Raw genomic sequence first — 329,854 nt, forward strand, 5'->3', positions numbered from 1 at the left:
GCCGTGTCGGTGGCACGCCGTAGAGTCGCGGGCATGATGCGGTTGCCGGCCACCGAGATCACGGTCGCCCACGAGGACTGGTACGCCCGAGACCTCTCGGGCGAGGACCACATGGCCACGCTGTTCACGGACGTGGACCTGACGGAGGCCTCGGGCACCGGCGCCACGTTCGACTCCTGCGTGTTCCGCGGGGTGCGGTTCAACAGCGCCCACCTGACGGAGCTCGCGTTCACGTCGTGCGTCTTCGACGCGTGCGTGTTCTTCGACGCGACGCTGGAGCGGTGCAAGCTCGTGGGCTCGCAGTTCGCCCACTGCCGGTTCGACCTGCTCACGGTGGACGGCGGCAACTGGTCGTTCGCCAACCTGCACCGGGCCGCCCTGGCCGGCACCCGGTTCGACGGCGTCCGCCTGCGCGAGGCCGACCTGTCCGAGATCCAGGCCTCAGGTGCCCGCCTGACGGGCTGCGACCTGTCGGCTGCCGACCTGGACCGGGCGGACCTCACCAACGCCGACCTGCGCGGGAGCGATCTGTCGGCGCTCGACCCGCTGACCGCGACGCTCACCGGCGCGGTGGTGGGCGAGGCCCAGGCGATCCTGCTGGCCGAGGCGCTGGGCGTGGTCGTCCACCGGGACTGAGCCCGCGCAGGGCCGCGCGCCCGGGCCGCCCGAATCGATCCGTGGACCGGTTCGAGCCGGGCTGCGGCGCGGCCCTATGCTCGGTGCGCTCGCACACGGACCAGGCACCTGTTCTAGAGGGACGAGGATCGATGATGATCAGCCGCGAACTGACCGACTGGACCCTGACGGCCACCGACGGCCCCGTCCCCGAGAGCCTCGCGGGGGTCCGGGTCCCCGCCCGGGTCCCCGGGACCAACCACACCGCGCTCCTGGACCGCGGCCTGATCCCGGACCCGTACACGGGTACCCACGAGACCGACGTCGCCTGGATGAAGCGCACCGCCTGGCGGTACGCGGCGGTCCTCGACGAGCCCGCCGCCGCGCCCGACGAGCGCGTCGACCTGCTCTTCGAGGGCATCGACACGGTCGCGGGCGTCACGCTGGACGGCACCCGGCTCGGCCGCACCGCGAACATGCACCGCTCCTACCGGTTCGACGTCCGGTCGCTGGTGGGTGCACCGGCGGAGCTGGTCGTGGACCTCGACTCCGCGCTCGCCGCCGCCGAGGCCGAGGCCGAGCGCCTCGGCACCCGGCCCATGGCATACGGCCAGCCCTTCAACATGGTCCGCAAGATGGCCTGCTCCTTCGGCTGGGACTGGGGACCGGACCTGCAGACGGCGGGGCTGTGGAAGCCCGTGCGCGTGCAGCGCTGGCGCGTGGCCCGGCTGGCCCGGGTGACGCCGCTGGTCACCGTGGTGCCGGGCCACGTCGACCTGGCCGACGACGATCCGGTCACCCCCGGCACGGAGGTCGCCGACGCGCAGGGCCGCCGCACCGGCGTCGTGGACGTGCGCGTGGAGGTCGAGCGGTCCGGCCTGTCCGACGCCGGGCCGCTGGTCCTGGACGTGTCCGTCGGTGACCGGGGTGTCACCACCCGCGTCCCGGCCGGCTGGCCCGGGGGCGTCCTCGACGTGCGCGTGCAGGTGCCCGACGTGGACCTGTGGTGGCCGGCCGGGTACGGCGAGCAGCCCCTGTACCCGGTCGAGGTGACGCTCCACGAGGGTGACGGCCAGGACCGGTCCGACCCGCTGGACGCCTGGTCGGGCCGGGTCGGCTTCCGCAACGTCGTCGTGGACCGCACGCCCGACGAGCACGGCACCGGCTTCGCCTTCGTGGTCAACGGCCGGCCCGTCTTCGCCCGCGGCGCCAACTGGATCCCGGACGACCACCTGCTGACCCGCATCACCCGCGAGCGCCTGGAGCAGCGCGTCGACCAGGCGCTCGGCGCGCACCTCAACCTGCTGCGGGTGTGGGGTGGTGGCATCTACGAGTCCGACGACTTCTACGACGTCTGCGACGAGAAGGGCGTCCTGGTGTGGCAGGACATCCTGCTGGCCTGCGCCGCCTATCCCGAGGAGGAGCCGCACCGCTCCGAGTTCGAGGCCGAGCTGCGTGAGAACGCCGCCCGGCTGGCACCGCACCCGTCGCTCGTGCTGTGGAACGGGGGCAACGAGAACATCTGGGGTCACGAGGACTGGGGCTGGAAGGAGCGGCTCGGCGACCTGACCTGGGGCGCCGGCTACTACTACGACGTGTTCCCGCGGGTGCTGGCGGAGGTCGACCCGACCCGCCCCTACGCGGACGGCTCGCCCTACTCCCCCGGCGCCGGACCCGACCGGGTGCACCCGAACGACCCGGACCACGGCACGCACCACCAGTGGGACGTCTGGAACCGGATCGACTACACGCACTACCGCGACGACGTGCCGCGGTTCTGCTCGGAGTTCGGCTTCCAGGGCCCGGCCACGTGGGCGACCCTGCGCCGGGCCGTCCTTCCTGACAGCGCTGACGTGCCCGAGGGGTTCAAGGAGTCCGAGGTCTTCGGTCTGCACCAGAAGGCGATCGACGGCAACGGCAAGCTCGACCGCGGCCTCGTGCGGCACCTGCGCGTACCGGACGACTTCACGGACTGGCACTGGGCCACGCAGCTCAACCAGGCCCGCGCGGTCCGGTACGCCGTGGAGCACTACCGGTCGTGGTGGCCGCGCACAGCCGGCGCGATCGTCTGGCAGCTCAACGACTGCTGGCCGGTGACGTCCTGGGCCGCCGTCGACGGCGACGGCCGGCGCAAGCCGCTCTGGTACGCCATGCGGCACGCGTTCGCCGACCGGCTCGTCACCGTCCAGCCGCGCGGCGCCGAGCTGGTCGCGGCGCTCGTCAACGACACGGACGAGCCGTGGACCGGGCGGGCCGACGCCGTCCGGACCGATCTCGGCGGCACCGTGCTGGCGTCGTCGGGCAGCACGGTCACCGTGGCACCGCGCTCGGTGACCCTGGTGCCGCTGTCCGGTGAGGTGACCGCCGTCGGCGACCCCTCGGGCGAGGTGCTGGTGGTGACGTTCGACGGCGCACGCGGGCTGCACCGCTGGGCCGAGAGCCGGGACCTCGCGCTCGACCCGGACCCGCTGCGGACCGCCGTGACCGCCCAGGACGACGGCTACCGGGTCGAGGTGACGGCGACGTCGCTCGCACTGGGCGTGACGCTGCTGGTGGACCGGCTCGACCCGGACGCGCAGGTCGACGCCCAGGTGGTCGACCTCCCGGCGGGCGCGACGGCGGTGTTCCACGTGACCGGCGCGGGCCTCGACCCGGAGGCGCTGGTCGCCCGGCCGGTGCTGCGCACGGAGAACGACCTGGTCCGCGCGGCGGGCCAGTGACCGACCGGACCGATGTCAGAGGCCACGCGTACGGTGTGGTCCAGGGGGCGAGAGGACGACACATGAACAGCCATACCGAGGGCTCCAGCTGGTCCGTGCTGCGACGCGACGGTGTCGCCGTCGTACTGGCACATCCGGACGAGGGTCTGCCGCTGGTGCTCCACTGGGGTGCCGACCTGGGCGACCTGTCACCCGCCGACCTGCTGGCGCTCGACGCCGCGACCAGCCGCCAGACCGCGCCTGGCACGCTCGACGCCGCCTGGCGGCCCTCCCTGCTTCCCCAGGAGGCCGACGGCTGGGCGGGCCGCCCGGGCCTGCTCGCCGTGTCCGACGGCGTGCCCCTCTTTCCTCGCTGGACGGTCTCGGAGGCGGAGCGGGACACGGCGCGGCTGTCGGTCACCGCCCGCGACACCACTCTCGGGCTCACGCTGCGGTCGGTCCTGGAGATCGGCACGGGCGGCCTCGTGCTGCTGCACCACGAGCTCACCAACGACGGCTCCGCACCGGTGGACGTGCACTGGCTCGAGGCCACCCTGCCCGTGCCCCGGAGCGCGGACCACCTCACGCAGTTCAGCGGCCGGTGGTCCCGCGAGAAGGTGCCGGTCACCACGGCGATGCCCGGCGGCAGCACCGCGCGCCAGACCCGGCGCGGCCGGTCGGGCCACGACGCGCCCTGGGTGACCGTCGCCTCGGCAGGCACGCCCCGCAACAGGACGGGCGAGGCCTGGGCCACCCACCTGGGCTGGAGCGCCGACGTGACCCACCGCGTCGACCACCTCACCGAGCACACCACCCTCCTGGGCGCGGGCGAGCTGGTGCGGCCGGGCGAGATCCGGCTCGCGCCCGGCGAGGTCTACCGCGCGCCCGTGGCGTACTTCGCGTGGTCGCCGGCGGGCCTGGACGGGGTCTCCGACCGCTTCCACACCTGGCTGCGAGCCCGCCCGCAGCACGTGACCAGCCCACGCCCGCTCGTGCTGAACACCTGGGAGGCGGTCTACTTCGACCACTCGCCGAGCAAGCTCGAGCGCCTCGCGCGACGCGCCGCAGCGGTCGGGGTGGAACGCTTCGTGCTCGACGACGGCTGGTTCCACTCCCGGCGGGACGACACGGCAGGGCTGGGCGACTGGGTGGTGGACCACGACGTGTGGCCCGACGGCCTGGACCCCCTCGCCGACCTGGTGCACGAGCTCGGCATGCAGTTCGGGCTCTGGTTCGAGCCCGAGATGGTCAACCTCGACTCCGACCTGGCCCGAGCGCACCCGGACTGGATCCTGTCCAACCCGGCCGCGGTGCCCTCGCCGGACGGGCTGTCGTTCCGTACGCAGTACGTGCTCGACCTGGCGAACCCCGACGCCTGGGAGCACCTGCGCTCGCAGATCTCGGCGCTCGTGACGCAGCTCGGCATCGACTTCATCAAGTGGGACCACAACCGTGACCTCACGGAGCCGGTGCACCGCGGTCCCGACGGCACGCCGCGCCCCGGCACCCACGTGCAGACCCGGGCCGCGTACGCCCTCATCGCGCGGCTCAAGGCGGACCACCCCGGCCTGGAGATCGAGTCGTGCTCGTCGGGCGGCGCCCGGACCGACCTCGGGATCCTGGAGTTCACCGACCGCGTGTGGGCGTCGGACTCCAACGATCCCCTGGAGCGGCAGGACATCCAGCGATGGACGTCGCTCGTGTTGCCGCCCGAGCTGATCGGGGCGCACGTGGGGCCGTCGCCGACCCACTCGTCGGGGCGCACCACCGACCTCTCGTACCGGGTGGCCACCGCGCTGCAGGGGCACGCCGGCTTCGAATGGGACCTGCTGACCTGCACCGACGACGAGCTGGTGGCCGTGGCGGCCTACGCGGCGCTCTACAAGGAGCTGCGCTCGCTCGTGCACACGGGAACCGTCGTGCACGCCGACACGGTGGACCCGGCGCTGCGCGTCACGGGCTTCGTGGCGCCGGACCGGACGGCCGGCGTCTGGACCGTCGCGACCGTCGCGTCACCCCAGGACGCGCTCACCGAACGCCTGCGCCTGGACGGGCTCGACCCCGCCCGGCGGTACAGCGTGCGGGTCCGTGACGAGGTGGGCTCCGCGAGGTGGCTGGGTGGGATCACCCCGGGCTGGCTCGGCAAGGAGGCCGTGGACGTGCCCGGTTCGGTGCTCACCGGCGTCGGGCTGCAGCTACCGACGCTCTGGCCCATGCAGGCGCTGGTCATCCACGCGACGGCCCTGCCGTAGCAGCGCGCCCGGGCGGCTCCCGGGGACAGGATCCCCGGGAACGCGAGAGCGGGCGCCCGGGCCGGCACCACCGTGCGAGGTGGTCCGTCCCGGGCGCCCGCTCGTCACGTGCGGTCGCGCGGCTGGGATCAGCTCCCGAGCACGCCCTTGCGGCGCAGCACGATGAGCGTCACACCGCCGCCCACGAGGGCGAGCGCGATCAGGGTGACACCGATGGCGGTGCTGGCACCCGTGGCCGCGAGCTCCTCCGGCGCGTCACCGGCGGGAGCGGTCGAGGCGTCGTCCGAGGCGTCGCCGCCCGGCAGGACGGTGGCGTCGGTGGGCTCGTCGCCGGGCACGGTGGGCTCGTCCGTCGGCACGGTCGGCTCCGGCGTCGGCGTCTCGCCCGGCGTGCTGGGCGTCGGCGTCGGCGTCTCGCTCGTGGCATCGGTGTAGACCAGCGCGTAGTGGCTGATCGCCCGGCCCCCACCCCACGGGTAGGTGATGGTCACGGACGTCGCAGGCTCGTCGAGCTCGACGAAGTAGGCGCCACCCACGCCCTCGCCCTGCTTCACCGAGCCGGCCTTGACGCAGTACCCGGAGATCAGCTCGCCCTCAGGCGCCTCGACGGTGACCTCCATGGGGTCGCCGGTCGTGTCGATCTTTCCCGAGTCATAGGCCTCGCAGACCTTGACGTCGTCCAGGTACTGCTCGGTGTCGGCAGCCAGGGGCGCGGCGAACGCGGCAGCCGGGGCGCCGACGAGGCCGGCGACGAGGAGTGCGGACGCTCCCAAGACGGTGATCTTGCGCACTGGGCGCTCCTTACGAAACGGGGGTTCGGGCGCGCACCCGACGTCGGGTGCGACCCCCGGATCGTAGCGACAATGGCGCAGATCGCCAATATCCGCTTATCTCCGCAAAATGCCTTACAACGCCTTTCCTCGGACCTTACCGTCCTTTGCCCTTTTTCTTTCCCTTGGGCGTCGAGCGCACGCCCTTTCCCCGTTGCGCACCGCCGCGTCCCCCGGCGCCGGCCCCGCCTCGGCCTGGAACAGACCGACCCTGACGCCCGGAGGCGGCTCCCTTCGCGGATTTCTTCACCCCGGACCGCGCATTCTTCGCCGTGGTCCCACCCGCTTCGGCATCCTGCGCCGCCCGCGACGCCGGACCGCCGCGCCCCCGGGAGCTGTTCACCGTGCGGCCCCGGACGATGCCGATGAGCTCCTCCACCAGGTCGGTGGTCCGCTCCGCGGGCCAGACCAGCCCGACCGGCGCGGCGGGGCCGTCGGACAGCACGCGATAGGTCACGTCCTTGCGGCGGTGCAGCCGCGCGAGCGACATGGGCAGCACCGCGACGCCGACGTTCGCCGCGACGGTGGCCACGACCTCGGCGGTGGTCGGCACCCGGTCCAGCGGGTTGCCCTCCGGGTCCGCGGGGACGACCCCGGGCACCGGGTGCGCGGCGAACAGGACGTCGTCGCCGGGCACCCAGACCGGGTCCTCGGCGATGTCCGCGCTGGAGACCACCTCGTCGTCGGCGAGCGCCGCGAGAAGGTGATCACGCGAGAAGCACACCACCGGCGTCTCTTCGTAGAGCGGGATCGCCGAGAACACCTCCTTGTCCACGGGCAGTCGCCCGAGCGCGGCGTCGGCCTCCCCGGACTCCAGTGCGGCGGGGACCCCAGCCGCCTCGACCTGCACGAGCTCCAGCTCGACGTCGGGCAGGCGCTCGCGCCACACGCTCGCCCACTTCCCCGGCGTCGCGCCCGGCACGTAGGCGAGCCGGAAGCGGGGCCCGCCGGACGCGGCGACGCCGTCAGGCCCGTCACCGCCGGGCTCTGCCACGCCCGGCTCCGCCACACCCGGCTCCGCCACACCCGGCTCGAGACCGTCCTGTCCCACGCCGTCCGGCTCGCCGGCCTCCGGTCCCCCGGTGCCCGCCGCCACCGCGTCCGGGCCGACGGCGGGGGCGGGCGGTTCGGCGTCGTGCTGCGGCTCGTTCACGGACCCAGGCTACGGGCCCGGCGATCTTCCCGGCGGCCTGGCGGCCCCGGCAGCTGCCGCCCCGCGCGCGGCGGTGCCCGACACCACGACCCGCGGCCCGACCCACGCCGCGCCCGCGCCCGCACCCACCCCCGCAGAACGCCCTCCGCAGCCCGCGCCCCGTACTCCCCACCTCAGGGAGCGGCAAGGATCACGCCCGCCATGGAGGGCGCGGACGGCGCACGCCGATACCCTGGGAACATGAGCTCCTCCTTCGCCTCGCAGCGGTTCAAGCCGTCCAACGCCGCCAAGCGTCTCGGCGTGTATCTGCCCGCCACGCCGCAGGAGTTCCAGGACACCCCGCTCACCCGTGCGGAGCTCGAGGAGCTGGAGACGAACCCGCCCGAGTGGCTGTCCGACCTGCGACGCAACGGACCGCACCCGCGACCCGTCGTGGCGGGCCGGCTCGGCATCTCGATCGCGGGCCTGGCCCGCGGCGGTGTCACGGAGCCGCTCACCACCGAGCAGATCAACGAGCTGCGCGAGGACCCGCCGGAGTGGCTCGTCCGCGAGCGCGAGGTCGCCGCGCAGGTGCGCGCCGAGGAGGAGCGCCTGGAGGAGGCCCGCAAGGCGGCGGAGAAGAAGGCCCGTCCCGCGCGGTGAGCCCCGAGGCCGAGGCCGTCCTCGCGCAGCTGCGCCCGTACCCCGAGGACGGCACCCGTGCCGACGGCCCGGTGGCCGTCGACGCGACGGACCGGCTCCTGCTCGACGAGGCCGCCGGTCCGATCAGCGCCGGGACGGACCGTGTGGTGGTGATCGGGGACCGGTTCGGCGCCCTGAGCCTGGGTTGCCTGGCGCTGGGTGCCCGGCAGGTCGACGTGCAGACGGACGCGATCACCGCCGAGGCCGCGCTCGACGCCAACAGCCGGAGGGCGAACCGCACCCTCTGGGACGGGCACGTCGCGAACACGGCCGACCCGCACGACCCGGCCCCGCTGGGGATGACGGTGCACGACGCGCTGGCACCGGGGCTGCTCCGGGGCGCACGGCTCGTGCTGCTCCAGCTTCCCCCGTCGTTGGCCGAGCTGACCGAGGTCGCCGAGTACGTGGCCCGGTACGCCGACCCGTCGGTGACGCTGCTCGCGGGTGGACGGGTCAAGCACATGACGCACGCGATGAACGACGTGCTCGGCGCGTCGTTCGAGCAGGTCGGCGCGTCACTCGCCCGGCAGAAGTCGCGGCTGCTGATCGCCCGCGGACCACGGACCGCCCGCGGCCCGCTCACCTACCCCGTCACGGCCCAGATCGACGACCGCGAGGTGCTGCACGCCGCCACGCCACGCAGCACCGCCGGCGGCCGGACCGGCCCGGCGGCACTCACCGTCGTCGCGCACGGTGCCGCCTTCGCGGGCGCGGGTCTGGACCTGGGCACCCGGTTCCTCCTGGCGCAGGCCGACCGCTGGCCGGACCTGCCGAGCACCGGGACCGACCCCGCACCTGCCCGGCGCCACCCGCCCGGTCTTCTCCGGCAACCGGCGTCCTACCAGGTGCCGGACGACCGGCCCGTCGCCGTCGACCTGGGATGCGGCACCGGCATCCTCGCCACGGTGCTGGCGCTGCGCTTCCGGGGCAGCCATGTGATCGCCACCGACCGCAGCGCCGCGGCCTGCGCCTCCGCGCGCGCGACGCTCGCCGCGAACGGCGTCCAGGCCGCAGTGCTGCGGGACGACGCCGGCTCCGAGCTCCCCGACGCCTGCGCGGACCTGGTGCTGCTCAACCCGCCGTTCCACGACCGGGCCGCGCTGAGCACCGACGCCGCGCACCGCATGTTCGCCACGGCGGGCCGCATCCTGCGGGACGGGGGCGAGCTGTGGACCGTCTTCAACACGCCGCTGCGGTACCGGGGTGCCCTGGAGCGCGCCGTCGGGCCGACGGAGCACATCGCCCAGAATCGCAAGTTCACCGTGACCCGGAGTGTGCGGAAACTACTTACTGATCTGTCAGTAATCGACGGTTAGCCTGGCGGGGCGCCCGCCTGGGCGCATCCGCACGGCAGCATGCCCGGCCTGCGCCGGCCTGCCCCGAGCCGAAGGACCTGTCGATGAGGACACTCCGCACCACCCTGCGCGGCGCCGCCGTCGCGGCGGTCGCCGTATCGCTCGCGGCGGGAGCCGCAGTGACGGCGCTCCCAGCCACCGCGACGCCCGCCGCCGACGGGCAGGGCAAGGCCCTGGCCTCGGCCTCCGCGACAAAGGACACCGCGACGGCCCGCACGGCGCCGGAGGCCCAGGGCGCGCAGCACGGCCGGCACAAGCCGAAGCACAAGCCGAAGAAGGCGGCCGCCGATCCGGACTTCGGCCCCAACGTCACGTTCATCGACCCGAGCTGGTCCACCGACCGCATCAACGAGTTCCTCGACTCGGTGAACGACGAGGCGGAGTTCAGCCTCGACCGGCACCAGGTGTTCTTCGAGCCCGGCACGTACGGCAGCGCCGCCGGGCAGGACGACCCGGCCACGGCCACCGGCATCGTGAACGCCCAGGTGGGCTACTACGAGTCGATCGCAGGACTGGGCGCGCAGCCCGACGACGTCCACATCAACGGCGCGCTGCACGTGGAACCCGTGGTCGGCTGCCCCAACGAGCCCTGGGCGTGCGCCGACCCCGGATCGCTGACCCGCTTCTGGCGGTCGATCTCCAACATGGGCATCAACCCGATCCAGCGCCCGGTCGGCGAGACGCGGCCCTGCCGTTCCCCGCGGGCGTGACCGAGCCGCACCAGATGCGGTTCGCCGTCTCCCAGGCAGCGCCCATGCGCCGCATGGACATCCAGGGCGACCTGACGATCTTCGGCCGGTACGGCGAGTTCGCCTCGGGCGGCTACCTCGCCAACTCGCGGGTCTCCGGCACCATCGTCTCCGGCTCGCAGCAGCAGTGGTTCACCCGCAACTCCGAGGTCGGCGCCTGGGACGGCGGCGTGTGGAACATGGTCTTCGCCGGGGTGCAGGGCGCGCCGGCCACGAACTTCGGCCAGCCGGTGGGCGACAACGTCGGCGTGACGACGACCGTCGGCTCCACACCGGTCAGCCGCGAGGCCCCGTTCCTGTACAGGGGCGACGACGGCGAGCTGTCGGTGTTCGTGCCGAACGCGAAGACCAACAGCAGCGGGACCGACTGGTCCACGGGGCCGGACGCCGGCCGGTCGATCGGGATCTCCGACTTCTACGTCGCCAAGGCGGGCACCGACGACGCCGCGTCGATCAACGCGGCGCTGGCCGGTGGCAAGAACCTCGTCCTGACGCCGGGCGTGTACGAGCTCGACGCGCCACTGGCCATCGACCGCGCCGACACCGTCGTGCTCGGCCTGGGCTACGCCTCGCTCACCCCGACCGCCGGCAACGCCGTCGTCGAGATCGGCGACGTGGCGGGCGTCAAGATCGCCGGCATCACGGCCGACGCCAACGTGCCCGAGTCCCAGAAGCTCATCCAGGTGGGCCCGCAGGGTGCCACCGTCTCCGACGCCGCCGACCCGACCACGCTGACCGACGTCTTCGTCCGCGTGGGCGGCCCCTGGGCGGGCAAGGCCGTCACCTCCATCGAGGTGAACAGCCCCGACACGCTCCTGGACCACATCTGGGCCTGGCGCGGCGACCACGGCAACGGCATCGGGTGGGACGTCAACACCGGCGCCCACGGCGTCGTCGTCAACGGTGACCGGGTCACCGCGACGGGCCTGTTCGTCGAGCACTACCAGGAGGAGCAGACGATCTGGAACGGCGAGGACGGGCAGACGATCTTCTACCAGAACGAGATCCCGTACGACGTGCCGAACCAGGGGGCGTGGATGGACGGCGACCGCCTCGGCTACGCCGCCTACCGGGTCGCCGACGACGTGCAGAACCACACCGCGACCGGCACCGGCACGTACTCGTTCTTCAACCAGGGCCAGGACATCCGCCTGGAGTCCGGCATCCAGGCGCCGAGCGCGCCGGGCGTCTCGTTCCGGTCGATGACCGCCATCTTCCTCAACGGCTCGGGCGGTATCAACCACGTCATCAACGACACGGGCGCCCCGGTCCAGCAGGGCACGCAGCGCTCCCAGGTGGTCACCTACCCGTAGAAACGGTTGAGTGCGGGATCTTCGCCCGTCTGGCACACGGAAAAGGGCGAAGATCCCGCACTCAACGAGGGGTCACTTGACCGCGACGACGTCCACCACGAAGACCAGGGTGTCCGTGCCGCCGATGCCCGCCTGCGGGACGCCGCGGGAGCCGTAGCCGTGCTCCGGCGGGATCGAGAGCAGCAGGCGCGAACCGACGTTCTGGCCGACCATGCCCTTGTCCCAGCCGCCGATGACGGCGCCGACTCCGATCGGGAAGTCGATGGTGGTGCCGCGGTCGTACGAGTTGTCGAAGACGTGGCCGCCCCAGGTCTGGCCCAGGTAGTTCACCACGATGGTGCGCCCGGACTCGACGACCGGACCGTTGCCCTCGGAGAGCACCTTGACCTGCAGGCCGGCGGGTGCGTCACCCTCGGGGAAGGTCAGCTCCGGCTTGTCGCCGAAGCTGCCGGAGGCGGTAGGAAGCGTGGTCACGAGGATTGCCTCTCGCTCGGGGGACGCCGGGGTGCTCCCCGGCGCCGGTACCCGCCCACCCTATGCGGCCACCACGGCTGCCCGCGAAGCGACGGCGGCCTGCCGCAACGCCTCCAGCGCGGCGACGGCCGGCGGTGTGTGCGCGACGGCGTCCTGCACCACCGCGTAGATCGAGCGCACCGGCGTGGGCCGCACCACCGGCACCGCGACCGTGCCGGCCGGCAGCTGGGCGGCACCCAGCTCGGGGAGCACCGTCAGGCCGATCCCTGCCTCGACGAACGCCACCGCCGTCGGGTAGTCGTGGGCCTCGACGTGGAAGGTGGGGCTGAAGCCCGCGGCGGTGCAGGCCTCCAGGAGGTTGCGGCGGCACCACCCGCGCGCGAAGTCGTTGTCGACCCACGACTCGTCCGCGAGCTCGGCCAGCTCGATCTCGTCCCGGCCGGCCAGCGGGTGGTTCCGTGAGAGCACGGCCACGTACGAGTCGTCGAGCAGGTGGTGCGCGGTGAAGCCGCTCCCGGCCTCGAACCCGGTCTGCGCGACCGCGACCTGGAGGTCGGCCCGGTCCTCGGTCTTGTCCGGGATGTGCTCGGCCAGCTCCAGGTCCAGGCGCACCCCGGGGAACCGCGTGGTGAGCACGCGGACGACGTCGGGCAGCCACGCCGAGCCCACCGACGCGAAGTAGGCGACCGACAGCGAGCCGGTGCGGCCGGCGCGCAGGTCGGCGATCATCGACTCGGCCTCGCCGAGCCGTTCGAGCACGCCGTCCGCCTGCGCGGCCAGGGCGTGCCCCGCGGCGGTCGGGCGGATGCCGCGACCGTGCCGGGCCAGGAGCTTGAGCCCCGTCTCCCGCTGGAGCGCGGACACGTGCTGACTGACGGCGGACGGCGTGTAGCCGAGGTTGGCCGCCGCCGCGCCGATCGAGCCCGAGGCGACGACGGAGCGGAAGACACGAAGACGGTGGACGTCGAGCATGGCCCCACACTACAGCGAGACTGAATCCAGATGAAGGAAGAATCGCTGGTGCTTCACAGTATTTCGGGGCGACCATCGCAGCATGACGAATACCACGGCCGACCGCCGCCGGACGCAGCCCGTCGACCCGGGCACCCTGGCCGACATGACCAGTACCGCCGTGGCCGCCCGCCCGGCCGCCCGGGCGCTCCTCGTGCCGGCGGCCGCCGCCGTGACGGTGGTGCTCTGGGGCTCGGCCTTCATCGGCATCCGCGCCGCCGGGTTCGACTACTCACCGGGCGCCCTGGCCCTCGGCCGGATCCTCGTGGGCACCCTCGCCCTGACCGTCATGGCGGGCCTGGCGGGCAAGCTCCGGCTGCCGCGCGGCCGGACGCTGGCCGGCGTCCTGGTCTGGGGCGTGCTCTGGTTCGGGCTCTACAACCTCGCCCTCAACGCCGCCGAGCGCACGCTCGACGCCGGCACGGCCTCTCTCCTGGTCGGGCTCGCACCGATCCTCATCGCGGTGTTCGCCGGGTTCACCCTCGGCGAGGGCTTCCCCGCACGGCTCCTGGCGGGCATCGGCATCGCGTTCGTGGGTGTGGCGGGCATCGCGCTGGCCACGTCCGGCGGGGCCTCGGACGGCGTGAGCGTCGCGCTCGGCCTGGCCGCCGCCCTCGTCTACGCCGGGAGCACCATCCTGCAGAAGCGCCTGCTGCCCCGCGTCGACTCGCTGACCATGACGTGGCTGGGCTGCCTCGCGGGAACGGTCGCGTGCCTCCCCTTCGCGCCGGCGCTGCTGGACGAGCTCGCAGCGGCCCCGGCGTCGGCCACCCTGAGCGTGGTGTACCTGGGCGTCTTCCCCACCGCGGTCGCCTTCGCGACCTGGGGCTACGCCCTCACGCGGACGACGGCGGGCCGGCTCGGTGCCGCGACGTACGCGGCCGCGCCGCTGGCCGTGCTCATGTCCTGGGCCCTGCTGGGCGAGGTGCCCGCCCCGGTCGCCCTGGTGGGCGGCGCGCTGTGCCTGACGGGTGTGCTGGTGGCGACCCTGCGGCTGCGGTGAGGGCCGGTGGTGCACCGATAAACCACGTAGGATTGCGCTCGAGATGAGCGCCCCATGACCACACCCAGAACGCCGCAGAAGCCCCGGGGCAGCGGCCGTCCGACCATCAGCGACGTCGCCGCGCTCGCCGGGGTCTCCCCGGGCGCGGTCTCGAAGGTGTTCAACGGCACGGGGCGCATCTCGGAGGCCACCGCGGAGCGCATCCGGGAGGCCGCACGCAAGCTCAACTGGCGCCCCAACGCGGCGGCCATCGCCCTGCGGACGGCCCGCGCGCAGGCGATCGGCCTGGTACTGAGCAGCGACTCGAAGGTACCCGGTGTCGGCGCGGGGAACATGGACTTCATCTCGGGCATCGAGTCGGTGCTCACCCCGCGCGAGTACGGCCTGCTGCTGAACGTCTTCATCGCCGGCCAGCACGACGAGGGCCACTTCTACCGGACGCTCGCCGAGCGGCAGCGGATGGACGGGATCATCCTGACCAACTCCATGGTCGGCGACACCCGCCCCGAGCTGATGGCCCGGCTCGGCCTGCCGGCCGTGCTGGTCGGCGCTCCCTGGAAGCCCGGCGCCATCGAGTACGTGGACGCCGACCCGCCGAGCGCGGGCATCGCCGAGACCGTCGACCACCTGGTGGGGCTGGGCCACGAGCGCATCGCGTACATCAGCGGGCCCAAGGACTTCGTGCTGCCGGTGCTGCGCCGCGAGGCGTTCGTGCAGCGGCTGGCCGAGCACGGGCGGCAGCCGCACGCCGTCGTCGCCCTCGAGTACTCCCCCGCCCGCGCCGCCGAGGAGACCACGGCGCTGCTGGCGGGCGCCGTCCGGCCGACAGCCATCCTGTACGGCACCGACACCATGGCGATCGCCGGGATGCGCACCATCCAGGCCGCCGGCCTGCGCGTGCCCGACGACATCTCGGTGGTCGGCTTCGAGGGCCTGACGCTGGGCGAGTGGGTGGACCCACCGCTGACGACGGTCCAGCGGTTCGCCTTCCAGCGCGGGCGGGCCGCGGCGGCGAAGGTGCTCACCCTGCTGGGCGAGACGGTCGAGGAGCCGGTGCCGCTGGAGCGCCCGGCGCTGGTGGTCCGCGGCTCGACAGCTCCCCCGCCCGGGACATGACCATGCGTCTGCTGCCAGGAGGGTGCGGTTCCTGGCAGCAGACGCATGGTCGTCCGGTGGGTCGCGCCTACCAGGTCAGGCGCAGCGCGGCCAGCTCGTGGACCGGGGGCAGGCGGACCTCGAGGCGCGACCCGGAACGGCTCGCGTCGGCCTCCCGCCACTGCTCGCCCTCCAGCGTCCGGACGGAGACCTTCCCCGCCGGCCCTGTCGGCCCCGCCGGCCCTGTCGGCCCCGCCGGCCCCGCCGGCCCCGCCAGCCCCGCCGGCCCCGCCGGCCCCGCCGGCAGCGACCCGTCCGCGAGCGCCGCGACCCGGTCGAGGTCGACGGCCAGCCGGACGCCGTCGAGCGGGGAGACCCGCCGGCGCTGGCCGCGCATCATCATCGGGTCGGTCAGGTTGGCGGCGAGCACGGTGAACGACCGGTCGCCGGCCCACGTGGCGACGTCGAGCACGCCCGGGCCGCGCACCTCGACCGCCGCACCGCCGCCCAGGCCGCGGCGCACCGCATTGCCGAGCAGGGTCAGGTGGTCGGCCTGGAGCGCCTGCCAGTACAGCTCGGTGGCGTTGAACCCGATCACGTCGACCCGGCCCGCGCCGAGGCGGGCACCGAACACGGCCGGCTCCGTGGGCTCCGAGCGCGGGTAGACCTCCTCCATGGGCAGGTCGGGGTGGTCCGGCACGAACCGCCAGGACACGTCGGACGTCCTGTCGAGCACGCCGAACCGCACCAGCCGCGTGCCGCCCACGATCCGCTGCGCGTCCCCGAACCCTTCCTGGAGCGTGCCGCCCGGCTCCCGCCGCACGTAGTTGTTGCGCACGATGCCCTCGCGCCGCTCGGCGACCTCGACGCCCAGCAGCTCGGTCACGAGGGCCTGCCGCCCGACGACGTCGGGCCCGCCGCCCGTGAGCAGCAGCGACCCGCCGGCCTCGACGAACACCCGCAGGGCGTCCGCCGCCTCGGGCTCGATCGACGGCACCTCGGGCACCACGACGAGCCGGACCCCGGGCCGGGTCAGCGCGGTCAGCGACCCCGGGCCGACGTACTCGAACGGCACGCCCAGCTCGACCAGCGCCTGGTAGACCCCGGACGCCGCGTCGCGCACCCGCCGTGTCGCGGTGTGCTCGTCGGCGTCCCACACGAGCGTCTCGGCGGCGGGCCGCTCGTCCTCGCGCACGTCGGCCACCGCCCGGTGCAGCCCGAACGCCCGCTCGACGGCGGGGATCCAGCGCGGGTCGTGGATCCGGGCGGCGAACTTGGTGAACCACGGGAACGCCCCGTGCACGAACCCGTCGACGATCCACCCCGTGGTCTCGACCGCGGCGTTGACCGAGTCCTTCCAGCGGAAGTCGTGCAGCTCCGGGCCCACCGACGTGATGAGCCCGACCGGTTTGCCGGGGTGCAGTGCGCGCACGCGCTTCGCGTCCCGGCCCGCGGCCCACAGGGCCTCGCCGTCGCCCCGCGCCTGGTGGTCCACCAGCAGGAACGGCACGGAGCGCGCGACGCGCGGCTCCAGGTCGGCGGCGGTGAACGACCCGAGGTTGGGCACGAAGCGCACCTCCGGTGCCACCTCCTGCACGGCCTTGTCCCAGTGCGCCACGAGGTCGCTGAGCCGGGAGCGCCGCCACGCGCGGTACGTCGCCCACGCCTCGCCGCCGGCCGGATCGGCCGCCCGCGGCAGGTCGCGGCCGGTCGCGGCCCGGTACTCCCGCGCCGTGGACTCGGTGTACCCGGGCCCGTGCCCCTGCCACCGGTTCGCGAACAGGGCGTCGACGTCGTAGTCCCGCGCGATCTCCCGCAGCACCTCGGTCGTCAGCTCCCAGCTGTAGCCGCCGAACGCGTCGGTGAGGTAGATGCCGGGCATCGCCCAGTGCTCCAGGAGCTCGCCGTCCTCGGTCCGGGCGATCCACTCGGGCCGCTGGTCGACGACGTCCTGGTGCACCGCGTGCGGGTCGACCCGGGCCATGACGGCCATCCCGCGCGAGCGGGCCAGGTCCACCACCTCGCCGAGCAGGTCCCGGTCGCCGAGGTGCACGCTGCGGTGGTGCAGGCCGACCTTGGTCGGGTAGTAGGCGACGTAGCCGCCGGCGCTGATGCACACCGCCGTCGACGCCGTGCGGTCCATGACGTCGGCCCATGCGTCGAGGTCGAAGTCGAGCGGGTCGTTCTCCACGAAGGTGAGCTGGGTCCAGCGGAGCTCGCCGTCCAGTCGTGTGCGCACTGCCGTCATTTGATTCCCGTCGTCGCGATGCCCTTGATGATGTAGCGCTGAGCGAAGATGAAGAACAGGACGATCGGCACCAGCGAGACGAGCGACATCGCGAACATCGTGCCGATGCCGCTCTGCGTCTCGGTGTCGACCAGCGACTTCAGCGCCACCGGGACCGTGTACAGCTCGGTCCGGGTCAGGTACAGCAGCGGGCCGAAGTAGTCGTTCCACGTCCAGATGAAGGTGAAGATCGTCGTGGTGATCAGCGCGGGCTGCATCAGCGGCAGGATCACCGACCAGAAGATGCGGAAGGGCCCGGCGCCGTCGATCATCGCCGCCTGGTCCAGCTCGCGGGGCAGGGCCCGGATGAACTGCACCATGAGGAAGATGAACACCGCGTCGGTGGCCAGGAACTTGGGCAGCAGCAACGGGATGTAGGTGTTGATCCAGCCCAGCTCGGCGAACAGGATGTACTGCGGGATCACGAGCACGTGGAACGGCAGCATGATCGTCATCAGCGTGAGCGCCAGGTAGACCTTGTTCATGCGGAAGTTCAGCCGGGCCAGCGCGTAGGCCGTGAGCGAGCAGGAGAACAGGTTGCCGAGCACGGACCCGATGCCGATGAGCAGCGAGTTGCCCAGGAACAGCGAGAACGGGGAGCCGAGCGCGTTCCACCCGGCGCCGTAGTTGTCGAGCGTGATCTCGGTGGGGATCAGCCCGGTCTGCGACAGGATGAGGTTGCTCGGCTTGAACGAGCTCACGACCATCCACAGCAGCGGGTAGATCATGAGCAGCACGAACACCACGAGTACGGCGTGCCGCACCAGGCGGCTCGCGGTCGAGGTTCGGACGGTGGCAGCCATCATTCGTCTCCGTAGTAGACCCAGCGCCGCGACACGATGAAGTTCGCGGCGGTGGCGGCGGCGATGACCAGGAGCAGCACCCACGCCATCGCGGACGCGTACCCCATGTCGAAGTTCACGAAGCCGCGCTGGTAGATGTAGAGCGTGTAGAAGAGCGTCGAGTCGAGCGGGCCGCCGCTGCCGCCGCTGACCACGTGCGCCTGCGTGAAGGCCTGGAACGCGCCGATCATCTGCAGGATGAGGTTCAGGAAGATGATCGGGGTGAGCAGCGGGATGGTGATCGACCAGAACCGCCGCACGCGGCCGGCGCCGTCGATCATCGAGGCCTCGTAGAGCTCCTCGGGGATCTGCCGCAGGCCCGCCAGGAAGATGACCATCGGGGAGCCGAAGGTCCACACGTTGAGCACCACCAGGGTGGACAACGCCAGCGACGGGTCCTGCAACCAGGAGCCGAGCTCGATGCCGAACCAGCCCAGGACCTGGTTGACCAGGCCGTTCTCCCCGAAGATCTGCCGCCACAGGATCGCGATCGCCACGCTGCCGCCGAGCAGGGACGGCAGGTAGAACGCGCTGCGGTAGAGCGACAGACCGCGCAGCCCCTTGTCGAGCACGACCGCCAGGAACAGCGCGAACCCGAGCTGCAGGGGCACCGACACGAGCACGTACACGAGCGTCACGCGGACGGCGGCCCAGAACCGCTCGTCGCCCGCCATGCGCACGAAGTTGTCCAGGCCGATGAACTGCGGCGCGGTCAGCAGGTCGTAGTCCGTGAACGCCAGCACGGCGGAGGCGATGAGCGGGCCCGCGGTGACCCCGATCATGCCGATCATCCAGGGCAGCAGGAAGATGTGCGCCACCAGTCCCTGGCCGCGCCGGACGCCCGTGGGCTTGGCCCCGGCGCGCCGCGTCCCGGCGGCGCCGGGCGCTCCTCGCGCCCGGCGCCCGGTGTCCTTCGTCGTCGTGACGGTCATCATGCGCCCGCGATCTCGCCCTCGACGGCCTCGACGAAGGCCGCCGCGGCATCGGGGACCGTCGTCTGGCCCAGCGTCACCTTCTCGAGCTCGCGGATCATCAGGTCGCGCCAGCTTCCCGACCCGGCGGGGGCCTCGAAGCGCGGGCGCTGCTCCGTCCCGGCGATCTCGCGGGTGATGGCGATGACCTTCTGCTCGTCGGGCGTCGCGTCGGGCTCGTACTGGTCGAGCAGGTCCGCGTTCGGCGGGGCCCCGGACGACAGGCCGACCAGGCTGAGCAGCTCGGGCGAGTTGAGGTTGAAGCTCATCAGCGCCGCGGCCGCCTCGACCCGGTCGTCCGGCACGCCGGAGTACATCGCGAACCGGCTGTAGTAGGTGAAGTGGTAGCCGGCCGCGGCGTCCTCGGCCGCCGGCACGTCGCGCTGGTCGAAGGTGTAGTCGGGGAAGGCCTGGGCCTCGTCCACGATGTGGTTCGAGTTGGCGAAGGTGAGCAGCACCTTCTCGCCCACCTGGGACCACGACGGCTCGATGCCGTCCTGCTCGCTCACGCTCGTGGTCGCACCGGCGAGCCGCAGCTTCTCCCACCAGTCGATCCAGGCGGCCACGCCGTCCACGCTGGCCCCGAGCCTGCCGTCCTCGGTCCACAGGTCCTCGCCGCGCTGCCGCAGGAACGACTCGAACGGCATGTCGTGGTACGGGCCGTAGGTGGTGCCCTTGCGGCCGCCCGCGTTGTCCTTCGCGTAGTCCACGAGGAACTCGGCGAGGTTGTCCCAGGTGAGCTGGTCGGGCAGCGTCACGCCGTCCTCGTCGAGGAACGTGGTGTTGTAGCGCACCACCGGGCTGAAGATCGACTTGGGCAGCGTGTTCAGCTCGCCGCCCAGCCGGAACGTCTCCACCTGGTCGGCGCCGAACGCGCTCAGGTCCAGGCCGTCGATGCCGTCGAGGTTCCGGTACAGCCCCGCGTCACGGTAGGTCAGCACGGCGGGCGACGGGATCCAGAAGACGTCGGGCACGTCGCGCGCCGCCATCTGGGTGGTCATGCGCTCCTGGTAGGCGTCGTAGTCGCCGAACTCCGGGGCGACCTTGATGTCCGGGTGCTCGGCGGTGAACGCGTCCAGGGCCTTCAGGTAGGCCTGCTGGCGGTCGGCGCCGCCCCACCAGGCGAAGCGGACGGAGCCGTTCCCGCCGGAACCGGAGGGGCCGCAGCCCACGAGCGACATGGCGGCGAGCGAGAGCGCCCCCACTCCGGTCCAGGTCAAGAACGACCGTCGGGTGAGATCTGACATGGTGTCCTTCTTTCGGGTACGTCGTTGTACGGATTACTGCGGCGTCGCAGGGGGCGCGATGCCAGGTGTCAGGGCAGGCGCCCGACGTCGACGACGTTGCGCAGCGGGCGCCGCGCGAGCCATCGGTCCAGGTTGTCGAGGAAGATCGCCGTGCCGCGGTCCGCGGTGGAGGGCGTCGTCGCCCCGTTGTGCGGGGTGATGATCGTGCGGGGCAGGTCCCACAGCGGGGAGTCGGGGGGCAGGGGCTCCGTGGCGTGCGCGTCCAGGCCCGCCCCGGCGATGACGCCGTCGCGCAGGGCCGTGACCAGGTCGGGCTCACGCACGATCCCGCCGCGCGAGACGACCACGAGGTGCCCCTCGGACCCCAGCGCGCGCAGGGTCCCCAGGCCGATCGCCCCGGACGTCTCCGCGGTGAGGGGCGCGGCCACGACGAGGAAGTCGCTCACGGCCGCCAGCTCGTCCACGGCGTCCGGGGGCAGCATGCGGTCCACGGGGTCGTCGGGTCCGGCGGGCCGACGGCGCAGCCCCACCACGTCCATGCCGAAGGCCCGGGCCCGCACCGCGAGCTCGCGCCCGACGTTGCCGTACCCGTAGACGCCGACCGTGCGGCCGTGCAGCTCGTCGTGCGTGAACCGGTCCCAGCGGTGCTCCCGCTGCGCCTCCGCCCAGCGCGGGGCCTGACGGCCCAGCATCATCATGAGCATCAGCGCCTGCTCGGCCAGCGGGACGGCACCGTTGCCGGCCGAGGACGTGACGGTCACGGCCTCGTCCGGCGCCGTCGCGCGGCCGCGCAGCGCGGGCCCGACGTCGCCCTCCACGCCGGCCGCCCACGAGTGCACCCACGCCAGGTGCGGCATGCGGGCGACCTCCGCGTCGGTGAGCCGCCCGGTCGCGACGGTCGCGGCGGACAGCGCGTCGGCGTCGTCCGGCGCGGCCACGACGACGCCGGGGTGCGCCGCGCGCACCGCCGCCACGACCCGGTCGCGCTGGCCGCCCCGGACGACGATCACGTCAGCCACGTGCGCCACCCCCGTCCTCGACCACGACCACCTCGAGCTCGGCCACCGTAGCGAGGCGCACGACCAGGTCGTCGCCGTCGTCCACGACCGTGGCCGTGCCCGCGAGCGCCCGCGCGGGCCGCCCGGCCAGGCCCGTCAGCCGCAGCACGGCGCCGTGCACCGGGACGGCCGGACCGTAGCCGTTGTCGCGCCGGCCCGAGTGGTTGAGCAGGTGCACGACCAGCCCGGCGGCCGACCGGCCGACGACCACCTCGATCTGCTCGGGCCCCTCCAGCACGACCGGCCGGTCCCCGAGCTGCTCGGTGACGAGGTCGACCACGAGGTCGCGCAGCACGGTGAGCCCGGTGTCCCGGTAGGCCGTGCCGGCCACCCAGGGGAGCTGGACCACCGTGCCGGCCCCGTGGCCGCGGACCCCGCCGACGCCTTCGTGGCCCGGCACGTGGCCGTACGCCTTCTCCGGCGGGCCGTACGGGGCGCTCTCCACGAGGCGGTGCCGCGGTGCGGCGTCCGCCCGCCAGGCCAGCCGGTGGTGGCGGCCGTGCCGGGGTGCGACGCGCGTGCCCTCGACGGCGGCGGCCGCCGCGTCCGGTTCGAGCTGGACGTAGCTGGACTTCAGGACGTCCCGGTCGGCGTCCACCCCGGTCACCCGCAGGCCCGGGAACCAGTCGAGCACCGAGCCGTCGGGGGCGATGCCGCTGCGCCCGGTGGCCACCACGCAGCCGCCCGCCCGGACGTACCCGTCCAGCGCCTCGGCGGCGCCGGCCGGCAGGGACGGCAGGTCGGGGAGCACGAGCACCCGGAACCGGTCGAGCGACAGGCTCTCCAGGGCGGCCACGGGCACGACGTCGAACGGCACGTGCCGCTCGACCAGCGCCGTCAGCACGCCCCGGTGCTCGGCGACGCCGGTGCCGAACCGGCCGTCGTCGTCCAGCGGGTCGGGGCGGACCAGACCCACCTCGGCGGCGGGCGCCAGCCCCGTGTACACGTCCCGGTGGTCGCGGTGGAACCGGGTGACCGTGGCCGCGGCCTCCAGCCCGTCGTAGGCGATCTGGCCGGTCGGGCCCATGATGTAGGTCGACGGGTTGGCGCCGCGCGCGACGGCCTGGGCGAGGTACTGGCCCAGCATCTCGGGCTGCTCGCCGGCGAGCCGGTAGGGCATGTCCCAGAACGCGACGGCGTTGACCATGACCGGCTTGCCGGGCTGCGCCGAGCGCAGGGCGCTGACTGCCTCTCCCGTCGCGTACGGCCACAGCGTGCGCCCGATCGCGTTGTTCGCCTCGTGGAACAGCACGTCGGCGGCGGTGCCGAGGATCAGCGCGGCGTCGGGCCGGCGGGCGGCGATGTGCGCCCGGACCCGGGCGGTGAGCGCGTCGATGGTCGCGGCGGCGTAGCCGCGCCACTCGCGGTAGTGCTCGTCGCCCGCGCGGTCGGGCAGGCGGTCCAGCCCGGTGTGCGCGCGGAACCCGGCCACGCAGGCGGCGCAGTGGCAGACGCCGTGCACGCGGCCCGCGTAGTCGACCTCGTTGAACCCGAACCAGTTGAAGAAGAACCCGTCCACCTCGTAGCGGTCGAGCACCTCGTCGAGCACGTCGAAGATCTGCCGCTGGTAGTACCCGGCGCTGGGGCACACGCTGACCAGCCCCTCGAACTCCTGGCGCTCGCCCGTGGGCGAGACGTAGAGCCACTCGGGGTGGGCGTCGGCGATCGCGGGCGCGACCTTGGAGAAGTCCATCCGGGCGAGCAGCCGCACGCCCCGCCGCCGCGCGGCGGCCAGGGCGTCACCGACCAGGTCGCCGCCGGGCCGCTGCGCCAGGTGCGGGTTGCGCGTCTGCACGTCGAGCCCGGTCGGGTAGTGCGAGAGGATGCCGCCCACGTTGAGCAGCCAGACGTTCGCGCCGTGCCCCTGGACCGCGTCGAGGGTGCGCTCCACGTCGAGCCCGGCGTCGATCTCGCGCAGGTTCGTCTGGAACACCTGGAAGGGCTCGTGCCACCAGCCGGCCCGGACCTGCTCCTGCATGCCCGTGGTCTGTGTGGTCAGGCTCATCGCGTCACCGTCCCCGGTGTCGTGCTCGGCGTCGTCCCGTTGAGCTCGCGGGCGAGCGCCACGAGAGCGGAGTGGTCGAGCCCGCCGTCCCCCCGCTGCACCAGGGACTGGACGAGCCGGCCGACCAGGCCCGTGACGGGCAGGACGGCGCCGCGCGCCCGGGCGGCACCCTCCACGATGCCGAGGTCCTTGTGGTGCAGGTCGAGGCGGAACCCCGGTGCGAAGTCGCCGGCGAGCACGCCGTCGGCCTTGCGGTCGATGACGGTGCTGCCCCCGAGGCCGCGTGCGATGACCGAGAGCCCGGTGGCGACGTCGGCGTCATGGGCCTCCAGGAAGACGACCGCCTCGGCGAGCGCCTGCAGGTGGGTGGCCACCACGAGCTGGTTGGCGGCCTTGACCACCTGGCCGGCGCCGGCGTCGCCGACGCGCACGACGGTGGTGCCCATGGCGCCGAGCAGGTCGCGCCAGCGCTCGACCGTGTCCGCCGGCCCGCCGACCATGATGGACAGGGCACCCTCGCGGGCACCGGCCTCGCCGCCGGACACGGGCGCGTCGAGCACGTCGTGCCCCGCGGCCGTGAACCGCTCGGCGATCTCCCGGGCGCCCGCGGGCTCGATCGTGCTCATGTCGATGTAGGCGCCCTGGGGCGCGAGGTGGTCGAGCACGCCGTCGGGGCCGAGGGCCACGGCCTGCACGTCCGGGGTGTCGGGCAGCATGGTGATGACCACGTCCGCCCCCCGGACCGCCTCGGCGACCCCGCCGACGACGGGTACCCCCAGCTCCGCGGCCCGCTCCCGGCCTGCGGCACCGCGGCTGAACGCCCGCACCTCATGGCCGGCACGCACCAGGTTCGCCGCCATCGGACGCCCCATCACACCGAGCCCGACAAAGCCCACGACTGCCATACGACCGAACTCCTTCGTTCGATGATCCATCGATTGATCATGTCTGCGCGTCCAGTGAATCAGGACTGGCCTGACGAAGGGTATTTCGATATACCTGTCTCGGTCAATGCCGACGATCGGAGTTCGAGATGCCCAGGTTCGCCGCCAACGTGTCCTTGCTGTTCAGCGAGGTGCCGCTGCCCGAACGGTTCCGCCATGCCCGCGACGCGGGGTTCGAGGCGGTGGAGTGCTGGTGGCCGTTCGCCACCCCCGACCCGGACGCCGCGCAGGTGGGGGCGTTCGTCGACGCCCTGGCCGCGGCGGACGTCCGGCTCACCGGCCTCAACCTCTGGGCGGGTGACATGCCCGGCGGTGAGCGCGGCGTCATCTCCCACCCGGACCGGGCCGACGAGCTGCGGCGCAACCTCGCGGTGCTGCGGTCGATCGTCGGGGCGACCGGCTGCGACCGGGTCAACGCGCTGTACGGGCAGCGCCTGCCGGACGTCCCGGCGGCCGTCCAGGACGAGACGGCGACCCGGCACCTCCGGCTCGCCGCCGACACCCTGGCCGACGCCGGCGTCACGGTGCTGGTCGAGCCGCTGACCCGCGGCGAGAACGGCGACTACCCCATCCTGACCCTCGACGACGCGCGGGCGGTCGCCGACCGCGCGGGCGACGGCGTCGGCGTGCTCTTCGACGCCTACCACCTGCACAACAACGGCGCCGACGTGGTGGCGGACATCGCACGGCACGGCGCCACGGTCGACCACGTGCAGATCGCCGACTCCCCGGGCCGCGGCGAACCGGGCACGGGCACCATCGACTACCCGGCCTTCTTCGACGCGCTGGACGCGAGCGGCTACCCGGGCTGGACGGGCTGCGAGTACCGCCCGACCACCACCGACCACCTCACCTGGCTGACCCGTTGAGTCAGGGCAGGGCGGCGGCCTTGGCCGTCAGGACCGCACGTTCCGGCGCGTTGGCGCACAGGGCCGCCGCGCGAAGATATTCCGCCCGGGCCTCTGCCGGGCGGCCCAGGCGGGCCAGCAGCTCGCCGCGGACGCCCGGCAGCAGATGGGAACCCTGCAGCACACGGCGGTCGACCAGGTCGTCCACGACCCGCAGCCCCAGCTCCGGCCCGCGGGCCATCGCCACGGCGACCGCACGGTTCAGGTCCACCACGGGCGACGGCGCGATACGGCCGAGCGCCTCGTAGAGCACCACGACCCGCTCCCAGTCCGTGCCGGGCACGGAGGGGGCCACCGCGTGGCACTCGGCGATCGCCGCCTGCAGCGCGTAGGCCCCCATCCCGGCCGGGCCGACGGCGCGGCGCAGCGCCGCCCGGCCCCGGGTGATCGCCGAGCGGTCCCAGCGGCGCCGGTCCTGGTCCTCCAGCAGGACCGGCTCCCCCGCCGGCCCCGTCCGGGCGGGGAACCGGGCGGCGGTCAGCTCCAGGAGCGCGAGCAGGCCGAAGGTCTCGGGCTCGGGGGCGAGCCGGGCGAGCACGCGGGCCAGGCGCACGGCCTCGCGGGCCAGGTCGTGCCGGATCCAGTCGTCGCCCGACGTCGCCGAGGAACCCTCGGTGAAGATCACGTACAGCACCCCGCGCACCGACGAGAGCCGCTGCGCCCGGTCCGCGCCGTCGGGCACCTCGAACGGGACCTGGGCCGCCGCGATCGTCTTCTTGGCGCGGGTGATGCGGGCCTGGACCGTCGCGACGGGCACCAGGAACGCCCGGGCGATCTCGTCGCTCGTCAGGCCGCCCACGACGCGCAGGGTCAGCGCGATCCGCGCCTCCCGGGACAGCACCGGGTGACAGGACACGAACATGAGCGCGAGCACGTCGTCGTCGATGCGCCCGGGGTCGATCAGATCGGGTGCAGAACCCGGGTCACCTGCGAGAGCACCCGCGCCGGGCGTCGGCCCGCCTGTCACTACCTCCCCCTCGGCGAGGCCGTGCGCCAGCGCGGCGTAGCGCTCGTCGCGCCCGGCCCGGCGCCGGTAGGCGTCGATCGCCCGGCGCCGGGCCGTGGTGACGAGCCACGCCGCGGGGTCGCACGGCGTGCCGTCACGGGGCCAGGAGACGAGCGCCTCGACGAGCGCCTCCTGGGCCACGTCCTCGGCGAGCTCGAAGTCCCGCGTGTAGCGGGTGAGCGCGCCGACGATGCGCGCCGACTCGATGCGCCAGACCGCCTCGACCGCCCGTCGTGCGGCGTCGTCGTCCATCGCGCTCCCTTTCCGCCCTCGGCCCTCGGGCTCAGAGCTGGCCCGTGGACTCGCGCCAGTCCCGCTCCTTCTGGATGTACTCGTTGTCCTGCGGGAACTGGTCCATCTCGGTCACCTTGCGGATCTCCGCCTTGCTGCCCGGGCCGGCCAGCGGGGCCCGCCTGGCCCACTCGACCGCCTCCTCCTTGGAGGCCACGTCCAGGATCCAGAAGCCGTTGAACAGCTCCTTGGTCTCGCCGTAGGGCCCGTCGGTCACGACGGGCGTCTCGGACGAGTAGTCCACGACCACGGAGTCCGCGGCGTCCTCCAGGCCCTCACCGGCCACCAGCACGCCCGCCTGGATCATCTCCTGGTTGAACCGGCCCATGTCGGCCACGATCTTCTGGAAGTCCATCTGCTCGTAGGCGGCCACGGTCTCGTCGGTCCCGCGCATGATGAGCATGTACTTCGGCATGGTCTCTTCTCCCTGTTCGTCACGGCCCCCTCGACGGGACCTTCTCACTCACAGGTCGAACGGGAAACCGCTCGATCGACACGGCCCCGGAACGCGTCGCGAGAAGGGCGCGGAAGGGGTGCCGCGCACCACACGCGCACGGTTTGCCACACCCGCGGACCGTGCGGAACCCTTGAGTCTCATGACGCTCGAATCGATTGAGTCGCCGGGGGCCGACGCCGATGCCCCCGCGGCAGCCGGCACCCCCTCGCGGCGCCGGGAGGCACCGACGCCCACCAGCCCGGGCCCGGTCAGAGGACACACGAGCGACGGCGCCTCCCCCCGGGCCTGGGACGGCCGCAGCAAGTTCCCGCACATCGGCGAGTACGGCTTCCTCTCCGACTGCGAGACCAACGCGCTGATCGCGCCGTCCGGCAGCGTCGAGTGGATGTGCGTGCCCCGGCCCGACTCGCCGAGCATCTTCGCCAAGATCCTGGACCGGGGAGCCGGCCACTTCCGGGTGGGGCCGCACGGCGTGAACGTGCCGGTGGCGCGCCGCTACCTGCCGGGCACGCTCATCCTGGAGACCACGTGGCAGACCCCCACGGGCTGGCTCGTGGTGCGGGACGCGATGCTCATGGGCCCGTGGCACGACCTCGAGTCGCGTTCGGGCACGCACCGGCGCACCCCCACGGACGACGACGCCGAGCACGTGCTGATGCGCACCATCAAGTGCGTGTCGGGCACGGTGGACCTCGAGGTCGTCTGCGAGCCGCGCCCGGACTACGCGCGCCGCGACGTCGAGTGGGAGTACGAGAACAGCGGCTACTCCGCGGTCGTGGCCCACATCGGCGGCTCCAACCCGGACCTCCACCTGCGCTCCAGCCTGCGGTTCGGGCTGGACGGCGGCAAGCGGGTCACCGCGCGCACCCGGATGACGGAGGGTGCCACGCACTTCGTCGCGATGTCGTGGGGCTCGCAGAGCGCCCCGACCACCTACGCCGGCGCGCTCGACGCGATGTGGCGCACCGAGCGGTTCTGGCGCGACTGGATCACGCAAGGCCAGTTCCCCGACCACCCGTGGCGCAGCTACCTGCAGCGCTCGGCGCTGACCCTGAAGGGCCTGACCTACTCCCCCACTGGTGCCCTCATCGCCGCGGCGACCACGTCGCTGCCCGAGACGCCGGGCGGCGAGCGCAACTGGGACTACCGGTACGCGTGGATCCGCGACTCGACGTTCGCCCTGTGGGGCCTGTACACGCTGGGCCTGGAGCGTGAGGCGAACGACTTCTTCGCGTTCATCCAGGACGTGACCAGCGACGACCAGCCGCTGCAGATCATGTACGGCGTGGGCGGCGAGAACACCCTGGAGGAGTTCGAGCTGCCGCACCTGTCGGGCTACGAGGGCGCGCAGCCGGTGCGGATCGGCAACGCGGCCTACGACCAGCGCCAGCACGACATGTGGGGCGCGGTGCTCGACTCGGTGTGGCTGCACGCCAAGTCGCGCGAGCAGCTCCCCGAGTCGCTGTGGCCCATCCTCAAGCGGCAGGTCGAGGAGGCCGCCAAGCACTGGGACAAGCCCGACCGGGGCATCTGGGAGGTGCGCGGCGAGCCGCAGCACTTCACCAGCTCCAAGCTCATGTGCTGGGTGGCGATGGACCGCGGTGCCAAGCTGGCCCGGCTCTACGACGAGCTCGACTACGCCAAGGAATGGCAGAAGATCGCCGACGAGATCGCCGACGACATCTGCGCCCGGGGTGTGGACGAGCGCGGCGTCTTCACGCAGCGCTACGGCGACCCGGCGCTGGACGCGTCGCTCCTGCTCGTGCCCCTGCTGCGGTTCCTGCCGCCCGACGACGAGCGCGTGCGCGCCACCGTGCTGGCCATCGCGGACGAGCTCACCGAGGACGGCCTCGTGCTGCGGTACCGCACGGACGAGACCGACGACGGGCTGCAGGGCGAGGAGGGCACGTTCACCATCTGCTCCTTCTGGCTGGTGTCGGCCCTGGTCGAGATCGGGGAGGTGGAGCGGGCCCGGTCGCTGTGCGAGCGGCTGCTCGGCTACGCGTCGTCGCTGAACCTCTACGCCGAGGAGATCGAGCCGGGCACCGGCCGGCACCTGGGCAACTTCCCGCAGGCGTTCACGCACCTGGCCCTGATCAACGCCGTCATGCACGTGATCAAGGCCGAGTCGGGCGAGGCGGAGAAGGGCTACTTCGGCCCGTCCTGACCCGTCACACCCCGTTGAGTGCGGGATCTTCGCCCTTCTGACACGCAGAAAGGGGCGAAGGTCCCGCACTCGACGTTTGGGGGGTTGTGCGGTCTGGCTAATGAGCGTAGCTTTATGGCTATGAGGACAAACTTCCTGCAGCGCCCCGAGGGACGCATCGCCTACACCGACTCGGGCTCGGGACCGCTCGTGGTCGCCGCCCCCGGCATGGGCGACCTCCGCTCCACGTACGACGACGTCGCTCCGGCCCTCGTCAACGCCGGCTACCGCGTCGTCGTCGCGGACCTGCGCGGCCACGGCGACTCGGACACCACGTTCCGGACGCACGGCGACGACGCCACCGGCACCGACCTCCTGGCCCTCGTCGAGCACCTCGGCGCCGGCCCCGCCGTCCTGCTGGGCAACTCCATGGGCGCCTCGGCCGCCGCGTGGGCCGCGGCCGAACGGCCCGACCTGGTCCGCGGCCTCGTCCTGCTCAGCCCGCTGCTGCGCGAGCCGGGGTCGCCGGCCATGCAGCGCGTGCTGCGCGTGGCCTACCGCGCGCTGCTCGCCCGGCCGTGGGGCGCCGCGTTCTGGGCGTCGTACTACTCGTCGATCAGCAAGGGCCGGCGGTCGGCGCGGCACGCCGAGCACGTCGCGGCCGTCCGGCGGGCGCTGAGCGAGCCGGCGCACCTGCGGTCCTTCCGCGACCTCGCGCTCGCGCTCGACCACGCGGTCGTCGAGGCGCGGCTGCCCGACGTCACGGCGCCGGCGCTGGTCGTGGTCGGCGCGCTCGACCCCGACTACCCGGACCCGGCGGCGGAGCTGGCCTGGATGACCGACACGCTCGGCGCCCGCGGCGTCCTGGTCCCCGAGGTCGGCCACTACCCGCAGCACCAGGCACCCGACGTGACGGTCCCCGCGATCCTGGAGTTCCTCGACGGGCTCCCGGGCGCGGCCGGCGCCGGGGCGGCCGAGGACGGCGGCCGGCGTGCCTAGGGCCGGGCTGTCGCCCGACGCCGTGGTGCGGCTCGCCGTCGAGGTCGTGGACGAGGGCGGCGCGAGCGGGTTCGCGGACCTCACGCTCGCGAAGGTCGCCGCGAAAGCAGGCGTCGCGGCACCGAGCCTCTACAAGCACGTGGGCTCGCTCGCCGACCTGCGGCGCGACGTCGCCGTGCTCGCCGTCCGCGAGCTGACCGCCACGGGTGCCTCGGCGACCGTGGGCCGTGCCGGGGCGGATGCGCTCCGCGCCCTGGCGAGCGCCTGGCGTCAGTACGCCCACGACCACCCCGGACGCTACGCCGCCACGCAGGTGGGCCCCGATCCGGACGACCCGGCCGACGCCGTCGCCCGCGACGTCGCCGCAGAGGGCGTGCAGGTCGTGGTGGCGACGCTGCGCGGCTTCGAGCTGCCGGACGACCGTGTGATCGACGCCGTCCGCGCCGTCCGGTCGGGCATCCACGGGTTCGTGCTGCTGGAGCTCGGCGGCGGGTTCCGGATGCGGGAGGACGTGGACCAGAGCTTCGCGGTGCTGGTCGACATGCTCGTCGCGGGCGTCGCGGCGCTGGGTGCGCCGGTCGCCGCCACCCGCTGACGCCCCGCCGGAAATCCCGTGTCCCGGGGTGCCCTGCGGTCATTAGGCTGAGCGGATGGTTTCCGTCAGGCAGGTCCAGATCACCTTCGACTGCGCGGACCCGTGGCGCGTCGCTCGGTTCTGGTGCGAGGTGCTCGGGTACGTCCTCCCTCCCGCCCCCGAGGGCTTCACCACCTGGGAGGAGTACGAGAGCTCCCTCCCGCCCGAGAAGCGGGGCGCCGACGGCGCCGCCGCCTCGGACCCCACGGGTGCCGGGCCCCGGCTCTACTTCCAGAAGGTGCCGGAGGGCAAGGTCGTCAAGAACCGCGTGCACGTCGACGTGCGGGCGGGCACGGGCCTGGTCGGCCAGGAGCGGGTCGACGTCCTCGAGGCCGAGTGCGCGCGGCTGGTCGCGCTGGGCGGCACCCGGCTCTACCTGCAGGAGGCGGACGAGGAGAACGAGTCGTGCCTCACGATGCAGGACGTCGAGGGCAACGAGTTCTGCCTCGACTGAGTCGAGGCGGCCCGCCGGGACGGGCGGCCGAGGCAGGCTAGGCGAAGGACAGGAAGAGCTTCTCCAGCTTCTCGGCGTCGGCCGCGCCGTTCTCCTCGTCCGACAGGCACTGCTTCAGCCCCTTCGCGATGACGGCGAAGCCGGCCCGGTCGATCGCCTTCGACACCGCCGAGAGCTGTGTGACGACGTCGGCGCAGTCCGCCCCCTCGTCCACCATGCGCACGACGGCGGCGAGCTGTCCCTGCGCGCGTCGCAGCCGGTTGGACACCTTCTTCATCTCCTGCGGGTCGAGCTCCATGACCACGCCTCCCCTCTCAGCGGCCGAACAGGCGGGACAGGAACGAGCCCTTCGCGGGCGGCTCGCCGGCCGGCGCTGCGGTCGGCTCCTCGGCATGACCGGGGCACCGGTCGGCACGCGGCACGTTCGCCATCACCTGGTCCACGTGCTGCCCGCAGCCCGCCCACGTCGTCCTGCCGCACGTCCGGCACGTCACAGCCCTGCACATGGTCGATCTCCTTCGCGGTCGTTTGGAGCGAGAATACCCCCCGGGGTATTGTCGCGGTCAAACGAGGAAGGAACGCACATGAGGATCGTCATCGTGGGCGGCGTCGCCGCGGGCATGTCGGCCGCGACCCGGCTCCGTCGTCTCGCGGAGGACGCCGAGATCGTCGTCGTCGAGGCGGGTGACCACGTGTCGTACGCGAACTGCGGGCTGCCGTACTACGCGGGCGGCGTGATCGAGGACCGCGACGCACTGCTGCTGCAGACGCCCGAGTCGCTCGCGGCGCGGTTCCGCCTCGACGTCCGGGTGCGGCAGCGGGTCACCGGCATCGACGCCGCGGCACACACGCTGACGGTGCGCGACCTGACGACCGGCGACGAGTACGTCCAGGCGTACGACCGCCTCGTCCTGAGCCCCGGCGCCCGCCCGGTGGTCCCGCAGGTTCCCGGCGCGGAGCGCGCGCTCGTGCTGCGCGACGTCGCCGACGCCGACCGGCTGCTGGCCGAGGCCGGCCGCCCGGACGCCCGGACCGCGGTCGTCGTCGGGGCCGGCTTCGTGGGCCTGGAGGTCGCCGAGAACCTGGTCCGGCGCGGTCTCGCGGTCACCGTCGTGGAGCTGGCCGACCAGGTGCTGACGCCGCTGGACCCCGAGCTGGCCGTCCGCGTCCGCGACGAGCTGGCGTCGCACGGGGTCGACGTCCGCACCTCGACCCAGGTCACCGCACTGACGCCGGGCACCGCGGTCCTGGCCGACGCCGCGGGCGCCGACGCCGGCGAGATCCCGGCCGACGTGGTGGTCGCGGCCGTCGGCGTCCGGCCCGACACGGAGCTCGCCGAGCTGGCGGGTGCCGAGCTCGGCCCGCGCGGCGGCGTCCTGGTGGACGAGGACCTGCGCACGTCGGTGCCGGACGTGTTCGCCGTCGGTGACGCCGCGCTCAAGCGTGACGCGCAGTCTGCGGCCGGGCAGGAGTCGTTCACCCTGATCCCGCTCGCGAACCTCGCCAACCGGCACGGGCGGCACGTCGCGGACGTGATCCTCGGGCGGACGGGCATGCGGCCGTCGACGGGCACCGCCGTCGTCGGCGTCTTCGACCTGACCGCGGCGGTCGTGGGGCGCAACGAGAAGCAGCTCCGGGCCGAGGGCCGGCCCCACCGCATCGTGCACACCCACCCGAGCCAGCACGCCGGGTACTACCCGGGGGCCAGCGCGATGGCGCTCAAGCTGCTCGTGGATCCGGGCACCGACCGCATCCTGGGCGCCCAGGCCGTGGGCCGCGACGGCGTCGACAAGCGCATCGACGTGCTCGCCACCGCGATCGCCGGCGGAGTCACTGCCTCCGGGCTCGCAGACCTCGAGCTGGCCTACGCGCCCGCCTACGGCTCCGCCAAGGACCCGGTCAACATGCTGGGGTACGTGGCCGACAACCTGCGCACCGGCACCACACGCAGCATCCAGTGGCACGAGCTCGACGAGGCGGTGCGGGACGGGGCCACGCTGGTGGACGTGCGCACGCCCGCCGAGCACGCCCGCGGGACGGTCGAGACGGCCCGGGACGGCGTGCGGTCGCCGGCGCTGAACGTCCCCCTGGACGAGCTGCGCGCCCGCGCGCACGCGGAGATCCCGGCCGGGCGCCCCGTGGTGGTGCACTGCCAGGTGGGCCAGCGCGGCCACACCGCCGCGCGGCTCCTCACCCAGCTCGGCTACGACGTGCGCAACCTCGACGGCGGCTACCGCACGTGGCAGGACGCCGTCCGCGCGACCGCCGGCCCCTGACGCACGGCCCCTCGCGCACGACCCCGGACACAGCAGATCGGGCCAGCCGTGACGACGGCTGGCCCGATCCGGGACGTGCGGTGCGGAACTAGTCGCGCGCGAAGCTGGACACGATCGCCAGCAGGCGGAGCAGCTCCAGGTACAGCCAGATCAGCGTGACCATGAGGCCGAAGGCCGCGGCCCACGCCATCCTGGCCGGGACACCGGCCTCGACACCGCGCTTGATCGAGTCGAAGTCCACGATCAGCGAGGCGGCCGCGAGGCCGACGGCGATCAGGCCCACGACGATGCCGACCAGGCCGCCGCCCCAGGAACGCATACCGAACTCACCGAGCACCCCGGTCCACATCAGGACCAGGTTGACCAGCGAGAACAGCGCGTAGCCCAGCATGGCGAACATCAGCCAGCGCGTGAACTTGGCGGTCACGCGGACGCGACCGCTCTTGAACAGGAACAGGCTCACCGCGAACACGGAGATGGTGCCGAGCACCGCCTGCAGCACCACGCCGTCGTACAGCGTGTTGAACTGCAGCGAGATCGCGCCGAGGAAGGCGCCCTCGAACACCGTGTACGCCACGATGAGCGCGGGGCTGGGGTTCCGCTTGAAGGCGTTGACCAGGCCGAGCACGAGCCCACCGATCAGGCCCACGATCATGACCAGGCCCATCATCGCCGGCGGGACCAGCGTCCACGTCGCCGCCGCCACGACGACGAGCAGCGCGAGCAGCCCGCCGGTCTTGACGATCACGTCGTCGTAGGTCATCCGCTTCGTGTCCGCGGTGGTGGCGGACGGTGAGCGGTACATCGCGTCGAGCTCCGACGCGTCCATCGCCTGCTGCCCCGCGGCGCCGTACTGACCGTACTGGCCGGCCTGCGGCGGGGTGCCGTACGCGGGAGTCTGGTTGGGGTAGGTGGCGGTGCCGCCACGGCGCGCACCGGCGGCACCGGTACGACGCGGCTCACCGAAGACGTCGCTTCTCGAAAAGACGGGGTTGCTCATCTGCTCCTCCTGGTCTGTCTGACCATCCTAGGGAACGCTGGACATGCCTGGAGAGTTCCCAGGTCATACCTTCGGATGAAGTAGGTCCGTCCCAGGGATGATCGGGGCCGGTAATGCGTGCGGTGGGTGCCTCCGGCTCCCTAGTCTCGTAGTGACCAGTCCTGGCGCGACCGACCGACGGTCGCATCGACTGTCCCCGCATGCCAGATGGAAGGGCAAGTGATGATCAAGGCCACAGGCCTGACGAAGAGGTACGGCGCCAAGACCGCCGTCGACGGTGTCACGTTCACCGTGCAACCCGGCCAGGTGACCGGCTTCCTGGGCCCGAACGGCGCCGGCAAGTCGACCACGATGCGCATGATCGTGGGCCTCGACCGGCCCACAGCCGGCAGCGTGACCGTCAACGGCAAGCCGTACGCCGCGCACCGCCGTCCGCTCGCGGAGGTGGGTGCCCTGCTCGACGCGAAGGCCGTGCACACCGGCCGGACCGCGCGCAACCACCTGCTCGCCATGGCCGCGACGCACGGTATCCCGACCCGGCGCGTCGACGAGGTGATCGAGCTCACCGGTCTGCGCCCCGTGGCCACCAAGCGCGTGGGTGGCTTCTCGCTCGGCATGGGCCAGCGCCTCGGCATCGCGGCGGCCCTGCTCGGTGACCCGCGCACGCTGATCCTCGACGAGCCCGTCAACGGGCTCGACCCCGAGGGCGTGCTGTGGGTCCGCAACATCGCCAAGTACCTCGCCTCCGAGGGCCGCACGGTCTTCCTGTCCAGCCACCTGATGAGCGAGGTCGCCCTGACGGCCGACCACGTGATCGTCATCGGCCGCGGCCGCATCCTCGCGGACGCCCCGGTCCAGGAGATCGTCGACGGCGCCGAGCGCAAGCTCGTCCGGGTCCGTTCGCCCCAGGCGACCGAGCTCGCCGAGCTGCTCAAGGCCAACAACGCCCAGGTCGACGACGTCGAGCCGGGCCTGCTGGAGGTGCGCGGCAGCAACGCGGCCTCCGTCGGCGAGCTGGCTGCGGCGTCGCGGATCGTGCTGCACGAGCTCACGCCCGTCGCGTCCACGCTCGAGGAGGCCTACATGTCGCTGACCGCCGACGCGGTCGAGTACCAGTCCGAGGACATCGCCACCGCCGGTGCGACGTCCGACCTCGAGGGGAGCAAGGCATGAGCGCGACGGTCACCGCTCCGGCGAGCGGAGCCGCGTCCGGCCCGACGACGGGGAAGACCTCCGTCCGCCCCGTCACCTTCTGGCGGGTGCTGCGCTCGGAGTGGATCAAGCTGTGGTCGCTGCGCTCCACGTGGTGGACGCTCGCGTCGACCGTCGTGGTCATGATCGGGTTCGCCCTCCTGCTGGCCCTCGTGGTCCAGCTCGCCGGCGACGCGATGGAGGGCGCCCCGCCGGAGGACCAAGCAGCCATGGGCGGCATGCTGGGCGGGACCAGGGTCGTGGCGGCCGGGTTCGAGATGGCGGCCCTCGTGGTCGCCGTGCTCGGGGCGCTGATGATCACCGGCGAGTACTCCACAGGCATGATCCGCTCGACGTTCGCGGCGGTGCCCAGCCGCCTGCCGGCGTTCTTCGGCAAGGCGCTCGTGCTCGTGCTCGTGACGGCGGTGCTCACGGCGGTGTCGCTGGCCCTGAGCTGGCTCGTCACCTACCCGATCCTGAACGGCAACGGTGCGACGGTCGACTTCGGCGACGGCGACCAGGTGCGGTCGCTGCTGGGCACGGTGCTCTACGTGACGCTGGTGGCGCTGTTCGCCCTCGGCCTCGGCACCCTGCTGCGCCACACCGCGGGTGCGATCTTCACGGTGGTCGCGATCTTCCTCGTGATCCCGACGATCTTCCAGGTGGCCACCTTCGCGGCGGCCCAGCTCGAGTGGGTCGGCACGGTGAACAAGCTGCTGCCCAGCGTGGCGGGTGCGCAGATCACACCCAACGCGGGCGCGTTCCCGGACGTGCTGGACCCGTGGGTGGGCATCGGCGTGCTGGGCGGGTACACGGCGCTGGTGCTGATCGGTGCAGCGGCCCGCCTCAAGCTGCAGGACGCGTAGCGGGACGTGACCGGGCGGGCCGGGCTGTCCGGCCCGGCGCCTCTCCGAGAGAGATGTGCTCCCGGGGATGGGTTGCGGAGAGTAGGCATTGTCTACTCTCCGCAACCCATCCCCGGGAGCACAGTTGTCTGTGGGGTGAGGCCTCAGTCGAGCGGGTCCAGCGGATGAGGCCAGACCGGCGCCGCCTGCTGCGGGTGCCGGGTCGGTGGTTCCTCCTGCGGATACCGGACCGGTGGTTCCTCCTGCTGATACCGGACCGGTGGCTCCTCGTGCGGCGGCCGGACTGACCGTTCCTGCTGCGGCTGTCGGCGGACCGGCAGCTGTTGCTGCGCCTGTTGCGGCGGCTGGTGCGCCGACGGCGGGCTGGGCCACTGCTGCGCCGAGTGCCCCGGCACGGGCTGCTGTGGCGGCCGCGCCTGCAGCCGCGGATCCGGTCCTGGAGCGTGCTGCCGCGGATCTGCAGCCGGGGCAGGCCGACGCGGATCCGGTGCCGGGGCGGGCTGCCGCGGGTCCGATGCGGGGACGGGCTGCTGGTAGCGCTGCTGGGAACGTTCCGCGTGCTGCCCGCCGTGCGGTGCATACCCGTTCTGCTGGGGGTATGTCTCGAACAACGGATATGCCGCCGGCTGCTGCCGGTCGGGAGCCGGGGTCGCACCCTGTCCGACCCCGTGCTGTGGCTCGACCCTGGCGGACGCCCGGGCCGACGGAACCCGAGCTGGCGGGCTCTGCGCGGGCGGCGACTGAGTAGACGGCGATTGAGTAGACGGAGCCTGCGCAGGCGGCGACTGGGTGAACGGAGCCCGCGCGGGCGGGGCCTGCGCGGGAGTGGGCCGGCTGTGCCGCCCCGGACGCCCCTGGTCGGGTTCGGCCCAGGCGCTGGACCGGGCCGGCGAGGCCCAGGAACCGGTCTGGACGGCAGCGGGTTCCGGGGTCGGCGGCCAGGCCGGCGCTGCGGGTGCCTGTCGCTGCGCCGCCGCCTGGCGGCCGACCGTCTGGAAGGCCCCGGTCGCCACGCTGGGGAACGCTCCGGTCAGCGGCCTGCGCGTGGTCCGCCCAGCGGCCTTGTCCGCCGCACGACGGCGTTCGGCCCGGCCCTCGAAGATCGTGTAGATCACGGGCACCACGTACAGGGTCAGCGCGGTCGAGGAGACGAGTCCGCCGATCACCACGAGCGCCAGCGGCTGCGAGATGAACGCCCCGCCGCCGGTGACCCCCACCGCCATCGGCGTCAGTGCGAAGACCGTGGCCAGAGCCGTCATGACGATGGGGCGCAGTCGCTTGCGCGCACCTTCGCGCACCGCCTCGTCGAGGGCCATGCCGTCCTGGCGGTACTGGTTGATGAGGTCGATGAGCACGATCGCGTTGGACACCACGATCCCCACCAGCAGCAGGGTGCCGATGAGCGCGGGCACCCCCAGCGGGGTGTCCGTGGCGACCAGCGCCACCAGGGCGCCCACCGCCGCGAACGGGATCGACACCAGCAGGATGAACGGCTGGGCCAGGCTGCGGAACGCGGCCACCATGACGATGAACACGAGGGCGATCGCGGCCAGCAGCGCCATCCCCAGGTCGTTGAACGCCTCCGCCTGGTCGGCCGCCGCGCCGCCCACGGTCACCGTGGCCCCCGCGGGCAGGTCGAGCGCCGCGATCTCGGCGTCGACCGCCTCGGTCACCGCCCCCAGGTCGTCGCCGGCAGGCGTCACCGACACCGTCGCGGACCGGTCGCCGTCGATCCGGCTGATCGACGTCGGCGTCTTGGCGACGTGCACCGTCGCGACGTCGCTGAGCTGCACCGTCCCGGCCGCCGTCGGTACCGGGATCTCGCCGATGCCGGACATGGTCGTCGGCGTCCGGCCCGCCGCGAGCGTGACGCCCACGGGGCCCTCGGCGGTCCGCAGCTCGCCCATGTCCTGCGCACCCGCCATCGCCGCGGACGCGATCCCGGTGACCTGGGTCTCGGTGAGCCCGTACTCGGCCGCGACCTTGCGGTTCACGGTCACCTCGACGATCTCCTGTGCCGCGGAGAGGTCGTTGCTGACCTCGGCGACACCGTCGAGACCGCCCATCGCCTCCTGGAGTGCGGTCGTGGCCTGGCTCAGCGCCGCGTCGTCGTGCGCCCGGACGACCAGGTCGATCGACGACGTCCCCACGGAGTCCCCGGCGGAGACGGAGATCTCGGTCGCCGGCTTCTCGGCGAGCCCGCCGACGGCGGCGCGGATGTCGGCCGCGGCGGCCGCGCCGTCGGCGTCGTCCGTGAGCGTCACCGCGAACGATGCCTTGAGACCTGCGCTCGCCCCGCCGAACGCGGCCATGGACATGTCGCCGCCGCTGCCCACGGTGGACTGCACGCTGTCGACGGCCGGGACGGCCGAGAGCGCCTCCTCCACCTCTCTGGCCGCCTCGTCCTGACCCTTGAGCGAGGTGCCGGGCGCGTAGTGCTGCGTGACCGTCACGGTGTCCTGCCCGCTGTCCCCGAGGAAGCTGGTCTCCATCCGCGGGACCAGGGCCACCGTGCCGCCCAGGATCGCGACGGCGAGGCCGAGGGTGACGGCGGGCCGTGCCAGCGCGCCGTCGAGCGACGGCACGTAGAGCCGCTGCCAGACGCCGCGCTCCTCCTTCTCCTCGGCCGCCGCGCGCGCCGCCGAGCCACGACTGCTGCTCTTCGGCGGCCGGATGAACCAGTACGCCAGCACGGGGACGATGGTGAGTGCCACGACGAGCGAGGCCAGCATCGCGATCGACACCGTGAGGGCGAACGGCCGGAACAGCTCTCCCACCATACCGCCCACGAAGGCGATGGGCAGGAAGACCGCCACGGTGCAGATCGTGGAGGCGGCGATCGCCCCGCCCACCTCGCGCACCGCCGTCAGGACGGCCTCGGTCCGCTCGACGCCGTACGACATGTGCCGCTTGATGTTCTCGATGACGACGATGGCGTCGTCCACCACACGGCCGATCGAGATGGTGAGCGCGCCGAGCGTGAGGATGTTCAGGGTGTATCCGCCCGCGTTCATCGCGATGAACGTCACCGCGAGCGACAGCGGGATGGAGATCGCCGACACCAGCGTGGACCGCATCGACATCAGGAACACGAGGATCACGAGCACGGCGAACAGCAGACCGAGACCACCCTCGGTGGCCAGCCCGTGGATCGAGTCCTCGACGAACGGCGCCTGGTCGAACACGACGGCGGTCGTGACGCCGCGCTCCGCCAGCGGGTCGGCCACCTCGGCCTCCGCGAGCGCGTTCTCGACGGCGTGCGACACCTCGACGGTGTTGGCCTCGGGCGTCTTCGTGATGGCCAGGCCGAGCGACGGCGCACCGTCGAGCCGGGAGTACGACGTCGCCTCCACCGGCTCGAGCCGGACCGTCGCGACCTCACCGACGAGCGCCGGCTCGGCCGGAGCCGCCGGCGCCGCCGGGTCGACCGGCAGGGCGCCGGCAGCCGCGCCGGCGTCTTCGCCGCCCGCTCCCGCCGTGCCGCCCGCTCCCGCCGTGCCGCCCGCTCCCGCCGTGCCGCCCGGCACGACGGGGAGCTGCTTGAGCTGGTCGACCATGTCCACGGGCTTGCCGAGCTGCACCGACCAGGCACGACCGCCGTCCGTGATCTCGCCCGCCGGCACGACGACGCCGTTGTCCTGCAGCACCGTGGTCAGGTCCTGCGGTGTGAGGCCGGCCGCCGCGAGCCGCGCCTGATCGGGCTGGACGCGGACCTCCGTCTCCTGCTGCCCGGTCACCGCGACCGAGCGGACGCCCTCGACGTCCTCCAGGGCCGGGACGATCACGGTCTCGACGGTGTCCGCGAGCGCATGGGGGCTCTTGTCACCTGCCACGGCCATCTGGACCACGGGCACGTCGTCGACGGAGCCGGTCGTGACCTGCGGGCTGACATCCTGGGGCAGGGCGGGCTGGGCGCCCGCGACGGCGGTCTGCAGCCGCTGGGTCGCGGCCTCCATGTCGGTGCCGTACGTGAACTCGACGGTGGTCAGGGAGACGCCGGTGGACGCCGTCGAGCGCACGGAGGCGACGTCGTCGACCGAGGCGATGGCTTCCTCGATCACGTCGGTGACCTGCTCCTCGACCACCTGCGGCGACGAACCCGGGTACTGCGCGCTCACGATCCCGGTCGGCAGCTGGAGGGACGGGATCAGCTCCTGCTTGAGCGCGGTCATGCTCACCACGCCGAACACCGCTATCGCGATCGTCACCAGCGCCACGACGGCTCGGTTCGCGAGGGACAGCCGGGCGAGACGGAACACGGGGACTCCACGGTGCGGACGAGGATCGGGCAGACGGAACGCTGCCGCCGTCGTGCCCGGGGCGGACCAACGGGGTGAAAACGACCGAAGTCCCCAGAGTAGGGCAGTGTGCCGCACCAGCGGCAAGCCGAACGGTGACCCGCCGCCCGCCCTCGCCCGGCGTCACAGCTCGGACATGGCCTCCTCCGGGGTGTGCTCGGCCTGCCGCGCGCGCCGGTCCCAGCGCTGCCAGAGCACTCGCTCGCCGAGCGGCCGCGCCATGACGTGCGCGGTGACGAGGAACACGATCACTCCGACGACCAGCACGCCCGAGGCGACCCAGAACGGCGAGGCGGCGCCCACGCTCTCGGCGAGCAGACCAGCGACCACCGGCGCCGGGGCCGCGAACCCCCACCGCACCAGGTTGAACGCACCCGTGGTGACCCGGCGGTCCGGGTCGCCGAGGGCCAGCGACAGGTCGGTGAGGTTGGCGTTCGCGATGCCCATGAACACACCGGCCACGATGGTCACGACGACGGATCCCGCGGTGCCCACGCCGATGGCCAGCAGGGCCACGCAGGCGAGCACGCCGAGCACTGCCACGCCGAGCGTCTGCACGAACCCGATGGCGTGCGCGAGCCGGTGACCGACCGCGAGGATGCCGACAGCCACGCCGATGCCCCATGCCGTGAACACCAGGCCGAGCGGCACGACGTCCAGGCCCAGGAACACGGGGACGTAGCCGAGCACCACGAAGAAGACGAAGTTGTAGGCGGCCGTGACGACGGCGAGCGACAGGAACCCGGGCTTGCGGAACAGGCCGAAGACCTGGCCGAGCCGCAGCGGCGCGGGCTTCTCCGCCGGGTCCTTCAGCCGGGTCACCGACACGAGCAGGGCGACCAGCATGAGCAGGCCGCAGACGAAGAACGGCACCCGCCAGCTGATGTGCCCGAGCAGACCGCCGATCAGGGGCCCGACCGCGAAGCCGAGCCCGACGCAGGTCTCGAACAGGCCGACCACCCACTCGCGGTCCCGGGCCAGAGCGACCAGCAGCACCATGGCCGTCGCGAAGAACATCGCGTTGCCCAGGCCCCACACCCCCCGCAGGACCGCGAGCTGGGCGATGTTGCCGCTCAGCGCCGCCAGCCCGGCCGCGACGGCGACGAGCGTGACCCCGGTCGCCAGGATCTTCTTGTAGCCGAACCGCCCCGTCGCCATGACGGCGGGGATCATGCCGATCGCCATGACCGCGATGTACGCGGTGAACAGCAGCTCGATCTCCCAGGTGGTGGCCCCGATCTCCGCGCCGATGACGGGAAGGATCGGGTCCACGACGGCGATGCCCGCGATCGCGAAGAACGCGGTGAGCGCCGTGGCGTAGATCGCTGTCTTGTTCGGTTCGTTGCGCGCGGTAGCCACGCGGCCTCCTCGGATCGATTTACCTGTACCCCACAGATATCTACCTGTAGGCTACACCTATGTCGAAGAGGACGAAAGAGGCCGCCGACGCCGAGCACGCCGGCGAGGGCACACTCTCCCGCGTCGAGCTCCAGCTCGCGCTCCTGCTCCGCCGGGCCGAACGGACGGGCGCGATCCGCGCGGGGCACGCCCCGTCGCTGGAACGGTCCGGCTACCTGCTCCTGCTGGTGCTCAGCACCGAGGGGCCGCTCGGCATCAACGCGCTCGCCGAGCGGCAGGGGCTCGACGCGTCCACCGTGACCCGTCAGGTCGTGAGCCTGGAGAAGGCGGGCTTCGCCCGGCGCAGCCGCGACCCGCTCGACGGACGGGCGGTACGGGTCGAGGCGACGCCGGCCGGCCGGCAGCAGCTCGACCACGAGCGCGCCCGGCGCAGCGCGATGTACGACGAGATCCTGGCCGACTGGTCCCCCACCGAACGGGCCTTGCTCGCCGGCCTGCTCGAACGGCTCAACCACGACCTGGACGCCTTCCGGCGTGATCCGGAGGACTGACGAGGTCTCCAAAGATCTCGTTGCAAAGAATCTATTGCAAAGAACTGTTGGCATGCGTAGGGTGGTCACGTCGGTCGCACCCGTCCGGCGACCCGTCCCCCAGCGAGGAGCACCGCGATGACCGCCTACGCACCCGTCGCCCGCGCCACCGTCCCCCCGTCCGTGCGCCTCGCCCGCGGGACGGCGTCCGCCACACGACCCGCCGCACCGCGCCCGGAGGACCGGGAGGAGCAGCGCCGGGAGATCGAGCGGGCCGAGCGCCGCCGAGCCCATGCGGAGCGCGTGCGGGACAACCTGGCGGCCCGCCATCCACTGGCCCTGCGCTGACCGACCGGTCCCGGCGGCGGGGTGTGGGTAACGTCCTGCCTATGGCGACAGCACGCAAGGACTCCCCCGGCCCGACCGAACGGCCGTCGGCCCCGGTGCCGGTTGGGCCGCCCGAGCTGCGGGTCGCTCCGGACGCACCCGCGGACAACGGTCGCCCGCCCGAGCTGGGCCCCGCGGCCCTGCGGGCGCTCGCCCATCCGCTCCGCATCCGCATCCTCGACCTGCTGCCCAGCCACGGACCGCTCACGGCCAGCAAGCTCGGCGAGATCGTCGGCGAGTCCAGCGGCTCGACCAGCTACCACCTGCGCCAGCTCGCCAAGCACGGCTTCGTCCGTGAGGTGGAGGGCAAGGGCACGGCACGCGAGCGCTGGTGGGAGCGCACGCCAGGGGGCTTCAGCATCTCCAGCTCGGGCAAGGACTCCCCGGCGGGCCGCCAGACCGCCGAGGCCGTGAACACGGAGTTCCTGCGGCTGCGGCACGAGCGGGTGATGGCCTTCCTCCGGGCCACACAGGACGCGGACGAGGAGATGCTCACCTCCTGGATGGGGGCGACCACCTTCTTCTCGGCCAACAAGTGGGCCACGCCGGAGCAGATGGCCGCGATGGTGACGGCCTGGGAACGCTTCATCACGGAGCACATCGACCCGTTGAGCGGCCAGGAGGGCGAACCGGGCACCGTGCCGGTCGAGGTCCACTTCGACGTGTTCCCCACGATCGATCCGCAGGGCAACCCCTTGTGACGAGCGGGCGGTCTGCCGTCAGCAGATCTGCGGCCGGCAGAGTCCGCTGTCCCCCTGCGCGGGGCGGGACGATCGTGGAGGCATGACCGACACGACCCACCTCCAGCCCTTCGAGGACCACCTCGCCGCACGGCTGCTGCACCAGCGCATCGTGCTCATCGGCAGCGAGATCGACGACGCCGTCGCCAACCGCGTGACCGCACAGCTCCTGCTCCTGTCGGCCGAGGACCAGGCCGCGGACATCAGCGTCTACATCAACTCACCCGGCGGCTCCATCGGCGCGGGCCTGGCGGTGTACGACACGATGAAGCTCCTCCCGAACGCCGTCTCGACCGTGGCGGTCGGCTTCGCCGGGAGCATGGGTCAGTTCCTGCTCGCCTCGGGCACGCACGGCAAGCGGTACGCGCTGCCGCACGCGCGGATCATGATGCACCAGCCGGCCGGCGGGGTCGGCGGCACCACCAGCGACGTCGTCGTCCAGGCCGAGAACATCCGGCACGTCAAGGACGTGGTGACGCGGCTGCAGGCCGAGCACACGGGGCAGACCGTCGAGACGATCGCCGCCGACTCGGAACGCGACCGCTGGTTCACCGCCGAGCAGGCGCTCGCCTACGGGATGATCGACAGGATCGTGGACCAGGTGCACGACGTCCGCCCGGGCGGGAAGCGACGCGCCGGCCTCTGAGGACCGGCACCGGTCCCCGATGCCGGCTCCGCGGTCGTCGGGGACCGTCAGGCCGCGAGCAGGACGGCCTCCCCGGACCGGCCGCGGGCCGGCGCGGCGCCCGAGCCGGTGGACCCCGCCTGGAGCGGGTGCCGGGACGACGAGAAGCCCGCCGCACGCCGGGCCGTGGACGACAGGACGCGGACCCGGCGGCTCTCCTCCTGGGCGGCCAGCGCGAGCGCGAGCTCCGCCCACGCCCGCTCCACCAGGTCGACGAGCCGCATCCCGAGCGCCTCGCACACGGCGGCGAGCACCTCGGACGAGGCCTCCTTGCGGCCGCGCTCGACCTCGGACAGGTAGGCCGTGGAGACCCGCGCGTCCGCGGCGACGTCGGCCAGCGTGCGACGTTGCTCGCGTCTGGTCCGGCGCAGGATGCCGCCCACGAGGTCACGCAGCAGTGGCTCGCGAGCGTGCTCGAACGTGCCAGGTCTGGCTCCCGGCACGCGCTCGTCCGTGCCGAGCCCCGGGGCACCCGCAGTACCCGTTGAGATCAGTGTCATCTGCCCACTCCCGCCGTCGGTACCCGTCACGCTACCCAACCCCACTGACACACCGGGTCGTTCCGGCGTCTGCTGCTGGCGTAACGGCGCATCCCGTTGCCGGGGTGCGTGTCAGTGCCTCCTGGCACCATGGGACCACCGACCAGGAAAGGACAGTGGTGTTCGGATCTATCGAGGTGCGCGGAGCCCGCGAGAACAACCTGCAGGGCGTTTCGGTGGACATCCCGAAGCGGAAGCTCACGGTCTTCACCGGGGTCTCCGGCTCCGGCAAGAGTTCACTCGTGTTCGGCACCGTCGCCGCGGAGTCACGTCGGCTGATCGACGAGACCTACCCGGCGTTCGTCCAGGGCTTCATGCCCTCGCGCCCCCGGCCCGACGTCGACACGCTGTCGAACCTGTCGGCGGCGATCGTGGTGGACCAGGAGCCCATGGGCGCGAACGCCCGCTCCACGGTGGGCACCGCGACCGACGCGTACACGATGCTGCGGGTCATCTGGTCCCGGCTCGGCACACCGCACATCGGCGGCTCCAACCTCTTCTCGTTCAACGACCCGCAGGGCATGTGCCCCGAGTGCGAGGGCCTCGGCCGGGTCTCCACGATCGACACCGACGCGCTCGTGGACCGGGACAGGTCGCTCAACGAGGGTGCCATCACGTTCCCCAACTTCGGCGTCGGCACCTGGTACTGGAAGGTCTACGCCGACTCGGGGCTGTTCGACGCGGACAAGCCGCTCAAGGACTACACCGACACCGAGTGGCACGACCTGATGCACGGGCCCGAGCGCAAGATCGTCTCGGGCGGCATCAACGTCACCTACGAGTCGCTGGTCCCCAAGATCACCCGGCTGTACCTGGTCAAGGACGTGGAGTCGATGAAGGGGGCGATGCGGGCCGCCGTCGAGCGGCTCGCGACGTTCGCGCCGTGCCCCGCGTGCGGCGGTACCCGGCTCAACGACCGGGCCCGGTCGTCGCTGGTCCGGGGCAAGCACATCGGCGAGGCCGCGGCCATGCAGCTCACCGACCTGGCCGACCTGGTCCGCGGCCTCACCGACCCGCACGTCCAGCCGATCCTCGACGGCCTGGGTGACCTGCTCGCCACCTTCGAGCAGATCGGGCTGGGGTACCTGTCGCTGGACCGCGAGTCGTCGTCCCTGTCCGGCGGCGAGGCCCAGCGCACCAAGATGGTGCGGCACATGGGCTCAGCCCTGACGGACATGACCTACGTGTTCGACGAGCCGACCATCGGCCTGCACCCGCACGACGTGCGCCAGATGAACGCCCTGCTCCAGCGCCTGAGGGACAAGGGCAACACGGTGCTGGTGGTCGAGCACAAGCCCGAGGTCATGGCCGCCGCCGACCATCTCGTCGACATGGGGCCGGGTGCCGGTGCGCACGGCGGCACGGTGGTCTACCAGGGCGACCTCGCCGGGCTGCGCACCTCCGGGACGGCCACGGGCAAGCACCTCGACCAGGCCGTCACGCTCAAGGACACGCCTCGCACGCCGACCGGGCGGCTCCGGATCGAGCACGCCACCCTGCACAACCTGCGGGACGTCTCGGTCGACGTGCCGCTCGGGGTCCTCGTCGCCGTGACAGGGGTCGCGGGCTCCGGCAAGAGCTCCCTGATCCACGGCTGCCTGCCGCGCGACGGGGTCACGTTCGTGGACCAGTCCGCGATCCGCGGGTCGCGCCGGTCCAACCCTGCGACCTACACCGGCATCCTCGAACCCGTCCGCAAGCAGTTCGCCCGGGCGAACGGCGTCAAGCCCGCCCTGTTCAGCGCGAACTCGGCCGGCGCCTGCCCGGAGTGCAAGGGCGTGGGCCTGATCTACACCGACCTTGCCTTCATGGCGGGTGTCGCGAGCGTGTGCGAGGCGTGCGACGGCAAGCGGTTCACCGACGAGGTGCTGGGCTACACCCTCCGCGGCAAGAACATCGCGGACGTGCTCGCCATGTCCGTCGAGGAGGCGCTCGGCTTCTTCACGGAGAAGGCGGTGCTGCCGATGCTGTCGCGCCTGTCGGACGTCGGCCTGGGCTACATCTCCCTCGGCCAGCACCTCAACACGCTGTCCGGCGGCGAGCGGCAGCGGCTCAAGCTCGCGATCGAGATGGGTGGCGACACCCCGGTGTTCGTCCTCGACGAGCCCACCGCAGGCCTGCACATGCAGGACGTCGACAACCTGGCCGCCCTGCTGGACCGGCTCGTCGACTCCGGCCGGTCGGTGATCGTGGTCGAGCACAACCTCTCGGTCGTGGCACGGGCCGACTGGGTGATCGACATGGGCCCCGGCGGCGGGCACGACGGCGGTCGTGTCGTCTTCGAGGGCACCCCCGCCGGCCTGGCACGCGAGGAGGCCTCCCTGACCGGCCGCCATCTCGCGGAGCTGGTCGCCTGAGCCCCGGGCGTCGCCTGAAACCGGGCCTGCCAAGGGTCGGGCTGTCTCCTGAGACCAGGCCGTCAAGCCCGGAGCGTCGGGTCAACCAGGCCGCACCCAGAGCTGGCGTGCCCCCACCCGGGTTCGAACCGGGACTGTGCCGGGTTTAAGCCGGCTGCCTCTGCCAGTTGGGCTATGGGGGCGCACCCCAGAGACTACCGAGGACACGACGTCGGAGGAGAGCAATCGCGCGGCTGCATCGGTCCCTCGCAGAGGCCCCGAGAATGACTTCGGTCGGTTGCCTCGAGATCGGTCGATCCACCGACCGATCTCGAGGCAACCGACCGAAGTCAGCAATCAGCCCGCAGCACCGGACCGAAACAACAGGCGCGGGCCTGGCGCCAGACGGTCGTCAGGACTTGGCGCCCGACTCCGCGCGGGACGCGGACGACTCGGCCTTCTGCTCGACCTTCTCGCCCGGGGCCTTCGGCGGCACGGAGGCGTTACGGAACTCCTGGCGCGGGTCGTGCAGCGAACCCAGGGACACCAGCTCGCGACCCATGAGGAACTGACCGATCCAGCCGATCAGGATGCGCACCTTGCGGTTGCCGGTCGGCATCGCCATGACGTGGTAACCACGGTGGGCCACCCAGGCGAGGAAGCCGCGCAGCTTGATGAAGCCGAAGAGCTCGGCGACACCCTTGTACAGACCCAGCGAGGCGACGACACCCACGTTCTTGTGGTTGTAGTCCACGGCAGGCCGGTCCTTGTACAGCGCGACGATGTTGTCGGCCAGGCGCACGGCCTCGCGGATCGCGTGCTGCGCGTTCGGCGGGCAGAACTTGCCGGGGTTGAGCACGTCCGGCACCGCGGCGCAGTCACCGGCGGCCCAGGCGCCCTCGATGACCTCGCCGTTCTCCGTCGCGACCTGCAGCGTCGGGAGCACGATGACGCGGCCCAGCTTGTCGTACGGGAGGTCGGACGACTCCTTGATGACCGGGTTCGCCTTGACGCCCGCGGTCCACACGATGGTCTCGGTGTCGAACTCGACACCCGTCGAGGTCACGACGTGCCCGTCCACGCAGGACGAGAGGAACGTGTTGAGGTGGAACTCGATGCCGCGCTTCTTCAGCTCGGCGAGGGCGTACTCGCCCATCGGCTCCGTGACCTCGGGCAGGATGCGCCCGGCACCCTCGATCATGACGAACCGCAGGTCCGACGGCTCGATGGTGTTGTACTGGCGCGTGGCGTAGCGCGCCATGTCCTCGATCTCGGCGAGGGCCTCGATACCGGCGAACCCGCCACCCACGAACGTGAACGTGAGCATGCGCTTGCGCAGGTCGGCGTCCCAGGTGGACGACGCGACGTCCAGCCGGTTGATGACGTGGTTGCGGACCGCGATGGCCTCTTCGACGTTCTTGAAGCCGATGGCGTTCTCCGCCAGGCCCGGGATGGGCAGCGTGCGCGACACCGAGCCGAGGCCGACGACCAGCTGGTCGTACGTGACCTCGTACTCCTCGCCCTCCTCGGGCTGGATCTTCACGGCCTTGCGGCCGTGCTCGATCGTGGTGACCTTGCCCTGCAGCACGTCGATGCCCTTGAGGGCCTTCCGGTGCGGCGCGACGACGTCACGGGCGTCGATCGAACCCGCACCCGCCTCCGGCAGGAAGGGCGCGTACGTCATGTACGGACGCGGGTCGACGACGACGATGGCCGCCTCCCGCTTCTTCAGCTTCTTTCGCAGGCGGCGCGCCACGTAGAGGCCGACGGACCCGCCGCCGAGCACCACGATGCGCGGCACCTTCCGCGGGCGCGGCGTGCTCGCCGCGTCGGAGGCATGGCTGACCGAGGTCAGGTCGTTCTGAGGCATGATTCCCAGGGTACCGCGCGCAACGCATGCGTATTGACACGACAAAGAACGGCGTGTGCGTGATGCACAGCACGCCGTCGTCGCTGACGGAAGCCTTCGCGCTCCTCCGACCTCCCCAACGGGCCGTCCCGGCCGGGAGTTCCCGGGCGTCCGCTACGCCATGGACAGCGCGATCCCGTCCAGGATGTCGTGCTCGCTCGTCACCACGCCGGCCAGCGATCCGCCCACCGCCGCGACGTCGGCCGCGACGCGCCGGACCACCTCGGACCAGACGAGCGCCCCGGCTGCGATCACGTCGACCCGGCCGGGGTGCAGGAAGCCCATCGCGGTCCGTTCGGCCCGCGGCGCCGCGAGCAGCGCGGCGCACGAGGCCAGCACGGTCTCGACGGGCAGCACCGCCTGGTCCACCCGGTCGCGCCGGTACTCCGTCAGGCCCAGGGCGTGCGCGGTCACCGTGGTGATGGACCCGGCCAGGCCCACCAGGGTCGCGGTCTTCGCGAGCGGCACCACACGGGCGGCGTCGTCCAGGTGTGCGCGGACGTCCGCGCGCGCCGCCTCGACCTCGGCCGGCGACGGCGGGTCGCTGTGCAGGTGCCGTTCCGTCATCCGCACCGACCCGACGTCCATCGAGACGCTCGCGTCCACGGAGTCGGTGCCGAGGACCAGCTCGGTCGACCCGCCGCCCAGGTCGACCACGAGGAACGGTCCCGCGTGGGCTCCTGCGACCGCGCCGGTCGCGCCGCGGAAGGACAGCTCCGCCTCCTCGCGCCCGCTGATCACCTCGACGTCGACGCCGAGCGCGTCCCGCACGCCGTCGAAGAAGGCGTCCCGGTTCCGGGCGTCCCGCGTGGCCGACGTCGCCACGAACCGCACCCGCTCTACGCCGGCGGCCTCGATCGCCGCCGCGTACCGGCGGGTCGCGGCGAGCGTGCGCTCCAGAGCCTCGGGCGCAAGCTCTCCGGTGCGGTCGACGCCCTGGCCGAGCCGCACCACCTCCATGCGACGGTCGAGCTCGGTGAGGTTTCCGGCGGCGTCGACGTCCGCGAGGAGCAGGCGGATCGAGTTGGTGCCGCAGTCGATCGCGGCAACGCGAGAGGAAGTCACGCGGCGATTCTCCCAGCCGCCGCCGTCACCGGGCGCCGGACATCCCGATTCGCGAGAAACGTCACGCGAACCCACGACGCGGCGCGCCGGCGTGCCCTGCGGCCCGAGGGGTCAGCAGGTGCAGCGGTCCGGGCGCCATGTGTCGCGGGCCAGGGCGAGCGCCTCGTCACCCAGCGGGTTCACGCCCGGTCCGGCAGCAAGGGCGTGTGCGAAGAGCACGTGCAGGCACTTCACCCGCGTCGGCATGCCACCGGCGGAGATGCCGTCGATCTCGTCGACGTGGCCGATCGCCTCGCGCTCCGCCAGGTAGTGCTCGTGCGCCGCGCGGTAGGCGGTGGCAAGCTCCTCGTCGGACTCGAGCCGCGCCGTCATCTCCTTCATCACGCCGTTCGCCTCGAGCGTCGAGGCGGCAGCCACCGCACCGGGGTGCGTCAGGTAGAAGACCGTCGGGAACGGCGTGCCGTCGGGCAGGCGCGGCGCGGTGCGCACCACCGTCGGCCGGCCGCACACGCAGCGCGCCGCGATCCCCACGACCCCTCGCGGTTCACGGCCGAGCTGCTCGGCCAGGACTCGCAGGTCGTCGTCGGACACGCTGTCGATCACGGAGCTCACCACCCTATTGTCCCTCAGGACAGGGGCGGTCACTCACCGCCCGCGATACGCACCGAGTCCCAGACGCTCGTGTACCAGGGCGCGTCGGCGTCCTCGGACGTGCCCGGCGACGGCTCGACGACGCCCGGCGCGGGCTCCTCCTCCTGCACGGAGTCGGTGTCCAGCGGCCGCCACACCTTGTCGCCCGGCATGACGAACCGCAGGCGCGACCGGGCCTGCTCGATGACGTAGTTGCGGTCCTCCCAGCGGGCCAGCTCGGTCTCGAGGTCGGCCTTCTGCTCCTGCTGCTCGCTCAGCTCGGAGCGGAGCTCACGCAGCTCGGCCTGCTGCGTCACGACCGCGCGGACCGTGGGCAGCAGCAGCACCACCGCGAGCAGCATCACCACCGACAGCACCATCGCGCGGACTGTCAGCACCTCGGGCAGCACGAGCCCGAAGCTGCCGCGCTTGCGGTCCGCGCGCGGCGGCCGGGCGGACGGCGCGACGCTCGCGGTCGCCGTCGAGCGGCGCCGCGGCTGGGCGGGTCGCTTCGCCCCGGACGAGGCCGGACGCCCGCCGCGCGCGGCCGACGCCGCGGGCCGGGCCGACGGACGAGCCGCGGCGCCCCGGGACGACGCGGCACGGGACGACGCGGCACGAGACGACGCCGGACCGGACGCCGTGGACCGGGCCGGGCCGGTGCGGCGGGCCGAGGACGGCGTGGCGGGCTTCCGTGCGCCTGACGTCCCGGCGCTCCCCGCTGCCTCCGACGTCGGCGTACCACCCGACGCGCCACGCTTCGACGCTGCTGCCTTCGACGAATCCTTTGTCGAGGCGCCCTTCGTCGAGGCGCCCTTAGGTGCGGCGCCCTTCGTCGAAGCGCCCTTCGGTGCAGCGCTCTTCGTCGAGGCGGCGCTCTTCGGTGCGGCCTTCGACGTCGACGCGGCCCCGCGGCCCGCGCCGTCCCGGCCGGCCCTTGTGCCCTTCGACGCACCCCGGCCGGCGCGCTTCGGGTCGTCCTTGCCCCGCGCCGAGCCCGAGGCCTGGGCCGACGACGGGCGCGCATCCGAGCCGCGCGCCGAACCCGAGGGCCGCGCCGGGCGGCGTGAGGAAGCCATGGGTCGATTGTGCCGATTCGCCGGGCCTTTGTACCGGCATTACCTCCGGCGCGCCGTGTGTCGAATCCGTGAAACGACGAAGTGCGCTTCTACCCTGCGATTTTGCCCAAACCTCGCTGGGCTCTTGGGCCAAATCGCTGGGTAGAAGCGCACTCTCAGGCGGTGCCACCGCACCGGCGCCGGTCGAGCGTCTGAGGCCCGCTCGACCGCCGCCGTCAGGCCAGAGTCAGCCCTGGAAGCGCGGGAACGCCGACCGGCCGGCGTACGTGCCGGCCTCGTCGAGCGCCTCCTCGATGCGCAGGAGCTGGTTGTACTTCGCGATGCGCTCGCCACGGGCGGGGGCACCGGTCTTGATCTGGCCGGCGTTCGTGGCCACGGACAGGTCCGCGATGGTGGTGTCCTCGGTCTCGCCGGAGCGGTGCGAGGTCATCGTGGTGAACCCGTTGCGCTGCGCCAGCGTCACGGCGTCGAGCGTCTCGGTGAGCGTGCCGATCTGGTTGAGCTTGACCAGCAGCGAGTTGGCCGACTTGAGCTCGATGCCCTTGGCGAGGCGCTCGGGGTTGGTCACGAACAGGTCGTCACCGACGATCTGCACCCGGTCGCCGACCTTGCCCATGAGCGCGGCCCAGGAGTCCCACTCGTCCTCGGACAGCGGGTCCTCGATGGAGACCAGCGGGTAGTCGGCCACGAGCTGCTCGTAGTACGCGATCATCTCGTCCGGCGTCTTCTTGCCACCCTCGAAGGCGTACACGCCGTCCGAGAAGAACTCGGTCGAGGCGACGTCCAGCGCGAGCGCGACGTCCGTGCCGGCCTTGAGGCCCGCGCGCTCGATGGCGACGAGGATCAGGTCGAGCGCCTCACGGTTGCTGCCCAGGTTCGGGGCGAAGCCGCCCTCGTCGCCCAGGCCGGTGGCCAGGCCCTTCTCCTTCAGCACGGACTTGAGGGAGTGGTAAACCTCGGTGCCGGTGCGCAGCGCCTCACGGAACGTGGGGGCGCCGATCGGGGCGACCATGAACTCCTGGATGTCGACGTTCGAGTCCGCGTGGGACCCGCCGTTGAGGATGTTCATCATCGGCACGGGCAGAACGTGGGCGTTCGGGCCACCCACGTAGCGGAACAGGTCCAGGCCGGAGCTCTTGGCGGCGGCCTTCGCGACGGCGAGGGACACGCCCAGGATCGCGTTGGCGCCCAGCTTGCCCTTGTTCGGGGTGCCGTCCAGGTCCAGCAGCGCCTGGTCGACGATGCGCTGCTCCTCGGCGTCGTACCCGACGAGCTCGGGGGCGATCTCGTCGTTGACGGCCGCGACCGCCTTCTCGACGCCCTTGCCCAGGTAACGGCCCTTGTCGCCGTCACGCAGCTCGACGGCCTCGAACGCGCCGGTCGAGGCGCCGGACGGGACGGCCGCACGGGCGAAGGTGTCGTCGTCCAGGACGATCTCTACCTCCACGGTGGGGTTGCCGCGCGAGTCGAGGATCTCGCGCGCTCCAACGGCTTCGATGCTAGCCACGGGGACTCCTTCTCAGGATGTTGCTCGGAGGTTACGGCCCCCAGCCTAGGACGTCCGGCGAGGGGGCGGGCAACCGTCCACAGCCGGGCACCCGCGCGCCTGGCGGTCCTGGTGCCGGCCCCGGCACGAGGCCCGGTAGCCCGCCCGGCAGCGCGCCCGGCAGCGCGCCCGGCAGCGCGCCCGGCAGCGCGCCCGGCAGCGCGCCCGGTTCACAGCACCACCACAGGTCGACGACAGGGGCACCACAGCCGTGGTGCCTAGCGTCCGGACGGTCCGGCGCGGACCGCCCCGCGGAGCGACCTCACGCCCCCTGTCCTCCCTGGTCGTGACGACACCGCCCGCGAGGTGGTCCGCGCGGACACCACCGTTCCGCACGCCCCACTCCAGACCCCAGGCAGGAGCCCATGTTCTTCACCTATCTGCGCAGAGAGCTGCGCAACCGGCGCAAGCAGACCGTCGTCGTCGCGATCGGTCTCGCGGTCGCGATCGCGCTGGTCATCGTCGTCAACGCCGTCTCGACCGGCGTCAAGAACGCCCAGTCCGAGGTGCTCGACTCCGTCTACGGCGTCGGCACCGACATCACCGTCGACCAGGCCGCCGACGGGCCGGGCGGGGGCGGCGGCCCCGGCCGGTTCGACTTCGGCGAGGGTGAGGGCGAGGCGAACGAGGACGGCACGCGCGACCTCTCGCAGGACCGCCTCAGCACGGCCATGGGGTCGACGTCGTTCGACGCGTCCGCCCTGGAGACCATCTCCGGGCTGGACCACGTGTCCGGCGTCGCCGCGACGCTCGACCTGCAGAACATGTCCTTCTCCGGCGAGATGCCGGACTTCGAGGCGATGCGGGAGGGCGACGGGCCGGTCACGATGCAGATGGGCCCCGACGGCTCGGGCGAGGCGACGGCCGGCGGGTCGTCGTTCGAGATCGACCAGTTCACCGTCACGGGCGTGGACCCGGACGCCGCCGCCGTCGGCCCGCTGACCACCGCCGAGCTGGCCGACGGCCGGACGCTCGAGGCTGATGACGAGAACGTCGCCGTGCTGGATGCCACCTACGCCGAGCAGCAGGAGCTCGCCGTGGGCGACACCCTCACGGTGGGCGGGAAGAAGCTGGAGATCGTCGGCACCGTCGCCTCCACGACGGGCGACGGCGTCGCGACGGCGTCCGACGCCTATCTACCCCTGGCCACCGCCCAGACGCTCGCGGACCTCGCCGACCAGGTCACCGACGTGTACGTGCAGGTCGACTCCGCCGAGAACGTCGACGCCGTCGCCGCCGCCATCGAGGACGAGCTGCCCGACGCGTCGGTCAGCACGCAGTCCGACCTGGCCGAGAACGTGACCGGATCGCTGTCCACCGCGTCGAACCTGATCGGCACGCTCGGCACGTGGCTGAGCGCCATCGTGCTGGCCGCCGCCTTCGGCCTCGCGATCCTCTTCACGGTCTCGGGCGTGAACCGCCGTACCCGCGAGCTGGGCACGCTCAAGGCGATCGGATGGAGCAAGGGCCGCGTGGTCGGCCAGGTGGCCGGCGAGTCCGTGGTGCAGGGCCTCATCGGCGGCGTCGCGGGCCTCGCGATCGGCGCCCTGGCGGTGTGGGCCGTCAACCTCGCCGGCATCACCCTGAGCGGCGGCGCGGGTGGCGGTGGCTTCATGATGGGCGGCCCCGGCGGGGGCGGGCAGGCGCCTGCCGGCGCCCTGCAGCAGGGCGGCGACGCCGGCGGCGAGAGCTTCGGCGCGACCCGCCCGGCGGGCCTGGCCGACGCCGCGAGCAACGCCGTCGACGTCGCGCTCCAGGCACCGATCAGCCTGTGGATCGTGCTGGCCGCCATCGGGCTCGCGGTGCTCGGCGGGCTCCTCGCGGGCGTGGTCGGCGGGCAGCGGGCCGCACGCCTGCGCCCCGTCGAGGCCCTCCGTTCCCTCGCCTGAGCGACGACAGCCCCACCGACCCGAGAAGAGGCAGACATGTACCAGATCGACGACCTGACCAAGACGTACCAGCAGGGCAAGCGCGTCGTGCGCGCGCTGCGGGGCGTGTCCCTGACCATCGGCGACGGCGAGCTCGTGGCCGTCCAGGGTCCGACCGGCGGCGGCAAGTCCACCCTGCTGCAGATACTCGGCGGCCTGGACCGTCCGACGTCGGGCACCGTGGCGCTCGACGGGACGGACCTGGCCGGGATGAGCGACGCCCAGCTCACCGCGGCCCGGGCCGAGACCATCGGCTTCGTGTTCCAGAACTTCAACCTCATCCCCACGCTCACCGCCCTGGAGAACGTGGAGACGGCGCTCGTGCCGTCGAAGGTCGCGCGGCAGACCCGGACCGCACGGGCGCAGGCGGCCCTGGAGTCGGTAGGCCTGGGCGACCGGGGCGACCACCTGCCCGGTGAGCTCTCGGGCGGGCAGCAGCAGCGCGTCGCCATCGCCCGCGCGCTGGTCAAGAACCCGAAGGTGCTGCTGGCAGACGAGCCGACCGGCAACCTCGACGAGGAGACCCGCGACGAGATCGTGGACCTGATCGAGGGCCTGTGGAAGGAGCAGGGACTGACCATCGTGCTGGTCACGCACGACTCCGTGGTGGCCCGGCGCACCCCGCGCCGGCTCCGGATCGCCAAGGGCACGCTGAAGGAGCTCCCGGCGGCCTGACCGGCGGCCGAGGAGGTGGGTGGTCTCCTGGGTGGGGCGGCTGTCTCGGCGGGGGCGGCGGTCTCAGCTGGGTCGGCTGTCTCCTCGGCGAGGGCAGCAGTCCCGGCGGGGTGAACTGTCCCAGCGGGGTCAGGAGTTCCAGCTGGGTCAGCAGTCCCAGCTGGGTCAACAGTCCCAGCGAGGGCGGAGTCTCCTCAAGGAGGTAGGCATCCTCAGCGAGGTCGGCAGTTTCCTCACCCAAGTCGGCAGTCCCCTCAAGGAGGTCGGCACTTTGCGTCGAGATCGGTCCAGGCCTGTGCCGACCTCGACGCAAAGTGCCGACCTCGCAGGAAGCTGCCGACCGCGCCAGGAACGTGCCGACCTCGCCAGGAACGCGCCCCTCACACCAGGAACGTGCCGACCGCGCCAGGAACGCGCCCCTCACACCAGAAACGTGCCGATCACACCAGGAACGCGCTGGCCTGCACACACGCCGACCCTGCTGGTCTCGACGGTGCCCGGCAACTCTCGCTACGCTGCCCCTACGTTCGCCGCGGCACCGTCGCCCCGGCGTCCACCCCACCGGAGACACGCGCAAGGGAGCGCAGGATGCCTCGTCGAAATCGTTTCATCAGCGGAGACCGCTCGCTCAGAAATCGTTTAGCACCCGGACTCGCAACCGGCCTCGCGGCAGTCGTCACGGCCGGTGCGCTGGCCGCCGGGCCCATCACACCCGCCGCGGCGTCAATGTCGGCCGCAACGTCGGTGCCCATCACAGCGTCCCCCGCCACGGCGTCACCGACCACGACAACCACCACCACAGAAACCACCACACAAGCCGAAACCGCCATCGTCACCGCCGTCGACTTCGAGGACGGCACCACCGGCACCTGGACCCCCAGCGGCTCCGCGACCCTCGATGTGATCACCGACCCCGACGGCGCGGGCCACGTCCTGTCCGTCACCCGCGCCGCCGACTACGAGGGCATCCAGTCCCCCACCGGCATCTTCCGCCCCGGCCTCACCTACACCTTCAGCATGCGCGCCCGCCTCGCCGATCCGGCCGTGGCCGGAGGCCCGGAGACCACCGGCGTGCGGTTCGTCCTGAAGCCGGCCTACGCCTGGGTGGGCAACACCACCGTCGGCACCGAGTGGACCACGGTGAGCGGCACCTGGACCGCCGGTCCCGACGCCGACCCGGCCCAGCTCCAGGCCTACCTCGGCACCACCGACCAGGACGCCCCCTACACGATCCTCGTGGACGACATCATGGTGACCACCTCCGACCAGGTTCCCCCGGACGACGTCGTGCCCGGCGGCGCCGTCGACCCCGTACCCACACCCGTGTACGCCGCCGAGGGCAGCGGCGACGTGTCTGCCCTGACCTTCGACGACGGCCCGAACCCCGGCACCACGCCCGCGCTGCTCGACTTCCTCGCGGAGCACGACCTCCGGGCCGTCTTCTGCGTCATCGGCCAGAACATCGAGGCCGACGGCGGAGCCGCGCTCCTGCGCCGGATCGTCGACGAGGGCCACGTGCTGTGCAACCACTCCACGTCGTACGCCGACATGGGCTCCTGGACGCAGGAGCAGGTGCGGGCCGACATGATCGAGAACCTGGCGATCATCCGTGACGCGCTGGGCGACCCGGACCAGGCGGTGCCGTTCTGGCGCGCCCCGAACGGCTCGTGGGGCGTGACGCCCGGCGTCGCCGTCGAGCTCGGCATGCAGCCCCTGGCCGTGCGCAACACCATCGCCGACTGGGAGACGCAGGACGTCCCGACCCTGACGGAGAACCTGCGCACCGCGATGGTCCCGGGCGAGCTCGTCCTGGCGCACGACGGCGGGGGCGACCGGTCCGGGACGCTCGCGGCCGTGCGCACCGTGGTCACCGAGCGGCTGGCCGACGGCTGGACGTTCACGTTCCCGCAGGGCACACCCGCGGCGTCGGCGGGCCCGGTGATCGCCACCGACTTCGAGGACGGCACGCTCGGCGGCTGGGCGGCGCGCCACGGCACCGACGCCTCCGACTTCTCGCTCGCCGTCGCGGACACCGACGCGCACGAGAGCACCCGGTCCGCCGCGCTCACGGGCCGGGACGTGACCGGTGACGGCATCGGCCGCGACGTCACCGGCGTGCTGCGGGCCGGCATCACCTACGACGTGTCGGCCTGGGTCCGCTTCGCCGCGGGGCAGACACCGGGCGACGTCTGGCTGAGCCTGGCGAGCACGGTCGAGGGCGCCCAGAACTTCTCGACCCTGGCCCAGTTCACGGGCCTGACCAGCAGCGGCTGGACCGAGGTGACCGCCACGTTCACCATGCCGGCCCACGACAGCGCGCTCCTCTACTTCGAGACGGCGTACGACGGCGGCAACACCAGCGACTGGCTGATCGACGACATCGTGGTGTCCGTACCCGAGCCGCCGCTGATCGAGGACCTGACCGGCCTGCAGGAGACCGTGGACTTCCCGCTCGGCGTCGCGATCGACAGCCGCGAGACGTCGGGCACGGCCGCCGCCCTCCTGGACCGGCACTTCGGCCAGGTCACGCCCGAGAACCACATGAAGCCCGAGGCCTGGTACGACGCCGACCGGACCCTGCGGCGGCACCCGGAGGCCACCGCGCTCATGGACTTCGCCCAGGCGAACGACCTGCGGGTCTACGGTCACGTGCTGGTGTGGCACAGCCAGACGCCCGACTGGTTCTTCCAGGACGACGCGGGCACGCCGCTGGGCGCCGACGACGCGGGCCGGGCGGTGCTCCGCGAGCGCCTGCGCGACCACGTCTTCGGCATCGCGCAGGACCTGAGCGACGACTACGGGCCGTTCGGCTCGGAGACCAACCCGCTGGCCGCGTTCGACGTGGTCAACGAGGTCGTGTCGGACGGCGCCGAGAACGCCGACGGCCTGCGCCGCAGCGAGTGGTTCCGGATCCTGGGCGAGGAGTACATCGACCTCGCGTTCCAGTACGCGGACGAGGCGTTCAACGAGACGTACGCGGCGGACGGCAGCGAGCGCCCGGTGACCCTGTTCATCAACGACTACAACACGGAGCAGAGCGGCAAGCAGGACCGGTACCGCGCGCTCGTGGACCGGCTGCTGGCGCGCGGGGTGCCGGTGGACGGTGTGGGGCACCAGTTCCACGTGTCGCTCGCCATGCCGGTCAGCGCGCTGGACGGCGCGCTGGACCGGTTCGCGGACCTGCCGGTCACGCAGGCGGTCACGGAGCTGGACGTCACGACGGGCACGCCCGTGACCCGGGCCCGGCTGGTCGACCAGGGCTACTACTACCGGGACGCGTTCGACGTGTTCCGCGCGCACACCGCGGACCTGTTCAGCGTGACCGCGTGGGGCCTGACCGACGGCCGGTCGTGGCGCGTGGACAGCGGCGCGCCGCTGCTCTTCGACGACCGGTTCCAGGCCAAGCCGGCCTACCACGGTGCCGCGGGCGCCGAGCTGCCGGCGCGCCTGCGCACGGCGCAGGTGTTCGCGGGCGACGTGCCCCTGGACCGCTCGGCGACCACCTCACCGGTGTGGGACCGGTTGCCCCGGCACACGTTCGCGGCGCCGGACGGCGGCACGGCCGCCTTCCAGCTCCGCTGGGCGCCGGACCACCTGACGGCGTTCGTCTCGGTGGACGACGCCGCGGCGGACGCCGGGGACGCCGTCACGCTGGTGCTCGACGACGGGGCCGCCGGCGACGGCGCCGAGTACGTGGTGGGCCGGGACGGCACGGTGTCGGGCCCCGGGACCGATGTCGCCGCGGTGGTGTCCGAGCGGGAGGGCGGCTACGACGTCGTCGTGCGCCTGCCCGCGACCCTCGCCGAGGGTGGGACGCCGGGCTTCGACGTGCGGGTGGCCGCGGGTGGCGCGAGCACCGCGTGGAACTCGCCGGGCGTGCTCGGCACCCTGACGCTGGTCGAGGAGCTGTCGTACCTGGAGGTCGCCGAGGCGGACCGGGCGCCGGTGGTCGACGGCGCCGTCGACGAGGTGTGGGGGTCTGCGGGCCCGGCGGTGACCACGGCCAAGGAGGTCGAGGGGTCCGACGGGGCGGTCGCCACGGTCCGCACGCTCTGGCGCGGCAGCACCCTGTACGTGCTGGCGGACGTCGCCGACCCGGTGGTGGACGTCTCGGGCTCGGACCCGTGGGTCCAGGACTCGGTGGAGCTCTACGTGGACGGCGGGAACGCGAAGAACGGCGGGTACCGGGCCGACGACACGCAGGTCCGGGTCTCGGCGGCGGGCGCGGTCTCGTTCGGCACGGGTGACGAGGCGGCGCAGCGGGCCCGGGTGGAGAGTGCCGCCACGGCGACCGACGGCGGGTACCGGGTCGAGGTGTCCGTGGACCTGCTGTCGTACGGCGGTGCGGGGACGTTCCACGGCCTGGACTTCCAGGTCAACGACGCGGCCGCCGGCACGCGGACCGCGGTGCGCAACTGGGCGGACCCGACGGGTGCCGGCTACCAGTCGACCGCGCGCTGGGGCGTGGGTCTGCTCGCGGGGCCGACGGTCGCGGCCTGGTCCCCGGGCACGGTCTACACGGCGGGTGACCAGGTGCGCCACGACGGGGTGGTGTTCACGGCCCTGTGGTGGACGCGCGACCAGGTTCCCGGGGCCAGCCCGTGGGGCCCGTGGGCGGCGGTCGGAACCCAGGTGACCTGCGAAGACGCCTCCTACCGGACCTGGACCTCCTCGGGGGAGTACCGGGGTGGCGAGACGGTGGTGCACGACGGCCGCCGCTGGACGGCGCAGTGGTACAGCCGGAACCAGGAACCGGGTGCCACGCCGTGGGGTCCGTGGCGCGAACTCGGGGTCTGCTGAGCCGCACGACCCTCGTCAGGTTCCCTTCCGCGCCGCCCCCGCGGCAAGGAAGGGGACCTGACGAATCGTTACAGACGGTTAACACGAGTTTCCAGGCGTGCCCCGTCCCGTGGCGATATGGTCCAAACCTCCCCGCCCTCAGCCCGGGGAGACGAACTGGGGAGGCAATCAGTGAGGCAAGCACGCATCACCACCCTCGCCGCGGGGGCGGCCGTGGTGGCCCTGACCGCGGCCGGGTGCAGCCCGAGCGACACCGACGACGACGCCGGTCCGGTCACCCTGGAGACCTGGATCAGCCAGGACATGGAGACGCTGTTCCCGGGCGACGCCGGGGCCTACGACAACATCAGCGTCCTCGACGTGGTGTACGACGGTCTGGTCCGGTACGACCCGGAGACCACCGAGCCGTACAACTACGTGGCCGAGTCCATCGAGCCGAACGACGACAACACGGTCTGGACCATCACGATCAAGCCGGACCTCACCTTCCAGAACGGCGAGCCCGTCGACGCCGAGGCGTTCGCCCGCTCCTGGAACTACACCGCCGACGGCGACAACGGCCTGTACTCCAACTACTTCTTCGGCATCATCGAGGGCTACGACGAGATGCAGCCCGAGACCGACGACGACGGCAACATCACCGCGGAGGGTGCCGCGGACGAGCTGTCCGGGGTGAAGGTCACCGACGACCTGACCCTCGAGGTCACCCTCGCCTCGCCGTTCGCCGGCTTCGCCACGATGCTCGGCTACACCGGCTTCTTCCCGATCGCCCAGGAGTGCCTGGACGACGTCGAGAAGTGCGCCAAGGAGCCCATCGGCAACGGCCCGTTCCAGGTGACGGACTGGCAGCAGAGCCAGGAGCTCACCGCCGAGAAGTGGGCCGACTACCCGCTGGAGGAGACGCCGGACTACGACGCCATCCACTGGACCGAGTACGCGACGGGCGAGACCTCGGGGTGGGCGGACTTCAAGGCCGGCGACCTCGACCTGTCCTTCCCGCCGACCGCGGAGGTCGAGTCCGCGAAGAACGACCCCGAGCTCTCGGAGCGCTACGTCGAGGCCCCGGGTGCCGCGCTGACCTACCTCGGCTTCTCCGGCTACACGGAGGGTCCGTGGAACGACATCGAGTTCCGCAAGGCGATCTCGATGGCGATCGACCGCGAGGGCATCATCTCCTCGCTCGGCAGCGGCCAGGCCACGCCCGCCGACTCCTGGGTGGTCCCGGGCGGCGTGCCCGGCGGCGAGGCGGGCACGTGCGAGTGGTGCACCTACGACCCGGAGGCGGCCAAGGCGGCCCTCGAGGCGGCCGGCGGCTGGCCCGAGGGCGAGAAGCTGCAGATCAGCCTGGGTGACGACGACGCCGAGGTGGAGTACTTCACCGCCATCGGCAACTCGATCGAGGAGGTGCTGGGCATCCCCTACGAGCTCAACATCGACCCCGACTACTTCACCACGCGCGCCGAGCAGGGCTACGACGGCATGTTCCGGAACAACTGGTTCCCGGACTACCCGCTGAACGAGAACTACCTCAGCTTCTACGCCTCCGGCTCGGCGCAGGACAGCCAGTTCGGCTGGTACAGCAAGGCGTTCGAGGACAAGCTCGACGAGGCCGCGGCGGCGGCGTCGCTGGACGAGTCCGTGGCCCTCTACCAGGAGGCCGAGGGCATCCTCGCCGAGGAGTTCCCGACGATCCCGTTCCGGTGGAGCTTCAGCGCCACGTACTACAGCGACCGCCTGGACAACGTCGTCCTGAACCCGTTCTCGGGTGCGCCGATCCTCCGCCAGATCGAGGTCACGGCGTAACGAACCACCTCGCGGTGTCAGGCGTACAGGTCGGGAACGTGACCTGTACGCCTGACACCTGCGGGCCCCACCCCCCGGAAGGACCCCATGGGGCGCTACATCCTCCGCCGTGCCCTCCAGGCGGTCGGCACGCTGCTGCTGGTGATGTTCCTGCTGCACCTGCTCACGACCGTGGCGATCCAGCTCAACGGGAACCCTGCGCAGGCATTCTTCGGGGACAAGATCCCGTCCCCGGCGCAGCTCGCCGTCGTCGAGGAGCGGTTCAACCTCGACGACCCGTGCTTCGACCAGGTGGGCAACCCCTGCCTCGGACCGTTCGTCGAACGGCTCGGGCAGTACGCCCAGGGCGACTTCGGCACCAACCTGCGCGGCCGCGAGGTCTCGGAGATCGTCGCCGCCGCGGCGCCCAACACGCTCCGCCTGTTCTGCGTCGTGCTCGTGACCTGGCTGGCGCTCGGCATGGTGCTCGGTTCCGTGGCCGCACGCTGGCGGGGTTCGGCCGGCGACCACGGGATCCGGCTCACGTCGGTGCTCATCGACGCGTTCCCGGTGTTCGTCCTGCTGATCGTCTACCGGTACGTGGTCGCGGTGCCCCTGAGCACGTGGGCCGAGGACACGTTCGGCGAGGACAGCTGGCCCCCGTACTGGTTCAAGCCGTCGTTCGACCCGGAGCACCCGTGGGCCACGGTCGCGGTGCCGGGCATCCTGCTCGGCCTGGCCGGGTCCGCGGCGTTCATCCGCCTGGTCCGCGCCGGGCAGCTCGAGTCCTACCAGGGCGACCACGTGCGCACCGCACGGTCGAAGGGCCTGGGTGAGCGGCACGTCGTCGTGCACCACGTGGTCCGCAACTCCTCGGTGCCCGTGGTGACCGCCGTCGGCCTGACGTTCGCCGAGGCCCTCGGCGGGGCCGTGATCACGGAAGGCCTGATGAACATCTACGGCATGGGCGGCGTCCTGTGGGAGGCCGTGCGGAACGACGACGTCGGGCTCGTGCTCGGCATCGTGACCCTGCTGGCCGCGGTGACCGTCGTGGTGATGATCCTCGTCGACATCGCCTACGCCCTGCTCGACCCGAGGATCCGCTATGAGTGACGCCGCCGCTCCCCCGCCGCCCGCCGCGGCCACCACCAGGTCGTCGAGCCCGCTCGCCGACGCCTGGCGCACGCTCCGCCGCCGGCCGGACACGATCGCCGCCGCCGTGGTGCTCCTCTTCTTCGCGACGATGGCGGCGTTCCCCCGGCTGTTCACCACCACCAGCCCTCGGAGCTGCCCCATCCGGGAGGCGCGCACGACGCCGCAGGGGTGGGGCGGTGAGCACCCGCTCGGCACCGACGCGCTCGGGTGCGACGTGCTGGCCACGCTGGTGCACGGCGTGCGGCCGTCGCTGCTGCTCGCCGTCGTGGTGGTCGGCGTCTCGCTGCTGATCGGCGTCACGCTGGGCCTGCTCGCCGGGTACTACCTCGGCTGGGTGGACTACCTGGTGTCCCGGACCGTCGAGGTGTTCCTCGTGATCCCGCTGCTGCTGGCCGCGCTCCTGGTGCTGTCCCTGTTCCAGGGCGTGGACCTGGGTGCCGGCACGTTCAACGTGATCCTGCTGCCCGCGGTGGTGCTCATCCTGTTCGGCTGGATGCCCTATGCCCGCTACGTGCGGGCCAGCACGCTGGAGGCCAAGAACCTGGACTACGTCACCGCCGCGCGCTCGCTCGGCGCGTCCGACCTGCGGATCATGGTGCGGCACGTGCTGCCCAACGCCATCGGGACGGTCACGGCGCTGCTGCCCACGTCCGTGGCCGGGGTGATCAGCGCCGAGGCGGTGCTGTCGTTCCTCGGGATCGGGGTGCGTCCGCCCGCCACGAGCTGGGGCATCCAGATCGAGCAGGGCTCGCAGTGGGTGCTCGGCGGCGCGCCGCACATCCTGCTCGCTCCGCTGATCTGCCTGGTGGCGACCGTCCTGGCCCTGGTGGTGCTCGGTGATGCGCTGCGCGACGCCCTCGACCCGAGGCTGGCGGCATGAGCGCCGCACAGGCCGCGGTGGCCTCACCCGGCGGCACCGGCCCCCTCCTGGAGGTCACGGACCTCGCCGTCGAGTTCCGCACGCCGGCCGGCACGGTGCGTGCCGTCGACGGGCTGTCCTACCGGGTCGAGGCCGGGCGCACGCTGGCGATCGTGGGCGAGTCCGGCTCGGGCAAGTCGGTGTCGTCGCTGGCCGTGATGGGTCTGCTGCCCGACACGGCCCGGATCACCCGCGGCACGGCCCGCCTGGCCGGGACCGACCTGCTCACCCTGAGCCGGAAGGAGCACCGCGCGTACTGCGGCGACCGGGTGGCGATGGTGTTCCAGGACGCGCTGGCCGCGCTCAACCCGGTGCACACCGTGGGCTACCAGCTCACGGAGGCGCTGCGGGCGCGGCAGGGACTGTCCCGCGCGGACGCCCGGACCCGCGCCGTCGAGCTGCTGGACCTGGTCAAGGTGCCGAACGCGAAGGCCCGGGTGAAGGAGTACCCGCACCAGTTCTCGGGCGGCATGCGGCAGCGCGTGATGATCGCGTCGGCGCTGGCCATGGACCCCGACGTGCTGATCGCCGACGAGCCCACCACGGCCCTGGACGTCACCGTGCAGGCGCAGGTGCTGCGCCTGCTCGCGGAGATCCAGGCGGAACGGCGGATGGGCCTCGTGCTCATCACGCACGACCTGGGCGTGGTGGCAGGTGTGGCCGACGACGTCACGGTCATGTACGCCGGCCGCGCCGTCGAGCAGGCTCCCGTGGAGCCCCTCTACCGGGCGCCGGCCCACCCGTACACGCGGGCGCTGCTGCGCTCGATCCCGTCCGCCTCCGGCACGGGGCGCCTGCCCGTCATCCCGGGCCGCCCGCCCAGCCCCGCCGCCATGCCCGCGGGCTGCCCGTTCCACCCCCGGTGCGACGCCGCGCAGGACGTGTGCCGCACGGACGCACCGCCGCTCGCCCACCCTGCGGAGGGCCGCACGTCGGCATGCCACTTCGCGGCGGACATCCTGACCGGCGCGGACACCGGAGGACACGATGAGTGACGCAGGACCCGTGCTCGAGGTGCGCGAGCTGGTCAAGCACTACCCCGTGCGGCGCGGCCTGCTGCGCCGGGCCACGACGGCGGTCAAGGCCGTCGACGGCGTCTCGCTCACGCTCGACCGGGGACGCACCCTGGGGCTGGTGGGCGAGTCCGGGTCGGGCAAGTCGACGCTGGCGCGCGTGCTGGTCGGCATCGAGCCGCCGACCAGCGGGCAGGTGCTCGTGGACGGCGAGGACGTGAGCCGGCTGTCCCGCGCGGGCCGCAAGCGCCTGCGGCGCGACGTGCAGATGGTGTTCCAGGACCCGTACACGTCGTTGAACCCGCGCATGTCGGTGGGCGAGATCGTGGGCGAGCCGTTCGCCGTCCACGGCATCGACCCGGCGGGCGGACGGCGGGCCGCGGTGGGCGAGCTGCTGGAGCTCGTCGGCCTCGACCCGGACCACGCGAGCCGGTACCCGCACCAGTTCTCGGGCGGCCAGCGGCAGCGCGTCGGGATCGCACGGGCGCTCGCCCTGCGCCCCAAGATCCTGGTGTGCGACGAGCCCGTCTCCGCGCTGGACGTGTCGGTGCAGGGCCAGGTCATCAACCTGCTGGAGGACCTCCAGGAGGAGCTGGGGCTGTCCTACCTGTTCGTGGCGCACGACCTCGGCGTCGTGCGGCACATCGCCCACGACGTGGCCGTGATGTACCTGGGCCGGCTCGTCGAGCAGGGGCCCGAGACCGCGGTGTACGAGGGCGCGCAGCACCCGTACACGCAGGCGCTGCTGTCGGCGGTCCCGGTGCCGGACCCGGCGGTGCGGCTGGTGACGGGCGGGGCGAGCCCCGGGCCCGGTCTCGGCGCGATCGTGCTGGAGGGCGACCCGCCCTCGCCCGTGGACCCACCGGCGGGCTGCCCGTTCCACACCCGCTGCTGGCTGGCGCCGACGCTGCCGGAGGCGCGACAGCGCCCGGGCCGGCGCTCCGTGCCGGACGCGTGCGCCACGGACGTGCCCGCGCTCGTGCCGCGCCCGGCCACCAGGGGCGACGCCCCCACGCCGCCCGGCCCCGCCGCCCACGTCGCGGCCTGCCACTTCGCCCGCGCGCTGGTCGCCCCTAGGGTCGAGGCATGACGCGTGTCCTGGTGGTCCTGAACTCCCCCACGAGCTCGATGGGCCGGTTCGAGCGCCTGCTCCCGGAGGCGGGGCTCGACCCGGTGCTGACGCCCGGCGCGGACCTCCCGGAACACCTCGACGGCTTCGCGGGCGTGGTGCTGCTGGGCGGCGGCTTCATGCCGGACGCCGACGCCGACCACCCCTTCCTGGCACGGGAGCGCGCCCTGACCCGGCAGGCGCTCGACGACGGCGTGCCGCTGCTCGGCCTGTGCCTCGGCGGCCAGCTCCTGGCCCACGTGACGGGCGGCACGGTCACCGCGAGGTCGGGCGAGACCGAGCGGGGCATGTGTGCCCTGACGGTGCTGCCGGCCGCTGCCGGCGACCCGGTCTTCGGCGACCTGCCCGGTGTGCCCGACGGCCCCCTGTGGATGATCGAGAACCACGAGGACTCGGTGACCACACCACCGCCGTCGGCCACGCTGCTGGTCTCCAGCGGCCGGTGCCCGGTCCAGGCGTTCCGGGTGGGCGACGCGGCGTGGGGCCTGCAGTTCCACCCGGAGGCACGCCCCGACCGCGTGGCCACGTGGGACGAGGCGGCGCTGGCGGACCAGGGCATCGACCGGGCGGCGCTGGCCGCGGCGGCCCTGGCGCGCGCCGCCGAGAACGAGGCGCAGTCCCGGGCACTGGTGCGGGGCTGGGCCGACGTGGTCCACCGCTCCGTGAAGTGACGATCATCCCCAGCGAGCAGGAGGCCAGGACCATGGTGTCGACAGGGACGCACAGCGACGGGGTGCCCGTGGTGGCCTACCGGATCGCCCGGGCGTCGGGCGAGGTGCTCGCCGCGCGCCAGGACGACCTGGACTTCTACGCGGCCTCCACGGTGAAGCTCGCGGTACTGGTCGCGGCCGCCCGGGGGCTGGATGCCGGCACGGTACGCCTGGCCGACACCTGCGTGGCCACCCGGACCTTCACCTCCCAGGTCCCGGGTGCCGGTGAGTACACGATCGAGCCCGACGACGTCGACACGGGCCTGCCGCCGGACGGCACGCCGATGCCGTTCGGCGACGTCGTCGAGCGCATGGTGGTGGTCTCCTCGAACGAGGCCACCAACATGGTGGCCGAGCGCGTCGGCCTGCCCGCCGTGAACCAGGCCCTGGCCGACGCCGGGGCCACGCGCTCGGTGTTCGGCCGCAAGTACTCCGACCTGGCGGCCGAGCGCGCGGGCGCCTCGCACCGCACCACGGCCGCCGACCTGTGCCTGCTGATGTCCGCGCTGGTCACGGGCCGGCTGGCGAGCCCGGAGCGGACGGCCTGGATGTGCGAGCTGCTGGGCCGCCAGACCGACCGGCAGCTCACCGCCGCCGTGCCCGGCGGCGTGCCGTTCGGCTCGAAGTCCGGCTGGGTCGACGGCATCCGGCACGACGTCGCCTTCGTGGGCGAGCCGGGCCCGGACGCCCTGGTGGTGGCGGTGTGCACGCGCGGCTACGACGAGCCCGCCGCGGAGGAGACCCTCAAGTCCCTGGGCGCCCTGGCCGTCGCGCTGTCCTGACCCTTCTCGCCCTTCTCGGCACGGGGCTTGCCTCCCGCACCCGTTTCCTATTGAATGCGGGTGCAATAGCGGCGAGCCACAGGGGGCGACGTTGACCACTGGTACCGCAGAGACCGCGCGCGGGAGCCTCGCGCAGGTCGACCGCCGGGAGAACCTGCTCAACCAGGGCTACCACCTGGTCCGGTCCGGCGTCCTGGCCCCGGGCCTGCGCGTGCACCGGGACGTCGGCGCCGTCTGGCAGCTCCTGACCTGGGGCCCCTCCATCGCGGGCGGTTACCGCGCCAGCACGGTGCGCACGCCGCACCAGACGGCGTTCGTCGACGAGCGGCGCGCCTCGACGTTCCGCGAGCTCGACGACGACACCGACCGGCTGGCCAACGCCCTGCGGGAGCTCGGCGTCGGCCCGCGCACGCCCGTGGCCGTCCTGTGCCGCAACCACGGCGGCCTCATCGAGGCCATGGTGGCGCTGGCCAAGCTCGGTGCGACCACCCTGCTGCTCAACTCGGGCCTGTCGCCCGCGCAGGTGTCGGCCGTGGTCGCCGAACAGCACCCCGTGCTGCTCCTGGCCGACCAGGAGTTCCTCGACCAGGACCCCGACCTGCCCGCCGGCCTCCCGGTCCGCACCACCTGGTCCGACGACGGCGCCTCCGGCCTCGCCGAGCTCGTCGCCGCGGGCGACCCCGCGCGGGTGCCCGTCCCGGAGAAGCCCGGCCGTACGGTCGTGATGACGTCGGGCACCACCAGCACCCCCAAGGGTGCCCGCCGCCCGCAGCCGCACGGCCTGAGCGAGGCGGCCTCGCTGCTGTCGGTGATCCCCCTGCGCGCCGGCGACCGGATGATGATCACCACGCCGATCTTCCACACCTGGGGCCTCGCGGCCCTGCAGCTCGGCATGGCGCTGCACGCGGAGCTGGTGCTGCCCCGCCGGTTCGACGCCGAGGACACGCTGCGCAGGATCGCCGAGCACCGGGTGACGGCCCTCGTCGCGGTGCCGGTCATGCTCCAGCGCATCCTCGACCTGCCCGCCGAGGTCAAGGCCCGGTACGACACGTCGTCGCTGCGCGTCGTCGCCTACTCCGGCTCCGCCATGCCCGCGGACCGGGTCACGCAGTTCCTCGACGAGTTCGGCCCGGTCCTGTACGGCCTGTACGGCTCCACGGAGGCCTCCTGGGCCTCGATCGCCACGCCGGAGGACCTCGCCGCCGAGCCCACGACGGCCGGACGTCCGCCGCTGGGCACCCGCATCGGCATCCTGGACGACGACGGCCGGCCTGTGCCGCGCGGCACCGTCGGCCAGATCTGCGTGGGCAACGGCATGCTGTTCGAGGGGTACACCAACGGCACGGGCAAGCCGATGTTCGGCGACCTGATGACCACGGGCGACCGCGGCCGGCTCGACGCCGAGGGGCGCCTCTACGTGGTGGGCCGCGCCGACGACATGATCGTCTCGGGCGGCGAGAACGTCTTCCCCCGTCCGGTCGAGGAGGCCGTGGCGGCGCTGCCGGAGGTCGCGGACGTCGCGGTGCTCGGCGTGCCCGACGAGCGGTTCGGGCACCGGTTCGCCGCGTACGTCGTGCTGCACGAGGGAACCGCGCTCACGGCGGACGCCCTGATCGACCGGCTCCGGGACACGCTCCCGCGCTTCTCCCTCCCCCGGGACGTCCACTTCCTCGACGCCCTCCCCCGCAACCCGACGGGCAAGATCGACCGCCGCCGCCTCCCCGGCCCTCGTTGAGTGCGGGATGTTCGTCCTTCCTGCACCCGGGAAAGGGCGAACATCCCGCACTCAACGGGTCAACGGGTCAACGGAGGAGGGTGCGGATGGTCCAGAGGCCCTCCGCCAGCTCTCCGAAGCTCGTGGACAGCGGCGAGAGGCCCACCCGGAGGCCCTGCGGCGGGCGGAAGTCCGGGATGACACCCTGCTTCCAGGCCTCCGCCACGACCCGGCGGAAGTCCGGGTGGTCGAGCATGACGTGCCCCCCGCGACGCTCGGGGTCACGCGGGGACGCCACGCGGACGCCGGGCAGGAGCTCGTCGGCGACCTCGATCGCGAAGCCGGTCAGGGCCAGCGACTTGGCGCGCACGGCCGGCATGCCCGCCTGGTCGATCAGGGCGAGCATGTCGCGCATCGGCAGCATCCCGACGATCGGGGGCGTACCGCTGACGAGCTGCCGGATCCCGGCCGCGGGCTCGTACTCCGGCCCCATCGCGAACGGGTCGGCGGCGCCCATCCAGCCCTGGACCGGCTGCCGCACCTCGTCCTGCAGGCGGGCGGCGAGGTAGGCGAACGCCGGTGAGCCGGGGCCGCCGTTGAGGTACTTGTAGGTGCAGCCGACGGCGATGTCCACGCCGTCGGCGTCCAGGTCCAGCGGGACCGAGCCGGCCGAGTGGCACAGGTCCCACAGGACGAGCGCCCCGGCCTCGTGCACGACCCGCGTGATCGCGGGCAGGTCGGCGACGTACCCGGACTTGTAGGCGATGTGGCTGAGCAGCACGAGCGCGGTGTCCGGCCCGACGGCGTCCGCCACCTCCTGGGCGGTGACCCCGGCGTCCGGGTCGGGCGTGATCCAGCGGACCTCCAGGCCACGTTCGGCGGCGATCCCCTGGAGCACGAACCGGTCCGTGGGGAAGTTCTCGGTGTCGGCGACGATCACGCGGCGCCCGGGCCGCGCGTCGACGGCGGCGCGGGCGAGCTTGTAGAGCAGCACCGTGGTCGAGTCCGCGACCACGGTCTGTCCCGGCGCCGCACCGAGCACCACGCGGGCGAGCGTGTCGCCGAGCTCGGTCGGCGCGTCCATCCAGCCCTCGTCCCAGGAGCGGATCAGGCGCCCGGCCCAGGGCCCGTCCACGAAGGATGCGAGCCGCTCGCGGGTGACGGTCAGCGGCCTGCCCAGCGAGTTGCCGTCGAGGTAGGCGACCATGCCGTCGCTGGGGGCGAAGAGGTCGCGGTAGTGCGCGAGCGGGTCGGCCGCGTCGAGGGCCGCCGCCCGGTCGCGCAGCGCGGCGGGCAGATCGGTGGCGGGCGGTGCGGTGTCGGTCACGAGGGCTCCTGGTCGTTCGGTTCCGGCCCGAGCGTACGTCCCTGCGCCGCCCGGCCCCACCACGCCCCGCGCCGCCCCCGGCCATGCCCGCACCGCACCCTTGACGCTCCCGCGAGCACGTCAGTAATGTCCGTGTCATCCTCGCGCAAGAACTCGACAAGAGACTGCGCGTTTAGTAACAGAAACACGGCAAGTACCCACACGAGCACCTTGGTGACGACACCCGTCGAGGACGACGGGAGATCGGGGACGACGATGTTCCGCTCCGCTGCACCACTCCACCCGCACGGGCGCAGACCAGGGCGCGCGCCCGCGCTCCTGTCCGCGCTCACTGCCGCCGCCCTGACCGCCGTGGCCCTCGCGCCCGTGCCGGCCGCAGCCGCCCCGGTGGTCCTGTCGGCCGGCGCGTCCGCCGCGGCCAGCAGCAGCAACGCGCCCTACCTGGCCGACAACCTCACGGACGGCAACGCCGCCACCTACTGGGAGTCGACCAACAACAACCTGCCGCAGTGGGCCCAGGTCGACCTCGGCTCGGGCGCCACCGTCGAGGAGGTCGTGCTCAAGCTGCCTGCCTCGTGGGAGGCCCGCACGCAGACCCTGTCGGTGCAGGCCGGCGCCGACGGCTCCGCGTTCACCACCCTGGCCGCGAGCGCCCAGCGCCGGTTCGACCCGGCGTCCGGCAACACCGTGACCATCGACGTGCCGGACACCGAGGCGCGCTACGTGCGGGTCGCGATCACGGCCAACACGGGCTGGCCCGCCGGACAGCTCTCCGAGCTGGAGGTGCGCGGCACGCGTGACGCCCCGGACCCGGAGGGACCGGTCGAGGGCACCGACCTGGCGGCGGGCCGCACGATCTCGGCGTCGTCGACCGAGTGGACGTACGTCGCGGCCAACGCGAACGACGGCGACACCGCCACCTACTGGGAGGGCGCCGGCGGGCAGTACCCGAGCACGCTGGCGGTGACCCTGGAGTCGGCGGCGGTGCTGAGCGACGTCGTCGTGAAGGTGCCACCGGCCGCGGCCTGGGGGCCGCGGACCCAGACGTTCGAGGTCCAGGGCCGCACCGGGCCGGGTGACGCGTGGAGCACGCTGGCGCCGTCGGCCGGGCACGCCTTCTCCCCCGCGACCGGCAACTCGGTGACCGTCCCGGTCACGGGCACGGCCCGGGAGGTGCGCCTGCGGTTCACGGGCAACACGGGCGCGGGCAACGGCCAGGTGGCCGAGCTGCAGGTGTTCGGCGCGGCCGCACCGAACCCGAACCTCACGGTCACCGGGGTGACGGCGGACCCGGCGTCGCCGACGGAGGAGGACGACGTCACGCTGTCGGCCGTCGTGAAGAACATCGGTACGCAGGCGTCGGCGGCGACGGACGTGTCGTTCACGCTGGACGGTGACGAGGTGGCCACCGGTCAGGTCGGCGCGCTCGCCGCGGGAGCCCAGGCCACCGTGACCGCGGACGTCGGCTCGCAGCCGGCGGGGTCGTACGAGATCGGGGCCGTGGCCGACCCGTCGGAGGCCGTGGCCGAGCAGTCCGAGGCGGACAACGCCTACACCCACCCCGACCCGCTGGTGGTGACCGAGGTCGCCAGCTCCGACCTGGTCCCGACCGTGTCGTGGAGCCCGACCACCCCGGCCGCGGGCGAGACCGTGACGTTCTCCGCGACGATCGCGAACCGGGGTTCGGTCGCGGCCTCGTCCGGTGCGCACGGGCTCACGGTCGTGGTGCGCGACGACGGCGGTTCGGTGGTGCGGACACTGACGGGCTCGGTCTCCGGCGCCATCGCCCCCGGGGCCACCAGCCAGAGCGTGGACCTGGGCACCTGGCCGGCGGCGGACGGCTCGTACGACGTGACGGTCACGGCGGCCCCCGACCCGACGGAGGTCGCGGCCAAGCGCGCGAACAACGAGGTGACGCGGACCCTGTTCATCGGCCGCGGTGCGAGCATGCCCTTCGACACGTACGAGGCGGAGGACGGCGCGGCGGGCGGCGGCGCGACCGCCGTCGGCCCGAACCGCGTGGTCGGTGACCTGGCGGGCGAGGCGTCCGGACGCAAGGCCGTCACGCTCGGCCAGACCGGCTCCTACGTCGAGTGGACCACCCGGGCGCCCGCCAACTCCCTGGTGGTGCGCTTCTCGATGCCGGACGCCGCGGGCGGCGGCGGCACGAACGGCTCGCTCGGGGTCTACGTGGACGGGCAGTTCGTCAAGAACATCGACCTGACCTCGCGCTTCGCGTGGTTGTACGGCAACGAGGCCAGCCCGGGCAACCAGCCCGGCCAGGGCGCCCCGCGGCACATCTACGACGAGGCCAACACCCTGCTCGGGCGGACGGTCCCGGCGGGCTCGACCATCCGGCTGCAGAAGACGGCGAGCAACCCCGGGCCGTACACGGTCGACTTCGTGGACCTGGAGCAGGCGGCGGCACAGGCCAACCCGGACCCGGCGCGGTACATCCAGCCCGCGGGCTTCACGCACCAGGACGTGCAGAACGCGCTCGACCGGTTCCGGATGGACACGACCGGGAACCTCGCCGGCGTCTACCTGCCGGCGGGCGACTACCAGACGGCGAGCAAGTTCCAGGTGTACGGCAAGGCGGTCGACATCGTGGGCGCCGGGCCGTGGTTCACGCGGTTCCACGCGCCGGCCGGCCAGGAGAACACGGACATCGGGTTCCGGGCGGAGTCCAGCGCCAACGGCTCGACGTTCCGCGACTTCGCCTACTTCGGCAACTACACCTCGCGGATCGACGGGCCGGGCAAGGTCTTCGACTTCGCGAACGTGCGGGACATGACGATCGACGACATCTGGGTCGAGCACATGATCTGCATGTTCTGGGCGGCCAACATGGACGACTCGGAGATCAAGGACTCCCGGATCCGGAACACGTTCGCCGACGCGCTGAACATGACCAACGGCAGCGCGAACAACCACGTGCACAACAACCAGGCGCGCGGCACGGGCGACGACTCGTTCGCGCTGTTCGCGGCGACCGACGCCGGGGGCAGCGGCCAGCGGGGCAACGTGTTCGAGAACCTGACCTCCACGAACACCTGGCGGGCCGCGGGCCTGGCCGTCTACGGCGGGCAGGACAACACGTTCCGCAACATCTACATCGCCGACACGCTCGTGTACTCGGGCGTGACCATCAGCTCGCTGGACTTCGGGTACCCGATGGAGGGGTTCGGTCCCGCGCCGACCCGGTTCGAGGGCATCTCCGTGGTGCGCTCCGGCGGGCACTTCTGGGGCCCGCAGGTCTTCCCCGCGGTCTGGTTGTTCTCGGCGTCCAAGACGTTCACCGCCATCCGGGTGAGCGACCTCGACATCGTGGACCCGACGTACTCGGGAATCATGTTCCAGACCCAGTACCTCGGCGGGCAGCCGGTGAACCCGGTCCAGGACACGGTGTTCACCGACGTCTCGATCACCGGCGCGCAGCGCAGCGGTGACGAGTACGACGCGCGGTCCGGGTACGGCATCTGGGCCAACCCGATGCCGGAGGCGGGACAGGGACCGGCGGTCGGCTCGGCCACGTTCAACGGGCTGACGCTGTCGAACAACTACCGGGACATCGTGAACGACACGACGACGTTCACGATCACCCGCAACTGACCCACCCTGGCCGAGGGAGAACCAGGGCGGGACCGAACGGTGGCGAAGGAGGGCACGGGCGGGCGTCCTCCTTCGCCACCGTTCTACCTCGGAGGGGTTTCGCCTCGGTCCGATTCGGAGGGCGGGAGGGGAAGGCGGGTGGCCGCACGGAGCCAGGCGATCAGCTCGGACGCCGTCTCCGGCAGGGGCAGCGGGGCGGTCAGCGCCGGGGCCTCCGGCGGGCCGAGCACCGCCCGGCGCAGCGCCTCCCCCGTGAGCACCGACCCGAGCAGCTCGACCTCGCGCTCGTTGACCCCGACCGGCGTCGGCCCGTTGCCCATGTCGGTGCCGTACACGAGACGGCCGCCCGCCGCGACGAACCGCCGCGCGTTGGACAGCGCCCGGTCCAGGGCGCCGCCCGGCCCGTCGTGGATCGCCAGGGTGGAGATCCACGTCATCCGCGTCGCGCGGGCGATCACGGCCGCCGGCAACGCCTCCGTCCAGGGCACGTGCACCAGGGTGTCCGCGCCCGCGTCGATCGCGCGGGCGGCCTGACCGGCACCCTCGGCATGCACCAGCACCGGCAGCCCCGCCGCGTGTGCCGCTCCGACCAGCGCCCGGAGCACGTCGTCGGGCAGCAGGTCCATGCCCGCGTGCAGGGCGACCTTGACCGCGAAGCCGCCCGCCGCGACCACGTCGGCCACGGCCTCGCCCGCCTCCGGGACCGAGGCCACGTGCCGGACGGCGGCCTCCGGCGCCCAGGAGCGCCCGGTCGGGTAGCCGCCCGGTGCCGTGTGGAACGGCCCGGCGAACCGCACCCGCACGCCCGGCGGCGGCGCGGCCGCCCAGGCGCGCACCTCCCGGGGGTCCCAGCCCAGGTCGTGCACCTCGATGACCGCGCTGCCCGCAAGGAGCCCCCGGTCCACCAGCCCCAGGTGCACGTGCTGGTCGACGACGCCGGGGAGCGTCACCTGCGGCACCGCGCTCACGCCCCGAGCGGGCCGTCGATCTCGGTACGGACCGAGATGAGCTCCGGGAAGAACGTCAGGTCCAGGGCCCGCTTGAGGAAGCCGACGCCGCTGGAGCCACCGGTGCCGGTCTTGAAGCCGATGGTGCGCTGCACGGTGCGCAGATGGCGGAACCGCCAGAGCTGGAAGGCGTCCTCGATGTCGACCAGGTCCTCGCAGGCCTCGTACAGCTCCCAGTGGTCGTGCGGGTCCTCGTAGATCGTCTTGAAGACGGCGGTCAGCTCCGGGTGCTCCGTCCAGGCCTGCGTGACGTCACGCTCCAGGATCTCGGCGGGGACGGCGTGCCCGCGCCGCGCCAGCAGCCGCAGGAACGCGTCGTACACCGTTGGTTCCTCCAGGAGCCGGGCGAGCTGGGCGTACACCTCGGGCTTGGCCCGGAAGACCTGGAGCATCCCGGCGTTCTTGTTGCCCAGCAGGAACTCCACGGCGCGGTACTGGTGCGACTGGAACCCGGAGGACTGTCCCAGCGAACCCCGGAACTCGGCGTACTCGCTCGGGGTCAGGGTGGCCAGCACCGACCACTGCTCCGTGATGGTGCGCTGGATGTGCTTGACCCGGGCCAGGCCCTTGAGCGCACGGGACAGGTCGTCGGTGTCGAGGAACTGCCGCACGGCGAGCAGCTCGTGCACCACGAGCTTGAGCCACAGCTCGGTGGTCTGGTGCTGGATGATGAACAGCAGCTCGTCGTGGTGCGGCGGGTCGCTCACGGGGTGCTGCGCCGACAGGAGCTCGTCCAGGCCCAGGTAGGAGCCGTAGTCCATCTCGTCACGGAAGTCCGTGCGGATGGTGGCCTCGATGGGCCGGGTGTTGCCGCTCGTTGTGCGAGTCATGGCGCGAGCGTAACCCCGCTCAGGCCGCCGCCTCGTCCCGGTTCGGGTTCTCGAAGGCCTCGGCCATCAAGGCGATCTCCTCGGACGGCAGCGACATGTCCCGCGCGATGCGCGTCCAGCCGGACGTCGCCTCCGCCACCTCCGCGAGCACCCGGCGGGCGTCGTCCTGACGCAGCCCGTAGGAGTCCGCACCGGCCAGGAGCTCCCGCACGTCCCGGTCGATCCGGCTGCCGCCGGGCACCAGGGGCGTCGACTCGGCGACGGCGAACGGGTTGGGGTTCACGTCGAACAGCGGGGACAGCGACCAGCCGTCCGGGCGGCGCAGGAAGCCGTGGTTCTTCATGTGGTCGTCCACGTTCCGCACGAGCAGCGTGAACGCGACGCGGCGGAACAGGTCGTGCCCGTCGGTGGCCGGCCGGCCGGAGTGGTCGGCCAGCGTCTCGGCGAGCGTCCGGTAGTCGATGACCTCGAAGAACGCCTTCTGCGTGAGGCTGTCCGCGGACAGGAAGCCGATGCGCCCGCCGCCCTGCGCACCCCCGCCGGGATCGCGCGAGACCGCCCGCCGGTCGAACCGCCGGGTCAGCAGGATGGACCGGCCCGGACCGATCCGGTGCAGCCGCGCCACCGGCACCTCGATGCCGGCGTCCGACGCCAGCCGCAACGTCAGGTACTCCCAGGCCTGAACGTCCCAGCGGTCGCCCGTCTCGGGCAGCTTGGCCATCCACAGGTCACCGGCGCCGTCCTTCACCGTCGCCTTGGGCCGCGCGCCGCCCATGGAGGTACCTGCCGCGACGAGCAGCCGCACGTCGTGGTCGGTCTCCCGGTGCTGCGCCACGGCGTCCGCGGCCTCGGTCAGGGACGGCAGGTCCACCAGGTCGGGGATCTCCGCGCGCGGCGGGCCCAGGAACGTCCGGCCGCCGTCGAGGGAGAAGCGCAGGGCACCCAGCCGGGTCTCGTCCTGCACGCCGAGCAGGAAGTCCAGCTCGGTGAGGGTCAGGAACCGCCGACCCTCGGCCCGTGCGGCGCGGCGCTCGGCGTTGAACAGCAGCGTGCGGCCCCACTGGTCGGGCTGGCAGTCCGCGATGACGCCGAACAGGGGCCGGTCGCTGCCCGACGGGATGTTCCCCGGGGTGAGCGGAAGCTCCGGGCACAGCGCGTACGCACGCGGCTGGCGCAGGTAGGCAGGGTCGTAGCGGAACGTGCAGCCGACCAGCGCCCCGCCCCGGTTGAGATGCATGTCGAGGTCACCGGCGTGGACCTGGCCCCCGCCGGGGAGCTCGACCTCGACATGTATCGACAAGGGCGTTCACTTCCTCATCTGGTTCACCTGGTGACGCGGACGCGCTGCGGCAGAGCGCGTTCCGCGTGAAACCTGCCCATCTCGGTGGTGAGCGGGTCGCTCGCACCGACCACGGCGTCGGCCACGCCGAGCACCCGCAGCACGGCGAGCGTGTTCTCGAGGCTCACGGTCCCGGTGCCCGTCTCGATGGCACGCAGCGTGGTGCGCGTGATGCCCGCGCGGTCTGCGACGAGCTGGGCGGTGAGACCGTGGATCTTGCGCCAGGCACGGACGTGGTCACCGAACGAGGTGAGGTCGCGCTGGGTCCGGAGGGATGTTCTGGCCATGACTGCTCCTTTCGGTTATCAGGGTAACCGACGAGGGCTGTAATGGGCACTGTGCTGACCGTTATCGAATCGATCCGGCTCGGTTCGGCACAGTCCGGCGCGGCGGCGCGCACCGTGCCCCGGGCCGGAACGGCGAACGGGCCGCCCCACCGTGCGGTGGGACGGCCCGTTCGGCCTGGACTCGGCTGCGGGTCACTGACCGTTGACGGTCGCCTTCTCCAGGGCACCGACCGAGAGGTCGTGCTTCTCCAGGATCTCGGCGTAGGTGCCGTCGTCGATGATGCTCTGGAGGGCCGCCTGGTAGGCGCGCACCATCTCGACGTCGCCCGTCGGGAACACCCAGCCGAGCGGGGACGGGTTGATCACCTCGGTGTTCGCCACCTCGAAGATGTCGCCCGAACCGACCTGCTTCGCGTTGTAGGCACCGGTGGACCACTGGGTGAGCTCGGCGTCCGCCTTGCCCGCCTGGACCTGCGCGAGCGCGTCGGCATCCGTGTCGAACCGGGTCACCGTGACCGGCTTGGCCTTGCACTCCCCGGTGTTCAGGGCCGCGAGCGCCTCGTCCTGGGTCGACTCGGTGAGCACGGCCACCGTGCGGCCGCAGAGGTCCTTCAGGGTCTTGATGCCCGCGGGGTTGCCCGCCGGGACCATGATCGCGTCGCTGTCGTTGTAGTAGTCGACGAAGTCGGAGTCGACACGGCGCTCGGCGGTGTCGGACATCGCCGCGGCCACGGCGTCGACGTTGCTCGCGTACAGCTCGTCGAGCAGGGAGTCGAACGGCATGTCGTGGAACGTGTACTTCAGGCCCAGCCGGTCCGACGCCGCGTCGAACAGGTCGATCTCGAAGCCGACGATACGCCCGGCCTCGTTGGTGTACTCGAAGGGCGGGTAGCCGGACTCCGTGCCGACCGTGATCCGCGCGGACTCCGCCCGCAGCTCACCGGGGAGCAGCGCGCGCAGGTTCTCGTCCACCTCCACGGCCTGATCGGAGTCCTCCGCCGCCTGCGTCGAGTCGGTCGAGCAGCCGGTCAGCAGGGCGCCGAGCGCGGTGACCGCTGCGAGGGAGCCGACGATCGCACGCGTGCGATGTCCGAGTGCCATGCGGGATCCTCCACAAAAGACATGATGAGCGAGTGACGCGGGTGGAGCCTATACGGTCCTGACCGGTTGCTGTGAATCCGAGTTTCACCTATGCCCACCAGCGGGACGCCCTGGTCAGGCGCTGGTGCCGACCTTAGCCGCAGCCCCCACGTCGGCCAGAATCACCGCGTCGATCAGGGCCCGCGCCCACTGCAGCACCTCGGTGCCCCGCAGCGGCCGGCCGCCGATCCGCGCCGTCGTCGGGAACGGCACGAGGAACGCGCGGATGGCCGGCTTGAGGATGGTGCCCGGGTAGAGCCGCTTGAGCCGCAGCTGCGCCGACTCCGGCAGGTTCACCGGCGCGAACCGGACGTACTTGCCCTGTGCCGTGACGTCCGTGAGCCCGGCCCTGCGGGCGTGGTTGCGGAAGTCGGCGACGTCGAACAGCGCACCCGCCACCTCGGGCAGGGCGCCGTACCGGTCGGTGAGCTCGGCACGCACCTCGTCGAGCGCCGCGGTGTCCTGCGCCCCGGCGATCTTCTTGTAGGCCTCCAGCCGCAGCCGCTCGGTGGCGATGTAGGACTCGGGCAGGTGGGCGTCCACGGGCAGCTCGATGGTGACCTCGGGGGCCTCCTCCTCGGCGTCCCCGCGGAACGCGGACACCGCCTCGCCCACCATGCGCACGTACAGGTCGAAGCCGACGCCGGCGATGTGCCCGGACTGCTCGCCGCCGAGCAGGTTGCCCGCGCCACGGATCTCGAGGTCCTTCATGGCGATCTGCATGCCCGCGCCGAGGTCGGTGTGGGCGGCCATGGTCGCCAGCCGGTCGTGCGCCGTCTCCGTGAGCGGCTTCTCCGGCGGGTAGAGGAAGTAGGCGTAGGCGCGCTCGCGACCGCGGCCCACACGCCCGCGGAGCTGGTGCAGCTGGGACAGGCCCAGCATGTCGGACCGCTCCAGGATCAGGGTGTTGGCGTTCGAGATGTCCAGGCCGGTCTCGATGATCGTGGTGCAGACCAGCACGTCGAGCTCCTTCTCCCAGAAGGCGCGGATGACCTGGTCGAGCTGGTGCTCGCTCATCTTGCCGTGGGCCACGCCGATGCGGGCCTCGGGCACCAGCTCGTTGAGCCGGGACGCGGCCCGCTGGATGGTCTCCACCTTGTTGTGCACGTAGAAGACCTGGCCCTCGCGCAGCAGCTCGCGGCGCAGGGCGGCGGCGATCTGCTTCTCCTCGTACGCGCCCACGTAGGTGAGCACCGGGTGCCGCTCCTCCGGGGGCGTGGCCAGTGTGGACATCTCGCGGATGCCCGTGACCGCCATCTCCAGCGTGCGCGGGATCGGGGTGGCGGACATGGCCAGCACGTCCACGTTGGTGCGGAGCTGCTTGAGCGTCTCCTTGTGCTCGACGCCGAAGCGCTGCTCCTCGTCGATCACCACGAGGCCCAGGTCCTTGAACGCGACCGACCCGGTGATGAGGCGGTGGGTGCCGATGACGATGTCGACGCTGCCGTCCTTGAGACCCTGGAGCGTCTCCTCGGACTCCTTGGCGGTCTGGAACCGGCTCAGCGCCCGCACGGTCACCGGGAACCCGGTGTACCGCTCGGAGAAGGTCTCGTAGTGCTGCTGCACCAGGAGCGTGGTGGGCACCAGGACGGCGACCTGCTTGCCGTCCTGCACCGCCTTGAACGCGGCGCGGATGGCGATCTCCGTCTTGCCGTAGCCGACGTCGCCGCACACCAGGCGGTCCATCGGCACGGACTTCTCCATGTCGGCCTTGACCTCGTCGATCGTGGCGAGCTGGTCGGGCGTCTCGACGTACGCGAACGCGTCCTCCAGCTCCCGCTGCCACGGGGTGTCGGGCCCGTAGGCGTGCCCCTGCGTGGCCATGCGCGCGCTGTAGAGCCGGATCAGCTCGCTCGCGATCTCCTTGACGTGCTTGCGCGCCTTGGCCTTCGTGTTCTTCCAGTCGGCGCCGCCCATCTTGGACAGCGACGGCGACTCACCGCCCGTGTACTTGGTGACCTGGTCGAGCTGGTCGGTGGGCACGAACAGGCGGTCGCCCGGCTGCCCGCGCTTGCTGCTCGCGTACTCGATCACGAGGTACTCGCGCGTGGCGCGGTTGCCCCCGGTGCCCATCGTGCGCTGCGCCATCTCGACGAACCGGCCCACGCCGTGCTGCTCGTGCACCACGAAGTCACCCGCCTTGAGCTGGAGCGGGTCCACCACGTTGCGCCGCCTGCTCGGCATGCGCCGCATGTCGCGCGTGCCCGCGCCGGCTCGCCCGGTCAGGTCCTGCTCGGAGAACACGGCGAGCTGCAGCTCGGGGGCCACGAACCCCTTGCCGACGCCCCCGGCCAGCACGTGCACGACGCCGGGCTCCGGCTCGCCCTCCAGCGACACCGTCAGCCGTGCCGCGGTACCGGCGGCCGAGAGCTGCTCGGTCATACGCTTGGCCGGGCCGTGGCCCTCGGTGGTCAGCACGAGCCGCCAGCCCGCGACCTGCAGCCCGTGCACGTCGTCCAGCGCACGAGCGAGGTCACCGCGGTAGGACTCGACGTCCCGCGCACCGACCACGAACGTGTCCGGCGCCGTGTCCGACGCGTCGGCGTCGGCCTCGGTGAGCTCGGTGTCCTGGGTGAACGCGGACAGGGTCCACCAGCCGAGGGCGCGCCGGGCCGCGATCTCGCGCACCTCGGCGAACGTCGCGAAGGACGCCGCGGACAGGTCGATGGGCGCGGCCCCGCCCGCGACGGCGCCGGTCCAGGCGGCGGCGAGGAACTCCTCGGTGGTGGCCACGAGGTCGTGCGCGCGGCGGCGCACGCGCTCCGGCTCGTCGACCACGAGCAGCGCGTCCTCCGGCACCAGCTCCAGCACGGGGACCATGCGGTCCACCAGCACCGGGGCGAGCGACTCCATGCCCTCGACGGCGACCCCCGCCGCGAGCTTGTCGAGCATCTCGACGGCGCCGGGCAGGGTCTCGACGAGATCGGCGGCCCGACGCCGCACGGCGTCGTCCAGCAGGATCTCCCGGCACGGCGGCGCCCAGACGCCGTGCTCCGCGATCTCCAGGCTGCGCTGGTCGGCCACGGCGAACCAGCGGATCTCCGTGACCTCGTCGCCCCAGAACTCGCAGCGCAGCGGGTGGTCCTCGGTGGGCGGGAAGACGTCGAGGATGCCGCCGCGCACCGCGAACTCCCCGCGCCGCTCCACCATGTCCACGCGCGTGTAGGCGGCGGCCGTGAGCCGCTCGGCCACGTCGGTCAGGTCCGCGGTGGTGCCCGTGGCGAGCTGGACCGGCTCCAGCTCGCCCAGGCCGTCGACCACGGGCTGCAGCAGGGCACGGACCGGCATCACCAGGATCCGGACGGCGCCGTCCTGCCCGTGGCCCGGCGCGGGATGGGCCAGGCGGCGGAACACGGCCAGCCGCTTGGCGACCGTGTCCGCGCGCGGGCTGAGCCGCTCGTGCGGCAGGGTCTCCCAGGCGGGCAGGACCGCGACGTCGTCGGCGTGCTCCTCCGGGAGGTAGCCGCGCAGGCTCGCCGCCAGGTCGTCCGCCTCGCGCCCCGTGGCCGTGACCACCACGAGCGGCCGCTTCTCGGCCGCGGCCACCAGCAGCGGCGGGCGGGCACCCACTGGTCCCACGACGTCCACGAAGCCACGGGCGCGCACGCGCTCGACCGCGGCGGAAGCCCCGGGATCACGCAGGAGGGTGGGCAGCAGGCCGGTGAGGTTCATGGGATCTGTCCTTCGATGGCGCACGACGACGGGCCCACCACGGGCACGACCCGGGTACGGGTCACGTGTGAGGGGCTCGTCCCAGGCTACTCCGGGCCACCGACACTGCCGGATCGTCACCGTGACGTCTCCCGGATGTCGTACCCGGCACGTACGATGACCGGCGATGTTGACCCCCTCCGGATCCCCGCGGCACACCGGCGCGCCGGGCCCGGGGCGCGACGCCGCCGTCGAGCGGCGCGCCCCTGCCCGCCTCGCCTGGCCCGACGTCGCGCGCGGCCTCGCCATCGGCCTCGTCGTGCTCTACCACGCCACGAACTGGACATGGCAGACGGGGTACGAGGTAGGCGTGCTCCGCGAGGTCAACGAGACGCTCCGCAGCCTGCGCATGCCCCTGTTCTTCACGGTGGCCGGCATGTTCGCCGCCAAGTGGACCACGGTGCCGTGGTCCCGCCTGGCCCGCGGCAAGCTGCTCTTCTTCGCCTGGGTGTTCGTGCTGTGGGAGCCGGTCTCCCTGCTGATGCGCCTGCTCACCGGCTACTACCAGGTGGCCGACGCCGACTGGGGCACCCTCGGCCACGACCTCGCCTGGTCGCTCCTGGTGCCGCGCTCCGAGCTCTGGTTCATCTGGACGCTCGCGGTCTTCTTCGTGATCGCCCGTGCGCTGCGCCGCGTCCCCGCGCCCGTGCAGCTCGTGCTCGCGGCAGCCGTCGGCGCCTGGGCCCTGGCCGGCTGGGAGCCGGCAAGCCTCGCCTGGCGGGGTACCGCGCAGTTCGCGCTGTTCTTCCTGGCCGGGCTGCACCTGCGCCCGCTGCTCGAACGCTTCGCGGAGCGGGTCACCTGGCTGTGGGCCGTCGGCGCGGTCGCCGTCTGGCTCGGGGTCCAGGTCGCGGTGCGCGAGCTGGGCCTCGCCGACGTGCCGGGGTGCTACCTGCTGACCAACATCGCGGGTGTGCCGGCCGGCGTCACCGTGAGCGTGCTGCTCTCGCGGGTGCCGGGCGCACTCGGGCTGCGGTGGCTCGGCGCACGCACGTTGCCGGTCTTCGTCACGCACACGTCCGTGGTGCTCGCTCTGCTGTCGGTGCTGTGGCGCAACGGGATCTGGATCCCGGCGCCCCCGTCGCAGTGGTTGCCGGTCGCCCTGTGGGCCGCGGCGATCGCCGTCGGCCTGGCCCTGGGCGAGCTCGCACCGCGGATCGGCGCGCGGTGGCTGTTCGCGCCGCCGCGGTGGTTGTCGAGCTCCGGTCGCTGAGGGATCACCGCGCCTCGTGCCTGGCCGGTGTCTCGACCGGGCGCTCTCGGTCGGATCTGACCGTGGCGAGACGGGTTCAACACGGAGGCACGTGCCCGCGAGGTCGGCAGTTTCCATCGAGATCGGCACAGGCCTGTGCCGATCTCGATGGAAACTGCCGACCTCGCGGGCAAAGCTGCCGACCTCGCGGCAAGCTGCCGACCTGCGCCGGCCGGTCAGGCCCGGGCGGTGTGGTACTTGCCCTGGGCGGTCAGCAGGCCCTCGGTGACCAGCAGCTCGACGGCGTCGGCGGCGTCGTCGACCAGGATCGGCAGGTCCTTGCGCTCGGTGCCGGAGAAGTCGCGCAGCACGTAGTCAGCCGTGTCCATGCGGCCCGGCGGGCGCCCGACGCCGACGCGCACCCGGTGGTAGTCCTTGGTGCCGAGCGCCTTGGTGGTGTCACGCAGCCCGTTGTGCCCGCCCTCGCCGCCACCGATCTTCAGCTTGATCGTGTCGAACGGGATGTCCACCTCGTCGTGCACCATCACCACCTGCTCGGCGGGCACGTCGTAGTACTTGGCCAGCGCGCTGACCGGGCCGCCCGAGGTGTTCATGTAGGTGGTCGGCTTGGCGAGGACCACGCGCGGTCCCGGTGCACCGCCCGGCAGCACGCCGAGGCGCGCCTCGGCAACGACCGCCTGGGCCCGCGGGTGCTTCGAGAACCGGGCGCCGGTGCGCTCGGCGAGCAGGTCCAGCACCATCTGGCCCACGTTGTGCCGGTTGCCGGCGTACTTCGGTCCGGGGTTCCCGAGGCCGACGACGAGCCAGGGCCGGTCACTCATGCGGATCTTCCTCTCACGACGACGGACGTTCTCGGCAGCCGGGGCATCCCGGCGGCGACGCGCGCGCCGCGGCGGGAACGAGCCGGGCCGAGGCAGAACCCGCGCCGCGCACGATTATCTCGCGCGCGGGCCCGGAGGTTCTACCTCGGCCCGGTACGTCCCGGCACGCGGCCGGGGCTGGTGCTGCCTGGCGGGAGGGGCTCAGCCCTCGGCGGGCGCCTCGGCGGCGGACTCGGCGGAGTCGGCCGACTCCTCCTCGTCCGCGCTGGCCTCGCCGCGCGGCTCGGTGATCAGCACGACGGCGTGCTCCGGGTCGGTGAGCAGCGTGACGCCGGACGGCAGGGTGACCTCGCCCGCGTGCACCTGGGCACCGGCCTCGAGGCCCTCGATGGAGACGTCGACGGACTCCGGCAGGTGCGTGGCCTCGGCCTCGACCGACAGGGTCTGCGCCTCGACCAGGTGGATGGTGCCCGGGGCCGACTCGCCCACGATGTTGACGGTCACGTCGACGGTGATCTTCTCGCCCGCGCGCACGACCTGGAGGTCGATGTGCTCGATGACGTTGCGGACCGGGTCGCGCTGGATGTCCTTGGCGACGGCCAGCTGGCCCTTGGCGCCGTCGAGCTCGATGGAGAGCAGCACGTTGGTCTGGCGCAGCGCGAGCATCGACTCGTGGCCGGGCAGCGTCACGTGCACGGGGTCGGTGCCGTGCCCGTACAGGACGGCGGGGATCTTGTTGTCGCGGCGGATGCGGCGGGCCGCACCCTTGCCGAACTCGGTACGGGCCTCGGCGGCGAGCTTGATCTCGGCCATGGGAACTCACTCCTGAAAGGTCTGGTGTGCAACTCGAAGATGGCGGCTGCGTCGGCGCGGGACACGTGACGGGCGCGGAGCTGGCACGCGGGGCGAGGTACTGGAGGGGTACTCCGCCCGGGCCGCCGACGGCCGCCCAGTCGATCACGGACGCCGGCCGAGTGCTTGCGGGATCAGGTCCCGTCGCGGCCGTCAGGCGTCCCTCGCCGAGGCAACCTGACTACTGTACCCGCTCGTCGGCCCGCTCCGCACCGACGGGCGGTGTGACGCCGATCGTCGGCTGCGTACGGCGGGGCTTGTAGACCACCTGGACGTGGAACACGAACCGGAGCAGGAACGCCACCACGATCGTCAGGGCCTGGACGAGCACCGGCCACAGGCCCGTGACCTCGACGAGCCACCAGAGCACTGGCAGGCGGATGGCCGCCTCCGTGCCGTTGAACGCGAACGAGTGGGCGAACCGCGACCAGGCGCCGCGCCCCTCGTTGCGCAGGTCGCGGAACACGAAGCGCTCCTGCAGCAGGAAGTTGGTCACGATGGTGACGACCGCGGAGATGACCGCCGCCTCCACGTAGTGCGCGCCCAGGGCGGTGAGGCCCCACAGGATGAGCACGTTGAGCACGGCGCCGAAGCCGCCGATGATGGCGAACCGTGACATCCGCCCGAACCGCAGCGCCGCGAGCTGCTCCAGGTAGCGCAGCCCGTTCTTGAACGTGGCCTTGGAGTGCCCGGCGTACCGCTCGCCGAACACGAACGGCTCCTCGCCCACGGCGAGCCGGTTGCGGGCGAGGATCTCCAGCAGGATCTTGAAGCCGCGCGGGCGCAGCGCGTCCAGGTCCAGCCGGTCCACCCGGGCGGCGAAGAACCCCGTCAGGGGGTCGGTCACGTTGCGCAGCCGCGTCGGGAACATGGACCGCGCCAGCAGGGCGGAGGCGATCGAGACGCCGTGCCGCCACCAGCCGTCCAGGCCGCCGGCGTCGCCGTCGCCGGTGTACCGGGAGGCCACGACGATGTCGAGGCCGGCCTCCTGCCCGCGCATGACCAGCGCGGGCACGAGCTCCGGCGGGTGCTGCAGGTCGCCGTCCATCACGACGGCCCACTCCGTGGTCACGGTGCGCAGGCCGGCCACGACGGCGCCGCTCAGCCCGCCCTGCGCCTCCTCCCGGTGCAGCAGCCGCACCGGGACGGGCGCCGTCGCGGCGACCTCGCGGATCCGGTCGGGGGTGTCGTCCGTGGAGTCGTCGACGAAGAGGATCTCCGCCAGGTCGGGAGCCCCCACGGGAGCCGGGCCGCCCTCGGGTCCGTGCACGCCGCCGTGGTCGCGGCCGTCGTCGGGCAGCACGCCGAACGCGGCGCAGAGCCGCTCGGTGAGCGCGCGGACGTTGGGCCCCTCGTTGAACGTCGGGACCACGACGGTGACGGTCACTGACCCTCCCCCATAGATGTCAAGACACGGTCCTGCATCGACCGCGTCTCAGTCAAGTGCCCGTCCGGCGTCGCAGGTCAGGAGTTGCCGTCGAACAGCGAGGTCACGGACCCGTCGGAGTGCACCTCGTTGATCGCGGACGCCAGGAGCGGCGCGATGGAGAGCACCTTGAGCGTCTCGAACCGGCGGTCGTCCTCGATCGGCAGGGTGTCGGTGACGACGACCTCGCGGGCCCCGCACTCGGTCAGCCGCTGCGCGGCGGGACCGGACAGCACGCCGTGCGTGGCCGCGACCGTCACGGACTTGGCGCCCGCGGCCATGATCACCTTGACGGCCTCGGCGATGGTGCCGCCGGTGTCGATGAGGTCGTCCACGAGCACGCAGTCCTTGCCCTGGACGTCACCGACGACGCGGTTGGCCACGGACTGGTTGGGGCGCGTGACGTCGCGGGTCTTGTGCACGAAGGCCAGCGGGCCGCCGCCCAGCTTGGACGCCCAGATCTCGGCGACGCGGATGCGGCCGGCGTCCGGCGAGACCACGGTGACGTTGTCGACGTCGACGCGCGTGCGGACGTAGTCGACGAGGATCGGCATGGCCCACAGGTGGTCCACGGGGCCGTCGAAGAAGCCCTGGATCTGCGCGGTGTGCAGGTCGACGCTCATGAGCCGGTCGGCGCCCGCGGTCTTGAACAGGTCGGCGACGAGGCGCGCCGAGATCGGCTCGCGGCCGCGGCTCTTCTTGTCCTGGCGGGCGTACCCGAAGAAGGGCGCCACGACGGTCACGGAGTGCGCCGAGGCCCGCTTGGCGGCGTCGACCATGAGCAGCTGCTCCATGATCCACTGGTTGACGGGCATCGTGTGCGACTGCAGCAGGAACAGGTCCATACCGCGCACGGACTCGCTGAACCGCACGTAGGTCTCGCTGTTGGCGAAGTCGTACGCCGACACGCCGAGCAGGTCGATGCCCAGCTCCTTCGCGACGTTCTTGGCCAGCTCGGGGTGTGCCCGCCCGGCGGCGAGGACGAGCGGGTGACGGTTCGGGCCGGGTGCGGCAGTGCTGGACATCAGTGGGTCTTTCCTTCCTTGTCGGCCCCTCCTGCAGGGACCTGGTCGGCCTCGGCCTGAACGGCCGCTGCCTGCGGGGCCACGGGAGCCCCGGCTGCATTGTGCTCGGCGAGCTGACGCTGCGCCTGGTCACCGAGGCCGGGCGTGGTCCCGGACGCCGCCGCGGCGGCGTCCGCCGCGGGGGTCCCGGGCCGGCGGCGAGCCACCCAGCCCTCGATGTTCCGCTGCTGCCCGGCGGTGACGCCGAGAGCGCCCGCGGGCACGTCGCGGCGGATCACGGACCCGGCGGCGGTGTACGCGCCGTCGCCCACGGACACCGGCGCGACGAACATGTTGTCCGCGCCCGTGCGGGCGTGCGAGCCGATCACCGTGCGGTGCTTGTGGACGCCGTCGTAGTTGACCGTCACGGACGCGGCACCGATGTTGCTGTGCTCGCCGATCGTCGCGTCGCCCACGTAGGAGAGGTGCGGCACCTTGCTGCCTTCACCGATCTCGGCGTTCTTGGTCTCGACGAACGTTCCGATCTTGCCCTTGCGGCCCAGGGTCGTGCCCGGCCGCAGGTAGGCGAAGGGCCCGACGGACGCGCCCTCGCCGATCACGGCGAGCGAGCCGTGCGTGCGGACCACCGTCGCGCCGACCCCGACCTCGACGTCGGTCAGCGTGGTGTCCGGACCGATCGTGGCACCGGTCGCCACCACGGTGGCGCCCTTGAGCTGCGTGTTCGGCAGGAGCGTGACGTCGGGGGCGAGCTCGACGTCGACGTCGATCCACGTGGTGGCCGGGTCCTGGACCGTGACGCCCGCGCGCTGCCACTCCTCGACGACGCGGCGGTTCATCTCGCGTGCCAGCACCGACAGGGCGACGCGGTCGTTGACACCCTCGACCAGCATCGGGTCGTCGGCGAGCAGCGCCCGCACGTGCAGGCCCTCGGCGCGGGCGAACGCGACGACGTCGGTCAGGTAGACCTCGCCCTGCGCGTTCTTGCTGTCCAGCCCGCCGAGGCCGCGGCGCAGCGTGGCGGCGTCGAACACGTAGACCGAGGAGTTGATCTCGCGGATCTCGAGCTGGTCCGCCGTGGCGTCCTTGTGCTCCACGATCTCCAGCACGTCGCCGGTGTCCTTCTCGCGGACGATCCGGCCGTAGCCCGTCGCGTCGTCGACCTCGGTGGTGAGGATCGTGACGGCGTTGCCGTCGGCGTGGTGGGCGGCCAGGAGCTGGCCGAGCGTGGCGCCGTCGAGCAGCGGCACGTCGCCCGCGACGACCACCACGGAGCCGTCGACGCCGTCGCCCACGACCTCGCCGTCGGCGAGCCCCGCCGCCGCGGCCGCTGCCTGGGCCTTGGCGTCGAGCGCCGCCAGGGCGCACTGCACCGCGCGGCCCGTACCGGGCACGTCGTCCTGGTCCACCAGGATCGCGGCGGGGTCGAGCTGCCCCACGGCCTCGGCGACCAGCTCGCGCTCGTGCCGGATCACCACGGCGACCTGACCCGGGTCCAGCTCACGAGCCGCGGCCAGAGCGTGCCCCACCATCGGCTTGCCGCCGAGGGGGTGCAGGATCTTCGGCAACGCGGACTTCATGCGGGTGCCCTGACCGGCGGCGAGGACGATCACTGCTGCCGGCTGAGGTGTCTCGGTCACGGGTGCTCCGATCGGTGGGTTCGTCAGATCCGGACGGCTCCGCCCCCAGGATTCGAACCTGGACTAAAGGCACCAAAAACCTCTGTGCTGCCGATTACACCAAGGCGGACCGGGCGCGCGCGAGGCTCCGTCGTGCCCCGAAGCGGGCGGGTGCCACCGTCGCACGTCCGTGAACAGTCTGCCAGGTCCACGGGTGTGCCCCATGCCGTACCACCGGATCACCACCGGATCCGCCGACGTGCCGTCAGGCACAATGAACCCCATGGCCGCCGAGAACCGACGTACCCACCGACCTCGCATGACGGCCAGTCAGCGCCGCGAGCAGCTCCTTGCCGTCAGTCGCGGGCTGTTCGCCGAGAAGGGCTTCGAGGGCGCGAGCGTGGAGGAGATCGCGGTGCGCGCCGAGGTGTCCAAGCCGGTCGTGTACGAGCACTTCGGCGGCAAGGAGGGCATCTACGCCGTGGTGGTCGACCGCGAGGTGCAGGCGCTCACGACGGCCCTGACGGTTGCCCTCGGCTCGGGCGGCCACCCCAAGGTGCTGCTGGAGCGCACGGCGCTCGCCCTGCTGGACTACATCGAGTCGTCCGAGGACGGCTTCCGCATCCTGGTCCGCGACTCCCCTGTGGCGCAGGCGACCGGCACCTTCTCCAGCCTGATCGGCGACGTCGCCACGCAGGTCGAGGCGATCCTCGAACCCCAGTTCCGCGCGAACGGTCTGGAGACCAAGGCGGCGCCGCTCTACGCGCAGATGCTGGTGGGGATGATCGCGCTCACGGGCCAGTACTGGCTCGACGCCCGCAGCCCCAAGAAGTCCGAGGTGGCGGCCCATCTGGTGAACCTGGCGTGGAACGGGCTGCACAACATGGAGAAGAAGCCGGCGCTGACCAAGCTGTCGCGCTGATCCGGCACCTCGAACGGCATGTTTCCCGATGAAGCGCTGTCCGGCCGTGCCTGGCGTGCCGCACTGAAGATGCGTCAATAAAAGCGGCAAAATGTCGGCAGGATACCGGTTCGGCCGAACGGTGCGCGCATTCTTGCGCCGACGCAGCAAAGTGTGCGTGCACGCAATAGAACGAACGCCTCCCACGGAATTGCGTGGGAGGCGTTCGTTCAGCTGGGGATGGTGCTTGCGCCGCCGCTGAGCGCGACGAGCCGCATACTACCTGCTCAGAGGCCCAGCAGGTCGCGGATCTGCGCCACCGTGATGCCGAGGGAGTCGAGCAGGGTCGCGATGATGTCAACGACGGTCATGGTGCTATTCCTTCCAGAAAACGGGAATCACAGGATGATCACCTGCGAGCGGAACAGTGTTCGCGTTCCATACGCTAAGCACGCGAGACGGACTCTGCAACGGGAATTGGATATTCACCTTTAATGCGCACCAAGTTTCACCCTGTGATATTGGGGTCGGAATCGAGCCACGCAGCGCCACAAACCGGTCATTCTTCTGCCGGCTCAGCGAGGAGCCGTGCGCCTCGGGCGGGCTCCGCTCCGGGGTGAGATATCCCCGCGAGGGTGTGTTGCCGGTAGTAGACGTTGTCTACCGAGAGTGTCACGACTGCGCGAGGGGCATCGGGACGCGTCGTCCTGGTGCGCCGGTCGGGTGCGCCGGTCGAGCCGCGCCGGCCGGGTGCGCCGGTCGAGCCGCGCCGGCCGGGCTCGCACGCGAGCACAGCCGCCCTCACCACGCCGCGAGCAGCAGCTCCTCCACGGCGTCCGCCGTCACCGGCCGGGGGTTCGGGTACGGGGCGGCCGCCACCCGCTCGGCCACCTCGCGCAGGACCGTGCGGGGCAGGCCGAGCGCGCCGAGCGTCGTCGGGCCGTCGTGGCGTGCCGCGAGCGCCGCCACCGCGCGGACCGGGTCGCCGCCGGCGACGCGCCTGAGCCGTGCCGTCGCGTCGGGCGCCGCCGCCAGGTCGAACCGCATGACGTGCGCCAGCAGCAGCGCGTGCAGCTCTGCGTGCGGCAGCCCGTAGGTGCCGCCGAGCACGTGCGCGAGCTGGTGGTGCAGCCCCATCCGCGCCTGCGCCAGGCAGGCGCCGGCGAGCCAGGCCGCCTCCTGGAGGCGGGCCCGCGCGTCGGCGTCGGACGGGTGGTCGAGCACCACGGGCAGGGCGGTCAGGATGCCGTCCGCGGCCCCGACCCCGTACGCGCGGGTCGCCGCGCTCGCCCGCGTGTCCCACAGCGCCTCGACGGCGTGCGCGAGCGCGTTCAGGGCGGAGGTCAGCGTGAGCCCGTGCGGCATCGACAGCGTGAGCTCCGGGTCGTAGACGACGGTGCCGGGCGCGAGGGCGGGATCGCGGCGCGTGGTCTTGACCCCGTACTCGGTCTCCCCGAGCACGGGTGTGGCCTCCGACCCGGCGTACGTGGTGGGCAGGGCGACCTGGGGCATGCCGGTCCGGATCGCGAGCGCCTTCGAGAGCCCGACGGCGGACCCGCCGCCGATCGCGACCAGCGCGTCCGCGCGCACCTCCCGGGCCAGGGCGAGCGCCTCGGCGGTCACCTCCACCGGGGTGTGCTGGACGGGGCGGCCGAAGGTCGCGGCGTACCGCTCGCCCAGGGCCGCGGCCGTCTCCTGCGCCACCTCGGCCGACGACGGCGCCGCCACCACCAGCACGCGCCGCGCGCCGAGCCGGTCGACCTCGTCCGGCACGAGCCCCCGCGCCCCCGCGCCCTGCAGCACCCGGCCGGCGTACACCTCGTGCACCCTGATGTCTGTTCCCACGGTGCCCGAGCCTACGGTCGATCACGGACCGCGGGCACGGACGCGCCTGTCGAGATTCTTGATATCGAGACATCCGGTAGCCTCTCGCCATGGAGCACACCGGTCCCGCCGACGAGGTCGACCGCATCGTCGCCGCGTGGCGCCACGTGCGCCCTGACCTCGACCTCGAGCCGCTCACGGTGTTCAGCCGGGTCTCGCGGCTGGCCCGGCACCTCGACCTCGCGCGTCGGACGGCGTTCGCCCGGCACAGCCTGGAGACGTGGGAGTTCGACGTGCTCTCGGCGCTGCGCCGCGCCGGCGAGCCCTACCGCCTGTCGCCGGGCACCCTCGTCACGCAGACGCTGGTCACCAGCGGCACCATGACCAACCGGATCGACCGGCTGGAGTCGCGGGGGTTCGTGCAGCGGCACCGCTCCCCCGACGACCGGCGCGGCGTGCTGGTCGAGCTCACCGACGAGGGGCTGGCCCGGGTCGACGCCGCCATGAGCGACCTGCTCGACATCGAGGCCACGGTGCTCACCGCGCTGAACCCGGCGGAGCGCCCGCAGCTCGCGGCCCTGCTGCGCACCGTGACCGCACAGTTCGACGACTGAGCCGCCGCCTCACCGGCTCCGGCTCACGACCACCTTCTCGCGCCCGAGCTGGTCGGGCAGGAAGAAGAGGTCGTCGGCGTCCGCGACGTACAGCGGCAGGTCGCGCATCCTGACCGGCAGGCCGTCGGCGTCGGTGACCGTGAGCTCGACGTGGTCGGCGGCGTTCTTGGCGACGTACTTCCACGTGCCCTCGATCTCGGAGGGCAGGCTGCGGGTGTCGTCGCGCACGGCCTTGTCCAGCACGGCGTCCGGCACGCCGGTCGCCGTGAACGTGCGGTCCTCGCCGAGCGCGACGACCGTCGTGGACCCGGCCGCCGCGTAGGAGCCGACGAACTGCGGCTCCGTGTAGTCGAACTTGCCGATGTCGAGACCGCACCCGGAGAGCAGCCCCGGGAGCACGAGCGCTCCGACAAGTGCTCCCCCGCCCCGGAGGACCTGTCGCTGGTTCATTCGATACCTCAGTTGTTCCGAACCTGGTGACCGGTCGCCCAATCTAGCGGCAAAGCCGCCGGCGCTCCTGGGGAGGAGGCGATGACGAACGCCACACCGCGTGCGGAGAAGATGGACGCCCGAGGCGACGAACCACCCCCGTCCCGCACAATGACAGCATCATGAGCACCAACCGCGCTGCGGCCGGCGGCTCCGCGCTGCTCGTCGCGGTCCTCGTCTTCGCCGTGAACCTGCGCACTCCCATCACGTCCCTGCCGCCGGTCCTGGCCGACGTCGCGACCGGGCTCGGCCTGGACCAGACCCTGACCGGCCTGCTCGTCGGCATCCCGGCGCTCTGCTTCAGCGTGGTGGCGCCCGCGGCGTCGGCCCTGATCGCCCGCGTGGGGCCGTATGCGGCGGTGACCGTGGCGCTCCTGGGCGTGATCGCGGGGACCCTGGTGCGCTCGGCGGGGTCCGGCACCGCCGGCGTGGTGGCGGCGTTCGCCGGGACGGTCCTGCTGGGTGCCGCGATCACGGTGGGCAACGTGGTGGTGCCGGTCATCATCGCGCGCGACTTCCCGGCCAGGACGGCGCTGGCGACCGGCCTGTACTCGTCGGTGATGAACCTCGGGTCGGTCTTCGCGACGTCGCTGACCGCGCCGTTCGCCGCCCTGCTGGGCTGGCAGGGCGCCGTCGCCTCGTGGACGGCGGTCGCGGTGGTGGCGCTCGTGGTCTGGCTGGTCACGACCCGCGGGGCGACGGGCCGCGCGCCTGCGCGGGGCGCGGCGGGCCCGGGCCCGGTCCCGGAGCGGCCGGACGAGACGTGGGCGGGTGTGCTGCGGCGCCCGATCACCTGGGTGCTGTCCCTGGCGTTCGCCGGCCAGTCGTTCTCGTACTTCGCGGTCACGGGCTGGCTGCCCGAGCTGCTCGGCGACCTGCTGGACCTCTCGGTGACGACGGCGGGCAACGCCGCGGCGCCGTTCCAGGGGCTCGCGATCGCGGGCAGCGTGCTCGTACCGCTGGCGCTCGCCGCCCGCGTCCCGATGCGGTGGGCCGCGGTCGCGATGGGCCTCCTGTGGGTCGCGCTCCCGGTGGGCCTGCTGCTGGCGCCCGAGTGGTGGCTGGTGTGGGTGAGCCTCGCGGGGGCCGCCCAGGGCGGGAACTTCGTGGTGATCTTCACGCTCGTGGCGCAACGGTGCCGCACGGTGGCCCAGACGCGCCGGACGGTGGCGGCCGTCCAGGCGTTCGGCTACGCCGTCGCCGCCACGGCACCCGCGGTGATCGGCGCGGTGCACGCGGCGTCGGGCGGCTGGACGGCGGCGCTCCTGGTCATGCTCGGTTCGACGCTGACCCTGGCGACGGCGGAGCTCGTCGCCACGAGGCGGCCGAGGCACCCGCGACCGTAACAGGAACTTTTCCATAGTCGTTGAATCTTGGCAGGATCATTGCCTACCTTGCCGCTATGACGACATCTCTTGAGCCCACCGCAGTGCTCCCCACCCTCCGCGAGCACCTCCTGGTCGACGGCTTCGACCTCGTCCTCGACCTCACCCGGTCGCACGGCTCCACGCTCGTCGACGCGCGGGACGGTCGCGAGTGGCTCGACCTGTTCACCTTCTTCGCCTCCTCGCCGCTCGGCATGAACCACCCGGCCCTGGCCGACGACGCGGCGTTCCGCGAGGAGCTCGCCACCGCCGCGATCAACAAGCCGTCCAACTCCGACATCTACACCGTCGAGATGGCCCGGTTCGCCGACACCTTCGCGCGCGTGCTCGGCGACCCCGCGCTGCCGCACCTGTTCTTCATCGACGGCGGCGCCCTGGCGGTCGAGAACGCGCTCAAGGTCGCGTTCGACTGGAAGTCCCGCCACAACGAGGCGAACGGCCGCTCCCCCGAGCTGGGCACCCAGGTGATGCACCTGGAGCACGCGTTCCACGGCCGGTCCGGGTACACGATGTCGCTCACCAACACGGAACCGGGCAAGGTCGCCCGGTTCCCCAAGTTCGGCTGGCCGCGCATCCCCTCCCCGTACATCGCCGAGGGCCGGGACATGGACGCGGCGGAGGCGGAGGCGCTCGGCGCCGCCCGCGCGGCGTTCGAGGCGAACCCGCACGACATCGCGGCCTTCATCATGGAGCCCGTCCAGGGCGAGGGCGGCGACAACCACTTCCGCCCCTCGTTCCTCCAGGGGATGCAGGCGCTCTGCCGGGAGTTCGACGCCCTGTTCATCCTGGACGAGGTGCAGACGGGCGCCGGGATCACCGGCACCCCCTGGGCGTACCAGCAGCTCGGCGTCACGCCCGACGTCGTCGCGTTCGGCAAGAAGACGCAGGTCTGCGGCGTCATGGCCGGCGGCCGGGTGGACGAGGTGCCGGACAACGTGTTCGCCGTCTCCTCGCGCATCAACTCCACCTGGGGCGGCAACCTGACCGACATGGTGCGCTCCCGCCGCATCCTGGAGACCTACGAGGCCGAGGGCCTGGTCGACCGGGCCCGCACCATGGGCAAGCAGCTCCAGGACGCGCTCACGGAGCTGGCCGCGCGGCACGACGGCGTGACCGACGTCCGCGGCCGCGGCCTGATGTGCGCGCTGACGCTCCCGTCCCGCGAGGTCCGTGACGCGGTGCTGGCCGCGGTCACCGAGCGGAACGTCCTGCTGCTGGGCTGTGGCGAGCGGTCGGTCCGCTTCCGCCCCGCCCTGACGGTCACGGCGGAGGCCCTGGAGGCCGGCGTCCGCGCCCTGGACGAGGCCCTCGCGGCCACCCTCTGAGACTCCCCGCGCCGGCCGGCGCCGCACGTGTCGGATGCTCAGGGCACCCCGGTGGCCTGGGCGTCCGACCGCGTCACTCGTCGTCGGCGGCCACGCTGTCGGCGATGCGGACCAGCTCCGCCACCGTCGGGCCCGAGCTCCCCTCGGGAGTCCGCCCGAGGGTGGCGAGCAGCAGGTACGAACCGGCGTCGTCGGTCCACTCCACGCGCACGGGGCCGAAGCCGTTGTTGTCCACGCGGGTGACCCGGGCGTCCCGGCCCGACTCCGCCAGCTCCGCCCACTCCACCGTCACCGTGTCGCCGGACAGCTCGTCCGCGAGCTCGGTGGAGCCCGGGTAGGCCACGTACACGATGGCCGACGCCGGGTGGTAGGCCCCGGCGCGGACGTCGTCCTCGGGCCAGGCCGGACCAGGCCCGCCGTCCAGCGTCTCCGCGTTCTCGTCGCCGTCCAGCAGGTACGTGATCCAGGTACCGAGGTGGTCCTCCGCCGTCGTCCGGCCGATCCGCGCCGAGATGTCGGCGGGGCACTCGGCCACGGCGCGCCGGACGTCCTCGGGCACCCAGTGCGGCTGGCGCAGGTCCTCGGCGCAGGTGCCGGCGGTGAGCTCGGTCGCGTCGACGGGCTCGACGACCGGCTCCTCCTCCCCCGCGCCCAGCACGAGCGTGACCACCACGATGATGATCGCGCCGAGCAGCGTCACCGCCCCGCCGAGCAGCCACTCCGGGCGGATCCTGGGCTCCTCGATCGTGGTGACCACGTCAGCCCCCGCACTCGATCTCGGTCACGGCGTCGCGCGAGAGGGCGATCACCGTCTTCGAGGAGACGGGGCTCAGGGCCACGCCCTGCGGCACCCAGGAGCCCCAGTCGCAGTCGTTCTCCGCGAAGTAGGTCTCGCGGGCGCCGCCCGGCGCCCAGTAGCGCACACGGTGGTCGGGTCCCTGGCACTCGAACTCCGGGTCGCACACGGAGACCAGCAGCGCCCGCATGGTGACCCAGGTGCTCTCGTCGACGCAGCCGGTCACCGGCAGGCCGTTGTAGGCCTGGAACGCCTCGGTCGCCACCTCCGACTCCGCGTCCCACGACCCGTCCACGGGCTCGAGCCCGGTGCCCGCCCACAGCACGTTCTGGGCCGCGACCACCGCACCGCCCTCGGTCACGCCGCACTCGCCGACCGGGTCGTTGGACACCCACATCGCGCTCGAGTGCATCGCCTGCACCACGGCGGCGACCAGCAGGGCCGCGACCACGGTGCCGCCGCCCGCCTGCAGCCAGGTCCGGGTGCTGGGCATGTCCTCGGCGCTCCTTCGTCCGCTCGCCCGGAGTTCGGGCCAGCGCGAGCGTAACAATCCGCCCTTAAAAGACGGAAGCGACGCACCGGACATGGTCCCGAGCATGCGCGGGCCCGGTGGCGCGCGTCGATTTCACATGGGGCGAATCTGTCGCGGGCGAAAAGTCAGGGGCGCCTCCGAGCGCCCTCGAGGCAGGCAGGTAGTGTCGGCCGCATGCTCCGGCCCCTGATGAGCCCGCCGCGACTGCAGCCCGGCGACACCGTCGCCGTGGTCGCCCCGTCGGGTCCGGTACCGGCCGACCGGCTCGGTGCCGGCGTCGGCCACCTGCGGGCCTGGGGCCTGGACGTGCAGGTGATGCCGCACGTCCGGGACACGCACCCGGTCCACGGGTACCTGGCCGGGGACGACGCCGCACGCGCCGCGGACTTCCAGGAGGCCTGGCTCGACCCCGACGTCCGCGCCGTCCTCGCCCTGCGCGGCGGCTACGGCGCGACCCGGATGGTCGACCTGGTGGACTGGGACGCCCTGGCCGCCACCGACCCGAAGGTGCTCGTCGGGTACAGCGACTGCACGGTGCTGCACCAGGCCGTGGCGCTGCACCTGGGCGTGGTGTCGTTGCACGGCCCGATGCCGGGCACCGCGTCGTTCCTCGCGTCGGAGTCCGCCCGCGAGCACCTGCGGCAGACGCTGTTCGAGCCCGACGGCGCCCAGAAGCTGACCGGCCCCCGCGCCCGCACCCTCGTGGGCGGCACGGCACGCGGCGTCACGACCGGCGGCTGCGTCTCGCTCCTGACCACGTCGGTGGGGGTCGGCACCACGCCGCCGTCCGCGGCGGGCGGCATCGTGCTGCTGGAGGACGTCGACGAGCGGGCCTACCGCATCGACTCGTTCCTCACGCACCTGCTGCGCGCGGGCTGGTTCGACGGTGCGCTGGGCGTCGTGCTGGGCTCGTGGCAGGACTGCGAGCCGGTGGAGCCGGTGATCCTGGACCTGCTCGGCCCCCTCGGTATCCCGATCCTCGGCGAGCTCGGGTTCGGCCACGGACCGGACCCGGTCACCGTGCCGCTCGGCGTCGTGGCCGAGCTGGATGCCGACGCCGGGACCCTGACCCTCGACCAGCCGGCGCTCGGCCCGCGCTGAGGGCTACCGCGTGGCGCCGGGCTCCGTCGTCTGCCCCTCGAAGTACGTCTGGAGCACCACGGTGGTACGGGTGGAGACCTTGGCCGTGCGGCGGATCCGCCCGAGCAGCTCCTCCAGCGCGCGGGGGGAGGCCACCCGGACCGTGAGCAGGTAGTTCGCGTTGCCGGCCACGGAGTAGCAGGACTCGATCCCGGGCATGCCGCGCAGCCGCTCGGGCGCGTCGTCCTCCTGCGCCTGGTCCAGGGGCGTGATCTCCACGAACGCGGACAGCGGCAGACCGACCGCCTCCGGGTTCACCACCGCCCGGTAGCCCGTGATGACGCCGCGCGCCTCCAGCTTGCGGACCCGCACCTGCACCGCCGACAGGGACAGGCCCGAGATCTCGGACAGCACCGCGAGCGTGGTCCGGCCGTCGTTGCGCAGTGCGTCGACGAGTGCTCGGTCGATCCCGTCGAGCGGTGTCAGATCGTTGTCCGTCATCCCGCCACCTCCGCCGCTTCGAGCCAGGCCGACTCGAGCTCGTCGCGCTCGTCCGCGAGGTCGCGGAGCTCCGCGTCGAGCCGGGCGACGGCCTGGTAGTCCGTGGCCTGCTGCGCGATCGTCTCGTGCAGCTCGGCCTCCTTCTCCGCAATCTTCGCAAGCCGCCGCTCGATGCGGGAGACCTCCTTCTTGGCGGCGCGGATGTCGCGCTGCGAGACCTCCCCGCCCGCAGGGGCGCCCGACGTCGTGCCACCGCCCGGAGCCGTGCCGCCGGAGGCCGCCCCACCGGAGCCGGTCGCGGACGGGGCGGTGCCCCCGGCCCGTGCCGCGGCCCGCAGCCGCAGGTACTCCTCGACGCCTCCGGGCAGGTCACGGATCGTCCCGTCGCCGAGCAGCGCGACCTGCCGGTCGGCGACCCGCTCCAGCAGGTACCGGTCGTGCGACACCACGATCAGCGTGCCCGGCCAGCCGTCCAGCAGGTCCTCGACGGCGGCCAGGGTGTCGGTGTCGAGGTCGTTGGTGGGCTCGTCCAGCAGCAGCACGTTGGGCTCGGAGACGAGCAGCCGCAGGAGCTGCAGCCGCCGCCGCTCGCCGCCGGACAGGTCCCGCACGGGCGTGTACGCGCGCTCGCGCGTGAACCCGAGCCGCTCCGTGAGCTGCGCCGCGGTGAGCTCCTTGCCGTCCACGACGACCCGGCCCTTCTCCTGCTCGATCACCTCCACGGCCGTCAGCCGCCCCACCTCGTCCAGCTCGGTGACGTCCTGCGACAGCTCCCGCACGTGGATGGTCTTGCCGCGCTTCACGCGGCCGGAGTCCGGTTCGCGGCGCCCGGCCAGCAGCGCGAGCAGCGTCGTCTTGCCCGCACCGTTCACGCCGACGACGCCGTAGCGGTCGCCGGGCCCGAGCCGCCACGTCACGTCGTCGAACAGCACCTTGGCGTCGGGGGCGTCCGGTCCGGGCACGCGCACGCTGACCGACTCCAGGTCGAGCACGTCCTTGCCCAGGCGGCGCGTCGCCATGCGGGTCAGCTCCATCGAGTCGCGCGGCGGCGGCTCGTCGGCGATGAGCGCCGCGGCGGCGTCGAGCCGGAACTTCGGCTTGGAGGTGCGGGCGGGTGCCCCGCGGCGCAGCCACGCGAGCTCCTTGCGCAGCAGGTTGTCGCGCTTCTCGGCGGCCGCGGCGGCCTGCCGGCCGCGTTCGGCCCGCGCCAGGATGTACGCGGCGTAGCCGCCCTCGTACCCGTCCACCTCGCCCGTGCCGTCACCGCGCACCTCCCACATCCGGGAGCAGACCTCGTCGAGGAACCAGCGGTCGTGCGTCACGACCACGAGCGCACCGTTCGCACCCGGACGCCCGTACCGTTCGCGCAGGTGGGCCGCCAGCCAGGCGACACCCTCCACGTCGAGGTGGTTGGTGGGCTCGTCGAGCAGGAGCACGTCCGGGTCCTGCACGAGCAGGGCCGCGAGCGCCACCCGCCGGCGCTGCCCACCCGAGAGCTTCGCGACCGGGGCCTCCCAGGCGAGGTCCGCGAGCAGGCCCTGCTGCACCTCGCGCACCCGCGCGTCCGAGGCCCACACGTGCGTCGCCGCGTCGCCGTGCACGACGTCGAGCACCGTCGCGTCGGGGGCGAGGTCGTCGCGCTGGTCGAGCATGCCCAGGGTGGAGCCGCCCACCCGGGTGACGCGTCCGGCGTCGGGCAGGGACGTGGCCGCGAGGATCCGGAGCAGGGTCGACTTGCCTGCCCCGTTGGGTCCGACGACGCCGACGCGGTCGCCGTCGTCGAGGCCGAGGGAGACGCCCTGGAGGAGGGTGCGGGTGCCGATGGTCAGCGCTATGCCGTCTGCGCCGAGAAGATGTGCCACCAGTCAAGGGTAGTCGCGCGCTACGCTCGCCCCGGTCGACGGTGACCTGAGACCCGGCGGCCCGTGACGCGACGACACCGAGGAGTACAGACGTGGCCCAGTTCGACATGCCGCTGCCCGACCTGGAGCGGTACGCCCCCGAGCTCGACGAGCCGGGCGACTTCGACGAGTTCTGGTCGGAGACCCTCGCGGAGGCCAGGTCGTTCGGCGGCGCACCGGCGGTGGAGCGGGTCGACGCGGGCCTGACGCAGGTGCTGGTCGACGACGTGACGTTCCCCGGGTTCGGCGGACACCCCGTCAAGGCGTGGCTGACCCGGCCGGCGCACGCGGAGGGCGACCTGCCGGTGGTGGTGGAGTACCTGGGGTACGGCGGCGGGCGCGGGCTGCCGCACGAGCGCCTGGAGTGGGCCGCCGCGGGCTACGCCCATCTCGTGATGGACACGCGCGGACAGGGTTCGGGGTGGGGCGGGGGCGGTGACACGCCGGACCCGGTGGGCTCGGCCCCCGCGTCGCCGGGCTTCATGACGCGCGGCATCCTGGACCCGCACGAGCACTACTACCGCCGCGTCTTCACGGACGGCGTGCGTGCGGTCGACGCCGTGCGCACGATCCCGGGGATCGATCCCGAGCGGGTGGCCGTGAGCGGCGGGAGCCAGGGCGGCGGCATCACGATCGCGGTCGCGGGGCTGGTACCCGACCTGGTGGCGGCCATGCCGGACGTCCCGTTCCTGTGCCACTACCGCCACGCGGTGTCGATCACGGACAACTTCCCGTACGGCGAGATCACCAAGTACCTCTCCGTGCACCGGGGCCCGGAGGTGGAGGAGCGCGTGTGGCGCACGTTCTCCTACCTGGACGGCGTCTCGTTCGCCCGCCGCGCGCACGCCGCCGGCCTGTTCTCGGTGGCCCTCATGGACGCGACGTGCCCGCCGTCGACGGTGTACGCGGCGTTCAACGGCTGGGGTGCCCGGCAGGCGGAGGTGGACCGGGAGATCGACGTCTACCCCTACAACGACCACGAGGGCGGCGGCGACTACCGGTTCCCCCGCAAGCTGGAGTGGCTGGGCAAGCGGGTCTGACGCGCACCGGGGCGGAACCGAGACCTGGCTGTCACACCCTGGCGGTAGGCTCCCAGCGCACGACCGTCCCCGGAGGTGTTCCCGTGCCCGAGTACGACCTGCCGCCCGTCACGGTGGCGCCGGCAGCCCCGCCTGCCACCGACGAGCCCGAGGGCTTCGACCTGTTCTGGTCCCGGACGCTCGCCGTGCACCGCGACATCGAGGTCGCGCCGGTGCTCGCGCCCGCGTCCACCCGGTCCCGGGGTCTCGTGGCGGAGTCGGTGACCTTCGCCGGCTTCGAGGGCCGCCCCGTGGCGGGCCGGCTCCTCACCCCGGCCGACGCCGGGGCTCCGCGGCCGGGTGTCGTGGAGCTGCGGCCGGCCGGGTCGGGCGCGGGGCGGGACGGCGAGTGGCCGGCGTCGGGCGGGTTCGTGCACCTCGTCGTCGAGCTGCCGGGCGACGACCTCGACGACCCGTACAACCGGGCCGTGTTCACCGATGCGGTCCGAGCCGTCCAGGCGCTGCGGACCGTCACCAGCGTGGACCCGTCACGGGTGGCCGTGCTCGGCACCGGGCCGGTGGCCGCGGCGGCGGTGGCGGCGGCCGGGCTCCTGCCGGACCTCGCCTGTGCCCTGGTGGAGGGCGACATCCCCGCGGCACACAAGGACTCCCTGGTCGCCTTCGCGCGCCGGGCCAGCACTCCGCTGCAGCTCACGCAGGGCGCCGGCGCCCAGGTGCTGCTGGAGGAGTGGGGCTTCAACGCGGCGCTGGCGCTGGCCGCGATGACGGGCACCGTCAAGCGCGTGGTCGAGTGCGTCCTGACCACGGAGGAGGACGTGCCGGCCCGCCGCGCCCGATGGATCACGGCGCACACGGACCTGACGAACGTCTTCGTGCCCCAGGTCGCCTACTGACGGTCGCCTGCCGGGGATCGTCTACTGACGCGCGACCGACGTCACGACCTGCGTGCCCGGGGCGGGCCCCGTGGCGCACCAGATCGAGTCGACGACGTCGGCCGCCGTCCACGCGGCGCCCAGTGCGAGGGCGTGCTGCCGTGACCGGCCGAGTGCGGCCACGGTGGGGCCGGACCCAGAGACCACCACACCCAGTGCGCCGGCCTCGGTGGCCACCTCGAGCACCTCGGCCAGCTCCGGGCGCAGGTCGAGCGCCGGGGCCTCCAGGTCGTTGTGCAGGGCCTTGCCCAGCGCCACGGGGTCGCCGGCGCGCAGCGCGTGCATGATGTCGGTGTCGTCCTCGGGTGTGACCACGCCCGTCGACGGGCCGGCCAGCTCGTCGAACCGGCGGAACACGCTGGGTGTCGACAGCCCCGTCCGCTGCGTGCCGAAGCACCAGTGGAACTCGCCGCGCGTCATCGCCGGGGTCAGCAGGTCCCCGCGCCCCGTGCCGACGGCGGTGTGCCCGAGCAGCGAGAACGGCACGTCCGCCCCGAGCTCCGCGGCCATCTCGACGAGCTCCGTGCGCGGCACGCCGGCGTCCCAGAGCGCGTCGCAGGCCACGAGCGCCGCGGCGGCGTCCGCGGACCCGCCGGCCATGCCGCCCGCCACGGGCACGCCCTTGGTGAGGTGCAGCGCGACGTCGGCCGCCAGGCCGGTCCGGTCGGCCAGCAGGGCGGCGGCACGCCAGGCGAGGTTGGTCTCGTCGGTCGGGACGGCCTCGGACTGCGGGCCGGAGACCGTCAGCGAGATGCCCGCACCGGGCGGGACCTGGGTGGCCGTGACCTCCTCGTACAGGGACACGGCCTGGAAGACGGTGGCCAGCGGGTGGTAGCCGTCCTCGCCGACCGGCCCCACGCGCAGCGCGAGGTTGACCTTCCCGGGCGCGCGCACGCGGACCGAGGGCGGCGGGGCCGCGCTGAGCCGGGCGCTCACCGCGCCTCCTCCACGTCGCCGGCACCGGACGTCCGGGGTGCCCGCAGCACCGCCCCCTCCGGCAGGTGCTCCGCGACCCCGGCGAACTGCTCGACCGTGAGGGTCTCACCGCGCGCCCCCGGGTCCACGCCCGCGGCGCGCAGCGCCGCCTCGGCCGCCGCGCCCGAGCCGAACAGCCCGGACAGCGCGGCGCGCAGCGTCTTGCGGCGCTGCGCGAACGCGGCGTCGACGACGGCGAAGACCTCCTCGCGCGACGCGGTGGTCGACGGCGGCTCCCGGCGTTCCAGCCGGACGAGGGCGGAGTCGACGTTGGGCGCGGGCCAGAAGACGCTGCGCCCGATCGTCCCGGCGCGGCGGGCCGACGCGTACCAGGCGGCCTTGACGGACGGCACGCCGTAGATCTTGCTGCCGGGCACGGCGGCGATGCGGTCGGCCACCTCGGCCTGGACCATCACGAGCACGCGCTCCAGCGAGCCGAACCGCTGGAGCATGGTCAGCAGCACCGGAACGGCCACGTTGTACGGGAGGTTCGCCACGAGCGCCGTCGGCGGCGCTCCGGGCAGGGTGGTGACGTCCATCGCGTCGGAGAGCACCACCTCGAAGTCGGCGTCCGGGAACCGCGCCGTGACGGTCGCGGTGATCTGACCCGCGAGCACCGGGTCGATCTCGACGGCCACCACGGAGGCTCCGGCCTCCACCAGGCCGAGGGTCAGCGACCCCAGGCCCGGGCCCACCTCCACCACGCGCTCGCCCGGCCGCAGCTCGGCGGTACGCACGATCTTGCGGACGGTGCCGCCGTCGTGCAGGAAGTTCTGGCCCAGGGTCTTGGTGGGCCGGACGCCCAAGCGCCCTGCCAGGTCGCGGATCTCCGCGGGACCGAGCAGGGCGCCTGAGGTTTCGTTCATGCAGGGGAGCCTAACCGAAGGGGATCAGTACCAGCCCACCGACTCCGAGTGGCCCCACGCACCGCACGGCGTGCCGTAGCGGTCCGCGATGTAGCCCAGGCCCCACTCGATCTGCGTGGCCGGGTTGGTGGCCCAGTCGGAGCCCGCCGTGCCCATCTTGGAGCCGGGCAGCGCCTGCGGGATGCCGTAGGCACCCGAGGACGGGTTGGCCGCCTGGTAGTTCCAGCCGGACTCGCGCTCCCAGAGGAGGTCGAGGCAGGTCCACTCCGAGCCGGTCCAGCCGCGGGCGGCGGCCATCTGCTGACCGATCTCCTTGACCGAGCCCGCCGGCACCGGGGTGCTGGACGTGCTGGACTCCGTCGTGGCGCTCGTGGTGGCCGGCTCGACGGCCTCCTCCTCGACGACGACGGGGCGCTCCTTGGTGCCCTCGACGACGACCCGGTCGACCGGCTTCCGGGTCACCTCGTCGGAGATCTCCTTGCGCTGGACCACCTCGCCGTCGACGGTGCGGAGCTGGACGACCCGGGTGCGCACACCCTTCTCGCCCGCCGTCCGCACCACGTCGTCCAGGTCCTCGTAGCGGTCGCCGTCCTGGACGGTCTTCGTGTCGAAGTCGAGGTCGAACTTCTGGGTGACCCGCTTGGTCTCGACACGCTGCACCTGGATGGCGACGTCGGCGCCGGCGTCGTCGGCGGACCGTGCCGCCTTGGCGTCGATGGTCTTGTCCTTCTCGAGCGCGGCGACCGGCGCGATGTTCACCAGGTCGTCCTTGTCGAGCTCGATCTTGAGGCCACCGAGCACGCTGTCGACGCTCTGCGAGTGGTCCTCGACCACCTGGGTCCGGCCGTCCGCCACGACCGCGACGGGGCCGTCGTCGTTCAGGCGGAGCGGGAGCGAGGCACGGTCGCCCGAACGGGACGCCACGAGCGCGACGTCGCCGCCACGCTCGGCCAGGGTGGTCAGGGCCTCGCCCGCGTCGGTCACGGTGACCCAGACGTCGCGCTGGTCCTTGCCGTCGGTCATGGTGACCTGGCGGGCGTAGCGGACCACGATCTGGTCGCCGTCGGACAGCTCGGCGCCGGTGCCCGGGGCCACGACGTCGCGCTCACCCAGGCGGATGCCCTGTGAGTCGAGCATGCCCTGGACGGAGCCGGAGTAGGTGGTGATGGTCTTGGTGGTGCCGTCGACGTCCAGCGTGACGGTCTTGCGCGCCTCTGCGAAGGCGACGGATCCGGAGGCGGCGACCGCGACGGCTGCGAGACCGGCCACGAGGGGCCAGCGACGGCGACGCTTGGCGGTAGTGGCCTGGGGTGCTACGGCCTCGGACTCTGAGTTGGTGCTGGGGATGGAGCCAGAACTCTGCTGCTCAAAACGGGGGTTCACTCGTGTCCAGTCGTCGGACGTCCCGGGCACGGGCGGCGAGACGGGCGCCCGCACGCGCGGAGCCCTACCACGAACCGGCCTGGGGGCCGGGCGGCTCTCGCGAGCCGTCGCGGTCTCGACCGGCCGATCCGGCGGTCGCACACTCGCCGCGAAGGGTCCGCGACCAGTGCCGTCCTGCTGCCACAGAGGTGCCGTGGGTTACACCACGACGCACCCCCACGCCAGCGAGGACAACCGAACGTAACTGATTTGTTATCGCTCGGCCAAATATCTGAGTGGATTGACAGTGTGGTCTCGGTCACTCGTCCAGGACGAGCGTCCAAGTTCTGGGTGGGTCAGGACAGGCCCAGGGCAGCGGAGCACGCCGGCCATTGCCCCCATCCGGACTGCCGCTGGAGCGCCTGGGCACGCATGGTCTGCTCGGCCGCCGATGCGTCCGACGGCAGGCCCGAGCCGCCCATCGCCTCCCAGGTACCCTGCGAGAACTGGTAGAGCCCGTAGTACCCGTTGCCCGTGTTCGTGGTGGGATCACCACCCGACTCGCACGCGGCCAGGCTGGTCCAGACGTCCCCCACGGGTGCCGAGAGCGTCTGGGCCCGTGTCTCCTGCGCCGGTTCGTCCACGGGGGCCGTGGCGTCCGGCTCGGGTCTGTCCTCCTCCTTCGGCTCGTCGTCGCCCTTCGGCGAGTCCTTGCCCTTCGGCCCGTCCTCACCCTTCGGCGAGTCCTTGCCGGAGTCCTTGCTCGAGTCCTTGCTCGCGTCCTTGCCGGCTTCCTTGCCCTTGTCCTTGTCCTTCTTCTCCGGCTCCGGCGCGGGACGCGCCTTGGTGCCGTACATGATCACCTTGTCCACGGGAGGCCGGGACACCCACGTGGACAGCTTCTCCCGGCTGGTGACCTTGCCGTCGACGCGGGTGATGTCCCACGAGGTGACTCGTTCGCCCACCGCACCCGAGCGCGCGAGGTACGGGCCCAGGTCCTCGTAGTGGCCGGGGTCCGTCGCCGTCACCGTCTCGAACGGGATCTCGCTGACGGTCTCCTCGATGGACGTCTGGACCTGCTGCACGACCACCGTCAGCGCGGGCTCCTCCGAGCCCTCCGCGGGCCTGCGCTCGACGACGATCCGGTCGTCGCCGTCCACCCGCACGTCGTGCGCGGCGAGCAGCGCGTCGAGCATCACGGCGCCGTCGGCCACCTGCTGCTCCTTGCCGCCGGCCACCAGGGTGACCGGGCCGTCCACGTGCAGCCGCATGGGGAGCGTGGCGCTCCCGCCGGCCACCGCGGGCAGGAGCACCACGTCGCCCTCGCGCGCGGAGAGGGTGTCGAGGGCCTGGTCGGCGTCGAGCGCGGCCACCCAGGCGGTGCGGCGTTCGCCGTCCGCCCGGAGGGTGAGCCGGTGCGCGGTCCGCACCACGACGGTGCTGCCGTCGCTCAGCGCGGCGCCGATGCCGGGCGCCACCTCGTCCCGGCGGGAGACCTCGACGCCCTCGTCGGTCAGGAGGTCGGCCACGTCGCCCTGGAAGGTCTCGACGGTGGTCACGTCGCCGTCCACGTCGAGCGTGACGGTCTTGTGGGCCTCGCCGTAGGCGACCGCGCCACCCGCGCCGGCCAGCACGACGGCCGCGGCCGTCACCATCGCCGCCTTGCGCTTCCGCCGGGGCGGCTCGGGCGGCGGCGGGGGCGGAGGCGGCACGGGAAGGACGCCGAGGCTGCCGGGCGGACCGTCGCCCGCCGGCACGACCGGCACGGGCCCGGAGGGATGGCCGGGCGGCATGCCCGCCATGACCTCCGAGACGCCGGTCTCGGCGCCGGCCACGGTGTCGGGCACGGTGAACATCGCCGCGGGGAAGACCTCGTACGAGCGGGGCGGAGGCCGGAAGATCTCGGCCAGCTCGAGGTCGCCGTCGGCGTCAGGATCGATGCGAGAGTCGCTGGGGCTGCCCTGGGGAGATACCACGCGAGTCCAGTCCTCGGACGGTCCGGGCACGAGGGCCGGGACGGTGCGACGCGCACGCGCCTCCCGTGCTGGGACACGGTCCGGCCCGCCGATCCGGCGGTCGAGGTGACCGTAACCCTGCTGTTATCCATTGCAAGCCATATGGCGGATAGACACGCGCGAATGGCCCGGAAGGTCCTTTAATCTCCCAAATATTTCGGGGTGAAGAACGCCCTCAGTACCAACCGATCTCCACCGAATGGGCCCAGGCGGCGCACGGCGTGCCGTACCGGCCCGAGATGTAGCCCAGGCCCCACTCGATCTGCGTGGCAGGGTTCGTCAGCCAGTCGCTGCCGACGGTCGCCATCTTGGAGCCCGGGTTGGCCTGCGCGATCCCGTAGGCCTCGCTGCTCGGGTTGTCCGCGTTCCAGCGCCAGCCGCTCTCCTTCTGCCAGAGCTGGTCCAGGCAGGCGAACTCGTCCGCACCCCACCCGCGCTCGGCCGCCATCGCCTGGCCCAGCGCCCGGGCCGAGCCCGGGTCCACCGGCGCGGTGGCCACGTCCATGGTGCCTACGGCGATCACCTCGTCGACGGGCTTGCGCACGACCTTCCGCTCCACCACCGTGCGCTCGACGACGGCGCCGCCCACGGTCTTCACCGCGTACGTCACCTCGGCCTCGCCGGGCACGCCCGCCGTGCGGATCGACTCGTAACCCTCGGGCAGGCTCGGGTCCTCGACCGTCTCGGTCTTGAACGGCAGCACCTCGGTCACCGTGCTCGACGACGACGCGTCGCGGCTCACCATCACGACCATGCCGTCCACCGCCGCAGCGTCGAGCGGCACGGAGGTGACGTCGCCGTCCGCCAGCGCGATGCCCGCCTCCTGGAACAGGCCGCGCACCGTCGACTGGGTGGTGTGGAACTCCAGCACGGAGCCGTCCACGGCGATGTTGAGCTTCTTGACGGTGGAGAAGCGCACCGGGTCGCGGTCGAGCCGGGCGGTGCGGGAGGCCGTGGCGAGCGCGCCGTCGCCGCGCGGGCCCAGGGCGGCGAGCAGCTCGCCGACCGTCCCCGCGGTGGTGCGCAGCGTGATGGTCTGGCCGTCGAGCTCCACGGTGATCTCGCGGCTGGTGCGGACCACGACGGTGTTCCCCGGGCCGACGGCGGCGTCCGCGGCGGGCTGCACCACGTCGTCGGCGGTCAGGTCGATGTGCTGCGAGGCGAGCGCCTCACCGACCGTGTCGCCGTAGACGCCCACGGTGCGGACCACGCCGTTGTAGTCGATCGTCAGGGTGCCCGCGTTGGCGGCGTAGACGCCGCTCACGGCGACCAGCGTGCCGACGACGGCGCCACGGACCACCCATCGGGCCGGCCTGCTCGCGAGCCAGGGCCGTGCGTACCTCACCACGAGCACCAGACCGTAACGGAATGGACTGCACGCGAGAAGACATACGAGGAAGAAATGAAATGCCGCATTTCTACACTCAAGGCGTCCTTCTCGCCACGGTCACCACGTGCCGTAGACGCGTTCGGAGTTGGCCGCGACGTCGGCACACAGGGCCGCGAGGTCCGTGCCCAGGTGAACGGCCATGGCGCGCATCGTGTGGGCCGCGGCGAAGGGAGCGTTCGGCCGGCCCCGGAACGGGTGCGGCGTGAGGTACGGGGCGTCGGTCTCCAGCAGCAGCAGCTCGCGCGGCGCCACGGTCAGCGCCGCGCGCAGGTGGTCGTTGGCCTTGAACGTGACCGGCCCGGCGAACGACAGGTACCAGCCGTGCTCCGCGCAGACGCGAGCCATCTCGGCGTCGCCGCTGTAGCAGTGGAAGACAGTGCGCTCGGGGGCGCCGTCGGCCAGCAGGACCTCGATGACCTGGGCGTGGGCGTCCCGGTCGTGGATCTGCAGGGCCAGGCCCAGCTCCTTGGCCAGGGCGATGTGCGCGCGGAACGCGTCCCGCTGCGCCTGCTCGCCGCGTGGTCCGGTACGGAACAGGTCCATGCCCGTCTCACCGATCGCCCGGACCCGGTCGTTGCCCTTCGCGAGCCCCGCGATCTCGGCGATCGCGTCGTCCAGGCCGACCGCGTGGTGCTCCTGCCGCTCGGGCGCGAGCCCGTCCGGCCCGACCTCGTCGATCCCGGCGTGCAGCGTCGCCTCGTTCGGGTGGATGGCCACGGCCCCCACCACCCCGCTGAGTGCTGGGTGTTCGCCCTTTTCTGTGTACCAGGAGGGCGAAAGTCCAGCACTCAACACGGAGGGCCGGGTCAGGAGGTCTACCGTCCAGCGGGCCGACGGGAGGTCGCAGCCCACCTGGACCACCCGGTCCACGCCCGCAGCGGCCGCCCGGGCGAGGTGGTCGGCCACCGACGGCGGCCAGGCCTGGCCGGCCGGCTCGCCGTCGGGCGCCTCGTCCGGGAGCACCGCGGCGATGTGGTCGAGGTGGGTGTGGTTGTCCACGACCGGGACGGGCAGCGGCTCCGGGTCGGCCGGGAAACCGCGCTCGCGCGTGCGCTTCGCCATCGCCTGGGTCAGTCCACCGGCCCGGCGCCGAACCGCTCCCGATACCCCTCCAGGTCCTCGTCGCTGATCTTGGCGAACAGCACCGGCGGCACCGTGAAGGCCGTCCCGGCGGGCACGGCGTCGAGCGCCGTCGCCTCCTCGGGCGTGACCCAGGTGGCCGCGTCGTCGAGCGCGAAGACGCCGCGCAGCGTGGCCGCGCTCTGCGGGATGAACGGCTCGGAGACCACGGCGTACAGGCGGATGAGGTTCATCGCGGTGCGCAGGGTGACGGCAGCGGCGGCCTCGTCGGACTTGACCTGCTTCCAGGGCTCCTTCTCGACCAGGTACGCGTTGCCCGCCGCCCACAGGGCGCGCAGCGCGTTCGCGGCCTTGCGGTACTGCAGGGCCTCCATGTGCTCCTCGAGCTCCGCCAGCAGGCGGGAGACCTCGGTCCCGAGCTTCGCCTCCGCGTCGCCGGGCTCGCCGCCCGCGGGCACGGTCTCGCCGAACCGCTTGGCCGAGAACGTCAGCACCCGGTTGACGAAGTTGCCGAGCGTGTCCGCCAGGTCCTTGTTGACCGTGCCGGCGAACTGCTCCCAGGTGAAGGACGAGTCGTCCGACTCCGGGGCGTTCGCGATGAGGTAGTAGCGCCAGTAGTCGGCCGGCAGGATCTCCAGGGCCGCGTCCGTGAACACACCGCGCTGCTGCGACGTCGAGAACTTGCCGCCGTAGTAGTTGAGCCAGCTGAAGCCCTTGACGAAGTCGACCATCTTCCACGGCTCGCGGACGCCGAGCTGCGTCGCGGGGAACATCACCGTGTGGAACGGGACGTTGTCCTTGGCCATGAACTGCGTGTAGCGCACGTCTGCGGCCTCGTACCACCAGGACTTCCAGTCCCGGGTCTCACCGTCGGCCGCCGCGTCCGCCCACTCCTTGGTGGCGCCGATGTACTCGATCGGGGCGTCGAACCAGACGTAGAAGACCTTGCCCTCGGCGGCGAGCTCCGGCCAGGTGTCGGCCGGGACGGGGACGCCCCACTCCAGGTCGCGCGTGATCGCGCGGTCGTGCAGCCCCTCGGCGAGCCACTTGCGTGCGATCGACGTCGACAGCAGCGGCCACTCCTTGCTGTTCTCGTCGATCCACGCCTCGACCTCGCCCTGCAGCTTCGACTGGAGCAGGAACAGGTGCTTGGTCTCCCGCACCTCGAGGTCGGTGGAACCGCTGATCGCCGAGCGCGGGTCGATCAGGTCGGTCGGGTCCAGCACGCGCGTGCAGTTCTCGCACTGGTCGCCGCGCGCCTTGTCGTAGCCGCAGTGCGGGCAGGTGCCCTCGACGTAACGGTCGGGCAGGAAGCGCCCGTCGACCGGCGAGTAGACCTGCCGGATGGCGCGCTCCTCGATGAACCCGTTCTCGTGCAGGCGCCGCGCGAAGTGCTGCGTGATCTCGGCGTTCTGCGGCGAGGAGCTGCGGCCGAAGTAGTCGAACGTCAGCCCGAACCCGTCGTAGATCGACTTCTGGGTCTCGTGCGCCGCGGCGCAGAACTCGGCGACGGGCTGCCCCGCCTTGGCCGCGGCGAGCTCCGCGGGCGTGCCGTGCTCGTCGGTGGCGCAGATGTACAGCACGTCGTGACCGCGCTGGCGCAGGTAGCGGGCGTACACGTCGGCCGGGAGCATCGACCCGACCATGTTCCCCAGGTGCTTGATGCCGTTGATGTACGGAAGCGCACTGGTGACAAGGTGGCGAGCCATCGCTGGATGCTCCAATTCTGCGGGAAGAGACTGTCGTCCAATCCTAGGGCCACGCGCCCAGCGCAATACGCCGGTGGCTGTGGTGGGGCCGCTCGGCCCGCAGCCGGCGTGGCAGAGTGGGGAGCATGAGCCTGACCGAGTCCGAGCCCGTCCGCCGGGCCCTCGTCGTCGTCGACGTCCAGCCCACGTTCTGCGAGGGGGGCGAGCTCGCCACCGAGGGGGCCAACGAGATCGCCCACCGCGTCGCGACCTACGCCGCCGCGCACCGCGACCGGTACACCACGGTGCTCACCACGCAGGACTGGCACATCGACCCGGGCGAGCACTTCAGCGACCACCCCGACTTCGTCGACTCCTGGCCCCCGCACGGCATCGCCAACTCCCCCGGAGCGGAGCTGCACCCGGCGCTCGCCGAGCTGCACCCCGACGCACGGCTCAAGAAGGGCCAGTACTCGCACGGCTACTCGGGCTTCGACGGCGCCGACGAGCACGGCCGCAGCCTCGCGACCATCCTGGCCGAGGCACAGGTGACCGACGTCGACGTGGTCGGCCTGGTCGAGTCGCACTGCGTCAAGCACACCGCGCTCGACGCGCGCCGCGCGGGCCTGCGCGCCCGCGTGCTGACCGACCTGACCATCCCCGTCTCCCCGGAGCAGGGCCGGACCGCCGAGCAGGAGCTCAGCGCCGCAGGAGTGGAGCTCCGCGACAGCGCGACCCTCTGACGGGCCCGCTAGATCCAGCTCGGGAGCAGCATCAGGCGCTGCCAGTACTCGTACGGCACCGGCATCGCGGTCCAGATCGGGTAGTAGAGCACGCTCACCCCGACGATCAGCACCACCAGGACGGCGGCCAGCCAGCTCACGATGCGGCGGTCCCCGCTGCGCCGCGGGGTCCGTTCCAGCCCCACCGCCAGCAGGTACACGAGCGTCAGGATCACGAACGGCGTGAACACGATCGAGTAGAACGTGAAGATGGTGCGGTCCGCGAGCGGCCAGGAGTACAGGAACCACGGCAGCCAGCCGGCGGCGATCCCCACCAGGGCCGTCGCCCCGCGCCAGTCGCGGTAGCGGACGACGAGCACCAGCACCACGGGGATCGCCAGCGCACCGAGCCACCACAGCAGCGGGTTGCCGAGCGACGTCACCGCGGTCGCGCAGTCGCCGACGGCGTCGTCCGGGCACGGCCCCTGGCCGGGGGCGAACTTCTCCCAGAAGAACGACGTCGGCCGCCACTGCACGATCCAGCCCAGCGGGTGCGACGCGTAGTTGTGGTCCGACTCCAGGCCGTTGTGGAAGTCCCACATCATGCGGTGGTACTCCCACAGGGAGCGGCCGGCCTCCCAGGCGCCCTGTGCCCAGCCCCAGTCGGGCCACCACCCCGGCGGTGCGACGCCGTTCACCTCGGCCCAGTTGCGCAGGTACGACATCGGGTGCGCGAACCACGCCGACCAGGTCGCCACGTACACCGCGACCACCGTGGGCAGCAGCACCACGACGGCCGGGACGACGTCGACCACCAGCGCGTCCTCCCACCAGCGCCCGATGCCGGCGGCGCGGCGCGCCGTGAGGTCCCAGATGACCGTGAGCAGGCCGAACGCCGCGACGAAGTACAGGCCCGACCACTTGACGCCGCACGCCAGCCCGAGAGAGACGGCGGCGGCCAGCCGCCACCACCGGACGCCGAGCCGTGGCCCGTACTTCCCGATCACGCCGCCGGCCTCGACGATCTGCGCCACCCGGTCCGCCAGCCGGCGTCTGGCCCACTCGCGGTCCAGCACCAGGCAGCCGAACCCGACGAGCACCCAGAACATGAGGAACTGGTCGAGCAGCCCGGTGCGCGAGTGCACGATCGCCTCGCCGTCGACGGCGAGCAGCAGGCCGGCGACCAGGCCGAGCAGGGTCGAGGAGAACAGTCGCCGCGCGATGCGCACGATGAGGAACACCGCGAGCACGCCGATCACCGCGCTCGCGATGCGCCAGGCCACCGGGTCCTGGGCGCCGCCCATGAGGCGCATGCCGAGGGCGATCATCCACTTGCCGACGGGCGGGTGCACCACGTACTCGGCCTCGTCGGTCTTGTACGAGCTCACGTCGCCCGCCTCGAAGGCGGGGTTCGGCTCGTCGGGCCACGCGGCCTCGAAGCCGAGGCTGGCCAGGGACCAGCCCTCCTTGACGTAGTACGTCTCGTCGAACACCAGCTTGCCCGGCCGGCCCAGCTCCCACAGCCGCGCGGCGGCCGCGAGCAGCGTGACCAGGAGCGCGCCGAACAGACCCCAGAACCGGTCGGCCGCCGTCCGTCCCAGTGCGAGGCGCCGCTCGCCGAGCAGGTCCCGCAGGAGCCGGTCGCGCACGGGTGGCTCGGGTGCCGGCCGGTCGACGACGGGGAACGACCCGGTGCTCACCGCGGCACGGCGCACGTGCGCCCCGAACGTCCCGGGCAGAGCCTGCTGCGCTCCCGGAAAGTGCGCTCCTGTGGCGTCAGGCTGCTGAGACACCGGGCCAGCATAGAGCGTGACACCCTGTGCTTCATGACCGACCCGTCCCCCGTACCCGAAGCCGGCTCCCTCGTCCTGGCCGCCACCCCGATCGGCAACGCGGAGGACGCCTCGCCCCGCCTGGTCCGCCTCCTGGCGGACGCCGACGTCGTCGCCGCCGAGGACACCCGCCGCCTGCACGGGCTCGCCGGCCGGCTGGGTGTCCAGGTGCGGGGCAGGGTCACGAGCTACCACGAGCACAACGAGACGGCCCGCGCGGACGAGCTCCTCGACGTCGTCGACGGCGGTGGCACCGTCGTGGTGGTGACGGACGCCGGGATGCCGTCGGTCTCCGACCCCGGGTACCGCATCGTGGAGCGCGCGATCGAGCGCGGGCTGCGCGTCACCGCCGCGCCCGGCCCGAGCGCCGTGCTCACGGCGCTGGCGCTCTCCGGCCTGCCGACCGACCGGTTCACCTTCGAGGGCTTCCTGCCGCGCAAGCCCGGCGACCGCGCCCGGACGCTCGCCGCGCTGGCCGCCGAGCCGCGCACCATGGTGTTCTTCGAGGCGCCGCACCGCATCGCGGAGACGCTGGGCGCCATGGCGGCCGCGTTCGGCGACACCCGGCCGGCCGCCGTCGCGCGCGAGCTGACCAAGACCTACGAGGAGGTGCTGCGCGGCACGCTCGCGGACCTCACGGAGCGCGCGGCGGCCGAGCAGCTCCGGGGCGAGATCTGCGTGGTGGTCGGCGGGGCGCCCGCGACGGGCGCGAGCGTGGCGGACGTCGTGGACGAGGTGCTGGCCCGTGTCGCCGCGGGCGAGCGCCTCAAGGCAGCCGTCGCCGAGGTGGCCGACGCCGCGGGCGTGCCGAAGCGTGACCTCTACGCGGCGGCCCTGGCCGCCCGCCCTGCGCGCTGACGGCCCGGGTCACCAGTCGATCTGAGGTGTCGGGTGGTAGGCGTCGCCGTCGCGGCGCCACGTGGCCGCCTCGACCGCGACCCGGGCCCGGAACGACTCCCAGTCCTTGGCACCCGGCTGCGACCACGCGGTCTCGGCCACCGCGGCGAGCCGCGGCAGCAGCATCGAGAAGAGGTCAGCACGGCTGGCCAGCGTCTCCGTCCAGATGGCCGCCGACACGCCCTCGATCGCGGACTCCGGCAGCCCCTCGACGAGGCGCGCCGGGTCCCAGTCGTAGGAGTCGTGCAGCTCGACGAAGGCCGCCCACTGCTGGCCCAGCGGGTGCTCGGGCGTGTACTTCATGTCGAGGTAGGCGCGGTCCGCGGGGGACATCACGAACCTCGCCCCCGCCTGTGCGGCGCGCACGAAGGGTGCCGGGTCCGGCCGGGTGTCCCAGTACTGCAGCACGGTGCCGGGCTCGACGAGCGAGGGGCCGTCGGCGCCGGGCGCCTCGCCCGGAGCGGGGGCGGCGCCGGAGGCCGCCAGCGCCGCGACCGCCGCCTGGTCACCGTGTGCGGAGCCAGCGGCCTCCTGCCAGGCCACCGGCGTCTTGCCCGCCGCCGTGACGATCTCCTGGCACAGCACCACGAACCGGCCGAACTCCTCGGGCTGCATCACCAGCACCTCGTCGCCGCCGAAGTGCACCCAGGGCCCCAGGGTCATGCGCGCGACGTCGGTGAACACGTCGCGCAGGAACGGCTCGGTGGCGGGCAGGTCGAGGTGCAGCTTGGAGAAGCCCACCTCGATCCCGTCGTAGGCGTCGGTGGGCTCGCCCGACGGCATGAGCTCGCCGTAGGCGTGCGTCGCGGCGTTGACGTGGCCCGGCACGTCGATCTCCGGGACGATGACGACCTCCCGCTCGGCCGCGTACTCCTGGAGCTCGCGGTACTCGTCGGCGGTGAGGAACCCACCCGTCGCGCCCGACACGGCGCCCTGCGACGACTTCTCGGTCAGCGCCGGCCGGGACGGGATCTCCAGACGCCAGCCCTGGTCGTCCGAGAGGTGCAGGTGCAGCCGGTTCATCTTGTAGGAGCCGACGAGGTCCACGACGGCACGCAGGTCGGCGGGCCCGAACCAGTGCCGCACCACGTCGAGCGACAGCCCGCGCCACGGGTACCGCGGCGCGTCCCGCACGACGACGGCGCCCACCTCGACCGGACCGCCCGTCTCCCCGCGGCGGGCGTTGACGAGCTGGCGCAGTGTCCGCACGCCGTGCAGCAGCCCGGCGCGCCCGGGGGCCGCGACCGTGACGCCGTCCGGGGTCACGGTCAGCGTGTAGCGCTCCGCGCTCCGCGCGGCCTCCGGCCCGGCGGCCGGGTCCAGCAGGAGGACCACCGGGGCGCCGGCGTCGGCCACGACGGCTCCGGCGGCGACGAGCAGCTCGCCCGCCAGCCGGGCGAGGATGGCGTCGGGCGCGTCCACGGTGACGGTGGCGAGGTCCAGCACTCCCTCGCCCGGTTCGATCTCGACAGGTGCGGGGATGACGGCGTCGGCGACGACTGCCGCGCCGCTGCTCACGGTGGTCACGATTGTTAGGGCCCCTTCGCTCCGGTGGTGCCCGCAGTTTCGCAGGTTCAGCCGGCGGAGACCAGGCCCAGGAGCGGTTCGGTCGGCATGATGCTCTCCGGGTCGGCGGGCAACGCGTCGGGGGCGGACCAGCCGAGGTAGGTGTGCGCGGGGAGCTCGTTCGCGACGTCGGCCCAGACACCGCCCGCCGTGGCCTGACCCTCACCCGGACCTGCGGCGGTGAACACCACCGCCACCTGCGGCGGCACGTCGAGCAGCGACCGGTCCACCACGGAGGCGGCCGTCGACTGGTGCACCTCCAGCATGATCTGCGGCAGTCCGCGCTCCGTGGCGAGCTGCGCGAGCCGGTCCACCACGGCCTGCAGCTCCGCGACGGGTACCGAGCCGTCCTCGGCACCGTTGCCCGCCACGCGGAACTCCGGGTGCACCGACACCCCGACACCCGGCCTGGTCAGCAGCGGTTCGAGGGCGTCGAGCTGCGCGGCCAGCGGCTGGTTGCCCGGCGCGACGTCGAGCAGCACGAGCTGCCCCGCCTCGCGGATCGCCCCGACGGCGGCCGTGACGTCCTCCAGCGGCTGCTCGTCGACGTAGTCGCCGTCGTCACCCGCAGCGCCGGAGCGGACGCTCGCAACCACGGTGACCAGCGGTTCCGCGTCGAACGGTGCCGCATGGGCCGCAGCCGAGGCCGCGGCGGCCACGGCGTCGGCCCCCGGGTCCGCGAGACCGGCCGGCACCACGTACGACGTCGACACGTACCGGCCCGGGAAGAGCCGCAGCGCCCCGCCCGGCAGCGTCGCGCCCGACGTGGCGACCTCCACCTGCCAGCCGAGGTCGTCCGCGGTGCCGAAGCCGTCGCCGATCCCGACCACGCCGAGCGGCTTGAGCGCGCGGATGGTCTCGACCGTCTCGGGGCTGGTGGCGATGTCTCCGCCCGGCACCTCGACCGGGACCGCTCCGGCGGCGAGCGCCGTACCGATGGCCGCCTCGTGCCCCGGCTGCGGGTCCACGGCGACGAGGATCTCCTGGAGCAGCGTCGGGTCGGCGACGTCGGGGATCTCGGCGCGCAGTCCGGCCACGTCCGACGCGTCGAGCCGGTCGGCGGTGGGGAGCTGCACCTTGCCGGTCTCCGGCTTGTCGGCGCCGCTGCGGCCCCCGGTGGCGGCCGCCTCGGCCGCGGCGCTCAGCGCACCGGGGTCGAACCGTACGACGTCGGCCTTGCCGGTGGCCGCGCCGACCTCCGCGACGGCCTCCTCGTCACCGACGACGACGACCGTGCCGGCCCCGAGCCGATCGAGCTCGGCGACGAGGTTCGTGTCCGAGACCCCGCCGTCGGTGAGCAGCACCGGTGCGGTGACGGCGGCGCCGGTGGCCGCCGCGGTCGCTCGGGCGTCGGTGTCGTCCGCTGGGGCGATGACGGCCACCGGGGAGGCGTGGAAGAACGCCTGGCTCGCGGTGAGCGCGAGCTCCGCGGCGTCCGACGAGTCGAGGACGAGCGCGGGCCCTTCCGGCTCCCTGACCTGGAAACTCTCCCCCGTGCTGCCGTCGACGCCCTCGGCCGTGGGCACGGTGCACCCGGCGAGGGCGAGGGCTGTCGCCACGGGCAGGGCAGCGAGCAGGACCGTGACGGAGGCAGGGCGGTGGTGTGGGACGAATCGGACGTTCCGGATGGCCACGGGCTTCATTCTCCCCCACGGGGCGACCAGGTGGGAACCCCGGGACGCCGTCCGCAAGGTAGACGAACACGTCACTCCACCACGCTGTAGACTGGTCGGTCAGGCATCGGCACCACCAACCAGGAGCGACCGGGATGAACAGCAGCACCCCCTCCACCCGCGACCGCATCCTCGACGCGGCCACGGAGCTCTTCTACGCCCACGGCATCCGCGCCGTCAGCGCCGACAAGATCATCGAGCGCGCGGGGATCACGAAGGTCACGTTCTACCGCCACTTCCGCACCAAGGACCTGCTCGTGGTGGCCTACCTGGAGCGACAGGGCGCCTGGGAGCGTGCCGCCCTCGACGGGCTGCGCGCCGCGGCACCCGACGCCGCGGAGGCGTTCCGCCGGTTCGCGCAGGGCATCGGCGCCGAGGCCTGCAAGCCGGGCTTCCGGGGCTGCTCGTTCATCAACGCGGCCGCCGAGTACGCGGAGCCCGGCAGCCCGGTCCGGGCCGTCGTCGCCGAGCACCGCGCCTGGTACCGCCGGACCTTCGCCGCGATGCTCGACGAGCTGGGCGTGCCCGGCGCCGAGCAGGGGGCCGAGGAGCTCATGATGCTCCGCGACGGGGCGATGCTCGCCGGCTACCTCGGCGAGCCGTCCGAGGTGGCCGACGCGCTGGAGCGCGCGATCTTCGCGGTCGTCGAGGGGCGCAGGCTCCCCGCCCGCGGATAGTCGCCACCCCGGTCCGGCTACCCCGCCGGGTCGTCGAACGACCTGCGCACGATCCCCGAGACCACGTCGGCCAGGTCCGCCGGGATCGGCCGGTCGCCGCTGAGGTACCGGCGCACCGCGGCATACGGCAGGTCGACCACGACCAGCAGGATCTCACTGGTCGGCACCGTGGTCCGGGCCCGCAGCCGCCTGGTCAGGCCGCGGATCGCCGCGTTCCAGCGGTCGCTCTCGGCCGCCTCCGTCTCGCGAGCGGCCTCGGGCCAGGCGTCGGCCTCGAACCGCGCGCGGCCCGCGAGCAGCACGTGCGCGTGCGCCGGCTCGGCCTGGCACCAGCGCACCGTGTAGGCCGCGAGCGCGGCCGCCGCGTCGACGGGGTCGCCGTCGAACAGCGGGTAGGCGTCGCCGTGGTAGCTCTCGACGGCGCGGTTCCACAGGGTGGCCAGCAGGGCCGGCCGGTCCGGGAACCGGTAGTACAGGGACCCGCTCGGCACGCCGGCCTCGCGGACGACCGCAGCCATGGTGACGGCGGCAGGGCCACCCGCACCGAGGATCCGGCCCGCCGCGTCGAGGATCGCCGAGGTGTCGTGAGTCGGGCGGGGCATGCGTTGACGGTACTCCAGGCCGTCACTAGAGTCCGGTCTCTAGAGAGAGATCTCCACAGATATCGGAAGAGGGTGCCGGCATGACCATGACCGCCGACGAGGTCTACGCGGCAGCGCCGTTCGTCAGGACGCTCGGCGTCGAGCTCGACACCATCGGTCCGCAGGAGGTCGTCGGGCGGCTGCCCTTCGAGCACGGCCTGTCGACGGTCGGCGGCGGCCTGCACGGCGGGGCGCTCATGGGTCTGGCGGACGGCGTCGCCGCGGTCTGCGCCGCGGCCCAGGCCGAGCCCGGCACCCTGCCGGCCACCGTGGACTCCACCACGCACTTCCTCCGTCCCGTGGCGGGCCCGGCGACCGCGACGGCGACCCCCGTCCGCGCGAGCGGGCGCCAGGTGCTGGTCGAGGTCCGCGTCACCGACGAGTCCGGTGAGCTGTGCGTGCACGTGCTCCAGACGGTGCGCCTGGTCCGCCCGGCCGCGTGACCGCGACGCGGGCTGCGGCGCACGACCCTCGGCCGAACTCGTTCGCATCGACCCCCATCCGGTCGGGCGACGGCTCCGAACCCCGGTCAAGACGCCCCGCAGGACGCGGGGTGACGCCACACCGAGGAGAGACCGATGAACGCTCGAACCCGTACGTCCTACGCCGTCGCCGGTATCGCCACCCTGGCCGTGCTCGGGCTGTCGGCCTGCAGCATGGACTCGTCGGGCGGGGACACCGGCTCGGAGGAGACCGCCGCGTCCGAGGAGACCACCGGCCCCACGGACGACTCGATGACCGAGGAGTCCCCGGCCGAGGACGACAGCACGGCCGACCCGGCCGCGAACCTCGTGGGCCCGGGCTGCGCCGACTACGCCGAGCAGGTGCCGGACGGCCCGGGCTCGGTCACCGGCATGGCCGCCGACCCGGTGGCGGTGGCGGCGTCGAACAACCCGCTGCTGAGCACCCTGGTCAAGGCCGTGAGCGGTGAGGTCAACCCGGACGTGAACCTCGTCGACACGCTGAACGGCGACGAGTTCACCGTGTTCGCCCCGGTCGACGACGCCTTCGCGAAGATCGACGCCGGGACCATGGACACCCTGTCCACCGACAGCGACCTGCTGACGAAGATCCTCACCTACCACGTGGTGCCCGGTCAGCTCACCCCGGACGAGGTGGTCGGCGAGCAGACCACCGTCGAGGGTGGCACCGTCGAGGTCGCCGGCAGCGGTGACGAGCTCACCGTGAACGACGCCAACGTGATCTGCGGCGGCGTGATGACCCAGAACGCGACCGTGTACCTCATCGACTCGGTGCTGATGCCCGAGATGTGATCCGGTCCGCCAGGACGAGAGCGGGGTCCCGATCCGGTTCGGATCGGGACCCCGCTCTCGTCCTGTGTCGTGCGGCGTCCCGCGTGGTTCCGCCTGACCAGCCCTCCGGGCCGGTCAGGTGCCGAGGACGACGACCGGGGTCGTCGTCGGCTGCTCGGAGCCCGCCGCGGGTTCCACCGACACCGCCATGCCGACGCCGTCGGAGTCCTGCACCAGCGACGACGCGGTGCCGTCCCGCAGCGCGAGCACGCCGGCCGAGGAGACGCTGCCGTCGCCGGCCACCACCCAGAGCTGGTACGCCCGGCCCTGGCCGGGCTCGGGCAGGCCCTCGGCCTGGAAGAACATGTCGTCGTCGGCCACCAGCACGGTCGCCTCGCCGCCGCCCTCGACGGCGCCGCGCAGGATCGAGCTGTCCGGGTCGGCCAGCATCTCGGAGACCGCCTGCGCCTGCTCGCGCAGCCGGTCGCGCTCCGCGGACACCTGCACGGCGATCGTCGTGGGCACGGCGATCGCGGCCGCTGCCGCGACCGCGGCCACCGCGGTCGCCCAGCGCCGCCGCCGGCGGCGGTCCGCCAGGTCGACGACGGCGCCCGCGCCCTCCGACGGCGGTTCCGCGACCGGCGAGGATGCAGCCGGCGGAGTCGCAGCCGGCGGAGTCGCAGCCGGCACTGCGGTGCCGGTTTCCGCGACGTCGGCGACGTCCGGACCCGGGACCTGCGGCGTGCTGCGTACCCGGTCGAGCACGCTCGCCCGCAGCGCGGCCGGCGGCTCCGCCTCGACCACGAAGGACGCGACGACGTCGCGGTACTCGTCGAGCGCACGACGTGCGTCGGCGTCGGACGCGAGGAGCCGGTCCACGGCCCGGCGCTCGGCGTCGTCCAGGGCGTCCAGGGCGTACCCGGGCAACAGGTCCCAGACGTCGGCGTGCGGGCGGTCGGCCCTGAGATCGTCAGCCACGGGCCACCCCCAGGCAGTCGCGGAGCCGGCCGAGTCCGTCGCGGATCCGGCTCTTCACGGTCGGCAGTGCGGCGCCGAGCTGCTCGGCCACCTCGCGGTAGGTCAGGCCGCCGTAGTAGGCGACCACGACGGCCTCGCGCTGGGTCGGGGTGAGCCCCTCGATGCAGCGGCGCACGGCCGAGCCCTCGAGGCGCCGTTCGACGTCCTCGACCACCACGTCACGGGCCGTCTCGTTGGTCCGCAGGTCGGTGTCCCGCTGGTCGCGGTCACGGTGCGCCTGCTCCGAGCGGACCCGGTCGACCGCCCGCCGGCGGGCGAGCGTGGCGACCCAGGTGCGTGCGGAGCCGCGCGCGGCGTCGAACCGCGAGGCCGTCTGCCACACCTCCACCATCACCTCCTGGGTCACCTCGGCCGCGTGGTCCGGGTCGCGCAGCACGCCGAGCGACGTACCGTACGCCACCGGGCCGAGCGCGTCGTACACGGGCGCGAACGATTCCGGGTCGCCGCCCGCGCACGCCACGAGCAGGGCGTCGACGGCATCGAGCGGCGAGGTACGGGCTGGTGGTGAGGCCACCGCCCCAGTCTGCCTCACGAACGGCTCGCGGCCGGCCGTCGACATGGGCGACACCACGGGCTGCTCGCACAGTGCGACCGGCATCTGGTCCCCACCGCCCTCCCGCGCTCCACGCACGTGCTCCTGAGCGGCACTCGCAGGGTGCCGCTCAGGAGGTTCGGTGCTGACGGGATCCTGGATGGGACGCCCGGGGGTGAGCCCCGTCACCAGTCGTGGACGGACCCGTCCTGAAGGCGGTTGACCGGCAGGTACCCGGGCACGTACGGGTGCGCGGCGGCGAGCTCCTCGTCCAGCTCCACGCCGATGCCGGGGGCCTCGCCCGGGTGCAGGTGGCCGTCCTCGAAGGTGTACGCGTGCCGGAAGACCTCGTTGGTCAGGTCCGTGTGACCGGAGTACTCCTGGATGCCGAAGTTGTGGATCGCCAGGTCGAGGTGGATCGCGGCGGCCATGCCCACGGGCGAGATGTCCTCCGGCCCGTGGATCGCGCTCTTGATGCCGCGCTGGCCCGCGTAGTCGAACAGCTTCTTCATGGGGCTGACGCCGCCGAAGTGCGTCACGGCGGAGCGCACGTAGTCGATGAGGCGGTCGTCGATCAGTGTCTGGTAGTCGAAGACGGTGTTGAACACCTCGCCGATCGCCAGCGGGGTGGTCGTGTGCTGCCGCACCAGGCGCAGGGCCTCCTGGTCCTCGGCGGGCGTGCAGTCCTCCAGCCAGAACAGGTCGTACGGCTCCAGGTCCTTGCCGAGGCGGGCCGCCTCGATCGGGGACAGCCGGTGGTGTGCGTCGTGCAGCAGCGGCAGGTCCGGGCCGAACTCGCTGCGCACGGCCTCGAAGACCCGCGGGATGTAGCGCAGGTAGGCGCCCGTGTCCCAGTCCTCGACGGCCGGGCGGGCGAGCACGTCCGGCGCGGACCCGTCGGCCGACGTCATGGTGTGCACGCCGTAGACGGACTTCAGGCCCGGCACGCCGCTCTGGATGCGGATGCTCTGGTAGCCGCGCTCCTGGAGGGCCCGGACCGAGTCGAAGATCTCGGGCAGGCTGGAGCCGTTGGCGTGCCCGTAGGCGCGGACCCGGTCACGGCTCGCGCCGCCCAGGAGCTGGTACAGGGGCAGGCCGGCCACCTTGGCCTTGATGTCCCACAGCGCGACGTCGACGGCGGCGATCGCGGCCATCGTCACCGGCCCCCGGCGCCAGTAGGCGCCGCGGTAGAGGTACTGCCAGGTGTCCTCGATGCGGTGCGGGTCGCGGCCGATCAGCAGCGGCACGACGTGGTCGCGCAGGTAGCTGACCACGGCGAGCTCCCGGCCGTTGAGGGTGGCGTCGCCCAGGCCGGTCACCCCGTCGTCCGTGGTGATCTGGAGCGTGACGAAGTTGCGGCCGGGCGAGGTGACGACGACCTTCGCGTCGACGATCTTCATGGGGAACCTTCTGTCGGTGGCTGTCGGAGGGACGTGGGAGGGCGTCAGCCCTTGGTGGCGCCGGCGGTCAGGCCCGCCACGAGGTAGCGCTGCCCGAAGACGGCGGCCAGCAGCACCGGCACCGTCATCAGGGTGGCGGCGGCCATGAGCCCGCCCCAGTCGGTGCTGGCGTAGGACATGAAGTTGAACAGCAGCACGGGCATGGTCATGGTCCGCTCGTCGGCGAGGATGAGGGCGAAGATGAAGTTGTTCCAGCTGAAGATGAACGCGAGCACGGCCGCCGACGCCGTACCCGGCGCCGCCAGCGGCAGCGCGATCCGCAGGAACGCCCCGAAGGCGGACAGCCCGTCGGTGCGGGCGGCGTCCTCCAGCTCGACCGGCAGCCCCTCGAAGAAGCCGATCATGATCCACAGGATCAGCGGCACCGAGACGAACATGTGGCTGAGGATCAGCACCAGGTGGCTGCCCACCAGGCCGAGCTGCGCGAACATGTAGTACCAGGGCACGAGCAGCGAGATGGCCGGGATGATGCGGGCCACGAGCACGACCGAGCCGGTGCGGCGCATCCGGAACCGGCCCACGGCCCAGGCGGCGGGTACCGCGATGACGATGCTGAGCGCCGTCGAGACGACGCCGATGAGCAGCGAGTTGCCCAGTGACTGCACGAGGGCGCCGTCGGAGAGGACGCCCCGGAAGTTGTCCCAGGTGGGCGAGAAGGCCAGGCCGACCGTGGGATCGGTGACCTGCACGTTCGTCTTGAAGGCGGCCGCGATCATCCACACGATCGGCAGTGCGATGACGGCGCACACGATCACGATCAGCACGGCGCGCAGGGCGCCCAGCGCACGCTGCGGGCCGCGGCGCCGTCGGGCGACGACGCGCTGCGAGGCACGCACGGGCGCGCCGCCGGGGGCGGGGGTGGTCACGGCGCTCACGAGGCGCTCCTCTCGGTCCGGCGCCGCAGCACGACCACGATCGCGACGATGAACAGCGTGAACAGGACCAGGACGGCCGAGGCGAGGCCGTACTCCTGGTAGTCGAAGGTGAGACCGTAGGCGTAGACGTTCAGCGTCTCGGCCTCGAAGTCCGAGCCGCCGCCCGGGCCCTTGGTCGCGTAGATCAGGTCGAACGTCTTCAGGGCGTCGACGCCGCGGAGCACCAGGGCCGTCAGGATCGTGGTGCGCAGCATCGGCAGGATGATGTGCACGAACCGCTGCCAGGCGTTGGCGCCGTCGACGCGGGCGGCCTCCTCCGGCTCCTCCGGCAGCGTGGTCAGGCCCGCGAGCAGCAGCACGGTCATCATGGGCGTCCACTGCCACACGTCGATGAGCATGAGGGTGGGCAGCGACTGCGACACCGACCCGAGGAACTCCTGGGGCGGGATGCCGACGAACCCGAGCAGGTGGTTCGCGATGCCATTGGTCGGGTCGAGGATGAGCATCCACAGGATGCCGATGGCGACCGGGGTGGCCAGCAGCGGCACCATCAGGATGGTGCGGACGACCTCCATGCCGCGGAACGACTTGCGCATCAGCATCGCCAGGGCCAGCCCGAGCACCGTCTCCAGCACGACGGCGCCGAGCGTGAACACGACGGTGCGGCCCACGGCGGGCCAGAACCGGCGCGTGTCGGTCAGGGCGTCGGCGAAGTTCTGCAGGCCCACCCAGGTGTTGCCCGCGTTCACGGCGCCGAACGCGTCGGTCAGGCTGAGGTTGATCGTGAACGCGAGCGGGAACACGATCATCAGGCCCACGAACCCGAGGGCCGGGGCCAGCAAGGCCCACTTGAGGCGGCGGTTCGCCTGCTCGAAGGTCACCATCGGCGTGCCGGACGGCGTGGTGCGCCGGCCGGTCGCGGGGCGCGCGGTGGTCGTCGTCATCAGAACTCCCGCTGACGGTTGTCACGGACGAGGAAGTCGTTGAACTCGGCATCCGCGTCGGCGGCGACCGACGGCACGTCCTCGCCGACGATGCCGGACACGATCGGTCGGCCGACGATGTCGCGGGCGCGGCCCACCTGCATGACGTCGGGACGGTCGTGCCCGATGCCGTTCGCCGCGTTGACCTGCATGGTCTCGGCGAGCTCCGCCGGGAAGGACGCCAGCGTCGCCGGATCGTCCCAGACGGACCGGCGGGCGCCGGGGATGCCCTCGGACTGCAGCCGCGCGACCATCTGCGGGCTGGCCGCCCAGCGGAGGAACTCCCACGCGTCGTCCCGCAGCAGCGAGAACTCGTTGATCGCGAGGCTCCACGACGGGATGTTGTGCGGGACGGACCCGGCCGGCCCGGCCGGGAAGGGCGCGAACCCGACGGTGTCGGTGACGGTGGAGATCTTCTCGTCGAGGAAGTTGCTGTAGATGGCGTCGGCGTCGATGTACATCGCCGCCTTGCCCTGCGCGAAGATCGGCATGGCCTGCTCCAGGCTCATGTTCGTGACGCCGGGCGGGCCCGCCTCGTGCAGCAGGCGCCCGTAGTACTCGTACGCGGCGATCGCCTCGGGCGTGCCGATCCCGGACCGCCCGTCGTGCGTGAAGTCGCCCCCGAAGGAGTACAGGAAGCTCGACCACTGCGAGACGGCACCGTTGCGCTGACCACGGCCGACGTACCCGAAGAAGCCCTCGCTGCGCCGTTCGAGCTCCAGGGCGATGTCGAGCATGTCGTCGAGGGTCGCGGGCGCTCCCCCGAAGTCCTCCAGCAGGTCCCTGCGGTAGTAGAGCGCGGGCCGCTCGGTCACGACCGGGACGCTGACGGCCGCACCGCGGGTGACCGAGCGCTCGCGCGGGGCGTCCTGGAAGTCGGTCCACCGGAAGTCGCGGTCGCCCTCGACCCGGTCGGTGAGGTCGGCGATCCAGCCGTTGCGGGCGAACATCAGCTGGTCCTGCAGCGGCCGGACCGTCATGACGTCGATGTCGGTGGCCGAGGCGTTGAGCTTGACGTTGAAGCTCGAGGTGAGCTGGTCGGCGGTGAGCATCCGCAGGGACACCTTGCGGCCGATCTGCTCCTCGAGCTCGGGCAGGTACCGGCTGATCGCCTGCGTCCAGACGTGGTTGATCGCGAGCACCCGCAACGGGGCGTCCGGGCTCGCCGTCCGCGGGCCGCGCGTGCAGGCCGCCAGGACGGACGCGGCGGCGAGCACGCCGAACGCCCGCCGGCTCAGCTGCCCGCCCCGCTGCGGCGTGATGGTCGATGGCACAGGTACTCCACACCCCCATGTGTGAACCCGTCGAGTGCGGGATATTCGCTCTCTGTCCGCCTCCGGAAGGGCGAACATCCCGCACTCGACGGGGAAGGATGGCTAGTGGTCCAACTGGTAGGACCAGTTGGACGGTAGCACGGGTCTCCGGAGGGTCCAAAGGCGGTGGCCCGGGCCGGAAAGGGCTGCGGCCCGCGCCTCCTACCGCCCCAGCAGGGTCTCGATGTGCCGCGACGCCATCAGGTCCAGGCCCACGTCGAGGTCCGGACCATAGGTGCGCAGCCCGAGCGCCAGGTGCTCGCGCATGCGCAGCCGGGCCTGCTCGACGTCACGTGCCTGGATCGCGGCAAGGATCTCCGGGTGGTGCGGCACCCCCGGCTCGGCGATGCCCGGGTCGGAGTTGGAGCGCAGCATCATCTCGAACATGAGGCCGCCGATCGACGACAGCATGATCCGCAGCACGGGGTTGCCGCAGGCCGCCGCGATGGCGTCGTGGAACGCGAGGTCCTCGCGCGCCTTCTCGACCACGTCGCGCGCACGCCGCATCCGCTCGTCGGCGGCCGCCATGGCCTCGACCTGCTCGTCCGAGGCCCGCTCGGTGGCCAGCCCCACGATCTCGACCTCGAGCGGGATCCGCGCCTCGATGAGCTGTCGCACGGTCGGCCGCTCCGTGCGGTAGAGCGCGTCGTACCCGCGCGCACGCCCGGAGGACTGGTCCGCGATGAACGACCCACGACCGGCGGCCACCTCGATGAGTCCGGTCGCCTCCAGCCGGCGCAGCACCTCCCGGATCACGTTCCGGCTCGCCCCGAACTGCGTCGCGAGCTCACGCTCGGAGGGCAGCTTGGTGCCCACCGCCCGCTCGCCCGACCGGATCTGCTGCTCGAGCTGCCGCGCGATGTGCTCGGTGAGCAACCCCTTGCGTCCGGACGGGCCGGCATCTCGGGGGTCCGGCGGCAGCGCGAGAGGGGATGTCATGCGTCGAGGATAAGCACCGGCCGGGCCACGCCCGTCCCCGGTGGCCCGGCGCGCTCACCCGCAGGTCAGCACTGCTCGTACGCGTACGCCCCGTCGTCCGGCCCCACCAGGTCGCGGTCGCGCAGGATGGTCAGCGGTGCGCGGTCCGCGCTCGCGCAGACCACGTCGAAGCCCTGCGGCAGGTTGTCCGTGTACTCGATCTGGAGCACGTGCTGCCCGTACACCCCGGTGTACGACCCGCACTCGTCGTAGGCCGCGCACTCCTCCGTCACGGCGAAGTCGAAGCCGAGGTCGTGCCCCTCGGCGGTCGCCTCCGCGGCGTTCTTCTGCCCGATGGCGAGACCCGCCCCGTGCGCCACGTCGATGTACTCCGCCGCGAGCGCGAGGGCGTCGGCCTGCTCGATCAGGCCGGTCGCCGGCTCGGTGAACCGTGTCCACGTGTCGAGGTTGTCGATCTCGACGGCGTCGAAGCCGGCGTCGGCGCACCCCGTGATCACCGGTCCGAGAATGCCCAGGATGCGCTCACGCCGCTCCTCGGTGCCGGGGTCGAGCACGTACTCGTCGGGCCAGTCGGGGTCAACCACCAGCTCCCCCGCGGCGTCGTGCAGCAGGAGGTCCTCGTTGCCGTCGAGCCAGAGGCCGTCCTCGCCGGGCTGGGTCTGGAACCCGTTGACGTAGCAGACGTTGTAGGCGTCCGGCGCCGGGTCCGCGGTGGCGTCCCGCACCACGACGTCGAGCCCGCCCGCGGGCTCGTAGGCCGCGCCGAGCTGGTAGTCGAACCGGCCGCTGGTCGGCGGGAGCGTCACCTCCGCGACGGCGGCCGACGTCGCCGGCCGTTCCTCGTCGTGGCTCGCACCGGGCGCGGCCTGACAGGCGGTGAGCAGGAGGACGCCGAGCACGGCGCCGACGGCGAGCTGAGGCATCCGCCGATCGTAGGTGCGGCGGCCGGGCCCCGGCCCGGTCCGCCGGGAAGTGCTCACTCGGACTGATCGCCCGCGTCCGGGAGCCCGGCGAGGGCGTCCGTGATCAGGGTCGCGCCGTTGCCGAACGGGATGGTGCGCCCCACGGTGCTCTCGTCCGCGAGCACGGCGGCGGCCACGGCGGCGACGTCGGCGCGCGAGACGCGGCCGTCGCCGGGGTTCACCACCTCGATGAGACCGGTGGGCCGGTCGAGCGTGAGCGGGCCGGGCTGGAGGATCGTGTACCCGAGGCCGGAGGCGCGCAGGTGCTCGTCGGCCGCGGCCTTGGCCTCGGCGTAGGCGAAGAAGGAGCTGTCCTCGGGCACGCCGTGGTCGGTCTGCGCGCCGAGGTAGGACACCATGACGTAGCGCGGCACGCCCTCGGAGCGGGCGGCGTCGATCGACCGCACGGCGGCGTCCCGGTCGACGGCGTAGGTCCGCTCCGGGTTGCCGCCGCCGGCGCCCGCGGACCACACGACGGCGTCGTGCCCCTGCACCACGTCGGCGAGGCCGTCGGTGTCGAGGTGCTCGACGTCGGCGACCAGCGGGATGGCCCCGGTCGCCGCGACGTCGTCCGCGTGGTCGGGGTTGCGGATCACGCTGGTGACCACGTCACCCCGTTCCACGAGCAGAGGGGCGAGCAGGAGCGCGATCTTGCCGTGGCCACCGATGATCAGGACGCGGGACATGGTGCTTCCTTCCGTGAGGGACGGACCCAGGCTATGCCTGACCACGTCGGACGGCGGGGTCAGCGACCGGACCCGAACGGACCGTCCAGCGCCGCCCACTGCAGCAGCATGATCGTCTTGCCGTCCACGATGCGCCCGTCCCGCGTCATCGCGAGCGCCTCGGCGAACGGCAGCTCGAGCACCTCGATGTCCTCGCCGTCGGCCTCCAGCCCGCCGCCCGCGCCAGTCCGGTCGGCCGGGGTGTAGGGGCCGGCGAAGAAGTGAAGACGCTCGGTCACCGAGCCGGGGCTCATGTAGGCGTCGAAGACCTCGGTCAGGTCGCCGAGGCGCAGCCCCAGCTCCTCCAGGCTCTCGCGCCGGACGGCGGTGAGCGGGTCGTCCGCGTCGAGCAACCCGGCGGCGGCCTCGACGAGCATCCCGTCGGGATGGTCGTTGACGTAGGCCGGGTAGCGGAACTGCCGGGTGAGCAGCACGCGGCGGCGGCCGACGTCGTAGGGCAGCACCACCGCCCCGTTGCCGCGGTCGTAGGTCTCGCGCTGCTGCGTCTCCCAGCGACCGTCGCGTCGGCGGTGGTCGAAGGTGGTGCGGCGCAGCACGTGCCAGCCCTGGGAGGTGAGCTCCACGTCGCGGACCACGACACCGGGGTTGCGGTCCAGGGCCCGCCCGGCCTGGTCGAGGCCGGTCCGCCCCCGGCCGTCCGGGACGTCGACGCCGGGACGCCCCGTCACGCGGCCTCCCGAGGGACGCGCCGCGGGATCTCGGCGACGTCGTGGTCGACGGGCAGGCCGCGGAGGCGGGCCGTCGCGACGTCCTGGTCCGCCCCGGTGGAGTCGCCCGGCAGCCGCAGGACGGCGTCGCAGTGGGCGAGCAGGCGGTCGGCCGCGGGGTACAGGACCTGGTCGGCCCGGGGGTCCGTGGGCCCGGCGCCGGCCGAGCGCAGCACCGGCAGGGCGATCCACTCCCCGATCACGGGCACGTGGCCGGCCTCGAACACGGGCCAGGCCGCGGCCTCGAGACGAGCGAGATTGTCGGCCATCGCCTGCGGGTCACCGCCCGTCCCGGAGCGGTAGGGGCCGGCGATCAGGATGAGCAGGGGCTTGTCGTTCACGACTGCTACGATACATGCAGAAACGTGCAACAACGGGAGAGAACCGGAATGCTGGCTGCCGAACGACGTGACCACCTGCTCGCCCTGCTGGCCCGTGAGGGCAAGGTCGTGGCCAAGGACGTCGCGGCCGACCTCGGGATCTCCGAGGACAGCGTGCGACGCGACCTCCGCGACCTGGCCGCCGAGGGCCTCTGCCAACGCGTCTACGGCGGCGCCCTGCCCGTGTCCCCGGCGGTGGTGGGGTACGCCGACCGGCAGGCCGTGGCCCCGGACAGCAAGCGCCGTGTCGCCGCCGTGGCCGCCGGGCTCGTGCGACCGGGTGGCGCGCTGATCCTCGACGGCGGCACCACCGCGCTCGCCGTCGCGCGGGCCCTGGCGCCCGACCTGGCCTGCACCGTGATCACGCACAGCCCGACGGTCGCCGTTGCGCTCCTCGACCACCCCGGCGCCGAGGTCTTCCTGCTCGGCGGGCGCGTCTTCAAGCACTCGGCGGTCGCCTCCGGCGCCGCGGCGGTCGAGGCGGCGCAGAACGTGTCCGCCGACCTCTGCCTCCTCGGCGTCACCGGCGTGCACCCTGAGGCCGGGCTGACCACGGGCGACGCCGAGGAGGCCGCGATGAAGCGCGCGCTGTCCGCTCGGGCGGCCGAGACGTACGTGCTGGCCTCCTCGGAGAAGATCGGGACGGCGTCGCGGTTCCGGGTGCTGCCCTGGACGAAGGTCAACGGCGTGATCACGGACGCCGACCCGCACGATCCTGTCGTCGAGCAGGTCGCCGGGCTCGGGGTGGAGATCCTGACCGCCGGCTGACCGTTACCGCCACGCCGGGACAGCCCTCCCGCGGCGCGCCCGGATATCCCGGTTCGTGAAGCGCTCCCCCGCGCACCGCCGGTAGCGTGTCGCCACCCGCACCCCAGTCGCGAGGAAGGCACGGACCCGATGACCGACCATGCCCTGCCCGACGCCGAGACGATCCGGGCGGTCCTCGACTCCCGCCCGGGCCCGTGGGGCACGGGCGTGCGGGTGCTCTCGGTGCGCGACCTGTCGTCCGGGCTGGGCCAGGCGGCGGTGCTCCGGGTCGCCGTCGCGGCGCCGGACGCGGGCGCGTCCCTGTGGATCGTCAAGGTCCCGGCCTGGGGCCGGCAGTCGCTGCTGGACTCGCGCGACGACGGGCTGGACGAGCGCGAGGGCCGCTTCTTCCGGAGCGGGCTGCCCGGCCTGCTCCCGGACGGTCTGACGACGCCGCCCGACGCCACCGTGCTCAGCCACCACGGCCGTGCCTGGATCGTCATGCGCGACGTCGGCGCCGTGCTCCAGCAGAGCTGGACGCCCCAGGCGGCGCTGGTCGCGGCCCGGCGCACGGCCCTGCTGTACGTACCGGGCGAGTCCCGCCCCGACCTGCTGGACACGCCCTGGCTGGAGCGGGAGGGCTACGCCGCGTACGCCCACCACCGGGACACCGGCCACGAGAACCTGGACGCCCTGGCCCACGAACCGCTGCTGCGCACGCTGTTCACCGCCGAGCAGGTCCGCGCCCTGCACGCCTGCCTGGACGCGTCCGACTCCCTGGTGACGCGCGCCAAGGGGCTGCCCGCCACGCTCGTCCACGGCGACCTCACCCCGCGCAACGCGGGCCTGGACCCGGCCGGCGACCTCGCGCTCATCGACTGGGAGCACGCCGGGGTGGGTCCCGTCGGGTTCGACCTGGGCACGTTCGTCTCCCTCTACCGCGCCTTCGGTGGGCACGGCGAGCTCGACGAGCCCGCCCTCCTCGACGCCTACGGCCGCGCGCTCAGCGAGCTGGCCGGCTCCGACCTGCGCGCCGAGGCGGCCCTGGGCTTCGCCACCGCCCACCTCACCTGGGGCCTGCACCTGCGCCTCGGCCCGGGGCTGACCGCGGCGCGGCAGGGCCTGTACCGGGCCGCGCCACCCGCGGAACGGGCCGCGCACCTCGACGACATCCGTTCGGGGTGCCTGCGCGCGCTGTCCTGGGCGGCAGCGGCCTGAGCCGCCGGCCGCTCAGCCGTCTCGCGCGTCCCCGGGCACGTCCTGCGACGCGTGCCCCGCGGCGGTCCTCGCCTCGATCGCCCTGATCACGGCCACCATGTCGGACCCACCGTGCCCGAGCGCCGCGGTCTCGCCGTAGAGCGCGAGGCAGACGTCGAGCAGCGGCGTGCTCGTCCCGGCCTGCCGACCGGCCTCGACGACCAGCCGGTTGTTCTTCAGCACGTCGGGGATCGCCGCCTGGACGGAGAAGTCGTCGTCGAGGAGCTTGTCGGCCTTGATCCGCGAGACGTTGCTCGCCATCGGCCCCGCGTCCAGCACCGCGGCCAGCAGACGGCGGTCCAGCCCGTGCCGGTCGGCGAAGTGGAACGCCTCGGCCAGGCCGGTGACCATCGCGATGAGGAACGTGTTCGTGGACAGCTTGAGCAGCGTCGCGCGAGGCACGGCCCCGCACAGGACGGTCTCCCGGCTGACCGGCCGTAGGATCTCCCGCACCTCGTCCACGACAGGCCCCTCACCGGCCAGCATGACCACCAGCTCGCCGTCCTCGGCGGGCCTGCGCGATCCGGAGACGGGCGCCTCGACATAGCTGCCGCCGGCGCGCTCGACGTCGGCCGCCAGACCGGCCGAGTACCCGGCCGACGTCGTGCTCGTGCTGACGACGACGTGGCCGGCGACGAGGTCCGCGAAGGCCGGCGTCCCCCGGCCGAGCACCTCGTCGATGGCCGCCTCGTCGCTCAGCATGACGATCACGACCCGCGCCGCGCCGAACACCTCGGCGGGCGAGCCGGCAACGCGCGCACCGGCCTCGCGCAGCGGTTCGGTCCTCGCCCGGGTGCGGTTCCAGACGATCAGCGGCTTGCCTTCGCGGGCGAGATGGAGGGCCATGGGCTGCCCCATCACCCCGAGCCCGAGGAATCCGGTGGTCACGCGACCGTTTCTACCGGCGTCCACGCCCCGCGGTCTTGAACGATTGTGCTGACTCACCGGGTGCGCTGCCGCTCGCCACCGCGGCGGCCCAGCGTGCCGGCGTCAGCCCGTAGGCCCGCTTGAACATGCGGCCGAGATGGCTCTGGTCGGCGAAGCCCGCGGAGGCCGCGGCCTCGGCGAGGGACCGTCCGGCGGCGATCAGCCTGCGCGCCCGGGCGAGCTGCCGCATCGTGCGGTAGCGGGTCGGGCTCGTGCCGTACGCCGCCCGGAACTGGCGGGCGACCGCCCACCGGTCGAGCCCGGACACCTCCTCGTACCGGCTCGTCGGGTGCAGCACGGCCGGGTCGTCGTCGATCAGCTCGCGCACGTTCCGCAGCGCAGCCAGCGGGAGCGAGCGACGAGTGACCGTCGACGGCGACGCGTGGCCGGCCAGCATCCCCGCCAGGTCGGCGGCGAGCTCCACCCGCTCGAACTCGCCGATCGGGTCGTCGATCCCTCGCAGGTACCCCACCAGCGCGGAGGGCACGGCCCGCCGCCCGATCACCGGATCGGGCACGAACGGCAGCGGCCCGTCGCCCAGGGCCTCCCGGACCAGGCCCGGGTCGAGGTAGACGATCCGGTAGCGGAAGCCCTCGGCCGTGCCGGCCGTGCCGTCGTGCACCTCGTCCGGGTGCAGCACGTGCGCCTCGCCCGGCATGCAGTAGCGCTGCTCCCCGCGGTACCGGAAGCTCTGCACCCCGGCCAGCGTGATCCCGATCGCGTACGTGTCGTGCCGGTGCGGCGCGAAGCTCTCGCCCACCAACGACGCCTCGAGACGCTCGACGCCCGCAGCGCCGGCACCGAACCGGAGCCGCAGGCCCGTGGCGTCCGACATGGGCCTGGTCTCGCTCAGCGCAGCGCGCGCTCTGCCGCGACCAGCACCTGGGCGACCGTCGGGGCCCCCGCGGCGCGGAACACCTCGGCGCCGTCCGCGTCCCGGACGAGGACCATGGGGGTGGACCGGATGTCGAGCGACTCGGCCAGGCCCGCCTCGTGGGCCACGTCGTGCTCCACCATCGTGGCGCCCGGGACGATCCGCACCGCCTCCGCCAGGACGGCCCGCGTGTGGTGGCACGGGCCGCAGAAGGCCGAGGTGAAGAGCTCGAACTGCACAGCGGACATCTCTCGGTCCATCCCGTCGCGACTCGTCCCGCGCCATCTTGACGCACTGTTCAAGTTATCCTACGGTTCTTGACCATGACGTCAAGTAACTCGGTCGCGGAGCCGGCGCCGGTCGCCGAGGCCGCCCACGAGCCGGCACCCGAGACCGCCGGCACCACCCCCGTCACCCCGATGCCGTTCGAGCTCCTGCCCGTGGGCGAGGCGTTCGGCGTCTGCGACCTGGACGGGGTGTGCTCCTGATGGCCGGCGAGGCGTTCGGCTCGGCGGGCCGGCTCGTCGTCGACGTGTGGAGCGACGTCGTGTGCCCGTTCTGCTACATGGGTGACGCCCTGCTCGACCAGGCGCTGGAGAAGTTCCCGCACGCCTCGGGCGTCGAGGTGCGCTACCACAGCTTCCTGCTCATGCCGGAGGTCCGCGACGGCGACGCCCCGGTCAACCCGGCCGACCACCTCGCGGCCAAGCACGGCATCCCCCGCGAGCAGGCCGTGGCGATGAACGAGCAGGTCTCGGCACGCGCCGCGCAGGTCGGCCTGGAGTACCACCTGGACCGCGCGCAGGCCGTCAGCACCCGCACGGCGCACCAGCTCAGCCACTTCGCCGCGGCGCACGGCAAGCAGCGCGAGATGATCCGCCGGCTCTTCCAGGCGTACTTCACCGAGGGGCTCGTCGTCTCCGACCACGAGGTGCTGGCGGACCTGGCCGCCGAGGTGGGCCTGGACCGCGCGGCGACCCTCGCCGCCCTGGCGAGCGGAGAGTACGCCGAGGCCGTCGAGGCGGACCTGCGCCAGGCCCGGCAGTACGGCATCAACGGGGTGCCGTTCTTCGTGTTCGCCGAGAAGTACGCCGTCTCCGGCGCTCAGCCGGTGGAGGCGTTCCTGCAGGCGCTCGAGACGAGCTGGAACGAGACGGTCGGCTCGGCGGCGGCCGGAGCCGCCCGGTGACCTCCCAGTCCCCGCGCCTGCGCGCCGACGCGCGGCGCAACGTCGAGGGCATCCGCACGGCTGCCCTCGACGTCTTCCGCGCGGGCGGCCTGAACACCCCGCTGGAGGAGGTGGCGCGCGCGGCCGGGGTCAGCAAGGGCACCATCTACCACCGCTTCGGGGGCCGGCAGGGCCTGATCGACGCGGTGGTCGAGGACCTCGTGGCCGAGCGCATCCGGGGCATCATCACCGCGGCCGCCGCCGTCGACGACCCGGTCGAGCGGTTCGAGACCTATCTGCGGCAGATCTGGCTGCTCCAGTACGACGAGCCCGCCGCCAACGACGTCCTGCTGCGGGCGCTCCCCGGCTCGGCGCCGGTGACCGCCCTGTGCGAGCACGCCAGCGCGGCGGCTGCCGGTTTCCTCGCCGACGCCCAGGCCACCGGGGTGATCCGCGGCGATCTCACCCCGCAGGACGTGGACCTGCTCGTCTGGGAGCGCGGCATCATCGCGCGCGCCTGCGAGCAGCAGCCACGCGACGGCTACCGCCGGCGGCTCGAGTTCACGCTGCGCGGCCTGCGCGCCGCCGGCTGACGGGACGCCGGCCGCCGCGCTACGCGGCGTCGCGCCCGCGGAAGGTGACCCGGTAGCCGCTCGGGGTGACCCCGGTGGCGCGGCGGAAGAGCGCACGGAAGGTGCTCGGGCTCGGGAAGCCCACCTGCCGCGCGATCCGCTCGACGCCGTAGTCGGTGGTCTCCAGCAGCTCCTGCGCGTGCCGGATGCGCACCCCGGCGATCCACTGCATGGGGCTCTGCCCCGTCTCCTCGTGGAACCGGCGGTTGAGGGTCCGCACGCTCGTGCGGGCGGCCGCGGCGACGTCGGCGAGCGCCAGGTCGGTGTGGGCGTTCTCCTCGATCCACCGGAGCACGGGTTCGAGGGTCGCGGTCCGGAAGGTGGGCGGGTTGCGCAGGATGAACTGCGCCTGCCCGCCGTCCCGGTGGAGCGGCGTCACGGAGAGCCGGGAGGCGTCCGCCGCGACGGCGACGCCGTGGTCCCGGCGCACGAGGTGCAGGCAGAGGTCGAGGCCGGCGGCCGCGCCGGCCGACGTGAGGATCTGCCCGTTGTCGATGTAGAGCGACCCGGCGTCCACCTCGACGGCCGGGTACCGGCGGGCCAGGGCGTCGGCGGCGAGCCAGTGCGTCGTGGCGCGCAGCCCGTCGAGGAGCCCGGCCTCCGCGAGCGTGAAGGCCCCCACGCAGACGGACGCGATGCGGGTCCCGTCCGCCGCGGCCGCACGGAGCGCGGCGAGCGCGGCCTCGGGTGCGGGGTCCTCCGGCCGGATCCGCCCGGGGACGACGACGGTGTCCGCCCGTGCGAGCGCCTCGAGCCCCAGGTCGGTCCCGATGCGCAGCGGGCCCGCCTCGACCACCGGCTCGGTGCCGCAGACCAGCACCTGGTAGGCGGGGCGCCCGTCGGGCAGGCGGGCACGGCCGAAGACCTCCACGGGCGTGGCCAGATCGAAGATGATCGTGTCCGGCAGGGCGACGACAGCGACGGTGTGCACGCGCCCACGCTATCCGGCACGAGAGCGAGATCTCGCGGGTCCGGGGCGGCTGGCCAGATCTCGTCGGTCTATGGCCGCCCGGCCGCTGTCCCGGCTGCGAGGGTGCCGCCGAGCATGGTCGGGGGCGCCACTCCGGCGCCCGTGACCGCACCGAGGGAGCATCATCATGGCCGTGTCGGCCCAGGTCGTCCTGTTCGACGGATTCGACCCGCTGGACGTGATCGGGATCTACGAGGTCCTGACCGCCGGCGGCATGGTCGGTGGCGCGACGACCGCCGAGCTCGTGGCCGCCGAGGGGCCGCGAGCCGTCGCCTCGGGCATCCCGGGGATCAGCCTGGACGCCCGGAGCGGGCTGGACCCCGACCGGCCGGGCTACGTCGTCGTCCCCGGAGCCGTGGGCCCGGTCGAGGGCGGCCCGGAGGACGGCGCCGAGACGATCCCCGCACTGCTGGCCCGCTTCGCGCAGTCGGCCGCGATGCCGCTGGTCCGGCGGGCCCTGGCCAACCCGGACGTCACCGTGGCCACGGTGTGCGGGGGATCCCTCGCCCTGGCGATGGCGGGGCTCCTGCAGGGGCGCACCGCCGTCACGAACGCCCTGGGCACTGACCTGCTGAAGGAGACGGGTGTGCACGTCGTCGACGCCCGGGTGGTGGACGACGGCGACCTGCTCTCGGCGGGCGGCGTGACGTCGGGCCTGGACCTCGGGCTGTACGTGCTGGAGCGCGAGGCCGGCCCGAGGATCGCCCGGGCGGTCGAGGGCTTCTTCGAGTTCGAGCGCCGCGGCACGGTCTGGGCCGACCGGGGCCGGGTGCCCCAGCCCCTCTGACGACGGCCTCCGGGCGCACTACGGTGGACGGATGGAGCCTGCGACGAAGGAGACCACCCGGCCGACCGTCGTCTTCGACGTTCTCGGCACCCTGGTGGACCAGACCGGGAGCATGGGGCGGCACGTGTCGGCGATGGCCGCGCTCGACAGCGGGGCCGCGGCCGAGGTCGCCCGCCGCTGGCTGGCCCACGTGGCCCACCAGGAGCGTGCGATCGTGGCGGGCCGGCGCGCCTTCGTGCCGAGCCACGAGCTCGACCGCGAGGCGGTGGCCGGGCTGGTCCGCGACGGCTTCCTGCTGCCGGACGCCGCCGCCCGGCTGACGGACGCGTCGGAGTGGCTGCAGCCGTGGCCGGACACGGTGGCCGGCCTGGACCTGCTCACCGCGGACGTCACCGTGATCGGCCTCTCGAACGCGAGCCGCCGGGTGCTCGCCGGGCTGAGCACCAACGCGGGCCTGCGGTGGCACCAGGTGCTGTCGGCCGAGGACGCGGGCAGCTACAAGCCGGACCCGGCCGTCTACGAGCTGGCCCTGGACACGGCACCGACGGGTTCGGGGACGCCCGTCATGGTCGCCGCGCACGCGTGGGACCTGCGTGCCGCGGCCGCCGCCGGGATGCGCACGGCGTACGTGCCACGGGCCGACGGCGACCCGCCCGCGCCGGACGACACGTTCGACCTGCACGCGACCAGCCTGCTCGACCTGCACGCCCAGCTCCTGGGGCTGTAGCACGAGGCTGTCGGATCGGGCCTGGTCGGCCGGACTCGACGTGCCGGACCTGACGTGCCTCGGCGCGCCGGGCCGGCACACGACGTCCGGCACGGGGTCTGGGTGCGAGTGCCGTGAGGCAGCCTTACGGTCGGAGGGCGGCGCCCCGGTCGTCCGCTCGATCGGGGCGCCGCACCACCTGCGACCGGCCGCTCGCACCGCCGGTCGCCCGGTCCGGAAGGAGCAGCCATGAGCGAGAGCGACAGCGAGACCTACCGCGAGCGTCCCGGCACCACCGACGGTGCGAGCGGCCGCACGACCGACGACCGCACGAGCGGCCGCACGGACGGCGCCCCGGCCGACCGGACGCCGGACGACTCGGCCGACGACTCGCCGATGCACCCGGCGGACCCGAGAGCCGTACCCGGCGAGCACCCCGAGGACAACCCCGACAAGGACGGCGAGGAGCGGTTCGACGCCGGCTGACCCTCCACATCGGCCGGGGCGACCGGTCTAGGCGACCGGTCATGGCGACCAGTCAGGGCGACCGGTCAGGTGCACCGGCCGATGCGTCGCCGGCTGGTGCACCCGGCCGGCGTCGTCTCAGCCGTCGACGAAGGTGCCGCCCGCCGCGGTCGCCAGGTCCGGCCCGAGGACGGTGGCCGGCGTCCACGCGCCGGGCTTGCCCTCGCCCCGGGCGAGGCGCTGCGCGACCGTGGCCGCCGCGGCGGCGGTGAAGTCCATCGCCTCGCCGGCACGCAGCCACCCCTCCCGCTCGGTGCCGTCGGCCCACGTGACGACGGCGTGCCCCCAGGTGTGCTCGCGCGGCCGCGGCGAGGCGGGCAGCTCGACGCGGGCGAGCCGGGACACGACCAGCCGGCGTAGCGCGGGCACCCGCAGCAGCGCACCCGCCACCGGCAGCAGCGCCCGGACCGCGGGGGCGGCCGGGACGAGCATCGACGTGGCGACGACGTCCGGGGCGCCGCTCGCCGTGCGCGCCCCGTAGAGCTCGCCCGAGGGGGCACCGACGCTGGTCACCGCCACGCCGTCGGGCAGGGTGAGGCGGTAGACGTCGGCACCGAGACGGGTGCGCACGAGCCGGCCTCCGGCGTAGCGGCGGCCGCCGGTCGCCGCGACGTCCACCATGCTGGCGGCCAGCGCCTCGCCCAGCCGACCCGCCTCGACGGCCACCGACGCGAGGGCGTCGACCCGGACCCGGGCCGGGACAGGGCGCCCGGCGCAGAGCCGGGCCACCACGGCCTCGGTGCCCAGCACGCCGAACCCGGCGCCCGTGACCAGGGTGCTGCCAGCGCCCTCCGCCTCGTCGTGCAGCGCGGCGAGCTGTTCCATCGCGCCAGGTCGGAGGCCAGGTCGACGTAGTGGCCGCCCGGCAGGCACGCGCGCACCACGGGCAGCGCGGTCCGGGCGTAGTCGCCGATGGTGTTGACCACCACCGCGGGCCGCTGCCGGGCCACCTCGTCCGCCGTCGCCTCGGGGGTGGCGGCGACGACCGTCCGCACGCCCGGCTCCGGCCCGAGCTGCTCGGCGGCCCGGCGCAACCGCCCGGCGTCGCGCCCCACCAGGACGGGTGCCACGCCGTCCGCCACGAGCCGGGCGGCCACGGCCCGGCCCGTCCGCCCGGTGGCGCCGAGCACCCAGATCTCCCCGGCCCGGGCCGGGCCGTCCGTCCCACCGCTGCGCTGTGCCATGCAGGTCTCCTTCTCGTCAGGCCGGGCACGCTCGCACCCGAGTGATGTCACTGTGTGTCATCATCACGGTAGCACTCATGGCACACAGTGTCATCAGTGCTAGTCTCTGACCGTGGCGAGATGGGATCCCGGAGCGCAGGAGCGCCTGACCGAGGCCGCGCTCGACCTGTACCTGGAGCGCGGCTACGACACGGTGACCGTGTCGGACATCGCGGAGCGCGCCGGCCTGACCCGTCGCACCTACTTCCGCTACTTCCCGGACAAGCGCGAGGTGCTCTTCGCGGGCGCGGAACGCCTGCCGGACGCCGTCCGCGCGGCGGTGCTCGCCGCCGACCCGGACGCGCCGCCGTTCGCCGCGGCGCTCGACGCCCTCGGCCGCGTCGGTGCCCAGGTGGCCACGCTCGTGGACCACCGCCACGCCGCCCGCCGGCGGGTCGTGATCGACGCGAGCCCGGAGCTCCAGGAGCGCGAGCGGACCAAGGCGGCCGGCGTGGTCGCGGCGATCGAGGAGGCCCTGCTGGAACGCGGCGCGGAGCCCGGTACCGCCGCGCTCGTGGCGCAGGTCGGGGCCGCGACGCTCGGCCTGGCCTTCCGCCGCTGGACCGCCGGGGACGGCACGAGCTTCAGCGACGACCTGGCCGCCGTGGCCGGCACCCTGCGGGAGGCCCTGGCGCAGTGAGGCGCGGCACACCGGCCAGGCCTCCGGTCGCCCGTCAGGTGAACATCAGATGAACGATGGCGGAACAGTGCCTTGCTTTCGCCCGAAATCGCGGTTCGACCCCTGATCCGTCTCCGACCATCGAGGGCGTGACCGAAACGCTCCTGCTCGTGCTCGTCGTCGTGACAGCACTCGCCTTCGACTTCACGAACGGATTCCACGACACGGGGAACGCGATGGCCACGTCCATCGCCACCCGTGCCCTCCGGCCGCGGACCGCCGTCGCGCTGTCCGCCGTGCTCAACCTCGTCGGGGCGTTCCTCTCGCTCGCCGTCGCCGCCACCATCGCCAAGGGCATCGTCGATGCCGAGGTGATCACCCTGCCGGTGGTGCTGGCCGGCCTGGTGGGCGGCATCGTCTGGAACCTGCTCACCTGGCTGCTCGGCATCCCCTCCAGCTCCTCGCACGCCCTCGTCGGCGGCATGGTGGGCGCGGTGCTGGCGGCGGTCGGCACGTCGGGCGTGCTGTGGACCGGCGTGGTGTCCAAGGTGCTGCTGCCCGCCCTGCTCGCCCCGCTCATCGCGATCGCCGTGGCCGGCCTCGGCACGTGGTGCGTCGCGCGCCTGACCCGCGGGGTGCCCCAGGACGTGACCAACCGCGGCTTCCGCTGGGGCCAGATCGGCTCGGCCTCGCTGGTCTCGCTGGCGCACGGCACCAACGACGCGCAGAAGTCGATGGGCATCATCCTGCTCGCGCTCATCGCGGGCGGCGCGGTGCCCGCCGACTCCGACGTGCCCCTGTGGGTCATCCTCAGCTGTGCGATCGCCATGGCCGTCGGCACCTACATGGGTGGCTGGCGGGTCATCCGCACGCTCGGCAAGGGCCTCGTCGAGATCGACACGCGCCAGGGCATGGCCGCGGAGACGTCGTCCGCGGCGGTCATCCTCCTGTCCAGCCACTTCGGCTTCTCACTCTCGACCACGCACGTCGCGACCGGCTCGGTGCTCGGCTCCGGCGTCGGCATGCCGGGCGCGAAGGTGCGCTGGAGCGTCGCCGGGCGCATGTTCGTGGCCTGGGCCCTGACCCTGCCGGCGGCTGGGCTGGTCGGCGCGCTGTGCCACTGGCTCGAGTCGGCCATCGGCGGTGCGGCGGGCACCATCGCGGTGCTCGTCGTGCTGGTGGCGTCCACCCTCGCCATCTGGATCGCCTCGCGGCGCCGGCCCGTCAACCACGCCACCGTCAACGAGGACTGGGACGAGGACAAGGGCGCCGACGTGCAGCCGGTCGCCGCGACGACGGGCGCCACGGGCGGCGAGCGCGTCGCCCCCGTGCCCGCCGTGGCGACGGCCTCCTCGGTCGGCCGGGCCATCAGCTCCGTGGGAGCGGACGACGCGGGGAACGCCGGCACCACCTCGAAGGGAGAGCAGTCGTGAACGAGTTCATCGAGTGGGGCGCGCTGGGCCAGGTGCTGGTGGCGGGCGTGCTCGTCGGCGCCGGGATCCCCGCGCTCTTCGCCCTGGGACTGCGCCTCCTGGCCGGCACCGGACCGGTCCCGGAGGCCGCGCGGGCGGACGGCGGCGAGCCGGCCCCCCACACCGGCGCAGCCGTCCCCGCGAGCACGCCCCGGCCGGGTCCCGTGCGCCTGGCCGGAGCCGTGCTGTGCCTCGCGATCGTCGTCGCGGCCGTGGTGACGGGTCTGGTCTTCGTGGTCACCGGCGGGCACTGAGCCGCACGCCCCCGGACGAGGCACGGCCGGGGTCAGGCCGCGGCCGTGCGCGTCGCCTCCCGCGCACGCACGGCCAGCGTCACCCCGAGCACGACGGCGGACGCCGCGGCCGCGGTCCAGGCCACCGGGGCGGACGGGAGCGCGCCGTCCCACCGGGCCACGGCGATCCAGGCCAGGCCCCAGGCGATGGCGGCGCCGACCGCGAACCGCCCCCGGCCCCGCACCGCGAGCGCCACACCGATGCCGGCGACCGCCAGCAGCACGACGACCGCCCACCCGTCGGGCGTCAGGCCCGCGCCGCCGAACCCGGAGGCGACGAGGGCCGCCGCGACGTTGGCCACGGTCGCGACGCAGACCCAGCCCAGGTAGACGCCGAGCACCCCGTCGACCAGCACGCGGTCCAGCGGACCGCTCGCGCGGGTGCGGGTCAGCAGCACGAAGATGCGGCCCAGGAGCATCAACAGAACCCCGATGACCAGCACACTCACCCAGAGCCGGCCCGCCTGGACCACCAGGATCCACGCGGCGTTGAGCAGCATGGTCCCGGCCACCGGCAGCCGCAGGCGGCGCTGCCTGTCCTCGGCCACGGGGAACCACTGCAGCACGGTGTAGCCCGCGAGCCCGAGGTAGACCACCGTCCACACCGCGAAGGCACCCGACGCGGGAGCCAGGAGCGTGGCATCGGTGGAGAGCGCGCCGCCCGCGGCCGACGCGATCGGGGTGCCGCCGAACACCCCGACGCCGATCATGGAGCCGGCGAGGCACACCAGGAAGCTGAGGGTGACGGCGATCTGCCCGCCCCGGTCGGTGGATGTCTCCTGTGCCATGCGGTGGTCCTCCTCGGGTCGCCCGGTCGGCGGCCGGCTCAGGAAGGACACCCGCCGCAGCACTGTCTAGCCTAGCTAGTAACCTGCCCGGCTTCCTGATAGAGCGACCGACCGGGAAGAGGCCGGGAAAAAGGTCGCCCGCCGGTCCGGTCCCGGCTTGGATCGCCGGTATGACGATCCACCTGAACGTGCCCGGCGCCGACGACCTGACCCGGGCCGTCGACGTGCTGCGGGAGTGGCAGTCCGACACGGATCCCGTGCAGCTCCACCCCGGGGACATCGGCTGGTTCTGGCGGTGGGGCACCACGGCGACGGCGGCGGCCGTCCGCACCTGGACACGGGACGGACACGTGCTCGCCGTCGGCCTGCTCGACGGCGCGGACCTGCTGCGCCTCAGCACGGCGCCCGACGTGCGCCGGGACGAGTCCCTGGCCCGCAGGATGGTGGCCGACGTGACGACGCCGGAGCGCGGCGTGCTGCCGGGCGGGGAGGTCATGGTCGAGGCGCCGCCCGGCGCCCTGGTGAGCGAGCTGCTCGGCGAGGCGGGCTGGGGTGACGACGAGCCGTGGGCCCCGCTGGTGCGCGACCTCGCCGGCCCGGTCGAGGACCCGGGCGTGCGGGTGGAGGTGGCCGGACCCGACCGGGCGGGCGAGCGCACCGCCGTCCACCGGGCCGCGTTCGGCGGCCCCTCGTTCACCGACGACCGCTGGCACGCGATGGCCGCCGGCCCGCTCTACGCCGACGCCCGGTGCCTGGTCGCCTACGACGAGGCGGGCACGGCGGTCGGCGCGACCACGGTCTGGTCGGCCGGCGCCGGGCGGCCCGGCCTGATCGAGCCCCTCGGCGTGCACCCGGACCACCGCGGGCACGGCTACGGCAGGGCGGTCACCCTCGCCGGGGTGGCCGCCCTGCGTGAGCTCGGCTCGTCCAGCGCCGTCGTCATCACCGAGAGCGCGCGCACCCCGGCGGTGGCCACCTACGTGTCGGCGGGGTTCGACCGGCTGCCGGACCGCCTCGACCGCCGCCGGGCCGGGTAGCCGGTCAGACCCGCAGCCAGGCCGTGGTCGCTCCCGGCAGGCGGCCGCCGTCGAGCGGGGCGCTGGTCAGCAGCACCTCGCCGGCGGGCAGGTCGACGACGTCGTCACCGAAGTTGGTGACGCTCAGCCAGCCGTTCGGCCGGCGGAACGCGAGCACGTCGTCGCGGCCGGTGTCGTGCCACTCCATGGTCTCGTCGGTCTGGAGCTCCCGGCGCAGGGTGAGGGCCCGGCGGTACAGCGCGAGCGTCGAGGCCGGGTCCTGCTCCTGCACCTCCACCGCGAGGTCCCCGAACCAGTCCGGCTGCGGCAGGTCGGCGGGCCCGGCACCGAACCCGAACGAGGCGCCCTCGCGCGTCCAGGGCAGCGGGACACGGCACCCGTCGCGGCCGATCTCGATGCCCGGGCTCCGGAAGAACGTCGGGTCCTGGCGCGACTCGTCGGGGATGTCGGCCACCTCGTGCAGGCCCAGCTCCTCCCCCTGGTAGAGGTACGAGGAACCCGGCAGCGCGAGCTCCAGCAGCGTCGCCGCACGTGCCCGGCGCAGCCCGAGCTCCCGCTGGAGCACGGGCTCGGTGCCGCCCGAGAGCAGCCACCGCTTGCCCTGCTTCTCCGCGGTGTGGTCGCCGCCGGCCGCGCCGGTGCCACGCGGGGGCAGTCCGTAGCGGGTGGCGTGCCGCACGACGTCGTGGTTGGAGAACACCCACGTCGTGGACGACCCGGACGTCTCAGCGAGCTCCAGGTTGAACGTGATGATCTCGCGGAACTGCCCGGCGTCGAAGTCGGCCTCCAGCAGGTCGAAGTTGAACGCCTGGCCCAGGCCGTGGGCGCTGGCGTAGCGCGCCCGGCGGTCCGCGGCCACCCACGCCTCGGCGACAGCGGTGCGGGGCGGGTCGTAGGAGTCGAAGACCGTGCGCCACTCGGCGTAGATGTCGTGCACGTCGTCCCGGTCCCACAGGGGGTGGTTGCCGTCGCGCGGCGTAGCGTCGAGCTCGGCCTGGCTGGGCAGCTCCTCACCGAGGTCCTTGGCGAGGCCGTGCGCGACGTCGACCCGGAACCCGTCCACCCCGCGGTCCGACCAGAACCGCAGCGTGTGCAGGAAGTCGGCCCGGACCTCGGGGTTCTTCCAGTTCAGGTCCGGCTGCTCGGTGGCGAAGTGGTGCATGTACCACTGGCCGTCCCCGACCGGTTCCCAGGCCGGGCCGCCGAACACCGACTGCCAGTCGGCGGGCGGCTCGGCACCGTCCGGCCCCTTGCCGTCACGGAAGATGTAGCGGTCGCGCGCGGGCGATCCCTTCGGCGACCGCAGGGCCTCCTGGAACCAGACGTGCCGGTCCGAGGTGTGGTTCGGCACGAGGTCCACGATCAGCTTGATCCCGGCGTCGTGCAGCGCGGCCACCAGCGCGTCGAAGTCGTCGAGCGTGCCCAGGCGCGGGTCAACGTCGCGGTAGTCGTCCACGTCGTAGCCGCCGTCCGCGAGCGCCGACGGGTAGAACGGGCTGAGCCAGACGGCGTCGACGCCGAGCTCACGCAGGTACGGCACGTGCGCGGTGATGCCCGGGAGGTCGCCGATGCCGTCCCCGTCCGCGTCGGCGAACGCGCGCGGGTAGATCTGGTAGACGGCGGCCTGCCGCCACCAGGTGGCGTCTCCGGCGGAGGAGTCGGGGGTGAGGGTGGGCTCCATCACTTCGGTCATGAGGTGATCGTTCTCCTTGCTTGTCTGGCTGGGCTTGTCTGGCTGCGGCTTGCCGGGACCGGCTAGCCGGGGCTGGTCACTTGACGGCGCCCTGGGTGACCCCGGACATCACCCAGCGCTGCGTGAAGAGGTAGACGACGATCGCCGGCGCCATGGCCATGAGGTAGGACGCGAAGGCGACGTTGTAGTTGTTGCTGAACTGGGTCTGGAAGATGTTCTGCAGCACCGGCAGGGTCTGCAGGGCCGGGTCCGACGTGATCAGGAACGGCATCATGAAGTCGTTCCACGACGCCAGGAAGGCGAAGATGCCCACCGTCGCGCTCATCGGCGCCAGCAGCGGGAACACCAGCCGCCAGAAGACCTGCCACGTGGTGGCGCCGTCGAGCCGGGCGCTCTCCTCCAGCTCGGCGGGCAGCGAGCGCAGGAACGCCGTGTACAGCAGCGTGCTGAACGAGAGCTGGAACATCACGTGCAGGATCGCGACCCCGACCGGGTTGTCCAGGCCCGCGAGCCCCGTGAGCCGCACCTGGGACAGCGCGAGCACCGGGAAGGGCAGGAACATCGCGCCGAGCAGGTAGAAGAACGACCACCGGAACAGCCGCCGGTCCCAGTTGCGGGCGATGGCGTAGGACGCGACGGAGCTGAGCACGACGGTCCCGGCGACCGCGACCGCCGTGACGAGCAGCGAGACCGCGAACGAGCGGGGGAAGCTCGTCAGCGTCCAGGCCTCGGCCAGCCCGTCGAGGCTGACCGGGGCAGGGAGCGAGAACGCGTTGCCGTCCACCGACTGCTCGGTGGTCTTCAGCGCCATCGTGACCGTGACGTAGATCGGCACCAGGACGGCGAGCGTGCACGCGAGCAGGACGACGGTGACCGGGACATTGATGCGCCTGGACATCAGACAGCCACCTTTCCACGGGTGAGCCGCAGCTGCACCAGGGCCAGCACGAGGGCGATGAGGAAGAAGACGGTGGCGTTCGCCATCTGGTAGGCGTAGTCGCCGCCGGTGAACCCCGAGAAGATGGTCATGGCCACGCTGCGGGTGGCGGTGCCCGGTCCGCCGTCGGTGAGGCCCACGATGACGTCGTAGGCGTTCAGGAAGTTCTTGAAACCGATCACCATGTTGATCAGCACGTACCCCGCGAGCAGCGGCAACGTGATGGTGCGCAGCTGCCGCCAGCCGGAGGCGCCGTCGATGCTGGCCGCCTCGTACACCTCGCCGGGGATGGAGACGATGCCGGCGGTGTAGACCAGCAGCGCCGACGGGATCGCCTGCCAGGCCGTGACCACCACGATCGCCGTCCAGGCCAGGTCCGGGTCGGCCAGCACGCTCTCCTGGAGCGCCGTGAGCCCGACGGCGGAGGCGAGCTGCGGCAGCGAGTTGGAGAACAGGAAGTTGAAGACGTAGGCGATGATGATGCCGGAGACCACCATGGGCAGCACGAACACCGTGCGCAGCGCCGCCCGGGCGGGGATGCGGGCCGCCAGCCCGATCGCGAGCAGGAACGCCACGACGTTGACGACGACCACCGTGACCAGCGCGAACCCGACGGTGAACCCGTAGGAGCTCAGGATCGCCGGGTCGGAGAACAGCACGGCGTAGTTGGTCAGACCGATGAAGCGGGCCTCACCGAACCCGATGGAGTCGGTGAAGCTGTAGGCCACGCCCATGATCGCGGGGACGGTGATCGCGAGCGTGAACAGCGCGACGGTGGGCAGCAGGAACAGGTAGTAGGTCGCGTCGACGCGCCGCCGTGGGGCGGGGCGCACCGACGTTCCCTCGGCGAGGGCCGCTGCGGTGCGGGCCTCGGGGAGCGTGGTGGCTGGTGTCGCCATGACAGGTCCTCGGGTTCGGGGGCGGGTTCAGGAGCGGCGGGCCAGCCGCGCCCAGTCGGCGTCGACGGTGCGCAGCACGGCGCCCGGGTCGGCACCGGTGACGAGCGCCTGGGCGTAGTTGTGGATCGGGATGGACTGCGGCACGAGCTGGGACGGGCCGAGGTAGAACCGGGCGTCGTCGTAGTAGGTCTGCAGCTCGACGAGGGTGGGGTGGGTGACCGGCGGCGCGTCGGTGGTGACGCCGAAGCCGAGGTTGTCGGCGTTGTAGGTGTCGATGACCTCGGGCCGCATGAGGAACGTCAGGAGCTCGCGGGCGGCGTCCTGGTTGGGTGAGATCTCGGGGATCCACAGCGCCAGGTCGACGTTGACCCGCACCTTGCGGTCCGCCGGGTCGTCCGTCATGGGGAGCGGGAAGACGCCGACGTCGAGGTCGGGCGCCGTCTTGGCGATCTCCGTGAGCGCCCACGGGCCCTGGAGGTACATCGCCGCCTGACCCCGCGCGAAGGCGAGGTTGCCGTCGCCGTAGCCCCGGCTCGTGGCGTCGGCGTTGGAGTAGCCCACCAGGGTGAGCATGCGCTCGACCGGCTCGCGGAGGTGCTTCTCGAACGAGACCGGCGAGTCCGGCCCCGTGTCGGCGCCCTGCTGGGCCAGGGCCTCGAAGAACGCGGTGACGTCGACCATCCCGCCCACGGTGTAGTCGAACAGCCCCTGCCCCACCGTCCACGGGTCGGCGTAGGTGCCGTAGAACGGGGTCACGCCCGCGTCGGTCAGGGCGTCGCAGACCTCGATCAGCTCCGACCACGTGGTCGGCGGCACCAGTCCGTGGTCGGCGAAGAGCGTGCGGTTGTAGAGCACACCGGCGGCCATGAGGGAGTACGGCAGCACGCTGGTGCGCCCGGGGTACGACGCCGTCAGGTCGACGAGCGGCAGCAGGTCGGGGTTGATCCGGCCCGCCTCGGGCAGGTCGCCGAGGTCGCTCATCGCGCCGCGGTCCACGAACCGCGCCACCTCGAAGTTGTAGTTGAGGCACCCGAGGTCGGGCGGCGAGTTGCGGACGAACCCGGCCGACAGGTTCGACGACGAGTCGTGGCTGACCCGCAGGCCCGGGTGCGCCTGGCGGAACCGGCCCAGGAGCTCGCCGAAGTAGCCGATGGCCTCGGGCTTGGACTGGTGGAACGACACCTCGGCGCCCCGGCCGAGGGGCCCGCAGCCCGTCAGCGCGAGGCCGGCGCCGAGCAGACCGGCGCCGAGGAAGGCCCGTCGGCTCAGGCCCTGCGACGGTGGAGGGGAAGGTGCTGGCACGTCGTCGTCTCCTTGGTCCGGCCCGCCACCCACGCTGGTGCGGACCTAAATCTAATGTCTAGATTTACTGTCCCGATCATGTACGCGGCGCGCGCTAGAGTCAAGGGGTGGACTCCTTCCCCGTGGCCAGCTCCGCCCGGCTGCTGCGGCACACCAACGCCGCCGCCGCACTCCGGCTCGTCTGGGACCGGGAGACGTTCACCGCCAGCGACGTGATGGCCGACACCGGCCTCACCCGCTCCACCGTGCTCGCGCTGTGCGACGAGCTCACCGCGCGCGGCTGGGTCAGCGAGCTCGACGACGCCCGGGCCGCCGGCGAGTACCGCCTGGGCCGCCCCGCGCGGCGGTACGCGTTCGACCCGCGCGCGGGCCGTGTCGTCGGGGTCGACGCCGGGCAGCACCACGTGACAGCCTCGGTGGCCGACCTGCGCGGCACCATGCTCGCCCGCTCCACCCAGGAGCTGCGGGCCGACGCCTCCCCCGCGACCCGGGTACGCGCCATCCGCCGCGCGATCGACGACGCCGTCGGCACCGTCGGCACCGGCGGCAGCGGCGGCGGCAGCACCGGCGAGCAGGCCGGCCCGGTGCTCGCCGTGGTGCTCGGCGTCCCGGCACCGACCGACGCCCAGGGCGCCTCCCCGCCGGGCAACCAGGGGCGCTTCTGGGCCCGCATGAACCCGGGCCTCGCCGAGGAGTTCGCCGACGTCGGCCAGTCGGTCACCGTCGAGAACGACGCCAACCTGGCCGCCGTCGCGGAGTGGACCACCGGTGCCGGCGTCGGCCAGTCGTCGTTCGCCACACTGCTGTCCGGGGAGCGTTTCGGGGCCGGGCTCATCATCGACGGCACCCTGCTCCGGGGCCCGCGCGGTGGGGCCGGCGAGATGCGGCTGCTCGACCTGGTCGAGGGCGTCGGGTCGGCCGACGGCCTGGCCCACGTGGCCCGCGAGCTGGCCCGCCGCGCGGCCGACGCCGGTGACCTGGCCGGCTCGGCGCTGGGCGGGCACGACCCCGCCACGCTCGACGCCGCCGACGTGCTCGCGGCCGCGCAGGGCGGCGACGCCGTCGCCGTCGGCATCGTCGAGCAGCTCGCCGACCGGCTCGCCCGCGTCTGCGCCGTCATCGCGTCACTGCTCGACGTCGAGCGGATCGTCGTGGGTGGCGCGCTCGCCCCGGCGCTGGGCCCGGTCGTGGCCCGGGCCGCGGAACGGCTGCCCTCCTACATCCACCCGCCGGTGCCCGCGATCGTGGCCTCCGCGCTGGGTTCCGACGGTGTCCACGTGGGCGCGGTGCGGCGCGCCCTGGCGATCGTCCGGGCCAGCCCGTTCGACTTCGAGCTCGTCCGGAGCGCAACCGGCCGCTGACCGCACCGCCGTGTCGGGGGCCTGGCGGCCCCGGACGGGCGACGTCAGGCGATGCTGTCCCCCGCGGCGCGCAGGGCAGCCAGCTCACCCGGACCCGCCTGGCGGGCCAGCGCGGCGATGTCGCAGAGGTAGCGGCGCTGGTCCGACGGGAAGGCCTCGGCGATCTCGGCCGGGTTCTCGGCCAGCACCCGGTAGATCTCCAGGCCGGCCGCGTAGAACAGGTCGACCAGCTTTGGCTCGCCGGCCGCGGTGCGCAGCACGTTGCCGGGGTTGTGGTCGAGGCCGCCCCAGAACGGGATCGTCCGGGCCGCCTCGGCGTCGAGCCGTTCCGCCTCGCGGCGCACCTCGGTGACAGGGTCGCCGGGCAGCGCCGCCTCCCAGCGGCGCACGACGGCGTCGGCCTCGGCCGACCCGGCCGGGGTGAGGAACTCGAGCACGGTGAGGCGACCGCCGCCGTCCAGCGGGGCGTCGAACTCGATGTGCGGGAGGAGCGGATGGCCGTCCAGCGTGCGGCACAGCGCCACGAAGACCTGGTACGCCGGCTCGAAGGGGCTCACCCGGGCGACCAGCGCACCGTCGGGAGAGCGCCAGACCGTGGCCCAGTCGCCGAGGCCGCACACGTTCCAGCCGTCGGCGAGGAGGCGTCCGGCCACCTCGCGGTGCGGGAGGCCGGCCAGGTCGTCGAACGGATGCACGCCCGGCAGCCTAGGCAGGCGCCCGGGCGCCTGACCACGGAAAATCCGCCGCCGGGCGACGCCGCTCCTACAGCCGCTCCTCCAGGTGCACGGTCACGGTGTCGCCCTCCTCCTTGCCGATCGCCGTGCGGACGTCGGCCTTCACGGGGAGCTTGTGCGTGCCGTCGCCCAGCGCCATGAACGAGCTGCGGAACGGGTGGCCGTCGATCGTGCCCCGGACCTTGACCAGGCCACGGGTCTGGAAGAACTCGGCGGACTCGGGCCAGACCACGTAGGTCCAGCCGCCCTCGTTCGGGCTCTTGCGGAGGGTCGCGGTGAACTTCTTGTCGATCATGGGGACCACCTTCTGGGAGTGCGCTGACGACGGGTTCACAGGGTCAGACGACGCCGGGCTCCACAACTCACCGGTGGCGCGCGACCCGGCCTACGGGGCCTGCTCCGGACCCGCCGCCCTCTTGCGCCGGCGCGGCCCGGCCGACCGCGGCGGCGTCCGCCGCATGTGGTCGCGCGCGCGACCGAGGATGTCGGCGAGGGTCTCGATGTCGGTCCGGGTCAGCGGTGCGAACAGCAGGTCGTCGAGCACGGCGATGTGGCCCGGGAACACCGCCGCCAGCACGGCGCGGCCCTCCTGCGTGATGGTCACCGTGACGCCGCGCTCGTCGTCGGAGGCCTGCGTGCGGGTGACGAGGCCGCGCTTCTCCAGGGTCTGCGCCTGGTAGGTGAGGCCGCTGCGGCTGTAGACGACGCCGTCGGCCAGGTCGGTCATCCGCCGGCTGCCCGTCGGGGAGTCGCCGAGGCTCGCGAGGAGCTGGAACTGCACGTAGCTGAGGCCGCCCGCGTCCTGGAGCTGCTGCTCGACGGTGTGCTTCAGCAGGCTGCTCGCCTCGATGAGGGCGAAGTAGGCGCCGAGCTGCGTGGCATCCAGGGAAGGCGGCGAGGAGGTCATCGACAGATCTTACCGTGCTTCGACTTCGAATCACTTGCTTCAAGTTCGAAGCAGTGCTAGCGTCCTCCGCAGTTGCTTCGAATCCGAAGCACACGACGGAGGGAAACATCATGAAGGCAGTGCGGTTCCACGAGACGGGCGGCCCCGAGGTCCTGCGGTACGAGGACGCCGACCAGCCGGTGCCCGGCGCCGGCGAGGTGCGGGTCCGGGTCGCCGGCTCGGCGTACAACCCGGCGGACGGCGGCATCCGCGGCGGATTCCTGCCGATCCCGGTGACGCTGCCCCACGTCCCCGGCTACGACGTCTCCGGCACGGTCGACGCGGTGGGCGAGGGCGTGGACGGCCTCACCGTGGGCCAGGAGGTGGTCGGGTTCATCCCCATGAGCGCCGACGGCTCCGCGGCGGAGTACGTCGTCGCACCGGCCGGTGACCTCGTGCCGGCGCCGACGGCGATCCCCCTCGCCGACGCCGCCGGTCTCCCGTCGGTCGGGCTCACCGCCTGGCAGGCGCTCTTCGAGGCGGGCGGGCTCGAGGCGGGCCAGCGGGTGCTCGTCAACGGCGCCGGCGGCCCCGTGGGCGGCTACGCCGTGCAGCTCGCCAAGCGGGCCGGCGCACACGTCGTGGCCACGGCGAGCCCCCGCAGCGCCGAGAGCGTCCGGGCGGCGGGCGCGGACGAGATCGTCGACCACACGACCACCTCGGTGCTCGACGCGGTGACCGAACCCGTCGACGTGCTGCTCAACCTGGCCCCGATCACCCCCGAGGGGTTCACCGCGATGGCCGCCCGGGTCCGCGACGGCGGCGTGGTGGTCTCCACCACGCCGCGGGTCACGACGCCCGGCGACGAGGCGCGCGGCGTGCGCGCCGCCACGGTCTTCCTGCACCCCGACGCGGACGTGCTCGCACAGCTCGTCACGCTCGTCGACGACGGTGAGCTGCACGTCGAGATCGCCCGGCGGGTTCCGCTGAGCGAGCTGCCCGCGCTCCACGTGCAGGCGGAGGCGGGCCAGGTGCACGGCAAGGTGGTCGCCGTGCCGGACGGCGCGTGACCGGCCCGGGTCCGGCGCGGTACCTGTCCGGGGCGAGGGGCTGGCCTCGCCCCGGACAGGAGTCTCAGCCGACCCGCAGGAACGTCGGGTCGGACTGCCAGATGGCGGTGTACCGGACCGTCTTGCCCGGCACCGGCGCCTCGACCTGCATGCCGTCACCCGCGTAGATCGCGATGTGGCCGGGGGTCCAGATGAGGTCGCCCGGCCGGGCGTCGGCCCAGGACACCTCGGTCCCGGCGTACCGCTGCTCCGAGGAGGTGCGCGGCAGGTCGATGCCCACCTGCGCGAACACGTAGGACGTGAACCCGGAGCAGTCGAAGCCCTCGGGCGTCGAGCCGGCCCAGAGGTAGGGCACACCGAGGTACCGCATGGCGATCGACACCACCGCGGAACCCGACGCTGAGGCCGGGATCTCGACCGCGGCGGCTGCTTGCGCCGCTTCCGCCGCAGCAGCGGCCGCCGCCTCGGCAGCCTCCGCCTCGGCCTCCGCGGCGAGCTGCGCCTGGTACTCGTCGTTCTCCGCGGCGGAGACCACCGACACCGCGGCCTTCTCGACCTTCAGCTCCGCGTCGGTGGCCACGGTCACCACCGGCGCGGAGGCGAGCGCGGCCCGGGCCTGACCGGCCAGGGCGTCGAGGTCGGCGCTGTTGAGGCTGCCCTGGAGCACGCCGCCCTCGACCGTCGCGGCGACACCGCCGGCCGGCGCCGCCTGCGCCGGGGCGGCCACCAGGGACATCAGCAGACCGGAGCCCGCAGCCACGACGGCGCCTCGGGCGACGGCCTGCACGGCGGCCGCCTGGGCGGTGGTGGTGAACAAGGGGCGGCGTACCGCCCGGTGCCTGCCCCGACCACGTGCGGTCAGGGCAGCAGAGATCGTGGGATCCATCAGAGGATCGGCCTTTCTGCTCGAACGGAGAACTCCGCGCGGCCCGTCGGTGGGCGGCGCGCCGGCGGTCGACGGCTGGGCGTCGACGAGGCCGGTGTTCTACGTCCGGCAGATCCCCAGGGCGTGCAGGCTCGGCGCGGCCGGGCGCACCACGCCGGGCGCGGTCCGGTGGTCCGGGTACGCCAGGGCGGGCGCGATCCCCTGCACCGCGGGCTCGGCGACGGCGGCCGGACCGGACGACGACACGACGGGGTCGGTCTGCGCCGTCGCACGGCCGTGGTCCGAGCAGTGCGCCTCGCCGCCGTCGGACGTGGGCTCGGCGCGGTCCGCCGGGGCCAGGCCGCCCGCCGGGCCGGACGCCGCCTCGACGGCTGAACCGTGATGCGCCTGCGGGTGCTCGTCGGAATGGATGCCGCACACGACCGGCCCGCCCAGCACGGCGAGCACGAGGAACAGCACGGACAGCACTCCCGCCGACCCCGGACCAGGTCCGGCGAGGAGCGCACGCAGGCGACGGGGCGGGCTCATCGCACCCCGGCCGTCCGCACCCGGCGGCTCATCGGGCGGCGTCCGTCACGGCGGCCGTGAACTCCCAGTGCCACGGCTCGTAGGGGCCGGCACCGCCGGCCTGGGCCCAGAGCGGGTTGTCCCACCCGTACTCGGGCGCGTGCGCCTTGAGCCAGTCCCAGCGCTCGCCGGCGTAGCCGTCGGCACAGATGTCCACCGCCAGACCCCAGCCGTGGTTCGAGGTGCCAGGGGTCGCCGTCAGGGTGGGCTTCGCCGCCTTGGCCGCGACCTGCTGCGCGTAGCTGCGGTAGCCGTCCGTGAGGCACAGCGACTCGCCGAACTGCTCGGTGTAGGCCTGGTTGAGACGCGCCAGGGCCACGGCCGCGTCGGCGCGGATCGGCGGGTAGCCGTCCCAGAGGTCGCACAGCTCGCTGACGGGAAGCTGGCCGTTGAGACCCTCGCCCGTGGCCACGCCGTCGCAGCCGGGCAGCACCGGAGGTGCTTCGACCTGCACGGGAGCCGACTTCTCGACGGGCAGCACCGCATCGCCAGGAACCGTGACGCCGGCGGACCGCTCGAGCGACGTGCGCTCCTGGCTCCGCGAGGCTCCGCTGCTCCGATCGGCCAGGGCCGCCGACGCCGGGCCCGCTCCCGTGAGCGCGGCCGCGCCGTCGGGCGCGGAGAGGAGGGGCTCACCGGTTCCCGGCGCGCCGAAGGAGGCAGCGGTGAACGACGTCGTCGAGGCGAGGGCGAGGCCGACGCCGAGAGTGAGGGGCAGCCGGCCCAGCACCGAGGCCCGCGGCCGCCGTGCCGGCGCGGCGTGCCGCCCCTTGCTGTGGCGCCCGCGCGTTCGCCGGGCAGGTGCCGGACGCGGCGCGAAGGACTGCGGCAGGGATCGCTCCTGCCCGTGCCTCATCGTGCTCCCCGACGTGGGGAAAGATGTGGAGGTGCTGGCAGGTGCCCGAGGGTCTTCGATGGCATGGAACGTATCTCCCGGCGCCTGCGAGGTTAGCTGTCGGGTTCGGGTCGGAGACTGACCCGGCCGGCGGACGACGTCCGCCGACTTCACCCCGAGGACACCGCAGTGCCCGGAAGTGGGTCCCCCGTCCCTGTCCTGTGGTTCGTCGGTGACTCCGGGCGGTGACAGGGCTCGGCGCCCGCCAGGACGTCCCGCCGCACGGCGGGCCGCCACGAATGTACCCCGTCTGCACCGGGATGTCACGAAAGAGTAACGGCCGCGCGTCGCCCGGCGAGCTAGAGGAAGTGCCCGCCCGCGACCTGCACCACCTGGCCGGTGATCCACCTGGCCTGGTGCGAGGCCAGGAAGACCACCGCATCGGCGATGTCCGCCGGGTCGCCGACCCGGCCCAGGGGGATCGCCGGCACGACGGCGTCCACGAGCTCGTCACTCATCCATCCGGTCTGCACCGGCCCCGGCGCCACGGCGTTGACCCGGATCCTCGGGCCGAGGTCGACGGCGGCGCCGCGCGTCAGCGACTCGAGTGCCGCCTTCGAGGTGCCGTAGGAGACCTGCCCGGGAAAGCCGCGGGCGGCGTCGGTCGAGATGTTGACGACGGAGACGCTGCCCGGTGCGGCGTCGTCGGGCAGCCGGCGCGCGAGCTCGGCGACGAGCATCGCGGGCACCACGGCGTTGACGCGGTAGGTGCGTTCGAACCCCGCCTCGCCGACGGTGTCGAACGAGTCGGACTCCTCGGCGTGCGCGGCGTTGTTCACGAGCACGTCGACCGGACCGAGCCGTGCGGTGACCTGGTCCATGAGCCGCGCGGCGGCGCCCGGCACGAGGAAGTCGGCCTCGACGGCAATGGCGCCGGGCAGGGACGCCACGAAGGCGTGGACCTCGTCGGTGGCGGCGCGCGCGTGCTCGCGGGATCCTGACGCCGAGCCGCCCACGTGGTGCACGGCCACGCGCGCACCCTGTGCGGCGAAGGCGCGGGAGACGGCTGCGCCGATGTTCATGCCGCCGCCGGTGACCAGGACGGTCTTTCCGCTCAGTCCGGGATCGATCACGGTTCGATGGTGCCATCGGGCGGTCGACCGGCACGAAAGGTTTATCCGTCCAGGTTCCACGGGGCCCACGCCCGACGCCGTGACCATCCTGTACGATCCATGGCGCCTGCCCGCGAATTCTTGACGTATCGTCCAGGAGGTGTCGTCGATGCTGGGCTTTCAGGACCCGGTGGCCGATGCGATCGGTCTGCTGCGGCCTCGCACGGTGGTCGGCCCGAGCCTCCGGGCCGTGGGCGAGTGGGCGCTGCGCTTCGAGACCTTCCTGCACGTGCGGATCGGCGGCCTGGTCCGCGGCACGTGCTGGCTGACCCTGGACGGGCACGAACCCGTGCTCCTGCGCGAGGGCGACACCTTCATGCTGGGCAACCCGCCGCCCTATGTCCTGGCCAGCACGCCCGGCGCCCGTCCGCGCCCTGCGCAGGAGGTGTGGGCGGGGGCCGTGGACGGGTTCGTGCGGATCGGCCCGGAGTCCGACCAGGACGTCTACCTCTGCGTGGGGCACATCGGGTTCGACGAGCAGAACGCGGCGCTCCTGACCGACCTGCTGCCGCCGCTCGTGATCGTCCGCGCCGCCGATCCGCACGGCGCACGGCTCGGTCAGCTCATCGACCACCTGGCCACCGAGGTCGGTTCCGCTGCCGCCGGCGGGCCGCTGGTGCAGAACCACCTCGCGCAGATCCTGCTCGTGCACATGCTGCGCGCGCACGCCGGCCAGACCGACCGGCCCACCGGCTGGCTGGGTGCGCTCAACGACGACGGCATCGGCACCGCCCTGCGCGCGGTGCACGCGGACGTGGCCCACTCCTGGAGCCTCCAGGAGCTCGCCGAGCTGAGCCACATGTCGCGTTCCGCGTTCGCCCAGTCGTTCAAGAGCCACGTCGGCGTGCCGCCCCTGGAGTACCTGATCCAGTGGCGCATGAGCCTCGCGCGCGACGCCCTTGCCCGGGACACCCTGTCGATCTCGGAGCTCGCGCGGGCCACGGGCTACCAGTCCGAGAGCGCGTTCAGCACCGCGTTCCGCCGCGTGGTCGGGGCGTCCCCCGCGAAGTTCCGGGACGAGGCACGGCGTTCGGTCACGAGCGAGGGCTGAGCGGGGCGGGTCCCCGGTCCGACGCGTGCGCGGGTGCGACCACCGGTCCGCCGCCCCGGGTGCGGTACCAGACCACGGCCGTGACGATCGCCAGCAGGACGACGGGGATCAGGTAGACGACCGAGCCGACGCCGGACGACCGGTCCGTCGTGGCGCCGAGGTCCGCCCGCAGGAGCGCCACGAGCAGGAGCCCGAAGACGTTGTTGGCGGCGTGCAGCACCACCGCCGTCTCGACGCCGCCGGTACGCCAGGTGATGAGCGCGAACGCCACCCCGACGGCGAGGTACTGGAGGTTGAGCCAGATGTCGGTGGACAGGTGGATCGTGGCGAACAGCACCGCGGAGACGACGACACCCAGGGCGAGTGCGGAACGTGGCCCGCGACCCCAGCTCGCGGCGACCCGGAAGATCAGCCCCCGGTACCCGTACTCCTCCCCCGCGCTCTGCAGCGGCACGACGACGATCGAGACCACGAACACGAGGAGCAGGTCCGCCACCGCCCAGGGCGCCACCGGAGTCGGCTCCAGGACCGCGAGGACCGCCGTGTAGACCGCCCAGACCGGCGCCAGGACGAGGACGGCGCGGCCCAGGACCGCGGGCCGGAACGCACCGAGCACCGAGTGGAGCGATCCGCCCCGGACGCCGTACAGCCAGCGCTGGATCAGCATGCTCCACGGGATCAGCAGCGCGGTGGAGGCGTAGGCGGCGGCCATCGTGACCGGTGTGAGGCCTGCGCCGCCCGGCGCGGCGTCCCGGCCCAGCAGGACGTCGAGGTGTCCCCCGAGCTGGACGAAGGCGGCCCCGAAGCCCACGAGCCCGCCCTGCAGCAGCACGATCGCGAGGATGCCGCGGCCGACGCGCCGCTTCTCCCCCGCGAGCGCCAGATGGTACGGCACACCTGCCGGAGCCGGGCGGGCCCGGCCCGCGGAGTCAGCGGTGGACGCGGTTCCGGAGGGGTGGGACATGGCATGGCTCCTCGGGGGCAGGTGGCGCGGGCCCGTCCCGCACCGGGTACAGCCCACCGCACGCGAACCCCCGGCAGCAGTGCCCTGTCGTCATCATCTTCCCGGCCCTTTCGCAGGCCGCGCCCATGACATGTGTCATGGGTGTGACCTGGGCGGACGGGTGCCGGCCGCCTCCGCACGAGCCGGTGGGCACGCCCGGGGCCGGGCCACTGCACAATGGAGCCATGACGACGCGGAACCCCTACTTCATCGCTCTGGCCACGTTCACGCTCGTCGTACTCTCGGTCACCACCTGGTGGGCCCTCGGCCAGGACACGACCCAGGACGTCGACCCCGTGACCGGCGCCGTCACCGGTCCCTACGGCACGGTCCAGGTCGTCGCGTGCGTCGTCGCGCTCGTCGGCCTGGTGGTCATCGGATCCCTGCTCGTGCCGGCCTGGCTCGCGGTGCTCGGCGTCGCGCTGCCCTTCACCGCGGCCTGGACGATCCAGGCCGCGGCGAGCGACGACTCGGGGCTGTGGGCGGTCGGGGCGATCCTCGTGCTGGTGGGCACGCTCGGCGGCGGCACGATCGTGGCCGCGATCACCCGTCGGCTGGTGCGCGACCGGGACGGCAGGAAGCGCTGATCCCTCCCGGTGCGCAGACCTGCTAGATCCACCCCACGAGCCCGAGGGCGAGCCCGAGCAGGGCGCACACCCCGAGGGTCCGCAGCACCGACCAACGCACCACGAACAGCAGCAGGCCCGCCACGACGGCGATCCCGAGCGCCGCGGGCTGGACGCTGGCGAGGTCGGGAACCTCGAACCGCAGCGGGCCGGCGGCGAACGACGTCGAGGCCGCGAACAGCGTGTGGGTGGCGAAGTAGATCGCGAGGTTGGCGATGACGCCGACGACCGCCGCGGTGATCGCCGTCAGCGCGGAGGACAGCGCCCGGTTGCCCCGGAGCCGCTCGACGTAGGGGGCGCCGAGGAAGATGAACAGGAACGAGGGCACGAACGTGACCCAGGTGGTCAGCAGCGCGCCGAGCAGCGCGGCGGCCCAGGGGTCGAGGTCGCCCGGATCGCGGTAGGCGCCGAGGAACGCGACGAACTGCACGACCATGATCAGCGGGCCGGGTGTGGTCTCGGCCAGGGCCAGGCCGCGCGTCATCTCCCCGGGCGTGACCCAGGCGTAGGTCTGCACCGCCTGCTGGGCCACGTAGGCCAGCACGGCGTAGGCACCGCCGAACGTCACCAGGGCGCTGCCGGAGAAGAACAGACCCTGCTGGGTGAACACGCTGTCCGCACCCGTGAGCAGCGCGACGGCGCCGAGCGGGAGCCCCCAGGCGAGGAGTCCCAGCAGGAGCACCCGCAGCGCCCGACGCCCCGAGGGCTTCTCGGCGTGCAGGGCGTCGTCGGGGATGAGCGGCGCGGGGCCGTCGCCCTGGTCGCGGGGCGGCCTGGTGGCGATCCAGCCCGGGGCGTACCGGTGCACGAGCCACCCGACCACGCCCGCACCGAGCACGACGAGCGGGAACGGCACCGCGAAGAAGGTGAGCGCCACGAACGCCAGGACGGCGAGCACGACGAGCGCGGGGCTGGTCAGCGCCCGCTTGCCCACCCGCAGCACGGCCTGGACCACGATGGCCAGGACGGCCGGTGCCAGGCCGGCGAAGACCGCGGAGACGACGGTCGTGTCGCCGAACGCGACGTACACGGCGGACAGGACCAGCAGGGCAAGCATCCCGGGCAGCACGAACAGGCCTCCGGCGAGGATGCCACCGCGCCACCCGTTCAGGAGCCAGCCCGTGTACACGGCGAGCTGCTGCGCCTCAGGCCCCGGCAGCAGCATGCAGTAGTTGAGCGCGTGCAGGAACCGGCCCTGCCCGATCCACCGCTTCTCGTCCACCAGCGTGCGCTGCATGACGGCGATCTGGCCGGCCGGTCCGCCGAACGTCTGCCACGAGATCGCGAACCAGGCACGCACGGCGGTGCGGAACGGGACCAGGTCCCGCTGTCGACCGCCGGGCTGTTGCCCGGCGTCGGGGTTGGTGCTGTCGACGTTCATCGCACTCCAGAGTCGTGTGATCGGCGGTGGGTTCCGGGCCGCGGGTACCGGTCTCGGCCCTCAGGCGGGTTCGCGGCCCAGGAGGTAGGAGCGGCGGTAGAACTCGTAGAGCCCGTCGAACACGGGCCCGGAGACCGCGAGGGTGCGTTCGTCGTCGCCGGTCATCGACAGGCCGCGCAGGATCACGTCGAGGCCGGGCGCCTCGGGTGCGTCGAACCGGCCGTCGTCGAGGTCGGCCTCGTGCACGAGCTGTCCGATCCGGGCCAGGACGGGGTCGGTCAGCTCGTAGCGCGACAGGAAGGTCTCGAAGCTGCAGTCCTGGCCGTGGTGGCCGAGGTCGACCCCGCGCATGTCGAACGGCGTCGCATCGGGCGGCACCTCGCTCGCGTCCGCCACGAACACGAAGACGGCACCCGGGTCGATGTACCGGCTGATCAGCCAGGCGCACGCGGCCCGGTCGATGTGCACCCCGGCCCGTGTGGCCCACCTCATCGCGCACCCCGGGTGGCCGCACGCACGGCCGGTGCCGCGTCGTCGTCGAGCCGCGCCAGCTCCTCCAGGCGGTGCAGCGCCGCCTGCGCACGATCCCGTTCGGCAGGCGGGAAGAAGTCGCGGCGGCGCACGTCGCGGTAGGCGCGGCGCAGGCCGGTCAGGGACTTGCGCCGTGCGGCAGGTGCCTCGTCCAGCGCAGCGCGGGCGGCGGCCTCCAGGTCCAGATACTCCTTGGCCCGGGCGCCCGCCATGGCCCCGGCGAGCTCGCGCTCCTGCGCGGCACTGGCCGGGCGGGCCAGCCACACGCTCGCGGTTCCGTCGCGCTCGACCACCTCGTCGGCCGCCCACTCGAGCTGTTCCCGGGTCCGGGCATCGGCCGGCAGCGCGACCAGCCCGTCCGAGATCTGCGCGACGCCGTACCGCTTCAGCCGTCGCCACAACGCCACGCGCGGCGAGGACGGCTCCCGCGGCAGCCGGTAGCTCAGCAGCACCCACTCGCCGGTCATAAGGTCACATGTAACCACGGTTACATGAGATTGATCAAGGGTGCCCGGCTCGACCTGGGGAGCGTCGCGGTGGTCCCGTCGTTAGCCTGGCCGCATGGAGGGTGGCTACCAGGTGTTCCGGCCGCGGCCCGAGGACGTGTACGACTGGTCCGGCGGCCAGCTGCACCCCGGGATCCGGCAGCACGTCACGGTGGGCAACGTCGTGCGCGTCCAGGTCTCCGGGAACGGGGACCCGGCGACCGGCTGGTCCGACACGCCGTACGTGCGCGTCACCGCGCAGGACGGTGACCGGCTGGCCGGGGTGGTGGACGACCCCTACCGGTCGGAGTACAGCGCCCTGGACAACGACACGGTCCTCGAGTTCGACCGTGCGGACGTGACGGAGATACCGCTCGACTGGCCCGGCAACGAAGCCCTGGAGCCGAGGGCGGAGCGCACCGGGCTCCGCCGGGAGATCACCGGGTACGTCGAGCCGGACTGACCGGGCCGAAGGGGACCGGCTTGACGTGCGACGAGCCCGGAGCCAGGGCCTCCTCTGGCGAGCTTCTGCCGTTCGAGTAATGGTGGAGGTGAAAGAACCCCTTGCGAAGAGAGGACATCATGGGCATCGACGACAAGCTCAAGAATGCCGCCGAAGACGCGACGGGTCAGGCCAAGGAGGCGCTCGGCAAGGCCACCGACGACGAAGAGCTCCAGGCCGACGGCGAGACCGACCAGGCCAAGGCATCGCTCAAGCAGGCCGGCGAGAAGGTGAAGGACGCCTTCAAGGACTGAGCACGAGCGCGTCACCACCACGACCCGTTCTCGAAGGGAGCACCAATGGGAATCATCGGCTGGATCCTGATCGGTCTCATCATGGGCGCCATCGCCCGAGCGATCCTTCCTGGCCGGGCCGCCGGTGGCTGGCTCATCACGCTCGTCGTGGGCGTGCTCGGCGCGCTCCTCGGTGGATGGATCGGCGGAGCGCTGTTCGACGTCCAGGTCAACGACTCGTTCTTCTCGCTGACGACGTGGTTCTGGGCCCTGGTGGGCTCGCTGCTCGTCCTGGTGATCTGGGGAGCGATCGCTCGACGGCGAACCTGAGTGTCAGTCGGCCGCCCGTGTCGGCAGCCCCATCATCACGCCGGGCACCGTATCGATGGCCCGAGTCGGCAGCGCCCGCCTCAGGACGGCCGTCATCAGGGCCGCCGCGGCACCGGTGAGGTAGCGGGCCCATGGCCGCTGGTCGGTCAGCGCGCGCTCGACGACGGCGGCGACCCTCTCGGGCGGTGCGGCCACGAGTCCATCGCGACCACGAACCGGTACCCGACGACCTGGGGACCGGAGCCGACAAGGCGGGCTTGGATCGCGTGAACGAAGGGGTCGCTGATGACGCGGGGCCCCGGGGGGCCGCAATCCGAGGAAGACGCCCCTAGGCAACGAAGAAACCCCGCTTGACCGGAGCGTTTGCCCTGGTCAAGCGGGCTTTTCGTCTGTGGAGCTAGGGGGATTCGAACCCCCGACCGATGCCAGGGCCCATCTTCGGCCCTGCTGGAGCGGGTTCCCGGGTGCATGCGGTGCGTCCAGCCCACCTCCGTGCGGCGGCGGGGGCTGCCGGGGGGCGCACGCAGCCCGCTCATCCCGTAGGTAACGAAGTGCCGGTGCGGCACGGGATCCCTCATGCGACAAGCGCTCTCCCGTCGAGCAGGCCCGCTCACAGGCCGTTCTCGTCCCCCCACTTCTTCAATGCAGAGAGACGCCCTCGCCCGATACTGCGTGCCCGTTCGCGCAACATGTCCACGGCACTCGGCATCGCTGCAGATAGGAGAACGGCGTTGGCGTCTCTCATATGCTCACCCAGTTCTTCATCGATAAGATTTACACCAACTCTAAATCCTATCCGGGACGCGTTGTTTGTTGCTTCCTCAGCGATCCCAGAAAGTCCGGAAGGAAACATCGATCGAGCAAAGTTCAAGCACGAGTGCATCAGCGCGCCAGCGCTGAACGCATAAGAATATGCGCCGCCGCGCTCGTGCCCATCCACCAGATCCGGCGTGCCCTCGATCTGCTCCACAAGACGAGCCCACTCGCCCTCTTTCGCGACTCCCGACCAGAGTTTATCCAGTATATGGCCGTATAGGTCAGCATCCGCCATTCGGTCATCAAGTGATACCGCCCAGAACAGAACGCCAGCAGACCGCTCGGCGCAAGCCGCTGCGAATTGCAGCTTTTGCGACGGGGTGCCCTGCGTGATCAGGCGGTCAACAAACGGATTTGCGGCCAATGAATGTCCTTACTCCTGTTACGAGCAGAGGCCCGGTGGGACCGGACGACTGATGCCACTGTGGTTGACCTTGACGACGAACCCGGGCAACAGAAGGTCGATCGGGTCGGCGGCCAGGAGAGGACACCTGAGCCGTCTACGGCAAGCGAGCAGGACCGTAGCCGACCCCGCTCAGCGCGACGAGCGGGGTAGCGCAGGTGGCGGAGCCCCCCCGCTACCGGTAGCGGGGCGCTACCGCAGCCGCCACCCCGGGAGCCGCTAGATTTCAACGATTCTCGCCGGAGGTAGCAGAGTAGCGGCCTTCGAGCTAGACCCCTGGTTTGGCCCGAAACCCGGGTTCTGGCGCTCGACGGATAGTCCGCGACCCCGCTACCGCTACCGCGTCAGGCCAGCGTCGTCGTGAGGTAGTCCTGCACCGCTGGCGCGAAGCCGTAGGGCACGTAGTCGGTGAACTTGTCCGGTGTCGCCCACACGATGTCTGCGAGTTCTTCGGCGTCAGCGACGTACGCCTCGCCGCTGATGACGTCGCACGCGACGTAACCCATCAGGCGGCCGGTGTTCGGGTGTACGCGCTCCCCCAGCACCTTGACGGCCTGGACGGTGAGCCCGGTCTCTTCGGCGGTCTCACGGACCGCCGCCTGCTCGAAGGCCTCCCCCGGCTCGACTGCGCCGGCGGGGAATTGCCACGAGAGCGAGCCCTCAGACACACGGCGCTGGACCAGGAGCAGCTTCCCGTCCTGGACGATGATCGCCGCTGCGATGGCGGGCTTCTCTTCGGTCACCGCCTCAGACATGCGTGCCTCCCAGCACTTCGAGGATCGGCGGGTAGATGGTGCTCGCCGGTACGAACTTGCCGAGGTCCGCTATGGCCACCCATGCGACGCTGGCGTTCTCCACGACGTCGCGATTCTCCGCCTCACCGGCGAGGTAGTCACAGTGGAAATACTCGATGAACACGCCCGTGTGCGGGTGTACACGGGCTCCGATCTGCTCGCGGACGGAGCAGTGGAACGTCGGGACCGGCCGTGGCCGCCGCCTCCACGAGCTACGGCACACCGCCGGGTGCCTCTGGCTGGCACGGCGCATCGACCCCGGAACGGTGCAGGCGTGGTGCGGCCACGAGTCCATCGCGACCACGAACCGGTACCTGCACACTATTTGGGGACCGGAGCCGACAAGGCGGGCTTGGATCGCGTGAACGAAGGGGTCGCTGACGACGCGGGGGCCGCCGGGGGCCCGCAATCCGAGGAAGACGCCCCTAGGCAACGAAGAAACCCCGCTTGACCGGAGCGTTTGCCCTGGTCAAGCGGGGTTTCCGTCTGTGGAGCTAGGGGGATTCGAACCCCCGACCTTCTCGAAAGGGTTCATCCCGCTCCGCCGAGCAGAAAGGCTTGAGTTGCGATCGTTCGCCCGCCTGCGTGGACAGGGTCGGATCGGCGGAATCTCAACGATTCCAGCGCGTTGAGTTTAGCGCAGAGCCAGTGGTCGTGGGCAGTCATTGGCGGTCGGTAGCGGTGCCCGAATCCGGGGCAAAACCGAGGCAGTGGCGGGCAAAGCGAGGCAGAAGCGCGGCATGGCCAGACGATTCCGGCCGGCTAATGGCGTTGCTCTGGCCATGTCGCAGGGCAGCAGCCCGAGGGCCTACCTCTCGATGAGGGGGCGGGCCACTTGGAGTCCTCGCGACGCGCAGGTTAAGTCTCTGATATCCTACAAGGACGGTTATCTTGCATCTATCCGATGCGTACCCCTCCGGGTCGAAGCCTAGTCGTAGGGTGATTTACCTTATCCGGATGGCGCGCTTACTTCATCGTGCTTGGAGTAGACGTGCCTTTTGCACCCGAGTGGGTCCTGTGCCCGGATGTCGTCCCTGCGACAGCAATCCTCGCGGTCTACGCCGCTGCGAAACTCCTCGACGCTGTGTCAAGACTGATCGTCAGCTGCATGGCTATCAGGCGAACCGACTCAGGCAACCTGTCCGAGGTCCTGAAGCAGCTGTCGCGGATGTTCAAGGCGTAGAGGGATGCCGTACTGCGGCTCCCGGGTCGGCCGCCGGACCGGCTGCCGACCCGGGAGCCGCGCCCCCACTGTGTCCGCCACCAGGCGGCTTCGTAGCCGGCCGACTGCGCCGCAACTTCGGGACCGCGACGTCCAGGGTGCCGACGCGGGTATCCAGGTCACGGTGCCGGTATCCGTTACGGCGCGCGGTGCGGTCCGGGCTGCGCTGGCCCCAGTCCGCGCCGACCACGGCATCGGCGTCAGCGGACAGCAGGGCGTTGATCATCGTCTGCAGCAGGTCACGCATCAGGTCCGGGGAAGCCTCGGCGAGGGCCTCGCCAAGCAGGCCGGCAGGGTCGACAATATGAGGTGCGGTCATCGTGATGATTCCGTTCGAGGGTTGCTGTGAAGGGTTGCTCTCGAAGGATCACGCGGTGGCCGCACTGCGTCTCGTCGAAGACGACGATCCCGGCGACCGCGCTACACCACTATCAGGGACTCAGCTGTCACCCTGCGTGTCAGGCGCACAATCGTGTCAGGAATCGTGTCAGCCGCAGCCGACAGACATCCCGCGCGTTCAGCCTTCCAGCAAGGCTCGGAAGACGTCCGGATACGGGCAGCCACGGTTCCCCCGGTTGCCGGGATCTCCCGGATGACCCGGGTTGCCAGGGTCGCCCGAATGTCCGATGTTCCCAAAGTTGCCAAAGTGCCGATCGACGACCTGGTCCTCGTACAACTCTCCGACGTATGCACCACTGAGGCGGTGGACGTGACTTCCATTCAGCTGACCGATCGCCTTCCCGCTCAGCGCGTGGACGTACCGACCTCTGACGAAACCAACCGCCTGACCAGACGTGGCATAGATGTACTGGGTCATGGCAGTACTCTAGCGGAGACCTGACGCGCTGCGACCGGCTGCCCGTCGTGTCGCACCTGGGACGAGGGCCAGGGCGATCCAGAACCTCGATGAACGACGACCAGCGTCACCACACTGTTGAACTGGGCATCCACACCGCCAACATTCTCGAAAGGGTCCGTCCCGTTCCGCCGAGCAGAAAGGATCGGGTTACGACCTTTTGCTCGCCTGCACTTACGGGGTCCCTGGATGGCAGCAACAGCATTCGGCTGTTCGCCGTGACAAGGATCGTCCCAAGACCAGTCCATTTGGCCAGAATGTGTGATGTGATATCACCCGCTCACGAGCAGAAGTCACCCGCTGGAGCAGATGCCTGTGCATCGGGTCAGCGCGCGGCCCTGCAAGACTCTGATCATGCTACTCGGCGGCGTACAGATTCCAGCGGACCTGCTCACAGCCCAGGAGGAGGGTCGTCTGGTCATCTTCACCGGCGCTGGCATCTCGATCAGCCCACCATCTGGTCTGCCGAGCTTCCAGGGCCTTGCTTTGCAGGTTGCTCATACTCTGCAGTCGCGGCTGAATCCCACCTCGGACGAGTGGAAGAGCCAACTCGACGCGTTTATGGATGTGGTGGACGAAGGTGAAGGAGTCGATGTCCACCGACTGGTCCAGAGGATCGTGACCGCACCGGCCTCACTACCTAACGCAAACCACGTCGCTCTGGCACGCCTAGCAACACAAGGGGCGACGCGAGTCGTGACGACAAACTATGACCTTCACCTGGAGAAGACTCTCCGAGATCGCAATGATGGCGAGGTCAAGGTTTTCCGCGCGCCGGCGTTGCCTCTTGGTGACGACTTCGAGGGCCTGGTGTATTTGCACGGGTCGGCAGAAGGCGAGCCACGGCGGCTCGTGGTAACCGACCGAGACTTTAGCATGGCGTACTTCCATGGTGCCTGGGCTACACGGTTTCTGGAGCGAATGTTTCGCGAGTACACGGTGCTGTTCGTTGGGTACAGCCACTCCGATGTCGTGATGAAGTATCTAGGTTTAGGGTTAGGACCGAAGTCGAAGCGGTACGTGCTGACGGACAAGCCGGATGATCCGATCTGGAAGCGTCTTCAGGTAACGGTGCTCGACTATCCCTCTGGTGAGCATGACGTGCTGACCAAGTGCCTGACCGAGTGGGCGGACCTTGGCGGTATGGGGTTGCTGGACCACCGGCAACGCATCCGCGACCTTGTGTCGAGCGCATCTGAGCCGACACCGGATGAGCAGTCGTATCTGCAGGACTCGATTCGACGCCCGGATCGAGTGGGATTCTTCTGCGAATACGCGAAGCATCAATTCTGGCTGGAGTGGGCGGCACAAGAAGAGCCGTTCCGCCGCTTGTTCGACCGGTCGAATGCCGGCGATGACGTCACGGGCCGACTAGCGCGCTGGTTCTCCCAGGACTTCGCGCTGGTCAAGGACGAAGGGGTCAGCGAGAAGGCGTGGGCCGCGTGGGCTGAGGTCGGTGGCGTGTTGGGGACGGCTACGTGGAACGCGCTGGCGCATGGGCTGCATGCGTTCAGCGGGACCCGGCCGGAACACGTGTTGCGGTGGGTGTGGGTACTGATGGAGCAGGAGCACGTGGGGTGTTGGACTGAAAGCCTGGATTTTGCACTGGAGTGGAAAGGGGTGTGGGCAGACCGCGACCTGGCTCTCGCGCTCCTCGGCCATTTGATGGCACCACGTTTGGTGCCTGGCCGTGGCTGGAGCGGCGGACGAATGGAGATCGCGACCCGGGGCGAGCAGTACTGGTTGGACGATGCGTGGTCGAAGAAGTTCGTTCCCGAGCTCGGCGTCTTAGCACCGGTCGTGCTGCCGGTCGCAGAGACCGCATTGTTGCGGCATTTGAACCTGGAGGCGCGGGTCGAGCGTGCGGCGTTTGGGTTTTCTCGTCGACGGTCGGCGATCCAGGCACACGTACAGGACCGACATCGGGACCCGATCGACGCTGTCATCGACGCGGTCCGTGATTGTGCGGAACAGTTATGGGAGCTGGAGCCAGATTCAGCTCGGCAGGCTGTCGAGCGCTGGCTCGAAAGTGGGCATGCGCTGATGCACAGGCTCGCGGTTCATGTCACTGCCGTCTCGCCCGGATTGGACGCGAACGCAAAGGTGCGGTTCGTACTGGACCGAGGTCTAGCGTTCGACAGGGATGTCGCACAGGAAGTGTTCCATCTGCTGGAGACGGCTACTCCCGGCGCGGACACAAAGGTGGTCGACGAACTGGTACAGGCATACGCGCCAGCGAGTGACGGCCAGGACGACCTATACAGCAGCTTCACAGCGTTGGAGTGGTTGGAACGGTGCGGTGTCCGCAACGACAGGCTCGGAGGCGCGCTGACGGCACTTCGTGACAAGCTCGGAAATATCCAGGGCTCACCGTACCCAGGTCTCGCGCGGTGGTCGGAGTCCGGCGGGATCCAGGACAACCCGCCGATGAGCGTTGAAGAGTTCGACAAGAAGGTGCAGGCATCGCCGGCCGATGCGGTCGCCTTCGTACTCAGTTTTGAAGACCGGACCTTCCCGAGCTCCGGTGGTCCAAGCCGCGAGGATGCGATCACGATGCTGCGGGACACCGTCCAGCAGCGACCAGCCGCCGGGCTCGAACTTTGGCCACACATCGACGAGCACCTCCAACTGCAGACAGCCGTAGTGAGCGCGTGGGGCCACGCTGAAGAAGCAGACGACCTCACAGCCATCATGGGCGTCCTGGTCGATGCAGACTTGGAGTCACTGAACCATGCTGTCGGCCAGTTCTTAATGTTCGCGCACCGAACCGAGAATGCTCGATGGGAACTCGTGCAGGCGACCGCGACATTTGTGGAGCGAATGTGGAATGCATGCGCCACCGACGAGTTGTATAAGTCGGCCGGCAGTCGGGACTGGTTGATGGAGACGATCAACGTCCCGGCCGGACTGCTTATGGACTTCTGGTTCGAGATGTTCCGGCGCCGTTGGGCAGCGGCTGGTGATAACTGGAGAGGGCTGCCCTTAGAAGACCGGGCATTCCTAGACCACGCACTGGCTGACCGGACACAGCGGGGCGCTTACGCCCTGACACAGATCGCCGGCCGACTTCACTTTCTGGACGCGGCGGACAGTGACTGGTGCCGCAGCCAGCTTCTGCCACTTGGTGACTGGAATGAAGCGTTCGTTGCTGAACCCTATTGGTGGGGTGTGTTGAGCTTTGCGCGATGGAACAGCGGCCTGGCCGCCGCCGGGCTGCTCGGAGGACTGGTGGAGACCGTCCGGCACCTGGAACGATTCGGCGATGATCAAGCTCGGCATTGGGCCGGACTTCTGGCATCTATCGCGGTCCGCTGCGAGACGCCATCGCCTGCCGAGTGGGTCGGAGGGCTTACTGCAAAGGCCAAGGTAGACGCCCGCATTCGATGGATCGATGCCATCCAGGAGGAACTTGCAAGCCTGGACGAGCTGGGCCGCAGCGCGGTGTGGGGCGGATGGCTGGCTGAATACTGGCAACACCGCATACACGGTGACCCGGTCGCCCTGTTGCCAATTGAGTCAAATGCATTCGCAGCGATTGCGCCGTTCGCGCCTGCGGCGGAACTCGCCGCTGCGGTGGAGCTTGTTGTGTCGACACCCTCAGGGTTTAACTCGCATGCGGACGCTTCTCGCCATGTTCCCGATGAACTCATCGACTCCCAGCCGGAAACCGTCGGACGCTACTTCACACACCTCATGCAGAACACAATCGAGCCGTTCTGGGGGGCGCACGAATTGGAGCCGAAACTGCGGCGGCTTGTCGCCAAGCCCGGCGACTGGAAACCACTGCGCGAGGCCGCACTCCGGCTGGGCATGAACCTGCCGTAGGCGACCGAGTCCCCGTCAAATCCCCGGCCGCGTGCGCTACACGGGAGCCCGAACGAGATCAGAAGATCGAACCCATAGCCCTGCTGGTGGAGCGGCTTTCGACGCTCACTCGAAAGGCTGTCCTGAGCGGGCTGGGATTGCCCTGGTGATGGTACTGGAATGGCTGGATTCTGCAATTCCTGCGCCGCTCGGGTTCAGCCGGACACGGTTGGCATTTGTAGGCAGACGTGGTCGCCGGAACGGTGTCACATCGCGTGTCACGGACGGTAATAGTGTCAAGAACCGTGTCACGGCTCGATCCGCAATTCCGTGTGGGAACACGCTCCGTCATGTTGACCAAGTGACGATCTTCCCGCGCGCTACGCCTCGATCTCGACCGGTGCTGCGATTTGCTGCATCACAGGTGTCCACAGGTCGACCTCGACGTTGCGCGACTCGATGCTGACGACGAGGGAGTAGTCGACGCCGAAGTCGCTCTGGTCCAGTTTGGGCCGTCGTTTCCACCATCCCGCGACGGGATAAACGGCAATCGCACTCTTGCTGGCGAGGTCAGCAGCAGTTCCAGTCCAGATATCGGTGTGGAGCGATCCAGGTGCCTGCTGTTGGTCCGCTCCGAGCACCCATCCCTTCTCGGTCGCAAGCGCGGCGGAGCTGTACTCCCCATCCCGCGCTCGGGTGTTGATCCGTCGCCGGAACGAGTCAACGCTTTCCTCGGCGCGCTTGGTGGCGAATCGAAGGCCGAAGGACGGGTAGGCGTACCGCCCGTTCCAGCCACGGCGCGACGGGTTCGGCTCGACGAAGTACGACAACGTAACGCGAAGGCGCACCTCCTCGCCCGAGAGATCCTCTAGAACGTCGGCCGGCCACGGCAGCCTGTGCAGGTTCATCTCGCGCGCCCTGCCGTCACCGCTGCCTTCGTGCTCGAAGGGGTGCAGTTGGGACTCGACCACCAGCGTGAGCGCGTCGACCGCGGATCTAATCGCTCGATCTCGATCCGGGACACCCATCCCATATCGCCTCAGCAGCGTCCCGACCGCGCCTTTGCTTGTCGCAGCCGCGAAGCGCCCCTTCATTGCCTCAGTCCACTCGGCGGAATGAACGATCAAAGCCCGCACGCTCTCTGGGCGCAAATGCGGATAGGCCGCGTAGATATCCGCCGCGATGGCGGCAACCTGCGCGGTCGCGGCCGACGTGTCGCGAGTCGTAGTGAAGAAGCCCTCACCAAGCCGCTGCATCCTGGTGGTCAGCAGCGCAAGGTTCGGCGGCGTATCGACGTCTGTCTGGTCGGGCGAGACAGCGTTGTTCCCGCCGTCTGCCACGACCTCAGGCTTGAACGGCCAGATCTTTCGACCGAACAGCACGGATGTGCGGCTGCTCGGCGCGAGCTCACCGCGCGGTGCGATTGGTACCCAGCCTGCGAACTCTGCGGGCGCTCCTGCCATGTCGTCCCGCGGCGAGTATGCCCCAACAGTGAGAGCGTTCCATGCCTGCGCCGGGTCTTCGACAGGTTCGACATCGCTGCGGTCGATATGGTCCTCACCGGGTCGAACGTCACGGATGTTGCCGGCCGAAACGACGAAGAGGCGAGGGTGCCGCGGCTCATCGCGATCAAGATACGTGAGCTGGGCTGCGCTATCGTCGATCGCTCGACCAAACGCAAGCGCGTCCAGCGCGGTAGACCAAGAGGTCGGCTTGCCAGGCCCGGCGCGACTCACGTTGGGCCTGTCGGCGTCTCCTTCCGGAGCGGTCACCGCGAGCATGAAGACGCGCGGCCGGTCTGCGGCTCGGATCTCGGGCTGGTCGACAGCTCGGGCGGTAATCGCCCCGAGCAGGTCACTTTCGTTCGCGCCGTTATCCGGCAGGATCTTGACCGACTCGAGCCGGTGTTCCAGCCGCACAGGCAGCGCGCTCGTAACCGCGCCGGCCAGGTCGCCATAGAGCGCGAGCCCCGACATCTCCGTGCCGTGAGGATTGGTGGGTTGCGGCGTCCACCCCTGGTCGGCGACATGTACATCGGCGGAATCCAACGAGCCTGCGAGCAGAGGGTGCCCGTCGTAGACCCCTGTGTCCAGCACGCACACGACCGGGGAATCCGGGCCAGCGGTCTGCAGGCGTGAGAGCAGGTCATCGACCCACTGCTTCTGCTCGGCCGCGGGCAGTTCGGTCAGGAAGCTCGTGACGTCATGCGGTCGTCGCAACTCTGCGATGTCGTCGAGCGCCCCGAAGGCCTGGGCCAACTGCTCGGCAGTCGCATTGAGCAGGATGACCGTTCTGTCGTTGAACCCGAGGAAGTGGGCACTCGTTCGCAACTGATGGGCCTGAGCGAAACGAGTGAGGCGTTCCTGCTCCTGGCCGTCGCGGTTGCGTAGCCACACCTCCCACCAGCGCGGCTCTGTGGAGTCGCTCGGGAACTGATCCTCAGGGTCGGTCCACAACTCACGGATGGTTGCCCGCCGGATAGAGCTGATCGCCTCGACGAGCGCGGCGTGCTTCACTGAGTCGCTCTGAGCGGTCTCGACGTATTTCGTCAACCGCTTGAGGAAGTACTCCTTCTTACCGAAGGGGACGTAGACCGTGGCTTCTTGCACGACCTCGTCATCGACGATCCGCGCGCGAACAGCGACAAGCTCGGGCTGCTCACCGGACGACTGCGGGTCAAGGCTCTCCAACGCGAGTTCGATCCCGGGGAAGGATTCGAAGGTGATGTACGTTCCGTCGTGCTCGTCCTCCCCCTTCCACGAGTCTTCAAACTCGCGGACCAGCCGCCGGCCGTGTTGAACACGGTTGCCGGTGAAGTCGTGCTTTTGGGCACCTCTTCCCACCGGAAGCGTGAAACCTTCTGCGTCTGGCGAAGAGGAGACAAGGATATGCGGGCGGTCGCGATCTGCCATACCGTTACGCGCCCAACGACTCGCGTTTGCCCCGAGGCCTCGGGCGGTCCTGGAGAGCCCCCACGAGGTCGTCGGTCAGGATTCGCGAACGACCTGAGAGGACGGTGCGCTTGGCAGCGTTCTCCGACGCAGTGACAATCTCAGCATGGCTGAGTCCATCTGCTGCTACCAGAACACGCTTCCATGCGAGGTTTGTTGTTTGGAACCTGGCGAGACTGTTGGCGATCACCGCGCGTGCACCATCTGCGTCCGGCAGCGCGAACTCCATGACCGTGTCGAATCGCCGGAACAGCGCATTATCGAGCAGGGCGGGGTGGTTCGTCGCAGCGATGATGATGCTTTGCGACGCGTCATCTTCGAGGAACTGCAGGAACGAGTTGAGAACACGGCGAATCTCCCCCACGTCATTTGACGCCGCCCGGTCCCCAGCGAGCGCATCGACCTCGTCGAACAGATACACGCCCCGAGTCTCGGCGAGCGCGTCGAAGATGAGCCGCAGTTTCGCCGCTGTCTCGCCCATATATTTGGTGATAATCGTGTCGAGCCGAATCGCAAAGAGCGGCAGACCAAGTTCTCCCGCCACCACACGTGCAGTGGAGGTCTTGCCCGTCCCGGGCGGCCCGATCAGCAGGAGCCTTCGGGCCGGCCCAAGTCCGTGACGCGCGAGTTTGTCCCTTTGACGCTGCTCCAGCAGGACGTGCTTGAGCTTGTCTTCTAGATCGCCAGACAGGACCAAGTCACCCAGATGGCCATCCGGGTAGGAGACGGAGAGCAGAGACGCAAGCTCGCCGCGCGGTTGTGCCACAGGGACGACCGACGCGATCCGCGACCTCTCGACCCCACGGCGTCGCAAATCATCAACGAGGTCCCGCAGCTCCTGCGCGAACTTTGACTGGCCTGCACGGGCCGCCTTCGCGGCAACCTGCATCGCGACGGAGTAGAACTGGGAGTCATCACCGTCTGCATGGCTCCTAACCATTGCCTTTAGCTGGTCGCTCGTCGCCACGGTGCCCCTCTCTACTCCAAGCCCGCCACGGCGTCAAGTCTATCTGCTTGCGTAGCGCAGGTGTGTCCGAATAAGAGCATCGGCGCACTTCCGGTGGGCGACGGCGACGCGTGCGCACACAGCGAACGCGGCAACCGCTCGCGGTCAGATACTAGAGGAGCCGCCGCCGCGTTCCTCGACGAGGCGCGCGTAAGCCTCGGGGTCTCGCACCACTTCGAGGAACGCGGTGTTCTGCTGAGCTGCAAGGATCTGCAGTTGCTCCCCCACGTCCTCCGAGGGAACGTTCGACAGGATCAAGCGCCGAACAAGCTCGGTGAGCGGCTCGCCGATGGCCGCCTTGAAATTGAAGCCAAGTGTTTGCAGGATCGTGATCGTCTCAGCGGACAACAGCGGCTCCAGCGGCTCCAGCGCCTTGAGTGCAGCCGTGTTGTCCGCATCCGAGGAGGCCGCAACCTTCTTGATCGTCGGAAGCACCGTCGCCGAGATGTAGTCGACCTCCTCGCTCGTGATCCGCTGGGCAACGAGCGACTGCTCCAGACCCCGCGCGATCGTGAGCAACTGATTCTTCTCGTCAATGAGTGTGTTGATGATCTCGCTCAACTCGTTCACGATCTCGTCGTGCTGCTTCGTCGCACGGACGGCCTGAACCTTCGTCGCGATCGCCGCAGCTCCGTTCTGGGCTGCCAACCTCGCCAGGTCTGCCAACAGCTTGGTCACTTCTGGATCGATCACTTCATCCTCCAAGATGGCTGGTCAACGGAATGTAGAGCGACCCTTGCGTCCCTGCCAGCTGGGCCTTCGGGGCCGGGCGTGAGCTCGTCTTGCCCGACGACCCGGCACCGCCCGCTTCGCGGTGCTGAACCGTGACCGGAGATGAGGCACGCGACCGCGCGGGTGTATCCGACCTGGCGCGGGACTGAAGGACGGCCCTTGCCTGCTACATACCGATACCCCGCTCCCGGTTTCCCGCCTCTGGCCGCCAGGCTTGTGCGGTCGGTCGTCGTGTCGCTTGGTGTAGGGCCGTAGCGACGCGTGCGGCGTCGACCGCCTGGGCATCAGTAGAGACCGGGTCGTTGCCGAGTGGTGCGGCGCTTGTGATGCCGTAGCGGTCGCGGTAGGCGGCGACTGTGCGTGTTGCGGCGGTCCAGGTGTGCCGGGCTCGGGCTTCGTCTGGTTCGGGGCCGAGCGTGGTGAGCCAGGGTTCGTGGTCGCGGATGGCGCGTTGAACCAGGTCGGTCACGCGTTGCTCGATCAGCGTCGCTCGTTGTTGGAGCGCCCGCCGGTATTCGTCCGTCATGGATCCGGTGGCTTCGGGGATGAGGCCGGCGATCCGGCGGGTTGGGCGTCGTTGAATGGTCAGCCCGTCGGCGCGAGCGGGTTGCGCGGCGGTGGTGGCGAGGCGGTGGTGTAGGACGGCTGCGGGGTCGTCGGCGTCGTCCAGGCCACGCTGGGCGACGAGGTCGGGCAGCAGGTATTCGACGTCGTGACCATCTGCTACGGCGCGACGAAGTTCCGCGGTCAAGGCTCCGAACGCGGGGGCTGTGATGACCTGGTCCGCGTCTCGGGGTGAGAGGCCGGAGTGGTGGAGCAGTCTGGTCCAGCGGTCGCGTTGTGCGGCCGCGGCGAGGGTTTCGTACTCGGCGGCGAGCTGCGCGACCGATCCCCACCGCTCACATTCGTCATGGCTGGTCTGGGTGGCGGACTTCTCGGCTCCGACCGTGCGGACGATCCCGACCAAGACGCTCCGGGCGGTGGGGGCTTGGTAGTCGTCGGGCGTGATCTCCAGTGGAGTGTCGGTGATGACGTAGGCGGTGTTGTTCTCCCGCCCGCGGGTCAGGCCGACGTACAGGTGCTCCCGAGTCATGCCCGGCCCGGCGATCAGGTGCCCAGTATCAACAGTGAGTCCTTGAGCGCGGTAGGTGGTCACGGCGTACCCGAGGTCGAGGTGCTCGGCCGCGTAGGCGGCGGGCAGTACGACCGTGTTGCCGTACTTGGCTTCGGGTCGGCGTACGACCACCGACCCGTCGATACGGATCTTGACGAGGGTCCACCGGTCACCGTTGCGCACCCACGACCCGTTCCGAGTGCGGAGCCGGCGGTCGTTGCGGCGGGTGATGACGGTGTCCCCAACCGACGCGGCCAGCCCGTCGACGAGGCGGACCGCCCGGCCGGCATCGGTGGCGCCGGTCTGCAGTCGCTCGGCGCGGGCGCGTTCGTTGACCGCTCGCACGGTCTCGCTGTCCGCGGCCACCAGCACAGTCGCCTTGCCCTGCGCGAGGTCGTTCTTCCAGGCGGCATACGCGGTCTCGACCATGGTCGCGGCGTCGCCGTCGTGGACTCGGTCGTGGTCCAGGTAGGTATCGACGACTTCGCCGTGTCCGTGCCGCAGGGCCAGGGAAGCGTGTTTCTCCCAGGTGTGGGTGAACCGGTGGACCTCGGTCAGCTCCGGGACATCATCCTCGGCCTGGCGGGCGAAGGTGAGGAGTGCGAAGGCTCCGCCGGCCTCTACGGCCTGGAGCTGGGCGGGGTCGCCGACCAGCAGCACCTTCGCTCCCACCGCGGCGGCGTGCTCGGTGATCCGGTCCAGGGTCAGCGTCCCGGCCAGGGTGGCTTCGTCGATGATCACGAGCTGCCCCACCTGGAACGTGGTGTCGTGGTGGGTGTGGTCGTAGAGCCACTTGGCGGTGTTCTCGCACCCGATACCCAGGTCCTCGGCCAGGACCGCTGCAGCGACCGCCGATGGTGCCAGCCCGACCACGGATCCTGCCCCGTGCTCGTGTTCCCACGCGGCGCGTAGGGCGCGCATGGTGGTGGTCTTCCCGGTGCCGGCCGGGCCGACTAGCAGGTCCACCTGCCGGCCCGAGACCGCGATGCGGGCGATGGCCTCGGCCTGTTCCGCCGACACGGTCCGCCCGCCAATGGACCCCTTCGCGAGGGCGTATTCAACGGGGTCGAGAGTGATCGTCGGTGCGGTGCGGGTGCCTGCGCGGTCCAGGAGCCTGGTCTCGGCGTCCAGGAGGGCTTGGGACGAATACCGGGCCGAGTCCTTCGGCCGCAGGATGCTCGTCCCGTCCTCCCGCCGGAACTCTGCGGGCGTGACGGCCAGGTCAGGCGGCGTCAACTGCACCGAACCACCCAGCGCCCGGTCAGTGATCGCGTCCAGCACAGCCATGCGGTCCTCGGCCGTCGCGAACCGCAGGGACTTGGTCTGCCGGGCAGACTCGGCGTACAGGTTCCACCGGCCCCAGACCGGTTTCTTCTCCGAGACCACGACCACCACCACCCCGGCCAGCTCCGCGATCAGGTCCAGGGGGATGTCGTCGGCCCGCAGCACCCGCGGCGGCCTCTTCGACGCCAGTCGGCTGGCCCATGTCGTGGCGTCGCGGCCCAGGATCCGGGCCGCGCGGTGCCGCCACATGGCGGTGAGGTCGGCCAGGGAGTGGTGGGTCTTGTCGGGGCGGGTCTCCTTGCTGGCCTGCTGCTTGTACTTGTTGATCGTCTTCCTGCTCGGCCGGCGCCCGTACTTGGCCACGTGGCCCGCGATCAGCTCGTCCGCCCGGGTGTTGACCTGCTCCGAGCGGGCCGAGAACTCGGCCAGCAGGTCGTCCGGCACACCCGTGATCGACCACCCCGGGTTGCGGCCCTGCCCAGCCCGGGCGCGCAGCTCCCACCCGACTCCGAGGGTGCGGGTGAGGTGGTCCATCACGATCGCTTCGTGCAGCTCCGACATCGCCACCACAGCCGCGTACAACCCTCGGGCATCGAGGGACCGCCAGTGCCCGTCCAGGACGGTCTTGACCTTGTTGGAGACCACGACGTGGGTGTGCAGGTGCGGATCGTTGGTCCGCGAGTCCCAGTGATCGAACGCCATCGCGATCAACCCGGTGACACCGACCTGCGCAACCGCACCGCCCTCGCCGGCCTCGCTCGTAGCGTTGCCGGCGACGGAGGCTCCGGTGCGGGTCGCGGCCAGCTCGCGCTCCATGAGCGCGAACACCTCCACGATGGCAGCGTGGTGGATGGCCACGATCTGCTCCTGGATCCCGGCGTCAGCCACGCCCCACAAGATCGACGCGGACTTCGGCAGCGCGAAGCCGAGGTCATACCCCGCGACCGCCTTGCGCGGCTTGCCGTCCTTGCCCGGACCGTAGACCGGGTACGCCCGCCCGAGCTGCACGCCGGTGACCGGGTCCATGCCCTTGCCCGCCAGGCGGGCCATCTGCTCCTCGGTCACCACAGCCCCCACGACCAGGCGTCCGAGTTCGTCGGACCCGAGGCTAGCGACACCGGAGCCCACCCAGCGGCCCGGTGGCGTGCCGGTCTCGGTGTAGTACCGCGTCAACGGGGTACCCATCGACCGGTCGCCGTCGCCGGCCGCGACCGACCTCATGAAGTACTCGAACCCGTCCCCGGCCGACATCTTCGCGATCGACACCGCCATGCGCCGCACACCCCCCTACAACAGGAGGTGCGCGGGCCGCACCAGACGGCCCGAACCGCTCTATGTGCCTCGATCTGCAAGAGGCGTAATCCGATCTCGGGGCGGTCCGCGGGACCCGCTGTCCGCTGCTCACCTGCCCTACCTACGCAGCACTGTCAGCGGCGACGCTGTGTCCGCCTCGCATGTCCGCCGTCGTCGCGTGCTCGTCAGCCGCGTGCTCTGCTGCCAAGTACCGAGGCGAGGGCTGGGGATGGGTCTCCCCCCCGAGCGTGCCCGACCAGCAGCCGCCCATCCCTCGCTACGGGATCCGTCGCAACGCGTCGTCGAGAGCCTGCTCGGCGGTGTGCGCGGCATCCATGACTTGCTCCACGGCTTCGAGCGGCAACGTCGCTTGTGTCACTGACGCGTCCAGGATCGTCGAGAGTGCCCGCCGGTTGGTGTCGGTCAGGGTCACGAGGACGGTGTCGGCGGCGAGGAGGTCACGTGCTGTGTATCCGTCTGCTTGCGAGACGAGGCCGTCGACGACGCCCGTGAGCTGGTCTGCTCGGGCGATCGTGTACCGGAGCAGGAGGAGCGTCGCACGTATCCGGAAGACGACGAGTGCAGGTGCGGGATCGAGCGCCGTGATGAGCGCGACGAGCTGGTCCAGATCCAGATCCGCAGAACGCCCGGCGCTCGTGAGACAGGCGCCCCGCAGGCAGGCCGCGACGACGTGTTCCCAGGGTTCTTCGATACGTGTCTCGTCCAGGAGGCTGAGTGCCTGGTCGGGTTCGCGGGCGTCGAGCTGCGCCAGGATGGCGGCTTGTCGGCCGTCGAAGAGTCGGTCGCCGATACCGTGGTGCTGTTCGGCGTACGTGGTGGCTTCTACCCAGCGGCGGGCACTGGTCAGGGCTCGGGTACCGTCGGCGAGCAGGGTGGTCCAGGTGAACCGTGCGATCTCGGACGCCGCGCCGGGTACGACGAGCTGACCCAGGTCGATGGGTACTCCGTCGATGACGACGGCGCCGGGGTTGGTGGCTGCGTGGTGGAGGCTGCGCAGTATGGCGTGGGCCTGCTCGCCCTGGCGGGCTCGGATCAACAAGCGCGCTATGTTGACCACCGGTTGCAGCGCCCATGTCGCGGGTGTTCCAGCCAGGGGTGCGTGCTGGCGGAAGATCTCGAACTGGCGCCAGCACAGGTCGCGGGCGTCGTCAGGATGACCGGCATCGCTCAGCAGCAGAGCCGCCTTGTTCAGGACAGCGGTAGCTGCAGCAAGGTCTCCATAGTCTTGTCGGGCTCGTTCCGCGCCGGCCTGGAGAGCGGCGATGCGGTCGGTGACCGGCAGCGCGACGGGTCGCGGGCGGGGCACGAGCGGGAGCCAGTGAGCGAACCTCGTCAGGCTGGTCTCGGTGGTGGTCATGGCCGGGTCTCCTGTGTTGGCAAGTTCAGTCGTTGAACACGGCGGCGGCTGCGGTGTGCGCGATGCGTGCTTGGGCCTCGGGGTCGAGGCCGATGCGGTTCCAGGCGAATAGCGCGTGGTGGGCCAGGACCGCGCGGATGCCCCGGGTGAGCTCTCCGCGCTGGTGGTGTGCGCGCAGCCTGCTCCCTGTGGCTGTGTGGGAGGCGGCCCAGGGTGCGAGCCAGCCGAGGGCATCGTTGTTCTCGACAAGGCGCGCGGTGTCGACGGTCAGGAGCCGTCGCGTCGCGGTGATGTCGTCGGCGGTCGGCGCGGTCGTCGTGGGCCGGTGGTGGGCGATGCGGTCCCAGACGTCGCCTTGTTCGTACCAGTCGAGCCCGGCGGCGCGGTGCAGGAGTGCTGCCAGCAGGATCGAGACCTGTTCGCGTTCGTCGGGTCCGGTCGGCCGGGCCCGTCGGTGGGCGAGGTAGGCCAGGACGTGGGTCGTGTCACGGGCGAAGTGGTCGTGCGCCACGTGCATGCCGGCCTCGCCACCGAACGCTCGGGTCTCCGGCTCGTAGACCGACGGCGTCCAGCGCTGGATCTGCCCGCGAGCAGCCAGGTCGTCGAGTGTCTTGTTGACGCGGGCGGCGGTGGCCGGGTCGGTGTGGAACCGGATCCGCCAGTACGGCGTCTTGCGGACGAAGAACCAGTCGTCAACGTCGAGGTCGTGCAGTGCGGGCGCGAGGACCGTCACCGCGGTCTGCTCGACAGCGCCCGGATCAGCAAACTGGATGTTGGTCTGCCGCCACTCGACAGGCACGTCGTTCGCCGAACCCAGGTCGGCGACGTGGTGGGCCTTCCTCGTCAGTTCAGGAGCAGGCAGGTGTCCCACTGCGCCTCCCGGTGGTCCGTCGCGGTGGTGTGCAGGGCGAGCGCGGTACCGGCGAGGCCGTCGAGGAACTCGATCTCCTCCGACAGCGGATCGGTTCTCGCGACGACCGCTTGGACGAGCTGGGTCACCTCGTTGGTGAGATCTGGTGTGGCGGCGTCGATGCCGGCGCGCCAGGTGGTGGCCAGGACGCCGGCCAAGCCGTGGCAGAGGCCGGCGTCGGTCAGGGTGGCCACGCTCTGCGTGCTGCGGACCTCGTTCAGGAGTGCGTTCTCCGCGGCCTGGCGTCGTTGCTCGTTACCGGTCGCGAGTGCGGCGAGCTGGAGGGCGCGGGCGATGCCGGGTGTGCCGTAGCACCACGACGGGCGATGCCGTGAGGGTAGCGGCTCATAGCCACGGACCTGGGCCAACGTCAGGATGCTGGGCCACCAGGTGCCCGTCTCGTCGTGCTGTTCCCAGGTGTCGCACCAGGAGCAGATCCGCTCGATCGCGGCCTCATGGCCACGGACTCGCGCTCCCCGCCGTAGCGCGAGCGCGAGGACGGTCAGGGCAGCGGCGATGCCGTGGGACATGCTCAGGTTGGCGTGCCCGTCGGCGAACCGGGCGGTGCCAGCGGTCTGCTTGGTGGGCGCGGTGTGGGTCCACCACCCGGGCAGTTCCTCACGCCCGGGCAGTGGTTCGGTGAGCCGGACCAGGTAGTCCAGGACCTGGGTGGTCACCTCGTGGTCGGGGTGCCGGTGCAGGTGGTAGGCGCCCAGGCCGGCCAGTCCACGGATCAGGTCGTGCTCCCCCATCGGTGGTGTCGACGCTGTGCGCCAGCGGGCGCTGGCCTGGTCGAGACGTCGGCGCGTGATCGCCGTGACCGCTCGGTCCAACTGCGACAGACTGCCGGAGGCGTCGGTCATGGTGTGCAGGGCCAGAGCCAGGGCGGGTGCGCCGTAGAACAGGCCGGCATTCGCTCCGGCGCTGACGGGTTCCCGGGCGGCTTCTCGCAGCCAGCCGTGGGCGGTGGTCCAGTCGCCGTGGCCGGTGCGGGCCCGTTCGATGTGAAGCAGCGCGATCCCGACGGCGCCTCCGCCGAGCGACTGCCTCCGGGCACGCCCCGTGCCGTGCTGGAGTCTCGCCGGGTCGGCGAGCCGCCGAACGATCGCGGCGACCAGATCGTCCGCGGCGTTGATGAGCGACGGGGTCTGGGTGGCGCCCGGGGCCGTCATGCGCGGGTTCCCCGGTGGGGGCGTCGGGCGTTCCAGGCTAGGACGCCCGTGCGGGCCAGGTGCAGACATTCCTCTTCGGCGCCGGGCAGCAGGCCGAGCATGCGGATGACGTGCAGGTGCAGCAGGTCTGGGATCCAGACCAGTGGGTCGGCGCCCAGGTCGAGGAGTGCGGAGCGGTACTCGGCCAGGGCCGCGTGCCGGGTCTGCCATGCCGCTGTGCTCTGGGGATCGGGTTGCGACATGTCGGGACCCGAACGCTCGTCGAGTGCTTGCTGGGTCCAGGTGATCGCGTGGACGCGGGTTGCGCGGTCGGGTGCTTGCGGCGGTGTTCTGGGGACGTTCGACAGCAGCCAGGACACGGCCGCGTCCGGACCGCCGGCCAGCACCTCGGTGATACCAACCAGGCTCACGGCGGTCATGGCCTTGCGTACCCGGAGCGGCACCCCGGTGGTGGCGGTGCGCTGAAGCCGTGCGACGGCCGAGTCGGCGGCGAAGAATCGCTCGGCGGTCGCAAGGGTGGCGTCCGCGCCGAAGCGACCGGACTCGGGCTGGTAGGTGTCGAGCACGAGATGGCTGACCAGGCCTCGGTCACGGAGGCCCTGCGCCCACCGGCTGGTCTCCTGGGCGATGTGTGCGGCGGTCGCCTCGGTGGTCTGGAGGCGGAGACGCAGGTGCGGGTCGGGGTCGGTGTAGGGCAGGTACCACCACTGGGTGCCGTGCCCGAGGCGTTCCAGCAGGGCCGGTAAGTGGTTGATCAGGACGGCGTCGATCTTGTCGGGGTGGCCATAGAGCTTGGTGTTGAGCCAGTCTCCGGTCAGCGGCATGCGAGGCTCTGCGACGGTCGCCCGCTCGGAGGTCAGCTTGGGGCGGGTGTTCAGCGCCCGAGGTGCGGCTTCGGAACCGAGCGGCAAAACCAGCTCGTGGACGCGGCTCTCGATCCAGCCGTACGCTCCGTCCGGCGGCGCCTCGTGCAGGACCGCTCGGCCGTTCTCCGCCAGGTAGTCCAGGAGCACGACCTGATCGGCATCCCGGTCGAGGTCGAGACGGAGCCGTCGGTCCATGTCGACCAGCAGCACGCCGGAGGGCAGCATCATCCGGTCGCGCCATAAGCCCAGGGCCACACGTGCGTCGGCGGGTTCGGCGGTGCCGACGTCGTCGGTCGTCAGGATCCAGCGTGCGGGCGCCAGGACGATGCGGCCCCGCCGGACGCGCGGCAGGAACGGCAGCGCGGCAGCGGTGCCCCAGTCGAAGGGCGTGCAGGCGGCGGCGCGTGCGGTCGGGAGCTGGCACAGGAACCGCATCAGGGGGTGGGCGGCCTGGGTCAGCTCGATGGCGGTGAAGGTGACTGGCTCGACCGCCACGTCGCGGCTGGTCCAGATCAGGGTCAGGCCGTACCGGTCCGCGGTGACGGCGAGCTCGTCGAGCCGGATCGGTTCCACCCCGGGCGGGGTTAAGTCGTCGGGGCAGATGACGTGGGGCAGGAGGATCGGGTTGGCCGAGACGTTCTCCGCTCGGATGTTCAGGGGTCGCACGAGGACCTGTGCTGTGACGGCGTCGCGAGTGGAGGTCGGCAGGGATCGGTAGGTGTCCCGGATCGCGGTGGTGTCGGTCAGGAGGTGCCAGAAGCGTCCGGTGGTAGTCCCGGCCGCACGGGAAGCGCCGGCGACGGTGAGCGTGAAGTCTCCGGCGTCGATCTGTTCGGCGGTGGTGGCGTGGAGCTCGAACCGCAGCTCGGTGTGCGGCTGCGCCGCGCGCGGTTCCCGGGGCGCCAGGAGCTCGATCAGGGCGTCGTCCAGGTCCACCTCCAGCCGGCGTCCGAGGGCGGCTCGCTGCGCGACGGCGGCCAGGACGCCGTCGCGGTCCCGCGTCGGCTCGGGCCGGGGTGCGGGCAGGCGGGTGCCGCGGAAGGTGGCCGGGTAGCCCAGGCCGGTGTCCCCCAGGAGGTCGAGCAGCGGCACGACGGCGTGCGGCCCGTATCGCTCCAGGAACCGGGAGTGGTAGTCGCGCCATTCGGCGTGCCCGTCCGGTTCCGGTGCCAATCGGGCCAGCAGGTCGGCCGCTTGTTCGGCTGCCTCGATCACCGGTGCGGGGACCGTCAGGTCGACGTCGGCCAGGGTGTCGGCCCCGACCGGTCGTTCGTGGGGCTGGATGGTGCGCAAGTGGTCGACGAGTGCGGGCCACGGGTCATCGTCTGCAAGGACGGGCACAGCCTGGAACCGAGCGGCCAGGTCACGTACCTCGGTCACCAGCGGTCCAGGTTCCGCGGCGTCGAGGTGTGCGGCGATGTGCGTGACCGGGTTCGTAGCGGCAGCGCTCGGGCGCAGGCTCGTGGCCAGGAATCCCCGCTCGACCAAGGTGACGGTCATGTGCTCGACGTCCGCACGCCGTGCGCCCGGGGTCGTGTCGGTGATGGTCTGCACAAGGTCGGTGAACCGGACCGGTTCGCGTGCGACGGTCATGGCCCGCCGGACGGGCTCGGTCAGGGCGATGGAGACTTCGGTGAGGGCGGGGTGGCGCGGGTTGCCGCCGTCGGGTCGGTGATCGATGACCAGGCGGTCGTCGCGGACGAAGGCCAGCTCGTTCGCCTGGACCGTCTGACGGTGCAGGAGGGCCGGTTCGGATGCCAGGCGGTCCACGACGTCGGCCACCCACTGGCCGTCCGGGCGAGGGTAGGCGGTGTGCTCCCCGCCGAGCCGTGCCTTCGTCGTCGGACCGACAGCGACCGGTGCGACACCGGCGAACAGTCCGAACGGGGTGACGCGGCTCGCGGCGCGCCGCGCGTACCGGCCCAGCGCGTGCGCAACACGGTCAAGGTCGCCAGTGGTCACGTCTGGGTCGCGGAGGACCTTGCTGGTCTGATCGGCCAGCGACGGGCTGGCCAGGGCGACGGCCGTGGAGAAGGGCTCTCGCCACGCCTCGGTCAGCCAGGCGCGCATGTCGGTGTCTGGGGCGTCGGCGGCTGGTGGTGGGGAGGGTGCGGCGCAGGTTCCGATCCGGATGAACGCCGCGTTCATCGCCTTGAACATGGTGCGCTCCCTTCGCGGGCGTGGGAGCCGGTCTGGGTCCGGCTCCCACGCAGAGCGGTCGACTAACCGGTCAACACAGGCCTAGTGCGGTCACGCTGGGGGTGGGGTCCTTACTTGGGGCAGCTCGTGCAGGCGGTCTCGCAGGTTGTGCCGCAGTTGTCGTTGGTGAGCTGGTACAGGTCCTCGACGATCGGGCCGGACTCCACGACCCGGATGTCCAGGTCGAACCCGTTGCTGGCCACCGGGGTGACCGGGGTGCCGCTCAGCGGGGCGTAGGCGGGGCTCAGGGGCATCACCATGGTTGGTTCCTCCTTGTTACTGGTTCGGTGCTACTTGTCGGGTGGTGCTCGCGCAGGTGCCCGGGTCAGGGCTTCTGCGGCGTGGGCCAGGTGATGACCACACGGTTACGGGGCCGGTCCAGCACCCGGCTGCGACCGCTGGTACCGATCGCGCCGTCGGGGGTACCGGCCGGGTAGACGGCGATGGTCGCGTCGAGGTTGGTCTCGTCCCAGGAGCCGATCAGAGCGACCAGGCGGTCAGCCATCTCCTGTCCGCGGGGTCCGTGGCCGAGGCCACCGAAGCGCAGGCCGTCGTCGAACCGGCGCAACGAGAGGTAGGCGAAGGAGGAGGAGCTCGTCTCGTCCAGGATCGTGGGCAGGCCCAGCGGCCAGGCGTGCGCGATGGTCCCGGTCTCGGCGGCGGCCTTGGTCGCGGTGATGACGCCGAACATCGGGGCGTTGACCATCAGCCACAGGTGCAGCCCGTCGAACCGCTCCACGCCGGTCACCTCGCCCCACGCCTCGACCCGCGGCTGTGCCAGGGCGCCGCGGAGCGCTTCGGGGTGGATCGGGAGGTCGGAGTCGATCAGGAGCGTCACGCCGTCGGCCAGTTGCAGGTACCGCTCGGCGGGGCTGGCGGCTCCACGCATCGGCACGAAGTGGGCCAGCTCGTACTGGTCGCTGATCAGACCGACGCCCTGCCGGTGCAGCACGACCACCCGGGTGATGCCCCGCATCCGCAGCGGCACCACGATCCGCCCGTCGGGTGCGAGCTGTTCGATCCACGACGGCGGCAGGTCTGCGACCGAGGTGGTCACGACGATCCGGTCGTACGGCGCATGCTCGGGGACACCGGCGTCGGCGTCGGCCAGGACCACGTTGACCTGCTCGTATCCGGCTCGGGCGAGGTACTGGACGCTGCGCTCGGTGACTCGTGGGTCGATGTCGACCGTGGTGACCTGGCCTTCGGGGCCGACGAGCTCGGCCAGCAGCGCGGCGTTGTATCCGCCCGAGCCGACTTCCAGGACCCGCATGCCCGGGGCAACCTTGGCCTGTTCGAGCATCATCGCCTGGACGTCGACGGCCGAGATCATGCTGACAGCGACACCGGTCTCGTCCAGGGTGCGGTGCAGCACCGTGCGCAACGCGTACGCCGACTCCAGGTCGTCCTGCGGCCCGAACACATGCCGCGGCACCGCACGCAGCGCAGCGGTCACCTCCGGGCTGCGCAGCACACCGGACGCCTGCAACGCGGCGATCATGGCCTCCCGCAGTTCCTGGGCCTGCTCGCTGTCCACCGGTTCGTCGGACACGTACGTCTGCTCCGTCATCTCGTCCCTCTCGTGATCGCGGTACATGGCTGCTGGCGTGTGGTCCGTGTGGACCCGTGGTCAAGGGTGGCCGCCGTCCGAGGGCTGCGCCTGCTTGCGAACCGGTCTTGTGGGTCGCGGGTCACAGATCGCTCAGGGGTAGCTCGAACCCGGCCGGGCCGTCGCCGGTCACGCTGCGCCACTGCGCGCGACGGCGGCTCTCGTCCCCGCGGGGGTAGGGCAGCCCGGCCTCCAGGGCGGCGGCTTCGATCGCGCGCATCGTGGTCCCGACGCCGGACGGGATCGGTGCATGTCGCACCCAGCGCCCGTCCCGGAGGGACCATGCCTCGCACCGCGTCAAGTCCGGCCCGGGGCCGTGCCAGACCCGCAGCACGACCGGGCCGGGCGCGGTCCGTCCAGCAGTAGCGATCTGTGCGGCCAGCGGCGACAACGCGCCGTCCACGGCCGGGACCAGGGAAGCAAGCACCGACAGCACTCCGCGTTCCTCGATGGTGCCCGTGGTCTGGTCTGCGGCACTGCGCACGATTGAGGGTGCCTGGCCCATCGCGACCCCCCGGCCGGCCCAGGCCAGCATGTCCAGGTCGTTGACGCCGTCGCCGACCGCGACGGTGTGACCGGCGGGGATGTCGAGGTGGGTGCGTATCTCTTCCAGAGCGGCGGCCTTGTTCACGCCCGGTGCGGTCAGGTCCAGCCAGTCGGCGCCCTGGGGTACGACCGTGACCCCGGTGACGTGTAAGGCGTCGACGTACCGGCGGATGCCCGGAGCAGCCAGCGCGACCCGGGTGGCGGGCTCGGCCATCAGGTCGGCGAGCAGCATCGTCTTCTGCTGCCCGTTCAACTCGTCGGCTCGGAACCGGCCGGCGGTCCTCCAGCCCCATCCGATCTCCTCGACGGCGACACGGACGTTCCCGGTGAGGTCCAGAGCGCGTCGGAGCACGGGGGCGGGGTCGAACATCCGGGCGTCGACCACGTCGTAGCCCGACGGCGCGGCCGGGTCCAGGTGGACGGTCAACGCGCCATTGGAGCACACCGCCCACCCACGGGTCAGGCCCAGCCTGGTGGCGATCGGCAGCAGACCGGCCAGCGACCTTCCGGTGGCGGGCACGATCTCGTGGCCCGCGGCGCGAACCAGGTCCAGAGCGTCGACCGTCCCGGACGGAATTCGCCGCTCGCTGTCGACCAGCGTGCCGTCGACGTCCAGGGCGACCAGGGTCCTGGTGCATGTCGTCGTGCTCATCGCGCCACCGCCTGGCGGAGAGCGGACCGCACTTGGATCTCCAGGCCGTCGGCCAGCCCGGTCCAGAGCGTGTGCCCGGGGACGAACATGCGGTGGTCCAGCGGGAAGTCGCAGCCCAAGACCTGGGCGATCTGCTCGCCCTGGTTGAGGTCCATCGGCTGTAGACAGATCCGTCCGCGGGTGAACGTCACGATCTCGATGCGGTCTGCCCCGACGGCGTGAAGCACTCGCGCGGTGGTATCCATCGCTGCTTCCAGCCGCGACGCCATGCCGGCTCCGCCTTTCTCACTGGATGTGCTCATGGTGCTCTCCAGAACGTGTTGTGGCTTCGTTGCCTGGAACGCTATGGCTGACGGCTACGCGAAAGCCTCGCCTCGCGCGCATAACTTGTATGCGCGCCCCGCATCCGTGCTTCTTCCGCGCGTACGCTGGCACCAGTCCAGTGACTGCCGTCACAGAGGGGGTGGGCCCGTTGCCGGCTACGACCACGGCGCTCGCGCGCTACTGCACCGGCTGCGCCGCGCGTATCGCGACGGACAACCCTTCCTCGATGTGCTCGACCTGTGCTCGTTCGGCTCAGTCGAGTCCCGGAGGCGCCCCGCAACTGGACCGCTCGTTCTGGGAAACAGACCTCATGCGCGACGCGCTGGCGAGCCAGGACATGGGTGCGGTCGTGGCTGCGTACCGGCGCCACCCTCGGCACGGACGACGTCCGCTCGCGCAAAGCCTCGTGGCCGGATGGCTGGGGATCACCCAGGGCCAGCTCAGCCGCGTCGAGTCCGGCCGTAACAAGATCCGAGACCTCGACCGGCTCCGGGACTACGCGTCCGTTCTGCACATCCCCCACGAGCTGCTCTGGTTCGCCGCCATCGACCCGTCGCCGTCACGCGAACGTCGCCCGAAGCCGATAAGTCTCCCTGGTGGGGTACCTCGCCCTGCGACCAGTCATGCCACCGACGCTGCACTGGCAGACTCGCTGCTGGCGACACTGCGGCAGTACTCGACCACCGACAACATGACCGGGCCCGCTCCGATGCTTCCGCTGGCCGAGGCCCAGGCCACCTTCATCAACTCGCTCCTGGCCGAAGCCGGCCCGGCGCGCAAGCAGCTGCTGTACGTCGGCGCGAGGTTCGCCGAGTTCATCGGCTGGCTGAACCAGGACAGCGGGAACATCCGGGCCGCCATGGCGTGGTCGAACCGGGCCCTGGACATGGCGACGGAGATCAAGCGTCCGGGCCTCATCTCCTACATTCTGATGCGCAAGAGCAACATCGCTTTCGACGCGGGCCGGCCCGACCTTGTGCTCGAACTGGCGCGGGCATCCGCGGAGGTGCCCGGTGAACTCACCTCGCGCATGCGCGCTCTCGCGGCCCGCCAGGAAGCGCACGCTCATGCCTTGTTCGGCAACCAGGACGCCACCGCGCACGCGCTCGACCGCGCCTTCGAGCTGGCTGCCGTCCCGGCTCAGGAGCGTGACATCGCGCGCTACTGCACACCGAGCTACATCGAGATGGAGGCTGCGCACTGCTGGGTCGAGCTAGGAAAGCCGGAAAGAGCGCTCGGGGCACTCCAACAGGGACTAGCGGAGTGGCGACCCGAGTTCCGCCGAGACCTCGGACTAGGGCTGGCGCGGTTCGCCGTCGCCCATGCCCGCACCGGAGAGCCTGACGATGCCCTCGACATCGCCATGGAGTCCGTCCGGATCGTCAGCGAGACGGGATCGGTCCGCACCGCGAAGCAGCTGTACCGGGCATCATCGATCCTGCACACCAACGGTGCTCGCAGCGAGGGGGCTGACCTGCGGCATTCTCTTCAGACGACGTTGCGTCTGAGAGGATGACGCGAACCCCACGAGAGGATCGCAGCAGTGAGCTTCATGCCCCGGGTAACCGCGACCGACGCCGCTCGCCAGGACGCCCGGATCGCAGTTCTGCCGATCGGTAGCTTCGAGCAGCACGGAGACCACCTCCCCCTGGCTACGGACACGATGGTCGCGACCCTGATCGCCGAAAAAGTCTGTGAACGGTATGGGCTTCTGAACCTGCCGCCGGTAACCATCTCCTGCTCGCACGAGCACGAGGACATGCCGGGGCTGGCGGGCACGGTGAGTGTCAGCCCGACCACGCTGCTGGCGATCGTCAACGACGTACGTCAGTCGCTGCAGCGCGCTGGCATCCACCACCTGGTCCTGGTCAACGCTCACGGCGGCAACTACGCCCTGTCCAACCTCGCCCAGGAGGCGAACGTCGAGGGCGCCGCAGTGGCACTGTTCCCCGGGAACGAGGACTGGAAGGCGGCCCGGACGACGGCTGGGATCGTGACCGGCGGTCGTGCTGACATGCACGCCGGAGAGCTGGAGACCTCGATCCTGATGCACGCCTTCCCTGATTCCGTCGGGGAGACGTACACGAAGAACGACCACGACGCCCCGTCACGCAACCACCTCACGACCTTGGGGATGAAGGCATACACGACCTCCGGCGTCATCGGGATGCCCTCCCTGGCCACCGCGGCCAAGGGCGAAGCCGTCATCGACGCACTGGTAGATCTGTTCGCCGACTGCATCAGCCTGTTCGACGACAACTCGCCGACCCGGAAGGCAAGCGATGACTGAACGCCGACCGTTCGTACTCCTCTCCGTCGCGGTGTCGCTTGACGGGTACATCGACGACAACCACCCCGAGCGCCTGCGGTTGTCGAACGCCGCCGACTTTGAACGCGTGGATGAAGAACGCAAGGACGTGGACGCGATCCTCATCGGCGCCAACACGGTGCGACGTGACAACCCGCGCCTGGTGGTCAAGTCCGAAGAGCGCCGCGCACAGCGGGTCGCCACCGGCAAGCCCGCCTACCCGACGAAGGTGACGATCACTGCCAGCGGCGACCTCGATCCCGGCTCCAAGTTCTTCGGCGCCGAAGGCGCCGAGAAGATCGTCTACACGACCGATGGAGCCCAAGCCACGGCCAAGGAACGTCTGGGTGACGCCGCCACCATCGTCGCGCTCGGCGAAACGGTGACACCGGCCGCCGTCCTCGCGGACCTCGTCTCACGCGGGGTGGAACGGGTCATGGTTGAGGGTGGTGGGCACATCCACACGATGTTCCTCACCGCGGATCTTGTCGACGAGCTCCAGGTAGTGTTCGCACCGATCTTCGTCGGTCAGAACAGCGCTCCCCGCTTCGTCTACGAGGGCGTCTTCCCGCAGGACTTCCGCAACCGCATGGAGCTCATCGAGACGCGCGCCGTCGGTGACTGCGCCCTCCTGCGCTACCGGCCGATCCGATGACCACCGTCAACGCTGCCGACGACCGTCGGAACCTTGAAGAGGCCATCGCGCTGGCGAGCAACTGCACGCCGAAGCCGACGTCGTTCTGCGTTGGTGCCACGATCGTGGACGCCGACGGGGTGGTACTTGCCACTGGCTACTCGGGGCAGAACGACCTTCACGAACATGCTGAAGAGGCCGCGCTGAACGCTCTCGACGACGCGGGCCGAGCCCGGCTCACCAACGCGACGCTCTACACGTCGCTGGAACCCTGCAGCAAGCGAGCAAGCAGACCTATCACGTGCACCGAACACATCCTGCGGGCCGGCATACCCCGAGTTGTCTTCGCCCTGTCCGAACCTGATCTCTTCGTGGACTGCGTCGGCGCCGAGACGCTCAGAGCAGCCGGCGTCGACGTCATCCAGTTCGAAGACCTCGCCGACGCCGCATGGAGCGCCAACCAGCACCTGGGTCGGTAGCGCGGATCATGCAGGTCTGCGTCTCTCGTCGGCCGCCTGTCAGGCCGAGCCAGCTCCCTCTCGGTCCATGTCTCGGACTCGCTTGGCACCGATCCTGTCCAAGTACCGGCCAGGGTGGTCGTGATCAGGCCCGTCTTCAAGGTCATGGACCAGGAAGGCGACCGCTGTCTCGAAGTCGGTGACCTCGAGGCTGGCGCCCGGTATCGGGATGGTGCCGTGTCCACCGTCGATGCTGCAGAGTTCGACGCGATCGATGAGGGCGTTGTTCCAGAAGAAGTCGACCCAGAACGCGCGTACAGATCTGTTCACAAAGTCGTTGGCCCACTCGAAGTGCAGGTTCTTGCGCTCCTCTCGGACATGAACGTCCATGCCCCATGACATCGTCAGGCTCGGCTCTTCCCGGCAGACCGCATGACTGTGGTGCTCGTCGACGACGTCGCTGAAGTTTCCTTCCGGACTCCAGCCGTAGTCCCAGCGATAGTGGAAGGAAGGTCCAGCGATACGGATGCGGTACCACGCGTCGGACGTGCGGTTCGCGATGAGTTCGTGCTGGATATCGAAAAGCTTCATTTGACCCCTCGCTCAACTTGATCGGAGGCACACGGTAGTCGGGAAGTCAGGGGTCCGACGGCACGCCAGTCGTAAAGCTAGCGAAGATCACCCGGGCAACTGCTGTGGTGAACCTGCTTCCGTCGAAGCCCTGATGCGCGACCTCGAGCACCCGACTTCACAGCGTGGGCGCATCGATGCTTCCGCTGTCGCGCCGACGCGGTTGCCCCGCTGGTGAAGGTCCGGGTTCGGCCATGCTCGACTTGAGCTTTGTCGAAGGTGACGAGTCCTCTGATGTGCTCTGGAACGCGGTGGCTGGGCGGGTCAAGTCAGGTGGCGTCCAGCGGTCTTCAGGATCGTCCTGGAGGTAGAACGGCGTGGCTCCGGGTTCGGCGGCCCCGATGGTCAGGACTCCGTGCACGTATGGCCGTTCGTACGGGTCTTCGATGTATCCCGCCGGGGGGGTCGTCGCGATGTGCTCGGCGACCTCGCGTTCCTCGTCGCTGACCGCGAGCCGAGTATCACCGACCTTGGTCGCGAGGTGGTGGTGGGTGGCAATCGCGTCGAGGGCCCAGCGTGCGAGGTCGTAGACCTCCATCCGCAGCACCCTCGTGAACACGGCGGGTGCTGGGGCACCTGCGGTCTGGGCGCGTGCTTCCAGTGTGCCCGCTGCTTCTTCTTCGATGAGCATCGCAAGGAGCTGGCCGCGGGCCTCGAACTTGCCGTAGGCGGTGATGGCCGCCAGGCGCGCTTCCAGGACTCGCCCGTACCCGCCTGTGAACCATGCCGCGGCGGCTGGCGCTCGCTCGGCACGGCCGGGCAGGACCTGGGTGCTGGTGTTCCTCAGCACGCCGCGCTGAATCACCCCGACGGGCGTGGGGGTGGAAGTCGGGACGGTGGTGACCTCCAACGGGTACAGGATCTCCACCGGCGAGACACCGAGCGCGGCGGCGAGCACGGTCACGTCTTGCAGGTAGATCTTCTCCCGGGGCCTGGTCTCCAGGTTCGCGATACTCGCCCGCGCCATCGGGTACCCCAGCTCGACGGTCCGATCAGCGACCTGCTGCGTCGTCAATCCGGCCGCCAGGCGGGCGGCCCGAATCCGCTCACCGATGCCCGCCGTCCACGAACGCGACCAGGCCGCACCGTCACGCTCCACGACGGCGTCGCGGAGCTGGTCTGGTGCGGTGCCCGGATCGGTGCGGTCGGGCTCGGTGGGGTGTCCCATGCGCGCCACACTATCCCCAAGCGCACGATCGCAACACCCAAGCCATCCATGTGCAGGTCTTGCACATTACTGCTTCTGGTCCTACGCTGATGCACATGCCGTGGCGCGCCGACGCGTGCCACAGCTGGGGACTGATGATGAGCGATCAGAGCACGGGAGCGGTTCGGACGGCAGGGCCGGACCACCACCCCGACCACTGGCCCGCCACCACTCCGTCGCGCCCAGGCCCTACGAGCGCTCTGTCGGAGTTCGCGACTCCGGAGGGGCTTCGGGCACTGCTCGATCGTCTGGCCAAGGCCGGCGGCGAAGCCTGGTCCACGAACCCGGAGGCAACGGAACTGCTGCGATTCTGTGGTGACCGGTACCGAGACCTGGCGCGCAAGCATCACCTGACCGAGCACGACGCCGTCGTCGCGGCGTTCGAAGCCCTCCGCCAGGACTCCGTACGCCGCGCGGAGAACCCGTGGGCGGTGGTAACCACGGCAGTCCAGCGTGCTCTCGGAGCCGAGGCCCGGGCCGAGCAGCTCCTGTGCTCCCCGGGCCGTGCCCGCCACCTGATGACCCGCACCGACCTCCCGCCGGCCCTGCGTATCGGCGACCCGTCCGCACCGACCACGGCCCCAGACGGCGACGCCGCTCCGTGGCTCGAACTCGCGTTGGCCACCATGAGCGCGGGTACGACCGGGACAGACGGTCCCGTCCCGGCGACAGTCGCGATCATCGCCAAGGTCCAGGCTGCGACGCGGGCGACGGTCGCAGTCCTGGTAGCGGTCGGCTGGCCGAGTGACGTCGCGCAGGCCGGGCTGGACCACATCACCACCACCCTGACGACGGCCAACGGTGTGCCCGCCGCGCGCGACCGGCTGCGCAAAGACCGCCACCCCATCGTCGAGCTCGACATAGACCAAACCACCTGGACTCGCCTCGTCTCCGCGGTGCTCGGCACCCCGACCCGCGACGGTCTCCTGCACCGGCTCCTGGCCGGGTGCACAGCCCGCCAGGTGATCGAGCAGGACGCCCACGACCTGACCCCACCCCACCACCCAGGCGCCCGGGAGGCCGACCATGCCGCATGACGACACCGACGGCCTGCGGATGGACCGCGCCGTCGACTCCATCACCGTCGGCCACCGGCACCGCCGCGATCTCGGCGACCTCCAAGCCCTGTGCGACTCGATCCGCCGGATCGGACTGCTGTGCCCCCTGACGGTCACCCCGGACGGTCTGCTGCTGTGCGGGTGGCGACGCCTGGAAGCCGTCAAGCGGCTTGGTTGGAAGACCGTGCCTGTCTTCGTTCGCCGGGCGTCGGCCGGGCTACGGGACCTGATCGCCGAGCACGATGAGAACACCATCCGCGAGCCCCTGCCCCTGGCGACCGCCGAGGAGCTGTACCGCGAGTACAAGACCGCCGAGACCGAACAAGCCACCCTCCGCCAGCAAGCCACCCGCTTCCGGGCCGACAAGAACACGACGAACGCCGGCTGGAAAGACACCAACCCAACCGGCGGCGACGCGAACGGCCACGACGCGAACAGGACGAAGGACGAGGGCAAAAGGGACGACAACGGCCCCGCCGAATCGGCGGCACCATACGACGCGCCGGCGCCCGGCCGACACGGTGACGCACGCGCGAAGGCCGCCCAGATGGTCACCGGCACCAAGTCCTACACCCGCCTCGAACACACCGGACGAATCAAGGACGCCCGCGACGACCCCACCATGCCCGAGGACATCCGCAGCATGGCGCAGGCCGCCTGGCACGACATCACCACCAACAACGCTTCCCCCGAGAAGGAGTGGAAGCGGATCCGCGCAGCAATCGCCGACCACCACGCCACCGGGGCCACACTGGTCGAAGCCGACGGGCAGGACGACCCCGCCGAGCTGGCCGCCGTCGCCCAGGCCGCACTCGCCAGACCACGCGCTCAACGCCCCAAGACAACCGCGTCGGCCGACGCCAACCCGACCCCATCGGGCACGGCACGGCCGCTTGCCGCGCTGGTCGCTGCCCTCGGTGAGCAGATCGACCACGCCGACGCTGCTGCTCTCGCCGCGGACGCGAACAGCAGCGACTTCACACGCCTACACCGCGTGAGCGAGCGGCTCGACCGCCTGTGCGCCGAGATCCACGCCGCCCAACACAAGCGCCACCCTGCACTCCGACGCAAGGGACCGACGCGGTCGCAACATAGTTCAGTCGACGACGATCAGCAGGGACTTTGGTAGCCGCCAGGCTCACTGGTCGCCTGCAGCGGTCCGGCTTGGGGTAGTTCGCCTTCGCCGCTTCCTCGCGATCCCTCCGAACTCGTGTGTCACACCTGGCTTCGGACGGACACTGCAAGTTGTGAACGGTCTAAGCGGTGCCCATGCGCCCGGCCCTCGTCCTGAGGCTTCGGAGCACCTGACCGTGCTGTGGAACGAGCACGCCGGCCGGGTTCTGGCCTACGCGTCGCGGCACGTGGACGCCCACGAGGCTCAGGAGATCGTGGCAGAGACGTTCCTTGTGGCGTGGCGTCGGATCCAAGAGGTCCCAGACCCGCCGTTGCCGTGGTTGCTGGTCGTGGCACGCAACACGATCTCGAACCACGTGCGAACGACGGTCCGGCGGCGCCGCACCGAGAGCGAGTTCGAGAAGTTGGAACGCCTCGTGATGCCCCGTGAGGGTGTGGACGTCACAACCGAGGAGCGGGATGCGGTGCTGCGGGGGCTACGTGGCGTGTCGGACGACGACCGGGAAGTCCTGCTGCTGACGGGCTGGGACGGTCTGACACCCGCCGAGGCAGCACAAGTGCTGGGGTGTTCCGCCACGACCTACCGGGCGAGGTTGTCCCGCGCCCGCAAGCGATTCGAGCGAGCTGCACAGGCAGACGGCCAGAGCGATAGCGCCACAGGCTTCTTTCGGAGGACACGATGACCCAGGACCGATCCGTTTTCGATGCGCTCCAGGCCCTCGCTCCGCAGAGGTCGGACCAGGACCTGACGGCTGCCCGCGCGATGTTCGACGACCTGATGGAACAAGAGGACAAGGTGCGCGCCCTCCCTGTGCCCAGGACGCCGCGCGCTGTCCACCGCCTGCGTCCGCGGACGTTGGTGGCTTCTGCCGCCCTCGTGGCAGCGGGCGTCATCGTGGGTATCGCGCTGCCGTTCAACTCACCTCAGGCCCCGCTCCCCGCGTCCTTCATGGGCGCGCGACCTGCCGCCGCAGACGAGTTGAAGCAGTGCGGCACCCATCCCGACGACAGTCGGCGCAACCTACCCGAGTCGGAGTGGGCGGCGCACCCGGAGTCCGAGTCCCTGCGGGTCGGTCTGAACTCCATGCAAGTTCTGGACCATCCGCTGCTGGCGACGTGGCGTCCAGAGTGCACGGCGCAACCCGTGGCAGTCTTCTTCGACGGCAGCAACGGCGCTGGCCTGACGGTGTACCGGGATGTTGCCGATCCCTTCAGCACGGCGAGCGGTCTGAGCACGGTGGCCGTTCGGGGAACGGATGGGCAGGTGCTCACGCCGCCGTCCGGCTTCCACTTCCTCACCTGGCAGGAATCAGGAGTTCGGTGGCTCGTCGAGGCCGGCGGGGTCTCCACGAGCGGGCTGCTCGATCTGGTGGATGCCCTCGACCTCGATCCGAGCGGCGGCTTCAGCCCGCCCGAGGGGTTCTCCAGCGCCCAGCTCCCGGTGCTGACCGACGCGCGTACCCCAGGGTACGTCTGGTCGGTGCAGTACGGGCCTGGAGGTGTCGAGGAAGAACAGCCCGACGGTGGGACGAAGGAGGTCGTGCTCGCCGGATACGCCTTCGTCGAAGCCCGGACTCCCGCAATGGATCCTGTCGAGGCCGACCTCGCCCGGCGACCCGGAGTGCAGCTGGTGCGTTTCGACGGCAGGAACGCGAGCTACTTTCCTCAGGAGCAGGGTGGAGCCGGTCTGCGGTGGATCGAGGGTTCCACCACCTATCGGCTGGTCGTTGCCGGCGCCGACCTGGACCAGCTCCTGCAGATCGCTCGGGGCTTGACCCCAGTGGGTGACGACGGGACCGGGGTGAGCCGGTGACGGTCAGGGTCATCGTCGCCCAGTCCCATGCAGTGATCCGGTCAGGACTCGCCGTGCTCCTTGACGAAGCATCGACGCTCAAGGTCGTCGCCAGCGCCAGCAACGGCCCGGCGCTGTCGGAGCTGCTCAACCAGCAGGGCGCCGACGTGGTCGTGATCGGGCTGGACCTGCTCAGGAACGAGCCCGAGCTGCTTGAGTACGCGACACGTGGTCATTGCGAAGTGGCGTTCCTCGCACTCGGCGCACCCCGTCATCCACGCGAGCTCGACTGGCTCCTCGCGAACGGTGTCACCGGGTATCTGTCGGACGCTGCCGAACCGTCAGAGTTGATCGGAGCCGTCCATCTGGTTGCTTCCCGAGCGGTCGTCGTCGGTGAGCCGGTCGCCGTGCACGTGCGCGACGCCGTCAGGTCGTCTGCATGGACCGCCGCACGCGAGACCCGAGCAGACCTGGGGGTGAAACTGACACGACGAGAGCGCGAGGTGCTCGGCCTGATCGTCCGCGGCTTGGAGAACGGCGAGATCGCTGAACGTCTCCACGTCGGTAAGCAAACCGTCAAGTCACACGTGTCGGAACTTCTCCGCAAGCTTGAGCAACGCAACAGGGTTGGCCTGGCTGTCGCTGCCGTTCGCGGCGAGATTCGCCTCCAGCCTCCCCCGGATGGGGGAGTCGACCCGCCGAAAGTCTTCATCCAGGAGCGCACCCCAATGGGGGAAGTGACCGGAATGCCGGATCCGTACGGTGAACTCCCGTCACCTCCATACCGAAAAGGGGAGTTCAAGCATGGGCAAGGCAATGCGGTTCCTGTTGATGATCGGCGCGGCCTTCGGGTTCACGTTCGGCGCCATGGGCGTAGCCAGCGCGGCGGAGTGTGGCTCCGGCTACACGTGTATCTGGCAGAACAACGACTACGGCGGCGACTACAACGCGCGGTCGATCAACAGCGGGGACTTCTCGCTGAACAACGCCGCCTCATCGGCGGGGGCCAACGGGGCGACGTGCCGCACCAGCCGGTTCTACGACGGCACCGGACAGAGCGGCTCCTACTTCACCCTGTCCAGCGCCCAGCTGGTCGGCTCGAACTACCAGGACCCGAACCTGTCCAACGGGGTCGGGAACGACGGCGCTGGGATCAACTGGGACAACCGCGTCTCCAGCTACCAGTTCCTGAACTGCTGACACCACCTGAACTGCGGGGTGCGGCGGTCAGCGCCGCACCCCGCAGTTCGCATTTCCGTACACCTCTACTGAAGGGCTTTCACGACATGATTCGCCGCGGTCGCACAAGGATGCTGGTCCCGATCCTCACCTGCCTTGCTGTGACGCCGTTGCTGGCCGCGTGCACCTCCGACGATCCAGCGGACCAGGCGTCCAGTGGTCTGGATCTGAGCGCAGACCTGGATCGCCAGAGCGGCGCGATCGTCTTCCCGGCAGACCGCCTGAAGATGACTCGGTCGGACGTGGAGACCCTCGACAGCGCCTACTCGTTTGCGGTCGCAGCGTGTGCCAAGGACCTGGGTGTGGACTACTCGCCGTTCGCGCCGAACGACGAGCCGTTGTACGACGCGTCGAACTACTTCGGCGTGTGGCTGGAGAAGTACGCACAAGAGTTCGGCTTCGTGGCGCCCATGACACCAGCAGACATGGCGGCTAACGGAGTCAAGGGCGCACCGTCGGTGACCGAACATGCACCGGGCGCCGGCCCCGAGTCGGCGCAGCTGAGCGACGACGATCGTGCTCAGCTTGAGCCGTGCTTCACCTCCGAGGAGGCTTCGCGGTTCGACGCGGTGAGTCTGGCCGGGGCGGCGCCGTGGAACGGGCCGCTCGGCCAGATCGACGCCGAGTTCTTCGGATATCCGGAGGCGGAGGAGGTCGTGGCCGACTATGACGACTGTCTGAAGGCCAACGGTCTGCAGCCGCAACCTGACACGCCTGGCTTTGCTCGTGGCGCCGACAGCCGAGAGATCTCCGCCGAGCAGATCGAGTTGGCACTCAAGGTTGTGGCATGCAAGGACGAGGTGGACTACGTCCAGCGCCTCGCTGACGTCATGGCTGACAAGCAAGCACCGATCATCGAGGACTATGCCACCGAGATGGTCGCTCAGAAGGAGAAAACCGACCAGGTGGTCGCCGAGGCCGAGGCGTACATCTCCGAGCACAGGTCGGAGTTCGGTCAGTGACGAAGACCGACGGCGGTCCTGTGACCGACTCGCTCCCCGTCGCAAAGCGTCGACGGACTCGGTGGCTGTGGACCACGGCTGGGGTCTGCGTCGTCGTCACGGCGGCCGGCTTCGTCGTGGGGGCCACGGTGCGATCGCCGTGGGAAGACGCCGTGGAAAACTCTCAGGCGGACCTTGTCGCGACCGCCAACGTGGAGGTCCGCGAGTTCACACCGCAGCCTGTCGAGGCGCAAGGACGGGTGACGATCGGTTCTCTGCGCGATATCGCGCCGGTGTCAGCCGATGGGGCGGTACAGGTCGTGACAGCGAGGCACGCGAAGCCTGGCGACGTCCTCAGGCCCGGGAAGACGCTCGTCGAAGTCTCGGGCCGGCCGTTGATCGCGCTGAGCCTGCCCTTCGACCTGTACCGGGACGTCTCTCCGGGCGATCGGGGTGCAGACGTCCGTGCCCTGCAGGAGTCGCTTCAACTACTTGGTCTCTACCGGATGGCCCCGGACGGCGAGTACGGGCCGGCCACGGCTACGGCAGTTCGGGCACTGTACGAAGCTGTCGACGCCGAGCCACCTGAGCCGTCAGACGAGGCGCAAGAAGCCCTGAGGACGGCTGAGGAAGCCCTTGCGGCAGCGACCCCCTCCCCGCCTGAGGGCGAAGGCGAGGGCACCGAGGACACGGCCGCTGACGAGGCGGCGTTGGCTGAGCAACTGGACGAGGCCAAGGACGCTGCTGACACTCCGGTACGTATGTCCGAGATAGTCGCTGTGCCGTCGGGTTCGGCATCAGTGGTCTCCGTGGCGGCGGTGGGCACCCGACTGGAGGGCGACCACCTGACGGTCGCGTCCCTCAGATCAGGCGAGCCATCAGCCACGGCTCGGGTCAGTGTCGCGGATGCGAAGTCGTTCACGGTCGGCACCACGGTCGACGTCGTCGCCACCACCGACCAGTCCACGTCACGCAAGGCCGAGGTCGTCGAGGTCAGTGAATTCAAGCCTGCCGACGACAACAGCGAGATCCCCGGGTACGACGTCAAACTGCGGTTCGCGAAGACGAATGACCTTCCGTACGAGGACGACGAACAGGTCATCGCACGGATCACCTCGACGGGCCAGTCGCGAACCGGTCCAGCGGTTCCGCTGATCGCCGTCCGCGAGGACTCCTCGGGGACGTACGTGCTGCGTCCAGGTGCTGACGAGAGCGCCACGCGAGTCGGTGTCCGGGTGCTGATGACCGCAGACGGGTACGCCCTGGTCGAAGGGGAACTAGCAGAGGGCACCGAGGTCATCGTGAGTGAGGGGTCATGAGCGCTCTGGCGGTACGCGGCATCACCAAGACCTATCCAGCACAGCCGCCGGTCGAAGCGCTGCGAGGAATCGACCTCGACGTCGAGGCTGGTGAGCGGCTGGCAATCGTGGGCCGGTCGGGCGCAGGCAAGTCGACGCTGCTCAACATCCTCGGGCTGCTCGACGAACCCACAGCAGGCTCCTACCAGCTGCACGGTGAAGAGGTCGGCAGGGCCGGTGAGCGGCGCCGGGATCAGCTGCGCACCGACGCGATCGGCTTCGTCTTCCAGGATTCTCATGTCCTGGGCCACCGCACGGTCCGCGAGAACCTCGGGATCAAGCTCGCGATCAACCGGGTGCCGACCGATCAACGGGACGGGCGGGTCCGATCGAGCCTCGAACGGGTCGGTCTCGTGCACCGGATCGACGCTCCCGGTCGCCTACTGTCCGGAGGGGAGAAACAACGGCTCGCCATCGCCCGAGCGATCGTCACCCAGCCGTCGGTCATCCTCGCCGACGAACCCACCGGGAACCTCGATCCGGCGAACTCCGACGTCGTCCTCGGCCTGTTCGACGAACAGGCGCAGACCGGTGTCGCGGTCGTCGTCATCACCCACGACATGCGGATCGCGGCCTGGGCTGACCGTGCAGTGACCCTGGAATCGGGTCGGTTCCGGCCCGGGGTACTCACCCCATGACCCGGATCACCTCCCACAGGTCGCGTCACCGCTGGCTGTACATCACCGACCTCGTCGAGGACGTCGTCATCGAGCTGACGGTCCGTAGAACACGTACCGCTCTGGTGCTGGTGGCCGTGGCGCTCAGCACTGGCGCACTCATCGCCTCGATCGGGATCTCCGCGACGGCGTCTGCCCAGATCGGCTCTGACATCGCCGCGACCACGCTCGACGAGGTCACCGTGAGCGTCCGACCGGTCACCGGCGACGACGCCGACGGTGAAGACACACGGTCGACGCAGTTCCCGGACGACGCCGAAGATCGAGCGCAACACCTCGACCTTGTCGAGGCCGCCGGCCGCGTCCTGGACACCACAACAGGCACCGCAGCCGTCGTCACCCGCGAACGCCGCACCTCAACTGACTCACCCGGCGCTGCCGTGTCGTTGCTCGGCGCCACCCCCGGATACCTCACCGCCGCTCGTGTCACCACGGAGAAGGACCGCACCTGGTACCTGGACGGCACCGAGCGTGTGGCCTTCCTCGGCGAGAACGCCGCTCGTCTGCTCGACATCCCCGTCTCCTCCCGCCCGACCGGGTACCAGGTCTGGATCGGAGACGAGGCCTACCAGATAGCCGGCTTTCTCACGAGCAACGGCAGCACAGACCTGTCCGCCGCTGTCGTCATCCCGTACCGCCTCGCGGTCGACCTCGTCGGATCCGACACCCAGACCCAGATGCTCGTCCGAACCAAGACCGGCGCCGGGTCCGTCGTGGCGGGCGTGATCCGCGAGCAGATCCGACCCGATCAACCCGAACGCCTTGAAGCCTCGCAGGTGCAGAGCATGGAAAGCCTCCGACGCGGAGTCAGCACCCAGCTGGGCCGCCTGGCAGCAGGAATCGGCGCCTTCCTCGCAGTCCTGACCGCGCTGCTCATCGCCAACTCGATGATCGTCTCGGTAGTAGCCCGAACTACCGAGATCGGGCTCCGAAGAGCGCTCGGTGCCAGCCGGCGAGCCGTCTCGGCCGTCTTCCTGTGCGAAGGTGCCGTCGTCGGAGCGCTCGGCGGACTCGCCGGTGGAGCACTATCGGCAGTGCTTGTCGTCACGGTCGCGGCTGCCAACCAGTGGTCCGCTGTCCTGCACCCGCTCACCGCATTCCTCGGTCCCGTTCTGGGCGCACTGATAGGGCTGGCGTCATCCGCGTACCCCGCCTCAAGGGCTGCCCGAATCAGCCCGGCCATCGCCGTCAGGTCCGACTGAATCTCCGACGTTCATGCCAGTGGACCGCAAGCGGCCACCCTGCGCTCCGGCCCAAGAATCCGGCCGGAGCGCAGGGTCACACAGCCGACAAGAATGCAGCAGCAACTCCGGCCTGGTTCGCCGCTCGCCTACCAGCCGGTATTGGAACCCTCATCGGCCGTGAGCGCCGCACCGGCCGACGCATCCCCTGCCTCCCGCCGTCGACGCTCCCGCTCCCACGTCTCGTCGCCGATCTCGACCATGGCCTGCAGAACCGCCGACGTGTCGGGCGCCAGGCGCAGTTGCTCGATGTAGTGCCGAGCCGTGATCCCGGTGTCGATCTTGTGCCCCAGCAGAGCAGCAGCATCGGCCGGCTTCATCTTCCGCGCGACCTCGGTCGCGACCGTGGACCGGAGCTTGTGCGGGTGCACCTGCCCGGTCATCTTCGCGCTCTCCAGCGCCGCCCGCAGACTGCGGCGCATGTTGTGCGTCGTCTGCGGCCGATCCACGTTGCGCCCGTCCTTGAACATCCGCGACGGGAACACCGGCGCATCCGCGTGCGCACCCGCCGGGCGGACCATCTCCAGCGACTCCACGACGAACGGCGGGACGATGATGGTCCGCCCACCAGCATCGGTCTTCGGCTCCTCCTGCCGGACCGTGCCCTGACCCTTGATGTCGACGAGCGTGGCCTCGACCCGAACCGTGGGCTGGTCGACGCCGGACAGATCCACCGCACCCCACCGCAGTGCCATCACCTCCCCGATCCGCAGCCCGGTCCCGAGCATCAGGTCCACGGCGGCGGGCAGGTGTCCGGTCGGCTTCGGCCCGGGCAGTCCCTTGCGCTGCTTCTCCCACGACCGCACCGCCCACCGCAGTTGGCCGACCGTCATCACGGTCAGCGCCACCGGTCGCGGCGTCTTCGGCTTGGGTGTCTTGACCTTGCGCACCGGGTTGTCTCGCAGTGCGTCGTGGACCACGGCGCGGTCGATGACGTCCGCGAACCGACCGTGCGCCTGGATCGCGGTCGCCACCATGTCATGCCCGCCCTCCTTGCCGCGCCGGACGATGCCGTCGACCCATGCCTGGCAGATCGCCGGTGTGAGCTGGTTGAGCCGGTAGTGCCCCAGGTAGGGGTCGACGTGGTTGCCGAGCAGCCGTTCGTACTCGTCCACCGTCTGGGGCCGCACCGGCGGGTCCGGCCACAGCGACCGCTCCCGCAGATCGTCGATCCACTGTCGGCATGCCAGACCGACCTTGCTGTTCGGCGCTAACGCCTCCGAGCCACGCGCCGCACCGATCCGCTCGGTGATCGCCTTCTGCAGCTTGGACAGCGCGACGCTGTCGTTCTTCCCGATCCGCGTCACCTGCACCACGGAGTTGTCCAGCAGGCACACGCGGGCACGGGCCCGCACCTGCCCGTCCGGCATCGGCGCGAACGAGAACTTGCCGTGCTCGCCGGGCTTGAGCTGTTCCCTGGGCACGAGGTCACCACCCCGTCCCGTGCTGAGCATCCCCGTGCCTGCGGGACGCGGACCCGCCGCGAATCTCGTGCGCCTTGATCCAGGCGCGCACGTCGGCCTCCTCGAACAGCACGTGCCGCCCGATCTTGTAGGCCCGCGGACCGGTCCCGTTCTTGCGCCACGACCGGACCGTCTCCGGCGAGGCGTGCAGCTTCTCGCACAGTTCCTCGACCGTCCACATCGGGGTATGGTCCAGGCGCTTGTCGTGCTCGTCGGGGGTCCCGGCGCGGTTCTCGCTCATGCCCCACACGAGTCCGGGAGCCACCAGCCTCACCGGGCGGAAGGGGTCCCTCACGGTCGTCCCCGGTGAGTCAAACCGAGGCAGAAACCGAGGCAGCATGCGTCTCATCAGTCAGCACCGTTCTTTCCGGTCGGTGCCTTCCTGCACGAGAAAGGCCGCTGACCTGGGCTGACGCCCGGCCAACGGCCTTTCAATCGGTGGAGCTAGGGGGATTCGAACCCCCGACCTTCTCATTGCGAACGAGACGCGCTACCAACTGCGCCATAGCCCCTCGGACTGCAGAAGAGTAGCACTTCACCGCAGGTGATCCGCAACTTGGCACCGTGTCGCGCAGGTCACCGCGGTACGGCCCGGCCTCACCCGGCCGCGCGACGACGCGCCAGGATCTCCTCCAGCGGCGTGGCCAGCGTCTCGGACTTCATGCGCGGCGGTTCGCCGCGCAGCAGCTCGTCCTCGGCCGTCGAGCCGCCCGGTGCACCGGCGTCGTCGGCCGTGGTCCGGACCGGCACCGGGATGGACGGCGGGAGCGCGCCCGACCCCGGCCGAGCCGGAACGCTGCCCGCCGGAGCGGCAGGGCCGGACGAGCCGGCCGGGAGCGGGGCAGGCTGACGCTGAGGCGCCGCCGGCTTGGTCACGTACGTCGGCAGCGGCACGGGCACGGGATCCCAGGCGCGCCCGCTCGGCGTCTCGTCCGCGGGGACGGTCACCGCCGGCTCGTCGCCGGCACCCTCGGCGGGCTCCGGCGAGGGCTCCGCGGCGACCTCGATCACCTGGGGCTTGGCCGGGCCGTCCAGGATCTCGTCCAGCACGTCCTTGCGCGTCACACGCGGGATCGCCTGCGTCTCCGTGCTCGAACCGCGCGTGGCCAGGCCGGTCACCTGTGCCCGGTTGCGCGGCGCGTACGGACCGCCGTTGGCGAGCGCACGGGCCTGCGTGGCACGCTGCCGCGCGGCACGCACGGTGGCCTGCCAGCGGGCATCCGCGCGCCGGGCCGCCCGCGCCGCGCGCCGACCCAGGAACAGCACGAACAGCAGCATGGCCGACGACGCCGCGGCGACACCCCAGTGCACCAGGCCGAACGCGACGAGCGCCCAGGCCACCACGCTGCACACGAGCAGGATCGCCGACACGATGAGACGACGGCGCGCTCGGGCCGCCCGCCGTGCCCGCCGCTCGACCCGGCGGATGCGCTCCGCCGTGAGCGGGCGGCCGCGGACCATGATCTGGAGCGGGTAGCCCTTCGGGGTCGGGTGGGCGACGCGCGGCACGCCTTGCCCGGTACCCCGCTTGCTGTCAGTCATCGCCCCTCCCTTCCTGCCTGTGCCGCTCATCGCGACGATGCGCAGCCCTACCGAGAACCTGTCGGCCACCCGTGCGTCGCCGAGCTCCGACCGTCGGCGGACCATGCTCGGCAGCCAGTAGCCCAGCCACAGGACGAACAGCGCCACGGCCGTGAGTCCTGCGGTCGATTCCACGACACGACGTTAGGCGAGCGTCACCGGGTCCCGCCGCACCACGTGCGGCGTGTCCCGGCGTCAGAGCGCTTCCCGCAGACGCTGCCAGCGTGCCAGCAGCCCCTCGGGAACCTCCTCGGCGGTGACGGCGAACGTGCGGTGATCACGCCACTGGCCCTGGATGTGGAGAAAGCGTTCCCGCACTCCCTCGTCCCGCAGGCCGAGCTTCTCGACCACGCGCAGGCTGGGCTTGTTCTCCGGCCTGATGTTGATCTCGATGCGGTGCAGGCCCAGGAAGAAGGCGTAGTCCGTGGCCATGGCCACGGACGTGGGGATCACGCCCCGCCCCGCGACGTGCTCGCTCACCCAGTACCCGATGCTCGCCGAGCACATCGACCCCCAGGTGATGGACGAGACGGTGAGCTGTCCCACCAGTGCACCGTCCAGCTCCACGCCGAAGGGCAGCGACGTCCCGGCGCGGGCCTGCGCCGAGAGCGAGCGCACGTACTCCCCGAACGTCGAGGCGATGTACCGGTTCGCACCGGGCGCCGTCGCCTCCCAACGCTCGAGCCAGGCTGCGTTCTCCGCCCGCAGGCGGGCCCAGTCGGTCGCGTCCCGACGCCGCAGCGGTCGCAGCACGACCGCTCCGGCCGGCGTGTCCTCACGCAGCGTCACCGGCCATGGCTTGGCCACCGTCCACCCCTTCACGAACTTCCCTGTCGCGCCTTCCGGCACGTCCGACCTGCTCGACGGCATCTTCGTTCGCCCCTTGCCACGTCCCACGGCGAATCCCCGTGCTGGAGAGGGTCTACCACGCCCGGCGGTCTTGGACCCGTCGAGCAGCCGCTCGGTCATGTTCTCGCCTTCTTCGTACGCTGTTCGTAACAATCCAGTCTCGGAGTCTTGGCACAATAGCGGTCATGAGCGGCATCTCCGTCCCGACGCCACAGCCGTATCCCGTCCTTCCGGGAATGGAGACAGGTGACGCCAAGGAGGAGCTCCGCCGCGCGATCCGAGCCCAGCGCGGCCATCGGTCCGCCCGGCAGCGCGCGCAGGCCGCCGAGGCGTTCGCCGACGTCATCGAGTCGATCCCCGAGGTGCGCGACGCCGGATGCGTCGCCGCGTACGCGGCACGCAGCGCGGAGCCCGGGATGCTCCCGCTGCTGGAACGGCTCTCGGGCCGCGGCGTCCGCACGCTGCTCCCCGTGCTCGGGGCGGGCCTGGCCCGCGACTGGGCCGACTACACGGGCCCGGACGACCTGCTGGAGCGCGCCCCCGGCCGCCCGCCCGAGCCGGGCGGGAGCACCCTGGGCACCGATGCGATCAGGCTCGCCGACATCGTGCTGGCGCCGGCCCTCGCCGTCGACTCCCGCGGGGTGCGGCTGGGTCAGGGCGGCGGCTGGTACGACCGCGCGCTCACGCACCTGCGGCCGGGCGCGAAGGTCGTCGCCGTCGTCTTCCCGGAAGAGGTGTACGACGCCGCGGAGCACCCCCTGCCCCGCGAGGAGCACGACATCCTCGTCCACGCCGTCGCGACCACGACCGACTGGCGCTGGCTCGGCTGACCCGGCAGGGGCCGCCGTCCGGCGCGTGCGGGCCGGGCCCGTCGTGACGGACCCGGCCCGCGACGCCGGTCTCACGGCGTGAGGATCAGCTCGTTCTCCTGCGCGGCGGCTACCGCGTCCCTGCTGAACGGCCAGGGGAAGGTCTCCCCTGCCGCCCAGGCTGCGAGCTGGTCGTCGTAGTGGGCGGACGCCGGGTGCGCTGACGTGCCGGTCACCACCACCCAGGTGGAGGCGTCGAGGTCGGCGAGGTCGACGACCATGCGCATCGAGGGCCCGCTGGTCACCTCGAAGCTGTCGCTGGAGGCGTCCCAGGCCGTGGCGTTGACGATCGACGAGCCGCCCCCGACCTTGGTCGGTGCCGGGTTCATGTAGAACGCGATCGGGGCCGGGACGCCGGACCCGCCGAGCACCAGGTGCTCCAGGCGGAGCTGGTGCAGGGTGCCCCACTCCCAGTCGCTCGTGTCCTTGCCCAGCTCGACCGTCAGGTCCTGACGGGCGCTGGTCAGGGCCTCGGTGAGCACCTGGTCGCGGCTCTCCACCACGGCCACCGTGGACTTGTCGTCCCAGAACTCGTCGTTCGGGTTGTCGAGCATGCCCTGGATGACGGCGAGCCATCGGCTGCCGCCGTCGGGCCACATGGACTCCGGCAGCTCGTCGTTGAACGTGATCTGCAGGAGGTTGCGCCACACGGCCGCGAAGTACGCCGCGGGTGCGGAGTCGGCGTCCATCGACCGGTCCCAGTCGGCCAGCAGGTCCTGACCGTCTGACTCGTACCCGTCGGGTAGGTCGACCTCCAGCAGCACCGGCACCAGGGTGTCGGCGAACACGCTCCACTGGTCCGTCTGGATCGTGGTCATGTCGGCCGCCGTCAGCTTGCGGCCCTCCGCGATCTGGTCGCCGAGCAGCGTGCGGATGCGCTCCGACCGGTAGCCGTAGTCCCAGTCCCGGGTGAGGAACGGGCCCTCGCCGCCGGGGAGCACGGCCTGGTTGGCCGCCACGATGTACCCCTCGGCCGGGTCCACGACGCCGGGCATCTGCTCCTGCGGCACGAAGCCGGTCCAGTCGTACCGCGCGTCCCAGCCCGGTCGCGGCCAGGATCCGTCGGACTCCACGGCACCCGGCACGCTGGCCCGGACCGGGATCTTGCCCGGCGCCTGGTAGCCGATGTGCCCGTCCGTGGTGGCGAACACGATGTTCTGCGCGGGCACCTCGAACAGCGCGGCCGCGGCCTTCATGTCCGCCGGGGTCTTCGCCGTGTTCATCGCGAAGACGGCGTCGGCGGTGCGGCCGGGCTGGAGCGCCGTCCACTGCAACGAGATCTCGTACTGGCCCAGCTCGGTGCCCGTCTCGGTGGGCGACCGGCGGACCGCGTCCATGTCGGCCTCGTCCATCACCGAGGAGATGATCGGCCCGTGCACCGTGCGCCGGACCTCCAGGTCGATCGGGCTGCCGCCGTCGACCCGGATCACCTCGGTCTCCTTCTCCATGGGCACCCACTCGTCGGCGCCGCGCAGGTACGTGTCGTTGCGGACCCGCTCGATGAAGAAGTCGGTGACGTCGGCGCCCATGTTGGTCAGGCCCCAGGCGAGGTCGGCGTTGTGCCCGATGACCACACCGGGAAACCCCGAGAACGAGAACCCGGACACGTCGAACGGGCACTCCGGTCCCACCTGGTTGCAGTGCAGGCCCACCTGCGCCCAGATGCCGGGTGCGGCCAGGTCGAGGTGCGGGTCGTTGGCCAGGAGCGGCTTGCCCGACTCCGTGTACTTGCCCGACACGGCCCACGAGTTCGAGCCGGTGCCCTCGCCGCGCGCGATCTGCACGGGCACCGAGTCGAGCGCGCGCTGCGCCGCCTCCATCGCCTCTGCCAGCTCCGGGCTGCCGTACACGTCCCCGGTGGCCGACGCCGTCTGGGTCGCCTGGCTCTGCTGCGTCGCCTGCCCGGTCCCCACGTCGGCGGGGTCGAGGATGGGCGTGTTGCCCGTGCCCGAGAAGGCGGGGAAGAGCTCCGCGACCCGCGACGCGTCACCGAGCGTGCTGTAGGCCAGCGCCCGGTCGAGCTCGTCGTCGTAGTTGCCGCGCAGGTCCCACGCCATCGCCTTGAGCCAGGCGAGCGAGTCGATCGGGTCCCACGGCTCCGGCTCGTTCACCTCGACGCTGACGTCGAGCACCGTGTACTCGACGGCGGTCTCCGACGGGCTGCGGCCCGCGAGGTAGGCGTTGACGCCGTCGGCATAGGCCTGGAGGTACTGCCGGGTGGAGTCGTCCAGGACGTTGAACTCCTCCTCGGCCACGTGCCGCCAGCCGAAGGTCCGGATGACCATGTCCGCCTGGATCGCGTCCTCGTTGTTGCCCACCAGCTCGGCCAGCCGGCCCGCCGTCACGTGGCGGCGGTAGTCCATCTCGAAGAACCGGTCCTGCGCGTGCACGTAGCCCTGCGCACGGAAGAGGTCCTCGGCCGAGTCGGCGTAGATCTGCGGCACGCCCTGGGCGTCCCGGCTGACCCGCACGTCGGAGCCGAGGCCCTCGAGCTGCACCTCCCCGGAGAGCTCCGGGAGGGGACGGCGCGCGGTGAACCAGCCGAAGGTCGTGAGGGCGACGAGCACCAGCACCACGACGACGGCGGTACCCACCAGGAACTGGCGAACCATGGAGGTACGGGTCCGCCGACGGCGGGGACGCGGAGCGTCGGAAGGAGCGGTCTCGGCAGGCTCGACGGGATCGGCGGAAGTGGTCGCGGACACGCACTGGAGACTACCGCCAGCCCCAGACATTGAGTGAACGCGCACAGGTGAACGGCGTCGGGAGATCCTGGGACTATCCGTCGCCGCAGGACCGTTAGTATTGGCACTCGGAAACCCCGAGTGCCAGGCCCGGCCCCGGTGAGCGCACGCAGCTCCAGCCGGTCTGACGTCCCAGAGGAGTGCACGTGCCCACCTATGCGTACCGGTGTGCCGACTGCGGCCACGCGTTCGACATCCACCAGGAGTTCAGCGACGAGTCGCTGACGGTCTGCCCGGAGTGCCAGGGCAAGCTGCGAAAGGTCTTCAGCTCGGTCGGGGTCACGTTCAAGGGCTCCGGCTTCTACCGCACGGACTCGCGCAGCACGTCGACGAACAGCACGGTGAAGGCCGGAGGGTCGGACTCCTCCGGGTCCTCGTCGGGATCGTCGTCGAGCTCCTCCGGCGGTTCGTCGTCGAGCGGTTCCTCCACGTCCACCTCGTCGTCGAGCTCGTCGTCGAGCAGCTCCGGCACGAAGGCCGCATCGGCCTGAGCCGGCTGTTTGCTGGCGGCTGGCTGGGGTTGGCTGGCGGCTGGCCTGGCCGACGGCTGGCGACTGGCTTGACTGACGCGGCCGGCCTGGGCGACGGCTGGCGGCTGGCCAGTTTTGGCTGCGGCTGACCAGATTTGGCTGCGGCTGCCGGGGCTAGCTGTGATGTCCAGGGAGGTTGTTCCTGGATTCGGGCGAAACGCGCTCGGGGTTAGGGGCTGAGGAAGGCCTCCGGTAGTGGAGTGGAGTTGTCGAGAAACCACACCGCCCACCGGAGGCCTTCGTGACCCACGCTAACGCCCTGCTGACCCCGAGAGCACGCCTGCGCCTGGCGCGTCTGGTCGTCGAGTCCGGATGGACCATCACCAGCACCGCGAAGATGTTCATGGTCTCGCCACGCACCGCTAGCAAGTGGGCCCACCGCTACCGCACCGAGGGGCCCGCGGGCATGACCGACCGGTCCTCCCGCCCGCACCACAGCCCAACCCGGACCCCGCGACCCGTGGTCAAGCAGATCGTGGGCCTGCGGTGGCGCCACCGGCTCGGCCCGGCGCAGATCGCCGGGCGCCTGGGCATGCCGGCCTCGACCGTGCACGCCGTCCTGGTCCGGGCCAGGATCAACCGCCTGTCCCGGATCGACCGGGTCACCGGCGAACCGATCCGCCGCTACGAACACGAGTACCCGGGCTCGTTGATCCACGTCGACGTGACCAAGTTCGGCAACATCCCCGACGGCGGCGGGCACCGCTACGTCGGCCGGCAGCAGGGCGGACGTAACCAGCGCGCCACCCCAGGCCTGGCCCGCGGCACGGACTACAAGCCCCGCACCGGGACCGCGTTCCTGCACACCGTGATCGACGACCACTCCCGGCTGGCCTACGTCGAGATCCACACCGACGAGAAGGCCGACACCGCCGTCGGCGTCCTGCACCGGGCCACCGCCTGGCTGGCCGACCACGGCGTGAGCGTCCAGCGGGTCCTGTCCGACAACGGGGCGGCCTACCGATCCCACGCCTGGCGCGATGCCTGCGCCCAGCTCGACATCAAGCCCAAGCGCACCCGCCCCTACCGGCCCCAGACCAACGGCAAGATCGAACGCTTCCACCGCACCCTGGCCGACGGCTGGGCCTACGCCCGGCACTACACCTCCGAGACCGAACGTCGCGACGAGCTACCCGGCTGGCTGCACTACTACAACCACCACCGCGCGCACTCAGCGATCGGCAACCAACCACCCATCACCCGACTGAACAACCTCCCTGGACATCACAGCTAGCCGGCGACCGGCCGAGCCTGGCTGCGGCACCGTCGGCTCCACCCCGCCGCGCGCGTTCGGTCGGCAGCACCGGGATCGGTCGCTCGATCGACCGATCCCAGTGCTGGCGACCGAACGCTCGTCGCTGCGTCGAACAAGGGGCCGAAGTCAGCATCTCGCCTCGGGCCTCAGCGACCCGCTCGTAGCGCGCCCAGGCCCGCGAGAGTGACCACAGGCGCTCTCCTCGGGCCTCTGTGCACAGATGCACCCGCAACCAGCCCGCCGGTCGGACCGGCCACCTAGCGTCGTCGGCATGGGACTCCTCGACACGCTCACCGACACAGCCGTCCACCACGTTGCACCGCGCGATGATGCACCGCGCGATCCGGGCGCGCCGACGGCCCCGCTCCGGCCGTCCGTGCAGGACGAACCACACCGGTCGACGATGCGCGACGAGCCCCGCCGTCCGACGCCGTGGGAGGCGCCACGGCAACCCGGCCATGCCGCGAGCAGCCCGTGGAGCTTGGACGTCCTGGCCGCGTCCACCCTGGACACCACCACCGCGCCCAGCCCCCTGCTCTCCGCACCGTGGGGCGCCACACCGGACCGGTCACCGGGTCCCCGCCGACAGCAGAGTCGTGGCCTCGGCGGGTGGCTGTCGCGACCCGCGTCACCAGGATTCCGCCGGGCGCGGCGCATCCTGTGGCGCTGGCGCTTCGCCCTCGCCGCCGCGCTGTTCGGTCTGGCGGCAACCCTTGCCCTGTACGTGCTGCGCCCGCCCCCGCCTCCGACGGTGGACATCGCGATCACTGCCCGTCCGATCGCGGTCGGAACCCAGCTGACCAGCGAAGACGTCGTTCTGCGACCCGTCGCCGCCGACGCCGCCCCACCCGGCGTGGCCCACGCCGTGCACGACCTCCTGGGGCGGGTGGCGGTCGTCGGGCTGCCAGCCGGCGCGCCCCTGCACGCCACCCTTGTCTCCGACGACGGCGTCTCCGCCGCCGCGCCACGCGGCTCGGCGGTGGTCCCGGTCCGCCTGTCCGACGATGCGGTCGCCGCCCTCCTGCGCCCCGGCGACCGCGTGGACCTGCTGGCCGGGACGACGTCGGGCATCGAACCGGCGACCGAGCCCCGATACCTCGCTCGCGACGCGCTGGTGCTCCCCGTCCCGCCCGGACGCGCGCCGGAGGCGGCAGGCGGACTGCTCGGACCGGCGTCAGAGGCCGACCGGCCGGTCACGCTCGTCGCGGTGAGCCCGCAGGAGGCCCCCGAGCTGTCGGCGGTCTCGGGCTGGGGTTCCGTGACGGCTGTTCTGGTGCCGTAGCCGCACACCCAGTGGATCCGGCATAGTGGGGCAAACAACGACCGCATTCTGCGGAATGTCCCGTTCGAGGTGCGGATTCTCGGAACAAACCGGAGAATCCATGACCGGGCCGGTCCCGGCGGCCCGAGAACATTCGTGAACAACAGCAGGGGAATCAGGATGCTTCAGGGTTTCAAGGAATTCATCACGCGCGGCAACGTGCTCGACCTCGCGGTCGCCGTCGTCATCGGCGCCGCCTTCTCCGGGGTCATCAGCGGCCTCGTGGACGGCTTCATCATGCCGCTCATCGGGTGGCTCATCGGTGCGCCGGACTTCACCGAGATCGCCTTCTATCTCCCGAACTGGCAGGGCGAGACCACGAAGTTCCAGATCGGCCTCTTCATCCAGGGCGTGATCATGTTCCTGCTGATCTCGGCAGCGATCTACTTCTTCGTGATCCTCCCGATCAAGAAGCTGCAGTCGCTGCGCAAGCAGGCCGAAGAGGACGTCGTCGAGGAGGCGCTGGCCGAGGAGGTCGTGCTGCTCACCGAGATCCGCGACCTGCTCCGCACCCAGGCGGGCGCCGCCTCGCAGAACCGCTGACCCACCGGATCGCCGACGGCGACTCAGCTCCCGCGGCGGTCGTCAACGGCCAGCCCCGTCGTGGTCGGTGGAACGTCACCTGGCGTCCCACCGACCATCGCGGGTCCGGCACCGCAGCGTGGGATGGGCCGAACGTGCGATGGGCCGAACGTGCGATGGGCCGAACGTGCGACTGACCGAGCGCCTGACATATCGGCATGCATCGCGCCTGACCCGCGTGCTCAACCCCAGTGCGGGGGCACGTCCCGGCGGAGCTGTTCGTCGTTGGACCCGTGACCGCCGGCAGCAGCCCGGTCGTCAGTGTCCTCACCCCAGCCGGCCGGGCGTTCGTCCGCGCTCACACCCAGCACCGCCTCACGTTCGGTCCCCCGCCGCACGGCTCGCCGAGGTCCCCGACGCCGGGGCGTGCCGCCGCTCGGCACCGCCTCGGCGCCCTGCTCCTCGGACTCGTTCACGTGTCCATTGTCCCCCGACCACCCGCCGAGGGTCTGCGCGAGCCGACCTGGCTCCGTGCTCCAGGCGTCCGCCTGCAAAGCTGGCACCGTCCAGCAAGGTCGGCACGGTCCAGCGACATCGGCGCCATCCGGGCACCCACCGGCAAGTTCGGGACCGTGCAGCAACGTCGGCACCGCCCGGGGAACCCGCCAGGAAGCTCAGCACCCTCCGGCGCAGTCGGATCCTGCAGTAATGCCGACGCCCGCGGGCGAGGTCGGCAGTTTGCTTCGAGATCGGCACAGGCCTGTGCCGATCTCGAAGCAAACTGCCGACCACCTGAGTCTGACGAGGCAAACTGCCGACCTCGCCGGAGGAACCTGCCGACCTCAAGCCACCAGCTTCAAACCGCCGGCCGCAAGCCACCAACAAGGCATCCGCCGGGAGCCCCCAAGCCAAGCCGGGCGCCCACCAACTCAGCCAGCCCCAAGCCAAGCCGGGCGCCCACCAACTCAGCCAGGCAGCCCCAAGCCGATCTAGGCGCCCACCAAATCAACCAGGCGCCCCAGCCCACCCAGGCACATCCAGCCCAGCCAGGCACCCAGTCCGCCCGGCCCCTCCGGCCAGCCCGTGACCGGCCAGCTCGTCACCAGCCGCCCGTGACCGGCCCTCGAAGCCGACGAGTCCGCCCCACACCAACAGGGGCCACCCCCACACCTCAGTCGTCCAGCACCTGCGGCACCACCAGTTCCGCCGCCGGGGCCACTCCCCCGGACAGCCCGACCCGTGCGTCCCGCACCGACAGCACCACGCTCCGCACCCGCTCCGCCTCGGCGTCCGGGTCCAGGAACGCGGCGGCCGACCACACCTGAGCCACGATCCAGCCGAGCCGTTCCAGCCGTTCGGCGAGCTGGCGGTCACGCACGCGGATCGACGGTTCGGCCACGTACGCGGCGTCGTCGGTCAGCACGGCCACCAGCAGCTCACCGGGCAGGTCGGGGTGGCCCACGGCGAGGGGGATCCGGTCGCCGCCGGGCAGGCCGTAGTCCGTCTCGACCACGAGGCCGGAGCGCCACAGCCGCTCCCCGAGGTCCACCACGAGCCGGTCCAGCGACCGTGCCACGTCCACGCCGTTGCCGATCTCCACCTGGTCCGCGAGCCCGGAGCGCTCCTCGGCGAAGGACAGCACCCGCGCCAGCAGCTGCGGCCCCGGGCCGCGGAGCCGCTCCGGGTCGAGGTCGCTTGCCGGGAAGCACGACACCACGTGCAGGCGCTTGCGTGCCGCGCCCAGCGAGCCGAGCAGCATCGCGTCGCCGCCGGCGTCGCCGAGCACGCCGAACCGGTGCAGCACGCGGCCGTGCGGCGTCCGCCCGAATCCGAGGGTGAGCACAATGGTGTCGCGGGCCAGCCCGGCCACGCCCGTCACGTCGGCCACCACCACCGGCTCGGGCCGCGAGCCCGCGAAGAACGGGGCCAGGGCCGGGTTGTTCCGCACCTCCGCGAGCAGCCGCTCCCGGATCCGGTCGGCGTGCGCCGCGGTGACGGTCACGATGCCGAAGGTCTCCTCCGGCCGGGTCATCGCGTGCTCGATGGCGAGGTCGACCACGCGCTCGACCTCCGCCGTCGTCGACTCGACGGTCCCCGAGACCGGATCCGGCATACCGGTCCCGTCCACGAGCGAGAAGTGCACCAGAGCCTCGGTGCGCGGCAGGGGCGCGGGCCGCAGGATGCCCTCGTAGCCGTGCTCGGCCAGCAGCGCCGTGAGGCGCGGGTCGCGGCGCGCGGGCTCGGGCTGGAGCGTGACGCGCGGCAGCAGCCGGGCCAGGTCCCGCACGGCGGTGCCCGACGCCGACCGCGGGTCGCCCACCACCACGATCTGCCGGCCCCGGGCCAGCGCGGGCACGACCACCTCGACCGGCACGTGCTGCACGGCGTCCAGGATCACCAGGTCGGCGCTCCGCTCGGCGGGCAGCAGGTGCGGCACCATCGTCGGCGTCGAGACCCAGGTGGGACGCAGGCGCCGCACGGTCGAGCCGTGCGCGGACACCAGGTCGCGCATCGAGGTGAGGCCGCCGTCGACCAGCTGGGCGTAGAGCGCCTCGGCGTCGTCCCGTTCCTCGCGCATGGCGGCGCCCAGGTGCGCGCGCACCGCGGCCCGCACGGGCGCGGACAGGGAGCCGACGTGCCGGCGGTCCAGCTCGCGGAACCGTCCGGCGAGGGCGTCGAGGCCCGCACCGTCCTGACCGGCGAGGTCGGGCTCGGTGGCAAGGATCTGCTCGAACACCGAGGACCACCACGACAGCTCCAGCTCCGGGCCCACGAGGTCGGCCTCGACGCGGCGCTCGGTGAGGTCGTCGACGAGGTCGCCGAGACCGGACGCCCGCAGCCGGCGCAGCACCGCGGTCCGCTCCGGCAGCGGGGTCAGCGCCTCCCGCGTCTCCGAGAGGGAGGCGAGCCGCTGGACCATCGCGAACAGGTCCAGGTCGAGCAGGCCGCCCCCCGCGTGCGAGGAGCGCAGCACGGGTTCGAGGGCCTCCAGGTCGATCCGCACCGCCTCGTAGGTCTCCTCGACGGCCGCCAGGCCCTCGGGCAGGGTCGGCCAGCCGCCACGCGGGCACTGCTCCTGCCAGACCTCGCGCTGGCGCTGCACCTCGACGAGGGCCGCGTGCATGTCCGGCACCCGGACGCCCGGGCGCACCATCTCGCGGGCCCGGCGCTTCAGCCGGCGTCGCGCCAGCCAGCCCATCTCCACACCCTGCTCCGCGCGCTTCCGTCGCGACGCCGTGGCCTGCACCATGTCGGCGGCCGTGCGCTCGAACACCATGGGCTGGAACACGTCGAGCGTGCCGCGCATCCCCCCGAGCATGGCGAGCTGCTCACCCCACTGGCGAGCCGTCGTCGCCTTGACCAGGCCGGTCACCCGCGCCACGTACTCGATCTGCTCCCGCAGCTCCGGCAGCGTGTGCTCGGCGAGCCGGGTCACGCGGGCGAGCGTCGAGCGGGCGTCGTCGTCGGTGAGGATGTGCGCGCCGAACCACGGGCTGGACGCCGACGTGAGCGTGAACGCCCCCAGCTCGGCCGCCCGCTCCAGGTCGGCCGCGAGCTCCGCGCGGCGCTCGGCGCCCAGCGCGAGCACCTCCTCGGAACCGAGCCGCACCCGGGTGGCCGGCGCCGGCCGCTCCGAGGTGAGCCGCGCGAGCGCCTGCAGGGCGTCGTACGCGGAGACCCGCCACGGGTCCCGCACGCGGTGCAGCGCCCCGATGTAGCCGGCGAGCTGCGCCCGCGACCCGATCAGGGCGTCCCGGACCCGGGCCACCTCGTCGACGTCGATCCGTTCCTGCGCGGGCGCCATCGCCTCCAGGAGGCGCCGTGAGGTCGAGGTGCGCCACGTCGGCACGGGCGCGATGTCGAGCAGCAGGCCCGCCAGACCCAGCGAGTCCAGCCGCGCGGCCAGGGCGTCGGCGGCGCGGCGGTGCCCCGGCACGTACAGCACGGAGCGGCCGCTCGCGTTCGCCTCGGCGACGACCGCGGCCAGCGTGCCGGCGGCGTCGGACCCGACCGGGGCGTCCACGAACAGGTGGCTGCCGGTCGTGAGCGCGTCCACGACGTGCCGCTGGTGCGGGTCGAGGTCGCCGACGCCGCGCTCGTGCGCCGGGTCGGCGTCGCCCACCCGTGCCGGGGGCAGCTCCGTCCGGCCGAGCCTGCGCACCGAGTCGTCCACGCCGCCGAGGGCGGAGACCACCTCGTGGCTCCCCAGCGTCGGGGCGAGCTCGTCGAGGTCGTCGACCAGCGCCTGGCCGGGGTGCACGAACGTGCCCACCAGCACTCGCCGGTCGAGCTGGAAGTCGCCCAGCACAGCCGAGCCGAGGCTCGCCACCCGGTCCAGCACGTCGGTGGGGTTGAACCCGGCGAGCGTGAAGGTCGCCTTGGCCAGCGCGGCAGGATCGAGCAGGGCGCCGTGGGCCCGCAGCGTGCGCGCCACCACGGGGTTGATCTCGGCGGCGGTGTCGAGCGTGATGTCGTAGTCACCCTCGCCGTCGGTGCGCGGCGTCAGCGTGACGGGACGCAGGATGACGGGTGCGCGCACCACGCGCGGCCCCTCGGCCTCCTCGTCCGCGGACGACGCCGGACGCCCCGACGGCATGGCCAGCGTGACGACCGGGACGGAGCCGGTGAGGGCCGGTGCGTCGTCGGGGCTGTCCGCGGACTCCTGCTCCGGCGGCTGGGGCGCGCTCGCCGGCCCGAGCACCCGGGTGATCGCCTCCATGTCGTCCCGGCGTCCGGCGTCCGACCCACCGGAGACCGGGTACTCCGTCCACGTGGCGACGCCGATCGCGAGGTAGGTCGGCGAGAGCCCGTAGCGCTGCGCGTGCTCCGCGGAGCGGGCCGCGACCGCTCGGGCACGACGCCGGGCCGTGGGCAGGGCACCGGCCTCGCGGACCAGGTTGGACAGGCGGGTCGGCCGGCCTGCGAAGAGCTGGGCGACGCCCGACGGGTGCGCCGACGACAGGTCGATGACGGCCTCGCCGAGCAGCCCGACGTCGGCCAGGGACGATCCCCCGGCGAGGCGGACGAGCCCGGCCCGCCAGCGCGCGACCGACTCGGCCATGGGGTCGCGGGATGCTCGCGGTGTGGACCCCGAGGCCTCCGACGCGGCCAGCTCGGTGGCCGGGTCCACGTTCTCGTCCTGCAGCGCGGCCGAGAGCTCCTCGGTCAGGTCGGCCGAGCTCTCGGGGGCGGCTGCGGTCTGGCGGCGTGCAGCGTTCACACCAGCACGCTAACCGTGCGGCGCACGCAAGCTCCGGACGCCACGCCGCGCGACACGCCGGACCATCCGAACCCCCGGCGTGGCGCGACGCGCGGGCGCACGGGCCCGGCATGCGACCGTGCGCGCCAGCAGGACTCTCGGGGGGGGCGATGTTCCCGGGAATGCAGGAGCCCCTCCGGCAGGGGGTCCGAAGGGGCTTCGCAGACGGGCCGGAGCCCGACGGGGTATGACGATGCGCACCGCGCAGGGGGCGGGCGATGCGCACCGTCTTGTGAGAGTCTGCACCTGTTCCAGGCGGACGTCAACACCGACTCGGACGATTGTCCAACTTGCTTTTCCTCCGGCCGGCAAACGTTTTCGAATTCCGGCCCGAGCGGCGCCCACAAGACGTTCTGCCGCGTCGTTGCACGGTTCCCGACCCGTGCCCGGCCCCCGTCACCGGACCCGCTCGGGCAGCCCGGAGATGGCCCGCGAGACGCCTCCGGGACCCGGGATATCACCCCCTGGCCGTGCCGGTGCGGGCACGATCCGGACGCCGGTCCGCCGTCGGGAAAAAGCGTGGACACCGCCTCCTAGGATCGAACGTTTGTGAGCGCACTCGTCGAGGTCGTCTTCCCCCGCCGGCTGGGACGGCCGTTCCGCTGGCTCGTCTCGGCGTCCTGGACCAGCAACATCGGCGACGGCATCGCGCTGGCCGCCGGACCCTTGCTCGTCGCCTCGCAGACCGACAGCGCCTTCCTCGTCGCGCTCGCCGCCATGCTCGAACGCCTGCCGTGGCTCGTGTTCGGTCTGTGGGCGGGTGTGCTCGCCGACCGGCTCGACCGCCGCGCCGTCGTCATCGTCGCGAACGCCGTCCGTGCCCTCGTCATCGCGGTGCTGTGCGTGTTCGTCGCCACCGGGACGGTGTCCATCTGGCTGGTCCTGGCCGCGATGTTCCTCTGGGGCACGGCCGAGGTCTTCGCCGACACCACCCAGCAGACCCTGCTGCCCATGCTCGTGGAGCCCCGGGACCTCGGCACCGGCAACCAGCGCCTCCAGGCCGGCTTCCTCACGGCGAACCAGTTCGCCGGCCCTCCGCTGGGCGCGTTCCTGTTCGCGGCGGGGATGGTCTGGCCGTTCGTGGTACAGGTGGTCTGCGTGACCCTCGCGGTGGTCCTGGTCTCCCGGGTACGCCTGCCCGACGCCGAACCCCGCCCCGGCGCCAGGTCGCACGTGCGGCAGGACATCGCCGAGGGGCTGCGCTGGATCTGGCACCACGCCCCCGTGCGCACGCTGGCGATCGTCATCCTCACCTTCAACATCACGTGGGCGGCGCCGGGTGCGGTGCTGGTCAAGTACGCGCTCGACCACCTGCACATGAGCGAGGTGGAGTACGGCCTGCTCACCACGTCGGCGGCGGTCGGCGGCATCGTGGGCACGCTGGCCTACGGCTGGCTGGAGCGGCACGTGGCCCTGGCCACCCTCATGCGCGTGTGCCTCACCCTGGAGGTGCTCTACCACGCGGCCTTCGCCCTGACGACGACGAGCTGGGTGGCGATCCTGATCATGGGTGTCTTCGGGGTCTACGCCTTCGTCTGGGGCACGCTCTCCACCACCGTCCGGCAGCGGGCGGTACCGCGCGAGTTCCAGGGCCGGGTGGGCTCTCTGTACATGATCTGCGTGTTCGGCGGCGTCGCGCTCGGGCAGCTGCTCGGCGGCATCATCGCCGAGCACTGGGGGCTCGTCGCGCCGTGGTGGTTCGCCTGCGCCGGCGCGGGCCTCACCCTGGTGCTGGTCTGGCGGTCCCTCGGCAACATCGCCCACGCGGGTGCCCCCGACGGGCCGGCGGCTTCCTGACGTCTGTCCCATTCGTTCGCGGGTTCGGTCCGTCGCCTGGCTGTTGCCTGACGCCGCTCGCTGCGGTCGGTCCGTTGCCTGGGTTCCATGGCGGGTGTTCGGTTCCGTCGACGGGTTCCGCGACGGTGGTCGGTCCGTTGCCCGGGTTCCGCGACCGGTGGTCGGTTCCATCGACCGGTTCCGCGACAGTGGTCGGTCCGTTGCCCAGGTTCCGCGACCAGTGGTCGGTTCCATCGACCGGTTCCGCGACGGTGTTCGGTCCGTTGCCGGGCTCCGCGACGAGTGTTCGGTCGGTTGCCTCGAGATCGGTCCGTCGATGGACCGATCTCGAAGCAACCGACCGAACACCCGCGGGCAGGGCTGGCAATGGACCGAACACCCGCGGGCAGCGCTGGCAATGGACCGAACACCCGCCGGCAGCGCAAGCAGAAGACCAAGCACCCCAGCACGCAGCACGCAGCACCCAGCACTGACAACAGACCAAACACCGCCGGCAACGCAAGCAGAAGACCGAACACCCCACGGAGCCGCTGACGAACCAGCAGCCCCGCGGCGTCAGCGGACCGTGACCATCGGGATCGAGCCGGTCTCGGTGAACTCGCGCATCCGCTTGCGCACCGTCGTCTCGCTGACGCCGACCTCCTCCGCGATCTCGCGGTACGTGCGCCCCTTGGCGCGCAGGTCGATCATGCGCTCGGCGGCCCGGGTGCCGAGCTGCGTGTCCCGGCGGGGAGCGCGCCGCGGGGGGATCGCCTCCCGCACGTTCGCCGTGGCGCGGTCCGCCGCCTCGACAGGATCGACGGCCTCGGCCTCGACGCGCTGCCAGCCGCCGTCCGCCGCGACGGCCGGCCCGCCCGGCTCCGTTCCAGCGCCCCGCCCCTCTCCGAACGGTCCCGGCTCCGTCCCGGCGCCCCGCCCCTCTCCGGACGGCCCCGGCTCAACGGGCGCGCGCTCCGTCACCCGGTCTCGACGCTCGTCGAGGGCCGCGCTGCGCCGCCCCGCGGGGCGCGGCGCGCCCTGGCCCGGCGCGTCCCCGAACGCCTGCCCGTCGAACACCCCGCTGCCGTCCACGCCCCCGACCGGTACACCGACCTCTCCCGCGACGGCCTCGGCGGCACGCCACTCGTAGTCAGGTATGCCGACGCCGGTCCCGACGTCCGTCCTCGACGCGTCCAACACCCCCGACACGCCCAGCGCCCCCGGCTCCAGCCGCTCGCCCGTCAGGATCCCGGTCAGCCGCGCCCGGTCGGCCAGGTGCAGGCGTGCCACGTCGGCCGTGCCGTCGCCGACCGCCGCCAGCGCCTCGCACCAGGCCGCGACCTGCGCGCGCATCTCGGTGGGCGGCACGGTGCGCAGCGCGACGGAGCGTGCCCGGCGGCGTCCGGCCTCGGCCTTCGCGAGCCGGCGCCGCGCGGCACGTGAGCCGTCGTTGAGGCTCTGCGCCCGGAAGAGGTCCTCCGTGGTGAGGAACAGCGCGTGCATCCGCGCCGACTGCCGCAGCGCCGACCAGGACGTGCCGGTGGCCAGGTGCCGGTCGCCGATCAGCGCCAGGTGCCACATGAGCGCGGCCAGCAGCGGCACGACGAACCGGAACAGCACGGCGCCGACGGGATGACCGATGTACGCCTCGTGCCACGCCGCGAAGATGCCCGACGCCGACGACAGCGCCCAGGTCAGCGCGAGCAGCGTGCCGCCGGGCCGGTTGTCGCGCGCGGCCTCGCGGGCCAGCAGCGCGACGGTGACGAGCGACAGCTCGAAGACGCCGGCCGTCGCGTAGGCGGTGCCCTGGTTCATGGCGAGCACGTCCACGCCGAACTGGACCATGGCCAGGTAGGCGGACCCGGTCGAGATCAGGGCGACGGAGATGGCGCCGGTGAGCACGAGGTTGCGGGAACGGCGCGTCGGGACGCTCGTGGTCGGGAACGTCCGGTCGGCGGTGGCCACGGCGATCTCTCCTCGGTGGGTTGCGGCAGTGGTGCAAGTCGGACGGAGATGAAGATATCGGACACATGTGTCAGCCCGGTATCGTTCTGGGGATGGCTGACACGCTCGGCGGGCACCAGACCCCGGAGTCGTCCCGGCCGCGCGCGTCCCGGGTGTGGACGTGGGTGGCGGCGGTGGTGCTCCTCGCGGTGCTCGCCTCCATGACCTGGCTGGTGCTGCAGCCCGACACCGACGGCGTCGCGTCCGCCCCGGCGACGGTGACGAGCGCGCCCGGCCCCACGCCCTCCCCCACCCCGTCCGCCTCCGAGCCGGCGCCGGCCGCCTTCGCGCTCGCCGGCCTGCCCGAACCCCGCATCGACCGGCTGCTGCCGCACGAGCTGCCGCAGTCCGACGTCGACCGGCTCCGCGCGCTGCCGGGTTCGGTCGCGCGACCCAAGGCCGACCGCACCCCGGTCTGGGCCCAGCCGGACGCGACGAAGAAGCCGGTGCTCGCGCTGGAGTCCGCCTACTACGACGCCGCCGCCCGCTGGCTGGTGCTGGAGCGCCGGCCCGGCTGGGTCAAGGTGCTCGTCCCCTACGGTCGCGGCGCGCTGCCGTCACAGGACGCCGAGCGCGTGAACGGCACCGCGGGCTGGCTGCGCGAGGACGACGTCGTACTGCGCGCGGAGAAGCGGGCGGTCCTGGTCGACCTGTCGGACCGCACGATCACCCTGCGCAAGGCCGACGGCACCCGGGAGACGTTCCCCGCCGCCGTCGGCGCCCCCGAGACGCCGACGCCGCTCGGGCTCACCCAGGTGTTCACGGTGACGGAGGCCGTGAACACGGGCCTGTCGGTCTTCCTGTCGATGCAGAGCGAGTCCCTCGACGGGTTCTACGGCACCGAGTACGCCGCGACGGCCATCCACGTCGGCGTCGGCCAGGGGCAGGCGGTCAGCAACGGATGCGTGCGCCTCGCACCCGGTGACTTCGAGCGGTTCGCCGGCCTGGACCCTGGCGTACCGGTGCTCGTGACGGCCTAGCGTCCCCGGACCCACCTCGAGCCGGAGGAACGTTGTCCCACGAGGGTGGGTTGCTGTGCGTAGACATTGTCGACGCACAGCAACCCACCTCCGCGGGGCACCTTCTCCCCCGCACGATCCCCGCACGATCTCGCCTCGCTGCGCCGCGCGAGATCCGCGTCACGCCCCCGCCGGGCAGGCGTCGTCCGCCGCCCGGCGGAAGCACCCCACGAAGTGGCCGGGCGAGTGCTCCACCAGGCCGACGCCGTCCGGCACCCCGTCCGCCGACGCCGCCTCCTCGCCCAGGGACCGCCCCTGCGCCGCGAGCGCCTCGTGGTAGAGGCACCGCCCTGCCAGGCGCGCGGTGCGCTCGGCCTCCTCCGCCTCGACGTCCTCCCACGTGCGGTCGAGGTGCGGCACCGAGGCGAGCAGGTCCCGGGTGTAGGGGTGCAGCGGGTCGTCGAAGACGGCGCTGGTGACGCCCCGCTCGACCACGCGACCCTGGTAGAGGATGACCACGCGGTCGGAGACGTAGTTGCCGAGCGAGAGGTCGTGGGTGACGAAGAGGATGCCCAGGCCGCGCGCCTTGAGGTCGCCGAGCAGGTTGAGCACGTCGATGCGGGTGGAGGCGTCGAGCATGGAGATGATCTCGTCGGCGACCAGCAGCTCGATGTCGAGCAGCAGGGCGCGCGCGATGAGCAGGCGCTGGAGCTGGCCGCCGGAGAGCTGGTGGGGGAACTTGCCGAGGATGTCGCCGGGTTCGAGGGTGACGGCGCCCAGCGCCTCCTCCAGGCGGCCGCGCCAGTCCGCGGAGGAGACCCGGGGAAAGTAGGAGCGACGCAGGGTCTCGAAGGCCCGGTCCACCTTGAAGATGGGGTTGAAGGAGCTGAACGGGTCCTGGAACACACCCTGGACCCTGCGATAGTACTCGCGGCGTTCACGGAACCCGAGCCGGGTGACGTCGCGCCCGTCGAAGGTGATGCTGCCGCCCGAGGAGTCGAGCAGGTGGAGCACCATCTTGCCGATGGTCGACTTGCCGCTGCCGGACTCCCCGATGAGCGAGACCACCTCGCCGCGCTGCACGTCGAGGCTGACCTGCCGCACGGCGTGCAGGTCGGAGCTGCCGAAGGTGCCGGTCCTGTAGACCTTGTCGAGCCGGTCGAGGGTCAGCATCAGCTCACCGCCCAGCACGCGACCTGGTGGCCCTCGGCCACCTCGCGGAAGGGCGGGGCCTCGGCGCACCTGTCGTGCGCCAGGGGGCAGCGGTCGCGGAACCGGCACCCGGTGGGCGGGTTCAGCAGCGACGGCGGCCGCCCCTCGATCCCGGTGAGCCGCTGCTCCTCGTACCGGTCGCCCACCTGGGGCAGCGCCCCGATGAGCATCTTGGTGTAGGGGTGCAGGGGCTCGTCGATGATGGTCCGGGCGGGGGCCTTCTCGGCGAGGTGCCCGGCGTACATGACCAGGATGGTGTCGGCGACCTGGAACAGCACGGAGATGTCGTGGGTGATGACGATCATCGACGTCACGAACCCGTGGTCGCGGAACTCGACCAGCGCGCGGGCGACGGCCTTCTGGGAGGACACGTCGAGCGCGGAGGTCACCTCGTCGCCGATGAGCAGGGACGGGTTGAGCAGCGTGGACAGCACGAGCACCACGCGCTGCTTCATGCCCCCGGACAGCTCGATCGGGTAGCGCTTCAGCACCTCGGCGTCGAGCCCCACGAGGCCGAGGCGCCGTTCGAGCTCGGGCAGCACCTCGGCGTACCGCACCCCGTGGGCGGCGAGCAGGTCGCGGATCATCCGGCCGATCTTGCGTGTCGGGTTCATCGCCGACATCGCGTACTGCGGGATGAGGGACACCTCGCGGTAGCGGTGGCGGCGCATGGCGGCGTCGTCGGCGATGGGGAGCTTCTCGCCGTCGAGGGCGACCGTGCCGCCTTCGTGCCGCATGCGTGTGTCGAGACGGATGAGGGCCTTGCCGAGCGTGGTCTTGCCGCAGCCGGACTCGCCGGCGATGCCCATGATCTCGCCGTCGGCCACGTCGAAGGTGACGCCGTCGAGCGCCTTCACGTCGCCCTTCAGGGTGCGGTAGTAGACCCGGAGGTCGGTCACGGACAGTGCCATCACGTCTCCCGCAGCTTGGGGTTGAAGACCTCGTCCAGGCCCACGTTCATGACGTAGAGCGAGCCCACGATGAGCGTGATCCCGAGCCCGGGTGGCACGAACCACCACCACAGCCCCAGGTGGAGCGCGCTCCACTGCACAGCCTGGTTCATCATCAGGCCGAGCGACATGGCGTTGGTGGGCCCGAGCCCGATGAAGTCGAGCGACGCCGCCGTCAGGATGGACCCGCCGAACAGCAGCACGAACGTCATGAAGAGGTAGGAGTACATGTTGGGCGCCACCTCGCGCCGCAGGATCGTGCCCACCCCCACGCCGGACAGCCGCGCCAGGTCGATGAAGTCCCGCGAGCGCAGCGACAGGGTCTGCGCCCGCACGGCGCGCGCCACCCACGGCCAGGAGAAGACGCCGATGTACAGCGCCTGCATGGGCACGCTGCGCACGCCCAGGTAGGCGTTGATGATGATGAGCACCACGAAGCCCGGGATGACCAGCACCACGTTGGTGAGCATGTTGAGCAGCTCGTCGATCAGACCGCCGCGGTAGCCCGCGACGAACCCGATGGTCATGCCGATCACGGCAGAGACGGCGCTGCCCAGCACGCCCACGAGGAACGTGGACCGCAGCCCGGCGACGAACTGCGCGAACACGTCCTGCCCGAACGTCGTGGTGCCGAACGGGAAGTCGCCGCCGGGCGGCGCCATGGGCCGGCCCGCGTAGTCCATCGGGGCGTACCGCAGGAACGCGGGCCCGATCAGTCCCAGCAGCAGGAACACGAGCACCACGGCCCCGCCCACCAGCACCTTCGGGTTCCGCAGGGCGAAGTACAGGGTCTCGCGCACGTCGCCCCCGGGCTTTCGCAGGCCCGACGGCGTTCCGGTCACCCCGGGCTGGTCGCCCGCCTCGGTCCCGGGCCCCGTGGTCGGTCGTGTCGCCGTCATGCCGTTCTCCTTCCGCACGAGCCTGCGGCTCCGCTCCGGCTCATGCGGTAGCCCCCGTCAGTCCGGTCCGCGTGCGGGGATCGACCAGCACGTAGACGATGTCGATCACGAAGTTGGCCACGAGCACGCCGATCACCACGAACAGCAGGGTGCCCTGCAGCAGGAAGAAGTCCTGGTTCTGGATCGCGGAGAGCACGAGCTTGCCCAGGCCGGGGTACGCGAACACGATCTCGGTGACCAGGGCGCCGCCGAGCACCGTGCCGAGCTGCAGCGCCAGGCCGGTGATCTGCGGCAGCATCGCGTTGCGGAACGCGTACCTCCGCACGAGCCGCCGGGGTGCGCCGAGCGCGGACAGGTAGTTCGCGTAGTCCGACTCGAGCTCGTAGATGATCAGGTTGCGCATGCCGATCGCCCAGCCGCCCAGCGAGACCAGGAACAGCGACAGGAACGGCAGCACCCAGTGGTGCAGCAGGTCGCCCGCGAACGACCACGACCACTGCGGCACCAGCCCGAAGTCGTACCCGCCCGCCACGGGGAACCAGCCGAGCGCCACGCCGAGCCCCCACGCCAGCAGGATCGCGAGCCACATGTACGGCATGGCCGTGACGAGGTAGCCGACGGGCAGCGCCACGTTGTCGAGCCACCGGCTGCGCGCCGCCATCGCCCCCACGCTGTTGCCCACCACGAAGCTCAGCACGATCGCGGGGATCATGATGCCCAGGGTGTACGGCACGGCGTCGAGCACCACCTGGCTCACGGGCGCGGGGAACAGCCACACGCTCGTGCCCAGGTCACCCCGGAGCAGCGCCGCCCAGTAGTTCAGGTACTGCTGCCAGACCGGCAGGTCCAGGCCGAACGTGCGCTCGTAGTACGCGGTCATGGCGGCGACCGTCTCGGGGTGCTGCACGGCGGTGCGCGCCACCATCCGCTGGACCGGGTCCCCCGGCATGAGCCGGGGGATCAGCCAGTTCAGCGTGACCGCGACGACGAACGTCAGCCCGTAGACCAGCGTCTTGCGGGCGAGGTAGCCACGCATGCGTCAGGAGGCGGGCTCGAGGGCGAGCAGCGTGTTGATGCCGCCCATCTGCGTGTACCCGTTCCACAGGACCGGGAAGTACGCGTCCTCGCGACCTTCCGTGGGCCAGTTGGTCCACTGCGACTCGTTGTACTGGGCCCAGGCGCCGTTGTACCAGAGCGGGATGGCCGGCATCTGCGTCATGAACCGCTCCTGCACCTGCGACAGGGTGCTCTCGAACTCCGGCGTGCCGGTCTCGGTGCGCGACAGCTTCTGCACCAGCTCCCACGACTCCGCGTCCTCGGCCCGGCCGAAGTTGCCGACCAGCATCTGCTCCTGGATCGGCTGGTAGAACGCGTAGTTGTAGTAGGTCCACGGCGTGTTGCTCACGCCCGCGTTGCCGTTGATCACCAGGTCGAAGTCGCCCGTGGCGCGTGCGTCGTCGACGGCGCCCGCGTCGGGGAAGTCGGCCGTGACCTTGATGCCCGCGGCGGAGGCGTCCTCCGCGATGACGCGCGCGGCCTCCATCCAGTCCGTCCAGCCGGCGGGGACGATCAGCTTGAGGTCGATCGGCTCGCCGTCGGGCGTCTCGACGAACCCGTCGCCGTCGGTGTCCTGGTAGCCGGCGTCGGCCAGGATGGACTTGGCCTCCTCGGCGTCGAAGGTGAACCCGTGCTCGGCCACGACGTCCTCGTCGTAGTACGCCTCGAACGCCGGGACCAGGCCGGACGGGTGCGCCTTGGCCACCAGGCCGCCGTACGCGTTCGCGACGATCTTGTCGACGTCGATGGACCGCGCCAGCGCCTGCCGGAAGTCGACGTCGTCCATCGGGGGCCGCGTCTGGTTCGGGATGAGGTTGGCCGACGCGGCCGCCAGCATGTACGGCTCGCCCTCGTAGTAGGTGCTCACCTGGCCGGAGTCGGCGAGCTGGTTCACGCCGGGCAGGAAGTTGTTGGACAGGTCCAGGCCGCCGGACAGCATCAGGCCGAGGGCCACCTCGTTGGAGGTGTTCACCACGTCGACGATGTACTTCATGGGCATCTCGTAGCCGAGCTCGCTCTTGGCCCACCAGTCGTCGTTGCGCTCCCAGACCATCCGGTCCTGCCCGACGGCGTTGAACATGAACGCGCCCGAGCCGACCGGGTCCTCGTTCGGGTTGGACAGCAGCTCCTCGTCCGACCAGTCACCCATGATGTGCTCGGGCACGATCATCGTGGTGTAGAGCCAGTTGTCCCACTCCTGGTAGCGCGGGTCGGAGAAGGTGAACTCGACGGTGGTGTCGTCCGTGGCCTCGACCGTGTCGAGCCAGGTCCACAGGTTCGAGTACGGCACGGCGTCGACCTTGCCCAGCTCGGTGGTGAAGACCACGTCGTCGGCGTCGAGCGTCTCCCCGTCCTGCCAGGTGAGGCCGTCGCGGAGGGTCAGCTCGTAGGTGTCGTCGTCGGTCCACTCGCCGCCCTCGGCGAGCCAGGGCGTGAGCTCGAGCGTGATCGGGTCGAACTGGAACAGCGGCTCGTAGACCAGGCCGCGCGTGCCGGTGGCCTCGCCGGAGCTGGGGATCGGGTTCCAGGACGACGGCGGACCCCACTGGGTGCCGCTCGTGAACACGGTCTCCTCGCGGGGGTACTCCCCCACCAGCTCGTTCGCCGCGTCCATGCCCTCGGCGGACGCGTAGGGGTTGGACGTGGGTGCGTTCCCACCACCGCCGGAGGTGCAGCCGGCGAGCAGCAGGCCCGCCGCCGTGGCCGCCGCCAGGGCCGCCGCGCCCCGGGACCTGGTCTGTCGAAGGAGCATCGTCGATCCTCTCGTCCACCCCCGCACGGCCGTCGTGCGGACCGGGCGCATCGTCGCGCCAGGTTGGTGAGCATCGTTCTAGCCCCGGGACAGGTTGGTCAAGGTTTGTCACCTATGTTGCGCAATCGACACCTTCGCCCGACCCGGCGCTTAGCGCGCCGGGCCGGGCTGCCGTTAGGCTGTGTGCGCTGGTCCGGCAGCGCCCGGACGTGCTCCTCCCCCCGGGAGGAGCGAGCGCCTGTAGCTCAGTGGATAGAGCACCGCTCTCCTAAAGCGGGTGTCGGCAGTTCGAGTCTGCCCAGGCGCACCTACTCGGCGAGCGTCCCGGCGGGCACCGCCGGGCGCTCCCCGGCCGCCGCCCCGCTGCGGGCCACGGCGCGCTCGCCGCCCCGCACCAGCGTGGCGACCACCATCACGACCAGCCCGACCAGGGTCACCGCCGCGCCCGCCCACAGCGGAGACGTGTACCCGAGCCCCGCGGCGAGCGTCAGCCCGCCCACCCAGGCGCCGAACGCGTTGCCCACGTTGAACGCCGCGATGTTCGCGCCGGAGGCGAGCGTGGGCGCGGCCGACGCGTGGCGCATGACACGCATCTGCAGGCCCGGCACGGTCGCGAAGCCGACGGCGCCCATGAGCACCAGGCTGATCATCGTCGCGACCTGGCTCGTGGCGGTCAGCGCGAACACCGCCAGGACCACGGTGAGCAGCACCAGCAGTGTGAGCAGGGTGGCCCCGAGGTTCTTGTCCGCGGCCTTGCCGCCGGCCAGGTTGCCCACGAACAGGCCCGCTCCGAAGAGGATGAGCAGCCACGGCACGGTCGAGGTCGCGAACCCGCTGACCTCGGTGAGCGTGAACGCGATGTAGGTGAACGCCCCGAACATGCCGCCGTAGCCGAGCACGGTCACGGCGATGGACAGCCAGACCTGCGGTGCGCGGAACGCCGCGAGCTCGCCGCGCAGGCCGGGACCGGCCTGCCCGCTCGGCCCCGCGACATCGTCGGGCACGCCTACCCGGGCCGGGACCAGCAGTGCGATGCCGACGAAGGCGAGCACGCCGATGCCCGTGATGGCCCAGAAGGTGGAGCGCCAGCCGGCCGCCTGGCCGAGCAGGGTGCCGAACGGCACGCCCAGCACGTTGGCGACGGTCAGGCCGGCGAACATGATCGAGATGGCGGCGGCGCGCCGGTCGCGGGCGACCAGGTCGGCCGCGACGACCGCGCCGATGCCGAAGAACGCGCCGTGGCACAGCGCCGCGACGACCCGGCCGAGCATCATCAGCTCATAGGTGGGCGCGAGCGCGGACAGCAGGTTGCCCGCGATGAACAGGATCATCAGCCCGAGCAGGGCCTTCTTGCGGTCCACCCGGGTCAGGGCGGCGGTGAGACCGATCGCGCCGACCGCGACGGACAGGGCGTAGCCGGAGATGAGATATCCGGCGACGGTCTCGGTGACGCCGAAGTCCGTGGCCACCTCGGGCAGCAGGCCCATGATGACGAACTCGGTGAGGCCGATCCCGAAGCCCCCGATGGCGAGGGCCCACAGGGCGACAGGCATGACAGTGCTCCTTGAGGTGCTGGTGGCGGTGCTGGTGGCGGTGCTGGGTTCTCCCGGCGGGGCTGGGGCCGGGGGCCGTCAGCCGTCGAAGCGGTCGGGGTGCGGGCCGGTGCGGCCGTCCCGGTCGAGGGCGTCGATCGCGGCGACCTCCTGTGCCGTGAGCTCGAACCCGAGCACGTCGAGGTTCGAGGCGATGCGCGCGGGCGTGACCGACTTGGGGATCACGACGTTCCCGTGCTGCAGGTGCCAGCGCAGCACCACCTGCGCGGCGGACGCGCCGTGCGCGCGGGCGGCATCGGTCACGGCCGGCTCGTCGAGGACCGCGCCCTGCGCGAGCGGGCTCCACGCCTCGGTGACGACGCCGAGGTCCGCGTGGTGCGCCCGCAGCTCGCGCTGCTGGAGGGCCGGGTGCAGCTCGACCTGGTTGACGACGGGACGCACGCCGGTCGCCGCGACGATCGCGTCGAGGTGCGCGGGCTCGAAGTTGGAGACGCCGATCTCCCGGACCAGGCCCGCCTCGCGGGCCTCGACGAGCCCCTCCCAGGCGGCGACGGCCTGTCCGCGGCCCGGTGCGGGCCAGTGGATCAGGTACAGGTCGAGGACATCGAGACCGAGCAGCTCCAGGCTGCGCTCCAGGGCCGGCCGCACGGCGTCGCGCGCCATGGAGTCGGTCCACAGCTTGCTGGTGACGAACACGTCGTCACGGGCCAGGCCGGAGGCTGCCAGAGCGCGGCCGACACCCGCCTCGTTGCCGTAGGCCGCCGCCGTGTCGATGCTCCGGTAGCCGGCCTCCAGCGCGTGGCCGACGGCGCGGGTGGTCTCGGCGTCGGGCACCTGGAAGACGCCGAACCCGACCTGGGGCATGGTCGCTCCCGGACGGACGGCGTTGGGGAGGACGACGGCGGGGATCTCGGCGGGGGATGACATGACGACTCCTTGCTGTTCTCCGGACGGTGCCCGCTGTGCGTACGCGGACACCTGGCGCACGCGGTTAGTTGCACGCGCCTTCTAGATATTTGCATGCGCGCACTAGTTGCACAAGCGCTATAGTTGGAGACAGACATCACGCCCGCCGGACGGGCGCAGAGGAGGGCTCATGGGAATCGCCGACGACGCCGTCGAGATCCGTGCCCAGGGCTGGCGCACGCTCGCCGCGCTGCACGGCATGATCGACACCGCGCTGGAGCGCGCACTGCAGGCCGAGCACGGCCTGTCCGTCGTGGAGTACACGGTGCTGGACGCGCTGTCCCGCCAGGACGGCTGGCACATGCGCATGCAGCAGCTCGGCCGCGCCGCCGCGCTCTCCCCGAGCGCGACGACGCGGCTGGTCAACCGCCTGGAGGACCGCGCACTGCTCACCCGCGTGCTCTGCCAGGACGACCGGCGCGGCATCTACACCGAGCTCACGCCGTCGGGCGAGAAGCTGCTGCTGGCGGCGCGGCCGACGCACGACCGCGCGCTGCACGAGGCGCTGCAGGAGGCGGAACAGGTGCCGGAGCTCGCCGGGCTCGTGGGCACGCTGGGGGGCGTGGGCGCGGCGGTCTGACGCACCCGAGGACGACGCGAGGGGCCGGATCCGTCGGATCCGGCCCCTCGCGTCGTCGGTGTCAGAGGATCGCGCGGAGGAACTCCTGGGTCCGCTCGTTCTGCGGGGACGTGAAGATCGTCTCCGGGTCTGCCTCCTCGATGATCTTGCCGCCGTCGAACATCAGCACCCGGTTGGAGACCTCCCGGGCGAACTGCATCTCGTGCGTCACGATCAGCATGGTGATGTCCGTGGTCTCGGCGATGGTGCGGAGCACCCCGAGCACGTCGGCCACGAGCTCCGGGTCCAGCGCGGAGGTCACCTCGTCCAGCAGCAGGATCTCCGGCTCCATGGCCAGGGCCCGTGCGATGGCGACGCGCTGCTGCTGCCCGCCCGAGAGCTGCGTGCACCGGGCGTCGCGCTTGTCGGCCAGGCCCACCCGCTCCAGCAGGTCCTCGGCCTTGGCGATCGCCTCGGCCTTCGGCACGCCGAGCACGTGCACCGGCGCCTCGATGATGTTCTCCAGCACGGACATGTTGGGGAACAGGTTGAACTGCTGGAACACCATCCCGACCCGGCGCCGCACGAGGCTGCGCCGCTTCTCGGGGATGGCGACCCGCTTGCCGCCGCGGATCTCGTGCGTGTACGGCTCGCCGTCGACGAGGATGAGGCCGTCGTTCGCCTCCTCCAGCGTCATGAGCAGACGCAGGATGGTCGTCTTGCCGGAGCCGGACGGGCCGATCAGGGTCACCCGGTCGCCCGCGGCGACCGAGAAGTCCAGCCCGTCGAGCACGACGTTGTCGCCGAAGCGCTTGCCCACCCCCTGGAACTCGATGGCGGGTCGGGTGTCGGTGTCAAGCAAGGCGGTTCTCCAATCGGCGGACGAGCAGCGAGGTCGGGTAGCTCACCAGGAGGAAGAGCAGGCCGACCATGGTGATCGCCTCGATGTAGCGGAAGTTGTTGCCGCCGTACTGCTGGGCCGCGGTGTACATCTCGACCACCCCGATCGCGAACAGGAACGGCGTCTCCTTGAACATGGAGATGGCGTAGTTGCCCAACCCGGGCAGCGTGTTGCGGATGGCCTGCGGCAGCACGACGGCGGTCCAGGTGCGGCGCCTCGGCAGGTCGAGCGCGATCGCCGCCTCCCACTGGCCCTTCGGCACGGCGTCGATCCCCGCGCGGTACACCTCGGACATGTACGTCGCGTAGTGGACGCCGAGCACCACGCACCCGATCGCGAGCGACGGGAACTGGGTGAAGATCAGGTTGGCGAAGACGAGCTGCACCAGCAGCGGCGTGGACCGGATGAACTCCACCACCACGGCCACCGGGACGGTGACGACCCGCAGGCTCGACCGCCGCACCACGGCGACGACCAGGCCCAGGATCGCGGCGATGACCATGCCGACCACGGTCGCCAGGACCGTGATCTGCAACCCTTCGAGGAGCGCGGGGAGCACCGCGGCGGCGTGCTCCCAGCTCCATGCCTCGGTCTCAGTCATGGTCGGCACCTCCCTTCGCGGCGGTGACGGACGGCGACGCCGGAGCCGGCGCGGCAGCACCCGAGGCCACGGAGGCCGACGGCGTCAGCCGCAGCACCTCGCGCAGCGACGGGCCCACACCGACCCGGTGCTTCGCCCGCACCTCGATCGCGTTCATGACCAGCGTGAGCAGGTAGGCGAACGCGAAGTAGAGCAGGAGGCCCACCGTGTAGGAGAACACCGTGTCGGAGGTGCGCTGGCGCAGCTCACCGGTGAAGAAGTTGAGGTCGTGCAGCGTGATGTACGCCGCGAGCGCCGAACCCTTGACGAGCTGGATCAGCAGGTTGGTGAACATCGGGATCATCAGCGGCCACGCCTGGGGCATGATCACGCGGCGCAGCCGGTGCACCGGGCCGAGGTCGAGGGCCGTGGCCGCCTCCCACTGCCCGCGGGGCACCGAGTTGATGGATCCGCGCACCACCTCGGAGGCGTACGCCCCGTAGTTGAGACCGAGCGCGACGATGCCGCAGGCGAGCGGGTCGAGCTCGACGTAGAAGGGCGGGAGCGGCAGCACGTAGTACATCCAGAAGATCTGGACCACGAGGGACGTACCGCGGAAGAACTCGACGACCACACGGGACGGGATCCGCGCCCAGCGCGTCCGGGCACGCGAGGCGAGACCCAGCGTGAACGCGATGAACAGCGCGAGCACCGCACCGCCGAGCGTGAGCTCGAGCGTGACGAGAATGCCCTCGCCGAGCTGCGGGAGCAGCCCGGCGAGGATCTGGAGGTTGTCGGACACGTGGGCGGTCAGCCGTCCAGGCCGAGCTCCGGAGCCAGCTCCTCGGCCAGCGACTCGAGGTCACCCTCGCAGAGCTTCTCGGTGGTCAGGCCCTCCACGGGGCGCTCGGCAGCCGTGAACCCGAACGGGCCCACGATCTCCAGCCAGCGCTCCTCGTCCGCGACGATCTCCGCGAGCTTCTCGTTGTACGCGTCGCGCAGCGCCTCCTGGCCCTTGGGGAAGACCTCGGCACCCGCGCCGATCTGCGGCACGCCGTCGAGCTCGGCCACGAACGAGTCGGTGACCTCGATCGGGGCGTCGGTCTTCTGCTCGAGGGTCTTCAGCGAGATCGCGGTCAGGGCGAACGCGTCGGCACGACCGCTCGTGACGGCGTCCAGGCCGTCCTGAGCCGCACCGACCTCGATCTTGTCGATGCCCAGCTCGTTGGCGTAGCCGGCCTCGATCGCGCCGCTGAGCACGGCAAGCTTGACCCCGGCGTCCTGGGCGGACTGCATGTCCGTCAGGTTGTCCGGGTTGCCCTCCGGCACCAGGAACGCCGTGGTGTACATGATCTGCGGCTCGGAGAACAGGGCCTGCTCGCACCGCTCGGGAAGGATCGACATGCCGGCGCTGACCGTGTCGTAACGGCCCGCGGTCAGACCCGGGATGAGCGAGTTCCACTCGGTCTGGACGCCCTCGACGTCGTCGACGCCGAGCTCGCCGAAGATCTCCTGGTCCAGCGCGATCGTGGCGCCGGTGAGGTCGCCGGCGTCCTCGAAGCTGTAGGGCTCCTCGCCGTTGAACGCGACGGTGACGGAGCCGTCGTCCTGGAGCTGCTGGAGCGCGTCGGCGTCGTTTCCGCCGGTCGCGTCCGGAGCCGTGGACGAGCAGGCAGCCAACGCGACGAGGGCGAGTGCTGAACCTGCCGCGAACACGGCTCGGCGGAGCGGGCGGACGCTTGATCTAGACATGATTCCCTTCACGCCACCCGGCGCCTACGGCAAAGCCTGGGTGGGCTGGAGTTCACGGACGAGTGGCACCGTAGCGCGACATCGGACGATCCGACAATCTAGCGTTCGACATTAGGATTGTCTACAATCCACAAGTTCACCCGGCCGGCACCGCCCCGACCCCCTGCCGTTGCCGCACAGCAGCCCGCGCACCGGGGATGATGTCGTCATCGACGTGCGCTCATGGAAGGAGCACCGATGTCCCACCCGCCGCGGGCCACCCTGGCGACTGCACCGTCCTTCTCACGTGTGACGCGTCCCTCGACCGTCGACCTGATCCAGACGGAGCTGCGGAACGCCGTGTACGCGGGTGCGCTCGCCGTCGGCTCGCCGATCCGCGAGGTCGAGGTCGCGGCCCAGCTCGGCGTGAGCCGTGGCCCGCTGCGCGAGGCGGCCCAGCGCCTGGTCCAGGAGGGGCTGCTCGTGGCGACGCCGGGGCGCGGCATGCGCGTGGCGACCATCGGACCGGACCGGCTGCCCGCGCTCTACGAGGCCCGCAAGTCGGTCGAGACCACCGCGGCGCGGCTGCTGGTGCGGTCGGGGGACGACGCGGCCGTCGCCGGCGTCCGCCAGGCGCACGACGAGCTGGTGGCCGCGAACCGGACCAAGGACGCGCGCCGGGTGGGCGGCGCCGACCTGAACCTCCACTGGGCGCTCGTCGCCGCGGCGGGCAACCCCTGGCTGACCCGCTGGATGACCACGCTCATCGTCGAGGTGCGGATGGCCACGTTCACCGTGAGCGACGAGTACGTGGTGCGCAAGGACACCGCCGACGCGCACGCGGTGATCGTCGAGCGCCTGGAGGCGCGCGACGAGACCGGCCTCGTCACCTGCCTGACCGAGATGCTGGACGGCGCCGTCGCGCGCCTGCTCGGCCGGGACGACGAGCCCGTGGAGACGCTGGAGGAACCGGCCGACGCCCCCGAGATCACGCTCGGCCCGATCGACACGCCGGACGAACCCTAGGCGGTCCGGTGCGCAGGCTCAGACCCAGGCCGCCGGGTCCGCCAGCACCGCTCGCAGCACCTCGCGCGCCCCGCCGGTGAGCGCCGCGTGCGGCCCGGCCTGCGCGGCCCGCACCTCCAGGTCGACGAACGGCGCGGCGAGCACGCGGTCGTCGAGCACCGACTCGACGTCGGCCCGGAGCCAGGGCATCAGCTCGGCGTAGGCGCCGCCCAGCACGATCGTGCCGACGTCGAGCAGGTTCACGAAGTCGGCGAGCGCGGAACCGAGCGCCCGCCCGGCCGGCAGGACGGCGCGGCTGCCGGCGTCGGCCAGGAGGCTGACCAGCGCGTCGAGCGGGGCGTCCGGCGGCAGGCCGGCGGCCCGCATCATCGCCTCCTTGCCCGCGTACTGCTCCAGGCAGCCGAACGCGCCGCACGAGCAGCGCGGCCCGGCCGGGTCGACGACGACGTGGCCGATCTCACCGTTCCAGCCACGCTCCCCCAGGAAGAGCGCGCGGTCGACGACGATCGCCGCACCGATGCCGACGTCGCCGGACACGAAGACGAAGGAGTCGGGCGCCGCGACGTCGGACCCGCCGGCCAGCTCGGCGAGCGCCGCGAGCTTGGCCTCGTTGGCGACACGCACGTCGAGCTCACCGAGCCCCAGCAGCGGGACCGGTTCGAGGGACGACCAGCCGAGGTTGGGCGCCACCTGGAGCAGCCCGGTGCGCGGGTCGACGAGCCCGGGCAGGGCCAGCCGGCCGCCGGCGACGGTCATGTCCGCGGCGGTGACCTCGCCCGACACCTCGCGGGCGAGCTCGCCGAGCCGGGCGAGCACCGCCGTCGGGTCGCTGTCGTGGAACGAGCCCGGGACCACCTGCTCGGCGACCACGTCGCCCGTGAGATCGACCACACGCACGCCGAGGTAGTCCACGTTGACCTCGAGCCCGAGGCCGACGACGGTCCGCGGCGCGGGGATCAGCGGGACGGCGGGCCGGCCGGCGCGGCCCCCGGTCACGGCGGGCAGCTCGCGCACGAGCCCGGCGGCGACGAGCTGGTCCACCAGCGTCGACACCGTGGCGCGGGCCAGGCCGGTCGCGGCGGCCACGCCCGCGCGCGACAGTGGTTCCGGGACCTCGAACACCGCGCGGGCGACGAGCTCCAGGTTGTGCTCGCGCAGGCTGTGCTGACGGGCCGCGGCGGGGCCCGTCCGCGTGGAGGTCTCGCGTGCGGTCCCGGCGGTGGTCACGCCTTGACTGTAGCCGAACCTCGCGTAATAGTTCATCCGTACAACAAATGCGGCGCCGCATGCCGGGGCCGCCTCGATGAGGAGACCCCCGTGAGCGACATCAAGTACTCGTTCGGTCTGTGGACCGTCGGCTGGCCCGCCAACGACCCGTTCGGCACGGCGACCCGCCCCGACCTGGACCCCGCCGAGTCCGTCCGGAAGCTCGCCGACCTCGGCGCCTGGGGCTTCACGTTCCACGACAACGACGTCTACCCGTTCGGCTCCGACGACGCCGAGCGCCAGAAGCACATCGACTCCGTCAAGAAGGCCGCCGCGGACACGGGCATGGTCTGCGAGATGGTCACGACCAACACGTTCACGCACCCCGTCTTCAAGGACGGCGCGTTCACCTCCAACAACCGTGAGGTGCGCCGCTTCGGACTGCGCAAGGTGCTGCGCAACGTGGACCTGGCCGCCGACATGGGCGCCTCGACCTTCGTGATGTGGGGTGGCCGCGAGGGCACCGAGTACGACAACTCGAAGGACCTGAACGCGGCGCACGCGCGCTACGCCGAGGGCATCGACACGGTCGCCTCGTACATCAAGGAGAAGGGCTACGGGCTGAAGATCGCCCTGGAGCCCAAGCCCAACGAGCCGCGCGGCGACATCTTCCTGCCGACGATCGGCCACGCCATCGCGCTGATCGACTCGCTCGACAACGCCGACATCGTGGGCCTCAACCCGGAGACCGGCCACGAGCAGATGGCGGGCCTGAACTACACGCACGGCATCGCCCTGGCGCTGCACCTCGGCAAGCTGTTCCACATCGACCTCAACGGCCAGCACGGCCCGAAGTACGACCAGGACCTCGTGTTCGGGCACGGCGACCTGCTGTCGGCGTTCTTCACGGTCGACCTGCTGGAGAACGGCTTCCCGAACGGCGGCCCCCGCTACGAGGGCCCGCGCCACTTCGACTACAAGCCGTCGCGCACCGAGCACATCGACGGCGTGTGGGAGTCGGCCAAGGCCAACATGGAGACCTACGACATGCTCGCCGCCAAGGCGAAGCAGTACCGCGAGGACTCCGAGGTCCAGGCTGCGTTCGAGCACGCGGGCATCTTCGAGCTGGGGCAGTCCACCCTGGCCGAGGGCGAGTCGTTCGACTCCTTCCTCGCCGAGGCCGACCCGGACGTCGACGCCCTCGCGGAGAAGGACTACGGCCTGGTCCGCCTCCACCAGCTGGCCCTGAAGCACCTGATCGGCTGACCCTCTGGTCCGTCGAGTGCTGGATATTCGCCCCTTCGAGCCGTACAACAGGGCGAATATCCAGCACTCAACGGATGGGGCGCGCGGTAGCGTGGCCAATCCCTTCCCCTGAACTTCCTGGAGCATCGATGCCCCTCGTCGCCGGCGTGGACACGTCCACGCAGTCCTGCAAGATCGTCGTGCGCGACGCCGAGACCGGCGCGCTGGTCCGCACCGGTTCCGCCAAGCACCCGGACGGCACGGAGGTGGACCCTCAGCACTGGTGGGACGCCTTCGGCGAGGCGGCAGCCGCTGCCGGCGGCCTGTCCGACGTCGCGGCCCTCGCCGTGGGCGGCCAGCAGCACGGCATGGTCGCCCTCGACGCCGAGGGACGAGTGGTCCGCGACGCCCTCCTGTGGAACGACACCCGCTCCGCGCCGTCGGCCGAGACTCTGATCAGCGAGCTGGGCGACGGTGACCGCGAGGTGGGCGCCCAGGCCTGGGCCGACGCCGTCGGCTCCGTGCTCGTGGCCTCCCTGACGATCACCAAGCTCCGCTGGCTGCGCGACAACGAGCCCGAGAACGCGGCACGCGTCGCCGCCGTGGCGCTCCCCCACGACTGGCTGTCCTGGCGCATCGCGGGCTACGGCCCGGCGGACGACCCGACCGCTCCGCTCGGACCGCAGCTCGACAAGCTCTTCACCGACCGGTCGGACGCGTCGGGCACCGGCTACTACGATGCCTCGACCGGCCAGTACCGGCCTGACCTGCTCGAACGCGCTCTGGGGCGGACCGACGTCGTGCTGCCGCGCGTGGTCGGCGTGACCGAGGCGGGTGCCGTGGCGCACCCGAGCATCGCCGGTTCCGAGGTCGAGGGCGGCGCCCTGATCGGGCCCGGCGCGGGCGACAACGCCGGGGCGTCCCTCGGGCTCGGCATGACGCCGGGCGACATCGCCATCTCGATCGGCACCTCGGGCGTGGTCTCCGCCGTCGCGCCGCAGCGCACCGCCGACGGGTCCGGCGCGATCAACGGCTTCGCCGACGCGACCGGCAACGCGCTCATGCTCGCCGTCACGCTCAACGCGGCGCGCGTGCTGGACGCGGCCCGCGCCGTGCTCGACGTGAACTTCGACGAGCTGGCCGAGCTGGCCCTCCAGGCCCCGCCCGGGTCCGACGGCCTCGTCCTGGTCCCGTACCTGGAGGGCGAGCGCACGCCCAACCGGCCCGACGCCACCGGCACGCTGCACGGCATCCGCCTCGCCACGTCGACGCGTCCGCACCTGGCCCGCGCCTACATCGAGGGCATGCTCTCCGGCCTCGCGGACGGCCTGGACGCCCTGCGGGCGCAGGGCGTCTCCGTCGAGCGCGTGATGCTGATCGGCGGCGCGGCGCAGTCGCCGGCCGTGCAGCAGATCGCCCCCCAGGTCTTCGGCCTGCCGATCAGCATCCCGGAGCCCGGCGAGTACGTGGCCGACGGCGCCGCGCGCCAGGCCGCGTGGACGCTCGCGGCGGCGGGCGGGACCGACGACGTCGCCGCGCCCGCCTGGTCGACGACGATCGCGACCACGCTGGAGGCCGACCCGAAGCCGGTTGTCCGCGAGCAGTACGCAGCGGTCCGCGACCTGGTCTGATCCGCGACGCCGGCGCCCGCGCCTCGTCAGGCCCGCTGACGCAGGGCGGGCGCGGGCGCCTCGCCGGTGGTCACCGGGGCGGCGGCGTCACTCCGCGCGCGTGTAACGCAGGTGCCGGAACCGGAGCCCGGAGGACGACGTCGTCCACTCCGTCGCCGAGGCGACCGCCCACTCCGGCCCGATCTCTGGGGCGAAGGCGTCGCCCTCGACCTCGGTGTTGATCTCGCAGACGTCCAGCAGGTCGGCCACCGGGAGCGCCTCGCTGTAGATCTGGGAACCGCCGATCACCCAGGTCTCGTCGCCGCCGGGCGCGTCCGCGGCGACCGCGAGCGCCTCGCCGAGCGTGCCGGCCGCGACGACGTCGCCCCCGGCGTCCGGCACCCCGTGCGGGCCGTGCGAGGAGACCACGATGTTGGTGCGCCCGGGCAGCGGGCGCTTCGGCAGCGACTCCCACGTGAGCCGGCCCATGACGACGGGGTGGCCCGCGGTGGTCTGCTTGAAGTGCGCGAAGTCCTCGGGAACGCGCCACGGGATGTCGCCACCGGCGCCGATGACCGGCCGGCCGGCGGCGTCGCGCGCCTGTCCCCAGATGAGCCCGATCATCAGACCGCGATCGGTGCCTTGATGGTGGGGTGCGAGACGTAGCCCAGCACCTCGACGTCCTCGTACTCGTAGTCGAAGATCGAGTCGCGCGGGGCGAGGCGGAGCGACGGGTAGGGGTAGGGGTCGCGGGCGAGCTGCGTCTCGACCTGCTCCACGTGGTTGTCGTAGATGTGCACGTCACCGCCCGTCCAGACGAACTCGCCGACCTCGAGCCCGGTCTGCGCCGCGACCATGTGCGTGAGCAGCGCGTAGGAGGCGATGTTGAACGGGACGCCCAGGAACAGGTCGGCGGAGCGCTGGTAGAGCTGGCAGCTCAGCTTGCCGTCCGCCACGTAGAACTGGAACAGGGCGTGGCACGGCGGGAGCGCCATGTCGTCCACCTCGGCCGGGTTCCACGCCGTGACGACGTGCCGCCGCGAGTCCGGGTTGGTGCGGATCTGCTCCACGACCTTGGCGATCTGGTCCACGTGGCCGCCGTCGGGCGTGGGCCAGGAGCGCCACTGGACGCCGTAGACCGGGCCCAGCTCGCCCGACTCGTCCGCCCAGTCGTCCCAGATCTTGACGCCGCGCTCCTGCAGCCAGCGGACGTTGGAGTCGCCGCGCAGGAACCACAGCAGCTCGTAAACCACCGACTTGAGGTGCACGCGCTTGGTGGTGATCAGGGGGAAGCCCTGCGCGAGGTCGTACCGGATCTGCCGGCCGAAGACGCTGCGCGTACCCGTACCGGTCCGGTCGCCCTTGCGGGTGCCGGTGGCCAGCACGTCGCGGAGCAGGTCCTCGTACGGGGTCTCGATCACGGTCATGCGGCCAGCCTATGCCGCAGCCGGGCCAGGGTGCCCTCCCGGCTCGCGGACCGGTACGCCCCGGTCGTGGAGCGAGACGTCCCGCACCTGCCATACTCGGCGGCACCGACGAGGAGGGGCTGCATGCCTGAGCAGGTGGGTTCACGGGTCAAGCGTTCGCCGGTGCTGTGGGTGGCGGTGGTCGCGGTGGGGCTCGCCGCGGTGATCCGCCTCGCCGGCGGGATCGCGGGGACGTCGGCGTTGTGGCCGGTCGCGGTCGGGCTGGTCGCCGTCGTGGTGATCGTGGCGGTGGTCTACGCGATCCTCGACTCGCGCACCCGCGCCGCGCTCCGGCAGGTGGCCGGCCGGCGACCCGGCGCGACGGTGGTGCTCACCGTGCCCGCCACGTCGATGGTCGAGACCGCGGCCCGGCTCGGCGTGGACCAGCGGGCCATCCGGCCCGACGGGTCGAGGCACACCGTGCTGGTGCTGCTCCCCGACCGGGTCGAGCTCTGGGGACGGGACGGGCAGGAACCTCTGTGGTCGGTGCCGCGGCCGGGCGCCGGCGAGGTCCGGGTGGTGCTCGCCCGGATCGGGCTCAGCTCGATGGACGCCCTGCACATCGGGGCGGACGGCGACCCGAACGCCGTCGTGGTGCGGCCCGTCCCCGTGCCGGTCTGGCGGGACCTGAGCCGCAGGCACCGGCAGGCGGCCATGGAAGGGCTGGTCCGTGACCTCGGGCACGACCCGGCGCAGGTCCTGTCCTGACCGCGACCTGACCGTCGCGGGGTCAGCGCTGCTGCCGGCCCTCCTGCTGCGCCCGCAGCTCGCGCAGGTGCCGGCCACGACGGCGGTACAGCGCGCTCATCGTGACGACGACGATCGCCACCAGGGCACCCAGCACCGCGCCCCACGCGCTGCCGCCCCGGAAGGCGGGGCCGTCGACGTCGAGGATCCGCTCACCGGCGTGTGCCGCGGACGACGTGCCCAGCACGATGCCCAGCGTCAGCAGGTTGGGCACCGCGAAGAGCGCGGCTGCCACCACGAACCCGCCCCGCACCGGCCAGGACCGGTTCGGCAGGGCCGCCTGCGTGACCAGGAGCAGCGGCACGATCGTGAACACCGCTCCGACGACCAGGCCCCACCAGGCCCCCGCGGCGAAGGAGCCGTCCACCGCGTTGCCTATCACCTGGGCCCACCAGCGCGGCAGGAACGCCGACAGGAACAGGTAGACCAGCCACACGGCCACGATCACGGCCACGACGCCGAGCAGCCGCTTGACGACGTCGCGCCAGTCCGGTCGCCATCGCGCACCGGCACCTCTGCCGGGCGCTCCCGTCCCGCCGGGCGCGCCGGTGCCGCCGGGCGCGCCGGTGCCGCCGGGCGCGCCGGTGCCGCTGGGACCGCCCGCTGCCGGGCCGGTCGCCCGGGGCCCGTCGCTCGCCTTCTCCGTCATGGAGACGATCGTCGCAGCGGCCGACCTGCTCCGCCCGCCGAACCCGTCCGCCCGCGGGAACGTTGCGGACCTCGTCCGCGTTGAACACCGGGCCGACCGACCGGGCCGTACGACCCGGCTCCGTGACCGTGTCGGTGACCAGTGGAAGGATGACCCTCATGACGGAGCAGACCACCACCTCGGACGCCACGCGCGCAGCCGATGCCGCGACGCCCTCGCCCACGGACCCGCTGTGGGTGGAGCGCAACGGCACCCGCACCTACACGGGCTTCTCGGCCCGGGGCGCGCGCGTCGACATCGGCCCGGCCGAGGCGGGAGCCGTGTTCACGCCGGGCGAGCTGCTGAAGATCGCGCTCGCCGCGTGCGCCGGCATGAGCAGCGACAAGGCGTTCGCGCGGCGGCTCGGTGACGACTACCGGACCACGATCCGCGTCGAGGACCCGAAGCTCGTGTCGGAGGACCGGTACCCGGTGCTCACGGAGAGGTTCGAGATCGACCTCTCCATGCTCGACGAGGAGGACCGTGCGAAGCTCCTGACGATCGCCCAGCGGTCGATCGACAAGGCATGCACCGTCGGCCGTACGCTCAAGGCCGGCGCCCAGATCCCGGACGCGATCTTCGAGCAGCCGACGGAGGGCTGACATGGCCGACGAGAAAGTGACCGCCTCAGGACCGAACGGGCAGGCCGTACCGGGTGACGCCATCGTCAAGCCGGACGAGTTGGTCGAGGTGACCCCGGCGGACTGGGTCAGGTACAAGCCGGACAGCCCGCTCGACTACCTGGTCGACCGGGCGGTCACGATCCCGTCGGCGACCATCCACAAGCATGTGGACAAGGTGCGGGCCAGGAACCCCGACGCCACCCCGGCCCAGATCGTCAAGCTCCTGGAGAAGGAGTACCTGCGCGTCATCCAGACCACGGGCGGTGCCGTCGGCGCGGCCGCGGCCATCCCCGCGGTCGGCACCGCGGCGGGCATCGCCCTGTCCACGAGCGACATCGCGACGTTCTTCGCCTCGTCGGCGGCCTTCTCGCTCGCGGTGGCGGACGTGCACGGCATCGACGTCCAGGACGTCCCGCGCCGTCGGGCGCTGCTCCTGGCCACGGTGCTCGGCGACAAGGGCGCACAGGACGTGGAGGACGCCATCGGCGGATCGGGCGTCGCCTGGGGCAAGGTGCTGCTCACGAGCATGCCGCGCACCACGCTGCACCGCGTGAACAAGGCGCTGACGCACCGGTTCGTCCAGCGGCAGGTCGCCAAGCAGGGCAGCCTCATGCTGGGCCGCATCCTGCCGTTCGGCATCGGGGCGGTCGTGGGCGTGTTCGGGGCGCGTGCCCTCGGCCACACCGTGATCGCGCAGTCCCGGGTCGCGTTCGGCGCCCCGCCGGAGCGCTTCCCCCGGGTCATCGAGCAGAAGTAGCCCGGGCCCGGCGTCGGGCGGCCCGGTATATGCCGTTGACCGGCGCGATCGCAGGACCCGCTCTAGGCTGCGGTGCATGGCGGACACGACGCACGGCGCACTCGCTCCGACGTACCACCCCCTGCCCATCACCATCGCGCGGGCCCATGGCACCCACGTGTGGGACACGGACGGCAACGAGTTCCTCGACTTCCTGTCGGGGTACTCTGCCCTGAACTTCGGGCACCTGCACCAGGGGCTGGTCGCCGCCGCGATGTCGCAGCTGCGCCAGGTGACGCTCACGTCGCGCGCGTTCGACCACGACCGGCTCGAGGAGTTCGCGCAGCGGCTCGTCGAGGTCGTCGGACCGCTGACGACCGGCGGCGAGGACAGCCTCGTGGTGCCGATGAACACCGGCGCCGAGGCCGTGGAGACCGCGATCAAGGCGGTCCGCAAGTGGGGCTACGACGTGCGCGGCGTGCCGGAGGACCAGGCGACGATCGTGGTCGCCGACGGCAACTTCCACGGCCGCACCACCACGCTGGTCGGCCTGTCGGACGACCCGGCGTCCCGCGACGGTTTCGGCCCCTTCGCGCCCGGGTTCCGCCGGGTCCCGTTCGGCGACCTCGCCGCACTGGCCGACGCCGTGGACGACACCACGGTGGCCGTCCTGCTGGAGCCGGTGCAGGGCGAGGCCGGCGTCGTGGTGCCGCCCGACGACTACTGGCCCGGCGTGCGCGAGCTCACCGCGCAGCGGGACATCGCCCTGGTCGCCGACGAGGTCCAGTCGGGCCTGGGCCGCACCGGCACCACGCTCGCGTGCGAGCTCTGGGACGTGCGGCCGGACCTGGTCTGTCTCGGCAAGGCGCTCGGGGGCGGCATCGTGCCGGTCTCGGCGGTGGTCGGCAGGCCGGAGATCCTCGGCGTCCTGACCCCGGGCACCCACGGCTCGACGTTCGGCGGCAACCCGCTGGCCTGCGCGGTGGGCATCGCCGCGCTCGACCTGCTCTCGACCGGGCAGTACCAGGCGCGGGCCGCGGCGTCGGGCAGGGTGCTCAAGGCGCGGCTCGACGCGCTGGTGGAGCGTGGTCTCCTCACCGAGGCCCGCACGGTGGGACTGTGGGCGGGCATCGACCTGGACCCGGCCCTCGGCACCGGACGCGAGCTGTGCGAGGCGCTGCTGGAGCGCGGCGTGCTCGCGAAGGACACGCACGGCACGACGATCCGCCTGTCGCCGCCGCTGTCGATCGTGCAGCCCGAGCTGGAGATGGCGCTCGACATCCTGGAGGAGTCGCTGCTCGCGCTCCGCGAGGAACAGGGGGGCGGCGCGGCGGCGCCCGGCGCGGCCGGGGAGCCCGGGGCAGGCGACGAACCTGGGGCAGGCGAGGAGCCCGGGGCGGGCGAGGAGCCCGCCGCGGATGGCGAGGCAGAGGGCGGTGAGGCCACGCCCGAGGGTGCCGCCGGGGGCGGGACGGCCGAGGGTGCCGCCGGGGGCGGGACGGCCGGCGAGGTGTCCGCGGCCGCTTCCCAGGATGACGCGCAGCCGCAGGACACACCCGCGGACGGCGCATCGGTGGAAGAGGTACCGACGAACAAGGCATCTGCGGAGGTGGCGCCCGCAGACGAGGCGCCCGCAACAGAGGCGCCCGCAGACGAGGCCACCGATGAGGCAACCGCGGGCGAGGTCCCCGCGACAGCGGCAACCGCAGACGAAGCCTCCGACGCGCCGCCCGCCACCGAGCCCACCACCGAGCCCAGCTCTGGGCCCACCACGGAGCCCACTCCTGGGCCCACTCCTGAGCCCGGTCCCGGCCCGGCCGACGCCACCGCGACGCCCTCCGCGGCGAGCGCGCCGTCGGCCAAGACCCCGCTCGCGAAGCGGCTCCCCCGGCGGCCCCGCCCCTCCCGGCGCAAGGCCGCACCGGCCCCGGCCGAGGACGGCAAGGGCCCGGCGGCCGGCGACGCCACCGGGACCGCCGAGGGCAGTGCTCCGGCCGGCGGCACGGGTGGGCGCTCCGAACTGTCACCGACCGCCGGCTGAGCGTAGGCTCCGGGAGGTGACCACTACGACGTCGTCTCCGACAGCAACACTTCCGGCCCTGGCCGAGCTCCAGCAGGCCTACGCGGACCTTCAGGCCAAGGGCCTGAAGCTGGATCTCACGCGCGGCAAGCCGTCGGCGGAGCAGCTCGACCTCGCCGAGGCGATGCTGGCCCTGCCGGGCGTCGGCATCCACACCGACGACACGGGCACGGACACGCGCAACTACGGCGGCCTCGACGGCGGCCTCGCGATCCGCCGCATCTTCGCCGAGCTGCTCGACGTGCCGGTGGAGCAGCTCCTCGCCGGCGGCAACGCGTCGCTGACCTCGATGCACGACGTCGTCGCGTTCGCCGAGCTGTTCGGATTCCCCGAGTCCCCGAAGCCGTGGGCCCGCGAGGAGAAGGTGCGCTGGATCTGCCCGGTGCCGGGCTACGACCGGCACTTCTCGATCTGCGAGTCGCTCGGCATCGAGATGATCCCGGTGCCGATGACGGCGGACGGGCCCGACGCCGAGGCCGTGGCGGCGCTCGTCGCGGACGACCCGACGATCAAGGGCATGTGGGTGGTCCCCACGTACTCCAACCCGGACGGCGCCGTCATCACCGAGGACGTCGCCCGCGCGCTCGTCTCGATGCCCGCCGCCGCACCGGACTTCCGGATCATGTGGGACAACGCCTACGCCGTCCACCACCTGACCGACGACGAGGTGACCAGTCCGAACGCCCTCGCACTGGCCGCGGAGGCCGGCCACCCGGACCGCGTGCTCCTGTTCGCGTCCACGTCCAAGATCACGTTCGCGGGTTCGGGCGTCGCGTTCCTCGGCAGCTCGCCGGCCAACATCGCCTGGTACAAGAAGCACCTGTCGGTCGCGTCGATCGGCCCGGACAAGGTCAACCACCTGCGGCACGCCATGTTCTTCGGCTCGGCCGACGGCGTCCGCGCGCACATGCGCAAGCACCGCGAGATCCTGGCGCCCAAGTTCGAGGCGGTGGTGCAGATCCTCGCCGAGCGCCTGGGCGGGTACGGCATCGCGTCGTGGACGGAGCCGAAGGGCGGCTACTTCGTGTCGCTCGACGTCGCGCCGGGCACGGCGTCGCGCGTGGTGCAGCTCGCCAAGGAGGCCGGCATCGCGCTCACGCCGGCCGGCGCCACGCACCCGTACGGGAAGGACCCGGAGAACAAGAACGTGCGCCTCGCACCCTCGATGCCGCCGCTGGACGAGGTCCGCGCGGCGATGGACGGCGTGGCGACGTGCGTCCTCCTGGCCGCCGCGGAGGCTGCCCGGTCCTGACCCGCTCACGCGTCAGGCGCCCAGGTCACCGGAGTGACCTGGGCGCCTGACCTGTGCAGGACGTCGGAGAGGTCAGTCCTGGCAGTGCTTGTTGATCACCAGGACCGGGCACGCCGAGTGGTGCAGCACGGCCTGGCTGGTCGAGCCCAGCAGCAGCCCGCGGAACCCGCCGCGGCCGCGTGAACCCACCACGACGAGGTCCGACGCCGTCGAGAACTCCGTGAGCAGCTCGGCCCCCGTGCCGTCGAGCACGATCCGCCGGATCCGCAGCCCTGGGTTCTCCGCCTCGTACCGGTCGACCAGGACGTCCATCCCGGCGCCGACGTCCGCCAGCACCTGCTCGCGGTCGATGGACGAGGGCAGCCACGCCAGGAACCCGGTGTTGCCGACGGGCACCCCGGTCACGGCGGTCAGCTCGGCGCCCCACGCGTTGGCCTGCACGATCGCGTGCTGCAGCGCCCGCTCGGCCTGCGGCGACCCGTCCACGCCGACGACGATGCGGCGCACCTCCCGGATCTCGGCCGCCCCGGGCGCGACGCCCGTCGGCTCCGTGCCCGACGTCGGCGTTCCGGCATCGGCCGTGTTCCAGGGGACACCCCGGTTCGCCTCGGCTCGCAGCGGGACCACGACGACAGGACACTGCGCGTGGGCCGGCAGCGCCGACGACACCGTACCCAGCAGCCGTTCCGTGAAACCGCCCCGGCCGCGGGTTCCGACGACGGCGAGGCCGTAGTCCGCCGACAGCTCGACGAGCACGCCGGCCGCGTCGCCCGTGGCCACCTCCGTGGTGGCGCGGACCCCGGCGTCGGCGACGCGGGCCTCCGCCTCGGCAAGGACGGACTTCGCGCCCTCCTGGATGGTGGTGTCGTCGAGGGCCGCGTAGCCCCCGTCGAGCGACGCCGCCGTGAACGACGGCAGCGAGTAGCTGCACACGATGTGCAGCGACCAGCCCACGCGGTGCGCGTAGGCGGTGGCCCAGTCCAACGCGTGCAGGCTCGCGGCCGATCCGTCCACCCCGACCAGTACGACCTCGGATCGTGTCATCGCCCAGCCCTTTCCTCGGCAGTGCACCCTTGCACTCCCAACGCTACCGGCGGCGGCGCCCTCATGGGACGCGGTACCAGGAACCTCATACCAGAGCGCCCGCCCGCACACCCCGGCACGGGGCGGCGGACGGGCGCTCTGTACGACCCGCGGGGGTCAGCCCATGCGGACGAACGTCGGGTTCGACTGCCAGATCGGGCGGAAGTCGACCACGGTGCCCGGCTTGGAGGCGTCGATCATGGTGTTGCCGCCGGCGTAGATGGAGACGTGGCCCGGGGTCCACATCAGGTCGCCCGGCTGCGCCTCGGAGGCCGGCACGATGGTGCCGTAGCCCGGCTGCGAGGACGACGAGTGCGGCAGCGAGATGCCGAGCTGGCCGTAGACGTACTGGGTGAAGCCGGAGCAGTCGAAGCCGCTCGGGCTGGCGCCGCCGGAGACGTACGGGACGCCGATGTAGCGGCTGGCGATGGAGATCACGGAGTTGCCGATGGCCGACGCCGGGACGTCGACCGACGCGGTGGCGGTCTCCGCCGCCTCTGCTGCTGCCTCCGCGGCCTCGGCGGCGGCTGCCTCGGCGGCCTCGGCCGCCTCCTCGGCGGCGAGCTCCGCCTGGTACTCCTCGTTGTCGGCCGCCGAGATCACGGAGACCGCGGACTTCTCGACGGTCAGCTCGGCGTCCGGCGCGACGGTCACCACGGGGGCGTTGGACAGCGCCTCCCGAGCCTGCGTCGTCAGCGCGTTCAGGTCGACCGAGTTCATCTTCGCGTGGCCGGTCTCCATCGGAGCGGCCTGGGCGGCCATCGCGCCACCGAAGGTCGAGACGAGGAGTGCGCCACCGGCGGCGGCGACCGCGGTACGGCGACCGACGGCGGCGTTCTGGGCGAGCTCGGTGAGCGGAGTCACGGGGCGTCGCGCAGCCCGATGGCGTGCGCGGGTCGTACGTGCAGTCACGTAGTACCTCTCCTTGTACGCCTTCGAGGTCAGCTGTCGGGTTCGGGTGGGAGAAATCACCCGGCCGTGCACTCCCTGAGGACTGCCCGGCTTCACCCCGAGGACGCACCCTGGCGCCCGATGGTGGGTCCCCCGCCTCTGTCATGCGGTCGTCTTGGGGCCCCGGCCGGTGACAGAGTTCGGCGTCCGTCCGAGGACTCTCGCGGATGAAGCTCCGTGTGAGCGTTCCGAACGTACCGGACCTCACACCTGATGTCACGTTCCGGCAACGAATGCCATGACGTGTCGGATCTGCGGTGCCACCTTTCCGACAAAGCGGACGGTTTGGACCGCCGCCCGCCGGTCGTCAGGCGGTGGCGACGAAGAGGTGCCGCGCCAGGTCCTCGCCGAGCTCGAGCGCGGTGTCGGCGCCGTCGACGGTCACGGTGTAGGTGCCGTCGCTGTGCTCGGCCGTGATGCGTGACCCAGGGACCAGGCCGGCGTCCGCCAGGCGTGCGAGCAGGTCGACGTCGGTCTGCAGCGGCTCGGCGATCCGGGTGAGCGACGCCGCGAGCGGCTCGCCCTTGACGCCCTTCTTCGCCGCCGCCTCGAACGCCGACGGCAGCGAGATCACACCGCTCAGGAACGGGACGTCGGTGTAGGCCTCGCCCAGCTCGGACAGCCCCGGGATCGGGTTGCCGTACGGGTCGTGGTGCGGGTGGTCGAGCAGGCCCACCAGGCGCTTCTCGACGAGGTCGCTCATGACGTGCTCCCAGCGGCAGGCCTCGACGTGCACGTGCTCCCAGTCGAGCTTGATGACGTCGGTCAGCAGGCGCTCCGCGAGGCGGTGCTTGCGCATCACGCGCATCGCCTTGTCGTGGCCCAGCTCGGTCAGCTCGAGGTGCCGGTCGCCGGTCACGATCACGAGGCCGTCACGCTCCATGCGCGCGACCGTCTGCGACACCGTGGGCCCGGAGTGCCCCAGACGCTCCGCGATGCGCGCGCGCAGAGGCGTGATGCCTTCCTCGTCGAGCTCGTAGATGGTCTTGAGATACATCTCGGTGGTGTCGATCAGATCCGTCACGTCTGCTCCCGTCGTGCGCCCAGCCGCCCCAGTCGCCCTGGACACGTACGGCCCGGGCGTCGGCCCAGGTTCTAGTCTAGTTCTGTGCCACTGACAATCCCGACACAGCTGCTGCCCGCCGACGGCCGATTCGGCTCCGGCCCGTCCAAGGTACGTCCCGGCCAGGTCGATCATCTCGTGGCGAACGCGCACGTGCTCGGTACCTCACACCGGCGTCCGCCCGTGAAGGACCTGGTGCGCCGTATCCGTGAGGGTGTCACGGAGCTGCTCGGCGCGCCCGACGGGTACGAGGTCGCGCTCGGCAACGGCGGCGCCACCGCCTTCTGGGACATCGCCACGCTGTGCCTCGTCGAGCGCAAGGCGCAGCACGCCGAGTTCGGCGAGTTCGGCGGCAAGTTCGCCAGGGCCACGTCGCGCGCGCCCTTCCTGGAGCCGTCCCAGGTCATCTCCGCCGAGCCCGGCGCGGTGGCCTACCTCGCCCCGGCGGACGACGTCGACACCTACGCGACGCCGCACAACGAGACCTCGACCGGCGCGATGGCCCCGGTGGTGCGCCCGGCCGGGCCGGACGGCGCCCTCGTGCTCACCGACGCGACGTCCGGTGCGGGCGCGCTGCCCGTGGACCTGAGCCAGACCGATGCCTATTACTTCGCGCCGCAGAAGGTCTTCGCGGCCGACGGCGGCCTGTGGCTCGCCGTCCTGTCCCCCGCGGCCGTGGAGCGTGCCGCCCGCGTCGAGGCGTCCGGGCGCTGGGTGCCGGAGTTCCTGTCCCTCACGACGGCGGTCGAGAACTCGCGGCTGGACCAGACCCTCAACACCCCCGCGGTCGCGACGCTGCTGCTCCTGGCCGACCAGGTGGAGTGGTTGCTCGACCAGGGCGGGCTGAAGTGGGCGGCGGAACGCAGCGCGACGTCGGCCGAGACCCTCTACTCCTGGGCCGAGGCGCGCGAGTGGGCCACGCCGTTCGTCACGCGCCCGGAGGAGCGGTCCACGGTGGTCGGCACCGTCGACCTGGCCGACGAGATCGACGCGGACCGGGTCATCGCGGAGCTGAGCGCCAACGGCGTCCAGGACGTGTTCGCGTACCGGAAGCTCGGGCGCAACCAGCTCCGCGTCGGGATGTACCCGGCGGTCGACCCCGCCGACGTCGCCGCCCTCACGGCGTGCGTCGACTACGTCGTCGAAACCCTCTGACCAGGGCGATCACGTCCGCAATATCCCTTCGACGGCGGGTTCCCCGTATTGTCCGGGACAACGGAACTCTGTAACGTTTCCGCAACAGAGGGAACCATTCGAGGGGCTGTTCAACACCATGCCAGTGATCGACCACTTCACATTCGGGATCGTCACGCCGTTGCTGGCGTACGCGATCTCGTGCACCGGCGCAGCGACGGGCCTCGCGTGCACGTCCCGCGCCCGAGGGGCTTCAGGCGGTGCACGCGCGGCATGGCTCGTGTTCGGCGCCATCGCCATCGGCGGTACCGGCATCTGGGTGATGCACTTCGTCGCCATGCTGGGTTTCTCCGCCTCCGGTGTGACCATCAGGTACGACGTTCCCCAGACCCTGCTGAGCGCGGCGATCGCCATCGTCGTGGTCGGTGCGGGCCTCTTCATCACGGAGCTGGGCAAGCGCCGGCTCCCGGCGATGCTCGTCGGCGGTGCCCTCGCGGGCGCCGGCGTCGCGGCCATGCACTACATGGGCATGGAGGCGATGCAGATGTCGGCGGAGGTCGTCTACAACCCCGTGTACGTCATCGCGTCGGTGATCATCGCCGTCGTCGCGGCCACCGCGGCGCTCTGGTGCACCGTCCACATCCGCGGCACGCTCGCCACGATCATCGCCACCCTGGTGATGGGCGTGGCGGTGACCGGCATGCACTACACCGGCATGGCCGGCGTGTCCGTGGTCAACCCCGTGGACAGCGTCCCCGCCGGCGCCTCCACGATGCAGCTGCTCGTGCCGCTCGTGATGGCCGTCAGCGTCGTGACGTTCCTGCTCATCCTCGGGATCGGCCTCTGGCCCACCGAGGAGGAGCTGCGCACGCAGGCCGAGTTCGAGAACCGGCTCAAGGCGCACACCGAGCAGGGGCAGCGGTACGAGAACGTGCAGCAGGAGCTGCAGCCGAGCGCCGCGCAGTTCGCGCAGACGCACCGCTCGGTCTGACCCGCCGTCGTTCTGACGACGAGGCGCCCGTCCCCTTCGTGGGGGCGGGCGCCTCGTCGTGTGACCGCACCCACGTACCGTTAGCCACGCTAATGATCTAGACTGCTGTAGATGTCGTCGAGCTCCCGCAAGCCCGGCCGGAACCCGGCCACCGTCGGGGGCGACCTGCGCGTCGCCCTCACCCGGATCTCCCGCCGCCTGCGCGCCGAACGAGGCGAGGCCGACCTCCCCGAGGGCCAGTTCGGGATCCTGACGGTGCTGCACAAGCACGGCGAGATGTCCCCCGGCTCGCTCGCCGAGCACGAACGGGTCCGGCCGCCGTCGATGACCCGGGCGGTGAACACCCTGGCCGAGCTCGGCCTCGTCGAGAAGGTGGAGCACGCGACGGACCGTCGGCAGGTGGTCGTCCGTCTCACCCCCGCGGGCGCCCGAGAGGTCGCCGAGACCCGGCGTCGCCGTGACGCCTGGCTCACGAAACAACTGTCCACCCTGACCGTAGAGGAGAGAGAGATCCTTGCGGGAGCCAGCGAGCTCCTGATCCGGATCGCCGCTCGATGAGCGCAACCTTCGCCAGCCTGAAATACCGTAACTATCGTCTCTGGTTCGCCAGCGCTCTCGTCGCCAACATCGGCACCTGGATGCAGCGCGTGGCGCAGGACTGGGTCGTCCTGACCCTCCTGACCAACAACTCCGGTGTCGCCGTCGGCATCGTCACCGCACTGCAGTTCATCCCCCACATCTTCCTGTCCGCGTGGGCCGGGCTGCTCGCCGACCGCGTCGACCGCCGCAAGCTCCTGATGATGACGCAGGGCGGCATGGGCGTACTGGGCCTCGGGCTCGGTGCACTGGTGCTGTCCGGTGTGGCCGAGCTGTGGCACGTGTACGTGTTCGCCACCCTGCTGGGCGTGGTCAGCGCCATCGACGGCCCCGTGCGCCAGACCTTCGTGGCCCAGCTCGTCCCCGCCAAGCGGCTCGCGAACGCCGTCGGGCTCAACTCGACCAACTTCAACGCCGCGCGGCTCATCGGTCCCGGCGTGGCAGGCCTGCTCATCGCCGCCGTCGGCTCCGGCTGGGTGTTCGTCATCAACGGCATCGCGTTCGGTGCCGTGATCATCTCGCTCACCCGCATGCGCGACCTGCACGTGCTGCCGACCGCTCCGCGTGCCAAGGGCCAGATCCGCGAGGGACTGGCCTACATCCGGGGGCGCAGCGACATCGTCGTGATCATGGTCGTCATGGGCGTGGTCTCCATGCTGGGACTGAACTTTCAGCTCACGTCGGCCATGATGGCGCGCGTCGAGTTCGGCCGGGGAGCCGGCGAGTACGGCATCCTCGGGTCCGTCCTGGCGATCGGCTCCCTCGCGGGCGCCCTGCTGGCGGCCCGCCGGGAGCGTCCGCGCGTACGGCTCGTGCTGGGTGCGGCGTTCGCGTTCGCGATCGCCATGGGCATCCAGGCCGTCATGCCGACGTACCTCGGCTACCTGCTGATGTGCATCCCCGTGGGGTTCGCGTCGCTGACCATGCTGACCTCGGCCAACGCCGCGATCCAGCTCTCCGTGGCGCCCGAGGTGCGCGGCCGCGTCATGTCGATCTACATGATGGTGCTGCTCGGCACCACGCCGCTGGGCTCCCCGGTGGTGGGCTGGATCGGCGAGACGTTCGGCCCCCGGTACGCGGTCCTGATCGGCGCCGTCGCGACGCTGCTGGTCACCGCCGTCGCGACGATCTGGGCCTACCGGACGTGGCACGTGCGCGTCCGCGCCCGCCTCTCCCGCTCGCACCGCATCCCGCGGCCGTACCTCCAGGTGACCTACCCGGAAGCGGCAGCGGCGGCGGAGCGCCAGGTCCTGGCAGCCTGACCCGCCTCTTACCAAAGGTCCGCCGCGAGCAGGCGATCGGGCATGGATTCCCCGTGAAAACCATGTCGGATCGCCTGCTCGCGGCGGACCTTTGTGTTCGCGCGACGGGGACCACAGGGGGTCGTCGCGGCCCGTTGTCCACAGGGGCGGGGGCGGCGCGGAGCAGTGGGGGTCCTGGTCTGGTGCGATCAGAGCATGCCCCAGCCCGTCACCTTCCTGCCCGACGCCGAACGCATCCTGAGCCGGCAGCAGGGGCTCCTCTCCACCCGCCAGTGCGAGGAGTTCGGCGTCACGCGCCAGACCCGCTGCCGGCTCGTGCAGCAGGGCCGCTGGCGCCGTCCGGTGCGCGGTGTCTACGACACTGACCCGGTGCCGCTCGGCTCACGCGTCCGGGACGACTGGTTCACCCATGCCGCGCGCTGGCGGACGTGGCTCGCCCTGCTGTCCCACGGCCCCGACGCGGTCGCGGTGGGCGCCGCGGCGCTCGTGCTGCACGACGTGCAGGGACTGCCGGCCGACTTCGAGCCGGAGGTCGCGATGCCCGACGGGTCACGCCGGGTGAGCCGCTTCGGGACCCTGCGGCAGTACCGCCCCTTCCCCACCCTCCGGGTGGGCGACCGCGAGGTGGCGCGGCTCGACCACGCACTCGCCCAGGCGCTGCCCGTCCTGCCGCGGGAGAGCGCGCTGGCGGTGCTCGACGACGTCGCCCGGCGCCTGGGCATGACCCCGGACCGGCTCGCCACCGTTCACGACCTGCTTCGGGGACGACCCGGCGCGAAGCGGGTGCATGCGCTGTTCCCGCTCGTCGACGCGCGGTCCGAGTCCCCCGCCGAGTCCGCCGCACGGCTCTCGTGTCACGACAACGGGGTGCCGCCCGACGACCTGCAGGCCCGGTTCGTGATCGACGGCACCGTCGTGGCGCGTGTCGACTTCGTCTGGCGGCTGCCCGACGGCCGTTGGCTGGTGGTCGAGGTCGACGGAGTCGGGCCGCACAGCACCGCCCGGGCGTTGGTCCGCGACGCCCCGCGGCAGAACCGGCTGCTGGCGTCCGGACGGGTGATCGTGCTCCGGTTCAAGCCCGCCGACAACGCCCGGCCGGGTGGGATCGGCCGGCAGGTCGCCGCCGTCCTCCGCCGCCACGACTGGCACCCGGCCGCCTACCCCGCCCCAACCACCCCGATCGACCTGACCCCACCCGCCGCCCCCGCGAGCAGGCGATCCGGCATGGATTCCCCGTGAAAACCATGCCGGATCGCCTGCTCGCGGCGGACCTTTGGGTGGGCGGCGTCAGATGCCTACCGCAGCGCGGATCGGGCCCATCAGGAAGTAGACGACGAACAGCAGCGCCGCGATCCACAGCAGGGGGTGCACCTTGCGCGCCTTGCCGACGGCGATCTTGATCAGCACGAACGAGATCACGCCCGCCCCGATGCCCACCGTGATCGAGTACGCGAACGGCATGAGCACCATCGTGAGGAACGCCGGGATGGCGACCTCGAGGTCCGTCCAGTCGATGCCCGTGACCTGCACGACCATGAGGAAGCCGACGATCACCAGCGCGGGCGTCGCGGCCTCGTGCGGCACCACCTCGACGAGCGGCGACAGGAACGTGGTGAGCAGGAACGCCACACCGGTGGTCACGGCGGCCAGGCCCGTGCGGGCGCCGTCGCCCACGCCGGACGCCGACTCGACGTAGGCCGTGTTGGACGACACCGAGCCCGCGCCACCAGCCACGGCGGCCAGCGAGTCGACCACCAGGATCTGCGTGGTGCGGGGCGGGTTGCCCTTGGCGTCGAGCAGCTTGGCCTCGCCGCCGATGGCGACCATCGTGCCCATCGTGTCGAAGAAGTCCGCGATGAGGAGCGTGAACACCAGCAGGATCACCGCGATGGGCCCGATCGCCTCGAACGATCCGAGCAGCGAGAACTGGCCGATCAGCGAGAAGTCGGGCAGCTTCACCACGGAGTCGGGCAGGGCGGGCACGTTCAGCGCCCAGCCCCCCGGGTTGTCCTCGGTGCGCCCGCCGATACCGCCGACGGCCTCGACCACGACCGCGAGCACCGTCGAGGCGACGATCGCGATGAGGATGCCGCCCCGCACCTTGCGCACCACGAGGACGGCGGCCAGCAGCACCCCGAACGCGAACACGAACAGCGGCCAGGCGCCGAGCGAACCGCCCATGCCCAGCTCGGTGGGCGTCGCCAGGGAGGCGGGGATGCGCACGAAGCCGGCGTCGTACACGCCGATGAACGTGATGAACAGGCCGATGCCCACGCTGATCGCGATCTTGAGCTCGCGCGGCACCGCCCGGAACACCGCCTCCCGGAAGCCCGTGACCACCAGGATCAGGATGACCAGGCCTTCCATCACCACGATGCCCATGGCATCCGCCCAGGTCATGCCCGGCAGGGCCGCCACGGAGAAGGCGACGACGGCGTTCAGGCCGAGCCCCGCCGCGAGCGCCAGCGGGAAGTTGGCGACCACGCCCATGAGGATCGACATGACGCCGGCCACCAGGGCCGTGGCCGCCGCGATGGCCGTGACGTCGCCCATCGTCTCGCCGCCGCCGAGATACTGGCCCGTCCCGTCGGGCACGCTGCCGAGGATGAGCGGGTTCAGCACGACGATGTAGCTCATCGTGAAGAAGGTGACCAGACCGCCGCGCACCTCCGTCCACACCGTGGACCCGCGTTCGCTGATCTTGAAGAACCGGTCGATGGCGCCCCGCGCCTGGGCCTGGTCGTGAGCCATGCTCCGATGTTCTCCTTCGTTACCCGTTGTCGCCCGACGACGTGCCGCGCACGGCACCGGTGAGCATCCGCTCCACGGCGTCCGTCCGGGTCAGCACGTAGTCCACGCTGAGATGGTGAAAGTCCCGGTAGACGGGGTGGCTGGTGTCTCCGATGCGGCACGTGGTGTCGTCGCACGTCTCGGACCAGACCCCGTCCCAGGTGGTGACACCGTACTGGGCCCATATTTCGGCGCTGATACGCGGGAGGTCCCCGTTGGACTCCTCCGCCTCGGTGCGCGTCATGCTGCAGTCCCCGAGGCCGGGCCACGGCCGGGTGAGGCATTCGAGCGGGTCCACGTCGAGCCGCGGGTTGTCCACCACGGCGACCACATGGGGCGTGACGGCGGTGAGGTGCGCGAACAGGGCGTCGTTGGCGGAGCGCCAGGCGGCGCGCACCTCGGCGTCGTCCATGCGTGTCCCGTCGGCGTGCTGCATGCGGTCGGCGTAGATCTGGGCCTGGCTCACGACGACGGCGTCGGGCCGCAGGTCGTCGACGATGCGCAGGGTTCCGGCCTGGAAGGGCAGGCAGGAGCCCCGCTCGGTGGGCTGCTCCACGACCACCTCGGCGGCCGGGCACCCGTGCCGCCAGCGGACGGCGAGACGCAGTCCGGCGTCGCGCGCCGCGACGTCGAACGCGGGGATCCAGTGCATGGTGTGGGAGTCGCCGAGCAGGAGCACGGTGGTCGCGGAGTCGACGTCCCCGAGCAGGCACACGACGTCGCCCGACGCCGTCGTGGTCTCCTCCGTGCACGGGTACGGCTCCGGCTCGGCGCGCTCCGCGACGGCAGTGGCGTAGGGCTCGCGCTGCAGCACCGAGGCGGTCGCCACGCGGGTGCCGAGGGTGAGGCCGCCCACGGCGACCCCGATGACGAGCGTGACGGCGGCGGTGCGCCGCCAGGACCGCAGCGCCGGGCTGAACCGGACCGGGTTCTCCACCCAGCGGTAGGTCGCGACGGCGGCGCCGAGGGCGGCGAGCGAGGCGAGCACCTTGATCCAGACGGCGTCGTCCTGCACGGCGGCCGTGGTGAGCACCACGAACGGCCAGTGCCACAGGTACCAGGAGTAGGAGACGTCGCCGAACCGCTGCAGCAGCGGCAGGTCGAGCACCCGGTCCACCCAGGTGGCCGACGCCGGGACGCTGCCCGCGGCCAGCACCAGCAGCGCACCGCCCACGGGCAGCAGAGCCACGGTGCCGGGGAACGGGTCGGTCTCGTGCACGAACGCGAAGGAGAGGGCCAGCAGCACGAACCCGGCGGTGCCGAGCAGGGTCCGCAGCAGCCACGGCCGCAGGTGCACGACGCCGGCGAGCCGCGCCCAGGGCAGGGTGGCGACGAGGGCCGCGCCCGCGAACTCCCACGCCCGGGTCGGCAGGATGTAGAACGCCCAGTCCGGCGCGACCGCCGTCAGCCAGACCGAGGTGGCCAGCGAGAGGACGAACGTCCCCGCGAACAGGATCTGCAGCGTGCGCCGGGCCGGGACGCGGGTGCGCCGGGCCACGGCGACGGCCAGGAGCACGAGCAGCGGCCAGAACAGGTAGAACTGCTCCTCGATGCCCAGCGACCAGGTGTGCAGGTAGGGGCTGGGGACAGCGGACTCGGAGAAGTAGTCCTGCCCCTGGTAGGGGAACAGCAGGTTGGAGACGAACAGCATGGCCGCCGCGCCGTGGGTCGCGATCTTCTGCCAGGCGAGCGGCGACAGCAGCACCAGGCAGGCGACGAGCGTGACGGTGACGACCAGCGCGAGCGCCGGGACGAGACGCCGCATGCGCCGCGTCCAGAACGCGACCAGGTCGACGGTCCCGCTGCGCCCCACCTCGCGCAGCAGCAGCGAGCTGATGAGATAGCCGGAGATGACGTAGAAGACGTCGACGCCGGTGAACCCGCCGGGCACCGCGAGGCCTGCGTGGTAGACGACGACCGCGAGCACGGCGACCGCCCGCAGCCCGTTGATGTCGGTCCGGAAGGTGTGGCCCCCGGACGCGGGGTCCGCCGCCGTGCCGGGGCCGCGGTGCTCCGGGTCCGGTCCGGTGGGTCGGTCGACGGCGGTGGTCGTCGCCTGCGCCAATGTGTCTCCTGCGGTCGGTCCGGGCGGGTGCGCGGCTCACACGATAACGGGCGCGCGCGGTCCGTCCGGACAGCCTGTGGACAACTGCTCAGCCGAGGAACACGTGGGAGCAGACCAGCACCGGCAGACCGGTCGTCCCGCCGTCGCGCACGCAGCCGATCGCACCGCGCAGCAGGTCGGTGCTGACCAGGTTGTCCCGGTGCGTCGGCGAGTCCAGCCAGGCCTGCACCACGTCCTGCGGCGGGCGGTCGGTGCGGCTGAGGTTCTCCGCGGCGATCGTGCCGCCGGGGCAGCTCCGCTGCACGGGCGGCAGGGGCGCATGCGTCAGCTCGGCCGCGCCGATCAGCGCGGCCGCTCGCTCCTCGGCGACGGCGGCGAGGCAGTCGTCGTGCTCCAGCGGTGGTACTCCGAGCTGCATGCGGGCGGCATTCACGCCGTCCTCCAGCGCGGCCGCGTACCGGGTGCGGTCGGCGAGGTCGGTACCGGCGGGCGGCGTCCAGGTGGGGCGGAGGGCCGACGGCGCCTCCCGCCCATCGGCCGTCGCGCCGGGACTCGCCGCGGTGTCGCTCGGGCGGGTGTCGCGGCCGGGTCCGGAGCAGCCGGTGAGCAGGGCGCCGATCAGGGCTAGACCGAGGAGGATCGGAACTGTCGAGCGGGCTACGAGCGCCGAGCGACGCGGAGCCGGCAGGCGGACGGCGACCGCCGAACGGACGGGAGCCGTCGCGCGGACCGGAACCGCCGGGCGGACCGGAACCGCCGAACGGACGGCTGCCGTCGCGCGGACCGGAACCGCCGGGCGGACGGCGACCGCCAAGCAGACCGCGACCGCCGAGCGGACCGGAGCCGTCAGGCAGGCCCAGGCCGTCATGATCAGCCGCATGGGGCGGGCCGGGTCGCGGTGCACGACGTCGATTCGACACCCGCCACCCACCGCCCACAACCGGAACCCCCGCCGCCTCGCGATGGTGCGCTTCTACCCAGTCATTGCGCCCAGCACGACCGCCAATTCTGGGCGTAATGACTGGGTAGAAGCGCACCACGGGCGAACGCGGGTCCGCTCGGGCGGACACGGGCCAGCTCGGGCGGACACGGGCCCGCTCCGCGGGGCACACACCAGCTCGGGCCAGCGAGCGCCAGCTCGAGCCGGCAAGGAGCGGCGAGAAGATCAGGCGAGGAAGACGTGGGCGCAGATCATGGTCGGCGCGGCCGGGTCGCCGCCGTCGGGGACGCACGCGACCGCGCCGCGGGTCAGGTCACCGTTCAGGATGTTGGCGCGGTGCCCGTCGGAGTCCATCCAGCCCTGCGCGGCCTCGGCGGGCGTCCAGCCGCCCTTGGCCAGGTTCTCCGCGACGGCCGTCGTGGGACACCGCTCGAAGATCGGGTCGAGCGGTGCGTGCGCCAGCTCCTGCCCGACGAGCGCCTGGGCGCGCTCCAGTGCCACGTCGTACGCGCAGGTGTCGTGCGTCAGGGCGGGCAGCGCGTTCGCGGTGCGGTGACCGTTGACCGCTTCTTCCAGGGCCGCCGCGTACTGGACGGGGTCGGTCAGGTCGGGTGCGTCGTCCGCGCCCCCGCCGCCGGGACCGCCACCCGCGCCGTCGCCCGAACCGCCCCCGGAACCACCGCCCCCGGAGCCACCCTCGGCACCACCGGCGCCGTCCCCGGACCCACCGCCCGAATCGGCCCCGCCCGAGCCGCCGTCCGACCCGTCACCACCCACCGGCCCCCGGTCCGCACCGCGCGACGCCGAGCCGCTGGGCGCCGGCTGCACGTCCACCGCCGCGGACTCCTGGGTGTGCTCGCCCGTGATCGCGCCGACCGACGTGGGCTGCGGGCCGGGCGCGTGCTCGACGGGCGCGGCCACCCCGACGACGCCGGGGGCGATTCCCGGCGCCGGCATCGGCTCGGCTCCCGGCGCGAGCAGACCGGCGCACGCCGTGAGCCCTGCCCCGGTCATGACCACCAGCGTCACGCGGGCGACCGCACGACCTGCGCGGACCACGCCGGCGACCGCACGACCTGCACGGACCACACGACCCGGTCGGGTCGCGGACGACGTCGTGCGGCGTGCTGGGGACACAAGTGCGGACAATACAGACGATCGCGACGATGCGGAATGCCCCGGCGCGCGGGGGAACCGCTGCCCGGACACCATGGTCCGTGACCCGCGACCAGGAGGAGGCCGACCTGCCCACCGAGCACGACGCGTCCCCCGAGCACGCCCCGCCGCCCCCGCACAGCGCGCCCACCCGGCACGACGCGCCGACCCCGTACCCCCCGTCCGAGCGCGAGCACCCCCCGTCCAAGCCCCCGCCCCAGCCCTCGGACCCCTCGCCCGCACCCCCGCACACCCGCCCCGTCACGCGCCGCCAGGCCCTGCGGATCGGCACCCTCGCGCTCGGCGCGTCCGCCCTCGTGGCCGGCGGGCTGGTGGCGTGGGACGCGTTCCAGGACGCGACGCACCCGTTCGCCGCCGTCCGCACACGGTGGCTCGCCCAGCTCACGGGCGCGGCCACCGACGACGACGCCGCCGGCCGCCTGCTGGACCAGCTCGGCCCGGACGGCCGGTGGCCGGACCTGTCCCTGACCTCCCGCGAGCGGACCGTCGGCCTGCGGATCCGCTACGAGCGGCTCCGGGAGCTCGCCCGCGCCTACGCCACGCCGGGCTCCCGCTACGCGCAGGACCCCGAGGTGCGGGACGTCCTGCTGGCCGGCCTCGACCGGCTCCACGAGGACTACGCCGCGCACACGGGCCGGTCGGGGAACTGGTGGGACCGGCAGGTCGGCATCCCGCTCCAGCTCACGGCGACGTCGATGCTCCTGTACGACGACCTCGGCGAGGACCGGCTGCGGCGCTGGATGGCCACGGTGCACGAGCAGACCCCCGCCCCGGCGTACACGGCGGCCAACCGCGCCTGGACGGGACGTGTCGTGGTGGAGCGCGCACTGCTGCTCGACGACGAGGACGCCCTCACCGCCGGCCTGCGGGGCATGGCCCCCGCGTTCCGGCCCACGGCGTCCGGCGACGGGATCCACGCCGACGGGTCGTTCCTGCAGCACGACGTGCACCCCTACTCGGGCGGGTACGGGCTGTCCCTGCTCACCTCCGCCGCCACCGTGCTGGCCCTGCTGCACGACACGCCGTGGCACCTCCCGGGTCCGGCCCTCGACGACCTGCTGCGCTGGGTGGACGACGGGCTCGTGCCGTGGCTGCACGCCGGCGCGGTCCTGGCCCCGGTGCGCGGGCGCAACATCGCTCGCCGCTCGGTCGGTGACCGGGACGCCGGGCGGGCCGCGGCATCCGCCCTGCGGCTCCTGGCCTCGGCGGCGGACGGCGAGCGGGCCGCACGCTGGACGCGCCTGGCCGCCTACGCGTCACCGGACCCGGCCGACGGCGTCACGCCGCTGGCTCCCCCGGAGGGCACCCGGGTCTTCCCCGCGATGGACCGCGTGGTGCACCGGCGGCCCGCGTTCACGGTCGCGCTGGCGATGTCGTCGGCGCGGATCGCCACGTACGAGTCGATCGGCGCGGAGAACCTGCACGGCTGGTACACGGGCAGCGGCGCGTACTACCTGTACGACGCGGCAGGCACCCCCTACGACGACGACTACTGGCCCACCGTCGACGCCCGTCGCATCCCCGGGACGACGACGGCGTCGGGCACGCCCGGCGACTCCGCCGGCGCAGGCTTCCGCGGCACGTCGCACTGGGCCGGCGGCGCCGCCCTGGGCTCCCGGGCGGCGGTCGGCATGGCGTTCCGGCACCCGGCGGCCCCGGGCATGGCCGAGGTATCGGGCTTCACGTCGTGGTTCCTGCTGGACGACGAGATCGTGGCGCTCGGCACGGGCATCGCCTCGGCGTCCGGACGCCCGGTGGAGACCGTGGTGGACAACCGCCGGCTCGTGGACCCGGCGGCCCAGCGGCTCGTCGTCGACGGCCGCACCGTGCCGCACGCGGTGGGACCGGGCACGCCCGCCCCTACCGTGGCCGACGGCGCCAGGTGGGCCCATCTGTCGGGCGCGACCCCGGGCACCGGCATCGGCTACGTGTTCCGGGACGGGCAGCGCCTGCGGCTGCTCCGCGAGCGGCGCACGGGCCGGTGGGCCGACATCAACCGCAGTGCGCCGCACCGCGACCCGACGGTGCGGGCCAACAGCTTCGCGACGCTCTGGCTGGAGCACGGCACCGACCCCGCGGACGGCCGCTACGGGTACACGATCCTGCCGGGCGCGACGCCGCAGGAGGTGGCGTCCTACGCCGCGGCCCCGCGGACGGAGGTCCTGGCGAACTCGCGGGCCGTGCAGGCGGTGCGCCGCGACGACACGGTGGCGCTGAACGTCTGGCAGGCGGAGGCGCCGGAGACGGGCGGCGTGCGGTGCGACCGGCCGGCCGCGGTGCTCGTGGTGCAGGAGGGGACGCGGCTGACCGTGGCGGTCGCCGACCCGACGCAGCGGCTGGAGCGGCCGTTGCGGATCACGCTGGCCCGTACGGCGGCCCGGCTGACCGGCGCGCACGAGCGGGTCACCGTCGAACGCCTGGAGCCGGACATCGCGCTCGTCGTGGACCTGGCCGGTGCGCGCGGCGCCACGGTCACCGCGGCGTTCGGGCTCTGACCCGGCCCGCGGTCACGCCCACAGGTCGAGGGGGAACGCGGCCAGCAGGGCGTCGGCGTCCCACACCGGCGGGCGGGCGCCGCCCATCTCCACGGCCTCGTCCACCGACGCCGCCACGCGGAACGCCTCGCGCCCGGTGCCGGCGTAGTAGTCGTGGTACTTGTGCATCGGCTCGGCCGACGGCGGGACGAGCCGCGCCGGGATGCCGAACGACTCGGCGAGCACGATGCCGTGCAGGGACGTCGCCACGACGAGGTCGCAGCGCGCGATCTGCCCGGCGATCGCGTGCAGGTCGCCCTGCGGCGCGATCGTCCGCGGGTCGTCGCGGTACCGGACCCAGTCGTGCAGGTTGGGCACGAAGCCGACCGCGCGCCGGGCGCCGTCGGCGTACGTCTCCCGGGGCCAGAAGCGGCTCCAGAGCAGCGCCGGGTCGCCGAACACGCGCGGCGCGGCGATGCCCGCCTCGCGCAGCACCCGGTGGGTGATCGGTCCGCGCACGGCCCGGACGTCCAGCTGCAGACCGCGGGGCAGGTGCGCCTGCTTGCCGTTGATGCCGGTGCCCCAGACCACGTCGCCCGGGCTCGCTAGGTGCAGGATGGAGCCCACCGTGAGGAGCCTGCGCCCTGCGCCCCGGGCGGGGTCGACGCCGCGCGCGGCCAGGATGCGCGCGACGAGCGCCGGGCCGACGAGGTCGCCGAAGTTGTTGACCCGGCGCCGCACCGGCACCAGCCGCCCGAACGGCCCGGGTACCACCGGCCGCCGGGGGTTCCAGTGCACCACCTCGACGGTCACGACCGGGCCCCCGCGGCGAGCGCCCGCCGGACGGGCCGCAACGCCCGGCGGCCGAGCACGAGCGCGGTCTCGGCGACCGCGCGGGGTCCGACGGCGGACCACAGCGTCGCCGTCGTCCGCCGCACCGGGGGCAGGCCGTAGCACGCGGCGAAGTCGGGGTCGAGCGGGCGGGCGAGCCCGCGCAGGCGCTTGCCGGAGTGGTTCTCCCCCGTGTCCACGTGGTAGACGGCGCCGCGGAACGGCAGGGGTTCGAGCACCCTGCCCTGGTGCCGCGCGAACCACTCGACCGCGTGCCGGTGGGCGCCGAGCACGTGGCCGACCCGCTCGCCGTACCCGGCCAGGACCTCCTCCTGCGTGGCGGTCTCGTCGAGGTGGGCGGGTACGCCGTAGGCGTCGAACGGGACCACGAGGCTCGTGCCGCAGGTCCGGTGGAAGGCGGGCTGACGTCGGTAGACACCGCGGGCGCGGGAGTACACCCAGCCCTGGTCGACCACCCACCCGGGGTGCCCCGGGTGCCGCGCGGTGAACGCGGCGAGGTCGCGGTGCACGAAGTCGTCGGCGTCCACGATCATCACGTGGTCCGGCGCGTAGGGGCGGGCCGCGAGCAGCCCGACGCCGATCTTGCTGCCCTTGTCCCGGACGAACCGGTCCCGCTCGGCGTGCGGGCCGTGGGCGGCCTCGGGCGGCGCGAAGCCGACGGGGACGAACCGTACCCGCTCCCCCAGGTCGAACCCCGGGGCGCGGTTGCCCACCACCAGCACCACGTACTCCCCGCTGGTCTGCGCGGTCAGCGACGCGAGGGTGAGGCGCAGCAGCTCCTCGACGCGGCCGTAGTCGGCGGCGTTGCGCGGATGGCGCAGCGAGGTGACGAACGCGAGCATCAGGCGGCCCAGAGCCGGGCGGCCAGCTCGCGCGCCTCGTCGAGGCCGGACGCGTGGTGGGCGGTGCTGAACGTGCCGGTGTAGTCGTCGTAGACGGCGCGGACCTTGCCGTAGCTGTTGTCCAGCACCACGTGCTCCACGCCCAGCAGCGCCGCCATCACGTGCGCGTGGAGGCGGTCGACGACGGCGCCCCGCGCGGGCGCGAACAGCCGCACCCCGGCGTCGATGCCGGCCCGGTTGATCGTCGCGAGGGCCGCCGCCACGGGCCGGTTCGCGAGGCCCGACGCCGGCAGCGGCACCCGGCGGGCGACGCGGGCACGCTGGTGACCGAGCGTCGTGACGGTCCGGGCGGCCCGCCGGCGCCAGGCCTCGCTGCCGCCGGCGTGCCAGTCCGTGCGGTCGGCGTCCAGCCCGGGGACCCAGGCCGGCCCGACGTCGTGCAGGCCCGAGGCGGTCTCCTTGTCCGCGCGGGCGAGCACGAGCAGCCGCCGGGTGTCGGCCACGGACCGCTCGCGGCGCGGCGGTTCCCAGCCGAGAGCCAGGTCGGGGCAGAACCGCGCGGCCAGGGAGGGGAGCTGTTCGGCGGCCCGGGCCAGCGACGGGGTGTCCCGCAGCAGGAGCGTGAAGTCGGGGTGCGCGCCCAGGATCCGGTCGGCCTGCGCGGCGCGGTCCGCCGACCCGAACCAGACGGACTGCGGGAGCTGGACCACCGGGTAGTCGGGCAGGTCCTGGACGATGCGCTCCCGGTGCTCCTGGTGGCCCGGCCAGAGGTCGCCGAAGTCGCCCCCGCCGCGGACGAGGACGGTCCCGGACGGCATCGCCGCCCGCAGGTCCGCCGGCACGTACCCGCGCAGGTCGGCCGCGTAGCGGACGTCGCGCCCGAGGCGCCGCAGGTAGGCGGCCGTGCCGGCCCAGATGAGCGAGTCACCGACATTGCGCTGGTTGGGCACGTCCAGGAGGGCGACAGGGCCGGGACGGATCACGGCGGCGAGGGTCGACGCGGTCGCGTCCCGCAGCCCGGCGAGATGGGCGTGGTCGTCCGGACGCATCATGTCTGTGCCCCCTGTCGGTCTGGTTCGCGGTCGGGACCATCATGGATGCTGTTATCCGATGACGCAGGTCGGAATTGTCGACCACGCGGGACGGGGACGATTCGGGTCGCACGCGGAACATTCATCGCATATTTTTGCGGGGCACCAGCGATCACCTTTCCAGCCGACCAGCTAGGTTTCCCGATGTCCGGAACGAGCACCAGCAACACACCCTGGAACAACCATCGCATCGCCTTCGTCGGCGGCCTGCACCGCAGCGGCACCACGCTCCTCGCCCGAATTATTGGTTCTAGTCCGAATGCGTCCGGGCTGACCGGAACGGGCGCCGTGATGGACGAGGGACAACATATTCAGGACACGTATCTCGGTGGTCTGGGCAATACGTCCGAATGGTCTTTCCACCCGCAGGCGCACCTCACCGAGGAGGACGCGCAGCGCACGCCCGACGCCGGCGCACGGCTCTGGCAGAGCTGGTCCCCGTACTGGGACCTCGACCGCGCGGTGCTCGTCGAGAAGTCCCCGCCCAACCTGACGAAGATGCGCTACTTCCAGGAGATCTTCCCCGGGTCGCGGTTCGTGGTCGTCACCCGGCACCCCGTGGTCCAGGCCCTGGCCGTGCGCAAGTGGGCCACCCGCAGCCGGGGACGGTTCACCTTCGGGTTCCCCCGGCTCGTGGAGCACTGGGTGCACGCGCACGACGTGTTCGCGGAGGACGCCCTGCACATCGAGAACCTGCTGGTGCTGCGGTACGAGCACCTGATGCGCGACCCGGCCGGCGAGCTGGGCCGGGTCGCCCGGTTCCTGGGCGTGGAGCTCGACGACGACGCGGTGGACGCCGTGGACGCCGGCCGCAGCAACCGCTACGCGGAGCTGTGGCGCTCCGGCGGCCGGGCCGAGCTGGCCGGGCGCGTGCGGCACCACGTGTCACGCCTCGGGTCGCGGCACGGCACGCCCCGGGCGGACCTGCTCCGCGACGTCACCGACGCCGCACTGCTGCCCCGGTACCGCAACGTGGTGGGCGAGCACCTCGGCGACCGTATCCGCGCCCACGGCTACGACCTGGACTCGCTCGACGAGGCCGCGCCGTGGGCCCCGGTGGTCCGCGTCTCGACGATGGCGGCCGAGACCCGATGAGCGCACCGCACCGCGTCGTCTACGTGACCGGCTCGGGCCGCAGCGGCACGAGCACGCTCGCGGGCGTCCTGCGCGAGTTCGGCCTGCGGGTCCCGGCACCCGAGGTCGAGGCCGACGCGTCCAACCCGCGGGGCTTCTCGGAGCCACGGTGGGTGGTGGACTTCCACGACTCGCTGCTGCGGGCCGCCGACGTGCAGACGTCGGACCCGCGGCCGCTGGCCTGGCACCTCGTGGACCGGGCCGGGGTCGAGGCGAACGCGCTCGGCCAGATCCGGGTGTGGCTCGACGCGCAGGTCGCGGAGCACGGCGACCTGGTCATCAAGGACCCGCGCCTGCTCTGGTTCCTGGAGCTCTGGCTGGAGGCCGCGGCCGGCACGGGCGCCCGCGCGTCGTGCCTGACGATGCTGCGCCCGCCCGCCGAGGTGGTGGGCAGCAAGGCGGCCAACTACAAGGGCCGGGGCATGGTCGACCGGGTGGCGGGCTGGATCAACCTGATGCTCGGCACGGAGCTGGCAACCCGGTCGACGCCGCGGGCGTTCGTCCGCTACGCCGACCTGATCCACGACTGGGACGAGCCCGTCTTCAACGCCGCCGCCGCGCTCGACCTGCCGATGGTCGACCCGGACGACAAGGCCGCCGTGCACCGGGTCGACGCGTTCATCGACCCGTCGCTGCACCGCGTCGGTGCCACCTGGGACGACGTGCCCGTCCCGGCGCCGCTGCGCAGCCTCGCCGACGACACGTGGGCCGCGCTCGACGCGCTCCCCGAGCACGACGACCCCGGGACCCGCGCGGAGTTCGACCGGCTCCGCGCGCTCTACCCCTACGTGCACCGCAGGGTCGCGGCGTCGCCGGCCCGGCGGATCGCCCGCATGGTGCCGCCCGAGGTGGTGCCGCCCACCGTGCGACGGAGCGTCGCGAGCATGCTCTGGCGCTCGTCCGGCACGGCGGGCTGAGGGCCCGGGCCTCGCGGTCTCACGCGACAGGCGCCTCGTTGAGCAGGGCATCCAGCTCCTCGGCCTCGGGGACGCCGAGGTCCGCGTAGATCGCGTGGGCCTGCCGGAAGCCGGCTTGGGCCTGGTCCAGGTCCCCCAGGCCGCGGTGCGCGTGGCCGATGCCTGCGTGTGCACGGGCCTGCTGGTCGCGTGAACCCACCTGGACCGCGATGCCGAGCGCCTCGGTGTGGGCCCGCAGGGACTCGGCGGGGCTGCCCGCGAGCCGCGCCGCCTCGCCCAGGCCGTTGTACGACCACGCCTGCCCGGTGACGTCCCCGGTCTCCTGGCACGCGGTCAGCGCCCGCCCGAAGTACGCCGCGGCCTCGGCCGGTTCCGCCAGGCGCAGGTGCAGCATGCCGAGCGAGTCCAGGATGTACCCCCGTGAGGTCACGATGCCCAGCTCGTCGGCCGTGGCCAGGGAGCGGCGCAGACGCTCGCCGGCGGTCGAGTAGTCCCCGCGCTCCATGTCGTTGTTCGCCAGGTTGTTGAGCGCGATGGACTCGCAGTAGCGCGCCCCGATCTCCTGGAAGATCGTCAGTGCCTGCCGGCAGCGCTCGTAGGCGGCGTCGTGGTCCCCCAGCCTGGCCGCGACCCCGACCATGCCGTTGAGCACCGAGGCCTCGACGAACCGGTCGCCCGACCGTTGCGCCACCTCGAGCGCGTGCCGGTGCCGGTCCCGGGCGGCCCGGTGGTCGCCCCGCCGGTGGGCGACCGTCGCCAGGTTGGTGAGCGTGTGCGCCTCCCCGGCGAGGTTGCCGACCTCGCGGAACAGCGCGAGCGCCCGGTACAGGTGCTCCAGCGCCGTCTCGTACCGGCACGCCTGCGAGTGCCCCACCCCGAGCTGACGCAAGGCGTGGGCCTGACCGGACAGGTCGCCCACCGCCTCGGCGGCCCGCAGCGCGTGCGCGTTGACGACGAACTGGCCCACCGGATGAGCGCTGTTCACGTACCGGTGCAGGATCAGGGCGATGGCGACGGCGTACGCGGCGTCCTGCCGGTCGGCGGCGTGCTCGGCGACCGCCGCCAGGCAGACCTGCTCGGCCTGGAGCCAGGCCGTGGCCGTGCGCGGCTCCGACACGTCGGGCAAGGGGACGTCCGGGATCCGGTCGAGCTCGTACTGCACCTCGGCGGGGTACAGGGTGCTGACGGCGGCGTGGGCCGCGGCCCGGTAGTAGTCGAGGAGCCGTTCCTCGGCCGCGGCACGGTCCTGCCCGGTGTCGTGGGTCCGGGCCAGGTGGGCCGCGTAGGCGCGCAGGAGGTCGTGCATGCCGTAGCGGCCTGGTGTGGTGCGGTGCAGCAGGTGGGCGGCCACGAGGGTGTCCAGGACCCGGCGGGCCCGATGGGGCTCCAGACCGGTCAGGGCGGCGGCGACATGGGGGTCCAGGTCGGGGCCGGGGTGCAGGCCCAGCCGGCGAAAGGTGCGGGCGGCCTGGTCGGGCAGGTGCTGCAGGGACCAGGAGAACACGGCGTGCACCGCCGCGTAGGGATCACCACCCGGGTCGAGCAGCTCAAGTCGTTCCTGCCGGTCGGCGAGCTCCGCGGTGATCTCGGCCAGGGTGCGGTCGGGCCGGGAGGTGGCCAGCACGGCCGCGACGCGCAACGCCAGGGGCAGGCGTGCGCACTGCTCGGCGAGGGTCGCCGCTGCGTCGGGCTCGGTGGTGACGCGGTCGCCGATCAGCCGGTGGAGCAGGCCGTTCGCCTCCACCGCGGGCAGCAGGTCGAGGCCGAGCTGGTGGGCGCCGTGCACCGCCACCAGCCCGGCCAGGCTGTCCCGGCTGGTGACCACGACCAGGGACGAGCCACCGCCGGGCAGCAGGGGGCGCACCTGGGCCACGCTGCCGGCGTTGTCCAGCACGATCAGCATGCGGCGCCCGGCCAGCTCGCTGCGGTACCGGGCGGCGCGCGACTCGTCGTCCAGCGGGACGTCACGCTCGGCCACGCCCAGGGCGGTCAGGAATCTCACCAGGGCGTCGGCAGGGCGTACGGGCTGGTCAGGGTCGTATCCGCGCAGGTTCACGTAGAGCTGCCCGTCCGGGAACCGGTCCGCGACCCGGTGCGCCCAGTGCACCGCGAGCGCCGTCTTGCCGACGCCCGCGGTGCCGCTGATCGCGGCGACACCGGGCGACGTCGTGAGGCCGGCCAGGAGGTCGTCCAGACGCCGCAGGTCGGCGGCGCGCCCCGTGAACGCGGCGACGTCCAGGGGTAGCTGGGCGGGACGCGTGCGGTCGGCTGCACCCGGGGCGGGACCGGGCGCCGTCGGGCCCCCGGGACCGGCGGGAGCCGATGCGGTCGGTGCGGGTGGCGCGGCTGCTGCGGGTGGCGCAGGTTCCGGGACCGCCAGTCCCGGGTCGTGGCGCAGGATGCGCTGGTACAGCTCCTGGAGGCCCGGGCCGGGGTCGCTGCCCAGCTCGTCGGCCAGCCGTTCGGCGACGAGGCGGTAGTGCTCCAGCGCGTCGGCCTGCCGGCCGCACCGGTACAGGGCGAGCACGAGCTGGGCGGCCAGCCGCTCGTCCAGCGGGGCCCGGTGGGCGGCCGCGGCTACCTCGGGCAGCAGGCGGCCGTGCTCGCCACGGCGCAGCAGCAGGTCGTGGTGGTCCAGCACGGCCGCGTGCCGCTCGGCGTCGAGGGTGACGGCGACCGACCGGAGCCAGTCGCTGTCCAGACCGGCGAACGGCTCGCCCTGCCACAGCGCGAGCGCCTCCTGCCACAGCGCGCCGGCGTCCGCGTCGTCACCGCCGCCGACGGCGCTACCGACAGCGCCCGCAGCACTTCCGACGGTGCCCCCGTCGGCGCCCCGGCGGCGAGCACGGGCCACCAGAGCACGGAACCGGTGCAGGTCCACCTGGGCGCCGTCCACCGCCAGCACATAGCCGCCCGGCCCGTGCACGGGCACCGGTCCGCCCGCGCCGTCGAGCGCGGAACGCAGCCGTGAGACGTAGGCGTGCAGGGTCTGCCGCGCGCTGCGGGGTGCCGACCGGCCCCAGACCCGATCGACCAGCAGGTCCAGCGGGACGACGGCCCCCGGCTCCACCAGGAGCGCCGCCAGCACGGCCCGCTGCCGGGCCGAACCCAGCGGGACCGCGCCCCGTTCGTCGTGCGCGGCCACGCCGCCGAGCAGCTGAAACCAGATCACGCCGTCCACCCCCCGACAGAAAGCTCAGGATAGAAGAGGCGAAGAGGGGCAAGGTAGTACATGTGCCACCGGAGTCATGCCGGAGTCATGTCGCGTCATGCGGAGCGGGGCGCGTACATGATGACGGCCACGCCGGCCAGGCAGAGGAGCGCGCCGATGACGTCCCAGCGGTCCGGACGGAAGCCGTCCACGACCATCCCCCACGCCAGCGAGCCGGCGACGAACACGCCGCCGTACGCGGCGAGGATGCGCCCGAAGCTCGCGTCGGGCTGCAGGCTGGCGAAGAACCCGTAGATCCCGAGCGCGACGACACCGGCGCCGATCCAGATCCAGCCGCGGTGCTCGCGCACGCCCTGCCAGACGAGCCACGCCCCGCCGATCTCGAACAGCGCCGCGCCCAGGAACAGGACGATCGATCTCAGCAGCATCATGCGCTCGACGGTAGACGGCTTCGTGCTTGCGGGGCTGCATCGAAGAGTGTCAACATAGAAGCACATCGATACAACCGAGGTGCCGCCGATGACCGCTCTCTCCCCGCACGGCGCCGCCGAGTCCCACGCGATCGGCCTCGACGCGGCGACCGCCCTGGCGGCGACGCTCAAGGCGATGGCCGACCCGCTCCGGCTGCGCATGCTGTCCGCCGTCGCGACCAGCGTGTCCGGCGAGGTCACCGTGGGCGAGCTCGCCACCCTCACCGACGTGTCCCAGCCCACCGTGTCCCACCACCTCAAGGTGCTGCGCGACGTCGGGCTGCTCTCGGCCGACCGGCGCGGCACCTCGGTCTGGTACCGCGTCGAACCCGCCTACCGGGGTGCGGTGAGCACGTTGCTGGACCGGTTCGCGCCGGCCGCGGTCGACGCCGGCCGGACCCGGCAGCCGGCCGGGCTGACGAACGTGGAGCCCGCTCTCGACCGCCTGGCGGCGTCGCTGGCCGAGCGCTTTCCCGGCACACCGCCCGGCGAGTGTGCCCGGGTGGTCCGCGAGTCGTACGCCGCCCTCGTGCGCCGGGGCGGCGAGGCCACCTACCTCGTGCCGCTGACCGAGCACTTCGCGCGGCAGCGGATCGTCGACGCCGAGAAGGCCCGCGCCCTGGAGCTGGGCGCGGCGGGCGAGCACCTGCCGCAGGTGCTGTTCGTCTGCGTGGCCAACGCTGGCCGGTCCCAGCTCGCCGCCGCCCTGATGCGGCACCACGCGGGCGACCGCGTGGTGGTGCGCTCGGCCGGGTCCGCGCCCGCGGCGGCGGTGCACGCGGGCGTCCGGGCGCTCCTGGAGGAGCTGGGCGACGGCACCTCGGCCGACCAGGTCGACGACGTGACCCGCTTCTACCCGAAGCCGCTGACCGACGACGCGGTCCGCGCCGCGGACGTCGTGGTCACCATGGGCTGCGGCGACGTCTGCCCGGTGCTGCCCGGCACGCGGTACGAGGACTGGGCGGTGGGCGACCCGGCCCTCGCCTCCCCCGCCGGTGTGGCCGCGATCCGCGACGACCTGGACCAGCGCGTGCGCACCCTGCTCGCCGATCTCGTGCCGGAAGCCGCCTGATCCGCCGGGCAGCCTGACCCGTACACCACCACTCCTATCCCACCGGAGCCCCTTGATGAGCCTCACCGAACCGACCACCGAGACCAAGCCGTCCGCCCTGTTCGTCTGCGTGCACAACGCGGGCCGCTCCCAGATGGCCGCGGGATTCCTCCGCGCGCTGTCGGGCGGCGCCGTCGAGGTGCGCTCGGCCGGCTCCATGCCGGCCGAGGCGATCAACCCCGTCGCCGTGGAGGCGATGCTGGAGAAGGGCGTCGACATCCGCGGCGAGCAGCCCAAGGTGCTCACCACGGAGGCGGTCGAGGCGTCGGACGCCGTGATCACCATGGGGTGCGGCGACGCCTGCCCGTACTACCCCGGCAAGAACTACCAGGACTGGGAGCTGGACGACCCCGCCGGCCAGGGCCTCGAGGCGGTGCGCCCCATCCGCGACGAGATCGAGCGGCGCGTGCGCCGGCTCCTGGCGGAGCTCGGCGTCGAACCCGTCGCATGATCCCGGGCGCCGCCTAGCGGCGCGCCGTCGGCACGCCCGTACCGATCGTCACCGCCTGCGGCCCGGACGGCGCACCGCAGCACCCGCCGCCGGACGCGCCCGCCGGCACCTCGGACGAGACCGCGCCGTCCGCATCGGCCGCGAGCGCGAGGTCGGAGGAGCAGACACCGGTCTGCGGCAGGTCCAGCTCGACGGCATCGGCGGCCGCCCGGTCCCCGGCCAGCGCCGCGACCACGGACCGCACCTGCTCGTAGCCGGTGGCCAGCAGGAAGGTGGGCGCGCGGCCGTACGACTTCGTGCCGACCAGGTAGAAGCCGTCGTCCGGGTGCGCGAGCTCCGCCTCGCCGTGCGCGGGCACCGTGCCGCAGGAGTGGTGGTTCGGGTCGATGAGCGGCGCGATGGCGCGCGGGGCCTCGACCACCGGGTCGAGGTCGAGGCGGACCTCGCGCAGCATGTCCAGGTCGGGGCGGAAGCCGGTCGCGGTGACGATCGTGTCGACGGTCAGGTCGAGGGCGCCGTCGGTGCCGTCCTTGCGCCCTGTACCCAGCACCCGCACGGCGCCCGAGGGCTCAGGCTCCAGGCGCTCGACGGCGACCCGGGTGAGCAGCTCGACGCGCCCGGACCCGACGGCGTCGCGCAGGCGCGTGCCGAGCAGGCCGCGGGCGGGCAGCTCGTCGTCGGCCCCGCCGCCATAGAGGCGCCGCGCCGAACCGCCGCGGATCGCCCAGAGGATGCGGGTGGTCGGCTCGTCCTGAGCCAGCTCGACCAGGCTGAGCAGCGTGTTCGCCGCGGAGTGGCCCGCGCCCACCACCAGGGTGGTGCGGCGGGCGAACCGCTCGCGGTCCGCCCCCAGCACGTCCGGCAGGGCGCCCGCCAGATGCTCGGCGACCCGCTCTTCCCCGATCGCCGGCAGGCCCGACGGACCGAGCCGGTTGGGCGTGCCGTAGGTTCCTGAGGCGTCGATCACGGCGCGCGCCCGGACCTCGCGGACCTCCCCGCCCGCCGTCCAGCGCACCAGGTAGGGCCGCCGCTCGCGGCCCAGCGAACGGGACCGGTCCGCGCCGTCGCGGGCGACCGCGACGACGCGGGCACCGTAGCGGACCCGCTCGCCGAGTGCGGCGGCCAGCGGCGCCAGGTACTGCTCGACCAGGTCGGCGCCGGTGGGCAGGACGTCCGGGGCCGGTTCGGTCCAGCCCGCACCGGTGAGCAGACGGCGGGCGGCGGCGTCGACGTCGTACCGCCAGGGCGAGAAGAGGCGCACGTGCCCCCAGGAGGCGACGGCCGCGGCCGGGCCGGAGCCCGCCTCCAGCACGAGCGGTTCGAGCCCGCGCTCCACCAGATGAGCCGCCGCGGCGAGGCCGACCGGCCCCGCCCCGACGACCACGACGGGCAGGCTCTCGCGGGATCCGGACATGTTCCACCCCTCAGATCGATACTTATCAATGCGTGAACGAGTGCAACATATCCACAGACTTCGATGCGTGGCAAGATGGTGGGCATGACCACCACGCTCCCCCTGACGGACGCGTCACGGACGGCCACGGAGCCGGTATCCGGTACCTGCTGCGCGCCCCTGGTGCGCGAGGCCGCCGACCCGGAGACCGCCGCCGAGCTCGCGCACGTGTTCAAGGCGCTCGGCGACCCGACGCGCGTGCGCCTGCTGTCGGTCATCGCCGCGCACGACGGCGGCGAGGCGTGCGTCTGCGACCTCACCGAACCGGTCGGGCTGTCCCAGCCCACGGTGAGCCACCACCTCAAGCTGCTGGTCGACGCCGGCCTGCTCACCCGCGAGCAGCGGGGCAAGTGGGCGTACTACTCGGTGGTGCCGGGAGCGTTGAACCGGCTGGGGGTGCTCCTGACCGAGGCGGCACGCTGAACGGCTCCGGCACGACCGGCGGACAGGCCGCTGGACGTGCCGGAGCCGCTGCATGAGCCTCAGTGCAGGAACGACGTACCGCACGACGAGGTGGACACCCACTTGTGCGAGCTGATCGTGTTCGACGCACCGGACGAGCCGGCGCCACCCGCCAGGGAGTCGTCGTTCAGGTTGCTCACGTAGTACTCGGACTTCTTGACGCACGACCAGTTGCCACTGTGGTTGAAGCCGTTGAACACCATGACCGCCATGCCCGACGTGCCCTTGTGCAGCAGCGAGTGCGCCCTGTTGTTGTCCGTGCCCTGGAAGCCGCCCGAGGAGTTGCCCCAGTTGGCGTCGTTCCCGTTCGACTTGCCCAGGTAACCGCCGCAGTTGATGTAGTCGTAGGCGTAGAAGTAGCCCGACGTCGCGTTGTGCCACGCGTTGTCGCAGGCTGTCGAGGCCTGCGCGCTCACGGGGAACAGCGCCCCTGTGATCACCAGACCGAGCGACGCGAGCAGGACGAAGATCTTGCGCATGATGTGTACTCCTTTGGTTGGTTGGTTGAATCCGGTTCAGTGCGCCAGCACCCGTTCGGCGTTCTCCAGCGCCACGACCTGCATCCGCCGGTAATCGGCAACCTCGTCGTCGTACCGCGTCAGCCGCCCGCGGTACTCGTCCTCCAGGTCGAGCGCCGTGCTCACCAGCGCCGTCTCGCGGACGGCGCAGGTCGCCTCGGCCACCGCGAGGTCGCGCTCGGCGGTGCGCGCCCGCTCCCTGTTCAGTCCGGCGAGAACGCGGTGCAGGTCATCGCGGACCGCGGGCGGGTCCGGGTAGTCGTAGCCCCGTCGGCCCATACAGTCCGACCAGTCGGCGAGCTCGGCCGCGAACCGCTCGTCGGCGACGATGTCCTGCGCGTACAGGCCCACGAGGTTGGTCGCCACCTTCTCGGCCCGGAACCACGCCGCGAAGTCGCCGTAGAGCTCGTCCTTGGCCCGCGCGAAACAGCTGTCGGCCGGCGTCTGGACGACGCCGCCCGCGGGCAGCTCCGCCGACAGCATCCCGCCGGCCGGGTCGCCGTCCAGGGCCACGGACCAGCGCACCCGTTCCGCCTCCGGCAGGGCGTTGGCGTAGGCGTGGTTCGGGTCGCTGCGCTGGATCTCGGCGACCCGGTCCTCCAGCTCCAGCCCGTAGCCATGCTCCCGCGCCCAGGCGACGTCGTCGAGCACGTAGCCCGACCCCTGCCGCTCCTCGACGCTTGCCACCCACGCCGGCACGTACCGGAAGCCCTCGGCCTTCATGCAGTCCCGGACCAGGAGCTCGACCGCCTCGTCCACCCGGACCTGCTCGACGTCGGTCAGCTCACGGGCCGGGACGCCGTCGGAGCGCGCCGGGCCGGGTTCCAGGCCCGCCGCCGCGGTGCATCCGGCCAGGGTCAGGACGGCGACCGCCGTCACGCAGGTGATGAAGTACGCGCGCCTCATGCCGGTGCCCTCCTCGACGGACCGTTGGTCTGTCCGCCCCTCGGGGGGTCGAGGGGCGGACGCGGCACCATCGGCGCCGCGACCCACCGTAGGAAGGCGGCCTTGCACGAAACATGCAGCCCGCTTGCAGCCTTTGCCGCGTCAGACGAACAGCGTCCGGTCCCGCACGCTCCCCGCCACGCGCCCCGCCGTCAGCGCGAGCCGCTTGACCCCGCGACGGCGCACCAGCCGGTCCGGCGACAGCGCCCGGACCAGGCCGCCCGCGACCGTGACCGGCACGCGCCACAGCGGCCGGCGCGGCAGGCCCGCGTCCCGGAACCGCAGGTAGATCCGCACCGACTGGCGCCCGTACCGGAACTGCTGGCGCGCCAGGTCGCGCAGCCGCTCCCGCTCGTAGTAGACGACGACGGCGTCCGGCACCGCGCGCGTGCGGTACCCGGCGAGGTGCGCGCGGTAGAAGAAGTCGGACTCGTCGCCGCCGCCGAGCAGCGACTCGTCGAACCCGCCCACGGCGTCGTGCACCTCCCGGGCGAAGCCGCAGTTGGCACCGATGGGGCGTGGCACGTGCCACAGGTGGGTGGAGGTGGCGGGGTCGGTGCCGACGACCGTCTCGTCGGGCAGCCGCCGCTCGACGGCTCCGCCCACGCAGTCCGCCCCCGCACGGCGGGCCCGGTCCATCGCGGAGATCCAGCCCGGCGTGACGGCGTCGTCGGCGTCGCAGAGCAGGACGAACTCGCCCCGGGCGTGCGCCACGCCCACGTTACGAGCGTGGTTGATGCCGGGCCGGCCGCTCGCGTCGACGCCCCGGACGCGCGGGTCGGTCCGGCCGGCCGCGGCGACGACGGCGCGGCTCTCGTCCCGCGAGCCGTTGTCGGCGACGACCACCTCGAAGTCGCCGGTGAAGTCCTGCGCCGCGAGGGCCCGGAGCTGCCGGCCGAGCGTCGCCGCCCCGTCCCGGCAGGGGATCACCACGGAGTACACCGCGCTCACCGCCCCGCCGCGGCGCCACGGGGCATACCTGCCACGGCGCCACCGGGCGCGCCCGCCGCGGCGCAACCGGGGGTGCCCGCCGCCGTGTCGGCCTCCTGCGTCACCCGGGCATCCTGCGGGTCCGACCCGACCGGGGGACGCGGGCGCCACAGAATGACCGCGAGCATCACCGGCAGCAGCGGCGTCAGGTGCCGCACGTACGAGCCGTAGTCGGGCTCGAACACGCTCTGCACCACGGTCAGGCCCAGGACGAGCGCGACCAGGCGCGCCCACTGCGGGTCGCTCCGCGCCCGCGCACCCCACAGCCGGACCGCCCGGCCGAACTGGAACCAGAGCACGGCCAGGAACGCCGCGACCATCAGGTAGTACGGCGAGAGCTTGAGGATCAGCGGCAGGGGCACGGCGAACGTCACCAGCACGATCACCGAGTTCAGGAAGCTGCCCACCGGTCCCGCCACGTCGACGAACGGCTCGATCAGCGTGCGCGTGTCCACGTCGCCGATGCGCACCTCGTTGACCTTGGTGCGGTAGAAGTCCAGCTCGACCCCGAGGTAGTTCTGGAAGACGACGGCCAGCACGACGAGGGCGGCCACCGCCGCGGCGATCATCCGGCCCACGGAGAACCCCCGCGCCATGACCACCCGGAACCCGACGTAGCCGCCGATGACGAGGTACCAGTAGTCCCGGAACTCGTGGGCGTAGACGGCCATGGCCGCCACCAGCGCGATCTCGGGCCACCACCCGCGCCGGCGCCACAGCGCGACGAGCGCGATCGGCAGCACGAACACGTCCTTGGAGTACGTGCCGACGTACACCACGGCCAGCACCACCGAGCCCACGACGAGGGCGAGCCCCAGGAGCCCCGCGTTCCCGATCCGTCCCCGCAGCGCCACCAGCAGCACGGTGGCGAACAGGAGGTACCCCAGCAGCCCCGCCCAGACCGGCTGCTCGGCCAGGCCGAGGTCGCGGTAGATCGCGCCCACCGTGCTGAACGACTTGTCCGAGTCGTAGCCCTGGTAGCCGCCCGCGATCGTGGCGATCTTCCGGCTGTCGTACAGGAACCGCTGCGGCACCGCCGGGCTGCCCAGCAGCACGAAGCACGCGCTCCCGACCAGGAGCAGCCCCACCAGGAGCTGCTTCACCGTGCGGTCGCCGTCGATCGCACGGCGTTCGGGGTGCGGGCGCTGTGTCACGCCACCAGCGCCCCTCCGGCGGCGGTCGCGTAGGCCCGCACGACGCCGTCGTGCAGGGCCGTCTCGTCCATCTCGCCCACGAGACGGTCGCCCGACGCGATCATGCGCAGCCGCTCCCGGGGGTCCTCGACGGCGGCGTGGACGGCGGCCGCGGCCTCGTCCGGCGTGCCGACGGCGGTCAGCCGCGCCCCCTCGAACGCCGGGATGTCGCGGACCACCGCCGGCAGGCCGACCCGGGCGGCGTCGAGCACGCTGATCGGGAACCCTTCGTACGCGGCGCTGTGCAGGTAGACGTCGGAGGCCGCCATCTGCCGCATGACGTCGTCCGCGGTGAGCCACCCCGTGACCTCGACCCCGGCACCGGCCAGCTCCCGGACCAGGTCCGGGTCGCCGTCCCCCAGCCAGCGGAAGGTGAGCCCCAGTCCGGCCGCGCGCGCGGCCCTCGCCGTCGCCGCGTAGAACCGCGGGTCCTTCTGTGCGACCACGCGGCCGACCATCGTGACGGTGCGCCGGGACCCGGCCGCCGCACCGGAGCGTGCCCCGGCCTCACGGACGGCCGCGGACGACGGCGCGTTGGGGATGCGCACCACGTGGTGCACACCCATCGACCGGGCGAGCCGCTCCTCGCGCGGGCTCACTGCGGCGACGACCGAACCGTTCGCCGCGAGGAACCGCTCGGCGGAGCGGACGGCGCGGCGCACGGGGCCGGGCAGGTCGGGCCGCTCGAAGTAGTAGCAGTGCGGCTGGTACACGACGGGCACGGGCAGCCGCCGCACCCGCGTGTACAGACCGGCCCAGCTCGAGTGCGCGTGCACGACGTCGGGCGTCACCTCGTCCACGACGTCCCGCACCGCGCGGACCCGGGCCACGTGCCCGTCCGGGAGGTCGGCCGTGCCCCGGTAGGCACCGCGGCCGTGCGTGCTCTCGATGCCCGTGGAGAGCAGGTGGTGCTCGGCCTCCGGAACCAGCTCGGTGATGCGGTCGATCGCTCGGCCGACGCCCCCGGAATACCGGTCCGTGACGTGCAGAATTCGCACCTGCAGATCTCCCTGTCGAGCGCCCTTTACGTCCGGAATTTGCGGCAATAAACCGGGATATCCCAGCGGGCGCGCTTCTCCGGAACGTCGGTTAGATTACCAACGGAAGCGCAGGCAGGCCCGTCAGGGGAACACGTTGAACGTGACCGAATATCTCAGGATCATCCGTAAGCACTGGGTTCCCGTGACCGCTCTGGCACTTGCCGGAATTGTGCTCGCCGGGTTGTTCGCATTCACCAGGACGCCCACCTATACGACCTCCGCGCAGGTATTCGTTTCGTTCCACGGCGCCGAGTCCACGTCCGAGCTCGCCACCGGCACCACCTATGTGCAGCGCCGCGTCGTGTCGTACTCGAACCTGGTGCGCAGCCCGCAGGTGCTCGAACCGGTCGTCGAGGAGCTCGGCCTCGACACGACCCCGGGCGAGCTGGCCACCCGGGTCCAGGCCGCCCCCGTCACCGACACCGTGCTCATCGACATCACCACGACGGACGCCGACCCGACGCTGGCCGCGCGCATCGCGAACACCGTCGCCGAGAGCCTCGCCGTGCGGGTCGACGCGCTGGAGACGCCGCAGGGCGCCGGCGACTCCCCCGTGCAGCTCCAGCTCGTCCGCGAAGCCGTGCCGCCGGCCTCGGCGAGCTACCCGAACATCCCCGTCATGATCCTCGTCGGCCTGCTCCTCGGCTCCGCCCTCGGGGTCGCGCTCGCCGTGCTGCGCGAGATCGTCGACACCCGCGTGCGCTCGGAGCAGGACCTGCGGACCGTCACCGACTCCGCGGTCATCGGCACCATCACCCTCGACGACGAGGCGAGGAGCAACCCGCTCGTCGTGCAGACCAGCCCGTACCACACGCGCTCGGAGGCGTTCCGGCGGCTGCGCACCAACCTGCAGTTCCTGGACCTGGACGGGGGCCCGCAGGCCCTGGTGGTCACCTCCTCCGTGCCGGACGAGGGCAAGACCACCTCGGCGATCAACCTGGCCATCACGCTGGCCGACGCCGACGCGAAGGTCCTGCTGATCGACGCCGACCTGCGCCGGCCCTCCGTCGCCGGGTACCTCGGCCTGGAGGGGTCGGTGGGCCTCACGACGCTCCTCATCCAGCGGGCGACGATCGACGACGTGGTGCAGCCCTGGGGTTCGGCCGGCCTGTACGTCATCCCGTCGGGGGCCGTGCCGCCGAACCCCGCCGAGCTCGTCGGCTCCCGCAGCATGGCCCGGCTGATCGAGGAGACGAGCCAGAAGTTCGACTACGTCATCATCGACACCCCGCCGCTGCTGCCCGTGACCGACGCCGCGCTCATCGCCAAGATGACCAGCGGCGTGCTGATGGTGGCGGGTGCGGGTCAGGTGCGCCGCGAGCAGCTCCGGCAGTCGCTCGCGAACCTGTCCGCCGTCAGCGCGCGCGTGCTCGGGATCGTCCTGAACAAGGCCGGCCGGGAGGCCGACGCCTACGGGGCCGGCTACTACGACTACCGCCCGCACGAGGACGACGCCCCGGCCGGCGGTGCCGACCAGGGCAGGGTGGAGAAGGGCTGGCGCCGCCTCGCGGGTGCGCGGCGGACGCCCGTCAGCGCCACGAGCACGCCGCCCGGAACCCTCCGCGGCTGAGGCGCGCGCCCCGAACCCTGGCGCCCCTCCTCAGCACCGGGCATGCGCCACGCCGGCGCCCGGCGGGCACCAGAGCGCCGCCGTCAGGGAATGATCCGGGCCGGTACCCCGACCGCGGACGCGTCGTCCGGGACGTCCGCGAGCACCACGGCGTTGGCCCCGATCCGTGCCCTGTCCCCGACCCGGACCGGGCCGAGCACACGGGCTCCGGCGCCGACGTAGACGTCGTCGCCCAGCACCGGGTCGCCGTCCTCCCCGGAGCGGGAACGTGCCGCGCCGAGCGTGATGCCCTGCTGCACGCGGGCGTCACGGCCGATCACCACGCCGGAACCGATCACCACGCCCGTTGGGTGCCACAGGACGAGGCCGGGACCGATCCGCGCCGACCAGGCGATGTCCGCCCCGGTGACGAGGTGGTTGAGCTGCTTGAGCACCGAACCCAGCACGGGCACCACGTGCCCCGCGCGCGCCGACGCCCGGTACAGGAAGGCCGCGGCGAACCGCAGGGTGAGCAGCGTGGGCAGCACGCCGGCGGTACCCGGGCGGCGCGGGTCGTCGCTGGTCCGGTTCGCCGCGAGGTCGGCGAACAGGCCCAGAGGCTCCGTCCCGCCGGCTCTGCTCCCTGCGCCAGCGCCCGCGCCAGCGCCAGCGCCCGCACCTGTGGCCGTGTCCCGGGCCGTGTCGTTGGTCATCGCCGCACCACCAGCCGGTCCTCCGCCGGGCTCACCGGTGCGCGCAGGCTCCAGCGCACCCGGCCGGCAGCGCGTGCCGCAGCGTCGATCGCCGCGCCGAGCCGCTCGCTGCCCGCCGTCCAGTCGTAGGCGGCCACGCGCTCCACGGCGCGGGCGCGCAGCCGGTCCCGCAGGTCCTCGTCCGCCATGAGCCGGGCCGCCGCGCCGGCGAGGGCGGCGGCGTCGCCCGGCGGAACGACCAGGCCGTTGCCCAGGTCGTGGACCACCTCGGCCTGTCCCGGCACGTCCGTCGCCACCACGGGCAGGCCCGCGGCCGCGGCCTCGATCACCTTGAACGGCGAGGTGCCCCGGGCGCTCGCCGCGACGGCGCCCCGGGTCGCGAAGGCGAGCGTGGCACCGCCCAGCACGCGCGCGACGGCGGCGCGGTCGAGCACGCCCCGCCACTCGACGCCGTCGTCCCGGGCCGCCAGCACGGCGTCCCGTTCGGCTCCGTCGCCGACCACGACCAGCCGCAGCCCGCTCGGCCAGTCCGGCCGGCGCACGGCGTCGACGAGGTCCCGGATGCCCTGCCAGGGCGCGAGGTTGCCGACGAAGACGGCGTAGGGCGGCCACACGGGTGCTCGCCGTCCGGCGGCGAACAGCGCGACGTCGGCCCCGTTCTCCAGGACGGTCACCTCGTGGGCGGGCCGGCCGGTCACCTCGACCACCCAGCGCGCGATGCCGGCCGACGGCGCCACGACCCGGTCCGCGAGGGCCAGCGGCCGCAGCGCGATCCACCGGGCGACCCGGGAGCGCCCGATCCACGGGTGCACGGCCTCGACCTCGGCCAGCACCCCCTGGGCGCTGACCACACAGGCACCGCCGCGCAGCCTGGCGGCGACCAGGGCGGGCAGCGCGAACGGGTGCCACCGCACCACGACGACGCCGCGCCGCGGCTGACGCACCGAGTCCAGCAGCAGCCGGGCGAGACGGCTGACCCGCCCCCCGGACCGGTCCCGCCGGGCCACGACCCGGTGGGGCTCGATCCCGAGCGCCGCGAGCCGGCGGAGCGTGCCGTCGAGGTGCACGCCCGCGGCAGCCGACTCTGCGGCGCCCTCCAACCAGACGAGGGTCACCCTGGTTCGTGGGTTCACGCGCTCTCCTTCTCCACGGACGGACTCCCACCACGCCGCGACAGCAGACGCGCGGCATGCCTCAGCACGGCAAGGTCGGCCCGCAGACGGCGCCAGAGCAGCGCCTGCACAGCGAGCGCAGCGGCCCACACCAGCAGGCCGACGGCGATCGCGAGCCACGGGCCCAGGCCGGGCAGCAGGCTCACGACGAGTCCCGCCGCCGCGGCGGCCAGACCGTGACCCGCGAAGGCCCGGACCCCGTTCCGGAACAGGGCGCCCGCGGGCGCGTCGGTCACCCGACCGACCCACCACAACCCCAGCGGCCAGACGACGGCGGTCGACACCGCGTAGCCCAGCGCGGCCCCCGTCATGCCGAGGAGGCTGCCGCCGCCGATCGCGAGCAGCACCACCGGCCGGGTCACCAGCGTGAACCGCAGCAGCGAACCCGTGCGGCCCGACGACTGGAACACCCAGTTGGGGGCGAACCCCGCCGCCTCGAACACGCCGCCGACCGCCAGGATCGCGAAGGCGGGCGCGGCCTGCGACCAGCGTTCGCCGAGCACCACGTCGACCACGGGTCCCGCCAGCGCCGCCGCGAGCGCCAGCGCCGGGACGATCGTGTGCAGCAGGACGGTCTGGCCGAACAGGAGGAACTCGCGGTAGCGCGGGGCGTCGTCGCGCACGCGGGAGAGCACGGGGAGCGCCACGCGGTTGGCGGGCCAGGTGGCCTGCCGGATCGGCAGCGCCATGAGCTGGTACACGCGGCTGTAGAGGCCGGCGACGCCCGCCCCGAAGCGGACGCCGAGGATCGCGGTGTCGATGTTGCGGGTCGCGTAGCCCAGGAGCTGTGCCCCGAGCAGGTTGGACCCGTACCGCACGAAGGGGCGCACGGAGACGTCCCGCCGCGGCCACCGGGGCAGCCAGCGCCCGGCGACGATCACGCCGGCCGACATCACGAACGCGGCCACGAGCTGCTGGGCCACCAGCGCCCAGTAGTCACCGCCCGCGACGGCGACGACGATCGCGACGGCGAGCCCCGCGACCGGTCCGGCCACGTCGGCGACGGCGGCGGCGCCCAGCCGCATCCCGCGCACGAGGCCGGCCCGGTGCTGGGTGGCCAGGCTGTTCAGCAGGAAGCTCAGGGAGACCCAGCGCGTGACGTCCGCGAGCTCGGGCTGCCCGTAGAAGGCGGCGACGAGCGGCGCGCAGGCGATGCCCGCACCGGTGAGGACGGCGCCGATCAGGGTGTTGAGCCAGAACAGGTTGTCCCGTTCGGCGTCGGACAGGGTCCGGGCCTGGATCGCGGCGTTGGCCAGGCCGAAGTCCCGCACGGTCTCTGCGACGCCGACCAGGGCGAGCACCATCGCGAGGTAGCCGAACGCCTCCGGGGCCAGCAGGCGCGCCAGCACGACGATCGACACCGCCTGGACCCCGACCTTGAGGAGCTGCCCGCCCAGGGTCACGGCACCCCCGCGGGCCGCCTGCCGGCCGAGCGGCGTCCGGTCGGGGGCCGTGGACGTACCGGTCACGCTCGCCGTCCGACGGCACGCACGATCCGGCGGTACGCCTCGGCGTGCCGGATGCCGACCAGCTCCCAGTCGCGGTCCTCGAGGTGGGGGCGCGTGCCGCGCTCCCGGACGAGCCGCGCGGCCGCGAGCGCCCGGAGCAGGTCGCCGCGCTGGAGGGTGCCGTCGAACATGATCACCCAGCCCTCACCGACCTCCCGCGCGAGGGCGTCGGTGGCCTCGCTGCGCGGTACCAGCACGGGGCGGTCCAGGGAGAGGGCCAGCAGCGCGGCGCCGGAGTTGTGCATCTGCAGGTAGGGCAGCACCACGAGCTCGGCGCGCCGTACCTCGCGGGCGAGGACGTCGTCGGGCACGAACTCCAGGCGGGTCTCCACCCGGGGGTCCGCGGCGGCCACCGCGACGATGTGCTCGGCGAGGCCGGCGTCCTCCGGCCGCCCCGCGACCGTCAGCCGCAGGCCCGGGTCGTCGATCGACCCGAACACCTCCAGCAGGCGTTCGACGCCCTTGTACCGCCGGACCAGGCCGAACTGGAGGAGCCGCCCGGGCTCCGCCACGGTGGCGGGGTCGGGTGGGAAGACCGACCGGTAGTGCCCGTGCGGGATGGTCGCGGTCCGCACGCCGAGCGGCAGCGGCGTGGTCGGGTTGAGGCGGATCCACAGCTCCGTGCGACGGTCGAGCGCGGCCAGGAACGCCCGCTCCAGGCGGTCGCCCGACTCGTGCGGGGCGAGGTTGTGGGCGGTGCGCACGACCGGCGTCTCCGTCAGCTCCAGCCGCAGCAGGAGCGTCCAGGCGAGCACGAGCTTGACGATCCGGCCGGGTACGGTGCGCTGCCGCACGAGGAACTCCGGCCAGTGCACGTGCAGCACGTCGTACGCGCCGAAGATCGCGCGGAGCCAGGTGAACGTCAGGATCCGGACCTCCGGCGGGGCACCGCCGATCATGTGGTCCACGTACTGCGTGCTGCCGTCCGGGGCGGGCAGCACGTGGAGCACACGCACGAGCCCGCGGGTGACGGGGGCGGCGTCCGGCATGGGGCCGGCTTCGTGGTCCGCACCGTTGCCCCTGTTCACAGGCCTCATGGTCCCGGCACGCGAGGAGAACCGCATCTGGACCATCAGTACGCCCCGCTCGGCGCGAAGACCTCGCGGGCCGTGCGCAGCATGATGCCGATGTCGCCGAGCAGGCTCCAGTTCTCCACGTAGTAGAGGTCGAGGCGCGCACCCTGGTCGATCGACAGGTCGTTGCGGCCGCTCACCTGCCACAGGCCGGTCAGCCCGGGCTTGACGAACAGGCGCCGGCGGAGCGCGTCGTCGTACTGCGCCACCTCCAGGGCCACCTGCGGCCGGGGCCCGACGAGGCTCATGTCGCCGCGGAGGACGTTGAGGAGCTGGGGGAACTCGTCGAGCGAGTACTTGCGCAGGAGACGGCCGAGCGGCGTCACGCGCGGGTCGTCCTTCGGCTTGTAGAACACGCCGACGTCACCGTCGAGCACCTCGGCGAGCGCGGCCTCGGCGTCCTGCCGCATGGAGCGCAGCTTGTAGAGCGTGAACGGGCGGCCGTTCAGGCCGATCCGCTGCTGCCGGAACAGGGCGGGGCCGGGGCTGGTCAGTCGCACGCAGAGCGCGAGGACCAGCATCGGGACCGCCACCACGAGCCCGATCAGGGCGGCGACGACCACGTCGAAGACCCGCTTCACCGCGTGCTGGAGGCCCGTGTACCCGGGCGGCGACACCTGGACCACCGGTACGCCGTCGACCGGCGTGATGAGCAGCCGCGGGCTCGCCACGTCGGCGAGCGCAGGGACCACGACGAGCTCGGCGCCCGTGGCCTCCAGGTCCCAGGCGAGCCGCTTGAGCGTCATGGGCGTGGCACTGTCGGACGCCGTCACCGCGACGACGTCGACGTCAGCCGCGCGCGCGGCCTCCGCGGCGTCCTCCACCCGGCCGAGCACGGGGACGCCGGCGACCGGGGACGGGACGCTCGGCCCGCCCGGCAGGCAGACGCCCACGACCTGGAACCCCGCCTCGTGCGCGCGCTCGACGCGGCGGCACAGGTCGAGCACGGCGTCCCGCGCGCCGACCACGAGGGTGCGGCGCTGGAACCTGCCGTGCGCGCGGTCGGCGTGCAGGCGCGCCGCCAGGACGCGCCGTCCCACGGCGAGGAGCAGGAGGCCGACCGGCAGCGTCACCGCGACGTACGAGCGGGCAAGGTCGAACTTCACGAGGTAGCAGACGATCGCGGCGAGGCCGAAGAGCGCGAGCGTGCCGCGCGCGAGCCGCACGTACTCCTCGCGGCCCGAACCCAGGATGCGTGGGCTGCGCGCTCCCGCGAGCCCGATCGCGATCACCCAGGCCTCCGCCAGCGCGACCGAGATGAGCACGTACTGGCCGCCGCGGGGCTCGAAGAGGTCGACCTCCACCTGGCGGTCGAAACGGAGCACGTAACCGAGGGCGACGGCGGCGACCACGGCAGCGAGGTCGACGAAGAGGGCCCGGCGGTTGAGGACCTCCTGCCACGGGGCGGCCGGGCCACGGCGCGGGGCCGGTGCGGTCATCGAGGCCACGTGCCGGGCGGCCGCACGGTCCAGCTCGCTCGTGAGGTCGGTCGCGAGCTCGGCCGCCTCGCGGTCGACGTCGGCGGCGTTCGGATGGTTACCGATGGTCACGGCACGCTCCAGGACAAGGGCGACGAGGCCGGGGCGCTGCGGACGGCCGTACGCCGCACCTCAGCTCCACGGTGAGGTGCGGCGCACGGCCGGCCCGGCGTGGATCAGTGCTGCCGAGCGGCCCGCACGCGGGACACGACCAGCGCGGCCACGCCCGCGAGCAGGAGGCCGCCGGCGACGGCGAGGTACGGCAGGCTCGTGGCCCCGGTCGAGGCCAGGACCACGTCCTCGTCGGTACCACCCCCGCCCGCCGCCGCGGAGCCCGCCGTGACGGCGGTGATCGTGTAGGTCTCGGACAGCGGCCCGCCGTCCTCGTCGAGCACCTGCACCGTGTAGTCGCCCGGTGCGGAGACGGTCGCCGAGTCGCTGACCGTGCCGTTCTCGTCAAGGGTGAACTGGGCCGAGTCGGCACCGGCCACGTCGACGTCCGTGCCGTTCCCGGCAGCCTGGCCCGCGAAGGAGATCTGGACGGTGACGGTCGCGGACGCCATGTCGGCGCAGTCGATCGTGAAACCGAAAGGATCCCCGACCGTGACCGTCTGGCTGTCGAACGTGATGACGCACGGGAATTCGCTGTAGTCGGTGTCCGCCTGGTCCGCATGGGCGGCCCCGGCGGGTGCCAGCACGGCCGCCGTAGCGATCGCAATGGCGCTGATAAAGCGTCGAAGCATTGCTCTGTCCCCTGGATAGTGACTGACTGCTGCACGTGATAGGTGCCGCGGCACCGGTCTGCGTGCCCGGCATATCCAGCGCGGTCACACGCCTGCCCCGAATGAGGAGCGGATCAACCAGGAAAGGCTATTTCTCGAACGACACCTTGACGGGCCTGGGGCCCGGTGTCGTGCGAAGAATGACGCCTCCGTCCTGGCGCTTCCCAGAGATAATGGCATAGGTGACAGATGCTGTCTCGCCAGGGTGAAGTTCTATGTCATCGAATACTCTGGACAATTGATCGTGCTTCTGCGGAGAAAGACCGATTTTCTCGGAGTTTTCGGACGCCTCGACGACCGTCCCTCCGGCGGGCGCGTAGACCACGGAACGCAGGCGGATCAGCCCCGGTTCGCGCTCGTCGTCACCCACCACGTACGCGGGCAGGCGCGCCGCGTCGGCCGCCTTCACCCGGGAGGTGTACGTCACCGTGACGTCCAGCCGGCGGGAGCCGTCGGGCCGCGTCTCGCGCTCGGCCACGTCCACCGCGGTGTCGAGGTAGTAGCCGATCTTCGCCATCTGCAACCCGTGCGTGAAGACCCCGACCACGGGCTGCGCGCCGTTCACACCGCGCAGCCCGCCGTCGAGCACGGTGCCCGACAGGAGGTCGGCCTCGGTCCGGTCCGCCGACCACACGAGCAGCCGCCCCTCGCGGGCGGCGACCGTCAGCGCGTCCACCATGCCGGCCGACCCGGCGGCGCCGGACGACAGCGACCCGAACGCGGTCCGGGCGACGTCCGCGAAGATCTGGTCCGCGCCCTGCGGCGTCTCGGTGAGGTAGACGCCGTTGATCAGGTAGCTCACCAGGTCGGCGCCCTGGAGCCCGCCCGCCGGTCCCGCCTCCAGCGGGCCGTCGGCCGCCAGCAGCCGGGCCAGCGCGGCGGGGTCCGTCGCGAGCACGCCGTCCACCGTCTGCCCCGTCTCCCGGGCCCACATGGCCCGCGCGATCTGGGCGGCGCGGGGAAAGTCCGGGGTGGCGGTCACGTTCTGCATCCAGCGCCCGACCTTGTCGCCGAACACCGCCTGCTCGTCCTCGGTCAGCTCGGCCGCCGGTGTCGGGAAGGGGCCCACCTCGTCGGCGGGCATCTGCCGGGTGAGCTCGATCCGGCCCTGGTCGGCGTGCAGGACCAGCACCGTGCCGACGATGCCACCCAGCGCCCGGGGCTCGGCGCTGTTCTGCACGAGGACGAGGTAGTCACGCGGGCCGTCGGCGCCCAGCATCGGCGGGATGAGCTGCGCGGCGCGCGCCGCCGTCGCCGTCGACATCCGCAGGTCGGCGAGCTGCTGGTGCAGGTCGGCGACGGCGGTGGACACCTGCGGCAGGACCGGCGACCGGTCGATGCGCGCCACGCGCTGCTGCGCGTAGCCCACGGCCTGGTCCGCCTGGGCCACCGCGGGTGCGGCCGCCACCAGGGGGTCGAGGTCGATCCGGCCGTCGTGCGGGGCGAACGTCGCGGGGTCGGCCAGCTCGACCACGTCGGCGAGCCGCGGCAACGGTCCACGGGCGAGACCGTCGGCCACCGCCGCCATCGTCGCCACGGCCTCCACCGTCGGTCCCACGACCGGGAGCCTGCTCACCAGCGCCCAGTGCGGGCCGTCGGTCGCGTCCCGCGCCTCGGCGGTGTGCCGCTGCAGGTCGGCGACACCGGCGTCGAGCCGGTCGATGCGCCCGGCGACGGCGTCGGCCTGCAGCGTGGCGACACCCTGCGCCGCCTGGCCGAGCGCCGCGCGGGCGCGCACGGCGTCGACGACGACCCACGCGAGGACCAGCGCGAGCACCGCGAGCAGCCCGCCCACGCAGAGCAGCACGACCCTCAGGTTCCGGCGACGGCGGCGGGTCCAGAACTCCCGCCGGGGCAACGACGGCTTCTCCCATCGGGGCGGTGCCGGACGCTCCGCCACGAGGGTGCCGGCCCGCCCGGGGCCAGGCCGCGGCGGCCCCGGCGGCCCCGGCCTGCGCAACGGCAGCACCTTTGCACCCTCACCCTTTTTCTCGCCGTGGCGGCTGCTTTCAGAACCCTCCCTGGATCTCGGGTTCCGCGTGTTCTCTGCGGGGGCCGTGGCGGGCGGGAACACCGGCGCGTCCGCCCACTTGTCGCCCCATCCAGGATGTGTCACCGGACCTCCTGACGGCTTAGTGCGCGTTACGTTACCTGCGACCCGCCGGAGGAGCGCGCCGGAATTCACCAGTTTGCATTGACCGATGATTGTCGGCGAGCATTTCCATGATGCCGCATAGAAATGCTGGTCAAGGTCATGCAATGCGCGGATAGAATAACCGCGACATACCACGGTCCCGAAGAAAGGCATGTGCGATGGCGTTCAGCGTGCTCGCGGTCTGCACGGGCAACATCTGCCGGTCCCCGGCGGTGGAGACGCTGCTGCGCCACGCCCTCGACCCGTCGGTCACCGTCGCCAGCGCGGGCACCCGCGCGCTGGTGGGCCAGCCGGTCGCCGAGCCGATGGCCGAGCTGCTGACGGCAGAGGGGCTCCCGCCCACCGGGTTCGTGGCCCGGCAGCTCGAGCCCGCGCTCGTCGAGCAGGCGGACCTGGTGCTCGCCCTGACCACCGCGCACCGTGCCCGGGTGGTCGAGTCGGTCCCGTCCGCCGTGCGCCGCACGGTCACCGTCACCGAGCTGGGCCGCCTGTCGAGCACGCTGGCACCGGGTGCCGTCACCGGCGAGGACGACGCCGCCCGGCTCGCCACCCTGCTGCCCGCCGCCCTCCAGGAGCGGCCCCGCCACGCGGGCCGCCGCCACGACGACGACGTCGTGGACCCCTACCGGCGGTCCGGCGCCACGTACCGGCGCAGCTACGACCAGATCGTCGACGCCCTGACGTCCGTGGTGGCCGCGTTGCGGGCGTGACCGGGCACACCCCGGTTTCACCCCTGGCACACCCCCGTCGTCGCCGGGCTTGACGAGTCCTTGTCCGTACACTGGCAAGGTGCCAACGATCCGCTCCCTGCTGGCTCACCCGGAGCAGCGCCGGCCGAGCCCTCCGGCTCCGCGCGCCGATCTCTTCCGGGTCCTCGGCGCGGGCATCGGCATGTTCGCGATCGGGCTCGTGGTGATGCTCGTCCTGGCTCTCACCGGGCGGGGGAGCATGGAGGCCGTCGCGATCTGCGGCACCGGGATGGCGCTCGGCGGGCTCGGGCTCCTCTGGGCGCGCCGGCACCGCTGACCCGGTCGCACTCCGGGCGGCCGGTCAGGGCCAGGCACGCTCCGCGTCCAGGAGGTCCGCCCGGTCCGGGTCGCGCAGCGCCGCCTCCAGGAGGAGCGCATCGGCCCCGGTCAGCTCGGCCAGCGCCCGCGCGAGGCCCTCGACCGAACCGGCGTGCGGAACGCCGGAGCCGTCGTCCGCCGTGGAGACCCACCATGCGACGCGCGTGCCCTCGACGGTGAGCGGCTCGTGGCGACGCCAGGCGGCCGGGGCGCCCGGCACCAGGGCACGGACGCGCGGGTCCAGGTCCACGCGCTCCCCGGCGCCGTCGGGCACCACGCCGGGGTCGTCCTCGTAGGGCAGGTCGAGCAGGTCGGCGAGGTCCTCGGCGACGTCGGCCGGCGCGGGGACCACCGGGCCGAGCTGGGCCCACCGGGGCGAGGCGGCGACGGCGAGGTCCTCGGCGGCCTCCACGGTGACCCCGCCGGGCCCGAGCGCGGGGAGCCGGGCCGGGGTCACGGAGCGCACGTCGCCGGTGCGGACGAGCGCGGCCAGCCCGGCCCACACGGCACGCGCGACGGCGGCCGGCAGCCGCACCCGCTCGTCGCCGACCGGTTCCGGCAGCCGGTCCAGGACCGTCGCCCAGTCACGTCCGGGCAGGTCAGCCAGGTTGTGCAGGCCACCCAGCGCGACCAGGACGGCGTCGTCGAGCCCGGCGGTCGCGGGCGGCGCGGGCGCCAGCAGGGGCGTGTCACCGATCGCGAACGGCGCGCCGAGCACACGGCGCAGGAACCACGCGGTGTACGACACCGCCTCCCGGCCGGGGGCGTCCGGCGAGCGCACGGGCGTCAGCAGCGCGCGGCGCAGCGCGCTGTCCGCCGCGATGCGGCCGAGCGCCGCGGCGAGCGGATCCTCGACGCCGGTCTCGTCGCCGGGCCCGGTCCGGCCCAGGCCGCCCTCGGGCGCCTCGCGCAGCACGTCCAGGTCCGGGACCGCCTCGACGTCGCCCACCCAGGCCCCGGGGCCCAGCTCGTCCGCGAGATGCTCGACGTACTCGTCCCACGCGGAGAGCCAGCCGGCCGGGTCGTCGGGGCCGTGGTCGGCGGCGTCCTCGGTCGTCAGCACGTCGGCGACGCGGTACGGCGCCAGGCCGGCACGGGCACCCGCGGCGGCCAGCGGGCCGGGCCCCCAGCGCTCGACGACGTGCTCGTCCACCACGGCGACGTCCAGGTTCCGGGCGGCCCAGGTGCCCGGCAGCGCGGACTCCCGCAGCGGCACGACGTCGCCGTCCGCCACCACCGGGAGCTCACCCAGCCAGAAGGGCAGCCCGCCCGGCTCCGGGGCCGAACCCGCACCGAGGCGGCTGCCGCCGTGCCCGCCCGGGCCCGGCACGTCGTCCTCGGCCACTGCGAGCGCGACCAGCTCCAGCACGGCCCGCACCGTCTGCGCGGCTCCGGACGGCGACGCCGCTGCATCCTCCGCGGACGGCGCGGACAGGACGCGGCCGACCTGGTCGGCGTCGCCGTCCTCCAGGATCTCCTCGGCGGCGGCGAGGGCCGCGGACCGGACCGCGGCGTCGGCCAGCAGACCACGCGCCGAGGTGCGCGCGGCGCCGACCCGTTCCAGCAGCGGGTGGGCGACGTCCGGGTGCACCACCCGGACGCCCAGGTCACGCGCGACCTGAGCGAGGTGCGGGGCGTCGAGGAGCACGGTGCCCCGGGCGCCCCGGCTGGTGCGCCCGTCGGCGAGCGGCACCGGGAGGCCCGCGACGGCCTCGAGCACCGCGGGATCGCCGGTGTGCGCCGCGAGGGCGTCGAGGGCGTCGCGGACGACCCCGGGCTCGGGCGGCAGCGCCTCGACCAGCTCGGCGAGGTCGGCACGGTGCGCACCGAGGGACCGTGCCAGCGCCTGGTGCCGCACCGGGACGGTGACGAGGGCGGCCGGCGAGCCGCCGGAGAGCACGCGGGCGAGCGCCGGGTCCTCCCCGAACGGGCCGGCGAGGTAGGCGGCGTCCTGCGGCGGCACGCGCAGGACGTGCTCCTCGTCCGGCACACGGGGATGCGCCAGGGTGCCCTCCGGAGCGGCGTGCCGGGACCGGGACGGATCCTCTCTCGGCGCGGCGCCGGGTCCCGGCAGGCGCAGCAGCGGGGTCGCCCGCAGGGCTGCCTCGGCCGCAGCGCGCACCGCGGCGTCGACCTCGCCGGCCGGGAGACCGGTCGGCACCAGGCCGAGGACGTCGCGCTCCGCCGCGAGCCCGCCCAGGAACGCGGCGTAGGCCCGGCCGGCCTCGGCGGCCACCCGGTCCGTGGTGGGCCCGGGCAGCACGCCCCGACGCCCCGGGTCGACCGGGAACGACGCGATGAGCAGGGCGGGGAACGTGAGCGGCACGTCGGTGGGCGTCGGGGCGTGCAGGGAGGTGCTCACGCGCGCGCCCTCCGCCGTGGTCGGCAGCGCCCAGAGCACCGACCAGTCCGCGCGGCGCTCCTCGGTCGGCAGCGTGCCGTCCGGGTCGAGCACCCCCGAGGTGCGGTGCACGCGCCACCTCGAGGAGACGTCGCGCAGCACGCGCGCAGTCGCCGACGGCGGGGCGACGTGCGGTTCAGAACCCGGCTGACCTGCGAAGTCGTCCTCGATCACCACCTCGGCGAGCGCGGGGAGGGCGAGCAGGAGGGCATCGTCGAGCGCGGCGAGCTGGTCGCGGACGGCGGCGACGGCGGCGGCGTCACGCAGCACGAGCTCGACCACGGTGTCCGGTTCGCCGGCCGTGGTGCCGGGAGCAGGGAAGGGAAGCCGCAGCACGGGCAGCGCGTCCCCCCGCGCCCGCGCGTCACCCAGCAACCGGGCGGCGCTCTCCTGCTCCCCCGCCGCCGACGCGAGGTCGGTCCTTTGTCTCGAGATCGGTCCATCGATGGGCCGATCTCGAGACAAAGGACCGACCTCGGCGTCATCCTCGCCGGCATCAGAGTCCAGGGCCAGCTCCGCACGGGTCGCGGCGAGCGAGAACCGCACGCCGCCGTCGCGCGAGCGGACCAGCACCTCGTCCGACACCGACCGGACCGCCGCGAACCCCACACCGAACCGCCCGACGGCGCGCATCGCCCCGCCGGTCCCGGAGCCGGCGTCCGGCCAGGCGTCACCGCCGGCCGCCCGCTCCGCGTCGCCCGAGCCGGTGCCGGGCGGGACCTGCGCGGCACCGCTCGAGCCGGTACCGGGCGGGACCTGCGCGGCGTCGCTCGAGCCGGTACCGACCCCGACCTGCGCGGCACCGCCCGAGCCGGTACCGACCCCGACCTGCGCGGCACCACCCGAGCCGGTGCCGAGCGGGACCTTCGCAGAGGCCCGAAGGGACACCAGCGACCCCACGCCGGCGGCGTCGAGCGGTGCACCGGTGTTGGCCGCGACGAGCCGCCAGCCCGAGCCGTCGCCCGGGTCCTCGCCGTCCGTACCGTCGCCGCCCGAACCAGCGACGAAACCCGAACCAGCGACGAAGCCCGAACCCGAACCCCCGTCACCAGGCCCGCCAGCGGCCCCGACGGCCTCCAGCCGCAGCACGAGCCGCCCCGGTACCCCCGCACGCGCCGCCGCGTCGGCCGCGTTCTGCGCGAGCTCCACCACCACCCGGTCGCGGTAGTACCCGCGCGCGTAGTCCTCCTCGGCGTTCGCGTCCTCGCGGAACCGCGTCGGGGAGGCGAGCCACGCCTCGGTCACCGCGCGCCGCAGCGCGCCGGTGCCGAAGGGGTCGTGGGTCACTCGCCCGGTGCGTCCTCGCGGCCGGCGGCAGTGCCGGCGCCGTCGGCGTCCGGGCCGCCGCCCTCGGTGCCGCCCGCGTCCGCGACGGCCACCGGCTCCACCTCGTTCTCGTCGATCAGCGGCGCCGGGGCCGGCCAGTCGGTCGGGTGCTCCTCGACGTCGGTCTCCGAGTGCGCCCCGCAGCCGTGGTCGAGGGAGACCACCTTGCCGTCGTCGGGCGACCACTCGTTGGCGCAGACCCCGAAGAGCTGGCCCATCGAGCCGGACAGCGGGATGAGGAACGCGCACGTCATGCACTCCGCGGCCGCGGCGACGGCACCCGCGGTGGTGGGGCCGCGCGACCCGCGGTACCAGCGCTCGGCCGCCTCGGCCCGGCCCTGCGGGGACAGCACGCGGGTGCGGGCGAGCGCGAGCTCGTCGATCGCCACCTCGTCCACCTCGGGGTCGCCCGTGGGCGTGTACCCGGGCTCGAGCCGCGGGTCGTCGGCCTTGAAGGGCAGCACGTCGCCCGGGCCCACGTCACCCGGACGGAGCCGCTCGGACCAGGGCAGCCAGGCCGGGGCGAGGATCGCCTCGTCGCCCGGCAGCAGCTCGACCTCGCTGATCGTGGCGGTCCGGCCGCGCGGCACGCGCGTCACCGTGACCGTCCAGTGCCAGCCGCGGTAGCCCCGCATGGTCGCGGCGAAGCGGTGCGACGCCACCCGCTCGTCCTCGAAGACGGTGCCGAGGTGCTCCCCGACGTCGTCCGGTCGCTCGGCCACCTCCTGGGCGGCGGCGCGCGCGATCTCGACGGCGCCGTTCAGCACCGCGTCGCGGCTGGAGCGTGCGGTGACCCGCCGGGTGGACGTGCGTGCGGCGGGCGCGATGGTGACCATGTTCCTCGGGACCTCGTGGGGTTTCAGGCGTCGAAGTCGTCTGCGACCTTGCGCAGCATCTTGGCAAGCGTCTCCGTGTTCTTCGGATAACGCCCCTTGCGCAGGTCATTTGCCACGCGGTCCAGCATCTGCGTGAGGTCGCCGACGATCACTGCCATGTCCTCGGCGTCCTTCCGCTTGGCCTTCGCGACCGACGGCGCGGCGTCGAGCACCTTGACGGCGAGCGCCTGCGGACCCCGGCGGCCGTCGGCCACCCCGAAGTCCACGCGCGCGCCGGGCTTGGGCACGACGCCCTGGGGCAGGGCGGAGGCGTGCAGGAACACCTCGCCCCCGTCCTCGCTGGCGATGAAACCGAACCCTTTGTCGGTGTCGAACCACTTGACCTTGCCGGTAGGCACTGCGACCTTCTTCTGTGCTTGTCGATGCTGTCCGCGAATCCGCTGACAGCGGTCAGGGCTGCTGCGACTGAGCGCGCCACCTCTGGCCGAAGCACAAGGTTACCGGGCGCGGGCGTACCGCGTCGCATGCATTCGGTGCCACTCACCCGCACGGCGCGGCGCAGGGCCCCGGACGGCCCCGGGGCGCCCACCTCAGGCCTCGATCCCCAGGTCCGCCGCGAGCCGGAGCGCCACCTCGTCGAGCCAGGCCGCCGAGTCGGCGACGGAGCCGACCTGGTGGCCGAACAGCTCGAACGAGATCATGCCGAACAGCGTGGTCCAGGCCAGGACGGCGCGACGGACGGTCTCGGGCAGCGCGTCGTCCGCCAGGGTGGCCTCGCTCATCAGCCCGTGCTCGGCGATGAACGCCAAGGCGGGCGCCATCGTCCCGGCGTCCGGCGCCGTCGCGAGCACCACCGGGGGACGTGCGCCCGCGGTGAACGCGTCCCCGACGATCCGGACGAGCACCCGCACCACGCGCGTGGCCGGGTCCACGGTGTCGCGCGGGGCGGCGTAGCCCGGCACCGGGGTGCCGTAGAGCAGCCCGAACTCCCCCGGGTGCGCCACGCACCACGCACGCACGGCCCGGAAGGTGGCCAGCCAGCGCGTGCGGGTGTCGGTGCGGTCCGCGACCCCGGCGTCGGCCGCCTCGGCGGCGGCGCCCAGCTCGCCGTAGGCCTCGATGAGCAGCGCCGTGAGCAGGGCGTCCCGGCTGGGGAAGTAGCGGTACACGGCCGAGGACACCATCTCGACGTCCCGGGCCACCGCGCGGAGCGACAGGGCGGCGGCCCCGTCCGTGGACAACCGCGCCCGGGCGGCGTCGAGGATCTCGCGGGTGATGGTCTCGCGGGCCAGGGCGCGGGCGGAACGGGCGGGACTCATGCGCCCCAGCCTCGCATGACAGATCACTGCACACAACCGAGAGCATCGCTCTTGCCAAAGAGCGGGAGGCGTGCCACGCTGGCGGCACGCAGAGAGCACCGCTCTCGGATTGGAGCATTGATCATGTCCGACCGTCACCTCGTCGTGGGCGCCGGCCCCATCGGCCGCCACGTCGCCGCCCTGCTCGCGGAGCGCGGCTCGCACGTCACCGTCGTGAGCCGCTCGGGTCGCAGCACCGGGATCGACGGCGTGGAGCACCTCGCCCTCGACGCCTCCGACGCCGACGCCCTGGCCCGCGCCGCCGAGGGCACCGACCACCTCTACAACTGCGCCAACCCGGCCGACTACACCCAGTGGGAGCGGGTGTGGCCCCCGCTGGCAGCGTCCCTGCTGTCGGCCGCGGAACGCTCCGGCGCCGTCTACGCCATCACGGGCACGCTCTACCCCTACGGCCCCGTCGACGGCCCGATCTCCGAGGACCTGCCCGACGCCGCGACGGACCACAAGGGCCGCCTCCGCGCCCGGATGTGGGCGCAGGCCAAGGCGGCCCACGACGCCGGGCGCATCCGGGCCGTGGAGATCCGCGGCTCCGACTACATGGGCCGCGGCGTCGGCGGCAACGGGCACATCTCCCGCCTGGTGCCCACCGCGCTGCAGGGCAGGCGCGTCCTGATGATGGGCCGCACCGACCTGCCCCACACCTTCACCGACGTGGCGGACGCCGCCCGCACCCTGGTCGCCGCCGCCGAGGACCCGGGCGCCCACGGACGCGTCTGGCACGTGCCGAGCAACGCCCCCGTGACCCAGGCCCAGGCCCTGACGGACGTGCTCGCCACGGCCGGCCGGCCACCGGTCAGGATCTCCTCGCTGCGCGGCGCAGCGCTCGCCGCGTCCGCGCTCGCCGTGCCCTTCATGCGGGAGATGCGCGAGATCATCTACCAGTGGGAGCGGCCGTACGTGCTGGACGACACCGCGGCCCGCGCCCGCTTCGGCATCACGCCGACCCCCTGGGAGGAGGTCTGCCGCCGCACCGCGCAGGTCTGACGGCGGCCGGGGCGTGGTACGACCGGACGGGGCCCCAGGAAACCCGCGTAGCATCGTGAGGATGGCCTCCTCGCTCCCCGCAGCGCCGGCGGCGGCCACACGGCACTTCGCCGACGACCTCCGGCAGCGCTCGGACACCGCGCTCGCCGCGCTCCTGCGCGCCCGTCCCGACCTCGCCACACCGTCCCCCTCCACCCTGCGCTCGCTCGCGGCCCGGGCCTCCAGCAGGACGTCGCTCGAACGCGCCCTCGCCCGTACGGACGCCCTGACGCTGCAGGTCCTGGAGGCGGTGCTCGCCCTCGAACCGCTCGTCGGGGCGTCCGAGCCCCGCGCCACGACGGACCGCCCCGCGCCGGACGACCCGCCCGTCGCCGACCCGCCGCTGCCCGGCCCGCTCACCACCGACGTGGTCACCCGGGCACTGGGCGGGTCGGCGGCGGACGAGCCCGCCGTGGAACGCGCCGTCCGGCGGGCGGTCGAGCAGGCGCTCCTGTGGGACGCGAGGCCCGCGGCGACCGCGGGCGACGACCGGCCGGCCGGACCCCTCGACCTGCGTACGGTGCCCGGGCTCGACGAGCTGCTCGGGCCCAACCCGGCCGGCCTGGGCCCCCACCTCTCCCCCGCCCCGGACGGGCTGGCGACGGCGGTCGGCCGGGCCCTCGGCACCACCCCGCAGCCGCCGACGCCCGGCGCGGCGCTCGACGCCCTCCTCGCGTCGGCGCCCCCGGGCACCCGGACGGTCCTGGACGCGCTCGCATGGGGCCCGCCCGTCGGCCTCGTGCCCGCGGCGGGAACCCGCCCCCGCGACGCGGTGAACTGGCTCGTCACGGAGCACCTCCTGGTCCGGTCGGACGCACGCCACGTGGTGCTGCCGCGCCTGGTCGGGCTCGCCCTCCGGGACGGACGCACCCACCGCGCGCCGCGCGCCGTGCCCCCGGCGCCCGCGGGGCGCGAGGTACCCCTCGCCACGGCCGACGCCGAGGCCGCGAGCGCCTCGCTGGAGCTCGTCCGCCGGGTGCGCCTGCTGCGCCGGTCCTGGGACGAGAACCCGCCGTCGGTGCTCCGTGCGGGTGGCCTGGGCGTGCGCGACCTGCGCCGGGTCGCCGCCGAGCTGGAGTCGGACGAGCGCGCCGCGGCGTTCGTGGTCGAGGTGGCGGCCCTGGCGGGCCTGGTCCGGGACGACGGCGAGGCGCCGCCGTCGTACGTGCCGACCGTCGCGGACTGGGACGACCTGGACGACGCCGGTCGCTGGGCGCGGCTGGCCGAGGCCTGGTTGTCCTCGCGCCGCGCGCCGTGGCTGGTCGGCTCGCGCGACGACAAGGGCGCCCTGCGCGCGCCGCTGTCGCCCGACCTGCAGCGGCCGTGGGTGCCCCGCCTGCGCAACGGCGTGCTGGGCGTGCTGGCCGGGCCGGACGGCGCCACCCCGGGCGCCGCCGGGCCGGACGCCCTCGCGGCCCCGGTCACGGCGGGGGGCACGGTGCTCGCCCCCACCCCTGAGGCGGTGGTCGAGGTGCTGACCTGGCACACGCCCCGCTCGGTACCGCCGTCGAGCGCGGTCGAGGGGCTGCTCGCGGAGGCGGAGTGGCTGGGCGTGACGGGTGCGGGCGCGCTGTCCACCCCGGGCCGCGCGCTCCTGCACCCCCACGCGCCGGACGCACGGACCGACGGCGCACCCGGCCCGGCCTCGCCCGGCACGCCCCCGGGCAGCCCGGTCCCGGACGGCGCGCCGGTCACGGACAGCGCCGCGGACGCGCTGCGGGCGGTGCTGCCGCACGAGGTGGACGAGATCCTGCTGCAGGGCGACCTGACCGGCATCGTCCCGGGCCGCCCGTCCCGGCAGCTCGCCCGGCTCCTGGAGCGCGCGGCGGACGTCGAGTCGCGGGGTGCCGCGACGACCGTCCGCTTCAGCCCGGCGTCCGTCACCCGGGCGCTCGACCAGGGCGGCACGGCCGACGAGCTGCTCGACGAGCTGGCCCGCCGGTCGCCCGTGCCGGTGCCGCAGCCGCTGGACTACCTGGTGCGCGACACGGCCCGGCGGCACGGCGCCGTGCGCGTGGGCTCGGCGTCGTCGTACCTGCGGGCGGCCGACGCGACGGTGCTGGCCGGCCTGGAGCACGACCCGACGCTGGCCGGCCTGGGCCTGGTGCGGCTCGCACCGACGGTGCTCGCGGCGTCCGTCCCCGCGGCCGCCCTGCACGAGGCGCTGCGGGAGCGCGGCCTGGTGTCGGCCCTGGAGGGCCCGGACGGCCGGGTGCTCGTGGCCCGCCGCGGCGTGACGGGCCGCGCGATGCCCGCGCCACGCTCCGCGGCGGCCATCCGGATGGGCACGGGCTCCGACGTCGCCACGCGGGCTCCCGACCCCGAGGCCCTCGTCGCCGAGCTGCGCGCCGTCGAGGAGGCCGCCCGGTCGGGTGCTCGGGCGCGCGCCGAGGCGGCGGCCGTGGCCCGGTCGGTGACCGGAACCGTCGCCCACCCGGGCGAGCACGGTCCCGGCGCGCCCGCGTCCGGCGGTGCGGCAGCCGGCCCGGCCGGCGCACGGGCACCACGGAACGGGGCGCCGGCACCGGGGAACGGCGCCGTACGGCAGCCCGCCGGTCCCGAGGACGACGACCCGGGAACACAACACCCCGCCGACGGGTTGGCACTGCTGCGCGACGCGCTCCGCGACGGCTCCACCGTGATCGTCGAGATGGCCGGGCACACCGGCCGGCTGGAGCGCCGCGAGCTGCGACCCCTGAACCTCGACGGCGGCCGGCTGCGAGCCCTCGACCCCGACCGGGAGGCCGAGCTCACCATCGCCGTCCACCGCATCGCGTCGGTCCTGCCGACGTCATCCACGCCCTAGCCCGGCACGACCGCTGCACCACCGCTGCACCACCGAGGGAGGCTTCATGCCCGACGGCCCGCTGATCGTCCAGAGCGACAAGACCCTGCTGCTGGAGGTCGACCACCCGAGCGCCGAGCAGGCGCGGCGCTCCATCGCGCCGTTCGCCGAGCTGGAGCGCGCGCCCGAGCACGTGCACACCTACCGCCTGACGGCGCTGGGCCTGTGGAACGCGCGCGCGGCGGGGCACGACGCCGAGCAGGTGGTGAACACGCTCATCGAGTACAGCCGCTACCCGGTGCCGCACGCGCTGCTGGTCGACGTCGCCGAGACGATGGCCCGGTACGGGCGGCTGCAGCTCGTGCAGGACCCTGCGCACGGCCTGGTGCTGCGCACCACCGACCGGGCCGTGCTCGCCGAGGTGCTCAAGTCGAAGCGCACCGCGGGGCTCGTGGGCGAGCGTCTGGACGAGTCGACGGTCGTGGTGCACCCGTCCGAGCGCGGCCACCTCAAGCAGGTGCTGGTCAAGCTCGGCTGGCCCGCCGAGGACCTCGCGGGGTACGTGGACGGCGAGAAGCACGCCATCGACCTGAGCCCCGTCACCAAGCCGCGCACCCCGCACGAGCAGGCCGCCGCGTGGGAGATGCGGCCCTACCAGGCGCAGGCCGTGGACGGGTTCTGGCACGGCGGGTCCGGCGTCGTGGTGCTGCCCTGCGGCGCGGGCAAGACGATCGTGGGCGCGGGCGCCATGGCGAAGTCGGGCACGACGACGCTGATCCTGGTGACGAACACGGTGAGCGCGCGCCAGTGGCGCGACGAGCTCGTGCGGCGCACCACGCTGACCGAGGACGAGATCGGCGAGTACTCCGGCACCAAGAAGGAGATCAAGCCGGTCACCATCGCGACCTACCAGGTGCTGACCACCAAGCGGAAGGGCGTCTACACGCACCTCGAGCTGCTGGACGCCCGCGACTGGGGCCTCATCCTGTACGACGAGGTGCACCTGCTGCCCGCGCCCGTCTTCCGCATGACGGCGGACCTGCAGGCGCGCCGCCGGCTCGGCCTCACCGCCACGCTGGTGCGCGAGGACGGCCGCGAGGACGAGGTGTTCAGCCTGATCGGCCCCAAGCGGTTCGACGCGCCGTGGAAGGACATCGAGGCGCAGGGCTACATCGCACCGGCCGACTGCGTCGAGGTACGCCTCACGCTGCCGGAGTCCGAGCGCATGACGTACGCGACGGCCGAGATGGAGGACAAGTACCGGCTCGCGGCGTCGGCGTCGGGCAAGAAGAAGGTCGTGGAGCAGATCGTCGCGCAGCACCCGGACGACCAGGTGCTCGTCATCGGGCAGTACATCGACCAGCTCGAGGAGCTGGCCGAGCACCTCGGCGCGCCGATCATCACCGGGGCGACCACCACCAAGGAGCGGCAGCGCCTGTTCGGCGCGTTCCGCGAGGGCGAGATCTCGCGGCTCGTGGTGAGCAAGGTCGCCAACTACTCGGTGGACCTGCCGGAGGCCTCCGTGGCGATCCAGGTGTCGGGTTCGTTCGGGTCACGGCAGGAGGAGGCGCAGCGCCTCGGACGCATCATGCGGCCCAAGGCGGACGGGCGCACCGCCCACTTCTACGCCGTCGTCGCACGCGACACGGTGGACCAGGACTTCGCCGCCCACCGGCAGCGGTTCCTGGCCGAGCAGGGCTACGCGTACCGCATCGTCGACGCCGAGGACCTGACCGCTCCGACGCCGTGAAAAACCCCTTCATCAAGTGCGTTTACCTGGGGATTCATTGCATATGCGCAACACGGCGTCCTCCGATTGCGATGTCTTGAACCCGGGGTGACGATCAGGGACGTGATCGAGTCCCCAGCAAGACACGAGCCTTCGCACGAGGCCGCTCCCCGGGTGTCCCGGGGATGGGCTCTCGTGGCGTTCGCGGGTCTGGCAGGCCTCGCGCTGACGGCCACCTCCCAGGCCGCGAGCGCGACCGTCAGGGAGCCGGCCGAGCCGCGCCCGTCCGTCTCGCCGAGCCTCACGGCGGCCATGCAGGCGGAGATGATGTCGGACGTGCTGCCGGCCTCGCCGCCGATCACCCTCACGGACCCGGTGACGGACGGCGCGGGCGCGCTGGACGACGCCGAGCGCGACGAGGTGCGGTCCGCGCTCGCCCGGCTCGCCGACGAGTCGGACCTGCGCATGTTCGTCGTCTACATCGAGAGCTTCGACGGCACGCAGCCCGAGGACTGGGCCAACGCGAGCGCGAACCAGTCCGGGTTCGGCACCGACGACCTGCTGCTGGCCGTGGCCACCGCCGACCGGCAGTTCGGGCTGTCGGCGGACAGCAACGTGGCCCTCACGGACGCGCAGCTCGGCCGCATCGAGGACGCCGCGGGTGCCGCGGTCGAGGACGAGCGCTGGTCCGCCGCCGCGACGGACGCCGCCGACGCGGTGCGGGCGACCGGCACCACGGCGACCAGCCCGCTGCTGGTCGCCGGCCTCGTCGTGGCGGGCGTGCTGGTGCTCGCCACGCTGGGGTACGTCTCCTGGCGGTTCGTCGTGCCCCGGCTCCGCCCGCGCCTGGCCGGGCTCGCCCGCCGCACCCCGCCGGCCGCCGGGCCGACGCCGGACGAGCTCGCGCACCTGTCGCTCCCCGAGCTGGACGAGCGCGCGGCAGCCGCCCTGGTCGGTATCGACGACGCGCTGAAGACCTGCGAGCAGGAGCTCGGCCTCGCGCGGGCGGAGCTCGGCGCGGACGCGACGCGCGACTTCGAGCTGATCCTCGCCCGCGCCACCGCCGACGTGCGGCAGGCGTTCGCGATCCGGCAGGCGCTCGACACCGCCGCCGAGAACGGCGCCGGTGAGCAGGACACCGCGGCACAGGACCCGGAGCGGCGCGCCCACCTGGTGCGCGTCCTGGGGCTGTGCGAGGGTGCGGCCGACACCCTCGACGCGCGCACCCGTGCGTTCGACGACCTGCGCCGGCTGCAGCAGCGGGCGCCCGAGCTGCTCGCCGACGTCGTCGACCGGGCGCCGGAGGTCGCCGGCCGGGTGGAGCGGGCGCGCGCCACGCTGGACGAGCTCGCGGAGACGTACCCGGCGGAGACCCTGGCCCTCGTCTCCGGCAACCCGGAGCAGGCCGAGCTGCTGCTCACCAACGCCCAGGAGGCGGTGGCGGCCGGGCGCTCGGCGCTGGAGGGCGGCCAGAAGGCCGTGGCCGTCTCGCACGCCCGGGGCGCGCAGAACGCGCTCGGCCAGGCGGTCGTGCTGCTCGACGCCGTGGACGCCACCGCCACCCACCTGGAGGAGGCCGCCAGCCGCCTGGACAAGGCCGTCGCGTCCCTCACCCAGGACGTGGCCTCGGCTCGGTCTGTCGAGGGCGACTTCCGGGTCACCCTCGCGCGCACCGCGGCCCAGGCCTCGCTCAAGCACGTGGCGGTGACGCGTGCCGGCGGCGACCCGCTCGCCGGGCTGCAGCGCATCGCCGCGGCGGAGGCGTCGCTCGACGCCGCGCTGGCGCCCACCCGCGACACCACAGAGGTGAAGGCCCGGTCGTCCGCACTGCTGCGCGACACCCTCGGCCGGGTCGACGAGCAGCTGCGGCAGACGGCCGTCTTCGTGGCCACCCGGCGCGGCGCCATCGGCGCCACGGCCCGCACGCGCCTCGCGGAGGCGGTCCGCCTGGCGGACGGCGCCCGCGCGCTCCAGCCCACGGACCCCACGGCGGCCCTGGGCGAGGCCCAGCGGGCGAGCCTCCTCGTGCTGGAGGCCGCACGGCTCGCCCGCGCGGACGCCGACGCCGTCGTGGCCGCCGCGGCCGCGGCGGAGTCCGACGAGAGCGCCGACGCCAACGGACCGATCACCGGCGGCATGATGCTCGGCGGGATCCTGCTCGACCCGCACCTCGTCCGGTCCCGCCGGCGCGCCAGCACGGCGCACATCGGCGGCGGGTTCGGCGGCGGCGGGTTCGGCGGCGGGCGTCCCGTGGCCCTGCGGAAGCTCGGCACGGTGCGCGCCTGGTGGCCGGCCAACGTGAGGTAGGTCACGGCGGACATACCGGACGGCGGGGCGGTGCAGGCGTACCTTCGTGGGCGCTGATCCCTCGGACCCGAGGGACCGGATCGCCGTCCGGAAGGTAGCCCGCAGATGAAGAAGCTCGCCCTCCCTGCCGCCCTGCTCCTCGCTCCGCTGCTCGCGTCGTGCACGACGGGCGCCACCACGGACGACACCGCGTCCACGGCGCCGCCGCCCGCGGCGGCCGGCGAGGTGCACTGGTCGTACGAGGGCGACGAGGGGCCGGACGAGTGGGGGCACCTCGCCGACGAGTTCGCCGAGTGCGAGCAGGGCGACGCGCAGTCGCCCATCGACCTGCCCGAGCATGCCGGCCAGAAGCTGGCGCAGCACCCGCGGATCGAGTCGTCGCCCACCGTGGGCGAGTCCGTCGACACCGGCCACACCGTCCAGCTCGTGCCCGACGGCGACGCGTCGCGGGTCGAGTGGAAGGACGAGACGTTCGATCTCGCCCAGGTGCACTTCCACGTGCCGTCGGAGCACACCGTCGAGGGCGAGCCGGCGGACGCCGAGTTCCACTTCGTCCACACCGCGCAGGACGGTCAGGCCCTCGTCCTGGGTGTGCTCGCCGAGGAGGGCGACGAGAACGCGGCGTGGCAGCCCTTCATCGACGGCGCGGCCGCGCCGGGTGCCACGGACCTGCCGATCGACGTCGCCGCGATGCTGCCCGAGGATCCGACCTTCGAGGAGTACGCCGGCAGCCTCACGACCCCGCCCTGCACGGAGGGGGTCGAGTGGGTGGTCTACCACACGCCGGTCGAGCTCTCCGCCGACCAGATCGAGGCGCTCGAGGCCGCCTACGCGGACAACGCGCGCCCGGTGCAGCCGCAGGGCGACCGCGTCGCGCACGAGGGCACGGTCCGGGTGGTCGAGCACTGACGGCGGGCCCGGCCGGCGCGGGCCGGCCGGGCCACCCGCCGGCGCGGGTCCCGCTACAGGTAGCGCAGCGGGTCGAACTCCTCGATCGGGATGATGCGGACGCGGGGCAGCATCGTCGTGAAGGCGTCGGCGTCACCCTCCAGGTCGTACATGACCAGACCGCGCTGCTCCAGCTCCGTGAACCGTGCGTTCACGAACTCCCGGAACCCGAGCAGACCCACGCGCCGGCCGTCGTCGGCCAGCAGCGCCTCGATCTGCGGCAGGAAGTCGCCGTCGTGGCTCGCGAGCAGCACGTCGCCCGGCCGGTCCAGGAGCGCGTCGAGCGTCCGCTGGATACCGACGTCGACCACCTTCTCCGAACCCTGGGCGGCCAGCGGGATGGGCTTGTAGCCCATGGCGAGCAGCGCCTGCACGAACGGCATGGGCATCTGGCCCGACGTGGCGTTGAGGAAGAACAGCGGCACGACGTCCTGCGACCACACCTTCTCCGCGAACCCGGAGATCCGGTCCCAGCGAGGCCGCTCCTCGGGCGCCGGGCGGCGGTTCAGCACGTTCATGCCGAGTGTGGCGTCGATGTTCTCGCCGTCGACGATGAGGTATGTGCGTCGGGGCGCAGGCCCCGGGTCCTGCGAGAACGGTGCTGACATGCGACACAGCGTAGCCCCGCACCAGGTCGCGGGCCGGACGGACCATCCCACGGCACCCCGGGCGATTTCCCGGGCGAAACTCAGGCATCGTCCAGGAACCGGTCGCACACTGGAGACATGGCTACTCCAGAGGCGCGTCTCGTCGTCGTGGATGACGAACCGAACATTCGTGAGCTCCTGTCCACCTCCCTGCGGTTCGCGGGTTTCGAGGTGCATGCGGCCGCGGACGGCAACGGCGCACTCCAGCTCGTCCGCGACGTCGAGCCGGACCTCGTGGTGCTCGATGTCATGCTCCCGGACATGGACGGCTTCACGGTCACCCGGCGCATGCGCGCCACCGGGCGGCACACCCCCGTCGTCTTCCTCACCGCCAAGGACGACACCCAGGACAAGGTGCAGGGCCTGACCGTCGGCGGCGACGACTACGTGACCAAGCCGTTCAGCCTCGAGGAGGTCGTGGCCCGGATCCGCGCGGTGCTGCGCCGCACCGGCGTGCCCACGCCCGAGGAGGAGGCGGTGCTGCACGTCGGCGACCTGGAGATGGACGAGGACTCGCACGAGGTGCGGCGTGCCGGCGTCGAGGTGGACCTCTCGCCCACCGAGTTCAAGCTGCTGCGGTACCTCATGCTCAACTCCGGCCGGGTGCTGTCCAAGGCGCAGATCCTGGACCACGTCTGGCAGTACGACTGGGGCGGCGACGCCAACATCGTCGAGTCCTACATCTCCTACCTGCGGCGCAAGATCGACACCCTCGAGGTCGACGGCGAGACCCTGCCGCCCCTGATCCACACCAAGCGCGGCGTGGGGTACCTGCTCCGCGCCCCGCAACCCGCCCGTGCTTAGGGACCGTCTCGCCGGAATACCCCTGCGCGCCCGGCTGGTGGCGATCATCTCGCTGCTGCTGGCGGCGGGGCTGGGCATCGCGGGGATCGCGACGACGACGGTCGTGTCCAACTTCCTCGTCGGGCAGGTGGACGACGAGCTGGAGGTCGCCGCCGCCAACCTTCCGTCGACCCTCGACTCGCTCCAGCCCGGCTCCCAGCAGAGCCTGCCGAGCGACTACTACGTCCGGATCGTCGGCGAGCAGAGCGAGCCCAAGGCCCTCGGCTACTCGGCCATCGTCCGGTTCGGCGAGCCCGAGCTGCCGGACGTGACCTACGACGAGGCCGTCGCGAGCAACGGCAAGCCGTTCACCACGTCCGGCACGAGCAAGCGGGCGGGCACCGAGAGCTGGCGCGCGGTCACCGTACCCGCGCAGTACCAGACCGGCGAACGCCTGGTCGTCTACGTCGCGCTGCCCCTGGACGGCACGAACGACACCGTCTCCTTCCTGACCCGCACCCTGATCATGTCCGGCCTGGGCATCGTGCTGCTCGGTGGGCTGACCGCCTGGATGCTCGTCGAGCGCTCCCTGCGGTCGCTGCGCTCCGTGGAGCACACGGCCGCCCAGATCGCGGCGGGCGACCTCACGCTGCGCGTCCCCGAGGCGCCCGCGGGGACCGAGATGGGTTCGCTGGCGGCGTCGCTCAACGCGATGCTGACGCAGATCGAGCGCGCCTTCGCCGCACAGGAGGCCTCCGAGGTGCGCATGCGGCAGTTCGTCTCGGACGCCTCCCACGAGCTGCGCACGCCGGTCGCGACGATCCGCGGGTACGGGGAGCTGTACCGCATGGGCGCCCTGGACAGCACCGACAAGGTGGACGACACCATGTCGCGCATCGAGGACGCCGCCCGCCGCATGGGCGCGCTCGTCAACGACCTGCTGGTGCTCGCGCGACTCGACGAGGGCCGTCCCGTCGCGCGGGAGGACGTCGACCTGGTCGCCCTCGCCCGCGACTCCGCGCAGGACCTGCACGCCCTGGACCCGACGCGCGAGGTGACGGTGGTCCCGCTCGACCCTGCGGGGGAGGTCCCGGAGAAGCTCGTCGTGGAGGGCGACCCCGACCGGCTGCGGCAGGTGGTCACCAACCTGATCGGCAACGTCTCGCGGCACACGCCCGCCGGCACGCCCGCCGAGATCGCGCTCGGCACGTCGGCGGACGACGGCGTGGCCGTGCTGGAGGTGCGCGACCACGGCCCCGGCCTCACCGAGGAGCAGGGCCGGAGGATCTTCGAGCGGTTCTACCGCGCGGACTCCTCGCGCACGCGGGAGTCCGGCGGGTCGGGTCTCGGCATGGCGATCGTCGCGGCGATCGTGGGCACGCACGACGGTCACGTCGAGGTGTCCGACACCGCGGGCGGCGGTCTGACGGTCCGTGTCACGCTCCCCCGCTGACCACCATCCAAGACGGTGGTAGCCGCGCCCGACCGGAGGGGTAATAGGCTGGTACAGGAGTGACCGACCTCAACCGTTAGGCAGAATTCACATGGGCGTGCTGACGTCTGACGCGCCGCAGTGGTTCCTCAGGTCTTTCGTCCGCAGTGCGGCGGGCGCGGGAGCCACGGCGGGCACCGAGTCGATCGAGGAGGTCGGCCAGGCACTTCTCGACAGGTGGTCCGACGAGCACCGGCACTTCCACAACCTGCGGCACCTGGCCGCGGTGCTGCACCGGGTGGACGAGCTGGCCGAGGAGACCCACGAGCCCGACCTGGTGCGGCTCGCCGCCTGGTACCACGGGGCGGTGTTCAGCGCCGACCGCAAGTTCGCCGACGTCTCGCAGGGGGGTGAGCAGTCCACGGCCTCCGCGGTGCTGGCCCACGACGAGCTGACCGCCCTGGGCGTGCCGGACCGCGCGGCCGACCGGGTCGCAGAGCTCGTCAACGCCATCGTGCGGCACGCACCGGACCCGTCGGACTTCGACGCCGCCGTGCTGAACGACGCCGACCTGGCGATGCTGGCCGCCGAGCCCCAGCGCTACAAGGAGTACAAGTCCGCGGTGCGGGCCGAGTACGCGCACATCCCGCCCGAGGACTACCTCCGGGCCCGGATCCGGGTGATCGAGCGGCTGCTCGCCCGCAAGTCGTTGTTCCTGAGCCCGATGGGCACCGCGTGGGAGGAGCCCGCGCGGCAGAACCTCGACATGGAGCTGCACCGGCTGCGCAAGGAGCAGGCCAAGCTCGAATCGGCCTGAGCGGAGCGGGTCCGGCCCGTCAGGACGGCACCCGCACGGTCCGAGCACGACCACAGCGGCGGCTTTCCCCAACCTGTGCACAGGCCCCGCCCGCGGACGCCCCGCCGCCGTCTGCCCGCGCCTACGGTCGGGTGGACGACGCCGGAGGGGCCGGCGCGCGGGAGGTGGGGACATGCGGTTCGAGGTCGACAGCGACCAGGTGGAGCAGGCGAGCGCCGCGGTGGCGGGCTCGGTGGCGGCGGTACGCACGGAGGTGGGTGCGCTCGTGCGCAACCTCGACGCCCTGCAGGCGACGTGGCAGGGTCCGGCCGCTGCGGCGTTCGGGGGCACCGTCACGCAGTGGCGCGGTGCGCAGGCGCAGGTGGAAGGGGCTCTGGACGCGATCCAGACCGCGCTCGCCGCAGCGGCCCGCACCTACGCGGAGGCGGAGGCCGCGGCGACACGCATGTTCTCTTGACGCGGCCGGGGCCCGACCGGTCGGGCCCAGCAAGGAGCCCCGCCGGCCGAGCTGGCCGACGGGGCTCCTCACGCGTGCTCCTGACGGATCAGAAGTCCATGCCGCCCATGCCACCGGTCGGGTCGCCGGCCGGGGCCGCGGCGGGCTCCGGCTTGTCGGCGACGACAGCCTCGGTGGTGAGGAACAGCGCGGCGATCGACGCGGCGTTCTGCAGCGCGGAACGGGTCACCTTGACCGGGTCGTTCACGCCGGCGGCGAGCAGGTCCTCGTACGCACCGGTCGCGGCGTTCAGGCCCTGACCGGAGGGAAGGTTGCGCACCTTCTCCGCCACGACGCCGCCCTCGAGGCCGGCGTTGATGGCGATCTGCTTGAGCGGGGCGTCGATCGCGGCGCGCACGATCCCGGCGCCGATCGCCTCGTCACCCTCGAGCTCCAGCTTCGGGAACGCGACGGCACCGGCCTGGATGAGGGCCACGCCACCACCGGCGACGATGCCCTCCTCGACGGCAGCCTTCGCGTTGCGGACGGCGTCCTCGATGCGGTGCTTGCGCTCCTTGAGCTCCACCTCGGTGGCCGCACCGGCCTTGATGACGGCCACGCCGCCGGCCAGCTTGGCGAGGCGCTCCTGCAGCTTCTCGCGGTCGTAGTCCGAGTCGGACTTGTCGATCTCGCTGCGGATCTGGTTCACGCGACCGGCGATGAGGTCGGCGTCGCCGGCACCCTCGACGATCGTGGTCTCGTCCTTGGTGACGACGACCTTGCGTGCCTGGCCGAGCTCCTCGAGCGTCGCGTTCTCCAGCTTGAGGCCCACCGTCTCGGTGATGACCTGGCCGCCGGTGAGGATCGCGATGTCCTGCAGCATGGCCTTGCGGCGGTCGCCGAAGCCCGGGGCCTTGACGGCGACGGACTTGAAGGTGCCACGGATCTTGTTCAGCACCAGGGTCGCCAGGGCCTCGCCCTCGACGTCCTCGGCGATGATGAGGAGCGACTTGCCCGACTTCATGACCTGGTCGAGCAGCGGCAGCATGTCCTTGACGTTCGAGATCTTCGACTCGACGATCAGGACGTACGGGTCCTCGAGCACGGCCTCCTGGCGCTCGGGGTCCGTCTCGAAGTAACGGGCGAGGAAGCCCTTGTCGAAGCGCATGCCCTCGGTGAGCTCGAGCTCGAGGCCGAAGGTGTTCGACTCCTCGACGGTGATGACGCCTTCCTTGCCCACCTTGTCGAGGGCCTCGGCGATGAGCTCGCCGATCGCCGGGTCGCCGGCCGAGATGGCGGCCGTGGCAGCGATCTCTTCCTTGGTCTCGATCTCCTTGGCGGCGTTCAGCAGCTGCTCGGTGACCGACTCGACGGCCTTCTCGATGCCGCGCTTGACGGCGATCGGGTTGGCACCGGCGGCAACGACGCGCAGGCCCTCCTTCACGAGCGCCTGGGCGAGCACGGTGGCGGTGGTGGTGCCGTCACCCGCGACGTCGTCCGTCTTCTTGGCGACCTCCTTGACGAGCTCCGCACCGATCTTCTCGTACGGGTCGTCGAGCTCGATCTCCTTGGCGATGGAGACACCGTCGTTGGTGATCGTGGGGGCGCCCCACTTCTTGTCCAGAACGACGTTGCGGCCCTTGGGGCCGAGCGTGACCTTCACGGTGTCGGCGAGCTGGTTGAGCCCGCGCTCCATGCTCCGACGAGCTTCCTCGTCGAAAGCGATGATCTTGGCCATGGGGATGAATCCTCCGCTGGTGGCTTGTCCAGGCCGGCCGGTGCCCGCGACGGACGGCAACCCACCCCGGCGATCACGTCTCGCCGCGGCAGGAGGCCTCACCATTCGACCCTGCTGTCACTCTCCAACGGAGAGTGCTAAGACATTATTGGCACTCGGACCAGGAGAGTGCAAGGCGCGGTCCGGCCGTTCGCTCACGGCCACAACGACGGCTCGGTGCGCACGTCGAACTCGCGGCGCAGTGCGCGGCGGGCCGCATGCCACCCGCCCATGCCGTGCACGCCCGGTCCGGGCGGGGTCGACGCCGAGCACAGGTACACCCCTTCGGCCAGCAGGTACGGGTCGGGCGCGGCAGTGGGTCGCGCGACCATCTGCCACATGGTGGCCGCGCCCGCCGAGATGTCACCGCCGGGGTAGTTCTGGTTGTGCTGCTCCATCTGGGCCGCGGGCACGCACCGCGAGGCGACGACGACGTCGCGGAACCCCGGCGCGAACCGTTCGATCTGCCGGGTGACCTCCTCGGTGACGTCGTGCGGCGAACCCGCCGGGACGTGCGCGTAGGTCCACAGCGGGCGCAGGCCGCCGCGCAGCCGGCCCGGGTCGGCCACGCTCGGGTCGCTGACCAGGAGGACCGGCTGATCGGCGTGCAGCCCGTGCGCCACGGTGTCCTCGGCGATCACCATCTCGGCCCGGGTACCGCCCACGTGCACGGTCGACGCACGGCCGACGTCGGGCACCCGCCACGGCACCGGCCCCGAGAGCACGAAGTCGACCTTGGCCGCCGCGTTCCCGTACCGGAAGCGCCGCAGGGCCGCGCGACGTGCCGGCCCGATCCGGTCCCCCGCGACGGCGAGCGCCGTCGCGGGCGTCGTGTCGAACAGCACGGCGCGGGCCGGCGGAAGGTCCGACCACGCCTCGACCCTGCGGCCGGTCTCGACGGACCCGCCGTGCGCCTCCAGGTCGTGCACCAGGGCATCCGTGATGGCCTGTGAGCCGCCCACGGGGATCGCCCACCCGCCGTCGGCGTGCGCGAGTGCGGCGAGCAGCAGTGCTGTGCCGGCGCCCGCGAGCGACGGGAGCGGCGTGATGTTGTGCGCGGCAACCCCGGTGAGCAGGGCTTTCGCCTCGTCGGTGAGGAACCGCCGGTCCCAGCGCGGGCCGCCCTGCTCCAGGAGGGCGGTACCGAAGCGCAGGCCGGGCCGGAGCATCGTGGCGGGCGCCGCTCGTCCGGGCACCCCCTCCAGCATGCCGCGCGGGGTCCGCTTGTCTCCCAGGGCGAGGGCCGTGACCTGCCGCCAGCTCGCGGCGAGCGGTCCCAGGAGGCCGCGCCACGCGTCGCCGTCGGGCCCGAGGCGCTCGGCCGTCCGGTCCAGGTCCCGGTAGGCCAGGCCGGCGCGATCGCCGTCGAGGGGCTGGGCGTAGGCGATGTCGGGAGCAACGAGGTCGACGCCGCGCGCCGGGAGGTCGAAGGCCCGCAGGAACGGGGACGCCCAGGCCATGGGGTGCACGGCGGAGCAGAGGTCGAAGACCAGGTCGTCGTCGAGCCCGGCGACGGGGAGGGTGCGCGCGCCGCCGCCGACGGTCGGCTGCGCCTCGAGGACCCGCACACCAAGTCCCGCGCGGGCGAGCGTCACCGCGGCAGCCAGGCCGTTCGGCCCGGAGCCCACCACGACGGCGTCGAGCAAGGTCACCGCTCCATCGAACCACGAGCGACGGGGGTCGTGGGCGCGGGAACGTCGGCCACCGGCACGTGGCGCGAGCGGAACGGAACGAGCAGCCGCGGTACGGGGCGGCTGCTCGTGGCGCCAGGCATCGTCGTCCGGCGAGGTGCGAGGGCGGTCGTCGTCGACCGCTGGGGGGTTCGGACGCCGGGGTCTGGGTCCCGGAGTCCTTGGGGGGCGGCGGGCGACGGGCGGGCCCTTCCCGCCCGTCGTCCCATCGATATCAGAGTGGACGGACCTGCTCTGCCTGCGGACCCTTCTGCCCCTGCCCCACCTCGTACTCGACGTTCTGACCCTCATCGAGGGACCGGTAACCGTCGGTCTGGATCGCGCTGTAGTGAACAAAAAGGTCCTGGCCGCCGGCGTCCGGGGTGATGAACCCGTACCCCTTCTCGGCGTTGAACCACTTGACGGTGCCCTGGGCCATGCGTAGTTCTCCTTGTACCTCTGCACGGGACACTCGGTCGACCCGTGGTGGTTCGAGCCTAGTGGTCCGGCTCACACCAGGGAACCCTCTATGTCCGGTATGACGCATTAAGCGGTTGGCGAACGCGCAGGTCAGGGGGCCGAGTGACGACTCCTGTCAGCGAATATCAAGATGGTGGTACAGGTTGGCGAGATCAACCACCCTGCGTCGACGCTTGTCGTGGCGTTGCCTCGGGATGACGACGAGCGAACCGTCACCCCGCCGGCGGGGCGACGAGGATGACCCAGATGCCCTCGGTCGGGTGGGCCGCGACATCGTCGGACGGCTTCACGTTGGCGGCCTCGATGCCGAGCGCCTGGGCCACCGCCGTGGCCGTGTCGGCCCGGTCGCCGCCGTAGAGCACGGTGTTGGCCGTGACCGCACCCGGCTGGGGGCCAGCCGCGTCGTCACCGGCCGTGACGGGGTGGATCTCTCCCTCGAAGCCCGCCGCCTGGAGATTGGTCTGCGCGACCGCGGCCATGCCGTCGCCGGCGCCGTCGTTGTAGACACCGATGACGGTCTCGGCCGACTTGTTGGCCAGAGCAGGGTCGCCCGGGTACTGCGCGGCCGGGGCAGACGGCGAGGCAGAGGGTGAAGCGCTCGGGGAGGCACTCGGCGACGCCGCCGGGGCCGACGCCGAGGATGACGGGTCACCCGACGCCTCTGCCGGGTCGTCACCCCCCGACAGCAGCGTGATGCCGCCCCACGCCACGGCGGCGCACACGACGGCGACCAGCAGGAACGGCCAGGCCGAGCTCCATCCGCTGCGCGGCGCGCGGTGCACACCCACTGGTGCGCCCCCGGGGACAGCGACGTCGAACTCGTCGGGCGGGTAGGGGTAGCCACTCTTCGTCACGGCAGAGAGAGTAGCGGGTCGTTGTGACGGATCGGTGCCCGCTCAGTGGTTCTCGTCGGCCAAACGACGCCCGGAACGTCCCCGCTGCCGGGTGGCCCGGAGTCTGCGCAGGCGTGTGACCAGCATCGGGTCGTGCTCGAGGGCCGCCGGCGAGTCGATCAACGCGTTCAACACCTGGTAATACCGGGTGGCCGTCATGTCGAACAGCTCACGGGCCGCCTCCTCCTTGGCGCCCGCGTACTTCCACCACCGGCGCTCGAACGCCAGGATCTCACGGTCGCGGTCGGAGAGCTCGGTGCGAGGCGCCTCGACGGACCCGGTCGGCGCCTGCTCGGCGACCGGCACGTCGGCGACGTGCAGCACGGCTTTCTTCACGGGAGCCGCCAGTCGATCGGCTGCGCACCCTGCTGCTCGAGCAGCGCGTTGACCCGGGAGAAGGGACGCGATCCGAAGAAGCCGCTGCGCGCGGACAGCGGGGACGGGTGCGCGCTCTCGACCACCGGCACGTCGCCGAGCCAGGGCTTCAGGTTGCGCGCCTTGGCGCCCCACAGGACGGCCACGAGCGGCCCACCGCGCGCCACCAGGGCCCGGATCGCCGCCTCCGTGACCGCCTCCCACCCCTTGCCCGCGTGGGAGTCGGACGAGCCGGGCCGGCAGGTGAGCGTCCTGTTCAACAGCATGACGCCCTGGTCCGCCCAGGGGCGCAGGTCGCCGTTCGACGGCAGCGGCAGGCCCAGGTCGTCCTGGAGCTCCTTGTAGATGTTGCCCAGCGAGCGCGGCACAGGTCGCACGTCCGGCTGGACCGAGAAGGACAGCCCCATGGCGTGGCCCGGCGTCGGGTACGGGTCCTGCCCCACGATGAGCACCCGCACGTCCGCGAGCGGTCGCTTGAACGCGGCCAGCACGTTCTCCCCCGCCGGGACGTACGTGCGCCCGGCCGCGACCTCGGCGCGCAGGAAGTCGCCCATCGCATGGATGCGGGGCTCGACGTCGGCGAGCGCCTCTGCCCAGTCCGGTGCGATGACCTGCGACAACGGCGGTGGGCCGGGCACGGCGGCGGCGTCGGCAGGGGGTGTCGGGTTCACGGTGGTCTCCACGCGCAGGAGGTTACCGGGAGCCACCGACACGGACAGCCTGTGCCGCCCGTCACACTCTTCGTCCGGCGGGTATCAGGTACCTGGCGGGACAATGAACGCCGTGAGTGCCACGACGACTCCGGACCCGGAGGGCCCGGCCACCGATCTCCCCGCCACCGATCCCGTCCGCTGGGCGCGGTACGTCGCCATGGGCGACTCCTTCACGGAGGGCCTGTGGGACCCGTACCCCGATGCGCCCGACGTCCAGCGCGGCTGGGCCGACAACCTTGCCGCGTCGTTGTCCGCGCGCCGCATCGCCGCCGGTGACGCACCGCTGGAGTACGCGAACCTCGCCATCCGCGGGCGCAAGCTGCGCCCGATCGTCGCCGAGCAGCTCGACGTCGCCGTGAGCGCCCGGCCCGACCTCGTCTCGCTGGTCGCGGGCGGCAACGACATCCTGCGCCCCTCGGCCGACGTCGACGCCATCTCGGCAGCCCTGGAGGACGCCGTCGTCGCGCTCCGGGCGACCGGCGCCGACGTGCTGCTGGGCACCGGTTTCAAGGCGGGTGGCACGCTGAGCTGGACCAACGGCCGCGTGGGCGTCTTCAACGCGAACATCTGGACCATCGCCCGCCGGCACGGCGCCCGGGTCCTGGACCTGTGGGGCATGCGGTCGCTCGCCGACCTGCGCCTCTGGTCGGGCGACCGCATCCATCTCACCCCCGAGGGCCACCAGCGGGTCGCGAACGCCGCGCTCGCCGCGCTCGGCCTGGAGCCGGACGACGACGCCTACGACACCCCGCTCGACGCCGCCCCGCCGGCCGCGTTCCGCGAGACCGCACGGGCCAACGCCGCCTGGATGCGGCAGCACGTGGGCCCCTGGGTGAAGCGCCGCCTGACGGGCACCTCCAGCGGTGACGGCCGGTCCGCGAAATGGCCCACGCCGCAGGCGTGGCCGCGCGCATGACATCCCACGTCAACGTAGACTTTCGCGGGTGAATCTCGGAGGCTTCCCGGTGCGCCGGGGAGCCTCCGTCGTCGTACGGGCGGGCGGCCCTGTCGCGCCCGGGATCCCTGGATGGTTGAGACGATCATGACCACGAGCACCCCGCTCGCCGAGAAGGCGCCAGGCCTCGGCCTCGGACGCCGCTGGACGCTCCTGGTGACCGTGGGCACCGGCCTGCTGCTGATCACCCTGGACAACTCGATCCTCTACACGGCGCTGCCGACGCTGACCCGGGAGCTCGACGCGAGCTGGTCCGAGAGCCTGTGGATCATCAACGCCTATCCCCTGGTCATGACGGGCCTGCTGCTCGGGGCCGGCACGCTCGGCGACCGGCTGGGCCACCGGCGCATGTTCCTGGCGGGGCTCATCGTCTTCGGGCTGGCCTCGTTCATGGCGGCCACCGCGCCCACCCCCGAGGTGCTGATCGCGGCGCGCGGCCTGCTGGCCGTGGGGGCCGCGGCGATGATGCCGGCCACCCTGGCGCTGATCCGTGTGTCGTTCACCGACGAGCGCGAGCGCAACATCGCCATCAGCGTGTGGGGCAGCCTCTCGGTGGTCGGCGGGGCGCTCGGCCCGATCGTGGGCGGTGCGCTGCTGGAACACTTCGCCTGGGGCTCGATCTTCCTGATCAACGTGCCCGTGGTGGTCGTGGCCGCCGTGGTCGGCCTGGCGGTCGCACCGCAGGACGACCCGCACCCCGACGTCCGGTGGGACTTCGTCTCCTCCGTCCAGGCCCTGGTCACGCTGGTGGGGCTGGTCGTGCTGATCAAGGAGGTCGCGAAGGTGGAGCGCGACGGGACCCTGCTCCTGGGCGCCGCGCTGACCACGGTGGTCGCGTGGTGGGTGTTCGTGCGGCGTCAGCGGCGTCTGCCGTTCCCCCTGCTGGACCTGTCGATCTTCCGCAACGCCGCGTTCGCGTCCGGCGTGCTGGCGGCGGCCGTCGCCATGTTCGCCATGGGTGGCCTGCAGCTCGCCACCACGCAGCGGTTCCAGCTCGTGACCGGCTTCTCGCCCCTGGAGTCGGGGCTGCTGGTGGCCGCGATCGCCGCCGGGTCGCTGCCCTCGTCGCTCCTGGGCGGGATGTTCCTGCACGTCGTGGGCCTGCGGCTCCTGATCGGCGGCGGGCTCGGGCTGGGCGCCGTCGGCGTCGCCTGGACGCTGGTGAGCGTCGACCACGGGCTGGGCTGGCTGCTCGGCGGGCTGCTGGTCACCGGCCTGGGGCTCGGCGCGGCCATGTCGGTGGCCTCGACGGCGATCATCGGCAACGCCCCCGCACGGCGGGCAGGCATGGCGTCCTCCGTGGAGGAGGTCTCCTACGAGTTCGGCAGCCTCGCCGCCGTGGCACTGCTCGGCTCGCTGCTGACCACGGTCTACACGATGACGGTCCGCCTGCCCGAGGACGCGCCGGTGGACGCCGCCCGGTCGCTGACCGACGCCCTGACCGCGGAGGGCACCGGCCCGGAGGTCCTCGCGGCGGCGTTCGAGGCGTTCGGCCACAGCTACGACGTCGTCATGCTGGTGTGCGCGGGGGTGCTGGCCGTGGGCGCCCTGGTCACGACCGTGCTGCTGCGGCGCTACGGCCCAGGTTCGGCGTCGTCGGCATACGGCTCGGGCCACTGACGCGCTTCAAGGTGCGGTAGCCCGAGCGAGGTCGGCAGTTTGCTTCGAGGTCGGTACAGGCCTGTGCCGACCTCGAAGCAAACTGCCGACCTCGCAGGTACGTGGAGCCGCCTGTCGGGTTCGAACCGACGACCTTCCGCTTACAAGGCGGGAGCTCTACCAGCTGAGCTAAGGCGGCGGGCGGGGAACAGCCTAACGGTTCCGGCCCGAGAGGGAAGAGCGGAGCCCCGGACGCGATGTCCGGGGCTCCGCGGTCACCGCGTCGTCGTCACTCGGACGGCTCGGTGGAGGGCTCTGCCGAAGGCGAGGAGGACGGCGCGGCCTCGCCGGTGATCGCCTCGGTGAGGGCGCCGACGGTCTGCCAGGTGGTGAACCGCTCGCCGTCGATGAGGACGCTCGGCGTGCCCAGGCTGCCGGTCTCGGGGTTCACGACGTCGGGGTCGTCACCGGCGACGGCGGTGGCCGCCTCGACCCACTCGCCGTAGGTGTCCATGGCGTCGCCGTCGGAGATGCCCGCTGCGACGTCGGCGGGCACGCCCGCGTCCTGCGCGATCTGGGCGAGCTGCTCGTCCGTCAGGCCGGGCGTCTGCTCCTCGGGCTGGTTCGCGAACAGTGCCTCGTGGTACGCGTTGAACTGCTCGGGGGCCCGGTCGGCCACCCAGGCCGCGGAGGCCGCCGCACGCGTCGAGTACTCGGTGCCCTGCGACGTGCGGTCCAGGATCGAGATCGGGTGCACGATCAGCGTGACGTCCCCGGCCTCCCGCATCTCGGTGATGCTGGCGCCGTTCAGCGACTCGAACTGGCCGCAGACGGGGCACATGTAGTCCACGTAGACGTCGAGCGTCTTCGCGCCCTCGTTCTCGGTCCCCGCGACGCCGTCGGCCCCCACAGGGATGCCCGTCTGCTCCACCACGCCGGCGGGGATGTTCTCCACCTTCTCCATGGGCGTCTTCTGACCTTCGGCGAGGATCAGCCAGATGGCGACGCCCAGGCCGACCACCGCGAGCGCGAGGACGCTCAGGACGATCACCCGGTTCCGCTTCTCGCGAGCCTGCTGCTTCTTCTGGAGAGCGAGGGCCTCGGCGCGGGCCGCGTCACGGCGCTGCGCCTTGGTCTGATTCGTCGACATCGGGGTCCTTCGAGATGCGGGCCAATGGGGGCGAGGCGCGGCACGCGCCTGGACCAAGACTACTAGCGCTCGCTGGGAGAGCCCTGAACGTTTCGTTACGATCCGGGCCCGCGACCGGGCGGTCTACCAGGCCACGTCGGGCCGGCCGCTCAGCGGCCACCACAGCACGTCCACGGTGCCGTCGAACAGCGGGACCGCGGCGAGCACCGCGAGCGCCAGCAGCACCAGCCCGAGCACCACCTTGGCCCGACGCGACGGCGCGACACGGCGCAGCAGCGGGCCGGCGCCGACCCGGGTCCCGTACGAGGCCGGCCCCCACCAGGCCACGACCACCGTGACCAGCATCGCGACGCCGAGCACGAGGCTGTCCACGATCGGCTGGTTCATGCCGCCCACCGACCGTGCCTCGATGCTGGGGTCCGGGACGATGATCAGGTTGCCGGGCGCGAACAGCAGGAGGCCCAGCAGCACCACGATCACGCCGCAGCAGATGCCGACAGCCGCGGCGGGCAGCACGCCGAACACGGCGCGCACGAGGTGCCAGGGCGACAGGAGGGTCGCGACGAGCGCGTCGGCCCGGCTCGGGCCGCGCCGCTCGCGGCGGCTGCGGAACTCCTCGACGGCGATGCCCGCGAGGCGGGTCAGGACCAGCAGGGCCACGAGCACGGCGGCGGCGATGCCGGGCATGGTCGCCGCGAGCGCCACGAGCGCCAGCCCCGCGGTGAGGAAGATCCCCCGGTACCCCCGCACACGTGCGGGGTTCTCCGGGACCACGACCGGCGCGACCGACGGCGGGGCCGGGCTCGGCGCGCCGACCGCCCGACCGGTCACGGAACGCCCCCGGGCCTGGGTGACGGGTGCGGCCGCCAGGTCGGTCACGCCACCGGCGGCGTTGCGGCGGCGCGCGGCGGCACCCGCTGCGGCGCCGACCCCCGTCCCGCCGGCCGCCGCGGAGACCGGGTGCCGGCGCGGGGGCACGCCGTCGGGCAGCACGCGCGTGGAACCGGCGTCGGCCGCCGTCTCGGCCGTCCTGTCCGCGGTGCCGAGCACCGCGGTCCGTTCGTCGTCGCCCTCGGTCTCGGCGACGAACGCCTCGGACTCGGCCTTGAGCGCCCGGGCCACCTCGTCGGGACCCCACCGTTCGGCGGGCACGGCGCGCAGCGCGGCCGCGAGCGCCCGCTCCGCGCGGGGCGGGAGCCCGTCGAGGTCGGCGTCACCCTGCCGGGAGCGGCGCAGCACCAGCTCGGTGGGGCGGACGCCGAACGGCGCGCGCCCGGTGCCCGAGAACGCGAGCACGGCGGCCCACGACCACCAGTCGGTGTCGGGGCCGGGCTCGGCGCCGTCGAGCAGCTCGGGGGCGAGGTAGCCGGGGGTGCCCATGACGAACCCGGTGCGGGTGGCGCGCGGGTCGTTCGGACCCTGGGCGAGCCCGAAGTCGATCAGGACGGGCCCGGTGCGCGCGATGAGCACGTTGGACGGGGTGAGGTCCCGGTGCACGACGCCGGTGCCGTGCACGGCCTCGAGCGCGTCGGCGAGCTGGTCGGCGAGCTCGAACAGGTCCCGGGGGTCGAGCGGCCCGCGCTCGTCGATCTCCTCCTCCAGGGTGGGTCCCTCGACGAGCTCGGTGACGATGAAGGCCTCGGGCCCCTCCAGCTCGGCGTCCAGCACGCGGGCGACGGCGGGGTGGCGCAGGCCCTGGAGCGCGGCGGCCTCGCGGCGCAGGCGTTCGCGGGCGGCCGGGTCGTCGAGGTGGCGGTGCAGCATCTTGAGCGCGACGGCGTTCCCGCCGCCGTCGACCGCCCGGTAGACGGCGCCCATGGCGCCCGACCCGATCTCGCGCACGACCGTGTACCCGCCGAGCTGAGTGCCCGCGACGGGTCCGGCACCCGGCAGCGCGACCGGGGTGTCCACCTCCTCCATGGGGCACACGCTATCCGCCGCGCACGGGCGATGCCCGTCAAGTCCGGCCCTCTGACCAGCACCGGGAGCGCGCCCCGGCGAGTGAGTCACCGACATCGTTACCCTGAGCAGGTACAAGACCTCGGTACTCTTGACGCTGGACAGCGTGACTCTTCTACATCCAAGGAGCAGTACATTGCCGGGTAAAGACGGGTACGATCTGGTCGTCGTCGCGAACCGGCTCCCGGTCGACTTCACGGTCGGTCCCGAGGGCGACCTCACCTGGCAGAGGTCGCCCGGCGGCCTGGTCACCGCACTGGAACCGGTCATGCAGGACGCCGACGGCGCGTGGGTGGGCTGGTCGGGCGCACCCGACCTGGCCCACGAGCCGTTCACCGCCGACGGCATGCTGCTGGTGCCGGTCACCCTGAGCGCCACCGAGATCGAGCGCTACTACGAGGGCTTCTCCAACGCGACGCTCTGGCCGCTCTACCACGACGTCATCGCACCGCCCGACTACCACCGCCAGTGGTGGGACGCCTACCGCCGCGTCAACCAGCGGTTCGCCGACGCCGCCGCCGAGCAGGCCGCCGAGGGCGGCGTCGTGTGGGTGCACGACTACCAGCTCCAGCTCGTGCCCCGCATGCTGCGCGACCTGCGCCCGGACCTGCGCATCGGGTTCTTCGACCACATCCCGTTCCCCCCGGTCGAGCTGTTCGCACAGCTCCCGTGGCGCCGGCAGATCATCGACGGCCTGCTGGGCGCCGACCTGGTGGGCTTCCAGCGCAACGGCGACGCCGCGAACTTCGTGCGCTCCGCGCGCCGCCTCACCGGGTTCACCACGCGCGGCCCGGTCATCACGATCCCCGACGCCGACGGGCGCCCCGGCCGGCACGTGCGTGCGTCGTCGTTCCCCATCTCCATCGACTCCCGCCGGTTCGACACCCTGGCCCGCACGCCCGAGGTCCAGGCGCGCGCCAAGGAGATCAAGGCCGACCTCGGCAACCCCGACATCCTGATGCTCGGCGTGGACCGGCTCGACTACACCAAGGGCATCCGGCACCGCATCAAGGCGTACGGCGAACTGCTCGACGACGGGCGGCTCGACGTGGAGCACCACACGCTCGTGCAGGTGGCCAGCCCGAGCCGCGAGAACGTGGGCGCCTACCAGGAGCTGCGGGAGCACGTCGAGATCCTCGTGGGCCGCATCAACGGCGAGTACGGCGAGCTGGGCCACTCCGCGATCCACTACCTGCACCACTCCTACCCGCCCGAGGAGATGGCGGCCCTCTACCTCGCGGCGGACGTGCTGCTGGTGACCTCGCTGCGCGACGGCATGAACCTGGTGGCCAAGGAGTACATCGCCGCCCGCTCCGACGAGCGCGGCGCCCTGGTGCTGAGCGAGTTCACCGGCGCGGCCGACGAGCTCTCGCCCGGCCCGCTGCTGGTCAACCCGCACGACATCGACGGCATGAAGGACATCATCGTGGCCGCCGCGACCATGGACCCCCGCGAGCAGCGCCGCCGCATGCGCCGCCTGCGCCGCAAGGTCCTGGCCGACGACGTCGCCAAGTGGTCCGAGACGTTCCTCGGCGTGCTCACCGCGGTACCGGCCCGGCCGCTCACCGTGGACCCGCGCGCGGCGGAGCCCCGGCACCACAACCTCCGGGACGCCCTGACCGCGTTCACCACGCTCCCGGAGGGCGTGCCCGCCAAGGGTCTGGCCCGGATGAGCAACGGCAACGGGCGACGCAAGAAGCCGACGACGGGCTGGCTGCTCGCCTCCGACTTCGACGGCACGCTCGCGCCCCTGGTCGACGACCCCAAGGCGTCGGCCATGACCAAGGCGGCCCGCGCCGCCGTCGAGCAGCTGCACGCGCTCACGCACGAGGCGCCGGTCCGTCTGGCGTTCGTGTCCGGGCGCGACCTGTCCGACCTCGCCGAGCGCACCGTGGCTCCCGAGGGCACGTTCCTCGTGGGCAGCCACGGCGCGGAGGCCGGCCGGGCCACCAGCTCCGGCGTCGAGCAGGTGCCGTTCCACCTCACGACCTCGCAGTCCGCCCAGCTCGACGCGCTCGTGGCCGGCTTCGAGTCCGCCGTGTCGGGCCGGGAGGGGGCGTGGGTGCAGGTCAAGCCCGCCGCCGCCGTCGTGCACACGCGCCTGGCGAGCGTGGACGACGCCGCGGCCATCACCGTGGCCGCCGACGAGGTGGCCGCCAACCAGGGCCTGCCGGCCATGCACGGCAAGGACGTGGTCGAGGTCTCCGTGGTGCCCACCAGCAAGGGCGAGGCCCTGCGCCGCCTGCGCGGCACCGTCGCGGCCGAGCTGGGCGTCGAGAAGGTGCGCGTGCTGTACGCGGGCGACGACACCACCGACGAGGCGGCGTTCGCCGCCCTGGAGGCCGGCGACCTGTCGATCAAGGTCGGCACCGGCGACACCCTCGCCTCGCACCGCGTGCCCGACCCCGACGCGCTCGCCGCCGTCCTGGCCGGCCTGGCCCGCACGCTGGGCGAGGAGTGACCTGCCTGTGACCTGGTCTGTACCGCGACCTTGACCAACCGGGGTACGATCGCGCTGCAACAGTGTCACCGCCGACACGTCAGTGGAAGCAACGGCACCCGACCACAACGGATCGTCCGGCACGTACCTGCCGGTGGAGGGATGTTTTCTCATGGCTACGGTCACTTTCGACCACGCGACGCGCGTCTACCCGGGCACGGAGCGCCCGGCCGTCGACCAGCTGAACCTGGAGATCGAGGACGGCGAGTTCCTCGTCCTCGTCGGCCCGTCCGGCTGCGGCAAGTCCACCTCGCTGCGCATGCTGGCGGGTCTGGAGGACGTCAACGGCGGGCACATCTTCATCGGTGACCGGGACGTCACCGACGTGCAGCCCAAGGACCGCGACATCGCGATGGTGTTCCAGAACTACGCGCTCTACCCCCACATGTCCGTGGCGGACAACATGGGCTTCGCCCTGAAGATCGCCGGCACCCCGAAGGCCGAGATCCGCCAGCGGGTCGAGGAAGCCGCCAAGATCCTGGACCTGACCGAGTACCTGGACCGCAAGCCCAAGGCCCTCTCCGGTGGTCAGCGTCAGCGTGTGGCCATGGGCCGCGCGAT

At 72.4% G+C, this 329,854-nt stretch carries 289 protein-coding genes, 5 tRNA genes, 4 pseudogenes and 2 riboswitches; of the genes and pseudogenes, 126 read left to right on the forward strand and 172 right to left on the reverse strand.

Annotated features, from left to right (window positions below; translation table 11 throughout):
• Positions 1-33: 33 nt before the first annotated feature.
• From ACIG47_RS10430 to ACIG47_RS10440, 3 genes are all read left to right on the forward strand, one after another.
• The gene (locus ACIG47_RS10430; RefSeq protein ID WP_397430738.1) at positions 34-636 is read left to right on the forward strand and encodes a pentapeptide repeat-containing protein; all 603 of its coding nucleotides are present in this window, start codon (positions 34-36) and stop codon (positions 634-636) included.
• Positions 637-770: 134 nt separating this feature from the next.
• Positions 771-3,335, forward strand: coding sequence for a glycoside hydrolase family 2 protein (locus tag ACIG47_RS10435; protein WP_397430739.1), 2,565 nt, complete (start codon positions 771-773; stop codon positions 3,333-3,335).
• A gap of 62 nt (positions 3,336-3,397) precedes the next feature.
• Entirely contained in the window at positions 3,398-5,566 is a 2,169-nt protein-coding gene (locus ACIG47_RS10440; protein ID WP_397430740.1) for an alpha-galactosidase, read from the forward strand.
• 128 nt (positions 5,567-5,694) lie between these two features.
• Here the strand turns inward: ACIG47_RS10440 and ACIG47_RS10445 are convergent, their stop codons facing one another.
• Both ACIG47_RS10445 and ACIG47_RS10450 read right to left on the reverse strand, forming a co-directional pair.
• Positions 5,695-6,357: a hypothetical protein gene (locus tag ACIG47_RS10445; RefSeq protein ID WP_397430741.1), complete on the reverse strand. Its 663-nt coding sequence runs from the start codon at positions 6,355-6,357 to the stop codon at positions 5,695-5,697.
• 136 nt (positions 6,358-6,493) lie between these two features.
• Positions 6,494-7,549, reverse strand: coding sequence for a LysR family substrate-binding domain-containing protein (locus ACIG47_RS10450; RefSeq protein WP_397430742.1), 1,056 nt, complete (start codon positions 7,547-7,549; stop codon positions 6,494-6,496).
• 240 nt (positions 7,550-7,789) lie between these two features.
• Between ACIG47_RS10450 and ACIG47_RS10455 the strand changes: the two genes are divergently transcribed.
• The 4 genes from ACIG47_RS10455 to ACIG47_RS10470 all read left to right on the forward strand — a co-directional run bounded on the left by ACIG47_RS10455 (position 7,790) and on the right by ACIG47_RS10470 (position 11,647).
• On the forward strand, positions 7,790-8,191 hold the full coding sequence (locus tag ACIG47_RS10455) for a DUF5997 family protein (RefSeq protein WP_397417001.1): 402 nt from the start codon (positions 7,790-7,792) through the stop codon (positions 8,189-8,191).
• Positions 8,188-9,546, forward strand: coding sequence for a class I SAM-dependent methyltransferase (locus ACIG47_RS10460; protein ID WP_397430743.1), 1,359 nt, complete (start codon positions 8,188-8,190; stop codon positions 9,544-9,546). The genes ACIG47_RS10455 and ACIG47_RS10460 overlap by 4 nt, the downstream gene beginning before the upstream one ends.
• Before the next feature lie 83 nt (positions 9,547-9,629).
• Positions 9,630-10,295 (forward strand): hypothetical protein, encoded by a 666-nt coding sequence (locus tag ACIG47_RS10465; protein WP_397430744.1) that lies wholly within the window; start codon positions 9,630-9,632, stop codon positions 10,293-10,295.
• Positions 10,292-11,647, forward strand: coding sequence for a hypothetical protein (locus ACIG47_RS10470; protein WP_397430745.1), 1,356 nt, complete (start codon positions 10,292-10,294; stop codon positions 11,645-11,647). Before ACIG47_RS10465 ends, ACIG47_RS10470 begins: the two co-directional genes overlap by 4 nt.
• A gap of 72 nt (positions 11,648-11,719) precedes the next feature.
• Here the strand turns inward: ACIG47_RS10470 and ACIG47_RS10475 are convergent, their stop codons facing one another.
• Positions 11,720-12,121, reverse strand: coding sequence for an FKBP-type peptidyl-prolyl cis-trans isomerase (locus ACIG47_RS10475; RefSeq protein ID WP_397417007.1), 402 nt, complete (start codon positions 12,119-12,121; stop codon positions 11,720-11,722).
• 60 nt (positions 12,122-12,181) lie between these two features.
• Positions 12,182-13,093 (reverse strand): LysR family transcriptional regulator, encoded by a 912-nt coding sequence (locus ACIG47_RS10480; protein WP_397417009.1) that lies wholly within the window; start codon positions 13,091-13,093, stop codon positions 12,182-12,184.
• Between the two features lie 82 nt (positions 13,094-13,175).
• Between ACIG47_RS10480 and ACIG47_RS10485 the strand changes: the two genes are divergently transcribed.
• Together ACIG47_RS10485 and ACIG47_RS10490 are read left to right on the forward strand one after the other, a co-directional pair.
• Positions 13,176-14,135 (forward strand): DMT family transporter, encoded by a 960-nt coding sequence (locus ACIG47_RS10485; protein WP_397430746.1) that lies wholly within the window; start codon positions 13,176-13,178, stop codon positions 14,133-14,135.
• A gap of 54 nt (positions 14,136-14,189) precedes the next feature.
• Positions 14,190-15,251 (forward strand): LacI family DNA-binding transcriptional regulator, encoded by a 1,062-nt coding sequence (locus ACIG47_RS10490; RefSeq protein WP_397430747.1) that lies wholly within the window; start codon positions 14,190-14,192, stop codon positions 15,249-15,251.
• A 67-nt stretch (positions 15,252-15,318) separates the two neighbouring features.
• Here ACIG47_RS10490 and ACIG47_RS10495 read toward each other — a convergent pair whose 3' ends face one another.
• The 7 genes from ACIG47_RS10495 to ACIG47_RS10525 all read right to left on the reverse strand — a co-directional run bounded on the left by ACIG47_RS10495 (position 15,319) and on the right by ACIG47_RS10525 (position 24,575).
• Positions 15,319-17,469 (reverse strand): family 10 glycosylhydrolase, encoded by a 2,151-nt coding sequence (locus ACIG47_RS10495; protein WP_397430749.1) that lies wholly within the window; start codon positions 17,467-17,469, stop codon positions 15,319-15,321.
• 5 nt (positions 17,470-17,474) lie between these two features.
• The gene (locus ACIG47_RS10500) at positions 17,475-18,320 is read right to left on the reverse strand and encodes a carbohydrate ABC transporter permease (protein ID WP_397417020.1); all 846 of its coding nucleotides are present in this window, start codon (positions 18,318-18,320) and stop codon (positions 17,475-17,477) included.
• Positions 18,320-19,291 (reverse strand): carbohydrate ABC transporter permease, encoded by a 972-nt coding sequence (locus tag ACIG47_RS10505; RefSeq protein ID WP_397430971.1) that lies wholly within the window; start codon positions 19,289-19,291, stop codon positions 18,320-18,322. Before ACIG47_RS10505 ends, ACIG47_RS10500 begins: the two co-directional genes overlap by 1 nt.
• Positions 19,291-20,577, reverse strand: a complete 1,287-nt coding sequence (locus ACIG47_RS10510; protein ID WP_397430750.1) for an ABC transporter substrate-binding protein — start codon at positions 20,575-20,577, stop codon at positions 19,291-19,293. Before ACIG47_RS10510 ends, ACIG47_RS10505 begins: the two co-directional genes overlap by 1 nt.
• A 68-nt stretch (positions 20,578-20,645) precedes the next feature.
• The gene (locus ACIG47_RS10515; RefSeq protein WP_397430751.1) at positions 20,646-21,596 is read right to left on the reverse strand and encodes a D-2-hydroxyacid dehydrogenase; all 951 of its coding nucleotides are present in this window, start codon (positions 21,594-21,596) and stop codon (positions 20,646-20,648) included.
• On the reverse strand, positions 21,589-23,640 hold the full coding sequence (locus ACIG47_RS10520) for a beta-galactosidase trimerization domain-containing protein (protein ID WP_397430752.1): 2,052 nt from the start codon (positions 23,638-23,640) through the stop codon (positions 21,589-21,591). The genes ACIG47_RS10515 and ACIG47_RS10520 overlap by 8 nt, the downstream gene beginning before the upstream one ends.
• Positions 23,637-24,575, reverse strand: a complete 939-nt coding sequence (locus ACIG47_RS10525) for an NAD(P)-dependent oxidoreductase (RefSeq protein ID WP_397430753.1) — start codon at positions 24,573-24,575, stop codon at positions 23,637-23,639. The genes ACIG47_RS10520 and ACIG47_RS10525 overlap by 4 nt, the downstream gene beginning before the upstream one ends.
• A 98-nt stretch (positions 24,576-24,673) precedes the next feature.
• Between ACIG47_RS10525 and ACIG47_RS10530 the strand changes: the two genes are divergently transcribed.
• Positions 24,674-25,453 (forward strand): hydroxypyruvate isomerase family protein, encoded by a 780-nt coding sequence (locus ACIG47_RS10530; protein ID WP_397430754.1) that lies wholly within the window; start codon positions 24,674-24,676, stop codon positions 25,451-25,453.
• Position 25,454: 1 nt separating this feature from the next.
• Here the strand turns inward: ACIG47_RS10530 and ACIG47_RS10535 are convergent, their stop codons facing one another.
• Both ACIG47_RS10535 and ACIG47_RS10540 read right to left on the reverse strand, forming a co-directional pair.
• Complete coding sequence (locus tag ACIG47_RS10535) at positions 25,455-26,750, reverse strand: RNA polymerase sigma factor (protein ID WP_397430755.1); 1,296 nt, start codon at positions 26,748-26,750, stop codon at positions 25,455-25,457.
• 31 nt (positions 26,751-26,781) lie between these two features.
• Entirely contained in the window at positions 26,782-27,204 is a 423-nt protein-coding gene (locus ACIG47_RS10540; RefSeq protein ID WP_397430756.1) for a YciI family protein, read from the reverse strand.
• 181 nt (positions 27,205-27,385) lie between these two features.
• Between ACIG47_RS10540 and ACIG47_RS10545 the strand changes: the two genes are divergently transcribed.
• The 4 genes from ACIG47_RS10545 to ACIG47_RS10560 all read left to right on the forward strand — a co-directional run bounded on the left by ACIG47_RS10545 (position 27,386) and on the right by ACIG47_RS10560 (position 31,479).
• Positions 27,386-29,413: a glycoside hydrolase family 15 protein gene (locus tag ACIG47_RS10545; protein WP_397430757.1), complete on the forward strand. Its 2,028-nt coding sequence runs from the start codon at positions 27,386-27,388 to the stop codon at positions 29,411-29,413.
• Between the two features lie 120 nt (positions 29,414-29,533).
• Positions 29,534-30,391 carry an alpha/beta fold hydrolase gene (locus ACIG47_RS10550; protein WP_397430758.1) on the forward strand — a complete coding sequence of 286 codons (858 nt, stop codon included), beginning with the start codon at positions 29,534-29,536 and terminating at the stop codon, positions 30,389-30,391.
• The gene (locus ACIG47_RS10555; RefSeq protein WP_397430759.1) at positions 30,384-30,986 is read left to right on the forward strand and encodes a WHG domain-containing protein; all 603 of its coding nucleotides are present in this window, start codon (positions 30,384-30,386) and stop codon (positions 30,984-30,986) included. Before ACIG47_RS10550 ends, ACIG47_RS10555 begins: the two co-directional genes overlap by 8 nt.
• Positions 30,987-31,041: 55 nt before the next feature.
• Positions 31,042-31,479: a VOC family protein gene (locus ACIG47_RS10560; RefSeq protein WP_397430760.1), complete on the forward strand. Its 438-nt coding sequence runs from the start codon at positions 31,042-31,044 to the stop codon at positions 31,477-31,479.
• 37 nt (positions 31,480-31,516) lie between these two features.
• Here the strand turns inward: ACIG47_RS10560 and ACIG47_RS10565 are convergent, their stop codons facing one another.
• Positions 31,517-31,777, reverse strand: coding sequence for a metal-sensitive transcriptional regulator (locus ACIG47_RS10565; RefSeq protein ID WP_397430761.1), 261 nt, complete (start codon positions 31,775-31,777; stop codon positions 31,517-31,519).
• Positions 31,778-31,793: 16 nt separating this feature from the next.
• On the reverse strand, positions 31,794-31,985 hold the full coding sequence (locus ACIG47_RS10570; protein ID WP_397430762.1) for a hypothetical protein: 192 nt from the start codon (positions 31,983-31,985) through the stop codon (positions 31,794-31,796).
• 78 nt (positions 31,986-32,063) lie between these two features.
• Between ACIG47_RS10570 and ACIG47_RS10575 the strand changes: the two genes are divergently transcribed.
• Positions 32,064-33,755 (forward strand): FAD-dependent oxidoreductase, encoded by a 1,692-nt coding sequence (locus ACIG47_RS10575; protein ID WP_397430763.1) that lies wholly within the window; start codon positions 32,064-32,066, stop codon positions 33,753-33,755.
• 88 nt (positions 33,756-33,843) lie between these two features.
• Here ACIG47_RS10575 and ACIG47_RS10580 read toward each other — a convergent pair whose 3' ends face one another.
• Positions 33,844-34,755, reverse strand: a complete 912-nt coding sequence (locus tag ACIG47_RS10580) for a Bax inhibitor-1/YccA family protein (RefSeq protein ID WP_397430764.1) — start codon at positions 34,753-34,755, stop codon at positions 33,844-33,846.
• 222 nt (positions 34,756-34,977) lie between these two features.
• On the opposite strand from ACIG47_RS10580, the gene ACIG47_RS10585 reads away from it, so the two are divergent.
• Together ACIG47_RS10585 and ACIG47_RS10590 are read left to right on the forward strand one after the other, a co-directional pair.
• Positions 34,978-35,928, forward strand: coding sequence for an ABC transporter ATP-binding protein (locus ACIG47_RS10585; RefSeq protein ID WP_397417058.1), 951 nt, complete (start codon positions 34,978-34,980; stop codon positions 35,926-35,928).
• Entirely contained in the window at positions 35,925-36,812 is an 888-nt protein-coding gene (locus tag ACIG47_RS10590) for an ABC transporter permease subunit (RefSeq protein ID WP_397417060.1), read from the forward strand. Before ACIG47_RS10585 ends, ACIG47_RS10590 begins: the two co-directional genes overlap by 4 nt.
• A 143-nt stretch (positions 36,813-36,955) precedes the next feature.
• Here the strand turns inward: ACIG47_RS10590 and ACIG47_RS10595 are convergent, their stop codons facing one another.
• Positions 36,956-41,071 carry an efflux RND transporter permease subunit gene (locus ACIG47_RS10595; RefSeq protein WP_397430765.1) on the reverse strand — a complete coding sequence of 1,372 codons (4,116 nt, stop codon included), beginning with the start codon at positions 41,069-41,071 and terminating at the stop codon, positions 36,956-36,958.
• Positions 41,072-41,233: 162 nt separating this feature from the next.
• Positions 41,234-42,469, reverse strand: a complete 1,236-nt coding sequence (locus tag ACIG47_RS10600; RefSeq protein ID WP_397417064.1) for an MFS transporter — start codon at positions 42,467-42,469, stop codon at positions 41,234-41,236.
• 59 nt (positions 42,470-42,528) lie between these two features.
• On the opposite strand from ACIG47_RS10600, the gene ACIG47_RS10605 reads away from it, so the two are divergent.
• The 4 genes from ACIG47_RS10605 (at position 42,529) to ACIG47_RS10620 (ending at position 44,772) form a co-directional block, all read left to right on the forward strand.
• The gene (locus ACIG47_RS10605) at positions 42,529-43,020 is read left to right on the forward strand and encodes a MarR family winged helix-turn-helix transcriptional regulator (RefSeq protein WP_397430766.1); all 492 of its coding nucleotides are present in this window, start codon (positions 42,529-42,531) and stop codon (positions 43,018-43,020) included.
• A gap of 117 nt (positions 43,021-43,137) precedes the next feature.
• Positions 43,138-43,347, forward strand: coding sequence for a hypothetical protein (locus ACIG47_RS10610; RefSeq protein WP_397430767.1), 210 nt, complete (start codon positions 43,138-43,140; stop codon positions 43,345-43,347).
• 41 nt (positions 43,348-43,388) lie between these two features.
• Positions 43,389-44,087 (forward strand): ArsR/SmtB family transcription factor, encoded by a 699-nt coding sequence (locus ACIG47_RS10615; RefSeq protein ID WP_397430768.1) that lies wholly within the window; start codon positions 43,389-43,391, stop codon positions 44,085-44,087.
• Between the two features lie 82 nt (positions 44,088-44,169).
• Positions 44,170-44,772, forward strand: a complete 603-nt coding sequence (locus ACIG47_RS10620; protein ID WP_397430769.1) for a ClpP family protease — start codon at positions 44,170-44,172, stop codon at positions 44,770-44,772.
• A gap of 47 nt (positions 44,773-44,819) precedes the next feature.
• Here ACIG47_RS10620 and ACIG47_RS10625 read toward each other — a convergent pair whose 3' ends face one another.
• Positions 44,820-45,311, reverse strand: coding sequence for a helix-turn-helix domain-containing protein (locus ACIG47_RS10625; protein WP_397430770.1), 492 nt, complete (start codon positions 45,309-45,311; stop codon positions 44,820-44,822).
• 155 nt (positions 45,312-45,466) lie between these two features.
• On the opposite strand from ACIG47_RS10625, the gene ACIG47_RS10630 reads away from it, so the two are divergent.
• Entirely contained in the window at positions 45,467-47,707 is a 2,241-nt protein-coding gene (locus ACIG47_RS10630; RefSeq protein ID WP_397430771.1) for an ATP-binding cassette domain-containing protein, read from the forward strand.
• 108 nt (positions 47,708-47,815) lie between these two features.
• On the opposite strand, the gene ACIG47_RS10635 is transcribed toward ACIG47_RS10630, so the two are convergent.
• From ACIG47_RS10635 to eno, 6 genes are all read right to left on the reverse strand, one after another.
• A tRNA-Leu gene (locus ACIG47_RS10635) sits at positions 47,816-47,889 on the reverse strand.
• Between the two features lie 209 nt (positions 47,890-48,098).
• Positions 48,099-49,556, reverse strand: a complete 1,458-nt coding sequence (locus ACIG47_RS10640; RefSeq protein WP_397430772.1) for an NAD(P)/FAD-dependent oxidoreductase — start codon at positions 49,554-49,556, stop codon at positions 48,099-48,101.
• Positions 49,557-49,709: 153 nt separating this feature from the next.
• Positions 49,710-50,660 carry an exopolyphosphatase gene (locus ACIG47_RS10645; protein WP_397430773.1) on the reverse strand — a complete coding sequence of 317 codons (951 nt, stop codon included), beginning with the start codon at positions 50,658-50,660 and terminating at the stop codon, positions 49,710-49,712.
• A gap of 111 nt (positions 50,661-50,771) precedes the next feature.
• Positions 50,772-51,272 (reverse strand): DUF501 domain-containing protein, encoded by a 501-nt coding sequence (locus tag ACIG47_RS10650; RefSeq protein WP_397430774.1) that lies wholly within the window; start codon positions 51,270-51,272, stop codon positions 50,772-50,774.
• 29 nt (positions 51,273-51,301) lie between these two features.
• A complete protein-coding gene (locus ACIG47_RS10655) occupies positions 51,302-52,369 on the reverse strand; it encodes a septum formation initiator family protein (protein WP_397430775.1) in 1,068 nt (355 codons plus the stop codon).
• Between the two features lie 226 nt (positions 52,370-52,595).
• Positions 52,596-53,876, reverse strand: a complete 1,281-nt coding sequence (gene eno, locus ACIG47_RS10660) for a phosphopyruvate hydratase (RefSeq protein ID WP_397417094.1) — start codon at positions 53,874-53,876, stop codon at positions 52,596-52,598.
• Positions 53,877-54,280: 404 nt separating this feature from the next.
• On the opposite strand from eno, the gene ACIG47_RS10665 reads away from it, so the two are divergent.
• From ACIG47_RS10665 to ACIG47_RS10715, 11 genes are all read left to right on the forward strand, one after another.
• The gene (locus tag ACIG47_RS10665) at positions 54,281-55,804 is read left to right on the forward strand and encodes an ABC transporter permease (RefSeq protein WP_397430776.1); all 1,524 of its coding nucleotides are present in this window, start codon (positions 54,281-54,283) and stop codon (positions 55,802-55,804) included.
• 36 nt (positions 55,805-55,840) lie between these two features.
• The gene (locus ACIG47_RS10670) at positions 55,841-56,518 is read left to right on the forward strand and encodes an ABC transporter ATP-binding protein (RefSeq protein WP_397430777.1); all 678 of its coding nucleotides are present in this window, start codon (positions 55,841-55,843) and stop codon (positions 56,516-56,518) included.
• A gap of 744 nt (positions 56,519-57,262) precedes the next feature.
• Positions 57,263-61,318, forward strand: coding sequence for an endo-1,4-beta-xylanase (locus ACIG47_RS10675; RefSeq protein WP_397430778.1), 4,056 nt, complete (start codon positions 57,263-57,265; stop codon positions 61,316-61,318).
• 171 nt (positions 61,319-61,489) lie between these two features.
• The gene (locus ACIG47_RS10680) at positions 61,490-63,121 is read left to right on the forward strand and encodes an ABC transporter substrate-binding protein (protein ID WP_397430779.1); all 1,632 of its coding nucleotides are present in this window, start codon (positions 61,490-61,492) and stop codon (positions 63,119-63,121) included.
• Between the two features lie 87 nt (positions 63,122-63,208).
• A complete protein-coding gene (locus tag ACIG47_RS10685; protein ID WP_397430780.1) occupies positions 63,209-64,213 on the forward strand; it encodes an ABC transporter permease in 1,005 nt (334 codons plus the stop codon).
• Positions 64,206-65,135 (forward strand): ABC transporter permease, encoded by a 930-nt coding sequence (locus ACIG47_RS10690; RefSeq protein WP_397430781.1) that lies wholly within the window; start codon positions 64,206-64,208, stop codon positions 65,133-65,135. The genes ACIG47_RS10685 and ACIG47_RS10690 overlap by 8 nt, the downstream gene beginning before the upstream one ends.
• Entirely contained in the window at positions 65,132-66,169 is a 1,038-nt protein-coding gene (locus tag ACIG47_RS10695; protein ID WP_397430782.1) for an ABC transporter ATP-binding protein, read from the forward strand. Before ACIG47_RS10690 ends, ACIG47_RS10695 begins: the two co-directional genes overlap by 4 nt.
• Positions 66,162-67,277, forward strand: coding sequence for an ABC transporter ATP-binding protein (locus tag ACIG47_RS10700; RefSeq protein WP_397430783.1), 1,116 nt, complete (start codon positions 66,162-66,164; stop codon positions 67,275-67,277). Before ACIG47_RS10695 ends, ACIG47_RS10700 begins: the two co-directional genes overlap by 8 nt.
• The gene (locus ACIG47_RS10705; RefSeq protein WP_397430784.1) at positions 67,274-67,987 is read left to right on the forward strand and encodes a type 1 glutamine amidotransferase; all 714 of its coding nucleotides are present in this window, start codon (positions 67,274-67,276) and stop codon (positions 67,985-67,987) included. The genes ACIG47_RS10700 and ACIG47_RS10705 overlap by 4 nt, the downstream gene beginning before the upstream one ends.
• Positions 67,984-68,808, forward strand: coding sequence for a serine hydrolase (locus ACIG47_RS10710; RefSeq protein ID WP_397430785.1), 825 nt, complete (start codon positions 67,984-67,986; stop codon positions 68,806-68,808). Before ACIG47_RS10705 ends, ACIG47_RS10710 begins: the two co-directional genes overlap by 4 nt.
• 91 nt (positions 68,809-68,899) lie before the next feature.
• Complete coding sequence (locus tag ACIG47_RS10715) at positions 68,900-70,543, forward strand: AMP-binding protein (protein WP_397430786.1); 1,644 nt, start codon at positions 68,900-68,902, stop codon at positions 70,541-70,543.
• Positions 70,544-70,610: 67 nt separating this feature from the next.
• Here the strand turns inward: ACIG47_RS10715 and ACIG47_RS10720 are convergent, their stop codons facing one another.
• Positions 70,611-71,849, reverse strand: coding sequence for a kynureninase (locus ACIG47_RS10720; protein ID WP_397430787.1), 1,239 nt, complete (start codon positions 71,847-71,849; stop codon positions 70,611-70,613).
• Positions 71,850-72,062: 213 nt separating this feature from the next.
• Here ACIG47_RS10720 and ACIG47_RS10725 point away from each other — a divergent pair, with 213 nt between their 5' ends.
• On the forward strand, positions 72,063-75,461 hold the full coding sequence (locus ACIG47_RS10725; RefSeq protein ID WP_397430788.1) for a discoidin domain-containing protein: 3,399 nt from the start codon (positions 72,063-72,065) through the stop codon (positions 75,459-75,461).
• An 83-nt stretch (positions 75,462-75,544) separates the two neighbouring features.
• Here ACIG47_RS10725 and ACIG47_RS10730 read toward each other — a convergent pair whose 3' ends face one another.
• From ACIG47_RS10730 to mfd, 6 genes are all read right to left on the reverse strand, one after another.
• Positions 75,545-76,429, reverse strand: a complete 885-nt coding sequence (locus ACIG47_RS10730; protein WP_397430789.1) for a hydrolase — start codon at positions 76,427-76,429, stop codon at positions 75,545-75,547.
• Positions 76,426-77,298, reverse strand: a complete 873-nt coding sequence (kynA, locus tag ACIG47_RS10735; protein ID WP_397430790.1) for a tryptophan 2,3-dioxygenase — start codon at positions 77,296-77,298, stop codon at positions 76,426-76,428. The genes ACIG47_RS10730 and kynA overlap by 4 nt, the downstream gene beginning before the upstream one ends.
• Before the next feature lie 19 nt (positions 77,299-77,317).
• Positions 77,318-78,598 (reverse strand): type II toxin-antitoxin system HipA family toxin, encoded by a 1,281-nt coding sequence (locus ACIG47_RS10740; protein ID WP_397430791.1) that lies wholly within the window; start codon positions 78,596-78,598, stop codon positions 77,318-77,320.
• A 23-nt stretch (positions 78,599-78,621) separates the two neighbouring features.
• Positions 78,622-78,924: a helix-turn-helix transcriptional regulator gene (locus tag ACIG47_RS10745; protein WP_119142262.1), complete on the reverse strand. Its 303-nt coding sequence runs from the start codon at positions 78,922-78,924 to the stop codon at positions 78,622-78,624.
• 192 nt (positions 78,925-79,116) lie between these two features.
• Positions 79,117-80,025: an ABC transporter substrate-binding protein gene (locus ACIG47_RS10750; protein ID WP_397430792.1), complete on the reverse strand. Its 909-nt coding sequence runs from the start codon at positions 80,023-80,025 to the stop codon at positions 79,117-79,119.
• A 114-nt stretch (positions 80,026-80,139) separates the two neighbouring features.
• Positions 80,140-83,736 (reverse strand): transcription-repair coupling factor, encoded by a 3,597-nt coding sequence (gene mfd / locus ACIG47_RS10755; protein WP_397430793.1) that lies wholly within the window; start codon positions 83,734-83,736, stop codon positions 80,140-80,142.
• 166 nt (positions 83,737-83,902) lie between these two features.
• Between mfd and ACIG47_RS10760 the strand changes: the two genes are divergently transcribed.
• Entirely contained in the window at positions 83,903-84,988 is a 1,086-nt protein-coding gene (locus tag ACIG47_RS10760) for an acyltransferase family protein (RefSeq protein WP_397430794.1), read from the forward strand.
• A gap of 215 nt (positions 84,989-85,203) precedes the next feature.
• Here the strand turns inward: ACIG47_RS10760 and pth are convergent, their stop codons facing one another.
• The 6 genes from pth to ACIG47_RS10790 all read right to left on the reverse strand — a co-directional run bounded on the left by pth (position 85,204) and on the right by ACIG47_RS10790 (position 90,858).
• A complete protein-coding gene (gene pth / locus ACIG47_RS10765; RefSeq protein WP_397430795.1) occupies positions 85,204-85,809 on the reverse strand; it encodes an aminoacyl-tRNA hydrolase in 606 nt (201 codons plus the stop codon).
• A gap of 201 nt (positions 85,810-86,010) precedes the next feature.
• Positions 86,011-86,622 carry a 50S ribosomal protein L25/general stress protein Ctc gene (locus tag ACIG47_RS10770; protein WP_397409358.1) on the reverse strand — a complete coding sequence of 204 codons (612 nt, stop codon included), beginning with the start codon at positions 86,620-86,622 and terminating at the stop codon, positions 86,011-86,013.
• 220 nt (positions 86,623-86,842) lie between these two features.
• Positions 86,843-88,048: a glycosyltransferase gene (locus ACIG47_RS10775; RefSeq protein ID WP_397430796.1), complete on the reverse strand. Its 1,206-nt coding sequence runs from the start codon at positions 88,046-88,048 to the stop codon at positions 86,843-86,845.
• 77 nt (positions 88,049-88,125) lie between these two features.
• Positions 88,126-89,112: a ribose-phosphate diphosphokinase gene (locus ACIG47_RS10780; RefSeq protein ID WP_397409354.1), complete on the reverse strand. Its 987-nt coding sequence runs from the start codon at positions 89,110-89,112 to the stop codon at positions 88,126-88,128.
• Positions 89,112-90,689: a bifunctional UDP-N-acetylglucosamine diphosphorylase/glucosamine-1-phosphate N-acetyltransferase GlmU gene (gene glmU, locus ACIG47_RS10785; protein WP_397430972.1), complete on the reverse strand. Its 1,578-nt coding sequence runs from the start codon at positions 90,687-90,689 to the stop codon at positions 89,112-89,114. Before glmU ends, ACIG47_RS10780 begins: the two co-directional genes overlap by 1 nt.
• 97 nt (positions 90,690-90,786) lie before the next feature.
• Positions 90,787-90,858, reverse strand: a tRNA-Gln gene (locus ACIG47_RS10790).
• Positions 90,859-91,047: 189 nt separating this feature from the next.
• On the opposite strand from ACIG47_RS10790, the gene ACIG47_RS10795 reads away from it, so the two are divergent.
• A complete protein-coding gene (locus ACIG47_RS10795) occupies positions 91,048-91,650 on the forward strand; it encodes a TetR/AcrR family transcriptional regulator (RefSeq protein WP_397409352.1) in 603 nt (200 codons plus the stop codon).
• Between the two features lie 780 nt (positions 91,651-92,430).
• On the opposite strand, the gene ACIG47_RS10800 is transcribed toward ACIG47_RS10795, so the two are convergent.
• Positions 92,431-93,474 carry a maleylacetate reductase gene (locus ACIG47_RS10800; RefSeq protein WP_397430797.1) on the reverse strand — a complete coding sequence of 348 codons (1,044 nt, stop codon included), beginning with the start codon at positions 93,472-93,474 and terminating at the stop codon, positions 92,431-92,433.
• Between the two features lie 89 nt (positions 93,475-93,563).
• On the opposite strand from ACIG47_RS10800, the gene ACIG47_RS10805 reads away from it, so the two are divergent.
• Positions 93,564-94,067, forward strand: a complete 504-nt coding sequence (locus ACIG47_RS10805) for a MarR family winged helix-turn-helix transcriptional regulator (RefSeq protein WP_397430798.1) — start codon at positions 93,564-93,566, stop codon at positions 94,065-94,067.
• A 9-nt stretch (positions 94,068-94,076) separates the two neighbouring features.
• Here the strand turns inward: ACIG47_RS10805 and ACIG47_RS10810 are convergent, their stop codons facing one another.
• A complete protein-coding gene (locus ACIG47_RS10810) occupies positions 94,077-94,517 on the reverse strand; it encodes a hypothetical protein (protein WP_397409346.1) in 441 nt (146 codons plus the stop codon).
• 161 nt (positions 94,518-94,678) lie between these two features.
• Between ACIG47_RS10810 and ACIG47_RS10815 the strand changes: the two genes are divergently transcribed.
• Both ACIG47_RS10815 and lat read left to right on the forward strand, forming a co-directional pair.
• Complete coding sequence (locus tag ACIG47_RS10815) at positions 94,679-95,902, forward strand: CynX/NimT family MFS transporter (protein WP_397430799.1); 1,224 nt, start codon at positions 94,679-94,681, stop codon at positions 95,900-95,902.
• A 56-nt stretch (positions 95,903-95,958) separates the two neighbouring features.
• Positions 95,959-97,266 (forward strand): L-lysine 6-transaminase, encoded by a 1,308-nt coding sequence (lat, locus tag ACIG47_RS10820; protein WP_397430801.1) that lies wholly within the window; start codon positions 95,959-95,961, stop codon positions 97,264-97,266.
• 73 nt (positions 97,267-97,339) lie between these two features.
• On the opposite strand, the gene ACIG47_RS10825 is transcribed toward lat, so the two are convergent.
• Both ACIG47_RS10825 and ACIG47_RS10830 read right to left on the reverse strand, forming a co-directional pair.
• A complete protein-coding gene (locus ACIG47_RS10825) occupies positions 97,340-98,023 on the reverse strand; it encodes a hypothetical protein (RefSeq protein WP_397430802.1) in 684 nt (227 codons plus the stop codon).
• 1 nt (position 98,024) lies between these two features.
• Entirely contained in the window at positions 98,025-98,555 is a 531-nt protein-coding gene (locus ACIG47_RS10830) for a peptidoglycan-binding protein (protein WP_397430803.1), read from the reverse strand.
• Positions 98,556-98,768: 213 nt separating this feature from the next.
• On the opposite strand from ACIG47_RS10830, the gene ACIG47_RS10835 reads away from it, so the two are divergent.
• Complete coding sequence (locus ACIG47_RS10835) at positions 98,769-99,695, forward strand: LD-carboxypeptidase (protein ID WP_397430804.1); 927 nt, start codon at positions 98,769-98,771, stop codon at positions 99,693-99,695.
• A gap of 3 nt (positions 99,696-99,698) precedes the next feature.
• On the opposite strand, the gene ACIG47_RS10840 is transcribed toward ACIG47_RS10835, so the two are convergent.
• The 3 genes and pseudogenes from ACIG47_RS10840 to ACIG47_RS10850 form a co-directional block, all read right to left on the reverse strand.
• Positions 99,699-100,175, reverse strand: coding sequence for an Lrp/AsnC family transcriptional regulator (locus tag ACIG47_RS10840; RefSeq protein ID WP_397409334.1), 477 nt, complete (start codon positions 100,173-100,175; stop codon positions 99,699-99,701).
• On the reverse strand, positions 100,172-101,455 hold the full coding sequence (locus ACIG47_RS10845; protein ID WP_397430973.1) for an ATP-binding cassette domain-containing protein: 1,284 nt from the start codon (positions 101,453-101,455) through the stop codon (positions 100,172-100,174). Before ACIG47_RS10845 ends, ACIG47_RS10840 begins: the two co-directional genes overlap by 4 nt.
• A 113-nt stretch (positions 101,456-101,568) precedes the next feature.
• Positions 101,569-102,037, reverse strand: a pseudogene (locus ACIG47_RS10850) (ATP-binding cassette domain-containing protein); the annotation flags it as partial.
• Between the two features lie 92 nt (positions 102,038-102,129).
• Here ACIG47_RS10850 and ACIG47_RS10855 point away from each other — a divergent pair.
• A complete protein-coding gene (locus tag ACIG47_RS10855) occupies positions 102,130-103,116 on the forward strand; it encodes an acetylxylan esterase (protein WP_397430805.1) in 987 nt (328 codons plus the stop codon).
• 83 nt (positions 103,117-103,199) lie between these two features.
• A complete protein-coding gene (locus tag ACIG47_RS10860; RefSeq protein ID WP_397430806.1) occupies positions 103,200-104,009 on the forward strand; it encodes an acetylxylan esterase in 810 nt (269 codons plus the stop codon).
• A gap of 21 nt (positions 104,010-104,030) precedes the next feature.
• On the opposite strand, the gene ACIG47_RS10865 is transcribed toward ACIG47_RS10860, so the two are convergent.
• From ACIG47_RS10865 to metG, 7 genes are all read right to left on the reverse strand, one after another.
• Positions 104,031-104,984: a 4-(cytidine 5'-diphospho)-2-C-methyl-D-erythritol kinase gene (locus tag ACIG47_RS10865; RefSeq protein WP_397409328.1), complete on the reverse strand. Its 954-nt coding sequence runs from the start codon at positions 104,982-104,984 to the stop codon at positions 104,031-104,033.
• Positions 104,981-105,889, reverse strand: a complete 909-nt coding sequence (rsmA, locus tag ACIG47_RS10870) for a 16S rRNA (adenine(1518)-N(6)/adenine(1519)-N(6))-dimethyltransferase RsmA (RefSeq protein ID WP_397430808.1) — start codon at positions 105,887-105,889, stop codon at positions 104,981-104,983. The genes ACIG47_RS10865 and rsmA overlap by 4 nt, the downstream gene beginning before the upstream one ends.
• A 24-nt stretch (positions 105,890-105,913) precedes the next feature.
• Complete coding sequence (locus ACIG47_RS10875; protein ID WP_397409324.1) at positions 105,914-107,158, reverse strand: ubiquitin-like domain-containing protein; 1,245 nt, start codon at positions 107,156-107,158, stop codon at positions 105,914-105,916.
• 449 nt (positions 107,159-107,607) lie between these two features.
• On the reverse strand, positions 107,608-109,227 hold the full coding sequence (locus ACIG47_RS10880) for a transglycosylase family protein (RefSeq protein WP_397430809.1): 1,620 nt from the start codon (positions 109,225-109,227) through the stop codon (positions 107,608-107,610).
• Between the two features lie 214 nt (positions 109,228-109,441).
• Entirely contained in the window at positions 109,442-110,614 is a 1,173-nt protein-coding gene (locus ACIG47_RS10885; protein ID WP_397409320.1) for a ubiquitin-like domain-containing protein, read from the reverse strand.
• Positions 110,615-110,713: 99 nt separating this feature from the next.
• Positions 110,714-111,718 (reverse strand): TatD family hydrolase, encoded by a 1,005-nt coding sequence (locus ACIG47_RS10890; RefSeq protein WP_397430810.1) that lies wholly within the window; start codon positions 111,716-111,718, stop codon positions 110,714-110,716.
• An 8-nt stretch (positions 111,719-111,726) separates the two neighbouring features.
• Positions 111,727-113,445, reverse strand: coding sequence for a methionine--tRNA ligase (gene metG, locus ACIG47_RS10895; RefSeq protein WP_397430811.1), 1,719 nt, complete (start codon positions 113,443-113,445; stop codon positions 111,727-111,729).
• A 125-nt stretch (positions 113,446-113,570) separates the two neighbouring features.
• Here metG and ACIG47_RS10900 point away from each other — a divergent pair, with 125 nt between their 5' ends.
• Complete coding sequence (locus ACIG47_RS10900) at positions 113,571-114,167, forward strand: isochorismatase family protein (RefSeq protein WP_397430812.1); 597 nt, start codon at positions 113,571-113,573, stop codon at positions 114,165-114,167.
• 8 nt (positions 114,168-114,175) lie between these two features.
• Here ACIG47_RS10900 and ACIG47_RS10905 read toward each other — a convergent pair whose 3' ends face one another.
• The gene (locus ACIG47_RS10905; RefSeq protein ID WP_397430813.1) at positions 114,176-115,939 is read right to left on the reverse strand and encodes a dolichyl-phosphate-mannose--protein mannosyltransferase; all 1,764 of its coding nucleotides are present in this window, start codon (positions 115,937-115,939) and stop codon (positions 114,176-114,178) included.
• 33 nt (positions 115,940-115,972) lie between these two features.
• Between ACIG47_RS10905 and rsmI the strand changes: the two genes are divergently transcribed.
• Positions 115,973-116,836: a 16S rRNA (cytidine(1402)-2'-O)-methyltransferase gene (rsmI, locus tag ACIG47_RS10910; protein ID WP_397409311.1), complete on the forward strand. Its 864-nt coding sequence runs from the start codon at positions 115,973-115,975 to the stop codon at positions 116,834-116,836.
• A gap of 9 nt (positions 116,837-116,845) precedes the next feature.
• Here rsmI and ACIG47_RS10915 read toward each other — a convergent pair whose 3' ends face one another.
• A complete protein-coding gene (locus ACIG47_RS10915) occupies positions 116,846-118,402 on the reverse strand; it encodes a family 20 glycosylhydrolase (RefSeq protein ID WP_397430814.1) in 1,557 nt (518 codons plus the stop codon).
• 47 nt (positions 118,403-118,449) lie between these two features.
• Positions 118,450-120,075: a hypothetical protein gene (locus ACIG47_RS10920; RefSeq protein WP_397430815.1), complete on the reverse strand. Its 1,626-nt coding sequence runs from the start codon at positions 120,073-120,075 to the stop codon at positions 118,450-118,452.
• Between the two features lie 134 nt (positions 120,076-120,209).
• Between ACIG47_RS10920 and ACIG47_RS10925 the strand changes: the two genes are divergently transcribed.
• Complete coding sequence (locus tag ACIG47_RS10925) at positions 120,210-120,791, forward strand: TetR/AcrR family transcriptional regulator (RefSeq protein ID WP_397430816.1); 582 nt, start codon at positions 120,210-120,212, stop codon at positions 120,789-120,791.
• 17 nt (positions 120,792-120,808) lie between these two features.
• On the opposite strand, the gene ACIG47_RS10930 is transcribed toward ACIG47_RS10925, so the two are convergent.
• The gene (locus ACIG47_RS10930) at positions 120,809-121,393 is read right to left on the reverse strand and encodes a TetR/AcrR family transcriptional regulator (protein WP_397430817.1); all 585 of its coding nucleotides are present in this window, start codon (positions 121,391-121,393) and stop codon (positions 120,809-120,811) included.
• Positions 121,394-121,473: 80 nt separating this feature from the next.
• Between ACIG47_RS10930 and ACIG47_RS10935 the strand changes: the two genes are divergently transcribed.
• A complete protein-coding gene (locus ACIG47_RS10935) occupies positions 121,474-121,875 on the forward strand; it encodes a PaaI family thioesterase (protein ID WP_397430818.1) in 402 nt (133 codons plus the stop codon).
• 135 nt (positions 121,876-122,010) lie between these two features.
• Positions 122,011-122,706 (forward strand): fasciclin domain-containing protein, encoded by a 696-nt coding sequence (locus ACIG47_RS10940; protein WP_397430819.1) that lies wholly within the window; start codon positions 122,011-122,013, stop codon positions 122,704-122,706.
• A 114-nt stretch (positions 122,707-122,820) separates the two neighbouring features.
• Here the strand turns inward: ACIG47_RS10940 and ACIG47_RS10945 are convergent, their stop codons facing one another.
• From ACIG47_RS10945 to ACIG47_RS10995, 11 genes are all read right to left on the reverse strand, one after another.
• Complete coding sequence (locus tag ACIG47_RS10945) at positions 122,821-123,663, reverse strand: anti-sigma factor domain-containing protein (RefSeq protein ID WP_397430820.1); 843 nt, start codon at positions 123,661-123,663, stop codon at positions 122,821-122,823.
• Positions 123,656-124,237, reverse strand: a complete 582-nt coding sequence (gene sigK / locus ACIG47_RS10950) for an ECF RNA polymerase sigma factor SigK (protein WP_397409295.1) — start codon at positions 124,235-124,237, stop codon at positions 123,656-123,658. The genes ACIG47_RS10945 and sigK overlap by 8 nt, the downstream gene beginning before the upstream one ends.
• Before the next feature lie 203 nt (positions 124,238-124,440).
• Positions 124,441-125,655 (reverse strand): D-mannonate dehydratase ManD, encoded by a 1,215-nt coding sequence (gene manD, locus ACIG47_RS10955; RefSeq protein WP_397430821.1) that lies wholly within the window; start codon positions 125,653-125,655, stop codon positions 124,441-124,443.
• Between the two features lie 44 nt (positions 125,656-125,699).
• On the reverse strand, positions 125,700-126,590 hold the full coding sequence (locus ACIG47_RS10960) for a carbohydrate ABC transporter permease (RefSeq protein WP_397430822.1): 891 nt from the start codon (positions 126,588-126,590) through the stop codon (positions 125,700-125,702).
• A complete protein-coding gene (locus ACIG47_RS10965; protein ID WP_397430823.1) occupies positions 126,587-127,534 on the reverse strand; it encodes a carbohydrate ABC transporter permease in 948 nt (315 codons plus the stop codon). The genes ACIG47_RS10960 and ACIG47_RS10965 overlap by 4 nt, the downstream gene beginning before the upstream one ends.
• Entirely contained in the window at positions 127,534-128,847 is a 1,314-nt protein-coding gene (locus ACIG47_RS10970) for an ABC transporter substrate-binding protein (RefSeq protein ID WP_397430824.1), read from the reverse strand. Before ACIG47_RS10970 ends, ACIG47_RS10965 begins: the two co-directional genes overlap by 1 nt.
• A 201-nt stretch (positions 128,848-129,048) precedes the next feature.
• Positions 129,049-129,825, reverse strand: coding sequence for a FadR/GntR family transcriptional regulator (locus ACIG47_RS10975; RefSeq protein WP_397430825.1), 777 nt, complete (start codon positions 129,823-129,825; stop codon positions 129,049-129,051).
• Positions 129,826-129,890: 65 nt separating this feature from the next.
• Positions 129,891-130,748, reverse strand: a complete 858-nt coding sequence (locus ACIG47_RS10980) for an endo alpha-1,4 polygalactosaminidase (protein ID WP_397430826.1) — start codon at positions 130,746-130,748, stop codon at positions 129,891-129,893.
• Between the two features lie 53 nt (positions 130,749-130,801).
• Positions 130,802-131,473 carry an SDR family oxidoreductase gene (locus ACIG47_RS10985; RefSeq protein WP_397430827.1) on the reverse strand — a complete coding sequence of 224 codons (672 nt, stop codon included), beginning with the start codon at positions 131,471-131,473 and terminating at the stop codon, positions 130,802-130,804.
• 59 nt (positions 131,474-131,532) lie between these two features.
• On the reverse strand, positions 131,533-132,201 hold the full coding sequence (locus tag ACIG47_RS10990; protein ID WP_397430828.1) for an NUDIX domain-containing protein: 669 nt from the start codon (positions 132,199-132,201) through the stop codon (positions 131,533-131,535).
• Positions 132,198-132,581 carry a DUF4406 domain-containing protein gene (locus ACIG47_RS10995; protein WP_397430829.1) on the reverse strand — a complete coding sequence of 128 codons (384 nt, stop codon included), beginning with the start codon at positions 132,579-132,581 and terminating at the stop codon, positions 132,198-132,200. The genes ACIG47_RS10990 and ACIG47_RS10995 overlap by 4 nt, the downstream gene beginning before the upstream one ends.
• 48 nt (positions 132,582-132,629) lie before the next feature.
• Here ACIG47_RS10995 and ACIG47_RS11000 point away from each other — a divergent pair, with 48 nt between their 5' ends.
• Both ACIG47_RS11000 and ACIG47_RS11005 read left to right on the forward strand, forming a co-directional pair.
• Positions 132,630-133,388 carry a DeoR/GlpR family DNA-binding transcription regulator gene (locus ACIG47_RS11000; RefSeq protein ID WP_397430830.1) on the forward strand — a complete coding sequence of 253 codons (759 nt, stop codon included), beginning with the start codon at positions 132,630-132,632 and terminating at the stop codon, positions 133,386-133,388.
• Between the two features lie 129 nt (positions 133,389-133,517).
• On the forward strand, positions 133,518-134,585 hold the full coding sequence (locus ACIG47_RS11005) for a phosphotransferase family protein (protein WP_397430831.1): 1,068 nt from the start codon (positions 133,518-133,520) through the stop codon (positions 134,583-134,585).
• A 12-nt stretch (positions 134,586-134,597) separates the two neighbouring features.
• Here the strand turns inward: ACIG47_RS11005 and ACIG47_RS11010 are convergent, their stop codons facing one another.
• The 3 genes from ACIG47_RS11010 to ACIG47_RS11020 are packed head-to-tail and all read right to left on the reverse strand — an operon-like array spanning position 134,598 to position 136,673.
• Positions 134,598-135,512: an NAD(P)-dependent oxidoreductase gene (locus ACIG47_RS11010; protein WP_397430832.1), complete on the reverse strand. Its 915-nt coding sequence runs from the start codon at positions 135,510-135,512 to the stop codon at positions 134,598-134,600.
• A gap of 10 nt (positions 135,513-135,522) precedes the next feature.
• On the reverse strand, positions 135,523-136,386 hold the full coding sequence (locus ACIG47_RS11015) for an AraC family transcriptional regulator (protein WP_397430833.1): 864 nt from the start codon (positions 136,384-136,386) through the stop codon (positions 135,523-135,525).
• A 14-nt stretch (positions 136,387-136,400) separates the two neighbouring features.
• Positions 136,401-136,673, reverse strand: a complete 273-nt coding sequence (locus ACIG47_RS11020; protein ID WP_397409267.1) for a thioredoxin family protein — start codon at positions 136,671-136,673, stop codon at positions 136,401-136,403.
• Positions 136,674-136,748: 75 nt separating this feature from the next.
• On the opposite strand from ACIG47_RS11020, the gene ACIG47_RS11025 reads away from it, so the two are divergent.
• Genes ACIG47_RS11025 through ACIG47_RS11035 form a run of 3 tightly spaced genes read left to right on the forward strand, consistent with a single transcriptional unit; the run spans position 136,749 to position 138,186 of the window.
• A complete protein-coding gene (locus tag ACIG47_RS11025) occupies positions 136,749-136,913 on the forward strand; it encodes a hypothetical protein (RefSeq protein ID WP_397430834.1) in 165 nt (54 codons plus the stop codon).
• A complete protein-coding gene (locus tag ACIG47_RS11030; RefSeq protein WP_397430974.1) occupies positions 136,913-137,614 on the forward strand; it encodes a DsbA family oxidoreductase in 702 nt (233 codons plus the stop codon). Before ACIG47_RS11025 ends, ACIG47_RS11030 begins: the two co-directional genes overlap by 1 nt.
• Entirely contained in the window at positions 137,611-138,186 is a 576-nt protein-coding gene (locus ACIG47_RS11035; RefSeq protein WP_397409264.1) for a TetR/AcrR family transcriptional regulator, read from the forward strand. The genes ACIG47_RS11030 and ACIG47_RS11035 overlap by 4 nt, the downstream gene beginning before the upstream one ends.
• 19 nt (positions 138,187-138,205) lie before the next feature.
• Here the strand turns inward: ACIG47_RS11035 and ACIG47_RS11040 are convergent, their stop codons facing one another.
• Positions 138,206-139,156, reverse strand: a complete 951-nt coding sequence (locus tag ACIG47_RS11040) for a GlxA family transcriptional regulator (protein WP_397430835.1) — start codon at positions 139,154-139,156, stop codon at positions 138,206-138,208.
• Positions 139,157-139,322: 166 nt separating this feature from the next.
• Here ACIG47_RS11040 and ACIG47_RS11045 point away from each other — a divergent pair, with 166 nt between their 5' ends.
• From ACIG47_RS11045 to ACIG47_RS11055, 3 genes are all read left to right on the forward strand, one after another.
• A complete protein-coding gene (locus ACIG47_RS11045; protein WP_397430836.1) occupies positions 139,323-139,982 on the forward strand; it encodes a DJ-1/PfpI family protein in 660 nt (219 codons plus the stop codon).
• Positions 139,983-140,013: 31 nt separating this feature from the next.
• Positions 140,014-140,709 carry a haloacid dehalogenase type II gene (locus tag ACIG47_RS11050; protein WP_397430837.1) on the forward strand — a complete coding sequence of 232 codons (696 nt, stop codon included), beginning with the start codon at positions 140,014-140,016 and terminating at the stop codon, positions 140,707-140,709.
• A gap of 228 nt (positions 140,710-140,937) precedes the next feature.
• Entirely contained in the window at positions 140,938-141,174 is a 237-nt protein-coding gene (locus ACIG47_RS11055) for a hypothetical protein (protein WP_397409256.1), read from the forward strand.
• Positions 141,175-141,291: 117 nt separating this feature from the next.
• Here ACIG47_RS11055 and ACIG47_RS11060 read toward each other — a convergent pair whose 3' ends face one another.
• On the reverse strand, positions 141,292-142,038 hold the full coding sequence (locus tag ACIG47_RS11060) for a hypothetical protein (protein ID WP_397430838.1): 747 nt from the start codon (positions 142,036-142,038) through the stop codon (positions 141,292-141,294).
• 471 nt (positions 142,039-142,509) lie between these two features.
• Between ACIG47_RS11060 and ACIG47_RS11065 the strand changes: the two genes are divergently transcribed.
• From ACIG47_RS11065 to ACIG47_RS11075, 3 genes are all read left to right on the forward strand, one after another.
• A complete protein-coding gene (locus ACIG47_RS11065) occupies positions 142,510-143,076 on the forward strand; it encodes a TetR family transcriptional regulator (RefSeq protein WP_397430839.1) in 567 nt (188 codons plus the stop codon).
• A 128-nt stretch (positions 143,077-143,204) separates the two neighbouring features.
• Positions 143,205-144,488, forward strand: coding sequence for an anion permease (locus ACIG47_RS11070; RefSeq protein WP_397430840.1), 1,284 nt, complete (start codon positions 143,205-143,207; stop codon positions 144,486-144,488).
• Positions 144,485-144,781, forward strand: a complete 297-nt coding sequence (locus tag ACIG47_RS11075; protein WP_397430841.1) for a hypothetical protein — start codon at positions 144,485-144,487, stop codon at positions 144,779-144,781. The genes ACIG47_RS11070 and ACIG47_RS11075 overlap by 4 nt, the downstream gene beginning before the upstream one ends.
• A 32-nt stretch (positions 144,782-144,813) precedes the next feature.
• On the opposite strand, the gene ACIG47_RS11080 is transcribed toward ACIG47_RS11075, so the two are convergent.
• Positions 144,814-145,608, reverse strand: coding sequence for a tryptophan-rich sensory protein (locus tag ACIG47_RS11080; protein WP_397430842.1), 795 nt, complete (start codon positions 145,606-145,608; stop codon positions 144,814-144,816).
• A 170-nt stretch (positions 145,609-145,778) separates the two neighbouring features.
• Between ACIG47_RS11080 and ACIG47_RS11085 the strand changes: the two genes are divergently transcribed.
• A complete protein-coding gene (locus tag ACIG47_RS11085) occupies positions 145,779-146,645 on the forward strand; it encodes a GNAT family N-acetyltransferase (protein ID WP_397430843.1) in 867 nt (288 codons plus the stop codon).
• A 4-nt stretch (positions 146,646-146,649) separates the two neighbouring features.
• Here the strand turns inward: ACIG47_RS11085 and ACIG47_RS11090 are convergent, their stop codons facing one another.
• The 4 genes from ACIG47_RS11090 to ACIG47_RS11105 all read right to left on the reverse strand — a co-directional run bounded on the left by ACIG47_RS11090 (position 146,650) and on the right by ACIG47_RS11105 (position 151,476).
• Entirely contained in the window at positions 146,650-148,338 is a 1,689-nt protein-coding gene (locus ACIG47_RS11090) for a glycoside hydrolase family 13 protein (RefSeq protein ID WP_397430844.1), read from the reverse strand.
• A gap of 76 nt (positions 148,339-148,414) precedes the next feature.
• Entirely contained in the window at positions 148,415-149,236 is an 822-nt protein-coding gene (locus ACIG47_RS11095; RefSeq protein WP_397430845.1) for a carbohydrate ABC transporter permease, read from the reverse strand.
• Positions 149,236-150,174, reverse strand: a complete 939-nt coding sequence (locus ACIG47_RS11100; RefSeq protein ID WP_397409238.1) for a carbohydrate ABC transporter permease — start codon at positions 150,172-150,174, stop codon at positions 149,236-149,238. The genes ACIG47_RS11095 and ACIG47_RS11100 overlap by 1 nt, the downstream gene beginning before the upstream one ends.
• A gap of 27 nt (positions 150,175-150,201) precedes the next feature.
• Positions 150,202-151,476, reverse strand: coding sequence for an ABC transporter substrate-binding protein (locus tag ACIG47_RS11105; RefSeq protein ID WP_397430846.1), 1,275 nt, complete (start codon positions 151,474-151,476; stop codon positions 150,202-150,204).
• A gap of 107 nt (positions 151,477-151,583) precedes the next feature.
• Here ACIG47_RS11105 and ACIG47_RS11110 point away from each other — a divergent pair, with 107 nt between their 5' ends.
• Positions 151,584-152,837, forward strand: a complete 1,254-nt coding sequence (locus tag ACIG47_RS11110; protein ID WP_397430847.1) for an ROK family protein — start codon at positions 151,584-151,586, stop codon at positions 152,835-152,837.
• 44 nt (positions 152,838-152,881) lie between these two features.
• On the opposite strand, the gene ACIG47_RS11115 is transcribed toward ACIG47_RS11110, so the two are convergent.
• From ACIG47_RS11115 to ACIG47_RS11125, 3 genes are all read right to left on the reverse strand, one after another.
• Complete coding sequence (locus ACIG47_RS11115) at positions 152,882-153,532, reverse strand: hypothetical protein (protein WP_397430848.1); 651 nt, start codon at positions 153,530-153,532, stop codon at positions 152,882-152,884.
• A gap of 67 nt (positions 153,533-153,599) precedes the next feature.
• Positions 153,600-153,866 carry a DUF1905 domain-containing protein gene (locus ACIG47_RS11120; RefSeq protein WP_397430849.1) on the reverse strand — a complete coding sequence of 89 codons (267 nt, stop codon included), beginning with the start codon at positions 153,864-153,866 and terminating at the stop codon, positions 153,600-153,602.
• A 90-nt stretch (positions 153,867-153,956) separates the two neighbouring features.
• Positions 153,957-154,478 (reverse strand): MarR family winged helix-turn-helix transcriptional regulator, encoded by a 522-nt coding sequence (locus ACIG47_RS11125; protein ID WP_397430850.1) that lies wholly within the window; start codon positions 154,476-154,478, stop codon positions 153,957-153,959.
• Positions 154,479-154,588: 110 nt separating this feature from the next.
• Between ACIG47_RS11125 and ACIG47_RS11130 the strand changes: the two genes are divergently transcribed.
• Complete coding sequence (locus tag ACIG47_RS11130) at positions 154,589-155,527, forward strand: NADP-dependent oxidoreductase (RefSeq protein WP_397409226.1); 939 nt, start codon at positions 154,589-154,591, stop codon at positions 155,525-155,527.
• 64 nt (positions 155,528-155,591) lie between these two features.
• Here ACIG47_RS11130 and ACIG47_RS11135 read toward each other — a convergent pair whose 3' ends face one another.
• The 4 genes from ACIG47_RS11135 to ACIG47_RS11150 form a co-directional block, all read right to left on the reverse strand.
• The gene (locus ACIG47_RS11135; RefSeq protein WP_397430851.1) at positions 155,592-156,344 is read right to left on the reverse strand and encodes a C40 family peptidase; all 753 of its coding nucleotides are present in this window, start codon (positions 156,342-156,344) and stop codon (positions 155,592-155,594) included.
• Positions 156,345-156,512: 168 nt separating this feature from the next.
• On the reverse strand, positions 156,513-156,941 hold the full coding sequence (locus tag ACIG47_RS11140; protein ID WP_397430852.1) for a hypothetical protein: 429 nt from the start codon (positions 156,939-156,941) through the stop codon (positions 156,513-156,515).
• 28 nt (positions 156,942-156,969) lie between these two features.
• Complete coding sequence (locus ACIG47_RS11145; protein WP_397430853.1) at positions 156,970-157,836, reverse strand: M15 family metallopeptidase; 867 nt, start codon at positions 157,834-157,836, stop codon at positions 156,970-156,972.
• A gap of 67 nt (positions 157,837-157,903) precedes the next feature.
• A riboswitch (cyclic di-AMP (ydaO/yuaA leader) is annotated at positions 157,904-158,057 on the reverse strand.
• A gap of 117 nt (positions 158,058-158,174) precedes the next feature.
• Positions 158,175-158,948, reverse strand: a complete 774-nt coding sequence (locus ACIG47_RS11150; protein ID WP_397430854.1) for an SDR family NAD(P)-dependent oxidoreductase — start codon at positions 158,946-158,948, stop codon at positions 158,175-158,177.
• 148 nt (positions 158,949-159,096) lie between these two features.
• Between ACIG47_RS11150 and ACIG47_RS11155 the strand changes: the two genes are divergently transcribed.
• A complete protein-coding gene (locus ACIG47_RS11155; RefSeq protein ID WP_397430855.1) occupies positions 159,097-160,038 on the forward strand; it encodes an AraC family transcriptional regulator in 942 nt (313 codons plus the stop codon).
• Here ACIG47_RS11155 and ACIG47_RS11160 read toward each other — a convergent pair.
• Positions 160,022-161,002 carry a lysostaphin resistance A-like protein gene (locus ACIG47_RS11160; protein ID WP_397430856.1) on the reverse strand — a complete coding sequence of 327 codons (981 nt, stop codon included), beginning with the start codon at positions 161,000-161,002 and terminating at the stop codon, positions 160,022-160,024. The genes ACIG47_RS11155 and ACIG47_RS11160 overlap by 17 nt on opposite strands.
• 224 nt (positions 161,003-161,226) lie before the next feature.
• Here ACIG47_RS11160 and ACIG47_RS11165 point away from each other — a divergent pair, with 224 nt between their 5' ends.
• Complete coding sequence (locus tag ACIG47_RS11165) at positions 161,227-161,628, forward strand: hypothetical protein (RefSeq protein ID WP_397430857.1); 402 nt, start codon at positions 161,227-161,229, stop codon at positions 161,626-161,628.
• A gap of 22 nt (positions 161,629-161,650) precedes the next feature.
• Here ACIG47_RS11165 and chrA read toward each other — a convergent pair whose 3' ends face one another.
• The 3 genes from chrA to ACIG47_RS11180 are packed head-to-tail and all read right to left on the reverse strand — an operon-like array spanning position 161,651 to position 164,046.
• Positions 161,651-163,048: a chromate efflux transporter gene (chrA, locus tag ACIG47_RS11170; protein WP_397430858.1), complete on the reverse strand. Its 1,398-nt coding sequence runs from the start codon at positions 163,046-163,048 to the stop codon at positions 161,651-161,653.
• Positions 163,049-163,108: 60 nt separating this feature from the next.
• Positions 163,109-163,540 (reverse strand): chromate resistance protein ChrB domain-containing protein, encoded by a 432-nt coding sequence (locus tag ACIG47_RS11175; RefSeq protein ID WP_397430859.1) that lies wholly within the window; start codon positions 163,538-163,540, stop codon positions 163,109-163,111.
• The gene (locus ACIG47_RS11180; protein WP_397409208.1) at positions 163,537-164,046 is read right to left on the reverse strand and encodes a Chromate resistance protein ChrB; all 510 of its coding nucleotides are present in this window, start codon (positions 164,044-164,046) and stop codon (positions 163,537-163,539) included. Before ACIG47_RS11180 ends, ACIG47_RS11175 begins: the two co-directional genes overlap by 4 nt.
• A 94-nt stretch (positions 164,047-164,140) precedes the next feature.
• Between ACIG47_RS11180 and ACIG47_RS11185 the strand changes: the two genes are divergently transcribed.
• The 3 genes from ACIG47_RS11185 to ACIG47_RS11195 all read left to right on the forward strand — a co-directional run bounded on the left by ACIG47_RS11185 (position 164,141) and on the right by ACIG47_RS11195 (position 165,129).
• Positions 164,141-164,527, forward strand: a complete 387-nt coding sequence (locus ACIG47_RS11185; RefSeq protein ID WP_397409206.1) for a hypothetical protein — start codon at positions 164,141-164,143, stop codon at positions 164,525-164,527.
• A 119-nt stretch (positions 164,528-164,646) separates the two neighbouring features.
• Positions 164,647-164,820 (forward strand): CsbD family protein, encoded by a 174-nt coding sequence (locus ACIG47_RS11190; protein WP_397409204.1) that lies wholly within the window; start codon positions 164,647-164,649, stop codon positions 164,818-164,820.
• Positions 164,821-164,865: 45 nt separating this feature from the next.
• Complete coding sequence (locus ACIG47_RS11195) at positions 164,866-165,129, forward strand: GlsB/YeaQ/YmgE family stress response membrane protein (RefSeq protein ID WP_397409202.1); 264 nt, start codon at positions 164,866-164,868, stop codon at positions 165,127-165,129.
• A gap of 3 nt (positions 165,130-165,132) precedes the next feature.
• Here ACIG47_RS11195 and ACIG47_RS11200 read toward each other — a convergent pair whose 3' ends face one another.
• From ACIG47_RS11200 to ACIG47_RS11215, 4 genes are all read right to left on the reverse strand, one after another.
• Entirely contained in the window at positions 165,133-165,324 is a 192-nt protein-coding gene (locus ACIG47_RS11200) for a hypothetical protein (protein ID WP_397430860.1), read from the reverse strand.
• A 415-nt stretch (positions 165,325-165,739) separates the two neighbouring features.
• Positions 165,740-166,309 carry a hypothetical protein gene (locus ACIG47_RS11205; RefSeq protein WP_397430861.1) on the reverse strand — a complete coding sequence of 190 codons (570 nt, stop codon included), beginning with the start codon at positions 166,307-166,309 and terminating at the stop codon, positions 165,740-165,742.
• A gap of 383 nt (positions 166,310-166,692) precedes the next feature.
• Positions 166,693-167,103 carry an NUDIX hydrolase gene (locus ACIG47_RS11210; protein WP_397430862.1) on the reverse strand — a complete coding sequence of 137 codons (411 nt, stop codon included), beginning with the start codon at positions 167,101-167,103 and terminating at the stop codon, positions 166,693-166,695.
• Positions 167,096-167,266 (reverse strand): hypothetical protein, encoded by a 171-nt coding sequence (locus tag ACIG47_RS11215; RefSeq protein ID WP_397430863.1) that lies wholly within the window; start codon positions 167,264-167,266, stop codon positions 167,096-167,098. The genes ACIG47_RS11210 and ACIG47_RS11215 overlap by 8 nt, the downstream gene beginning before the upstream one ends.
• Here ACIG47_RS11215 and ACIG47_RS11220 point away from each other — a divergent pair.
• Positions 167,259-167,507, forward strand: coding sequence for a tyrosine-type recombinase/integrase (locus ACIG47_RS11220; RefSeq protein ID WP_397430864.1), 249 nt, complete (start codon positions 167,259-167,261; stop codon positions 167,505-167,507). The two genes, ACIG47_RS11215 and ACIG47_RS11220, sit on opposite strands and share 8 nt — an antisense overlap.
• 927 nt (positions 167,508-168,434) lie before the next feature.
• Here ACIG47_RS11220 and ACIG47_RS11225 read toward each other — a convergent pair.
• Positions 168,435-168,683: pseudogene (locus ACIG47_RS11225) on the reverse strand (transposase); the annotation flags it as partial.
• A 198-nt stretch (positions 168,684-168,881) separates the two neighbouring features.
• Entirely contained in the window at positions 168,882-169,181 is a 300-nt protein-coding gene (locus ACIG47_RS11230) for a 4-fold beta flower protein (protein WP_397430865.1), read from the reverse strand.
• Between the two features lie 393 nt (positions 169,182-169,574).
• Between ACIG47_RS11230 and ACIG47_RS11235 the strand changes: the two genes are divergently transcribed.
• A complete protein-coding gene (locus tag ACIG47_RS11235) occupies positions 169,575-173,045 on the forward strand; it encodes an SIR2 family protein (protein WP_397430866.1) in 3,471 nt (1,156 codons plus the stop codon).
• Between the two features lie 359 nt (positions 173,046-173,404).
• On the opposite strand, the gene ACIG47_RS11240 is transcribed toward ACIG47_RS11235, so the two are convergent.
• The 12 genes from ACIG47_RS11240 to ACIG47_RS11295 all read right to left on the reverse strand — a co-directional run bounded on the left by ACIG47_RS11240 (position 173,405) and on the right by ACIG47_RS11295 (position 191,038).
• Positions 173,405-175,936: a S8 family peptidase gene (locus tag ACIG47_RS11240; RefSeq protein WP_397430867.1), complete on the reverse strand. Its 2,532-nt coding sequence runs from the start codon at positions 175,934-175,936 to the stop codon at positions 173,405-173,407.
• A 4-nt stretch (positions 175,937-175,940) separates the two neighbouring features.
• Complete coding sequence (locus tag ACIG47_RS11245) at positions 175,941-176,942, reverse strand: AAA family ATPase (RefSeq protein WP_397430868.1); 1,002 nt, start codon at positions 176,940-176,942, stop codon at positions 175,941-175,943.
• A 144-nt stretch (positions 176,943-177,086) separates the two neighbouring features.
• Positions 177,087-177,659 (reverse strand): hypothetical protein, encoded by a 573-nt coding sequence (locus ACIG47_RS11250; RefSeq protein WP_397430869.1) that lies wholly within the window; start codon positions 177,657-177,659, stop codon positions 177,087-177,089.
• 220 nt (positions 177,660-177,879) lie between these two features.
• Positions 177,880-181,383, reverse strand: coding sequence for a MobF family relaxase (gene mobF / locus ACIG47_RS11255; RefSeq protein WP_397430870.1), 3,504 nt, complete (start codon positions 181,381-181,383; stop codon positions 177,880-177,882).
• A gap of 298 nt (positions 181,384-181,681) precedes the next feature.
• Positions 181,682-182,782 carry a hypothetical protein gene (locus ACIG47_RS11260; protein ID WP_397430871.1) on the reverse strand — a complete coding sequence of 367 codons (1,101 nt, stop codon included), beginning with the start codon at positions 182,780-182,782 and terminating at the stop codon, positions 181,682-181,684.
• Positions 182,783-182,807: 25 nt separating this feature from the next.
• A complete protein-coding gene (locus ACIG47_RS11265) occupies positions 182,808-183,653 on the reverse strand; it encodes a thiopeptide-type bacteriocin biosynthesis protein (protein WP_397430872.1) in 846 nt (281 codons plus the stop codon).
• The gene (locus tag ACIG47_RS11270) at positions 183,626-184,864 is read right to left on the reverse strand and encodes a lanthionine synthetase C family protein (RefSeq protein ID WP_397430873.1); all 1,239 of its coding nucleotides are present in this window, start codon (positions 184,862-184,864) and stop codon (positions 183,626-183,628) included. The genes ACIG47_RS11265 and ACIG47_RS11270 overlap by 28 nt, the downstream gene beginning before the upstream one ends.
• Positions 184,861-187,890: a lantibiotic dehydratase gene (locus ACIG47_RS11275; RefSeq protein ID WP_397430874.1), complete on the reverse strand. Its 3,030-nt coding sequence runs from the start codon at positions 187,888-187,890 to the stop codon at positions 184,861-184,863. The genes ACIG47_RS11270 and ACIG47_RS11275 overlap by 4 nt, the downstream gene beginning before the upstream one ends.
• 110 nt (positions 187,891-188,000) lie before the next feature.
• Entirely contained in the window at positions 188,001-188,189 is a 189-nt protein-coding gene (locus ACIG47_RS11280) for an FxLD family lanthipeptide (protein WP_397430875.1), read from the reverse strand.
• A gap of 65 nt (positions 188,190-188,254) precedes the next feature.
• Positions 188,255-189,499, reverse strand: coding sequence for a methyltransferase, FxLD system (fxlM, locus tag ACIG47_RS11285; protein ID WP_397430876.1), 1,245 nt, complete (start codon positions 189,497-189,499; stop codon positions 188,255-188,257).
• A 121-nt stretch (positions 189,500-189,620) separates the two neighbouring features.
• A complete protein-coding gene (locus tag ACIG47_RS11290) occupies positions 189,621-190,736 on the reverse strand; it encodes an HAD family hydrolase (protein ID WP_397430877.1) in 1,116 nt (371 codons plus the stop codon).
• A complete protein-coding gene (locus ACIG47_RS11295) occupies positions 190,733-191,038 on the reverse strand; it encodes a hypothetical protein (protein ID WP_397430878.1) in 306 nt (101 codons plus the stop codon). The genes ACIG47_RS11290 and ACIG47_RS11295 overlap by 4 nt, the downstream gene beginning before the upstream one ends.
• Positions 191,039-191,370: 332 nt before the next feature.
• On the opposite strand from ACIG47_RS11295, the gene ACIG47_RS11300 reads away from it, so the two are divergent.
• Genes ACIG47_RS11300 through ACIG47_RS11315 form a run of 4 tightly spaced genes read left to right on the forward strand, consistent with a single transcriptional unit; the run spans position 191,371 to position 194,481 of the window.
• On the forward strand, positions 191,371-192,576 hold the full coding sequence (locus ACIG47_RS11300; RefSeq protein ID WP_397430879.1) for a hypothetical protein: 1,206 nt from the start codon (positions 191,371-191,373) through the stop codon (positions 192,574-192,576).
• A 36-nt stretch (positions 192,577-192,612) separates the two neighbouring features.
• The gene (locus tag ACIG47_RS11305) at positions 192,613-193,350 is read left to right on the forward strand and encodes a creatininase family protein (protein WP_397430975.1); all 738 of its coding nucleotides are present in this window, start codon (positions 192,613-192,615) and stop codon (positions 193,348-193,350) included.
• Positions 193,343-194,023: a RibD family protein gene (locus ACIG47_RS11310; RefSeq protein WP_397430880.1), complete on the forward strand. Its 681-nt coding sequence runs from the start codon at positions 193,343-193,345 to the stop codon at positions 194,021-194,023. The genes ACIG47_RS11305 and ACIG47_RS11310 overlap by 8 nt, the downstream gene beginning before the upstream one ends.
• The gene (locus ACIG47_RS11315) at positions 194,020-194,481 is read left to right on the forward strand and encodes a deaminase (protein ID WP_397430881.1); all 462 of its coding nucleotides are present in this window, start codon (positions 194,020-194,022) and stop codon (positions 194,479-194,481) included. The genes ACIG47_RS11310 and ACIG47_RS11315 overlap by 4 nt, the downstream gene beginning before the upstream one ends.
• 39 nt (positions 194,482-194,520) lie before the next feature.
• Here the strand turns inward: ACIG47_RS11315 and ACIG47_RS11320 are convergent, their stop codons facing one another.
• Both ACIG47_RS11320 and ACIG47_RS11325 read right to left on the reverse strand, forming a co-directional pair.
• Positions 194,521-195,051: a hypothetical protein gene (locus ACIG47_RS11320; protein WP_397430882.1), complete on the reverse strand. Its 531-nt coding sequence runs from the start codon at positions 195,049-195,051 to the stop codon at positions 194,521-194,523.
• Positions 195,052-195,208: 157 nt separating this feature from the next.
• Complete coding sequence (locus ACIG47_RS11325) at positions 195,209-196,258, reverse strand: helix-turn-helix domain-containing protein (protein WP_397430883.1); 1,050 nt, start codon at positions 196,256-196,258, stop codon at positions 195,209-195,211.
• A gap of 95 nt (positions 196,259-196,353) precedes the next feature.
• Between ACIG47_RS11325 and ACIG47_RS11330 the strand changes: the two genes are divergently transcribed.
• The 10 genes and pseudogenes from ACIG47_RS11330 (at position 196,354) to ACIG47_RS11375 (ending at position 205,698) form a co-directional block, all read left to right on the forward strand.
• Positions 196,354-197,334 (forward strand): hypothetical protein, encoded by a 981-nt coding sequence (locus ACIG47_RS11330; RefSeq protein ID WP_397430884.1) that lies wholly within the window; start codon positions 196,354-196,356, stop codon positions 197,332-197,334.
• Positions 197,324-198,484 carry a ParB N-terminal domain-containing protein gene (locus ACIG47_RS11335; RefSeq protein WP_397430885.1) on the forward strand — a complete coding sequence of 387 codons (1,161 nt, stop codon included), beginning with the start codon at positions 197,324-197,326 and terminating at the stop codon, positions 198,482-198,484. Before ACIG47_RS11330 ends, ACIG47_RS11335 begins: the two co-directional genes overlap by 11 nt.
• Positions 198,485-198,665: 181 nt before the next feature.
• Positions 198,666-199,172: an RNA polymerase sigma factor gene (locus ACIG47_RS11340; RefSeq protein ID WP_397430886.1), complete on the forward strand. Its 507-nt coding sequence runs from the start codon at positions 198,666-198,668 to the stop codon at positions 199,170-199,172.
• On the forward strand, positions 199,169-200,302 hold the full coding sequence (locus tag ACIG47_RS11345; RefSeq protein WP_397430887.1) for a hypothetical protein: 1,134 nt from the start codon (positions 199,169-199,171) through the stop codon (positions 200,300-200,302). Before ACIG47_RS11340 ends, ACIG47_RS11345 begins: the two co-directional genes overlap by 4 nt.
• A 482-nt stretch (positions 200,303-200,784) precedes the next feature.
• Positions 200,785-200,865: pseudogene (locus ACIG47_RS11350) on the forward strand (LuxR C-terminal-related transcriptional regulator); the annotation flags it as partial.
• A gap of 220 nt (positions 200,866-201,085) precedes the next feature.
• Complete coding sequence (locus ACIG47_RS11355) at positions 201,086-201,481, forward strand: hypothetical protein (RefSeq protein ID WP_397430979.1); 396 nt, start codon at positions 201,086-201,088, stop codon at positions 201,479-201,481.
• Positions 201,482-201,591: 110 nt separating this feature from the next.
• The gene (locus ACIG47_RS11360; protein ID WP_397430980.1) at positions 201,592-202,482 is read left to right on the forward strand and encodes a hypothetical protein; all 891 of its coding nucleotides are present in this window, start codon (positions 201,592-201,594) and stop codon (positions 202,480-202,482) included.
• Positions 202,479-203,780 (forward strand): peptidoglycan-binding protein, encoded by a 1,302-nt coding sequence (locus tag ACIG47_RS11365; protein ID WP_397430888.1) that lies wholly within the window; start codon positions 202,479-202,481, stop codon positions 203,778-203,780. Before ACIG47_RS11360 ends, ACIG47_RS11365 begins: the two co-directional genes overlap by 4 nt.
• Positions 203,777-204,457, forward strand: a complete 681-nt coding sequence (locus ACIG47_RS11370; RefSeq protein WP_397430889.1) for an ABC transporter ATP-binding protein — start codon at positions 203,777-203,779, stop codon at positions 204,455-204,457. Before ACIG47_RS11365 ends, ACIG47_RS11370 begins: the two co-directional genes overlap by 4 nt.
• A 104-nt stretch (positions 204,458-204,561) precedes the next feature.
• Positions 204,562-205,698 (forward strand): ABC transporter permease, encoded by a 1,137-nt coding sequence (locus ACIG47_RS11375; RefSeq protein WP_397430890.1) that lies wholly within the window; start codon positions 204,562-204,564, stop codon positions 205,696-205,698.
• Positions 205,699-205,826: 128 nt separating this feature from the next.
• On the opposite strand, the gene ACIG47_RS11380 is transcribed toward ACIG47_RS11375, so the two are convergent.
• From ACIG47_RS11380 to ACIG47_RS11400, 5 genes are all read right to left on the reverse strand, one after another.
• The gene (locus ACIG47_RS11380) at positions 205,827-207,074 is read right to left on the reverse strand and encodes a tyrosine-type recombinase/integrase (RefSeq protein WP_397430891.1); all 1,248 of its coding nucleotides are present in this window, start codon (positions 207,072-207,074) and stop codon (positions 205,827-205,829) included.
• Between the two features lie 91 nt (positions 207,075-207,165).
• A complete protein-coding gene (locus ACIG47_RS11385; protein ID WP_397430892.1) occupies positions 207,166-207,441 on the reverse strand; it encodes a helix-turn-helix transcriptional regulator in 276 nt (91 codons plus the stop codon).
• A gap of 198 nt (positions 207,442-207,639) precedes the next feature.
• Positions 207,640-207,712 (reverse strand) — tRNA-Ala (locus tag ACIG47_RS11390).
• An 85-nt stretch (positions 207,713-207,797) separates the two neighbouring features.
• The gene (locus ACIG47_RS11395; RefSeq protein ID WP_397430893.1) at positions 207,798-208,916 is read right to left on the reverse strand and encodes a hypothetical protein; all 1,119 of its coding nucleotides are present in this window, start codon (positions 208,914-208,916) and stop codon (positions 207,798-207,800) included.
• A gap of 60 nt (positions 208,917-208,976) precedes the next feature.
• On the reverse strand, positions 208,977-209,588 hold the full coding sequence (locus ACIG47_RS11400; protein ID WP_397418991.1) for a GNAT family N-acetyltransferase: 612 nt from the start codon (positions 209,586-209,588) through the stop codon (positions 208,977-208,979).
• Positions 209,589-209,815: 227 nt separating this feature from the next.
• Between ACIG47_RS11400 and ACIG47_RS11405 the strand changes: the two genes are divergently transcribed.
• Complete coding sequence (locus ACIG47_RS11405) at positions 209,816-210,460, forward strand: 5-formyltetrahydrofolate cyclo-ligase (RefSeq protein ID WP_397418993.1); 645 nt, start codon at positions 209,816-209,818, stop codon at positions 210,458-210,460.
• 71 nt (positions 210,461-210,531) lie between these two features.
• Here the strand turns inward: ACIG47_RS11405 and ACIG47_RS11410 are convergent, their stop codons facing one another.
• Positions 210,532-213,111, reverse strand: a complete 2,580-nt coding sequence (locus tag ACIG47_RS11410; RefSeq protein ID WP_397430976.1) for a penicillin acylase family protein — start codon at positions 213,109-213,111, stop codon at positions 210,532-210,534.
• Between the two features lie 278 nt (positions 213,112-213,389).
• Here ACIG47_RS11410 and ACIG47_RS11415 point away from each other — a divergent pair.
• Positions 213,390-213,530: pseudogene (locus tag ACIG47_RS11415) on the forward strand (FmdB family zinc ribbon protein); the annotation flags it as partial.
• Positions 213,531-213,544: 14 nt separating this feature from the next.
• Here ACIG47_RS11415 and ACIG47_RS11420 read toward each other — a convergent pair.
• Positions 213,545-213,715, reverse strand: coding sequence for a hypothetical protein (locus ACIG47_RS11420; RefSeq protein WP_397430981.1), 171 nt, complete (start codon positions 213,713-213,715; stop codon positions 213,545-213,547).
• A 299-nt stretch (positions 213,716-214,014) separates the two neighbouring features.
• On the opposite strand from ACIG47_RS11420, the gene ACIG47_RS11425 reads away from it, so the two are divergent.
• The 3 genes from ACIG47_RS11425 to mscL all read left to right on the forward strand — a co-directional run bounded on the left by ACIG47_RS11425 (position 214,015) and on the right by mscL (position 216,892).
• Complete coding sequence (locus tag ACIG47_RS11425) at positions 214,015-215,007, forward strand: IS481 family transposase (protein ID WP_397430894.1); 993 nt, start codon at positions 214,015-214,017, stop codon at positions 215,005-215,007.
• Positions 215,008-215,299: 292 nt separating this feature from the next.
• Entirely contained in the window at positions 215,300-216,310 is a 1,011-nt protein-coding gene (locus tag ACIG47_RS11430; protein ID WP_397430895.1) for an RcpC/CpaB family pilus assembly protein, read from the forward strand.
• Between the two features lie 159 nt (positions 216,311-216,469).
• Positions 216,470-216,892, forward strand: a complete 423-nt coding sequence (gene mscL, locus ACIG47_RS11435; protein WP_397430896.1) for a large conductance mechanosensitive channel protein MscL — start codon at positions 216,470-216,472, stop codon at positions 216,890-216,892.
• Positions 216,893-217,113: 221 nt separating this feature from the next.
• Here the strand turns inward: mscL and ACIG47_RS11440 are convergent, their stop codons facing one another.
• Positions 217,114-217,347: a hypothetical protein gene (locus ACIG47_RS11440; protein WP_397430897.1), complete on the reverse strand. Its 234-nt coding sequence runs from the start codon at positions 217,345-217,347 to the stop codon at positions 217,114-217,116.
• Positions 217,348-218,042: 695 nt separating this feature from the next.
• Positions 218,043-222,092, reverse strand: coding sequence for a hypothetical protein (locus tag ACIG47_RS11445; RefSeq protein WP_397430898.1), 4,050 nt, complete (start codon positions 222,090-222,092; stop codon positions 218,043-218,045).
• 588 nt (positions 222,093-222,680) lie between these two features.
• Between ACIG47_RS11445 and ACIG47_RS11450 the strand changes: the two genes are divergently transcribed.
• Positions 222,681-223,928 carry an MFS transporter gene (locus tag ACIG47_RS11450; RefSeq protein WP_397430899.1) on the forward strand — a complete coding sequence of 416 codons (1,248 nt, stop codon included), beginning with the start codon at positions 222,681-222,683 and terminating at the stop codon, positions 223,926-223,928.
• Between the two features lie 555 nt (positions 223,929-224,483).
• Here the strand turns inward: ACIG47_RS11450 and ACIG47_RS11455 are convergent.
• Positions 224,484-225,872, reverse strand: a complete 1,389-nt coding sequence (locus tag ACIG47_RS11455) for a helix-turn-helix domain-containing protein (RefSeq protein ID WP_397430900.1) — start codon at positions 225,870-225,872, stop codon at positions 224,484-224,486.
• A gap of 92 nt (positions 225,873-225,964) precedes the next feature.
• Between ACIG47_RS11455 and ACIG47_RS11460 the strand changes: the two genes are divergently transcribed.
• Entirely contained in the window at positions 225,965-226,891 is a 927-nt protein-coding gene (locus ACIG47_RS11460; RefSeq protein WP_397430901.1) for a L,D-transpeptidase, read from the forward strand.
• Between the two features lie 159 nt (positions 226,892-227,050).
• On the opposite strand, the gene ACIG47_RS11465 is transcribed toward ACIG47_RS11460, so the two are convergent.
• Genes ACIG47_RS11465 through ACIG47_RS11485 form a run of 5 tightly spaced genes read right to left on the reverse strand, consistent with a single transcriptional unit; the run spans position 227,051 to position 232,740 of the window.
• Positions 227,051-228,043 (reverse strand): ATP-binding cassette domain-containing protein, encoded by a 993-nt coding sequence (locus tag ACIG47_RS11465; RefSeq protein WP_397413465.1) that lies wholly within the window; start codon positions 228,041-228,043, stop codon positions 227,051-227,053.
• A complete protein-coding gene (locus tag ACIG47_RS11470; RefSeq protein WP_397413464.1) occupies positions 228,043-228,993 on the reverse strand; it encodes an ABC transporter ATP-binding protein in 951 nt (316 codons plus the stop codon). The genes ACIG47_RS11465 and ACIG47_RS11470 overlap by 1 nt, the downstream gene beginning before the upstream one ends.
• A complete protein-coding gene (locus tag ACIG47_RS11475; protein ID WP_397430902.1) occupies positions 228,993-229,931 on the reverse strand; it encodes an ABC transporter permease in 939 nt (312 codons plus the stop codon). The genes ACIG47_RS11470 and ACIG47_RS11475 overlap by 1 nt, the downstream gene beginning before the upstream one ends.
• A gap of 40 nt (positions 229,932-229,971) precedes the next feature.
• Complete coding sequence (locus ACIG47_RS11480; RefSeq protein WP_397430903.1) at positions 229,972-230,967, reverse strand: ABC transporter permease; 996 nt, start codon at positions 230,965-230,967, stop codon at positions 229,972-229,974.
• A 3-nt stretch (positions 230,968-230,970) separates the two neighbouring features.
• Complete coding sequence (locus tag ACIG47_RS11485; protein WP_397430904.1) at positions 230,971-232,740, reverse strand: ABC transporter substrate-binding protein; 1,770 nt, start codon at positions 232,738-232,740, stop codon at positions 230,971-230,973.
• 234 nt (positions 232,741-232,974) lie between these two features.
• On the opposite strand from ACIG47_RS11485, the gene ACIG47_RS11490 reads away from it, so the two are divergent.
• A tRNA-Arg gene (locus ACIG47_RS11490) sits at positions 232,975-233,047 on the forward strand.
• Position 233,048: 1 nt separating this feature from the next.
• Here ACIG47_RS11490 and ACIG47_RS11495 read toward each other — a convergent pair.
• Together ACIG47_RS11495 and ACIG47_RS11500 are read right to left on the reverse strand one after the other, a co-directional pair.
• Positions 233,049-234,293, reverse strand: coding sequence for an MFS transporter (locus ACIG47_RS11495; protein WP_397430905.1), 1,245 nt, complete (start codon positions 234,291-234,293; stop codon positions 233,049-233,051).
• Positions 234,294-234,371: 78 nt separating this feature from the next.
• Positions 234,372-235,220, reverse strand: coding sequence for an aldo/keto reductase (locus ACIG47_RS11500; protein ID WP_397413458.1), 849 nt, complete (start codon positions 235,218-235,220; stop codon positions 234,372-234,374).
• A gap of 169 nt (positions 235,221-235,389) precedes the next feature.
• On the opposite strand from ACIG47_RS11500, the gene ACIG47_RS11505 reads away from it, so the two are divergent.
• Complete coding sequence (locus ACIG47_RS11505; protein ID WP_119142044.1) at positions 235,390-235,839, forward strand: MarR family transcriptional regulator; 450 nt, start codon at positions 235,390-235,392, stop codon at positions 235,837-235,839.
• A 61-nt stretch (positions 235,840-235,900) separates the two neighbouring features.
• Here the strand turns inward: ACIG47_RS11505 and ehuA are convergent, their stop codons facing one another.
• Genes ehuA through ehuB form a run of 4 tightly spaced genes read right to left on the reverse strand, consistent with a single transcriptional unit; the run spans position 235,901 to position 239,051 of the window.
• Positions 235,901-236,680, reverse strand: coding sequence for an ectoine/hydroxyectoine ABC transporter ATP-binding protein EhuA (gene ehuA, locus ACIG47_RS11510; RefSeq protein ID WP_397430906.1), 780 nt, complete (start codon positions 236,678-236,680; stop codon positions 235,901-235,903).
• On the reverse strand, positions 236,673-237,320 hold the full coding sequence (ehuD, locus tag ACIG47_RS11515) for an ectoine/hydroxyectoine ABC transporter permease subunit EhuD (RefSeq protein ID WP_397430907.1): 648 nt from the start codon (positions 237,318-237,320) through the stop codon (positions 236,673-236,675). Before ehuD ends, ehuA begins: the two co-directional genes overlap by 8 nt.
• The gene (gene ehuC / locus ACIG47_RS11520) at positions 237,313-238,101 is read right to left on the reverse strand and encodes an ectoine/hydroxyectoine ABC transporter permease subunit EhuC (protein WP_397430908.1); all 789 of its coding nucleotides are present in this window, start codon (positions 238,099-238,101) and stop codon (positions 237,313-237,315) included. Before ehuC ends, ehuD begins: the two co-directional genes overlap by 8 nt.
• 8 nt (positions 238,102-238,109) lie before the next feature.
• Positions 238,110-239,051: an ectoine/hydroxyectoine ABC transporter substrate-binding protein EhuB gene (gene ehuB / locus ACIG47_RS11525; protein WP_397430909.1), complete on the reverse strand. Its 942-nt coding sequence runs from the start codon at positions 239,049-239,051 to the stop codon at positions 238,110-238,112.
• A gap of 237 nt (positions 239,052-239,288) precedes the next feature.
• Between ehuB and ACIG47_RS11530 the strand changes: the two genes are divergently transcribed.
• A complete protein-coding gene (locus ACIG47_RS11530) occupies positions 239,289-240,056 on the forward strand; it encodes a GntR family transcriptional regulator (protein WP_397413452.1) in 768 nt (255 codons plus the stop codon).
• An 18-nt stretch (positions 240,057-240,074) separates the two neighbouring features.
• On the opposite strand, the gene ACIG47_RS11535 is transcribed toward ACIG47_RS11530, so the two are convergent.
• The gene (locus ACIG47_RS11535) at positions 240,075-241,283 is read right to left on the reverse strand and encodes an ROK family protein (RefSeq protein WP_397430910.1); all 1,209 of its coding nucleotides are present in this window, start codon (positions 241,281-241,283) and stop codon (positions 240,075-240,077) included.
• Between the two features lie 90 nt (positions 241,284-241,373).
• On the opposite strand from ACIG47_RS11535, the gene xylA reads away from it, so the two are divergent.
• Both xylA and xylB read left to right on the forward strand, forming a co-directional pair.
• Complete coding sequence (xylA, locus tag ACIG47_RS11540; protein WP_397430911.1) at positions 241,374-242,528, forward strand: xylose isomerase; 1,155 nt, start codon at positions 241,374-241,376, stop codon at positions 242,526-242,528.
• A 128-nt stretch (positions 242,529-242,656) separates the two neighbouring features.
• Positions 242,657-244,138 (forward strand): xylulokinase, encoded by a 1,482-nt coding sequence (xylB, locus tag ACIG47_RS11545; protein ID WP_397430912.1) that lies wholly within the window; start codon positions 242,657-242,659, stop codon positions 244,136-244,138.
• An 87-nt stretch (positions 244,139-244,225) separates the two neighbouring features.
• Here xylB and ACIG47_RS11550 read toward each other — a convergent pair whose 3' ends face one another.
• Complete coding sequence (locus ACIG47_RS11550) at positions 244,226-244,741, reverse strand: dihydrofolate reductase (protein ID WP_397413448.1); 516 nt, start codon at positions 244,739-244,741, stop codon at positions 244,226-244,228.
• A complete protein-coding gene (locus ACIG47_RS11555; RefSeq protein WP_397430913.1) occupies positions 244,741-245,544 on the reverse strand; it encodes a thymidylate synthase in 804 nt (267 codons plus the stop codon). Before ACIG47_RS11555 ends, ACIG47_RS11550 begins: the two co-directional genes overlap by 1 nt.
• A 123-nt stretch (positions 245,545-245,667) precedes the next feature.
• On the opposite strand from ACIG47_RS11555, the gene ACIG47_RS11560 reads away from it, so the two are divergent.
• A complete protein-coding gene (locus ACIG47_RS11560) occupies positions 245,668-246,291 on the forward strand; it encodes a hypothetical protein (protein ID WP_397413444.1) in 624 nt (207 codons plus the stop codon).
• Between the two features lie 22 nt (positions 246,292-246,313).
• Here ACIG47_RS11560 and ACIG47_RS11565 read toward each other — a convergent pair whose 3' ends face one another.
• Entirely contained in the window at positions 246,314-246,979 is a 666-nt protein-coding gene (locus ACIG47_RS11565; RefSeq protein WP_397430914.1) for a hypothetical protein, read from the reverse strand.
• A 158-nt stretch (positions 246,980-247,137) separates the two neighbouring features.
• Here ACIG47_RS11565 and ACIG47_RS11570 point away from each other — a divergent pair, with 158 nt between their 5' ends.
• From ACIG47_RS11570 to ACIG47_RS11585, 4 genes are all read left to right on the forward strand, one after another.
• Positions 247,138-247,620, forward strand: a complete 483-nt coding sequence (locus tag ACIG47_RS11570) for an OsmC family protein (protein WP_397413441.1) — start codon at positions 247,138-247,140, stop codon at positions 247,618-247,620.
• 1 nt (position 247,621) lies between these two features.
• Positions 247,622-248,398 (forward strand): hypothetical protein, encoded by a 777-nt coding sequence (locus tag ACIG47_RS11575; RefSeq protein WP_397430915.1) that lies wholly within the window; start codon positions 247,622-247,624, stop codon positions 248,396-248,398.
• Between the two features lie 76 nt (positions 248,399-248,474).
• Complete coding sequence (gene rocD, locus ACIG47_RS11580) at positions 248,475-250,418, forward strand: ornithine--oxo-acid transaminase (RefSeq protein ID WP_397430916.1); 1,944 nt, start codon at positions 248,475-248,477, stop codon at positions 250,416-250,418.
• A 16-nt stretch (positions 250,419-250,434) separates the two neighbouring features.
• Positions 250,435-251,709 (forward strand): aminotransferase class I/II-fold pyridoxal phosphate-dependent enzyme, encoded by a 1,275-nt coding sequence (locus tag ACIG47_RS11585; RefSeq protein WP_397430917.1) that lies wholly within the window; start codon positions 250,435-250,437, stop codon positions 251,707-251,709.
• Between the two features lie 72 nt (positions 251,710-251,781).
• On the opposite strand, the gene ACIG47_RS11590 is transcribed toward ACIG47_RS11585, so the two are convergent.
• From ACIG47_RS11590 to ACIG47_RS11600, 3 genes are all read right to left on the reverse strand, one after another.
• Positions 251,782-252,753 (reverse strand): universal stress protein, encoded by a 972-nt coding sequence (locus tag ACIG47_RS11590; RefSeq protein ID WP_397430918.1) that lies wholly within the window; start codon positions 252,751-252,753, stop codon positions 251,782-251,784.
• Positions 252,754-252,909: 156 nt separating this feature from the next.
• Complete coding sequence (locus ACIG47_RS11595) at positions 252,910-253,656, reverse strand: C40 family peptidase (protein WP_397430919.1); 747 nt, start codon at positions 253,654-253,656, stop codon at positions 252,910-252,912.
• 50 nt (positions 253,657-253,706) lie between these two features.
• Positions 253,707-253,899, reverse strand: a riboswitch (cyclic di-AMP (ydaO/yuaA leader).
• 151 nt (positions 253,900-254,050) lie between these two features.
• Complete coding sequence (locus ACIG47_RS11600; protein ID WP_397413434.1) at positions 254,051-254,767, reverse strand: iron dependent repressor, metal binding and dimerization domain protein; 717 nt, start codon at positions 254,765-254,767, stop codon at positions 254,051-254,053.
• A gap of 90 nt (positions 254,768-254,857) precedes the next feature.
• Between ACIG47_RS11600 and serC the strand changes: the two genes are divergently transcribed.
• The 5 genes from serC to ACIG47_RS11625 all read left to right on the forward strand — a co-directional run bounded on the left by serC (position 254,858) and on the right by ACIG47_RS11625 (position 260,029).
• Positions 254,858-255,961: a phosphoserine transaminase gene (gene serC, locus ACIG47_RS11605; RefSeq protein WP_397413492.1), complete on the forward strand. Its 1,104-nt coding sequence runs from the start codon at positions 254,858-254,860 to the stop codon at positions 255,959-255,961.
• Between the two features lie 118 nt (positions 255,962-256,079).
• Positions 256,080-256,931: an MHYT domain-containing protein gene (locus tag ACIG47_RS11610; RefSeq protein WP_397430920.1), complete on the forward strand. Its 852-nt coding sequence runs from the start codon at positions 256,080-256,082 to the stop codon at positions 256,929-256,931.
• 111 nt (positions 256,932-257,042) lie between these two features.
• Positions 257,043-257,489: a MarR family winged helix-turn-helix transcriptional regulator gene (locus ACIG47_RS11615; RefSeq protein WP_397413432.1), complete on the forward strand. Its 447-nt coding sequence runs from the start codon at positions 257,043-257,045 to the stop codon at positions 257,487-257,489.
• Entirely contained in the window at positions 257,486-258,790 is a 1,305-nt protein-coding gene (locus tag ACIG47_RS11620) for an MFS transporter (RefSeq protein WP_397430921.1), read from the forward strand. The genes ACIG47_RS11615 and ACIG47_RS11620 overlap by 4 nt, the downstream gene beginning before the upstream one ends.
• Before the next feature lie 195 nt (positions 258,791-258,985).
• Positions 258,986-260,029, forward strand: a complete 1,044-nt coding sequence (locus ACIG47_RS11625) for a type IV toxin-antitoxin system AbiEi family antitoxin domain-containing protein (protein WP_397430922.1) — start codon at positions 258,986-258,988, stop codon at positions 260,027-260,029.
• A 48-nt stretch (positions 260,030-260,077) separates the two neighbouring features.
• On the opposite strand, the gene ACIG47_RS11630 is transcribed toward ACIG47_RS11625, so the two are convergent.
• The 4 genes from ACIG47_RS11630 to ACIG47_RS11645 all read right to left on the reverse strand — a co-directional run bounded on the left by ACIG47_RS11630 (position 260,078) and on the right by ACIG47_RS11645 (position 265,599).
• Positions 260,078-261,541 (reverse strand): NCS2 family permease, encoded by a 1,464-nt coding sequence (locus tag ACIG47_RS11630; RefSeq protein ID WP_397430923.1) that lies wholly within the window; start codon positions 261,539-261,541, stop codon positions 260,078-260,080.
• 19 nt (positions 261,542-261,560) lie between these two features.
• The gene (locus tag ACIG47_RS11635) at positions 261,561-263,645 is read right to left on the reverse strand and encodes an acyltransferase family protein (protein ID WP_397430924.1); all 2,085 of its coding nucleotides are present in this window, start codon (positions 263,643-263,645) and stop codon (positions 261,561-261,563) included.
• Positions 263,646-263,733: 88 nt separating this feature from the next.
• The gene (locus ACIG47_RS11640; RefSeq protein WP_397430925.1) at positions 263,734-264,549 is read right to left on the reverse strand and encodes a CAP domain-containing protein; all 816 of its coding nucleotides are present in this window, start codon (positions 264,547-264,549) and stop codon (positions 263,734-263,736) included.
• Between the two features lie 261 nt (positions 264,550-264,810).
• Positions 264,811-265,599, reverse strand: a complete 789-nt coding sequence (locus tag ACIG47_RS11645) for a CAP domain-containing protein (RefSeq protein WP_397430926.1) — start codon at positions 265,597-265,599, stop codon at positions 264,811-264,813.
• Between the two features lie 203 nt (positions 265,600-265,802).
• Between ACIG47_RS11645 and ACIG47_RS11650 the strand changes: the two genes are divergently transcribed.
• Positions 265,803-268,256 (forward strand): polysaccharide lyase 8 family protein, encoded by a 2,454-nt coding sequence (locus ACIG47_RS11650; RefSeq protein ID WP_397430927.1) that lies wholly within the window; start codon positions 265,803-265,805, stop codon positions 268,254-268,256.
• A 12-nt stretch (positions 268,257-268,268) separates the two neighbouring features.
• Here the strand turns inward: ACIG47_RS11650 and ACIG47_RS11655 are convergent, their stop codons facing one another.
• The 3 genes from ACIG47_RS11655 to ACIG47_RS11665 are packed head-to-tail and all read right to left on the reverse strand — an operon-like array spanning position 268,269 to position 270,981.
• Positions 268,269-269,048, reverse strand: coding sequence for a polysaccharide pyruvyl transferase family protein (locus ACIG47_RS11655; RefSeq protein ID WP_397430928.1), 780 nt, complete (start codon positions 269,046-269,048; stop codon positions 268,269-268,271).
• A complete protein-coding gene (locus ACIG47_RS11660; RefSeq protein ID WP_397430929.1) occupies positions 269,045-269,929 on the reverse strand; it encodes a glycosyltransferase family A protein in 885 nt (294 codons plus the stop codon). The genes ACIG47_RS11655 and ACIG47_RS11660 overlap by 4 nt, the downstream gene beginning before the upstream one ends.
• Positions 269,929-270,981, reverse strand: coding sequence for a polysaccharide pyruvyl transferase family protein (locus ACIG47_RS11665; RefSeq protein WP_397430930.1), 1,053 nt, complete (start codon positions 270,979-270,981; stop codon positions 269,929-269,931). Before ACIG47_RS11665 ends, ACIG47_RS11660 begins: the two co-directional genes overlap by 1 nt.
• A 183-nt stretch (positions 270,982-271,164) precedes the next feature.
• Here ACIG47_RS11665 and ACIG47_RS11670 point away from each other — a divergent pair, with 183 nt between their 5' ends.
• Positions 271,165-272,115 (forward strand): sulfotransferase family protein, encoded by a 951-nt coding sequence (locus ACIG47_RS11670; protein WP_397430931.1) that lies wholly within the window; start codon positions 271,165-271,167, stop codon positions 272,113-272,115.
• Entirely contained in the window at positions 272,112-273,071 is a 960-nt protein-coding gene (locus tag ACIG47_RS11675; RefSeq protein WP_397430932.1) for a sulfotransferase family protein, read from the forward strand. The genes ACIG47_RS11670 and ACIG47_RS11675 overlap by 4 nt, the downstream gene beginning before the upstream one ends.
• A gap of 19 nt (positions 273,072-273,090) precedes the next feature.
• Here ACIG47_RS11675 and ACIG47_RS11680 read toward each other — a convergent pair whose 3' ends face one another.
• Together ACIG47_RS11680 and ACIG47_RS11685 are read right to left on the reverse strand one after the other, a co-directional pair.
• The gene (locus tag ACIG47_RS11680; RefSeq protein ID WP_397430933.1) at positions 273,091-276,243 is read right to left on the reverse strand and encodes an AfsR/SARP family transcriptional regulator; all 3,153 of its coding nucleotides are present in this window, start codon (positions 276,241-276,243) and stop codon (positions 273,091-273,093) included.
• Between the two features lie 95 nt (positions 276,244-276,338).
• The gene (locus ACIG47_RS11685; protein WP_397430934.1) at positions 276,339-276,674 is read right to left on the reverse strand and encodes a YnfA family protein; all 336 of its coding nucleotides are present in this window, start codon (positions 276,672-276,674) and stop codon (positions 276,339-276,341) included.
• 88 nt (positions 276,675-276,762) lie between these two features.
• Between ACIG47_RS11685 and ACIG47_RS11690 the strand changes: the two genes are divergently transcribed.
• Complete coding sequence (locus tag ACIG47_RS11690; RefSeq protein WP_397430935.1) at positions 276,763-277,785, forward strand: metalloregulator ArsR/SmtB family transcription factor; 1,023 nt, start codon at positions 276,763-276,765, stop codon at positions 277,783-277,785.
• Positions 277,786-277,840: 55 nt separating this feature from the next.
• Complete coding sequence (locus ACIG47_RS11695; RefSeq protein ID WP_397430936.1) at positions 277,841-278,275, forward strand: arsenate reductase ArsC; 435 nt, start codon at positions 277,841-277,843, stop codon at positions 278,273-278,275.
• Between the two features lie 13 nt (positions 278,276-278,288).
• Here ACIG47_RS11695 and ACIG47_RS11700 read toward each other — a convergent pair whose 3' ends face one another.
• On the reverse strand, positions 278,289-279,689 hold the full coding sequence (locus tag ACIG47_RS11700; protein ID WP_397430937.1) for an FAD-dependent oxidoreductase: 1,401 nt from the start codon (positions 279,687-279,689) through the stop codon (positions 278,289-278,291).
• Between the two features lie 84 nt (positions 279,690-279,773).
• Here ACIG47_RS11700 and ACIG47_RS11705 point away from each other — a divergent pair, with 84 nt between their 5' ends.
• Positions 279,774-280,151: an ArsR/SmtB family transcription factor gene (locus tag ACIG47_RS11705; protein ID WP_397430938.1), complete on the forward strand. Its 378-nt coding sequence runs from the start codon at positions 279,774-279,776 to the stop codon at positions 280,149-280,151.
• Between the two features lie 59 nt (positions 280,152-280,210).
• Here ACIG47_RS11705 and ACIG47_RS11710 read toward each other — a convergent pair whose 3' ends face one another.
• From ACIG47_RS11710 to ACIG47_RS11730, 5 genes are all read right to left on the reverse strand, one after another.
• A complete protein-coding gene (locus tag ACIG47_RS11710) occupies positions 280,211-280,669 on the reverse strand; it encodes a hypothetical protein (protein ID WP_397430939.1) in 459 nt (152 codons plus the stop codon).
• A gap of 36 nt (positions 280,670-280,705) precedes the next feature.
• A complete protein-coding gene (locus ACIG47_RS11715; RefSeq protein ID WP_397430940.1) occupies positions 280,706-281,614 on the reverse strand; it encodes a hypothetical protein in 909 nt (302 codons plus the stop codon).
• 141 nt (positions 281,615-281,755) lie between these two features.
• Positions 281,756-282,604, reverse strand: coding sequence for a glycosyltransferase (locus ACIG47_RS11720; protein ID WP_397430941.1), 849 nt, complete (start codon positions 282,602-282,604; stop codon positions 281,756-281,758).
• Entirely contained in the window at positions 282,601-283,797 is a 1,197-nt protein-coding gene (locus ACIG47_RS11725) for a hypothetical protein (RefSeq protein WP_397430942.1), read from the reverse strand. The genes ACIG47_RS11720 and ACIG47_RS11725 overlap by 4 nt, the downstream gene beginning before the upstream one ends.
• Positions 283,794-284,834, reverse strand: a complete 1,041-nt coding sequence (locus ACIG47_RS11730) for a glycosyltransferase (RefSeq protein WP_397430943.1) — start codon at positions 284,832-284,834, stop codon at positions 283,794-283,796. Before ACIG47_RS11730 ends, ACIG47_RS11725 begins: the two co-directional genes overlap by 4 nt.
• Positions 284,835-284,976: 142 nt before the next feature.
• Between ACIG47_RS11730 and ACIG47_RS11735 the strand changes: the two genes are divergently transcribed.
• A complete protein-coding gene (locus tag ACIG47_RS11735; RefSeq protein ID WP_397430944.1) occupies positions 284,977-286,446 on the forward strand; it encodes a polysaccharide biosynthesis tyrosine autokinase in 1,470 nt (489 codons plus the stop codon).
• Between the two features lie 83 nt (positions 286,447-286,529).
• On the opposite strand, the gene ACIG47_RS11740 is transcribed toward ACIG47_RS11735, so the two are convergent.
• From ACIG47_RS11740 to ACIG47_RS11770, 7 genes are all read right to left on the reverse strand, one after another.
• Positions 286,530-287,138, reverse strand: coding sequence for a serine O-acetyltransferase (locus tag ACIG47_RS11740; RefSeq protein WP_397430945.1), 609 nt, complete (start codon positions 287,136-287,138; stop codon positions 286,530-286,532).
• A complete protein-coding gene (locus tag ACIG47_RS11745; RefSeq protein WP_397430946.1) occupies positions 287,135-288,271 on the reverse strand; it encodes a glycosyltransferase family 4 protein in 1,137 nt (378 codons plus the stop codon). Before ACIG47_RS11745 ends, ACIG47_RS11740 begins: the two co-directional genes overlap by 4 nt.
• A complete protein-coding gene (locus ACIG47_RS11750; protein WP_397430947.1) occupies positions 288,268-289,779 on the reverse strand; it encodes a lipopolysaccharide biosynthesis protein in 1,512 nt (503 codons plus the stop codon). Before ACIG47_RS11750 ends, ACIG47_RS11745 begins: the two co-directional genes overlap by 4 nt.
• Positions 289,776-290,846, reverse strand: a complete 1,071-nt coding sequence (locus ACIG47_RS11755; RefSeq protein WP_397430948.1) for a glycosyltransferase — start codon at positions 290,844-290,846, stop codon at positions 289,776-289,778. Before ACIG47_RS11755 ends, ACIG47_RS11750 begins: the two co-directional genes overlap by 4 nt.
• Positions 290,847-290,890: 44 nt before the next feature.
• On the reverse strand, positions 290,891-292,441 hold the full coding sequence (locus tag ACIG47_RS11760) for a sugar transferase (protein ID WP_397430949.1): 1,551 nt from the start codon (positions 292,439-292,441) through the stop codon (positions 290,891-290,893).
• Positions 292,442-292,545: 104 nt separating this feature from the next.
• Complete coding sequence (locus tag ACIG47_RS11765; RefSeq protein WP_397430950.1) at positions 292,546-293,112, reverse strand: LPXTG cell wall anchor domain-containing protein; 567 nt, start codon at positions 293,110-293,112, stop codon at positions 292,546-292,548.
• Positions 293,113-293,239: 127 nt separating this feature from the next.
• Entirely contained in the window at positions 293,240-295,009 is a 1,770-nt protein-coding gene (locus ACIG47_RS11770) for a DUF4012 domain-containing protein (protein WP_397430951.1), read from the reverse strand.
• A 455-nt stretch (positions 295,010-295,464) separates the two neighbouring features.
• Here ACIG47_RS11770 and ACIG47_RS11775 point away from each other — a divergent pair, with 455 nt between their 5' ends.
• Positions 295,465-296,016 carry a low molecular weight phosphatase family protein gene (locus ACIG47_RS11775; RefSeq protein WP_397430952.1) on the forward strand — a complete coding sequence of 184 codons (552 nt, stop codon included), beginning with the start codon at positions 295,465-295,467 and terminating at the stop codon, positions 296,014-296,016.
• Between the two features lie 79 nt (positions 296,017-296,095).
• Positions 296,096-296,332 carry a DUF2530 domain-containing protein gene (locus tag ACIG47_RS11780; protein WP_397413395.1) on the forward strand — a complete coding sequence of 79 codons (237 nt, stop codon included), beginning with the start codon at positions 296,096-296,098 and terminating at the stop codon, positions 296,330-296,332.
• Positions 296,333-296,356: 24 nt separating this feature from the next.
• Here ACIG47_RS11780 and ACIG47_RS11785 read toward each other — a convergent pair whose 3' ends face one another.
• The 4 genes from ACIG47_RS11785 to ACIG47_RS11800 all read right to left on the reverse strand — a co-directional run bounded on the left by ACIG47_RS11785 (position 296,357) and on the right by ACIG47_RS11800 (position 302,255).
• Entirely contained in the window at positions 296,357-300,061 is a 3,705-nt protein-coding gene (locus tag ACIG47_RS11785) for an ATP-binding protein (protein ID WP_397430953.1), read from the reverse strand.
• Complete coding sequence (locus tag ACIG47_RS11790) at positions 300,058-300,936, reverse strand: DUF3027 domain-containing protein (RefSeq protein ID WP_397430954.1); 879 nt, start codon at positions 300,934-300,936, stop codon at positions 300,058-300,060. The genes ACIG47_RS11785 and ACIG47_RS11790 overlap by 4 nt, the downstream gene beginning before the upstream one ends.
• A gap of 23 nt (positions 300,937-300,959) precedes the next feature.
• Positions 300,960-301,334, reverse strand: coding sequence for a cold-shock protein (locus ACIG47_RS11795; protein WP_397413390.1), 375 nt, complete (start codon positions 301,332-301,334; stop codon positions 300,960-300,962).
• 192 nt (positions 301,335-301,526) lie between these two features.
• The gene (locus ACIG47_RS11800) at positions 301,527-302,255 is read right to left on the reverse strand and encodes a TetR/AcrR family transcriptional regulator (protein ID WP_397430955.1); all 729 of its coding nucleotides are present in this window, start codon (positions 302,253-302,255) and stop codon (positions 301,527-301,529) included.
• A gap of 123 nt (positions 302,256-302,378) precedes the next feature.
• Between ACIG47_RS11800 and ACIG47_RS11805 the strand changes: the two genes are divergently transcribed.
• The 5 genes from ACIG47_RS11805 to ACIG47_RS11825 all read left to right on the forward strand — a co-directional run bounded on the left by ACIG47_RS11805 (position 302,379) and on the right by ACIG47_RS11825 (position 311,068).
• On the forward strand, positions 302,379-303,299 hold the full coding sequence (locus ACIG47_RS11805; RefSeq protein WP_397430956.1) for an NAD-dependent epimerase/dehydratase family protein: 921 nt from the start codon (positions 302,379-302,381) through the stop codon (positions 303,297-303,299).
• Positions 303,300-303,360: 61 nt separating this feature from the next.
• Positions 303,361-306,144 carry a helicase-associated domain-containing protein gene (locus ACIG47_RS11810; RefSeq protein ID WP_397430957.1) on the forward strand — a complete coding sequence of 928 codons (2,784 nt, stop codon included), beginning with the start codon at positions 303,361-303,363 and terminating at the stop codon, positions 306,142-306,144.
• A 46-nt stretch (positions 306,145-306,190) separates the two neighbouring features.
• Entirely contained in the window at positions 306,191-307,873 is a 1,683-nt protein-coding gene (locus tag ACIG47_RS11815; protein WP_397413386.1) for a DNA repair helicase XPB, read from the forward strand.
• A 174-nt stretch (positions 307,874-308,047) separates the two neighbouring features.
• Entirely contained in the window at positions 308,048-310,159 is a 2,112-nt protein-coding gene (locus ACIG47_RS11820; protein ID WP_397430958.1) for a TPM domain-containing protein, read from the forward strand.
• A gap of 105 nt (positions 310,160-310,264) precedes the next feature.
• Positions 310,265-311,068, forward strand: coding sequence for a carbonic anhydrase (locus ACIG47_RS11825; protein ID WP_397430959.1), 804 nt, complete (start codon positions 310,265-310,267; stop codon positions 311,066-311,068).
• Between the two features lie 53 nt (positions 311,069-311,121).
• On the opposite strand, the gene ACIG47_RS11830 is transcribed toward ACIG47_RS11825, so the two are convergent.
• Positions 311,122-311,715: an NYN domain-containing protein gene (locus ACIG47_RS11830; RefSeq protein ID WP_397430960.1), complete on the reverse strand. Its 594-nt coding sequence runs from the start codon at positions 311,713-311,715 to the stop codon at positions 311,122-311,124.
• Between the two features lie 117 nt (positions 311,716-311,832).
• Here ACIG47_RS11830 and ACIG47_RS11835 point away from each other — a divergent pair, with 117 nt between their 5' ends.
• The 4 genes from ACIG47_RS11835 to ACIG47_RS11850 all read left to right on the forward strand — a co-directional run bounded on the left by ACIG47_RS11835 (position 311,833) and on the right by ACIG47_RS11850 (position 315,243).
• On the forward strand, positions 311,833-312,558 hold the full coding sequence (locus ACIG47_RS11835) for a response regulator transcription factor (RefSeq protein WP_119141913.1): 726 nt from the start codon (positions 311,833-311,835) through the stop codon (positions 312,556-312,558).
• Positions 312,551-313,990 (forward strand): sensor histidine kinase, encoded by a 1,440-nt coding sequence (locus tag ACIG47_RS11840; RefSeq protein ID WP_397430961.1) that lies wholly within the window; start codon positions 312,551-312,553, stop codon positions 313,988-313,990. Before ACIG47_RS11835 ends, ACIG47_RS11840 begins: the two co-directional genes overlap by 8 nt.
• Before the next feature lie 91 nt (positions 313,991-314,081).
• Positions 314,082-314,786, forward strand: a complete 705-nt coding sequence (locus tag ACIG47_RS11845; RefSeq protein ID WP_397413378.1) for a hypothetical protein — start codon at positions 314,082-314,084, stop codon at positions 314,784-314,786.
• Between the two features lie 172 nt (positions 314,787-314,958).
• Positions 314,959-315,243 (forward strand): WXG100 family type VII secretion target, encoded by a 285-nt coding sequence (locus ACIG47_RS11850; protein ID WP_397413377.1) that lies wholly within the window; start codon positions 314,959-314,961, stop codon positions 315,241-315,243.
• Positions 315,244-315,331: 88 nt separating this feature from the next.
• Here ACIG47_RS11850 and groL read toward each other — a convergent pair whose 3' ends face one another.
• The 6 genes from groL to ACIG47_RS11880 all read right to left on the reverse strand — a co-directional run bounded on the left by groL (position 315,332) and on the right by ACIG47_RS11880 (position 321,055).
• Positions 315,332-316,960: a chaperonin GroEL gene (gene groL, locus ACIG47_RS11855; RefSeq protein WP_397430962.1), complete on the reverse strand. Its 1,629-nt coding sequence runs from the start codon at positions 316,958-316,960 to the stop codon at positions 315,332-315,334.
• Positions 316,961-317,154: 194 nt separating this feature from the next.
• Positions 317,155-318,651 carry a phytoene desaturase family protein gene (locus tag ACIG47_RS11860; protein ID WP_397430963.1) on the reverse strand — a complete coding sequence of 499 codons (1,497 nt, stop codon included), beginning with the start codon at positions 318,649-318,651 and terminating at the stop codon, positions 317,155-317,157.
• 253 nt (positions 318,652-318,904) lie between these two features.
• The gene (locus ACIG47_RS11865) at positions 318,905-319,108 is read right to left on the reverse strand and encodes a cold-shock protein (RefSeq protein ID WP_119141903.1); all 204 of its coding nucleotides are present in this window, start codon (positions 319,106-319,108) and stop codon (positions 318,905-318,907) included.
• A gap of 253 nt (positions 319,109-319,361) precedes the next feature.
• Positions 319,362-320,003: a LytR C-terminal domain-containing protein gene (locus ACIG47_RS11870; RefSeq protein ID WP_397430964.1), complete on the reverse strand. Its 642-nt coding sequence runs from the start codon at positions 320,001-320,003 to the stop codon at positions 319,362-319,364.
• Positions 320,004-320,045: 42 nt separating this feature from the next.
• The gene (locus ACIG47_RS11875; protein ID WP_397413490.1) at positions 320,046-320,348 is read right to left on the reverse strand and encodes a DUF3263 domain-containing protein; all 303 of its coding nucleotides are present in this window, start codon (positions 320,346-320,348) and stop codon (positions 320,046-320,048) included.
• A gap of 26 nt (positions 320,349-320,374) precedes the next feature.
• Entirely contained in the window at positions 320,375-321,055 is a 681-nt protein-coding gene (locus tag ACIG47_RS11880; protein ID WP_397413488.1) for a uracil-DNA glycosylase, read from the reverse strand.
• 232 nt (positions 321,056-321,287) lie between these two features.
• Between ACIG47_RS11880 and ACIG47_RS11885 the strand changes: the two genes are divergently transcribed.
• The gene (locus tag ACIG47_RS11885) at positions 321,288-322,046 is read left to right on the forward strand and encodes an SGNH/GDSL hydrolase family protein (protein WP_397430977.1); all 759 of its coding nucleotides are present in this window, start codon (positions 321,288-321,290) and stop codon (positions 322,044-322,046) included.
• A gap of 126 nt (positions 322,047-322,172) precedes the next feature.
• A complete protein-coding gene (locus ACIG47_RS11890) occupies positions 322,173-323,705 on the forward strand; it encodes an MFS transporter (RefSeq protein ID WP_397430978.1) in 1,533 nt (510 codons plus the stop codon).
• A gap of 102 nt (positions 323,706-323,807) precedes the next feature.
• Here the strand turns inward: ACIG47_RS11890 and ACIG47_RS11895 are convergent.
• The 3 genes from ACIG47_RS11895 to ACIG47_RS11905 all read right to left on the reverse strand — a co-directional run bounded on the left by ACIG47_RS11895 (position 323,808) and on the right by ACIG47_RS11905 (position 326,754).
• Positions 323,808-323,883, reverse strand: a tRNA-Thr gene (locus ACIG47_RS11895).
• A gap of 90 nt (positions 323,884-323,973) precedes the next feature.
• Positions 323,974-324,834 carry a DsbA family protein gene (locus ACIG47_RS11900; protein WP_397430965.1) on the reverse strand — a complete coding sequence of 287 codons (861 nt, stop codon included), beginning with the start codon at positions 324,832-324,834 and terminating at the stop codon, positions 323,974-323,976.
• Positions 324,835-324,957: 123 nt separating this feature from the next.
• A complete protein-coding gene (locus tag ACIG47_RS11905) occupies positions 324,958-326,754 on the reverse strand; it encodes a protein kinase (RefSeq protein WP_397430966.1) in 1,797 nt (598 codons plus the stop codon).
• Positions 326,755-326,929: 175 nt separating this feature from the next.
• On the opposite strand from ACIG47_RS11905, the gene otsB reads away from it, so the two are divergent.
• Together otsB and ACIG47_RS11915 are read left to right on the forward strand one after the other, a co-directional pair.
• Complete coding sequence (gene otsB, locus ACIG47_RS11910) at positions 326,930-329,254, forward strand: trehalose-phosphatase (RefSeq protein ID WP_397413370.1); 2,325 nt, start codon at positions 326,930-326,932, stop codon at positions 329,252-329,254.
• 151 nt (positions 329,255-329,405) lie between these two features.
• A partial coding sequence (locus tag ACIG47_RS11915; RefSeq protein ID WP_397430967.1) for an ABC transporter ATP-binding protein occupies positions 329,406-329,854 on the forward strand: 449 nt, incomplete at its 3' end.

This window comes from Promicromonospora sp. NPDC052451 (genome assembly GCF_044547525.1).
GTDB lineage: Bacteria > Actinomycetota > Actinomycetes > Actinomycetales > Cellulomonadaceae > Promicromonospora.

What these genes read in the sequence shown, in the direction of transcription:
- ACIG47_RS10430 (WP_397430738.1), top strand. Translation starts at nt 34, where the DNA reads ATGATGCGGTTGCCGGCCACCGAGATCACGGTCGCCCACGAGGACTGG.
- ACIG47_RS10435 (WP_397430739.1), top strand. Translation starts at nt 771, where the DNA reads ATGATCAGCCGCGAACTGACCGACTGGACCCTGACGGCCACCGACGGC.
- ACIG47_RS10440 (WP_397430740.1), top strand. Translation starts at nt 3,398, where the DNA reads ATGAACAGCCATACCGAGGGCTCCAGCTGGTCCGTGCTGCGACGCGAC.
- ACIG47_RS10455 (WP_397417001.1), top strand. Translation starts at nt 7,790, where the DNA reads ATGAGCTCCTCCTTCGCCTCGCAGCGGTTCAAGCCGTCCAACGCCGCC.
- ACIG47_RS10465 (WP_397430744.1), top strand. Translation starts at nt 9,630, where the DNA reads ATGAGGACACTCCGCACCACCCTGCGCGGCGCCGCCGTCGCGGCGGTC.
- ACIG47_RS10480 (WP_397417009.1), bottom strand. Translation starts at nt 13,093, where the DNA reads ATGCTCGACGTCCACCGTCTTCGTGTCTTCCGCTCCGTCGTCGCCTCG.
- ACIG47_RS10485 (WP_397430746.1), top strand. Translation starts at nt 13,176, where the DNA reads ATGACGAATACCACGGCCGACCGCCGCCGGACGCAGCCCGTCGACCCG.
- ACIG47_RS10490 (WP_397430747.1), top strand. Translation starts at nt 14,190, where the DNA reads ATGACCACACCCAGAACGCCGCAGAAGCCCCGGGGCAGCGGCCGTCCG.
- ACIG47_RS10500 (WP_397417020.1), bottom strand. Translation starts at nt 18,320, where the DNA reads ATGGCTGCCACCGTCCGAACCTCGACCGCGAGCCGCCTGGTGCGGCAC.
- ACIG47_RS10505 (WP_397430971.1), bottom strand. Translation starts at nt 19,291, where the DNA reads ATGACCGTCACGACGACGAAGGACACCGGGCGCCGGGCGCGAGGAGCG.
- ACIG47_RS10510 (WP_397430750.1), bottom strand. Translation starts at nt 20,577, where the DNA reads ATGTCAGATCTCACCCGACGGTCGTTCTTGACCTGGACCGGAGTGGGG.
- ACIG47_RS10520 (WP_397430752.1), bottom strand. Translation starts at nt 23,640, where the DNA reads ATGAGCCTGACCACACAGACCACGGGCATGCAGGAGCAGGTCCGGGCC.
- ACIG47_RS10525 (WP_397430753.1), bottom strand. Translation starts at nt 24,575, where the DNA reads ATGGATCATCGAACGAAGGAGTTCGGTCGTATGGCAGTCGTGGGCTTT.
- ACIG47_RS10530 (WP_397430754.1), top strand. Translation starts at nt 24,674, where the DNA reads ATGCCCAGGTTCGCCGCCAACGTGTCCTTGCTGTTCAGCGAGGTGCCG.
- ACIG47_RS10535 (WP_397430755.1), bottom strand. Translation starts at nt 26,750, where the DNA reads ATGGACGACGACGCCGCACGACGGGCGGTCGAGGCGGTCTGGCGCATC.
- ACIG47_RS10540 (WP_397430756.1), bottom strand. Translation starts at nt 27,204, where the DNA reads ATGCCGAAGTACATGCTCATCATGCGCGGGACCGACGAGACCGTGGCC.
- ACIG47_RS10545 (WP_397430757.1), top strand. Translation starts at nt 27,386, where the DNA reads ATGACGCTCGAATCGATTGAGTCGCCGGGGGCCGACGCCGATGCCCCC.
- ACIG47_RS10550 (WP_397430758.1), top strand. Translation starts at nt 29,534, where the DNA reads ATGAGGACAAACTTCCTGCAGCGCCCCGAGGGACGCATCGCCTACACC.
- ACIG47_RS10560 (WP_397430760.1), top strand. Translation starts at nt 31,042, where the DNA reads ATGGTTTCCGTCAGGCAGGTCCAGATCACCTTCGACTGCGCGGACCCG.
- ACIG47_RS10565 (WP_397430761.1), bottom strand. Translation starts at nt 31,777, where the DNA reads ATGGAGCTCGACCCGCAGGAGATGAAGAAGGTGTCCAACCGGCTGCGA.
- ACIG47_RS10570 (WP_397430762.1), bottom strand. Translation starts at nt 31,985, where the DNA reads ATGTGCAGGGCTGTGACGTGCCGGACGTGCGGCAGGACGACGTGGGCG.
- ACIG47_RS10575 (WP_397430763.1), top strand. Translation starts at nt 32,064, where the DNA reads ATGAGGATCGTCATCGTGGGCGGCGTCGCCGCGGGCATGTCGGCCGCG.
- ACIG47_RS10580 (WP_397430764.1), bottom strand. Translation starts at nt 34,755, where the DNA reads ATGAGCAACCCCGTCTTTTCGAGAAGCGACGTCTTCGGTGAGCCGCGT.
- ACIG47_RS10585 (WP_397417058.1), top strand. Translation starts at nt 34,978, where the DNA reads ATGATCAAGGCCACAGGCCTGACGAAGAGGTACGGCGCCAAGACCGCC.
- ACIG47_RS10590 (WP_397417060.1), top strand. Translation starts at nt 35,925, where the DNA reads ATGAGCGCGACGGTCACCGCTCCGGCGAGCGGAGCCGCGTCCGGCCCG.
- ACIG47_RS10605 (WP_397430766.1), top strand. Translation starts at nt 42,529, where the DNA reads ATGTCGAAGAGGACGAAAGAGGCCGCCGACGCCGAGCACGCCGGCGAG.
- ACIG47_RS10610 (WP_397430767.1), top strand. Translation starts at nt 43,138, where the DNA reads ATGACCGCCTACGCACCCGTCGCCCGCGCCACCGTCCCCCCGTCCGTG.
- ACIG47_RS10615 (WP_397430768.1), top strand. Translation starts at nt 43,389, where the DNA reads ATGGCGACAGCACGCAAGGACTCCCCCGGCCCGACCGAACGGCCGTCG.
- ACIG47_RS10620 (WP_397430769.1), top strand. Translation starts at nt 44,170, where the DNA reads ATGACCGACACGACCCACCTCCAGCCCTTCGAGGACCACCTCGCCGCA.
- ACIG47_RS10625 (WP_397430770.1), bottom strand. Translation starts at nt 45,311, where the DNA reads ATGACACTGATCTCAACGGGTACTGCGGGTGCCCCGGGGCTCGGCACG.
- ACIG47_RS10640 (WP_397430772.1), bottom strand. Translation starts at nt 49,556, where the DNA reads ATGCCTCAGAACGACCTGACCTCGGTCAGCCATGCCTCCGACGCGGCG.
- ACIG47_RS10655 (WP_397430775.1), bottom strand. Translation starts at nt 52,369, where the DNA reads ATGGCTTCCTCACGCCGCCCGGCGCGGCCCTCGGGTTCGGCGCGCGGC.
- ACIG47_RS10665 (WP_397430776.1), top strand. Translation starts at nt 54,281, where the DNA reads ATGTTCTTCACCTATCTGCGCAGAGAGCTGCGCAACCGGCGCAAGCAG.
- ACIG47_RS10670 (WP_397430777.1), top strand. Translation starts at nt 55,841, where the DNA reads ATGTACCAGATCGACGACCTGACCAAGACGTACCAGCAGGGCAAGCGC.
- ACIG47_RS10685 (WP_397430780.1), top strand. Translation starts at nt 63,209, where the DNA reads ATGGGGCGCTACATCCTCCGCCGTGCCCTCCAGGCGGTCGGCACGCTG.
- ACIG47_RS10690 (WP_397430781.1), top strand. Translation starts at nt 64,206, where the DNA reads ATGAGTGACGCCGCCGCTCCCCCGCCGCCCGCCGCGGCCACCACCAGG.
- ACIG47_RS10695 (WP_397430782.1), top strand. Translation starts at nt 65,132, where the DNA reads ATGAGCGCCGCACAGGCCGCGGTGGCCTCACCCGGCGGCACCGGCCCC.
- ACIG47_RS10700 (WP_397430783.1), top strand. Translation starts at nt 66,162, where the DNA reads ATGAGTGACGCAGGACCCGTGCTCGAGGTGCGCGAGCTGGTCAAGCAC.
- ACIG47_RS10705 (WP_397430784.1), top strand. Translation starts at nt 67,274, where the DNA reads ATGACGCGTGTCCTGGTGGTCCTGAACTCCCCCACGAGCTCGATGGGC.
- kynA (WP_397430790.1), bottom strand. Translation starts at nt 77,298, where the DNA reads ATGACTCGCACAACGAGCGGCAACACCCGGCCCATCGAGGCCACCATC.
- ACIG47_RS10745 (WP_119142262.1), bottom strand. Translation starts at nt 78,924, where the DNA reads ATGGCCAGAACATCCCTCCGGACCCAGCGCGACCTCACCTCGTTCGGT.
- ACIG47_RS10750 (WP_397430792.1), bottom strand. Translation starts at nt 80,025, where the DNA reads ATGGCACTCGGACATCGCACGCGTGCGATCGTCGGCTCCCTCGCAGCG.
- mfd (WP_397430793.1), bottom strand. Translation starts at nt 83,736, where the DNA reads ATGAACCTCACCGGCCTGCTGCCCACCCTCCTGCGTGATCCCGGGGCT.
- ACIG47_RS10760 (WP_397430794.1), top strand. Translation starts at nt 83,903, where the DNA reads ATGTTGACCCCCTCCGGATCCCCGCGGCACACCGGCGCGCCGGGCCCG.
- pth (WP_397430795.1), bottom strand. Translation starts at nt 85,809, where the DNA reads ATGAGTGACCGGCCCTGGCTCGTCGTCGGCCTCGGGAACCCCGGACCG.
- ACIG47_RS10770 (WP_397409358.1), bottom strand. Translation starts at nt 86,622, where the DNA reads ATGGCCGAGATCAAGCTCGCCGCCGAGGCCCGTACCGAGTTCGGCAAG.
- ACIG47_RS10780 (WP_397409354.1), bottom strand. Translation starts at nt 89,112, where the DNA reads ATGTCCAGCACTGCCGCACCCGGCCCGAACCGTCACCCGCTCGTCCTC.
- glmU (WP_397430972.1), bottom strand. Translation starts at nt 90,689, where the DNA reads ATGAAGTCCGCGTTGCCGAAGATCCTGCACCCCCTCGGCGGCAAGCCG.
- ACIG47_RS10795 (WP_397409352.1), top strand. Translation starts at nt 91,048, where the DNA reads ATGACGGCCAGTCAGCGCCGCGAGCAGCTCCTTGCCGTCAGTCGCGGG.
- ACIG47_RS10805 (WP_397430798.1), top strand. Translation starts at nt 93,564, where the DNA reads ATGGAGCACACCGGTCCCGCCGACGAGGTCGACCGCATCGTCGCCGCG.
- ACIG47_RS10810 (WP_397409346.1), bottom strand. Translation starts at nt 94,517, where the DNA reads ATGAACCAGCGACAGGTCCTCCGGGGCGGGGGAGCACTTGTCGGAGCG.
- ACIG47_RS10815 (WP_397430799.1), top strand. Translation starts at nt 94,679, where the DNA reads ATGAGCACCAACCGCGCTGCGGCCGGCGGCTCCGCGCTGCTCGTCGCG.
- lat (WP_397430801.1), top strand. Translation starts at nt 95,959, where the DNA reads ATGACGACATCTCTTGAGCCCACCGCAGTGCTCCCCACCCTCCGCGAG.
- ACIG47_RS10830 (WP_397430803.1), bottom strand. Translation starts at nt 98,555, where the DNA reads ATGCCCAGCACCCGGACCTGGCTGCAGGCGGGCGGCGGCACCGTGGTC.
- ACIG47_RS10835 (WP_397430804.1), top strand. Translation starts at nt 98,769, where the DNA reads ATGCTCCGGCCCCTGATGAGCCCGCCGCGACTGCAGCCCGGCGACACC.
- ACIG47_RS10840 (WP_397409334.1), bottom strand. Translation starts at nt 100,175, where the DNA reads ATGACGGACAACGATCTGACACCGCTCGACGGGATCGACCGAGCACTC.
- ACIG47_RS10845 (WP_397430973.1), bottom strand. Translation starts at nt 101,455, where the DNA reads ATGTGGGAGGTGCGCGGTGACGGCACGGGCGAGGTGGACGGGTACGAG.
- rsmA (WP_397430808.1), bottom strand. Translation starts at nt 105,889, where the DNA reads ATGAACGAAACCTCAGGCGCCCTGCTCGGTCCCGCGGAGATCCGCGAC.
- ACIG47_RS10890 (WP_397430810.1), bottom strand. Translation starts at nt 111,718, where the DNA reads ATGGCGAAGCGCACGCGCGAGCGCGGTTTCCCGGCCGACCCGGAGCCG.
- metG (WP_397430811.1), bottom strand. Translation starts at nt 113,445, where the DNA reads ATGGCTCGCCACCTTGTCACCAGTGCGCTTCCGTACATCAACGGCATC.
- ACIG47_RS10900 (WP_397430812.1), top strand. Translation starts at nt 113,571, where the DNA reads ATGAGCCTGACCGAGTCCGAGCCCGTCCGCCGGGCCCTCGTCGTCGTC.
- rsmI (WP_397409311.1), top strand. Translation starts at nt 115,973, where the DNA reads ATGACCGACCCGTCCCCCGTACCCGAAGCCGGCTCCCTCGTCCTGGCC.
- ACIG47_RS10925 (WP_397430816.1), top strand. Translation starts at nt 120,210, where the DNA reads ATGAACAGCAGCACCCCCTCCACCCGCGACCGCATCCTCGACGCGGCC.
- ACIG47_RS10930 (WP_397430817.1), bottom strand. Translation starts at nt 121,393, where the DNA reads ATGCCCCGCCCGACTCACGACACCTCGGCGATCCTCGACGCGGCGGGC.
- ACIG47_RS10935 (WP_397430818.1), top strand. Translation starts at nt 121,474, where the DNA reads ATGACCATGACCGCCGACGAGGTCTACGCGGCAGCGCCGTTCGTCAGG.
- ACIG47_RS10940 (WP_397430819.1), top strand. Translation starts at nt 122,011, where the DNA reads ATGAACGCTCGAACCCGTACGTCCTACGCCGTCGCCGGTATCGCCACC.
- manD (WP_397430821.1), bottom strand. Translation starts at nt 125,655, where the DNA reads ATGAAGATCGTCGACGCGAAGGTCGTCGTCACCTCGCCCGGCCGCAAC.
- ACIG47_RS10965 (WP_397430823.1), bottom strand. Translation starts at nt 127,534, where the DNA reads ATGACGACGACCACCGCGCGCCCCGCGACCGGCCGGCGCACCACGCCG.
- ACIG47_RS10975 (WP_397430825.1), bottom strand. Translation starts at nt 129,825, where the DNA reads ATGACATCCCCTCTCGCGCTGCCGCCGGACCCCCGAGATGCCGGCCCG.
- ACIG47_RS10980 (WP_397430826.1), bottom strand. Translation starts at nt 130,748, where the DNA reads ATGCCTCAGCTCGCCGTCGGCGCCGTGCTCGGCGTCCTCCTGCTCACC.
- ACIG47_RS10985 (WP_397430827.1), bottom strand. Translation starts at nt 131,473, where the DNA reads ATGTCCCGCGTCCTGATCATCGGTGGCCACGGCAAGATCGCGCTCCTG.
- ACIG47_RS11000 (WP_397430830.1), top strand. Translation starts at nt 132,630, where the DNA reads ATGCTGGCTGCCGAACGACGTGACCACCTGCTCGCCCTGCTGGCCCGT.
- ACIG47_RS11005 (WP_397430831.1), top strand. Translation starts at nt 133,518, where the DNA reads ATGACCGACCATGCCCTGCCCGACGCCGAGACGATCCGGGCGGTCCTC.
- ACIG47_RS11015 (WP_397430833.1), bottom strand. Translation starts at nt 136,386, where the DNA reads ATGTCGGACGCCACGGGCCTGCGGCTCCGGTTCGGTGCCGGCGCTGCG.
- ACIG47_RS11020 (WP_397409267.1), bottom strand. Translation starts at nt 136,673, where the DNA reads ATGTCCGCTGTGCAGTTCGAGCTCTTCACCTCGGCCTTCTGCGGCCCG.
- ACIG47_RS11025 (WP_397430834.1), top strand. Translation starts at nt 136,749, where the DNA reads ATGACGTCAAGTAACTCGGTCGCGGAGCCGGCGCCGGTCGCCGAGGCC.
- ACIG47_RS11030 (WP_397430974.1), top strand. Translation starts at nt 136,913, where the DNA reads ATGGCCGGCGAGGCGTTCGGCTCGGCGGGCCGGCTCGTCGTCGACGTG.
- ACIG47_RS11045 (WP_397430836.1), top strand. Translation starts at nt 139,323, where the DNA reads ATGGCCGTGTCGGCCCAGGTCGTCCTGTTCGACGGATTCGACCCGCTG.
- ACIG47_RS11050 (WP_397430837.1), top strand. Translation starts at nt 140,014, where the DNA reads ATGGAGCCTGCGACGAAGGAGACCACCCGGCCGACCGTCGTCTTCGAC.
- ACIG47_RS11055 (WP_397409256.1), top strand. Translation starts at nt 140,938, where the DNA reads ATGAGCGAGAGCGACAGCGAGACCTACCGCGAGCGTCCCGGCACCACC.
- ACIG47_RS11060 (WP_397430838.1), bottom strand. Translation starts at nt 142,038, where the DNA reads ATGGAACAGCTCGCCGCGCTGCACGACGAGGCGGAGGGCGCTGGCAGC.
- ACIG47_RS11080 (WP_397430842.1), bottom strand. Translation starts at nt 145,608, where the DNA reads ATGGCACAGGAGACATCCACCGACCGGGGCGGGCAGATCGCCGTCACC.
- ACIG47_RS11085 (WP_397430843.1), top strand. Translation starts at nt 145,779, where the DNA reads ATGACGATCCACCTGAACGTGCCCGGCGCCGACGACCTGACCCGGGCC.
- ACIG47_RS11090 (WP_397430844.1), bottom strand. Translation starts at nt 148,338, where the DNA reads ATGACCGAAGTGATGGAGCCCACCCTCACCCCCGACTCCTCCGCCGGA.
- ACIG47_RS11095 (WP_397430845.1), bottom strand. Translation starts at nt 149,236, where the DNA reads ATGTCCAGGCGCATCAATGTCCCGGTCACCGTCGTCCTGCTCGCGTGC.
- ACIG47_RS11100 (WP_397409238.1), bottom strand. Translation starts at nt 150,174, where the DNA reads ATGGCGACACCAGCCACCACGCTCCCCGAGGCCCGCACCGCAGCGGCC.
- ACIG47_RS11120 (WP_397430849.1), bottom strand. Translation starts at nt 153,866, where the DNA reads ATGATCGACAAGAAGTTCACCGCGACCCTCCGCAAGAGCCCGAACGAG.
- ACIG47_RS11125 (WP_397430850.1), bottom strand. Translation starts at nt 154,478, where the DNA reads ATGACCTCCTCGCCGCCTTCCCTGGATGCCACGCAGCTCGGCGCCTAC.
- ACIG47_RS11130 (WP_397409226.1), top strand. Translation starts at nt 154,589, where the DNA reads ATGAAGGCAGTGCGGTTCCACGAGACGGGCGGCCCCGAGGTCCTGCGG.
- ACIG47_RS11140 (WP_397430852.1), bottom strand. Translation starts at nt 156,941, where the DNA reads ATGAGCCCGCCCCGTCGCCTGCGTGCGCTCCTCGCCGGACCTGGTCCG.
- ACIG47_RS11145 (WP_397430853.1), bottom strand. Translation starts at nt 157,836, where the DNA reads ATGAGGCACGGGCAGGAGCGATCCCTGCCGCAGTCCTTCGCGCCGCGT.
- ACIG47_RS11155 (WP_397430855.1), top strand. Translation starts at nt 159,097, where the DNA reads ATGCTGGGCTTTCAGGACCCGGTGGCCGATGCGATCGGTCTGCTGCGG.
- ACIG47_RS11160 (WP_397430856.1), bottom strand. Translation starts at nt 161,002, where the DNA reads ATGTCCCACCCCTCCGGAACCGCGTCCACCGCTGACTCCGCGGGCCGG.
- ACIG47_RS11165 (WP_397430857.1), top strand. Translation starts at nt 161,227, where the DNA reads ATGACGACGCGGAACCCCTACTTCATCGCTCTGGCCACGTTCACGCTC.
- chrA (WP_397430858.1), bottom strand. Translation starts at nt 163,048, where the DNA reads ATGAACGTCGACAGCACCAACCCCGACGCCGGGCAACAGCCCGGCGGT.
- ACIG47_RS11175 (WP_397430859.1), bottom strand. Translation starts at nt 163,540, where the DNA reads ATGAGGTGGGCCACACGGGCCGGGGTGCACATCGACCGGGCCGCGTGC.
- ACIG47_RS11180 (WP_397409208.1), bottom strand. Translation starts at nt 164,046, where the DNA reads ATGACCGGCGAGTGGGTGCTGCTGAGCTACCGGCTGCCGCGGGAGCCG.
- ACIG47_RS11185 (WP_397409206.1), top strand. Translation starts at nt 164,141, where the DNA reads ATGGAGGGTGGCTACCAGGTGTTCCGGCCGCGGCCCGAGGACGTGTAC.
- ACIG47_RS11190 (WP_397409204.1), top strand. Translation starts at nt 164,647, where the DNA reads ATGGGCATCGACGACAAGCTCAAGAATGCCGCCGAAGACGCGACGGGT.
- ACIG47_RS11195 (WP_397409202.1), top strand. Translation starts at nt 164,866, where the DNA reads ATGGGAATCATCGGCTGGATCCTGATCGGTCTCATCATGGGCGCCATC.
- ACIG47_RS11210 (WP_397430862.1), bottom strand. Translation starts at nt 167,103, where the DNA reads ATGTCTGAGGCGGTGACCGAAGAGAAGCCCGCCATCGCAGCGGCGATC.
- ACIG47_RS11220 (WP_397430864.1), top strand. Translation starts at nt 167,259, where the DNA reads ATGAACACGCCCGTGTGCGGGTGTACACGGGCTCCGATCTGCTCGCGG.
- ACIG47_RS11230 (WP_397430865.1), bottom strand. Translation starts at nt 169,181, where the DNA reads ATGACCCAGTACATCTATGCCACGTCTGGTCAGGCGGTTGGTTTCGTC.
- ACIG47_RS11235 (WP_397430866.1), top strand. Translation starts at nt 169,575, where the DNA reads ATGCTACTCGGCGGCGTACAGATTCCAGCGGACCTGCTCACAGCCCAG.
- ACIG47_RS11240 (WP_397430867.1), bottom strand. Translation starts at nt 175,936, where the DNA reads ATGGCAGATCGCGACCGCCCGCATATCCTTGTCTCCTCTTCGCCAGAC.
- mobF (WP_397430870.1), bottom strand. Translation starts at nt 181,383, where the DNA reads ATGGCGGTGTCGATCGCGAAGATGTCGGCCGGGGACGGGTTCGAGTAC.
- ACIG47_RS11260 (WP_397430871.1), bottom strand. Translation starts at nt 182,782, where the DNA reads ATGACCACCACCGAGACCAGCCTGACGAGGTTCGCTCACTGGCTCCCG.
- ACIG47_RS11270 (WP_397430873.1), bottom strand. Translation starts at nt 184,864, where the DNA reads ATGACGGCCCCGGGCGCCACCCAGACCCCGTCGCTCATCAACGCCGCG.
- ACIG47_RS11275 (WP_397430874.1), bottom strand. Translation starts at nt 187,890, where the DNA reads ATGTTCAAGGCGATGAACGCGGCGTTCATCCGGATCGGAACCTGCGCC.
- ACIG47_RS11280 (WP_397430875.1), bottom strand. Translation starts at nt 188,189, where the DNA reads ATGGTGATGCCCCTGAGCCCCGCCTACGCCCCGCTGAGCGGCACCCCG.
- fxlM (WP_397430876.1), bottom strand. Translation starts at nt 189,499, where the DNA reads ATGACGGAGCAGACGTACGTGTCCGACGAACCGGTGGACAGCGAGCAG.
- ACIG47_RS11290 (WP_397430877.1), bottom strand. Translation starts at nt 190,736, where the DNA reads ATGAGCACGACGACATGCACCAGGACCCTGGTCGCCCTGGACGTCGAC.
- ACIG47_RS11295 (WP_397430878.1), bottom strand. Translation starts at nt 191,038, where the DNA reads ATGAGCACATCCAGTGAGAAAGGCGGAGCCGGCATGGCGTCGCGGCTG.
- ACIG47_RS11300 (WP_397430879.1), top strand. Translation starts at nt 191,371, where the DNA reads ATGCGCGACGCGCTGGCGAGCCAGGACATGGGTGCGGTCGTGGCTGCG.
- ACIG47_RS11305 (WP_397430975.1), top strand. Translation starts at nt 192,613, where the DNA reads ATGCCCCGGGTAACCGCGACCGACGCCGCTCGCCAGGACGCCCGGATC.
- ACIG47_RS11310 (WP_397430880.1), top strand. Translation starts at nt 193,343, where the DNA reads ATGACTGAACGCCGACCGTTCGTACTCCTCTCCGTCGCGGTGTCGCTT.
- ACIG47_RS11315 (WP_397430881.1), top strand. Translation starts at nt 194,020, where the DNA reads ATGACCACCGTCAACGCTGCCGACGACCGTCGGAACCTTGAAGAGGCC.
- ACIG47_RS11320 (WP_397430882.1), bottom strand. Translation starts at nt 195,051, where the DNA reads ATGAAGCTTTTCGATATCCAGCACGAACTCATCGCGAACCGCACGTCC.
- ACIG47_RS11325 (WP_397430883.1), bottom strand. Translation starts at nt 196,258, where the DNA reads ATGGGACACCCCACCGAGCCCGACCGCACCGATCCGGGCACCGCACCA.
- ACIG47_RS11330 (WP_397430884.1), top strand. Translation starts at nt 196,354, where the DNA reads ATGCCGTGGCGCGCCGACGCGTGCCACAGCTGGGGACTGATGATGAGC.
- ACIG47_RS11335 (WP_397430885.1), top strand. Translation starts at nt 197,324, where the DNA reads ATGCCGCATGACGACACCGACGGCCTGCGGATGGACCGCGCCGTCGAC.
- ACIG47_RS11345 (WP_397430887.1), top strand. Translation starts at nt 199,169, where the DNA reads ATGACCCAGGACCGATCCGTTTTCGATGCGCTCCAGGCCCTCGCTCCG.
- ACIG47_RS11355 (WP_397430979.1), top strand. Translation starts at nt 201,086, where the DNA reads ATGGGCAAGGCAATGCGGTTCCTGTTGATGATCGGCGCGGCCTTCGGG.
- ACIG47_RS11360 (WP_397430980.1), top strand. Translation starts at nt 201,592, where the DNA reads ATGCTGGTCCCGATCCTCACCTGCCTTGCTGTGACGCCGTTGCTGGCC.
- ACIG47_RS11370 (WP_397430889.1), top strand. Translation starts at nt 203,777, where the DNA reads ATGAGCGCTCTGGCGGTACGCGGCATCACCAAGACCTATCCAGCACAG.
- ACIG47_RS11385 (WP_397430892.1), bottom strand. Translation starts at nt 207,441, where the DNA reads ATGAGCGAGAACCGCGCCGGGACCCCCGACGAGCACGACAAGCGCCTG.
- ACIG47_RS11405 (WP_397418993.1), top strand. Translation starts at nt 209,816, where the DNA reads ATGAGCGGCATCTCCGTCCCGACGCCACAGCCGTATCCCGTCCTTCCG.
- ACIG47_RS11410 (WP_397430976.1), bottom strand. Translation starts at nt 213,111, where the DNA reads ATGGTTCGCCAGTTCCTGGTGGGTACCGCCGTCGTCGTGGTGCTGGTG.
- ACIG47_RS11430 (WP_397430895.1), top strand. Translation starts at nt 215,300, where the DNA reads ATGGGACTCCTCGACACGCTCACCGACACAGCCGTCCACCACGTTGCA.
- mscL (WP_397430896.1), top strand. Translation starts at nt 216,470, where the DNA reads ATGCTTCAGGGTTTCAAGGAATTCATCACGCGCGGCAACGTGCTCGAC.
- ACIG47_RS11460 (WP_397430901.1), top strand. Translation starts at nt 225,965, where the DNA reads ATGGCTGACACGCTCGGCGGGCACCAGACCCCGGAGTCGTCCCGGCCG.
- ACIG47_RS11465 (WP_397413465.1), bottom strand. Translation starts at nt 228,043, where the DNA reads ATGCTGACCCTCGACCGGCTCGACAAGGTCTACAGGACCGGCACCTTC.
- ACIG47_RS11470 (WP_397413464.1), bottom strand. Translation starts at nt 228,993, where the DNA reads ATGGCACTGTCCGTGACCGACCTCCGGGTCTACTACCGCACCCTGAAG.
- ACIG47_RS11475 (WP_397430902.1), bottom strand. Translation starts at nt 229,931, where the DNA reads ATGACGGCGACACGACCGACCACGGGGCCCGGGACCGAGGCGGGCGAC.
- ACIG47_RS11480 (WP_397430903.1), bottom strand. Translation starts at nt 230,967, where the DNA reads ATGCGTGGCTACCTCGCCCGCAAGACGCTGGTCTACGGGCTGACGTTC.
- ACIG47_RS11485 (WP_397430904.1), bottom strand. Translation starts at nt 232,740, where the DNA reads ATGCTCCTTCGACAGACCAGGTCCCGGGGCGCGGCGGCCCTGGCGGCG.
- ACIG47_RS11495 (WP_397430905.1), bottom strand. Translation starts at nt 234,293, where the DNA reads ATGCCTGTCGCCCTGTGGGCCCTCGCCATCGGGGGCTTCGGGATCGGC.
- ACIG47_RS11500 (WP_397413458.1), bottom strand. Translation starts at nt 235,220, where the DNA reads ATGTCATCCCCCGCCGAGATCCCCGCCGTCGTCCTCCCCAACGCCGTC.
- ACIG47_RS11505 (WP_119142044.1), top strand. Translation starts at nt 235,390, where the DNA reads ATGGGAATCGCCGACGACGCCGTCGAGATCCGTGCCCAGGGCTGGCGC.
- ehuD (WP_397430907.1), bottom strand. Translation starts at nt 237,320, where the DNA reads ATGACTGAGACCGAGGCATGGAGCTGGGAGCACGCCGCCGCGGTGCTC.
- ehuB (WP_397430909.1), bottom strand. Translation starts at nt 239,051, where the DNA reads ATGTCTAGATCAAGCGTCCGCCCGCTCCGCCGAGCCGTGTTCGCGGCA.
- ACIG47_RS11530 (WP_397413452.1), top strand. Translation starts at nt 239,289, where the DNA reads ATGTCCCACCCGCCGCGGGCCACCCTGGCGACTGCACCGTCCTTCTCA.
- xylB (WP_397430912.1), top strand. Translation starts at nt 242,657, where the DNA reads ATGCCCCTCGTCGCCGGCGTGGACACGTCCACGCAGTCCTGCAAGATC.
- ACIG47_RS11550 (WP_397413448.1), bottom strand. Translation starts at nt 244,741, where the DNA reads ATGATCGGGCTCATCTGGGGACAGGCGCGCGACGCCGCCGGCCGGCCG.
- ACIG47_RS11555 (WP_397430913.1), bottom strand. Translation starts at nt 245,544, where the DNA reads ATGACCGTGATCGAGACCCCGTACGAGGACCTGCTCCGCGACGTGCTG.
- ACIG47_RS11560 (WP_397413444.1), top strand. Translation starts at nt 245,668, where the DNA reads ATGCCTGAGCAGGTGGGTTCACGGGTCAAGCGTTCGCCGGTGCTGTGG.
- ACIG47_RS11565 (WP_397430914.1), bottom strand. Translation starts at nt 246,979, where the DNA reads ATGACGGAGAAGGCGAGCGACGGGCCCCGGGCGACCGGCCCGGCAGCG.
- ACIG47_RS11570 (WP_397413441.1), top strand. Translation starts at nt 247,138, where the DNA reads ATGACGGAGCAGACCACCACCTCGGACGCCACGCGCGCAGCCGATGCC.
- ACIG47_RS11575 (WP_397430915.1), top strand. Translation starts at nt 247,622, where the DNA reads ATGGCCGACGAGAAAGTGACCGCCTCAGGACCGAACGGGCAGGCCGTA.
- rocD (WP_397430916.1), top strand. Translation starts at nt 248,475, where the DNA reads ATGGCGGACACGACGCACGGCGCACTCGCTCCGACGTACCACCCCCTG.
- ACIG47_RS11590 (WP_397430918.1), bottom strand. Translation starts at nt 252,753, where the DNA reads ATGACACGATCCGAGGTCGTACTGGTCGGGGTGGACGGATCGGCCGCG.
- ACIG47_RS11610 (WP_397430920.1), top strand. Translation starts at nt 256,080, where the DNA reads ATGCCAGTGATCGACCACTTCACATTCGGGATCGTCACGCCGTTGCTG.
- ACIG47_RS11615 (WP_397413432.1), top strand. Translation starts at nt 257,043, where the DNA reads ATGTCGTCGAGCTCCCGCAAGCCCGGCCGGAACCCGGCCACCGTCGGG.
- ACIG47_RS11620 (WP_397430921.1), top strand. Translation starts at nt 257,486, where the DNA reads ATGAGCGCAACCTTCGCCAGCCTGAAATACCGTAACTATCGTCTCTGG.
- ACIG47_RS11625 (WP_397430922.1), top strand. Translation starts at nt 258,986, where the DNA reads ATGCCCCAGCCCGTCACCTTCCTGCCCGACGCCGAACGCATCCTGAGC.
- ACIG47_RS11630 (WP_397430923.1), bottom strand. Translation starts at nt 261,541, where the DNA reads ATGGCTCACGACCAGGCCCAGGCGCGGGGCGCCATCGACCGGTTCTTC.
- ACIG47_RS11645 (WP_397430926.1), bottom strand. Translation starts at nt 265,599, where the DNA reads ATGACCGGGGCAGGGCTCACGGCGTGCGCCGGTCTGCTCGCGCCGGGA.
- ACIG47_RS11660 (WP_397430929.1), bottom strand. Translation starts at nt 269,929, where the DNA reads ATGCTCGCGTTCGTCACCTCGCTGCGCCATCCGCGCAACGCCGCCGAC.
- ACIG47_RS11665 (WP_397430930.1), bottom strand. Translation starts at nt 270,981, where the DNA reads ATGATGCGTCCGGACGACCACGCCCATCTCGCCGGGCTGCGGGACGCG.
- ACIG47_RS11670 (WP_397430931.1), top strand. Translation starts at nt 271,165, where the DNA reads ATGTCCGGAACGAGCACCAGCAACACACCCTGGAACAACCATCGCATC.
- ACIG47_RS11675 (WP_397430932.1), top strand. Translation starts at nt 272,112, where the DNA reads ATGAGCGCACCGCACCGCGTCGTCTACGTGACCGGCTCGGGCCGCAGC.
- ACIG47_RS11685 (WP_397430934.1), bottom strand. Translation starts at nt 276,674, where the DNA reads ATGATGCTGCTGAGATCGATCGTCCTGTTCCTGGGCGCGGCGCTGTTC.
- ACIG47_RS11690 (WP_397430935.1), top strand. Translation starts at nt 276,763, where the DNA reads ATGACCGCTCTCTCCCCGCACGGCGCCGCCGAGTCCCACGCGATCGGC.
- ACIG47_RS11695 (WP_397430936.1), top strand. Translation starts at nt 277,841, where the DNA reads ATGAGCCTCACCGAACCGACCACCGAGACCAAGCCGTCCGCCCTGTTC.
- ACIG47_RS11700 (WP_397430937.1), bottom strand. Translation starts at nt 279,689, where the DNA reads ATGTCCGGATCCCGCGAGAGCCTGCCCGTCGTGGTCGTCGGGGCGGGG.
- ACIG47_RS11705 (WP_397430938.1), top strand. Translation starts at nt 279,774, where the DNA reads ATGACCACCACGCTCCCCCTGACGGACGCGTCACGGACGGCCACGGAG.
- ACIG47_RS11710 (WP_397430939.1), bottom strand. Translation starts at nt 280,669, where the DNA reads ATGCGCAAGATCTTCGTCCTGCTCGCGTCGCTCGGTCTGGTGATCACA.
- ACIG47_RS11715 (WP_397430940.1), bottom strand. Translation starts at nt 281,614, where the DNA reads ATGAGGCGCGCGTACTTCATCACCTGCGTGACGGCGGTCGCCGTCCTG.
- ACIG47_RS11740 (WP_397430945.1), bottom strand. Translation starts at nt 287,138, where the DNA reads ATGACCAACGACACGGCCCGGGACACGGCCACAGGTGCGGGCGCTGGC.
- ACIG47_RS11765 (WP_397430950.1), bottom strand. Translation starts at nt 293,112, where the DNA reads ATGCTTCGACGCTTTATCAGCGCCATTGCGATCGCTACGGCGGCCGTG.
- ACIG47_RS11775 (WP_397430952.1), top strand. Translation starts at nt 295,465, where the DNA reads ATGGCGTTCAGCGTGCTCGCGGTCTGCACGGGCAACATCTGCCGGTCC.
- ACIG47_RS11790 (WP_397430954.1), bottom strand. Translation starts at nt 300,936, where the DNA reads ATGGTCACCATCGCGCCCGCCGCACGCACGTCCACCCGGCGGGTCACC.
- ACIG47_RS11800 (WP_397430955.1), bottom strand. Translation starts at nt 302,255, where the DNA reads ATGAGTCCCGCCCGTTCCGCCCGCGCCCTGGCCCGCGAGACCATCACC.
- ACIG47_RS11805 (WP_397430956.1), top strand. Translation starts at nt 302,379, where the DNA reads ATGTCCGACCGTCACCTCGTCGTGGGCGCCGGCCCCATCGGCCGCCAC.
- ACIG47_RS11810 (WP_397430957.1), top strand. Translation starts at nt 303,361, where the DNA reads ATGGCCTCCTCGCTCCCCGCAGCGCCGGCGGCGGCCACACGGCACTTC.
- ACIG47_RS11815 (WP_397413386.1), top strand. Translation starts at nt 306,191, where the DNA reads ATGCCCGACGGCCCGCTGATCGTCCAGAGCGACAAGACCCTGCTGCTG.
- ACIG47_RS11825 (WP_397430959.1), top strand. Translation starts at nt 310,265, where the DNA reads ATGAAGAAGCTCGCCCTCCCTGCCGCCCTGCTCCTCGCTCCGCTGCTC.
- ACIG47_RS11830 (WP_397430960.1), bottom strand. Translation starts at nt 311,715, where the DNA reads ATGTCAGCACCGTTCTCGCAGGACCCGGGGCCTGCGCCCCGACGCACA.
- ACIG47_RS11835 (WP_119141913.1), top strand. Translation starts at nt 311,833, where the DNA reads ATGGCTACTCCAGAGGCGCGTCTCGTCGTCGTGGATGACGAACCGAAC.
- ACIG47_RS11845 (WP_397413378.1), top strand. Translation starts at nt 314,082, where the DNA reads ATGGGCGTGCTGACGTCTGACGCGCCGCAGTGGTTCCTCAGGTCTTTC.
- ACIG47_RS11850 (WP_397413377.1), top strand. Translation starts at nt 314,959, where the DNA reads ATGCGGTTCGAGGTCGACAGCGACCAGGTGGAGCAGGCGAGCGCCGCG.
- groL (WP_397430962.1), bottom strand. Translation starts at nt 316,960, where the DNA reads ATGGCCAAGATCATCGCTTTCGACGAGGAAGCTCGTCGGAGCATGGAG.
- ACIG47_RS11865 (WP_119141903.1), bottom strand. Translation starts at nt 319,108, where the DNA reads ATGGCCCAGGGCACCGTCAAGTGGTTCAACGCCGAGAAGGGGTACGGG.
- ACIG47_RS11885 (WP_397430977.1), top strand. Translation starts at nt 321,288, where the DNA reads ATGGGCGACTCCTTCACGGAGGGCCTGTGGGACCCGTACCCCGATGCG.
- ACIG47_RS11890 (WP_397430978.1), top strand. Translation starts at nt 322,173, where the DNA reads ATGACCACGAGCACCCCGCTCGCCGAGAAGGCGCCAGGCCTCGGCCTC.
- ACIG47_RS11900 (WP_397430965.1), bottom strand. Translation starts at nt 324,834, where the DNA reads ATGTCGACGAATCAGACCAAGGCGCAGCGCCGTGACGCGGCCCGCGCC.
- ACIG47_RS11905 (WP_397430966.1), bottom strand. Translation starts at nt 326,754, where the DNA reads ATGGAGGAGGTGGACACCCCGGTCGCGCTGCCGGGTGCCGGACCCGTC.